At 71.6% G+C, this 350,679-nt stretch carries 342 protein-coding genes, 4 tRNA genes and 2 pseudogenes; 220 read left to right on the forward strand and 128 right to left on the reverse strand.

Annotation, left to right across the window (positions count from 1 at the left end):
• On the forward strand, positions 1–3,285 hold the full coding sequence (locus ACIGEZ_RS13140) for a sacsin N-terminal ATP-binding-like domain-containing protein (protein WP_399829799.1): 3,285 nt from the start codon (positions 1–3) through the stop codon (positions 3,283–3,285).
• A 12-nt stretch (positions 3,286–3,297) separates the two neighbouring features.
• Here ACIGEZ_RS13140 and ACIGEZ_RS13145 read toward each other — a convergent pair whose 3' ends face one another.
• Positions 3,298–3,900 (reverse strand): hypothetical protein, encoded by a 603-nt coding sequence (locus ACIGEZ_RS13145; RefSeq protein ID WP_399829802.1) that lies wholly within the window; start codon positions 3,898–3,900, stop codon positions 3,298–3,300.
• Positions 3,901–4,232: 332 nt separating this feature from the next.
• On the opposite strand from ACIGEZ_RS13145, the gene ACIGEZ_RS13150 reads away from it, so the two are divergent.
• A complete protein-coding gene (locus tag ACIGEZ_RS13150) occupies positions 4,233–5,534 on the forward strand; it encodes a glycosyltransferase 87 family protein (protein WP_399829805.1) in 1,302 nt (433 codons plus the stop codon).
• A 1,133-nt stretch (positions 5,535–6,667) separates the two neighbouring features.
• Here the strand turns inward: ACIGEZ_RS13150 and ACIGEZ_RS13155 are convergent.
• Complete coding sequence (locus tag ACIGEZ_RS13155) at positions 6,668–7,075, reverse strand: MerR family transcriptional regulator (protein ID WP_399829808.1); 408 nt, start codon at positions 7,073–7,075, stop codon at positions 6,668–6,670.
• Positions 7,076–7,124: 49 nt separating this feature from the next.
• Between ACIGEZ_RS13155 and ACIGEZ_RS13160 the strand changes: the two genes are divergently transcribed.
• Positions 7,125–8,009 carry an NAD(P)-dependent oxidoreductase gene (locus ACIGEZ_RS13160; RefSeq protein WP_399829811.1) on the forward strand — a complete coding sequence of 295 codons (885 nt, stop codon included), beginning with the start codon at positions 7,125–7,127 and terminating at the stop codon, positions 8,007–8,009.
• Between the two features lie 44 nt (positions 8,010–8,053).
• Here ACIGEZ_RS13160 and ACIGEZ_RS13165 read toward each other — a convergent pair whose 3' ends face one another.
• A complete protein-coding gene (locus ACIGEZ_RS13165; RefSeq protein WP_399829813.1) occupies positions 8,054–10,498 on the reverse strand; it encodes an HAD-IC family P-type ATPase in 2,445 nt (814 codons plus the stop codon).
• A gap of 88 nt (positions 10,499–10,586) precedes the next feature.
• Positions 10,587–10,871 carry a DUF2530 domain-containing protein gene (locus tag ACIGEZ_RS13170; RefSeq protein WP_399829816.1) on the reverse strand — a complete coding sequence of 95 codons (285 nt, stop codon included), beginning with the start codon at positions 10,869–10,871 and terminating at the stop codon, positions 10,587–10,589.
• 154 nt (positions 10,872–11,025) lie between these two features.
• On the opposite strand from ACIGEZ_RS13170, the gene ACIGEZ_RS13175 reads away from it, so the two are divergent.
• Positions 11,026–12,477 (forward strand): NCS2 family permease, encoded by a 1,452-nt coding sequence (locus tag ACIGEZ_RS13175; protein ID WP_399829818.1) that lies wholly within the window; start codon positions 11,026–11,028, stop codon positions 12,475–12,477.
• Here ACIGEZ_RS13175 and ACIGEZ_RS13180 read toward each other — a convergent pair.
• Positions 12,470–12,667 carry a ribbon-helix-helix protein, CopG family gene (locus tag ACIGEZ_RS13180; RefSeq protein WP_399829821.1) on the reverse strand — a complete coding sequence of 66 codons (198 nt, stop codon included), beginning with the start codon at positions 12,665–12,667 and terminating at the stop codon, positions 12,470–12,472. The two genes, ACIGEZ_RS13175 and ACIGEZ_RS13180, sit on opposite strands and share 8 nt — an antisense overlap.
• A 131-nt stretch (positions 12,668–12,798) precedes the next feature.
• On the opposite strand from ACIGEZ_RS13180, the gene ACIGEZ_RS13185 reads away from it, so the two are divergent.
• Together ACIGEZ_RS13185 and ACIGEZ_RS13190 are read left to right on the forward strand one after the other, a co-directional pair.
• The gene (locus ACIGEZ_RS13185; protein ID WP_399829824.1) at positions 12,799–13,242 is read left to right on the forward strand and encodes a MarR family winged helix-turn-helix transcriptional regulator; all 444 of its coding nucleotides are present in this window, start codon (positions 12,799–12,801) and stop codon (positions 13,240–13,242) included.
• 27 nt (positions 13,243–13,269) lie between these two features.
• Positions 13,270–14,619, forward strand: a complete 1,350-nt coding sequence (locus ACIGEZ_RS13190) for an MFS transporter (protein WP_399829827.1) — start codon at positions 13,270–13,272, stop codon at positions 14,617–14,619.
• 113 nt (positions 14,620–14,732) lie between these two features.
• Here ACIGEZ_RS13190 and ACIGEZ_RS13195 read toward each other — a convergent pair whose 3' ends face one another.
• Positions 14,733–15,245 carry a GNAT family N-acetyltransferase gene (locus ACIGEZ_RS13195; RefSeq protein WP_399829830.1) on the reverse strand — a complete coding sequence of 171 codons (513 nt, stop codon included), beginning with the start codon at positions 15,243–15,245 and terminating at the stop codon, positions 14,733–14,735.
• A 45-nt stretch (positions 15,246–15,290) separates the two neighbouring features.
• On the opposite strand from ACIGEZ_RS13195, the gene thpR reads away from it, so the two are divergent.
• On the forward strand, positions 15,291–15,878 hold the full coding sequence (gene thpR, locus ACIGEZ_RS13200; protein WP_399829833.1) for an RNA 2',3'-cyclic phosphodiesterase: 588 nt from the start codon (positions 15,291–15,293) through the stop codon (positions 15,876–15,878).
• 200 nt (positions 15,879–16,078) lie between these two features.
• A complete protein-coding gene (locus ACIGEZ_RS13205) occupies positions 16,079–17,068 on the forward strand; it encodes an aldo/keto reductase (RefSeq protein ID WP_399829836.1) in 990 nt (329 codons plus the stop codon).
• A gap of 27 nt (positions 17,069–17,095) precedes the next feature.
• Here the strand turns inward: ACIGEZ_RS13205 and ACIGEZ_RS13210 are convergent, their stop codons facing one another.
• A complete protein-coding gene (locus ACIGEZ_RS13210; protein WP_399829839.1) occupies positions 17,096–17,647 on the reverse strand; it encodes a Uma2 family endonuclease in 552 nt (183 codons plus the stop codon).
• A gap of 7 nt (positions 17,648–17,654) precedes the next feature.
• On the reverse strand, positions 17,655–18,212 hold the full coding sequence (locus tag ACIGEZ_RS13215) for a MarR family winged helix-turn-helix transcriptional regulator (RefSeq protein ID WP_399829842.1): 558 nt from the start codon (positions 18,210–18,212) through the stop codon (positions 17,655–17,657).
• 29 nt (positions 18,213–18,241) lie between these two features.
• On the opposite strand from ACIGEZ_RS13215, the gene ACIGEZ_RS13220 reads away from it, so the two are divergent.
• On the forward strand, positions 18,242–18,649 hold the full coding sequence (locus ACIGEZ_RS13220) for a carboxymuconolactone decarboxylase family protein (RefSeq protein WP_399829845.1): 408 nt from the start codon (positions 18,242–18,244) through the stop codon (positions 18,647–18,649).
• A 50-nt stretch (positions 18,650–18,699) separates the two neighbouring features.
• Here ACIGEZ_RS13220 and ACIGEZ_RS13225 read toward each other — a convergent pair whose 3' ends face one another.
• Entirely contained in the window at positions 18,700–19,380 is a 681-nt protein-coding gene (locus ACIGEZ_RS13225; protein WP_399829848.1) for a GDSL-type esterase/lipase family protein, read from the reverse strand.
• A gap of 135 nt (positions 19,381–19,515) precedes the next feature.
• Here ACIGEZ_RS13225 and ACIGEZ_RS13230 point away from each other — a divergent pair, with 135 nt between their 5' ends.
• Positions 19,516–20,508, forward strand: coding sequence for a WD40 repeat domain-containing protein (locus tag ACIGEZ_RS13230; RefSeq protein WP_399829851.1), 993 nt, complete (start codon positions 19,516–19,518; stop codon positions 20,506–20,508).
• Positions 20,509–20,583: 75 nt separating this feature from the next.
• Here ACIGEZ_RS13230 and serC read toward each other — a convergent pair whose 3' ends face one another.
• Positions 20,584–21,702, reverse strand: a complete 1,119-nt coding sequence (gene serC / locus ACIGEZ_RS13235) for a phosphoserine transaminase (RefSeq protein WP_399829853.1) — start codon at positions 21,700–21,702, stop codon at positions 20,584–20,586.
• A gap of 51 nt (positions 21,703–21,753) precedes the next feature.
• Between serC and ACIGEZ_RS13240 the strand changes: the two genes are divergently transcribed.
• Positions 21,754–24,669 (forward strand): FAD-binding and (Fe-S)-binding domain-containing protein, encoded by a 2,916-nt coding sequence (locus tag ACIGEZ_RS13240; protein ID WP_399829856.1) that lies wholly within the window; start codon positions 21,754–21,756, stop codon positions 24,667–24,669.
• A gap of 31 nt (positions 24,670–24,700) precedes the next feature.
• On the opposite strand, the gene ACIGEZ_RS13245 is transcribed toward ACIGEZ_RS13240, so the two are convergent.
• Together ACIGEZ_RS13245 and ACIGEZ_RS13250 are read right to left on the reverse strand one after the other, a co-directional pair.
• Positions 24,701–25,408, reverse strand: coding sequence for a DNA alkylation repair protein (locus ACIGEZ_RS13245; protein WP_399829859.1), 708 nt, complete (start codon positions 25,406–25,408; stop codon positions 24,701–24,703).
• 34 nt (positions 25,409–25,442) lie between these two features.
• Positions 25,443–26,348 carry a LysR family transcriptional regulator gene (locus ACIGEZ_RS13250; RefSeq protein ID WP_399829862.1) on the reverse strand — a complete coding sequence of 302 codons (906 nt, stop codon included), beginning with the start codon at positions 26,346–26,348 and terminating at the stop codon, positions 25,443–25,445.
• Between the two features lie 144 nt (positions 26,349–26,492).
• Here ACIGEZ_RS13250 and ACIGEZ_RS13255 point away from each other — a divergent pair, with 144 nt between their 5' ends.
• The 12 genes from ACIGEZ_RS13255 to ACIGEZ_RS13310 all read left to right on the forward strand — a co-directional run bounded on the left by ACIGEZ_RS13255 (position 26,493) and on the right by ACIGEZ_RS13310 (position 40,873).
• Positions 26,493–27,422: an EamA family transporter gene (locus ACIGEZ_RS13255; RefSeq protein WP_399829865.1), complete on the forward strand. Its 930-nt coding sequence runs from the start codon at positions 26,493–26,495 to the stop codon at positions 27,420–27,422.
• 554 nt (positions 27,423–27,976) lie between these two features.
• On the forward strand, positions 27,977–28,771 hold the full coding sequence (locus tag ACIGEZ_RS13260; protein ID WP_399829868.1) for a TIGR03084 family metal-binding protein: 795 nt from the start codon (positions 27,977–27,979) through the stop codon (positions 28,769–28,771).
• A complete protein-coding gene (locus ACIGEZ_RS13265; RefSeq protein ID WP_399829871.1) occupies positions 28,768–30,447 on the forward strand; it encodes an acyclic terpene utilization AtuA family protein in 1,680 nt (559 codons plus the stop codon). Before ACIGEZ_RS13260 ends, ACIGEZ_RS13265 begins: the two co-directional genes overlap by 4 nt.
• Positions 30,444–32,042 carry an acyl-CoA carboxylase subunit beta gene (locus ACIGEZ_RS13270; protein ID WP_399829873.1) on the forward strand — a complete coding sequence of 533 codons (1,599 nt, stop codon included), beginning with the start codon at positions 30,444–30,446 and terminating at the stop codon, positions 32,040–32,042. The genes ACIGEZ_RS13265 and ACIGEZ_RS13270 overlap by 4 nt, the downstream gene beginning before the upstream one ends.
• Positions 32,043–32,062: 20 nt before the next feature.
• Positions 32,063–33,943 carry an acetyl/propionyl/methylcrotonyl-CoA carboxylase subunit alpha gene (locus tag ACIGEZ_RS13275; protein ID WP_399830580.1) on the forward strand — a complete coding sequence of 627 codons (1,881 nt, stop codon included), beginning with the start codon at positions 32,063–32,065 and terminating at the stop codon, positions 33,941–33,943.
• Complete coding sequence (locus ACIGEZ_RS13280) at positions 33,940–35,076, forward strand: acyl-CoA dehydrogenase family protein (RefSeq protein WP_399829876.1); 1,137 nt, start codon at positions 33,940–33,942, stop codon at positions 35,074–35,076. The genes ACIGEZ_RS13275 and ACIGEZ_RS13280 overlap by 4 nt, the downstream gene beginning before the upstream one ends.
• Positions 35,077–35,193: 117 nt before the next feature.
• A complete protein-coding gene (locus tag ACIGEZ_RS13285) occupies positions 35,194–35,670 on the forward strand; it encodes a hypothetical protein (RefSeq protein WP_399829879.1) in 477 nt (158 codons plus the stop codon).
• A gap of 129 nt (positions 35,671–35,799) precedes the next feature.
• Entirely contained in the window at positions 35,800–36,513 is a 714-nt protein-coding gene (locus ACIGEZ_RS13290) for a VOC family protein (protein ID WP_399829882.1), read from the forward strand.
• 247 nt (positions 36,514–36,760) lie between these two features.
• Complete coding sequence (locus ACIGEZ_RS13295) at positions 36,761–38,338, forward strand: 4-coumarate--CoA ligase family protein (protein ID WP_399829885.1); 1,578 nt, start codon at positions 36,761–36,763, stop codon at positions 38,336–38,338.
• Positions 38,335–39,078 carry an enoyl-CoA hydratase family protein gene (locus tag ACIGEZ_RS13300; RefSeq protein ID WP_399829888.1) on the forward strand — a complete coding sequence of 248 codons (744 nt, stop codon included), beginning with the start codon at positions 38,335–38,337 and terminating at the stop codon, positions 39,076–39,078. Before ACIGEZ_RS13295 ends, ACIGEZ_RS13300 begins: the two co-directional genes overlap by 4 nt.
• On the forward strand, positions 39,066–39,644 hold the full coding sequence (locus tag ACIGEZ_RS13305; protein ID WP_399829891.1) for a TetR/AcrR family transcriptional regulator: 579 nt from the start codon (positions 39,066–39,068) through the stop codon (positions 39,642–39,644). The genes ACIGEZ_RS13300 and ACIGEZ_RS13305 overlap by 13 nt, the downstream gene beginning before the upstream one ends.
• 197 nt (positions 39,645–39,841) lie before the next feature.
• Positions 39,842–40,873 carry an isopenicillin N synthase family dioxygenase gene (locus tag ACIGEZ_RS13310; protein ID WP_399829894.1) on the forward strand — a complete coding sequence of 344 codons (1,032 nt, stop codon included), beginning with the start codon at positions 39,842–39,844 and terminating at the stop codon, positions 40,871–40,873.
• Here ACIGEZ_RS13310 and ACIGEZ_RS13315 read toward each other — a convergent pair.
• Positions 40,852–41,952 carry a citrate synthase 2 gene (locus tag ACIGEZ_RS13315; RefSeq protein WP_399829897.1) on the reverse strand — a complete coding sequence of 367 codons (1,101 nt, stop codon included), beginning with the start codon at positions 41,950–41,952 and terminating at the stop codon, positions 40,852–40,854. The two genes, ACIGEZ_RS13310 and ACIGEZ_RS13315, sit on opposite strands and share 22 nt — an antisense overlap.
• Positions 41,953–42,219: 267 nt before the next feature.
• Here ACIGEZ_RS13315 and pdxH point away from each other — a divergent pair, with 267 nt between their 5' ends.
• Positions 42,220–42,852 (forward strand): pyridoxamine 5'-phosphate oxidase, encoded by a 633-nt coding sequence (pdxH, locus tag ACIGEZ_RS13320; RefSeq protein ID WP_399830583.1) that lies wholly within the window; start codon positions 42,220–42,222, stop codon positions 42,850–42,852.
• Between the two features lie 431 nt (positions 42,853–43,283).
• Entirely contained in the window at positions 43,284–44,612 is a 1,329-nt protein-coding gene (locus ACIGEZ_RS13325; protein ID WP_399829900.1) for a PAS domain-containing protein, read from the forward strand.
• A 214-nt stretch (positions 44,613–44,826) separates the two neighbouring features.
• Here ACIGEZ_RS13325 and ACIGEZ_RS13330 read toward each other — a convergent pair whose 3' ends face one another.
• Positions 44,827–45,594, reverse strand: a complete 768-nt coding sequence (locus ACIGEZ_RS13330; protein WP_399829903.1) for an SIS domain-containing protein — start codon at positions 45,592–45,594, stop codon at positions 44,827–44,829.
• A 149-nt stretch (positions 45,595–45,743) separates the two neighbouring features.
• Between ACIGEZ_RS13330 and ACIGEZ_RS13335 the strand changes: the two genes are divergently transcribed.
• A complete protein-coding gene (locus ACIGEZ_RS13335; RefSeq protein ID WP_351657054.1) occupies positions 45,744–46,436 on the forward strand; it encodes a metal-dependent transcriptional regulator in 693 nt (230 codons plus the stop codon).
• Positions 46,437–46,838: 402 nt separating this feature from the next.
• The gene (locus ACIGEZ_RS13340) at positions 46,839–47,690 is read left to right on the forward strand and encodes an alpha/beta fold hydrolase (RefSeq protein ID WP_399829905.1); all 852 of its coding nucleotides are present in this window, start codon (positions 46,839–46,841) and stop codon (positions 47,688–47,690) included.
• A 73-nt stretch (positions 47,691–47,763) separates the two neighbouring features.
• Here ACIGEZ_RS13340 and ACIGEZ_RS13345 read toward each other — a convergent pair whose 3' ends face one another.
• From ACIGEZ_RS13345 to ACIGEZ_RS13360, 4 genes are all read right to left on the reverse strand, one after another.
• Positions 47,764–48,924 (reverse strand): LLM class flavin-dependent oxidoreductase, encoded by a 1,161-nt coding sequence (locus tag ACIGEZ_RS13345; protein WP_399829908.1) that lies wholly within the window; start codon positions 48,922–48,924, stop codon positions 47,764–47,766.
• Between the two features lie 158 nt (positions 48,925–49,082).
• Entirely contained in the window at positions 49,083–49,688 is a 606-nt protein-coding gene (locus ACIGEZ_RS13350; RefSeq protein WP_399829911.1) for an AAA family ATPase, read from the reverse strand.
• Positions 49,689–49,729: 41 nt separating this feature from the next.
• On the reverse strand, positions 49,730–50,443 hold the full coding sequence (locus tag ACIGEZ_RS13355; RefSeq protein ID WP_399829914.1) for an AAA family ATPase: 714 nt from the start codon (positions 50,441–50,443) through the stop codon (positions 49,730–49,732).
• A gap of 338 nt (positions 50,444–50,781) precedes the next feature.
• Positions 50,782–51,807 carry a ScbA/BarX family gamma-butyrolactone biosynthesis protein gene (locus ACIGEZ_RS13360; RefSeq protein WP_399829916.1) on the reverse strand — a complete coding sequence of 342 codons (1,026 nt, stop codon included), beginning with the start codon at positions 51,805–51,807 and terminating at the stop codon, positions 50,782–50,784.
• A 129-nt stretch (positions 51,808–51,936) separates the two neighbouring features.
• Between ACIGEZ_RS13360 and ACIGEZ_RS13365 the strand changes: the two genes are divergently transcribed.
• Positions 51,937–52,581 (forward strand): ScbR family autoregulator-binding transcription factor, encoded by a 645-nt coding sequence (locus ACIGEZ_RS13365; protein WP_399829919.1) that lies wholly within the window; start codon positions 51,937–51,939, stop codon positions 52,579–52,581.
• Complete coding sequence (locus tag ACIGEZ_RS13370; RefSeq protein ID WP_399829920.1) at positions 52,578–53,492, forward strand: NAD(P)H-binding protein; 915 nt, start codon at positions 52,578–52,580, stop codon at positions 53,490–53,492. The genes ACIGEZ_RS13365 and ACIGEZ_RS13370 overlap by 4 nt, the downstream gene beginning before the upstream one ends.
• Positions 53,493–53,602: 110 nt before the next feature.
• Here ACIGEZ_RS13370 and ACIGEZ_RS13375 read toward each other — a convergent pair whose 3' ends face one another.
• Complete coding sequence (locus tag ACIGEZ_RS13375) at positions 53,603–54,223, reverse strand: TetR family transcriptional regulator (RefSeq protein ID WP_399829923.1); 621 nt, start codon at positions 54,221–54,223, stop codon at positions 53,603–53,605.
• Positions 54,224–54,451: 228 nt separating this feature from the next.
• Between ACIGEZ_RS13375 and ACIGEZ_RS13380 the strand changes: the two genes are divergently transcribed.
• The 11 genes from ACIGEZ_RS13380 to ACIGEZ_RS13430 all read left to right on the forward strand — a co-directional run bounded on the left by ACIGEZ_RS13380 (position 54,452) and on the right by ACIGEZ_RS13430 (position 64,415).
• Positions 54,452–55,384: a helix-turn-helix transcriptional regulator gene (locus ACIGEZ_RS13380; protein ID WP_399829926.1), complete on the forward strand. Its 933-nt coding sequence runs from the start codon at positions 54,452–54,454 to the stop codon at positions 55,382–55,384.
• Between the two features lie 81 nt (positions 55,385–55,465).
• Positions 55,466–56,929 carry an MFS transporter gene (locus ACIGEZ_RS13385; protein ID WP_399829928.1) on the forward strand — a complete coding sequence of 488 codons (1,464 nt, stop codon included), beginning with the start codon at positions 55,466–55,468 and terminating at the stop codon, positions 56,927–56,929.
• A gap of 200 nt (positions 56,930–57,129) precedes the next feature.
• Entirely contained in the window at positions 57,130–57,987 is an 858-nt protein-coding gene (locus ACIGEZ_RS13390) for an MBL fold metallo-hydrolase (RefSeq protein WP_399829931.1), read from the forward strand.
• A 171-nt stretch (positions 57,988–58,158) separates the two neighbouring features.
• Positions 58,159–58,983: an HAD family hydrolase gene (locus tag ACIGEZ_RS13395; RefSeq protein WP_399829933.1), complete on the forward strand. Its 825-nt coding sequence runs from the start codon at positions 58,159–58,161 to the stop codon at positions 58,981–58,983.
• Positions 58,980–60,329, forward strand: a complete 1,350-nt coding sequence (locus tag ACIGEZ_RS13400) for a class I adenylate-forming enzyme family protein (protein WP_399829935.1) — start codon at positions 58,980–58,982, stop codon at positions 60,327–60,329. The genes ACIGEZ_RS13395 and ACIGEZ_RS13400 overlap by 4 nt, the downstream gene beginning before the upstream one ends.
• Positions 60,326–61,081 carry an SDR family NAD(P)-dependent oxidoreductase gene (locus ACIGEZ_RS13405; RefSeq protein WP_399829937.1) on the forward strand — a complete coding sequence of 252 codons (756 nt, stop codon included), beginning with the start codon at positions 60,326–60,328 and terminating at the stop codon, positions 61,079–61,081. Before ACIGEZ_RS13400 ends, ACIGEZ_RS13405 begins: the two co-directional genes overlap by 4 nt.
• A complete protein-coding gene (locus ACIGEZ_RS13410) occupies positions 61,075–61,371 on the forward strand; it encodes a phosphopantetheine-binding protein (protein WP_399829940.1) in 297 nt (98 codons plus the stop codon). The genes ACIGEZ_RS13405 and ACIGEZ_RS13410 overlap by 7 nt, the downstream gene beginning before the upstream one ends.
• Positions 61,368–62,408, forward strand: coding sequence for an AvrD family protein (locus ACIGEZ_RS13415; RefSeq protein WP_399829942.1), 1,041 nt, complete (start codon positions 61,368–61,370; stop codon positions 62,406–62,408). Before ACIGEZ_RS13410 ends, ACIGEZ_RS13415 begins: the two co-directional genes overlap by 4 nt.
• A 96-nt stretch (positions 62,409–62,504) precedes the next feature.
• Entirely contained in the window at positions 62,505–62,906 is a 402-nt protein-coding gene (locus tag ACIGEZ_RS13420; RefSeq protein ID WP_399829944.1) for an acyl carrier protein, read from the forward strand.
• Positions 62,903–63,670: a 4'-phosphopantetheinyl transferase family protein gene (locus ACIGEZ_RS13425; protein WP_399829947.1), complete on the forward strand. Its 768-nt coding sequence runs from the start codon at positions 62,903–62,905 to the stop codon at positions 63,668–63,670. The genes ACIGEZ_RS13420 and ACIGEZ_RS13425 overlap by 4 nt, the downstream gene beginning before the upstream one ends.
• 1 nt (position 63,671) lies before the next feature.
• A complete protein-coding gene (locus ACIGEZ_RS13430; protein WP_399829950.1) occupies positions 63,672–64,415 on the forward strand; it encodes a thioesterase II family protein in 744 nt (247 codons plus the stop codon).
• Between the two features lie 47 nt (positions 64,416–64,462).
• On the opposite strand, the gene ACIGEZ_RS13435 is transcribed toward ACIGEZ_RS13430, so the two are convergent.
• The 3 genes from ACIGEZ_RS13435 to ACIGEZ_RS13445 form a co-directional block, all read right to left on the reverse strand.
• Entirely contained in the window at positions 64,463–65,569 is a 1,107-nt protein-coding gene (locus tag ACIGEZ_RS13435) for a Gfo/Idh/MocA family oxidoreductase (protein WP_399829953.1), read from the reverse strand.
• Positions 65,570–65,610: 41 nt separating this feature from the next.
• Positions 65,611–66,123 carry a flavin reductase family protein gene (locus tag ACIGEZ_RS13440; protein ID WP_399829955.1) on the reverse strand — a complete coding sequence of 171 codons (513 nt, stop codon included), beginning with the start codon at positions 66,121–66,123 and terminating at the stop codon, positions 65,611–65,613.
• Between the two features lie 87 nt (positions 66,124–66,210).
• Complete coding sequence (locus ACIGEZ_RS13445; protein WP_399829957.1) at positions 66,211–66,984, reverse strand: SDR family NAD(P)-dependent oxidoreductase; 774 nt, start codon at positions 66,982–66,984, stop codon at positions 66,211–66,213.
• A gap of 153 nt (positions 66,985–67,137) precedes the next feature.
• On the opposite strand from ACIGEZ_RS13445, the gene ACIGEZ_RS13450 reads away from it, so the two are divergent.
• Positions 67,138–67,950 carry a N,N-dimethylformamidase beta subunit family domain-containing protein gene (locus ACIGEZ_RS13450; RefSeq protein WP_399829960.1) on the forward strand — a complete coding sequence of 271 codons (813 nt, stop codon included), beginning with the start codon at positions 67,138–67,140 and terminating at the stop codon, positions 67,948–67,950.
• A gap of 30 nt (positions 67,951–67,980) precedes the next feature.
• Here the strand turns inward: ACIGEZ_RS13450 and ACIGEZ_RS13455 are convergent, their stop codons facing one another.
• The 3 genes from ACIGEZ_RS13455 to ACIGEZ_RS13465 form a co-directional block, all read right to left on the reverse strand.
• Positions 67,981–69,144 carry a hypothetical protein gene (locus ACIGEZ_RS13455; RefSeq protein ID WP_399829962.1) on the reverse strand — a complete coding sequence of 388 codons (1,164 nt, stop codon included), beginning with the start codon at positions 69,142–69,144 and terminating at the stop codon, positions 67,981–67,983.
• 70 nt (positions 69,145–69,214) lie between these two features.
• Positions 69,215–69,451 carry a DUF397 domain-containing protein gene (locus ACIGEZ_RS13460; protein ID WP_399829965.1) on the reverse strand — a complete coding sequence of 79 codons (237 nt, stop codon included), beginning with the start codon at positions 69,449–69,451 and terminating at the stop codon, positions 69,215–69,217.
• Positions 69,448–70,266 carry a helix-turn-helix domain-containing protein gene (locus ACIGEZ_RS13465; RefSeq protein WP_399829967.1) on the reverse strand — a complete coding sequence of 273 codons (819 nt, stop codon included), beginning with the start codon at positions 70,264–70,266 and terminating at the stop codon, positions 69,448–69,450. The genes ACIGEZ_RS13460 and ACIGEZ_RS13465 overlap by 4 nt, the downstream gene beginning before the upstream one ends.
• Positions 70,267–70,348: 82 nt before the next feature.
• Here ACIGEZ_RS13465 and ACIGEZ_RS13470 point away from each other — a divergent pair, with 82 nt between their 5' ends.
• The 3 genes from ACIGEZ_RS13470 to ACIGEZ_RS13480 all read left to right on the forward strand — a co-directional run bounded on the left by ACIGEZ_RS13470 (position 70,349) and on the right by ACIGEZ_RS13480 (position 72,530).
• Complete coding sequence (locus ACIGEZ_RS13470) at positions 70,349–70,774, forward strand: hypothetical protein (RefSeq protein WP_399829970.1); 426 nt, start codon at positions 70,349–70,351, stop codon at positions 70,772–70,774.
• Between the two features lie 75 nt (positions 70,775–70,849).
• Positions 70,850–71,539 carry a HEAT repeat domain-containing protein gene (locus ACIGEZ_RS13475; RefSeq protein ID WP_399829972.1) on the forward strand — a complete coding sequence of 230 codons (690 nt, stop codon included), beginning with the start codon at positions 70,850–70,852 and terminating at the stop codon, positions 71,537–71,539.
• Complete coding sequence (locus ACIGEZ_RS13480) at positions 71,526–72,530, forward strand: MerR family transcriptional regulator (protein ID WP_399829975.1); 1,005 nt, start codon at positions 71,526–71,528, stop codon at positions 72,528–72,530. The genes ACIGEZ_RS13475 and ACIGEZ_RS13480 overlap by 14 nt, the downstream gene beginning before the upstream one ends.
• Positions 72,531–72,635: 105 nt before the next feature.
• On the opposite strand, the gene ACIGEZ_RS13485 is transcribed toward ACIGEZ_RS13480, so the two are convergent.
• Positions 72,636–73,052: a hypothetical protein gene (locus tag ACIGEZ_RS13485; RefSeq protein ID WP_399829978.1), complete on the reverse strand. Its 417-nt coding sequence runs from the start codon at positions 73,050–73,052 to the stop codon at positions 72,636–72,638.
• 200 nt (positions 73,053–73,252) lie between these two features.
• Positions 73,253–73,690, reverse strand: coding sequence for a subtilase-type protease inhibitor (locus tag ACIGEZ_RS13490; RefSeq protein ID WP_399829981.1), 438 nt, complete (start codon positions 73,688–73,690; stop codon positions 73,253–73,255).
• A gap of 393 nt (positions 73,691–74,083) precedes the next feature.
• On the opposite strand from ACIGEZ_RS13490, the pseudogene ACIGEZ_RS13495 reads away from it, so the two are divergent.
• A pseudogene (locus tag ACIGEZ_RS13495) lies at positions 74,084–75,034 on the forward strand (FAD-dependent oxidoreductase); the annotation flags it as partial.
• Positions 75,035–75,179: 145 nt separating this feature from the next.
• Here ACIGEZ_RS13495 and ACIGEZ_RS13500 read toward each other — a convergent pair.
• Positions 75,180–75,578: an ArsI/CadI family heavy metal resistance metalloenzyme gene (locus tag ACIGEZ_RS13500; protein WP_399829984.1), complete on the reverse strand. Its 399-nt coding sequence runs from the start codon at positions 75,576–75,578 to the stop codon at positions 75,180–75,182.
• 158 nt (positions 75,579–75,736) lie between these two features.
• Between ACIGEZ_RS13500 and ACIGEZ_RS13505 the strand changes: the two genes are divergently transcribed.
• The 3 genes from ACIGEZ_RS13505 to ACIGEZ_RS13515 are packed head-to-tail and all read left to right on the forward strand — an operon-like array spanning position 75,737 to position 77,210.
• Positions 75,737–76,036, forward strand: coding sequence for an ArsR/SmtB family transcription factor (locus tag ACIGEZ_RS13505; protein WP_399830586.1), 300 nt, complete (start codon positions 75,737–75,739; stop codon positions 76,034–76,036).
• Positions 76,033–76,767: an aquaporin gene (locus ACIGEZ_RS13510; RefSeq protein ID WP_399829986.1), complete on the forward strand. Its 735-nt coding sequence runs from the start codon at positions 76,033–76,035 to the stop codon at positions 76,765–76,767. The genes ACIGEZ_RS13505 and ACIGEZ_RS13510 overlap by 4 nt, the downstream gene beginning before the upstream one ends.
• Positions 76,764–77,210, forward strand: coding sequence for an arsenate reductase ArsC (locus ACIGEZ_RS13515; protein ID WP_399829989.1), 447 nt, complete (start codon positions 76,764–76,766; stop codon positions 77,208–77,210). The genes ACIGEZ_RS13510 and ACIGEZ_RS13515 overlap by 4 nt, the downstream gene beginning before the upstream one ends.
• Positions 77,211–77,294: 84 nt before the next feature.
• Here ACIGEZ_RS13515 and ACIGEZ_RS13520 read toward each other — a convergent pair whose 3' ends face one another.
• The 3 genes from ACIGEZ_RS13520 to ACIGEZ_RS13530 all read right to left on the reverse strand — a co-directional run bounded on the left by ACIGEZ_RS13520 (position 77,295) and on the right by ACIGEZ_RS13530 (position 80,542).
• A complete protein-coding gene (locus ACIGEZ_RS13520; protein WP_399829992.1) occupies positions 77,295–78,935 on the reverse strand; it encodes a transporter in 1,641 nt (546 codons plus the stop codon).
• The gene (locus ACIGEZ_RS13525) at positions 78,932–79,774 is read right to left on the reverse strand and encodes an ABC transporter ATP-binding protein (RefSeq protein ID WP_399829995.1); all 843 of its coding nucleotides are present in this window, start codon (positions 79,772–79,774) and stop codon (positions 78,932–78,934) included. The genes ACIGEZ_RS13520 and ACIGEZ_RS13525 overlap by 4 nt, the downstream gene beginning before the upstream one ends.
• Positions 79,775–79,864: 90 nt before the next feature.
• Positions 79,865–80,542, reverse strand: coding sequence for a bifunctional DNA primase/polymerase (locus tag ACIGEZ_RS13530; RefSeq protein ID WP_399829998.1), 678 nt, complete (start codon positions 80,540–80,542; stop codon positions 79,865–79,867).
• Positions 80,543–80,853: 311 nt separating this feature from the next.
• On the opposite strand from ACIGEZ_RS13530, the gene ACIGEZ_RS13535 reads away from it, so the two are divergent.
• Entirely contained in the window at positions 80,854–82,236 is a 1,383-nt protein-coding gene (locus ACIGEZ_RS13535; protein ID WP_399830000.1) for a transcriptional regulator, read from the forward strand.
• Between the two features lie 148 nt (positions 82,237–82,384).
• A complete protein-coding gene (locus ACIGEZ_RS13540) occupies positions 82,385–83,869 on the forward strand; it encodes a hypothetical protein (protein WP_399830003.1) in 1,485 nt (494 codons plus the stop codon).
• A gap of 55 nt (positions 83,870–83,924) precedes the next feature.
• Here ACIGEZ_RS13540 and ACIGEZ_RS13545 read toward each other — a convergent pair whose 3' ends face one another.
• Entirely contained in the window at positions 83,925–85,190 is a 1,266-nt protein-coding gene (locus ACIGEZ_RS13545; RefSeq protein ID WP_399830006.1) for an ABC transporter substrate-binding protein, read from the reverse strand.
• 230 nt (positions 85,191–85,420) lie between these two features.
• Here ACIGEZ_RS13545 and ACIGEZ_RS13550 point away from each other — a divergent pair, with 230 nt between their 5' ends.
• Positions 85,421–85,867: a hypothetical protein gene (locus ACIGEZ_RS13550; protein ID WP_399830589.1), complete on the forward strand. Its 447-nt coding sequence runs from the start codon at positions 85,421–85,423 to the stop codon at positions 85,865–85,867.
• Between the two features lie 46 nt (positions 85,868–85,913).
• Positions 85,914–86,765: a formyltetrahydrofolate deformylase gene (gene purU / locus ACIGEZ_RS13555; RefSeq protein ID WP_399830009.1), complete on the forward strand. Its 852-nt coding sequence runs from the start codon at positions 85,914–85,916 to the stop codon at positions 86,763–86,765.
• Between the two features lie 28 nt (positions 86,766–86,793).
• Here the strand turns inward: purU and ACIGEZ_RS13560 are convergent, their stop codons facing one another.
• Together ACIGEZ_RS13560 and ACIGEZ_RS13565 are read right to left on the reverse strand one after the other, a co-directional pair.
• Positions 86,794–88,185 carry a zf-HC2 domain-containing protein gene (locus ACIGEZ_RS13560; RefSeq protein ID WP_399830012.1) on the reverse strand — a complete coding sequence of 464 codons (1,392 nt, stop codon included), beginning with the start codon at positions 88,183–88,185 and terminating at the stop codon, positions 86,794–86,796.
• Positions 88,182–88,766, reverse strand: coding sequence for a sigma-70 family RNA polymerase sigma factor (locus ACIGEZ_RS13565; RefSeq protein ID WP_399830015.1), 585 nt, complete (start codon positions 88,764–88,766; stop codon positions 88,182–88,184). Before ACIGEZ_RS13565 ends, ACIGEZ_RS13560 begins: the two co-directional genes overlap by 4 nt.
• A 211-nt stretch (positions 88,767–88,977) precedes the next feature.
• On the opposite strand from ACIGEZ_RS13565, the gene ACIGEZ_RS13570 reads away from it, so the two are divergent.
• Positions 88,978–89,394, forward strand: coding sequence for an STAS domain-containing protein (locus ACIGEZ_RS13570; RefSeq protein WP_399830017.1), 417 nt, complete (start codon positions 88,978–88,980; stop codon positions 89,392–89,394).
• Here ACIGEZ_RS13570 and ACIGEZ_RS13575 read toward each other — a convergent pair.
• On the reverse strand, positions 89,391–90,896 hold the full coding sequence (locus ACIGEZ_RS13575) for a class I adenylate-forming enzyme family protein (protein ID WP_399830592.1): 1,506 nt from the start codon (positions 90,894–90,896) through the stop codon (positions 89,391–89,393). The genes ACIGEZ_RS13570 and ACIGEZ_RS13575 overlap by 4 nt on opposite strands.
• Positions 90,897–91,040: 144 nt before the next feature.
• Here ACIGEZ_RS13575 and ACIGEZ_RS13580 point away from each other — a divergent pair, with 144 nt between their 5' ends.
• The 4 genes from ACIGEZ_RS13580 to ACIGEZ_RS13595 all read left to right on the forward strand — a co-directional run bounded on the left by ACIGEZ_RS13580 (position 91,041) and on the right by ACIGEZ_RS13595 (position 95,200).
• Positions 91,041–92,231 (forward strand): amidohydrolase family protein, encoded by a 1,191-nt coding sequence (locus ACIGEZ_RS13580; RefSeq protein ID WP_399830019.1) that lies wholly within the window; start codon positions 91,041–91,043, stop codon positions 92,229–92,231.
• Entirely contained in the window at positions 92,231–93,364 is a 1,134-nt protein-coding gene (locus tag ACIGEZ_RS13585; RefSeq protein ID WP_399830021.1) for an acyl-CoA dehydrogenase family protein, read from the forward strand. Before ACIGEZ_RS13580 ends, ACIGEZ_RS13585 begins: the two co-directional genes overlap by 1 nt.
• An 8-nt stretch (positions 93,365–93,372) precedes the next feature.
• Complete coding sequence (locus ACIGEZ_RS13590) at positions 93,373–94,266, forward strand: acyl-CoA dehydrogenase family protein (RefSeq protein WP_399830023.1); 894 nt, start codon at positions 93,373–93,375, stop codon at positions 94,264–94,266.
• Positions 94,267–94,690: 424 nt separating this feature from the next.
• On the forward strand, positions 94,691–95,200 hold the full coding sequence (locus tag ACIGEZ_RS13595) for an ATP-binding protein (protein WP_399830025.1): 510 nt from the start codon (positions 94,691–94,693) through the stop codon (positions 95,198–95,200).
• 157 nt (positions 95,201–95,357) lie between these two features.
• Here ACIGEZ_RS13595 and ACIGEZ_RS13600 read toward each other — a convergent pair whose 3' ends face one another.
• Positions 95,358–96,296, reverse strand: coding sequence for a cyclase family protein (locus ACIGEZ_RS13600; protein WP_399830027.1), 939 nt, complete (start codon positions 96,294–96,296; stop codon positions 95,358–95,360).
• A gap of 101 nt (positions 96,297–96,397) precedes the next feature.
• Here ACIGEZ_RS13600 and ACIGEZ_RS13605 point away from each other — a divergent pair, with 101 nt between their 5' ends.
• The 3 genes from ACIGEZ_RS13605 to ACIGEZ_RS13615 are packed head-to-tail and all read left to right on the forward strand — an operon-like array spanning position 96,398 to position 99,656.
• Positions 96,398–97,330, forward strand: a complete 933-nt coding sequence (locus ACIGEZ_RS13605; RefSeq protein ID WP_399830029.1) for an SDR family oxidoreductase — start codon at positions 96,398–96,400, stop codon at positions 97,328–97,330.
• An 8-nt stretch (positions 97,331–97,338) separates the two neighbouring features.
• The gene (locus tag ACIGEZ_RS13610; RefSeq protein WP_399830595.1) at positions 97,339–98,388 is read left to right on the forward strand and encodes a Zn-dependent alcohol dehydrogenase; all 1,050 of its coding nucleotides are present in this window, start codon (positions 97,339–97,341) and stop codon (positions 98,386–98,388) included.
• Positions 98,389–98,441: 53 nt separating this feature from the next.
• Entirely contained in the window at positions 98,442–99,656 is a 1,215-nt protein-coding gene (locus ACIGEZ_RS13615; RefSeq protein ID WP_399830031.1) for an MFS transporter, read from the forward strand.
• Here ACIGEZ_RS13615 and ACIGEZ_RS13620 read toward each other — a convergent pair.
• Complete coding sequence (locus ACIGEZ_RS13620) at positions 99,617–100,594, reverse strand: GlxA family transcriptional regulator (protein ID WP_399830034.1); 978 nt, start codon at positions 100,592–100,594, stop codon at positions 99,617–99,619. The two genes, ACIGEZ_RS13615 and ACIGEZ_RS13620, sit on opposite strands and share 40 nt — an antisense overlap.
• 55 nt (positions 100,595–100,649) lie before the next feature.
• Here ACIGEZ_RS13620 and ACIGEZ_RS13625 point away from each other — a divergent pair, with 55 nt between their 5' ends.
• Positions 100,650–101,933: an MFS transporter gene (locus ACIGEZ_RS13625; RefSeq protein ID WP_399830037.1), complete on the forward strand. Its 1,284-nt coding sequence runs from the start codon at positions 100,650–100,652 to the stop codon at positions 101,931–101,933.
• A gap of 145 nt (positions 101,934–102,078) precedes the next feature.
• On the forward strand, positions 102,079–103,398 hold the full coding sequence (locus ACIGEZ_RS13630; protein WP_399830040.1) for an MFS transporter: 1,320 nt from the start codon (positions 102,079–102,081) through the stop codon (positions 103,396–103,398).
• 62 nt (positions 103,399–103,460) lie between these two features.
• Here the strand turns inward: ACIGEZ_RS13630 and ACIGEZ_RS13635 are convergent, their stop codons facing one another.
• The 4 genes from ACIGEZ_RS13635 to ACIGEZ_RS13650 form a co-directional block, all read right to left on the reverse strand.
• Complete coding sequence (locus tag ACIGEZ_RS13635) at positions 103,461–104,063, reverse strand: flavin reductase family protein (protein WP_399830043.1); 603 nt, start codon at positions 104,061–104,063, stop codon at positions 103,461–103,463.
• A gap of 78 nt (positions 104,064–104,141) precedes the next feature.
• On the reverse strand, positions 104,142–105,386 hold the full coding sequence (locus ACIGEZ_RS13640; RefSeq protein WP_399830045.1) for an acyltransferase: 1,245 nt from the start codon (positions 105,384–105,386) through the stop codon (positions 104,142–104,144).
• Positions 105,383–107,473, reverse strand: coding sequence for a bifunctional polysaccharide deacetylase/glycosyltransferase family 2 protein (locus ACIGEZ_RS13645; protein ID WP_399830598.1), 2,091 nt, complete (start codon positions 107,471–107,473; stop codon positions 105,383–105,385). Before ACIGEZ_RS13645 ends, ACIGEZ_RS13640 begins: the two co-directional genes overlap by 4 nt.
• A 116-nt stretch (positions 107,474–107,589) precedes the next feature.
• On the reverse strand, positions 107,590–108,324 hold the full coding sequence (locus tag ACIGEZ_RS13650) for a hypothetical protein (protein WP_399830048.1): 735 nt from the start codon (positions 108,322–108,324) through the stop codon (positions 107,590–107,592).
• A 381-nt stretch (positions 108,325–108,705) separates the two neighbouring features.
• Here ACIGEZ_RS13650 and ACIGEZ_RS13655 point away from each other — a divergent pair, with 381 nt between their 5' ends.
• Positions 108,706–109,602, forward strand: a complete 897-nt coding sequence (locus ACIGEZ_RS13655) for a chitosanase (RefSeq protein WP_399830050.1) — start codon at positions 108,706–108,708, stop codon at positions 109,600–109,602.
• A 20-nt stretch (positions 109,603–109,622) separates the two neighbouring features.
• Here the strand turns inward: ACIGEZ_RS13655 and ACIGEZ_RS13660 are convergent, their stop codons facing one another.
• The 4 genes from ACIGEZ_RS13660 to ACIGEZ_RS13675 form a co-directional block, all read right to left on the reverse strand.
• Positions 109,623–110,411, reverse strand: coding sequence for an enoyl-CoA hydratase/isomerase family protein (locus tag ACIGEZ_RS13660; RefSeq protein ID WP_399830052.1), 789 nt, complete (start codon positions 110,409–110,411; stop codon positions 109,623–109,625).
• Positions 110,412–110,425: 14 nt separating this feature from the next.
• Positions 110,426–112,651, reverse strand: a complete 2,226-nt coding sequence (locus ACIGEZ_RS13665) for an acetate--CoA ligase family protein (protein WP_399830054.1) — start codon at positions 112,649–112,651, stop codon at positions 110,426–110,428.
• A 177-nt stretch (positions 112,652–112,828) separates the two neighbouring features.
• Positions 112,829–113,713 carry a class A beta-lactamase gene (gene bla / locus ACIGEZ_RS13670; RefSeq protein ID WP_399830056.1) on the reverse strand — a complete coding sequence of 295 codons (885 nt, stop codon included), beginning with the start codon at positions 113,711–113,713 and terminating at the stop codon, positions 112,829–112,831.
• Between the two features lie 73 nt (positions 113,714–113,786).
• On the reverse strand, positions 113,787–114,947 hold the full coding sequence (locus ACIGEZ_RS13675; RefSeq protein WP_399830059.1) for a flavin-containing monooxygenase: 1,161 nt from the start codon (positions 114,945–114,947) through the stop codon (positions 113,787–113,789).
• 168 nt (positions 114,948–115,115) lie between these two features.
• Between ACIGEZ_RS13675 and ACIGEZ_RS13680 the strand changes: the two genes are divergently transcribed.
• Together ACIGEZ_RS13680 and ACIGEZ_RS13685 are read left to right on the forward strand one after the other, a co-directional pair.
• Positions 115,116–115,565 carry a DoxX family membrane protein gene (locus ACIGEZ_RS13680; RefSeq protein WP_399830061.1) on the forward strand — a complete coding sequence of 150 codons (450 nt, stop codon included), beginning with the start codon at positions 115,116–115,118 and terminating at the stop codon, positions 115,563–115,565.
• Positions 115,565–115,963 (forward strand): Zn-ribbon domain-containing OB-fold protein, encoded by a 399-nt coding sequence (locus tag ACIGEZ_RS13685; protein WP_399830064.1) that lies wholly within the window; start codon positions 115,565–115,567, stop codon positions 115,961–115,963. The genes ACIGEZ_RS13680 and ACIGEZ_RS13685 overlap by 1 nt, the downstream gene beginning before the upstream one ends.
• Here ACIGEZ_RS13685 and ACIGEZ_RS13690 read toward each other — a convergent pair.
• A complete protein-coding gene (locus ACIGEZ_RS13690; RefSeq protein WP_399830067.1) occupies positions 115,944–116,822 on the reverse strand; it encodes a GyrI-like domain-containing protein in 879 nt (292 codons plus the stop codon). The genes ACIGEZ_RS13685 and ACIGEZ_RS13690 overlap by 20 nt on opposite strands.
• Before the next feature lie 218 nt (positions 116,823–117,040).
• Between ACIGEZ_RS13690 and ACIGEZ_RS13695 the strand changes: the two genes are divergently transcribed.
• Positions 117,041–117,811, forward strand: a complete 771-nt coding sequence (locus ACIGEZ_RS13695) for a MerR family transcriptional regulator (RefSeq protein ID WP_399830600.1) — start codon at positions 117,041–117,043, stop codon at positions 117,809–117,811.
• On the opposite strand, the gene ACIGEZ_RS13700 is transcribed toward ACIGEZ_RS13695, so the two are convergent.
• Positions 117,787–118,935, reverse strand: a complete 1,149-nt coding sequence (locus ACIGEZ_RS13700) for an alkene reductase (protein ID WP_399830069.1) — start codon at positions 118,933–118,935, stop codon at positions 117,787–117,789. The two genes, ACIGEZ_RS13695 and ACIGEZ_RS13700, sit on opposite strands and share 25 nt — an antisense overlap.
• An 81-nt stretch (positions 118,936–119,016) precedes the next feature.
• Here ACIGEZ_RS13700 and ACIGEZ_RS13705 point away from each other — a divergent pair, with 81 nt between their 5' ends.
• Positions 119,017–119,379, forward strand: coding sequence for a MerR family transcriptional regulator (locus ACIGEZ_RS13705; protein WP_399830072.1), 363 nt, complete (start codon positions 119,017–119,019; stop codon positions 119,377–119,379).
• Positions 119,380–119,545: 166 nt separating this feature from the next.
• On the opposite strand, the gene ACIGEZ_RS13710 is transcribed toward ACIGEZ_RS13705, so the two are convergent.
• Genes ACIGEZ_RS13710 through ACIGEZ_RS13720 form a run of 3 tightly spaced genes read right to left on the reverse strand, consistent with a single transcriptional unit; the run spans position 119,546 to position 121,283 of the window.
• Positions 119,546–120,181: an HAD family hydrolase gene (locus tag ACIGEZ_RS13710; RefSeq protein WP_399830075.1), complete on the reverse strand. Its 636-nt coding sequence runs from the start codon at positions 120,179–120,181 to the stop codon at positions 119,546–119,548.
• On the reverse strand, positions 120,178–120,423 hold the full coding sequence (locus ACIGEZ_RS13715) for a DUF397 domain-containing protein (RefSeq protein WP_399830078.1): 246 nt from the start codon (positions 120,421–120,423) through the stop codon (positions 120,178–120,180). Before ACIGEZ_RS13715 ends, ACIGEZ_RS13710 begins: the two co-directional genes overlap by 4 nt.
• A complete protein-coding gene (locus ACIGEZ_RS13720; RefSeq protein WP_399830081.1) occupies positions 120,420–121,283 on the reverse strand; it encodes a helix-turn-helix domain-containing protein in 864 nt (287 codons plus the stop codon). The genes ACIGEZ_RS13715 and ACIGEZ_RS13720 overlap by 4 nt, the downstream gene beginning before the upstream one ends.
• Before the next feature lie 91 nt (positions 121,284–121,374).
• Here ACIGEZ_RS13720 and ACIGEZ_RS13725 point away from each other — a divergent pair, with 91 nt between their 5' ends.
• The 3 genes from ACIGEZ_RS13725 to ACIGEZ_RS13735 all read left to right on the forward strand — a co-directional run bounded on the left by ACIGEZ_RS13725 (position 121,375) and on the right by ACIGEZ_RS13735 (position 123,066).
• Entirely contained in the window at positions 121,375–121,773 is a 399-nt protein-coding gene (locus tag ACIGEZ_RS13725; RefSeq protein ID WP_399830084.1) for an ATP-binding protein, read from the forward strand.
• Between the two features lie 169 nt (positions 121,774–121,942).
• Entirely contained in the window at positions 121,943–122,806 is an 864-nt protein-coding gene (locus ACIGEZ_RS13730) for an oxaloacetate decarboxylase (RefSeq protein WP_399830086.1), read from the forward strand.
• Positions 122,803–123,066, forward strand: coding sequence for a hypothetical protein (locus ACIGEZ_RS13735; RefSeq protein ID WP_399830089.1), 264 nt, complete (start codon positions 122,803–122,805; stop codon positions 123,064–123,066). The genes ACIGEZ_RS13730 and ACIGEZ_RS13735 overlap by 4 nt, the downstream gene beginning before the upstream one ends.
• 191 nt (positions 123,067–123,257) lie before the next feature.
• On the opposite strand, the gene ACIGEZ_RS13740 is transcribed toward ACIGEZ_RS13735, so the two are convergent.
• The 5 genes from ACIGEZ_RS13740 to ACIGEZ_RS13760 form a co-directional block, all read right to left on the reverse strand.
• Positions 123,258–123,446 carry a hypothetical protein gene (locus ACIGEZ_RS13740; protein WP_399830091.1) on the reverse strand — a complete coding sequence of 63 codons (189 nt, stop codon included), beginning with the start codon at positions 123,444–123,446 and terminating at the stop codon, positions 123,258–123,260.
• Between the two features lie 94 nt (positions 123,447–123,540).
• Positions 123,541–124,047, reverse strand: coding sequence for a DUF664 domain-containing protein (locus ACIGEZ_RS13745; RefSeq protein WP_399830094.1), 507 nt, complete (start codon positions 124,045–124,047; stop codon positions 123,541–123,543).
• Between the two features lie 62 nt (positions 124,048–124,109).
• Positions 124,110–126,041 (reverse strand): serine/threonine-protein kinase, encoded by a 1,932-nt coding sequence (locus ACIGEZ_RS13750; RefSeq protein ID WP_399830096.1) that lies wholly within the window; start codon positions 126,039–126,041, stop codon positions 124,110–124,112.
• A 231-nt stretch (positions 126,042–126,272) separates the two neighbouring features.
• A complete protein-coding gene (locus ACIGEZ_RS13755) occupies positions 126,273–126,677 on the reverse strand; it encodes a DUF1992 domain-containing protein (RefSeq protein ID WP_399830099.1) in 405 nt (134 codons plus the stop codon).
• 155 nt (positions 126,678–126,832) lie between these two features.
• The gene (locus tag ACIGEZ_RS13760) at positions 126,833–127,036 is read right to left on the reverse strand and encodes a cold-shock protein (protein ID WP_399830102.1); all 204 of its coding nucleotides are present in this window, start codon (positions 127,034–127,036) and stop codon (positions 126,833–126,835) included.
• A 304-nt stretch (positions 127,037–127,340) separates the two neighbouring features.
• Between ACIGEZ_RS13760 and ACIGEZ_RS13765 the strand changes: the two genes are divergently transcribed.
• Positions 127,341–128,207 carry a menaquinone biosynthetic enzyme MqnA/MqnD family protein gene (locus ACIGEZ_RS13765; protein WP_399830105.1) on the forward strand — a complete coding sequence of 289 codons (867 nt, stop codon included), beginning with the start codon at positions 127,341–127,343 and terminating at the stop codon, positions 128,205–128,207.
• A 22-nt stretch (positions 128,208–128,229) separates the two neighbouring features.
• Here ACIGEZ_RS13765 and ACIGEZ_RS13770 read toward each other — a convergent pair whose 3' ends face one another.
• On the reverse strand, positions 128,230–129,294 hold the full coding sequence (locus tag ACIGEZ_RS13770) for an alpha/beta hydrolase (RefSeq protein ID WP_399830108.1): 1,065 nt from the start codon (positions 129,292–129,294) through the stop codon (positions 128,230–128,232).
• A gap of 219 nt (positions 129,295–129,513) precedes the next feature.
• On the opposite strand from ACIGEZ_RS13770, the gene mqnC reads away from it, so the two are divergent.
• From mqnC to ACIGEZ_RS13785, 3 genes are all read left to right on the forward strand, one after another.
• Positions 129,514–130,713, forward strand: a complete 1,200-nt coding sequence (gene mqnC / locus ACIGEZ_RS13775; protein ID WP_399830110.1) for a cyclic dehypoxanthinyl futalosine synthase — start codon at positions 129,514–129,516, stop codon at positions 130,711–130,713.
• Between the two features lie 7 nt (positions 130,714–130,720).
• The gene (locus tag ACIGEZ_RS13780) at positions 130,721–131,320 is read left to right on the forward strand and encodes an imidazolonepropionase-like domain-containing protein (protein WP_399830113.1); all 600 of its coding nucleotides are present in this window, start codon (positions 130,721–130,723) and stop codon (positions 131,318–131,320) included.
• 90 nt (positions 131,321–131,410) lie between these two features.
• On the forward strand, positions 131,411–132,103 hold the full coding sequence (locus tag ACIGEZ_RS13785) for a demethylmenaquinone methyltransferase (protein WP_399830115.1): 693 nt from the start codon (positions 131,411–131,413) through the stop codon (positions 132,101–132,103).
• A 3-nt stretch (positions 132,104–132,106) separates the two neighbouring features.
• Here ACIGEZ_RS13785 and ACIGEZ_RS13790 read toward each other — a convergent pair whose 3' ends face one another.
• Both ACIGEZ_RS13790 and ACIGEZ_RS13795 read right to left on the reverse strand, forming a co-directional pair.
• Entirely contained in the window at positions 132,107–133,495 is a 1,389-nt protein-coding gene (locus ACIGEZ_RS13790) for a phosphodiester glycosidase family protein (RefSeq protein WP_399830117.1), read from the reverse strand.
• Complete coding sequence (locus tag ACIGEZ_RS13795; RefSeq protein WP_399830119.1) at positions 133,492–134,232, reverse strand: peptidase inhibitor family I36 protein; 741 nt, start codon at positions 134,230–134,232, stop codon at positions 133,492–133,494. Before ACIGEZ_RS13795 ends, ACIGEZ_RS13790 begins: the two co-directional genes overlap by 4 nt.
• Before the next feature lie 121 nt (positions 134,233–134,353).
• Between ACIGEZ_RS13795 and ACIGEZ_RS13800 the strand changes: the two genes are divergently transcribed.
• On the forward strand, positions 134,354–135,640 hold the full coding sequence (locus tag ACIGEZ_RS13800; RefSeq protein ID WP_399830121.1) for a geranylgeranyl reductase family protein: 1,287 nt from the start codon (positions 134,354–134,356) through the stop codon (positions 135,638–135,640).
• Here ACIGEZ_RS13800 and ACIGEZ_RS13805 read toward each other — a convergent pair.
• A complete protein-coding gene (locus tag ACIGEZ_RS13805) occupies positions 135,606–136,580 on the reverse strand; it encodes a GlxA family transcriptional regulator (RefSeq protein ID WP_399830123.1) in 975 nt (324 codons plus the stop codon). The genes ACIGEZ_RS13800 and ACIGEZ_RS13805 overlap by 35 nt on opposite strands.
• Positions 136,581–136,682: 102 nt before the next feature.
• On the opposite strand from ACIGEZ_RS13805, the gene ACIGEZ_RS13810 reads away from it, so the two are divergent.
• The gene (locus tag ACIGEZ_RS13810) at positions 136,683–137,552 is read left to right on the forward strand and encodes an NAD(P)-dependent oxidoreductase (protein WP_399830125.1); all 870 of its coding nucleotides are present in this window, start codon (positions 136,683–136,685) and stop codon (positions 137,550–137,552) included.
• 84 nt (positions 137,553–137,636) lie between these two features.
• Here the strand turns inward: ACIGEZ_RS13810 and ACIGEZ_RS13815 are convergent, their stop codons facing one another.
• The gene (locus ACIGEZ_RS13815) at positions 137,637–138,473 is read right to left on the reverse strand and encodes a C40 family peptidase (protein WP_399830128.1); all 837 of its coding nucleotides are present in this window, start codon (positions 138,471–138,473) and stop codon (positions 137,637–137,639) included.
• Positions 138,474–139,146: 673 nt separating this feature from the next.
• Here ACIGEZ_RS13815 and ACIGEZ_RS13820 point away from each other — a divergent pair.
• The 14 genes from ACIGEZ_RS13820 to nuoN are packed head-to-tail and all read left to right on the forward strand — an operon-like array spanning position 139,147 to position 154,929.
• The gene (locus ACIGEZ_RS13820) at positions 139,147–139,506 is read left to right on the forward strand and encodes an NADH-quinone oxidoreductase subunit A (protein WP_030494815.1); all 360 of its coding nucleotides are present in this window, start codon (positions 139,147–139,149) and stop codon (positions 139,504–139,506) included.
• A gap of 17 nt (positions 139,507–139,523) precedes the next feature.
• Positions 139,524–140,078, forward strand: a complete 555-nt coding sequence (locus ACIGEZ_RS13825) for an NADH-quinone oxidoreductase subunit B family protein (protein ID WP_318104028.1) — start codon at positions 139,524–139,526, stop codon at positions 140,076–140,078.
• Positions 140,075–140,806 carry an NADH-quinone oxidoreductase subunit C gene (locus ACIGEZ_RS13830; protein ID WP_399830131.1) on the forward strand — a complete coding sequence of 244 codons (732 nt, stop codon included), beginning with the start codon at positions 140,075–140,077 and terminating at the stop codon, positions 140,804–140,806. The genes ACIGEZ_RS13825 and ACIGEZ_RS13830 overlap by 4 nt, the downstream gene beginning before the upstream one ends.
• Positions 140,806–142,128 carry an NADH-quinone oxidoreductase subunit D gene (locus ACIGEZ_RS13835; protein WP_399830134.1) on the forward strand — a complete coding sequence of 441 codons (1,323 nt, stop codon included), beginning with the start codon at positions 140,806–140,808 and terminating at the stop codon, positions 142,126–142,128. The genes ACIGEZ_RS13830 and ACIGEZ_RS13835 overlap by 1 nt, the downstream gene beginning before the upstream one ends.
• On the forward strand, positions 142,125–142,868 hold the full coding sequence (gene nuoE / locus ACIGEZ_RS13840; protein WP_399830136.1) for an NADH-quinone oxidoreductase subunit NuoE: 744 nt from the start codon (positions 142,125–142,127) through the stop codon (positions 142,866–142,868). The genes ACIGEZ_RS13835 and nuoE overlap by 4 nt, the downstream gene beginning before the upstream one ends.
• Positions 142,868–144,217: an NADH-quinone oxidoreductase subunit NuoF gene (gene nuoF / locus ACIGEZ_RS13845; protein WP_399830139.1), complete on the forward strand. Its 1,350-nt coding sequence runs from the start codon at positions 142,868–142,870 to the stop codon at positions 144,215–144,217. Before nuoE ends, nuoF begins: the two co-directional genes overlap by 1 nt.
• Positions 144,214–146,697 (forward strand): NADH-quinone oxidoreductase subunit G, encoded by a 2,484-nt coding sequence (locus ACIGEZ_RS13850; RefSeq protein WP_399830141.1) that lies wholly within the window; start codon positions 144,214–144,216, stop codon positions 146,695–146,697. The genes nuoF and ACIGEZ_RS13850 overlap by 4 nt, the downstream gene beginning before the upstream one ends.
• Positions 146,694–148,055 (forward strand): NADH-quinone oxidoreductase subunit NuoH, encoded by a 1,362-nt coding sequence (nuoH, locus tag ACIGEZ_RS13855; protein WP_399830144.1) that lies wholly within the window; start codon positions 146,694–146,696, stop codon positions 148,053–148,055. The genes ACIGEZ_RS13850 and nuoH overlap by 4 nt, the downstream gene beginning before the upstream one ends.
• Positions 148,030–148,626: an NADH-quinone oxidoreductase subunit NuoI gene (gene nuoI / locus ACIGEZ_RS13860; RefSeq protein WP_399830147.1), complete on the forward strand. Its 597-nt coding sequence runs from the start codon at positions 148,030–148,032 to the stop codon at positions 148,624–148,626. The genes nuoH and nuoI overlap by 26 nt, the downstream gene beginning before the upstream one ends.
• On the forward strand, positions 148,623–149,492 hold the full coding sequence (locus ACIGEZ_RS13865) for an NADH-quinone oxidoreductase subunit J (protein WP_399830150.1): 870 nt from the start codon (positions 148,623–148,625) through the stop codon (positions 149,490–149,492). The genes nuoI and ACIGEZ_RS13865 overlap by 4 nt, the downstream gene beginning before the upstream one ends.
• A complete protein-coding gene (nuoK, locus tag ACIGEZ_RS13870; RefSeq protein WP_017239464.1) occupies positions 149,489–149,788 on the forward strand; it encodes an NADH-quinone oxidoreductase subunit NuoK in 300 nt (99 codons plus the stop codon). Before ACIGEZ_RS13865 ends, nuoK (ACIGEZ_RS13870) begins: the two co-directional genes overlap by 4 nt.
• A 10-nt stretch (positions 149,789–149,798) precedes the next feature.
• On the forward strand, positions 149,799–151,694 hold the full coding sequence (nuoL, locus tag ACIGEZ_RS13875; RefSeq protein ID WP_399830153.1) for an NADH-quinone oxidoreductase subunit L: 1,896 nt from the start codon (positions 149,799–149,801) through the stop codon (positions 151,692–151,694).
• Between the two features lie 5 nt (positions 151,695–151,699).
• A complete protein-coding gene (locus ACIGEZ_RS13880; RefSeq protein WP_399830156.1) occupies positions 151,700–153,271 on the forward strand; it encodes an NADH-quinone oxidoreductase subunit M in 1,572 nt (523 codons plus the stop codon).
• Positions 153,268–154,929, forward strand: coding sequence for an NADH-quinone oxidoreductase subunit NuoN (nuoN, locus tag ACIGEZ_RS13885; protein WP_399830159.1), 1,662 nt, complete (start codon positions 153,268–153,270; stop codon positions 154,927–154,929). Before ACIGEZ_RS13880 ends, nuoN begins: the two co-directional genes overlap by 4 nt.
• Before the next feature lie 74 nt (positions 154,930–155,003).
• Here nuoN and fahA read toward each other — a convergent pair whose 3' ends face one another.
• Entirely contained in the window at positions 155,004–156,233 is a 1,230-nt protein-coding gene (gene fahA / locus ACIGEZ_RS13890) for a fumarylacetoacetase (RefSeq protein ID WP_399830162.1), read from the reverse strand.
• A 291-nt stretch (positions 156,234–156,524) separates the two neighbouring features.
• Here fahA and ACIGEZ_RS13895 point away from each other — a divergent pair, with 291 nt between their 5' ends.
• Entirely contained in the window at positions 156,525–157,805 is a 1,281-nt protein-coding gene (locus tag ACIGEZ_RS13895) for an LPXTG cell wall anchor domain-containing protein (RefSeq protein ID WP_399830165.1), read from the forward strand.
• A gap of 60 nt (positions 157,806–157,865) precedes the next feature.
• Here the strand turns inward: ACIGEZ_RS13895 and ACIGEZ_RS13900 are convergent, their stop codons facing one another.
• Together ACIGEZ_RS13900 and ACIGEZ_RS13905 are read right to left on the reverse strand one after the other, a co-directional pair.
• Entirely contained in the window at positions 157,866–159,863 is a 1,998-nt protein-coding gene (locus tag ACIGEZ_RS13900) for a CocE/NonD family hydrolase (protein WP_399830168.1), read from the reverse strand.
• 93 nt (positions 159,864–159,956) lie between these two features.
• Positions 159,957–160,088, reverse strand: coding sequence for a hypothetical protein (locus tag ACIGEZ_RS13905; protein WP_399830171.1), 132 nt, complete (start codon positions 160,086–160,088; stop codon positions 159,957–159,959).
• A gap of 256 nt (positions 160,089–160,344) precedes the next feature.
• Here ACIGEZ_RS13905 and ACIGEZ_RS13910 point away from each other — a divergent pair, with 256 nt between their 5' ends.
• Positions 160,345–161,355 (forward strand): polyprenyl synthetase family protein, encoded by a 1,011-nt coding sequence (locus tag ACIGEZ_RS13910; RefSeq protein ID WP_399830174.1) that lies wholly within the window; start codon positions 160,345–160,347, stop codon positions 161,353–161,355.
• Between the two features lie 135 nt (positions 161,356–161,490).
• Complete coding sequence (locus ACIGEZ_RS13915; protein ID WP_399830177.1) at positions 161,491–162,663, forward strand: outer membrane lipoprotein carrier protein LolA; 1,173 nt, start codon at positions 161,491–161,493, stop codon at positions 162,661–162,663.
• 121 nt (positions 162,664–162,784) lie between these two features.
• Here ACIGEZ_RS13915 and ACIGEZ_RS13920 read toward each other — a convergent pair whose 3' ends face one another.
• The 3 genes from ACIGEZ_RS13920 to ACIGEZ_RS13930 form a co-directional block, all read right to left on the reverse strand.
• Entirely contained in the window at positions 162,785–164,083 is a 1,299-nt protein-coding gene (locus ACIGEZ_RS13920; RefSeq protein WP_399830180.1) for a M28 family metallopeptidase, read from the reverse strand.
• A gap of 175 nt (positions 164,084–164,258) precedes the next feature.
• On the reverse strand, positions 164,259–165,464 hold the full coding sequence (locus ACIGEZ_RS13925; protein WP_399830602.1) for a serine hydrolase domain-containing protein: 1,206 nt from the start codon (positions 165,462–165,464) through the stop codon (positions 164,259–164,261).
• A 128-nt stretch (positions 165,465–165,592) separates the two neighbouring features.
• Positions 165,593–166,489, reverse strand: a complete 897-nt coding sequence (locus ACIGEZ_RS13930; RefSeq protein ID WP_399830182.1) for an alpha/beta hydrolase — start codon at positions 166,487–166,489, stop codon at positions 165,593–165,595.
• A 118-nt stretch (positions 166,490–166,607) separates the two neighbouring features.
• On the opposite strand from ACIGEZ_RS13930, the gene ACIGEZ_RS13935 reads away from it, so the two are divergent.
• Positions 166,608–167,648, forward strand: a complete 1,041-nt coding sequence (locus tag ACIGEZ_RS13935; protein WP_399830184.1) for a helix-turn-helix domain-containing protein — start codon at positions 166,608–166,610, stop codon at positions 167,646–167,648.
• A 2-nt stretch (positions 167,649–167,650) separates the two neighbouring features.
• Here ACIGEZ_RS13935 and ACIGEZ_RS13940 read toward each other — a convergent pair whose 3' ends face one another.
• Positions 167,651–168,217 carry a Uma2 family endonuclease gene (locus tag ACIGEZ_RS13940; RefSeq protein WP_399830186.1) on the reverse strand — a complete coding sequence of 189 codons (567 nt, stop codon included), beginning with the start codon at positions 168,215–168,217 and terminating at the stop codon, positions 167,651–167,653.
• Positions 168,218–169,132: 915 nt separating this feature from the next.
• On the opposite strand from ACIGEZ_RS13940, the gene ACIGEZ_RS13945 reads away from it, so the two are divergent.
• Complete coding sequence (locus ACIGEZ_RS13945; protein ID WP_399830188.1) at positions 169,133–169,693, forward strand: DUF1203 domain-containing protein; 561 nt, start codon at positions 169,133–169,135, stop codon at positions 169,691–169,693.
• A 177-nt stretch (positions 169,694–169,870) separates the two neighbouring features.
• Positions 169,871–170,197 carry a DUF6401 family natural product biosynthesis protein gene (locus ACIGEZ_RS13950; RefSeq protein ID WP_399830191.1) on the forward strand — a complete coding sequence of 109 codons (327 nt, stop codon included), beginning with the start codon at positions 169,871–169,873 and terminating at the stop codon, positions 170,195–170,197.
• Here the strand turns inward: ACIGEZ_RS13950 and rarD are convergent.
• On the reverse strand, positions 170,194–171,183 hold the full coding sequence (rarD, locus tag ACIGEZ_RS13955; RefSeq protein WP_399830193.1) for an EamA family transporter RarD: 990 nt from the start codon (positions 171,181–171,183) through the stop codon (positions 170,194–170,196). The genes ACIGEZ_RS13950 and rarD overlap by 4 nt on opposite strands.
• Before the next feature lie 306 nt (positions 171,184–171,489).
• Here rarD and ACIGEZ_RS13960 point away from each other — a divergent pair, with 306 nt between their 5' ends.
• From ACIGEZ_RS13960 to ACIGEZ_RS13970, 3 genes are all read left to right on the forward strand, one after another.
• Positions 171,490–172,323 (forward strand): hypothetical protein, encoded by an 834-nt coding sequence (locus tag ACIGEZ_RS13960; protein ID WP_399830196.1) that lies wholly within the window; start codon positions 171,490–171,492, stop codon positions 172,321–172,323.
• 101 nt (positions 172,324–172,424) lie between these two features.
• On the forward strand, positions 172,425–174,596 hold the full coding sequence (locus tag ACIGEZ_RS13965) for a bifunctional serine/threonine-protein kinase/ABC transporter substrate-binding protein (RefSeq protein ID WP_399830604.1): 2,172 nt from the start codon (positions 172,425–172,427) through the stop codon (positions 174,594–174,596).
• 3 nt (positions 174,597–174,599) lie between these two features.
• The gene (locus tag ACIGEZ_RS13970) at positions 174,600–176,780 is read left to right on the forward strand and encodes a bifunctional serine/threonine-protein kinase/ABC transporter substrate-binding protein (protein ID WP_399830199.1); all 2,181 of its coding nucleotides are present in this window, start codon (positions 174,600–174,602) and stop codon (positions 176,778–176,780) included.
• A gap of 80 nt (positions 176,781–176,860) precedes the next feature.
• Here ACIGEZ_RS13970 and ACIGEZ_RS13975 read toward each other — a convergent pair whose 3' ends face one another.
• The 5 genes from ACIGEZ_RS13975 to ACIGEZ_RS13995 form a co-directional block, all read right to left on the reverse strand.
• Positions 176,861–177,913 (reverse strand): 2-oxoacid:ferredoxin oxidoreductase subunit beta, encoded by a 1,053-nt coding sequence (locus ACIGEZ_RS13975; protein WP_399830201.1) that lies wholly within the window; start codon positions 177,911–177,913, stop codon positions 176,861–176,863.
• Positions 177,906–179,843 carry a 2-oxoacid:acceptor oxidoreductase subunit alpha gene (locus ACIGEZ_RS13980; protein WP_399830203.1) on the reverse strand — a complete coding sequence of 646 codons (1,938 nt, stop codon included), beginning with the start codon at positions 179,841–179,843 and terminating at the stop codon, positions 177,906–177,908. Before ACIGEZ_RS13980 ends, ACIGEZ_RS13975 begins: the two co-directional genes overlap by 8 nt.
• A gap of 384 nt (positions 179,844–180,227) precedes the next feature.
• On the reverse strand, positions 180,228–180,914 hold the full coding sequence (locus ACIGEZ_RS13985) for a LuxR C-terminal-related transcriptional regulator (RefSeq protein WP_399830607.1): 687 nt from the start codon (positions 180,912–180,914) through the stop codon (positions 180,228–180,230).
• 165 nt (positions 180,915–181,079) lie between these two features.
• Entirely contained in the window at positions 181,080–182,360 is a 1,281-nt protein-coding gene (locus ACIGEZ_RS13990) for a sensor histidine kinase (RefSeq protein WP_399830205.1), read from the reverse strand.
• A 97-nt stretch (positions 182,361–182,457) separates the two neighbouring features.
• On the reverse strand, positions 182,458–183,621 hold the full coding sequence (locus tag ACIGEZ_RS13995; protein ID WP_399830208.1) for a sensor histidine kinase: 1,164 nt from the start codon (positions 183,619–183,621) through the stop codon (positions 182,458–182,460).
• A 140-nt stretch (positions 183,622–183,761) separates the two neighbouring features.
• On the opposite strand from ACIGEZ_RS13995, the gene ACIGEZ_RS14000 reads away from it, so the two are divergent.
• The 13 genes from ACIGEZ_RS14000 (at position 183,762) to ACIGEZ_RS14060 (ending at position 195,657) form a co-directional block, all read left to right on the forward strand.
• Positions 183,762–184,256: an NADH-quinone oxidoreductase subunit A gene (locus tag ACIGEZ_RS14000; RefSeq protein ID WP_399830211.1), complete on the forward strand. Its 495-nt coding sequence runs from the start codon at positions 183,762–183,764 to the stop codon at positions 184,254–184,256.
• Positions 184,247–184,816 (forward strand): NADH-quinone oxidoreductase subunit B, encoded by a 570-nt coding sequence (locus ACIGEZ_RS14005; RefSeq protein WP_399830213.1) that lies wholly within the window; start codon positions 184,247–184,249, stop codon positions 184,814–184,816. The genes ACIGEZ_RS14000 and ACIGEZ_RS14005 overlap by 10 nt, the downstream gene beginning before the upstream one ends.
• On the forward strand, positions 184,813–186,054 hold the full coding sequence (locus ACIGEZ_RS14010) for an NADH-quinone oxidoreductase subunit C (protein ID WP_399830214.1): 1,242 nt from the start codon (positions 184,813–184,815) through the stop codon (positions 186,052–186,054). Before ACIGEZ_RS14005 ends, ACIGEZ_RS14010 begins: the two co-directional genes overlap by 4 nt.
• Entirely contained in the window at positions 186,051–187,019 is a 969-nt protein-coding gene (locus ACIGEZ_RS14015; protein ID WP_399830216.1) for an NADH-quinone oxidoreductase subunit H, read from the forward strand. Before ACIGEZ_RS14010 ends, ACIGEZ_RS14015 begins: the two co-directional genes overlap by 4 nt.
• Positions 187,019–187,618 (forward strand): NuoI/complex I 23 kDa subunit family protein, encoded by a 600-nt coding sequence (locus tag ACIGEZ_RS14020; protein WP_399830218.1) that lies wholly within the window; start codon positions 187,019–187,021, stop codon positions 187,616–187,618. Before ACIGEZ_RS14015 ends, ACIGEZ_RS14020 begins: the two co-directional genes overlap by 1 nt.
• Positions 187,615–188,181 carry an NADH-quinone oxidoreductase subunit J gene (locus ACIGEZ_RS14025; RefSeq protein WP_399830220.1) on the forward strand — a complete coding sequence of 189 codons (567 nt, stop codon included), beginning with the start codon at positions 187,615–187,617 and terminating at the stop codon, positions 188,179–188,181. Before ACIGEZ_RS14020 ends, ACIGEZ_RS14025 begins: the two co-directional genes overlap by 4 nt.
• Positions 188,181–188,549: an NADH-quinone oxidoreductase subunit NuoK gene (nuoK, locus tag ACIGEZ_RS14030; RefSeq protein WP_399830223.1), complete on the forward strand. Its 369-nt coding sequence runs from the start codon at positions 188,181–188,183 to the stop codon at positions 188,547–188,549. The genes ACIGEZ_RS14025 and nuoK (ACIGEZ_RS14030) overlap by 1 nt, the downstream gene beginning before the upstream one ends.
• Positions 188,546–190,522: an NADH-quinone oxidoreductase subunit L gene (locus ACIGEZ_RS14035; protein WP_399830225.1), complete on the forward strand. Its 1,977-nt coding sequence runs from the start codon at positions 188,546–188,548 to the stop codon at positions 190,520–190,522. Before nuoK (ACIGEZ_RS14030) ends, ACIGEZ_RS14035 begins: the two co-directional genes overlap by 4 nt.
• A 27-nt stretch (positions 190,523–190,549) precedes the next feature.
• Positions 190,550–192,103, forward strand: a complete 1,554-nt coding sequence (locus tag ACIGEZ_RS14040; RefSeq protein WP_399830610.1) for a NuoM family protein — start codon at positions 190,550–190,552, stop codon at positions 192,101–192,103.
• A 5-nt stretch (positions 192,104–192,108) separates the two neighbouring features.
• A complete protein-coding gene (locus tag ACIGEZ_RS14045; RefSeq protein WP_399830612.1) occupies positions 192,109–193,644 on the forward strand; it encodes an NADH-quinone oxidoreductase subunit N in 1,536 nt (511 codons plus the stop codon).
• Between the two features lie 38 nt (positions 193,645–193,682).
• The gene (gene mscL / locus ACIGEZ_RS14050; protein ID WP_399830228.1) at positions 193,683–194,153 is read left to right on the forward strand and encodes a large conductance mechanosensitive channel protein MscL; all 471 of its coding nucleotides are present in this window, start codon (positions 193,683–193,685) and stop codon (positions 194,151–194,153) included.
• A 236-nt stretch (positions 194,154–194,389) separates the two neighbouring features.
• Positions 194,390–195,253, forward strand: a complete 864-nt coding sequence (htpX, locus tag ACIGEZ_RS14055) for a zinc metalloprotease HtpX (protein WP_399830231.1) — start codon at positions 194,390–194,392, stop codon at positions 195,251–195,253.
• The gene (locus ACIGEZ_RS14060) at positions 195,250–195,657 is read left to right on the forward strand and encodes a YccF domain-containing protein (protein WP_399830234.1); all 408 of its coding nucleotides are present in this window, start codon (positions 195,250–195,252) and stop codon (positions 195,655–195,657) included. Before htpX ends, ACIGEZ_RS14060 begins: the two co-directional genes overlap by 4 nt.
• 150 nt (positions 195,658–195,807) lie before the next feature.
• Here ACIGEZ_RS14060 and ACIGEZ_RS14065 read toward each other — a convergent pair whose 3' ends face one another.
• Positions 195,808–197,040: an APC family permease gene (locus tag ACIGEZ_RS14065; RefSeq protein ID WP_399830236.1), complete on the reverse strand. Its 1,233-nt coding sequence runs from the start codon at positions 197,038–197,040 to the stop codon at positions 195,808–195,810.
• Positions 197,041–197,124: 84 nt separating this feature from the next.
• On the opposite strand from ACIGEZ_RS14065, the gene ACIGEZ_RS14070 reads away from it, so the two are divergent.
• Entirely contained in the window at positions 197,125–197,394 is a 270-nt protein-coding gene (locus tag ACIGEZ_RS14070; protein ID WP_399830238.1) for a GlsB/YeaQ/YmgE family stress response membrane protein, read from the forward strand.
• Positions 197,395–197,449: 55 nt separating this feature from the next.
• On the opposite strand, the gene ACIGEZ_RS14075 is transcribed toward ACIGEZ_RS14070, so the two are convergent.
• From ACIGEZ_RS14075 to ACIGEZ_RS14085, 3 genes are all read right to left on the reverse strand, one after another.
• Positions 197,450–198,070 carry an alpha-ketoglutarate-dependent dioxygenase AlkB family protein gene (locus tag ACIGEZ_RS14075; protein WP_399830241.1) on the reverse strand — a complete coding sequence of 207 codons (621 nt, stop codon included), beginning with the start codon at positions 198,068–198,070 and terminating at the stop codon, positions 197,450–197,452.
• The gene (locus ACIGEZ_RS14080) at positions 198,070–198,567 is read right to left on the reverse strand and encodes a methylated-DNA--[protein]-cysteine S-methyltransferase (protein ID WP_399830243.1); all 498 of its coding nucleotides are present in this window, start codon (positions 198,565–198,567) and stop codon (positions 198,070–198,072) included. Before ACIGEZ_RS14080 ends, ACIGEZ_RS14075 begins: the two co-directional genes overlap by 1 nt.
• Positions 198,568–198,660: 93 nt before the next feature.
• The gene (locus tag ACIGEZ_RS14085; protein ID WP_399830245.1) at positions 198,661–199,152 is read right to left on the reverse strand and encodes a YajQ family cyclic di-GMP-binding protein; all 492 of its coding nucleotides are present in this window, start codon (positions 199,150–199,152) and stop codon (positions 198,661–198,663) included.
• Between the two features lie 171 nt (positions 199,153–199,323).
• Here ACIGEZ_RS14085 and ACIGEZ_RS14090 point away from each other — a divergent pair.
• Positions 199,324–199,405, forward strand: a tRNA-Tyr gene (locus ACIGEZ_RS14090).
• Positions 199,406–199,467: 62 nt separating this feature from the next.
• On the opposite strand, the gene ACIGEZ_RS14095 is transcribed toward ACIGEZ_RS14090, so the two are convergent.
• Positions 199,468–200,124, reverse strand: a complete 657-nt coding sequence (locus tag ACIGEZ_RS14095) for an NAD(P)H-binding protein (protein ID WP_399830248.1) — start codon at positions 200,122–200,124, stop codon at positions 199,468–199,470.
• A 17-nt stretch (positions 200,125–200,141) separates the two neighbouring features.
• On the reverse strand, positions 200,142–201,404 hold the full coding sequence (locus tag ACIGEZ_RS14100) for an amidohydrolase family protein (protein ID WP_399830250.1): 1,263 nt from the start codon (positions 201,402–201,404) through the stop codon (positions 200,142–200,144).
• Between the two features lie 221 nt (positions 201,405–201,625).
• Here ACIGEZ_RS14100 and ACIGEZ_RS14105 point away from each other — a divergent pair.
• From ACIGEZ_RS14105 to ACIGEZ_RS14140, 8 genes are all read left to right on the forward strand, one after another.
• Positions 201,626–201,698 (forward strand) — tRNA-Thr (locus ACIGEZ_RS14105).
• A gap of 44 nt (positions 201,699–201,742) precedes the next feature.
• A tRNA-Met gene (locus ACIGEZ_RS14110) sits at positions 201,743–201,815 on the forward strand.
• Between the two features lie 88 nt (positions 201,816–201,903).
• Positions 201,904–202,068, forward strand: coding sequence for a 50S ribosomal protein L33 (rpmG, locus tag ACIGEZ_RS14115; RefSeq protein WP_003956487.1), 165 nt, complete (start codon positions 201,904–201,906; stop codon positions 202,066–202,068).
• Positions 202,069–202,152: 84 nt separating this feature from the next.
• Entirely contained in the window at positions 202,153–202,605 is a 453-nt protein-coding gene (locus ACIGEZ_RS14120) for a MaoC family dehydratase N-terminal domain-containing protein (protein WP_399830253.1), read from the forward strand.
• A gap of 3 nt (positions 202,606–202,608) precedes the next feature.
• Positions 202,609–203,037 carry a MaoC family dehydratase gene (locus ACIGEZ_RS14125; protein WP_399830256.1) on the forward strand — a complete coding sequence of 143 codons (429 nt, stop codon included), beginning with the start codon at positions 202,609–202,611 and terminating at the stop codon, positions 203,035–203,037.
• 90 nt (positions 203,038–203,127) lie between these two features.
• Complete coding sequence (locus ACIGEZ_RS14130; RefSeq protein WP_399830259.1) at positions 203,128–203,697, forward strand: TetR/AcrR family transcriptional regulator; 570 nt, start codon at positions 203,128–203,130, stop codon at positions 203,695–203,697.
• A 109-nt stretch (positions 203,698–203,806) separates the two neighbouring features.
• Positions 203,807–205,243: an MFS transporter gene (locus ACIGEZ_RS14135; RefSeq protein ID WP_399830261.1), complete on the forward strand. Its 1,437-nt coding sequence runs from the start codon at positions 203,807–203,809 to the stop codon at positions 205,241–205,243.
• A gap of 29 nt (positions 205,244–205,272) precedes the next feature.
• Positions 205,273–206,331, forward strand: a complete 1,059-nt coding sequence (locus tag ACIGEZ_RS14140; RefSeq protein WP_399830263.1) for a UDP-N-acetylmuramate dehydrogenase — start codon at positions 205,273–205,275, stop codon at positions 206,329–206,331.
• A gap of 28 nt (positions 206,332–206,359) precedes the next feature.
• Here the strand turns inward: ACIGEZ_RS14140 and ACIGEZ_RS14145 are convergent, their stop codons facing one another.
• Positions 206,360–206,998: an NAD(P)-dependent oxidoreductase gene (locus tag ACIGEZ_RS14145; RefSeq protein WP_399830265.1), complete on the reverse strand. Its 639-nt coding sequence runs from the start codon at positions 206,996–206,998 to the stop codon at positions 206,360–206,362.
• Between the two features lie 89 nt (positions 206,999–207,087).
• Between ACIGEZ_RS14145 and ACIGEZ_RS14150 the strand changes: the two genes are divergently transcribed.
• Positions 207,088–207,693, forward strand: coding sequence for a TetR/AcrR family transcriptional regulator (locus ACIGEZ_RS14150; RefSeq protein WP_399830268.1), 606 nt, complete (start codon positions 207,088–207,090; stop codon positions 207,691–207,693).
• Positions 207,694–207,731: 38 nt separating this feature from the next.
• Positions 207,732–208,472, forward strand: coding sequence for a hypothetical protein (locus ACIGEZ_RS14155; RefSeq protein WP_399830271.1), 741 nt, complete (start codon positions 207,732–207,734; stop codon positions 208,470–208,472).
• Here the strand turns inward: ACIGEZ_RS14155 and ACIGEZ_RS14160 are convergent.
• Positions 208,417–209,448 carry an adenosine deaminase gene (locus ACIGEZ_RS14160; protein ID WP_399830274.1) on the reverse strand — a complete coding sequence of 344 codons (1,032 nt, stop codon included), beginning with the start codon at positions 209,446–209,448 and terminating at the stop codon, positions 208,417–208,419. The genes ACIGEZ_RS14155 and ACIGEZ_RS14160 overlap by 56 nt on opposite strands.
• A gap of 130 nt (positions 209,449–209,578) precedes the next feature.
• Complete coding sequence (locus ACIGEZ_RS14165) at positions 209,579–210,805, reverse strand: pyridoxal phosphate-dependent aminotransferase (protein ID WP_399830277.1); 1,227 nt, start codon at positions 210,803–210,805, stop codon at positions 209,579–209,581.
• Positions 210,806–211,021: 216 nt separating this feature from the next.
• Here ACIGEZ_RS14165 and ACIGEZ_RS14170 point away from each other — a divergent pair.
• The 9 genes from ACIGEZ_RS14170 to ACIGEZ_RS14210 all read left to right on the forward strand — a co-directional run bounded on the left by ACIGEZ_RS14170 (position 211,022) and on the right by ACIGEZ_RS14210 (position 223,305).
• Positions 211,022–211,094 (forward strand) — tRNA-Trp (locus tag ACIGEZ_RS14170).
• Positions 211,095–211,199: 105 nt separating this feature from the next.
• Positions 211,200–211,487 (forward strand): preprotein translocase subunit SecE, encoded by a 288-nt coding sequence (gene secE / locus ACIGEZ_RS14175; protein WP_399830280.1) that lies wholly within the window; start codon positions 211,200–211,202, stop codon positions 211,485–211,487.
• A gap of 44 nt (positions 211,488–211,531) precedes the next feature.
• Complete coding sequence (gene nusG, locus ACIGEZ_RS14180) at positions 211,532–212,443, forward strand: transcription termination/antitermination protein NusG (RefSeq protein ID WP_399830283.1); 912 nt, start codon at positions 211,532–211,534, stop codon at positions 212,441–212,443.
• Between the two features lie 162 nt (positions 212,444–212,605).
• Positions 212,606–213,040: a 50S ribosomal protein L11 gene (gene rplK / locus ACIGEZ_RS14185; RefSeq protein WP_030318720.1), complete on the forward strand. Its 435-nt coding sequence runs from the start codon at positions 212,606–212,608 to the stop codon at positions 213,038–213,040.
• A gap of 83 nt (positions 213,041–213,123) precedes the next feature.
• The gene (rplA, locus tag ACIGEZ_RS14190; protein ID WP_399830286.1) at positions 213,124–213,852 is read left to right on the forward strand and encodes a 50S ribosomal protein L1; all 729 of its coding nucleotides are present in this window, start codon (positions 213,124–213,126) and stop codon (positions 213,850–213,852) included.
• Between the two features lie 390 nt (positions 213,853–214,242).
• The gene (gene rplJ / locus ACIGEZ_RS14195) at positions 214,243–214,773 is read left to right on the forward strand and encodes a 50S ribosomal protein L10 (RefSeq protein WP_399830289.1); all 531 of its coding nucleotides are present in this window, start codon (positions 214,243–214,245) and stop codon (positions 214,771–214,773) included.
• A gap of 119 nt (positions 214,774–214,892) precedes the next feature.
• A complete protein-coding gene (gene rplL, locus ACIGEZ_RS14200; protein ID WP_399830292.1) occupies positions 214,893–215,276 on the forward strand; it encodes a 50S ribosomal protein L7/L12 in 384 nt (127 codons plus the stop codon).
• A gap of 546 nt (positions 215,277–215,822) precedes the next feature.
• A complete protein-coding gene (rpoB, locus tag ACIGEZ_RS14205; protein ID WP_399830294.1) occupies positions 215,823–219,305 on the forward strand; it encodes a DNA-directed RNA polymerase subunit beta in 3,483 nt (1,160 codons plus the stop codon).
• Positions 219,306–219,405: 100 nt separating this feature from the next.
• Entirely contained in the window at positions 219,406–223,305 is a 3,900-nt protein-coding gene (locus tag ACIGEZ_RS14210) for a DNA-directed RNA polymerase subunit beta' (RefSeq protein WP_399830297.1), read from the forward strand.
• A 55-nt stretch (positions 223,306–223,360) separates the two neighbouring features.
• Here the strand turns inward: ACIGEZ_RS14210 and ACIGEZ_RS14215 are convergent, their stop codons facing one another.
• The 14 genes from ACIGEZ_RS14215 to ACIGEZ_RS14280 form a co-directional block, all read right to left on the reverse strand.
• Positions 223,361–223,624: a hypothetical protein gene (locus ACIGEZ_RS14215; protein WP_399830299.1), complete on the reverse strand. Its 264-nt coding sequence runs from the start codon at positions 223,622–223,624 to the stop codon at positions 223,361–223,363.
• Positions 223,611–223,868, reverse strand: a complete 258-nt coding sequence (locus tag ACIGEZ_RS14220) for a hypothetical protein (protein ID WP_399830302.1) — start codon at positions 223,866–223,868, stop codon at positions 223,611–223,613. Before ACIGEZ_RS14220 ends, ACIGEZ_RS14215 begins: the two co-directional genes overlap by 14 nt.
• A 60-nt stretch (positions 223,869–223,928) precedes the next feature.
• A complete protein-coding gene (locus ACIGEZ_RS14225) occupies positions 223,929–224,840 on the reverse strand; it encodes a peptidoglycan-binding protein (RefSeq protein ID WP_399830305.1) in 912 nt (303 codons plus the stop codon).
• A 76-nt stretch (positions 224,841–224,916) separates the two neighbouring features.
• Positions 224,917–225,330 (reverse strand): ATP-binding protein, encoded by a 414-nt coding sequence (locus tag ACIGEZ_RS14230; RefSeq protein ID WP_399830307.1) that lies wholly within the window; start codon positions 225,328–225,330, stop codon positions 224,917–224,919.
• Positions 225,331–225,370: 40 nt separating this feature from the next.
• Positions 225,371–225,943 (reverse strand): hypothetical protein, encoded by a 573-nt coding sequence (locus tag ACIGEZ_RS14235; protein WP_399830310.1) that lies wholly within the window; start codon positions 225,941–225,943, stop codon positions 225,371–225,373.
• Positions 225,943–227,043 (reverse strand): hypothetical protein, encoded by a 1,101-nt coding sequence (locus ACIGEZ_RS14240; protein WP_399830312.1) that lies wholly within the window; start codon positions 227,041–227,043, stop codon positions 225,943–225,945. Before ACIGEZ_RS14240 ends, ACIGEZ_RS14235 begins: the two co-directional genes overlap by 1 nt.
• A gap of 11 nt (positions 227,044–227,054) precedes the next feature.
• Complete coding sequence (locus ACIGEZ_RS14245) at positions 227,055–228,194, reverse strand: hypothetical protein (protein WP_399830315.1); 1,140 nt, start codon at positions 228,192–228,194, stop codon at positions 227,055–227,057.
• 52 nt (positions 228,195–228,246) lie between these two features.
• On the reverse strand, positions 228,247–229,464 hold the full coding sequence (locus tag ACIGEZ_RS14250; protein WP_399830318.1) for a hypothetical protein: 1,218 nt from the start codon (positions 229,462–229,464) through the stop codon (positions 228,247–228,249).
• 31 nt (positions 229,465–229,495) lie between these two features.
• Positions 229,496–230,695: a hypothetical protein gene (locus ACIGEZ_RS14255; protein ID WP_399830321.1), complete on the reverse strand. Its 1,200-nt coding sequence runs from the start codon at positions 230,693–230,695 to the stop codon at positions 229,496–229,498.
• A gap of 38 nt (positions 230,696–230,733) precedes the next feature.
• Positions 230,734–231,657 carry a phage distal tail protein gene (locus ACIGEZ_RS14260; protein WP_399830324.1) on the reverse strand — a complete coding sequence of 308 codons (924 nt, stop codon included), beginning with the start codon at positions 231,655–231,657 and terminating at the stop codon, positions 230,734–230,736.
• Positions 231,658–231,703: 46 nt separating this feature from the next.
• Positions 231,704–232,951, reverse strand: a complete 1,248-nt coding sequence (locus ACIGEZ_RS14265) for a tape-measure protein (protein ID WP_399830327.1) — start codon at positions 232,949–232,951, stop codon at positions 231,704–231,706.
• On the reverse strand, positions 232,948–234,150 hold the full coding sequence (locus ACIGEZ_RS14270; RefSeq protein WP_399830330.1) for a phage tail protein: 1,203 nt from the start codon (positions 234,148–234,150) through the stop codon (positions 232,948–232,950). The genes ACIGEZ_RS14265 and ACIGEZ_RS14270 overlap by 4 nt, the downstream gene beginning before the upstream one ends.
• Positions 234,151–234,179: 29 nt before the next feature.
• Positions 234,180–235,253, reverse strand: a complete 1,074-nt coding sequence (locus tag ACIGEZ_RS14275; protein WP_399830333.1) for a hypothetical protein — start codon at positions 235,251–235,253, stop codon at positions 234,180–234,182.
• 101 nt (positions 235,254–235,354) lie between these two features.
• Entirely contained in the window at positions 235,355–235,567 is a 213-nt protein-coding gene (locus tag ACIGEZ_RS14280) for a hypothetical protein (RefSeq protein WP_399830336.1), read from the reverse strand.
• Positions 235,568–235,872: 305 nt separating this feature from the next.
• On the opposite strand from ACIGEZ_RS14280, the gene ACIGEZ_RS14285 reads away from it, so the two are divergent.
• Positions 235,873–236,676: a hypothetical protein gene (locus ACIGEZ_RS14285; RefSeq protein WP_399830338.1), complete on the forward strand. Its 804-nt coding sequence runs from the start codon at positions 235,873–235,875 to the stop codon at positions 236,674–236,676.
• Positions 236,677–236,726: 50 nt separating this feature from the next.
• Here the strand turns inward: ACIGEZ_RS14285 and ACIGEZ_RS14290 are convergent, their stop codons facing one another.
• The 4 genes from ACIGEZ_RS14290 to ACIGEZ_RS14305 all read right to left on the reverse strand — a co-directional run bounded on the left by ACIGEZ_RS14290 (position 236,727) and on the right by ACIGEZ_RS14305 (position 238,678).
• Positions 236,727–237,020 carry a hypothetical protein gene (locus ACIGEZ_RS14290; protein WP_399830341.1) on the reverse strand — a complete coding sequence of 98 codons (294 nt, stop codon included), beginning with the start codon at positions 237,018–237,020 and terminating at the stop codon, positions 236,727–236,729.
• A gap of 119 nt (positions 237,021–237,139) precedes the next feature.
• Positions 237,140–237,430: a hypothetical protein gene (locus tag ACIGEZ_RS14295; RefSeq protein WP_399830344.1), complete on the reverse strand. Its 291-nt coding sequence runs from the start codon at positions 237,428–237,430 to the stop codon at positions 237,140–237,142.
• A gap of 88 nt (positions 237,431–237,518) precedes the next feature.
• Complete coding sequence (locus ACIGEZ_RS14300; protein WP_399830347.1) at positions 237,519–238,130, reverse strand: phage tail protein; 612 nt, start codon at positions 238,128–238,130, stop codon at positions 237,519–237,521.
• A 140-nt stretch (positions 238,131–238,270) separates the two neighbouring features.
• Complete coding sequence (locus ACIGEZ_RS14305; protein ID WP_399830349.1) at positions 238,271–238,678, reverse strand: hypothetical protein; 408 nt, start codon at positions 238,676–238,678, stop codon at positions 238,271–238,273.
• A 321-nt stretch (positions 238,679–238,999) separates the two neighbouring features.
• Here ACIGEZ_RS14305 and ACIGEZ_RS14310 point away from each other — a divergent pair, with 321 nt between their 5' ends.
• Positions 239,000–239,827, forward strand: a complete 828-nt coding sequence (locus ACIGEZ_RS14310; protein ID WP_399830352.1) for a hypothetical protein — start codon at positions 239,000–239,002, stop codon at positions 239,825–239,827.
• Between the two features lie 63 nt (positions 239,828–239,890).
• On the opposite strand, the gene ACIGEZ_RS14315 is transcribed toward ACIGEZ_RS14310, so the two are convergent.
• The 3 genes from ACIGEZ_RS14315 to ACIGEZ_RS14325 are packed head-to-tail and all read right to left on the reverse strand — an operon-like array spanning position 239,891 to position 241,177.
• The gene (locus ACIGEZ_RS14315; RefSeq protein WP_399830354.1) at positions 239,891–240,100 is read right to left on the reverse strand and encodes a hypothetical protein; all 210 of its coding nucleotides are present in this window, start codon (positions 240,098–240,100) and stop codon (positions 239,891–239,893) included.
• Positions 240,094–240,840, reverse strand: coding sequence for a hypothetical protein (locus ACIGEZ_RS14320; protein WP_399830615.1), 747 nt, complete (start codon positions 240,838–240,840; stop codon positions 240,094–240,096). The genes ACIGEZ_RS14315 and ACIGEZ_RS14320 overlap by 7 nt, the downstream gene beginning before the upstream one ends.
• Positions 240,841–240,886: 46 nt before the next feature.
• Positions 240,887–241,177: a WhiB family transcriptional regulator gene (locus tag ACIGEZ_RS14325; protein WP_399830357.1), complete on the reverse strand. Its 291-nt coding sequence runs from the start codon at positions 241,175–241,177 to the stop codon at positions 240,887–240,889.
• Positions 241,178–241,420: 243 nt separating this feature from the next.
• Here ACIGEZ_RS14325 and ACIGEZ_RS14330 point away from each other — a divergent pair, with 243 nt between their 5' ends.
• The 6 genes from ACIGEZ_RS14330 (at position 241,421) to ACIGEZ_RS14355 (ending at position 249,460) form a co-directional block, all read left to right on the forward strand.
• Positions 241,421–241,876 (forward strand): helix-turn-helix domain-containing protein, encoded by a 456-nt coding sequence (locus ACIGEZ_RS14330; RefSeq protein ID WP_399830360.1) that lies wholly within the window; start codon positions 241,421–241,423, stop codon positions 241,874–241,876.
• Positions 241,877–242,207: 331 nt separating this feature from the next.
• Entirely contained in the window at positions 242,208–242,579 is a 372-nt protein-coding gene (rpsL, locus tag ACIGEZ_RS14335; protein WP_003948652.1) for a 30S ribosomal protein S12, read from the forward strand.
• A 2-nt stretch (positions 242,580–242,581) separates the two neighbouring features.
• The gene (gene rpsG, locus ACIGEZ_RS14340) at positions 242,582–243,052 is read left to right on the forward strand and encodes a 30S ribosomal protein S7 (RefSeq protein ID WP_345486254.1); all 471 of its coding nucleotides are present in this window, start codon (positions 242,582–242,584) and stop codon (positions 243,050–243,052) included.
• Between the two features lie 39 nt (positions 243,053–243,091).
• Positions 243,092–245,218, forward strand: a complete 2,127-nt coding sequence (fusA, locus tag ACIGEZ_RS14345) for an elongation factor G (protein ID WP_399830363.1) — start codon at positions 243,092–243,094, stop codon at positions 245,216–245,218.
• A gap of 150 nt (positions 245,219–245,368) precedes the next feature.
• Positions 245,369–246,562, forward strand: a complete 1,194-nt coding sequence (tuf, locus tag ACIGEZ_RS14350) for an elongation factor Tu (RefSeq protein WP_399830366.1) — start codon at positions 245,369–245,371, stop codon at positions 246,560–246,562.
• A gap of 291 nt (positions 246,563–246,853) precedes the next feature.
• Entirely contained in the window at positions 246,854–249,460 is a 2,607-nt protein-coding gene (locus tag ACIGEZ_RS14355) for an N-acetylmuramoyl-L-alanine amidase (RefSeq protein WP_399830369.1), read from the forward strand.
• Between the two features lie 59 nt (positions 249,461–249,519).
• On the opposite strand, the gene ACIGEZ_RS14360 is transcribed toward ACIGEZ_RS14355, so the two are convergent.
• Together ACIGEZ_RS14360 and ACIGEZ_RS14365 are read right to left on the reverse strand one after the other, a co-directional pair.
• A complete protein-coding gene (locus tag ACIGEZ_RS14360) occupies positions 249,520–251,538 on the reverse strand; it encodes a PIG-L family deacetylase (protein WP_399830371.1) in 2,019 nt (672 codons plus the stop codon).
• 93 nt (positions 251,539–251,631) lie between these two features.
• Complete coding sequence (locus ACIGEZ_RS14365) at positions 251,632–252,453, reverse strand: RNA repair domain-containing protein (RefSeq protein WP_399830374.1); 822 nt, start codon at positions 252,451–252,453, stop codon at positions 251,632–251,634.
• A 124-nt stretch (positions 252,454–252,577) separates the two neighbouring features.
• Between ACIGEZ_RS14365 and ACIGEZ_RS14370 the strand changes: the two genes are divergently transcribed.
• Positions 252,578–253,729 carry a hypothetical protein gene (locus ACIGEZ_RS14370; RefSeq protein WP_399830377.1) on the forward strand — a complete coding sequence of 384 codons (1,152 nt, stop codon included), beginning with the start codon at positions 252,578–252,580 and terminating at the stop codon, positions 253,727–253,729.
• 4 nt (positions 253,730–253,733) lie between these two features.
• On the opposite strand, the gene ACIGEZ_RS14375 is transcribed toward ACIGEZ_RS14370, so the two are convergent.
• Positions 253,734–254,591: a hypothetical protein gene (locus ACIGEZ_RS14375; protein ID WP_399830380.1), complete on the reverse strand. Its 858-nt coding sequence runs from the start codon at positions 254,589–254,591 to the stop codon at positions 253,734–253,736.
• Positions 254,588–254,977: a hypothetical protein gene (locus tag ACIGEZ_RS14380; RefSeq protein WP_399830382.1), complete on the reverse strand. Its 390-nt coding sequence runs from the start codon at positions 254,975–254,977 to the stop codon at positions 254,588–254,590. Before ACIGEZ_RS14380 ends, ACIGEZ_RS14375 begins: the two co-directional genes overlap by 4 nt.
• A 223-nt stretch (positions 254,978–255,200) precedes the next feature.
• On the opposite strand from ACIGEZ_RS14380, the gene ACIGEZ_RS14385 reads away from it, so the two are divergent.
• From ACIGEZ_RS14385 to truA, 32 genes are all read left to right on the forward strand, one after another.
• Positions 255,201–256,160, forward strand: coding sequence for a hypothetical protein (locus ACIGEZ_RS14385; RefSeq protein ID WP_399830385.1), 960 nt, complete (start codon positions 255,201–255,203; stop codon positions 256,158–256,160).
• Positions 256,161–256,602: 442 nt separating this feature from the next.
• Positions 256,603–256,911, forward strand: a complete 309-nt coding sequence (rpsJ, locus tag ACIGEZ_RS14390) for a 30S ribosomal protein S10 (protein ID WP_003948644.1) — start codon at positions 256,603–256,605, stop codon at positions 256,909–256,911.
• 13 nt (positions 256,912–256,924) lie between these two features.
• Positions 256,925–257,569, forward strand: a complete 645-nt coding sequence (gene rplC / locus ACIGEZ_RS14395) for a 50S ribosomal protein L3 (RefSeq protein WP_361965481.1) — start codon at positions 256,925–256,927, stop codon at positions 257,567–257,569.
• Positions 257,570–257,573: 4 nt separating this feature from the next.
• Positions 257,574–258,224: a 50S ribosomal protein L4 gene (gene rplD, locus ACIGEZ_RS14400; protein WP_399830388.1), complete on the forward strand. Its 651-nt coding sequence runs from the start codon at positions 257,574–257,576 to the stop codon at positions 258,222–258,224.
• Entirely contained in the window at positions 258,224–258,547 is a 324-nt protein-coding gene (gene rplW / locus ACIGEZ_RS14405) for a 50S ribosomal protein L23 (RefSeq protein ID WP_352188385.1), read from the forward strand. Before rplD ends, rplW begins: the two co-directional genes overlap by 1 nt.
• 48 nt (positions 258,548–258,595) lie before the next feature.
• A complete protein-coding gene (gene rplB, locus ACIGEZ_RS14410; protein ID WP_132912402.1) occupies positions 258,596–259,432 on the forward strand; it encodes a 50S ribosomal protein L2 in 837 nt (278 codons plus the stop codon).
• A 12-nt stretch (positions 259,433–259,444) separates the two neighbouring features.
• Positions 259,445–259,726 (forward strand): 30S ribosomal protein S19, encoded by a 282-nt coding sequence (gene rpsS, locus ACIGEZ_RS14415; protein WP_003948639.1) that lies wholly within the window; start codon positions 259,445–259,447, stop codon positions 259,724–259,726.
• Between the two features lie 43 nt (positions 259,727–259,769).
• Entirely contained in the window at positions 259,770–260,117 is a 348-nt protein-coding gene (gene rplV, locus ACIGEZ_RS14420) for a 50S ribosomal protein L22 (RefSeq protein WP_030359020.1), read from the forward strand.
• Positions 260,117–260,950 carry a 30S ribosomal protein S3 gene (rpsC, locus tag ACIGEZ_RS14425; RefSeq protein WP_365337568.1) on the forward strand — a complete coding sequence of 278 codons (834 nt, stop codon included), beginning with the start codon at positions 260,117–260,119 and terminating at the stop codon, positions 260,948–260,950. Before rplV ends, rpsC begins: the two co-directional genes overlap by 1 nt.
• 5 nt (positions 260,951–260,955) lie before the next feature.
• The gene (gene rplP, locus ACIGEZ_RS14430) at positions 260,956–261,375 is read left to right on the forward strand and encodes a 50S ribosomal protein L16 (RefSeq protein WP_351657484.1); all 420 of its coding nucleotides are present in this window, start codon (positions 260,956–260,958) and stop codon (positions 261,373–261,375) included.
• Positions 261,375–261,599, forward strand: a complete 225-nt coding sequence (gene rpmC, locus ACIGEZ_RS14435) for a 50S ribosomal protein L29 (protein ID WP_361445390.1) — start codon at positions 261,375–261,377, stop codon at positions 261,597–261,599. The genes rplP and rpmC overlap by 1 nt, the downstream gene beginning before the upstream one ends.
• A complete protein-coding gene (rpsQ, locus tag ACIGEZ_RS14440) occupies positions 261,599–261,880 on the forward strand; it encodes a 30S ribosomal protein S17 (protein WP_376635403.1) in 282 nt (93 codons plus the stop codon). Before rpmC ends, rpsQ begins: the two co-directional genes overlap by 1 nt.
• A 97-nt stretch (positions 261,881–261,977) precedes the next feature.
• Positions 261,978–262,346, forward strand: a complete 369-nt coding sequence (gene rplN, locus ACIGEZ_RS14445; RefSeq protein ID WP_003956455.1) for a 50S ribosomal protein L14 — start codon at positions 261,978–261,980, stop codon at positions 262,344–262,346.
• A gap of 2 nt (positions 262,347–262,348) precedes the next feature.
• Positions 262,349–262,660, forward strand: coding sequence for a 50S ribosomal protein L24 (rplX, locus tag ACIGEZ_RS14450; RefSeq protein ID WP_137993932.1), 312 nt, complete (start codon positions 262,349–262,351; stop codon positions 262,658–262,660).
• A complete protein-coding gene (gene rplE / locus ACIGEZ_RS14455; RefSeq protein WP_399830617.1) occupies positions 262,657–263,214 on the forward strand; it encodes a 50S ribosomal protein L5 in 558 nt (185 codons plus the stop codon). Before rplX ends, rplE begins: the two co-directional genes overlap by 4 nt.
• 5 nt (positions 263,215–263,219) lie before the next feature.
• The gene (locus ACIGEZ_RS14460) at positions 263,220–263,405 is read left to right on the forward strand and encodes a type Z 30S ribosomal protein S14 (protein WP_003956452.1); all 186 of its coding nucleotides are present in this window, start codon (positions 263,220–263,222) and stop codon (positions 263,403–263,405) included.
• 223 nt (positions 263,406–263,628) lie between these two features.
• The gene (gene rpsH, locus ACIGEZ_RS14465; RefSeq protein WP_132912404.1) at positions 263,629–264,027 is read left to right on the forward strand and encodes a 30S ribosomal protein S8; all 399 of its coding nucleotides are present in this window, start codon (positions 263,629–263,631) and stop codon (positions 264,025–264,027) included.
• 20 nt (positions 264,028–264,047) lie between these two features.
• Positions 264,048–264,587 carry a 50S ribosomal protein L6 gene (rplF, locus tag ACIGEZ_RS14470; protein ID WP_399830394.1) on the forward strand — a complete coding sequence of 180 codons (540 nt, stop codon included), beginning with the start codon at positions 264,048–264,050 and terminating at the stop codon, positions 264,585–264,587.
• A 3-nt stretch (positions 264,588–264,590) separates the two neighbouring features.
• Entirely contained in the window at positions 264,591–264,974 is a 384-nt protein-coding gene (rplR, locus tag ACIGEZ_RS14475; RefSeq protein WP_399830396.1) for a 50S ribosomal protein L18, read from the forward strand.
• 45 nt (positions 264,975–265,019) lie between these two features.
• Complete coding sequence (gene rpsE, locus ACIGEZ_RS14480; RefSeq protein WP_030201551.1) at positions 265,020–265,625, forward strand: 30S ribosomal protein S5; 606 nt, start codon at positions 265,020–265,022, stop codon at positions 265,623–265,625.
• Complete coding sequence (rpmD, locus tag ACIGEZ_RS14485; RefSeq protein WP_005313525.1) at positions 265,625–265,807, forward strand: 50S ribosomal protein L30; 183 nt, start codon at positions 265,625–265,627, stop codon at positions 265,805–265,807. The genes rpsE and rpmD overlap by 1 nt, the downstream gene beginning before the upstream one ends.
• Before the next feature lies 1 nt (position 265,808).
• A complete protein-coding gene (gene rplO / locus ACIGEZ_RS14490; RefSeq protein ID WP_128985125.1) occupies positions 265,809–266,264 on the forward strand; it encodes a 50S ribosomal protein L15 in 456 nt (151 codons plus the stop codon).
• Between the two features lie 213 nt (positions 266,265–266,477).
• A complete protein-coding gene (secY, locus tag ACIGEZ_RS14495; RefSeq protein WP_399830398.1) occupies positions 266,478–267,797 on the forward strand; it encodes a preprotein translocase subunit SecY in 1,320 nt (439 codons plus the stop codon).
• The gene (locus ACIGEZ_RS14500) at positions 267,797–268,444 is read left to right on the forward strand and encodes an adenylate kinase (protein ID WP_399830400.1); all 648 of its coding nucleotides are present in this window, start codon (positions 267,797–267,799) and stop codon (positions 268,442–268,444) included. Before secY ends, ACIGEZ_RS14500 begins: the two co-directional genes overlap by 1 nt.
• A 98-nt stretch (positions 268,445–268,542) precedes the next feature.
• On the forward strand, positions 268,543–269,394 hold the full coding sequence (map, locus tag ACIGEZ_RS14505; protein ID WP_399830402.1) for a type I methionyl aminopeptidase: 852 nt from the start codon (positions 268,543–268,545) through the stop codon (positions 269,392–269,394).
• Positions 269,395–269,545: 151 nt separating this feature from the next.
• The gene (gene infA / locus ACIGEZ_RS14510) at positions 269,546–269,767 is read left to right on the forward strand and encodes a translation initiation factor IF-1 (RefSeq protein WP_003956442.1); all 222 of its coding nucleotides are present in this window, start codon (positions 269,546–269,548) and stop codon (positions 269,765–269,767) included.
• A gap of 62 nt (positions 269,768–269,829) precedes the next feature.
• On the forward strand, positions 269,830–269,943 hold the full coding sequence (rpmJ, locus tag ACIGEZ_RS14515; protein WP_003956441.1) for a 50S ribosomal protein L36: 114 nt from the start codon (positions 269,830–269,832) through the stop codon (positions 269,941–269,943).
• 186 nt (positions 269,944–270,129) lie between these two features.
• Complete coding sequence (gene rpsM, locus ACIGEZ_RS14520; RefSeq protein WP_015035595.1) at positions 270,130–270,510, forward strand: 30S ribosomal protein S13; 381 nt, start codon at positions 270,130–270,132, stop codon at positions 270,508–270,510.
• Positions 270,511–270,576: 66 nt separating this feature from the next.
• Positions 270,577–270,981 carry a 30S ribosomal protein S11 gene (gene rpsK / locus ACIGEZ_RS14525; protein WP_003956432.1) on the forward strand — a complete coding sequence of 135 codons (405 nt, stop codon included), beginning with the start codon at positions 270,577–270,579 and terminating at the stop codon, positions 270,979–270,981.
• A 139-nt stretch (positions 270,982–271,120) separates the two neighbouring features.
• A complete protein-coding gene (locus ACIGEZ_RS14530) occupies positions 271,121–272,143 on the forward strand; it encodes a DNA-directed RNA polymerase subunit alpha (protein ID WP_003966937.1) in 1,023 nt (340 codons plus the stop codon).
• A gap of 80 nt (positions 272,144–272,223) precedes the next feature.
• A complete protein-coding gene (rplQ, locus tag ACIGEZ_RS14535; protein WP_399830405.1) occupies positions 272,224–272,691 on the forward strand; it encodes a 50S ribosomal protein L17 in 468 nt (155 codons plus the stop codon).
• 82 nt (positions 272,692–272,773) lie between these two features.
• Positions 272,774–273,631: a tRNA pseudouridine(38-40) synthase TruA gene (truA, locus tag ACIGEZ_RS14540; RefSeq protein WP_399830408.1), complete on the forward strand. Its 858-nt coding sequence runs from the start codon at positions 272,774–272,776 to the stop codon at positions 273,629–273,631.
• Here the strand turns inward: truA and ACIGEZ_RS14545 are convergent.
• Positions 273,602–274,537, reverse strand: coding sequence for a hypothetical protein (locus tag ACIGEZ_RS14545; protein WP_399830410.1), 936 nt, complete (start codon positions 274,535–274,537; stop codon positions 273,602–273,604). The genes truA and ACIGEZ_RS14545 overlap by 30 nt on opposite strands.
• A gap of 56 nt (positions 274,538–274,593) precedes the next feature.
• Between ACIGEZ_RS14545 and ACIGEZ_RS14550 the strand changes: the two genes are divergently transcribed.
• The 4 genes from ACIGEZ_RS14550 to glmM all read left to right on the forward strand — a co-directional run bounded on the left by ACIGEZ_RS14550 (position 274,594) and on the right by glmM (position 279,034).
• Entirely contained in the window at positions 274,594–276,216 is a 1,623-nt protein-coding gene (locus tag ACIGEZ_RS14550; RefSeq protein WP_399830413.1) for an ABC-F family ATP-binding cassette domain-containing protein, read from the forward strand.
• Between the two features lie 226 nt (positions 276,217–276,442).
• The gene (rplM, locus tag ACIGEZ_RS14555) at positions 276,443–276,886 is read left to right on the forward strand and encodes a 50S ribosomal protein L13 (protein ID WP_015035600.1); all 444 of its coding nucleotides are present in this window, start codon (positions 276,443–276,445) and stop codon (positions 276,884–276,886) included.
• A gap of 44 nt (positions 276,887–276,930) precedes the next feature.
• Positions 276,931–277,446, forward strand: a complete 516-nt coding sequence (rpsI, locus tag ACIGEZ_RS14560; RefSeq protein ID WP_399830416.1) for a 30S ribosomal protein S9 — start codon at positions 276,931–276,933, stop codon at positions 277,444–277,446.
• A 229-nt stretch (positions 277,447–277,675) separates the two neighbouring features.
• Positions 277,676–279,034: a phosphoglucosamine mutase gene (gene glmM / locus ACIGEZ_RS14565; RefSeq protein WP_399830418.1), complete on the forward strand. Its 1,359-nt coding sequence runs from the start codon at positions 277,676–277,678 to the stop codon at positions 279,032–279,034.
• Between the two features lie 87 nt (positions 279,035–279,121).
• Here glmM and ACIGEZ_RS14570 read toward each other — a convergent pair whose 3' ends face one another.
• Both ACIGEZ_RS14570 and coaA read right to left on the reverse strand, forming a co-directional pair.
• Positions 279,122–280,069, reverse strand: a complete 948-nt coding sequence (locus tag ACIGEZ_RS14570; protein WP_399830421.1) for a DUF389 domain-containing protein — start codon at positions 280,067–280,069, stop codon at positions 279,122–279,124.
• Positions 280,070–280,071: 2 nt separating this feature from the next.
• Entirely contained in the window at positions 280,072–281,088 is a 1,017-nt protein-coding gene (gene coaA / locus ACIGEZ_RS14575; RefSeq protein WP_399830423.1) for a type I pantothenate kinase, read from the reverse strand.
• 183 nt (positions 281,089–281,271) lie between these two features.
• Here coaA and ACIGEZ_RS14580 point away from each other — a divergent pair, with 183 nt between their 5' ends.
• The 9 genes from ACIGEZ_RS14580 to ACIGEZ_RS14620 all read left to right on the forward strand — a co-directional run bounded on the left by ACIGEZ_RS14580 (position 281,272) and on the right by ACIGEZ_RS14620 (position 290,070).
• Complete coding sequence (locus ACIGEZ_RS14580) at positions 281,272–282,033, forward strand: hypothetical protein (RefSeq protein WP_399830426.1); 762 nt, start codon at positions 281,272–281,274, stop codon at positions 282,031–282,033.
• Between the two features lie 39 nt (positions 282,034–282,072).
• Positions 282,073–283,920, forward strand: a complete 1,848-nt coding sequence (gene glmS, locus ACIGEZ_RS14585) for a glutamine--fructose-6-phosphate transaminase (isomerizing) (protein WP_399830428.1) — start codon at positions 282,073–282,075, stop codon at positions 283,918–283,920.
• Positions 283,921–283,936: 16 nt separating this feature from the next.
• Positions 283,937–284,305, forward strand: a complete 369-nt coding sequence (locus ACIGEZ_RS14590; protein WP_399830430.1) for a holo-ACP synthase — start codon at positions 283,937–283,939, stop codon at positions 284,303–284,305.
• Positions 284,306–284,474: 169 nt separating this feature from the next.
• A complete protein-coding gene (locus ACIGEZ_RS14595; RefSeq protein WP_399830432.1) occupies positions 284,475–285,914 on the forward strand; it encodes an NAD(P)H-hydrate dehydratase in 1,440 nt (479 codons plus the stop codon).
• 215 nt (positions 285,915–286,129) lie between these two features.
• Complete coding sequence (locus tag ACIGEZ_RS14600) at positions 286,130–286,933, forward strand: L,D-transpeptidase family protein (RefSeq protein ID WP_399830619.1); 804 nt, start codon at positions 286,130–286,132, stop codon at positions 286,931–286,933.
• A gap of 20 nt (positions 286,934–286,953) precedes the next feature.
• Complete coding sequence (alr, locus tag ACIGEZ_RS14605) at positions 286,954–288,102, forward strand: alanine racemase (RefSeq protein WP_399830434.1); 1,149 nt, start codon at positions 286,954–286,956, stop codon at positions 288,100–288,102.
• Positions 288,103–288,116: 14 nt separating this feature from the next.
• Entirely contained in the window at positions 288,117–289,277 is a 1,161-nt protein-coding gene (locus ACIGEZ_RS14610) for an alpha/beta fold hydrolase (RefSeq protein WP_399830437.1), read from the forward strand.
• A 10-nt stretch (positions 289,278–289,287) separates the two neighbouring features.
• Complete coding sequence (gene tsaE / locus ACIGEZ_RS14615; RefSeq protein WP_399830439.1) at positions 289,288–289,779, forward strand: tRNA (adenosine(37)-N6)-threonylcarbamoyltransferase complex ATPase subunit type 1 TsaE; 492 nt, start codon at positions 289,288–289,290, stop codon at positions 289,777–289,779.
• 123 nt (positions 289,780–289,902) lie between these two features.
• Positions 289,903–290,070 (forward strand): hypothetical protein, encoded by a 168-nt coding sequence (locus ACIGEZ_RS14620; protein WP_399830442.1) that lies wholly within the window; start codon positions 289,903–289,905, stop codon positions 290,068–290,070.
• Positions 290,071–290,145: 75 nt separating this feature from the next.
• On the opposite strand, the gene ACIGEZ_RS14625 is transcribed toward ACIGEZ_RS14620, so the two are convergent.
• Entirely contained in the window at positions 290,146–290,691 is a 546-nt protein-coding gene (locus ACIGEZ_RS14625; protein ID WP_399830622.1) for a hypothetical protein, read from the reverse strand.
• Positions 290,692–290,823: 132 nt separating this feature from the next.
• Between ACIGEZ_RS14625 and tsaB the strand changes: the two genes are divergently transcribed.
• The 8 genes from tsaB (at position 290,824) to ACIGEZ_RS14665 (ending at position 296,973) form a co-directional block, all read left to right on the forward strand.
• The gene (gene tsaB / locus ACIGEZ_RS14630; protein WP_399830445.1) at positions 290,824–291,480 is read left to right on the forward strand and encodes a tRNA (adenosine(37)-N6)-threonylcarbamoyltransferase complex dimerization subunit type 1 TsaB; all 657 of its coding nucleotides are present in this window, start codon (positions 290,824–290,826) and stop codon (positions 291,478–291,480) included.
• Positions 291,481–291,485: 5 nt separating this feature from the next.
• Positions 291,486–291,980, forward strand: coding sequence for a ribosomal protein S18-alanine N-acetyltransferase (gene rimI, locus ACIGEZ_RS14635; RefSeq protein WP_399830624.1), 495 nt, complete (start codon positions 291,486–291,488; stop codon positions 291,978–291,980).
• On the forward strand, positions 291,970–293,091 hold the full coding sequence (gene tsaD / locus ACIGEZ_RS14640) for a tRNA (adenosine(37)-N6)-threonylcarbamoyltransferase complex transferase subunit TsaD (RefSeq protein ID WP_399830448.1): 1,122 nt from the start codon (positions 291,970–291,972) through the stop codon (positions 293,089–293,091). The genes rimI and tsaD overlap by 11 nt, the downstream gene beginning before the upstream one ends.
• Complete coding sequence (locus ACIGEZ_RS14645) at positions 293,088–293,357, forward strand: hypothetical protein (protein WP_399830451.1); 270 nt, start codon at positions 293,088–293,090, stop codon at positions 293,355–293,357. Before tsaD ends, ACIGEZ_RS14645 begins: the two co-directional genes overlap by 4 nt.
• A gap of 156 nt (positions 293,358–293,513) precedes the next feature.
• A complete protein-coding gene (locus ACIGEZ_RS14650; protein WP_399830453.1) occupies positions 293,514–294,365 on the forward strand; it encodes a polysaccharide deacetylase family protein in 852 nt (283 codons plus the stop codon).
• Positions 294,366–294,489: 124 nt separating this feature from the next.
• Entirely contained in the window at positions 294,490–294,855 is a 366-nt protein-coding gene (locus ACIGEZ_RS14655; RefSeq protein WP_399830456.1) for a YciI family protein, read from the forward strand.
• A 147-nt stretch (positions 294,856–295,002) separates the two neighbouring features.
• Complete coding sequence (locus ACIGEZ_RS14660) at positions 295,003–296,244, forward strand: RNA polymerase sigma factor (protein WP_399830627.1); 1,242 nt, start codon at positions 295,003–295,005, stop codon at positions 296,242–296,244.
• A 66-nt stretch (positions 296,245–296,310) separates the two neighbouring features.
• Positions 296,311–296,973, forward strand: coding sequence for a hypothetical protein (locus ACIGEZ_RS14665; RefSeq protein WP_399830459.1), 663 nt, complete (start codon positions 296,311–296,313; stop codon positions 296,971–296,973).
• Here the strand turns inward: ACIGEZ_RS14665 and ACIGEZ_RS14670 are convergent.
• Positions 296,918–298,102, reverse strand: coding sequence for a methyltransferase domain-containing protein (locus tag ACIGEZ_RS14670; RefSeq protein WP_399830462.1), 1,185 nt, complete (start codon positions 298,100–298,102; stop codon positions 296,918–296,920). The two genes, ACIGEZ_RS14665 and ACIGEZ_RS14670, sit on opposite strands and share 56 nt — an antisense overlap.
• 101 nt (positions 298,103–298,203) lie before the next feature.
• Between ACIGEZ_RS14670 and ACIGEZ_RS14675 the strand changes: the two genes are divergently transcribed.
• The 4 genes from ACIGEZ_RS14675 to groL all read left to right on the forward strand — a co-directional run bounded on the left by ACIGEZ_RS14675 (position 298,204) and on the right by groL (position 301,861).
• Entirely contained in the window at positions 298,204–299,163 is a 960-nt protein-coding gene (locus ACIGEZ_RS14675; protein ID WP_399830465.1) for a polysaccharide deacetylase family protein, read from the forward strand.
• On the forward strand, positions 299,160–299,630 hold the full coding sequence (locus tag ACIGEZ_RS14680) for a hypothetical protein (protein WP_399830468.1): 471 nt from the start codon (positions 299,160–299,162) through the stop codon (positions 299,628–299,630). Before ACIGEZ_RS14675 ends, ACIGEZ_RS14680 begins: the two co-directional genes overlap by 4 nt.
• 174 nt (positions 299,631–299,804) lie before the next feature.
• Entirely contained in the window at positions 299,805–300,113 is a 309-nt protein-coding gene (gene groES, locus ACIGEZ_RS14685) for a co-chaperone GroES (RefSeq protein WP_389204759.1), read from the forward strand.
• Between the two features lie 119 nt (positions 300,114–300,232).
• Positions 300,233–301,861, forward strand: coding sequence for a chaperonin GroEL (gene groL, locus ACIGEZ_RS14690; protein WP_399830471.1), 1,629 nt, complete (start codon positions 300,233–300,235; stop codon positions 301,859–301,861).
• 98 nt (positions 301,862–301,959) lie between these two features.
• Here the strand turns inward: groL and ACIGEZ_RS14695 are convergent, their stop codons facing one another.
• Positions 301,960–302,667 (reverse strand): ester cyclase, encoded by a 708-nt coding sequence (locus ACIGEZ_RS14695; RefSeq protein ID WP_399830474.1) that lies wholly within the window; start codon positions 302,665–302,667, stop codon positions 301,960–301,962.
• A gap of 86 nt (positions 302,668–302,753) precedes the next feature.
• Here ACIGEZ_RS14695 and ACIGEZ_RS14700 point away from each other — a divergent pair, with 86 nt between their 5' ends.
• Positions 302,754–306,251: a hypothetical protein gene (locus ACIGEZ_RS14700; protein WP_399830477.1), complete on the forward strand. Its 3,498-nt coding sequence runs from the start codon at positions 302,754–302,756 to the stop codon at positions 306,249–306,251.
• On the opposite strand, the gene ACIGEZ_RS14705 is transcribed toward ACIGEZ_RS14700, so the two are convergent.
• The 7 genes from ACIGEZ_RS14705 to ACIGEZ_RS14735 all read right to left on the reverse strand — a co-directional run bounded on the left by ACIGEZ_RS14705 (position 306,228) and on the right by ACIGEZ_RS14735 (position 313,286).
• Entirely contained in the window at positions 306,228–307,259 is a 1,032-nt protein-coding gene (locus ACIGEZ_RS14705) for a hydroxyacid dehydrogenase (RefSeq protein WP_399830480.1), read from the reverse strand. The two genes, ACIGEZ_RS14700 and ACIGEZ_RS14705, sit on opposite strands and share 24 nt — an antisense overlap.
• A gap of 17 nt (positions 307,260–307,276) precedes the next feature.
• Positions 307,277–308,125, reverse strand: coding sequence for a carbohydrate ABC transporter permease (locus tag ACIGEZ_RS14710; RefSeq protein ID WP_399830482.1), 849 nt, complete (start codon positions 308,123–308,125; stop codon positions 307,277–307,279).
• Positions 308,122–309,024 carry a carbohydrate ABC transporter permease gene (locus ACIGEZ_RS14715; RefSeq protein WP_399830485.1) on the reverse strand — a complete coding sequence of 301 codons (903 nt, stop codon included), beginning with the start codon at positions 309,022–309,024 and terminating at the stop codon, positions 308,122–308,124. Before ACIGEZ_RS14715 ends, ACIGEZ_RS14710 begins: the two co-directional genes overlap by 4 nt.
• Positions 309,025–309,028: 4 nt before the next feature.
• Positions 309,029–310,357 (reverse strand): ABC transporter substrate-binding protein, encoded by a 1,329-nt coding sequence (locus ACIGEZ_RS14720; protein WP_399830488.1) that lies wholly within the window; start codon positions 310,355–310,357, stop codon positions 309,029–309,031.
• A gap of 176 nt (positions 310,358–310,533) precedes the next feature.
• Complete coding sequence (locus tag ACIGEZ_RS14725) at positions 310,534–311,625, reverse strand: substrate-binding domain-containing protein (protein ID WP_399830491.1); 1,092 nt, start codon at positions 311,623–311,625, stop codon at positions 310,534–310,536.
• Positions 311,626–311,795: 170 nt separating this feature from the next.
• Positions 311,796–312,569 (reverse strand): SDR family NAD(P)-dependent oxidoreductase, encoded by a 774-nt coding sequence (locus tag ACIGEZ_RS14730; protein ID WP_399830494.1) that lies wholly within the window; start codon positions 312,567–312,569, stop codon positions 311,796–311,798.
• A 51-nt stretch (positions 312,570–312,620) separates the two neighbouring features.
• Positions 312,621–313,286 (reverse strand): MOSC domain-containing protein, encoded by a 666-nt coding sequence (locus ACIGEZ_RS14735; RefSeq protein WP_399830497.1) that lies wholly within the window; start codon positions 313,284–313,286, stop codon positions 312,621–312,623.
• An 80-nt stretch (positions 313,287–313,366) separates the two neighbouring features.
• Here ACIGEZ_RS14735 and ACIGEZ_RS14740 point away from each other — a divergent pair, with 80 nt between their 5' ends.
• Positions 313,367–314,275, forward strand: coding sequence for a LysR family transcriptional regulator (locus ACIGEZ_RS14740; protein ID WP_399830500.1), 909 nt, complete (start codon positions 313,367–313,369; stop codon positions 314,273–314,275).
• Between the two features lie 397 nt (positions 314,276–314,672).
• Here the strand turns inward: ACIGEZ_RS14740 and ACIGEZ_RS14745 are convergent, their stop codons facing one another.
• Positions 314,673–315,020 carry a WhiB family transcriptional regulator gene (locus tag ACIGEZ_RS14745; protein WP_399830503.1) on the reverse strand — a complete coding sequence of 116 codons (348 nt, stop codon included), beginning with the start codon at positions 315,018–315,020 and terminating at the stop codon, positions 314,673–314,675.
• A 450-nt stretch (positions 315,021–315,470) separates the two neighbouring features.
• Here ACIGEZ_RS14745 and ACIGEZ_RS14750 point away from each other — a divergent pair, with 450 nt between their 5' ends.
• The 4 genes from ACIGEZ_RS14750 to ACIGEZ_RS14765 all read left to right on the forward strand — a co-directional run bounded on the left by ACIGEZ_RS14750 (position 315,471) and on the right by ACIGEZ_RS14765 (position 319,801).
• Positions 315,471–316,082, forward strand: coding sequence for a response regulator transcription factor (locus ACIGEZ_RS14750; protein WP_003948568.1), 612 nt, complete (start codon positions 315,471–315,473; stop codon positions 316,080–316,082).
• 246 nt (positions 316,083–316,328) lie between these two features.
• Entirely contained in the window at positions 316,329–316,931 is a 603-nt protein-coding gene (locus ACIGEZ_RS14755) for a sigma-70 family RNA polymerase sigma factor (RefSeq protein ID WP_399830506.1), read from the forward strand.
• Positions 316,932–317,070: 139 nt separating this feature from the next.
• Positions 317,071–318,570 carry an IMP dehydrogenase gene (gene guaB, locus ACIGEZ_RS14760; protein WP_399830509.1) on the forward strand — a complete coding sequence of 500 codons (1,500 nt, stop codon included), beginning with the start codon at positions 317,071–317,073 and terminating at the stop codon, positions 318,568–318,570.
• 106 nt (positions 318,571–318,676) lie between these two features.
• Complete coding sequence (locus tag ACIGEZ_RS14765) at positions 318,677–319,801, forward strand: GuaB3 family IMP dehydrogenase-related protein (protein WP_399830512.1); 1,125 nt, start codon at positions 318,677–318,679, stop codon at positions 319,799–319,801.
• Between the two features lie 73 nt (positions 319,802–319,874).
• On the opposite strand, the gene ACIGEZ_RS14770 is transcribed toward ACIGEZ_RS14765, so the two are convergent.
• Positions 319,875–320,360 (reverse strand): hypothetical protein, encoded by a 486-nt coding sequence (locus ACIGEZ_RS14770; RefSeq protein ID WP_399830515.1) that lies wholly within the window; start codon positions 320,358–320,360, stop codon positions 319,875–319,877.
• 129 nt (positions 320,361–320,489) lie between these two features.
• Positions 320,490–321,731: a nucleotide sugar dehydrogenase gene (locus ACIGEZ_RS14775; protein WP_399830518.1), complete on the reverse strand. Its 1,242-nt coding sequence runs from the start codon at positions 321,729–321,731 to the stop codon at positions 320,490–320,492.
• 280 nt (positions 321,732–322,011) lie between these two features.
• Here ACIGEZ_RS14775 and ACIGEZ_RS14780 point away from each other — a divergent pair, with 280 nt between their 5' ends.
• From ACIGEZ_RS14780 to ACIGEZ_RS14805, 6 genes are all read left to right on the forward strand, one after another.
• A complete protein-coding gene (locus ACIGEZ_RS14780; protein WP_399830521.1) occupies positions 322,012–323,718 on the forward strand; it encodes a glycerol-3-phosphate dehydrogenase/oxidase in 1,707 nt (568 codons plus the stop codon).
• A gap of 152 nt (positions 323,719–323,870) precedes the next feature.
• Positions 323,871–326,225, forward strand: coding sequence for a protein kinase (locus ACIGEZ_RS14785; RefSeq protein WP_399830524.1), 2,355 nt, complete (start codon positions 323,871–323,873; stop codon positions 326,223–326,225).
• A gap of 83 nt (positions 326,226–326,308) precedes the next feature.
• Entirely contained in the window at positions 326,309–329,311 is a 3,003-nt protein-coding gene (locus tag ACIGEZ_RS14790; protein ID WP_399830527.1) for a protein kinase, read from the forward strand.
• 109 nt (positions 329,312–329,420) lie between these two features.
• A complete protein-coding gene (locus tag ACIGEZ_RS14795; RefSeq protein ID WP_399830529.1) occupies positions 329,421–331,130 on the forward strand; it encodes a protein kinase in 1,710 nt (569 codons plus the stop codon).
• 144 nt (positions 331,131–331,274) lie between these two features.
• Positions 331,275–332,900: a succinic semialdehyde dehydrogenase gene (locus ACIGEZ_RS14800; protein WP_399830532.1), complete on the forward strand. Its 1,626-nt coding sequence runs from the start codon at positions 331,275–331,277 to the stop codon at positions 332,898–332,900.
• A gap of 81 nt (positions 332,901–332,981) precedes the next feature.
• On the forward strand, positions 332,982–334,811 hold the full coding sequence (locus tag ACIGEZ_RS14805) for a GMC oxidoreductase (protein WP_399830534.1): 1,830 nt from the start codon (positions 332,982–332,984) through the stop codon (positions 334,809–334,811).
• A gap of 715 nt (positions 334,812–335,526) precedes the next feature.
• Here the strand turns inward: ACIGEZ_RS14805 and ACIGEZ_RS14810 are convergent.
• Positions 335,527–335,814 carry a chorismate mutase gene (locus tag ACIGEZ_RS14810; protein ID WP_399830537.1) on the reverse strand — a complete coding sequence of 96 codons (288 nt, stop codon included), beginning with the start codon at positions 335,812–335,814 and terminating at the stop codon, positions 335,527–335,529.
• 327 nt (positions 335,815–336,141) lie between these two features.
• Here ACIGEZ_RS14810 and guaA point away from each other — a divergent pair, with 327 nt between their 5' ends.
• The 4 genes from guaA to ACIGEZ_RS14830 all read left to right on the forward strand — a co-directional run bounded on the left by guaA (position 336,142) and on the right by ACIGEZ_RS14830 (position 340,784).
• Positions 336,142–337,743: a glutamine-hydrolyzing GMP synthase gene (gene guaA / locus ACIGEZ_RS14815; RefSeq protein ID WP_399830540.1), complete on the forward strand. Its 1,602-nt coding sequence runs from the start codon at positions 336,142–336,144 to the stop codon at positions 337,741–337,743.
• 218 nt (positions 337,744–337,961) lie between these two features.
• Positions 337,962–338,750: a class II aldolase/adducin family protein gene (locus tag ACIGEZ_RS14820; protein ID WP_399830543.1), complete on the forward strand. Its 789-nt coding sequence runs from the start codon at positions 337,962–337,964 to the stop codon at positions 338,748–338,750.
• 174 nt (positions 338,751–338,924) lie between these two features.
• A complete protein-coding gene (locus tag ACIGEZ_RS14825) occupies positions 338,925–340,163 on the forward strand; it encodes a hypothetical protein (protein WP_399830546.1) in 1,239 nt (412 codons plus the stop codon).
• A gap of 90 nt (positions 340,164–340,253) precedes the next feature.
• Positions 340,254–340,784, forward strand: a complete 531-nt coding sequence (locus tag ACIGEZ_RS14830; protein ID WP_399830549.1) for a DoxX family protein — start codon at positions 340,254–340,256, stop codon at positions 340,782–340,784.
• Here the strand turns inward: ACIGEZ_RS14830 and ACIGEZ_RS14835 are convergent.
• Complete coding sequence (locus tag ACIGEZ_RS14835; RefSeq protein ID WP_399830552.1) at positions 340,694–340,954, reverse strand: hypothetical protein; 261 nt, start codon at positions 340,952–340,954, stop codon at positions 340,694–340,696. The genes ACIGEZ_RS14830 and ACIGEZ_RS14835 overlap by 91 nt on opposite strands.
• Positions 340,941–342,416 carry a PspC domain-containing protein gene (locus ACIGEZ_RS14840; RefSeq protein ID WP_399830555.1) on the reverse strand — a complete coding sequence of 492 codons (1,476 nt, stop codon included), beginning with the start codon at positions 342,414–342,416 and terminating at the stop codon, positions 340,941–340,943. Before ACIGEZ_RS14840 ends, ACIGEZ_RS14835 begins: the two co-directional genes overlap by 14 nt.
• A gap of 120 nt (positions 342,417–342,536) precedes the next feature.
• Here ACIGEZ_RS14840 and ACIGEZ_RS14845 point away from each other — a divergent pair, with 120 nt between their 5' ends.
• Positions 342,537–343,841: a PspC domain-containing protein gene (locus tag ACIGEZ_RS14845; protein ID WP_399830558.1), complete on the forward strand. Its 1,305-nt coding sequence runs from the start codon at positions 342,537–342,539 to the stop codon at positions 343,839–343,841.
• Positions 343,838–344,548 (forward strand): LuxR C-terminal-related transcriptional regulator, encoded by a 711-nt coding sequence (locus ACIGEZ_RS14850; protein WP_399830561.1) that lies wholly within the window; start codon positions 343,838–343,840, stop codon positions 344,546–344,548. Before ACIGEZ_RS14845 ends, ACIGEZ_RS14850 begins: the two co-directional genes overlap by 4 nt.
• 66 nt (positions 344,549–344,614) lie before the next feature.
• On the opposite strand, the gene ACIGEZ_RS14855 is transcribed toward ACIGEZ_RS14850, so the two are convergent.
• Entirely contained in the window at positions 344,615–345,694 is a 1,080-nt protein-coding gene (locus ACIGEZ_RS14855; RefSeq protein WP_399830564.1) for an NlpC/P60 family protein, read from the reverse strand.
• Positions 345,695–346,039: 345 nt separating this feature from the next.
• On the opposite strand from ACIGEZ_RS14855, the gene ACIGEZ_RS14860 reads away from it, so the two are divergent.
• Positions 346,040–346,393 carry a hypothetical protein gene (locus tag ACIGEZ_RS14860; RefSeq protein WP_399830566.1) on the forward strand — a complete coding sequence of 118 codons (354 nt, stop codon included), beginning with the start codon at positions 346,040–346,042 and terminating at the stop codon, positions 346,391–346,393.
• 25 nt (positions 346,394–346,418) lie between these two features.
• On the opposite strand, the gene ACIGEZ_RS14865 is transcribed toward ACIGEZ_RS14860, so the two are convergent.
• Complete coding sequence (locus ACIGEZ_RS14865; RefSeq protein ID WP_399830569.1) at positions 346,419–347,603, reverse strand: NlpC/P60 family protein; 1,185 nt, start codon at positions 347,601–347,603, stop codon at positions 346,419–346,421.
• 323 nt (positions 347,604–347,926) lie between these two features.
• Between ACIGEZ_RS14865 and pcrA the strand changes: the two genes are divergently transcribed.
• A complete protein-coding gene (gene pcrA / locus ACIGEZ_RS14870; protein ID WP_399830572.1) occupies positions 347,927–350,377 on the forward strand; it encodes a DNA helicase PcrA in 2,451 nt (816 codons plus the stop codon).
• A 78-nt stretch (positions 350,378–350,455) separates the two neighbouring features.
• A pseudogene (locus ACIGEZ_RS14875) lies at positions 350,456–350,679 on the forward strand (IS30 family transposase); the annotation flags it as partial.

Raw genomic sequence — 350,679 nt, forward strand, 5'->3', positions numbered from 1 at the left:
GTGGAGTCAGACGTGAGCGTCAGCGTCAGGACGTCGACCGACGGAACCGACCCCTTCGGTACCGCACGGCTCCGCAGAGGCGTGCTCGACGCATGGGGCGCGGGACCCGCACGCTTCCGCGAGGACGCCAACGCCGAGGAGGACCTGGTCCTCGGCGGCTACCGCGACCGGCTCGTCGTCGAACTCGCCCAGAACGCCGCCGACGCCGCCCACCGCGCCGGCGTCACGGGCAGGCTCCGCCTCACCCTGCACCCGGCCGACGCCGACGGCCCGGCCGTCCTGGCCGCCGCCAACACCGGCGCCCCCCTGGACGCGGGCGGCGTCGAGTCGCTCTCGACCCTCCGCGCCTCCGCCAAGCGCGAGCACGACACCGGCGCCGTAGGACGTTTCGGTGTCGGCTTCGCCGCCGTCATCGCCGTCTCCGACGAGCCGGCCGTCCTCGGCCGCCACGGCGGTGTCCGCTGGTCCCTGGCCGAGGCCCGCGAGCTGGCCGCCGACGCCGCCCGGCACAGCCCGGGCCTCGGCGACGAACTGCGCCGCCGCGACGGCCACGTACCCCTCCTCCGCCTCCCGCTGCCCGCCGAGGGCACGGCCCCCGACGGCTACGACACGGTCGTGGTCCTCCCCCTGCGCGACTCGGCCGCCGTCGATCTCGCCGAGCGGCTCCTGGACTCGGTGGACGACGCCCTGCTGCTCACCCTCCCCGGCCTCGCCGAGATCGTCGTGGAGACGGGGGACGGCGTCCGCACCCTGACCCGCGCCGAGCGCGACGGCTACGTCCACATCGCCGACTCGGCGACCGGCACGCACCGCTGGCGGACCGTCAGCCACAGGGGTCCCGTCGACCCCGCCCTGCTCAAGGACCGCCCCGTAGAGGAGCGCCTGCGCCCGCACTGGTCGGTCACCTGGGCCGTGCCCGTGGACTCGGAAGGGGCGCCGCAGTACCCCCGTACCGCCCCCGTCGTCCACGCCCCGACCCCCACCGACGAGCCGCTCGGCATCCCCGCCCTGCTCATCGCGTCCTTCCCGCTGGACACGGCCCGCCGCCACCCGGCGCCCGGGCCGCTCACCGACTTCATCGTCGAACGCGCGGGCGAGGCGTACGCGGAACTCCTCGCCGACTGGCGACCGGTGACCACCGGCACCCTCGACCTCGTACCGGGCCCGCTCGGCAAGGGCGTGCTCGACGGCGCCCTGCGCGCCGCGGTCCTGGAGCGGCTGCCGAGGATCGCCTTCCTGGCCCCCGCCGCCGCCTCCGAGGAGCTGCCCGCCCTGCGCCCCATCGAGGCGGAGGTCGTCGAGGGCGCGGGCGCGGAGACGGTCGCGGTCCTGGCGGAGGTGTTCCCGACGCTGCTGCCGGCGGGCCTGGAGCGCCGGGTGGAGCTGCGCGCGCTCGGGGTGGGGCGCGTGCCGCTGACCGAGGCGATCGACCGGTTGGCGGGGGTGGACAGGTCGCCGGGGTGGTGGTGGCGGCTGTACGACTCGCTGGCGGGGGTGGACCCGGACCGGCTCACGGGGCTGCCGGTGCCGCTGGCGGTGGGGGGAGGGGGCCAGGCCGCGGGCCTGGGTGCGGGTGGGGGTACCGGCGAACGTGCGGGTGGGGACGCCGACTTCGGGCCTGGCGCCGACGTCCTCGGGTCCGGTGCCGAGCTCGGCACGGGGGCCGCCGCCGATGACCGCACCCCTTCACCCACCCGGGTGCGCACCACCATCGGGCCCCGTCAGGTCCTCCTGCCGCAGGAGCACACGCCCGCCGACCTGACCCGGCTCGGCCTGAAGGTCGCGCACCCGGACGCCGCGCACCCGCTCCTGGAGAAGCTGGGCGCGCTGCCGGCGACGCCCCGGGCGGTTCTGACGACCCCGCAGGTCAGGGCGGCTGTGGCGGCTTCCCTCGACGCGGGGGAGATCTGGGACGAGGACGGCGACGCCCTGGACGCCGACGAGCTCGCGGAGACCGTCCTCGCGCTGGTGCGGGACGCGGACCTGGCCCCCGGCGACGAGCCGTGGCTCGGGGCGCTGGCCCTGCCCGACGAGGACGGCGAACTGGCGCCGGCCGGGGAACTGGTGATGCCGGGCTCGGCGTTCGCGTCCGTGATGCGCGAGGACGAACTGGCGTTCGTGGACCGGGAGACGGCCGAACGCTGGGGCGAACAGCCCCTGGCCGCCTGCGGGGTGCTCGCCGACTTCGCCCTCGTCCGGGCCGCTGACCTGGTCCTCGACCCGGACGAGCTGGAGCCGAGGGAGGGCGACTACGCGGAGCCGGACGACGCGGGCCTGCTCGACGCCGTGGACGTGTGGTGCGAGGACGTCCTGGACCGGCTGCCGGAGACCCCGGTGCCGCCGGTGGCGACGGAGATCGTCGCCGTACGGGACCTGGACCTGGTGGACGACGACGCCTGGCCGCAGGCGCTCGCGCTGCTGGCCCGGCCGCCGCTGCGGGACGCGCTCACCCAGCCGGTCCGGGTGCTGCTGCCCGACGGGACGACGGAGACCGTGCGGTCGTACACGGCGTGGTGGCTGCGGGACCACCCCGTACTGGACGGCCGCCGCCCGGCCGGCCTGCGGGCCGCGGGCACGGACCCGCTGCTGATCGGCCTGTACGACTCCGCCGACGCGACGGGCTTCGAGGACGAGCAGGTCCTGCGGGCGCTGGGGGTGCGCACCTCCGTGCCCGCTCTCCTGGACGAGCCGGGCGGCGCCGCCGAGCTGCTCGCCCGCCTCGCCGACCCGGCCCGGGAGGTCTCCGGCACCCAGCTGCACGCCCTGTACACGGCCCTGGCCGACCTGGACCCGGAGCAGGTCACCCTGCCCGACGAGCTGCGCGCGGTGGTGGACGGCGCGCTGGTGGTCGTGGACGCGGCGGAGGCGCTGGTCGCCGACGCCCCGGACCTGCTGCCGCTGGCGGCCGGCCTGCCCCTGCTCCCGGTAGCCCCGTCCCGCGCGGCCGACCTGGCCGAACTGTTCCAGGTCCGGCGCCTGAGCGAGGCGGTCGACGCCGAGGTGACGACGGTCGGCGAGGAACACGAGGTCCCGCCCGCGGTCCACGCCCTGCTCGGTCCTGCGACCCCGGCGACGTACATCGAGCACGAGGAACTCCGCGCGTCCGACACCGAACTCGACTGGCGCCGCACCCCGGACGGCGTGATCCACGCCGCCACGCTGGAAGGCGTCGCGGCCGGCCTGGCCTGGGCTGCGGGCCAATGGCCCCGCCGCTTCGAGGTCGCGGCCCTGCTGGAGGACCCGTCGAGGACGGCGGAGCTGGCGAGGGACAGGTGGTTCGACTGATCGCTGGGCGACTCAGTTGTAGTGGGCGGCGAGACTGACCTGGGTGTCGCCGCCGGCGCCTTCCAGCCGCCACTGGAGGTACTTGTGGTCGGGCTGGAGGGCCACGGAGACCCAGTGGCCCGGGACGACGAGACCCCGCCACTTCTCGACCCAGAAGCACTGGGTGCCGCCGAGGCAGAAGGGCCCGACGCAGATGCACTGCCACACGTCGAGGAAGAAGGTGGCGTTGCGCGTTCCCTCCGCGCCGACCATCGCGAACCCGGTGCCGCTGCCGACGGCCCACGCCGTGGAGCAGATCGCCCAGTCCCAGCCCTGCACGCAGACCTGGGAGCCGTTGCAGAACGTGTTCTTGAACCAGATCTGCTCGTCCGTCGTACGAACCGATGCCGACTCCTCGTAGCCGGCCTCACGCTCGCCGACGGAGTAGGTCCCGGCGTCCGGCGGTGCCTCCTCCTTGCTCGGAACGGCGGGCTGATGCTCGATCGCACGGCCACCCTCCACGACCCCGCGCTCCCCGGAGGGGAAGTCGAGGAGCTGGACGGCGTGGTCGTTCCCCAGATCCAGCGTGGTGCTCACACGCGCGGGGAGTTCCCGCTTGTTCATGGTGCTGGTCATCTCAGACGTCCTCCCTCTGGAACGCAGGAAGGCGTGACGACGCGCCCCTGCCAAGGTGAGTGTGCTGAAGAGAGATCGCGAGTCCTCGGGGCGTCCTTCCAGGGACTTCCACCCGTGCGACTCCGCTCGTTCTCAGTCTGTCACGGCCTACGGGAATGCGCCCGCTCTGGGGGACGGCTCCGGTGCGGTGGCTGCCACGCGCGGGGATGACCTGTCGTCACCTCCAGGTGGCCGAGCGGCCCGGCCCTCGGCAGAGCCGTCGGAGGGACGCGGCCGGGGACGCGCGATTCGCTGACCGGGGCGGCGGGCGTGCCGGTCTAGATTGCCGAGCCATGACGCAGCAGAAGGCGGGCCTTCTGGGCGACGCCTCCCCCGACCATGACCCGGCCCCGCCAACAGACCCCTCCCAACGTGTCGTCCCGCTCCGTGGCATGTGGGCCGGCGTCCGGTCGCCCGGGAGAGCGGCGGCGGCGCTCGCGGCCGTCTGGGTCCTGACCCGGCTCGGCATGCTCTACCTCCTGGTCCAGGACAGCATCGGCGTCAGCAACGTCGCCCAGGAGGTGGAGTTCCTCTATCCGCGCTGGTCCGCCCAGCTGGCCGAGGGCTCGTTCCCGGTCGGCGACGTCTCCTGGCAGTACCCGCCCGGCGCGGGCCTGCTGTTCCTGTTCCCCTCGGCGCTGCCCTTCCTGGACTACTTCCCGGCCTTCCTCGTCCTCACGTTCGCCGCCGACGCGGTGGTCGCGCTGGCACTGGCGCGGGCGCGGGTGGGTGAGGGCCGGCAGCCGGCCGGGGCGTGGCTGTGGACGGCGGGACTGCCGCTGCTCCTGAACGTGCCGCACGGGCGGTTCGACATCCAGGTGACGGCGTTGGCCGTGCTCGCCCTGCTGGCCTGCGGCCGCAGGCCGCGCCTCGGCGGGGCGTTCGCCGCGCTGGGCGCGCTGGTGAAGGTGTGGCCACTGCTGACCCTGGTGGGACTGGAGCGGGGCCGTACCAGCAGGGAGGCCTGGCTGTCCGCCGTCGTGGCGGCCGCGGCGCTGGTGACGGTGCTGGCCGTGGCCTTCCGGCACACCTTCGACTTCCTGGAGCAGCAGGGTGCCAGGGGCGTGCAGATCGAGTCGCTGGGCGGCACGGTACTGGCGCTGATGCGGGCGTCGGGGACGCCGATCTGGGTGGAGTCCCGTTACGGCGCGCTGGAGTTCACCGGTACGCACGTGGCGACCGTGGCGCAGCTGTCCCTGCTGCTGACGGCCGCCGCCTTCGGCTGGCTGATGCTCTGGCGGGGCAGGGCCTCGCGCTGGACCGAGGCGACACCTTTCGACGCGGCGCTGGCGGCGGTCCTGCTGTTCACCGTGACCAGCAGGGTGATCAGCCCCCAGTACATGGTCTGGCTCCTGGGCCTGGCAGCGGTCTGCCTCACCTCACGCCTGACGACCCAGCGCCCGGTGGCCTGGTTGCTGCTGGCCACGGCGGCGGTGACGGCACTGGCCTTCCCGACCCACTACCTGGAGGTCATGCAGGGCACGCCGCTCGGCAACACGCTGATGGTCGTCCGCAACGGCCTGCTGCTGACGGCGACCCTGCTGTCCTGCCGCCGACTGTGGCGGGCGACGGCGACGGCGACGCCCGGTCGGTGATCGGGTCGGTCCGACGGGGCGACTACCGGCTACGGGCCCCGCCCCGGCCCCCCGCCCGGGCACGGCACGACGGGTCCCGCCCGGGCCCCGCCCCTCATCACCTGCGACGGCTGCGACCGCGCCTTCCGCGGCCACGACCCCGACGCCACCTGCGCGGACCGCGGACGGGCCGCGTGACTCGCGCAAGGAGGCCCTGGCCGGCCGGGAGCGTTGGGCCTGTGAGGGGGCAACGGCGGGGCACGCGGCGGAGCGGCGGCCGACGGTCAGAAGTCGATCACCTCGCGGTCCAGCGGGTACTCCGACCGGTGCAATCCGTCGTACGGAGAGGATCGGTGCGAAGCCGCGCCGGTGGTGGGTGTTGCCGCAGCACGACTCGCTGGCGTACCAGGTGCCCGGGAGGACCGGCGGGTGCAGGTCGAGCGGAGATTTGCGGGCGGTCGGGGTGGACTGCACCGTCTCCTCGAACGGCGACCCGCCCGATGCGGTCAGGATGGCGCCCACCAGGTGGTGTTCGAGGACGTCGGGCACGGGCTGCCCGTGGTCGAGGGCCAGGTCGATCCAGATGATCCACTGCTGGGACCCCTGGATGACGGTCGGTGTCGGCGGTGGTGGCGGCGGCGTGTACGCGTCCGCCCCCGGCAGGGGGTCGCCTACCGGGTTTGCGGCCGCGCCCAGTGCCTGTCCGCTCAGCGAGCCGATGACCCGGTGGGTGTGCGCGTCCTGGACGTCCACCCGGTCGAGTCGCACCTGAGAACTGCTGGGCAGAGAACTGGTGGTGAGCAGCTCGTACGAGAGGTGCACCTTGCCGTCGGTGGCGTCGAACGGCGCGGGCTTGGTCAGCACCGCTGCGGTGAGCGGGGTGAACTGCGTGCCGGGCGGCAGTGCGGCTCCGTGCCCGGGCACGACCGCGGTCGCCGCCACGATCGCTCCGAGCTGGCGGACCGATCCCGACGGATGCTCCCCGGGGCCCGCGCCGAATCGCACCCGTCCGGGCTCACCGCCACCGGTCTCGCCCCCTGTCGGGCGGTCAGAGCGGGGTGGTGGGCCGGACGGGCTGCGTGAGGGCGCGGGTCCGACCCCGGAAGGCCGCCGCCGGCGGTCGGCGTCGGTACGCGTGGTGGATCCCCGGTCGGTCAGGCCGGGACCGGCTCCAAGCCCGCGCCCGCCGAAGGCGGGTAGGTCTCGGCGCCTGAGCGTTCGGCCGCGTCGATGTAGGTGGTGAGGGCTTCGCGGGACCGGGCGAGTCGGTGCATCTCGTTGTCCAGTCGCCGCAGGCGGGTCCGCATCGCGGTCAGGAGTTCGGGGCAGCCCGGGAGTTCCGGGGTCTCGCCGATGGCGCAGGGGAGGAGGTAGGCGATGTCCTCGGAGGACAGGCCGGCGGCCAGGAGGTGGCGGATCTGCTTCACGCGGAGCACGGCGCCGTCGTCGTAGTCGCGGTAGCCGTTGGCGCTGCGGTCCGCCCGCAGGAGGCCCTGGGCCTCGTAGTAGCGCAGCTGGTGGGTGTTGACGCCTGTGCGGCGACCCAGTTCCCCGATTCGCATCGAAACCTCGCTTGACCTTCACATCGGTATCAACGTTGACGATGCTGTCATGAACAAGAAGAGCGAAACATCCGTTACCGTCATCGGACTCGGGCTCATGGGGCAGGCACTCGCCGGCGCGTTCCTGACGGCCGGTCATCCCACCACCGTCTGGAACCGTACGGCTGCCAAGGCCGACCGCCTGGTGGCCCGGGGCGCGCGGCTCGCGCCGACCGTCGCCGACGCGGTCAAGGCCGGTGAGCTGACCGTCGTGTGTGTCACCGACTACGACGCCGTGCGTGAGCTGCTCGGGGCCGGCGACGTCGAGTTGGGCGGCGCGATGGTGGTCAACCTGACCTCAGGCGACTCCGCCCAGGCCCGGGAGACCGCCCGGTGGGCCGAACGGCGCGGCGCGCGTTATCTGGACGGCGCCATCATGGCCATCCCGTCGGGGATCGGGACCTCCGAGGCGGTGATCCTGCACAGCGGGCCGCAGTCCGACTTCGAGGCGTACGAGTCGACGCTCGGCGCGCTCGGCACCGTCAGCCACCTGGGTGCGGACCACGGTCTCGCGTCCCTGTACGACGTGGCCGGCCTGGCCATGATGTGGAGCGTCCTGAACGCCTGGCTCCAGGGCACCGCCATGCTCAGGACGGCCGGGGTCGACGCCGCCACGTACGCGCCGTTCGCGCGGCAGATAGCCGTCGGTGTCGCCGAATGGCTGCCCGGGTACGCCGAGCAGATCGACCGCGGCTCCTTCCCGGCCGAGGTGGCGGCCCTGGAGACCGAAGCGCGGGCCATGGACCACCTGATCGAGGAGAGCGAGGCGCTCGGGGTCAACGCCGAACTGCCGAGGTTGATCAAGGCGATGGCCGAGCGCGCGATCGCCGCCGGGCACGGTGGGGAGCAGTACCCCGTGCTGATCGAGGAGTTCGGCAGGCCGCGCGGAGCGTGACCGGAGCCGGCACGGCGGTCCGGCCCTGATGCGCCGGTCAGGGCCTACGCCGGGAATCGTCGTCCCACCCACCGCCACGCGAGCTCCAGCACCGCCGACCCCGCAGCCGCGATGGCGACCGCCGTCCAGGGCATCGTCACGCCCACCAGCTTCAGGGCGAAGAAGTCCTGGAGCCAGGGGACCACGAGGACCAGGAGGAAGGCGCCGCCCATCGTGGCGACCAGGGTGACGCGCCACCAGGTGTAGGGGCGGGCGATGATCGCGAGGACCCACATCGAGACGAGGAAGAGGGTGAGGGTCGCCGCGCTGGTCTCGGCGTCCAGGGCGCCGGGGCCCGTGTAGTGGTGGCGGGCCAGCAGGTACGTGGCGAAGGTGGCCGCCGCGGCGATGGTGCCGGCCGGGATCGCGTACCGCATCACCCGGCGTACGAAGTGGGGTTTGGCGCGCTCCTTGTTGGGGGCCAGGGCCAGGAAGAAGGCGGGGACCCCGATGGTGAGGGTGGAGAGGAGGGTGAGGTGGCGGGGGAGGAAGGGGTACTCGACCTGGGAGACGACCACCAGGATGGCCAGCAGCACCGAGTAGACGGTCTTCGTCAGGAACAGCGTCGCCACCCGCGTGATGTTGCCGATCACCCGGCGGCCCTCCGCCACCACCGACGGCAGGGTGGCGAAGGAGTTGTTCAGCAGCACGATCTGGGCCACCGCGCGCGTCGCCTCCGAGCCCGAGCCCATCGACACGCCGATGTCCGCGTCCTTCAGCGCCAGCACGTCGTTGACGCCGTCGCCCGTCATGGCGACGGTGTGGCCGTGGGACTGCAGCGCGGCGACCATGTCGCGCTTCTGCTGCGGCGTGACGCGGCCGAAGACCGCGTTCTCGTCCAGGACCTTCGCCATCGCCTCCCGCTCGGTGGGCAGCGTGCGCGCGTCGACGGTGTTCGCGGCGCCGGGCAGGCCCAGCTTGCCGGCCACGGCGCCGACGGAGACCGCGTTGTCGCCGGAGATGACCTTGGCGGCGACGTTCTGGTCGGCGAAGTAGGCGAGCGTCTCGGACGCGTCGGGGCGCAGGCGCTGTTCCAGGACCACCAGGGCCGTCGCGTCCGCCTCGCGGGTGAGGTCGGCGGAGTCGAGCTCCCGGGTCGTACGGGCCAGGAGCAGGACTCGTAGGCCCTGCTCGTTCAGCCGGTCCACCTCGGCGAGGGACGGGTCCTCCGCCGCGAGGAGCACGTCGGGTGCGCCGAGCAGCCACGTGGAGTTCTCGCCGTCGCCCTCGCTGAACGCGGCGCCGCTGTACTTGCGGGCGGACGAGAACGGCAGCGACTCCGTGCAGCGCCAGTCCTCCGCGTCGGGGTAGGCGTCGATGATGGCCTGGAGCGAGGCGTTCGGGCGGGGGTCGGATTCGCCGAGGGCGCCGAGGACCTTCCGTACGTACGTCTCGTCCGCGCCGTTCAGGAGACGGAGCGCGGTCACGTCCATGCCGCCCTCGGTGAGCGTGCCCGTCTTGTCGAGGCACACGACGTCGACGCGTGCGAGGCCCTCGATGGCCGGGAGTTCCTGCACGAGGCACTGCTTGCGGCCGAGCCGGATCACGCCGATCGCGAAGGCGACGGAAGTGAGGAGGACGAGGCCCTCGGGGATCATCGGGACGATGCCGCCGACGGTGCGGGCGATGGAGTCCTTGAAGTCGTTGTCCTTGACGACGAGCTGGCTGATGACGAGCCCGATCGCGGTCGGGATCATCATCCACGTCACGTACTTGAGGATCGTGGAGATGCCGGTGCGCAGCTCGGAGTGGACGAGCGTGAAGCGGGAGGCCTCCTCGGCGAGCTGGGCCGCGTACGCCTCGCGCCCCACCTTGGTCGCGGTGAACGCGCCGCCGCCCGCCACCACGAACGAGCCGGACATCATCAGGTCGCCCGGCTTCTTCACGACGGGGTCGGCCTCGCCGGTGAGCAGGGACTCGTCGATCTCCAGGCTGTCGGCCTCGGCGACCTCGCCGTCGACGACCACCTTGTCGCCCGGGCCGAGTTCGATGAGGTCGTCGAGGACGATCTCGGAGGTGGAGATCTCGGTGGCGACGCCGTCGCGGCGGACGGTGGGTTTGGCCTCGCCGATGACGGCGAGCCCGTCGAGGGTCTTCTTGGCGCGCAGTTCCTGGACGATGCCGATGCCGGTGTTGGCGATGATCACGAAGCCGAAGAGGCTGTCCTGGATCGGCGCGACGAAGAGCATGATCACCCACAGCACGCCGATGATCGCGTTGAAGCGGGTGAAGACGTTGCCGCGGACGATGTCGGTGGTGGAGCGGCTGGAGCGGACGGGTACGTCGTTGACCTCGCCGCGGGCGACGCGTTCGGCGACCTCGGCGGAGGTCAGGCCGGCTATGTGGTGGACGACGGGGGGTCCTGTCGCCGCGCCGGTCCCGGTCCCGGCGCCGGTCCCCGGCGGACCGGCCTCGCCGCCGTCGGTGTCGATCTTCGCCCGCTGAGTCATGTTTTCGACGTTACGACCGGAACGGGCCGCTCACCCGCCGAGCGGCCGGAAGATCAGACCGGGGTAGGAGGGGAATGGTCCCCTGGCATTACGGGGCGGGGGCGTCCTGGTCCTGCCGGCCGGCCCGCTCCGCCGCGTGCCGCTTGATCGCCGCGTCGCGCTTCCGCACGTACCAGATGCCGATGAGCCCGAGGCCCGCGCCGGCCAGGCAGGTCCACACCCACCAGGCCAGGTCCCGGTCGTCGAACCAGCCGTAGAACGGGATCTGGACGAGGAACAGGACGAACCAGAGGATCGTGCCGCCCGTGATGGTGGCGACGACGGGCCCCTCCAGGGGCTCGGGTGCCTCGTGCTTCGGTGTCCACTTCGCCATGCGCCTCAGTCTAGGCGGCCGGGTTTCGTGTCTACGCGCGGAGATGGACGCTCGCTCGTTCATGTGTTCATACTGAAACGGTTTGCCTCCGGCGGGTTCCCCTCGTATGAACCGCCAAAATGGACGTCTCCAAACCTCCGAAGAGGAACCCCCGATGAGCACCACGGCCACCGCCACGGCCACGCCCCCTGCCCCGGAGCCCTCCCAGGGTCCCGTCTCGGGCCTCGACCGCTACTTCAGGATCTCCGAGCGCGGCTCCACCGTCGCCCGTGAGGTCCGCGGCGGTTTCGCCACCTTCTTCGCGATGGCGTACATCATCGTGCTGAACCCGATCATCCTCGGCAGCGCGAAGGACATGTACGGGCACCAGCTCGACGGCGGCCAGCTGGTCACCGCGACCGTGCTCACCGCGGCCTTCTCGACGCTCCTCATGGGCGTCATCGGCAACGTGCCGATCGCGCTGGCCGCCGGCCTCGGCGTCAACACCGTCGTCGCGCTCCAGCTCGCGCCGAAGATGTCCTGGCCGGACGCGATGGGCATGGTCGTCCTCGCCGGTCTGGTCGTGATGCTGCTCGTCGCGACGGGCCTGCGCGAGCGCGTGATGAACGCCGTACCCGTCGGCCTGCGCAAGGGCATCGCGATCGGCATCGGCCTGTTCATCATGCTCATCGGCCTCGTCGACTCGGGCTTCGTCTCCCGTATCCCCGACGCCGCGCACACCACCGTCCCGCTCCAGCTGGGCGGCGACGGCCACCTCACCGGCTGGCCGGTGCTCGTCTTCATCCTGGGCACGCTGCTCACCCTCGCGCTGATCATCCGCAAGGTGCCGGGCGCGATCCTCATCTCCATCGTCGTGATGACGATCGTCGCGATGGTGATCAACGCCGTCGCCACCGTTCCCTCCTGGGGTCTGACCACGCCCGAGTGGCCCGGCAACCCGGTCGCCTCGCCCGACTTCGGCCTGGTCGGCAAGGTGAGCCTGTTCGGCGGCTTCGGCAAGGTCGGCGTCCTGACCGGCGTCCTGTTCGTCTTCACCGTGCTGCTGTCCTGCTTCTTCGACGCCATGGGCACGATCCTCGGCGTCGGCGACGAGGCCAAGCTGATCGACAAGGACGGCAACTTCCCCGGCATCAACAAGGTCCTGCTGGTGGACGGCCTCGCCGTCGCCTCCGGCGGCGGCACCTCGTCCTCCGCCACCACCTGCTTCGTGGAGTCGACGGCGGGCGTCGGCGAGGGTGCCCGTACGGGTCTGGCCTCGGTGGTGACCGGCGGCCTCTTCTCGGTCGCGCTGTTCCTCACGCCGCTCGCCACGATGGTGCCCTCGCAGGCGGCGACGCCCGCGCTCCTCGCGGTGGGCTTCCTGATCCTGGCCGGGTCGGTCAAGGAGATCGACTGGAGCGACTACACCATCGCCGTGCCGGCGTTCCTGGCGATGGTGATGATGCCGTTCACGTACTCGATCACCAACGGCATCGGCATCGGCTTCATCGCCTTCACCGTGCTGCGGCTCGCGGCCGGCCGGGGCCGTGAGGTCCCGGTGGCCATGTACGTCGTGTCGGCGGTCTTCGTCTTCTACTACGCGATGCCGGCGCTCGGCCTCACGTAGTGCGGGTGGGATCCAGCCCGTAGAACTTCTCCGTCTCCTCGACGGCGGTCTTGAACCGCTCGTCGAAGTCATCGCGAATGAGCGTCCGGACCACGTAGTCCTGGACGCTCATTCCGCGTCTGGCGGCGTGTCCGCGGAGCCGTTCCAGCAGCTCTCCGTCGATGCGCAGGCTGAGCACGGTCGATTCCATGCCCGTCAGGTTCGCGGCACCGGCGGCCCCGATGCGTCACTTTCCGGATCGCTCTCACTCATTTGGGTGACAGGTTGCGAGGGAAGGTTTTCGATTGGTCTTTAGCTAGGGTAATGAGTTACGCTAACGACATGCCTGACCTGTCCCACGGCACCGCCGACGACGCCGCGGCCGTGAACGCGCTCCGCAGCTCCGTCATGCGGCTGAGCCGACGCCTGAAGCACCAGCGCGTCGACGAATCGCTGAGCCCCACCGAGATGTCGGTGCTGGGCACCCTGTCGCTCTGCGGCTCGGCCACCCCTGGTGAGCTGGCCCGCAAGGAGCATGTCCAGCCGCCGTCGATGACCCGCATCGTCGCGCTGCTCGAGGCCAAGGGCCTGGTCCGGCTGGAGCCGCACCCCGACGACCGCCGGCAGAAGGTGGTCAGCCAGACCGAGCAGGCCGAGGCCATGCTCGACGAGTCCCGCCGCAAGCGGAACGCGTGGCTGGCCTCCCTCGCCGAGGGTCTGGACGAGGACGAATGGGCGAAGCTGCGCGCCGCCGCCCCGGTCCTGGAGAAGCTCGCCCACCTCTGACCCCAGGCGCCAAGGAGGCGACGCACTTTGAGTACGGGACCCGGAGCAGACTCCGCACCCGTCCATCAACCCGATACCTACGCGCACCCGCGCACCCGCCGGGGCAAGGGGACCTTCTCCTCGCTCTCGATCCGGAACTACCGGCTGTTCTTCACCGGAGCGATCGTCTCCAACACCGGTACGTGGATGGCCCGGATCACCCAGGACTGGCTGGTCCTCAGCCTCACCGGCTCGGCCGCCGCCGTCGGCGTCACGACGGCGCTCCAGTTCCTGCCGATGCTCGTCTTCGGCCTGTACGGCGGAGTCATCGCCGACCGCTACCCGAAGCGCCGCATCCTCCTCGTCAGCCAGGCCGCGCTCGGCCTGTGCGGCCTGAGCCTCGCCGTACTGACCCTCTCCGGCAGCATCCAGGTCTGGCACGTCTACCTGGTCGCCTTCCTGCTCGGCATGGTCACCGTCGTCGACAACCCGACCCGGCAGTCCTTCGTCTCCGAGATGGTCGGCCCCGACCAGCTGCGCAACGCGGTCTCGCTGAACTCGGCGAACTTCCAGTCCGCCCGGCTCATCGGCCCCGCCGTCGCCGGTCTGATGATCGCCTCGATCGGCAGCGGCTGGGCCTTCCTGATCAACGGACTGTCCTTCCTCGCCCCGCTCGCCGTACTGATGCTGATGCGGACGAACGAGCTCCACAAGGTGGAGCGCGCCCCGCGCGGCAAGGGCCAGCTGCGGGAGGGGCTGCGCTACGTCGCCGGGCGGCCGGACCTGATCTGGCCCATCGTGCTGGTCGGCTTCATCGGCACCTTCGGGTTCAACTTCCCGATCTGGCTGACCGCGTTCTCGGAGGAGATCTTCCAGGTCGGCGCCGGTACGTACGGCTTCCTCAACACCCTCCTGGCGGCCGGCTCCCTCGCCGGCGCGCTGCTCGCGGCGCGGCGCGGCTCCACGCGGCTGCGGATGCTGGTGGTCGCGGCGGGCGTCTTCGGCGTCCTGGAGGTCGCGGCCGCCCTGTCGCCGTCCTTCTGGCTGTTCGCGCTGCTGCTCGTACCGATCGGCACGGTCGGCCTGACGATCAACATCAGCGCGAACTCGGCGGTCCAGATGGCGACGGACCCGGTCATGCGGGGCCGCGTGATGAGCCTCTACATGATGGTCTTCGCCGGCGGCACCCCCATCGGCGCCCCGCTGCTCGGCTGGGTCACCGACACCTTCGGCCCCCGCGTCGGCTTCGCGACGGGCGGCCTGGTGTCGCTCGCGGCCGCCTCGGCCATCGGCCTGGTCCTGGCCCGCGTGGGCGGTCTGAGGATGGCCTGGGGCTGGCACCACGGGCACCCGCAGGTGCGGTTCGTGCCACGGGAGAGGCTGGCCACGGCGGCGTAGACGGGGGCGGATGGGCGCCCTGGCGGGCGCCCCCGTTCCCCGTCGGCCCACTCTCGCCGGCCCGGTGCCCGGTCGCCCGCTCTCGTAGGCCGCGCTCCCGTTCGCCCCCGCCGTCAGACCCGCCGCTCGAGTACCTGCCCCGGCCAGTCGCCCACCGTGAACGCGTCCGTGCGAGTGAAGCCCTGCCGCTCGTAGTACTCCACCAGCCGCCCCTCGCTGCCCGCGAAGCAGTCCACCCGCAGCAGCGAGACGCCCAGCCGGCGGGTCTCGTCCGCCGCGTGGGCGAGAAGGGCCGTGCCGACCCCGTGGCCGTGGAAGCGCCCGTCGGTGGCGAGGAAGCGGACGTACTGCTCCGGCTCCTCGGCGGGCGGCACGGACGAGCCCGGGTGCGGGGTGAGGGTGAGGGTGCCAGCGGGTACGCCGTCGACCTCGGCGATCCACGGGCTGCCCTCGGCCACGACCTGCTCCACCAGCTCCACCGTCTTCGGCCGCGACGTGAACGGGTCGGTGCCCCACTGCGCGGTGATGCCCTTGCCGTTGAGCCAGACGACGGCGCTGTCGAGTATCGAGAGGATCGCGGGGACGTCGTCCGCCCCACCCTGCCTGATCTTGATCTCGCTGTTCATTCCGCCGACCCTAGGCCACGGCCCGGTCCTGCCACACTCGTGCACATGAGGATTTTCGCTGCCGTCCTCCCGCCGCCCGCCCAGCTCACCGAGCTCGCGCGGGTGGTCGACCGGCTCGCGCACCTGCCCGGTGCCGACCGGCTGCGGTGGACCTCCCGGCCCGGCTGGCACTTCACGCTCGCCTTCATGGGCGAGGTCGACGAGGCCCTGCTCCCGGACCTGCACACCCGGCTCGCCCGCGCCGCCCGCCGCACGGCACCCTTCCCGCTCCGCATGCACGGCGGCGGCCACTTCGGGCGGGCGGTGCTGTGGACGGGCGCGGCCGGCGACCTGGACGAGATGCGGCTGCTCGCCGAACGCGCCGACGCCGCCGCCCGCCGCGCCGGGATCCCGATGGACGAGCACCGCCGCTACCAGGCCCATCTGACGGTCGCCCGCTCCCGTACGGACCTCGACCTGCGCCCCTTCGCGGCCGCCCTCGACCGCTTCGAGGGCACCCGCTGGGACGTCTCGGAACTCGCCCTGGTCCGCAGCAACCTGCCCGGCGGCGGCACCCCGGGGGAGCAGCCCCGGTACGAGACGGTCGCCACATGGCCCCTGGGCGGCGCGGGGACGGGGGACGGGCCGGGTTAACCTCGGGGGGTGGACCCGAAGACCCGTAACCGGATCATGGCCGGTGTGCTCGTGCTGATGTTCGCGATCATCGCGGTGGCGTCGATCGTGGGATGACCCCGCGGCCGTGGACGGCGGTCGCTTCGGCGGCCTTCGCTTCGGCGGCCCTTGCTTCGAGGGCCCTTGCTTCGAGCCCACTCGAAGGCGTTGGCTAGTGATCCATGGAGTACACGCAGCTCGGACGCACCGGACTCAAGGTCAGCCGCCTCGTGCTCGGCACGATGAACTTCGGCCCCCAGACGGACGAAGCCACCAGCCACGCGATCATGGACGCCGCGCTCGACGCCGGCCTCAACTTCTTCGACACGGCCAACGTCTACGGCTGGGGCGAGAACAAGGGCCGTACCGAGGAGATCGTCGGCTCCTGGTTCGCCAAGGACCCGGCCCACCGCGACAAGGTGGTGCTGGCCACCAAGGTGTACGGGAACATGGGCGCGGACGGCGAGGCCTGGCCGAACCACGACAAGCTCTCCGCCGTGAACATCCGGCGGGCCGTCGAGGCGAGCCTGAAGCGGCTGAACACGGACTACATCGACGTCTACCAGTTCCACCACATCGACCGCCGGACCCCCTTCGAGGAGATCTGGCAGGCCGTGGAGGTGCTGATCCAGCAGGGCAAGATCCTCTACGCCGGCTCGTCGAACTTCCCCGGCTACAAGATCGCCCAGGCCAACGAGACCGCCGCACGACGCGGGATGGTCGGCCTGGTCAGCGAGCAGTGCCTGTACAACCTCTACGAGCGGCGCGCCGAGATGGAGGTCGTTCCGGCCGCCCAGGACTACGGTCTCGGCGTCATCCCCTGGTCCCCGCTGCACGGCGGCCTGCTGGGCGGTGTGATCCGCAAGGAGACGGAGGGCGGCCGCCGCGCGACCGGGCGGGCCGCGGAGACCCTCGCCGACCCGGCGGCACGGGCCCGCCTCCAGGCGTACGAGGACCTGCTCGACAAGCACGGTGTGGACCCGGGCGAGACGGCCCTGGCCTGGCTGCTCACCCGCCCCGGCGTGACCGGCCCGATCATCGGCCCCCGCACCCCCGAGCAGCTCACCGGCGCCCTGCGCGCGCTCGAGCTCGATCTGGGCGAGGAGCTCCTCGCCTCCCTGGACGAGATCTTCCCGGGCCCTGGGCCGTCGCCGGAGGCGTTCGCCTGGTGATCCCCGCCTCCGACGGGTTGCGCCGCTTCAGTCGCGGGGGAACCCGTCGGTCGTGAGGACGAGGCCCAGAGGGTTCTTGGTCAGGTCGAGTTCCGTGCCGAAGGCGACCCGCACCTCCTCGGTGTAGTCGCCGTCCTCGGGCTTGGTGTGGGCGATGCACTTGCCCGTGTAGGGATCCACGATGAGATAGACGGGCACGCCGGCGGTGGCACAGGCGGTCTTCTTCGGGCCGTAGTCGTTCATGGCGATGCCCTTGGAGATGACCTCGGCGACGAATTCCACGTCCTCGTGGTTCCAGCCGCCCTTGCCGTTCTGCACGGTGTCGTCTCTCATCTTGGCGACGTCCGGGCAGAACGCGTTCCGGTGGCCGGGAAAGTCGATCCGTACGTCCGACGCCACCCGCACGTCCATCCCGAACCGGTCTTCCAGGGCACGGATGATCCTGCGGGTGATGTCGAAGTGCGTCTGCCTCTGCGGAACCATGAAGACGACCCCTTCGACGACTTCGCTCTTGTGTCCCTCGGGGGCGATACGCACGGCCGCGCCGACATGCGGGTGGCGACAACTCGCCACGCCCACGGGCGCGTCACGCGCTCCCGAGCCAGCTCGTCGCGTCGAGGCGGAAGGCCGTCTCCGGCGGGACGACCGTCCGCAGGGCCGACTCCACGTCCCGTACGCGCGCCGCGCCCAGCGTCCTCACCCACTCCGCGCGGAGGTCGTCGAAGATCGCGGCCGAGCGGGCGAGGGCGTCGAGGCCGTGCGGGGTGAGGCGGACGAGCTTGCGGCGGGCGTCGGCGGGGTCGTCGGCGCGTTCCGCGTAGCCGAGGGCGAGGAGTCGGTCGACGGTCTTGCCGGCGGCCTGCTTGGAGACGCCGAGGTGCCGCCCGATGTCGCTGGCGGTGGCCCCCGCGGGCCCGCCCGCGGCGACGGCCTGCATGGCGAAGCCGTGCGCGGGGCGGAGCTCGGGGTGACCCTGGGCGGCGAGCCGGGCGTGCAGCCGGTCGATGAGGGTCCGGAACCCGGCGAAGAGGAGGAGCGGCAACTCGAAGCCGGGCGGATCGACGATCGCGCCCGGAACCCCCTTGCCTCCATCGACAACCTGGTTTACGTTTTCCCCGTCAACATGGTCAACCATGTTGTCCATTCTAGACCGCTACCGGGGGAGATCCCACCTTGTCGCTCGACACCCGTACCGCCGACGCCATCAAGCTCCTCAAGGAGTCGCCGCACACCCTCGACGGCTTCCTCAAGCTCAACGAGATCTTCGAGTCCACCACCCTCGACCCGCACTCCCGCGAGACCGTCATCCTGACCGTCGCCGCCCACAACCAGTGCCACCTCTGCATCGACATGCACGAGGCGAGACTGGCCGCCCTGGGCCCGGCCCCGGCCCCCGAACGCCTCGCCGCCGTACGCCGCTTCACCCTCCAGGTCCTCGCCTCCTCGGGCGCGGTGACCGACGCCGAGCTCGACGCCTTCTACGCCCACGACTACACCCGCCAGAACGCCCTGGAGGTCGTCCTCGGCATCGGCACCTACACGGTCTCCACCTTCGCCAACCGCCTGACCCGCGCGGCCTGACGGAGCACGGCCCGACGAACCGTGAAACCGCCGGGCGGGCGGCCGTCGGGCTAGTACGCGTACGCGCCGCCCACGCCCCACGCCTGGTGCAGCGCGTTCGCGAAGGCCGCTGCCAGTTTGTGTTCGCCGGTCGGGCCGGGGTGGGTGCCGTCGTAGGTGTCGGTGGGGAGGTCGTACGACTCCGGGATCGTCGCCAGGAGCAGGGGGGAGGCGGCGGTGTCCTCGTCCGCGATCGTCTTCGCCAGCAGCTCGTTGAAGCGGATGCACTCGGCGGCGAAGGGGGCGTCGTACTCGGCCCGTACGTTCGGGATGACGGGGAGCAGGACGGCCCGGACGTGCGGGTTCGCCTCGCGGGCCGCGGTCAGGAAGGCGCGGACGTTGGCGGCCGTCTGGTCGCTGTTGGTGTAGAAGCCCAGGTCGATCAGGCCCAGCGAGATCAGCAGCACGTCCGCGCCGGTCGCCCTCACCGTCTCTCCGATCAGCGGCGCCATGTGCAGCCAGCCCTCGCCCCAGCCGGCCAGATGGCGGCGGGCGGCGGCCGGGAAGGCCGGGTCGGCGTAGGCGTGCGAGACCGCCGCGTCGGCCCCGGCCTCGTACAACTCCGTGCGGGGGCCGACGATCTCGTACCCGCCGGGCAGCACCCTCTCCAGGTGCTGCCACATGCGGTGGCGCCAGGTGAAGTCGCCGGCGCGTCCGATGGTCATGCTGTCGCCGACGAACAGAAAACGCATGACGAACATCATCTCCGACGCCGGCGCGGGGCGGCGACGTGATTCCCGACACCAGAGACCCGCGCCCACCGCGCGCCGCCCCGCCCACGCCCGGGCCCGCCGGAACGACCACAGCGCCCGTGGCAGGCTGGGGACATGCGATCTGCTGCGCTGCGCCTGTTCGGTGCCACGGTCCTCGTCCTGCTCACGGCCGCCGCGCCGGCCTGGGCCGCCGACGGGCCCGACCGTGACTTCACCATCGAGGACCCCCGGATCACCGAGTCCAGCGGCCTCGCCGCCAGCCGGGCGCACCCCGGGATCTACTGGACGCACAACGACCAGGACCAGCCGCGCGTCTTCGGCATCGACTCCCGCACCGGGAAGACCGTCGCGACCCTCACCATGAAGGGCGTCGGCACCCCACGCGACATGGAGGCCATCTCCGTAGGGCCGGACGGGAACATCTACGTCGGCGACGTCGGCGACAACCTCGACGGCTCCTGGGACCACGTCTGGATCTACCGCTTCCCCGAGCCGAAGCAGCTGAAGGACCAGACCGTCCAGGCCAGGCAGTACGACGTGAAGTACGCCGACGGGGCCCGCAACGCGGAGGCCCTGATGGTCCATCCGCGCACCGGCCGCGTCTACATCGCCAGCAAGAACGAGGACGGCGGCGGCCTGTACGAGGGCCCCGAGCGCCTGGACTCCTCCCGCACCAACGTCTTCCGGCGCGTCGGAGAGGTGCCGTGGGTGACCGACGGCGCCTTCTCCCCGGACGGCGACCGGCTCGTCCTGCGCGGCTACCTCCTGGCCAAGGAGTACGCCTGGAAGAACGGCCGCCTGGCCGACGAAGGCACCTCGGTGGGAGCGCCTTTCCAGGGCCAGGCGGAATCGGTGACGTACGCGCCGGACGGCTCGGCCCTCATGTTCGGCTCGGAGGGGCGGCAGAGCCGGGTGGTACGGGTGGAGGCGGACGGAGCGAGCAGGCCGCCGGGCCACAGCGGCGGCGGCAGTCCGGCACCGTCGAAGTCGGGGACCGGGGCCGGGACACCCGGCAGCGGCAACGGCAACTTCGGGCTCGGCATCGTCGTCCTCGCCGTCGCCACCGCAATCGTCATCGGCGGGAAGCGGCTGCTGCGGCGCGACTGACCCGCTGCGGACACGCGAGGGCCCGGCACCGGAACATGTCCGGTGCCGGGCCCCTCGTCCGCGCACGGGGCGTCGTTACAGCTTCTCGATCACGTAGTCCACGCAGGCCGTCAGGGCCCGCACGTCCGCCGGGTCGATCGCCGGGAACATCGCGATCCGCAGCTGGTTGCGGCCCAGCTTGCGGTACGGCTCCGTGTCGATGATGCCGTTGGCGCGCAGCACCTTGGCGACCGCGGCTGCGTCGATGTCGTCCGCGAAGTCGATCGTGCCGATGACCTGCGAGCGCTTCGCCGGGTCGGTGACGAAGGGGGTCGCGTACTTGGACTCCTCGGCCCAGCCGTACAGCGCCTGGGAGGACTCCTTCGTACGGGCCACGGCCCAGTCCAGGCCGCCCTGGCCGTTGAGCCACTTCAGCTGCTCGTTGAGCAGGAAGAGGGTCGCGAGCGCCGGGGTGTTGTACGTCTGGTTCTTCAGCGAGTTGTCGATCGCCGTCGGGAGGGAGAAGAACTCCGGGACGTGGCGGCCGGACGCGTGGACGCGGGCCGCGCGCTCCAGGGCGGCCGGCGAGAAGGCCGCCAGCCACAGACCGCCGTCGGCGGCGAAGGACTTCTGGGGGGCGAAGTAGTAGACGTCCGTCTCGGTGATGTCGACCGGCAGACCGCCCGCGCCCGAGGTCGCGTCGACCAGGACGAGCGCGCCCTCGTCGGCGCCCGCGACCCGCTTCAGCGGGGCGGCGACACCGGTGGAGGTCTCGTTGTGGGTGTAGGCGTAGACGTCGACGCCCGCCTCGGCCACCGGCTCCGGGTGGGTGCCCGGGTCGGAGGAGATCACGGTCGGCTCGGCCAGCCACGGGGCCAGCTTCGCGGCCTTCGCGAACTTGGAGGAGAACTCGCCGAAGGTGAGGTGCTGCGACTTGTTCTCGATCAGACCGTGGGTCGCGATGTCCCAGAAGGCGGTCGATCCGCCGTTGCCCAGGATCACCTCGTAGCCCTCGGGCAGCGAGAACAGGTCACTGATGCCGGCACGCACCTCGCCGACCAGGTTCTTGACCTTGGCCTGGCGGTGGGAGGTGCCGAGGTAGGAGGTGCCGGTGGCGGCCAGGGCGTCCAGCGCCTCCGTACGCACCTTGGAGGGGCCCGCGCCGAAACGGCCATCGGCGGGCTTGATGTCAGCGGGAATCTGGATATCGGCCACGAGGCGGAGCGTATCGGGTCGGCGAAGGCGGGGTCGGGGGATGTCCGCCGGATGAGACGAGGACTGAGACATCCTGTAGTCGTGGGATCACACGAGAACGCGGCGAGGCATCCGGGGCGTCCGGTGGGCGCCCCGGCCGGGGAGCTGGCGGGCGCCCTGCGCGCGGCGGTGGCGGGGGACGTCGACTTCTCCACCACGGCCCGCGCCCTGACCTCGATGGACGCCTCCAACTACCGGCGCGTGCCGCTCGGCGTCGTCGCCCCGAGGGACGCCGACGACGTGGCGGCCGCGCTGGACGTCTGCCGTACGTACGGGGTGCCCGTCGTCGCCCGCGGGGGTGGTACGTCCATCGCGGGACAGGCCACCGGAACGGGTGTCGTGCTCGACTTCACCCGGCACCTGCGGTCCCTCGTGTCGCTCGACCCCGAGGCGCGGACGGCCGTCGTCCAGCCGGGCCTCGTGCTCGACCGGCTGCGCGAGGCGGCCCGCCCGTACGGGCTCACCTTCGGCCCCGACCCGTCCACGCACAGCCGCTGCACCCTCGGCGGCATGATCGGCAACAACGCGTGCGGGGCCCACTCGGTGGCCTGGGGGACGACCGCCGACAACGTCCGCGGGCTGGAGGTCGTGACGTACGGGGGCGAGCGACTGCGCCTCGGGCGGGACTGGCGGGGGGCGCCGGCCGGGCTCAGGGAACTGGTCGGTGCTCACCTCGCGCTGCTGCGCACCGGCTACCCGGCCGGGCTGCCCCGCCGCATCTCCGGCTACGCCCTCGACGCACTGCTGCCCGAGCGGGGCGCGGACGTGGCCCGCTCCTTCTGCGGGAGCGAGGGGACGCTCGGGGTGCTGACGGAGGCGACCGTGCGGCTCGTGCCGTTGCCGGCGGCGCCGGTGCTGGTGGTGCTCGGGTACGCGGACGAGGGCGCCGCGGCGGACGCGGCGGCGGGGCTGCTGGGGTACGGGCCGCTGACGGTGGAGGGGATGGCGGCCGATCTGGTGCGGGGCGGGGGCGGGGGGCTTGCGCGCGGTGGGGGTGGAGGGCTTCCTCGGGGTGCGGCGTGGCTGTTCGTGGAGGTGGACGGGGAGGACGCGGCCCGGCGGCTGGTGCGGGCGGCGGACGCGCTGGATTCCGTCGTGGTGCGCGACCCGGCGGTGCGGCGCGCGCTGTGGCGGATCCGGGAGGACGCGGCCGGGACGGCGACCCGGATGCCGGACGGCGCCGAGGCGTGGCCGGGGTGGGAGGACTGCGCGGTGCCGCCGCAGCGGCTCGGCGCGTATCTGCGGGAGTTCCGGGGCCTGTTGGCGCAGTACGGGTTGCGGGGGACGCCGTACGGGCACTTCGGCGACGGCTGCATCCACGTGCGGATCGACTTCGACCTGTGGACGGGGGACGGGGTCGGCCGCTTCCGGGAGTTCTCGGAGGCGGTGGCCGATCTGGTGGTGGCGCACGGAGGTTCGCTGTCGGGCGAGCACGGGGACGGGCAGGCGCGGGCGGAGCTGCTGCCGCGGATGTACGGGGACGAGCTGGTCGGACTGTTCGGCGCGGTCAAGGACCTGTGGGACCCGGACGGCGGGCTCAACCCGGGGATGCTGGTGCGGCCGAAGCGGCTCGACGAGGGCCTGCGGTTCGCGGGGCTGCCGGTGGTGGGCCTGGGGCGGGAGGTCGCGCGGTGTGTGGGCGTGGCCAAGTGCCGGGTGGAGGGCCCGAGTTCAGGGCCGGGCGTGATGTGTCCCTCGTACCGCGCGACGGGGGAGGAGAAGCACTCCACGCGCGGGCGGGCGCGGCTGCTCCACGAGATGGCGCTCGGCGAGGTCATCACCGACGGGTGGCGCTCGGAGGAGGTGCGCGAGGCCCTGGACCTGTGCCTGTCCTGCAAGGGGTGCCGCAGCGACTGCCCGGTGGGCGTCGACATGGCCGCGTACAAGGCGGAGTTCCTGGCCGGCTACTACGCGGGGCGGCCGTGGCGGCGACCGCGCTCGCACTGGACGATGGGCGGCCTGCCGCACTGGCTCGACATGTTCGGGCGGGGGCTGAACGTGGCCATGGGGCTGCCGTTCGCGGCCCGGCTGGCGGGGGTGACGCCCGAGCGGCCGATGTCGAGGGTGGCGGAGCGGCCCTTCACGTACTGGTTCGGTGAGCGCGCGTCGGGACGGCCACCGGCGCTGACGCTCTTCCCGGACACCTTCACCGACCGCCTGGCCCCGGAGGTGGGCGCCGCGGCGGTGCGGGTCTTCGAGGCGGCGGGGCTCGGGGTGGCGTTGCCGCCGGGGCGGGTGTGCTGCGGGCTGACGTACGTGTCGACGGGGCGGCTGGGGGCGGCGCGGCGGGTGATGCGGCGGACGCTCGACGTGATGGATCAGGTGATGGGGGGCGGGGACTCCGGCGGCGGTGCGGGTGCCGGTGATGCGGGTCCCGGTGGTGGTGCGGGTCTGGGTGGCGGTGCGGGTGCGGGTGCGGGTGCGCGGCCCGTCGTCGTCCTGGAGCCCTCCTGCGCGGCGGCCCTGCGTACGGATCTGCCCGAGCTCCTGCCGGACGACCCGCGCGCGGCACGTCTCGCCGCTTCCGTGCGCACCTTCGCCGAGGTCCTGGAGGAGCTCGCCCCCGACTGGCGGCCACCCCGCCTGGACCGCCCGGTGGCCGGCCAGACCCACTGCCACCAGCACGCGGTCCTGGGTGGAGGGCCGGACCGCAGGCTGCGCGAACGGGCGGGGCTGGCAGGGGAGTTGGCGGGCGGCTGCTGTGGCCTGGCCGGCAACTTCGGCTTCGAACCGGGGCACGAGGCCGTGTCGCGGGCCTGCGCGGAGGACCAGCTCCTGCCGGCCCTCGCGGCGGCCCCGCCGGACGCGGAGGTCCTGGCCGACGGATTCTCGTGCCGTACGCAGATCGCGCACATGGCGGAGGGGCGCAGGGCACGGCACGTGGCGGAGGTGCTGGCGGAGGCGCTGGACCGAGAGGGGACGTCCTAGAGGCGTCTCGCCGATCTGGCCCAAACCCGACTCACGTGGGGCCGGGCCCCACCTGCTTGTCGTGCTGCCGGCGCACCATCTCGTCGATCCAGACGGGGGCGAACGGGGACGTGCAGCCCGGGGAGGTCGGGTAGTCCTTGAGCACCTTCAGGCGCTCGCCGATCCCGACGGCCCGGGCGCGGTGTTCGGCGTGCTCGATCCCGATCCGGGCCAGGCAGTGGTTCATCGCCCACTGCAGCCGGTCCGGGGCGTCCTTCATCTCCGCCTCGATGACGTCGAGCAGGCCGGCGAGGTCGAGGCCCTCGGGCTTCTTCGCCACGCGGTCGGTGGTCAGCGCCCAGCCGGCGCTCGCGACCACGGGATCCGGATCGGCGGACCAGGCCACGCGCAGCTCCTCGGCGTGCGGGCTCTTCTTCACCACGTAGCTCACGAGCCAGTCGTGCACCTTGGGCGTGCGCGCCTGGCGCACCATGCCGTCCAGCTCGTCGCGCTCGAACGCCTTCGGGCGGCAGATCAGCATCGCCAGCAGCTTCGCCGCCGTGTCGTCCGTCGCCCAGAGCCGGCGCGCGAGGTCCTGCTGCGTCTTCAGCCGCTTGGCGAGGGCTCGCAGCCTGCCGAGGTTCACACCGTGATCGTCCCCGTGCCTCTGGTTGACCTCGCGTGCCTTCGGGTCCTCGAGCGCGGCCAGCTCGGCCATCACCTCGGCCACCGTCGCCCCGGTCGGTGCCGTCTCGGCCACCTCGGTCTCCTGTCCCTCGCGTGCGGGCTTCAGCCTACGACGGCCGTGCGCCCGAGATGTCCCTGGCAAGCCGCAGGAGTGCCCCCACCGCCGGGTGTCTGTCCCCCTCCCGCCAGGCCAGCAGCACCGGGATGGGTGGCGCGTCCGTCAGGGGGAGGTAGGTCACGCCCGGGTGGGGGTGGAGGGCGGCCGTCGACGCGGCGGAGACGCCGATGCCCCGGGCCGCGGCGATCGCCGTGAGCCAGTCGTCCGTGTTGGCGACGGTCAGGGTGGAGCGGGGGCGGGCGTGCGGGGGCCACAGGTCGAGGGTGGTCGTGCCCGAGACCGGGTTGAGGATGGCCGTCTGGGTCGCCAGGTCCGCGAGGGTGAGGGTCTCGTGGGCGGACAGCGGGCTGTCGGAGGGGACCGCCGCCACGCGGGTCTCCGTCAGCAGCTCCTCCGTCGCCAGGCCCGGCACCTCCACCGGGCCCCGTAGCAGCGCGGCGTCGACTTCGCCGCGGAGGAGGCCGGCCGTGCGGTCGTCGATGCGGAGGAGTTCGAGCGGGGTCTCGGGGTGGGCCGCCTGCCAGCGCCGGAGCAGGGGGGTCGTGTACGGGCCGAAGGCGGACCAGGCGTGGCCCAGGCGCAGGGGGCGGTGGTGCAGGTGCTCGGGGTCGACGGCCGTGTCGAACGCGGCGACCGCCGCCGCGGCCCGGTCCTGGAAGGCGCGGCCCTCGGGGGTGAGGGCGAGGTGGTGGGTCGAGCGGTCCACCAGCCGGGCGCCCAGGTGCTTCTCCAGGGCGGCGAGGGTGCGGGAGACGGCGGGCTGGGTGAGGTGGAGGCGGGTGGCGGCGCGGGTGAGGGTGCCCTCGTCGGCGATGGCGAGGAAGCAGCGCAGGTGGCGGAGCTCGATGTTCGTGCGGCTCATGCGTGCGGAGCATAAGCAGGGGCGGATCGGCATTTCACGCGGCGCGCGGTTGCTCGTAGCGTGAGGAAAGAGAGTGTGCAGAGGGCATCTAGTTCAGTACTCTGGACTTGATGGTTCAATGGATTGAACCTACGAACCTCGCCTCACCCCTCGTCATCGTCTGCAAGGAGCGCGCCGGTGGAAAGCCCGGTCAAGGACATACCCGTGGCCACCGCCACCGCCCCCGGCGCGACCCGGGCCCCGGCTCCGGCTTCCGCCGCCAAGGGTGGGCGGTTCGGGCCCGTCGCCCTCGTCGTCGCCGGCGGGCTCTCCGTACAGTTCGGGTCCGCCGTCGCCGTTCTGCTCATGCCCCGGGCCGGCGCCCTCGGCGTCGTCACGCTGCGGCTCGTGCTCGCCGCCGCCGTGCTGCTCGTGGTCTGCCGGCCGCGCGTCCGCGGCTACGGCCGCGCCGACTGGGGGACCGTGCTCGCCTTCGGCGCCGCCATGTCCGGCATGAACATCCTCTTCTACCTCGCCGTGGACCGGATCCCGCTCGGTGCGGCCGTCACCCTCGAAGTGCTCGGCCCGCTGGCCCTCTCCGTCGTCGCCTCGCGCCGCCTGGTCAACCTGCTCTGGGCCGGGCTCGCCCTCGGCGGCGTGGTGCTGCTCAGCGGCGGCGGTTTCGACCGGCTCGACGCCGCGGGTGCCGGGTTCGCCCTGGCCGCCGGTGCGATGTGGGCGACGTACATCGTCTTCAGCGCGCGTACCGGCCGCCGATTCCCGCAGGCGGACGGGCTCGCCCTCGCGATGGCCTTCGGCGCGGTGCTCAGCCTGCCGTTCGGCATCGCGGAGGCGGGGGACCGGCTGCTCGTACCGTCGACGATCGGGCTCGGTCTCGCCGTCGCCCTGATGTCCTCGGTGCTGCCCTACACCCTCGAACTCCTCGCCCTGCGGCGCCTCCCCGCCCCCACCTTCGCCATCCTCATGAGCCTGGAACCGGCCATCGCCGCCACCGCCGGCTTCCTCGTCCTGCACCAGGCGCTCGGTGTGACGGACGCCCTCGCCATCGGGCTGGTGATCGCGGCGAGCATGGGCGCGGTACGGAGCCAGGTCGCCCGCTCCCGTTGACCTTCGACCCGCGGGAGGGCCCCCGCCGCACCACCCGAGGCCGGCGCGACCGGGCCCCGGTGTCCGCACCCGGGGCGCCGGGCGGGCGCCTGACCGGGGCCTTGGCGGGCGGCCGGCGGCGGCCCGGGTGCGGACGTGCGGCCCGCGCCGGGGCGGGTACGGGGGAAGCCCGGCCCCGGCGCGGGAGTCTGGGAATGCCGGAGGCATCCCCGGCCCGGAGAGACACGGCCTGGGCCTAGGCCCAGAACGCCCCTGCGTCGGCCGCCACGTCGCCCAGGTACGCCTCGCGGCCCGCGGTCACCCTGCCCTTGGGCCAGGTCAGGACGTGGACCGTGTCCGCGGCCAGGGTGCGCTGGGCCGCTCCTACGTCTGAGGGCCGTTCCTTTGAGGGCCGTTCCTCGGAGAGCGGTTCCTCTGGAGTCGTTCCTCCGGGAGTCGCTCCTCGGCGGTCCGGGGCCCCGGGAAAATCATGCAAGCGTGCTTGATTGTTTCCCGGGGCCCTGCCATGCTCCTCGGCACACGCCCGTGACCGCCGTCCCCGAGGGGAGCGCTCCGTGTCCGACCCCGCCGTCGTCCTCGACGATCTGCGTGCCGAGAGCGAGGAAGTCGACGCCCTCGTAGGGGAGTTGACCGAAGACCAATGGGCGACGCCGACCCCCGCGCCCGGCTGGACGGTCGCCCACCAGATCGCCCACCTCGCCTGGACCGACCGGGCCGCGCTGCTCGCCGCGACCGACCCCGAGGCCTTCGCCGCCGAGGCTGCCAAGGCCCTCGCCGCGCCGGACCGCTTCGTCGACGAGGGCGCCGAGGAGGGCGCGGCCCTGCCTCCCGCCGAGCTGCTCGCCCGGTGGCGCGAGGTCCGCGAGCGCCTCCACCAGGTGCTGCGCGAGGCCCCGCCCGGCGCCCGCTTCCCCTGGTACGGGCCCGCCATGAGCGCCCCCTCCCTCGCCACCGCCCGGCTCATGGAGACCTGGGCGCACGGCCAGGACGTGGCCGACGCCCTCGGAGCCGTACGCGAGCCCACCGCCCGGCTGCGGCACGTGGCCTGGATCGGGCTCCGGGCCCGGGACTACGCGTACCTCGTCCGCGGCCTCACCCCGCCGGCCGACCCCTTCCGCCTCGAACTGACCGCCCCCGACGGCGAGATGTGGTCGTACGGCCCCGAGGACGCGCCCCAGCGCATCGAAGGCCCCGCCCTCGACTTCTGCCTCCTCGTCACCCAGCGCGTCCACCGCGCCGACACCGCGCTCGTCGCCCGCGGCGCCGACGCCGAGCACTGGCTCACCATCGCCCAGGCCTTCGCGGGCCCGGCGGGTCCGGGCCGGGCCCCTCAGGGGGACGCGTCGTGATCCTCCGGATCGGCAACGCCTCCGGCTTCTACGGCGACCGCTTCGACGCCGTACGCGAGATGCTCACCGGCGGCGGACTCGACGTGCTCACCGGGGACTACCTCGCCGAGCTGACCATGCTCATCCTCGGCCGCGACCTCCTCAAGGACCCCACCACCGGCTACGCCAAGACCTTCCTGCGCCAGATGGAGGAGGGCCTCGGCCTCGCCCACGAGCGCGGGGTGAGGATCGTCGCCAACGCGGGCGGCCTCAACCCGGCCGGACTCGCCGACGCCCTGCGCGCCCTCGCCGAACGCCTCGGCGTCCCCGCCCGGATCGCCCACGTCGAGGGCGACCGGCTCCCCGCCGAGAAGGGCGTCCTCGCGGCCAACGCCTACCTCGGCGGCGCCGGCATCGCCGCCTGCCTCGACGCGGGCGCCGACGTCGTCGTCACCGGCCGCGTCACCGACGCCGCCCTCGTCACCGGGCCCGCGCAGTGGTTCTTCGGCTGGGGGCCCGAGGAGTACGACCGGCTCGCGGGCGCGGTCGTCGCCGGCCACGTCCTGGAGTGCGGCACCCAGGCCACCGGCGGCAACTACGCCTTCTTCACCGGCCACGACGTGCGCCGCCCCGGCTTCCCGCTCGCCGAACTCCACGAGGACGGCAGCGCGGTGATCACCAAGCACCCCGGCACCGGCGGCCTCGTCGACACCGGCACCGTCACCGCCCAGCTCCTCTACGAGACGGCGGGCGCCCGCTACGCCGGGCCGGACGTCACCGCCCGCCTCGACACCGTGCGGCTCACCCAGGACGGCCCCGACCGGGTCAGGATCGACGGCGTACGCGGCGAGGCGCCGCCCCCGACCCTCAAGGCGGGCCTCTGCCGGCTCGGCGGCTTCCGCAACGAGGTCGTCTTCGTGCTCACCGGCCTCGACATCGACGCGAAGGCGGCCCTGGTCCGCGCGCAGATCGAGGACGCGCTGGAGCGGGAGGCGAAGTCCCGTCCCGCGCAGGTGAGGTGGGAGCTCGCCCGCACCGACCACCCCGACGCCGACACCCAGGAGACCGCGAGCGCCCTGCTCCGGCTCGTCGTCCGCGACCAGGACCCCGAGGCCGTCGGCCGCGCCCTGACCGCAGCGGCGATCGAGCTCGCCCTCGCGAGCTACCCCGGCTTCCACGTCACCGCCCCGCCCGGCAAGGGCGCCCCCTACGGCGTCTTCGAGACCGCGTACGTCCCGGCCGGCGAGGTCCCGCACACGGCCGTGCTGCCCGACGGGACCCGCGCCCCCGTCCCCGTACCGCCGCGGACCCGCCCCCTCGCACCCGTACCGCGACCGCCGCTGCCCGAGCCGCTCCCCGACGGGCCGGTCCGGCGCGCTCCGCTCGGCCTCGTCGCGGGCGCCCGCAGCGGCGACAAGGGCGGCGACGCGAACGTCGGGGTGTGGGTTCGCGACGACCGGGCCTGGCGCTGGCTCGCCCACTACCTCACCACCGACCGCTTCAGGCGACTCCTGCCCGAGACCGCCGGGTCGAGCGTGGAGCGCCACCTGCTCCCCGACCTGCGGGCGGTCAACTTCACCGTGACCGGACTCCTCGGCGAGGGCGTCGCGTCCCGGTCCCGCTTCGACCCGCAGGCCAAGGGCCTCGGCGAATGGCTCCGCTCCCGGCACGTGGACCTACCGGAGGAACTCCTGTGACCGTCCTCGCCTCCGCCCTCGACACCGGCGGACCCGACTACGAGGCCCACCGCACGGCCATGCTGGAGAAGCTGGCCGCCCTCGACGCCGAGCACGCCAAGGCGCTCGCGGGCGGCGGCGAGAAGTACACCGAACGGCACCGGGGGCGCGGCAAGCTGCTCGCCCGCGAGCGGATCGAGCTGCTCGTCGACCGCGACACCCCGTTCCTCGAGCTCTCCCCGCTCGCCGCCTGGGGCAGCGACTACCCCGTCGGCGCGTCGATCGTCACCGGCATCGGGGTCGTCGAGGGCGTCGAGTGCCTGATCACCGCCAACGACCCCACCGTGCGCGGCGGCGCTTCCAACCCCTGGACGCTGAAGAAGGCGCTGCGCGCCAACGAGATCGCGTACGCCAACCGGCTCCCCGTCATCTCGCTCGTCGAGTCCGGCGGCGCGGACCTGCCCTCCCAGAAGGAGATCTTCATCCCCGGCGGGGCGCTCTTCCGCGACCTGACCAGGCTCTCCGCCGCCGGCATCCCGACGATCGCGATCGTCTTCGGCAACTCGACGGCCGGCGGGGCGTACGTCCCCGGGATGTCCGACCACACCGTGATGATCAAGGAGCGTTCGAAGGTGTTCCTCGGCGGGCCGCCGCTGGTGAGGATGGCGACCGGCGAGGAGAGCGACGACGAGTCGCTCGGCGGCGCGGAGATGCACGCCCGGGTCTCCGGCCTCGCCGACCACTACGCCGTCGACGAGCCCGACGCCCTGCGCCGGGCCCGGAGGATCGTGGCCCGTCTCAACCACCGCAAGGCCCACCCGGACCCGCTCGTGGCGCCGCCTCCCAGGTACGACGAGGAGGAGCTCCTCGGCATCGTCCCCGGCGACCTGAAGACCCCCTTCGACCCGCGCGAGGTCATCGCCCGCATCGTGGACGGCTCCGACTTCGACGAGTTCAAGCCGCTGTACGGGCCGAGCCTGGTGACCGGCTGGGCGAACCTGCACGGCTACCCGGTCGGCATCCTCGCCAACGCCCAGGGCGTGCTCTTCTCCGCCGAGTCGCAGAAGGCGGCCCAGTTCATCCAGCTAGCCAACCAGCGCGACATCCCGCTGCTGTTCCTGCACAACACCACCGGCTACATGGTCGGCAAGGAGTACGAGCAGGGCGGCATCATCAAGCACGGCGCGATGATGATCAACGCGGTCTCGAACTCGCGCGTGCCGCACCTGTCCGTCCTGATGGGCGCGTCGTACGGCGCGGGCCACTACGGCATGTGCGGCCGCGCCTACGACCCGCGCTTCCTCTTCGCCTGGCCCGGCGCCAAGTCGGCCGTCATGGGCCCGCAGCAGCTCGCCGGCGTGCTCTCCATCGTGGCCCGCGCCTCGGCGGAGGCGAAGGGGCAGCCGTACGACGAGGAGCAGGACGCGGGCATGCGGGCGTTCGTCGAGGCGCAGATCGAGTCCGAGTCGCTGCCGATGTTCCTCTCCGGCCGGCTGTACGACGACGGGGTCATCGACCCGCGCGACACGCGCACCGTCCTCGGGCTCTGCCTTTCCGCGATCCACACGGCACCGGTCGAGGGCGCGCGCGGCGGCTTCGGCGTCTTCCGAATGTGAGGCCTGTGCGCATGACCGAGATGATGTCGACCGTCCTCGTGGCGAACCGCGGCGAGATCGCCTGCCGGGTCTTCCGCACCTGCCGTGAGCTGGGCATCGCCACGGTCGCGGTGTACTCCGACGCGGACGCCGACGCCCTGCACGTACGCGAGGCCGACGCGGCGGTACGGCTGCCGGGCGCGTCGCCCGCGGAGACCTACCTGCGCGGCGACCTGGTGGTGAAGGCCGCCCTGGCGGCGGGCGCCGACGCGGTCCACCCCGGCTACGGCTTCCTCTCCGAGAACGCCGACTTCGCCCGGGAGGTGGCGGCGGCGGGTCTGGTGTGGATCGGCCCGCCGCCGGCGGCGATCGAGGCGATGGCGTCGAAGACGCGGGCCAAGGAGCTGCTCGGCGTGGCCCCCCTGGCCGACGTGACGGAGGCGGACCTGCCGGTCCTGGTGAAGGCGGCGGCGGGCGGCGGAGGCCGCGGGATGCGCGTCGTACGCGAACTGTCGCTGCTGGACGCGGAGCTGGCGGCAGCCTCGGCAGAGGCCCTGAGCGCCTTCGGGGACGGCGAGGTCTTCGTGGAGCCGTACGTGGAGAACGGCCGCCACGTCGAGGTGCAGATCCTCGCCGACGGCCACGGCACCGTGTGGACCCTCGGCACCCGTGACTGCTCCCTCCAGCGCCGCCACCAGAAGGTCGTCGAGGAGGCCCCGGCCCCCGGCCTGCCGCCCGGCCTGGCCGAGTCGCTGTACGAACGGTCGGCGGCGGCCGCGAAGGCGGTGGGCTACGTCGGCGCGGGCACGGTCGAGTTCCTGGTCGCGGACGGCCGCGCGCACTTCCTGGAGATGAACACGCGGCTGCAGGTGGAGCACCCGGTGACGGAGGAGGTGTACGGCGTCGACCTCGTCGCGCTCCAGCTCCGGGTCGCCCAGGGAGCGGAACTCCCCGCCGAGCCGCCGCCCCCGCAGGGCCACGCCATCGAGGCCCGCCTGTACGCGGAGGACCCGGCGGGCGGCTGGACCCCGCAGACCGGCGTGCTGCACGCGCTGGAGCTGGGCGGCGCCGGAGTCCGCGTCGACACCGGCTACGCCTCCGGCGACTCCGTCGGCGTCCACTACGACGCGATGCTCGCCAAGGTCGTCGTCCACGCCCCGACCCGCGCCGAGGCCACCCGCAAGCTGGCCCACGCCCTGGAACGCGCCCGCGTCCACGGCCCCGCGACCAACCGCGACCTGCTGGTCGCCTCCCTCCGGCACCCCGACTTCGCGGACCCGGCGCGCCTGGGCACCGGCTTCTACGAGCGGCACCTGGCGGAGCTGACCGCTCCCGTGCCGGGTGAGGCGGAGGCCGCGGTGGCGGCGGCGCTGGCGGAGGCGGCCGGGAACGGGACCCGGTTCGGCGGCGGTTGGCGCAACGTACGGTCCCAGGACGAGACGCGGACGTACGGGAAGCAGGAGGTCCGCTACCGCCCGGCGAGGGGCGGCGGCTACGAGGTGACGTCCCACCCGGGCATCCGCGTGGTGGCCGTGGCCCCTGACCGGGTCCGCCTGGAAGTGGCCGGAGTGGCCCGGAACTTCGAGGTGGCGAGCTACGAGGACGGATCGCTCCACGTCGGCCGCCACCGCCTCACCCCGGCCCCCCGCTTCCCGGACCCGACCACCCAGCAGCAACCGGGCTCGCTCCTGGCCCCCATGCCGGGCACGGTCGTCCGCGTGGCGGACGGCCTGGCGGTCGGCGACCGGGTCGAGGCCGGCCGGCCCCTGCTCTGGCTGGAGGCCATGAAGATGGAACACCGGGTCATCGCACCCGCCTCCGGCACGCTCACCGCGCTCCACGCCGCCCCCGGCCGCCAGGTCGAGGTAGGCGCCCTGCTAGCCGTCGTCACGACCGAAGCACAGGAGGACCGAACCCCATGAGCAGCAGCCTGATCGAGTCGCCGGAACACACCGCACTCCGAGCCGCCGTCTCCGCCCTGGGCCACCGCCACGGCCCCGGCTTCGACCGGGCGACGCTGTGGGCGGAGGCCGGAAAGCTCGGCTACCTGGGCGTGAACCTGCCCGAGGAGTACGGCGGCGGTGGCGGCGGCATGGCCGAGCTGTCCATCGTCCTGGAGGAGGCGGGCGCGGCCGGCGCGCCGCTCCTGATGATGGTGGTGTCGCCCGCGATCTGCGGCACGGTGATCTCCCGCTTCGGCACCGAGGCGCAGAAGGCCGCCTGGCTGCCCGGCCTCGCCGACGGAAGCCGCACGATGGCCTTCGGCATCACGGAGCCGGACGCGGGCTCCAACTCCCACCGCATCACGACGACGGCCACGCGCACGGAGGACGGCTGGGTCCTGAACGGCCGGAAGGTCTTCGTCTCGGGCGTGGACATCGCGGACGCCACCCTCGTCGTCGGCCGCACCTCCGACGCCCGTACGGGCAACCTGAAGGCCTGCCTGTTCATCGTCCCGCGCGAGACCCCCGGCTTCGAACGCCACCGGATCGACATGGAACTGGCAGCGGAAGAGAAGCAGTTCGAGCTGACCCTGAACGACGTCCACCTTCCCGCCGACGCCCTGGTCGGCGACGAGGACGCGGGCCTCCTCCAGCTCTTCGCGGGCCTCAACCCCGAGCGCATCATGACCGCCGCCTTCGCGATCGGCATGGGCCGCTACGCCCTCGCCCAGGCGGTGAAGTACGCCAAGGAACGCCAGGTCTGGAAGACCCCGATCGGCGCCCACCAGGCCATCGCCCACCCCCTGGCCCAGGCCCACATCGAACTGGAACTGGCCCGCCTGATGATGCAGAAGGCCGCCGCCCTCTACGACGCGGGCGACGACATGGCCGCGGGCGAGGCGGCGAACATGGCCAAGTACGCGGCTGCCGAGGCCTGCGTCCACGCCGTCGACCAGTCCGTCCACACCCTCGGCGGCAACGGCCTCACCCGCGAGTTCGGCCTGGCCCGCCTGATCACGGCGGCCCGGGTGGCCCGCATCGCCCCGGTGAGCAGGGAGATGATCCTCAACTTCGTCTCCCACCAGACCCTGGGCCTCCCCAAGTCGTACTGAGAAGGGGGTAGTACCCGGGTATGACCTCGCACCTGGCTCCCGGGTGCGACGACGGCGGCACCGTGGGGGGAGGAGAGTGCGGGGCGTCAGCCGAACACGAGCGAGGAGCCGTCACCGATGCCCCCGATCCGCCCTGCCGTCCGCAGCACCGTCCGCACCGCCGCCCGCGCCTTCCTGGCCCTCCCGGCCGGCCTCGCGGCGGTCGTGCTGACCCTGACCGGTCAGCCCGGCCGGGCCGCGCGGCTACAGGCCCGGATCACCGGCACCCACGGCTGGACCGGCGGCCGGGTGCTGGGCCGGGCCGTCCTCGGACTGCCCCTGGACGCGGCGGCGTTCGTCCTGGTCGGCTACGCGCTGTTCAACTCGGTCCGCAACTTCGGCTACCCGGTCTGGTACCTGGACACCGACTACCACCAGGCCTGGGGCGGCCCGACCATGGCCGGCGTCTGGGCGGTCCACGCGGGCGGCTGGCTGGTCTGCCTGGCCGTGCTGCTGCACTGGCCGGTGCGCTGGCTGGCACGGGGCCAGCAGGCGCTCGCCCGCCGCGTCACGGCCGACCCCGAGGCGACGGCCGGGACCCCGCTCCGGGTGTAGCTCCGGCTCCGGGGCCGCGGAATACTCGGCTGCAACTGAGGCCGGCCCGCCCATAGGATCCTCGTTCGAGGCGCTGGCATGGCGCCCTGCCGACAGTCGGCACTCAACGGACCGAGGATGCGTGGCGCAATGAGCAGCCGACTCTTCGCAATCTCCTTCGACGCGCACCAGCCCGAGCGCCTAGCGCATTTCTGGTCCGGCGTCCTGGGCTTGGAGAGAGCCGAGGATTCTTACGACGGCGTCGCCTTGCTGTCCGGGAATGACGCCGCCTACCGCCTCGGCTTCCGTCCCTCCCAGGTGCACAAGGTCGCCCAGAACCGGCTGCACTTCGACCTGACCAGCTCCTCCCTGGAGAACCAGCGGGAGACCGTGGCCAGGGCGCTCGACCTCGGCGCGCAGCACGCCGACGTCGGCCAGGGAACGGACGTGTCCCATGTGGTGCTCGCCGACCCCGAGGGCAACGAGTTCTGTGTCCTCGAGCCGGGCAACAATTTTCTCGCCGGCTGCGGCTTCATCGGAGCGCTCGCCTGCGATGGTTCGCAGGCCGTGGGCTACTTCTGGAGCGAGGCGCTGGGCTGGCCGCTGGTCTGGGACCAGGACGAGGAGACCGCCATCCAGTCACCGGACGGCGGTACGAAGATCACGTGGGGCGGTCCGCCGCTCATGCCGGACCCCGGCAAGGACCTGCACTTGGACCTCGTCCCGGAGGGCGATCGGCAAGCAGAGGTCGAGCGCCTGCTCTCCCTCGGGGCGAAGCGTCTCGACTCCGCCCACGGCGGGAACGACGCGGTGCTGCTGGCCGACCCCGACGGCAACGAGTTCCGCGTGCTCACGCGCCGGTGAAGCCGGAACCAAGGGAGCCGCGGTAGGCGTTGCTGCTGCGGGGTCGTCGATGCTGTGCGGGACGGTCGCATCTGACGTGACCTCGGCACGTCTTGCGGCCCGCTCCCCCTTCGGGAGCGGGTCGTTCCCTTCTCCAAGAATCATGCAGGCGTGCTTGATTGTTTCTCGGGGTGCTGACAAGGTCTCCCCAAGTCGTGTCGGCACAAGCGATCCTGGCGCCACCATCCACCCAGTCAGGGGGCCAAGCATGGTGTTCCACAGCGAGTACGCGGATGTTCCGGCCGTCTCCCTCCCCATTCACGACGCCGTTCTCGGGCGGGCCGCCGAGTTCGGTGACACGCCGGCCCTGATCGACGGCGCGGGGGAGCTGACGCTCACGTACGGGCAGGTCGACGCGTTTCACCGGCGGATCGCCGCCGGGCTCGCCGAGGCGGGGGTCCGCAAGGGTGACGTGCTCGCCCTGCACAGCCCCAACACCGTGTTGTTCCCGGTCGCCTTCTACGCCGCCACGCGCGCCGGGGCGTCCGTCACCACCGTTCACCCGCTGGCGACGCCGGAGGAGTTCGCCAAGCAGCTGCGGGACTCCTCCGCGCGCTGGATCGTCACCGTGTCGCCGCTGCTCGCGACGGCCCGCGCGGCGGCGGAACTCGCGGGCGGGGTCGAGGAGGTGTTCGTCTGCGACACCGCGCCCGAAGCGGACGGCTGCCGGTCGCTGCAGTCGTTCCTCGGCTCCACCGCGGCCGAGCCCGCTCTCGCCTTCGACCCCGACGAGGACGTCGCCGCGCTGCCCTACTCCTCCGGGACGACCGGAGTGCCCAAGGGCGTGATGCTCACGCACGCCTCCATCGCCACCAATCTGGCGCAGCTCGAACCGCTGATACCGATGGCGCCGGGTGAGCGGATCCTGGCCGTCCTGCCCTTCTTCCACGTGTACGGGCTCACCGCCCTGATGAACGCCCCCCTCCGCCGCGGCGCCACCGTCGTCGTGCTGCCCCGCTTCGAGCTCGACGGCTTCCTCGCCGCGATCGAGCAGCACCGCATCGAGGCCCTGTACGTGGCCCCGCCGATCGTTCTCGCGCTCGCCAAGCACCCGGCGGTCGCCGACTACGACCTGTCGTCGCTGCGGTACATCGTCTGCTCCGCCGCCCCGCTGGACGCGGCCCTCGCCGAGGCGTGCTCCGCCCGCCTGGGGCTGCCGCCGATCCGGCAGGCGTACGGCATGACGGAGCTGTCCCCGGCCACGCACGTCGTCCCGCTCTCCGTCGAGGACCCGCCGCCCGGCACGGTCGGCAAGCTGCTGCCCGCGACCCGGATGCGGCTGGTCTCGCTCGACGACCCGGCGCGGGACGCGGCGCCGGGGGAGGAGGGCGAGATCGCCTTCCGGGGGCCGCAGGTCATGAAGGGCTACCTCGGCCGGCCCGAGGCCACCGCCGCCATGGTCGACGAGGACGGGTGGCTGCACACCGGCGACGTCGGGCGGGTCGACGAGGACGGGTGGCTGTACGTCGTCGACCGGGTCAAGGAGCTCATCAAGTACAAGGGCTTCCAGGTCGCCCCGGCCGAGCTCGAGGCCCTGCTGCTCACCCACGAGGGCATCGCCGACGCGGCGGTCATCGGGGTGGGCGACGCGGACGGCGGCGAGATCCCGAAGGCGTTCGTGGTGCGCCAGCCGGCCGCGAAGGAGCTGTCGCCCGACGAGGTCATCGGCTTCGTGGCCGAGCGGGTCGCCCCGTACAAGAAGATCCGGCAGGTGGAGTTCATCGACACCGTGCCCCGAGCGGCGTCGGGCAAGATCCTGCGCCGGGAGCTGAGGGACCGCACATGAGCCAGCCCGGACCGCACACGCCCCTCGTCACCACCGCCTTCGACCGCGGCATCACCACCCTGACCCTGGACTCCCCGTCCAACCGCAACGCGCTCTCCGCCCCCTTGGTCGGCGAGCTCGCCGACGCGCTCACCGCCTGTGGCAAGGACCCCGCGGTCCGTGCCGTGCTGCTCACCCACAGCGGCGGCACGTTCAGCGCGGGCGCGGACCTGAAGGCGCCGCCGGGCCCGTACGCCTTCGTGGACCTGCTCCGGCAGATCGTCGAGCTGCCGAAGCCCGTCGTCGGCCTGGTCACCGGGCACGCGCGGGCGGGCGGCCTCGGGCTGCTCGGCGCGTGCGACGTCGTGCTGGCATCGCCGGACGCGGACTTCGCGCTGACGGAGGTACGGATCGGGGTCGCGCCCGCGGTGATCTCGCTGACGCTGCTGCCGAAACTGGAGCCGCGGGCGGCGGCCCGGTACTACCTGACGGGCGAGCGTTTCGGTGTGCCGGAGGCGCTGCGGATGGGGCTGGTCACGGCGGACGCCGCCGCCCTGGACGGCATCCTCGACGGTCTGCGCAGCGCCTCCCCGCAGGGGCTGCGCGCGTCGAAGCGGCTGGTCACGGCTAGAGTCCTGGAAACCTTCGAGCGGGACGCGGAGGAACTGGTCCAGTTGTCCGCCTCGCTGTTCGCCTCGGCCGAGGCTCGCGAAGGGATGACGGCCTTCCTCGAACGACGGGACCCAGCATGGCGGCTCTGACCGGCCCGAAGCAGGACAGGAGCCGCGCCACCCGGCAGCGGCTCCTGGAGGCCGCGGTGTCCTGCCTTGCCGAGCACGGCTGGGCCGGCTCCACGGTCGCGGTGGTCGCCGAACGGGCCGGCGTGTCGCGGGGCGCCGCGCAGCACCACTTCCCGACCCGTGAGGACCTGTTCACGGCGGCGGTCGAGTACGTCGCCGAGGAACGCTCCCAGGCCCTGCGCACCCTCCCCACCCAGGACCGCCGCGCGGTGGTGTCGGCCCTGGTCGACCTCTACACGGGCCCGCTCTTCCGTGCCGCCCTCCACCTGTGGGTCGCCGCCTCCAACGAGGACCAGCTCCGCCCCCGCGTCACCGAGCTCGAGGCCCGCGTCGGCCGAGAGTCCCACCGCATCGCCGTGGCCCTCCTGGCCGCCGACGAATCCCGGCCCGGCGTCCGCGAATCCGTCCAGGGCCTCCTGGACATGGCCCGCGGCCTGGGCCTGGCCACCCTGCTCACGGACGACCGGGCCCGGCGCGAGCGCGTGGTGAGCCAGTGGACCCGACTCCTGGACGAGGCGCTGGGGTGACCCGGGCCACATCGCCCCACCCCGGCCCGCAGTACGCTGGTCGCATGCTTTCGCTCGTACGTCGTCGCCACGTGGACCTGCTCCGCGTCGCGAGCATGGGCTGTCCGGGTCGCGTCTGACCCCCGCCCCACCCATCGCCCGGCACGGCCCGACAGGGCACGGCACCGGGCGCCGTACACCTCCCGCGGACGCACACAATGAGTTACAGCTCGCAGCTCCCCATCGTCGACCTCTCCGCGGCCGACCGAGGCCCCCAGGCCCGGCGGCTGCTGCACGCCCAGCTTCACTCCGCCGCCCATGACGTGGGCTTCTTCCAGCTCGTCGGGCACGGCGTGACCGAGGGCGAGACGCGGGCGCTGACCTCCGCCATGCGGGCCTTCTTCGCGCTCCCCGAGGCGGACCGGCTGGCCCTGGACACCACGAACTCGCCGCACTTCCGCGGCTACACCCGGATCGGCGACGAGCGCACCGGCGGCTCCCGCGACTGGCGGGACCAGCTCGACATCGGGGCCGAGCGCCCCGCGCACGTACCGGCGCCGGGGGAGCCCCCGTACTGGTGGCTGCAAGGCCCCAACCAGTGGCCCGAGGGCCTGCCCGAGCTGCGGCTCGCCGCGCTGAACTGGATCGAGCGGCTCTCCGGCGTCGCCGAGCGCCTGCTGCACGAGCTGCTCACCTCGATCGGCGCCGCGCCCGACTTCTACGACGACGCCTTCGGCCCCCGCGCCCACCCGCACCTGAAGCTGGTCCGCTACCCCGGCAGCAGCGGCGAGGGCGACGACCAGGGAGTCGGGGCCCACAAGGACTACGGGTTCCTCACCCTGCTCCTCCAGGACCACGTGGGCGGGCTCCAGGTGGAGCGGGAGGACGGGCTGTTCCACGAGGTGCCGCCGCTGCCGGGCGCGTTCGTGGTCAACCTGGGGGAGCTGTTGGAGGTGGCGACGAACGGCTATCTCGTCGCCACCAACCACCGGGTCGTCTCACCGCCCGGTGCGACGGAACGATTCTCCGTCCCGTTCTTCTACAACCCGCGGCTCGACGCCCGCATCGCCCCGCTCCAGTTCCCGTACGCCGCCGCCGCGCCCGGCATCACGGCCGACCCGGCGAACCCGCTGTTCGCCGAGTACGGCCGCAACGAGCTCAAGGGCAAGCTGCGCGCCCACCCCCTGGCCGCGGTCCGCCACCACGCGGACCTGGTCACGGGCGCGGGTCAGCCGGCGATGTCGGCGTAGCCCTCGATGTCGCCCGGGTTGCGCTGCCCCGGCCCCGTGTAGCGGGCGGACGGGCGGACCAGGCGGCCCGTGCGCTTCTGTTCCAGGATGTGCGCCGACCAGCCGGCCGTGCGGGCGCACGTGAACATCGACGTGAACATGTGCGCCGGCACCTCGGCGAAGTCGAGGACGATCGCCGCCCAGAACTCGACGTTCGTGGCGAGGACACGGTCCGGGCGCCGGTTGTGCAGCTCCTCGAGGGCCGCCTGCTCCAGCGCCTCCGCCACCTCGAAGCGCGGCGCCGCCAGCTCCTTCGCCGTGCGACGCAGGACCCGCGCGCGCGGGTCCTCGGCGCGGTAGACGCGGTGGCCGAAGCCCATCAGCCGCTCGCCCTTGTCCAGCGCCTGCCGCACGTACGCCTTCGCGTCACCCGTCCGCTCGATCTCCTCGATCATGCCGAGGACGCGCGACGGCGCGCCGCCGTGCAGCGGACCGGACATGGCGCCCACCGCGCCGCTCAGCGCGGCCGCCACGTCCGCGCCGGTCGAGGCGATGACACGCGCGGTGAAGGTGGAGGCGTTCATGCCGTGCTCGGCGGCCGAGGTCCAGTACGCGTCGACGGCCTTGACGTGCTTCGGGTCCGGCTCGCCGCGCCAGCGGATCATGAACCGCTCGACGACCGACTGAGCCTTGTCGATCTCGCTCTGCGGCACCATCGGCAGCCCCTGCCCGCGTGCCGACTGGGCGACGTAGGACAGGGCCATGACGGCGGCGCGCGCGAGGTCGTCGCGGGCCTGCTCGGCGGAGATGTCCAGGAGCGGCTTCAGACCCCAGACCGGCGCCAGCATGGCGAGCGCGGACTGGACGTCGACGCGGATGTCACCGGAGTGCACGGGGATCGGGAACGGCTCGGCCGCCGGCAGGCCGGGGTTGAACGCGCCGTCGACCAGCAGGCCCCAGACGTTGCCGAAGGAGACGTGGCCGACCAGGTCCTCGATGTCGACCCCGCGGTAGCGGAGGGCGCCGCCCTCCTTGTCGGGTTCGGCGATCTCCGTCTCGAACGCGACGACTCCCTCGAGCCCCGGTACGAAATCGGACATGAGGCGGCTCCTCTATGCGTGTGCGCCGGAACCGATCGATGGCGACCGAGGGGTGGTGATCGATGATCAATCATCCGGCGGGGGGTGGTTGGTGAGACGTAACAGCGATCCAGCCCATGAGTCTGTACGGTTCCGACGATGCGGGGAAGCGTGACATCCGGCACAGTGCGCCGATCCGGCGAGGAAGGGTTAACCACCTGCGGTGCCGGGCAGACTCGGGCGCTACGGCAGGATGGCCCCGTGACCGATGCTCTCGATCCCGCCGACATGCGCGAGCAGTACCGCACCATGGAGCTGACCGTGGCGGATCTCGCCCCCGAACCGATCGAACAGTTCGCACGCTGGTTCAAGGACACCGCCGCCAACCCGGCGATCCACGAACCGAACGCGATGGTCGTCTCCACCGCCACCCCAGACGGCCGCCCGTCCTCCCGCACCGTCCTGCTCAAGCACTACGACGACGCGGGCTTCGTCTTCTACACCAACTACGGCTCCCGCAAGGGCCACGAGCTGACGGCCAACCCGTACATCTCGCTGCTCTTCCCCTGGCACCCGCTCGCCCGCCAGGTCATCGTCACCGGCCGCGCCGCCCGCACCGGCCGCGACGAGACGGTGGCGTACTTCCGCACCCGCCCGCACGGCTCACAGCTCGGGGCCTGGGCCAGCCACCAGTCCTCGGTGATCGAGTCGCGGGCCGAACTCCTCACCCGTTACGAGGAACTGGCCGCCCGCTACCCGGAGGACGAGCAGGTGCCGGTGCCGCCGGAGTGGGGCGGCTTCCGGGTCGTACCGGAGACGGTGGAGTTCTGGCAGGGCCACGAGAACCGCCTGCACGACCGGTTGCGGTACGTGCGGGAGCCGGACGGCGAGTCGTGGCGCGTGGAGCGCCTGTCCCCGTAGACGCCGGGAACCGCGGAGGTCCGGAACCGCGGAGGTCCGGAACCGCGGAGGTCCGGAGACGCGGAGGTCCGGAGACGCGGAGGTCCGGAACCGCGGAGGTCCGGAACCGCGGAGGTCCGGAAACGCAGGCGACCCGTGGGCCTTGGTCCCGTCCACTGCAGTTGGACGGGAGCCGGCCGGACTGAACCGGCGGCCCACGGGTCGGGTGACTGCGTTGTCGTCGGCAGAAGGCCTGCCGAGGTGCACAAGAGTGCGACGGCAGGCCTTAGCCCGCAGTCACCTCACGAGTCCGAAAAGAAACCATGTTTTCGGATCACCTCCTTTCACGTGTGCTCCCACCCTAGGAAGCCCCGCCCGAGCGCTCAACCTATTTTCGGGAAGGGGCTGTGTCCTGGGTCACGTTTCCAGTTCAATGAGGCGGGGGGTGCCGCATGAGCGGAACGAGCGACACGGCCAGGGTGCCGAGGATTCCGGGGGCGGACGGGGCGGACCTGCTGGCCGCCCTGCTCGACGGGATGGACGCGGCGCTGTGCGCGCTCGACGCCCAGGGGACCGTCACGCACTGGAACCGCGAGGCCGAGCGGATCCTCGGCTGGTCCGCGGGTGAGGTGGTGGGGCGGCACGGCTTCGCCGGGTGGGCGGCGCGCAGCGCAGACGCCGAGGAGACCCTGGCCCGGCTGATGCGCGCGATGACCGCGCCCGGCCGCCAGGTGCACGAGTTCGCGCTGCTGCGCAAGGACGGCGGGCGGGTCCTGGTCCGTACGCAGACAGCGGGCGTACGGGGAGCCGACGGCGGCCCGGCCGGCATCTACTGCGCGTTCAGCGAGGTGCACGCGCAGATCGACCTGGAGCGGTCCATCGCCCTGAGCGAGGCCCTGTTCGAGGAGGCCTCCTGGGGCGTCGTCCTGGTCGACGTCGACCTGCGCCCGGCGGTCGTCAACGACTACGCGGCCCGCGCCCTGGGCACCGCGCGCACCTCGCTGCTCGGCCGCCCGCTCGGCGAACTCGTCGTCCAGGGCGTCGAGGACCTGGAGGGCGCCCTCCAGCACGTCCTGGCCGCCGGCTCGCCGCCCGAACCGGCCGACGTGTGGGTCACCCTGCGCGGCCCCCGCGGCGACCGCCGCCGCTGCTGGCGCTCCGGCTTCGTACGCCTGGCCTCCCCGCTCGCCGAGGAACCCGAACCGGTCCCGCTGGGCGTCGGCTGGCTCTTCCAGGACGTGACGGAGGCCCGGCTCGCGGAGCAGGAGGCGGACCGGCTGCGCTTCCGCTGGACCCAGCTGCACCGCGCGGGCGTGGCCGCCGCGGAGTGCGAGGACCCGGCGGAGGCGGCCGCCGTCCTGCTGGACTTCGCCCTCGCCGGCTTCGCCGACCACGTCCTGGTCGACCGGACCACCGCCGACGGCCGCCTGGTCCGCGCCCTGGCGACCCCGTCCGGCGCCCCGGGCCCGGTCACCCCGGTCCCGAACGCCGGCATCCCCCTGCGCTACCCCCCGTCGCACCCGGCCCTCCAGTCCCTCGGCCGTCCCGGCCCCACCCGCGCCAGCGCCGCCCCGGACGCCTCCCACTGGTCCACCGACCGCCTCTGGCCGCCCGCCATGTCCCACGCCCTGTGCATCCCCCTCCGCTCCCGCGCCCGCAGCCTCGGCGTCGTCACCTTCCTCCGCTCCCCGTCCCGCCCCGCCTTCGAGCGGACCGACGCGGTCTACGCGGAGACGGTCGCGGCCCGCGTGGCGGCGGCCCTGGACCTGGCCGGGGGCTGACCCGCGGCGACGGCGCCCCCGCGACCGAGCGGTGTCGGTCACGGGCCTGGGCCTGTTCCGCCCGGTGACGCCGACCCGTCTGACACCTGGGGTCCGTGGACCTGCCGGCGGATGTCGCCGGGTACTACGTCTCGTAGGACCTGACAGAAAGCGGAGGGGCCACGGCGAGAACTCGCCGTGGCCCCTCCGTCGTTTTCCGGTCGTCGTGGCGCGATCAGTGGCGGAAGAAGATGCGGTCGCCGTACTCCGTCATCACCCGGCCGTTCCACTCGTGGCCCCCGTCCACGTTCCCCGAGCGCAGCAGGGGCGGCTCGATGCCGAGGCGGACCATCTCCTCGGCCGCCGCGGCCATCGTGGCCTGCATCAGGGCGCTGGTGACGACCGTCGAGGCGGGGGCGAAGGGGGCCTCGATGGACTCGTGGGTGAGTTCGGCGTCGCCGATGGCGATCTTGGAGTCGAGGACGATGTCGCAGTGGTCCTTCAGGTACGTGCCCGAGACGTGCCGGGACCTCGTCTCCGTCGCGTACGCCAGCGAGGTCACCCCGATCACCGTGAGGCCGAGGGCGCGCGCGTTCATCGCCATCTCGACCGGCAGGGCGTTCCGGCCGGACAGGGAGATGATGATCAGGACGTCGCCGGCCCGGGCCGGGGAGGAGTCGAGGACCGCGCCGGCCAGGCCGTCGACGCGCTCGAGGGCGGAGCCGAGGGTGGCGGGCATGACGTCGACGCCCACCACGCCGGGGACGGCCAGCAGGTTCATCAGGGCGAGGCCGCCCGCCCGGTAGACGACGTCCTGGGCGGCGAGCGAGGAGTGGCCCGCGCCGAACGCGAAGAGGCGGCCGCCCGAGGCGACGGCCTCGGCGATGGCGGTGCCGGCGGCCGCGATGTCCGCCGCGTCCTCGTCCCGTACCTTCTGGAGCAGGCCGATCGCCGCGTCGAAGAACTGTCCGGCCAGCTTGCTCTCGCCCGCGCTGTCGCCCATTCCGGTGCTCCTTCTCGTCGTGGTCGCCGATCACGGTGCGGTCTGGACCATTGCTCTGTCAATACCGCCTCCTCCGCGCACGCCCCGGTTGTCGGTGCGATGCGTCAGAATTGGGGGAGGGCCAGCGCACGACTCATCGAGGGGCACGTATGTCCGGACTGATCGACACCACGGAGATGTATCTCCGCACCATCCTTGAGCTGGAAGAGGAAGGTGTGGTCCCCATGCGCGCCCGGATCGCGGAGCGGCTCGACCAGAGCGGCCCCACCGTGAGCCAGACGGTGGCGCGCATGGAGCGCGACGGCCTGGTGGCCGTCGCGAGCGACCGGCACCTGGAGCTCACGGAGGAGGGCCGCCGCCTGGCCACCCGCGTCATGCGCAAGCACCGGCTCGCCGAGTGCCTGCTCGTGGACGTGATCGGCCTGGAGTGGGAGCAGGTCCACGCGGAGGCGTGCCGCTGGGAGCACGTGATGAGCGAGGCCGTGGAGCGCCGGGTCCTCGAGCTGCTGCGTCACCCGACGGAGTCGCCGTACGGCAACCCGATCCCGGGCCTGGAGGAGCTGGGCGAGAAGGCCGAGGCGGAGTCCTTCCTGGACGACTCCATGGTCTCGCTGGCCGATCTGGAGGCCGGCGGCGAGGGCAAGACCGTGATCGTCCGGCGGATCGGCGAGCCCATCCAGACGGACGCCCAGCTGATGTACACCCTGCGCCGTGCGGGTGTGCAGCCCGGCTCCGTCGTCTCGGTGACCGAGTCCCCCGGCGGCGTCCTGGTCGGCAGCAGCGGCGAGGCCGCCGAGCTCGACGCCGAGGTCGCCGCGCACGTCTTCGTCGCCAAGCGCTGAGGCCGTTCGCCGGGGCGGGTCCTCGTGGGCCCGGTTTACGGCGGAATCGCCACGGCCGCGGCCTCTTCCGTGCCACGCTTAGGGGATGAGGGCCGTCCGTCAGGCGACAGCGCAAGCGACAGCGACTGAGACAGCGACTGAGACAGAGAGCCCCGGCGCCCTAAGGCGCCGGGGCCTGTCCTCCCCTGTGCTGACCCGGAGCCCCGAGCTCCCAGGGTCATTCCCCTCGGACCGTTTTCCCCGAGCGGTCCGCCTCCCGTTGAAGATCTCCCCTCGGCCACAGCAGTCAATCCTTGAGCGCTGTCACTCGAACGAGGGGTGTTGAGTGGCAGAAGCGCATTTTCGAATATGGGTTCGATAGTCTGGCGAAGCTCGAAGGACACAGAGGGGGTGCCAGGGATCATGGTGCGACGACTCGACGTCACCGGGGCCGACGGCGTACGCCTGGCGGCCTGGGACTTCACGGAGGAGACCGCCCCGCAGGCCGGCTCCGGCGTCTTACTCCTGCACGGGCTCATGGGGCACGCCTCCCACTGGGCACCCGCCGCCCGCTGGCTCGGCAGCCGTCACCGCACCGTCGCCCTCGACCAGCGGGGCCACGGCAGCAGCGAGAAGCCCGCCACCGGGCCCTTCACCCGCGAGGCGTACGTCGCCGATGCCGCCGCCGCCGTCGAGCGGCTCGGGCTCGGCCCCGTCACCCTCGTCGGCCACTCCATGGGCGCCCTCACCGCCTGGCAGCTCGCCGCCGAGCACCCCGACCTCGTCCGCGCCCTCGTCATCTGCGACATGCGCGCCTCCGCCCTCGGCGCCGCCTCCCAGCGCGAGTGGCAGGACTGGTTCCGCCGCTGGCCCGTCCCGTTCCCCTCCCTCGACGCCGCACGGAAGTGGTTCGGCGAGGAGGACCCCTGGGTGGAGCGGTCGAACCCCGCCCGCGGCGACTTCTTCGCCGAGGTGATGACCGAGCACCCCGACGGCTGGCGGCCCGTCTTCGACCCCGCCCAGATGCTCACCTCCCGCGAGACCTGGGTCCACGACGCCCACTGGGACTCGCTCGCCCAGGTCCGCTGCCCGACCCTCGTCGTCCGGGGCCTCGACGGCGAGCTGGGCCGCGCCGAGGCGCAGGAGATGGTCCGCGTCCTGCCCCGCGGGGCGTACGCGGAGATCCCCGACGCCGGACACCTCCTCCACTACGAACACGCCGACGCCTGGCGGGAGGTCGTCGAGCCGTTCCTCGACGGCGTCCTGACCTCCTGATCGCCGGAGCAGGAGAAGGAGGGAGTGAGCGGTACGGGTGGGGTGGGGGGTTCCCGTACCGCTCACGGCATCCTCAGCCGGCCTGCGCCGCCGCCTCCCGCGCTTCCCGGGCCCGGCGGGCCTCGGTGTGGGGGAAGACGTGCCGGTTGTCGACGCTCCACTGGATGGACTCGTCGCCGCGCGCGGTCGACCCGTTGAAGCGGGGTGCCACCAGCTCGGCGAGCAGCTCGTAGCTCCGCTTGGTCTTCTCGAAGGACGCCCAGTTCATGGCGTACACGAGGAAGGTGCCGAAGCCGCCGGTCTGCTCCTGGAGCCGCTGGATCGCGGCGACCGCGTCCTCCGGCGAGCCGACGATCGCGAGGCCCTGCTCGACACCGGCCTCCAGCTCCTGGGAGCTCTTGACCCCCTCCATGCTCGCGGCCACGTCGAAGCCGGCCGCCTTGCCCCAGTAGCCCCACAGCCACTCGGAGAAGCCCTCCCGGACGTCCGCGTAGGCCTGCTCGCGGGTCTCGGCGATGTACAGCGGGGCGACCACGCGCCAGGTACGCCGGTCCACCGTACGGCCGTGCTCCTCGGCGGCCTCCTCCGCGAACCGCCACTGCTGCGCGAGGTCCACCGCCGGCAGCCCGGGCGGCGGCGCACCCCACGACACCAGGCTGAGCCCGTACTGGCCGGCCATCTTGGGGCTGTTGGGCGAGCCGATGCTGGAGATCGCCATCTCGATGCCCGGCTTGCTGTAGCGCGGGAGCTGCATCTTGGCGTCCTGCACCACGAACCAGTCGGTCTTGGCGCTCACCCGCTCCTCGCCGTTGACCAGCTCCTGCACGACGGGGATCGCCTCGCCGGCCATGCGCTTGAGGTCGTCCTGCGCCACGCCGAACTGGTGCGAGTCGTTCGGGGTGGCACCGGGGCCGACGCCGAGGATGTAGCGGCCACGGGAGAGGTGGTCGAGCATCAGCGCCCGGGTCGCCACGTTGTACGGGTGGTGGAAGGGCAGCGGGACCACACCGTTGGCCAGCTTGATCTGCCGGGTCCGCTCGGCGGCCGCGGCGATGATCGTCTCGGGGGCGCCGATCGTCGGCCAGGACAGGGAGTGGTGCTCGCCGAACCAGACCTCGTCGTAGTTGAGTTCGTCCAGGTGCTCCACGAGCTGAAGATCGCGCCGGATGGTCAGGTGCGGGTCCTGGCCCGGGGCGTGCAGCGGGGAGAGAAAGGCTCCGATTCCGGTGTGCAACGGGGGTCTCCTTGCCGGGGTTGGTCAGCGAATGAAAGACGGGGGGGAGGGGGGCGGCCCGCCGGGAGGGCCCGCGACGCGCCCGCGGGCCCTCCCGGCAGCGGCCGGGAGCGCGCCGCGGGCCGCTCCCGGGACACGGGCCGCCGGGAATCCGGGACCTACGCGCTCCGCGGCACGCCCGGGATGCTCAGGACCTGCTCGATCCGCTCCTCCACCGTTCCCGACACGGTGTGCACCGGGATGCCGAGCGTGTGGACGATCTCCAGCATCAGCTCGTCCGACAGCACCCGGAAGTGCGCGCTGATCGGGTCGTGGCCCTCGGGCAGCGGGAACTCGTTCGGGACGAAGACGACGGCGTCGTACCCGACGCGCGCCTGCTCCCTGGCGAGGAGGCCGAGCTGGTCCACGACCTCCTCGACGACCTGGGTGCGGGGCGAACGCACGCCCGCCGCCAGGGTGTCGGTCGGCTCGGGGTACCGGCCCACGGCGAGCCGCACCTTGCTGTAGACCCACTCGTGGAGCACCGAGCCGTCGGACAGGAAGCCCTTCGGGCGGGCGGCCTCGTCGGTGGCACGCTCGGTGTAGCGGCGTACCGCGAGCTGGACCAGCTCGGTCTCGCTGGACTCCTCGAGCGACTTCGGGGTGGTGCCGGCCGGGTCGCGCATGGCGCTTCCGTGGACGCGCTCCAGGCCCGTGCGCTTGGACAGCTCGGTGGTGAGGGTGGTCTTGCCGTTTCCGTACGCGCCGACGAAAGCGATTCTCACGTCTACGTCTCCGTTTCGATCTCTCGGGTTCTGGCGGGTGATCAGGCGGCGGCGGGGGTGGCGTCGGCCAGCCGCTCCAGCTCGTTGCGGGTGTCGATCTGCGCGTACTCCTCCTCCGCCTTCGCGATGGCCTCCTCGATGGTCATCACGGTCGGGAAGTCGAAGATCTCGACGATCCGGGCCAGCCGCTCCGGGATCGTGCCGCCGACGATGTGGACGGGGATCTCCAGCTCCTCGAGGGTGTCGAGCAGCAGCTGCTCGGCGAGCTGGCGGAACTTCTCGTTGACCGGACGGTGGCCGTCCTCGACGATCGGGAACTCGATCGGCAGGTGGACGAACGCGTCGTAGTTGGCCTTGGTGTGCTGGCGGGCCGGGATGCCGATCTGCTTCATGACCTCGGCGTAGAAGCGGACCTCGTCCGTCATCGGGACGGTGTCCAGGTCGATGGAGTCGTTCGGGTTGATGCCGACCTTGACGCGGACGTTCGCGTACGACCACTCGTGCAGGGCGGAGCCGTCGGATATGTAGCCGTTCGGCAGGTGGCTCTCGGCGACCGCGCGGCCCTGGATGCGGCGCGTGATCAGCATGATGAGCTCGGCGCCGTTGCACTCCTCGAGGGTCTTCCCGGGGAGGGAGATCGGCAGCAGCTCGCGCATGGTGGGGGCGGCGGTGCGCGGGATGCCGGTGAGGTGCGCGATCGCCATGCTGGTGATCGTCTTCCCGACGGAATAGGTACCGGAGATGGACAGGTTCATTACTGCTCCTCTGAGGTGACGTGACGGGCGGGACGATCGGGAGTGCCAGGAAGGGGACCCAGGGCGGTCGGTACGCTCGACGCTCGACCCGGCGTGAACGTCCTTGTTCTTCCGGGGAGTCGTCCGGGGAGTCGCCTCTGCCGACCTGCGAAACTGGCCCGCGGAAGAATCATGGCAACGGCCGCCGGAGTTACCCAGACTCCAAACTCAACAGCGTCGCCGGACCCATCACCACGGACACGATGGGTGCCACCAACACCGTCTTCGAGCTGGGAGAACGCAAAGCGGCGGCGGGCCAGGAGAGGCCCGCCGCCGGCGGCTCACTTCATTCGGACCGGTCAGTCCCGTACGGCCACGTGCTTCCGCTGCCGTGGGATGAACACGGGGTCGGGGAAGATCCCGGTCACCCGCGTGCTGAAGACCGTCTCGCCGCACTGGACGCCGCTGACGACCTGCCGGAGCCGGCCGAGCGCGTCCACCTCGGGCTCCTCCGCGACGATCGTGCACGGCTCGTCGAACTCGACGTAGCGCGAGAAGGTCGTGTCGAGCTCGATCGGGACGACCCGCCGTGGCGCCGCCACGGCCTGGGCGGCCTGGCTCGCCGCTTCGAGCAGGACCATGCCGGGGATGTGGTCGTGGGGGTGGTCGAAGAGGACCGGGTGGGTGGTGTCGGCCCGCAGGGCCCAGCGTCGTCGGCTGTCGTTCCCCGTGTGCGTGGTGTCCTCCGCCAGCACCACGTCCTGGGGGTCCGTACGGCCGACGAGCGCCGGGTCGGTGGCCGGCCCTGGTGGCAGGGCTCTGGCGAACGCCTCCCGGGCGTCGGCGTGTTCGCCGCGCAGCCGGTCGTAGAGGGCGGGAGGGTAGGCGGTGTAGTGGATCAGGGCGGTGCCGAGGAGCCGGCCGCCGCGGGTGGCCGTGACGCGGGCGGTGAGCCGGGCGAGGCCCGATCGCCGGCGGGTGAAGGGATCGTGGGTGACGGTGAGTTCGAGGTCGGTCGGGTCGGTGTCGATGGCTAAGCAGTCCGGCGCGACCGTGCAGGACAGGAGCTCCCAGCCCATGCGGTGGCCGACGGGTATGTCGAGTCCGAGATGGCTGGTGACGGCCAGCGCCTGCCGGACGCTCTCGGTGAACAGCAGGACGGTGTAGTCGTGCGGCGTGGGAGTGTAGAAGGCGTGGTGACGGGGCCAGCGCACCGTCACGGCGTGCGTGAGGTCGTCGACGCGGCGCCAGTCGGCGACAAGGACCTCGTCGAGGTCGACCTTGCCTGCGTAGCGCCTGACGTCGTGCGTGGCGTCGTGCGTGATGTCGGGTGGGGAGGGTTGGGGGCGGGGATCGACGAGTCCGTTGGTGGTGCACCGAGCCATCCGAGCTTCCTCCGATAGGTGTCGACGCGAGGTCTGCGTTCGCTCTGGCGGCAATCAGCGCGAACGCCGGTAAGATAGAGATTATTCTTTTTTTTGTCGAGGGTTGAACCAGTGACGAAGGAGGCGTCTGTGGCTGCCGAGCTCACAGGCAAACGGGAGATCAAGCAGGAACGCGCAGCTCGGACCAGGGCCGTCATCGCGCGGGCCGCCGCCGAGGTGTTCGCCGAATGCGGATTCTCCGGAGCGAGCGTCACGAAGATCACCCGGCGGGCCGGACTGACCCTCGGCGCGATGTACTTCCACTTCGAGAGCAAGGAGGCGCTGGCCCGCGAGATCGTGCGCAGCCAGCCCGAACGCGTGACGCCGCCGTACGAGACGGAGGGGCTGCAGCACGCCGTCGACATCACCTTGACCTGGGCCCACGCGCTGCTCGATGATCCGTTCCTGCTGGCCGGGGCCCGGCTCGTGATGGAGCAGGACTCCTTCATCGGCCCCGAGGAGAACTCGCACCAGCAGTGGACCGAGGTGATCGCCCAGTCCCTCACCGTCGCCCAGCGCGACCGCGAGGTCCGGGCGAACGTCGACGTCAACACCGTGGCACGGCTGATCGTCAACGCCTGCACCGGAGCACAGATGCACGCCCATCTGGAGAGCGGCCGCCAGGACCTGCCCCAGCGGATCAGGGAGATGTGGAACGTGCTGTTGCCGACCATCGCCACCCCGAGCGCGCTCAAGCGCCTCTGCCTCGACGACTCCCGCGGGGCGGCGGCATGAGCCCGGCGGACGCCTTAGCCGGAGCCGGCCGCACCCCCGGGATCGTCGTCACCGGTGCGACCGGGGCCGTCGGCCGCCACGTGGCCCGGCTCCTCGCCACACCGGGACGGACCGCCCCCACCCTCCTCGTGCGCGACCCGGACAAGGCCGCCTCGCTCCGTCTGCCGGGCACGGTGGCCGAGGGTGACTACGCGGACGGCGACCGCCTCCGCCGCGCCCTCGACGGCGCCGGCGCCGTCTTCGTCGTGACGGCGAACCCCCTGCGTCCCGAGGACGACGAGAACCTCCTCGCCGCCGCCCGCGCCACCGGCGTACGGCATGCCGTGAAGCTCTCCTGGCTCGGTGTCGCCGACCCCGGCGCGGACGACCTCGTGGCCACCTGGAACCGGCGCGCCGAGGACCTGTGGCGCGCGAGCGGCCTGTCCTGGACCGTGCTCCGCATCCGTACGCCGATGTCGAACGCGCTCGCCTGGGCGTCGTCGATCCGCGAGCACGGGGTGGTACGCGCCCTCGGCGGCGCGGCGCGCACGGCCTGCGTGGACCCCCGGGACGTGGCCGAGGCCGCCGTACGCGCCCTGACCGAGCCCGACCGCCACGCGTCCGCCACGTACGCGCTGACCGGGCCGCAGGACCTCTCGGCGCGCGAGCAGACCGCCGTGCTGTCGGAAGTCCTGGGCAGGCGCCTGGAGTTCGAGGACCTCACGGCCGAGGAGGCGCGCGCCGGATGGGTCCGGAGGTACGGGGAGCCGATCGCCGACGCCCTGCTCGCGGGCGCGCGGCGGCGCGGCGGGGGAACGACGGGTCCGGCGGGATCGGCGGGCCGGGTCGACGACACGCTGGCGACGCTCATCGGGCGGCCGCCGACGACCTTCGCCGCCTGGGCCGCGGACCACGCCGCCCTCTTCGCCTGAGGCCCCAGGGGGCCCGGGGTCTGGAGCCCGGGGCCCGGGGTCTGGGGTCTGGGGTCCGGGGTCCGGAGCCTGGAGCCCGGGGTTCCGCCGGGCCCTCGGCGCGACACCCCTCAGCCCTGCGGCCGCCCGACTCCCGACAGCACCACGTCCCAGACCGCGCCCAGTTGGCCGAGTTGCCCGGGGGGCCCACCGCCCGGCTGGGCCGACTCCTCCAGGCCCGAGACCAGGAGGCGCGTGAGCAGCGCCACGACGTGCGGGTTCACACCGGGCCGTAACTCGCCTTCCTTGCCAGCCTGTTCGAGCAGTTCGTGGACGTGGGGCAGCCAGGCCTCGTGCCAGTGATCCCGCTCCAGGGTCCGGTCCCGGCTCAGCCGCCCGGCCGCCCGGACGGTGGCCTCCTCGTGCAGCAGCCGGGCCAGGGCGGTGGTGATGCCGATGACCCGTTGCAGGTGGGGTGCCGACCCGTCCGACCTGCCTGCCCCGTCCGCCACGGCCGTACCCGTGGCCGTATACGCCACGGCGGCCCTCGTGAGGGCGAAGCCGTGGGTGTGCACGGCGCCCGCGAGGGACATCTTGGTGGGGAAGTGGAAGGTCAGGGCTCCCATGGTGACGCCCGCGGCCCCGCTGATGCGCTGGAGTGACGTCCCGCCGTATCCGTACAGCGAGAACTCTCCGGCGGCGGCGTGGAGCAGACGCGCTCGCGTCCGTTCCGCCCGCTCCTGACTGACCATGTGGGTACCGGCCCTTCGGTAACAAAGATAGCGCTCGCTATCATTTACCGGTGCCCCACCCCCGTATGCAAGCCCGTCGGCCGAAGCCGGCCCGAACGGTTAACCTTCGGTAAAGAAAAATAACGATCGCTCTCTTCCTGTACAAAAAAAAATATCGATCTCTATGATGCTGGGGAGCCTCGCACTGGCAGGGGGTGCGGGCGTTGTCCACGGAGGAGGATGGCCACGATGACTGGTTCTGGATCTCCGGCACTTGGCGTCGCGTTATCGGCGAGGGGTCCCGCGACCGCGGTCGCCAAGCCGGCCGTTCGGACGGCTGACCTGAAGTTCGCCGAGCTGGGGGACTTCCTCGCGGCCCGCCGCGCCGAGGTCACCCCGGAGCAGGTGGGCCTGCCGGGCGGCGGTTCCCGGCGGCTGAGCGGGCTGCGCCGCGAGGAGGTGGCCATGCTCGCCGGCATCGGGGCCTCCTGGTACGCCTGGATCGAGCAGGGGAGGGCCAAGAACGTCTCCCCCGAGATCCTCGCCGCCGTCGCCCACGTCCTGAGACTCGACGAGGCGCAGTGTCTGTACGTGATGCGCCTCGCGGGTTACGCGGCGCCCAGGCGGCCCCGGGTCCCGGCGGAGGGGGACCAGCGGCTCAACGCCCAGATCGTCGACGGCTTCCTGCCGAACCCGGCGTACTTCGTCGACCGCTACGGGGACATCGTGGCGGCCAACCGCACCGCCGTACGGCTCCTCGGCATCGAGGGTCCGCACCCCAACTACCTGGAGATGCTCTTCCTCGACCCGCGCGCCAGGACCCGGTTCCCCTGCTGGGAGCGGGACGCGGCCGAGGCGGTGGCACGGTTCCGCACCCAGAGCAGCGAGTTCCTGGGCGATCCCCGGCTCGCCGCGCTGACCGGCTACCTGTGCGAGTGCAGCCCGGCCTTCGCCGGACTGTGGGCCCAGCACCAGATCAGCGACGGGTCGAGTTACGAACAGGTGCTGCGCCACCCCGAGCTGGGACAGCTCTCGCTCACCCAGGTCGGCCTCGACCTCGCCGTCCGCCCGGGCCTGCAGCTGATCCTGCTCAGCCCCCGCGCCGACGCCACGGCCGACCGCCTGGCCGTCTGGGCCCGGGAGTCCCCCCGCGCCTTCGACGTGGTGGGCGTGCCGGCCTGAGCGCCGCGCGGGGAGCAAGTCGGCCGCCGGCCGAACCACCAGTAATCCGAACGATAACCAGATAAGAGAGGTACGGAGACCATGACTTCGTCGTCGGGTTCCGCAGGCCGCAAGGGGCTCATCCTCGCGGCCCTGGCCTTAGCGCAGCTGATCATCGCGCTCGACTACAGCATCGTGTTCGTCGCGCTGCCCGACATCGGCAGCGGCGTCGGCTTCTCGGACCAGCAGCTGCAGTGGGTGATCGGCGCCTACGCCGTCGCCTTCGGCGGCTTCCTGCTCCTCGGCGGACGCATGGCCGACCTCATCGGCCGCCGCCGGATGTTCCTCACCGGCCTCGCCCTGTACGCGATCTCCTCGATCGCCGGCGGCCTCGCCGAGACACCCGCCGTCCTGGTCGCCGCCCGCGCGGTGCAGGGCATCGGCGGCGCGTTCCTCGCCCCGGCCACCCTGTCGCTGCTGACCACCAACTTCGAGGAGGGCAAGGAGCGCAACCGCGCCCTCGGCGTCTGGGGCGCGACGGGCAGCAGCGGCATGGTCGTCGGCTCGCTGCTCGGCGGCGTGCTGACCCAGGCCTTCGGCTGGTCCGCGACCTTCTTCGTCAACGTCCCGCTGGCCGTCGGCGTCGCCCTGCTCGGCCTGCGCGCCATCCCCGCCGACCCGCCCACCGAGCGCCGTCAGGGCTTCGACCTGCCGGGCGGCATCACCGTCACCGGCGGTGCGCTGCTGCTCGTCTTCGGCCTCGTCCAGGGTCCGGAGTCCGGCTGGGCCTCGCCCACCATCCTGGGCAGCTTCATCGTCGCGGTGGCGCTCATCGTCGCCTTCGTCGTCATCGAGTCCCGCACCGCCGACCCGCTGGTGCCGCTGCGGGTGTTCTCGTACAACAGCCTGCGCCTCGGCTCGATGATCACCTTCATGTTCATGGCCACCTTCGGCGCCAGCGCGTACTTCATCACGCTCGCCCTCCAGACCGTCCGCGGCTGGAACGCGCTCGCCACCGGCCTCGCCTTCATCGTGCCGTGCGCGTGCATCCTGATCGGCTCCATGATCGGCGGCAAGCTCACCACCGCCTACGGGGCCCGCGGCACCCTGGTCATCGGCCTGATCGTGGGCGCCGTCGGTACGGCCCTGTTCGCCGCGTTCCTGGGCGACGGCTCGACGTACCCGCAGATGATCCCCGGCATCGTGGTCTTCTCGCTCGCCCAGGGCGTCATCTGGACCGCCATGTTCTCCGCGGCGACCGCGGGCGTCGAGGAGAAGCTCCAGGGCCTGGCCTCCGGCCTGGCCACCAGCGGCCAGCAGGTCGGTGCCGCCGTGGGCCTCGCCGTCCTGGTCGCCGTCTCCAACGGCGTCGCGGGCCCCGACCCCGACAAGGCCCACCTCTCCGACGGCCTCCAGGCGGCCACGTACACCTCGGCCGCCCTGATCCTGCTCACCGTCCTGATCGTCCTCGGCCTGCGCAAGCAGCCCAAGGCCGTGCCGGAGTCCGCGGAGGCCGCGCAGGAGAAGGCCACCGAGGCCCCGGTCCGGGCCGGCGGAGCCGCCTGAGCCCCCGTCCGGCTCACGACCCGCACCACACCCCGGGAGGCGTGACACCGCACCGCAAGGTCGGTGTCCCGCCTCCCGGTCACTTCCGGACCGCACCCACTCGCGCGCCGGCCCCACTCGCGCGCCGGCCCCACTCGCGCGCCGGCCCCACCCGCGCACCCGCCCCACCCGCGACCCCACCCCACCCAGGGAGGACCACCATGCCGCTCATCACGGGGACCCCCACCCCGCCCCCGCCCGTGCTGCCCTCCCTGCGCCTGGGCCGGCACACCGTCACGGCCATCCCCGACGGATCCGTCCAACTGCACCCCCTGCGCTGGCTGCCCGAGTCGACCGCCGACGACTGGGCCGGTGACAACGCCTCCCTCCTCGACCCGCACGGCTTCATCGAGGCCCCCATCGGCGCCCTGCTCGTGGAGTACGAGGACAGCGCCCTGCTGATCGACACCGGCTTCGGCCCGCACGACATCCCCGCCGCCGACACGATCGACACCATCGGCGCCCTGCGCGGCGGCGCGCTGCCGCACGCCCTCCGCCGGACCGGCCGCACGCTGGAGGACATCGACACCGTCGCCTTCACCCATCTCCACGACGACCACGTCGGCTGGGCCTTCCGCTCCGGCCCCGCCGGCCGCTTCCCCTTCTCCCGGGCCACGTTCGTCGCCTCGCGCGAGGAATGGGCGGACTGGACCATGCCGCCGGAGGTCTCCGTGCCCGCGCGCACCGCCGGACACGGCGAGGAGATCTTCCCCGGCGTCACCGCCCGGCTCACCCCGGGGCACACCCGCGGCCACACCTCGTACGTGATCGACACCGGCGAGCACCGCCTGATCGCCTTCGGCGACGTCTTCCACACACCCGCGCAGTTCGCCCGCCCCGACTGGCCGGTGTCGATGGACACGCTGCCCGAACAGGCGGTGCGCACGCGGTACGAGCTGCTACCGGAGCTCACCCGCCCGGACACCCTCGCGTTCGGCATCCACTTCGGGCAGGGCCAGTTGGGCCGGGTCGTGGAGGAGGACGGCGCCCTTCGCTGGGGGCCGCATTCGGAACTCTGAATTCCGTACCAAAGGGCGGGCTCGGCACCGGAATCAGGTGTTCCGGGCCCGTTCTCATTTCGCGCCCCCGAATCTGTTGGCGACAGCAACAGCATCCCTGGTGATAGCGCCGGGGAAGCCGGTGACATTGAAGTCTGGGGCGCGGGGAAAGCCGCTGCGATGATTCTCGGTATGAGCCAGAACCCCACGCGAGCCGCCTTCTTCGACGTGGACGGCACCCTGACCACCTCGGTGGGCATGTTCCGCTTTCTCGCCTTCTATCTCGCCGCCATGGGCCGCCCACGGCGCGAATTCGACGAACGCGTACGGGAACTCAAGGCGATGGCCGCCGTCGGCTGCGCCCGCGAGACCACCAACCGCGCCTACTTCGCCCACCTCCAGGGCCTCGACGCCGGCGTCGTCGCCGACGTGGCCCGGAGCTGGTTCGCGGCCGAACTGGCCACCGGGGGCTACTACCACGCCCCCGCCGTGGCCGCGCTGCGCCGCCACCAGGAGCGCGGCGACCACGTCGTCCTCGTCTCCGGCTCGTTCCCGGCCCTCCTCGACCCGGTCGCCGCCGACCTCGGCGTCGACGACGTCCGGTGCACCCGCCCCGCGATCTCCCAGGGGCGCTACACCGGGGAGCTCGACGGCCCGCCGATGATCGGCGCCGCCAAGAGCGACGCCGTCATGCACGTCGCCATCCGCGGCGGCCTCGACCCGGAGGACTGCGCCGCCTACGGGGACCACGTCTCCGACCTGCCGATGCTGAGGGCCGTCGGGAAGGCGTACGTCGTCGGAGGCGACGCCGGTCTGCGCTCATCGGCACGCGTCCACGGCTGGCGGCTGCTGCCGGGGCCGCCGCCGGCCCCCGAACCACCGATCCCCTTTTCTCCGTCCGGATACCGCGTTCCGGCCCGACCCCGCCTTCCGTCCCACCCCCGTCCGCTTTCCACCCGCAGACCAGAGAATTCCCCCTACACCTCTGCCCGTTACGAAATTCCGGAGGGCGCATGACCGCCTGGTTCTTTGAACGGATGCACGGCTTCGGTTCCGCCGACGCGATCGTCTTCGACGGCAGGACCCACAGCTATGCGCAGCTCCTCGAGGCGACCGCACGCTGGGAGAAATTCCTCGACGAGAAGGACGTGCGCGCCGGACAGGTCGTCGCCCTGGAAGGCCCCAGCAGCGTCGAATCCTGCGCCGGTCTGCTCGCCCTCGTCGCCCGCGACGCGGTCGTCGTCCCGATGACCCCGCTGCCCGACGCCAAGCGCGCCGAGTTCCACGAGATCGCCGAGGTGGAGGTGGCGATCACGGTCGCCGGCGCCCCCGACGGCGGGCACCTGTGCCGGCGCACCGGCCGCGCCGCCGACCACGAGCTGTACGGCAGGCTGCGCGCCGCGCGGACCCCGGGCCTCGTCCTGTTCAGCTCGGGCACCACCGGCCGCAGCAAGGCCACGGTGCTCGACTTCGCCAGGATGCTCAGCAAGTACGGGGAGGCCCGCCGCCCCAAGCGGACCCTGGGCTTCCTCAACCTCGACCACATCGGCGGCATCAACACCCTGCTGCACACCCTCAGCCAGGGCGGCGCGCTCGTCACGATCGCCGACCGGACCCCCGACTCGGTCTGCGCGGCGATCGCCGAGCACCGCATCGAGGTGTTGCCCACCACGCCCACCTTCCTCAACATGCTGCTGATCTCGGGCGCCCACGCCGGCCACGACCTCAGCTCGCTGCAACTGGTCACGTACGGCACCGAGCCCATGCCCCTCGGCGTCCTCCAGCGGCTCGACGCGACGCTTCCCGGCGTCCGTCTGAAGCAGACCTACGGACTCTCCGAGCTCGGCATCCTGTCCACCAAGTCCCGCGACAACGACAGCCTCTGGGTCAAACTCGGCGGCGACGGCTTCGACCACCAGATCCGCGACGGCATCCTCTGGATCCGCTCCGACATGGCGATGCTCGGTTACCTCAACGCGCCCGCGCCCTTCGACGACGAGGGGTACTTCAACACCCAGGACGCGGTGGAGACCGACGGCGAGTACGTCCGCATCCTCGGCCGCAAGTCCGAGATCATCAACGTGGCGGGGGAGAAGGTCTACCCCAGCGAGGTCGAGAACGTCCTGCTGGAGATGGACCTCATCGCGGACGCCACCGTCTCGGGCCGCCACAGCCACATCACCGGCCAGGTCGTCCAGGCCACCGTCAAGCTGACCCGGCCGGCCGACCCCCGCGAGGTCGCCCGCACCGTCCGCAGGTACTGCAGCGAGCGCCTCCAGGCGTACAAGGTGCCGCTCCTGATCGAGGTCTCCCAGGACGACCAGCACTCCGAGCGCTTCAAGAAGATCCGGAGCGCGGCATGACCGCCACGCCCGAGCACGAGGAGAGGCCCGCACCCGTGGCCGTCGTCAGCGGCGGCAGCCGCGGCCTCGGCCGGGTCCTGGTCGAGCGGCTGCTCGCCGACGGCTGGCGGGTCGCCACCTTCAGCCGTAAGCCCAACGAGTTCACGGAGGCGACCGCCGGCAAACACCAGGACTCCTTCCACTGGGCGGCCGTCGACCTCACCGACACCACGGCCGTACGGGGCTTCGCCCGCGACGCCGGCAAGCGCTTCGGCCGGATCGACCTGCTCGTCAACAACGCGGGAGTGCTCCACCAGGAGCTGTTCCTCACCACGGCGCCCAAGCGCATGGACGACCTCGTCGGCGCCAACCTGCTCGCCCCGCTCCATCTGGCCCAGGCCTGCGCCCGGTTCATGATGCGCGACGGCGACGGCACGATCGTCAACATCTCGTCCATCAACGCCATCCGCGGCTACCGCGGCGTCGCGGTCTACGCCGCCGCCAAGGCCGGCCTCGAAGGGCTCGGTCGCGCCCTGGCCCGGGAGCTCGGCCCGCTGGGCATCCGGGTCAACACCCTCACGCCCGGCTTCTTCGACAGCGAGATGACGGCGGAGGTCACCTCGCAGAACCGGGAGAAGATCCAGCGCCGCACCCCGCTGGGCCGCCTCGGCACCGTGGACGAGATCGCCGACGCGGTCCTCTTCCTCGCCTCGCCCCGGGCGCGGTTCATCACCGGACAGACACTCGTCATCGACGGAGGCATCACATGCTGAACGGCACGCAGACGAACCAGAACCAGGACGTCGACCTCCAGGAAGTCATCCAGCGCGAGATCGACAGCGTCCTGCTCAACGACGAGGGCGGCTCCACCTACGCCCTCGACGACCCGCTGCTCACCGCGGGACTCAACTCCCTCCTCCTGGCCCAGCTGCTGCTCCAGCTGGAGACCGAGCTCGGCGTCGACCCGTTCGCCGAGGACCGGTCCATCGCCGACATCCGGACGATCCGTGATCTCATCGCCGCGTACGACGAGGCGATACGGGCCCGGACGGCGGGGGTGTGAGCGTGCGCACCGGCCAGCAGATCCTGCTCAAGTCCATCGACGACTACCTCGGTCCGAGCGAGACCCGCTTCTTCTCCCGCGGCTACCAGCGCGCCGAGTACCGGGTCCGGAACGTCATCGTCACGCCGGCCGAGGCCCCCGACGCGGGCGTGCGCGCCACCGTCGACGTCGGCTACCCCGCCGACTGGTCCCGCAAGAAGGACGGCACCGACCTCCGGCCCCACCTCAGCACCGTCGACGCCCTCGTCCTCGGCGTCCAGCTCGCCGAGCTGCACCTCGCCCACGGCTACGGCCTCGACGCCGCCGCCCGTACCCGGATGCGGCTGCACAAGGTCGTCCTGCGGGCCGGCGGCGCCCCCCAGGAGGAACTGGCGGACATCCCGCTCGCGGCCCGCCTGGTCAGGACCGAGGACCTGCCCGGGCTGCCCGCCCGCCATCTGACCGTGCACGACTGCACGGTCGGCAACCTGCGGGTCCGCACCGAGATCGAGCACGACATCGTCACCCGCGCGGTCGAGGAAGCCCGCCACGAGAGCCTCGAGCACGCGCTCGGCCCGGCCGAACGGCGTTTCTGGGGCGACGGGTTCAAGCGGCGACGGCACCTCATCGACGACGTACGCGTCGACATGGACTCCCTCTCCGCCCAGGCCGACGTGCACTTCGCACCCGAGGCCGAGCCGGCCCGCGAGGGCATCGAGGGCGCCCACCAGCCGTCGGTGTCGCTCGTCGACGCCTTCGTCGTCAACCTCCAGCTCGTCCAGGTGCTCATGTACGAGCTGGACGGCGTCAGCCGGGCCGAGAGCAACACCCTGTGGATGATGCAGACCGTGCTCGAGTCCGCGCCCGTTCCGGCCGAGCTGCCCGACCACCCGGACCGCTCGCGGCTCGCCCGCGCCACCCTCACCGGCAAGCGGCTGCTGCCGCTGCGCGGCGGGATCTGGCGCAGCGTCGAGGTCAAGGCGGAACTGGCCGGCGTGGCCCTGCGCTGCGGCTTCGCCCACGAGCTGCCCCCGGAGGCGGCGGCGTCCGCGAGCTGAGCCGGGCACAACCGGCACCCGGGGTGCGCCGCCGTGGCCTTTCGGGGCCCCGGCGGCGCACCCCTTCCACTCCACCTCAAGCAAAGGCTCATCACCGTGGATCAGGCCCTGCTCGACTGGTTCAGGACCGGCCCCGACGACACGGCGGCGAAGCAGCCCGCACCCCCCGTACGCCTCGCCCCGGCGCTCCCGGCGCTCTCTGGCCCCCCGAAGCCCCCCGACCTCACCCCCGCCGCCCTGGCCGCCGCACCCCCCGGCCGGCGCGCGCACCTGCTCGGCGACTACCTCTGCCAGGAGATCGGGCGCGTCCTGCACTGCCCGGCCGAGGCCGTCGACCGCGACCAGACGATGACCGACCTCGGTGTCGGCTCGATGACCGGCCTCGAACTGCGCAACCGCATCGTGGCGACCCTGGGCGCCGCCCCGGCACTCACCACCATCCTGCGCGCCGAGAACGTCCGCGAGCTCGCCGCCCACCTGGAGGGCGTGCTCGCGTGACCCTTTCACCCCCGCCCCCCAGGGGCGCCGAACTGTGGCTGCTCCGCCAGCCCGAGCCCGGGACCTGCACCGGAGTGCTCGACCTCGACGAGCTCGACGACACCGAACGCAGCCGGGCCGGCACCTGCCGGCGCGAGTCCGGCCGCCTCCTCTACAGCTCCGCCCACATCGCCCTGCGCCGCCTGCTCGGCGCCTACCTCGACACCGCCCCCGCCGAGCTCGTCTTCGGGCGCGCCCCCTGCCCGTGCTGCGACGAGCCGCACGGCAGACCGGTCCTCGAGACCCCCGAGTCGACCCTGCACTTCTCCCTCTCCCACGGGAACGGGATGGCCCTCATCGGGGTGTCGCCGCTGCCCATCGGCGTGGACGTCGAACGCGTCCCCACCGGCGAGACCGCCCGCGTGTGCTTCCCCGCGCTCCACCCCGACGAGCGCTCGGAGCTGGGCGGGGCGGCCGACGGCGTGGACGCCGTCTCCTTCGGCCAGCTGTGGACCCGCAAGGAGGCCTATCTGAAGGGCATCGGCACCGGCCTCGCCCGCGACCTGGCCGCCGACTACCTCGGCGCCGACACCGCCCGCCGCCCCGCCGACTGGGCCGTCCACGACGTGCCCTGCGGCCCCCGGCACATCGCCGCCGCGGCCCTGCGCGGCCCGGAGCCGGTGGAGTCCCTGCGCGTGCACTGGCTGCCCATGGACTGCCTGTACCGCGACGACCCCCGGCCGCTGGACAAGCAGCACACCTTCCTGGGAGAGCTGGTCGCCTGACATGCCGCTGTACGAGCTGACCGCGCCGGCCACCCCCCACGAGCCGGCCGTCGGCGCCGGGCCCCTCCCGTACGAGACGACCCTGGTGCTCCTGCACCACGCCGGCGGCTCCTCGCGGGGCTTCGGCCCCTTCCTGCCGCACCTGCCCCGCAGCTGGCGGGTCCTGGGCGTGGACCTGCCCGGCCGGCTGCTCGACCGGGGCGCCGCCCGGTGCCGTACCGCCGAGGAGGCCGTCGAGCTCGTCCACCGCGAAGTGTGGCCCGAACTCGACGGTCCCTGCGCCGTGTTCGGCCACAGCATGGGCGCCCTGCTCGCCTTCGAGCTCGTACGCCGCCTGGAGGCGGAGGGCCGCGCCCCCGACTGGCTGGGCGTCTCCGGCAGCCTCGCCCCCCACGCCCGGCGCGCCGCGACGGCCACGGTCCTGCGGCACGCCCTCGCCCCCACTCCAGGGCAACCCGAGGCCCTGGCCCGGCTCGTGGCCCGTACCGTACGGGACGACCTCACCCTCGTGGACGGGTACGAGTACGCCGCCGGCCCGCCCCTGCGCACGCCCCTGGCCGTCTTCGGCGGCACCGACGACCCGCTCGCCCCGGCGTCGCGCCTCGGCGCCTGGTCGGCCCACTCGCCGCACCCCGTCGCGTACCACCTGTGGCCCGGTGGTCACTTCTACCTCTTCGATCACGCCGAGGCCGTCTGCGGGGCCGTCCGCGCGCACATGGCGAAGGCCCCCGCGCCCCGGGGCTGAGGGGCGGGAGCCTTCGGTCCCATGGGGGGGCCTGGAGGCCTGGACCGCTACTGGCGGGTGCCGGTCTCGGCCGCCCGCGCGATCCGGTCCAGGAGCTGGTGGTGCTCCACCGCGTGCGCGAAGTCGGGCACGACCCTCGTCCCGTCCTCGATGTCGGTGCGCAGCTGCGCGTACGCGTGCGCGACCGCCTCGGCGGGACCGCTCACGCCCGGCAGGTTCCGGTAGCGCTCGGGCACGGGCAGCACCGAGAGAGTGGAGTCGCCGCCGCGCGCGCCCGCGATCTCGAACTGGCCGAACTGGAGGTGCCCGGAGCCGCCGGTGATCACCAGGTCGCCCTCGGTGCCGTTGATCTCCCAGAGCAGGTTGGTGCCCCGGCTGGAGCCGCCCCGGTAGTGCAGGGAGGCCACCGCGCCGTTCTCCAGCTCACCGGAGACGGCGATCTGGTCCTCGGCGGTCATCGTCAGGAACTCGCCGGTCTCCGCGACCCGCACCCGCGGCCGGCGGGTCGCCGTCGTGGCGCCGAGCGAGGCGAAGCCCGACAGGCACATGGTCAGCGCGTCGAGGGTGTGGCCGAAGGGGATCGTCATCAGGCTGGCGCCGTTGGCCCGGTCGGTGGTGTACGCGCCTCCCGCGCCCACCACCGGACCCCAGCCGCCGCCCGAGCCGACCAGGGTGGTGGACAGGACCTCGCCCACGTACCCGTCGGCGATCAGGTCGCGTACGTAGCGCACGCCCGGCGCCGAGCGGGCCTGGAGCCCCACGGCGGTCCTCGCCCCGAGCCGCGCGGCGAGGGCCGCGAGCTCCTCCGCCTCGGCGAGGTCGACGGCCAGCGGCCACTCGCTGAACACGGCCTTGCCCGCCTCCAGGGCCGGCACGATCAGCTCGCGGTGCCGGGGCACCCTGACCGCAACGACGACGAGGTCGATGTCGTCGTGGGCGGCGAGCTCGGCGGGGTCGGTGAAGGCCAGCGGCACCCCGTGCTTCTCGGCGGACCGGGCCGCCGCCTCCGGCGTGGAGGCGGTCAGACCGCGCAGCTCGAAGCCCTCGACGGCCTGGAGCGCGGGCAGGTGGCCACGGGAGCCCCAGCCGCCGTTGGCGCTGAGGCCGACGACGCCGACTCCGAGGGGCTTGAGGGAACCGGTGCTCTGTGTCATGGAAGGTGTACCCACTTAACGTCGGTCCTGCGGTGAACTGTTCAGGCGGCGGCGAGCCGCTCGTACGACCCGCGGTAGAAGACCAGCGGCGCCCCGTCCTCGCGGCTGCTCAGACGGTGCACCCGGGAGACGATCACGTCGTGGTCCCCGGCCGCGTACTCCGCCTCCACGGAGCACTCCAGCCAGCCGATGGCCCCGTCCAGCACGGGCGTCCCGTTCGGCGTGGCGGTCCAGCGCACCCCGCGGAACTTGTCGTCGCCGCTGGTGGCCAGGCGGTTGCTGAGCTCCCGCTGGTGCTCGCCGAGGATGTTCACGCAGAAGCGCTCGGCGGTGCGGACCTGCGGCCAGCTGGTGCTGTTCCGCGCGATGCAGAAGAGGACGAGGGCCGGGTCCAGGGACACCGAGGTGAAGGAGTTCACCGCGAGACCGACCGGTGAGGCGTCGCTCTCCCGCAGCGCGGTCACCGCGACGACGCCCGTCGTGAACCGGCCCAGGGTCGCGCGGAATTCCTCGTGGCTGATGTGGCTGACGTGGGTGGTGGAAGGCGAGGGCATGCCTCCATGGTTGGGGCGCCCTTCGGGACGGACAAGTGCGTGGTCGACCTATTGCCGCCGCCAACACCGAGATCCGGACGGCGGGCCTCAGACGGCGCTGCAACCCCCGTCGACCGGCACCGCGCCACCCGTCACGAACGAGGCCTGGTCGCTGAGCAGCCAAGCCGCCGCCCGCGCCACCTCCGCCGGCTCGGCGAGCCGCTGCTGCACGGCCCGCGCTACGGCGCCCTGCTCCAGCTGCGGTACGGCCTCGATGGCCTGCTCCATCAGCTCGGTGCGCGTGGCGCCCACCATCAGGGCGTTGATCCGGATGCCCTGCGTGCCGTACTCGGCGGCCGCGGCCCGGGTCAGGCCGAGGACGGCGTGCTTGGCGGCGACGTACGGCGAGACCGCCCCGGTCGCGAAGGAGCCGGCGGTGCTGGAGGTGTTGACGACCGCGCCGCCCGAGTCCTGCCCCAGCATCACGGGCAGTTGGGCCTTCAGACAGTTCCAGACACCGCGCACGTTGACGTCCATGATCCGGTCGTAGACGGCGTCGTCCGTCTCGTGCAACCGGGTGCCGATCGAGCCCCAGCCGGCGTTGTTGAAGGCCCCGTCGAGGGAGCCGAAGGCGGCGACCGCGCGCTCGACGACCCGCTCGGCGTCGGCCGGGACCGTCACGTCCCCGGTGACCGCCTCGGCCCGCCCGCCGTCGGCGCGGATCTCCGCGGCCAGCTTGTCCAGGGCGTCCGTCCGGCGGGCCATGAGCACCACCGCGGCCCCCTCGGCCGCGAACAGCCGGGCGGCCGCCGCGCCGATCCCGCTCGAAGCCCCCGTGACCATGACGGTCCGGTCGTTCAGCAGTCCCGTGCCCTGTCCCATCGCGGTGCCTCCCCGGTGACCGGAATCGATTGCGAAGAAAGGTATCTGCGGGGGCTGTGGGCCAGGAGCGGATTTCGGCCACGGTCATCGCGTGCGGGTCTATAGGATCACCGGCGGACGTCGACCAGGACGTCAGACCTGGAGGACCAGCCCATGACCCCGTCCCGCCGCACCGTCCTGCTCGCCGCGGGCGCCGGATCCGTCGCGCTCTCCGTCGCCGGCACCGGCACCGCCACGGCCGCCGAACCGCTGCCCCCGCGCGGCCCGCGCACCGGCGACAACCCGGTCGTGCGCGAGAACCTGGCGGAGGGCTCCGACGAGTGGAGCGTCGGCAGCCGCGAGACCTGCGGCGTCGACCTCCGGAACCCCCAGATCCAGGCGTACGCATCCGCCGCCTCCGTCACGCCCGGCGAGACGCTCACCCTGCGCCCCGCCTCCCGCACCGGCTCCCGCACCTGCACGGTCGAGGTCTACCGCCTCGGCCACTACGGCGGCGACCGCGCCCGCCACCTGCTCACCGCCGAGGACGTCACCGTCGGCCGGGCCTGGAAGCTGAAGGTGCCCGGCACCTGGGTGTCCGGCCTGTTCCTCGCCGTCCTCACCACGCCCGAAGGCCACCGCGCCTACACGCCCTTCGTCGTCCGCGAGCCCGCCCGCCGCTCCGACGTCCTCGCCGTCGTCCCGCTGAGCTACGCGGGCCGCCGCCCCTACCCGGGCCTCGGCATGCCCGCCGCCTTCGGCGCGGACGCGAGCGCCTCGCGCTGGCTGGAGGAGGCGGGCTACGACGTCACGTACGCGACCGAGGACGACGTCCGCGCCCGCCGGATCGACCCGCGCCGCTATCCGGCCGTCGTCCACCCGTCGGCGGTCGCCCTGCCGCGCCCGCTGGCCCTGGCCGAGCCGGGCCACACGGACGAGCGGACCCGCCGCGAGGCCGCCGAACTGGTCGACGGCCTGCTGCGGTAGCCCTCTGCGGTCAGGGCGTCAGGCGGCGGTTCAGCAGACCCAGAAGCTGAAGTCGCCGCCGACCCAGCCGACGAGCGTCCGCTCGTCCCAGATCGTCACGTAGCCGTCGGGCGCCACCTCGAAGCGCACGGTCATGGTGTCCGCGGTCACGGCGCCGCCGGTCACCACGCCGATCAGCCGCTGGGTCCGGTTCGGCCGGGCCCGCAGCGGCAGCTGGAAGAGCTTCTCGCCCTGCGTCCAGGCGGTGCCGTCCGCCTTGGACAGCGAGAAGTGCACGTGTACCTGGTCGCCGGCGGTCCGGAACTGGGGCACGTAGTTGACGCTGTTCGGCGTGTACACCGCCTCGTTGAACGGGACGGTGACCCACGGGTTCGTGCCCGGGTGCGGGAAGCGGGCCACGTTCAGCTGCCGCACGCTGTCGGGCTTGGCCGCGATCCCGAACGCCAGCGTGTCCTCGTACACGCATATGCCCTCGGGCTCACGGTTGGTGAGCCCGGGGAACGCGGTGATCTTCTGCGACTGGAGCACGGTGCCGGAGGCCCAGTCCGTGCAGGTCACGGTGAAGTTGTCGACGTTCTGGTCGCCGTACAGGTGGTAGACGTGGTCGCCGAGGCTGGTGAAGCCCTGGAGGGTCTTCCCGGAGGCGCCGAACGGCAGCGTCTGCAGCGGAGTGAACGTTCCGGCAGCGGCGGCACCCAGGTCGTAGCGGTCGATGCCGCCCTCGGCCGTCGGCGACGACACGTTGTTCGACTGCCAGCGGAAGATCAGCTGGCGGCGGGTCGGGTCGATCGAGGCCGACACCCGGTGGACGTTGGCGCGGGGCGTCTTGACGACGGCCGCGTCGGAGGCGTCGGCGGTGGCGTTCGGCACGTACGGGATACGGGCGAGCGCCGTCGCCCAGCCGCCGCTCGGCACGGCGCCGGTCCAGATGTGGGTCCCGGCGGCGCTCCGCTCGACGCACAGGCCGGTCCCGTGCCCCGATCTGCCGATGAACATCTTGTCCAGGAGCGTGCCGTCGGCGGTGAGACGCGAGACGGTCACCCGGTCCATGTCCTCCGGCGTGCCGTCGGGCTGGCACACGTACCAGAGCTGGTCGACGGACTCCCAGAAAACCGACTGCGCGACGCTGACGGGCGAGGCGAGGGTGGCGCCGGCGAGCAGCGTGGGCGTGACGGCGGAAGCGAGCGTGATCAAGTGAGGTCTCCTCAAGGACAGGCAGGAGAGGCCGAGCCTACGACCAGAGCCTCTCCCGCCTGCGGGGAGGTCACCTGGAGGCGCTGAGGAACGCCGCCCATGCGGTGGGGGAGACGGAGAAGGAGGGGCGGGTGGTGTCCTTGGAATCACGGACATGGACGGCGTGGGGGCAGGTGGCGACCTCGACGCAGTCGCCACCCTGGTCGCCGCTGTACGTGGACTTCGTCCAGGCGAACGCGACCTCGACGCATTCGCCGCCCTGGCTGCCGCTGTAGCTGCTCTTGAACCAGCTGAGGTCGGTGCTCATAGCTCTCGTGCCACCTGTTCGATGAGTCGTACGGAGTCCTCCGGGGTGAGAGCCTGTGCCCGCAGGGTGCTGTAGCGGGCGAAGACGTCTCCCACGTCCGGCTGTTCGCTGAGAAAGTACCTTCCGCCTTGCCCTTCGACATAGACGAGTTGTCTCCGACGCCCCTCGGTCTCCAGCAGGGTGAAGGGCCCGTTGAGCCCGGCGTGGGTTTTGCGGTTCTCCGGCATGATCTGGATCGTGACGTTGCGCAGGTCTGCACACTCCCGCATGTAGATCAGGTTCTTCCTGAGCACATCCTTGCCGCCGAGGGGCTTGGTGAGGGCGGCCTTCTCCAGGACGAAGGTGACGAAGGGCGCGGGTTTGCGAAAGAACACCTGCTGCCGTGCCAGCCGCGCCACGACGCTGGCCTCGATCTCGTCCTCCTCGAGGGCCGGGACGGCGCTGTCGAAGACGGCCCGCGCGTACTCCTCGGTCTGGAGGAGCCCAGGGATCACGTGGTTCTCGTACTTATGGATGCCCGCAGCCTTGGCTTCCTCCTCCAAGTAATCCTCGAACCACGCCGCCACTCCGCTCGCCGTCACCTCATCCGCGATCTCAAGAAGTGCACCTTGTGCACCCAGCAACGGGTCGACGATCTCGACGAACCGACCCCTCGGTCGCCGCTGCCCGCTCTCGATCATCGCCACCTGGGACTTGGAGTAGCCGGTCTCCTTGCCCACTAAGTCCTGCGACACCTTCGCCCGTTCCCTGTAGAAGCGCAGCAGCCTGCCGAAGGCCTTGGCGGCTCCTGGACCGCCCGTGTTCCCTTTGTTCACAGCCCACCTCCCCGAGTGCACAGTCCGCCGCAAACAACCTGTGGCGCTGGTCACAGTAGAGCGGCACCGGAAAGCTGGCGTCATGAATTCGCGCAAGTCACTTGACAGGGTGCCTGCTTGGGTACCCGCGGCCGGTCACGCCCTCCGTCACGCGGGCGTTCACTTCGACGCCGTACGGATCGGCGGGTTCCTCGGGGAGGACGTGGCGTACCGGCTCATGGAGTTCACGGACTTCCACGCCGGGCCGATCGTCCGCGAGGCGACCGGCGGGAAGAACCTCTACTTCCTCCTCCCGCCCGCCTCCGCCGCCGCGTACGCCTGGCCGGCTCCGGTCCGTGCGCTGACGCGCGACGGCCGGAGCGAGGCGTTCGTGGGCGTCCCGGCGCTGCACGGGACGACCTGGCCGCTCGACTGGCGGTCGAGGCCGACCGCCGAGGACCCGTTCGTGGAGCCGGCGCTGCTGCACGAGATGGTGAGCCGGGCGACGGTGGAGTGGGTCAGGCGATGAAGGTCTCGGGGGCGATCGCCGGTTGACCTTGACACGGTGACAAGGTCTTCACTGCTTCCCGAGGAGGTGGTCCCGATGACCATGAAGAGGCAGGAAGCGGATGTGATGCGAGTGCTCCAGGGGCTGGAGGACAGCCGTCCGTCCGTGCGGCTGCGGGCAGCCCTGGCGGTCGGTACGGCGCCTGACCCGCGCTTCGTCGACAAGCTCGTCGAGCGGTGCGCGATCGAGCCCGAGTTCTTCGTCCGCGACATGCTGACCTGGGCACTCACCCGCCACCCGGTGTCGCTGACGCTCCCCGAGCTGCTCCGCGAAGTCCGCTCGGAGCGTGCGCAGGCACGCAGCCAGGCGCTGCACACACTGTCCAAGATCGGGGACCGGCAGGCGTGGCCGGCGATCACACGGGCCCTGTTGTCCGACGCCGACGACGAGGTGGCGAGGAGCGCCTGGCGGACGGCGGTCGTGCTCGTGCCGGAGGGGGAGGAGCCGGCCTTGGCCGCGGTGCTGGCGACGCAGCTCGGGCGCGGCGAGCGGGAGACGCAGCTGAGTCTGAGCCAGGCGCTGGTCGCGCTGGGTGAGGTGATCGTGCCGGCCCTGCATGCCGCGACGACGGTCTCCGACCCGCGTGTGTCCGCGCACGCGCTCGCGACACAAAGGCTGCTGCGCGACCCCGACGCGGGATTCGGGTCGGCGATCGAGGAGGCCAAGCGCGCCGTGGCCCTCACCGGGGCCCCCACGACGGACGATGACAACCGTGCTGATCGGTGAGGTGTCGAGACGGTCCGGGGTGAGTGCCCGCATGCTCCGGCACTACGAATCCCTCGGCCTGGTGCGGCCTTCGGGCCGTACGGGGTCCGGGTATCGGGAGTACGCCGCGGAGGACATCCGGCGGATCTTCCACATCGAGAGCCTGCGGTCGCTGGGCCTGTCGCTGCGTGAGATCGGGCGGGCGCTCGACGATCCCGGCTTCGCGCCATCGGCGCTCGTCGGCGACCTCATCCGGGAGACGCGCGACCGCATCGCGGCCGAGACCGAGCTGCTCACCCAGCTCCGCCGGATCCAGGCCGCGGACCCGGTCGGCTGGGAGGAGGTGCTCCAGGTCGTCGCGCTCCTCCAGGCGCTTGGGTCGAAGAGCGCCACTGCGCGTCAGCGCGCGGTGCTGCTCGCGGGCGACGAGGTGCCGGTGCCGGTGGAGGCTCTGGTCGAGGCGGCACTGAGCGAGACGGAGCCGAACGTCGCCGGGGCCCTGCGATGGGCGCTCGCGCGATCGGACGAGGGCGCGGTGGCACTGCTGGCGGAGGGCCTCCGCTCACCCGTGGCCGCGGTGCGGGAACGTGCCGTTCAGGCCCTCGTCGAGCTGCCCGGTGACGAAGCCGCCGGGCAGCTGCGGGATGCCCTTGCGAGCCCTGATGTCGTGGTCCGCGGGCATGCGGCTCTGGCTCTCGGTGCGCGGGGTGTGGTCGATGCGGTCCCGGTGCTCGTCGACATGATCGTGGGGGGAAGGAACGACACCGATGCGGCCGATGCGCTGGGCGTGCTGGCGAGCGACTCCGCGACGGCGGACCGGATCGCGACCGCGATCGTCGACCGCCTTGCCGACGACACCGCCGGGTCAGCCGCCCGCGGGCGGCTGACCCAGGCGCTGGCGGACATCCCGGGGACGACGGCATCACGTGCCCTCGTGGAGCTGTCGCATGACGAGGACCGTGCTGTCGCGCTGACCGCCACGTACCTACTCCGGTTCCGCGAGGCGCGGTGACGGATCTGCTCCCGCTGATCCGCTCCCCCCCGGCCGGTCGGTCGACGGCCGGCCGGGCGTGGCGTTCTCCGTGCCGGTCTCGGACCGGGAGCGCCCCGGTCGGGGTCAGTAGGGCAGCTTGAAGTAGGTGGTCTTGCAGTTGAACGGGGTGCCGCCGGCCCCGTTCTGGCGGCACGTCACCATCTTCATCTGGTCGCCGGCGCGGCCGAGGTAGTCGTAGTCGAGCGGACCGGAGGACGAGTTGTCGCCGTTGGCGTCGTAGGCGAAGGCGACCTGGTCGCCGCCGAGGGTCTGGTTGTAGACCGTGGTGACGATGCGGTAGCCGTCCCCGTGGGTGTCCATGGCGTAGATGACGCCGTAGCCCTCGGTCATCACCTCGTACGCCCCGTACCCGTACGTGGAGGAGCTGGCGTACCCGATGTGGGTCTCCAGCGGGTAGGCCTGGGCGCTGGGTGCGGCGACGAGGGTGGCCAGCAGGGCGGCGCCGAGGGCGAGGCCGGCGCGGAGGGTTCGCGTGCTCATGGGGTTCCTCTCCTGGTCGGGACATGCGTCTTCCGGCCACTCTGGGGCGGGGAGGCGAGTGGCCGGAAGGAGGGCGGGGCCGTCCCGGACTGTCCCGGACAACCCCGTTGCCACGCATGGCCCCTTGGCGCGCCACGCGTGGCCGCCCCTCAGGACGCGAGGGCCGTCAGGAGGCGAGGCTCCTCAGAACGCGGGGCCCGTCAGAACGCGAAGACCGTCGCCTCCGCCGTCCGCGCCCGCATCTCGCACGTGTTGCCGTACCGGGCCGACCAGCTGACCCGCTTGCCCTGCCAGACGCCGTCGCCGGTGACCGTGACCGGGTCCCACTCGCGCGTACAGGGGCGGTCGCCGGTCGACTTGGTCACCTGCCGGAAGTCGCCCCCGGCGGCGGTCATCTCCGCGCAGGCCGACTCGGCGTCGGGGTGGGTGCCGCCGGCCGCGGGGGAACAGGTCAGGGTCACCGCCCGGACGACGGTGGCCGTCGACGCCTTCTCGCCCTTCCCGATCGTGAGCACGAGCGCCGAGGGCGGGTACAGGCTGCTGGGCGCGGCCTGGGCGCTCGTGATCGCGGTGCCGACGAGGGCGATGCCGGTCGCGGTGGCGAGAGCGGCGGCGCCGAGTGAGCGGAAGTAACGCACGGGGTGTCCCTTCGCGTGGAGAAACGGGTGGTGTGCCCGGGGGTGGGTGCGAGCCGAGTGGCTGCGGAGTGGAGTCTTGCTGACGCGGAGGGTGATCGCACATCTGTCGGAAGTTTCCGGCCGTATACAGGCAACACGGCCCGACCGACTGGTCGTTCGGGCAGGCGGGAGCGGGTGTGGGACCCTTCGGCGAGTCGCCGGTTCCGCTTCGGCCGCTCGGCCGTTCAACTGCGAACGACCCTCTGACCTGCGGACATTCGAAAGAAGTTCCGACTTGGAGTACTTGTGTGCGGTTCGGGACGACCGGAACCTCCCCCATGGGGCGGAGGTGGTCCGTACGGGCGGACGAGGCGGCCGGACCCGGGTCCGTAACGCGATGGCGACATCCGTCAAAAGGCGGGGCTGCTGGCGGAGTTCCAAGCGTTGTCCCGCCCCGAGGGGCAGGCCATGCGGATCCTGGAGACGGACGGCACCGTCCTGCGCGACTGGCGAGCCGGTCCGGATGACCGGGCCAATCCCGAGATCGACCGTGGACAGCTCCGGGACCTCCTGCTCGGCCCTCTCGACGTCCAGTGGGATCGGGGCGTGAGGCAGGTGGTGCCGGGGACTCGGGACGGCGTACTGGTCCATTTCGCGGACGGGCGACAGGAGACGTTCGACCTCCTGGTCGGCGCGGACGGCGCTTGGTCCCGAACACGGCCGGCAGTCTCCTCGGTGACGCCGCACTACGCCGGCGTCACCTACGTCGAAACCTCCCTCGACGACGTCGACACCCGCCACCCTGACCTCGCCCGGCTGATCGGCGACGGTTCCATGGCCGTGTACGGCGTGAACCGAGCACTCGTCGCCCAGCGCAACAGCGGCGGCCACGTCAAGATGTACGCCCAGTTCCGCGCGCCGCTGGACTGGCACACGAACCTGGACCTGGCCGACGTCGAGGCCGTCCGATCGAGTCTGCCGGCTCTGTTCGACGGCTGGGCCGCTCCCGTCCTCGACCTCCTCCGCCCCGGCACCGCTTTCGTCCACCGCCCCCTCTGCGTCCTGCCTGTGTCCCACACCTGGACCCACGTCCCCGGGGTGACGCTCCTGGGTGACGCCGCCCATCTGATGCCCCCGTTGGGGGCGGGCGCGAACCTGGCGATGCTGGAAGGCGCCGAACTCGCCGAGTCCATCGCCACCGCCACCGGCCCTGGAGATCTGGACGAGGCCGTCCGCGCCTTCGAGGAACGGATGTGGGCACGGGCCGGCAGGTGGGCGAAGATCACGACGGCCGGTCTGGAACGCCTCGTGAGCCCGGACCCCGCCGAAGCCCTCACCCTCTTCGGCCAAGTCCAGCCATCCTGACTTCGTCCTCGTCCTCGTCCTCGTCGGGCGCGGGCGTATCCGGGTCGCATAGCGGGCGCAGGACACCGGCGGCCGGGACGCTGGCGGTGAAGCTGTAGCGGCCGAGGAGGTTCAGGACGACGCTCCGTGCGCGGGGCGTGATGCGCTAACACGCGCAGCAACGGCTGAGGTCCTCCTCGCTGTCGGCCTTCACGACGTACACCTCCCAGCGCTCCCGGCCGGGCCCGGTCACCCAGACCTTGTCCTGAAGGGCGTAGCAGCAGGAGGTGTCGGTCTCCTCGGAGGTGGCGAGCCCGGCCCCCGTGAGCCGGCTGCCGGCGGCGGTGACCTCCTCGGTCGAGGCGACCTCGACGCCGAGGTGGTCGAGGCGGGTCTCCTCGTCGGGTGACCCCTCGATGAGGACGAGCTTGAGCGGGGGCTCGGCGATGGCGAAGTTCGCGTATCCGGGGCGGCGCTTGGCGGGCTCGGTGCCGAAGAGCCTTGCGTAGAAGGCGATCGAGCCCTCCAGGTCGGCGACGCGCAGGGCGAGCTGGACGCGGGACATGGCGGTCTCCATTCTCGGGAAAACCTGTATCGACGTTCGTCGATACAGTCGACCTTGGCACTGGCATCGATGTCTGTCAACATAGAGGAATGTCGATACAAGCTTCGCCCGCATTGCCCGTCCTGGGGCAGGACGAGACGGTGGCGTGCTGTGCGCCGATGGTCCGCGAGCCGCTGGGCGCGGAGGCCGCGGCCGGTATGGCGCGGATGTTCAAAGCGCTGTCCGACCCGGTCCGGCTGCGGCTGCTCTCGCTGATCGCCTCTTACGAGGGCGGCGAGGCGTGCGTCTGCGACCTCACCGGCCCGTTCGACGTCTCCCAGCCGACCATCTCCCACCACCTGAAGGTGCTGCGCGAGGCCGGCCTCGTCGACTCCGAGCGCCGCGGCACCTGGGTCTACTACTGGGTCCTCCCCGACGCGCTCACGCAGATGTCCGCCCTTCTCAAGGCCCCCGAATGACCGTCCCGCTCGCCCGCCGCGCCGCCGCCGAGGCGCTCGGCACGGCCGCCCTCGTCGCCGTCGTCGTCGGCTCCGGCATCCAGGCCACCGCGCTCACCCGGGACGCCGGCCTCCAGCTCCTCGCCAACTCCCTGGCCACCGTCTTCGGCCTCGGCGTCCTGATCGCCTTCCTCGGCCCGGTCTCCGGCGCCCACTTCAACCCGGCCGTCACCCTCGCCGCCTGGTTCACCGGCCGTCGCACCGGCGACGGCCCGACGGCGCGCGAGGTCGCCGCGTACGTCCCCGCCCAGCTCGCCGGGGCCGTCGGCGGCGCCGTCCTCGCCGACGCCATGTTCGGGGAGCCCCTGGTGGCCTGGTCCACCCGCGACCGGTCCGCCGGACACCTGTGGCTCGGCGAGGTGGTGGCCACCGCCGGGCTCGTCTGGCTGATCCTCGGCCTGACCCGGGCGGGCCGCGCCCCCTGGGCGCCGGTCGCCGTCGCCTCGTACATCGGCGCCGCCTACTGGTTCACGTCCTCCACCAGCTTCGCCAACCCGGCCGTCACCGTCGGCCGCACCTTCACCGACACCTTCGCGGGCATCGCCCCGGCGTCCGTCGGCCCCTTCGTGGCCGCCCAGTCGGCCGGTGCCGCCATCGGCGTGTGCCTGGCCTTCGTGACCGCCCCGGCCGGGCCGCGTACGCCGGCCACGACCCCCGCCCACCCCGTACAGGAAGGCGCCCTGACCCGATGACCGCCGCTTCCGCCGCTTCCGCCGCTCCCGCCGTGCCCTCCGTGCTCTTCGTCTGCGTGCACAACGCCGGGCGCTCCCAGATGGCCGCCGCCTTCCTCATGCGCCTCGGCGGCGACCGCGTCCAGGTCCGGTCGGCGGGCTCCGCGCCCGCCGACGCCGTGAACCCCGCCGTCGTCGCGGCCATGGCCGAGGCCGGCGTCGACATCTCCGCCGAGATCCCCAAGGTCCTCACCACCGACGCCGTCCGCGCCTCCGACGTGGTGATCACCATGGGCTGCGGCGACGCCTGCCCGGTCTTCCCGGGCAAGCGCTATCTCGACTGGAAGCTCGACGACCCCGCCGGCCAGGGCGTCGAGGCCGTACGCCCCATCCGCGACGCCATCGAGCAGCGCGTCCGCGGACTGCTCGCCGAACTCGCGGTCCCGGTCCGGGCCGCCTCGTAGACCGATTCTCCGGAGGGTGAAGAACGGGGACCGTCCGGCCGACCGGCAGGGAGCCCGCGGCGGGACCCCCTGCTGCGGCCCGGCCTACCCCTTGCTCACCGCCGCCAGGATCTCCGGCAGCCGCCCCGCCACCCGCGGGGCCGCCAGCTTCAGGCCGCCCCAGGTGAGCAGCGCGCCGTACAGCGTGCCGGCCGGGAACAGCAGCCACAGCAGCGACTCGTGGTCCGCGACGTGGAGGTAGATCGTCACGGCGATCACCGGCGCGCACATCAGCGCCGCGGCGAGCATGCCGCCGAAGATGGAGATCCAGGCGAGCCCGCCCTGCCCCGGCGCCACGTTCTTGTACGCGCTGTCCTGCGGTATCGAGTACGGGAAGTTCGCCGAGGCGACCGCACCCGTCGCCATCATCGCGCCGAGCAGCGCGAACGCCACGCCCATCGCCTCCGGCAGCTGGTCCCAGGCGCCGAGGATGCCCGCCGTCACTCCCGTCACCAGGGCCGTGTACGGCACGGTGACGGTCAGCAGGGCGAGGGCCCGGGCCCGCAGCTCGGCGTACGCGTCGGCCTTCGTCGCGATGGTCTGCGCCACCATCCAGAAGGCGGAGGTGTCCTGGCCGAACTGGTTGTACATCAGCATGCCGAGCATGCCCGAGGCGAAGCACGCGAAGTAGATCGAGCCCGTGCCCTGGAGCGCGTTGAAGAGCGGCACGATCGCGCCGATCGCGAGCGAGGTGACCCAGCCCGCCTTCGTCTTCGGGTCGCGCCAGATGTAGCGCAGGCTGCGCTCCATCACCGTGCCGGTGCGCCCGCCCGGAAGGAGCCGGCCGAGCAGCCCGGAGGAGGCCTTGTCCTTCGACGTGTCGGCGGCCGCGCCGATCGTCGAGCCGTCCGGCTCCACCATGAGGCGCACCAGGGACCGCTGCCACCAGTAAAGGAGTGCCACCACCGCGCCCGCGGTGAGCAGCAGCTTGGCCGCGGCGACGACGTAGTCGCCGTCGCCCGCCGCGTCCACCGCGGAGATCGCGGAGGCCGGCGGCAGCCAGCCGACGACCTCGGCGGCCGGCTCGACCGCCGAGAGCCCGCCGGCCTGACTGAGCCGCTGGGCGCCGAAGTTGACCACCTGCATGCCGACCGCGATCACCAGACCGGAGAGCACGGCGAGGTCGCGACCCTTGCGGGAGGTCAGCAGCCGTACGTTGGCGGCGGCCACCGACCGCGAGAGCGCCACGCAGGCCAGCAGGACCAGCGGTACGGCGAGGACGGCGACGACCGTCCCGGCGGCGCCCCGCGCGAGCGCCAGGACCGCGCCGACCGTCAGGCACAGGGTGAAGGCGGGGCCGATGCCGACCAGCGAGGCCATGAGCAGCGCCCGTACCAGCGGCCGGGGCCGCAGCGGCAGCATCACGAGCCGCGAGGGGTCGAGGGTCTCGTCCCCGCTCGGCACGAACAGGGGCATCACGGTCCAGGACAGCGCGAGGACCCCGGTGAGCAGGACCGTGACGGTCGCCGCGTCGGAGTGGCCGCGCAGCAGCACGGCGCCGAGCAGCAGGAAGCCGGCGAAGACCGCGGCGAAGACGATCGAGATGGCGTAGACGGCGGTCCTGCCGCCCGACTGCTTCAGCCCGTTGCGCAGCAGCGACAGCTTGAGCCGGACGAAGACCGAGGTCAGCGACGGGGCGGCCGCTGCGGCGGCGGCGGAGGGGGCGGGCGAGGTGGCGGTGGTCATCGGGCCGGACCGCCCAGCCAGTCCAGGGACTCCCCGGCGGCCTCGCGCCCGTTCGCGCCGACCAGCTCCAGGAACGCGGCCTGCAGCGACGGCGCCGCGCCCCGTACCTGCTCCAGCGGGCCCTGCGCGCGGATCTGGCCCGCGGCCATCACCGCGACCCAGTCGCACAGCGACTCCACCAGCTCCATGACGTGGCTGGAGAAGACGACGGTGGCGCCGGAGGCGGTGTAGCGCTCCAGGACGCCGCGGATGGTCTGTGCGGAGACGGGGTCGACGCCCTCGAACGGCTCGTCCAGGAAGAGGACTTCCGGGTTGTGCAGCAGCGCGGCGGCCAGGCCGATCTTCTTGCGCATGCCGGTCGAGTAGTCCACGACCAGCTTGTTCTGCGAACCGGCCAGGTCGAGCACGTCGAGCAGCTGCGCGGCGCGCTTGTCGACCTCGGCGCCCGGCAGCCCGCGCAGCCGGCCGCTGTACGCGAGGAGTTCCCGCCCCGAGAGGCGCTCGAAGAGCCGCAGTCCCTCGGGCAGGATGCCGATCCGGGCCTTGACCTCGGCGACGGACTCGGGGTCGGCCCACACGTCGTGGCCGGCGACCAGGATCCGCCCGTGGTCGGGGCGGAGCAGACCGGTGATCATCGAGAGGGTGGTGGTCTTGCCGGCGCCGTTGGGGCCGACGAGGCCGATGAACTTGCCGGCGGGCAGGACGAGATCGATCCCGTTCACCGCGATCTGCTGGCCGAATCGTTTCCACAGACCCTCGACGCGGACGGCGGGCACCGCACCACCGTCAGGTGCGCCGCCCGCCGATTCGACCGCTCCGTCAAATGCCTGGTCAGGCATCATGTTGCGTCAACCCCTAGGTTGTCCCCGTACTAACGAGGACACCTTACGGCCGAGGCCCTTTCGGCCACAGAGGCCGAAGGTCCCCGGTCAGCCCCGCCGGGTCCGCGCGTCCGCCGCCTCCCGCCCGCACGCGTACGCGAGCGGACTGATCAGCTCCTCGGCGTCCGGCAGCCACCGGTTCGCCGGAGTGGGCCGCCGGGCCCACTGCACCGCGCCGTGCCCGCCGACCCGGGTCGGCGGCGCCGCCACATAGTGCCCCTCGCCGCGCGTGGTGAGGTCGATCGAGGACGGCACCCAGCCCAACTTGCGTACGAGGTCGGGCACCTTGACCGAGGCGCCCGGCAGCACGAAGAAGAACATCCGGCGGTCGGGCGCGCAGGTCACCGGGCCGAGCGTCAGTTCCATGCGTTCCATGCGGGCGAGGGCGAGGAAGCCGGCCGACTCGGGAACCTCGATCGCGTCGAAGGTACGGCCGGTCGGCAGCAGGATCGACGACTTCGGCTGCTTCGACCACATCCGCCGCGCCCCGACCGCGCTGCCCGTCGCCTGGGTCGACCAGTCGGGCCGCGCTGGGTGTGCGCCGGGCGAGGGGCACGCGTCCGCGCCGCAGGAGCAGCGTTCCCTGCCCTCGACCGCCTCCAGCCAGGTCCCGGGGAACACGTCCCAGTGCCGCTCTTCCGCGTACCGCACGGCGCTGTCCAGCAGCTGCTCGCCTCGCTGCTTGGGGATCTGTGCGGCTTCCGTGACTCCGATGGTCTCTTCCACGTCGAGCTCAACTCCCGCCGTCACCTGGGGTTACGGGCGCGGCCGCGAGCGGTGTGGAGCATCGATCCTGCATGCGGGGCGCACGGTTGCACGAACGGGGGCGCGCGCGGGGCAGGGGAGCGGCGGGCGGGTATCCCCTTGCCGGGGGGCGTCGGCTGGGTGTTGCCCGGAGGGCTGCGCGGCCGACGTGTCCGGTTTCGCGTGTTCACATCGGCATTGACCGGATATCTGCCGGGCAGTGATCAGTCCTGTTGATCAACTCGATCGACGGGACCACGGCATCACCCGCACGGCCTCAGGGGGTAGTCAACATGGCAGCCAGGCCACTCGTCGCCCGTCAGCCCAACGAACGGCTGCAGGCGCTCATCCAGGAGGCCGGGTGCTCCAACGCCGGCCTCGCCCGCAGGGTCAACATGGTCGGCGCGGAGCGCGGCCTCGACCTGCGGTACGACAAGACCTCGGTGGCGCGCTGGCTGCGCGGGCAGCAGCCGCGCGGCCGGGCGCCCGGCATCATCGCCGAGGCGCTGGGCCGCAAGCTGGGCCGCACGGTCACGATCGACGAGGTCGGCATGGCCAACGGCCGCAACCTCGCCTCGGGCGTCGGGCTCCAGTTCGCGCCCACCGTGCTCGGCGCGATCGAGCAGGTCTGCGAGCTGTGGCGCAGCGACGTGGGCCGGCGGGACTTCCTGTCGGGCTCCACCGTCGCCGCCTCCGCGCTCGTCGAACCGAGCCGCGACTGGCTCATCACCGGCGCCGACGCACAGGTCGCGCGGGCCGCCGGGGCGCGCGTCGGACCCTCGGACGTCGCGGCGGTGCGGGCGATGACGCGCGCGCTGGTCGACCTGGACCGGCAGTTCGGCAGCGGGCACGTGCGCCCGGTCGTCGTCCACTACCTCAACAGCGTGGTGTCGGGCATGCTCTCCGGCTCCTACCGGGAGGCGGTGGGGCGCGAACTGTTCGCGGCCGTCGCCCGGCTGACCGAGCTCGCCGGATACATGGCCGTCGACACCGGCCAGGCCGGTCTCGCCCAGCGCTACTACATCCAGGCCCTGCGGCTCGCCCAGGCCGCGGGCGACCGCGCGTACGGCGGCTACGTCCTCGCCGCCTCCATGAGCCACCTCGCCGCCCAGCTCGGCAACCCGCGGGAGATCGCCCAGCTCGCCCGCGCCGCCCAGGAGGGCGCCCGGGGCCATGTGCCGCCGCGCGCGGAGGCGATGTTCCTGGCGGCGGAGGCACGCGGCCACGCGCTCCTCGGCGACGCGCACTCCTTCGCGCTGGTCGCGGGGCGCGCGACGCGGGCCCTGGAGCAGGCCGACCCGGAGTCGGGCGACGACCCCGACTGGATCGCCCACTTCGACGCCGCCTACCTCGCCGACGAGCTGGCCCACTGCCACCGCGACCTCGGCCAGGCCCAGGAGGCGGCCCGCGCGGCGCGCGAGTCCCTGGCCGGCCACCCGGAGAGCCGGGCCAGGCGGCGGGCGATCGGCCTCGCGCTGCTCGCCTCCGCGCAGGTACAGCAGCGCGAGGTCGAGCAGGCCTGCCAGACCGGCACCCGCGCCCTCGAACTCCTCACCACGCTCCGGTCCTCGCGCGGCACGGAGTACCTGGCGGACCTGAAGGAGCGCCTGGAGCCGTACGCGGGGGAGGCGGTGGTGCGGGAGTTCGGGGCACGGCTCGAGCTGCACGCGGCGTAGGGGTGTGCGGGGACCAGGCCGGCGGCGGGTCCGTGGGCGCACGCGCACAGCGTCGAAAGTCACACGTGGGTCAGACGTGTGTGCGGGCGCGGGGGCACACCCGGTAGCGTGAGCCGACGGTTCCGTAGGTCCATCAGTAGGAGTCCCGGTGACGCACAACGGACAGGGTCCGGAGCAGCAGCATCCGGCCGCCCAGGGCGGCCCCATGTGGTCTGCCGCCCAGCCCCTCCCTCCTGAGGCGACCCCTGGCGGCCCCTCGGACGCCCAGGCGACCCAGTACCTCCCGCCGGTGCCGGCCCAGCCGCCGGCGCCCCCGACGGCCCCGCCGGCCGGCTACGGCTATCCCCCGGCGCCGCAGCAGGGGGGCGGCTACGGCTACCCGCCCGCTCCCCAGGCACCCCAGCAGGGGTACGGCTACCCGCCGGCCCCTCAGCCGCAGCAGCCGCCGCAGCAGTCTCAGCCGCAGCAGCCGCAGGCCCAGCAGCAGCCTCAGCCCGGGTACGGCTACCCCGGCCCGGCGGCGCCCGCCTCCGACGCGCAGGCGACGCAGTACCTGCCGCCGGTCGCCCCCGTACCGCCGCCGGGCGGAGACTCGCAGGCGACGCAGATGATCCCGCCGATCGCCGGCGTCCACGGCGGCCCCGGCGCCCCCGGCGCGGGCCCCGACATGCAGGCGACCCAGTACATCGCGCCCGTACCCCCGCAGGGGCCGGCCGCCCAGGGGCCCGGGCAGGTGCCCGGGGAGCGGCCGCCGCTCGCCGACTTCGACAACCTCTTCCGCAGCGAGACGCCCCAGCAGGCGCCCGCGCCCCACCACCAGGCGCCCGCGGCCCCGTACCAGCCGCCGGTCCAGAACCACCAGCCCACCGTCGGCCTGCACCACCAGCCGCCGCAGCCGCCCCAGCAGCAGTACGGGCAGCAGCCGCCGCAGCAGTACGGCGGCTTCCAGGACGCCTATTACGACGACGGTGCCGGTGCCGAGCCCGAGCCGCCGCGCCGCAGGTCGCCGATCGCGCTGATCGCCGCCGTCGTCGCCGCCTGCGCCGTGATCGGCCTCGGCGCGGGCGCCCTGCTCAGCGGCGGCGACGAAGACGACAAGAAGGACGCGAAGGGCGGCCAGAACGTGGCCGCCAGCTCCGCCGCGCCCTCCGGCCAGGCGACCGAGAAGGCCGCCGACCCCGCGGAGGCGCAGGCCAAGGCCCTCGACAAGCTGCTCGCGGACAGCAACAACAGCCGCGACGCCGTGATCCGCTCCGTCGAGGCGATCAAGAACTGCACCAACCTCGACCAGGCCGCCACCGACCTGCGCGGCGCCGCCGAGCAGCGCCGCGGCCTCGTCACCCGGCTCCAGTCGCTCACCGTCGACCAGGTGCCGAACAACGCGGCGCTCACCGCAGCCCTCACCAAGGCCTGGCAGGCCTCGGCCTCCGCCGACGACCACTACGCGGCCTGGGCCGACCAGATGAAGGGCAAGAAGGCCTGCAAGGGCGGCAAGGCCCGGTCCACCAGCCAGACGGTCGAGGCGAACAAGAAGAGCGCCGAGGCCACGAACGCCAAGCGGCAGGCGGCCGGGCTGTGGAACCCGACCGCCGAGAAGTACGAGCTGACGAAGCGCCAGCCCACCCAGCTCTGAGGCGCACCCGGCTCTGAGGCGCACCCGGCTCTACCGGAGCCTTCGCCTCCGCTCGCTAGGGCGCGGCGAGCACGGTCTCGCCCACGTCGACGAAACCGGGCTTCTGCGCCACGAGCCGCCCCTCGCGCACCACCTGGAACGTGACGTCGTGGTTGACGATCCGGGGGAAGCCGGGGGCACCGAGCAGGTCGTCGTAACGCCAGCGCAGGGCGGGCGTGAGGCCGCCGGTGTCGACCGTGACGCCCTTGTCGAGGGCGTGGGTGATCCGCACGGCGGAGACGCCGTCGCTGTCCAGCGACTCGACGACCCGCTTGAGCACGGTGTAAGCGATCCAGGTCGTCTGCACGCCCGGGTCCGCCGGGTCGACCCGGTTGTCGACGAAGGCGTGCTCCTGGATCACCTTCCGCATCGGCGCCCAGCTCTTGTCGCCGGCCTCCGGGTACCAGCCGGTGACGTAGGCGCCCTCGAAGGGGCTGTGCGCGCCGCCCGTACGGTCGATGAGGGGTTGCCCGACGCTGCCGAGGACGGAGGAGATGCGGACGTCGTCGCCGCCCTCGCCCTCCTCGGGCTCCGGCAGCCGGCGGAAGGAGTCGAAGAACGTCTGGGTGCGCTCGCCGAGCACGGCGGTGACGCAGCCGTCCTCGTCCCCGGCCCGGCTGCGCGCGCGGCTGGCCTGCGCGGTGTACTCGGCGGCGTCCTCGACGGCCGGGATGTCGACGGCGCCGCGGTGGCTGGCCTTGCGCAGGCCGGCGTTGAGCAGGTCCGGGAGCTTGTCGCCGGCGAGGGTGTCGGGGCGGACGAGGGAGACCTTGCGGCAGCCCCCGGCGAGCTGCATGCCGTTGCCCGCGATGAGGGAGGCCTGGCCGCCGTTGACGGGATAGGAGAGGGGGCTGGTGAACTCGTCCTCGGAGATGCCGTAGCCGCCGATGTACGGGATGCCGGCGGCCTCCAGCGGGGCCATGAAGGCGCGGCCGTTCTGGCTGTACGAGCCGACGACGGCGACGGCGTTCTCGCGGACGGCCCGGCGGGCGCAGGCGGCGGCGCCGGAGGTGGTGTTCTGCTCGTTGCAGGTGAGGACGCGGAGTTCGTGGCCGTCGATGCCGCCGTTGGCGTTGACCCAACGGGCGTACGTCTGGGCCATGGCGGGCATTCCGGGCATATTGGTGGCGCGGGTACCGTCGGGGGCCCAGGTCATGACGGTGACGGGCTCCCTGGAGCCCCCCGTGGCCCCAGGGAGTACGCCGCAGCCGGTGAGCAGCGACACCCCCGTCGCCGCGGTCGTCACGTACGCGAGCAGTGAGATAAGTCGCCTACCGGTCATGACCATGCACAATTCCGCCTCGCAGGTAACGCGGGAGTGAGCAAGGTTCAACAAGGGGTGACGGCAAGGTGAATTACGGGGGTTGGATCTCGTCCGAATCACGGGGGCCGGTCAGGGCGGGCATGGGGGAAACGTACGATCGAGCGGTGCCCACCCCAGCTACCACTCCCGATCTCACTCCGACCTCCGGTTCGGTGAACCCTTCCCGTCGCGGCCGTCGCTCCTCCACCATGGGCGGCATGCCGCTCAATGACATGCCGTGGTGGCGCTGGCGCATCAACGTGCGCTCGGCGCTGCACATGCTTTCGGACCCCGGGTTCCACGAGACGACCTGGCTGGCCGGCCAGGAGGGGTACGGCGACGTCACCGACGCCGTCTACCGCCTGGTCGAGGACACCTGGCTGGACAGCTGGTCCGCCGAGAAGTACGTGGGGACGATCTTCCGCGACTCCGGCGAGGCCGCGCTCGTCGACGTGGCCGTGCTGCGGGTGCTGCGCATCATGCACCAGGTGGGCGCGGACGCGCCGGTCTCCGCGTACCTGGAGCACCACGGCTGGCCGGAGGCGGTACGGGCGGCGCGCGAGGCACACGTTCGGATGGCGACGGCGGACGGCGAGGACCCGGACATGCCCCCGCGCTCGCTGGAAGTCCTCCGCATCATCACGCGTTCCGCCTGACGGACGAGGCGCCTGCGGGGCCGGCCGGTTGTGGCAGGCTAGGCGGATGACCGACCAGTACGTCCTCACCCTCTCCTGCCCCGACAAACAGGGCATCGTGCACGCCGTGTCGAGCTACCTCTTCATCACCGGCTGCAACATCGAGGACAGCCAGCAGTTCGGAGACCGCGACACCGGTCTCTTCTTCATGCGGGTCCACTTCTCGGCCGAGGCCCCGGTGACGGTGGAGAAGCTGCGGGCGAGCTTCGCGGCGGTGGGCGACGCGTTCGAGATGGACTGGCACATCAACCGGGCCGACGAGCAGATGCGCGTCGTGCTGATGGTGTCGAAGTTCGGCCACTGCCTGAACGACCTGCTGTTCCGCTCGCGGATCGGCGCGCTGCCGGTCGAGATCGTGGCGGTCGTCTCCAACCACACGGACTTCGCCGAGCTGGTCGCCTCGTACGGCATCCCCTTCCGCCACATCCCGGTCACCAAGGACACCAAGCCCGAGGCGGAGGCGCAGCTCCTGGACCTGGTCCGCGAGCAGGACGTGGAACTGGTCGTCCTGGCCCGCTACATGCAGGTCCTCTCCGACGACCTGTGCAAGCAGCTCTCGGGCCGCATCATCAACATCCACCACTCCTTCCTCCCGAGCTTCAAGGGCGCCAAGCCCTACCACCAGGCCCACACCCGAGGCGTCAAGCTCATCGGCGCCACGGCCCACTACGTGACGGCCGACCTCGACGAGGGCCCGATCATCGAGCAGGAAGTGGAGCGCGTCGGCCACGAGGTCACCCCGGACCAGCTGGTCGCCATCGGCCGCGACGTGGAGTGCCAGGCCCTGGCGAGGGCGGTCAAGTGGCACGCGGAACGCCGCATCCTCCTGAACGGCCGCCGCACGGTCGTCTTCGCGTAGGCCGTGCCCGGGGTTCCGGGGCGGGCCCCTAGAGCCGGCTCAGCGACGCCGCCGCGAACAGCACGTCCCTGATCGCCTCGCGGTCGCCGTCCTGACCCGCTGCCGCCTCCTCCGGCGGGACGTGACCGGCGACGAGCTGGCAGAACTCGACGCCGTCCATCGCCACCTGGGCCACCGTGTGGTCGCGGGAGCCGAGGGCGGCCGGGGAGTCCAGGGCGATGTACCAGTGGCCGCCGCCCGCGCCCTCGATCTCCAGATGGAGCGAGCGGCCGGGCGAGCCCGCCGTCACCAGGTGCCGGGGCGGCGCCGCGAGGCCCGAGCGGCGGCGGCCCGCCAGCGCCGCCGGCAGGAGCCGGGCCGCCAGGTCGATCATGCCGTGCATGTGCGCACCGCTGGGCGGCTCGTACGGATACGCCACCGCCTGCGCGATGTCGTCCGCGTGCACCCAGCACTCGAAGGCCCGCTCCAGAAGCGAGTCCCGCAGTGGCAGCGCGAAGTCCCCGTACGTCACCGTCAGGTCCCCGACCCCGCGCCCCGCGAACGACACCGTACGGATCAGGGTGTGGCTCTGCTCCCGCCACGGCTCCCGTACCGTCCGGTTCGGCGGCCGGTGCGAACCGTTCCAGTACGCCTCCGTCCGCTCCGCCGGCCCGCTCTCCACCGCGCCCGGACCCAGCGGGTCGTCAAGGCCGAGCGACGCCGCCACCAGGCCGTCCACCGCGAGGAGATGGCCGATCACCCCGGCCACCGTCGTCTTCCGGTTCCTTCCCCGCTCGCCCTCGAACCACTTCAGCCGCACCGGCGCGTGCCACTCCGACTCGCCGATGTCCCGCAGCAGCGCGTCGAGCCGCGCCGTCTCCGCGTCGTACGGCGTCGCCCACGCGGGTACGGGGATACGGGCCGGGCGCCGGCCCAGGCAGTTCTCCAGGACGCGGGAGCGCAGCAGCGGATCCAGGTCCAGGTCCCGTTCGGCGTGCAGCAGTCCGACCGCGTCCCGCAGCCGCAGCGCCTCGTCCGCACACGGCGCGCACTCGGTCAGGTGCTCCTCGACGGCCTGCGTCTCCTCCGGCGAGCAGGCCGACAGCGCCCACGCGCCGAGGAGCGACTTCAGGACCCGGTGGGGGAGGGGTTCCGGGGCCACCACCGGATCCGGGGCGGGCTCCGGGGCAGGTTCCGGGGCGGGTTCGGGCTCCGGAGCCGGTTCCGGAGCCGGTTCGGGCTCCGGAGTCGGGGTCATGCTCGGGGCCGGAGGCGTTGCCTCGTCATGGAAGGCCCGGAAGCGCTGGACGTCCTGGGCATCCTCGGCGTCCTGGAACGGAGACGGGCCGGTCAGGTCCGCGTGGTCGTCCGCCGGCCGCCGCGGGCCCGGTATCCACGGGGCGCGTGCGATCTCCTCGGGATCGTCGTTCGCCCCGCTCACAGCGACCGTCCGTACGATCCGGGCGGCGAGGAGCCCTCGAGCGCCCGGGTGTTGGCCGTGGACAGCAACTGGAGCCCGAGCCGCAGCCGGCGCCGCGCCTCGTCCTCGGTCACGCCGAGGTCCGCGGCGGTCTGGCGGTAGTCCCGGCGCTGGAAGTACGCGAGTTCGAGGGCCTGCCGCAGCGGCGCCGGCATCGAGGTCACGATGTAGTCCGCGCGGGCCGCGACCGACGCCCGGCGCACCTTCTGCTCCAGCTCCTCCGCCGAGCCCTCGCCGCGCTCCGCGTACGCCACCGCCTCGGACTGGCGCAGCCGGTGCACGGCCTGTCGCTGGGTGAGCCGGGCCACCCAGGCCCGCATGTTGCCCTGCTTGGGGTCGTACGCGTCGGGGTTCTCCCAGATGTAGCCGAAGACCTCGCGCGTGATCTGGTCCGCCGCGTCGTCGTCGTCCAGCACCCGGTGCGCGAGGCTGTGCACGAGGGAGGCGAACCGGTCGTAGAGCTCGCCGAGCGCGGCCGCCTCACCGCGCGCCAGCCGCTGCTGCATCCTGCGGTCCCAGCGCGGTGGTGTGTCCTTCGCCATCCGAAGCCCTCCCGACGGCCCTCCCGGCCCGAGTTCACGTTCCAAAGTAATGCGCCCGGGCTCGAAGTACCTCTCTTTGCCGCAAGTGCGCCCTTGGCGGAAGGGGCGATGGTAAGGAAAGCGACAACGATGATTCCGGGGGTTTCAAAGGGCTTCGGCGGGGCAGCGGGAGGAGACAGGAAGCACTGCCTCCGCTTGAAAGGCGTCGCTCGTGACGATCCAGGTCGACGAGAACGAGCAGAACCCATGGACCGTGCTGCACATCAGCGGGGAGCTGGATCTGGTCACTTCACCGCTGGTCCGCAGGCGCGTGCACGCCGCCGTCGCGGGCGGCCGCCACGACGTGGTCCTCGACCTGTCCGCGGTCCGCTTCTGCGACTCCAGCGGCGTGGGCGTGCTTGTCGCCGCCCGCCGCCTGATGCGCTCCTGCGGGGGCCGGCTCCGCCTCATCCTGCCCGCCCGGGGCGCCGAGGACGGCGCCCACGTCAACCGCGTCCTCGCCGCCCTCGGCGTCCGCCGCCTCTTCGACGTGTACGAGGACGTCCCGGCCGCCGTCGACGAACGCGCCCGGCCCCTCTCCGTCCCGGCCCCCGCGGGGCCCCGGTCTCCCACGAGGGCCTCGGCCTAGGAGAACCGCTCGCGCAGTTTGTACTTGAGCACCTTCCGCAAGGTCTCGTTCCTCGGCAGGGCCTCCACCAGCTCCAGTTGTTCCGGCAGCTTGAACGTCGAGAGGCCCGACTCCCGCAGGAAGGCCGTCACCGTCTCCAGGGTCAGCGGCTCCGCGCCCTCGGGCTGTTCGACCACCGCGCAGACGCGTTCGCCGCGCTCGGCGTCCGGGAGGCCGATGACGGCCGCGTCGCCGACGCCGGGGTGTTCGTGGAGCAGGTCCTCGATCTCCTTGGCCGAGATGTTCTCGCCCTTGCGGATGATGATGTCCTTGATCCGCCCGGTCAGGACGAGATGGCCGCTCTCCGTCAGGTGCCCCACGTCCCCGGTGATCAGGAAGCCGTCCTCGTCGAAGGCGGCCGCCGTCTGTGCCGGATCCAGGTAGCCGCGGCACACCGCCTCGCCGCGCAGCCGGATCTCGCCGTCCCCCATGACGCGGATCTCCATGCCCGCCGGCGGCCGGCCCTCCGTCGTGGCGAGGTTCTCGGGGGTGTCGCCGGGGTCGCCCATCGTGATCATGGGCACCTCCGTCATGCCGTAGCCGTGGGTCAGCCCGCAGCCCATCTCCCGTACGACCGCGTGGTAGATCTCCGGCGGCTTGGGCGCGCCGCCGCCCGCCAGGAGGCGGAGGGTGGGGATGAGCGGGGTGGCCGGATCCTTGCGCTGCTCGGCGAGGAACATCGAGTAGAAGGCGGTGGACCCGCCCGCCACCGTGACGCCGTGCTTGCGGTACTCCTCCAGCGCCTCGGGCAGCGAGAAGTGTTCGAACATGACCGCCGGGAATCCGTACAGCAGCAGCATCACGGTGTAGTCGGGACCCGCTATGTGCGCGTACGGGAAGGCCATCGAGCCGACGTCCTCGGCGGTCAGGTGGAGCGCGTGGGCGAGGCAGGAGCCGCCGGCGATCAGGGAACGGTCGGTGTGCAGCACGCCCTTGGGGTCGGAGGTGGTGCCCGAGGTCCAGTAGATCCAGCGGACGTCCGTGCCCGAGGAGGGCGGGGGAGGCAGGACCGCCGGGTCGCCGTCGGGGAGGGCCTCCTGCTCGTACGCCTCGAGGACTCCTCGCGCGCCCAGGCGCCGTGCCATCTCCGCGTGGTCGAAGCCGCGCCAGACGCCGGGGACGGCGAAGAACTCGGCTCCCGACTCGCGCAGCGCGAAGCCGACCTCCTTGTCCCGGTAGAAGGGGATGACCGGCGACTGTACGGCTCCGATGCGGGCCAGGGCGAAGGAGAGCACCGCGGTCTCGATCCGGGTGGGCAGCTGCCAGGCCACGACCGTGCCGGGGCGCACGCCCCTGCCGTACAGGCCGGCGGCGCAGCGTTCGGCGCGGTCGCGGAGCTCGCCGAAGGTGAGGGTGCGGTCGCCCTGGAGGAGGACGGGCCGGTCGGGGGTGAGGGCGGCGCGGCGTTCGACGAGCTCCCAGAGCGTGCGGGCCTCGCCCAGGGCGTGTGCGGTTTCGGTCACGACTTCGGTCACGACGACTCCCCTAGCTGACTAACCGTCAGATCGTGCCGAGAGCGTAGAGGGCCGGTCCTTGTCGGTCCAGGGGTGCGGGGCTAGCCTGATGCGCAGTCCGTATCTGACGGGTCATCAGAAAATGGAGGGGTCATGACGGAACTGCCCCGCATCATCAGCGTCGACGACCATGTGATCGAGCCCGCCCACCTCTTCGAGACCTGGCTGCCGAAGCGGTACCGGGACCGGGGGCCCAAGCCCCTCACGGCGGGCATCGGCGAGCTCGCGTACGTCGGCGGCAAGTACCAGATCACGATGGACCCCGACGGCCCGCCCACCGACTGGTGGATCTACGAGGACCTCAGGTTCCCGTACAAGCGCAACATCGCCGCCGTCGGCTTCGACCGCGACGACATGACCCTGGAGGGCATCACCCGGGAGGAGATGCGCCGCGGCTGCTGGGACCCGGCCGAGCGGCTGAAGGACATGGACCTCAACCACGTCGAGGCCTCCCTCTGCTTCCCCACCTTCCCCCGCTTCTGTGGCCAGACCTTCGCCGAGGCCCACGACAAGGAGGTCGCCCTCGCCTGCGTCCGCGCCTACAACGACTGGATGGTCGAGGAGTGGTGCGGCGACAGCGGCGGCCGGCTCATCCCGCTCTGCATCATCCCGCTCTGGGACATCGACCTCGCGGTCGCGGAGATCCGGCGCAACGCGGCGCGTGGCGTCAAGGCCGTCACCTTCTCCGAGATCCCCACCCACCTCGGCCTGCCGTCGATCCACTCCGGCTACTGGGACCCGTTCTTCGCCGTCTGCCAGGAGACCGGCACCGTCGTCAACATGCACATCGGATCCAGTTCGCAGATGCCGGCCGCCTCCCCTGATGCGCCGCCTGCCGTCCAGGCATCCCTCTCCTTCAACAACGCGATGGCGTCGATGATGGACTTCCTCTTCTCCGGAGTCCTGGTGAAGTTCCCGCGCCTCAAGCTCGCCTACAGCGAGGGCCAGATGGGCTGGATCCCGTACGCCCTTGAGCGCGCCGACGACGTGTGGGAGGAGCACCGCGCCTGGGGCGGGGTCCGCGACCTGATCCCCGAGCCGCCCTCCACGTACTACTACCGGCAGATCTTCTGCTGTTTCTTCCGCGACAAGCACGGCATCGCCTCGCTGGACGTCGTCGGCCGCGACAACGCCACCTTCGAGACCGACTACCCGCACGTCGACTCCACCTTCCCGCACACCAAGGAAGTCGCCCTCGACCACGTCAAGGGCCTCGACGACGAGACGGTCTACAAGCTCATGCGCGGCAACGCCATCCGCATGCTCGACCTCGGCATCGTCTGATGGAGCTCACCTACAGCGACGAGGAGGAGGAGTTCCGGGCCGGGCTGCGCGAGTGGCTCGGCGCCGTGCTCCCGGGGCTGCCGCCGAGACCCGACCCGCTCGACTGGCCGGCCCGGCGCGCGTACGACTGCGGCTGGCAGCGGCGGCTGTACGACGCCGGGTACGGGCACGTCCACTGGGACGCCTCCCCGACCCAGCGGCTGATCTTCCTGGAGGAGACCGAACGCGCCGGCGCGCCCTACGTCGGCGCCAACTTCGTCGGCCTGCTGCACGCCGGCCCCACCATCGCCGCCGAGGGCACGGTCCGGCAACGGGAGCGGTGGCTGGAACCCGTCCTGCGCGGCGACGAGGTCTGGTGCCAGGGCTTCAGCGAGCCCGAGGCCGGCTCGGACCTGGCTTCCCTGCGGACCCGGGCGGTACGGGACGGCGACGCGTACGTCGTCACCGGACAGAAGATCTGGACCTCGCACGCCGAGGTCGCCGACTGGTGCGAACTCCTCGTACGGACCGACCCCGAGGCCCCCAAGCACCGGGGCATCACCTGGCTCGCCATGCCCATGGACGCGCCCGGGATCACCGTGCGGCCGCTGCGGACCCTGGCCGGCTCCGCCGAGTTCGCCGAGATGTTCCTCGACGAGGTGCGGATACCCGTGGCCAACCGGGTCGGCGAGGAGAACGACGGCTGGCGCGTCACCATGGTGACCCTGTCCTTCGAGCGGGGCACCGCCTTCGTCGGCGAGGTCGTCGCCTGCCGCCGCGTCCTGGGCGAACTCGCCCGTACCGCACGGAAGAACGGCAGCTGGGACGACCCCGCCCTGCGCCGCCGGCTCGGCCGCCTCGGCGCGGAGTTCCAGGCGCTGTGGCGGCTCACCCAGTGGAACGTCAGCGAGGCCCAGGCGACGGGGGGCGTGCCCGGCGTCGGCGGCTCCGTCTTCAAGCTGCGCTACTCGCACGCCCGCCAGGAGCTGTACGACGCGGCCGCCGCCGTCCTCGGACCCGACGCGCTCGACCTGGGGCGCGAATGGAACCTGGACCGGCTCTCCTCGCTCTCGTACACCATCGCCGCGGGCACCTCGCAGATCCAGCAGAACATCGTCGCCGAGCGCATCCTCGGCCTGCCGAAGGGCCGGTGAACCCGCGCATGGACTTCCGACTCACCGACGACCAGCGGGCGCTGAAGCGGGGCGTACGGGAGCTCCTGGAGCGCCGCTTCGACCGCGACGCGCTGCGGGCCGCCGTCGACTCCGGCCGGCTGGACCGCGCGTTGTGGCGCGAGCTCGGGGCGGCCGGGTTCTTCGCGCTGCGGCTTCCGGAGGAGGCGGGGGGCGTGGGGCTCGGCCTGCCCGAGGCGGTGCTGCTGTTCGAGGAGGCGGGGCGGGCGCTGTTGGCGGGGCCGCTCGTGGCCACGCACCTGGCGGCGGGCGAGGTGGCGGGGGCGGCGGAGGGCGCGACGGTCGTGACCGCGGTCGACACGAGCGGGCTCGTGGAGTGGCTGGACGAGGCGGACGTGATCATCGGACCGGTCGAGGGCGCCGTTCCCGTGCGGTCCGTCGATCCGCTCACGCCACTGCACCGGTTGCCCGGTCGGGCGGGCACGACGGTGACGGCGGCGGCGCACGCGGCGGCGGCCCCCGCCGAGGTCTCCCTCCTCACCGCCGCCGAGCAGCTCGGCAGCGCGGCCCGCACCACCGAGCTCGCCGTCGCCCACGCCCGGACCCGGGAGCAGTTCGGGCAGCCCATCGGGGGGTTCCAGGCGGTCAAGCACCTGTGTGCGCGGATGCTCGTGCGCACCGAGGTCGCACGGGCCGCGGTCTACGCGGCCGCCGTCACCGCCGACCCCGTCGAGATCGCCGGGGCCCGGCTGCTCGCCGACGAGGCCGCGACGGAGTGCGCGCGGGACTGCCTACAGGTGCACGGCGGCATGGGCTTCACGTGGGAGGCGGACGTGCACCTGCACCTGAAGAGGGCCTGGGTGCGGGCTGAGCGGGGGCTGTCGGGGGCGGCCGCGGAGGAGCTGGTGGCGGCCGGTCTGTAGGGAGCGCGAGGCGCCTATACCGTAGTCGAGGGGTCACACAGCGTCGATACCTTGTTGTGTCCTTCGGAGGGGTCGTCACGGGCCGGAGTCAGCCTCGTGCTCCGGTACGCTCCGTGGGATGCGAGTGCTTGTGAGCCCGGATCACACCGGTGCTGCCGATGCGGCGGCTCCGGGGCCGGGAATGCCCGCCGCTCGCGCCCCCTGGAGGCGCCGTGCGCGCCCCTGTTCGACTCCCCGCAGCGTGCGTCGCACAGTATGGACCATGCGTACTCCTTCGCGCTGGAATATGCCCGAAGCGCTTGTTGCGGTGACTGTACGTCAACCATGCTGTCTCACAAGGGAATCACGTTCCGTGAGGACGTCGAGGACGTTGACGGCTGTGAGGCGCGAGGCGATTCGTCCGCCGGTTCGGATGGTGTGAACGGTGCAGGTGCTTCAGGTTCAGTTGGAGGTCGGGCCGGACCCGGCCGAGGTGGGGCGGGCCCGGCGATGGGCGCGGTCGCGGCTGGCCGGGTCGGGGATAGGGGACGACGAGCCGCTGGCGGAGACGCTGGTGCTGCTCATCTCCGAGCTCGTGACCAATGCCGTGGTGCACACGGGCTGTCCGGCCGTCCTGCGGATGCTGTTCGGCTGCGGCGGGGTGCGGGTGGAGGTCGCCGACGCGAGCGACTGCCCGCCGCAGCCCCGGCACGCGGAGGGCGAGGACACCAACGGGCGCGGACTGGAGCTGGTGGACGGCCTGGCCGACCGGTGGGGCTGGCAGCGCGAGGGTGCGGGCAAGAGCATCTGGTGCGAGGTCGACCGGGCGCCGGCGATGCAGGCCGTTCCGGTCGCCAAGGCCGCGACGGCCGGGAAGGCCGCTCCGGCGGGGAAGGCCGCTCCGGCCGAGCAGGGGCGCGGGGGCCCGGTGTCCCCGTTCCGGGTGCGCTGTTGACGGTTCGTGCCGAATTGATCACTCTTGGGTGAGCGATTCGACGTGCGAGGGGAGTCGAGGGGCGTGGCCCCTCGGCGAGCGCGGGTCGTGACGGGTGGCGGCTGTCGTGCCGTGCTCGGGGCGCGCGCGAGCGTGCCGCCACCCGCGTTTCTCCCGGTCAGAGCACGGCCACCGGTGCCACCGGCGTGCCCGTCCCGCCCACGAACGGCTCCGGCATCGCCGCGAGCAGGAACGCGTACCGCCGTTCTTGTGCACAGGCTGTGGACAGCGCTTCCAGATTCCAGTTCTGTCCCTGGAGCATCCCCATCTCGACCAGGTCGAGGGCGTGCACGGGCAGCCAGAGGTTCTCGATCTCCGGCGGGAAGATCTCGAAGGTGAGCGTGTCGTTGGCGACCGCCGCCACGTCCCGCGCGTGGAACCACTCGGGCGTACGGACGGACAGGCCCGGTGACGGGAAGGCGTAGCCGTGCTTGTCACCGGCCAGATAGGCCTGGATCTGCCCGGTGCGTACGAGGACGATGTCGCCGGCGCCGACGGTGACCCCGCCGAACTCCACGGCCTCGTCGAGGTCTTCCGGCGTGACGGCGTGGTCGCCGGGCAGCCGGTCCACGCCCTTGGCGGCGGCCACGTCGAGCAGCACGCCGCGGCTCACGATGTGCCGGGCGGTGTGGATGCCGCTGAACTCGGAGCGGCCGTGCGGGGTGATGGTGCCGGCCGGGCGGCCGTTGTAGATGCGGCCCGAGTGCGAGACGTGCGTGAGGGCGTCCCAGTGGGTGCCGGCCTGGAGGCCGAAGGTCACGGCGTCGTCGCTGGTGGCGACCGTGCCGGGGCCGAAGAGCTCCTGGTTGATCTGGACCATGACGTGGAGCGGGTTGACCCGGCCGGGGATCATGCCGGTCTGCACGCCGTCCTGCTTCAGGTCGACGGCGAGCGGGACGCGCAGGCCGGTGCGGACGGTCGCGGCGGCCGCCCGTACCACCTCGTCGGTGATCAGGTTGAGCGTGCCGATCTCGTCGTCCTGGCCCCAACGCCCCCAGTTGTTGACGCGCTTGGCGAGTTCGTGGAATTCCGGCGGAAGGGCCGAGGGGAGTGACATCGGGGCCTCCAGGGTCTTGTTCTCCGCTATCTGACGGGCCGTAGAATCCTGCCGACGAACGAATCTAACGGACCGTCAGAAACCGCGGGAAGGGGCCGGGCGTGGGGAACTTCTTGGCAGGAAAGGTCGTCGCCGTGACGGGCGCGGGCCGGGGGATCGGCCGTGCGGTCGCCCTGGCCTGCGCCGCGGAGGGCGCGAAGGTCGTCGTCAACGACTACGGGGTGTCCATCGAGGGCGGCGAACCGGCCAGCGAGGTCGCCGAGGCCGTCGTCAAGGAGATCGAGGCGGCCGGCGGCGCCGCGGCCGCCGTCGCCGACGACATCTCGACGATGGCGGGCGGCCAGCGGGTCGTCGACACCGCACTCGCCCGGTTCGGGCGCATCGACGGCGTCGTGTGCGTGGCGGGCATCCTGCGCGAGCGGATGCTGTTCAACATGTCCGAGGAGGAGTGGGACCCCGTGGTCGCCACCCACCTCAAGGGCACCTTCACCGTCTTCCGCGCCGCGTCCGCGGTGATGCGCCGCCAGGGCGGCGGCACCCTCATCGGCTTCACCAGCGGCAACCACCAGGGCTCCGTCGCCCAGGCCAACTACGCGGCCGCCAAGGGCGGCATCATCTCCCTCGTGCGGAGCGCGGCCCTCGGCCTGCACAAGTACGGCGTCACCGCGAACGCGGTCGCCCCGGTCGCCCGTACCCGGATGTCGGCCAACGTACCCATGGAGCTCAAGGAGATCGGCGAGCCGGAGGACGTGGCCGCGCTCGTGGTCTACCTGCTCTCCGACCGGGCCAGGGCCGAACGGATCACCGGCCAGGTCTACACGATCGCGGGCCCCAAGATCGCCGTCTGGGCGCAGCCCCGCGAACTGCGCGCCGGATACGCGGAGGGCGGCGCCTGGACCCCGGACCGCATCGCCGACTTCCTGCCCGGCACGGTCGGCATCGACCCGATGCCGATGCTCCTGCAGCTGGAGGAGATGGCCCGGGCCGCGGCCGCCGGAGACCGCCCCAACTCCCGTAAGGAGAACGGATCATGAGTGGACCCCTGCGGGGTGTCGTCTTCGACGGCAAGCAGGTCCAGGTGGTCGACGACCTGGAGGTCCGCGACCCCGGCCCCGGCGAGGTCCTCGTCGCGATCGCCGCCGCCGGTCTCTGCCACAGCGACCTCTCGGTCGTCGACGGCACCATCCCCTTCCCGAACCCCGTCGTCCTCGGCCACGAGGGCGCCGGAGTCGTCGAAGCCGTCGGCGCCGGCGTCACCCACGTCGTCCCCGGCGACCACGTCGCCCTGTCCACCCTCGCCAACTGCGGTGCCTGCGCCGACTGCGACCGCGGCCGGCCCACCATGTGCCGCAAGGCGATCGGCATGCCCGGGCAGCCGTTCTCGCGCGGCGGCACACCGCTCTTCCAGTTCGCCTCCAACTCCTCCTTCGCCGAGCGGACCGTCGTCAAGGCCGTCCAGGCCGTGAGGATCCCCGCCGACATCCCGCTGACCTCCGCCGCCCTCATGGGCTGCGGCGTCCTCACCGGCGTGGGCGCCGTACTCAACCGGGCCAGGGTCGACCGCGGTGAGACCGTCGTCGTCATCGGCACCGGCGGCATCGGCCTCAACGTCCTCCAGGGCGCCCGGATCGCCGGCGCCACGACGATCGTCGCCGTCGACACCAACCCGGCCAAGGAGGCCACCGCCCTCCGCTTCGGCGCCACCCACTTCCTGACCTCGGCCGACGGCGTACGGGAGATCCTGCCCACCGGCGCCGACCACGTCTTCGAATGCGTGGGCCACACCGGCCTCGTCCGCACCGCGATCGACCTGCTCGACCGGCACGGGCAGGCCGTCCTGCTCGGCATGACCGCCCCGACCGCCGAGGCGAGCTTCCTGCCGGCCGCGATGTTCCTCGACAAGTCCATCCTGGGCTGCCGCTACGGCTCCTCCCGCCCCCAGAAGGACATCGCCCTCTACGCCGAGCTCTACCGCTCCGGCCGCCTCCTCCTCGACGAACTCGTCACCGCCACCTACCCGGTGGAGGACTTCGCGAAGGCGGTGCAGGACGCGGAGGAGGGAAAGGTGGCGCGGGGCGTGCTGACCTTCTGAGCCGCGGGGAAAACACCTGGGCTTCAGGGCCGTAGCCCGTTACGGTCCTGAAGGTGTCCTACCGCGAGCTCGCCACCCGTCCCGTCCTCGCCTGGTCGGCCGTCGCCGTCGCCGCCCGGCTGCCCGTCGCCATGGCCCCGCTCGCGCTGGTCTTCCTGGTGCGGGAGCAGCCCGGCGGCTACCCGCTCGGGGCGGTGCTCGCCGCCGCGTACGTGATCGGGGAGATCGTCGCCGCACCCGTGCTCGGGGTCCGGATGAACGCCGAACGGGCCCGCCCGCACATGGCCGCCGGCCTCGCGGTCGGCGCGGCCGGCTTCGCCGGGCTCGGGGCGGCCGGGGGAGACGCCCACCCCGTCCTGCTCGGGGCGTTCGCCTTCCTCGCCGGCGCGGGCCCCGCCGCCGCGCCCGGCGGTTTGCGGGCCCTGCTGACCGGCATGGTGCCGGAGCGGGCCGTCACCCAGGCGATGAGCATGGAGTCGGTGCTGACCTTCGGGATCTGGGCCGCCGCGCCCGCCCTCGCGACCGGACTCGCGCTCGGCGTCGACCCCGCCGTGCCGCTCCTGCTCCAGGCCGCGCTCATGGCCCTGTCGGTGGCCGGTCTCCGGCTCCTGCCGCGCGGCTGGGCCGCCGGGGACAAGGAGCACGGCGCGCCCATGCGGCGGGTGCTGCTGCGGGCCTGGCCGGTGTACGTCACGGGCGCGGCGGGTCTCACCCTGCTCGCCCTCGCCGAGCTGATCCTCCCGGCCCTGCTCGACCAGCGGGCCATCTCCATCGGCTGGGCCGGTCCGCTGCTCGCCGGGTTCTCCCTCGGCTCGGCCGTCGGCGCGTTCGGCTACGGCCTGCGCGGCACCTGGCCCGGCCGGCTGCCCGTCCAGTCCGCCGTCCTCATCGTGGCCGTCTCGGCGGGCGTCGCCGTCGTCGCCGTCCTGCCCTGGACCGCGGCCATCGCCGTCGCCCTGGTCGCGGCCGGCCTCCTCCAGGCCCCCGCCATGCTCACCCGCAACCTCGCCCTGCGCCAGATCCTGCCGCCCGGCGCCCTCGCCGCCGGTTACTCCGTGATGTACGCGGCCGTCGGCGCGGGTTACGCCGCCAGCGGCACCCTCGCGGGCGGGCTGCTCAAGGTCGTCGCCCCGTCGACGGCGATCCTGTGCGGGGTCGGCCTGACGCTGACGCTCACCGCGGTGGGCGTCTGGGGCGAGCGCCGGATCCCGCCGCGCGAGGGCGAGGGTCAGCCGAGCGAGGCGGCCGCGCGGAAGGTGCGGCGGTAGGCCGTCGGGGTCACCCCGATCGCGGTCTGGAGGTGGACCCGCAGCGACTGGGCGGTGCCGAAGCCGGAGTCGTGGGCGATCTGGTCGACCGGGAGGTCCGTGGACTCCAGGAGATGGCGGGCGCGCTCCACGCGCTGCCGGGTCAGCCACTGGCCGGGGCTGACGCCGACCTCCTCGCGGAAGCGGCGCGTGAAGGTCCGTACGCTCATCGACTCGCGCACCGCCAGGTCGCGCAGCTGGATCGGCTCGTGGAGATGGGCGAGCGCCCAGGCCCTGGCCGCGGTCGTGGTCGTGGCGCCGGGGTCGGGCAGCGGGCGGGCGATGTACTGGGCCTGCCCGCCGTCCCGGTGCGGGGGTACGACGGTGCGCCGGGCCACCTCGTTGGCGACGGCGGTGCCGTGGTCGCGGCGCACGATGTGCAGGCACAGGTCGATCCCGGCGGCCACCCCGGCCGAGGTCAGCACGTCCCCGTCGTCCACGAAGAGGACGTCCGCGTCGACCCGCACCTTCGGGAAGAGCCGCTGGAAGTGCTCGGCGGAGGCCCAGTGCGTGGTGGCCGGCCGCCCGTCGAGGTAGCCGGCGGCGGCGAGCACGTAACCGCCGGTGCAGATGGAGACGAGCCGGGTGCCGGGCCGGATGTGCGCGAGGGCCGCGGCCAGTTCGGCGGTGAGCCGGCCCTCCTCGTGGACCGGGCCGAGCTCGTACGAGGCGGGGACGACGACCGTGTCGGCGCTCGCCAGGATCTCCGGGCCGTGTTCGACGTGCACGGAGAAGTCGGCGTCCGTCGGGACCGGCCCGGCGGCGGTCGCGCACGTGACGATCTCGTACAGCGGCCGCCCCCCGGGGGCCTTGGCGCGGCCGAAGATCCGGTGGGGGATGCCCAGTTCGAAGGGGAGCAGGCCGGGCAGGGCGAGCACGGCGACGCGGTGGGGCCGCACGGGGTACTCCCTCCATAGAGCGGTGGTCCATCGATCGGTGGTCGATAAAGCAGTGGTGGTCCAGACCAATGCCTGGTACCTGTGTCTCTTCGTGACGGACAACACGTACAAGTCTGAGGCCGCCGAGCGGATTCCCGCACCGGTCGAGCCGCCCGCCCTGTGGAACCGTAACTTCCGGCTCTTCTTCGTCGCCCGCGCGGTCGCCGTCTTCGGCGAGGGCATGGTCCCGGTCGCCTTCGCCGCCGGACTCATCGGCGCCGGGCACTCCGGCTCCTCCGTCGGCTACGCGCTCGGCCTCTGGACGGCCGCCTTCGCGGTCTTCGTCCTCTTCGGCGGCGTCCTCGCGGACCGCTTCACCGCCCGGCGCATGATGATCCTCGCCGATCTCCTCCGGCTCCCCGGGACCGTGCTGCTCGCCGTCACCTTCGCGCTCGGCAGCCCGCCCCTGTGGGCCGTCTACGCGCTCTCCGCCGTCAGCGGCATCGGCGCCGCCCTCTTCCAGCCCGGCGTCGCCTCCACCATCCCCCGCATCGCCCCCGACGTGCAGCGCGCCAACGCCGTCCTGCGGGTGGTCGAGGCCCTGATGACCATGGCCGGCCCGGCCGCCGCGGGCCTGCTCGTCGCCCTCTGGAACGCGGGCGCCGCCTTCGCCGTCAACAGCTTGGCCTTCGCGGTCAGTGCCGTCTGCTTCACCCTGATGCGGATCGCCCCCGTCCCCTCCGACGGCATCGAGCGCGGCTCGCTCGGCACCGAACTCGCGCTCGGCTGGCGGGAGTTCCGGGCCAGGAGCTGGCTCTGGGGCGTCATCGCCATCTGGACGGTGTACGGGCTGACCGTCGCGGGACCGATGGTGCCGCTCACCGCGAGCCTGGTGACCGGGGAACACGGCTCCGCCACGTACGGCGTGCTCATGGCGGTCAACGGCGCGGGCAGCGCCGCCGGCGGCCTCATCGCCCTGCGACTGCGCCCCGTACGCCCCCTCGCGGCCGGCGCGATCGCCCTGCTGGGCCTGCCGGTGAACCTGCTCCTGCTCGGCACGGGCGCGGCGGTGCCGCTCCTGTGCGCGGGCCAGTTCGTGGGCGGCGCGTCCTTCGCCTTCTGGTTGGTGATGTGGTCCACCTCGGTGCAGACCCACGTGCCGCAGGAGGCGCTGAACCGGATGCACGCGTACGACGTGGCCGGATCCCTGCTGATGATGGGCGTCGGACGGGCCCTGTCGGGCCCGGTGGCGGGCCTGTTGGGGACGCGGGAGGTGCTGCTCGCGGGGGCGGGGATCGCCGTGTCGGTGGTGGGGGCGCTGCTGGTCGTGCGGCCGGTCAGGACGCTGTCGCGGGTGTAGGGCGGGATGCGGCCCGACGGTCGGCGCGATCTGCCGACCCGGTCCGCCGGCCGGATCCGTTGACCCGGTCCTTGGCCCGATCCGTTGGAAAGCTGTCATCCGGGCCAATGGTGGGCCGGGGGGTCGTGGCCGGATTCTGTATGACGTGACCCAGACAACCGAGGCCCCCGCAAGCCCGCCCGCCGGCTCCGCCGCCCGTCCCCCCGTCCGTACCCCGCGGATCCACCGCGCGTGGTTCGTCGCCGCCGTCACCTTCGTCACGATCATCGGAGCGGCCGCCTTCGCCTCGCTGCCCGGCCTGCTGATCGAGCCGCTGCACGCCGAGCTCCACTGGTCGCGTGGCACGATCGGCTTCGCGGTGTCGGTGAACCTCGCGCTGTACGGCCTGACGGCTCCGTTCGCCGCGGCGCTGATGGACCGCTTCGGCATCCGCCGGGTGGTGGCGGTGGCGCTGAGCGTGATCTCGCTCGGCTCCCTCCTCACCGTGTGGATGACGGCGGCCTGGCAGCTCGTCCTCTACTGGGGCGTGCTCGTCGGTCTCGGCAGCGGCTCGATGGCGCTCGCCTTCGCCGCGACGGTCACCAACCGCTGGTTCGTGGCCCGGCGCGGCCTGGTCACCGGCATCCTCACCGCGGCCGGCGCCTCCGGCCAGCTGGTCTTCCTGCCGCTGCTGTCCTGGCTGGTCGAGCACCACGGCTGGCGCCCGGCCGCCGTGACGGTCGCCCTCTCCGCGCTCGCCGTCGTGCCCTTCGTATGGCTGCTGCTGCGCGACCACCCGGCGGACGTGCGCCTCGCGCCGTACGGCGGGGCCTACGTGACGAAGCCCGCGCCGGTCGACGGCGCCGCCCGCCGCGCGGTCACGGTCCTCTTCAAGGCCGCGCGCACGGGCCCCTTCTGGCTCCTCGCGGGCACCTTCGCGATCTGCGGCGCCTCGACGAACGGTGTGGTGAGGACCCACTTCGTGCCCGCCGCCCACGACCACGGCATGCCGGTCACCGCGGCCGCCGGGCTCCTCGCCGTCATCGGCGTCTTCGACGTCGTCGGCACCATCGCCTCCGGCTGGTTCACCGACCGTTTCGAGGCCCGCCGCCTCCTCGGCGTCTACTACGCCCTGCGCGGTGTCGCGCTGCTCTTCCTGCCGATGCTGCTCGCCCCGGCCGTCCACCCGCCGATGCTCTTCTTCATCGTCTTCTACGGCCTCGACTGGGTCGCCACCGTCCCGCCCACCATCGCCCTGTGCCGCGAGCACTACGGCGAGGACAGCGCCATCGTCTTCGGCTGGGTCCTCGCCTCCCACCAGGTCGGTGCCGCCGTCGTCGCCTTCGCGGGCGGCGTGGCCCGCGACGTCTTCGGCTCGTACGACGTCGTCTGGTACGCCTCGGGGGCCCTGTGCGCGGCGGCCGCGCTGATGGCGCTCGTGATCAGGAGGCCCCAGGTGAAGGCGGGGGACCCGGCGGGAGCATGATGATCACCGGGCCTTCGTGTGCGGCATGGCCGTCGCGGGCTGAGGCACCGCCCGCCGGACCCCTAGCGCGCGAGGCGCCCGAACCGCCCCCGGTGGAAGAGCAGCGGGTCCCCGGTGCCTTCGGTGTCGGCGTCCAGGGACTCCACCCTGCCCACCACGATGAGATGGTCGCCGCCCGTGTGGACCGTGGTGATCGTGCAGTCGAGCCAGGCGGGGGCGCCCGGGAGGCGGGGGGCGCCGGTGTGCGGGGCGGGGGTCCAGTCGACGCCCGCGAACTTGTCGGCGCCGCTCACCGCGAACGCCCGGCACAGCTCGCCCTGGTCCGCGCCCAGGATGTTGACGCAGAAGGTGCCCGCGCGGGCGATCCGCGGCCAGGTCGTCGACGTACGGGCGACCATGAAGGCGACCAGGGGCGGGTCGAGCGACAGGGACGCGAACGACTGGCAGGCGAAGCCCGCCGGACCGTCCGCGTCCAGGGCCGTGACGATGGTGACCCCGCTCGCGAAGTGCCCGAGCACGCGCCGGAACTCGGCGGGGTCGACCGGCGGCCGTTCACCGTCCCTCACCGCCCGCAGGGCCGGGCGGGGCAGGGGTTCCACGGCCGTGGGCGCACCGGCCGACCTGAGGTATCGGACGGCGGTGGCCGCCATCCCAGCGTGTCCCATCACACCGTCCATTGAAGCTGACGGTTCATCAGATGAGAAGCCCCGTGCGGGAGCGGTCCGCGGCCCCCGCGACGTCGGCTACGCCCGCCGGGCCCGCCGGGCTCCCCGGGCCCCCCGGGAGGACCGCTTCGCGGGCCCGTCCGGCCACAGCCGTGGCCGCCGCCGGGCCGCGACGTCCTCGATCCAGCCGAACACGAGCACCGCCAGGGCGATCAGCGGCAAGGTCACGACGAAGCTCCACAAGAGATACGTCGCGTCGAGCGCCGCGTTCCCCCGGTCGCTGTCCATGAACGGCAGCCGGTACCCCAGCTCGACGATCAACTCCGCCACCCCGACGAGCAGGTTGTGCCACAGGTAGATCGTGACCGCACGGTTGTTGGACAGGGTGATGAACCGGTCCCACTTCCTCAGCCGGCCCGGGAGCTGCCGCCAGGTCGGGGAGTACTGGAGCAGGATCACCACGAACCCGAGCGACCACGTGGCCTGCGCCAGCGGGATCTCGTTCAGGTCCCAGCCCTCCGGACCCAGGTGACCCGACGCCCACCACAGACCGAAGGCCATCAGCAGGAAGGCCCAGGAGACGGCGGCGTACCGCGGTATCCGCTTCAGCAGTCCGTCGTGGTGCGCGAAGCCGAGCACCCAGCAGGAGCCGTAGACCGCGAAGTCGGTCACGGCCTCACCGGTCTCGCCGGGAATCGTGACCAGGCCGGTCCCGACGACCGCGGTCAGCGCCAACGGAGCCGCCAGCATCGCCCACGGGACGCGGCGGAAGGCCCACAGCAGCAGGGGCGACGCCACCACGAACCACAGATAGGAGCGCAGGTACCACAGCGGCCCCGCGACCTGCTCCGCCCAGTCGTCGCCGAACGGGTACGGGGGAGCGCCGACCGGCACCAGGTACGTGAACAGCCTGACCAGGCCCCAGGTGCCGCCGTCGTCCGGGTCCTCCACCGGATTCCAGCCCTCGACGAAGAGCAGCGCCAGCGTCAGCGCGCTGAACGCCCACAGCGGGGGGAGCAGACGACGTACCCGGCTCATGACCACCCGGCGTGCCGGGCGGTCGAGCGAGCGCGCCATCAGCATGCCCGCCAGGGCGAACATCACGCCCATGGAGGGGAAGACGACCGACAGCCAGCCCCAGCCGAGGAGGTGGTACATCACCACACGGACCAGGGCGATCGAACGCAGCATGTCCAGGTAGCGGTCACGGCCCGGCCTCGGGGCGGGCTCGGCGGTGCCGGGCCCGGCAGCAGGGCCGGCCTCCCGGACATGCGCCGGTGCGCCCTGCGCCGCCGGCGGTGTCGTCCGCTCGTGTGTCGTCATCCGACGGCCCCCCGATCGCCCGCCGTCCCCCGTGCCGCCTGCTGCACGGGCACCGCGCCCGGCGCCGCCTCCACGACCCCGGTGCGCCGCAGCTTCTGCCAGCGCAGCCGGCCGCCGGTGAGCGCGGTGATCCAGGACTGGAGCAGGACCACGTACATCAGCTGCCGGTAGAGGATCTGCTGGAGCGGCAGGGAGATGAGGTGCGTCATCCTCTCCCGGTCAAGGCGGAACGCGTAGGCGGCACACAGCGCCTGGACCGCCAGGACGCCCAGCCAGGCGCTGACCGTCTTCGCGGTGGGGCCGAAGACCAGCCCGTACACGAGGAACGCGTCGATCAACGGCGCGAGGAGCGGGGCCACCACCATGAACAGGGAGACCAGCGGCAGCCCCACGCGGCCGAAGCGACCCGAAGGCCCCCGTTCCACCAGGGCGCGGCGGTGCTTCCAGATCGCCTGCATCGTGCCGTACGACCAGCGGTAGCGCTGCGACCACAGCTGCTGGACGGTCTCCGGCGCCTCGGTCCAGGCGCGCGCGTTCTCCGCGTACACGACCCGCCAGCCGTCGCGGTGCAGAGCCATGGTGATGTCGGTGTCCTCGGCCAGCGTGTCGTCGCTCATGCCCCCGACCCGCTCGAGCGCCGAGCGCCGGAAGGCCCCGACCGCGCCCGGGATCGTCGGCATGCAGCGCAGGACGTCGTACATCCGGCGGTCCAGGTTGAAGCCCATCACGTACTCGATGTGCTGCCAGGCACCGATCATCGAGTCCTTGTTGCCGACCTTGGCGTTGCCGGCGACCGCGCCCACCCGGGGGTCCGCGAAGGGCTGCACGAGCTCGCGCACGGTGGACGGTTCGAAGACCGTGTCGCCGTCCATCATCACGATCAGGTCGTGCCGCGCGTTCACGAGGCCCCTGTTGAGCGCGGCCGGCTTGCCGGCGTTGAGCTGGCGTACCACGCGCACGTTCGGCAGCCGCATCTCCTCGACGATGCGGGCGGTTCCGTCGCTGGAGCCGTCGTCGACGACGAGCACCTCGACGGGGTGCTCGCTCGTCATGAGGGAGCGCAGGGTGTTCTCGATGCACTTGGCCTCGTTGTACGCGGGCACCAGCACCGAGACGGGTTCGGTGACCGGGGCCGGGCCCCAGCGGAAGTTCCTGCGGCGCACCCGGCGCGCGTGGGCGCCGGACAGCACGAGCATCAGGCCGAAGCGGGTGAAGACCAGCACGCCGATGAGCGCCAGCGCGACCACCAGGGCATCGGTGAGCTCGTCCGACGCCCGGACCACGGAGACCCAGGCCTTGCCCTTCCACAGTTCAAGGCCGGTGACCGGGGTGTTCGCGCTGGGTGCGTCGAGCGCCTCGGTGAGGTTCTGGAAGCGGTAGCCCTCGGCCTGCATCCGGGGCAGGAACTCGTCCAGTGCCCGGACGGTCTGGTGCCGGTCGCCACCGGAGTCGTGCATGAGGACGATCGCGCCCTTGCCGTCCTCGGGGGTGGCGTTGCGGATGATCCGGTCGACACCCGGCTTGCGCCAGTCCTCGCTGTCGGTGTCGTTGACGACGGTGAGGTAGCCGCGGCTGCCGACGTACTCGGCCACCGGCCAGGACGCGTTGTCCATGGCGTCGGCGAAGGAGGAGTACGGCGGCCGGAACAGCGAGGACCGGATCCCGGCCGCCCCGACGAGCGCCAGCTGGTTCTGGGACAGCTCCCAGTCGATGCGGCTCTCGGACTGGAAGGAGAGGTCGGGGTGGTTGAAGGTGTGCAGGCCGACCTCGTGCCCCTCGGCCACCATGCGGCGGACGAGCTCGGGGTGGCGTGACGTCATGGTGCCGGTGACGAAGAAGACCGCGTGCGCCCGGTGCTTCCTCAGCACGTCGAGCACCTTGGGGGTCCACGTGGGGTCAGGGCCGTCGTCGAAGGTGAGGACGAGGCTGTGGTCGGGCACGCCGAGGCTGGACACGCCCCCGTCGCGGGTGTCCAGGATCGGTCCGCCCTCGAGGACCTCCTGCGGCACCTGGTCGGTCGCGGCCGCACCGCGGACGCGGTGGTCGGCGAGGATCTCGCTGTGTACGTAGCCGCGCAGCATCAGCATCGTGATCACGGCGACCAGGACCAGCGAGGGGAGGACGAAGCGGAGGGGCAGCGGGCGGCGCCGGCCGCCCCGGACGCCGCGGGGAGCGGGGCGGCGTCTGTGGGAGCGGGGTGGGGTCACAGGACGTTCTCGGGGGAGGAGGGGGCGTGGCCGTACCCGGCGCTCGCCGGGTCTGCGAGGCCGAGGGTCATGGGGGCGCCGTCGGCCGGTGACGTGGTGGTCTTGGGCGTGGGGTCGTCCGTGGGGGCGGAGGACGTCGGCGGCGGGGTCCCCGGGCGCGAGGGTCCGGGGCCCGGGCCCCGGGTGGTCTTGTCCGGCTTGGGCGCCGTGGCACTCGGAGCGGGTGCGCGGGTGCCCGGACCGCGGGTGCTCGCCGAGGCACTGGGGACCTTGGTGGGCGCGGCGGAGCGCTCGCCGGTGGGGGTCGCGCTCGACGTGGGGGTGCCGCTCGCGGAGGGAGACGCCTCCGTCGGCTCGGTGGGCGACGGGGAGGCCTGGTCCTGACCGGCCGGCACGTCCTGCTCCTGCTTCGGAACCGGGACCCAGGGTGCGGTGGAGTTGCCGGACAACAGCGTGGCCACGATGACCACGGCGTAGACCGTGCAGGCGACCCCGATGAGGGTGCCGATGCGCCGGAAGCGACGGCCGCGACGGCCGGACTCGTCCACGAAGACGGGGCCGTTGGGCTCACGCTGGGGCTCGGGGGCGGCCTCGGCGGGCCGGAGCGACCACGTGTCGCCCAGGCTCCTGAGGTCCACGGCGTCGAGCTGGATCGTGACCTCGTGGGGGTCGTGTGCGTGGCCGGGCGCGTCGGCGTCCTCGAAGAGGTGTGCGGGCGGGGAGACCGTCATGCCCGTGTCACTCGGGGCGGGTGACCCGTCACCCCAGCTGCCGGCGTTCCGCCGATCGGGTTGGCCGTGATCAAGCCAGTTTTCCACTGCGACGCACTTCCCCAAAGACGCATTTCGGGCGCGCGTGCACTCCCGGGCTGACGCACCTGTTCACAGGATCGAACCCACGTTGGCCCGAACGCCCCCGCTCTCACACTGTGCCCGGGGGCCATGAGGGTAGCGCATGGATTTGGCGCAAAGATGCTCTCGCGGGCTGTGGAAATTCTGTGAAGTTTCTGATCTGGCCTAAATCCCCCCAACCCGGAATGCCCTACTCCTGCGTAACCCTGACGAGTCATCCGTCCGTACGTCCGTGCGAGGCCCCGGTCTACTCTGTGCGCCATGAAACGCGCCGGATGCCTCGCTCTCGCGGCTCTCCCCTTCGCCGTGACGGCCGTGGCCTACCTCTTCGCGCCCGGCCTTCCGGGCGGCGACGGGCCGGCCCGGCCGAGCGCGTCCGCCGCCGCCCAGGCGCGCCAGGAGGCGAAGGCGGAGGCCGAACGCCCCGAGGACGACGAGGCGATCGCCGGCCTGCCCGCCGGGCTGGCCGCCCCGGCGAAGAAGGAGCTGGCGGGGAGGATCGTGGCGAGCGCCGTGCACTCCACCCTCGACTGGCGCGGTACCTACGGGTCCATCAAGGACACCGGTGACGGACAGGGGTACACGGCGGGAATCGTCGGCTTCTGCACCGGAACCCACGACCTGCTGACCCTCGTCGAGCGCTACACCGAGGCCCGCCCCGGCAACGGCCTGGCCCGCTACCTCCCGGCGCTGCGCGCGGTGGACGGCACGGACTCGCACGAGGGCCTCGACCCCGGCTTCACCGCGGCCTGGCAGGCGGAGGCCGAGGTCGAGGCGTTCCGCGAGGCCCAGGAGGCGGAGCGCGACCGCGTCTACTTCGATCCCGCGGTCCGCCTGGCCAAGCTCGACGGCCTCGGCACGCTGGGACAGTTCGCCTACTACGACGCGATGGTCTTCCACGGTCCCGACGCGACCGCGAACGGCTTCTACGAAGTCCGCGAACGCGCCGTGGCGGAGGCCGACACCCCGTCGGAGGGCGGATCCGAGACGGCGTACCTCGACGCCTTCCTGGACGCGCACCGCAAGGCCATCGAGGCCAAGCGGCCCGGCGACACCAGCCGCGTCGACACGGTCCTGCGGCAGTTCCTCGCCGCCGGCAACCTGGACCTCGACACCCCGCTGCGGTGGCGGGTCTACGGGGAGTCGTACCGCCTCTAGGACGTGCCGGCGGAGCGTTCCTACCGCCCCTCGTACGCCGCCGTCCGCCGCTCCACGAACGCCGCCACGCCCTCCCGCGCGTCCCGCGTCGTCATGCAGACCTCCTGCGCCGCCGCCTCCGCCGCGAACGCGGTCGCCCGGTCCGTGTCCAGGGAGGCGTTGACCAGCTGCTTGGTGAGGGCGAGGGCCCGCGTGGGGCCCTGGGCCAGTCGCCCGGCCCACTCGCGGGCCGTCTTCTCCAGGTCCTCCGCCGGGACCACCCGGTTGACCAGACCCATCGCCCGCGCCTCCGCCGCCGGCAGCGCGTCGCCGAAGAACATCAGCTCCTTCGCCCGCTGCGGCCCGACGAGCCGGGGCAGCAGATAGGCACCGCCTCCGTCCGGCACGATCCCGCGCCGTACGAACACCTCCACGAACCGCGCCGACTCCGCCGCGAGCACCAGGTCGCACGCGAACGCCAGATGCGCCCCTATCCCGGCCGCCGTCCCGTTGACCGCCGCGATCACCGGCTTCTCGCAGTCCAGTACGGCCCCGATGAACCGCTGCGCACCCCTCCGGATCATCCGGGCCACGTCCCCCGGGACCCTCTCGCCGTCCGCCGACGGCCCGCCCCGCAGGTCGGCGCCCGCGCAGAAGCCGCGCCCGGTCGCGGTCACCACCACCGCCCGTACGCCCGGGTCGGCCGAGGCGTCGGCGAGCAGCGCGATGACCCGCTCCCGCTGGTCCCAGGTGACCGCGTTCATCGCCTCGGGCCGGTTGAGCGTGATCCACGAGACGCCGTTCTCGACGGCGTGCAGCACATCGGGCACAGGAACTCCCTCGATTACCGGCACACCGCGAGCGCGTCCAGGGCCACCGCACCCTGCCCCCGCGGCAGCACCATCAGCGGATTGATGTCCAACTCGGCGAGGTCGGCGTCCAGTTCGAGGGCCATGCGCTGCACCCGCAGCACCACCTCCACCAGCGCGTCCACGTCCGCCGCCGGCGCCCCCCGCACCCCGTCGAGCAGCGCGCGTCCCCGCAGCTCGCCGAGCATGTCCCGGGCCTCGCGTTCGCCGAACGGCGGTACGCGCACGGCCGCGTCGTTGAGGACCTCGACGAGGACGCCGCCGAGCCCGACCGTGACCGTGGGCCCGAAGAGGGGGTCGTGGGTCACGCCCACCACCATCTCGACCCCGCGCGGCACCATCTGGCAGACCAGGATGCCGTCCAGGTCGATGCCCTCGTAGCGGGCGATGTCGGTCAGCTCGCGGTAGGTGTCGCGGATCTGGCTCGCCGAGGTCAGCCCGACCTTCACCAGGCCGAGTTCCGTCTTGTGGGCGAGCTGCGCGCCCGAGGCCTTCATCACCACCGGATAGCCGACCTGGCCGGCGGCCCGTACGGCCGCGGCCGCGCTGGTCACCAGCTGTTCGCGGGGCACCCGTATCCCGTACGCCCGCAGCAGCTGCTTCGCCGCGTGCTCGCTCAGCCGGTGGCCGGGGCGCATGAGGGCCTGGGCCTTGCGGAAGGAGGGGGACGGGGTGCGCGGGGCCTCGTCGAAGGGGGAGCGGTAGCCGGTGCTGAAGCGGTGGTGGTCGAGGTAGGCCTTCACGGCGCCGATGCAGTTGCCGAAGGTGCGGAAGGTGGCGACGCGCGAGGAGCCGAGCAGGGTCGTGCGGTAGGCCTCCTCGGTCCCGACCGGCGAGCCCCACACCACGCAGACCAGCTTGTCCGTCTGCTCGGCGGCATCGACGAGGTCCCGGGCGAGCTTGTCGCTCATGGGCGGGAAGGGGCCGGTGATGGGGCAGATCAGCACCCCGACCGCAGGGTCGGCGAGGATCGCGTCGATGATCTTCCTGCCCCGCCAGTCGCCGACCGGGTGCCCACCGTTGTCGACGGGGTTGGCCACGCTGAGGTAGTCGGGGATCCACTGGTGCAGCTCGTCCTGCTTGGCCTGCGACAACCCCGGCAGGTGCAGCCCCGCGGCCGTCGCCAGGTCGGAGAAGTGGGCGCCGGTGCCGCCGGAGATGGAGTAGACGACGACCCCGTCGGCGACCGGCCTGCGGGCGCGGGCGAGCAGGGCGGCGGTGTCCTGGAGCTGGTCGAGCCCGTCGACCCGGATCACCCCGAACTGCCGCATGGCCGCGTCGACGACCTGGTCCGCGCCGGTCAGCTTCCCGGTGTGCGAGGCGGCCATCCGGGCTCCGGCCTCCGTCCGGCCGACCTTGACGGCGACCACGGGCACCCCGCGCCGGGCGGCCTGGTCGGCGGCGAGCAGGAAGGAGCGGCCGTCCTTGAGCCCCTCGACGTAACAGGCGATGGCCCCGACCTCGGGGCGGTGCGCGAAGTACGAGAGGAAGTCGGCGGTCTCCAGATCGGCCTCGTTGCCGGTGGGCGCCCAGTGCGAGAGCCGGACGCCCAGCTCCTGCATGGTGAAGACGGGCCGGCCCTGGTGCCCTGACTGGGTGATGAGCGCGACGGCCGGCCCGTCGAGGTCCTCGCGGAAGCGCTCGAAGGCGTTCAGGTTGGTGTTGGGTCCGAGCAGCCGCAGCCCGGAGCGCCCGACGGCGGCGGCGAGCCGCTGCTGGGCGGCGGCCCCCTCGGCCCCGGTCTCGGCGTAGCCGGAGGCGAAGGCGACCGCGAACTTCACCTTGGCCTCGGCCAGTTGCTCGATCACGGGCAGCGGATCGGCGACGAGGAGCACGGCGAGGTCGACGGAGTCGTCGAGGTCGCCCACCGACGCCACGCAGTCGATCCCGAAGACGGCCGTACGGGTCGGGTGCACGGGCACCACCCGCGCCCCCACCCGCCCGGCCCAGTCGAGCAGTTGCCGGGTGATCCCGGTGTTGGGCCGCCCCTCGGCGTCGGACGCGCCGACGACGGCGACCACCTCGGGCCGGAAGAACCGGTCGAGCTCGGGCACCGCCGCGTGCAGCGGCCGCCCGCTGACGTCCGTATCGCCCTCGACGGCGGTGACACCGTGCACGGCGACCCGGGCGGGCTGCTCGCCGCAGGCGACCACGCGGGCGCGGAGATCCGTCGTGAAGGTGCCGTGAGTCGATCCAAGCATGGTCGTCGCTCCGCCCGTCCGTCGATCGGTTCGATCCGTTCGATCGCTTCCCTTCTCTGACGCATAGTCAGATTACAGAACTGACGAGGAGTCAGGAATAGGCGGGAAGGGCTCCGATCGCGACGCCCTCGCCGGCTCGGCTCACGGCGCCCGCGACGAGCGCGGGCAGGGCGGACCTCAGCTCACGGCGCCCGCGAGGATCCTCGCCGCCTCGGCCACCAGCTCGTCGTCGGCCGCCGCGTCCTCGGCCGGCTTCGTGGTCAACACGGCCAGAACGACCGGCGGCCGCCCGGGCGGCCAGGCGATCCCGACGTCGTTGTTGCCGCCGTACCGGCCGCCGCCCGTCTTGTCGGCCAGCGTCCAGTCGGCCGGCAGCCCCTTGCGGAACCGGTTGCCGCTGGTCGTGTTGGCCAGCAGCCAGCCGGTGAGCAGCCGCCGGTCGTGGGGCGCCAGCGCGCCGCCCAGGACGAGCCGGGCGTACGAACGGCCGATCGCGCGCGGGGTCGTCGTGTCCGTCTCGCGCCACGGCTCGGCCGAGTTCAGCTCGGGCTCCCAGCGGTCGAGCCGGGTGACCCGGTCGCCGAGGGAGCGGGCGAAGCGGGTGACGGCCGTGGGGCCGCCGAGCTCACGGAGCAGCAGGTTGGCGGCGGTGTTGTCGCTGTGGGTGATCGAGTACTCGCACAGCTCGGCGACCGTCAGGCCGTCGGCGACGTGCTCACGGGTGATCGGCGAGTGGCCCGAGCGGTCGACCAGCTCCTGGGTGTAGTGGATGCGCCGGGCGAGGAACTCGCCGTCGCGGTCCAGGTCCCGCAGGACTGCCGCCGAGCCGAGCGTCTTGAACACCGAGCACATCGGGAAGAGTTCGCCGGCCCGGTACGCCACCACCCGACCGCTGCCGGTGTCGTAGGCGTACGCGCCGAGGCGGGCGCCGTGCTCCCGCTCCAGTGCGCGTAAGCGCGGTGTCGTGTCGCCGCCCGAGGCGTGGGCGGGGGTGAGGGGCAGGGCGGCGGCGAGGGTCGCCCCGGCCCCGGCGGTGAGGAGCGAACGACGGGTGGGTCGCACGTGCGGTGCCTTTCGTCGGTACGGGTGTGACGTGAGGCGTGACGTCACACGCGTACGGGCGGTTGCACCGACGCTATGGCCGGCGTGCCTTCCGGCGGGCGGTCTGCCGGGCGATCCGCCGCGCGATCCGCTCCGCGTCCAGGGCCATCTCCCGGAGCATCCCGCTGATGGGATTGGTGAACCCGGTGAAGTACAGCCCCGGCGCCTCCCGCGGACACCGAGCCCCCCGCACCACCGGCCGCCCCCGCTCGTCGAGGACCCCGAGGTGGCCGACGAGCGGCTCCAGGGCGCGGTGGTAGCCGGTGGCGGCGATCACCGTGTCGGGGGAGATGCGGGAGCCGTCCGCGAGGACGACCCCGGCGCCGTCGAAGGAGGCCACGGCGGCCACCGGTTCGACCTTCCCGGCCTTGACGGCGGCGACCAGGCCGACGTCCTGGACCGGGATCGCGCCCTGACGGACCCGTGAGTACAGGCCGCCCTCCGGCCGGGGCAGCCCGTGGGCCGACAGGTCGGCGGTGATGAACCGGCCGAGCAGGCCCGTCACCCGGTCGACCAGGCCCACCGGGAGCCGGCGCACGAGGATGCCGCTGCGCTGGGTCGGCCAGCCGAGCGTCGAGCGGCGGCAGATGTACGGGGCGGTGCGCACCGCGAGCCGGACGCGGGCGGCGCCGCCCTCGGCGAGGTCCGCGGCGATCTCGGCGCCGGTGTTGCCGACGCCGACGACGAGGACGTCGAGGCCCTTGTACGGCTCCGGGTTGCGGTACGCGCTCGCGTGGACGAGCTCGCGGTCGTACGAGTCGAGACCGGGCCGGTCGGGCAGCCGGGGGGTGTGGTTGTAGCCGGTGGCGACGACGACGGCACTGCCGACGAGACGCCGGCCGCCGGTGGCGTGCAGCACCCAGTCCGTACCGTCCCGCTCGACCCGGGCGACCTCGACGCCGGTGACGATCTCCAGGTCGTGGAAGTCGGCGTACGTCTCCAGGTACCGCACCACGTCGGCGCGGGCGACCCACCGTCCGAAGGAGCGGGGCATCTTCAGGCCGGGCAGCGCGGAGAGCCGGCGGGTGGTGTGCAGCCGCAGCCGGTCGTAGTGGCCGCGCCAGGAGGAGCCGATGCTGTCGGACTTCTCCAGGACGACGGCCCGTACGCCCTGCTCGCGCAGGGTGGCGGCGACGGCGAGTCCGCCGGGGCCGCCGCCGATGACGTAGACGGGATGGGGTGCGGGGGTGGTCATGACTGCTGAGCGTAATGACGCGTACACGCCGTGGGTCTCGGTCAAGAGGGAGTTCGGTTGCGAATCGATCACGCGTGCAGAGGTCTTGCGGAGAAGCGGGGGCATCCGTTGAACTGACGACCTGTCAGCTTTCACATCTCCAACGACCCGAAGGGATGGGCCGGCCGCATGCGGACGATCTGGCTCACCGGCGCCGAATGGCTCGCCGTCCTGCGCATAGGCCTCGGACTGTGGTGGCTGGAGAGCTGGCGCCACAAGGACCGCAAGGGCTGGTTCGAACGCGGCACCGGCATCGCCTGGGCCGCCGACGTGGCCGCCAAGCACAAGTGGGCCGCCGTGAAGAACGGCTTCGACACCGTCGTCGCCCCGCGCCCCAAGCTCATGGCGTACGTCGTCGTCTACGCCGAACTCGCCCTCGGCCTCGGCCTGATCAGCGGCCTGCTCACCCCCGTCGCCCTGATCGGCGGCCTGCTCCTCAACCTGCTCTACCTCACCCTGATGATCCACGACTGGGCCGAGCAGGGGCAGAACGCGATGATGGCCCTGATCTCTCTCGTCGCCCTCTTCACGATGTCCTGGCAGACCTGGTCCCTCGACCACGCGATCGGACTCTTCTGATGACGGCCACCCCGGAAGCAGACGCCTTCACCCGCGCGTACTGGGACGCGGCCGCCGAGGGCACCCTCCTGCTGCGCCACTGCCTCGCCTGCGACCGCGCCCACCACTACCCGCGCGAGTTCTGCCCCCACTGCTGGAGCGAGACCGTGCAATGGCGCCCGGCGAGCGGCTGCGCGACCCTCTACACCTGGTCGGTCGTCCACCGCAACGACCTGCCGCCGTTCGGCGAGCGGGTCCCGTACGTGGCGGCCGTGGTGGACCTGGCGGAGGGGCCGCGGATGATGACGGAGGTCGTGGACTGCCCCGAGGAGCGGCTCCGCGTCGGCATGGACCTGGACGTCGCCTTCCGGGCGGAAGGCGACGTCCAGGTCCCGGTGTTCAGACCGCGCCGGCCGTGACCCGCTCGACCGGGATCCACAACTGGGAATCCGTCTCCGCGCCGATCTCCACCGGCTGGGTCCGCAGCAGCTCGGGACCCGGCCGGCTCACGTACGGGTTCGAGGGGAACCACTGCGTGAACACGTCCCGCCACAGCTCCTGGAGGGCGCTCGGATAGGGCCCGTGGTTGTCGAAGACCGCCCAGGTCCCGGCCGGCACGTCGAGGCTGTCGAGCTCCTCGGCGCCCGCCCCGGGGCCGGTCACCACGCCGATCCAGTAGTCCACCTCGGCGCCCTCCTCCCGGCTGTCGGTGAGATGCTCCACCGCGGACAGGACGCCCTCCGGCTCCCCGCCGGACAGCTCCTTCATCCGTACGATCGCCTGCTCGCCCAGGCTCTCCACGTGCGCCATGGCGGCCGCGTTCACCCCCTCGTGGACGAGCGGAACCCGAGCCTTCCTCCCGACCACCCTGAACGCCTCCTTCTCGATGATCCGGTACCGCATGGTGCTGCTCCCTTCGACGACGACACGGAAGGACATCCGCGGCTGAGCGGTGAGCACGGCACCCCGATGCCTGGCCTCCCCCGGCCCCACCCCGTGCACCGCACGGAACGCCCGGGCGAACGCCTCGCCGGAGCCGTACCCGTACCGCACCGCGACGTCGAGCAGCGTCCGCTCCCCGGCCAGCACCTCGGCCCCGGCCAGCGTCATGCGCCGGCGCCGTACGTACACGGAGAGCGGCATCCCGGCGAGCGCGGAGAACAGCCGCCGGAAGTGGTACTCCGACACGGCGGCGATCCGGGCCAGCTCGGCCACGTCCACCTCCTGGTCGAGGCAGCGCTCCAACTGGTCAAGGGCCTGGTTCAACCGCTCCAGCACGCGTGTCCGTCCTTCCCTCTGTTGTCTCCACGGTAGGAAGGACCACCCTGACACCACCCGACAAGCGGTGCCCGGAACGGTCGGGTCGGACGGGCGGCGGGCCGGGCCGGGTGCCCGGCTCGGAAGACCGCGGCTTGCGGTTGCCGCAACGTCAACTCCTACGGTCTTGGTGTGGGGGCCGGACCGGCCGGCCCCGGCGATGGAAGGACGACGTCATGGTGGCTTGGCCGATCGCGGACGTGGCCCGGATGTCCGGGGTGACCTCCCGGACCCTGCGCCACTACGACGAGATCGGCCTGCTGCCGCCCGCCTGGATCGGCGGCAACGGCCACCGCTACTACGAGGAGGCGGACCTGCTGCGCCTGCAGCAGATCCTGCTGATGCGGGAGCTGGACGTGGGCCTGCGCGAGATCCAGGCCGTCCTGGACAGCCAGGCCGACCGCGTGGCGGTCCTGCGCGAGCACCACGCACGACTGCTCGCCGAGCAGAACCGGCTGGGAACCCTCGCGCGGACGGTCGCTCGCACCATCGCCGAACTGGAGGAACCGAAGGAAGGCAGAGGCATGAGCACGAACATCAACCGCCCGGAGAACCTGTTCGAGGGCTTCGGGCCGGAGGACCCCGAGACCGTGGCCGAGGTGCGGGAGCGCTGGCCGGAGGCGTGGGAGCAGTCCCGGCAGGCGCAGGAGTCGATGACCGCGGAGGATTCCGAGCGGTGGCAGCGGGAGGTGACGGCCCAGATGATCCGCTTCGCGGAGTTCATGGCCGCCGGCACCCCGCCCGACGACCCGGCCGTCCAGGCCGAGGTCGACGTCCACTACCAGGGCATCTGCCGCTTCTGGACCCCGAACGCGGAGGGGTACGAGGGCCTGGGCCGGACGTACGCCGAAGACCCGAGGTTTCGCGCGAACTTCGACCGCATCGCTACCGGCCTCGCGGAGTATCAGCGTGCTGCGATGGCTGTCTACGCGGCTGCCCGGCTGAGCTGAGGCGGGGTCCCCGAGCCGGGAGTTCCTCCCAGCCTCGGGTAGTCCGTGTAACCCGTCTCCCCGCCCGTGTACATCAGGTACTGCTCCCGCACCGCGTTGAGCGGGGCTCCCACCCGCAGGCGCTCGACCAGATCCGGGTTGGCCAGGAACGCGCGGCCGAGGGAGACCAGGTCGGCGCCGGCGGCCAGGAGGCGTTCGCCGGCCCCGCGGCCCCCGTCGGCGGGCAGCGGGCCTCCCCACCCGAGCACCGGGTTGGCGATCAGCGTGCCCGGCCAGGCCTTCCGGATGTCCTGGAACAGCGGCTGGTCCGGGTCGGCGAACACCACGTGCAGATAGGCCAGTCCCTGTTCGGCGAGGGCGGCGACCAGAGCCCCGTAGACGAGCTCGGTGTCGTCGCCCTCCTCGACGCCGTTCACCGCGACTCCGGGCGAGACCCGCACCCCCACCCGCTCCGGCCCGATCGCGTCCGCGACGGCCCGGACCACCTCGACCACGAACCGGATCCGGTTCCCGACCGGCCCGCCGTACTCGTCCTCCCGCCGGTTCGTGTTCGGCGCCAGGAACTGGTGCAGCAGATAGCCGTTGGCGGCATGCACCTCGACCCCCTCGAAGCCCGCCTCGACAGCCCGGCGCGCGGCGGCGGCGAAGTCGGCCACGGTCGCCCGTATGTCCTCGACGCTCATCTCGCGCGGGACGACGGAGGGCTTGCGCCCGTCGGCGGTGTGGATCTCCTCGGGAAGCGCGACGGGCGACGGAGCGAGCGGCGTGAGCCCGCTGTTGTCCGGATGCCCGACCCGCCCCCCGTGCTGCACCTGCAGGAACATCCGCCCGCCGGCCGCCCGTACGGCGTCGGTGACCGCGCGCCAGCCGGCCACGTGCTCCGGCGCGTGGATCGCGGGGATGTTCGGGTAGGTCCTGCCCACGGCGTTCGGCGTCGTCGCCTCCGCGATGATCAGCCCGGCGGAGGCGCGCTGCGCGTAGTACGTGGCCATGACCGGCTGCGGCACGCCGTCGGCCGCCGCACGGTTACGGGTCAGCGGCGCCATCACCAACCGGTTGGGCAGGTCCAGGCGGCCGAGGGTGGTGGGCTCGAAGAGGCGGGATCCGCCCGTGTGGTTCGTCATGCCGGTACCGTAGAAGCTGACACGGATGTCAGGTTCAAGCGGCATTCACGCGGCGGACCCCAACGGCGAGGTGGGCGGACGATGAGGATCGGCGAACTGGCCCGGCGCAGCGGCGTGAGCGAGCGTTCCCTGCGCTACTACGAACAGCAGGGCCTGCTCGCCGCCGAGCGCACCCCCGGCGGCCACCGGGACTACGGCGACTGGGCGGTCGACCGCGTCATCCGCGTCCAGGCCCTCTACGCGGCCGGTCTGAACAGCAAGAAGATCGCCCGACTGCTCCCGTGCATGCGGGACGTCGACGGCGGCCCGACCGACCTCACCACCGGCCAGCTGGTCGACGAACTCACCGTGGAACGCGACCGCCTCGACCGGATGATCCTCGACCTCCTCCGCTCCCGCGACGTCCTGAACGAGGTCATCGACGCCGCCACCGTCAGGGCCTGATCCCCACCGGGGCGAGGACCTCCGGCGCCGCCGCGATGCGGCGGCACATGCCATCCCGCCCCGGCCGATGCCCGCCTCACCACCCACCGGCCCGACGGCCGCCCACGGCGCCGGGCCACTACCCGGGCCGTTTCGCGTGGCCGCGCCAGGTGGTCGGAAGGAACGGTCAGACCGGGGAGCCGGCCACTCGGGCCAGGATCTCCGGAGCGGCCTCGGCGAGGGTGGCGAAGTGGCGGTGGGAACCCTCCGCCGGAGACGTGGTGTTGACGGTCCAGACCGTCATCCCGGCCCCGAGCCCCGACCGTACGCCCGACGGGGCGTCCTCGATCACCAGGCAGTCCGCCGGATCCGCGCCCAGGATCTCCGCCGCCCGTAGGTACGGCACCGGCGACGGCTTCCCCTCGCTCACCGACGCCGCGTCCACGATCAGCTCCGGCATCGGCAGCCCGGTCCGCTCGAACCGCCCCCGCACCCGGTGCTCGTAGTTCGATGTCACCAGCGCCCAACGGTCGCCCGGCAGCGCGTTCAGCAGTTCCGCCGCCCCGTCGAACGCCGCGTACGTCCCCGTCCGCACGTCCTCGTCCTCCAGCGCGTGCAGCAGCGCCAGGCACTCATCCGAGTCGCGTCCGGGCGCCACCGTCGCGAACGTCTCGACCGGCCGCGTCCGCAGCGCGACGGCGTACACCTCGTCCCCGTCGAGCCCGTACCGGTCCGCCCAGGCATGCCAGACGCGCCGCTGGTTCTCGACGGCGTCCATGAGGGTGCCGTCGACGTCGAAGAGAACGAAGTTCTTGCTGCTCACGCGCCAGATGCTACGGAAACGAAGGCAGCCCAGGAAGAGGGGGCAACGGCGAGCTGGGGGCCGTCGGGGTTCTTGGAGTCGCGGATGTGGACGGTGGTGGGGTGAGTGGCGACCTCGACGCACTCGCCGCCTTCACCGCCGCTGTAGCTGGACTTGCGCCAGTCGTAGGCGACTTCGACGCACTCGCCGCCTTCGCCATCGCTGTAGCCGCTCTTGAACCAGGCCAGATCCATGGTGCTCATAGCTCTCCCAGCATTTTCTCGATCCGCTCCAGGGACTCCTGTGGTGTGAGTGCCTGCGCCCGGATGATCCCATAGCGCTCGGTATACATGCGTACCTCTTCCGGGTCGGTGATCAGGCGGGCGTGGCTATAGCTCTCGATGTAGGCAACCTCCCGTCGTCCCTTGGGCGTGAGGAGCGTGAACGCACCTTCCAGGCCGGGGTGTTCCTGCCGGTCTGTGGGCATGACCTGGAGGTGTACGTTCCGTAGTCTGTCGACCTCGACGAGGCGGCGCAGCTGCTCCCGGAACGCCCCGCGGCCACAGAGTGGGCGACGCAGTACCGACTCCTCGATAACGAAGCTCATGGTCGGGGCCGGCCACTTGTCGAAGATGACCTGCCGGGCGAGACGGTCGGCCAGGCGCTTCTCGATGGTTTCCTCGTCGTACAGCGGACGGCGATAGCGGAACACGGCCTCCGCGTAGGCCGACGTCTGGAGAATGCCCGGCATGGCCTGTGGGGCGTAGTAGTGCAGCGCCACCGCCTTCGCCTCCTCGTCGGCGAAGTCCCTGAACCAGTCCGGATGCCGCGTCCGCGCCCGCGCCAACGCGTCCCGCACGTCATCCACCGCCGCGATCAGCACCCCACCGGCGCCCAGCACCGGATCCGCCCGCAGCAGAAAGTCCGGCTGCGGGGTACGGACCCCACGCTCCACCGACGAGACCAGGTCCTCGCTGCAGTGCGTGGCCTCGGCCAGGTCCGACTGGCTCAGGCCGGCGTTCCGCCGCAGCACCTTGATGATTTTCCCCAGCGCCCTGAACAAGTGCGCCGTGCCGTCGACTTCGGACGGCCGTTCCGGCCGTTCCTCCTCGTTCCCCGACATCCGTACCGCCCTCTTGGCGTGCTCGTACCGCTACTCAGCGTCGTGGTGTCGCCCCTGGTCAGGGTAGGGCCGACCGCCCAGGCTCGGCAGCATGAAGACGGAAACCACCACTCCAACCGGTGAGTTCGTGCAACGCCTGTCGTCCACGCGCCGTGGCGCCCGCCTCGCCCGGCTCCTGGCCGTCCAGCAGCTGCGCGACTGGGGTCTGGCCGACACCGACGCCGCCGAACTCGTCGTCGCCGAGCTCGCCGCCAATGCCGTCACGCACGGTCGCGTCCCCGGTCGCGACTTCGAGGTCCGCCTCGCGCTCGCCGAAGGCCACCTCCGCGTCGAGGTGTCCGACACGCGCGCCGAACGCGAACCGGAGCCGGTCCGCGTGCCCGACGGGCACGGCTACGGCCTGCTCCTCGTCTCGGCCCTGTCCACCGCCTGGGGCGTGAAGGCCCGGTGCGTCGGTAAAACGGTCTGGGCGACGGTGTTCGTGCGATGAGGTGACGTTTCTGTGGTGAAAGCGCTACGCCTGGAGGGTGAGTAAAGCGCTCGTATGCAGAGGTTCGTCCTTGTCTCCGTAAATCATCTTGCTTTGGCAAAGTCTCGTCGTGTTGCGACGTCTCCGAGCCCTATGTGTGTTTGCCCTCCAGATGACCAGGAGTCAGGCGTTGAGCTACGGAAGCAGGTTGCGTGACCAGATCGCCGCACCGGGGACCACCCCGCTGATCGGCGTGTACGACATGTACTCGGCGTCGGTCGCCGCCGAGCACTACGACGGGATGTTCGTCTCCGGCTTCGGCTTCGCGGCCTCGCACTACGGGCTGCCGGACATCGGCTTCATCGCCTGGCCGGACATGGTGGCGTTCGTCCAGCGGCTGCGCGGCGCGTTCCCCCGGCACCACCTCCTCGTGGACATCGACGACGGTTACGTCGACCCCGAGGTCGCCTGCCACGTGGTGGAGGGGCTCGAGCGGATCGGCGCCTCCGGGGTGATCCTGGAGGACCAGAAGCGGCCCCGCCGGTGCGGGCACGCCGACGGCAAGCAGGTGCTGCCGCTCGACGAGTACCTGGCCAAGCTGGACATGGTGCTGCGGACCCGGCGGGACCTGGTCGTGGTCGCCCGTACGGACGCCACGGACGAGGAGGACATCCTCCAGCGGGCCAAGTGCCTGGCGGCCACCGACGCCGACGTGGTCCTCGTGGACGGCGTACGCAGCGTGGAGTGGATCCGGCGGATCCGCGAGGTGGTGGACGGCAAGCCACTGCTCTTCAACCAGATCGCCGGCGGCAAGTCCCCGCGGCTCTCGCTCGGCGAGCTCTCCGCACTCGGCGTCGACGTGGCCATCTACAGCACCCCCTGCCTCTTCGCCGCGCACGAGGCGATGGACTCGGCGCTCTCCGAACTGAAGCGCGCCGACGGCAGGCTGCCGTCCTTCGACCCCGAAAGCGGCATCGGCGTCGCCGCCTCGACCCGGCTCCTGGAGCGGAACATCGCCCGCCACCACGAGGAGCCCGCGCGGGTGGGCGCATGAGCGCCGCCATCCCGCGGCCCCGGGCGGCGCTGCCGGTGCTCGGCGCGGTGCTGCTCGTGGCCGCGGGCGCGGCCCCCGCGGCGGCGGGCGGCAGCCTGGTCACCGTGATCGACAACTCGCACGCCGACTCCGTCGTCGAGGTCGACCGGGCGGCCAACGTCCAGTACGGCAGCAGCGGCACCGCCGGGAGCGACCACGACGGCAGCGCGGTCGACGCCTTGCAGGCGCTGTTCGGCTCCGTCCGCAAGGGCGGCGACTGAGACCGCCGCCCATGGCCAACGGCCGGACACCGCCCTCGTGGTGTCCGGCCGTTCGCGTACCCCCGTACCCCCGTACCCGCGTGCTCGCGTACCCCCGTACCCGCGTGCTGCGCGCCCCCGTGCCCACCCCCCGAGCCCCGCGTGCCCCCCGAGCCCCCGTTGCCCCCGTGCCTGCGCGTGCCCGCCCGGGGTCAGTCCTCCCCGAGGTCCGGGTGCCCGTCCTCGTTGAGCTCGACGGGCTCCTGGTCGGCCGCGTGCGCGAGGGTCGTGGCCGAGGTCTCGACCGTGGGGGCGGCCTCGGCGGCGGAGGCGAAGCCCAGGGCCGCGCCGGCCACGGCCAGGGCGGCGACGAGGGCGCGGGGGGTGGTGGTGAGGTTCATGCCCAGGTAACGATCTTGGATTCCCGCAGGTCACGCCCGTGCCACGGGAGAGGGAGAGGCGCACACGGACGGCGTGCACGCCCCTCCCGTCCCCTCAGCTCCGCTCGACGATCCCCCGTACGTACGCCGCCTGCCCCGCATGCTGGTTGTCGTCGGTGATCACGCTGACCAGCCGGACGCCCAGGGTGACCGGCGGGTCCCAGCGGGTGTCGACGACGCGGTCCAGGTCGGCGTTGGTGAGGGCGCCGAGGCGCTCGACGGTGCGGGCGTGGACGGCGTCGTAGTAGCCGAGCAGCAGCTCTGCCGGGGCGCGTACGGCGCCGACCTGCTTGCTGTTCTGCCCGAAGCCGGTGGCGTCCTTGGCGAACGGCAGGTGGAAGCGGTCCGCCCAGCCGTCCGTGTGCCACAGCTGCTCGGTGTCGAAGGCGTCCGCGACGTGGTCGTCCTGGATGCGGGTCAGGTGCCATACGAGCCAGGCGATCGAGTTGGCGTCGGGGTCGACCCGTACGGCGAGCTCGTCCTCCGAAAGGCCCTCGACGGCCTCGTGGACGGCCTCCTGGATCCGGCCGATCGCATCCAGCAGAAGCTCGGCGCTCTTCATGGCACTCCTCGTACCGTCTCGAAACGTACGGAATCGGTCGTGGTCCCGCACCACGGTACGCCTCAGCCCCGCTCGTAGTGGTAGCCCTCGCCGTGGGAGGGACCGACGTCGTGGCGCAGGCCCGTCGGTACGGCGAGGTCGAAGGCCGACGTGTCGCCGTTCGTGCAGTAGGGGTAGCCGCCGGACTTGCCCTGGTCCACGGTGGTGACGCCCAGGTTGATGCGCTTGCCGCCGTCGGTGATGGAGACGAGCTTGGCCACGTACTCGCAGTGGGCGCCGCTGTTCGTGGTGATCATCCTGGCGGCTATCTGGCCGGGCGCGACCCGGTAGATGTAGACCGTCTCCGGCTGCCCGATGTTGAACTGGCCCGTGTACTTCCACGTCCCGACGAAGGCCGAGGGGATCCGGTTGTCCGTGGTCTGGGCGGGCGGCTTGGGCGCGGTGGTGGCCGGCGGCCTGGTCGTCGTCCCGCCCGAGGAGCCGCCCGAGACCGACGACCCTCCGGAGCTCGACGACCCGCCGGAGCCGGTGGCCGAACCACCGCCCGAGGTCGCGGAACCGCCGCCCGAGGCCCCCGAGCCGCCGGCGGCCGCGCCTCCGATCGCGCCGCCCACGGATCCGCCCGCCCCTCCGGCCGCCGTGCCCCCGGGCGGCGGTGTGGCCTGCGACGGGCCCTGGCCCGCGGTGGCCGTGCCCGGCGGGGGAGCGGACGACGGGCCGTTGGTGGTGGCGGGCGGCGGGGTGGTGCCGGAGGTGCCGGGCGCGCCCTGGAGGTCACGCTGCCGGGCGTCGTCGTCGACGAAGTGGACCACCGTGCCGCTGATGCCGACCACGGCGAAGACGGCGGCGACGACCGCCCAGACCCGGGACGGACGGCGCGGCCCCCGGGCGCCGCCCTCGGCGGTGCCGGGCGTCTTCGGGCGCAGTCCGAGGGTGCCGGTACCGGAGCCGGAGGAGGCCACGGAGGCGGCCGAGGACACCGGCACCGCTTCCCCGCTCCCCGCGCCCCCGGCCCCTTCGGAGCCCTCCGCGTCCTCGGCCCCCATCGCCGGCTCCTCCGCCGGCTCCTCCGACAGCGCCTCAGCGTCGAGCAGCCGGGCCGCCTGCCGGGCGAGCCGGGCCACGAGCTCGGCGGGCAGCCAGGCGCCGCCGAGGGCGCCGCGGCCCGTCTCCTCGCCCGGCAGGGCGGGGTCGGCGAGCAGGGCCTCGATGCCCGGGCGCTGCTCGGGGTCCTTGGTGAGGCAGCGGGCGATGAAGGCGCGCAGCGGCTCGGACTCCACCCGGTCGAGCTCGGGTTCGGCCTCGACGATCTGGAACATGATCGCGTGCTGGTTGCTGGCCCCGTGTCCGAACGGCAGCCGGCCGGTCGCCGCGTACATCAGGACGCAGCCGAGCGCGAAGACGTCGGCCGCGGGCCCCAGAGACTCGCCGCGGACCTGCTCGGGGGCCATGAAGCCGGGGGAGCCGACCACCATGCCGGTGCTGGTGAGCAGCGACTCGACCGAGGGCTCCAGGGCGCGCGCGATGCCGAAGTCGATGACCCTCGGGCCCTCGACGGTGAGCATGACGTTGGACGGCTTGAGGTCACGGTGCAGGATTCCGGCGCCGTGGATGCCCTGGAGGGCCCGGAGCAGGCCGAGCGCGAGGGCCAGGATCGACTCGGCGGGCAGCGGCCCGTGATCCCGTACGACCTGTTCGAGGGAGGGCCCGGGGACGAAGCCGGTGGCCACCCAGGGGCGTTCGGCCTCGGGGTCGGCGTCCAGGACGGGCGCGGTGTAGTGCTCGCCGACCTTCCGTACGGCCTCGATCTCCCGCCGGAAGCGGGCCCGGAACTGCGGGTCCTGCGCGTGCTCCTCGTGCACGACCTTCACTGCGACGGTCCGCCCACCCTCGGACCGCGCCAGGAAGACCCGTCCCATGCCGCCGGAACCGAGCCGGCCGAGCAGCCGGTACGGGCCGATCAGGCGCGGGTCGCCGGTCGCGAGCGGCTCCATGCCGCTGCCGCCCCTGTCCTTCCCGCCGCCTATGCCTTTTCCGTCACCTTTGCCTGTTCCGCTCTCGCTGCGCATGCCGGTCTGGCTCCCCCTGGTCGTCCCTGATGCATGGTCAATTAGAACGCGCATCAGGGTAGATGAGGCTTCACGAGGAAGGGATGCCGCTTCCGGCCCGGGCCGGGCGGCCACCACCCCGGGCCGGGCCGCCGCCACCACCCCCGGCTGGGGGCGCTACCGCCCCGGGTGCGCGGCCCGCCACTCCTCCGCGGCCGCCTCCACGTCGAACAACGTCAGGTTCAGCGGCGGGCCGGCCGGCGGGCGGGCCAGGGCTTCGGCGATCCTGGTGTTGATCTCGCCGAGGACGCGGCGGAGCTGGGACTCCGAGGCGGCCGTGCGGGCGGCCTCCGCCGCGTCCTCGGCCGCCTTGCGCAAGGCGAGGGACGGCGGCAGGACCGAGGCGCCCTCGCGGTGCATCTTCTGCTTGACCCACCACAGCTCGTCGTACGGCGCGGTGTCGTCGGCCAGCGGTCTGCCGAAGCCGGGCAGCCGGGAGAACTCGCCGCGCTCGGCGGCTTCGCGGATCTGCTTGTCCACGAACGACTCGAAGCTGACTCCGGGCGGTTTCCGTTCGGTCATGCCATCAAGCGTACAAACACCTACGGAGGGTGATCGTTCGCGTACCCGCCGTGCGGAAGGGGCAACGGCAGGAGCCCCGCTCCGTGCGCATGACGCGCACGGAGCGGGGCTCCTTGGGTACTGCTCTAGAGGTCGCGATCCGTCGACCCGGGCGACTAGGCCGGGGTGACGTTCTCCGCCTGCGGGCCCTTCGGGCCCTGGGTGACGTCGAAGGTCACGGCCTGGTTCTCCTCGAGGGAGCGGAAACCAGCCGCGTTGATCGCGGAGTAGTGGACGAAGACATCCGGGCCGCCGCCTTCCTGGGCAATGAAGCCGAAGCCCTTTTCAGCGTTGAACCACTTCACGGTTCCGGTAGCCATGAGCCCTCCTATGGGCCAAAGGGTCGCCCTGCTCCAGAACCTGCAACCAAGTCTGAAAACTACAAAAGCCTGCGGGTTACATGCTCCGCAGGCTCTGTACTGCAAGGGAAACCAAACTGCAACTTGCGTTGAGCGTAGCACGCAGCGTGCGCGAAGCGGTAGAGGGAAAGATCACGTCACTCGCATGTTTGACGTGCCTCTTACGCGCTGACGTGAGAGGCGCCGGGAGAGGCCCGGCGAGCCCGGCGCGCCGCTGTACGGCCCCGGCGACGTCCACCGTACGAGACGGGTCTAGCCTCGCGATGTGGACAATGCAACCGATGACCACCAGCGCAGCCGGCCCCGCGTCGGACACATTCAGTTCCTGAACTGTCTGCCCCTCTACTGGGGCCTGGCCCGTACCGGAACGCTCCTCGATCTGGAGCTGACCAAGGACACCCCGGAGAAGCTCAGCGAGCGGCTCGTGCGCGGCGACCTCGACATCGGCCCGATCACCCTCGTCGAGTACCTCCGCAACGCGGACGACCTGGTCGCCCTGCCGGACATCGCCGTCGGCTGCGACGGCCCGGTCATGTCCTGCGTGATCGTCTCGCAGCGCCCGCTGGAGCTGCTGGACGGCGCGCGCGTGGCCCTCGGCTCCACCTCGCGCACCTCCGTACGCCTGGCGCAGCTGCTGCTCGCCGAGCGGTACGGGGTGCGGCCGGACTACTACACGTGCCCGCCGGACCTCGGCCTGATGATGCAGGAGGCGGACGCGGCGGTGCTGATCGGCGACGCGGCGCTGCGGGCCTCGCTGCACGACGCGCCGCGGCTCGGGCTCCAGGTCCACGACCTGGGGCTCATGTGGAAGGAATGGACGGGCCTGCCGTTCGTCTTCGCCGTGTGGGCGGCCCGCAAGGACTTCCTGGCCCGCGAGCCGGAGACAGTACGGGACGTGCACCGGGCCTTCCTGTCCTCGCGCGACCTGTCCCTCGAGGAGGTCGCCAAGGTCGCCGAGCAGGCGGCGCGCTGGGAGGCCTTCGACGCGGAGCTCCTCGAGCGGTACTTCCGTACGCTCGACTTCCGCTTCGGGCCGGAGCAGCTCGCCGGGGTGCGCGACTTCGCCCGCAGGACCGGCCCGACGACCGGTTTCCCCGCGGACGTACGCGTGGAGCTGCTCGCGCCCCGCTGAGGGGCGCGCTCGGCCCCGAGGCTCACACCGACGGGATCGGTCCCTGCATCTGCTCGCTGATCCAGGCGATCGACCCGTCGTCCATGCCCCGCATGTAGGAGCGGGCGTTGTGCTCGCCGTCCTGGATGACCTGGAGGCGGGTCTTCACCGGGCCCTTCGTGTACTTCCGCATGAAGGCCCTCAGGTTGGCCATGCCCGACTCCTTGGTGCCGATCTGGAAGGCCACGTAGATCTCGTTCGCCGGGGTGGCGCGCTGCCGCCCGAGCGCGGCGGCCAGCCTCTCCGGGTTGTTCGCCTGCCGCTCGGCCTCGTGGCCCTTCCACAGCGGGGAGTCCGGGACGGTGTCAGGCCCCGAGGCGATGACGGCCTTGAACTTGTCCGGCTTCTGCAGCACCGACTTCAGGCCGACGAAGCCGCCCGAGGACGAGCCCATGAAGCCCCAGCCGTCCCGGGACTTGAAGGTGCGGAAATTGGCGCGGACGAAATCCGGCACGTCCTCGGTCAGCCAGGTGCCGATTCTCGGGCGCCCCGGAATATCGCTCCCGTCGTAGTAGAACTCGGCGTCCGGGTTGAGCACGGGCATCACGACGATGAACGGCAGGCTCTTTCCCTCGTCGGCCCAACGGCTGATGTTCCCCTGGAGGTCGATGCCCTTGCCCGTCCAGTAATTCGTGGGGAAGCCCTTCCCGCCCGGCAGGGCGATCAGAACCGGGAAGCCGCTGTCCGCGTACGTCGGATCGAAATACTGTTTCGGCGCCCAGACCCACACCCGGCCCGAGAATCCCGACTTCTCGCCGTACAGCTCGGTGACACCGATCTTGGTGCCGTCGTCGAGGCTCCGCTGGACCGTGAAGGACGCCTTGGGGCCGGTCGGGAACACCGTCTCGGGCACGGCGGCGCCCGGCCTGCCGCCCGGCTTGTGGCCCGGCCCGTGCTGCTGCACGGCATGCCGCTGCGCCGGCTTGTCGCTTCTCGGCGTGTCGAACGAGACCGGGTCGCCCTCCTCCGAGCAGCCGGCGACCAGCGTGAGCGTGGTGCCGAGGGCGAGGGCGGCCGCGAGGGTCCGGGAGAGGCGGCGACGGTTCATGGCGGGCTCCGGTACTTCGGTCAGTGCCTGGATCGGAAGACGGGGCGGAGGACGGCATCGGAGGACGGGATCGGAGGATTCGGGTCATACGGCGGATTCCGGTGAAGGAGAGGGATCCGGCGGCCGATCGGTTGGCTCGGGACCGGACCGAATCTGCGCGGGGGCGCTGGCGTAGGCTGGTTCGGTACGTTCCGCACCCCTCCGAAAGGGACACACCCGGTGACCGAGAAGGCCGAACTCCAGTCCGTTCTCGACCGCGCCGCCGCGGGTGGCCGGATCACCCCCGAGGAGGCGCTCGACCTCTACCGCTCAGCGCCGCTGCACGCCCTCGGCGCCGCCGCCGACGCCGTGCGCCGCCGCCGGTACGCGGGGACCGAGCACATCGCGACGTACATCATCGAGCGCAACATCAACTACACGAACGTCTGTGTGACGGCGTGCAAGTTCTGCGCGTTCTACGCCCCGCCGAAGGACACCAAGAACGGCTGGACCCGCGACCTCGACGACATCCTGCGCCGCTGCGCGGAGACCGTGGAGCTCGGCGGCACCCAGATCATGTTCCAGGGCGGCCACCACCCCGACTTCGGCGTCGAGTACTACGAGAAGCACTTCGCCGCCATCAAGGCCGAGTTCCCGCAGCTGGTCATCCACTCCCTCGGCGCGTCCGAGGTCGAGCACATGGCCCGCATCTCCGGCGTCTCCGTCGAGGAGGCCATCACCCGCATCCACGCGGCCGGCCTCGACTCCTTCGCGGGTGCCGGCGCCGAGCTGCTGCCGGCCAGGCCGCGCAAGGCCATCGCCCCGCTGAAGGAGAGCGGCGAGCGCTGGCTGGAGATCATGGAGGTCGCCCACGGCCTCGGCGTCGAGTCCACGTCCACCATGCTCATGGGCACGGGCGAGACCAACGCCGAGCGCATCGAGCACCTGCGGATGATCCGCGACGTGCAGGACCGGACGGGCGGCTTCCGGGCCTTCATCCCCTACACGTACCAGCCCGAGAACAACCACCTGAAGGGCCGCACCCAGGCCACGATCTTCGAGTACCTGCGGATGATCGCCATCGGCCGGCTCTTCCTCGACAACGTCGCGCACATCCAGGGCTCGTGGCTCACCACGGGCAAGGAGATCGGCCAGCTGACCCTGCACTACGGCGCGGACGACCTCGGCTCGATCATGCTCGAGGAGAACGTCGTCTCCTCGGCGGGCGCCAAGCACCGCTCCAACCTGCGCGAGATGATCGACATGATCCGTACGGCGGACCGCGTCCCGGCGCAGCGCACCACGACGTACGAGCACATCGTGGTCCACGACGACCCGGCGGACGACCCGGTCGACGACCGTGTGGCCTCGCACATCTCGTCCACGGCGATCGAGGGCGGCACGGCCCACCCCGAGCTGAAGCTGCTGAACGCGAACTGACCCGCCGGTGCTGACCATCCACGTCGCCGAGGCGTCGCCCGAGACCGCCGTCCTGGTCGACGGCGCCCGCATCGCCGCCGTCGGCCCGTACGAGCAGCTGACCGCCATCAGGCCCGAGGCGCGGGTGCGGCGGTGGCCCGGCATCCTCACCCCCGGGCTGCTCAACCCGTACGCGCCCGAGCTGCTCGAGGACACCTACCACCCGGACCCCCGGGAGGCCGCGGAGTTCGGCACCGAGCCGATCACCGGCGAGCGGGCGCGGGAGATCTTCCGGGCCGACGCCTCCCGTCGGGGCGCCTCCGCGCGGCGCGGCGTGCAGCGGCTCCTCGCGCACGGGACGGTCGCCGTGGCCGGGGAACTGCGCGGCCAGGCCGCCGTGGACGCCGTACGCCGGGCCGGTCTGGCCGTCGGCCGCCGCCCCGAGGTGCTCCCCGGGCCCCCGTCCTTCTCGCCGGTGCCGTTGGTGCTGCTGCCCCGGCTCGCGCCGGGCGGGCCGGCCCGCTTCGCCGTCTTCGACGTCCCCGACCCGGCGGCACTGGTCCGCCTGGGCGCGTCGACCTGCGTGGCCACCGTCATCGACGGCCGCCTCGTCCACCGCCGCCGGTAGCGCCCCGCCGGCAGCGCCCGCCGCAGCCCCGCCGGCAGCCTGCCCGGAGCCGACGGCGGGCGGGCCCGCCGGGGCTGCCACAATGGCCGGGTGACCCGAGCTTCCCTGGACAAGCAGCCGCACGAAGTCGCCTCGATGTTCGACGACGTGGCGGCGAACTACGACCTCACCAACGACGTCCTCTCGCTCGGCCAGGACCGGCGCTGGCGCAAGGAGGTCGCCAAGGCGGTCGACGCGCGGCCCGCGCAGAAGGTCCTCGACCTGGCCGCCGGGACCGCGACCTCCTCGCAGCCCTTCGTGCGCGCCGGGGCGTACGTGGTGCCGTGCGACTTCTCGCTCGGGATGCTCCGGGTCGGCAAGAAGAACCACCCGTGGATGCCGTTCACGGCGGGCGACGGCACGAAGCTGCCGTTCCGCGACGACGCGTTCGACGCCGTCACCATCTCCTTCGGGCTGCGCAACATCCAGGACACCGACGCTGCGCTGCGCGAGCTGTACCGGGTGACGAAGCCCGGCGGCCGGGTCGTGATCTGCGAGTTCTCGCACCCCACCTGGGCGCCGTTCCGCACGGTGTACGAGGAGTACCTGATGCGCGCGCTGCCGCCGGTGGCGCGGGCCGTCTCCTCCAACCCCGACGCGTACGTGTACCTCGCCGAGTCCATCCAGTCCTGGCCCGAGCAGCCGGACCTCGCGCAGTTGATGCGGAAGGCCGGCTGGTCGAAGGTGGCCTGGCGGAACCTGACCGGCGGGATCGTGGCCCTGCACCGGGGGTTCAAGGCGTAGCCGCTACTTGGCGTACATGCCGTAGCCGCCGACGCCCGCGTACACCGCGTCGGCGACCTTCCGGTGGACCTTCACGCCGCCCACGGTGTCCGTGGGCGGGGTGAGGACCTGCGTGCCGGTCATCAGCGTGGTCGAGCCGCCGCCGTCGAGGTTGAGCGCGTCGACCAGGGCGAGCTCCTTGGAGTCGAGGAGCGCGGCGAAGGTGCGCAGGTAGTCGCCGTCCTCGCCGGTCTTGGCGGTGAGGGAGACCAGGACCGGGTTGCCCTTGATGTTGGTGGCGAGCGCGGTGCGCGAGTCGGTGCAGATCAGGATCGCGGGGTCCTTGCCCGGCTTCGTGGTGTCGGAGCACGAGTTGGGCAGTTCGGCGGGGATGTCGCCGCTCTTGAGGAGCCGGTGGAACGAGCTCACCACGTCCACGGAGGCGTCCAGCGGGATGTCCCGGCCGAGCGTCACGTCGCGGAGCTTCTGGCCGACGGTCACCCGGTCGTCGCGCACGAGATGGGTGCGCAGCCACTCGGCGCCGGTACCGATGCCCTGGAGGACCCTGCCGCCGGCCGGGACCGTGGTGCCGCCGCGGCCCGCGTGCGCGTCCGTGACGACGCCGTTCGCGTCGAGGACGACCTCGAAGCCGGCGTCGGCGGTCGCGGGGACGCTCGCGCTGATGCCCGGCTTGGGCGTGGTGACCCCGTAGTCGTCGGTGAACAGGACGATCTCGTCGGTGTCGGTGTAGACCAGCGGGCTCGTGCTGATCTTCGTGTCCTCGGCGTCGCGCGCGCAGTGCGGGACGTAGCCGGGGTTGCGGTTGACGTCGTCGACGCGGATGCTCTCGCCGGTCGGCCCGGTCAGCTTCAGCTCGGTGAGGAGCTTCGTGACGTACGGGATGCCGTACTGGATCACGGCCCCGTTGCTGCCCTGTCCGCCGGTCCAGCAACTGGAGCTGTGCAGCACGCCGTCGGTGGCCGTGGCGCTGCTGTGGACCGCGTTCCGTTCGGTCGTGCCGGCCGCCGCGGGCTCCAGCTGGAACAGGCCGCCGTTGGTGCCCGCGTACGGGTGGCGGGCGGCGACGGTGGAGACCGTGGCCAGCTGGTCCGGGAGCGTCTCGGGCGCGGCGTCGTTCCTGCCCACCAGGCTCTCCAGGGTGACCGCCGAGGCGGCGGGGTCGATCTCGACGACCTGGAGGACGCGGGCCTCGATCCGGTTGTCGAGGTTCTGCTCGGTCCACGTGGTCCGGGTGACGCCGGTGGCGACGGTGACCGTCTCGGTCTTCACCCAGTTGAGGGCGAGGAGGCTGGGCGGTTCCTCGACGGCGGGGGCGGCGGCGGCCGAGGTGGTCAGGGCGAGGGCGGCGACGGTGGCGGCGAGGGCCGCAGACGCGCGGTGGTTCCTGGTCACTGGCACTCCGAGGTTCCGTTGACGAGCTCGTGCGAGCGGATGCCGGCGTAGAGGGCGGGCACGGTGGTGCTGTCGCCGCGCAGGACGACGAAGGCGCCGTACTTCTTCTGGTCCGCCGGGTCGGTCCAGCTGCCGGTGTAGGTGGGCTCCGGGTAGAAGCAGACGTGCTTCTGGGTGCGGTTCCAGACCGACTTGGGGGCGGCCTCGGTGCCGTAGCTGTTGCCGTAGTTCTTCGTGGCGGGGTCGGTCGCGGGCAGGTGGACGGTCATCGCGCCCCGGCCGCGCTCCTGGGTGAAGGTGCAGACCCGGTTGTCCGGGCAGCGCTCGTAGCCGGTGAAGCAGTGGGCGCGGGACGGGACCAGCTTGTGGGAGCTGATGGTGCCGTTGAAGAAGGGATCGGTCGCGTACTCGTCGTCGTTGCCCGGCTTGATGGTCTGGAGCCGGCCGCCGTATCCCGCGTCCACGTAGACGCAGCTCCACAGGGCGGTGTTGTTCTTCGCGGAGAGGGTCTTGCCGTCCCAGCTCGCGTCGTAGCTCTCCAGGCTCTGCGCGTCGGTGAAGTCCCGCCGCTCGCCGGTGCCGGCGGTGCCGCTGTAGAGGCACAGCGTGTTCGCCGGGCAGTCGTCGAAGGGCAGCGGGTCGGCGTTCGCGGGCAGGACGAGGAACGCCGAGCAGAAGAGGGCGAGGAGCGCTGTGATCAGCGAGCCGCGCCGTATGTGTGTACGAGTGATGGTCACGCCCGATGATCCCCCATGGAGGGTGGCCCTCCGGACGCTCCCCGACGGGCCCCATAGACTGCCCCGGTACGTCCGTACTTCCGTACCGCCCCCTACCGTCGAGTCTTCGGGAGAATCCGCCGTGACCGAGCAGCCCCTCTCCGAGCACAGCGCAGATGTGATCGTCGTCGGGGCGGGCCCGGCCGGCTCGACCACGGCGTACTACCTCGCCAAGGCCGGACTCGACGTCCTGCTCCTGGAGAAGACCGCCTTCCCGCGCGAGAAGGTCTGCGGCGACGGCCTCACCCCGCGCGCCACCAAGCAGCTGGTCTCGATGGGCATCGACATCTCCGAAGAGGCCGGCTGGCTGCGCAACAAGGGCCTGCGGATCATCGGCGGCGGCGTCCGGCTCCAGCTCGACTGGCCGGATCTCGCCTCGTACCCGGACTACGGACTGGTCCGCAAGCGCGACGACTTCGACGAGCAGCTCGCCCGGCAGGCGCAGAAGGCCGGCGCCCGCCTGTACGAGCGCTGCAACGTCGGCGCCCCGGTCATCGACGACCGCACCGGCCGGATCACCGGCGTCCACGCCAAGCTCGGCGAGGAGAAGCGCGAGGTCACCTTCCACGCCCCGCTGGTCGTCGCCGCCGACGGCAACTCCACCCGGCTCTCCCTCGCCATGGGCCTGCACCGGCGCGAGGACCGCCCGATGGGCGTCGCCGTCCGGACGTACTTCACCACGCCCCGGCACGACGACGACTACCTGGAGTCCTGGCTCGAGCTGTGGGACCGGCGCGGCCCGCAGGACCGTCTGCTCCCGGGCTACGGCTGGATCTTCGGCATGGGCGACGGCACCTCCAACGTCGGCCTCGGCATCCTCGACTCCTCGAAGGCCTTCCGCGAGCTGGACTGGCGCGAGGTCCTGAAGGCCTGGTGCGCCTCCATGCCGGAGGACTGGGGCTTCACTCCGGAGAACATGACCATGCCGATCCGCGGCGCCGCGCTGCCGATGGCCTTCAACCGCCAGCCGCACTACACCAAGGGCCTGCTGCTCGTCGGCGACGCGGGCGGCCTGGTCAACCCGTTCAACGGCGAGGGCATCGCGTACGCCATGGAGTCCGGCCAGATCGCCGCGGACGTCATCGTCCAGGCACACGCCCGCCGGACCCCGGCCCAGCGCGAACTGGCCCTGCACCGCTACCCGAAGGTCCTCAAGGACACCTACGGCGGCTACTACACGCTGGGCCGCGCCTTCGTGAAGCTCATCGGCAACCCGAAGGTCATGAAGATCGCGACCCAGCGCGGCCTGACCCACCCGGTCCTGATGAAGTTCACTCTCAAGATGCTGGCCAACCTCACCGACCCGACGGGCGGCGACGCGATGGACCGCATCATCAACGGCCTCTCGAAGGTCGCCCCGAAGGCGTGAACGAGCGCCGGTAGGCGGTGGGGGAGACCCCGACGGCACGGGTGAAGTGGCGACGCAGGTTCGCCGCCGAGCCCAGGCCGCTCTCCTCCCCGATCCGCTCCACCGGAAGGTCCGTCGACTCCAGGAGCGTCTGTGCCCGCGCCACCCGCTGCCGCAGCAGCCACTGCAGCGGCGTGGTGCCGTGCGCCTCGCGCACCCTGCGGTGGAAGGTGCGCGGGCTCATCCGGGCCCGCCGCGCCAGCTCGTCCACCGACAGCGGCTCGTGCAGCCGCTCCAGGGCCCAGTGGAGCACCGGCCCCAGGCTTTCCTCGTCGCTTCGGGGCACCGGTGCCTCGACGAACTGCGGCTGCCCGCCCGGGCGGTGTGCCGGGACGACCAGCCGCCGGGCCAGTTCGCCCGCCACCCCGGCGCCGAGGTCCTTGCGTACGAGATGCAGGCACAGGTCCAGGCCGGCCGCGGCGCCCGCGCTGGTGAGCACGCGCCCCTCGTCGGTGTAGAGCACCGAGGCGTCGACGGTGACCCGGGGGTGGCGGGCGGCCAGCGCGGGCGCGTAGTTCCGGTGGACGACGGCCCGGTGGCCGTCCAGCACCCCGGCCGCCGCGAGCGCGAAGGCGCCGGTGCACATCGAGACCATGCGCGCTCCCGACGCGTCCGCCTCCCGCAGCGCGGCGACCAGCTCGGCTGGCACCTCCCGGCGGCCCTCGGCGACCGCGTCCGGCACCGACGGCACGATGACCGTGTCCGCGCCCACCAGACCGCCGAAGCCGTGCGTGGCCTGCGGGACCGGGCCGCACACCCGTAGCGCGTACCAGGGGTCGGTCAGGTCGGTGTGCGGCACCCCGAACACCATGGAGACGGTGGACAGCTCGTACAGATCCCACGGCGAAAGGCCGCCCCGTTCGTCGGGGACGAGGACGACGGCCACCACTCCAGCGCTCATCCCACGACCGTACGACAACCGACTGACACCCTGGCAGGAATCGTGCGCAGCGGGTCGGTTCCGCCGCTGTCGGCGCGATCCGCGCGCTGCGAGCGTGGAGCCATGAGCACGAAGCGCACTCCCGTCACCGTCATCGGTCTCGGCCAGATGGGCGCGGCCCTCGCCGCCGCCTTCCTCGCCGCCGGCCACCCCACCACCGTCTTCAACCGCAGCCCCGAGAAGGCCGGTCCCCTCGTCGCCCGCGGCGCCCGCCTGGCCGGGACCGTCGCCGAGGCGGTCGAGGCGAGCGAGCTCGTCGTGGTCTGCGTCCTCGACTACCCGGCCGTCCGCGCCCTCCTCGACCCCGTCGCCGGCTCGCTGCGCGGCCGGGTCCTGGTCAACCTCACCTCCGGCTCGCCCGAGCAGGCCCGCGCGGAGGCCGACTGGGCCGCCGGGCACGGCGCCGGCTACCTCGACGGCGGCATCATGACCACGCCGCCCGGCGTCGGAGACAGCGCCAGCATGATCCTTTACGCGGGTGGTCCGGGGCTCCTCGCCGAGCACCGCGCGACCCTGGAGGTCCTCGGCGACCCGGTCGACCTGGGCGCGGACGCGGGCCTCGCCTCGCTCTACGACGCCGGGCTGCTCGGCCTGATGTGGTCGGTCTTCGGCGGCTGGCTGCACGCCACCGCGCTCGCGGGCGCGGACGGGGTGCCGGCCAAGGAGTTCACGGCGGTGTCCGTGCGCTGGCTGCGCACGGTGTCCTGGTTCCTCACCACGTACGCGGACCAGATCGACGCGGGGGAGTATCCGGGCGACGACGCCACCATCGACGTCCAGGTCGCGTCCATCGCGCACCTGCTGCACGCGGGGGAGGAGCGCGGGATCGACGACCGGCTGCCGCGGCTGCACCTGGAGCTGATGCGGGAGGCGGTGGCGGCGGGCCACGGCGGGGACAGTTACGCCCGGATCATCGAGGCATTCAGGAAATAACGCCCGTATGCGCCCATGAACGGACGAAGGGCCGTCGCTCCCCGAGGAGTGACGGCCCTTCACGCGTGGACGACCGCGGTCGGATCAGAGGAGCCGCACGGCGCCCGACGGCATGTCCCAGTCCAGGGAGCGCTCGACGACACCGGTCGACGTGTTCTGCGCGCCGACGTACTTGCCGCCGCCGACGTAGATGGCGACGTGGTACGAGCCGCTGCGGCTGCCCCAGTACAGGATGTCGCCCGGCTGGAGGCTGCTCAGGGAGACGGAGGTGCCCATGCTCGACTGGTCGTACGAGATGCGCGGCAGGTCGATGCCGGCCTGGCGGTAGGCGGCCTGGACGAGGCCGGAGCAGTCCCACGAGTTGGGGCCGGTGCCGCCGGAGATGTAGGCGTCCCCGATCTGGGCGCGGGCGAAGGCCACGATGGCGGCGGCGGAGCCGGTGGCGACCTGGGAGCTGCCGGTGGAGCTGTCGGCCGAGCCGGAGGAGTCGGAGGACGACGAGGACTTCGCGGAGAGCGAGGTGCGGGCCGCGGTGCGGGAAGCGCGCTCCCGGGCCTCGGCACGGGCCTTCTCGGCCTTCTCGGCCTCGGCCTTGCGGTCCGCCTCGGCCTTGGCCTTCTTGGCGTCCTTGGCGGCCTTCTGCAGGGCGGCGTCTTCCTGGGCCGCGAGGCTCTGGTCGAGGGCCTCCTGCTGGCTCGCCTCGGCGGAGGCGGAGACGGCGCTCGCGAGGTCGGCTTCGAGGGAGCCCAGGGTGGGCATCTCGAGGGTCGTCTCGGTCACCGGCTCGGCGTTCGCCGGCGCGGCGGCGCCGGCCACCGCGAGGGTGCTGAAGACGCCACCGGCAACTCCGGCCCGGAACGCGAGCTTCGAGGCGCTGCGGCGGGGCTTCCGGTGGCTGGGTATGTGAGCGGTGTGGGACATGAGTACAACCGCTATCAGGGCTTCACGGTTCCCTTCAAGAAACGTGGGTTGCGCCACAGTTACGTACGGAACCTCTGAATCCGCTTCTCTGGCGCCCTTATTGACGCCGTAACGGGCAAATCGGGCGCCGCTCATTGCGGCCTTGATCACGGGTTTTCAAGTAAACGTCCGAATTGCCCGTCGCTTACCACCTCTTCACCTCGATGGCCAAGCCCCGTTCTTCCCGGCTCCGCGTGGGTGTGGCGCAGGTCACATCCCTGCTCGTGAACGGGTGCACGCGTCCACCCACGTACGCCAGACCCCTCGACCGGGCGATGGCCGGTTCCTTTATCACTCGTACGCGTCCCGCGACCAATTTGCCTGTACGGCCCAACTCTTGATAACGCAACACCCCCTCCGACCAGCGATTTCCGGTCCGGATGTCACATCTGGTGATCACCTGGGCGCTTCGCGTCGCAAGATCACCGCTCATCCGACTTCATGATCCTTCGTCAGGTGGTGGAGATCACAAAGTCCTTGGTGTACCCCGTGTCGCAGATCACAGAGGGGCGGGCTTAAGATACGCGGCAGTCGGGCTTGTGAACTGCCTCACATGTGGGCGATCTTTCCGCGAGGCCTCAGCGAGCCGACGGTGCGGTCCAACGGTCAAGGACGACTGGAAGGAGCGAGGAGCGTGAATGCATACGCGCCCATCCTCGTGCTCGGTGCCCTGGGTGCGGGGTTTGCGATCTTCTCCGTGGTCATGGCCACGCTAATCGGGCCAAAGCGGTACAACAGGGCGAAACTCGAGGCGTACGAGTGCGGCATCGAGCCCACCCCTACGCCTGCCGGAGGCGGCCGCTTCCCGATCAAGTACTACCTGACGGCGATGCTCTTCATCGTCTTCGACATCGAGATCGTCTTCCTCTACCCCTGGGCCGTCACCTTCGACGCCCTGGGGCTTTTCGGGCTCGTGGAGATGCTGCTCTTCGTGCTCACCGTCTTCGTCGCCTACGCCTACGTGTGGCGGCGCGGCGGCCTGGAATGGGACTGAGGGGCTGAGGAGCACCCATGGGACTCGAAGAGAAGCTGCCCAGCGGATTTCTGCTGACCACCGTCGAACAGGCCGCGGGCTGGGTCAGGAAGGCGTCCGTCTTCCCGGCCACCTTCGGCCTCGCCTGCTGCGCCATCGAGATGATGACGACCGGCGCCGGCCGCTACGACCTGGCCCGGTTCGGCATGGAGGTCTTCCGGGGCTCCCCGCGCCAGGCCGATCTGATGATCGTGGCGGGCCGGGTCAGCCAGAAGATGGCGCCCGTTCTGCGGCAGGTCTACGACCAGATGCCGAACCCCAAGTGGGTCATCTCCATGGGGGTTTGCGCGTCTTCGGGCGGAATGTTCAATAACTACGCGATTGTGCAGGGCGTCGACCACATCGTGCCGGTCGACATCTATTTGCCGGGTTGCCCGCCGCGCCCGGAGATGCTGATGGACGCGATCCTCAAGCTCCACCAGAAGATCCAGACCTCCAAGCTCGGCGTGAACGCCGAGGAAGCCGCCCGCGAGGCGGAGGAGGCGGCGCTCAAGGCCCTCCCGACGATCGAGCTGAAGGGTCTGCTCCGGTGAGCGACGAGACACCCAACCCCGAGAAGGAACTGAGCGAGCAGAACCTGCCGGGCCAGCGCGGGGAGCACGGCGAGGAGGTCCGCGTCCAGCGCGGCATGTTCGGCGCCGACGACGGCGGCGACACCTCCGGGTACGGCGGCCTCGTCCGCTCCGTACGCCTCCCGGGGGAGGCCACCCGCCCCTACGGCGGCTGGTTCGACGAGGTCGCCGACGAACTCGAGGGCGCCCTGGAGGAACAGGGCCTGGTCCCCGGGAACGCGATCGCCAGGACGGTCGTCGACCGCGGCGAGCTCACCTTCCACATCGAGCGCGAACACCTCGTCCGGGTCGCCCGCACGCTGCGCGACGACCCCGCCCTGCGCTTCGAACTCTGTACGGGCGTCTCCGGCGTCCACTACCCGGGCGACAAGGGCCGCGAGCTGCACGCCGTCTACCACCTGCGCTCGCTCACCCACGGCCGGCTGCTCCGCCTGGAGGTCTCGGCGCCCGACGCCGACCCGCGCATCCCGTCGCTCGTGCCGGTCTACCCGACCAACGACTGGCACGAGCGCGAGACGTACGACTTCTTCGGCATCGTCTTCGACGGGCACCCCGCCCTCACCCGGATCATGATGCCGGACGACTGGCAGGGCCACCCGCAGCGCAAGGACTACCCCCTCGGCGGCATCGCCGTCGAGTACAAGGGCGCCCAGATCCCGGCTCCGGACCAGCGGAGGTCGTACAGCTGATGAGCACCGAACCCGCCTCCCCCCGGGAGACCACCGAAGGCACCGTCTACACGGTCACCGGCGGCGACTGGGACGAGGTCGTCCAGTCCGCCGCCAGGGCCGACGACGAGCGCATCGTCGTCAACATGGGCCCCCAGCACCCGTCCACCCACGGCGTGCTCCGCCTGATCCTGGAGATCGACGGCGAGACCGTCACCGAGGCCCGCTGCGGCATCGGCTACCTCCACACCGGCATCGAGAAGAACCTCGAGTACCGGACCTGGACGCAGGGCACCACCTTCGTCACGCGCATGGACTACCTCACCTCGTTCTACAACGAGACGGCGTACTGCCTCGGCGTGGAGAAGCTGCTCGGCATCACCGACCAGATCCCGGCGCGCGCCGACGTCATCCGGGTGCTCCTCATGGAACTCAACCGGCTCTCCTCGCACCTGGTGGCCATCGCCACCGGCGGCATGGAGCTCGGCGCCACCACGATCATGATCTACGGCTTCCGGGACCGCGAGCTGATCCTGGACCTGTACGAGCTGATCACCGGCCTGCGCATGAACCACGCGTTCATCCGCCCCGGCGGCCTCGCCCAGGACCTCCCGCCCGGCGCCGTCGACGCCGTACGCGAGTTCGTGAAGACCATGAAGAAGAACCTGCCGGAGTACGACAAGCTCGCCACCGGCAACCCCATCTTCAAGGCCCGCATGCAGGACGTCGGCTACCTCGACCTCACCGGCTGCATGGCGCTCGGCGCCACCGGACCGATCCTGCGCTCCGCGGGCCTCCCGCACGACCTGCGCAAGACCGACCCGTACTGCGGCTACGAGGACTACGAGTTCGAGGTCCCCACCGCCGACAGCTGCGACGCCTACGGCCGCTTCCTCGTCCGCCTTGAGGAGATGCGCCAGTCGCTGCGGATCGTCGAGCAGTGCCTGGACCGGCTGGAGCCGGGACCGGTCATGGTCGGCGACAAGAAGATCGCCTGGCCCGCCCAGCTCGCCCTCGGCCCCGACGGCCTCGGCAACTCCCTCGACCACATCAAGAAGATCATGGGCACCTCCATGGAGGCCCTGATCCACCACTTCAAGCTGGTCACCGAGGGCTTCCGGGTCCCCGCCGGACAGGCCTACGCGGCCGTCGAGTCCCCCAAGGGCGAACTCGGCGTGCACGTCGTCTCCGACGGCGGCACCCGCCCCTACCGGGTCCACTTCCGCGACCCGTCCTTCACCAACCTCCAGGCCATGGCCGCGATGTGCGAAGGCGGCCAGGTCGCCGACGTCATCGTCGCCGTCGCGTCCATCGACCCCGTGATGGGAGGCGTCGACCGATGACCGACGGACAGACCAGTCTCGGGATGCCCCAGCTGCCCGCCCCCGACTACCCGGCCGAGGTCCGCGCCCGGTTGGAGGAGGACGCGAAGGCGATCATCGCGCGCTACCCGGGGTCCCGCTCCGCGCTCCTGCCGATGCTGCACCTCGTGCAGTCGGAGGAGGGCCACGTCACCCGTACGGGCATGCGCTTCTGCGCCGACCTGCTCGGCCTCACCACGGCCGAGGTCACCGCCGTCGCCACCTTCTACTCCATGTACCGCCGCAGGCCGTCGGGCGACTACCAGGTCGGCGTCTGCACCAACACCCTGTGCGCGGTCATGGGCGGCGACGCCATCTTCGAGGAGCTCAAGGAGCACCTCGGCGTCGCCAACGAGGGGACCACCGAGGACGGCAAGGTCACGCTCGAACACATCGAGTGCAACGCGGCCTGCGACTTCGCGCCCGTCGTGATGGTCAACTGGGAGTTCTTCGACAACCAGACGCCCGAGTCGGCCCGCCGGCTCGTCGACGACCTGCGGGCCGGCCGCCCCGTCGCACCCACCCGCGGCGCGCCGCTGTGCACCTTCAAGGAGACCGCCCGCATCCTGGCCGGCTTCCCCGACGAGCGCGAGGGGGCCGTCGAGGCCACCGGAGGGGCCGGCCCGGCCTCGCTCGTCGGGCTGCGACTGGCCAAGGGCGAAGCCCCGCACCACAAGATCGTCCACCCGCGCGGCGAATCGGCCAGTGGGGAGGGGGAGTGATGACCTTGGCAGCCGAGATCAACAACAGCAGCCCCGAGAAGCTGCTCTCACCCGTCCTGTCGGCCTTCTGGGACCAGCCCGAATCCTGGACCCTGGAGACCTACCGGCGGCACGAGGGCTACGAGGGCCTGCGCAAGGCGCTCGCGATGAGCCCAGACGACCTCATCGCCTACGTGAAGGACTCGGGCCTCCGCGGTCGCGGCGGCGCCGGCTTCCCCACCGGAATGAAGTGGCAGTTCATCCCGCAGGGTGACGGAAAGCCGCACTACCTCGTCGTCAACGCCGACGAGTCCGAGCCCGGCACCTGCAAGGACATCCCGCTCCTCTTCGCCAACCCGCACTCGCTCATCGAAGGCATCGTGATCGCCTGCTACGCGATCCGCTCGAACCACGCCTTCATCTACCTGCGCGGCGAGGTCGTCCCGGTGCTCCGCCGGCTCCACGAGGCCGTGCGGGAGGCCTACGAGGCCGGCTACCTCGGCAAGGACGTCCTCGGCAGCGGACTCGACCTCGAACTCACCGTGCACGCCGGCGCCGGCGCGTACATCTGCGGCGAGGAGACCGCGCTGCTCGACTCGCTCGAAGGGCGCCGCGGCCAGCCCCGGCTCCGGCCGCCCTTCCCCGCGGTCGCCGGTCTGTACGCCTGCCCCACCGTCGTGAACAACGTCGAGTCCATCGCCTCGGTTCCCGCGATCCTGAACAAGGGCAAGGACTGGTTCACGTCCATGGGGACGGAGAAGTCCCCCGGCTTCACGCTCTACTCGCTGAGCGGCCACGTCGCGTCGCCCGGCCAGTACGAGGCCCCGCTCGGCATCACCCTGCGCCAGCTCCTCGACATGAGCGGCGGGATGCGGCCCGGCCACCGGCTCAAGTTCTGGACCCCGGGCGGCTCCTCCACCCCGATGTTCACCGACGAGCACCTCGACGTCCCGCTCGACTACGAAGGCGTCGGCGCCGCCGGATCCATGCTCGGCACCAAGGCGCTGCAGTGCTTCGACGAGACCACCTGTGTCGTCCGGGCCGTCACCCGCTGGACGGAGTTCTACGCCCACGAGTCCTGCGGCAAGTGCACCCCCTGCCGCGAGGGCACCTACTGGCTCGTCCAGCTGCTCCGTGACATCGAGGCCGGCAAGGGCGTCATGTCCGACCTCGACAAGCTGAACGACATCGCCGACAACATCAACGGCAAGTCCTTCTGCGCCCTCGGCGACGGCGCCGCCTCGCCGATCTTCTCCTCGCTGAAGTACTTCCGCGCGGAGTACGAGCAGCACATCACGGGCAAGGGCTGCCCCTTCGACCCCGCCAAGTCGACCGCCTGGGCGGACAAGCACCGGGAGGTGAACGCATGACAGTCACCACGTCTGCCTCCTCGGGAGGCGGGAGCGCGGCGGTTCCCCCGGAGGACCTCGTCACGCTGACCATCGACGGCGCCGAGATCTCCGTCCCCAAGGGGACCCTGGTGATCCGCGCCGCCGAACAGCTCGGCATCGAGATCCCCCGCTTCTGCGACCACCCCCTCCTCGACCCGGCCGGCGCCTGCCGCCAGTGCATCGTCGAGGTCGAGGGCCAGCGCAAGCCGATGGCGTCCTGCACCATCACCTGCACCGACGGCATGGTGGTCAGGTCCCAACTGACCTCGCCGGTCGCCGAGAAGGCCCAGCACGGCGTGATGGAGCTGCTGCTCATCAACCACCCGCTGGACTGCCCCGTCTGCGACAAGGGCGGCGAGTGCCCGCTGCAGAACCAGGCCATGTCCCACGGGCAGGCCGAGTCCCGCTTCGAGGGCAGGAAGCGCACGTACGAGAAGCCGGTCGCCATCTCCACCCAGGTGCTGCTCGACCGCGAGCGGTGCGTGCTCTGCGCGCGCTGCACCCGCTTCTCCAACCAGGTCGCCGGCGACCCGATGATCGAGCTGCTCGAGCGCGGCGCGCTGCAGCAGGTCGGCACCGGCGAGGGCGACCCCTTCGAGTCCTACTTCTCCGGCAACACCATCCAGATCTGCCCGGTCGGCGCGCTGACCTCGGCCGCCTACCGCTTCCGCTCGCGGCCCTTCGACCTCGTGTCGTCGCCGAGCGTCTGCGAGCACTGCGCCGGCGGCTGCGCGACCCGCACCGACCACCGGCGCGGCAAGGTCCTGCGGAAACTGGCCGCCGAGGACCCCGAGGTCAACGAGGAGTGGATCTGCGACAAGGGGCGGTTCGCGTTCCGGTACGCGCAGCAGCGTGACCGGCTCACCACCCCGCTCGTGCGGAACGCCGAGACCGGTTCGCTGGAGGCGGCCTCCTGGCCGGAGGCTCTGGAGGCGGCGGCCCGCGGGCTCGTGCGCGGCCGCACCGGCGTCCTGGCCGGCGGCCGGCTGACGGTCGAGGACTCCTACGCGTACGCCAAGTTCGCCCGGGTCGCCCTCGACACCAACGACGTCGACTTCCGGGCCCGCGTCCACTCCGGCGAGGAGGCCGACTTCCTGGCCTCCGTCGTCGCCGGGCGGGGCCGCGACCTGGACCGCTCGGGGGTCACGTACACCTCGCTGGAGGCGGCGCCCGCCGTGCTCCTCGTCGGTCTGGAGTCCGAGGAGGAGGCGCCCGGCGTCTTCCTGCGGCTGCGCAAGGCCTGGCGGAAGAAGGGGCAGCGGACGTTCGCGGTCGCCTCGTACGCCACCCGAGGCCTGGAGAAGGCCGGCGGCACCCTGCTCGCCGCCGCGCCCGGCACCGAGACCGAGTGGCTCGACGCGCTCACCTCCCGCACCGGGCTCTCGGCCGACGGCCTCGCCGCCGCCGAGGCACTGCGCCAGGACGGGGCCGTCATCGCCGTCGGCGAGCGGCTCGCCGGAGTGCCCGGCGCGCTGACCGCCGCCGTACGGGCCGCCACGGCCACCGGCGCGCGGCTGGTGTGGATCCCGCGCCGGGCCGGTGAGCGCGGCGCCGTCGAGGCCGGCGCCATCCCGGCGCTGCTGCCCGGCGGGCGGCCCGCGACCGACCCGCGCGCGCGGGAGGAGGTCGCCGCCGTCTGGGGCGTCCGCGAACTCCCGCACCGCTACGGCCGCGACACCGGCCAGATCGTCGAGGCCGCCGCCACCGGCGAACTCGCCGCGCTGCTCGTCGGCGGAGTGGACGTCGACGACCTGCCCGACCCGGCGCGCGCCCGCGAGGCCCTCGACGCGGCCTTCGTCGTCTCCCTGGAGCTGCGCCCCGGCGCGGTCACCCAGCGCGCCGACGTCGTCCTGCCGGTCGCCGCGGTCGCCGAGAAGGCCGGCACCTTCCTCAACTGGGAGGGCAGGGCCCGCCTCTTCGAGGCCGCGCTCAAGCCCGAGCAGATGACCAGGGCGCTGTCGCCCACGGACGCCCGCGTCCTGCACATGCTGGCCGACGCCCTCGACGCCCACCTGGGCCTGCCCGACCTGCGGTCCGTACGGCGCGAGCTGGACCGGCTCGGAGGCTGGAGCGGCGAGCGGGCCACCGAGCCGGCCGAGCCCGGCCAGGCCGCGGCCCGCCCGGGCGAGGGCGAGGCCGTACTCGCCGGACACCGGCTGCTGCTCGACCTCGGCCGACTCCAGGAGGGCGACACGGCCCTGGCCGGCACCCGGCACGCCGCCGTCGCCCGGCTGTCCGCCGCCACCGCCGCCGACACGGGCGTCAAGGACGGCGACACCCTCGAAGTCACCGGCCCCGGCGGCTCGGTCACCTTCCCGCTGGCCGTCACCGAGATGCCCGACCGGGTGGTCTGGCTCCCGCTGAACTCCACCGGCCACGGCGTCCTGTCCGACACCGGCGCCCACCCCGGCGACCTGGTCCGCATCGGCCCGGCCACCCCGACGGAGGTCACGGCATGAACACCCTGCTCGCCGCCGAGGACCTGTCCCTGTTCGGGCGCGACCCCTGGTGGCTCGTCGCGATCAAGGCGGTCTTCTGCTTCGCCTTCCTCATGGTGACGGTGCTCTTCTCCATCGTGTGGGAGCGCAAGGTCGTCGCCTGGATGCAGCTGCGCGTCGGACCCAACCGGCACGGACCCTGGGGCCTGCTCCAGTCGCTCGCCGACGGCATCAAGCTGATGCTGAAGGAGGACGTGATCGTCCGCCGGGCCGACAAGGTCGTCTACGTCCTCGCGCCGATCATCGCCGCCATCCCCGCGTTCATGGCCATCGCCGTGATCCCGTTCGGACCGGCCGGCAACGAGGTCTCGATCTTCGGCCAGCGCACCACGATGCAGCTCACCGACCTGCCGATCGCGATGCTGTACGTCCTCGCGATCGCCTCCGTCGGCATCTACGGCATCGTCCTCGCCGGCTGGTCCTCCGGTTCGACGTACCCGCTGCTCGGCGGACTGCGGTCCTGCGCGCAGATGATCTCCTACGAGATCGCCATGGGCGCCGCGTTCGCCTCCGTCTTCCTCTACTCCGGGTCGATGTCGACCTCGGCGATCGTGGAGGCGCAGGCCGACCGCTGGTACATCGTGCTGCTCCCGGTCTCCTTCATCATCTACGTCATCACGATGGTGGGCGAGACCAACCGCGCCCCCTTCGACATGCCGGAGTCCGAGGGCGACCTGGTCGGCGGCTTCAACACCGAGTACTCCTCCATCAAGTTCGCGATGTTCATGCTCGCCGAGTACGTGAACATGGTGACCGTCTCGGCCGTCTCCGCGACCCTGTTCCTCGGCGGCTGGCGCGCCCCCTGGCCGATCTCCGGCTTCTGGGAGGGCGCCAACCACGGCTGGTGGCCGATGCTGTGGTTCGTCCTCAAGGTCCAGCTGCTGCTCTTCTTCTTCATCTGGCTGCGCGGCACGCTGCCCCGCGTCCGCTACGACCAGCTGATGAAGCTCGGCTGGAAGGTGCTCATCCCGGTCTCCGTGGTCTGGCTGATGCTGGTCGCCACCGTCCGGGCCCTGCGCAACGAGAACTACGAGTTCCAGACGATCGTGCTGTACGTCGCCGGGGCCGTCCTCGCGGTGCTGCTGCTCTCCTTCGTCGCCGACCTGTTCCGCGACAGGAAGGCGAAGGGGCAGGCGCCTGGGGCCGAGGAGACCCGCGCGTTCGACCCGATGGCCGGCGGCTTCCCCGTACCGCCCAAGCCGGGACAGTCCCTGCCGCCCGTACCGCGGCGTCGGCCCCGCCACGAGCGGGAGCTGATTGTCAGTGGTGGCCCCGATACTGCTACTGAGAGTGATGGAAAGGAGACGGACGGTGTCTGATTTCCAGAATCCGGTGGCCGGCTTCGGCGTGACCTTCAAGGCCATGTTCAAGAAGCGGCTGACCGAGCAGTACCCGGAGCAGCAGAAGACGACGGCGCCGCGCTTCCACGGCCGGCACCAGCTCAACCGTCACCCCGACGGTCTGGAGAAGTGCGTCGGCTGCGAACTGTGCGCCTGGGCCTGCCCCGCCGACGCCATCTACGTGGAGGGCGCCGACAACACCGACGAGGAGCGCTACTCCCCGGGCGAGCGGTACGGCGTCGTCTACCAGATCAACTACGCCCGCTGCATCCTGTGCGGCCTGTGCATCGAGGCGTGCCCCACGCGGGCGCTGACGATGACCAACGAGTTCGAACTGGCCGACTCCTCCCGCGAGAACCTGATCTACACCAAGGAGCAGCTGCTCGCGGGCCTCGAAGAGGGCATGGTCGACTCGCCGCACGCCATCTACCCGGGCATGGACGAGCAGGACTACTACCGCGGCCTGGTCACCGAGGCCGCGCCCGGCACCGTCCAGCAGGCCGCCGTCTCCAAGGGGGAGAAGGGCGAGCCGGAAGAGGTGGACGCATGAGCGCGGACCTCGCGGCGAACACCCTTGCCGCGTACGCCACCTCGACCGGCGAGGCCTTCCAGTTCTGGGTGCTCGGCACCGTCGCCGTCATCGGCGCGCTGTGCACGATCCTCATGCGGAAGGCCGTCCACTCGGCGCTCTGCCTCGCCGGCACCATGATCGTCCTGGCGGTCTTCTACCTCGCCAACGGCGCGTACTTCCTCGGCATCGTCCAGATCGTCGTCTACACCGGCGCGATCATGATGCTGTTCCTCTTCGTCGTCATGCTCGTCGGTGTCACCGCGGCGGACTCGCTGAAGGAGACCATCAAGGGACAGCGCTGGTGGGCCGCCACCTGCGGCCTCGGCTTCGGCATCCTGCTCGTCGCCGGCCTCGGCCACGCCTCCCTGACCGAGTTCAACGGTCTCGGCACCGCCAACACGGCGTCCGGCGGGAACGTGGAGGGCCTGGCCGCCCTCCTCTTCACCAAGTACGTCTTCGCCTTCGAGCTCACCGGCGCCCTGCTCATCACCGCGGCCGTCGGCGCCATGGTGCTCACCCACCGCGAGCGCACCGAGAAGGCCCGCACCCAGCGCGAGCTCTCCGAGCAGCGCGTACGGGAAGGCAAGCACCTGCCGCCGCTGCCCGCGCCCGGCGTCTACGCCCGGCACAACGCGGTGGACATCGCCGGCCTGCTGCCCGACGGCACTCCCGCCGAGCTCACCGTGATGCAGACCCTGCGCAAGCGCGGCCAGATCCGGGACGTGTCCCACGAGGCGCTCGCCGACCTCAAGGCCCTCGAACAGCGCTCCGAGGACCGCCTCGGCCGGGACCGGGACGAGGTCCGGGACATCCGGGACCGGGACGAAGAGGAGGCCAACCGGTGAATCCCGTCAACTATCTCTATCTCGCCGCCCTGTTGTTCACCATCGGCGCGGCCGGGGTGCTCATCCGGCGCAACGCGATCGTCGTCTTCATGTGCGTCGAGCTGATGCTCAACGCCTGCAACCTCGCGTTCGTCACCTTCTCCCGCATGCACGGCAACCTCGACGGCCAGATCATCGCGTTCTTCACGATGGTCGTCGCCGCCGCGGAGGTCGTCGTCGGACTCGCGATCATCGTGTCCGTCTTCCGTGCCCGTCACTCGGCCTCGGTCGACGACGCCAGCCTGATGAAGCTGTGAGGGGCTGACCGTGGACAACCTCATCGTTCTGCTCATCGCGGCGCCCCTGCTCGGAGCGGCCGTCCTGCTCTGCGGCGGGCGGCGGCTCGACAAGACCGGGCACTGGCTCGGCACGCTGCTCGCCGGCGCCTCGTTCGTCACCGGCCTGGTCCTGTTCGCCGACATGCTCTCCCGGAGCGCCGACGACCGGACCCTGCACCAGCGGCTGTTCAGCTGGATCTCGGTCGAGGGCTTCCAGGCGGACATGGCCTTCCAGCTCGACCAGCTGTCGATGACCTTCGTGCTGCTCATCACCGGCGTCGGCACGCTCATCCACGTGTACTCGATCGGGTACATGGAGCACGACGAGCGCCGCCGCCAATTCTTCGGCTACCTCAACCTGTTCGTCGCGGCGATGCTGCTGCTCGTCCTCGCCGACAACTACCTGCTGCTCTACTTCGGCTGGGAGGGCGTCGGCCTCGCCTCGTACCTCCTGATCGGCTTCTGGCAGCACAAGCCCAGCGCGGCCACCGCCGCCAAGAAGGCCTTCCTGGTCAACCGGGTCGGCGACATGGGCCTGTCCATCGCGATCATGCTGATGTTCACCACCTTCGGGACCTTCGCCTTCGGGCCCGTCCTGGAGGCGACCGGCGAGGCGAGCGAGGGCAAGCTGACCGCGATCGGTCTGATGCTGCTCCTCGCGGCCTGCGGCAAGTCCGCCCAGGTGCCGCTGCAGTCCTGGCTCGGGGACGCGATGGAGGGCCCGACCCCGGTCTCGGCCCTCATCCACGCCGCCACCATGGTCACCGCCGGCGTCTACCTGATCGTCCGCTCCGCCGACATCTTCAACGCCGCCCCCGACGCGCAGCTCGTCGTCACCGTCGTCGGCGCCGTCACGCTCCTCTTCGGTGCGATCGTCGGTTGCGCGAAGGACGACATCAAGAAGGCGCTCGCCGGCTCGACGATGTCGCAGATCGGCTACATGATCCTGGCCGCCGGCCTCGGCCCCATCGGCTACGTCTTCGCGATCATGCACCTGGTGACCCACGGCTTCTTCAAGGCCGGGCTCTTCCTCGGCGCCGGTTCGGTCATGCACGGCATGAACGACGAGGTCGACATGCGGAAGTACGGCGGCCTGCGGAAGTACCTGCCGGTCACCTTCGTCACCTTCGGCCTCGGCTACCTCGCGATCATCGGCTTCCCCGGCCTGTCCGGCTTCTTCTCCAAGGACAGGATCATCGAGGCGGCCTTCGCCAAGGGCGGCACCGAGGGCTGGATCCTCGGCGCGGTCACCCTGCTCGGCGCGGCCATCACCGCGTACTACATGACCCGCGTGATGCTCATGACCTTCTTCGGCGAGAAGCGCTGGCAGACCGACGAGCGGGGCGAGCTTCCGCACCCGCACGAGTCGCCGAGGACCATGACGATCCCGATGGTCCTGCTCGCCTTCGGCTCGGTCTTCGCCGGCGGCCTCTTCGGCATCGGCGACCGGTTCCTGAAGTGGCTTGAGCCCGTCACCGGGTTCGAGCACGGGCACCCGCCGATCGGCGCCGGGGCGATCACCGCCGCCACCGTCGCCGTCATGCTCCTCGGTGTCGGCCTCGCCTACCTCCAGTACGGGCGCCGGCCGGTGCCGGTCACCGCCCCGCGCGGCTCGCTGCTCACCCGGGCCGCCCGCCGCGACCTGCTCCAGGACGACTTCAACCACGTCGTATTCGTCCGGGGCGGCACGCATCTGACCCGCTCCCTCGTCTACGTCGACCACAGCCTCGTCGACGGGGTGGTCAACGGCACCGCGGCCTCCGTCGGCGGGCTCTCCGGCCGGCTGCGCAAGCTCCAGAACGGCTACGCCCGGACGTACGCGGTCTCCATGTTCGGAGGTACGGCGGTGCTCATCGCCGCGACCCTGCTGATGAGGGCGGTGTAACTGTCATGTCCTTCCCGCTCCTTACGGTGACGGCAGCGGTTCCGGCGGTCGGTGCGATCCTCACCGCCGCCGTGCCCGCGGCCCGCCGGACCGCCGCCAAGTGGCTCGCGCTGCTGGTCTCGCTGGCCACCCTCGCACTCGCCGCCGTCGTCTTCGTACGGTTCGAGCCCGGCGGCCCGCGCTATCAGCTCACCGAGTCCCACTCCTGGATCAAGGACTTCGGCGTCCGCTACGAACTCGGCGTGGACGGCATCGGGGTGGCGCTCATCGCGCTCACCGCGCTGCTCATCCCCTTCATCGTCCTCGCCGGCTGGCACGACGCCGACCCTCTGGAGACCTCCTCCAAGCGCTGGCGGCCCACCCAGGGCTTCTTCGCGCTGATCCTCATGGTCGAGGCGATGGTGATCCTCTCCTTCGAGGCCACCGACGTCTTCCTCTTCTACATCCTGTTCGAAGCCATGCTCATCCCGATGTACTTCCTCATCGGCGGCTTCGGCGACCGCGCCCACACCGGCTCGGACGAGAACGCGGCCGCCCAGCGCTCGTACGCGGCGGTCAAGTTCCTGCTCTACAACCTGGTCGGCGGCCTCATCATGCTGGCCGCGGTCATCGGCCTCTACGTCGTCGCCGGCAACTTCTCGCTCACCGAGATCGCCGAGGCGCGGGCGAGCGGCCAGCTGGAGATGGCGACCAGCACCGAACGGCTGCTCTTCCTCGGCTTCTTCTTCGCCTTCGCGGTGAAGGCGCCGCTGTGGCCGCTGCACACCTGGCTGCCGAACGCGATGGGCGAGGCCACCGCCCCGGTCGCCGTCCTCATCACCGCCGTCGTCGACAAGGTCGGCACCTTCGCGATGCTCCGCTTCTGCCTCGGACTGTTCCCGGAGGCGTCGAAGTGGGCCACCCCGGTGATCGTCGCCCTCGCGCTCATCAGCATCGTCTACGGGGCGCTGCTCGCCGTCGGCCAGCGCGACATCAAGCGCCTGGTCGCCTACGCGTCGATCTCCCACTTCGGCTTCATCATCATGGGCATCTTCGCGATGACCAGCCAGGGCCAGTCCGGCGCCACGCTCTACATGGTCAACCACGGGATCTCGACGGCCGCGCTGATGCTGGTCGCCGGCTTCCTGATCTCCCGGCGCGGCTCGCGGCTCATCGCCGACTACGGCGGTGTGCAGAAGGTCGCCCCGGTGCTCGCCGGCACCTTCCTGATCGGCGGTCTCGCCACCCTGTCACTGCCCGGACTCGCCCCGTTCGTCAGCGAGTTCCTGGTCCTGGTCGGCACGTACGCCCGCTACCCGGTGGCCGGCATCATCGCCACCACGGGCATCGTCCTCGCCGCGCTCTACGTCCTGGTCCTCTACCAGCGGACGATGACGGGCCCGGTGAAGGAGGAGGTGCGCAGGCTCCCCGACCTGCGGGCGCGTGAACTCGCGGTGGTGGCCCCGCTGATCGCGGTGCTGATCTTCCTCGGAGTCTTCCCGAAGCCGCTGACGGACGTCGTCAACCCGGCGGTCCAGCACACCCTGTCCGATGTCCAGCAGAAGGACCCGAGCCCCGAAGTGGAGGCGGCCAAGTGAGCGCGTCAGCCGTCGCACCCGCTGTCCACACCCTGTGGACGACGGCCGCCGATCCGATCAACAAGATCCCGGCACCCCACATCGAGTACACCCAGCTCTCGCCCGTGCTCATCGTCGTCGGCGCGGCCGTCCTGAGCGTCCTCGTCGAGGCCTTCGTACCGCGCAGGGGACGTCACTACACCCAGGTGTTCCTCAGCGTCCTGGCCCTCGCCGCCGCCTTCGCCGCGGTCGTCGGCCTCGCCGCCGGCGGCTACGGCTCCACCAAGGCCCACATCGCGGCCATGGGCGCCATCGCCGTCGACGGGCCCGCCCTGTTCCTCCAGGGCACGATCCTGCTCGCCTCGATCGTGGCCGTCTTCACCTTCGCCGAGCGCAGGCTCGACCCGGCCGACCACGGCCACAAGGTCGACTCCTTCGCCGCCGAGGCCGCCGCCGTCCCCGGCAGCGAGCAGGAGAAGGCGGCCGTCAAGGCCGGCTTCACCACCACCGAGGTCTTCCCCCTCGCCCTGTTCGCCGTCTCCGGCATGCTGGTCTTCCCGGCCGCCAACGACCTCCTGACGCTCTTCGTCGCCCTGGAGGTCTTCTCGCTGCCGCTCTACCTGCTCTGCGCGGTCGCCCGCCGCAAGCGCCTCCTCTCACAGGAGGCCGCGGTCAAGTACTTCCTGCTCGGCGCCTTCTCCTCGGCTTTCCTGCTCTTCGGGATCGCCCTGCTCTACGGATACGCGGGCTCCGTCTCGTACGCGGCGATCGCCGACGTCGTCGACGGCGACGTCTCCCAGATCGACCCCGCGCTCGCCGACACCATGGGCAACGACGTGCTGCTGCTCATCGGCTTCGCCATGGTCCTGATGGGCCTGCTGTTCAAGGTCGGCGCCGTGCCGTTCCACATGTGGACCCCGGACGTCTACCAGGGCGCTCCGACCCCCGTCACCGGCTTCATGGCCGCAGCGACGAAGGTCGCCGCGTTCGGCGCGATGCTGCGCCTGCTGTACGTGGTGCTGCCGGGCCTCACCTGGGACTGGCGGCCGGTCATGTGGGCCGTCGCCATCGTCACCATGCTGGGCGGCGCGATCGTCGCGATCACCCAGACCGACATCAAGCGGCTGCTCGCCTACTCCTCGATCGCCCACGCCGGGTTCATCCTGGCCGGTGTCATCGCGGCCACCCCCAGCGGCGTCTCTTCCGTGCTCTTCTACCTGGGCGCCTACTCCTTCGTGACGATCGGCGCCTTCGCCGTGGTCACGCTGGTGCGGGACGCGGGCGGCGAGGCCACCCACCTGTCCAAGTGGGCCGGTCTCGGCCGCCGTTCACCCCTGGTCGCGGCCGTCTTCGCGGTGTTCCTGCTCGCCTTCGCCGGCATTCCGCTGACCTCCGGCTTCTCGGGGAAGTTCGCGGTGTTCAAGGCGGCGGCGGACGGCGGCGCCGGCGCGCTGGTCGTGGTCGGTGTGATCTCGTCGGCGATCGCCGCGTTCTTCTACATCCGGGTGATCGTGCTGATGTTCTTCAGCGAGCCGAAGGCGGACGGCCCCACGGTCGCCGTGCCCTCGGGCCTCACCTCGGTCGCGATCACGGCCGGTGTGGTGGTCACGCTGGTGCTCGGCTTCGCGCCGCAGTACTTCCTGGACCTGGCGAACCAGGCGAGCGTGTTCGTGCGCTAGCCGTCGCCGTCACGGAGGAGGGGCCCGGCACCGCCACATGGCGGGGCCGGGCCCCTTCGCCGTACGGGGACTTCTCAGCCGGCGTTCGGCGCGATCCGGCCGGTGACCTCGCCGAGGGCGACGCGGGTGCCGTCCGGACCCGGGGCCCAGGCGGTCAGGGTGACCTCGTCGCCGTCCTCCAGGAACGTCCGCTTGCCGTCGGTGAGTTCGAGGGCGTCGCGGCCGTTCCAGGTGAGTTCGAGGAGCGAGCCGCGCTGGCCGACCTCCGGGCCGGAGACCGTTCCGGAGCCGTAGAGGTCGCCCGTGCGCAGCGAGGCGCCGTTGACGGTCATGTGGGCGAGCTGCTGGGCCGCCGTCCAGTACATGGTGGCGAACGGCGGCTCGGCCACCACCTCGCCGTTGATCGTGACGGTGATCCGCAGGTCGAAGCCGCCCGGCTCGTCCTCGCCGGAGTCGTCGAGGTACGGCAAGAGCGGGAGGTCCCGGGCGGGCGGGGCGACCCGGGCCGCGTCCAGGGCCTCCAGGGGGGTCACCCAGGCCGAGACGGAGGTCTGGAAGGACTTGCCGAGGAACGGGCCGAGCGGCACGTACTCCCAGGCCTGGACGTCCCGCGCCGACCAGTCGTTGAGCAGCGTCACGCCGAAGACGTGCTCGCGGAAGTCGCCGATCCCGACCGGGCGGCCGAGCTCGGAGGGGGTGCCGACGACGAAGCCGACCTCGGCCTCGATGTCCAGCTTGACCGAGGGGCCGAAGACCGGGGCCGGGTCGGTGGGCGCCTTGCGCTGCCCCGCCGGGCGGACGACGTCCGTGCCCGAGACGACGACGGTGCCGGCGCGACCGTGGTAGCCGATCGGCAGGTGCTTCCAGTTCGGGGTGAGCGCGTCGCCGTCGGGGCGGAAGATCCGGCCGACGTTGGTGGCGTGGTGCTCGCTCGCGTAGAAGTCGACGTAGTCGGCGACCTCGTACGGCAGGTGCAGCGTGACCGCGTCCAGGGGGTGGAGCAGCGGCTCCACGACCGATCGGTGCGCCGGCACGGTCACCCAGCCGGTCAGCGCCCGCCGCACATCGCGCCAGGCGGTGCGGCCGGCCGCGAGCAGCGGGTTCAGGCTCGGCTGGGCGAGCAGCGCCGCGTACGGCGAACCGAGCGCGTGCGCCGCGGCCCCCGCGTCGAGCACATGCCCGCCGATCCGGACGCCGAGCCTGCGCCGCTCGGGCTCGTCGGCGGTGGTGAAGACGCCGTACGGAAGGTTGTGCGGGCCGAAGGGATCGCCCTCGGCCAGATCGAGCGGGCTCTGCTCGGGCATCGGTGCTTGCCTCGCTTTCCAGGTGTGTGGGGGACACGTTACGGGTCCTGCGGCGGGGCGCGGATGACATGTGTCACACAGAAAGTGCGGCCTCCGTGGGCAACTGTCCGGGTTGGTTGGCTTTGCTACTGCTGTGAAGACCCTGTGTCGACGCGGACGCGTCAATACCGCTATTCCGTGACCTTATTCAAGTCATACGATCACGAGGTCTCGGCGCCGCGTGAGGTATCCGCAGGCGCGTGACCCCAAACAACTCCTTTTCATCTTCGTCCGACCAGGAAAAGGTCCATCTTGAAGATCCGCCGCATTCTCGCGACCGCCGTGGCCGCCGCCGTGACCACCCCGGTCGTGTTCCTTTCCGCCGCGCCCGCGTTCGCCGACTCGAAGCCGGCCGGTGCCGCCGAGCAGCAGACCAAGAAGCCGACGATCGAGGAGCTCCGCCTCGCCGTCACCAAGGCGCAGGCCGCGTACGACGCCGCCGTCGTCGCCGTCGAGGACGCCAAGCGCGCCCTGACCGACCTGGACAAGGCCGACAACGCGCTGAAGGTCGCCGCCGCCAACGCGAAGAAGGCCGCCGAGACGGCCGCCACCGCGAAGACCGAGGCCGACGCGAAGCTGGCCACGGCCGAGGCCGCCCTGAAGGCCCTGCCGGACACCGCCACCGCCGAGGAGAAGGCCGCGGCCGAGACGGCCGTCGCCGACGCCAAGACGGCCGCGGCCACCGCGAAGACCGAGGCCGAGACCAAGGCCACGGCCGCCGCGCAGGCGGACAAGGCCTACGACGACGCCGCCGTCGCCGCCTCCACGAGGATCGGCGAGGCCCAGAAGGCCAAGACCGCCGCCGCCAAGGCCCTCGACGAGGCCAAGGCCGCGCTGAAGGCGGCCGAGGAGGAGCAGGGCGAGGACGAGTGCGACCTCGACCCGAGCGTCGGCACGTCCATCACCGGCCCGAAGAAGATCACCGCCGGCAGCAGCGGCGTCTTCACCCTTCGCGTCACCAACAAGGGCAAGGTCCAGATGGACGAGGTCGGCGGTGGCGCCGACGTGTTCCGCATGGACGGCACGATGGACGACAGCCTCCTCCACCTGACGTGGTCCTCGGTCAACAGCCCCAAGTGGCAGCCGATCGACCTGGAGGAGGGCTTCTCCAGCCTCGCCGCGGTGAAGCCGGGCGGCTCCTTCGACTTCAAGCTGAAGGTCACCGTCGACGCCAAGACCCCGGCCGGTGCGGCCGCGGTGGTCGGCGGCGGTGCCTACGTCAACAAGGACGGCTCCTGCGGCTGGTCCGAGGAAGGCGACTACGCGGAGTTCACCATCGCCAAGGCCGGCAAGCCCGCCCCGGGCAAGGACACCGGCTCCACCGGCGGCAACGGCGACACCACCCAGCAGGGCGGCTCGTCGAAGACCCCGGTGACGGGCGGCACCACGGGCTCCACCACCGGCGGCTCGCTCGCCAAGACCGGTTCGAGCTCGTCCAACATGCCGATCGCCCTCGCGGGCGGCGCGGCCGTCGTCCTCGGTGCCGGCGCGATGGTCGTCGCGCGTCGCCGCAAGGCCGGCGCGGACGCGTAAAGCCGTAGGAGAAGGGCCCGTTCCGGAAAAACCCGGAACGGGCCCTTTCTCTTGTCCCGGCTATCCCGCCGTCCGCGGAATGCGTTTCTCCCAGGTGCGGTGGAACACGACCTCCCCGCCTTCCTTGCAGATCACCTCGTTCGACGTCAGGAACGCGTCCGCGTCGCAGGAGATCTCCGAGCGGGTGTCGATACGGACGTCCCAGGCCATTTCCGGGCGGTGCAGGCGGATCGACCAGTCGGAGCGGGTCCGGGCGGTCAAGGGGCCGGATTCGGCGATCGTGTAGGTCTCCAGGGCGTCCTCGGTGAATTCGAGGCCGTCGGGGTAGACGCGGGTGCCGCCGTAGCGGGGGTCGACCTCCAGGCGCCACTCGCCCTTGGCCACGTCCCGGACCAGGAGTCGTTCCGGGCGGGGTTCCTCCAGGGTGCGGGGGTAGCTGACGCCCAGGGGTTCGGACTGTTCCGCCGGCTCGAACTCGACGGCGTCGTGGGTGGGCGCGCGGACCGGGAGGGTGAGGGAGGAGCCGGCCGGGTCGAGGGTGAAGCCGACGGCGTCGGGCTGGGGCCAGATCCAGGGCCAGTACGTGGAGGAGACGGCGAGCCGGACCCGGTGGCCGGGCGGGAAGGTGTGGCCGATGCCGTTCAGCTCGAACGCGTACGACTCCCACTCGCCGATCTGCGCCTCCACCGCCCGGTCGCGCCCGTAGCGCGCGGAGAAGTTGAGCGCGCCGCGCGTGACGAGGGTGGAGGAGCCGTCCGGGGCGATGTCGCACAGGCGGGCGATGACCTGTCCGGTGGGGGCGGCGGTGCGCAGGGCGAGGCGTACGGAGGGGCGGCCCAGGATCTCGATGGGTTCGGCATCCTCCGGGACCGGGCAGTCGAAGCAGGCCGAGTGGGCGTCCTCGTCGCGCTGGTCGGGCGGCAGGTCGGCGTCGTTGCCGAAGGGGAAGAAGCGGCCCGCGTCCAGGCCCGTCTGCTGGGGGGAGTCCACCGTCACCGGCTCGCCCTGGAGGGCGTAGGCCACCGGGGTGACGTTCGGGCTGGGCCAGCACGGGTCCGCCACCCAGCGGCCCGGCAGCCGCTCGTACACCGTCGCCGGCGGGTGCGACTCGCTGATCCAGGAGCGCAGCAGCGGCTCCGCCATCACGTCGTTCTCGACGCCCTTCAGGTGGTGGTCCCACCAGCGCAGGGTCTCCTGCAGGAAGCCGATCGCCGGGCCGGGCGGTAGCCCCCGGTCCGGGTACTGGTGCGACCAGGGCCCGATGATGCCCCGGACCCGGTCCTGCGGCAGGTGCTCGGCCAGCCGCAGCACCGCGTCCCGGTACGGGTCGTGCCAGCCGCCCACCGCGAGCACGGCGGCCCGGATCGCGGAGTAGTCCTCGCACACGCTGCCGTGCCGCCAGTACGCGTCGCGGGTCTGGTGGGCCAGCCACGTGTGGATGAACGGCTCCACGGCCTCCAGGCGCTCCAGCCACATCCCGCGCCACTTCTCGCCCGCGTACCGGGGGTCCGGCGGCCGGGAGACGAAGGCGAGCATGGTCGCGGCCCAGGCGTGCATGTCGACGGCGAGGACGGAGCCGCCCATGTAGTGGACGTCGTTGTCGTAGCGGTCGTCGGTCGAGCAGACGGTGACGACCGCCTTCAGCGGCTCGGGGGCGAGCGCGGCGATCTGGAGCGAGTTGAAGCCGCCCCAGGAGATGCCGAACATGCCGACCTTCCCCGAGCACCAGGGCTGCTCGGCGAGCCAGTTCACGACCGCCACCCCGTCGGCGAGCTCGGTCGCGTCGTACTCGTCGCCCGGCAGCCCCTCGCTGTTGCCGTGGCCGCGGACGTCCACCCGTACGGAGGCGTAGCCGTGGCCCGCGTACCACGGATGCCGCTGCCGGTCGCGGGGCGCGGTCCAGTCGGTCAGGCGGTACGGCAGGTACTCCAGGAGGGCCGGCACGGGTTCGTCCGTCAGCGGGCGCCACACCCGCGCGTACAGCTCCACCCCGTCCGGCATCGGGATGCGGAGGTCGTCGTGGCGGGTCTCGTACGGGAAGTCGGTGCGGATCCTCATCACGGCTCCCTAGTGGACGGGGTGCATGGTGCGGCGCAGCCACGGCGCGCCAGGGCGATCACGGCGAGGCCGACGGCGACCGCGATGCGCCGCTCACGCCGAGGTGGACGGGCTTGGAGGCGTCGTCGGGGTGAGCAGGCCCCGGGGCCTGCCCAGGAAGGCCCGGTCGTCCTCGGGCGGCGGCTGCTCGCCGTTCGTGTCGGTGTCGATCACTGTTCGGGACAAAACGCCTACTCCTGGTCGTATGAGCTGATCACGAACATACCGGGGGTGACGGGAAGGCGCCCACGGTGATCGAAACGTGACCGGATACGCTGGCTTGAGTGAATGCGGCGACACATCGACAATCCGTGTGATCAGCTGTCTGATCGGCTGTACGACAGGCAGTCCGACGGGCAGGCTGATCAGCGGCAGTGAGCAGCAGTGATCGGCAGCAGTCCAGGTGAACGCCGGCAGGCGTCAGCAGACAGGAGACCCCCTCGTGACCGTCGTCGGGCCGTTCGGTCTTAGCGTGCGGGACCAGGCTCTCGAAGCCGATGTCCAGACCGGATTGGCGGCTGTGGAGGCCGGCCTCCTCGACGCCACCAAGAGCGACGTGCCGTTCATCACGGAGGCCGCCCAGCACCTGGTGCTGGCCGGCGGCAAGCGGTTCCGGCCGCTGCTCGTGATGCTCGCGGCCCAGTTCGGCGACCCGTACGCGCCGGGCGTCGTGCCCTCGGCCGTGGTCGTCGAGCTCACCCACCTCGCCACGCTCTACCACGACGACGTCATGGACGAGGCGGACGTGCGCCGCGGGGTGGACAGCGCCAACACCCGCTGGGGCAACTCCATCGCCGTCCTCACGGGTGACTTCCTCTTCGCCCGCGCCTCGCACACGCTCGCGGACCTCGGACCCGAGGCCGTACGCATCCAGTCCGAGGCGTTCGAACGGCTCGTCACCGGCCAGATCCTGGAGACCGCGGGCCCGCAGGAGGGCCGCGACCCGGTCGACCACTACCTCGACGTGCTCGGCGGCAAGACCGGCTCCCTCGTCGCCGTCTCCTGCCGCTTCGGCTCCATGATGTCCGGCGCCGACGAGAGCGTCGTCGACATCCTCACCCAGTACGGGGAGCGGCTCGGCGTCGCCTTCCAGCTCGCCGACGACGTCCTCGACATCGCCTCCGACTCCCACGAGTCCGGCAAGACCCCCGGCACCGACCTGCGCGAGGGCATCCCCACCCTGCCCGTGCTGCACCTGCGGGCCGCCGCGGCCGCCCACGGGCGCCCGGAGGACCTGGAGCTCGTCGCCCTCGTCGACGGCGACCTCAGCGACGACGACCGGCACGCCGAGGCACTGCGCCGGCTGCGCGTCCACCCGGCCCTGGAGCAGGCCCGCCGCGACACCGTGCGGTACGCGGAGGAGGCCAGGGCGATGCTCGCGCCGCTGCCGGAGGGGTACGCCAAGTCCGCCCTCGAGGAGCTGTGCGACGCGGTCGTACACCGCGCGGGCTAGGGGCTCTCAGGGTCGGGTCATCCTGGAGGGGTAGACCGGGTTGATCCCGCGGGCTGACGATTCCGTGCCGCCGATTTGGTCAGATGGAGTCATCGACCAAAGAGGGCCCGTGAGGGCACGGAGGTAGCGCAGACCATGGAAACGAACGACGAGACCCGTCGCGAGACCCGTCGTAAGGCGAGCCGTTACGTCGTCCCGGTCGCGGTGGCGGGTGTCGCCGCGGCCACCATCGGACTCGTACCGGCGCTGGCGGCATCCGGCGACCCGGACCTGCCGGAGATCACCGCGCAGCAGCTCATCGAGAAGATCGCGGCCTCGGACACCCAGACCCTGTCCGGCACGTTCAAGATCAGCACCGACCTGGGCCTGCCGTCCTTCGCGGGCCTGCTCGACGGCGTGGCCGGCGGCGCCGGCGGTGCTTCGTCCGCCGACCCCGCGGACCGCCTGACCGAGCTGGTCTCCGGCTCGCACACGCTCCGGGTGGCGGCGGACGGCCCCGACCGGCAGAAGCTGACGCTGCTCGACGGCTCGGACGAGTACAGCCTCGTCCACAACGGCGACGACGTGTGGGGCTACGACAGCAAGTCCGGCGAGGTCTTCCACGAGAAGGCCGAGGGCGGCCCGCACGGCAAGCCCGAGAAGCCGGTCCCCAGCACCCCGAAGGAGCTCGCGGACGAGGTCCTGAAGGCGGCGGGCGGCACCACGTCGATCACCGTAGGCGACACGGCGAAGGTGGCCGGCCGGGACGCCTACCAGCTGGTGATCAAGCCCAAGCAGTCCGGCTCGACCGTCGAGTCGATCAGGATCGCGGTGGACGCGGCCAACGGCACCCCGCTGAAGTTCACCCTCGCCTCGACGAGCGGCGGCAAGCCGGTCCTCGACGCGGGCTTCACCAAGGTGGACTTCGGCAGGCCGGACGCCTCGACCTTCGACTTCAAGGCGCCGAAGGGCGCGAAGGTGACGGAGGGCGCGGCGGAGAACGAGGCCGGCAAGCCCGAGGACCTGGCCAAGGGGTTCATGGGTCCGTTCGCGGACCTGGAGAAGGGCGGCGCCCCGAACGTCATCGGCGAGGGCTGGACCACCATCGCCAAGCTGGACACCGGCGCTCCGGCGCCGAAGACCGAGGAGGCGCCCAAGGAGGCCCAGGGCTTCCTGGACGCGCTCGGCGACAAGGTCAGCGGCAAGTTCGGCTCGGGCACCGTCTTCAAGACGAAGCTGGTGAACGCGCTGATGACGGACGACGGCAAGGTCTACGTCGGTGCGGTCACGCCGGACGCGCTGGTGGACGCGGCGAACGCCGGCAAGTAGGCGCGGCAGGTGACGGGAACGATGTGACCCCGGGTGGGTCGGGGGCGATGGTCACCGACCCACCCGGGCGTTCTCGTGTGTCCGCCCCGGTGTGACGCCTCCGGGGCCGACTTCGCCGGACTTACGGGAACGTCAGCTTGAACCCGTTGATGTAGCCGGTGTCGACCGCGGCCTTGTCCTGGGCGCGCAGCTTCCAGACGCCGTTGGCGACCTCGGTCGAGGCGTTCACGGTGTAGGTCTGGACGAGGTTGTCGGCGCTGCCGCCGGACCGGTTGTGCAGGTTGTAGACCGAGCCGTCGGGGGCGATCAGGTCGACCACGAGGTCACCGCGGTAGGTGTGGACGATGTCCACGCCGACGGAGAGGTTGCTCGGGGCGTTGCCCGTGACGCCGCTGACGGTCACGGACGAGGTCACCGCGGCGCCGTTGTCCGGGATGGAGACGTCGGCGGTGTTCTCGAAGACCTTGCCGGTGGGCGGGGTCGTCGTGCCGGTCGCCAGGTTCCAGATCGCGTACGCGATGGCGTCGCTGTTGCGGTCCAGGGCGGTGTCGTTGATGTTCGCCGTGGTGTCGCACGAGGAGTGGTAGCAGCGGTCGAACGACTGGCCCGCCGTGCCGCCCCACTTCTGCGCCTGGGCGGACGTCTTGGTGTAGTCGGCGCCGGAGAACAGGCCGCCGACCGGGACGCCCGCGTTCTTGAACGGCGCGTGGTCCGAGCGGCCGTCGCCCTCGGTCTCGATCTCGGTGGGGATGCCGAGGCCCGCGTAGTAGTTCTTGAAGGTCTGCTCGATGGTCGGGTCGTCGTCGTAGACGAAGTAGCCCGGGTTGGGCGATCCGATCATGTCGAAGTTCAGGTAGCCGCTGATCTTCGCGCGCTCGGCGGACGGCAGGTTGTTCACGTAGTACTTCGAGCCGACGAGGCCGAGTTCCTCCGCGCCCCACCAGGCGAACCGTATGTGCTTGGTGGGCTGGAGCTGGGCGCGGGAGACGGCGAGCGCGGTCTCGAGGATGGCCGCGGAGCCGGACCCGTTGTCGTTGATGCCGGGACCGGAGGTGACCGAGTCGAGGTGCGAGCCGGACATGACGACCTGGTTCGGGTCGCCGCCCGGCCAGTCGGCTATCACGTTGTAGCCGGTGGCGCCGTTGTAGGTGAACTGCTGGAGCGTGGTGGTGTAACCGGCCGCGTCCAGCTTGGCCTTCACGAAGTCGACGGACGCCTTGTAGCCGGTACGGCCGTGGGCGCGGTTGCCGCCGTTGGCGGTGGCGATCGACTGGAGGTCGGTCAGGTGCTGCTTCACGTTCGCCACGGAGATGTCGGGCGGCGTGGCGGCGGCTGCGCCCGGCGCGGCGGTGGCCGGGGCGGCGCTCGCGAGAGCGCCGAGGACGAGCGCCGAGGAGGCGACTATGGCGGAGAGTCTCATGTGGGGGCTCCGGATTCCGAACTGGGGATGGTACGGAACGTACGAGCGCCTCGCGTCGTGGGTGGCGCGAGGCGTTGGAGCTGTGCGTGACGAATGTTCAGCGAGAGTTTGACTTCACGTCAAGAGCACAATCCGGTCAGGGGTGTTCGATGACCGAACACCCCTGAACCCCCGGTCAGTGGGACGGTCGGCCGTCCGGCTTCCCGTCCCCGCACAGTGCCTGCCGGTACAGCGCCTCCAGCGCGTCGTCGATGGGGTGCGGCTGCGGTGTCCCGGACGCGTCCGGCCTGTTCCACCTCATGAGATTGATCGCGACGGACATCCGGCGCCCGCCGTCCTCCCGGGTCAGGGACATCGTCCCGGCCCCCCAGACGGTGCCGTCACTGCCCCAGAAGGTGCCGCACTCCGGGATGACGACCTTGTGCAGGCCGAGGCCGTACTCGATCGTCGAACCGTCCAGGGCGCGCACCGGGACAGTGCGCTGCATCTGCGCCAGCGAGGACGCGTCGACGATCCGGCCGGCGAGCAGCCGGCCGTAGAAACGGTTGAGGTCCTCCATGGTCGAGACGAGCCCGGCCCCGGTCATCACCCACGACATGTCGTAGACGCTGTAGTCGCGCGGCGGGTCGAGGAAGCCCCACAGCCCCTCGTACATCCGCGAGTGCGGTCCCTTCACCCGCGGGCCGGTCGGGAACCCGGTGTGCCGGAGGCCGGCCCGCTCGATGACGTGCTCGGTGATGTAGTCCACCGCCGGGGTGCCGGTCACGCGCTCCAGGAGCTCGCCGAGGATCAGGTAGTTGGTGTTGGAGTAGACCCCCGTGGGGCCGCCGGGCTCACCGGTGGGCGGGGCCGCGAGCCCCAGCGCGATCAGTTCGGCCGGGCGGAAGGTCCGGTAGCGGTTGTCGTCCAGGCTCCTGGACGAGACCTCCGGGCCCTGGATGGAGGGGAACGCGTAGGGGATGTACTCGGCGATGCCGCTGGTGTGGTTGAGCAGCATCCGGACCGTGACCTTCCGGCCGCGCTCTCCCGGCACCAGATCCGGCAGGTAGTCGCCGATCGGCCCGTCGAGCCGGACCCGGCCCCGCTCGACCTGTTGCAGCACCGCGGCGGCGGTGAAGGTCTTGGTGATGCTGCCGACCCGATGCCGCATGTCGGGCGTGACGGGGCGGCCGGTCGCGACATCGGCGACCCCGGAGGCACCCCGCCAGGTCCGCCCGCCGTCCCGTACCTCGGCGAACACCCCGGGGATCCCCGCCTGGTGGACCGCGTCCAGGGCCGACTGGAGCCCGGCGCGATCGGTCTCCTGGGGAGGGGGAGCCGCCGCGACCGTGCCGGCGCACACTCCGAGCGCGGCAACGCTTCCGCACAACGCCATACGCATTCTCAAGGCATCCGTCCTTTCGGGACAGGTGGTTCGGGACAGGTGGTTCGGGACAGGTGGTTCGGGTCAGGTGGTTCGGGACAGGTCGTCCGGGTCAGGTGGTTCAGCGGTGGAGTGGAGGGCCGGGCTCAGCCGGCCAGCGCGCGCCGCAGCACCGCGCCCAGCTCGGCGTTCTGCCGCTGCGAGACGTCGGCGGAGACGATCGCCTGCGAGCCGTGGAAGGTGCCGGGCCACTGGTGCAGCTCGACCGACACGCCCGCCCGCAGCAGCCGCAGCGCGTAGTCGATGTCCTCGTCGCGGTTCGGGCAGAGCTCCGCGGTGGCGATGTACGCGGGCGGGAGGCCGGCCAGGTCGGCGGCCCGGGCGGGGGCGGCGTACGGCGTGGCGGCCCGGGACCCGAGATAGCTGCGCCAGGACGCGGCGGCCTTGGCGCGGTTGATCCAGGGCGTGTCGGTGAAGTTCCGCTGCGACCAGGTCTCCTGCCGGTCGTCGAGCTGCGGCTGGTTGAGCAGCTGGAAGCGGATGGCCGGACCTTCCTCGTCGCGGGCCCGCAGCGCCACCGCTGCCGCGAGCCCGCCGCCGGCGCTGTGGCCGCCGACCGCGATCCGCTCGGGGTCGACACCGAGGTCCGCGGCGTTCTCGACGGTCCAGTTCAGTACGGCGTAGGCGTCGTCGAAGGCGGCCGGGAACGGGTTCTCGGGGGAGAGCCGGTAGCCCACCGAGACGACCACCGCGCCGGAGCCGGCGGCGATCCGGGTCGCCCACGGGTGTTCGGTGCGCACGTCGCCCATGACGAATCCGCCGCCGTGCAGCCAGACGAGTGCGCCCCGGGCCCCGTGCGGACGGTAGACGCGCACCGGCACGTCCGGGTCACCGGGCACCGTGACGTCCTCGATCTCCAGGTCCTTGGTGTCCGGTGTCGGGATCGCGGCGGCCAGCGCGGCGAGGCCCTCGCGGGCGGCGGCCGGGTCGGTCAGTTCCGCTTTGGGGAACAGCGGTATGAACGCTTCGAGTTCGGGATCCATGACGACCATCCTCACCGCCGCCCGGCGAGCGATCATCCGCCATCCGTCGCCCGTCGGACGACGGCCGCGCGACGCCCGTCGCCCCTGCCCCCGCCACCTTCCTCCTATCCTTCGGGACATGGAGGCACTGGCTCTACGCCTGTCGGGACTCGACCCGTACGTCGACGGCGCGATCCGCATCGTCGCGTTCTACGACACGCTGATGCGCCGGCGCGTGGACCTCGCGGCGCTCGCCCGCGCCTCGGCCGGTCTGGCCGAGTGCGTCACCGGGATACGGCTCCACGGCACCGGGCGGACCATCCGCGTATCCCCGCTGGGCACGGAGGCCACGACCGCGCCGCTGCCCGCGTCGACGACGGTGCCGGTCACCCTCGACGATGAGGAGATCGGCACGGCATGGCTGGAGCGACCCGGCCCGCCGGGTTCGCTCGACGAGATCCTCCTCGACCGCCTCGCGATCGCCGTGGCGGCGGCCGTGGAGCGGTACGGCCCGGCCCGCACCACCATGGCCGACCCGGCACTCGTCGAACTGGCGGTCGGCGCCGAGCCCGACGAGGCGGCGCGGGCACGGGCGCTCAGGCTCCTCGGCTTCGCCGCCGGCCTGCCCGTCCACGTCGTCGCCGTGCGCTCGGCCCTGCCGCTCGACCGGGTCGGCGCCCGGATCTGCCCCGCAGGACTGGTGAAGGCCGCACCGATCGGCGACGTCGGCGCCATCCTCGTCGCCACGGCGGACCCGGCCCGCGTCCCGGCGGGCGTACGTGCGGGCTTCGGCGCCGCCGACGCTCCCGACCACTCCTGGCGACAGGCCCGCACGGCCCTGCGCTTCACCACCGCACGTGAACCGGTGGTCCGATACGCGGAGTTGGGTGCCCTGGCCCTCCTGGCCGAGATCCCCGCGGACACCGCCCGCGCCAACCCGGACGTGGCCGCCCTCGCCCGGATCGCCGCCACCCCGGAAGACCTGGACACCCTCGACGCCTACTGCGCCACCGCCTCCCTGCGCCGCGCCGCCGACCTCCTCCACCTCCACCACAGCAGCGTCGCCCGCCGCCTCGACCACCTCGGCAGGTCCCTGCACCTCGACCTGACGACCCCGGCCGGCCTGACCAGGGCCCGACTGGCCCTGGCCGCATGGCGGTTGCTGGACGACCCGGACTGAGCTCACGCGTAGCGGGGAAGGTCCTCGGACGGGATCGTCCAGTCGGCGATCGTGACGTCCTCGCCGTAGAAGAAGTCCTTGCGGGTGGCGTAGCGCGGACCCTCGGGGGTCGGGTGGATGTCGGAGAAGACGGCGCCCGAGCCGGTACGGGGGTCGAAGATCGCGTAGACGGGGATGCCGAGGAGCGGGTAGTCGCGGAGCTTGCCGACCCAGTCGTTGTCCGGGTTGGAGCGCGAGACGACCTCGATGGCGGCGAGGAGGGTGCGGGGATCGAAGGAGCCGTCGCCTTCCATCTCCGTCCACGGGATCACCATGACGTCGGGGTGCCGCATCACCCCTTCGGACGCGCTCTCGACGTCGGGCTCGCCGGTGTGGGCGAGGAGGTCGTCCGGCATGACGCGTTCCAACCGGCGGCTGACCTGCGCGACCGTGAACTCATGGGGGCGGCTCGGAGCCATCATGTCGTGGACGATTCCTTCGCGGGTGATCTCGAACTTGCCCGGAACGGTGTCGTCGAGGCTGTGCAGCGCGTCGCGCATGGTCCGGTAGAGGGGGGAGACGGTGGTCATCGCGCTGGCTCCTCGTCCGTGCCTTGGGGGGCCCGAGTCGTCAGCGTCATGCTAGGCGGCCTCTCTGCTGGGACGGCAACCCCGGCACCGGCCCGGCGTGGGGGAGCGGAAGGCGAGGTCGCAGGAGTCGCAGGTCTGGAAGGGGTCGGGGGAGGTGGAATGTCCGATGGCGTCTCCGGTGGCGTCTCTGGTGGAGTCTCCGGCGGGGGCTCCGGTTCAGCCCCCGGATGGTTGTACGAGATCGTGCGTGGCACGATCCGGCCGTCCGGCAGGCGGTCCCTGACGCGGGCCAGGTAGCCGTGGGTCTCCAACTCCCGCATGGCGCGGGCGATGCGCAGCTCGCTTTCGGGAACCTGGGCGGCGATTGCCTTGATGCCGACGGAGGCTCCGGCGGGCAGGGACTGGATGTAGAGGGCCAGTCCCCTCGCGAGCAGCGTGAGCTCGCGGTGCTGTGCGAGGTGGTTGCCGACGACCGTGTACCGGGTCGTGTGGCGGACGTTGCGGTGAATGAGCCCGGAGGCGGGTGCGGGGGCGCTAGGCTGCTCGTAAGCCATCAGGAAGGTGCTCTTCCTCGGTGGTCAGGCCCTCGGTCGGGATCGCTAGTCCCGTCGAGGGCCGACGCATGTCTGGTGGGTTGTGACGTGAGCATATGCCAGGCAACCCGCCCCAAAACCAGCCCAGTTGGCGCAGATCACCCGAGTGGGTGACAAGCCGGATGTGGGGAGGCTGGAGGGGTTGGGTAGGTAATTGCCCTGGTACTTAAGTCTTTTACAGCGCGGGGCACCGCGTCGCGGATGCTCGCGAGGCGGCCGCCCGCGCCCGCGGCGGCCCTCCCGGGGCCGGTAGCCCGGGGCGCGGAAAGACGGGGTCCGGATACCGCCAGCGGGGTGGACGCCCGCGCGTGACGCTGGTCCCATGACGACCACGACCACGACTACGGCGGCCGCGACGGCCGTGACATTCGCCCCGCTGCCCATCCCGCCGCCCGCCCTCGCCGAGCTGCGTCGCACCGATGACGCGGGGCGGTCCTGCCTGCCGTTCACGGTGGACGCCGAGGCCGCCGGGAACCCGCTGCGCTGCTGTCTGCGCGCCTCGCGCGAAGGCGAGCGGATCGCGCTCGTGTCGTACGCGCCGTTGCGCCGCTGGGCCGCCGAGACGGGGGCGGAGCCCGGGGCGTACGACGAACAGGGGCCCGTCTTCATCCACGCGGAGGAATGCGGCGGACCCGCCGGTGAGCCGGGCCGCTACCCCTTCGACCGGCCCGGCGCTCTGCGTACCCTGCGCCGCTACGACACCCTTGGGCGGATCGTCGGCGGGCGGCTCCTGGAGATCCCGGAGGCCGCGACCGAGGGGTTCGACCGGGCCTTCGCGGAGGCGTTCGCCGACCCTGCCGTCGCCGTCGTCCACGTCCGGGCCGTCGAGTACGGCTGCTTCCAGTTCGAGGTACGGCGGTCACCGGTCCCGGCCGAAGAGTAGGGAGCCCAACCCCCGGACCTCGGCGCGCGCGGTCCCGGGGACGATCGGCGGCGCGGTCCAGCCGGTGATTCCGGCGAAACCGACTCGGATCATGCGCCCCATCCCCGCAGCCTCGTCCGCCGGACCTGCGAGCAACGTCACGGTCTGATCCGGCCGGTACGCGCCTAATGTGGAGGGATGAACGATTCGCCCGGCTGCCCCCTGGCCGACGTCGCCGCCGTGTACATGCCCCGGCTCTCGGAGATCTCCTTCGAGCCGGGGCTCGTGGCCGCCGTCGATCAGCACGCGGCGGCCGTGTGCGACGCCCTCGTCCCCGCCCAGCGCGGCCCGCAGGGCCGGACCGTCCGCCGCGAGGAGCTCGCCGACTACGTGCTCGGCTTCACGGACCGGCTCACCGGGGCCGACTGGGCCGCGCCCATGGGCCACGACTTCGCCACCCTCCGCCTGACCGCCATCTGCTGGCTGATCCGCGAACACGACCTGCTGGGGGCGGGGGCTTCCTAGACGCGGTGCGCCGGGGTGGCGGCCGGGGCCGGGTCCGCGGTGGTCACGGCCGCCGCTTCGGCTGCGGCCGCCTCGGCCGCCGCCGTCTCCACCGCCGCCCGGCTGCGCCGTGCCGTGCGCAGGGCGTCCCAGGTCAGGATGGTCAGCGCCAGCCACACCAGCGAGAAGCCGGCCCAGCGCTCGGGTGGCATCGCCTCGTGGAAGTAGAGGACGCCGAGCAGGAACTGGAACACCGGCGCCAGGTACTGCAGCAGTCCGATGGTCGACAGCGGCACCCGGATCGCCGCCGCCCCGAAGCAGACCAGCGGCAGTGCCGTCACCGCGCCGGTCGCCATGAGCAGGGCGGTGTGGCCGCCGCCCTGCGAGGTGAAGGTGGACTGGCCCTGTGCCCCCAGCCAGAGCAGGTAGCCGAGCGCGGGCAGGAACTGGACGGCGGTCTCGGCGGCCAGCGACTCCAGGCCACCGATGTTGACCTTCTTCTTCACCAGCCCGTACGTGCCGAAGGTGCAGGCCAGGACCAGCGAGATCCACGGCAGCTGCCCGTAGCCGATCGCGAGCACGACCACGGCCGCGACCGCGATGCCGACCGCCGCCCACTGCGCGGGCCGGAGCCGCTCCTTGAGGACGAGCACGCCGAGGGCGATGCTGACGAGCGGGTTGATGAAGTAGCCGAGCGAGGCCTCCACGACGTGGCCGGCGTTCACGGCCCAGATGTAGACGCCCCAGTTGACCGTGATCAGGCCCGCCGCGAGCGCGATCAGGCCCAGCCTGCGCGGGCTGCGCAGCAGTTCGGGCAGCCAGCTCCAGCGGCGCAGCGCGAGGAGCGCGAGGCCGACCACGACGAACGACCAGGCCATCCGGTGGGCGAGGATCTCGGCCGCACCGGCGGGTTCGAGGAGCGGCCAGTAGAGGGGGAACAGGCCCCAGATGCCGTATGCGGCGATGCCGTAGATCAGTCCTGCTCGTGCCTCGGTATCCGTCTTCACCGGACCTCCCGCCCTGCCGGCCCTGCGCCGCGCGTCCTGTCGAAGGTAACGCCGGACAGGGCCGGCTGTCATGTCCGTACCGCGATACGGTCATGACCGCCCCGGTGCGGGCGTCGGCGACGGGCCGGCCGGGCCGGCCGGTGGCTCCGGGGCGGACCGCCGGGTCCCCGCGGTGCGGGAGGCCCGGGAGCGCTACGACTCTGTGCGGGCTTCGTCTCAATGAGGTTGTAGGCAGGGCCTGTTGGGGATCCTCGTCGTACGATCTCCCGCGATGTGGGGAATTCGTGACCGTACGTGGGGGGAATCGTGAGGCGAAGACTTCTGCACGCCTGCGGGGCGCTGGCAGCGGGCGGGGCACTGCTCCTGGCCGGCTGTTCCTCGGGAGCCGACGGGAAACCCGACGGCAAGGGGAGGACGAGCGCGAGCGCGACGGGCAGGCCGACGACGAGCCCGACCGCCGGCGCCACCCCCAGCACCCTCGACTTCACGCCCGACCCGAAGCGGGCGCCCAAGAACGCCGCCGAGGCCAGACGCCTCGCGCTCGCCATCGTCGCGGGCCCCGACGCCTGGGGCCCCGGCTACGTCAAACGCACCCCGTACCTGAGCCAGGAGGGCTACTGGCCCGTCCTGGGCGCCGACTGCACCTGGGACGGCGGCACGCAGCCGGGCTCCGTGCTCTCCAGCGTCACCGCCTCCATGGAGATCCCCGCGACCGGCGGCAAGGGCGCCCTGCGGGTCTCCGCCACCGTCACCGTGCACCGCACGGAGGACGACGCCGACTGGGAGATGGCCGGGACCCTGGAGGAGGCGCTGCGCTGCCCCGACCAGGAACTGCGCGAGGGCGAGCACATCACCGGCCTGATTTCGCTCGGCAACCCCTTCGGCGTCGGCGGCAACTACACCGCCAGCGACTCCCTCGGCGAGCGCGGCTTCTACGTCTCCTCAGGGGTGAAGGGGAAGCAGATCTACGGCTGGTACCAGTCCAGGATCGGCCAGGTCACCGTCGCCACCGTCGTCAAGGGCGCGCCCGGTTACGGCGAGAAGGACACCCCGACCACCAAGGGCACCATCAACGCCCAGGTCCAGGCCCTCGTCACCATGCTCGAACGCCTCAAGGCGCAATTGGCGGTGCAGTCGTGAACCAGACCCCCGAGCAGGGCCCCGGCGCCCACCAGACCCCCGAGCAGGGCCCCGGCGCCCACCAGACCCCCGACCAGGGCCCCGGCGCCCTCCAGCAGCTCCTGCCCTCCGACCCCTCCACCCTCGCCGGCTACCGCCTCCTCGGCCGGCTCGGCGCCGGCGGCATGGGCGTCGTCTACCTCGGCCGCACCGGCAACGGCGAGCTCGCCGCCGTCAAGGTCACCCACGCCGAGCAGGCCGACCAGGCCGACTTCCGGGCCCGCTTCCGCCGTGAGGTCGACGCCGCCCGCCGGGTCGTCAGCCCCTGGGCGGTGCCCGTCACCGGCGCCGACCCCGACGCCCCCGAGCCGTGGATGGCCACGGCGTTCGTGCCGGGGCCCTCCCTCGGCGAGGCCGTCCGCGCGCACGGCCCGCTGCCCGAGCGGAGCGTACGGATCCTCGGCGGCGCCGTCGCCCGCGCGCTGGCCGCCGTCCACACGGCCGGGCTCGTCCACCGCGACGTCAAGCCCGGCAACATCCTGCTCGCCGTCGACGGCCCCCGGCTCATCGACTTCGGCATCGCGCGCGTCGCCGACGAGACCGCGCTGACCTCCGTCGACATGGTCGTCGGCACCCCCGGCTTCCTCGCGCCCGAGCAGGCCGAGGCCCGCGCCGACCGGATCGGCCCGGCCTCCGACGTCTTCGCCCTCGGCTGCCTCCTCGCCTTCGCGGCCACCGGCCGCCCGCCCTTCGGCTCCGGCACCCTGGACGCCCTGCTGTACCGCACCGTCCACGACGAGCCCGACCTCGCCGGCGTACCGGAGCCGCTGCTCGACCTCGTACGGCAGTGCCTCGCCAAGGACCCGGCCGGGCGGCCCACCGCCGAGGAGATCGCCGCCCGGCTCACCGAGGACACCCCCGGCGTCGCCGCCGACTGGCTGCCCGCCCCCGTCGTCCGCACCATCGCCGAACGCTCGGCGCGCATGCTGGCGCTGCCCGACATCGACCCGACACAGCCCGGCACCGCGCCCGGGCCCCCGGCCGGTCCCGGGCGGCGGCGCATCCTGCTGCTCGGCGCCGGTGCCGCCGTCCTCGCCGCCGGCGGCGGGGCCGCCTGGGCGGGGCTGCGGGACGACGACGGCGGGGGCGACGGCAAGGGGCGGACGCCCGCGCCGACACCCCGCACCACCTGGGCCATCGGCGTCCTCGCCGACCTGTCCGGGCCCGCGGCCGAGATCGGCCGGGCGCAGGAGCGCGGGGCCCGGCTCGCCGTCGAGCAGTTCAACGCCAAGCACCGGGGCAAGCCGTTCACGCTCGAACTCAAGGTCTCGGACGACCGCGGCGACGTGAACCGGGTCGCCGAAGCGGCCCGCCGCCTCACCACCGACCCCGGCGTCGTCGCCGTCCTCGGCCCGACCTCGGACGACACCGGATACGCCGTACGCCCGGCCTTCGAGGAGGCCGGTCTGCCGCTGCTCACGGTCTCCGCCGGATACAACCTGCTCACCGCCCGCGACGAGGGCAGCTCCCCGAACAGCACCGTGCTGCGGGCCATCCCCAACCACCTGTACGCCGGCATGCACCTCGCCTACGCGCTCGGGCTCCTGGACGACGTCAAGCGCCCCGGCGTCCTCCAGGAACGCACCGACGACCCGTACAGCTGGCAGATCGTCCGCGGCGTCGGCTTCGGCCTGGGCCAGCAGGGCATCACCCCGCACTACCGGGTGGTCCCCGGCCGGGCCACCGACTACCGCAGGATCCTCGGCGAGATGATCGAGGCGGGCATGGACGCCTACGTCCACTGCGGGGTGCGCGAGACCGCCGTCCTCGCCGCCCGCGCCCTCACCCGGCTCGGCTTCACCGGGCCGCGGTTCACCGGCCAGCGCGTCTTCGGCTCGGCCTTCCTGAAGGACGCGGGCGCCGACGCGGAGGGCTGGTTCGTCTGCACGCCCGTCCTCGACCCGCTCACCCGCAAGGAGGCGGCAGCGTTCGTCGCCGCCCACCGCAAGCGGTACGGCGCTCCCCCCGCCTACTACACGGGAGAGTCGTACGACGTCACCACCATGGCCCTGGAGCAGCTCGTGAAGAACGCGGGAGCGAAGGGGGTGCCGCGCCGCGAGGGGCTCTGGGCGGCGCTGCAGAAGGGCAAGTACACCGGCGTCATGGGCGGTTACACCTTCGACGAGCACGGCGACCTCACGAACGGCGGCACCTTCGTCTACGCCGTGCAGAACGGCGCGTACAAGCTGATCGGCTCCGCGCCCGTCCTCCCGAAGAACGCGAAGAAGGCCTAGCCGATGCAGCCGCTGCACCGGAGCGACCCGTCGTCCATCGCCGGGTTCCGCCTCCTCGGGCGGCTCGGCGCCGGCGGCATGGGCGTGGTCTACCTCGCCCGTTCCGCCGGCGGGTCGCTCGCCGCCGTCAAACGCATCCGCGCCGAGCACGCCGCCGACCCCGGCTTCCGCGAGCGGTTCCGCCGCGAGGCGCGCACCGCCGAGCGGATCACCGGACGCTGGGTCGTCCGCGTCCTCGGCGCCGACCCGGAGGCCCGCGAGCCGTGGCTGGCCACCGAGTTCGTGCCCGGGCCCTCGCTCGCCGAGGCCGTCGGCCTGCACGGCGCCCTGCCCGAGGCGACCGTACGGGCACTCGGCGCCCGGCTCGCCGACGCCCTCGTGGACATGCACGCGGCCGGGCTCGTCCACCGCGACGTCAAGCCCGGCAACGTGCTCCTCGCCCTCGACGGGCCCCGGCTCATCGACTTCGGCATCGCGCGCAGCGCCGGGGCGACCGCGCTCACCGCCACCGACGCGATGATCGGCACCCCCGGCTTCCTCGCCCCCGAACAGGCCCGGGCCGCGGGCTCGGGCGAGGTCGGGCCGGCCGCCGACGTCTTCTCGCTCGGCTGCGTCCTCGCCTACGCCGTCACCGGCAGCCGCCCCTTCGGTACGGGCGGGGTGGCCGCGGTCGTCTACCGCACCGTCCACGAGGAGCCCGACCTCGACGGCGTACCGGGGCCCCTGCTCGACCTCGTACGGCGGTGTCTGGCCAAGGACGCCGCCGGCCGGCCCACCGCCGCCGAGGTGCGGGCCGCGCTCGGCGCGGCCGGGGGCCCGGCGGGCGACTGGCTGCCGCCCGGCCTGCCGTCCCTCATCGCCCAGCGCTCGGCCCGCGTCCTCGACCTGCCGGTGGCCGAGCCGACGCTGCTCGTCCCCGGGCAGAAGCCGCGCGGCACGCCACGGCGCCGGTTCCTGGTGCTCGGCTCCGCCGGGGCCGTGGCCGCGGCCGGCGGGCTGACCGCCTGGCTGCTGGGCCGCACCCCGGCGGGCACCGGGACCGGCACGGGCGCGGGTGGCCCGCTCGACACGTACACCCTCGGGCTCGTCACCGATCTGAGCGGCCCCGCCAAGGCCGACGGGCGCGCGCAGGAGCGCGGGGCGCGGCTCGCGGTCGAGCGCTTCAACGCCGACCGCGACCGCCCCTTCGACCTGGAGCTGCGGGTCGTGGACGACGGGGGCGACCCGAAGCGGGCCGGGGCGGCCGCCCGGACGATGGTCGGGACGGAGCGCCTGGTGGCCGTCCTCGGCCCCACCACGACCGATACGGCCGTCGCGGCGGGCGACCAACTCGTGGCGGGCAAGGTGCCGTTGGTGAGCGTCCAGGCCGCCGTCCCGAACGGCGTGATGAAGGGCCAGACCTTCAGCCGCACCTACTTCGAGCCGCGCCCCGTGCCCGACGTGATGGTCGTGCCCTTCGGCCGCTACCTCAGTGAGCACGGCGCCACCCGGACCGCCGTCGTCGAGGACCAGGCGGCCGGCGAGTACAGCTGGGTCGCCGTCAAGAACCTGAAGTCCGAACCCCCTTCCAAGGCGTCCGGAGGGGTGGCCACCTCGCACCCCGTCGCGGCGGACAGCGAGGACTTCGGCCCCGCCGTGCGCTCCGCCCTCGCCACCCGCCCGCACGGCGTGATGTACGTCGGGAAGTCGCCGCGCCGGGCGGCCCTGTGCGCGAAGGCCCTGCGCGAGCAGGGTTACGCCGGGCTGTGCGGCAGCGTCGAGTACGCCCTCCAGCCGGAGTTCCTGGCCGTCGCGGGACCGGCGGCCGAGGGCTGGTACTTCGGCAGCAGTTACGTCGACCCCGAGGCCCTGCCGGCCGCGAAGGCCTTCGTCGCCGCGTACCGGAAGCGCTGGGGACTGAGCGCGGCGACGCCGGTCGAGCGCTTCGCGACGGAGGCGTACGACGTCGTCGGCTGGCTGGCGGCGGGGCTGCGCACGACCCTCGGCAACAACGCCGAGTCCCTCCGCGTCGGCATCGCCCGTCACCTGGGCGGGAGCCCGTACCAGGGACTCGCCAAGCGGTACACCGCCGACGGGGCCAAGAACTCCAAAGCCGCCCTCGAAGGCCTCTTCCTCTGGCAGGTCCAGGGCGGAAGGCCGCGCTTCCTCGGCGAGTTCGACAAGGCGGCCATGAAGAAGACGTGAGGGGGCGGCCCGGTCGCTCACGAGCCGGGCCGCCCCCTCGGCGGTTCACACCGGGGCGCCGGTGGTGGGCTAACCCTGGGCTAACCCACCACCGTCCACGTGTCGTTCCCCGCCAGCAGCTGCGACAGGTCACCCTTCCCGTGCTGCTCCACGGCCGTCTCCAGCTGGTCCGCCATCAGCGTGTCGTACACCGGCCGCTCCACCGACCGGAACACCCCGATGGGCGTCTGGTGCAGCGTGTCGGGGTCGGCGAGCCGGGACAGCGCGAACGCGGTCGTGGGGGACGAGGTGTGGGCGTCGTGGACGAGGATCCGGTCCTCGTTCTCCGCCGTCACGGTGACGACCTTCAGGTCGCCGGTGGCCGGGTCGCGGACGACGCCCTTGTCGAGCTCGGCGCCGAAGCGGATCGGCTGCCCGTGCTCCAGGCGGATGACCGCCTCCTTGGCCTGGTCCTTGTCCTTGAGGACCTCGAAGGCGCCGTCGTTGAAGATGTTGCAGTTCTGGTAGATCTCCACCAGGGCGGTGCCGTTGTGGTCGGCGGCCTGGCGCAGCACCTCGGTGAGGTGCTTGCGGTCGGAGTCCACGGTCCTGGCCACGAAGGTGGCCTCCGCGCCGAGTGCCAGGGACACCGGGTTGAACGGGGCGTCCAGGGAGCCCATCGGGGTCGACTTGGTGATCTTGCCGAGCTCCGAGGTGGGGCTGTACTGGCCCTTGGTCAGGCCGTAGATCCGGTTGTTGAAGAGCAGGATCTTCAGGTTGACGTTGCGGCGCAGCGCATGGATGAGGTGGTTGCCGCCGATGGACAGCGCGTCGCCGTCACCCGTGACCACCCACACCGACAGGTCGCGGCGCGAGGTCGCGAGACCCGTGGCGATGGCCGGGGCACGGCCGTGGATGGAGTGCATCCCGTACGTGTTCATGTAGTACGGGAAGCGGGACGAGCAGCCGATGCCGGAGACGAAGACGATGTTCTCGCGCGCCAGGCCGAGCTCGGGCATGAAGCCCTGCACGGCGGCGAGGACCGCGTAGTCGCCGCAGCCGGGGCACCAGCGGACCTCCTGGTCCGACTTGAAGTCCTTCATCGACTGGGCGGCCTCGGCCTTGGGCACCAGGTGCAGGAGCGACTCACTCATCGATGGCCTCCTTCAGAGCGGCGGCGAGCTGCTCGGCCTTGAACGGCATGCCGTTGACCTGGTTGTGGCTGCGGGCGTCGACCAGGTACCTCGCCCGGATGAGGGTGGCGAGCTGGCCCAGGTTCATCTCGGGCACGACCACCTTCTCGTACCGCTTCAGGACGTCCCCGAGGTTCTTCGGGAAGGGGTTGAGGTGGCGCAGATGGGCCTGCGCGATGGGCTGCCCCGCCCCGCGCAGCCGGCGTACGGCGGCGGTGATCGGGCCGTACGTGGAGCCCCAGCCGAGGACCAGGGTCTTCGCGCCGTCCGGGTCGTCGACCTCGACGTCGGGGACCTCGATGCCGTCGATCTTGGCCTGCCGGGTGCGGACCATGAAGTCGTGGTTGGCGGGGTCGTAGCTGATGTTGCCGCTGCCGTCCTGCTTCTCGATGCCGCCGATGCGGTGCTCGAGGCCGGGGGTGCCGGGCACGGCCCAGGGGCGGGCGAGGGTGCGCGGGTCGCGCTTGTACGGCCAGAAGACCTCGGTCCCGTCGGCCTCGGTGTGGTTCGGGCCGCTCGCGAACTGCGTGCGCAGGTCGGGCAGGTCGTCGACGTCCGGGATGCGCCAGGGCTCGGAGCCGTTGGCGAGGTAGCCGTCGGAGAGCAGCAGGACCGGGGTGCGGTAGGTGAGCGCGATCCGGGCCGCCTCCAGCGCCGCGTCGAAGCAGTCGGCGGGCGTCTTCGGGGCGACGATCGGCACCGGGGCCTCGCCGTTGCGCCCGTACATGGCCTGGAGGAGGTCGGCCTGCTCGGTCTTGGTGGGCAGACCCGTGGACGGGCCGCCACGCTGGATGTCGACGATGAGCAGCGGCAGTTCGAGCGAGACGGCGAGGCCGATCGTCTCGGACTTGAGCGCCACGCCGGGGCCGGAGGTCGTGGTCACGGCCAGCGAGCCGCCGAAGGCGGCGCCGAGCGCGGCGCCGATGCCGGCGATCTCGTCCTCGGCCTGGAAGGTGCGCACGCCGAAGTTCTTGTGCCTGCTCAGCTCGTGCAGGATGTCCGAGGCCGGGGTGATCGGGTACGAGCCGAGGTAGAGCGGCAGGTCCGCCTGCCGGGAGGCGGCGACCAGGCCGTAGGAGAGGGCCAGGTTCCCGGAGATGTTGCGGTACGTGCCGGTGGGGAAGGCCTTGGTCGCGGGGGCGACCTCGTAGGAGACGGCGAAGTCCTCGGTGGTCTCGCCGAAGTTCCAGCCGGCCCGGAAGGCGGCCACGTTCGCCTCGGCGATCTGCGGCTTCTTCGCGAACTTCTGGCGCAGGAAGGTCTCGGTGCCCTCGGTGGGCCGGTGGTACATCCAGGACAGCAGCCCCAGCGCGAACATGTTCTTGGAGCGCTCGGCCTCCTTCCTGGACAGGCCGAACTCCTTCAGCGCCTCCACCGTGAGGGTGGTCAGCGGCACCGGGTGGACCCGGTAGCCGGACAGCGAGCCGTCCTCCAGGGGGGAGGTCTCGTAGCCGACCTTGGCCATGGCGCGCTTGGCGAACTCGTCGGTGTTGACGATGATCTCGCCGCCGCGCGGCACGTCCCCGATGTTGGCCTTCAGGGCGGCCGGGTTCATCGCGACGAGCACGTTCGGGGCGTCGCCCGGGGTCAGGATGTCGTGGTCGGCGAAATGCAGCTGGAACGACGAGACGCCCGGCAGCGTGCCTGCGGGGGCCCGGATCTCGGCGGGGAAGTTCGGCAGCGTGGAGAGGTCGTTCCCGAAGGACGCCGTCTCCGAGGTGAACCGGTCACCCGTGAGCTGCATGCCGTCACCGGAGTCTCCCGCGAAGCGGATGATCACCCGGTCGAGCCGGCGGACTTCCTTCGCGGAACCGTGTTCGGCCGTCGCCGGGGCGCTGCGCTGCTCCCCGACCAGGGCCTCACCGGCCTCGCTACTGACCTGGCTGGTCACTGAACTGGACCTCCCTCGCGGCAAGGGTCTCTCCGCCGAGGCGGGAGAAGGCTCGGGAGACGACCGGCTTCACCGGCCGTCCCGATGGCCACCCTACGTCCGTGAGGGAGGCCTTCCCGGGACTTCTCGCATCGTGGACCTCGTTTTGAGACGCCCATAACGCCCTTTTATTGTCAATTGTCGCTCTCTGTGAACCGTCGGGTCCACCGGAGGGTTGCGCTCCGCTCATTCTTGGTCACGAAGGGGCGTTTTCCCGCCGATCCCGCGGCCCGCGTCGTCTGACAGAGTGTCAGATTTCGGGGAATCCCTCCAGGAATCGAGACCGCAGGAATCGGGCCCTCGGGAATCGGGCCCCCAGGAAATCGGGCCCCAGGAATCGGGACTCTAGGATCGGAGATAGGTCAGCACGGCAAGCACCCGACGGTGATCCCCGTCGCTCGGCGAAAGCCCCAGCTTCAGGAAGATGTTGCTGATGTGCTTCTCCACCGCGCCGTCGCTCACCACCAGCTGCTTCGCGATGGCCGAATTCGTACGACCCTCCGCCATCAGCCCGAGCACCTCGCGCTCGCGCGGGGTCAGCGCCGCGAGCACGTCCTGCTTACGGCTCCGGCCGAGCAGCTGCGCCACCACCTCCGGGTCCAGTGCCGTACCGCCCCGCGCCACCCGGACCACCGCGTCCACGAACTCCCGGACCTCCGCGACCCGGTCCTTCAGCAGATAGCCGACACCCACGCTGGAACCGGCGAGCAGCTCGGTCGCGTACTGCTCCTCCACGTACTGCGACAGCACCAGCACCCCGATCCCCGGGTGCTCCTTGCGCAGCCGTACCGCCGCCCGCACGCCCTCGTCCGTGTGCGTCGGGGGCATCCGTACGTCCGCCACGACCACGTCCGGCAGGGCCCCCTCGCCCGCGAGGTCGGACACGGTCTTCACCAGCGCCTCGCCGTCACCCACCCCGGCCACCACCTCGTGCCCCAGATCGGTGAGGAGACGGGTCAGACCCTCACGGAGCAGCACCGAATCCTCGGCGATGACCACCCGTACCGCATCCGTGCCCTTGTCCGGCCCCATGTCCGCCACGGCCCCTGCCTTTCTGCTCACGCTGAGCGCTCCCCAGCCTCGCAAGCATCGCAGGAGAAGGGACGCGGGAGGGGGCGCGGGGGTTCAACTCGGCCAGGGGGCCAGGGAAAAGAGGTGACCGGTGACGGGGAGACCGGTGACCGGGGAAGCAGGGGACTACGCCCGCCAGGGCAGCTCCGCCGTGACCGTCGTCGGTCCGCCCGCCGGGGAGTCGACCGCGAGCACCCCGTCGACCGCGTCGAGCCGCTCCATGAGCCCCGCGAGCCCCCGGCCCGCCGCCGGCCCCGCGCCGCCCGTGCCGTCGTCGCGCACCTGGAGCATCAGCCGGTCGTCCGTGCGCCACACGTCCACCCAGGCCTGCCGTGCCTTCGCGTGCTTGGAGACGTTCTGCAGCAGCTCGGACACGGTGAAGTACGCGATGCCCTCGATCGCCGCGGCCGGGCGGGCCGACAGCTCCACCTCCACCTTCACCGGCACCGTGCAGCGGGCCGCGACCGCCGACAGGGCGGCGTCGAGGCCGCGGTCGGTGAGGACCGCCGGGTGGATGCCGCGGGCCAGGTCGCGCAGCTCCTGGAGGGCCAGCTTCACCTCGCCGTGCGCCTCGTCGACCATCGCCGCGGCCGCCAGCGGGTCGTCCAGCAGCTTCTCCTTCGCCAGGCCCAGGTCCATCGCGAGCGAGACGAGCCGGGCCTGGGCCCCGTCGTGCAGGTCGCGCTCGATGCGGCGCAGGTCGGCGGCCGCGGTGTCCACCACCACGCCCCGGTCCGACTCCAGCTCCGACACGCGGGAGGCCAGCCGGGACGGGCCGAGCAGCCCCGACACCATCACCCGGTCCACCGCGACCAGGCCCCGCAGGACCCACGGGCCGACCAGGACGAGGACCAGGCCCACCGCCGACGTGAGGGCGATCTCGAAGCCCGAGTTCAGGTAGAGGGCGTGTGTCTCGTCGCCGTACAGCTGGAGCCCCGCCTGGCCCGCGTACATCGGGAAGACCCACTGCCACAGCGGATACGTGAACAGGCTCCAGCCCCACGCCCACAGCGCCACCGACACGCTGAACGTGAAGATCGCCCACGGCATGTGCAGCAGCGCGTACAGCAGGTGCCGCCACGAGGCCCCGCTCTTCAGCATCGCCCCCATCCACGACATCGCCCCGCCCGTCCGTCCCCGCACCGGCTCCGGCGCCCGCACGTCCAGGCCGAGCAGCGTGCGCGCCCGGGCCCGCTCCACCGCGCCGAAGCCCCGGCACAGGGCGAGGGCCCCGGCGAGCAGCGGGATGCCGAGGAAGGTGATCAGCAGTCCGGCGCCGGCCGAGAAGAGCGCGATCGCGAGGCCGAAGTAGAGGACGCTCAGCGGCAGCCCGATCAGGACGTAGCCGAGCGCGCGCCAGGTGCGCCCTTCGAAGGGGGCGCGGACGGCGGCGGGGAGGGATGCCATGGGGAATCCGTTTCTCGTGGGGTCGTCCCCTTCACTCTCCCGGGAGGGAGAGGGCGGGACCATGGAGCAGGTGGCCGGGTGCGGAGGGGGGTTTTCCCTACCCGGCGCCGCCCTGCGTACGGCTCCGCCAGGGCAGCTCCGCCGTCACCACCGTCGGACCGCCCTCCGGCGAGTCCACGACGAACGCCCCGTCGACCGCCCCCAGCCGCTCCGCCAGCCCCGCCATCCCCGTACCGCGGTCCAGGCGCGCGCCGCCCGTGCCGTCGTCGCGGACCTGGAGCATCAGCCGGTCCTTCGTCCGCCACACCTCCACCGCCGCGGAACGGGCCCCGGAGTGCTTGGAGACGTTCTGCAGCAGCTCGGAGACGGTGAAGTACGCGATGCCCTCGATCGCCGCGGCCGGACGCTCGTCCAGATCGACCGAGACCTTCACCGGCACCGTGCAGCGGGCCGCGACCGCGGACAGGGCGGCGTCGAGGCCGCGGTCGGTGAGGACTGCCGGGTGGATGCCGCGGGCCAGGTCGCGCAGCTCCTGGAGGGCGAGCTTCACCTCGCCGTGCGCCTCGTCGACCATCGCCGCGGCGGCCTCCGGATCGGCGAGCAGCTTCTCCTTCGCCAGACCGAGCCCCATCGCGAGGGCGACGAGCCGGGCCTGGGCCCCGTCGTGCAGGTCGCGCTCGATGCGGCGCAGGTCGGCGGCCGCGGTGTCCACCACGACCCCGCGGTCCGACTCCAGCTCGGCGATCCGCCGCTCCAGCTCGTCGGAGGGCGAGAGCAGCCCGCGCACCATGGCCCGGTCGGCGTTGGCGAGCCCGCGCGCCACGAACGGCAGCACCGGCCACAGAACCAGCAGCGACACCAGGGTCACCGTGAACGTCACGATGCCCCAGGGCAGCCGGATGAAGCCGTACAGATGGCTGCGCCAGGCCACCGGGTCCTTCAGCTGCGCCCACAGCCACGGGAAGAAGCCGTGCCGCCGCGGCAGCGGGCTCGGCTCGTCCACGTGCACACCGAGCAGCGCCCTGGCCCGCGCCCGCTCCGCCCGCCCCATGCCCCGCGCCCCGGCGAGCCCGAGCGCGAGCAGCGGAAGCCCGATCACCGTGACCGCCAGGCCCACGCCCAGCGCGACGGTCACGACGGTGTAGACGAAACCGGCCAGTGCGCAGGGCAGATCGGCGAGGAGGTGCGCGACCTCCTTCCAGGTGTGCCGGCCGTAGGCGAAGCGTGCGGGCGGCGGCGGGGTGTCGGTGTGGTCGCTCATGGGGTCAAGGCTGCCGGTTACGGGCCGGGACACGCCATGGGGGAGGTCGGTGAAGGGGAGGGGGGATAACCCCACCGGGAACCCCACCCGCGACTGCTTACGCTCCCTTTAGCAGGGCCTAGACTCGCGTGCGTAAAGGAATGAGACACCGAGACCGAGGGGCGGACGTGCGGGAACCGACCGTTGTCGCGGCGGACCACGCGACGGACCAGGCGACGGGCTACGCCGGCCAGGCGGGCCAGGCGGGCCACGCGATGGGCCACGCCGCGGACTACTTCCAGACGTACTCCGTCGTCGGACTGCTCGCCGTCCTCGGCGTGCTCTTCGTCGCGGTCGCCTTCGGCGCGGGCCGGCTGCTGCGCCCCGTCGTGCCGACCCCCGAGAAGCTGCTCACCTACGAATGCGGCGTCGACCCGGTGGGGGAGGGCTGGGCCCACACCCAGGTCCGCTACTACGTCTACGCCTTCCTCTACGTCATCTTCGCCGTCGACTCGATCTTCCTCTTCCCCTGGGCGACGGTCTTCGCCGCGCCCGGCTACGGGGCGACGACGCTGGTCGAGATGTTCGTCTTCCTCGGCTTCCTGGCCGTGGGACTGCTCTACGCGTACAAGAAGGGCGTCCTGACATGGACGTGACCCCGCTCCCCACCCCGAAGCTGGGCCCGCTGGCCCGGCTGGCCCCCGAGCCGATGAAGGTGGTCCTGAACTGGGGCCGCCGCTACAGCCTGTGGGTCTTCAACTTCGGCCTGGCCTGCTGCGCGATCGAGTTCATCGCCGCGTCGATGGCCCGGCACGACTTCATCCGGCTCGGCGTGATCCCGTTCGCGCCGGGCCCGCGCCAGGCGGACCTGATGATCGTCTCCGGCACGGTGACGGACAAGATGGCCCCGGCCGTGAAGCGTCTGTACGAGCAGATGCCCGAGCCGAAGTACGTCATCTCCTTCGGCGCGTGCTCGAACTGCGGCGGGCCGTACTGGGACTCGTACTCGGTGACGAAGGGTGTCGACCAGATCATCCCCGTCGACGTCTACGTCCCCGGCTGCCCGCCCCGCCCGGAGGCCCTCCTCCAGGGCATCCTCAAACTCCAGGAGAAGATCGCGCGGGAGAGCCTGGGCGAGCGGTACGGCGCCGGCGCGTCGGTCGGGCAGCTCACCAGCGGTCTGGTGCAGCCCCCGAAGCCGGGAGGCACGGCATGACGGCGAACGCGTACGACACCCTGCCCGACGCCGTCCAGGACGTCTTCGGCGAGGAGGCGACGGCGGAGCGGGCGTACGACCTGCTGACCGTCGACGTCCCGACGGCCTCGTGGATCGCGGCGCTGGAGATCGCCCGGGACAAGCTGGGCTGCACGTACTTCGACTGGCTGAGCGCGGTGGACGAGCCGGGCACGGGCTTCCGGATCTGCGCGCACGTGGCGTCGCTCGGCCGGGGCCACGTGCGCCGGCTCCTCCTGCGTACGACGGTCCCGCACGCCGCCCCCTCCCTCCCGTCCGCGGTGGCGGTGTACGCGGGAGCGGCGTGGCACGAGCGCGAGACGTACGAGATGTTCGGCGTGACCTTCACGGACCACCCGCACCTGGTCCACCTCCTCCTTCCGGAGACCTTCGAGGGCCACCCCCTCCGCAAGGACTTCGTCCTGGCCGCCCGCGTGGCGAAGTCCTGGCCGGGCGCCAAGGAGCCGGGCGAGTCCCACGACCCCAACGCCCCCAAGCGCCGCCAGATGCTCCCCCCGGGCGTCCCGGACCCCAACGAATGGGGCCCCCTGAAGGGCCAGCTCCCCCCGGCCCCCGCCCGCCCCACCCGCGCGGCAGCCGGTGCCGACCGCCCGCCCCGCCGCACCCGCACGGCAGCGGAGGGCTCGGCGACCCAGCCCCCGGCGACCCAGCCCCCGGCAGCCGACGCCCCGGCGACCCGGCCTCCCACGGAGCGCCGTGCCCGCACGGCGGCCGCGGGCTCGGCGAGCCAGCGCCCTCAGGCGCCCGCGGCGCCCGGGGCCGAGCCGGGTGCGCAGGCCACCCCGGCGCCCGCCCCCGACGCGGCCGCGCCCCCCGCCGGCCCGCGCCGAAGCCGCAGCGCGAGCGCGGGCTCGGCGAGCCAGCGCGCGGAGGCGGACACCGGCACCGACGCCGTCGCCGCCCGGGAGCAGCCCGCGGCACCGCCTCGTACGCGCAGCTCGGACGCCCCGTGGCACCACGCCCGCCCGGCGTTCGACGAGCAGCAGTCGGCCGAGGCAGGGGCCGGGGCCGAGGCAGGCGACGGGGCCGATGCCGGGCCCGGGGCCGAGGACCAGGAGCCGAAGGCCCCGCCCACCGGACCCGAGCCCGCCAAGGGCGACGCCGAAGCCCCGCCCGCCAAGGGTGACGCCGACGCCGACCCCGACCCCAACTCGCCCCCCACCGACCCCACCGACCCCGCCGGAGGCGATCCCGCGTGAACGACGTACTCGACGTCGCCCTCCGGCTGATCGTCGTCTTCGCCGTGTTCCTCGTGCTGCCGCTCGTCGTCGGGCAGACCGAGCACAAGGTGATGGCCCACATGCAGGGCCGCCTGGGGCCCATGTACGCCGGTGGGTTCCACGGGTGGGCGCAGCTCGTCGCCGACGGCGTGAAGTTCGCGCAGAAGGAGGACGTCGTACCGGCCAACGCCGACCGGCGGGTCTTCCAGCTCGCGCCGGCCGTCGCCCTCCTGCCGTATCTGCTCGTGCTCGTGGCGATCCCCATCGGGCCGAGCGAGGGCGCCGTCGGGCAGATCGTCGACGCCGGCATCTTCTTCGTGCTCGCCGTGATGGGAGTCGGCGTGCTCGGCAGCCTGATGGCCGGCTGGGCGTCGGCCAACAAGTTCTCGCTGCTCGGCGGCCTCCGTACCGCCGCGCAGCTGCTCGCGTACGAGCTGCCGATGCTGCTCGCCGCCGCCTCCGTCGCGATGGCGGCCGGCACCGTCTCCCTGCCCGGCATCCTGAACGCCTTCGAGTGGTGGTGGGTGCCCTGGCAGATCACCGGCGCGCTCGTGTTCTTCACCGCCGGGCTCGCCGAGCTCCAGCGGCCCCCGTTCGACATGCCCGTCGCCGACTCGGAGATCATCTTCGGCGCGTACACCGAGTACACCGGTCTCCGTTTCGCGTTGTTCCTGCTCGCCGAGTACGCCGGCATCGTCGTCCTGTGCGGCCTCACCACCGTCCTCTTCCTCGGCGGCTGGCACGGCCCCGGCGGCGCCGACGGCCTCGGCTGGGTCTGGACCCTGCTCAAGACCGCCGTCCTGGCCTTCGTCGTGATCTGGCTGCGCGTGAGCTACCCCCGGCTCCGCGAGGACCAGCTGCAGAAGCTGGCCTGGACGGCCCTCGTCCCGCTCGCCCTCGCGCAGATCGCGCTCACCGGCATCGTGAAGGTGGCGATCAGCTGATGTCCCCGATCCCCGGCTCCGGCCTCGCCAAGGGCCTCGCCGTCACCCTGCGGACGATGACCCGCAAGTCCGTCACCGCGCAGTACCCGGACGCCCAGCCCGAACTGCCGCCCCGCACCCGCGGGGTCATCGGGCTGTTCGAGGAGAACTGCACGGTCTGCATGCTGTGCGCCCGCGAGTGCCCCGACTGGTGCATCTACATCGACTCCCACAAGGAGACGGTCCCGGCGGCCGCGCCCGGCGGCCGCGAGCGCAGCCGCAACGTCCTCGACCGCTTCGCGATCGACTTCTCCCTCTGCATGTACTGCGGTATCTGCATCGAGGTGTGCCCGTTCGACGCGCTGTTCTGGTCGCCCGAGTTCGAGTACGCGGAGACCGACATCCACGAGCTGACCCACGAGCGCGACAAGCTCCGCGAGTGGATGTGGACCGTCCCCGAGCCGCCCGCGCTCGACCCGCGCGCCGAGGAGCCGAAGGAGTACGCCGCGGCCCGCAAGGCGGCGGAAAAGGCGGCCGCCCAGGCCGCCGCGGAGCAGGCGACTGCGGAACAGGCCGCCGCCGAGCAGTCCGCCACGACCCCCGAGGAGGGCCAGCAGTGACCCTCGCCGTCCCCGCCCTCGCCGTCCCCGCGCACGGCTTCCTCTCGCCCACCGGCGTCGAGATCGCCTTCCTCCTCGTCGGCCTCGTCACCCTCGGCGCCGCCCTCGTCACCGTCACCACCCGGCAGCTCGTGCACGCCGCCCTCTGGCTGGTCGTGGCGCTCGGCGGCCTCGCCGTCGAGTACCTGCTGCTCACCGCCGAGTTCATCGCCTGGGTCCAGGTGCTGATCTACGTCGGTTCCGTCGTCGTCCTCCTCCTCTTCGGCCTCATGCTCACCAAGGCCCCCATCGGCCGCTCCCCGGACTCCGACTCCGGCAACCGCCCGGTCGCCCTCGCCGTCGCGCTCGCCGCCGCGGCCGCCCTGGTGTGGGTGGTCCTGGACGCGTTCCGTACGACGTGGATCGAGCTCGACGGGCCCGCCCAGGGCTCCACGGCGGTGTCCGGCGAGATCCTCTTCCGGCACTGGGTGCTGCCCTTCGAGGCGCTGTCCGTGCTGCTGCTCGCCGCCCTGGTCGGCGCGATCGTCCTTTCCCGCAAGAAGGCCACGGAGGACACGGACTGATGCACCTCGCGTACCCGGCCGTCCTCGCCGCCCTCCTCTTCTCCGTCGGCCTGTACGGCGTCCTCGCCCGCCGCAACGCGATCCTGGTCCTGATGTCCGTCGAGCTCATGCTCAACGCCGTCAACCTCAACCTGGTCGCCTTCGACGTCTGGCTCCGCGACACCCTGCACGCGGGTCAGGCCCTCACCCTCTTCACCATCGCCATCGCCGCCGCGGAGATCGGCATCGGTCTCGCCATCGTCCTGATGGTCTACCGCAACCGCGGCACCTCCGACGTCGACCGCCTCCGCGACACGGCGGAGGCCGCCGAAGCCCCGACGTCAGACGCCCCGACGTCCGCCGACGAGAAGGCCGAGGCCACCGCGTGACCACCACGACCCTCGCCGTCCTCGTCCCCGTCCTCCCCTTCCTCGGCTCGGTCGCCGGCCTGCTCCTCGGCCGCACCGCCCCCGGCTTCGTCCGCCCCCTCGCGGTCCTGCCGACCTTCGTCGCGGCGGTCCTCGCCGCGGTCGTGGCCGGCCGGCAGGGCGGCGGGAAGGCCATCGACGCCGCCACCGAGCTCACCCCCACCGGCTCGGTCCCGATCGACCTGGCCCTGCACATCGACGGCTTCGCCGCTCTCGTCGCCGTCCTGGTCGGCGTCGTCGCCACCTGCGTGCAGATCTACTCGACCGGCTACCTGCGCCACGACCCGCGCTACCCCTCGTACGCCGCGCTCGTCTCCCTCTTCACCGCCGCGATGCTGCTCGTCGTCTACTCCGGCGACCTGATGGTGCTCCTGGTCGGCTGGGAGATCATGGGCATCTGCTCGTACTTCCTCGTCGGGCACTACTGGGAGACCCCCGAGGCCCGCTCCGCCTCCCTCAAGGCCTTCCTCGTCACCAAGCTCGGCGACGTGCCCTTCCTGATCGGCCTGTTCGCGCTCGCCGCCGACGCCGGCACCTTCCGGATCACCGGCGTCCTCGGCGCGGTCGCGAGCGGCGGCCTCGACCACCCCACCCTGGTCGCGCTGCTGCTCCTCGCGGGCGTGGCGGGCAAGTCGGCGCAGTTCCCGCTGCACACCTGGCTGCCCGACGCGATGGCCGGCCCCACCCCCGTCTCCGCGCTCATCCACGCGGCCACGATGGTCGCCGCCGGCATCTACTTCGTCGCACGGCTGCTGCCCGTCTTCGCCTCCTCCGCCGCCGCGCTGATCGTGCTCGCCGTGATGGCCGCCCTCACGATGGTCGGCTCGGCGCTCGCCGCGCTCGCGCAGGACGACATCAAACGGGTCCTCGCCTACTCGACGATCGGCCAGCTCGGCTACATGTCGGGCGCCCTCGCCGTCGGCGACCGCGGGGCCGCCGTCTTCCACCTCCTGTCGCACGGCGCCTTCAAGGCGCTGCTGTTCCTCGCCGCCGGCGCCGTCATCCACGCCGCCGGCACCAACTCGCTCTCGGCCATGTCCCGGATGAGCGGACTGACCCAGCGCATCCCGGACGCCTACTGGACGATGACCATCGGCCTGCTCGCGCTCGCCGCGATCCCGCCGTTCGCCGGCTTCTTCTCCAAGGAGGCCGTCCTCGTCGCCGCCGAGCACACCGCCACCGGCGAGATGACCGTCGCCCCCGCCGGGGCCGGCTGGATCGTCCTGGTCGCCGGGCTGCTCACGGCGCTGCTGACCGCCGCGTACGCGATGCGGCTGTGGCTCCTCGCCTTCCGCGGCCGCGGCGAAGAGGCGCCCGATCACGGCCGCCAGCCCCTCGCCATGACCACCGTCCTGTGGGTGCTCGCCGTGCCCTCCCTCGGCTTCGGCCTCACCGCGGCGTACCTCGACGACTGGTTCGACGGCCACCCGCTGACCCCGACCGTCACCACGGCCGTCCTCGGCACCGGCCTCGCCGTCGTCGGCGCGGCCGTCACCTACGCCGTACGGCGCAGCCTCGCCGCGCGCACCGCGCCGCTGCCGGCCCCGACCGTCGCCCACCCGGACGCCGAGGCCGGCCAGGTCGAGGCGGAGGCCCTGGACCTGCCGCACCCCGCGGTGGACCCGGCCGACCCCGGCCGGGCCCTGCTCGGCCCGCTGCACCGCCCGGCGGCCGACGGCTTCCACCTGGACGCCGTCTACCGGACCGCCTTCGTCCGCCCCGTGCTCGCCGCCGCCTCCCTGGTCCGCTTCCTGGACCGCGAGGTCGTCGACACCTACGTACGCGGCGCGGGCGACAGCGCCAAGGGCCTCGGCTGGCTCGTCCGCCGCGCCCAGACCGGCAACGTGCAGACCTACCTCAGCGCCCTGCTCGCCGGCTCCGTCGTCCTGGCGATCGTCGCCGTCGTTCTCGCCAACGTCGCCGCCGGAGCGTGAGCCGTGATCGATATCAGCGAATCCGTGATGCAGTTCCTTCTCGCGTTGATCGTCGCCGGCCCGCTCGTCGGAGCCGCCGCGGCCCTCCTGCCGGCCCCGCCCGGACTCAAGGGGACCTCACCCGACCAGGCCGTGCTCCGCCACGGCGTCACCGTCACCGGTGTGATCCTGCTGGCCGCGATCGTCCTCGCGCTCGGCTTCGACCACGACCACCCCTCGACGATGCAGGCCACGACCGACATCAGCTGGATCAGGGCACTGGACGTGCGCATCCACCTCGGTGTCGACGGCATCTCCCTCCCCCTCCTGGTCCTGACCGCGCTCCTGACCTTCCTCTGCGCGTTCTACAGCTACTTCAAGATGCCGAGCGGGCCTTCCCCCAAGGCCTTCGTCGCCCTGCTCCTCGTCCTCGAGTCCGGCACCCTGGCGACCTTCGCCGTCCTCGACCTCGTCCTGTTCTTCCTGGCCTTCGAGATGGTCCTCATCCCGATGTACTTCCTCATCGCCCGCTGGGGCGGCGAGGGCAGGCAGGCCGCCGCCTGGAAGTTCATCCTCTACACGCTGCTCGGCTCCGTCGTCATGCTGCTCGGCCTGCTCCTCGTCGGAGTGAAGGCCGGCACGTTCGACATGGTGGCACTCGCCACCGACAACGGCCGGGGACTGACCACGTCCGTGCAGGTCATCGCCGTTCTCGCGATCGGGCTCGGGCTCGCCGTGAAGACCCCGATGTGGCCGCTGCACAGCTGGCTCCCGGACGCCCACACCGCCGCCCCGACCGTCGGCTCGGTCCTCCTCGCCGGCGTCCTGCTGAAGATGGGCACGTACGGGTTCGTGCGCATCGTGCTGCCGATCGCCCCTGACGGCATGCGCACGTTCGCGCCGTACCTCGCCGCCTTCGCCGTCGCCGGCATCATCTACGGATCCCTCGCCTGCCTGGCCCTGGTCAGGTCGGGCAACAAGGGCGACCTCAAGCGCCTGATCGCGTACTCCTCCGTCGGCCACATGGGCTTCGTGCTCCTCGGCATCGCCACCATGACCCCCACCGGGGTCAACGGCGCCCTCTTCGCCAACATCGCCCACGGCCTCATCACCGGCCTGCTCTTCTTCCTCGTCGGAGCCGTCAAGGACCGCTACGGCACCGCCGACCTCGACACCCTCGCCGGGGCCACCGGCGCCGCCCTCTACGGCCGCGCCCCCCGCCTCGGCGCACTGCTCGCGTTCGCCGCCGTCGCCTCGCTCGGCCTGCCGGGACTCGCCGGGTTCTGGGGCGAGATGCTCGCCCTGTTCGGCGCCTTCGACCCGGCCGCCGGACTCAGCCGCCCCGCCTTCCTCACCTTCATGGCGATCGGCGCCTTCGGCACCCTCCTGACCGCCGCCTACCTCCTGCTCGTCGTCCGCCGCGTCTGCATGGGCGGCCCCCGCCCCGCGGGCGAGGCCGCGATCGCCGACGTCCAGGGGTACGAGGTCGCCGCCTGGACCCCGCTCGTCGCCCTCACCGTCCTCGCCGGACTCTGGCCCGCGGCCCTTCTCGGGCTCACCGACCCGGCCGTCCAGCAGCTCCTCGCCGGAGGGACCCCGTGACCGCCATGGCCGCCGCCCCCACCCTCGTCCAGTCCGTCGACTGGCTCACGATCGCGCCGCCCACCCTCACCGCGGTGGTCGCCCTCGTGATCCTCGTCGCCGACCTCTTCGTCCCCCAGGAGCGAAAGCAGCTCCTCGGCTGGACCGCGATCGGCGGCCTGGTCGCCGCGCTCGTGCTGCTCGTCCCGCTGCGCGCGGGCGACCGCTCGACCTTCTGCCTCACCCCTGACACCCAGGTCCGGGCCTGCAGCTACACCGCCGACCAGTTCACCCTGGTCATCCAGTTCCTGGTGCTCGGTGGCGCGCTCCTCACCGCGCTGCTCTCGCTCGCCGACACCCGCGAGAAGCTGCCCGCGGGCGAGTACTGGTTCCTGCTGCTGTCCTCCGCCGCCGGCGCCGCCCTGCTGCCCGCCTCCCGCGACCTCGCGACCCTCGTCGTCGCCCTGGAGGTGGCCTCACTGCCCGCGTTCGCGCTCGTCGGCCTCAAGCGCGGCGACCGGATGTCCAGCGAGTCCGCGCTCAAGTTCTTCCTCTCCTCCGTCACCGCGACCGCCGTGACCCTGCTCGGCGTCAGCTTCGTCTACGCGGCGACCGGCACCCTGCACCTCACCGAGGTCGCCCAGCGGCTCGGCGACGTGCCGGGCCAGCTGCAGACCCTCGCCCAGACGGGCGTCGTGCTCACCCTCGTCGGCTTCGCCTTCAAGACGGCCGCCGTCCCCTTCCACTTCTGGGTGCCCGACACCTACGTGGGCGCCCCGGTGCCCGTCGCCGCCTACCTCTCCGTGGTCGGCAAGGCGGTCGGCTTCACCGGCCTCATCCTGGTGACCGTCGTCGCCTTCCCCACCTACGCCGACGTGTGGGGCCCGGCGCTCGCCGTGCTCGCCGCGCTCACCATGACCGTCGGCAACGTGGCGGCCCTGCGCCAGGTCGCCACCCGCCGGTGGAGCGCGGTACGGCTGCTCGCCTGGTCGTCCGTCGCCCAGGCCGGCTACCTCCTGGTGCCGATCGCCTCCGCCGCGTACTCCGGCAACGACCAGATCGGCGCGACCGTCGCGTACGCCCTGATGTACGCCGTCGTGAACCTCGGCGCCTTCGCGGTCGTCGCCCTGGTCGGCCGTTCCCACCCCGAGAACCGGATCTCCGACTACCGAGGCCTCTACGCGCAGAGCCCGGCCACCGCCCTCGTCCTGGGCTTCTTCCTGCTGAATCTGGCCGGACTGCCCCCGGGTATCATCGGCCTCTTCGCCAAGGTGACCGTCTTCTCGTCGGCCGTCGACGCGGGCCTCGGCTGGCTCGCCGTGATCATGGGCGTCAACGTCGTGATCGCCCTCTACTACTACCTGCGGTGGACGGCGCTGCTCTTCCGGGCGCCCGAGACCGCGCCGGAGACCGAGGGTGTGACCGAGGGCGAGCCGCGTCCCGTACGCGCCGGGGCCCCCACCCCGATCACCCTGGCCATCGCGCTGACCGCCGTCGCGGGCGTCGTGCTGTCGGGCTACCCGCAGTTCGCCCTCCGCTTCGCGGCGAAGGGCCTCTTCTAACCCCCCCCCACAAAAGAAACGTCAAGGAGCGGAACGCCGTGCTGAACGGTTTCAAGGACTTCATACTTCGCGGGAACGTCGTCTCCATGGCCATCGGCCTGGCCGTCGGCTCGGCGTTCACGGCCGTCGTGACCGGCTTCAGCAAGGCCTTCATCACCCCGCTCATCGGTCTCGCCACCGGCTCGGTGGGCGACTTCAGCGAGGCGCAGTTCACCGTGGGCAAGACCGTCTTCCCCTACGGTCTGGCGATCGCCGCCGCCATAGCGTTCGTCATCACGGCCGCCGTCCTCTACTTCATGATCGTCGTCCCCATGACGAAGATCCAGGAGAAGTTCGCCCGGGAGGAGGCGGCCGACCCGAAGTCCGAGAAGCGTGACTGCCCCCGCTGCTTCACCGAGATCCCGGCCATCGCCACCCGTTGCGGACACTGCACCAGCGAGGTCGAGCCCGTTCCCGACGCCCTGGCGAAGGCCGGCCTGGACAAGCTCGCCGTCCCGACGCCCCGCTAGGGCCGCTCGCCCCGCTAGGGCCGCTCGCCCCGCTGGGCCTGTCGCCCTCGCCGGGGCCCGTCCGCCCTCGCCGGGGCCCGTCCGGCCCCGGTCACCCGTACGGCCCACACGGCACCCCTCGTGAGCCGGGGAACCCGAGCTTCCCGCCTGGCGTTGACCAGGAGGGGAGGGTCCACTGGACGGTGGACCCCCACAGAGCAAAGGGTTCCCCTGCCGCACCACTTGGAGGGCGTACCGTGCACCGCCGGCACAACGGGCTGAGGACCGCCGTACTCCTCGGAGGGCTCTCCGCCCTCATCATCGTCATCGGCAGTTTCTTCGGACGTACGGGTCTGATCGTCGCGCTCGTCGTGGCGCTCGGCACCAACGCGTACGCCTACTGGAACAGCGACAAGCTGGCGCTCCGCGCCATGCGCGCCCGCCCGGTGAGCGAGTTCGAGGCCCCCGCCCTGTACCGGATGGTCCGCGAGCTCTCCACCCAGGCCCGCCAGCCCATGCCGCGGCTCTACATCTCACCCACCCAGGCGCCCAACGCCTTCGCCACCGGCCGCAACCCGCGCAACGCCGCCGTCTGCTGCACCGAGGGCATCCTGCAGATCCTCGACGAGCGCGAGCTGCGCGGCGTCATCGGCCACGAGCTGAGCCACGTCTACAACCGGGACATCCTCATCTCCTCGGTCGCCGGAGCCCTTGCCTCCGTGATCCTCTTCCTGGTGAACTTCGCCTGGCTGATCCCGATCGGCCGCTCCGACGACGACGACGGCCCCGGCCTGCTCGGCATGCTGCTGATCATGATTCTGGGCCCCATCGCCGCCTCGGTCATCCAGCTCGCCATCTCCCGCTCCCGCGAGTACGAGGCGGACGCCTCGGGCGCCCAGCTCACCGGCGACCCGCTCGCCCTCGCCGGCGCCCTGCGCAAGCTGGAGGCGGGCACCAAGCAACTGCCCCTGCCCCCCGAGCCGAGGATCGAGACCGCGAGCCACATGATGATCGCGAACCCGTTCCGCCCGGGACAGGGCCTCTCGAAGATGTTCTCCACCCACCCGCCAATGGCCGAGCGCATCGCCCGGCTCGAACAGATGGCAGGTCACCGCCCGTGAAGACAATCCTCAACGTCATCTGGCTGGTCCTGTGCGGATTCTGGATGTTCCTCGGCTACATCGCCGCCGGCGTCCTGCTCTGCATCACGATCATCGGCATCCCCTTCGGACTGGCCGCCTTCCGTATCGGCCTCTACGCCCTGTGGCCCTTCGGCCACACGGTCGTCGACCGCCCCGACGCCGGTGCCCCCTCCTGCATCGGCAACGTGCTGTGGCTGATCCTCGCCGGCTGGTGGCTGGCGCTCGGCCACATCACCACCGGCATCGTGCTCTGCATCACGATCATCGGCATCCCCCTCGGCCTCGCGAACTTCAAGATGATCCCGATCTCGCTGCTGCCCCTGGGCAAGGAGATCGTCCGCACGGACGAGGCGTACGGCGGGTACGGCTACCAGCCCCGCTAGGGGGTGTGGCGCCAATGCGGGACCCGAGGTACGCGCCGCTCCCCGGCAGCCACGCCGTCGCTCAGGCGGTCGTCGAGGGTAGCGCCCCCTTGCGCACGCGCCCGCCCGGCACCCTCCACGTCCGGACCCCCGGCGCCCTCACCTGGTTTTTCACCGCCGGGGGCGTGCGGGTCGTCCTCGACTGACCGCGTAGGCGACCAGGCCGACGGCCAGCACCCCCACCCCCGCGAGGACCGACGCCGGCGGCAGCGCGAACGCCAGCGCCCCGCAGCCGACGAGCCCGAGCACGGCCAGTGGCCGCTCCCGGCTGCCCAGCGTCCACGCGGAGGCGTTGGCGATGGCGTAGTAGACCAGCACCCCGAACGACGAGAAGCCGATCGCGCCCCGCACATCGGCCGTCGCCGCCACCAGGGCCACCACCGCGCCCACCGCGAGCTCCGCGTGGTGCGGCACCCGGGAGCGCGGGTGCACGGCCGCCAGCAGGGCCGGCAGATACCCGTCCCTGGCCATGGCGAGGGCCGTACGGGACACGCCGAGGATCAGCGACAGCAGCGAGCCGAGCGCCGCGACCGCCGCGCCCACGGTGACGACCGGCACCAGCCACCCGGCGTCCGCGGCCCGCGCCGCGTCCGCGAGCGGGGCGCCGGAGGCGGCGAGCGCGCCCGGCCCCAGGACGGCGAGCACGCACACGGCGACGGCCGCGTACACGGCGAGCGCGACGCCGAGGGCGATCGGCACCGCCCGTGGAATGGTGCGCGCCGGGTCGCGGACCTCCTCGCCGAGCGTCGCGATCCGCGCGTACCCCGCGAAGGCGAAGAAGAGCAGCCCCGCCGCCTGCAGCACCCCACCCGCCGTCGCGTCCCCGCCCAGCGCGAGCCGGGACGCCTCGCCGGCTCCGGCGGAGGCCGCGACGACGGCCGCGAGCACGGCCAGGACGACGGCCACGATCACCCGCGTCAGCAGGGCCGACTTCTCGATGCCCGCGTAGTTCACCAGGGTCAGTGCGACCACCGCGCCGACGGCCACCGCATGGGCGTGTTCCGGCCATGCGTACGCGCCGACCGTCAGCGCCATCGCCGCGCATGATGCCGTCTTGCCGACGACGAAGGCCCAGCCCGCCAGATACCCCCAGAACGAGCCGAGCCGCTCACGCCCGTACACATAGGTGCCGCCCGAGGCGGGATAGCGGGCCGCCAGACGGGCCGACGCCATGGCGTTGCAGTACGCGACCACGGCGGCCACGCCGAGCGCGGGAAGCAGCCCCGAGCCGGCCGCGCCGGCCGCCGGGCCGAGGGCGGCGAAGATCCCCGCACCGACCATCGAGCCGAGCCCGATGACGACGGCGTCGAACACCCCGAGCGAGCGGCGCAGTTCCTGTGTCATGCGCCGCACCCTAGGGGGTCGCGGGGGATCGGCAACCGTGGGGGGACCGGCAACCGCGGGGGAGCGGCGGGCGTCCTTCAGGGCATGAGCATCATCAGCTGGATAGTTCTCGGACTGCTTGCCGGCGTCATCGCCAAGATCCTGCTGCCCGGCCGTGATCCGGGCGGCCTGATCGGCACGACGGTCATCGGCGTCGTCGGCGCGTTCCTCGGTGGCTGGCTCTCCGCCCGCTTCCTGGACCGCCCCGTCACCACCGGCTTCTACGACGGGGCGACCTGGCTGTCGGCGATCGGCGGCTCTCTGGTGCTGTTGATCGTCTACCGCATCTTTTTCGGCCACTCGCGCGAACGCTGAGCCGACCGCCGAGCCGACCGCCGAGCGGCCCGCCGATCGGCCCGCCCAGCCGCCGTCAGAGACCGGTCTCCCGCAGGGTGATGTTCAGCCGTCCGCTGAGCCCGAGGGCGGGATCGGCGGTCCCGGGGTAGACCTTCGGCACCCCGTGGTGGACGAAGCGGGACGGCCCGCCGAAGACGAAGAGGTCCCCCGAGGCCAACTCCACATCGGTGTATGGCCGTCCACGCGTCTCGGCGTTCCCGAGCCGGAACACGCACGTGTCGCCGAGGCTCAGCGACACCACGGGAGCGCGGGACAGCTCCTCCTTGTCCTGGTGCATGCCCATCCGGGCGCCGTCCGCGTAGAAGTTGACGAGCGCGGTGTCGGGCGCGAAGCCGCCGTGCGACCCGTACGCCTCCACCAGCGCCTCGCGCCCCAACTCGGCGAGCCAGCCCGGCAGTTCCACGGCGATCTCGTCGACGTAGCGGTAGGGCTCCCAGCGCCGCCCGAGACAGAGCGAGCGCACCGACATCACCCCGCCGCCGGGCAGCACGGTCTGCCGGTACGACACCGGCCCGCGCCCGAAGTCACGGCAGGCGGCCACCAGTTCCCGCTGCCGCCCGAACGGCAGCCACCCGGGCACGTGCACCGCCCCGGGTGCCGGTGTGGCCCGCTCGCGCGGAAACAGCCCGTCCATCAGCCGGCGAGCGCCCCTTCGAGCCCGAGCAGCCGCTCCTTGCGCTCCAGGCCGGCCGCGTACCCGCGCAGACTCCCGTCCGCCCCGATCACCCGGTGGCAGGGCCGCACCACGAGCAGCGGATTGCGTCCGATCGCGGTGCCCACGGCCCGTACCCCGGCACCGGAGGAGCCGACCTTCCGGGCGAGCTCCCCGTACGAGACGGTCGTCCCGTACGGGATCTCCTCCAGCGCCCGCCACACGCGCCGCTGGAACTCCGTCCCGCCCTGCGCGTACGGGATGTCGAAGCGGTCCCGGCGCCCGGCGAAGTACTCGCCGAGCTGCGCCGCGACCTCCTCGAACGCCCGGGGGTCGTGCATCCAGCCGTCCTGGACCTCGACGGCGCCCTTCTGCCCGGGCAGCGACAGCGAGGCCAGCACCGCCCGGCCCCCCTCGGCGACCTGCCCGACAAGGAGCATCTCGCCCAGGGGGCCGTCGACGTACGCGTACACGTTCATGGCTGGTTCCTTTCCCCGCACCACTCGTTCACGTTCCAGTGTGCGAGGCCGCCGACCCCGGGGCTGGCGGTTTTCGGACGCCGAATCGAGGACTCAGCGGTAGTTCACGAACTGCAGCGCGAAGTCGAAGTCCTTGCCCTTGAGCAGCGCGATGATGGCCTGCAGGTCGTCACGGCTCTTCGAGCTGACCCGCAGCTCGTCGCCCTGCACCTGCGCCTTGACGCCCTTGGGGCCCTCGTCGCGGATGACCTTGGAGACCTTCTTCGCGTTCTCCTGGGAGATGCCTTCGACGATCGAGGCGAAGAGCTTGTACTCCTTGCCCGACAGCTGCGGCTCTCCGGCGACGTCCAGCGACTTCAGCGAGATGCCCCGCTTGATCAGCTTGGTCTGGAAGATGTCGAGGATCGCCTTGACCCGCTCCTCGCCACTCGCCTGCATCAGGATCTTCTCGCCCGACCACTCGATCGAGGCGTTGGTGCCCTTGAAGTCGTAGCGCTGCGAGATCTCCTTCGCGGCCTGGTTGAGGGCGTTGTCGACCTCCTGCCGCTCGACCTTGGAGACGATGTCGAAACTGGAGTCGGCCATGAGGTGAGGCTCCTTGCTCGGATACGTTCGGGTACAGCACAAAGCGTAGCCACCCGCACCGCCGCCGACCCGTGATCAAACCGGTGGCGGAGCACCCCCGGGGATCAGGTATTGTTTACGTCGTTGCCAGGGAGCACCGCCGAAAAGCGGCTCCAAGAGCAACGATCCCATGGCGGTGTGCCCGAGTGGCCAATGGGAGCGGACTGTAAATCCGTCGGCTTAGCCTACCCAGGTTCGAATCCTGGCGCCGCCACGCGATGCAGAAGGTCCCCGGTGTTCGCACCGGGGACCTTCTCGCATGTCCGGCCGGGGCGGTCAGTTGCCCGCGACGTCCTTCACCGCCACCGCGACCGGGATCTTGCCCGAGATCAGTTCGAGCGTCAGGCCCGCGGTCGCCGGGGTCTCCAGGAGTTCGGCCAGCACCGCCGCCACGTCGTCGCGGGGGACCGGGCCGCGGCCCGTGCGGGCCTCCAGGCGGACCTGGCCCGTGCCCGCGTCGTCGGTGAGCATGCCGGGGCGCAGGATCGTCCAGTCCAGGGCCTCACGGGCGCGTACCGCGTCGTCCGCGGCGCCCTTGGCGCGGAGGTACGCGTCGAAGACCGCGTCGCCCTGGTGCGCGGCGTCGGCGCCCATCGACGAGACCACGATGTAGCGGCGTACGCCCGCCCGTTCGGCCGCGTCGGCGAACAGGACCGCCGCCGCACGGTCCACCGTGTCCTTGCGGGCCGCGCCGCTGTTGGCGCCCGCGCCGGCCGCGAAGACCGCCGCGTCCGCGCCCTGGAGGATCGCCGCGACCTCCTCCACCGACGCCGACTCCAGGTCGAGCAGGGCCGGTTCGGCGCCCGCCGCCCTCAGGGCGTCCGACTGTTCGTGCCGGCGGATGATCCCCACCGGTTCGTGTCCGCCCGCGGCGAGCAGCCGCTCAAGACGCAGGGCGATCTGTCCGTGTCCACCAGCGATGACTACGCGCATACCCACGACCGTACGACTCAACGGGCCTCCTGGCCTCCCGGGTCGGGCCGCTCGGGGCGCGCCTGCCGCGGCAGGTCGAGCGCCGCCGCCGAGTCGCAGTACTCCCGCACCGCGCTCGTCCGGGCCACCACCCTGCCCCGGTGCACCACGATCCGGCTGTACGCCAGGGAGAGCACGCCCGCGAGCCGCTCGCCCCGCACGGCGAGCAGCTCCGCAGGGAAGCCCGCCTCCACCCGTACCTCCGCGAGGCCCATCGTCGCCCGCGCGTCCCCGCTCACCGCCCCGTACGCCTCCTGCGCCGGCAGAGCGCACTGCGAGGCCAGCAGGTAGGCGGCCTCCAGCGGGTCGCCGCGGCCCACCGGGTTGGACACGTCCCGCAGCGCCCCGCTGCCCGCCGCGACCCGCACCCCCGCCGCCCGCAGCAGCCGCACCGGGGCCGGGCCGCGCCGCTCGGTCGCCCCGCAGCCGCCCTGCGGCAGGCAGGTCACCGTCACGCCCGCCGCCGCCAGCTGGTCCGCCACCCGCCGCGCCACGTCCGCGGGCAGCCGGCCGAGCCCCCCGCAGGGCCCGATCGTCACCCCGGGCCGCAGGCCCCCGGCCATCGCCGCGAGCCGGGCGAGCCGGGCCGGGTCGTCACCGTCCGTGTGCAGGTCCACGGGGCAGCCGTGCTCGGCCGCGGCCTCCAGGACCGCCTCCACGTAGCCGGTCGGATCCGGGTCGAGGTCCGGGCAGCCGCCGACCACTCCGGCGCCCATCTTCACCGCGTCCCGCAGCATCGCGAGCCCGTCGGCGCCGGCCGCCCCGGTGAGCAGCCGCGGCACCGCCACGGCCGTCAGGTCGACCAGGCCGCGCAGCGAACGCCGGGCCTGGAGCACCGCCTCCAGCGGGCCGAGACCGTGCACGTCGCCGATCCGCACATGGGCGCGCTGCGCGGTCGCGCCGTGCCCGACCTGGAAGAGGGCGGCCTCGGTGGCCCGTCGCTGGACCTCCTCGGCCGCGTACGAGACGGGGCCCGGGGAGTCTGCGGTGAGCGCGGTGTCCGCGTGTGCGTGAGGCTCGGCGGGCGCCGGCAGCAGCAGGTAGCCGGCCAGGTCCACGCGCGCGCCCAGGGCCGTCAGGCTGCCTGCCGTGCCGACCGCCTCGATCCGGCCGCCGCAGAGCCGCACGTCGACGGTGCGGCCGTCGGTGAGCCGCGCGTTCGAGAGCAGCAGCGAGGTGGCTTCGGCGGTGGCGGCGGCCCGGTCCTCGGGCGGCTGGGGCTGCTTGCTGTCGGCTGACAATCGGGCTCCTCAGGGCTCCAGGCTCATGGCTCACCAAGATCAAGATCACGCAGCGTGGGCCCGAGCCTAGGGGCGGCCACAGCCGCCTTCGAGGAGGAGCGCAATAGTCGTACTGATGAGTGCACGAGTGGCCTAGGAGGCGACGGGGAAGTCGCTGCCCAGAGGGCCCGGGAAACGGATTTGGGTGATGGGCGGAGGACCGTGTAATGTCTTCCTCGCTCGCCCCAATAGCTCAGTCGGTAGAGCGTCTCCATGGTAAGGAGAAGGTCTACGGTTCGATTCCGTATTGGGGCTCTGGTGAGAAGGGTCCCGCCCTCGGGCGGGAACCGGATCATCAAAGCGGTGTAGCTCAGTCGGTAGAGCAAGCGGCTCATAATCGCTGTGTCACCGGTTCAAGTCCGGTCACCGCTACTCACAGTAGCCGATTGTGGGGTCGGTCCTGCGATCGGCTACTCTTTTTTGCGTTCATCCGTCAATCCGTCCGTCAAGGAGCACTCACGTGGCTGCCACCGACGTCCGCCCGAAGATCACGCTGGCCTGCGTGGAGTGCAAGGAGCGGAACTACATCACCAAGAAGAACCGGCGTAACAACCCGGACCGTCTTGAGATGAAGAAGCACTGCCCTCGCTGCAACTCGCACACTGCGCACCGCGAGACGCGCTAAACAGGCTCGTACACGAGGCCGTCCCCAGCCGGGGGCGGCCTCGCGTCGTTTTCCGCACCACATCCAGCAGGAGGTATCGAGTCCATGGCGCTCGACCAGTCCTTCGTGGGCCGGACCTATCCGCCCACCGCGCCGTACGAGGTCGGCCGCGAGAAGCTCCGCGAGTTCGCCGAGGCGATCGGGGACGCCAATCCCGCGTACACCGACGCGGAGGCGGCCAAGGCGCTCGGCCACCCCGACGTGATCGCCCCGCCCACCTTCGTCTTCGCCATCACCTTCAAGGCCGCGGGCCAGGTCGTCGAGGACCCGCAGCTGGGCCTGGACTACAGCCGGGTGGTGCACGGCGACCAGAAGTTCGTCTACACCCGCCCGGTGCGCGCCGGGGACCGGCTCTCGGTCACCACCACCATCGAGGCCATCAAGTCCCTCGCCGGCAACGACATCCTGGACATCCGCGGCGAGGTCCACGACGCCACCGGCGAGCACGTCGTGACCGCCTGGACCAAGCTCGTCTCCCGCGCCCCCGAGGAGGCCTGAGTCATGGCTGCGAAGATCGCTTACGACGAGGTCGAGGCCGGCACCGAGCTGCCCGCGCAGACCTTCCCGGTGACCCGCGCCACGCTCGTGCGGTACGCCGGTGCCTCCGGGGACTTCAACCCCATCCACTGGAACGAGAAGTTCGCCCGCGAGGTCGGTCTGCCCGACGTCATCGCCCACGGCATGTTCACCATGGCCGAGGCGATCCGGGTCGTGACCGACTGGGCCGGCGACCCGGCCGCCGTCGTCGAGTACGGCGTCCGCTTCACCAAGCCGGTCGTCGTCCCCAACGACGACGAGGGCGCGGTGATCGAGGTCTCCGCCAAGGTCGCGGCCAAGCTGGAGGACGGCCTGGTCCGGGTGGACCTGACCGCGACGGCGGCGGGCCAGAAGGTCCTCGGCATGTCGCGCGCCGTGGTCAGGCTCGCGTAGCGGGGTGGGATTCGAGAGGGGCGGCCGCGGGAAAGCGGCCGCCCCGTCTCCGCGCTTGCCAAGTTAGTGATTGAGTACTAACTTAATCTCATGGCCAGGATGAGTGCGGAGGAACGACGCGAGAGCGTGATCCGGGCCGCGATGACCGAGTTCAGTCGCGGCGGGTACTACGGCACGTCCACCGAGGCGATCGCCAAGCGCGTCGGCGTCTCGCAGCCGTACCTCTTCCGGCTCTTCCCCGGCAAGAAGGCGATCTTCCTCGCCGCCTCCGAGCGCTGCATCGACGACACCGTCCGTGTCTTCGAGGAGGCCGCGAAGGGCCTGTCGGGCGAGGAGGCGCTGCACGCCATGGCCAACGCGTACACCAGGATCATCGCCGAGGAGCCGGACCGCCTCCTGATGCAGATGCAGGTGTACGTGACGGTCGCGGCCGCGGAGGTGGCCGGCGACCACGAGTTCGGTGAGATCGTGCGGGCCGGCTGGATGAGGCTCTGGGAGACCGTCCACCTGGCGCTGGGCGCGGACGCCGACGAGACCACGACCTTCCTGGCGTACGGGATGCTCATCAACACCCTCGTCGCCATGGGCTTCCCGCCCGAGCACCGGGTCTGGGAGGGGTTCTACCCCTCGGCCCGCCGCCTCGGGCGACTGGAGAAGTAGCGCCACCCCGGAGTGTCACATCTCGCGATCCCTGCCCCGGCCTTTTCACGCCCGTGAAAGTTAGTCAGCAATAACTAATTAAGTCGTTTCGCCTGAAGGGTACGCAGCAATGACCAAGCCAGCCGCCCGCCGCGGTTCCGCCGCCTGGGCCCTCGTCATCACCAGCGTCGCCGGGTTCATGGCGGCCCTCGACAACCTCGTCGTCACCACCGCCCTCCCCTCCATCCGCGAGGACCTCGGGGGAGCGCTCGACGACCTCGAATGGACCGTGAGCGCCTACACGCTCACCTTCGCGGTCCTGCTGATGTTCGGCGCCGCCCTCGGCGACCGCTTCGGCCGCCGCCGGCTCTTCGGGATCGGACTCGCCGTCTTCACCGGCGCCTCCGCCGCGGCCGCCCTCGCCCCCGGCATCGACGCCCTGATCGCCGCCCGCGCCGTCCAGGGCGTCGGCGCCGCGATCATGATGCCGCTCACCCTCACCCTGCTCACCGCGGCCGTCCCGGCCGCCAGGCGCGGGATGGCGTTCGGCATCTGGGGCGCCGTCAACGGCCTCGCCGTCGCCTCGGGACCGCTCATCGGCGGCAGTCTCACCGAACACATCTCCTGGCAGTGGATCTTCTGGCTGAACGTCCCGCTCGGCCTCGTCCTCCTGCCGCTCGCCCGGCTGCGCCTCTCCGAGTCGTACGGCACCGGGGCCCGCCTCGACGCCGCCGGCACGCTGCTGGCAAGCGGCGGCCTCTTCGGCATCGTGTACGGGCTGATCCGCGGCCCCATCGACGGCTGGACCTCGGCCACCGTGCTCACCGGACTGATCGCCGGCGCCGCGCTCATCGGCGGCTTCGTCCACCACGGCATCAACGCCAAGGCCCCGATGCTGCCGATGCGGCTCTTCCGCGACCGCGCGTTCTCCGGGATCAACGCGGCAAGCCTGCTGATGTTCCTCGGCATGTTCGGCTCGATCTTCCTGCTCAGCCAGTACATGCAGGGCGTCCTCGGCTACTCGCCGACCGAGGCGGGCCTGCGGATGCTCCCCTGGACCGGTATGCCCATGCTCGTGGCACCGCTCGCGGGTGCGCTCTCCGACCGGATCGGCGGCCGCCCGGTCGTCGCCGCCGGCCTCGCCCTCCAGGCGATCGGCCTCGCCTGGTTCGCGGTCGTCGTCACCGCCGACACCTCGTACGCCGTCCAGCTCCCCGCCCTGGTCATCAGCGGCATCGGCATGGCGCTGTACTTCGCACCGGCCGCCAACATCGTGATGTCCAGCGTCCGGCCCTCCGAGCAGGGCGTCGCCTCCGGTGCCAACAACGCCCTGCGCGAGGTCGGCGGCGCGCTCGGCGTCGCCGTGATGGCCTCGATCTTCGCCGCGCAGGGCGGGTACGGGTCGGCGCAGCAGTTCGTCGACGGCCTGCAGCCCGCACTGTGGGTGGGCTCCGGGATGGTGGCGCTTGGGGCGCTGGCCTCGCTCCTCATCCCGACGCGCCGGGCGGCGGCCAAGGCGGCCGAGGCCCCGGAGCGGTCCGAGGACCGGCCCCTCGCGACCGTGTGACCGGCGCGCGGCACCGTACCCTTGTGCCCGTGCAGGAACTCCACGACGCCCCCCTCGCCCCCCTGACCACCTTCCGGCTCGGCGGGCCCGCCACCCGGCTCGTCACCGCCACCACGGACGACGAGGTGATCGCCGCGGTCCGCGAGGCCGACACCACCGGGACCCCGCTGCTCGTCATCGGCGGCGGGTCCAACCTGGTCATCGGCGACAAGGGCTTCGACGGCACCGCCCTGCACATCGCCACCCGCGGCTGCACCCTTGACGGCACCCGCCTCGAGCTCGCCGCGGGTGAGGTCTGGACGGACGCCGTCGCGCGGACCGTCGAGGCCGGTCTCGCCGGTATCGAGTGCCTGGCCGGCATCCCCGGCTCCGCCGGTGCCACCCCCATCCAGAACGTCGGCGCCTACGGGCAGGACGTCTCCGCCACCATCACCGAGGTCGTCGCGTACGACCGGCGGGCCGAGGAGACGGTCACCCTCACCAACGCCGAGTGCGCCTTCTCGTACCGGCACAGCCGCTTCAAGCAGGACCCCGAGCGCTATGTCGTGCTGCGGGTCCGCTTCGGGCTCGAGGACGCCCAGGGGCTGTCCGCGCCCATCCGGTACGCCGAGACGGCCCGCGCCCTCGGTGTCGAGGCCGGCGACCGGGTGCCGCTGGCGCGGGCCCGGGAGACCGTCCTGAAGCTGCGGGCCGGCAAGGGCATGGTCCTGGACCCGGAGGACCACGACACGTGGTCGGCGGGGTCCTTCTTCACCAACCCGATCCTGACGGCGGGGGAGTACGCGAGCTTCCTCGGGCGCGTCGCCGACCGCCTCGGACCCGACGTCGACCCGCCCGCCTACCCGGCGGGCGAGGACGGCGCGGTGAAGACCTCGGCGGCCTGGCTGATCGACAAGGCCGGCTTCGTGAAGGGGTACGGCTCCGGTCCCGCCCGGATCTCCACCAAGCACACCCTCGCCCTCACCAACCGCGGCGAGGCGACCACCGAGGACCTGCTCGCGCTCGCGCGTGAGGTCGTCGCCGGGGTGCGGGACGCCTTCGGGATCACCCTCGTCAACGAGCCGGTGACCGTCGGCGTCGAGATCTGATCAGTAGGCCCGATCCGACCAGATCCGATCAGTAGGCCACCCCGACGCCCTGCTTGAGCGTCGCCGGGTCGTCGATCATCGCCAGCATCGCGTGCGCCACGTCCGCGCGCGCGAGGGTGCGGCCGCGCGACGGGTTGCCGCCGACCACCGAGCGGTAGCGGCCGGTGACCGGCTTGTCCGTCAGCTTGGGCGGGCGCACGGAGGTCCAGTCGGTCGCGCTCGCGGCCAGCTCCGCCTCCATGACGCGCAGGTCGGCGTAGACGTCCTTGAGCACCGAGTTGATGATCGTGAGCATCGCCTTGTCCACGAGGGCCTGACCGTCCGGGACCGGGCCCACGGGGGCCGCGCTGACCACCACGAGGCGGCGTACGGACTCGGCGTCCATGGCGGTGAGCACCGACCGCGTCAGCCGGGCGGCCACGCCCGTGGCCGCGTCCGCGCGGTTGCGGGCGCCCAGGCCCGACAGGACCGCGTGCCGGCCCGCCACGGCCCCGCGCAGGGCCTCGGGGTCGGACAGGTCCGCGCGGAAGACGTCGAGGCGCCGCCCGGTCACCGTGAACCGGGCCGGATCACGGACCACGGCCGTCACCTCGTGGCCCGCGTCCAGGGCCTGGCGGACGATCTCCCGGCCGATGCCGCCGGTCGCGCCGAAGACAGTGAGCTTCATGTCGCACCCTCCCTGGGTGGGTAAGTATTCACTCACCCCTAGAGTGGGTGGGTACTCACTCACTCGTCAAGCCGTCATCGGGAGTCCCCGTGGACCAGAAGCCGACCCGGACCCGGATCATCGACGCCGCCCGCGACCTCATGCGCACCGCCGGCCTGGCCCGCACCACCACCAAGGAGATCGCCAAGGCCGCCGGCTGCTCGGAAGCCGCCCTGTACAAGTACTTCACGAGCAAGGAAGAGCTGTTCGTGACCGTGCTCAACGAACGCCTGCCCCGGCTCGGCACCCTCCTCGACACCCTCGCCGTCGACCCCCAGGGCCGCGGCGTCGAGGAGAACCTCGCCGAGATCGCCCGCCAGGCCGCGCTCTTCTACGAGCAGACCTTCCCCATGGCCGCCTCCCTGTACGCCGAGCCCCAGCTCAAGCGCCGCCACGAAGAGGTCATGCGCGAACTCGGCACCGGCCCCCACAAGCCCCTCGAAGGCCTCGCCGGCTACCTCCGCGCCGAACAGCAGCACGGCAGGATCAGTCCCGAAGCCGACCCCGACGCCGCCGCAGCCCTGCTCCTCGGCGCCTGCGTCCAGCGCTCCTTCGCCTGGGAGATGGCCCCGGACCGCAAGCCCCCGCAGTCCCTCGACGACTTCGCCCGCTCGATCGCCCGCACCCTCATGGCCGGGATCGCCGTACGGAAATGAGTTGCCCGGGCTCCCGGGGCGCGGCCACCCTGGCGGCCATGCGACTGAAGGCCCGTGAGTTCCGGCCCCGGACGGGGCCCCACACCCACCGGATCGTCCAGCCCCGGCACCCCCTGCGGCACACCACCGTCAACTCCCCGTTCCACGACCGCTGGGGCTACCTCGTCGGCGACCACGACGGCCTGTCCCGGCTCGCCGCCCTGTTCTCCTTCGCCGCCTTCTCCCGGCACACGCTCGTGCACGTCCCGCTCCGCACGAGCCTCCCGCGCGCGTTCGCCCCCGGCACACCCGTCGACCTCGTCCTCGCCCACCGGGCGACCGGCGGCCTGCGCCCCTCCGCCTGGCCCGCCCTGCGCGCCCGGCTCCAGGGCGGCCGGCCGCTGACCCTCCGTACGGACGAGCAGCGCACCGCCGACCGCGCCGCCGTCTGGAACGCGGCCTGGGAACGGAGGGACTGGGAGCGCAGGGACTGGTGGGAGGCCGGACGGATCCGCCCCACCGTCCACGCCCGCACCCTCTTCCTCTTCGGCGACCGCGACAGCTTCTGCGCCGCCGCCGGCGAGTTCGCGGCCGCGGCCGGCTACGGCCCGCTGGAGAAGCGCGCCCGCACGGGCGACGACGTCCTGGCCGCCTCCCTCACCCCGTACCTGGAACCCAGCACCTGGGGCGTCGACCGGACCGAGCTCGACATCGGCTTCCGGGCCCGCCCGCCCCTGCACCGCTTCACCCCACCGGGGCGGCCAGCCAGTCGTCGATCCCGGACAGCAGCTTCCGCCTGACGTCCTCCGGAGCCGCCGAGCCCCGAACCGACTGCCGGGCCAGCTCCGCCAGCTCCGCGTCCGTGAAGCCGTGGTGGGCGCGGGCGAGTTCGTACTGCGCCGCCAGCCGGGAGCCGAACAGCAGCGGGTCGTCCGCGCCGAGCGCCATCGGCACGCCCGCGTCGAAGAGGGTGCGCAGCGGCACGTCCTCCGGCTTCTCGTACACCCCGAGCGCCACATTGGACGACGGGCACACCTCGCAGGTCACCCCGCGCTCCGCGAGCTTGCGCAGCAGCCGCGGGTCCTCCGCCGCCCGCACGCCGTGCCCGACCCGCGCCGCCCGCAGGTCGTCCAGGCAGTCCCGTACGGACGCGGGGCCGGTCAGCTCACCGCCGTGCGGGGCGGCGAGCAGTCCGCCCTCACGGGCGATGGCGAAGGCCCGGTCGAAGTCGCGGGCCATACCGCGCCGCTCGTCGTTGGAGAGCCCGAAGCCCACCACGCCCCGGTCCGCGTACCGCACCGCGAGCCGGGCCAGTGTGCGGGCCTCCAGCGGGTGCTTCATCCGGTTCGCCGCGACCAGCACCCGCATCCCGAGCCCGGTCTCCCGCGCGGCCGCCTCCACCGCGTCCAGGATGATCTCCATGGCGGGGATCAGACCGCCGAGCAGCGGCGCGTACGAGGTGGGGTCGACCTGGATCTCCAGCCACCCGGAGCCGTCCCTGACGTCCTCCTGGGCCGCCTCGCGCACCAGACGCCGGATGTCCTCGGGCTCGCGCAGGCAGGAGCGGGCGATGTCGTAGAGCCGCTGGAAGCGGAACCAGCCGCGTTCGTCCGTGGCCCGCAGCTTCGGCGGCGTACCGCTCTTGAGCGCCTCGGGGAGGTGCACCCCGTACTTGTCGGCCAGTTCGAGCAGGGTCGAGGGCCGCATCGAGCCGGTGAAGTGCAGGTGCAGATGGGCCTTGGGCAGGGTGGCGAGGTCGCGGTAAACGTGCTCCATTGGCTGATCCTGCCGCACCCGAATGGACGAAGACAGTCCCTTTCCCCGATCGGGACCTTGCTAGAACGCAAAAACGGGCCCCTGGTTCCGGAGAACCAGGGGCCCGTCACCCCTCGACGTCAAGGGGAGCTCAGTCGCGGGCCTCGGCCAGCAGCTTCTGGATCCGGGACACGCCCTCCACCAGGTCCTCGTCGCCGAGCGCGTACGACAGGCGCAGGTAGCCCGGGGTGCCGAAGGCCTCGCCCGGGACGACCGCGACCTCGGCCTCGTCCAGGATCAGCGCGGCCAGCTCGACCGAGTTCTGCGGGCGCTTGCCGCGGATCTCCTTACCCAGCAGCGCCTTCACCGACGGGTACACGTAGAACGCGCCCTCCGGGGTCGGGCAGAGCACGCCCTCGATCTCGTTGAGCATCCGCACGATCGTCTGGCGGCGCCGGTCGAAGGCGCGCCCCATCTCCGCGACCGCGTCCAGGTTGCCCGACACGGCGGCGAGCGCGGCCACCTGCGCCACGTTGCTCACGTTGGAGGTGGCGTGCGACTGCAGGTTGGTCGCGGCCTTGACGACGTCCTTCGGGCCGATGATCCAGCCCACGCGCCAGCCGGTCATCGCGTACGTCTTGGCGACGCCGTTGACGACGATGCACTTGTCGCGCAGCTCCGGCATGACCGCCGGCAGGGAGGCCGCGGTGGCCGTCCCGTAGACCAGGTGCTCGTAGATCTCGTCCGTCAGCACCCACAGGCCGTGCTCGACGGCCCAGCGGCCGATCGCCTCGGTCTCGGCCTCGCTGTAGACCGCGCCGGTCGGGTTGGACGGCGAGACGAAGAGGACGACCTTGGTCCTCTCCGTGCGCGCCGCCTCCAGCTGCTCCACGGACACCCGGTAGCCGGTCGTCTCGTCGGCCACGACCTCCACCGGGACACCGCCCGCGAGGCGGATCGACTCGGGGTAGGTGGTCCAGTACGGCGCCGGGACGATGACCTCGTCGCCCGGGTCGAGGATCGCGGCGAACGCCTCGTAGATGGCCTGCTTGCCGCCGTTGGTCACCAGGACCTGGGAGGCGTCGACCTCGTAGCCGGAGTCACGCAGCGTCTTCGCGGCGATGGCGGCCTTGAGCTCGGGCAGGCCGCCGGCCGGCGTGTAGCGGTGGTACTTCGGGTTCCTGCAGGCCTCGACGGCCGCATCGACGATGTAGTCCGGGGTCGGGAAGTCGGGCTCACCCGCGCCGAAACCGATCACCGGGCGCCCGGCGGCCTTGAGGGCCTTGGCCTTGGCGTCGACGGCGAGGGTCGCGGACTCGGAGATCGCACCGATCCGGGCGGAGACCCGGCGCTCGGTGGGAGGGGTAGCAGCGCTCATGCGGCCCATGCTCCCAGACCCCGTCCTGGCCGGGCACACAGGTTTCACGGAGCGGACAGGAACGGTCATTCCCGGTCGTACGCACGGTCCGGCGGGGGGCCCGGGCAGGTCGGGGCGGTTTCTGTTCGACGTGAGGGCCCATCACCACGTACACTCACTGCTCGTTGGCCCGCACCGACCACATCTCACGATGCGGTAGGTTGGGGGACACCGCAAAGGGTCGTAGCTCAATTGGTAGAGCACCGGTCTCCAAAACCGGCGGTTGGGGGTTCAAGTCCCTCCGGCCCTGCTACACACACCGCCAGGTTGTGTGCGCATGTACGTACTTCATTGCACCGCCGTGCGGCTCCACCCGGGCGCGGCACGGCCACGACCCGGAATCAGGTGAGACATCGTGACGGACGCCGTAGGCTCCATCGACACGCCTGATGCCGAAGACACCGCCCAGGACGCGAAGAAGAAGTCCCGGAAGGGCGGTAAGCGCGGAAAGAAGGGCCCTCTGGGCCGTCTCGCGCTGTTCTACCGCCAGGTCATCGCGGAGCTCCGTAAGGTCGTCTGGCCCACGCGAAGCCAGCTCACGACGTACACCACTGTGGTGATTGTCTTCGTTGTCATCATGATCGGCCTTGTGACCGTGATTGACTATGGCTTCCAGGAAGCAGTCAAGTACGTCTTCGGCTGACTTTTTGTTCCACCCCATCTGTATCGCAGGAAGAAGCAGCCACCGTGTCTGACGCGAACCTGAACGACGCCTTCGAGTCCGAGTCCGTCGAGGACGAGCTCGACATCGTCGAGGCGGCCGACGAGGACCAGGCGGACGCTGCTGACGAGGCCGGCGAGCTCGACGAGACCGACGCCGGGCCCGAGCTCGTGGAGGACTCCGAGGAGTCTGACGAGTCCGAGGAGACCGACGCGTCCGTCGAGGCCGACGAGTCCGAGGACGAGGGCACCGAGGTCGCCGACGTCGAGGCCGCCGAGGAAGAGGCCGAGGAGGCCGCCGAGGCCGAGCCCGCCGCTCCGGTCGACCCCGTCGCCGCCCTCCGTGACGAGCTGCGCGGTCTGCCCGGCGAGTGGTACGTGATCCACACCTACGCGGGCTACGAGAAGCGCGTGAAGGCCAACCTGGAGCAGCGCGCCGTCTCGCTGAACGTCGAGGACTTCATCTACCAGGCCGAGGTCCCCGAGGAAGAGATCGTCCAGATCAAGAACGGCGAGCGCAAGAACGTCCGGCAGAACAAGCTGCCCGGTTACGTGCTCGTCCGCATGGACCTGACGAACGAGTCCTGGGGTGTCGTCCGCAACACGCCCGGCGTCACCGGCTTCGTGGGCAACGCCTACGACCCGTACCCGCTGACCCTGGACGAGATCGTCAAGATGCTCGCCCCGGAGGCCGAGGAGAAGGCCGCCCGCGAGGCCGCCGAGGCCGAGGGCAAGCCGGCTCCGGCCCGCAAGGTCGAGGTCCAGGTCCTGGACTTCGAGGTCGGCGACTCGGTCACCGTCACCGACGGCCCCTTCGCCACCCTCCAGGCCACGATCAACGAGATCAACCCCGACTCGAAGAAGGTCAAGGGCCTCGTCGAGATCTTCGGTCGCGAGACCCCGGTCGAGCTGAGCTTCGACCAGATCCAGAAGAACTGATCGTTCACAGGTTTCCGAACAGGTCAGAGTGGCTGCTGAAGCCGCTCTGACCTGCTCGGTTTTTGGTCGCACAGCTATACCCGTTATCGTTGTGCGGTATGCCTCCGTCCGGACGACCGGACGGATCGGCTGGAAAACTCTCACTAGGACCCGGAGAGAGCAATGCCTCCCAAGAAGAAGAAGGTCACGGGGCTTATCAAGCTCCAGATCAACGCCGGTGCGGCCAACCCGGCCCCGCCGGTCGGCCCCGCGCTCGGTCAGCACGGCGTCAACATCATGGAGTTCTGCAAGGCCTACAACGCCGCGACCGAGTCGCAGCGTGGCATGGTCGTGCCGGTGGAGATCACGGTCTACGAGGACCGCTCCTTCACCTTCATCACCAAGACTCCGCCGGCCGCCAAGCTGATCCTCAAGGCCGCGGGTGTGGACAAGGGCTCCGGCGAGCCGCACAAGACCAAGGTCGCGAAGCTCACGGCCGCTCAGGTCCGCGAGATCGCCACGGTCAAGCTGCCCGACCTGAACGCCAACGACCTGGACGCCGCGTCGAAGATCATCGCCGGCACCGCCCGTTCCATGGGCATCACCGTCGAGGGCTGATCAGCTCCCCGTAAGACCTCAGTGGTAGGGCCTGCGCCGGCCCGCACCACGACTCCATACCTGAACCAAACACAGGAGCAGAAGTGAAGCGCAGCAAGTCTCTCCGCGCTGCGGACGCGAAGATCGACCGGGAGAAGCTCTACGCCCCGCTCGAGGCCGTCCGTCTGGCCAAGGAGACCTCCACCAGCAAGTTCGACGGCACCGTCGAGGTCGCCTTCCGCCTGGGTGTCGACCCGCGCAAGGCCGACCAGATGGTCCGTGGCACCGTGAACCTTCCGCACGGCACCGGTAAGACCGCCCGGGTCCTGGTCTTCGCGACCGGTGACCGTGCCGAGGCCGCGATCGCCGCGGGCGCCGACATCGTCGGCTCCGACGAGCTCATCGACGAGATCTCCAAGGGCAACCGCCTGAACGAGTTCGACGCCGTGGTGGCCACCCCGGACCTCATGGGCAAGGTCGGCCGCCTCGGCCGCGTCCTCGGCCCGCGTGGTCTCATGCCCAACCCGAAGACCGGCACCGTGACGCCCGACGTCGCCAAGGCGGTCAACGAGATCAAGGGCGGCAAGATCGAGTTCCGCGTCGACAAGCACTCGAACCTGCACTTCATCATCGGCAAGGTGTCCTTCGACGACACCAAGCTGGTGGAGAACTACGGCGCGGCCCTGGAGGAGATCCTCCGTCTGAAGCCGTCCGCCGCCAAGGGCCGCTACATCAAGAAGGCCGCCATCACCACCACGATGGGCCCGAGCATCCCGCTCGACTCCAACCGCACCCGCAACCTCCTCGTCGAGGAGGACCCGGCCGCGGTCTGAGTCTTCTGACTCACGTGTCCTGAAAGCCGCCCCCGCAGCTCGCAAGAGCCGCGTGGGGCGGTTTTTCGTTGCGGGGCCGTCATCGCGGGGGCGGCCGGGGTCGCGGCGGTGCACAAGCAGCTCGCGGGCGTACGGGCGGATTTGCTCCGCGCCCGGTGCGTCACGTACTCTTCCACAGAAGCCAAAGACCGCTGGTCGTCGCTGCGCCCGTAAGGGTTCGGTGGCCGAAGGATTCGCTGAGATGGCGAACGACCCGCGTAGGTGACCGTGGATGAGTTCCCGGATCTTCCCGATTCGGTCGAGCTGAGCCCCGTGCGCCTGCGCCCGGGGCGTTTTGTTTGTTCAGCGCCTTCCGCGCGGTCCCATCACCCGGAAGGAGGCCGACGCTCTATGGCAAGGCCCGACAAGGCTGCCGACGTAGCCGAGCTCAAGGACAAGTTCCAGAGCTCCGCTGCGGCCGTGCTGACCGAGTACCGGGGTCTCACCGTGGCGCAGCTCAAGACGCTGCGTCGTTCGCTCGGTGAGAACGCCCAGTACGCCGTGGTGAAGAACACGCTGACCAAGATTGCGGCCAACCAGGCCGGGATCACCGCGCTGGACGACCAGTTCTCTGGTCCGACCGCGGTCGCCTTCGTCACCGGTGACCCGGTGGAGTCGGCGAAGGCGCTGCGTGACTTCGCCAAGGACAACCCGAACCTGATCATCAAGGGCGGTGTCCTTGAGGGTAAGGCGCTGTCCGCCGATGAGATCAAGAAGCTTGCGGACCTCGAGTCCCGCGAGGTTCTGCTCAGCAAGCTGGCCGGCGCGTTCAAGGGCAAGCAGTCTCAGGCTGCCTCGCTCTTCCAGGCGCTGCCGTCGAAGCTCGTCCGCACCGTGGACGCGCTCCGTGCCAAGCAGGCCGAGCAGGGCGGTGCCGAGTAATTCGGCTCGCGTAATGATCCGTACCGCCGCCAGGGCGGAGCGGGTCGCAGCGGGCCGAATGTACGCCCGCCTCACATGTAACTCCGGCACCAGCCGAATTAGTGGAAGGATCGCCCATCATGGCGAAGCTCTCTCAGGATGACCTGCTCGCGCAGTTCGAGGAGATGACCCTCATCGAGCTCTCCGAGTTCGTGAAGGCGTTCGAGGAGAAGTTCGACGTCACCGCCGCCGCGGCCACCGTCGCCGTTGCCGCCGGTGTCCCGGGTGCCCCGGCCGAGGCCGCTGAGGAGAAGGACGAGTTCGACGTCATCCTCACCGGCGCCGGCGAGAAGAAGATCCAGGTCATCAAGGTCGTGCGTGAGCTGACCTCCCTGGGTCTGAAGGAGGCCAAGGACCTCGTCGACGGCACCCCGAAGCCGGTCCTCGAGAAGGTCGCCAAGGACGCCGCTGAGAAGGCCGCCGAGGCCCTCAAGGGCGCCGGCGCCTCCGTCGAGGTCAAGTAACACCTCGTCGCGCGTAGCGACTCTTTGCTGAGCGTGTAACGCTCGAAGCCCGAAGGGCGATCATCCATCTGGGTGGTCGCCCTTCGGCGTTCCCCGGGACCGGCGTGGCGGGGGTCGTGGGGGCCTCCGGATGCGGAGTATGGTGATCTTCGCCGTGCGCCGCCCACAGGCGGGGGCCTTGACGAACCGCACGCAGCGCGCAATTCTCAGGACGCGTCGTCACAACGATCCGTTTCCGAGGCATGGATCGACGACCGAACGGGCAGTATCGAGGTGCGCCGCACGGCGCGAGGTACCGCGGAGTTGAGAACAACGAGGGTCGCGAAGAACTCGCCCTGGACATCAGTGGGCCAAGTGGCTACACTGACCCTTTGCGCTGCCTGTTAGCTGCCCCCTGCCCGTCACCTGGGGCATCCCCTCGCATCCGCTTCGCTGGTCGACCCACTCTGACCTGGCCTTTCGGCCAATTCGGGAAATGTCTTCCACGGGGCTCCGCTAGGGACCGGTACGCGCGTAGTGAGTCCGAGCCCTCGGAAGGACCCCCTCTTGGCCGCCTCGCGCAACGCCTCGACCAATACGAACAACGGCGCCAGCACCGCCCCGCTGCGCATCTCCTTTGCAAAGATCAAGGAGCCCCTCGAGGTTCCGAACCTCCTCGCGCTCCAGACCGAGAGCTTCGACTGGCTGCTCGGCAACGCGGCGTGGAAGGCTCGCGTCGAGGCCGCCCTTGAGTCGGGACAGGACGTCCCCACGAAGTCCGGTCTGGAGGAGATCTTCGAGGAGATCTCCCCGATCGAGGACTTCTCCGGGTCGATGTCGCTGACCTTCCGCGACCACCGCTTCGAGCCGCCGAAGAACTCGATCGACGAGTGCAAGGACCGTGACTTCACCTACGGTGCCCCGCTCTTCGTCACGGCTGAGTTCACCAACAACGAGACCGGCGAGATCAAGTCGCAGACGGTCTTCATGGGCGACTTCCCGCTCATGACCAACAAGGGCACCTTCGTCATCAACGGCACCGAGCGTGTCGTGGTGTCGCAGCTCGTGCGTTCGCCCGGTGTCTACTTCGACTCCTCCATCGACAAGACGTCCGACAAGGACATCTTCTCCGCCAAGATCATCCCGTCCCGGGGTGCCTGGCTGGAGATGGAGATCGACAAGCGCGACATGGTCGGCGTACGCATCGACCGCAAGCGCAAGCAGTCCGTCACCGTTCTGCTGAAGGCGCTCGGCTGGACCACCGAGCAGATCCTGCAGGAGTTCGGCGAGTACGAGTCCATGCGCGCCACCCTGGAGAAGGACCACACCCAGGGCCAGGACGACGCGCTGCTCGACATCTACCGCAAGCTCCGTCCGGGCGAGCCGCCGACGCGCGAGGCCGCCCAGACGCTGCTCGAGAACCTGTACTTCAACCCGAAGCGCTACGACCTGGCCAAGGTCGGCCGCTACAAGGTCAACAAGAAGCTCGGCGCCGACGAGCCGCTGGACGCGGGTGTCCTCACCACGGACGACGTCATCGCGACCATCAAGTACCTGGTCAAGCTGCACGCGGGCGAGACCGAGACGGTCGGCGAGAACGGCAACCAGATCGTCGTCGAGACCGACGACATCGACCACTTCGGCAACCGTCGTCTGCGCAACGTCGGCGAGCTCATCCAGAACCAGGTCCGCACGGGTCTGGCTCGTATGGAGCGCGTCGTCCGCGAGCGGATGACCACCCAGGACGTCGAGGCGATCACGCCGCAGACCCTGATCAACATCCGGCCGGTCGTCGCCTCCATCAAGGAGTTCTTCGGCACCAGCCAGCTGTCGCAGTTCATGGACCAGAACAACCCGCTGTCGGGTCTGACGCACAAGCGTCGTCTCTCGGCGCTGGGTCCCGGTGGTCTGTCCCGTGAGCGGGCCGGCTTCGAGGTCCGAGACGTGCACCCGTCCCACTACGGACGCATGTGCCCGATCGAGACCCCCGAAGGCCCGAACATCGGTCTGATCGGTTCGCTCGCCTCGTACGGCCGCGTCAACGCGTTCGGCTTCATCGAGACGCCGTACCGCAAGGTCGTCGACGGCCAGGTCACCGACGAGGTCGACTACCTGACCGCCGACGAGGAGGACCGCTTCGTCATCGCGCAGGCCAACGCCGCGCTCAACGACGAGCTGCAGTTCACCGAGGCCCGCGTGCTGGTCCGCCGTCGTGGCGGCGAGGTCGACTACGTCCCGCCGGCCGACGTGGACTACATGGACGTCTCGCCGCGCCAGATGGTGTCGGTCGCGACCGCCATGATCCCGTTCCTCGAGCACGACGACGCCAACCGTGCCCTCATGGGCGCGAACATGATGCGTCAGGCGGTGCCGCTGATTAAGTCGGAGGCCCCGCTCGTCGGCACCGGCATGGAGTACCGCTGCGCCACCGACGCCGGCGACGTGCTCAAGGCCGACAAGGCCGGTGTGGTCCAGGAGCTGTCCGCCGACTACATCACGGTCGCCAACGACGACGGCACGTACAACACGTACCGCCTGCACAAGTTCTCCCGCTCCAACCAGGGCACCTCGGTCAACCAGAAGGTCGTCGTCGACGAGGGCGACCGGGTGATCGAGGGCCAGGTCCTCGCCGACGGTCCCGCGACCGAAGACGGCGAGATGGCGCTCGGCAAGAACCTGCTGGTCGCGTTCATGCCGTGGGAGGGTCACAACTACGAGGACGCGATCATCCTGTCGCAGCGCCTCGTGCAGGACGACGTCCTCTCCTCGATCCACATCGAGGAGCACGAGGTCGACGCCCGTGACACCAAGCTCGGCCCCGAGGAGATCACCCGGGACATCCCGAACGTCTCCGAGGAGGTCCTCGCCGACCTCGACGAGCGCGGCATCATCCGCATCGGTGCCGAGGTCGTCGCCGGCGACATCCTGGTCGGCAAGGTCACCCCGAAGGGTGAGACCGAGCTGACCCCGGAGGAGCGCCTGCTCCGCGCGATCTTCGGTGAGAAGGCCCGTGAGGTCCGTGACACCTCGCTGAAGGTCCCGCACGGCGAGACCGGCAAGGTCATCGGCGTCCGCGTCTTCGACCGCGAGGAGGGCGACGAGCTTCCCCCGGGCGTGAACCAGCTGGTCCGCGTCTACGTCGCCCAGAAGCGCAAGATCACCGACGGTGACAAGCTCGCCGGCCGTCACGGCAACAAGGGTGTCATCTCCAAGATCCTGCCCATCGAGGACATGCCGTTCCTCGAGGACGGGACCCCGGTCGACATCATCCTCAACCCGCTCGGTGTCCCGTCCCGAATGAACCCGGGACAGGTCCTGGAGATCCACCTCGGCTGGCTCGCCAGCCGCGGCTGGGACGTCTCCGGCCTCGCCGACGAGTGGGCGCAGCGCCTGCAGGCCATCGGTGCCGACCAGGTCGCCCCCGGCACCAACGTCGCCACCCCGGTCTTCGACGGTGCGCGTGAGGACGAGCTCGCGGGTCTGCTGCAGCACACGATCCCGAACCGCGACGGCGAGCGCATGGTGCTCCCGACCGGCAAGGCGCGTCTGTTCGACGGCCGCTCCGGCGAGCCGTTCCCGGACCCGATCTCGGTCGGGTACATGTACATCCTCAAGCTCCACCACCTGGTCGACGACAAGCTGCACGCCCGGTCGACCGGTCCGTACTCGATGATCACCCAGCAGCCGCTGGGTGGTAAGGCCCAGTTCGGTGGCCAGCGCTTCGGTGAGATGGAGGTGTGGGCGCTGGAGGCTTACGGCGCCGCGTACGCCCTCCAGGAGCTGCTGACGATCAAGTCCGACGACGTGACCGGCCGCGTGAAGGTCTACGAGGCCATCGTCAAGGGCGAGAACATCCCTGAGCCCGGCATCCCCGAGTCCTTCAAGGTGCTCATCAAGGAGATGCAGTCCCTGTGCCTCAACGTGGAGGTGCTCTCCTCGGACGGCATGTCCATCGAGATGCGCGACACCGACGAGGACGTCTTCCGCGCTGCGGAGGAGCTCGGCATCGACCTGTCCCGGCGCGAGCCGAGCAGCGTCGAAGAGGTCTGACGGGAGTCCGGTACGGGGGCTCAGCGATGAGCCCCCGGCCGGCCCCAGGACCCCCGTATCAGACCCCAAGACTTACAACCCTGAGAGGGATTGACGCATAGTGCTCGACGTCAACTTCTTCGACGAGCTCCGGATCGGTCTGGCCACCGCTGATGACATCCGTCAGTGGAGCCACGGCGAGGTCAAGAAGCCGGAGACCATCAACTACCGCACGCTCAAGCCCGAGAAGGACGGACTCTTCTGCGAGAAGATCTTCGGTCCGACCCGGGACTGGGAGTGCTACTGCGGCAAGTACAAGCGCGTCCGCTTCAAGGGCATCATCTGTGAGCGGTGTGGCGTCGAGGTCACCCGCGCCAAGGTGCGTCGTGAGCGGATGGGCCACATCGAGCTCGCCGCTCCCGTGACCCACATCTGGTACTTCAAGGGCGTTCCGTCGCGTCTGGGCTACCTGCTCGACCTCGCCCCGAAGGACCTGGAGAAGGTCATCTACTTCGCGGCGTACATGATCACGTACGTCGACGACGAGCGTCGTACCCGCGACCTGCCGTCGCTGGAGGCCCACGTCTCCGTCGAGCGTCAGCAGATCGAGAACCGCCGCGACTCCGACCTGGAGGCCCGCGCCAAGAAGCTCGAGACCGACCTGGCCGAGCTCGAGGCCGAGGGTGCCAAGGCCGACGTGCGCCGCAAGGTGCGCGAGGGTGCCGAGCGTGAGATGAAGCAGCTGCGCGACCGTGCGCAGCGCGAGATCGACCGTCTCGACGAGGTGTGGAACCGCTTCAAGAACCTCAAGGTCCAGGACCTGGAGGGCGACGAGCTCCTCTACCGCGAGCTGCGTGACCGCTTCGGCACGTACTTCGACGGCTCGATGGGTGCCGCGGCGCTGCAGAAGCGCCTCGAGTCCTTCGACCTGGACGAGGAGGCGGAGAAGCTCCGCGAGATCATCCGCACCGGCAAGGGCCAGAAGAAGACCCGTGCGCTCAAGCGCCTCAAGGTCGTCTCCGCGTTCCTGCAGACCGCGAACAGCCCCAAGGGCATGGTTCTCGACTGCGTGCCGGTCATCCCGCCGGACCTGCGTCCGATGGTGCAGCTGGACGGTGGCCGCTTCGCGACCTCCGACCTGAACGACCTGTACCGCCGCGTGATCAACCGCAACAACCGTCTGAAGCGTCTCCTCGACCTCGGTGCCCCCGAGATCATCGTGAACAACGAGAAGCGCATGCTTCAGGAGGCCGTGGACGCCCTCTTCGACAACGGTCGTCGTGGCCGTCCGGTGACCGGTCCCGGTAACCGTCCGCTGAAGTCCCTGAGCGACATGCTCAAGGGCAAGCAGGGTCGATTCCGTCAGAACCTTCTCGGCAAGCGTGTGGACTACTCCGCGCGTTCCGTGATCGTCGTCGGTCCGCAGCTGAAGCTGCACCAGTGTGGTCTGCCCAAGGCCATGGCGCTGGAGCTCTTCAAGCCGTTCGTGATGAAGCGCCTGGTCGACCTGAACCACGCGCAGAACATCAAGTCGGCGAAGCGGATGGTCGAGCGCGGCCGCACGGTCGTGTACGACGTCCTCGAAGAGGTCATCGCCGAGCACCCGGTTCTGCTGAACCGTGCGCCCACGCTGCACCGCCTCGGCATCCAGGCCTTCGAGCCGCAGCTGGTCGAGGGCAAGGCCATCCAGATCCACCCGCTCGTCTGCACCGCGTTCAACGCGGACTTCGACGGTGACCAGATGGCCGTCCACCTGCCGCTCTCCGCGGAGGCGCAGGCCGAGGCCCGCATCCTGATGCTGTCCTCGAACAACATCCTCAAGCCCGCCGACGGCCGTCCGGTGACGATGCCGACCCAGGACATGGTCCTCGGTCTGTTCTTCCTCACCACCGACGGCGAGCTGCGTGACGTCAAGGGCGAGGGCCGCGCGTTCGGCTCCACGGCCGAGGCGATCATGGCGTTCGACGCCGGCGAGCTGTCGCTGCAGTCGCAGGTCGACATCCGCTTCCCGATCGGCACCGTTCCGCCGCGCGGCTGGGTTCCCCCGGTCGCCGAGGAGGGCGAGCCGGAGTGGCAGCAGGGTGACAGCTTCCGTCTGAACACCACGCTGGGCCGTGCGCTCTTCAACGAGCTGCTGCCCGAGGACTACCCGTTCGTCGACTACTCCGTCGGCAAGAAGCAGCTCTCCGAGATCGTCAACGACCTCGCCGAGCGCTACCCCAAGGTCATCGTGGCGGCGACGCTCGACAACCTGAAGGCGGCGGGCTTCTTCTGGGCGACCCGTTCCGGTGTCACCGTGGCCATCTCCGACGTCGTCGTGCCCGAGGCCAAGAAGGCCATCGTCAAGGGTTACGAGGAGCAGGACGAGAAGGTCCAGAAGCAGTACGAGCGCGGTCTGATCACCAAGGAAGAGCGCACTCAGGAGCTCATCGCGATCTGGACCAAGGCGACCAACGAGGTCGCCGAGGCGATGAACGCGAACTTCCCCAAGACGAACCCCATCTTCATGATGGTTGACTCGGGTGCCCGAGGAAACATGATGCAGATGCGTCAGATCGCCGGTATGCGTGGTCTGGTGTCGAACGCCAAGAACGAGACGATCCCGCGTCCCATCAAGGCGTCCTTCCGCGAGGGTCTGTCCGTGCTCGAGTACTTCATCTCGACCCACGGTGCCCGTAAGGGTCTCGCCGACACCGCCCTGCGTACCGCCGACTCGGGTTACCTGACCCGTCGTCTGGTGGACGTCTCGCAGGACGTGATCATCCGCGAGGAGGACTGTGGCACCGAGCGCGGTCTGAAGCTGCGGATCGCCGAGAAGGACGCCGCCGGCGTCCTGCGCAAGGCGGACGACGTCGAGACCTCCGTGTACGCGCGGATGCTCGCCGAGGACGTCGTCGTGGACGGCAAGGTCATCGCGCCGGCCAACGTCGACCTGGGTGACGTGCTCATCGACGCCCTCGTGGGCGCCGGCGTGGAGGAGGTCAAGACCCGCTCGGTCCTGACCTGTGAGTCCGCGGTCGGCACCTGTGCCTTCTGCTACGGCCGCTCGCTGGCCACCGGCAAGCTGGTCGACATCGGTGAGGCGGTCGGCATCATCGCCGCCCAGTCCATCGGTGAGCCCGGTACCCAGCTGACGATGCGTACCTTCCACACCGGTGGTGTGGCCGGTGACGACATCACCCAGGGTCTGCCCCGTGTCGTCGAGCTCTTCGAGGCGCGGCAGCCCAAGGGTGTCGCCCCGATCTCCGAGGCGGCCGGTCGCGTCCGTATCGAGGAGACCGAGAAGACCAAGAAGATCGTCGTCACCCCGGACGACGGCACCGACGAGACGGCGTTCCCGATCTCGAAGCGTGCCCGTCTGCTCGTGGGCGAGGGCGACCACGTCGAGGTGGGCCAGAAGCTCACCGTGGGTGCCACCAACCCGCACGACGTGCTGCGCATCCTCGGCCAGCGTGCGGTCCAGGTCCACCTGGTCGGCGAGGTCCAGAAGGTCTACAACTCGCAGGGCGTGTCGATCCACGACAAGCACATCGAGATCATCATCCGGCAGATGCTGCGCCGTGTGACGATCATCGAGTCCGGCGACGCGGAGCTGCTGCCGGGCGAGCTCGTCGAGCGCTCGAAGTTCGAGACCGAGAACCGTCGTGTGGTGCAGGAAGGCGGCCACCCGGCCTCCGGCCGTCCGCAGCTGATGGGTATCACCAAGGCCTCGCTGGCGACGGAGTCCTGGCTGTCGGCCGCCTCCTTCCAGGAGACGACCCGAGTCCTGACGGATGCGGCGATCAACGCCAAGTCCGACAGCCTCATCGGCCTCAAGGAGAACGTCATCATCGGTAAGCTCATCCCGGCCGGTACGGGTCTGTCCCGCTACCGCAACATCCGGGTGGAGCCGACCGAGGAGGCCAAGGCCGCGATGTACTCGGCCGTCGGCTACGACGACATCGACTACTCGCCGTTCGGCACCGGCTCCGGCCAGGCCGTTCCGCTGGAGGACTACGACTACGGTCCGTACAACCAGTAAGCGCTAGTACGCGAAGAAGGGCGGCACCCCGCACGGGGTGCCGCCCTTCGGCGTGTCAGCGGTTCGCGAGCTCCCAGACCGCGAGGAGCAGCCCGGCGCTCGCGGTGAGCGCGGCCACCGAGGCCAGCGGCCAGCGGGCGCGCTCCAGGGCGTCGAGACGGGCCTCGTGGTCGGCGAGCTGCTTGTCGGTCTGGTCGCTGCGCTGGACGAGCAGCGCGAGCGAGCCGTCGACCCGGGCGAAGCCGGCCTCCAGCGTGCCGCGCAGCCGTTCCAGTTCGAGGGCGACGGCGACCGGGTCGTTCGGGTCAGGCTCGGTCATCGGCCGCCTCCGTGAGGACCTCCGGGGTGCCGGCGGGGGTCGTGCGGAGCCAGGACGGCAGCAGGTCCTGGACGGCGGGGACGGCCATCACCCGGGTGAGGGCGCCGGCGACGGCGAGCGCCCCGGCGACCCAGGGCAGGGTGGCGGGGAGCCCGGAGGCGTCGACGATCGCCGGCAGCACGACGGCGATGCCGACGGCGGTCTGCAGCACGGTGCGGGCCGTGCGCTTGGCGGCTTCGGACATGGGTGGTTCTCCTTGCGTGGGGCGTGGGGCGTGGGGCGTGGGGGTTTCCGCGGGGTGGGCCTACTTCGTGTACGGGACCTTCAGCGCGTTCCAGGAGGCGCGGCCCGGCCAGCCGTCGGCGTCGGAGCCGGAGAAGCCGAGCTTGCGCTGCCAGGCGGCGTACGACTGGCGGTCGGCCTCGGACCAGCGCGGGCCGGGGCCGACCTTGTAGCGGCCGCAGCCCTCGGCGACCAGCCGTCGGCCCATCGCGGTGACGACGGCGGAGCTGGGGGTGGTCTTGAAGAACGCGGTCCCGGGGAACGGCTGGTAGCGCGGGTTCGCCGGCTGGGCGGGGGCGGTGGGCTTGGCGGCCGGGGCGGCGCCGAGCCGCTTCTGGACGCGCTCGCGCATGCCCGGCATGCCGAAGCCGCGCGGGTCGTTCTTCCAGTCGGACCACTCGGCGTGGCCGATCACGGACCGGGCGCCCCAGCCGTGGGCCCGGCACAGGGCCGCGGACACCCGCTCGATGGCGTCGAGCTGGGCGGGCGGCCAGGGGTCGGAGCCGTTGCCGAGGTTGATGCACTCGAAGCCGTAGAAGCGGGAGTTGCCGTCGACGGCGCCCGCGCTGCCCTGGTGTTCGCGGGTGGCCGGCGGCCGGTCCCCGTACGTCTCGCTGATCACGGCCTGGAGGACGGACGGGTCGCCGCCGCCGGCGTGGTTGGCGCGGCCGCTGGAGACCAGGTGGACCGAGCCGTCCTTGGCGATGACGCCGTGGCACAGCGGGCCCGGCAGGCCCTCGTAGCCGTTGTAGCAGAGCTCGACGGTGTTGTCGGTGCCCGCGGAGACAGTGTGGTGGATCATGACGCCGACCACGGGGCCCCAGGTGCCGACGTGGTTGCGGTTGTGGTTGCGCCAGCCGTCGTGCTCGACGACGGTGACGCCTTCGGCGCGGAGCGCGGCGACGATCCGGTCCGCGGAGAGGGGTGTGGCCATCAGTGTCCTCCGGGCATGAGAAAACCCCGGCCGGATCGGCACGGGGCGGGCGTACGGGGGTGGGGCGCGGTGCTTCTTACGGAGCGGGCTCGACGGCCGGCGGCTGCGGCGTCTCGGGCGCCGGCGGGGCCGGGGCCCAGGTGGCGCACAGGGCGGCGTAGGCGGCCCGGCGGTTGTCGAAGTCCGCGAGCGCGGCCGTCACGGCCCGCTCGGCGGCGGTCGGGTCGGGGACGGCGGGAACGCCGTCCTGGGCGTTGACGGTGATGACGCCGGAGCCGCGCAGGACGGCGTCGCCCTCGGCGTCCTTCTCGGTGATCTCGGCGGTGATGTACACGGAGGGGTACTGCCCGGTGACCGGGTCGCGCTCCAGGACGTAGCCGAGACTGTTGTCGTGGACGCGGATGTTGACGGTGTGGCCGTCCTGGGTGACGGTGGCGCGGCCCGCGTAGTCGATGGCCACGCCCCACGGCTGGGTGGGGTCGATGTTCATGGGGTGCTCCTCGTGCTCGTCGTGCCCGTAGGGGGGCGGATCAGGTCTGGGCGCCGTGGATGAGGACGGCCTGGGCGTAGACCGTGCCGCCGCTGGCCAGGGCCTGGATCTCGATGTTCATCGTCTGGCCGAACCGCGTCTTCATGTCGCCGGGCAGCAGGCCGAGGTAGTCGTAGGTGGTGCCCGCGGTGACCGTGGGGCCGAACTGGACGTTGTCGACGAGGACCCGCACCTGGCCGGTCGCGCCGGCCGACGCCGCCGTGTTGACGGCGAGCCGCATCTTCGGCTGCCAGACGGGGTTGGAGCTGCGGGCGATGGTGGTGAAGGCGGGACTGGTGGTGGAGGGCCACTTGGTCGTGTCGGTGGGCAGCGGCGGCATCAGCTGGAGCCAGGGCCGGGCGAGACCGCCGGTCATGATGTCGTCGGCGAAGATCTCGTGGTTGTAGCCGTCGAAGATCCGGAACAGCGGCCGGTTGACGGTGACGCTGCCGGTCTGCGTGGCCGGCCGGAACTCGTTGACGGCGGGACGGGTGTTGACCGCGGTGGACAGGGCCTTGATCCGGCGTTCCATCTGGTTGAGCCGGTCGATGATGTCCTCGGGCAGCTGGGGCATCAGGCCTCCTCAAGGTAGAGCTCGGCGGTGTCGGGGCGGCCGCGCTCCGGCGGGGTGATCTTGATGCCGATGATGCGGTAGCGGGCGTCGAGGCCCTGGGAGTACCACTCGTCGGTGATCCGGATGCGGGCCACCCGGCCGAGCAGCGCCGGCGGGACGATCCCGCCGAGGTGGATGCTGATCTCCGGGATGACGACCGCGCCGCGGGCCTGGTCGAGCTCGGCCTTGGCCAGCGAGTCGAGGGTGAGCTGGTCGCTGATCTCGTTGTGGTCCGAGGACAGGTCGATGAGCGGCCAGCCCTCGGTGAGCAGGTCGGTGGCGATCTGCTCGGTGGAGACGATCGGCCGGGACTCGGCGGCGGCGTTGTTGTTGACGGACGCGCCGCGGGCCACGGAGGTCGTGCCGCCGCGGGTCGCGTCGTACGGGAACGAGTACGACAGGATCACGCCGGGCCGGTCGAAGACGAGGTCGGTGGCGCCGGTACGGATCTTGGGCGAGCCGAGCCGCAGCTGCCGGATCCGCTCGCCGCTGACCGGGTCGCGGTAGACCATGATCTGGTGCTCGAAGCCGTCCTGCAGGGCGGCGAGCTGGTCCAGGGCCTCCAGATAGACCGTCTCGTCGCCGTTGCGCCAGCTCGCGGTGCGCAGGACGTCGGACTTCTCCTGGCCGAGGGCGACCTTGAAGCAGCCCGGCCCCTTGGTGAGCTCGGTCCACAGCTTGCGGGCGATGTCGAGCTGCTCGGTCGGCTGGTCGTACTTGATCTCGGTACGGATGCGGCGGCGGGCCGCGTACGAGTCGAAGGTGGCGGCCTGGATGCCGAGGGTCAGCACCCCGCGGCCGCTGGACTGCAGCGTGGTGGTCCAGATGATGCCGCCCCACCACAGGTCGCCGCCGCGCTCCAGGTAGATCGCGGTGCGGCCCTCGCGGACCTTCTTGACCCGCTCGGCGATGGCCTTGTCGGGGATGGGGATGGTGCCGGACAGGGAGCCGGCCTTGCCGATGAAGTCGTCGAACGAGACGTCCCGCAGCGGCAGGATGTCGATGGTCTGATCGGTGATCAGGTCGCAGAAGATCGCCCGGTAGGGCGTGTCGAGTGCCATCTCGGGCCTCCTTACTGGACGTAGGTGGCGGACACGCGGATGTTCCGCCCGGCGGCGAGGGCGCCGTTGGAGGACCAGGTCCGCAGGTTGACCTGGCCGTTGGTGTAGATGTTGGCGCCGCCCGAACCGAAGCCGTCGCTGGCCACCGCCTCGAAGTCGATGCCGGGGCGCCAGCCGGAGGGGATGGTGCACAGCGGCTCGTCGCCGATGTTGCCGGCGCTGTTGGCGTCGACCTGGGCGCCGGTGCGGGTGACCGTGACGGTGATGGTGCACAGGCCGCCCTTGGTCTTGCGGCCGGAGAACGACACGATCGACCAGTTGGGGAGCGCGACCGCACCGGAGTTGGTGGTCTCCACCTCCACCGGCGGCTGGTAGTTCACCCAGACCGAGCCGTTCCAGCGCTGGAGGGCGCCGTAGTTGTCGCGGAACTGGCCGGCGTAACTGCCCGCCGACACCGTGCCGCTGGGGGCGACACCGCCGACCTCCTTGGGGTAGGCGACCCAGGCGGTGCCGTCCCAGCGCTGCAGGAAGTGGGCGTTGTCGTTGTCCTGGTACTGGCCCGGGTAGGCGCCCGGCACGCCCGCGTTGTTGTAGACGGGCAGGATGCCGCCGGCCGAGACCAGCGTGGTGCGCAGGTCGGTGGCCGCGCCGCCGACCCAGTCGATGCCGCCGGTGCCGGCGGAGGCGCCCTTCTTGACCAGGACCGTGAACAGCGTCAGCGAGCGGGCCGGGGCGGCCGGGGCCACCGGGTTGGCGGCCGGCGTGCCCTTGACGATCTCGACGACGGCCTCGTACTTGCCGAGGGCGTCGACGTCGTTGTCGTACACGCGCACCACGACCAGGTCGAGGCGCGGGTTGAGCGGGTCGCCGTCGGCGAAGGTGATGGTGATGTCCTCGTCGAGCGCGACGGGGTAGGCGCCGTCCGTGGTGCCGCCCTGGATGACGGCCTTGCCGTGGTAGACGGTGGCCGTCATCGGGCCGGTGCCGGCCATCCACAGGCCGCCGACGCGGTACTTGCCGTCGTACGTGCCCGGCAGGATGCCGGACCGGGACGCGAGCGGATTGACGGGCGTCGTGGCGCCGATGTCGGTGATACGGGTGTTCTGACGGGTCTGCCCGGTGGGCATCAACCAGCCGGAGCGTACGGGCATGGAGATCTCCTGTGGAAGGGGGCGGTCGGGCGGCTGCGGGACGGCGCGCGGCTCAGTACTGCGGCGTGACCTGGATGAAGCTGTTGTCGAACCAGGCCCGCACGTTGGCGTTGGAGCTCCGGTAGTACGCGGTCACCGTGTAGGTCGCGCCCGGCGTCAGGCTGTGGATGCGCTGGGTGGTCGAGGCCGAGACGGCGTCCGTGGGGTCGGCGGACTTGGAGGCGCACGCGGCCAGCTCGTCGTCCAGCTCGCGGTGGACGGCGGTGCCCTGGGTGATGCGCACGCACATGTAGGCCGTGCTGGCGATGCCCGTGGTGCCGCTGTTGAGGGCCAGCTCGATCTTCGAACCGAAGGTGAGGATCGCCTGCCGGCTCTCCGGGGCGACGAAGGTCACCGACAGCGGGTTCTCGGCCCGGTCGACCAGCGTGTTCACGTAGGTCGTCGAGATGGTGTAGCCGCCGTCGAGGGAGTCGTTGAAGTACGGCCCGGGGTAGGCCGGCGCCCACGCCGAACCGTTCCAGCGCTGCAGCGGACCGGACGCGGTGGCCCGGTACTGGCCCGTGTAGCTGGCCGGGAGGGTGGAGGCCGAGGCCGGGATGATGCCGCCGACGGCCGCCGGGTACGACACCCACTTGCCGCCGTCCCAGCGCTGGATCTGGCCGTCCGCGGTGTCCTGGTACTGGCCCGGGTAGGCGCCGCGCAGCACCGGGCCCTCGACCGGCAGGATGCCGCCGACCGAGACGACCGCGGTGCGCAGGTCCTTCAGGGCGGTGTTCCACGGGATGCCGCCGTTGCCCGCGCTGGCGCCGGCCGGGACCGTCACCTCGTACAGCGGGAGGCTGCGCGGCGGGGTGGCCGGGGCCACCGGGGTCGGGCCCGCGACGCCCTGGATGATCTCGACCTTGGCCTCGTTGCGGTTCGAGGAGTCGTAGAGGTTGTCGTAGATCTTCAGGACGATCAGGTCGATCCGGCCGTACTGGGCGTCGCCCGGGGCGAAGGTGACCTGGACGGAGGCCGGCAGGGACACCGGGTAGACGCCCTGCGAGATGTCGCCCTGGATGACGGCCCGGCCCTCGGAGACGGTCGCCGCCATGGCGGTGGCGCCGGTCGTCCAGAAGCCGGCAAGACGGTACATGCCGTCGTACGAGCCGGGCAGGATGCCGGAGCGTACCTGCACCGGGTTGATCATGGTGGTCGCGCCGACCTGGTTGAGACGGGTGTCCTCGCGGGTCTGGCCGGTCTCGGCGACCCAGCTGCTGCGCAGGTTCATGGGGTTCTCCAATCGGGGGAGGGGAGGGGCGTCAGGACTTGAGCCACTCGGCGGTGAGGGTGCACGCGTAGCCGGAGCCGCCGAGCGTCTTGATCGCCCCGGCGGCGTTGTGGAATCCGGCGAGCTGGAGCCGGTCGCCCGCGGTGAGCCGGACCAGGCCCTCGCCGCCCACCGACACGGCGCCGTTGCCGGCGGGGGTCAGCCAGGTCATCCGGGACTGGCCGGTGCCGTTGATCAGGACGCGGGAGCCGCGCATGCCGGTCTGCGAGTCGCCCGCCCAGACGGCCTGGGCGTAGACCCGCCAGTAGCCGGTGCGCGGCACGACGTAGGTGTTGCTCCCGTTCCAGCCGGTGGTGTCGTCGACCTCGACGGTCGGCAGGTTGAGCACGGTCCACTCGTTGGGGCTGACGCTCTGCTGCTGGCCGGACAGCCACTGGGTGGCGCCGAACAGGATCTTCGCCGTGCCCTCGGCGTACTGCCAGGCCGAGCCGTCCCAGCGCTGCAGGATCCCGGCGTTGTCCCGGTACTGGCCGGCGTAGCTGCCGGTGGACACCGCGGTGCCGGGGGCGATGCCGCCGAGCGCCTTGGCGTACGGGATCCAGGCCGCACCGTCCCAGCGCTGCAGGGCGCCGCCCGCGTCGCGGTACTGACCGACGTACGCGCCCTTGAAGCCGCTGGTGGGCAGGATGCCGCCGAGCGCCACCACCGGCCAGTGCTGGGTGGTGACCCCGCCGGCCGTCCAGGCGATGCCGCCGTTGCCGGCGGAGATGCCCTTGGGGACGCGGACGGTGTAGAGCGGCATGGTGCTGCCCGTCCCGCTCGCCGGGGCGACCGGGACGGCCGCCGGCACGCCCTTGACCAGGCGGATGACGGCGTCGGTGGTGCCCGTCTTGTCGTAGTCGTCGTCGATGACGGCCAGTTCGATCAGGTCGATGCGGTCGTTCTGCGGATCGCCGTCGGCGATGGTGATCGTCTCCGGTGCCACCGCGCTGACCAGGTAGGCGCCCTGGCGGGTGTCCTTGCCCTGGAGGACCGCCCGGCCGGTGCCGATCGTGCACTGCATGGGCGCGGTCCCGGTCAGGACGAAGCCGCCCGGCACGATGCCCGGGCGGGAGCGCAGCGGGGTCTCCTCGGGGCTCTGGCCGCTCGGGGTGAGCAGGGCGGCCAGGGTGAGACGGGTGTCCTCGCGGGTCTGGCCCGTGGGCTGGAGCCAGGCGGCTCGTACAGTCATGGTTCACCTCTTTGGGGGGAGTGGAACGGGGCCTTCGGTCACCACTCGGCGCTGCGCCAGCGGACCGTCAACAGGGCGTCCGGGGTGGACGCGTCGGGGCGGAAGGACAGCTCGGTGCGGCCCGGTTCGAGGAGGAACAGCTCCTCGGGGCTGGAGTCGGCCATCGCGGTGTGCCGGCGGGAGGCGGTGTTGTTGAGCGTCACCGTGCCGTTGGCGGTGTCGACGACGAGCTCGTCACCGGCGGCCAGGTCGATCGCGTACCGCAGCCGGCGCTTGCTGACCCGCTCGGTGACGGTCGGCATGGAGCACGGACCGCGGAAGACGATCACCGGATGGGTGGGCGCGGAGCCGGTGTTCTCGGCGACGGCGTCGCCGGTGGACTTGGCCTGGCCCCAGTTGAGCGGCCAGGTCAGCGGCCAGGTGAGACCGCTCTCGGGCTGCGGCGGGGTGGTGGTGGCGGTCTGCTCGTTGACGGCGTAGCGGCGCGGGTCCGAGGCCAGCCACTGGATGGACATCTTCGAGCTGCCCTGGGTGGCGAAGCCCTGGTCCGCGGGGACCACGCGCTGGGCGATCCGGGCGCGTACGGCGAGCAGTTCACCGTGCAGCCGGACGGTGAGCCAGCGCTCCTCGTCGAGCAGGGCGAGCGACTGGCGCAGGGCGCGGATGGCCTCGCCGGCGCCGTTGTACTCGGGCACCAGCACGACGGTGCCGCTGATCTTGCGCGGCTTGGCGTACCGGGAGCCGGGCCAGGCGCCGTGCGAGGTGGGCCGGTCGGCGTCGGAGGAGTCGTACTCGGGCAGGTCCTCCCAGCCCTGGAGCCCGGTCCGGTCCACGGCGAACGGCGTACCGGGCCCGATGAGAAGCCCGGCCCACTGGATCTGCCCGTCCTGGGTGATCAGCGAGCCGGGCGCGAGGTCGGCGGTGAAGTTGCTTCCGGCGTATGTGGTTGTGGTCTCGGCCATGGGGCCGTCACCTCACTTCTGAGGGGGTGTCGGGTGAGCAGGGTCTTCAGCAGTGGGCGCCGGCGAGAAAGAGCAGGTCCTCGGCGGTGGACCGGGGGCCGGCGCCGGGGTCCTCGTGGAAGTCCCGGATGCGGTGGGGCTGCCTGGGGGGCTCGGTGAGGGCCGGGACGCGGCGGTTCTCCAGCACGGTGAGCGAGTCGATGCGCGGCGCGTCGGCGGCGCCGGGGAAGACGACACCGCCCTCGGCGAGCATCGGGATCTTGTCGAGGTCGACGCCGAACTTCTTGCCGAGGAGGTTGAAGCTCAGCTTGTTGAGGCCGTCGATGATCCAGTTGGCGAAGGCGATGAGGCCGTTGATCGGGCCCTTGACGACGCCGAGGACGGCGCTCAGGGCACCCTTGATCAGTTCACCCATCCCGTGCAGCGCCCTGCCCACCGCATCCTTGGCGGTGCGGAAGAACCCCGGGACCTTGTCGGTGAAGAAGGACAGGAGCGGCTGGACGGCGCCGCGGATCCCTCCGAAGGCTCCGGAGGCGATGCCGCGGAGCGCGTTGGACGCGGAGGTGACGGCGGTGCGGACCCGCGAGATGCCGTCGATTCCGGACCCGATGATCTTCAGTGCGCTGGTGAACAGGGTCAGGTACGCCTTGAAGTAGGTCCCGACGGCCTGGCCGAGGGCCTTCATGACCGGCTGGAGGAACTTCCAGGCGGCCTGGAAGCCCTTCAGGGCCTGCTGCATGACCTGCTTGATGATCCGCTGACCGGCCTCCGTGTTGACCGCGTACTCGATGAGCCACGCGGCGACGGGGACGAGGATGCCGACGAGGAAGCCGATCGGGTTGGCCCGCATGGCGACGTTGACGGCCGTCATGGCGACGGAGGCGACGGTCATGACGGTGCCGTAGGTGTCCATCAGCCGGGTGATGGTGTCGGTGATGGGCAGCATGGGCGCGAGGATCGACAGCAGCCCGCCGATGCCGGGGCCGAGCCTGCCGGCGACCGTCCTCGCCTTGCCCGCCGCGGTGCCGATCCGCCGTACGCCGTTGCCCGCCTTCGACCGGCCCATCCGGCGGACGGAGGTCGCCGCGCCGGCCGCGCCGGTCCCGAAGGACCGTACGGAGGTGCCGGCGCTCCGCAGACCGGCGGCGAACCTGTCCACCCCGCCGGCCGCGCGCTTCACGTCCTGCGTGAGGCGCTTCATCGAGTCGCCCGCCTGACCGACGCTCCGGCGCAGGGAGCTCATCACGGGAGCGGCACCCTGGAACGGGTTCGGGAAGGCTGCGACGGCGCTCATCCGCGTGCCTTCGCCAGGTACATCAGTGCGTCGGCCGTGGACTGCGGGTCACTGTTGCGGGCCGCGTGGTAGTGCTCGATGTGCAGCCCGCCGCCCGCGCCGCCGCCCGCCTGCATCTGCGCCGACATGCGGGCGCGGCGGGCGGTGAGGGCGAGCAGCCGGTCCAGCTTGGACAGGGGGAGGACGGCCTCGGCCTCGCCGGCCTCCGCGATGATCGCCGGGACACCGCCGGCGCGGGGCATGACGACACCACCGGTGGCGAGCATCGGGATGGTCGGGATGTTGACGCCGAAGGTCTTGCCGCCGACGACCGGCACCCAGCCGGGCACGCTGACCTTGACCCGGTTGACGGCGCTGATCATCCGGTTGATCAGGCCGATCACGGCGTTGATCGGGCCCGACACGCCGCTCTTGATGCCGTTGAACGCCCGGGACGCGATGTCCTTGAGGCCGTTCCAGATGGACGACATCTTGTCCTTGACCGCCTGGAAGGCGTTCGGGATCGCGCTCTTGATCCAGTTGACCACCGGGGTGATCACGGACTTGATGCCGTTCCAGACGGTGCCGATCACCGTCTTGATCGCCTTCATCACCGTGGTGATGACCGTCTTCCAGATGTTGACGTAGGTCCTGATGACCGTGGCGACGGCCTTGACGACGACGGAGATGGCCGTCCTGATGCCGTTCCACACCGTCTTGATCAGGTCGCCGGCCTTCTTCATGATCGGGCCGATGGCCTTCATGACCGCGCTGATCACGACCTTGATGGCGTCGAAGGCCTTCTTGATGACCTTCTGCATCGTCTTCGACTGCATCGCCATGTCGACGATCTTCTGGATGAGCGGCATGAACAGCTCGATCAGGCGGGCGAGGAAGTTGCCCTTCATGGACTTGTTGAGCTTGTCCTGGCCCTTGGCGGCCTTGCCGGCGCCGGACTCGTACTTGCCGAGCTTGGTGCCGGCGGTCTCGGCGGTCCTGCCCGCCTTCGTCATGGACTTCTCGGCGTTGTCCGAGGCGGTCTTGAGGTTCTTGAGCTGGGTGCCGGAGCCTTGGGCGTTGGTCTTGAGGTTCTTGAGCTGCCCGTTGGCCGAGTTGCCGGCGTCGCCCACCTTCTTGACCGAGGTCGCGGCGCCGGCGGCCTGCGTCTTCATGTTGCGCAGGGCGTCGGACGCTTTCTTCATGGAGCTGGTCAGAGACATGGGTTACCTCCTTTCGGGGTGGGTGGGGATCAGATCTCGGCGGCGGTGCGCTGGGCCGCGAGCCTGAGGTTGTTGAACGCCTGGGCCACGTCCCTGCCCGCGTCGGCGAGCCGCTCGGCGGCCCGGGCAGCCGACGACAGGCTGCCGGCCTTGGGGAGCTTCTTCGGGTCGAAGTGCCGCTGGGCGCTGGCGAGTTTGCCGGTCGCCGTGGCCATTTCCTTGATCGCGGCGGGGTTGGCGGCCGCCATGGCGGTGTTGAGCCGCTCGATCTTGCCGGGGTCCGGCACCTTCTTGGGGTCGTGGTGCTTCACGGCGCCGGTGAGCTTGCCGAGTGCCTTGGCGAGCGCGGTGATCTTGTCGGTGTCGAGGCCGGTCAGGGCGTTCTTGATCTTCTCGACGGCATCCGCCGTCTTGGTGATCGCGTTCGCCTTCGGCAGCTTGCCGAACTCCCTGGTGAACTTGGGCGCCTGGTCGTTGAACTTCTCCAGGTGCGGGTTCAGCGTCTGGAGCTGGTTGCGCAGGGCGTCGAAGTTCGTGCCCGGCGGGATGTCGGCGAGGCTGGTGCCGCCGTTGAAGACGCGGTTCTCGCGCTGCTCGACGGCCGTACGGTTCTGGAGACTCCACCCGCCGTTCGCGTTGCCGGCGAGGATCCGGCCGGTGATCTTCTCCGTGACGTTCCGGACGATGTTGATCGACATCGCCGCCAGCAGGAGACCGATCGCGGGGATGGCCAGGCCCATGAAGGCCGAGGCGAAGTACGGCCAGATGGTCCCGAAGTTCTTCCCCTCCTTGATCTTCTCGACGCCGGCGGCGACTCCGTCGAGACCGGCGGCTTCGAGCCACTCCGTCAGGGGGGCCTTCGTGGCCTCCTCGTGGATGTCCCCGATCTGCTTGACCCACGGCTGCGTGGCCTCCTCCGTCAGGATCTTGGGGGCGTCGCCGATGAGGGAGTGCTTGAGCTGGGAGACAAGAGCCGTCTTGTCGTCCTGCTTCTTGTCGTCCTTCGCGTTGGGGACCTTATAGGTGAAGTTCTCGGTGCCCTTGGTGAGGGCGTCCCTGAGCTGGGCGACCTCATTGGAGAGGTCGTCGATCGTTTTTGCCATGGTTGCTCCGCTTCCGGCCGGTGACGGCCAAGCGCCGAAAAGCCCCTGCCGGTAGGGAACTTCGGCAGGGGCTCGTGCGTGGGGGCGGGCGGTCGGGGCGGCTAGGCGTCGCCGTCCTGGCGGGAGCCGCGCCGCACCGTCGCGAGGGCGTCGTTCCAGCCCGCCACGTAGGCGACGGCCTCGCGGCGGTTGACCTCGGCGTACAGCGTGCCGAGCAACGCTCTCTTGTCGAGGGCGGCGGGTCCGTCGAGCAGCTGGCGGAGGCGGTCCTGGAGCGGGATGTGCGGTCGCGATGCCTCGGCCTGCTGAGTCATGGACGCCTGCCTTCCGGTTGCTTGCCCGTGCGTGCGTGGCGGCGCCGCGGAGTGAGGAGCGGGGGCACCACATTTTCGAACTGCTGTGCGAACAGAGTGTGGAACATCTGTTCGGTGTTTGTCGAGCGCGAAACGCCTGACGGTGTGTCTTCCTGGGGGTTTCCTGTGGGGGTTGGTCCTTGATCGGAGCTTGTGTTCGACCGGGGTACTCTGGAAGGCGCGTTCCCCGGGCCTGACACAGTCGGGGGGCGGGGGACGCGAGGGGCGCGTGGGGACCCTAGGGGGCTGGAAGGCAGTGCAGACGCATGGACACGGAGCCGGGCACTAACCGGCGGGAGCGGGCCGTCGACTGGCTCGAATCCCATCCGGACCTGCCCCATCTCTTCGCACGACTCGCCGAACTGGTCCACGTCGCCGGGTACGCCCCGGAGGACCTCGTCGTACTGCCCCGGGCCGAGGTGGACCGCCGCGAGACCGCCGCGTTCACCGCCGGCTGGGCCGAGGCCGTCTCGGACGAACTGCCGCGCATCCGCCGTGAGTACGAGAAGCGCGTCGCCGACGCCTACGCACAGGGGCAGGGTGACGCGCGTGGAATCCGGCGCCCCCAGCGGCGTACGGACACCAACCAGGACGGGGCCCGGGTCATCGCGCTGCCCTTCGCCCGGCTCCTGGAGCCGCCGGCCGTCGTGGTGCAGGCCGAGGAGCGCGTCCGCAGGGAGCGCGAGCTGTTCGAACAGCGACCCGAGCACGAGTACGTATCCGAGCCCGAGCCGCAACCCGATCGCACGCCGGAATCCGCACTGGAGCCCGAACCCGTCTCGGAGCCCGAGGCGGACGTCCTGCTGACCGCCCAGGAGAGCCGCGCCCGCAGGAACGCCCAGCCGGTGCGGAAGGTCGTCCGCGGCAAGGGCGGCCGCCCGATAGTGCCGCCGCTCAACGGCGTACCCGTCCAGGCCGCGGCCACGTCCGACCGGCGCGGCGGCGAGTCCGGCGCAGCGGACGCGCGCGCGAGCCGCCGGGGACGCCGCCTCTCCGATCGGGCCAGGGCCCTGGAGGAGGACATGGCCGCCGAGCGAGCACAGGAAGCGCCCCCGGAGCCCGCTCCCTGACGGGAACGGGCTCCGGGGGCCGCGGGGGTGTGGCATCGGCCTCCGTGGCGTCAGCCGAAGAAGCGGGCGAGCGCGGCGGGGGAGACCGCCTCGTCGGCGCTCCCGTCGGTGGGGTGCTCGTCCTGCTCCTTCCCGTCGTCCTCCGTGACACCGGGTCGCGGGACGGGCTTCGGGAACTCGGGTGGATCGTCGTCCTCGCCGATGTTGACGCACGAGAACATCCAGTTGGCGACGGCCAGATGGTCCACCGCCGCCGCGATGAGATGGTCGGAGACCGACCACTCCGCGGCCTCCCCATGGATCTCGCGCTGAACGGCACTGTCCTGAGGGAGGTGCTTGACCATGACCATCAGGCGCCGGCTCGAGAGTTCACCCCGGTACCAGTCGAGGAGATCGGTGCCGTAATAGCGGAGGAGATCCGCCTCAAGGGCCTCGGCGTGTTCTTCGGCGAACTCGACGAGGCTCAGCCTTCCCCCAGGCCGAGCCCGGTCTCCTTGCCGTAGGCCTCCAGAATGGCGGCGACGTCCTGCATCGTGATGTCGTGCTGCTCGAAGCGAGCGAACTGCTCCTCACCCATCAGGAGCGCGAGCAGCCCGTCCACGTCGTTGTCGTCGAGCTTGCGCAGAGCCTTGGCGGTCGCGCGGGAGAGCTCGGTCGGAAGGGTGTAGGACTCGCCGTCCAGCTCGAAGGACCAGCTGCGGCCGGTGGCCTCCAGGCGCTGGGCGCGTGCGGCGTTGACGTCGAAACGGGCCATGGTGATGCGTACTCCTTGTTCGAGTGAGTGAAGAGGAGAGGGGTGGGGCGGGACGGCCGAGCGCCGTCCCGCCCCGGGTGGAGAAGGATCAGACGGTCGCGGAGTACTGGCTGTCCTTCATGAGGAAGGTCGCCAGCGGCTTGCCGTCGCCCTTCGACATGGCGGTGAAGGTGACGCCCAGCTGGGACGCGGCCTTGCGGGCCAGCTTGATGTCGTCCGTGGCGGTGACCTGGCCGCGCGGGATGATGAAGCGGTACTTCACCGCGGTCGTGCCACCGGCCTTGACGTCGGTGAACTCCAGGCCGAGGGCGCGCACGTCCGCGAACGGACGCTCGGCGATCTCGTAGCGGTACGTGTCGACCGCCGGGGTCGGCTCGGCCTTGACCGCGTCGCCGCCCATGAAGAACGGGAGGGTGTCCTCGTTGAACTGGAGCAGCGAGAACTTCAGCGAGAGGTCACGGGCCGAGTAGATGTAGTGGATCGGGGAGACCGACTGCCACGAGTCGATGGCCTCCAGCTTGTCCTTCTTCGAGAAGGTGACGCCGTCGCCGGTGGTGAAGCCCAGGTCCTTCCAGCCCGCGCCGGACCAGTCGGCGGCGGAGTCCGTGCCGAAGGTGGCCGGGAGGGAGGTGCCGGCGTCGGCCACGTAGAGCTTGCCGGTGCCTGCGACGCGGATCTCGGCGGAGTTGTTTCCTGCCATGGTGGGTTGCTCCTTGTTGAGAGGGTGTGAGAGAGCGCCGCCCCGCGGTTCCGGAGTTCCGGACCCGGGTACGGCAAAGGCCCCGCCGGTCGGCGAGGCCTGGTCTGTGGGGTGAGCGGCCGGGAGGCGCTCGTGAGCGTCTAGAAGACGTTCAGGGAGAGGCGGATCACGCAGAGGTAGCGGTTCGCGCCCCGGTAGAGGTAGTCGGGCATCCAGCGCGGCCCGTCCTGCTCCTCGACGTCGCTGACGACGTTGGCGCCGAGCTGCTTGCCGATGGTGGCGAGCAGGGCGCGCCGGGCGGCGTTGGCGAGGACGTGGGCCGCGGTCTTGGTCGGCCCGTACACCTCGAACTCGATCAGCGGCATGTCGACGTGCAGGTCGCCGAGCCAGGCGCCGCCGCGGCGGTTCACCAGGACGGCGTTCTGCGTGCCGTCGAAGCCGGCCGGCGCCTGGGCGGCGACCGTGACGCCGGCCAGGGCCGGGTCTGCCTTGAGGACGTCGACGACCAGCTTCTCGACGTCCGGGAACGCACTCGGGGGAGTGGTCATGACGGTTCTCCTCGGTGGAAGGGGAGGGCGGGACGGAAGTGGTGCGGGGGGCCGCCCGGGGCGCTCGACGCGGGGAAGGGGGCGGGGGCGCGGAGCGCTCCCGGACGGCGGACGGCGGAGGCCGCGTCCCGTCCTGCGGGCGCAGCTCCGCCGCTGCACCAACTGTGACAGAGAGCGTGCGCGCACGCAACTAATTCGGTGGCCGACTTCGGGATTCCGCGCCAGAAAGGCCGTTCCATGGCCCTGACCTGGGGTGATGCCTGGAGATGAAGGGACGGGGCCGATAGGTTGGGCCTCCCCGAACCCCCGAGGAGCCGCCCCGTGCCCGCCGTCCGCCCCCGTCTCCTCTACGTCACCGACCTCGCCTACCCCGCCCGCGGGCGCCGCTACTGCGACGAGGACATCGAGCTCACCGCCCGGCTGCGCGAGGAGTTCGACCTCGCGCTGTGCCACCCGCGCGACGCCGCTGCCCTCATGGACGGCTTCGACGCCGTCGTCGTACGCAACAGCGGGCCCGTCCTGCACTACCAGGAGGCCTACGACGCCTTCCGCGAGCGCGCCACCGCGCTCAGAACCCGCGTCTACAACCCCCTGCACGGCCGCGGCGACATGGCCGGCAAGCAGTACCTGCTCGACCTCACCACCGCCGGGCTCCCCGTCATCCCCACCGTCGACCGCGCCGCCGACCTCGACCGGCTGCCCGCCGCCGACACCTACGCGGTCAAGCCCAAGGCCGGCGCCGACTCCATAGGGCTGTCCTTCCTGCCCCGCGAGGAGCTGGCCGGCCTCGACTACGGCGGGATCCTCGTCCAGCCGCGCATCGACTTCCGTTACGAGGTGTCCTTCTACTTCGTCGACGACCGCTTCCAGTACGCCCTGAACGCCCCCGACCCCGGGCGGCGCTGGGCCCTCGAGCCGTACGAGGCCACCGAGGCCGACATCGGCTTCGCCCGCCGCTTCGTCGACTGGAACACCCTCGACCACGGCATCCAGCGCATCGACGCCTGCCGCACCCCCGAGGGCGAGCTGCTCCTGGTCGAGCTGGAGGACCTCAACCCGTACCTCTCCCTCGACCGCGTACCGGAGCCGGTCCGGGACCGCTTCGTGGCCGCGATGGCCGAGTCCCTGCACCGCTTCCTGGAGGACTGAACGACGAAGCGCCCCGTGTCTCTCGTGAGAGACACGGGGCGCTTGCGCAGGTGCGGACGGCCTTCAGGCGGTACGAACGCGGCGGCGGGCCGCCCGCTCCGCCGCGAACACGTCCTCCAGGCGGAACAACTGCGCCCGGCCCGCCTTCCCCGCCGCGCGCAGGTGGCCCAGCTGGACCCACTTGCGGATCGTCGCCGGGGCGACCCCCGCCTCCTCGGCGGCGAGCGGGCCCGGGATCAGAGCCGGCAGGGAAAGCGCGGTCGAGCTCAGCATGAGGTCTCCTTCGTGTCGTCCATCGCCGCTTCGATCTCGTCCGTGCGCGCTCCCGACGCGCCCGCGAGCTCCGCCCACTCCGCCTCCGGCCACAGGTGCCGGTAGGCCGCGTCGTCCTGGCAGCCGCACGCCTCGTCCGTGCACACGCACGCCGGGTTCACGCACAGCACCGCGCGCCGGTCGGGGAACGCCCGCAGTGACACCGAGTCGCACCAGGGGCAGCGGCCCGACACCCGTACGACCGTCTCGGAGTCGCCGAGCGTCCGGGCGCAGCGGCGGGCCATCCGGCGGATCTCGTCCCGCACGTGCCGGGCCAGCACGGGGTGGCCGGCGATCGCGTCGAGCAGCAGGGCGACCCGCCGCAGCCGCTCGACGACCCCGGCCCGGCGCGGCCGCGGCAGCCCGAGGCGGGCGCAGACCGCCTCCTCCAGCTCCACCACGCCGTCGGTGATGTCGCGTATGGCGTCGGAGATGTGCAGCCGGATCGGGGCGGCGCCGTGACCGGGTACGGAGAGGCCGTGCCGCTGTTCGAGCAGCAGCGCCTCGCGCCGCTCCTCGCGGATCAGCTCGTCGCGCCCCGGGTGCGGGGCGGTGGGCGCGGTGCCGGCGGGGGAGCTGCGGCCGGGCGCCAGCTCCTCGGCGAGCTCGGGGAACTGTCGTACGAGGGAGGCGGTCCAGAGCGTGATGTCCCGCACGACCCGCTCGTCGGCGACGACGCCGAGCGTGTCGGGTGTGTCCACGGGCGCCTTCAAGGGCGTGTCGGCCGCGGTGTCGGTGGCAGTGCGCTCAGTCACGGTCGCCGCCCCCGACCAGCATGTCGTCGGCGTTCACGGCGGCGCCCTTGCGCCGGCGTGGCTTCACCGGGCGGCCGTTGCGCCACAGCCGGCCGGCGCAGACGCCGTCGAACCAGCTCTCGGCGGGGGCGACGGCCGCCTCGCACTCGCGGCGGACGGGGCAGACGGTGCAGGCGCGGAGCGCCGGGGCCGCCTCCTTGCCCCGTCGCGAGAACACGACGGACGGGGAGAGGCCGGCGCACGCTGCGGCGGCCTGCCAGGGGGAGGTGTCGGGCAGGTGCAAGGAAGTTCTCCACGGTCCGGGGCCCCTTGCCCCTGAGGCCAGTGGGGCCCTTGGGACTCAGGAGGCCGACGAGTGCGGCGGCGAGAACACTGACATGTTGCGTGCGAGCTCGCAACTACCTTTGTGGTGACCCCTTCACCGATTCGACACGATTGCGTGCCCGAAAGCACGTAATTCCGTGCGCGCAAGCACGCTAAAGTAAGGGGCTCGAAGGGTGGGGGAGTTAGAGGGAGCGGTACACACATGAGCACTCAAGGGCTCGACGAGTTCGCAGGATGGGTCGAGGGCCTGATGCGAGCGCGCGGCTACGACATCGACAGCCCCCGCGGAGGCGGAAAGTCCAGGATCGCGGACGAGGCAGGAGTGCATCGCGCCGCCGTGACCCGGCTGCTGCAGCGCCAGAGCATGCCCGACCTGGAGACCATGCGCAGGATCGCCCCGCTCCTCGGGGTGTCCGTCCGCGACATGCTGATCAGGTCCGGGCGCGTGACCCCGGAGGAGCTGCCGCTCGCGGCGGATCTCCTGCCGCCGGGGGACTGGCAGCCGACCATGGAGGACTTCGCACGCTGGCTCGGCGTCCCGGACGAGCGGATGGACGTCTTCGTCAAGGTCGTCACCCAGTTCCTGGAGCCGGAGCCGGAGGCGGAGGGTGGCGCGATCCCGACCGTCGCCGAGGCGCGCCGCGCAGCCCAGGACTGACCTGCGGCGAACGCCGCGTACCTCCGCACACCCACCGCCAACCCGTGCCGCAGCCGTCCGGGCGTCGTTCACCCACGTCGCCCGGGCAGGCTGCGCGTGGGCATTTGTTTTGACCGGAGTCCATGCGATAGGTACGCTCAAGCCTTGTGCCTGGGGTGTGCCCGGAGCCGCGTGCGTGTCCTCAACCGCACGCAGCGTCCGAGACCGGCCGCCGCAATCCGCGCCCAATTCCGCCTCTGGCGGAGGTCCGCGGGATTCGACACACCCGACCGCGTGGGTCGGCGACGTTCCAGGTTAGTTTTACCGACGGCACACAGAAACCGGAGAAGTAGTGCCTACGATCCAGCAGCTGGTCCGTAAGGGCCGGCAGGACAAGGTCGAGAAGAACAAGACGCCCGCACTCGAGGGTTCCCCTCAGCGCCGCGGCGTCTGCACGCGTGTGTTCACGACCACCCCGAAGAAGCCGAACTCGGCCCTCCGTAAGGTCGCGCGTGTGCGTCTGACCTCGGGCATCGAGGTCACGGCCTACATTCCGGGTGAGGGTCACAACCTGCAGGAGCACTCCATCGTGCTCGTGCGTGGTGGCCGTGTGAAGGACCTGCCGGGTGTTCGTTACAAGATCATCCGCGGTTCCCTCGACACGCAGGGCGTCAAGAACCGTAAGCAGGCTCGCAGCCGCTACGGCGCCAAGAAGGAGAAGTAAGAATGCCTCGTAAGGGCCCCGCCCCGAAGCGCCCGGTCATCATCGACCCGGTCTACAGCTCTCCTCTTGTCACCTCGCTGATCAACAAGATCCTGCTGGACGGCAAGCGTTCCACCGCCGAGCGCATCGTGTACGGCGCCATGGAGGGTCTTCGTGAGAAGACCGGCCAGGACCCGGTCATCACGCTGAAGCGCGCTCTCGAGAACGTCAAGCCGTCCCTCGAGGTCAAGTCCCGCCGTGTCGGTGGCGCCACCTACCAGGTGCCGATCGAGGTCAAGCCCGGTCGCGCCTCCACCCTCGCGCTGCGTTGGCTGGTCGGCTACTCCCGCGCCCGTCGCGAGAAGACCATGACCGAGCGCCTCATGAACGAGCTCCTGGACGCCTCGAACGGCCTGGGTGCTTCGGTCAAGAAGCGCGAGGACACGCACAAGATGGCCGAGTCCAACAAGGCCTTCGCGCACTACCGCTGGTAGTCGCAACCCACATCGAGACCGAGAGAAGACTGAGCCGATATGGCTACCACTTCGCTTGACCTTGCCAAGGTGCGCAACATCGGCATCATGGCTCACATCGACGCGGGCAAGACGACCACCACCGAGCGGATCCTGTTCTACACCGGCGTCTCGTACAAGATCGGTGAAGTCCACGACGGCGCTGCCACGATGGACTGGATGGAGCAGGAGCAGGAGCGCGGCATCACCATCACGTCCGCCGCGACGACCTGCCACTGGCCGCTCGAGGACGTCGACCACACCATCAACATCATCGACACCCCGGGCCACGTCGACTTCACCGTCGAGGTGGAGCGTTCGCTCCGCGTGCTCGACGGTGCCGTGACGGTGTTCGACGGCGTCGCCGGTGTCGAGCCCCAGTCCGAGACTGTCTGGCGTCAGGCGGACCGCTACGGCGTGCCGCGTATCTGCTTCGTCAACAAGCTCGACCGCACCGGTGCCGAGTTCTTCCGCTGCGTCGACATGATCGTGGACCGCCTCGGCGCGACCCCGATCGTCATGCAGCTCCCGATCGGTGCCGAGGCCGACTTCCAGGGCGTCGTCGACCTCGTCCGCATGAAGGCCCTTGTCTGGTCCGCCGAGGCCACCAAGGGTGAGATGTACGACGTCGTCGACATCCCGGCCACGCACACCGAGCTCGCCGAGGAGTGGCGCGGCAAGCTCGTCGAGGCCGTCGCCGAGAACGACGAAGAGATCATGGAGCTCTTCCTCGAGGGCCAGGAGCCCACCGAGGAGCAGCTGTACGCCGCGATCCGTCGCATCACCATCGCCTCCGGCAAGGGCGGCGACACCACGGTCACCCCGGTGTTCTGTGGCACCGCGTTCAAGAACAAGGGTGTTCAGCCCCTGCTCGACGCGGTCGTGCGCTACCTGCCGTCGCCCCTGGACGTCGAGGCCATCGAGGGCCACGACGTCAAGGACGCCGAGCTGGTCGTGAAGCGCAAGCCGTCCGAGGACGAGCCGCTGGCCGCCCTCGCGTTCAAGATCGCGAGCGACCCGCACCTCGGCAAGCTCACCTTCATCCGGGTCTACTCGGGTCGCCTGGAGGCCGGCACCTCGGTGCTGAACTCCGTCAAGGGCAAGAAGGAGCGCATCGGCAAGATCTACCGCATGCACGCGAACAAGCGTGAGGAGATCGACTCGGTGGGCGCCGGCGACATCGTCGCCGTCATGGGCCTGAAGCAGACCACCACCGGTGAGACGCTGTGCGACGAGAAGAACCAGGTGATCCTGGAGTCCATGGACTTCCCGGCGCCGGTCATCCAGGTCGCGATCGAGCCCAAGTCCAAGGGTGACCAGGAGAAGCTGGGTGTCGCCATCCAGCGTCTCGCGGAGGAGGACCCCTCCTTCCAGGTTCACTCGGACGAGGAGACCGGCCAGACCATCATCGGTGGTATGGGCGAGCTTCACCTCGATGTCCTCGTCGACCGTATGCGTCGCGAGTTCAAGGTCGAGGCCAACGTCGGTAAGCCGCAGGTCGCGTACCGTGAGACGATCCGCAAGGCCGTCGAGCGCGTGGACTACACCCACAAGAAGCAGACCGGTGGTACCGGTCAGTTCGCCAAGGTGCAGATCGCGATCGAGCCCATCGAGGGCGGCGACGCCTCGTACGAGTTCGTGAACAAGGTCACCGGTGGCCGCATCCCGAAGGAGTACATCCCTTCGGTCGACGCCGGTGCGCAGGAGGCCATGCAGTTCGGCATCCTGGCCGGCTACGAGATGACTGGCGTCCGCGTCATCCTTCTCGACGGTGCCTACCACGAGGTCGACTCCTCCGAGCTCGCCTTCAAGATCGCCGGCTCGCAGGCCTTCAAGGAGGCCGCGCGCAAGGCTTCTCCCGTCATCCTTGAGCCGATGATGGCCGTCGAGGTCGTCACGCCCGAGGACTACATGGGCGAGGTCATCGGTGACATCAACTCCCGCCGTGGCCAGATTCAGGCCATGGAGGAGCGCAGCGGCGCTCGCGTCGTGAAGGGCCTCGTGCCCCTCTCGGAGATGTTCGGCTACGTCGGAGACCTCCGCAGCAAGACCTCGGGTCGCGCAAGCTACTCGATGCAGTTCGACTCCTACGCCGAGGTTCCGCGGAACGTCGCCGAGGAGATCATCGCGAAGGCCAAGGGCGAGTAACTCTCCCGAGTTCACGCTTTAGGCTTGACACCAGTCGCCGGGGCTCAGCCCCCGAAACCCGAGGGATCGGGCCCCGGCGCCTGGCATCCCAGCAAAGATCACCTGGCGCCGATGAAGCAAGGCGTTCAGAACCACTCCAGGAGGACCCCAGTGGCGAAGGCGAAGTTCGAGCGGACTAAGCCGCACGTCAACATCGGCACCATCGGTCACATTGACCACGGTAAGACGACCCTCACGGCCGCCATTACCAAGGTGCTGCACGACGCGTACCCGGACCTGAACGAGGCCTCGGCCTTCGACCAGATCGACAAGGCTCCCGAGGAGCGCCAGCGCGGTATCACGATCTCGATCGCGCACGTCGAGTACCAGACCGAGTCGCGTCACTACGCCCACGTCGACTGCCCCGGTCACGCGGACTACATCAAGAACATGATCACGGGTGCGGCGCAGATGGACGGCGCCATCCTCGTGGTCGCCGCCACCGACGGCCCGATGCCGCAGACCAAGGAGCACGTGCTCCTGGCCCGCCAGGTCGGCGTTCCGTACATCGTCGTCGCCCTGAACAAGGCCGACATGGTGGACGACGAGGAGATCCTGGAGCTCGTCGAGCTCGAGGTCCGTGAGCTCCTCACCGAGTACGAGTTCCCGGGCGACGACCTGCCGGTCGTCCGCGTCTCGGCGCTCAAGGCGCTCGAGGGCGACAAGGAGTGGGGCGGCAAGCTCCTCGACCTCATGAAGGCCGTGGACGAGTCCATCCCGCAGCCCGAGCGTGACGTCGACAAGCCGTTCCTGATGCCGATCGAGGACGTCTTCACGATCACCGGTCGTGGCACCGTCGTCACCGGTCGTATCGAGCGTGGTGTCCTCAAGGTCAACGAGACCGTCGACATCATCGGCATCAAGACCGAGAAGACCACCACCACGGTCACCGGCATCGAGATGTTCCGCAAGCTGCTCGACGAGGGCCAGGCCGGTGAGAACGTCGGTCTGCTCCTCCGTGGCATCAAGCGCGAGGACGTCGAGCGCGGCCAGGTCATCATCAAGCCCGGTTCGGTCACGCCGCACACCGAGTTCGAGGCCCAGGCCTACATCCTGTCGAAGGACGAGGGTGGCCGTCACACCCCGTTCTTCAACAACTACCGCCCGCAGTTCTACTTCCGTACCACGGACGTGACCGGCGTCGTGACCCTCCCCGAGGGCACCGAGATGGTCATGCCGGGCGACAACACCTCCATGACCGTCGCGCTGATCCAGCCCGTCGCCATGGAGGAGGGCCTCAAGTTCGCCATCCGTGAGGGTGGCCGGACCGTCGGCGCCGGCCAGGTCGTCAAGATCACCAAGTAAGTTCTCACGAACTCGGTGGTTTGACCTGGTAGCTCGACAGAGCTCCTGAGAGGACCCCGCACCGCTTCGGCGGTGCGGGGTCCTCCGCTTTTCCCCCGTGTGGGGGGTGAGTGGGCGACACGTGTACCCCCCGGTGGCAGATGTAAACCCGACGTCCCGTAGCATGCGCCGGTCAGTTGTGTCATGACCATTAGGGGTGGAGACAACTTGAGATCGGGACGTCGAGCACGTCGTACGACCGGGAAGCGCGTCCGCCGCACAGCGATCGGTGCAGCGCTCGCAGCCGCAACGGTGCTGGGATTCCAGGCCGCCGCGAACGGGGCGGTCTTCGGGACCGAGGACGACAAGGGGGCGGTGAACCCGCCCAGCCTGTACAGCACGGCGGCAGGCAAGAGCGACTCGGGTCCGAGCGAGCTGCACAAGCTCGCGCTGACCGACAAGGGCAAGGGTGAGGCCGTACTCTCCCAGCGGTCGACGGAGCCGTTCGGTCTGCTCGGTGTGACCTGGACGGACCCGGACGAGAAGATCAAGGGCACCATCCAGGCGCGCACCCGCAGCATCGAGACCGGTGAGTGGTCCGACTGGCTGGAACTGGAGCCGCACCCGGCCGGCATGGACGGCAGGCGCTCGGGCGCCCCCGGCTCCACCGAGCCGCTCTGGGTCGGCCCCTCCGACGGCGCCGAGGTCCGGATCAGCGACGGCGCGGCCGTCGGCACCCTTCCGGCGGGCCTCAAGCTCAACATGGTCGACCCGGGCAGCGCGGGCGCCGAGGCGAAGGAGAGCGGCGATCTGAACGCCGCCCCGGCCGCCTTCGCGGTCGCCGACCCGCCGACCACGCCGCCGAGCGTCCCCGGGCCGGTCTCGACCGCCCCGCAGCCGAAGATCGTCACCCGTGCCGTGTGGGGCGGACAGGCGATCGAGGACAAGACGCCCGAGTCCGCCCAGTACCTGATCGGCGGCAAGATCAAGGCCGCCTTCGTGCACCACACGACGAGCGCGGACTACCAGTGCGCGCAGTCGGCCAGCGTGGTCCGAAGCATCCTCGACTACCACGTGGACGTCGAGAAGTGGCGCGACATCGGCTACAACTTCCTCGTCGACAAGTGCGGCACCATCTTCGAGGGGCGCAAGGGCGGCATCGACCAGCCGGTCCTGGGTGCGCACACCTACGGCTGGAACGCCGAGTCGACCAGCGTGGCGATCATCGGTGACTTCACCAACCAGGCGGCGCCGGAAGCCGCGCTCGCCTCGGCCTCCAAGGTCGTCGCGTACAAGCTCGGCCAGTACGGTGTGGACCCGAACGGCACGGCGCAGCTGACCGCCGGTGTCACGCAGAAGAACTTCTTCGGCGACTCCTTCGAGGTCAACAAGGTGTACTCCTTCGCCGCGACCTCCGGTCACCGCAACGGCTTCAACACCCAGTGCCCCGGCAACATGCTCTACCCGCAGATGCCGAAGATCCGCGCCTACGCCACCGGCACCGTGGCCGGCCTCGGCGTCACGCTGAGCGGCGGCGCCACGAAGTCCGGCAGCGGCTACGAGACGGCCGGCCCGATCACCGCGAACTGGTCCACCACCACCTCGAACACCTTCCTCCACAAGTTCGAGCTGCTGGTCGACGGCCAGGTCGTCGCCTCCACCGGCGGCACCGCCCGTAGCGTCTCCACGACGGTCACCGGCTACGGCGCCCACACCGTCGCCGTCCGCGGCACGCACACCTCCGGCAAGGTGACCACCTCGCCGTCGGTCACCGTGACCGTCCCGGGGCCGAAGACCTTCAAGCCGGTCGCCCCGACCCGTCTGATGAACACCATCGCCGGCGTCGGCGTGCCGAAGGGCAAGCTCGGTCCGGCCCGTGAGGTCGCGCTGCAGGTGACCGGCGTTCAGGGCATCCCCGCCACCGGCGTCGGTGCGGTCGTGCTCAACGTGACCGCGACCAACACGACCGCGTCCAGCTTCGTGTCCGTGTACCCGAGCGGGACCGCCCGCCCGAGCACGTCGAACCTGAACTTCACGGCCGGGAAGTCCATACCGAACCTGGTGGTCGTCCCCGTCGGTGCCGACGGCAAGGTGCGGTTCTACAACCACGCCGGCTACGCCGACCTGCTCGCCGACATCACCGGCTACTACGTACAGGACAACAGCGGCTCCACGTTCGCCAGCGTGCCGCCCACCCGGCTGATGAACACGATCGCCGGCGTCGGCGTGCCGAAGGGCAAGCTCGGTCCGGGCGCCACCACCTCTCTGCAGATCACGGGGCAGCCGGGCATCCCGGCCACCGGCGTCACCGCCGTCGTGATCAACGTGACGGCGACCAACCCCACCGCGACCAGCTTCGTGTCCGTGTACCCGAGCGGGACCGCCCGCCCGAGCACCTCGAACCTGAACTTCACCGCGGGGCAGTCGATCCCGAACCTGGTGATCGTCCCGGTCGGCGCCGACGGCAAGATCAGCCTCTACAACCGCGCCGGTTCCGTCGACCTGCTCGGCGACGTCACCGGCTACTTCACCACCGACACCACCCAGGCCAAGCACATCAACATCGGCCCGAAGCGGCTGATGAACACGATCGCGGGCCAGGGCGTGCCGAAGGCGAAGGTGGGCGCAGGGAAGACCGTGGCGCTCCAGGTGACCGGGGCCAACGGCATTCCGGCCTCCGGCGTCACCGCGGTCGTCCTCAACGTGACGGCGACCAACCCGACCGCGTCCAGCTTCGTCTCGGTCTACCCGAGCGATCTGGCCACCCGACCGTCGGCGTCGAGTCTGAACTTCACCGCCGGCCTTTCGATCGCCAACCTGGTGGTCGTCCCGGTCAGCCCGGACGGCAAGGTCAGCTTCTACAACCACGCCGGCACGGTCGACCTGCTCGCCGACGTCACCGGTTACTTCATCAAGTGAACTGAGGTCAGAGCGAGTTCGGGCCCGTCTCCCTTCCCGGGAGGCGGGCCCTTCCGCTTCTAGGCCGATCGCTCGGGCCGCCACGCCCACGGTCGTGCGTCCGCGCCCAGTCCGACCGCCGTCGTCGCCCCGTGCAGGACGGGGTCGCCGACCGGCGTCGTCCCCTGCGTACGGGTGAACAGGCGGCCGCCACTGTGCAGCTGGACCTGGTGGCGCGGGTCGCGGCCGAGGAGGACCGGGCCGCGGGGGCCGGGGGCGGCGGACAGGAGGCCGTAGCCGTCGAAGGAGGGGGCCTCGCCGGGGGTGGCGCGCAGCCGGGCCTCGGCCGGGTGGCGGTAGAAGATCTGGACGCCGCCCGGGGCCGGGATCGCGGCGACCGGGTCGCCGGCGAGGGGGAGGGGGGCGGCGGGGGAGCCGTCGACCCAGTGGCGTACGGCGTCGCGGCCGGCCGCCAGGAGGTGCACCCGGCCCGCGGTGTCGACCAGCGCCGTCAGTCCGTCCTGGACCTCGCCGCCCGAGCCGCCCGAGCCGTCGCCGCCGAGGCGCCGCCAGGGGCCCCAGCCGCCGTCGGCGGCCCGTACCCGCGTCGCGACGCCCTTGTCCGCGTCGCGTACGAAGAGGTGGACCCGCCCGTCGGGCGCGGCGACGGCGACCGGCGCGCCGATCCGCCGGCCACGGTCGTCGCCCCGCTCCGGGTTGCCGAGGCCCCGCCAGGCGAGGAAGGGGCCGCCGGGGGAACGCTGTTCCAGCAGGACGAGCTCGCGCCGGTTGGTGCCGCCGCGGCCGGCCAGCGAGGCGATGCGCACCCCGAAGAGCAGCACCCGGCCGTCGCCGAGCACCGCCGAGCCGAGCGCGGGCACCAGTGGCCCGCCGCCCAGGTCCTCGGGCTCGCCGAACAGGCCCGTACCGCGTTCCCGCTCGCGCCAGCGGACCGCGCGAAGACCGAGCACGCCGTAGGCGTCGATCCGTCCGCCGGGCCCACCGGCGACGGCCGGCCCGCGGGTGGGCCAGCGGTAGTGGGTGGAGCGCACCCAGCCCTTCCGGTTGGTGAGCGGCCGGTCACCGCCGACGCCGTAGTCGCCGCAGCCGGACGGGTTGCCGCAGTTCCAGGACGGGTCGCCGCCGTACGGGACGAGGTGGGCGGCCTTCTCGGCGAGGACCCCCGGCGGGAGGTTCTTGGGCCAGTGGCGGTTGTAGTAGCCGCGGAAGGCGGTCGTGGTGAACGCGGGTATCGCCCCGCCGTCCGCGCCGGCGTCGGCGACCCAGCGCAGCAGCGCGGCCCAGGTGAAGCAGGCGACGGCGGTGTGGTCGCCGTGGTCGGAGTAGCCGGGCTGCTCGCTGTCCCGGCCGCGGGTGGCCTCGTCGCTGATCTGGATGTCCGGGTCGGGGTCGAGGGTGTGCACGACCGTCGGCCGGTACTGCGCGAGCAGCCCGGCGAGGACCTCGATCAGCTGCCCGTGGTCGTAGGTGTCCGCACGGGTCACGGGGGAGTCGGCGGACAGATGGGTGCGCAGTTCGAGGGCGCGGTCCTCCCACAGGGCCGGCAGGGCCATGTAGCGGCGGGGGGTGTGCATCGGCAGGTTGAGGAAGACCAGCTCGACCCGGCGCCCCTCGTGGACGAGCGTGTCGACCTCGGCGTGCCGGCCGCCGGCGAGCGCGGCGACGCCCTTCTGCCAGGGGGCGAACCGGTCCGCGCCGAGTGCGTCCGCGTACGCCTGGCGCAGGCCCTGGTGGCGCGCGGAGGAGTAGGCGGCGCGGTCGGGTGCCGTCTTCGGCATGCCCTTGATCCAGTTCCGGCCGGTGTGCTCGCCGGCGGTGACGTACACGGAGACGACCGGGACGCCCGCGTCGAGCAGGCGCTGGGTGTCCGGGTTCATGAAGTACAGGTCGTCGTCCGGGTGGGCGGCGAACTGCATGAGCAGCGCCCGGCTGCTGTGCGAGATCGGCCGGCCGGGCGCGGGGTCCGCGGTCGCGGCGATGCCCGGCGGCGCCGGTACGGAACATCCTGCGGCGGTCGCCGCGGCGACCGCGACCGCTCCTGCGAGCACGCTGCGCCGCGCCACTCTTCTGCTGTCCACCGGTCCTGTGTCCCCCGTGCGATGTGTAACCGGACCTCCGTACGCCTGGCTAGACGGATTTTCGATTCCCGGGGTTCAACGGTAAGCGGCGCTTCATGCGCGGGATTCACCCGGGTGGTCACCGCCGAGCGGCACTCTGGCCCTGACCTGCATCGGGCCGTCGGCCCTGCGGGAGAGCAGCACCAGCTCGGTCACGCGTACGGACAGGGTCCCGAGCTGCTCCTCGAACGCCGCGGCGAGGGTCTGGGGGTCGCGGGTGCGGCCGAGGGACAGGTGCGGGGTGAACCCCCGGGACTCGTCCCCGCACAGCGGGAACCGCTCCTCCAGCGCCTGCCGCAGCCGCGCCCACGGCTCCCCGCCTGCCGCCGCGGGGTCGAGCCATACGGTGGCGTCCGCGCGGTGCCCGAACCAGTGCACCCCGTGCAGCCGGGCCCGGAACGGCGGGACCTCGCGCAGCGCGGCGGCGACGAGCCCGCGGGCCCGCGGGAAGTCGGACTCGGGCACGAACCCGTACACGACGTTCACGTGCGGCGGCCAGCGGTGGATCTGCCGGTCGTGGACGCGCCGGATGCGCTGGACGGGCTCCCAGAGCGCTTCGGGCGGCAGCCAGGCGAGGGCGGTCCGGTACGTGGGCGCGACGGCGAGCACCCCGCTTTCGTGCTCGTCCCGGTGGGGCACCCGCCCGGCCAGACTCTCGTCCAGCCGGTCCACGCCGGAGGCCCGGTCCCAGACGAGCTCCCCGTCCGCCTCGAAGAACACCACCCGGTGCCAGGGGATCTCCCCGCCGACGACGAAGTCCACCAGGTCGACGCGTTTCGGCCCGGCGCCGCGCTCGGCGATCCCCATCACGAACCGCTCCGGGTCGAGGCTGGGGTCCCAGATCACCCGGTGGTAGATCTCGTCGCTGGTGCGCATGCTCCGCGTCTGCCCCGATCCGGCCGGTCACGAACTGATCAAGAGGCCCTGACCAGGCTTTTCCGCCCGTCCGGCGGCGTGAGAACGTCCGGATCGCAACAGGTAGCACAGGGGTGGGAAGAACATGAGCGAGAAGCCGTCGGTCTCCGACGAGGAATGGGCCGAGTTCGTCGAGGCCGCGCAGGAACAAGGCCTGGGCACCAAGGCGCAGGACCGAGCCCTGCGCAAGGCGCGTCCGAAGAGGCAGCCGAAGCCGCCGAGGTCACCGAAGCGCCAGGAGCCGGCGGGCTGGCGCACGGGCCCCGCCTGGCAGGAGATGAACGGCCGCGCCCACCGCAGGCGCCGTGCCAAGGGCATCGTCGGCATCACCCTGGCAGCAACCCTCGCCGTGATCGCCCTGCGCCCCCAGCTGCTGACCGACCACCTCCCGGAAGGCGTGACCTCCGCCCTGCCCTCGAGCTGGACGGACCACCCGCAGGACACGACTCCGCTCGCCGCGGAGACGGCCCGGCCGACCGAGGCCCCGGAGTACGTGGACCCGGACCGCCCCACCCTGAAGGAGCCCTTCAACGGCTCACCGGCCGTGCGCTGGGCCGACGGGGCGGCGGGGATCGAGCTGCCGGAGGCGAAGGCGACGGGCTGGATGTCGAAGGCCGAGGTGGCCGCCGCGCTGAAGCGGTCAAGGGAGTTCCTCGTCGCCGCCAACCTCGACCCCGCCGTCCTCAGGGGCGCCCGGCCCACTGCCGCCCTGAAGATGATCGACCCGAAGCAGCCGGGCCTCGAGGGCGTGGAACGGTCCCTGGCGAAGCCCTCGGAGAAGGACGACCCCAAGCAGCTCTTCAGCCGGTTCGACCCGGCCGAGGTGCGGCAGGTGGGCACGGCGGTCAAGACCAGGGGCCGGATGACCGTCGAGAAGGGCGAGAAGGCGGGGGAGGTCCTGATCCGCACCGACTACACCTTCGTCTACCCGGTCGTGAAGTCCCGCCCCGGCTCCACCGAGGTGGCCCGGACGATCGTCCGCCGAGAGGTCGACTTCCTCCTGCTCGACCCCGACCGGTACCGGATGACGCGGGGCAAGCTGTGGCTGTTCCACTGGAACTACAGCGCGGGCAACACCCCCTGCGAGGGACCCGAGGACGGCTTCTACCACCCCGAGTTCCAGGAGGACCTGGTCCGCGACCCCGGCAGCGACACCGGTCCCGCCGTCGACCCGTACGACCGGAGCAAGCCCCTCGACGACCTGCCGCAGGAATGCGGGACGGTCAGCCGGAGCTGAGCGGTCAGGGCTTCAGCGGGTAGGCGTACGAGTCGCAGGCGGTCCACTTGCCGTTGATCAGGCACGTCAGCCCGCCGCCCGTCTTCGACAAGGCGGGGTGGATCGAGTGCACGACCGTGGCGTTCTGGATGTCGACGTTGCCCTCGGGGTCCTCGATGGCGGAACCGACCGTCTGGAAGTGCTTGCCGTTCAGCCCGCCCACACCGCACTTCCCCAGGTCGCTGAACCACGTGCCCCCGGGGTTGATCACGAGGCCCGTCGTCTCGTATCGCCCGAGGGGGCACTCCGGAGCACCCAGGCCCGCGATCTGCACGAGCGCGCGGGCCACGACCTGGGTCGTACCGACGTTCCTGACCATGATCCCGAAGGTTGCGCTGGAGGCTGCCGTGTCGACCCGCACGCACGAAGCGACCCTGAGGTTCTTCCAGGAGGTGCGCCAGTCTCCGCAGTAGAGGTCCCCTGCCTCGAAGGCACGACTGTCCGTCGCCGCCTTCACCTTGGGCGTCGCCTTCGCGCGCGGGCCCGGCTGAGCCGGTGCCGCCGGCGGGGGCGCGCTGGAAGGCGTCGTCGAGGCCGTGGGGGTGGGGTTCGGGCTGGGCGAGCCCGACGACGCGGTCGCGGTCACGCTCGGAGTCTGCGTCTTCGCGACCGGCTGACCCGGCCCCTCTCCGTCCCTGGTGAGCGCGACGACGCCGGTCAGCGCGGCCACCAGCGCGAGGGCCACGACGGTGAGCCCGATCGAGCGGCCCCCGAAGTGGATGTTCCTGGCCTGGTAGGCGTTGCCTCCGACCTGGGAACCGCCGGAGATCTCGTTGTCCGTCCGTTCGGACGCGGGCCGTGCACCCGCCGGTCTGTCGGTCACTTGTCGCCGCGCAGCCCGCGGAAGCTGAAGCGTCCCCGGATGTTCTGGCCCTGGATGACGTTTCCGTGCACGGTGCCGGAGATCTGGTTGCTGTGCCGGAGCTGGTTGGTCGGGGTGCTGCCGGTGCCCGGACCGTTCCCGTACTCCTTGAGCCAGTCGCGCAGGTCCTCGGCGAAGGCCGGGTCGCTCTCGATGTAGCGGGACAGGGCCTCGACCAGCGGTCCGGGCTCCGACTCCGCCGCGTCGAGCGCGGTCATCGCCTGGTCGTCGCGGCGGAAGCGGTGCCGGATCATGCCCAGCAGGCCGTCCAGAGCTCCGGCCCCTGCCGCTCCCAGCGCGCCCTGGGCGACAGCGGTGGTCACTAACTGTGCAAGCGATGCGTCCATTGATCTCTCCGAGGCTGACCCGCCGACGTTGGGCCAGATGATGGCAGAGAGCATGCTTGTTCCACCAACCAGACATGGGCGTCGGTCAGTTGGGCCGTGACGCCGGTTGCGGGGTGCGCCCCCCCGTCACGGAATGGTGAAGCCCTCTGACCTGCGTGTCGAGGCATGCCGGGCACCGTGAAAACCTCCCCTCGCACACAGCGTGGAGACAGGGGTGGGACACATGGGGTGGGACTACGACGGCTATGGCCGTGACGGTCAGAGCGCCGGGGCACGGATGGCGTCAGGAGCGGTGGGGATCGTGGTGGCCGTGGGGCTGGCCGTGCTGGTGGTTCGGCCGGATCTGATGCCGTGGCGGGATGCCGGGGACACGACGCCGCTGGGTGCCGAGAGCGAGCGGCCGTCCGCGGCGCCGTCCGATGAGGCCTTTCCGGACCGGGCGACTTTGCGGGAGCCGTTCAAGGGGTCGCCGGCGCTGCGCTGGGCCGACGGGGCGGCGGGGATCGAGCTGCCGGCGGCGAAGGCCACGGGCTGGATGTCCGAGGAGCAGGTCGCGGCGGCGCTCGGGACGACCAGGGACTTCCTGGTGGCGGCCAATCTGGACCCGGCCGTGATCAGGGGCGGGAAGCCGGTCGCCGCGCTGAAGCTGCTCGACCCGGAGCAGCCGGACGTCAAGGCGGGCATGGAGAAGGCGCTGGCCAGGCCGTCGGAGCAGGATGATCCGACGCTGCTGTTCAGCCGGTTCTCCCCGGCCGAGGTGCGTCCTGCCGGCAGCGTCGTCAAGACGCGTGGCCGGATGACCGTCGAGAACGGGAAGGGCGAGACGGACGGCATGGTGTTGATCCGGACCGACTACACCTTCGTGTACCCGGTCGTGAAGGTGCGGCCCGGCTCCACCGAGGTGGCCCGGACGATCGTGCGGCGGCAGATCACGTTCTCGATGCCCGACCCGGAGAAGTTCGAGGTCACCAAGGGCAAGCTCTCGGTGAGCGAGTGGAGCTCGAACGTCGGGAACGACGACTGCGGCCGGCCGGAGGACGGGTTCTTCCATCCGACCTTCGACGAGGACTGGACCGGCGATCCCGCCGCGCCCGAGGCGTCCGGGCCCGCCGTCGACCCGTACGACCGCAGCAAGGACCTCGACGAGCTGCCGCAGGAGTGCGGTAGGTCCTCCCGGACGTGACGGTCGTCTCACGCAGGGGCGCATTCGGCCCCGATCGCGCCCCTGCGTGTACCCGTACGTGACGTGGGGTACAGTCTTCGCTCCCGATTGGCGGCCGGATGGTCCCGTATGGCAGACTGTCGGGGTTGCTCGGTTGAGTGCCGATGCTGCGCGCCTCCCGCCGGGAGGACCGGAAGCGAGTCCCACAGTACTCGTCGCCCCTGCTCAGGGGCGGACGTACGGGAATCTTCCGGGAAGTGTCAGCGGGGTGCCGACCAGGCACCCGGTGGGTGTTCCGCCCCCGGCTTCGCGGGTTTTTGGGCCCGTACCCCCTTGGTTGGGAAATCCCTAGGGATTTCTTCGTAGAGGGAGTGCGACACGCCCGACCGCGTGGGTCGGAGGGGGAGTCGGTAGAACCCCCGGGTTCCAGAGCGTTTCGAATAGACAGGACTACTGAGTAGCCATGGCGGGACAGAAGATCCGCATCCGGCTCAAGGCCTACGACCACGAGGTCATCGACTCCTCGGCGAAGAAGATCGTCGAGACGGTGACCCGCACTGGTGCGTCGGTCGCGGGCCCGGTGCCGCTGCCCACTGAGAAGAACGTGTACTGCGTCATCAAGTCGCCGCACAAGTACAAGGACTCGCGCGAGCACTTCGAGATGCGCACGCACAAGCGCCTCATCGACATCCTCGACCCCACGCCGAAGACGGTTGACTCGCTCATGCGTCTCGACCTGCCGGCTGGCGTCGACATCGAGATCAAGCTCTGAGGTGACGCGCGAGATGGCTAAGAACATCAAGGGCATCCTGGGCGAGAAGCTCGGCATGACGCAGGTCTGGGACGAGAACAACCGGGTCGTCCCGGTGACCGTCGTCAAGGCCGGCCCCAATGTCGTGACCCAGGTGCGTACGAACGACATCGACGGCTACGAGTCGGTCCAGATCGCCTTCGGCGAGATCGACCCGCGCAAGGTGAACAAGCCCCTCAAGGGTCACTTCGCCAAGGCCGACGTCACCCCGCGCCGCCACCTGGTGGAGCTCCGCACCGCTGACGCCTCCGAGTACACGCTCGGCCAGGAGATCACCGCCGAGGTCTTCGAGGCCGGCGTGAAGGTCGACGTCACCGGTAAGAGCAAGGGCAAGGGCTTTGCCGGTGTCATGAAGCGCCACAACTTCCGTGGTGGCAAGGCCTCCCACGGTGCCCACCGCGTGCACCGCAAGCCCGGTTCGATCGGTGGCTGCGCCACCCCGGGCCGAGTCTTCAAGGGCATGCGCATGGCCGGCCGCATGGGCAACGAGCGCGTGACCACCCAGAACCTGACCGTTCACGCCGTTGACGCGGAGAAGGGCCTGCTCCTGATCAAGGGCGCGGTTCCTGGTCCGAACGGCGGCCTCGTCCTGGTCCGCACCGCGGCCAAGGGGGCCTGAGGATATGAGCACCATTGACATTCTGTCGCCCTCCGGCGACAAGACCGGGACCGTCGAGCTCCCGGCCGAGATCTTCGAGGCCAAGGTCAGCATCCCGCTGATCCACCAGGTCGTCGTCGCGCAGCTGGCCGCCGCCCGTCAGGGCACGCACAAGGTCAAGACGCGTGGCGAGGTCCGCGGTGGTGGCAAGAAGCCGTACCGCCAGAAGGGCACCGGCCGCGCCCGTCAGGGTTCGACCCGCGCCCCGCAGTTCGCCGGTGGTGGCGTCGTGCACGGTCCCGTGCCGCGTGACTACTCGCAGCGGACCCCGAAGAAGATGAAGGCCGCCGCCCTCCGCGGTGCCCTCTCCGACCGGGCGACCCACTCCCGCATCCACGTCGTCACCGGCGTGGTCGAGGGTGGCATCTCCACCAAGGCCGCCAAGAGCCTGTTCGGCAAGATCTCGGAGCGCAAGAACCTGCTCCTGGTCGTCGAGCGCTCCGACGAGGCCGCGTGGCTGTCCGCCCGCAACCTGCCCCAGGTGCACATCCTGGAGCCGGGCCAGCTGAACACGTACGACGTGATGCGATCCGACGACGTGGTCTTCACCCAGGCCGCCCTCGAGTCCTTCGTGTCTGGCCCCAAGGCCGCTGAGACCGAAGGGAGCGAGGCCTGATGTCCGAGGCCACGATCACCAGCAAGACCTTCACGGACCCGCGCGACATCCTCGTGAAGCCGGTTGTCTCCGAGAAGAGCTACGCGCTGCTCGACGAGAACAAGTACACGTTCATCGTTGCGCCCGGCGCCAACAAGACCCAGATCAAGCAGGCCGTCGAGGCGGTCTTCTCGGTCAAGGTCACCGGGGTCAACACGATCAACCGCCAGGGCAAGCGCAAGCGCACCCGCACCGGTTTCGGCAAGCGCGCCAACACCAAGCGCGCCATCGTGACCCTTGCCGAGGGCAACCGTATCGACATCTTCGGCGGCCCGACCGCCTGACGGCGGTCGGAGACGTCCAGAAGTCGGATATCTTCCGAGGACTGAGAAATGGGAATCCGCAAGTACAAGCCGACTACGCCGGGCCGTCGTGGCTCCTCCGTAGCCGACTTCGTCGAGATCACGCGGTCCACGCCGGAGAAGTCGCTGGTCCGCCCGCTGCACAGCAAGGGTGGCCGTAACAACACCGGTCGTGTGACCGTCCGCCACCAGGGCGGTGGCCACAAGCGCGCCTACCGAGTGATCGACTTCCGTCGTCACGACAAGGACGGCGTGCCGGCGAAGGTCGCTCACATCGAGTACGACCCGAACCGCACCGCTCGCATCGCGCTGCTCCACTACGCGGACGGCGAGAAGCGCTACATCATCGCCCCGCGTGGCCTCGCGCAGGGTGACCGGGTGGAGAACGGCCCCACGGCCGACATCAAGCCCGGCAACAACCTGGCCCTCCGCAACATCCCGGTCGGTACCACGATCCACGCGATCGAGCTCCGTCCCGGCGGTGGCGCGAAGTTCGCCCGTTCCGCGGGTGCCTCCGTGCAGCTGCTGGCGAAGGAGGGCACGATGGCCCACCTTCGTATGCCGTCCGGTGAGATCCGCCTGGTCGACGCCCGCTGCCGCGCCACGATCGGCGAGGTCGGCAACGCCGAGCAGTCGAACATCAACTGGGGTAAGGCCGGCCGTAAGCGCTGGCTGGGCGTTCGCCCGACCGTTCGCGGTGTGGCGATGAACCCGGTTGACCACCCGCACGGTGGTGGTGAGGGCAAGACCTCCGGTGGTCGCCACCCGGTCTCGCCGTGGGGTCAGAAGGAGGGTCGTACTCGTTCGCCGAAGAAGGCTTCGAACAAGTACATCGTCCGCCGCCGCAAGACGAACAAGAAGCGCTAGGAGCGGGTTTAGATGCCGCGCAGTCTCAAGAAGGGGCCCTTCGTCGACGACCACCTCATCAAGAAGGTGGATGTCCAGAACGAAGCCGGCACCAAGAACGTCATCAAGACCTGGTCCCGTCGCTCGATGATCGTCCCGGCCATGCTGGGCCACACGATCGCCGTGCACAATGGCAAGACCCACATCCCGGTGTTCGTCACCGAGTCGATGGTCGGTCACAAGCTCGGCGAGTTCTCGCCGACGCGTACCTTCCGGGGTCACGTCAAGGACGACCGGAAGTCGAAGCGCCGCTAGTAGCGGATCGCATTCAGACACGTAAGAAACTGAAGGGACAACCATGGAAGCCAGGGCCCAGGCGCGGTACATCCGCGTCACGCCCATGAAGGCCCGCCGCGTGGTGGACCTCATCCGTGGCATGGATGCCACGGAGGCCCAGGCGGTCCTGCGATTCGCTCCGCAGGCCGCCTCCGTGCCCGTCGGCAAGGTGCTCGACAGCGCCATCGCCAACGCCGCGCACAACTACGACCACACGGACGCCTCTTCGCTGTTCATCAGCGAGGCGTTCGTCGACGAGGGTCCGACCCTGAAGCGGTTCCGTCCGCGTGCTCAGGGCCGTGCCTACCGGATCCGCAAGCGGACCAGCCACATCACCGTGGTCGTCAGCAGCAAGGAAGGAACCCGGTAATGGGCCAGAAGGTAAACCCGCACGGGTTCCGGCTCGGCATCACCACCGACTTCAAGTCGCGCTGGTACGCCGACAAGCTGTACAAGGACTACGTCAAGGAAGACGTCGCCATCCGGCGGATGCTGACGTCCGGCATGGAGCGCGCCGGCATCTCGAAGGTTGAGATCGAGCGCACCCGTGACCGTGTCCGCGTGGACATCCACACCGCTCGCCCGGGCATTGTCATCGGTCGCCGTGGCGCCGAGGCCGACAAGATCCGTGGCCAGCTCGAGAAGCTGACCGGCAAGCAGGTCCAGCTGAACATCCTCGAGGTCAAGAACCCCGAGGTCGACGCTCAGCTGGTGGCCCAGGCCGTCGCCGAGCAGCTGTCCTCCCGCGTCTCCTTCCGTCGGGCCATGCGTAAGAGCATGCAGTCCGCCATGAAGGCCGGCGCCAAGGGCATCAAGATCCAGTGTGGTGGCCGTCTCGGCGGCGCCGAGATGTCCCGCTCGGAGTTCTACCGCGAGGGTCGTGTGCCGCTGCACACGCTCCGTGCGAACGTCGAGTACGGCTTCTTCGAGGCCAAGACCACCTTCGGCCGCATCGGCGTGAAGGTCTGGATCTACAAGGGCGACGTCAAGAACATCGCCGAGGTCCGCGCCGAGAACGCTGCTGCCCGTGCGGGCAACCGCCCGGCCCGTGGCGGCGCTGACCGTCCGGCCGGCCGCGGTGGCCGTGGTGGCGAGCGTGGCGGTCGCGGTCGCAAGCCGCAGCAGGCTCAGGCTGCCGAGGCCCCCAAGGCCGACGCTCCCGCCGCCGCTCCGGCTGCTGAGAGCACCGGAACGGAGGCCTGACCGAAATGCTGATCCCCCGTAGGGTCAAGCACCGCAAGCAGCACCACCCGAAGCGCAGCGGTATGTCCAAGGGTGGTACGCAGGTTGCGTTCGGCGAGTACGGCATCCAGGCCATGACTCCGGCGTACGTGACCAACCGCCAGATCGAGGCGGCCCGTATCGCGATGACCCGCCACATCAAGCGTGGCGGCAAGGTCTGGATCAACATCTACCCGGACCGTCCGCTCACGAAGAAGCCTGCCGAGACCCGCATGGGTTCCGGTAAGGGTTCGCCGGAGTGGTGGATCGCGAACGTCAAGCCCGGTCGGGTGATGTTCGAGCTGTCCTACCCGAACGAGAAGATCGCGCGCGAGGCCCTGACCCGTGCGGCTCACAAGCTGCCGATGAAGTGCAAGATCGTTAAGCGCGAGGCAGGTGAGCTGTGATGACCGCCGGTACCAAGGCGTCCGAGCTGCGCGAGCTGGGCAACGAGGAGCTTGTCGCCAAGCTCCGCGAGGCCAAGGAAGAGCTGTTCAACCTCCGCTTCCAGGCGGCGACGGGCCAGCTCGAGAACCACGGTCGGCTCAAGTCCGTCCGTAAGGACATCGCCCGGATCTACACCCTGATGCGCGAGCGTGAGCTGGGCATCGAGACGGTGGAGAACGCCTGATGAGCGAGAACAACGTGACTGAGAAGACCGAGCGCAACGCCCGCAAGGTCCGTGAGGGCCTCGTCGTCAGCGACAAGATGGACAAGACCGTCGTCGTCGCTGTCGAGGACCGCGTCAAGCACGCGCTGTACGGCAAGGTCATCCGCCGTACCAACAAGCTCAAGGCTCACGACGAGCAGAACGCTGCCGGCGTCGGCGACCGTGTCCTCCTGATGGAGACCCGGAAGCTGTCGTCGACGAAGCACTGGCGCGTCATCGAGATCCTCGAGAAGGCCAAGTAATTATCCGAGGGGTTTCCCTCGGGTTCGTTCCGCCAGGCTCGGCAGGGGTTGAGCGATCAACCCCTGCCGGGAACCGGCAGACAATCAGGAGATAGACGTGATCCAGCAGGAGTCGCGACTGCGTGTCGCCGACAACACTGGTGCCAAGGAGATCCTTTGCATCCGTGTTCTCGGTGGTTCCGGTCGCCGCTACGCGGGCATCGGTGACGTCATCGTCGCCACCGTCAAGGACGCGATCCCCGGTGGCAACGTGAAGAAGGGTGACGTCGTCAAGGCGGTCATCGTTCGCACCGTCAAGGAGCGCCGCCGCCAGGACGGCTCGTACATCCGCTTCGACGAGAACGCCGCCGTCATTCTGAAGAACGACGGCGACCCTCGCGGCACCCGTATCTTCGGCCCGGTGGGCCGTGAGCTGCGCGAGAAGAAGTTCATGAAGATCATCTCGCTCGCGCCGGAGGTGCTGTAAGCATGAAGATCAAGAAGGGCGACCTGGTTCAGGTCATCACCGGCAAGGACAAGGGCAAGCAGGGCAAGGTCATCGCGGCCTTCCCCCGCGAGGACCGCGTCCTGGTCGAGGGTGTCAACCGGGTCAAGAAGCACACCAAGGCCGGCCCCTCGCAGGCCGGCGGCATCGTGACGACCGAGGCTCCGGTCCACGTCTCCAACGTCCAGCTGGTCGTGGAGAAGGACGGCAAGAAGGTCGTCACGCGTGTCGGTTACCGCTTCGACGACGAGGGCAACAAGATCCGCGTTGCCAAGCGGACGGGTGAGGACATCTGATGGCTACCACCACTCCGCGTCTCAAGACGAAGTACCGCGAGGAGATCGCGGGCAAGCTGCGTGACGAGTTCAAGTACGAGAACGTCATGCAGATCCCCGGCCTCGTGAAGATCGTGGTCAACATGGGTGTCGGCGACGCCGCCCGTGACTCGAAGCTGATCGATGGCGCGATCCGCGACCTCACCACGATCACCGGTCAGAAGCCGGCCGTCACCAAGGCCCGCAAGTCCATCGCGCAGTTCAAGCTGCGTGAGGGCCAGCCGATCGGTGCCCACGTCACGCTCCGTGGCGACCGCATGTGGGAGTTCCTGGACCGCACCCTGTCGCTGGCGCTGCCGCGCATCCGCGACTTCCGTGGTCTGTCCCCCAAGCAGTTCGACGGCCGTGGCAACTACACCTTCGGTCTCACCGAGCAGGTCATGTTCCACGAGATCGACCAGGACAAGATCGACCGCACCCGGGGTATGGACATCACCGTGGTGACCACGGCGACCAACGACGCTGAGGGCCGTGCCCTTCTCCGTCACCTCGGCTTCCCCTTCAAGGAGGCGTAAGCGAGATGGCGAAGAAGGCTCTGATTGCCAAGGCTGCTCGTAAGCCCAAGTTCGGTGTGCGTGCGTACACCCGCTGCCAGCGCTGCGGTCGTCCGCACTCCGTGTACCGCAAGTTCGGCCTGTGCCGCGTCTGCCTTCGTGAGATGGCTCACCGTGGCGAGCTGCCGGGCGTGACCAAGAGCTCCTGGTAATTCCCCCTCGCCCGTAGGGCGTCAGGGAACCACAGGAGTCTCTCGGTAAGCATTGGGTTGGCGGAGGCCCATCCCCGCATGGCTTAGGCTAGTGGGGTTGGGCGTCCGTCGCCCGTACGACTTACTACGCCGTAGGTCCACCGCACCGCACCCGCCCCGTCTCGGATCAGGGAGAGGGATGGTGCACCAGGAAACCCCGGCGAGAGAGGCCGAAGGCCAATTCATGACCATGACTGATCCCATCGCAGACATGCTCACGCGTCTGCGTAACGCGAACTCGGCGTACCACGACACCGTGACGATGCCGCACAGCAAGATCAAGTCTCACATCGCGGAAATCCTCCAGCAGGAGGGCTTCATCACGGGCTGGAAGGTCGAGGACGCCGAGGTCGGCAAGAACCTCGTGCTCGACCTCAAGTTCGGTCCGAACCGTGAGCGCTCCATCGCGGGCATCAAGCGGATCTCGAAGCCGGGCCTCCGGGTTTACGCGAAGTCCACCAACCTGCCGAAGGTTCTCGGCGGCCTGGGCGTGGCGATCATCTCCACGTCCCACGGTCTCCTGACCGGCCAGCAGGCTCAGAAGAAGGGCGTGGGTGGGGAAGTCCTCGCCTACGTCTGGTAGTCGGGAACGGAGGAAAAGCTATGTCTCGCATTGGCAAGCTCCCCATCCCGGTTCCCGCCGGCGTGGACGTCACCATCGAGGGCCGCACGGTCACCGTCAAGGGCTCCAAGGGCTCGCTGACGCACACCGTCGCCGCTCCGATCGAGATCGTTAAGGGCGAGGACGGCGTTCTGAACGTCACCCGTCCGAACGACGAGCGTCAGAACAAGGCCCTCCACGGCCTGTCCCGCACGCTGGTGGCCAACATGATCACCGGTGTGACCACGGGATACACCAAGGCGCTCGAGATCAGCGGTGTCGGTTACCGCGTTGCCGCGAAGGGCTCCAACCTGGAGTTCCAGCTCGGCTACAGCCACCCGATCGTGGTGGAGGCGCCCGAGGGCATCTCCTTCAAGGTCGAGTCGCCGACCAAGTTCTCGGTCGAGGGCATCGACAAGCAGAAGGTCGGCGAGGTCGCCGCCAACATCCGCAAGCTTCGCAAGCCCGACCCCTACAAGGCCAAGGGCGTGAAGTACGCGGGTGAGGTCATCCGCCGCAAGGTCGGAAAGGCTGGTAAGTAAGCCATGGCATACGGTGTGAAGATCGCCAAGGGCGACGCTTACAAGCGCGCTGCCAAGGCGCGCCGTCACCTGCGCATTCGCAAGCACGTGTCGGGTACGGCGGAGCGTCCGCGCCTCGTCGTGACGCGTTCCAACCGCGGTATCACCGCTCAGGTCATCGACGACCTCAAGGGTCACACCCTGGCGTCGGCGTCGCACCTGGACGCGTCGGTCCGTGGTGGCGAGGGTGACAAGTCCGCGCAGGCCAAGCAGGTCGGTGCCCTGGTCGCTGAGCGCGCCAAGGCCGCCGGTGTCGAGGCCGTCGTGTTCGACCGTGGTGGCAACAGGTACGCCGGGCGCATTGCCGCTCTGGCTGACGCCGCCCGCGAAGCCGGGCTGAAGTTCTAAGCCCCGGTTCCGGGACTAACGGACGTAACAGAGAGAGGTAATCCAATGGCTGGACCCCAGCGCCGCGGCAGCGGTGCCGGTGGCGGCGAGCGGCGGGACCGGAAGGGTCGCGACGGTGGCGCCGCTGCCGCCGAGAAGACCGCGTACGTTGAGCGCGTTGTCGCGATCAACCGCGTCGCCAAGGTTGTCAAGGGTGGTCGTCGTTTCTCCTTCACCGCGCTGGTCGTGGTGGGTGACGGTGACGGCACCGTAGGTGTCGGTTACGGCAAGGCCAAGGAGGTGCCGGCCGCCATCGCCAAGGGTGTTGAGGAGGCCAAGAAGCACTTCTTCAAGGTCCCCCGTATCCAGGGCACCATCCCGCACCCCATCCAGGGTGAGAAGGCTGCGGGCGTCGTCCTGCTGAAGCCTGCTTCCCCCGGTACCGGTGTTATCGCCGGTGGCCCGGTGCGCGCCGTTCTGGAGTGCGCCGGCGTTCACGACATCCTGTCGAAGTCGCTCGGCTCCGACAACGCGATCAACATCGTGCACGCGACCGTGGAGGCCCTGAAGGGCCTGCAGCGTCCCGAGGAGATCGCGGCTCGCCGTGGTCTGCCCCTCGAGGACGTCGCTCCCGCGGCTCTGCTCCGTGCGCGTGCCGGGGCGGGTGCGTAATGGCTCGCCTCAAGATCACGCAGACGAAGTCGTACATCGGTAGCAAGCAGAACCACCGCGACACCCTGCGTTCGCTCGGGCTCAAGCGCCTGAACGACGTGGTCGTCAAGGAGGACCGCCCCGAGTTCCGCGGAATGGTGCACACCGTCCGCCACCTCGTGACGGTCGAGGAGGTCGACTGACATGGCGGAGAACAACCCGCTGAAGGTCCACAACCTCCGTCCCGCCCCGGGCGCCAAGACCGCCAAGACCCGTGTGGGTCGTGGTGAGGCGTCGAAGGGTAAGACGGCCGGTCGTGGTACGAAGGGCACGAAGGCCCGTTACCAGGTTCCGGAGCGCTTCGAGGGTGGCCAGATGCCCCTCCACATGCGTCTCCCGAAGCTGAAGGGCTTCAAGAACCCGTTCCGCACCGAGTACCAGGTCGTGAACCTGGACAAGCTGGCCGCGCTCTACCCGCAGGGTGGCGAGGTCACGGTGGCCGATCTGGTCGCCAAGGGTGCGGTTCGTAAGAACCAGCTCGTCAAGGTCCTGGGCCAGGGCGAGGTCTCCGTGGCGCTGCAGGTGACGGTCGACGCCGTCTCCGGCTCCGCCAAGGAGAAGATCGCCGCCGCCGGCGGCACCGTCACCGAGCTCGTCTGAGACGACTCGATGGCCTGAACATCCGACCGGGGATGCCTCCCAAAAGGGGCATCCCCGGTTGGTCGTTCCTAGGGGGCCATGTCCGCCGGTAAGGTGGCGTCCAATGTCTAGACTCCGCGCGGTGTGTCCGCACGGTCTCCATGACTCTTACCTATTCGTCGAACCTCAAGACCGTCACCTCTGACGCATAGCGCGGGGGTCGCAGGAGGCACCGTGCTCACCGCGTTCGCCCGGGCGTTCAAGACGCCCGACCTGCGCAAGAAGCTGCTCTTCACGCTGGGCATCATCGTGCTGTACCGCCTCGGGGCACACATCCCCGTACCCGGTGTCAGCTACAAGGCCGTGCAGCAGTGTGTGGACCAGGCGAGCCAGGGCAACAACAGCCTGTTCGGCCTCGTCAACATGTTCAGTGGCGGGGCGCTGCTGCAGATCACCATCTTCGCGCTCGGCATCATGCCGTACATCACGGCGAGCATCATCCTGCAGCTGCTGACCGTCGTGATCCCTCGTCTGGAAGCCCTCAAGAAGGAGGGGCAGTCGGGCACGACCAAGATCACGCAGTACACGCGTTATCTGACGATCGCCCTCGCCATCCTCCAGGGCACCGGCCTGGTGGCCACCGCCCGCACCGGTGCGCTGTTCAGCGGCTGCACGGTCGCGAACCAGGTCGTCCCGGACCAGTCGATCTTCACCACCGCCACCATGGTCATCACCATGACCGCGGGCACCGCCGTCGTCATGTGGCTCGGTGAGCTCATCACCGACCGCGGCATCGGCAACGGCATGTCCATCCTCATGTTCATCTCGATCGCCGCCGGCTTCCCGGGCGCCCTGTGGGCCATCAAGGAGAGCGGCAAGCTCGCCAAGGGCTGGATCGAGTTCGGCACCGTCATCCTGATCGGTTTCGTGATGGTGGCCCTCGTCGTCTTCGTCGAGCAGGCCCAGCGCCGCATCCCGGTGCAGTACGCGAAGCGGATGATCGGCCGCAGGTCGTACGGCGGTACGTCCACTTACATCCCGTTGAAGGTGAACCAGGCAGGTGTGATTCCTGTCATCTTCGCGTCGTCGCTGCTCTACATCCCGGCCCTGGTCGCGCAGTTCTCGAACTCCACCGCGGGGTGGAAGACCTGGATCGAAGCCCACTTCGTCAAGGGTGACCACCCCTACTACATCGCCGCGTACTTCCTTCTGATCGTGTTCTTCGCCTTCTTCTACGTGGCGATCTCGTTCAACCCCGAGGAAGTCGCGGACAACATGAAGAAGTATGGTGGCTTCATCCCGGGTATCCGGGCTGGTCGACCTACTGCCGAGTATCTGAGCTACGTGCTCAACCGGATCACTTGGCCGGGCTCGCTGTATCTGGGTCTGATCGCTCTTGTGCCGACGATGGCGTTGGCAGGCTTCGGTGGCGCCAATGCCAACTTCCCGTTCGGCGGGACGAGCATCCTCATCATCGTGGGTGTGGGTCTTGAGACCGTGAAGCAGATCGAGAGCCAGCTCCAGCAGCGCAATTACGAAGGGTTCCTCCGCTGATGCGAATCGTCCTCGTCGGACCGCCCGGGGCCGGCAAGGGAACGCAGGCCGCGTTCCTTGCCAAGAACCTGGACATCCCGCACATCTCCACGGGCGACCTGTTCCGTGCCAACATCTCGCAGGGCACGGAGCTCGGGCTCAAGGCGAAGGCGTACATGGACGCCGGTGACCTCGTACCGGACGAGGTGACCATCGGGATGGCCAAGGACCGCATGGAGCAGGACGACGCCGTGAACGGCTTCCTGCTCGACGGGTTCCCGCGCAACGTGGCCCAGGCCGAGGCTCTGGATGTGGTCCTCAAGGCAGAGGACATGCAGCTGGACGCGGTCCTGGACCTGGAGGTCCCCGAGGACGAGGTCGTGAAGCGGATCGCGGGTCGCCGCATCTGCCGCAACGACTCCTCGCACGTGTTCCACCTGACGTACAACGCTCCGAAGACCGAGGGCGTCTGCGACGTCTGCGGCGGCGAGCTCTTCCAGCGCGACGACGACTCCGAGGAGACCGTCCGCCGGCGCCTGGAGGTCTACCACACGCAGACCGAGCCGATCATCGACTACTACCGGGCGCAGAACCTGGTCGTGACGATCTCGGCGCTCGGCAAGGTGGACGAGGTCACGGCGCGCGCGATGGCGGCGCTGAAGAAGTAACCCCACGGTTCGTGCGATACGGCCGCGGTGCCCGGGAGGGCGCCGCGGCCGTATCGTTGTTCTGTCCCGTGTACCCGCAAGGAAAGGCTCCGACCACGATGGTGCAGATCAAGACCCCCGAGCAGATCGCGAAGATGCGCGAGGCGGGGCTGGTCGTCGCGGCCATCCACGCGGCCACCCGCGAGGCGGCGGTGCCGGGCGCCACCACCCGTGATCTGGACGAGGTCGCGCGCAAGGTGATCGCCGACCACGGGGCGAAGTCGAACTTCCTCGGGTACGGGGGCTTCCCCGCGACCATCTGCACGTCGGCGAACGAGGTCGTCGTCCACGGCATCCCGGACGAGAAGACCGTCCTGAAGGACGGCGACATCATCTCCATCGACGCCGGCGCGATCGTCGACGGCTGGCACGGCGACGCGGCGTACACGGCCTTCGTGGGCACCGGTCACGCACCGGAGCTGGTCGAGCTCTCCCGGGTGACGGAGGAGTCGATGTGGGCCGGCATCGCGGCGATGCGGCTCGGTGCCCGTCTCGTCGACATCTCGAAGGCGATCGAGACGTACATCAAGCGCCAGCCGCGCCCGGCGGTCGGTGACCACAGCCTGGGCCGTTACGGGATCATCGAGGACTACGGCGGCCACGGCATCGGCACCGAGATGCACATGGACCCGCACCTTCTGAACTACGTCTCCCGCAAGCGCGGCAAGGGCCCGAAGCTGGTCCCCGGCTTCTGCCTGGCCATCGAGCCGATGGTCTCCCTCGGCACCGCGCAGACCGAGGTCCTCGCCGACGACTGGACGGTCATCACGACCGACGGCACCTGGTCCTCCCACTGGGAGCACTCGGTCGCCCTGACGGAGGAGGGCCCGCTGGTCCTCACCGCCGTCGACGGAGGCAAGGCGAAGCTCGCGGAGCTGGGCGTCACGGCGGCGCCGGACCCGCTTGCCTGAGCCGTTGCGTAACGATCTTCTGCGGTGGGCATTCTTCCCGGATTCGTCTTTTCCAGGGGCCTGACGTAGACTGATGCGTCGGCTCTCGTGTACCCGTGTGTCCGCACACGGATCGAGAGTCGATCAAGGTAGCCGATTCGAAAGGCGAAGCGTGGCCAAGAAGCAAGGTGCCATCGAGATCGAGGGCACCGTGATCGAGTCCCTCCCGAACGCTATGTTCAAGGTGGAGCTCCAGAACGGTCACAAGGTCCTCGCGCACATCTCCGGCAAGATGCGGATGCACTACATCCGAATCCTCCCGGACGACCGGGTCGTCGTGGAGCTGTCTCCGTACGACCTGACGCGTGGCCGGATCGTCTACCGGTACAAGTAGATCTTGCCTGTACCCGCGTTTCCCCGCGGGTGGTGGCACTGACCCGGAGAACCTCACATCCCATGAAGGTCAAGCCGAGCGTCAAGAAGATCTGCGACAAGTGCAAGGTGATCCGCCGCCACGGTCGGGTCATGGTCATCTGCGACAACCTGCGCCACAAGCAGCGCCAGGGCTGACGCACGCCGACCGACCTGCATCTCGCAGTTCTTCGCGCGACGCAAGCAGTACGTACATACGCAGAGCCCGCCCAGCCCGCAAGGGTCGGCGGCACCTCCGGCGGGGGCCGGGGACCTGATTCGTACCTCATACGGCGAATGAGGAGCGGCTTTGCGGAAGACCCCCGAACACACAGGAGCCATTGAATGGCACGCGTTTCCGGTGTTGACATCCCGCGCGAAAAGCGTGTGGTGGTCGCACTCACCTACGTCTTCGGTATCGGGCGTACCCGGTCCGAGGAGATTCTCGCCGCGACCGGCGTGAACCCGTCCACCCGTGTCCGCGACCTTGCCGAGGAAGACCTCGTCAAGATCCGCGAGTACGTGGACGCCAACCTCCAGACCGAGGGTGACCTCCGCCGCGAGATCGCCGCCGACATCCGCCGCAAGGTCGAGATCGGCTGCTACCAGGGTCTGCGCCACCGTCGTGGCCTGCCCGTCCGCGGCCAGCGCACCAGCACGAACGCTCGTACCCGCAAGGGCCCGCGTCGCGCCATCGCCGGCAAGAAGAAGCCGGGCAAGAAGTAGTCCTCAGCGGACGCTTGACCAAGCGGTCTTCGCTGTAGGACCGACCACCTCCCGTAGGAGTTATAGATGCCCCCCAAGGGTCGTCAGGGCGCTGCCAAGAAGGTGCGCCGCAAGGAAAAGAAGAACGTCGCTCACGGGCACGCCCACATCAAGAGCACGTTCAACAACACGATCGTCTCGATCACGGACCCCTCGGGCAACGTGATCTCCTGGGCCTCCGCCGGCCACGTCGGCTTCAAGGGCTCGCGCAAGTCCACCCCCTTCGCCGCGCAGATGGCCGCCGAGTCGGCCGCCCGCCGCGCGCAGGAGCACGGCATGCGCAAGGTCGACGTCTTCGTCAAGGGTCCCGGCTCCGGCCGTGAGACCGCGATCCGCTCCCTCCAGGCCACCGGCCTCGAGGTCGGCTCGATCCAGGACGTCACCCCCACCCCGCACAACGGCTGCCGCCCGCCGAAGCGCCGCCGCGTCTGACGCAGCGACGCCTGTGCGTCTTTGAGTGTCCGGGCGGTACGACCCTGTGAAGGGACGTGCCGCCCGTACCCTTGGCAGTACCCCGCAGTACCTGTCGGGCGTCAAATAGTGGGCGCCCACAACCGAAGGAAACGAAGACATGCTTATCGCTCAGCGTCCGTCGCTGACCGAAGAGGTCGTCGACGAGTTCCGCTCCCGGTTCGTCATCGAGCCGCTGGAGCCGGGCTTCGGCTACACCCTCGGCAACTCGCTCCGCCGCACCCTCCTGTCGTCGATCCCCGGCGCTGCTGTCACCAGCATCCGCATCGACGGCGTCCTGCACGAGTTCACCACCGTGCCGGGCGTCAAGGAGGACGTCACCGACCTCATCCTGAACATCAAGCAGCTGGTCGTCTCCTCGGAGCACGACGAGCCGGTCGTGATGTACCTGCGCAAGCAGGGCCCGGGTCTGGTCACCGCCGCCGACATCGCGCCGCCGGCCGGTGTCGAGGTGCACAACCCGGACCTCGTCCTCGCCACGCTCAACGGCAAGGGCAAGCTGGAGATGGAGCTGACCGTCGAGCGCGGTCGCGGTTACGTCTCCGCCGTCCAGAACAAGCAGGTGGGCCAGGAGATCGGCCGTATCCCGGTCGACTCCATCTACAGCCCCGTGCTCAAGGTCACCTACAAGGTCGAGGCGACCCGAGTCGAGCAGCGCACCGACTTCGACAAGCTGATCGTCGACGTCGAGACCAAGCAGGCCATGCGTCCGCGTGACGCCATGGCGTCGGCCGGCAAGACCCTGGTCGAGCTGTTCGGTCTGGCGCGCGAGCTCAACATCGACGCCGAGGGCATCGACATGGGCCCGTCCCCGACGGACGCCGCCCTGGCCGCCGACCTGGCGCTGCCGATCGAGGAGCTCGAGCTCACCGTTCGGTCGTACAACTGCCTCAAGCGCGAGGGCATCCACTCCGTGGGTGAGCTCGTCGCCCGCTCCGAGGCCGACCTGCTCGACATCCGCAACTTCGGTGCGAAGTCGATCGACGAGGTCAAGGCGAAGCTGGCCGGCATGGGCCTGGCCCTGAAGGACAGCCCGCCCGGATTCGACCCGACCGCTGCCGCCGACGCCTTCGGCGCGGACGACGACGCCGACGCCGGCTTCGTCGAGACCGAGCAGTACTGATAGCTGCCCGCGGGCGTCCGCCCGCGGGGCCCTGACCCCGGTACCTGACACGGCCGGGGCAGACATCAAGGAGAAACACCATGCCGCGTCCCGCGAAGGGCGCCCGCCTCGGCGGCTCCGCCGCGCACGAGAAGCTGCTGCTCGCCAACCTGGCGAAGTCGCTGTTCGAGCACGGCCGCATCACCACGACCGAGGCCAAGGCCCGTCGCCTGCGTCCGGTCGCCGAGCGCCTGATCACCAAGGCGAAGAAGGGCGACATCCACAACCGTCGCCTGGTGCTGCAGACGATCACCGACAAGGGCATCGTCCACACCCTCTTCACCGAGATCGCGCCGCGCTACTCCGAGCGCCCGGGTGGCTACACCCGCATCACCAAGATCGGCAACCGTCGTGGCGACAACGCCCCGATGGCCGTGATCGAGCTGGTCGAGGGCGAGATCGCCAAGAAGGCGACCGTCGCCGAGGCCGAGGCCGCCGCCAAGCGCGCCGTCAAGGAGGCCGACGAGGCCGCCGCCGAGGCTCCGGCCGAGGAGTCGAAGGACGCGTAAGCGTTCCGGCCGACTGTCTCGTGTGCGGGCCCGTACCCCTTGGGGTGCGGGCCCGTTCCCGTGTGTTTGAGAGGATTTCCGCGTGAGCGATGACGTGCAGGACGGGTTCGTACGGGTTCGCCTCGACCTGTCGTACGACGGCAAGGACTTCTCCGGCTGGGCCAAGCAGGCCCAGGGCCAGCGGACCGTGCAGGGGGACATCGAGGACGCCCTGCGGACCGTGACCCGGTCCAAGGAGACGTACGAGCTGACCGTGGCCGGCCGGACCGACTCCGGGGTGCACGCCCGCGGCCAGGTCGCCCACGTCGACCTGCCCGTCGAGCTGTGGGCCGAGCACCGCGACAAGCTGCTCAGGCGGCTCGCGGGGCGCCTCTCGCACGACGTGAGGGTCTGGTCCCTGACCGAGGCCCCCAGCGGCTTCAACGCCCGTTTCTCGGCGATCTGGCGCCGTTACGCCTACCGCGTCACGGACAACCCCGGCGGGGTCGACCCGCTGCTGCGCGGCCACGTCCTGTGGCACGACTGGACCCTCGACATGGACGCCATGAACGAGGCCGCCGCCGCGCTCGTCGGCGAGCACGACTTCGCCGCGTACTGCAAGCGGCGCGAGGGTGCCACCACGATCCGCACCCTCCAGGAGCTGCGCTGGGAGCGGCGCCCCGACGGGGTGATGGAGGCCACCGTGAAGGCGGACGCCTTCTGCCACAACATGGTCCGCTCGCTGGTCGGCGCGCTGCTCTTCGTCGGCGACGGGCACCGGCCGGTGGACTGGCCGGGCAAGGTGCTGGCCGCGGGCGTGCGGGACTCGGCCGTGCACGTCGTACGGCCGCACGGCCTCACCCTCGAAGAGGTCGGCTACCCCGCCGACGAGCTCCTGGCAGCCCGCAACCTGGAGGCCAGGAACAGGCGGTCACTCCCCGGGAGCGCCGGCTGCTGCTGAGGCCTGGGCGCGGCCGCGGGCGTAGATCTGGTTGAAGGCGAAGGTGCCCAGGTCGTCACTGGCCTGGAAGACGGCCTTGTCGCCGGGCGTGACCTTCTTGCCGTTGGCGAAGCCGGCCTGGGTGAGGTACACGTACCGGCCGATCGAGTTGGTGCGCCGCAGGCAGACCGTGGCGCGGCAGAAGTCCGGGACGCCCCCGCCGGCGAGCGGGGCGATGCCGCCGCTCGCCTGCTTCTTCGCCTTGAGCGCCCGGTCGTCGGTGGGGAAGACGGCCACGCCGACGGTGACGGCGACGCCGTCCTTGACGTAGGTGGCGCGGATCACACGCAGGCAGCCGTTGCTCTTCAGGACCGAGCCGAGGCCGCCCTGGGTGACCGAGGCGCAGTCGGTCGTGGAGGAGGTCGCGCCCTTCTGGTACGGGCGCTTGCTCATGGTCAGCTTCTTGCCCGGGAAGAGGCCCTCGGGGCTCAGCGGCGCCTTGTCCTTCCCGGCGTCGGAGATGTAGTCCATGGGGTTCGGCGGGGGCAGCGGGGCGACCGAGGAGAAGGTCGGCGCGGGGCTGGGGGAGTCCGTGGGGGCCGCCGAGCCGGTGGGCGTGGGGCCGCCGTTCTTGGCCTCGTCGTTGCTCTTGTTCGTGGCCACGATCGCGGTGGCCACCAGCGCGCCCACGGCGACGACGGCGAGGACGCCGCCGCCGATGAACAGCCCGCGCTTGCGCTTGCTACGGGCGGCGGAGGCTTCGGCGAGCGCGCTCCAGTCGGGGGTTCCGGTGGCCTGCGCCCCGGCGAAGGGGTCGGGCCGCGGTGCCTGCTGTGGTGTCCCTTGCCACGCCTGCGGCGGCGGCTGCTGTCCGTACGGCTGCTGTCCCGGGCCCTGCTGCGGCCACTGCGGTCCCCCAAAGCTCATGCGCGGCATCCTAAACCGGTTGGGAAGCGGTGGTCGCGGCGGCGACAATGCCTTGCATGGGACATGTCGAGGCCGCGCATCTGGAGTACTACCTTCCGGACGGGAGGGTGCTCCTCGCGGACGCCTCCTTCCGGGTCGGGGAGGGCGCCGTCGTCGCCCTGGTCGGGGCGAACGGCGCCGGTAAGACGACCCTGCTCCGGATGATCTCCGGTGAACTCCAGCCGCACGCCGGCACCGTCACCGTCAGCGGCGGGCTCGGCGTGATGCCGCAGTTCGTGGGCTCGGTGCGGGACGAGTCGACCGTCCGTGACCTGCTCGTCTCGGTCGCGCCCGCGCGCATCCGCGAGGCCGCGCGGGCCGTCGACGCCGCCGAGCACCGGATCATGACCGTCGACGACGAGGCCGCGCAGATGGCGTACGCGCAGGCGCTCAGCGACTGGGCCGAGGTGCAGGGGTACGAGTTCGAGACCCTGTGGGACATGTGCACGACGGCCGCGATGGGCGTCCCGTACGACAAGGCGCAGTTCCGCGAGGTGCGCACGCTCAGCGGCGGCGAGCAGAAGCGGCTCGTCCTGGAGTACCTGCTGCGCGGCAACGACGAGGTGCTGCTGCTCGACGAGCCGGACAACTACCTGGACGTCCCCGGCAAGCGGTGGCTGGAGGAGCGGCTGCGGGAGACCCGTAAGACCGTGTTGTTCATCTCCCACGACCGGGAGCTGCTCGCCAGGGCCGCGCAGAAGATCGTGGCCGTGGAGCCGGGGCCGGCCGGGTCCGACGTGTGGGTGCACGGTGGCGGTTTCGGCACCTTCCACGAGGCGCGGCGGGAGCGGTTCGCGCGCTTCGAGGAGCTGAAGCGGCGCTGGGAGGAGAAGCACGCCCAGCTGAAGAAGCTGGTGGTCAACCTGCGGCAGGCGGCCGCGGTCAGCCACGAGATGGCCTCGCGCTACGCGGCGGCGCAGACCCGCCTGAGGAAGTTCGAGGAGGCGGGCCCGCCGCCGGAGCCGCCGCGCGAGCAGGACATCCGGATGCGGCTGCGCGGCGGACGGACCGGGGTGCGGGCCTTCACCGCGGAGAACCTGGAGCTCACCGGCCTGATGAAGCCGTTCTCGCTGGAGATCTTCTACGGGGAGCGGGTCGCCGTCCTCGGCTCCAACGGCTCGGGCAAGTCCCACTTCCTGCGGCTCCTGGCCGGCGACGGGTCGGTGGCCCACACGGGTACGTGGAGGCTGGGCGCCCGGGTCGTGCCGGGTCACTTCGCGCAGACCCACGCCCACCCGGAGCTCTTCGCCCGGACCCTGGTCGACATCCTGTGGACGGAGCACGCCAAGGACCGCGGCGGCGCGATGTCGGTGCTGCGCCGCTACGAGCTGGAGGGCCAGGGCGACCAGCCCTTCGAGAAGCTCTCCGGCGGTCAGCAGGCGCGCTTCCAGATCCTCCTCCTGGAGCTGGCCGGCACCACGGCGCTGCTCCTGGACGAGCCGACGGACAACCTGGACCTGGAGTCGGCGGAGGCCTTGCAGGACGGGCTCGAGTCGTATGACGGGACGGTGCTGGCCGTGACCCACGACCGGTGGTTCGCGAAGTCCTTCGACCGGTTCCTGGTCTTCGGGTCGGACGGGGTCGTACGGGAGACGTCCGAGCCGGTGTGGGACGAGCGACGGGTCGAGCGGGTGCGCTGACCTGGGTCTCGCGGCGTTTTGACCCGTCGGGGGTGGCGCGGGTACTGTTGCGGTTTGTTATGCGTATTGGCTTCGTCGTTCTCACGCGAAGGGCCCTTACGCAGGTTCCCTGGAGCAGTTACCAGTGGCTCGCATACGGGCGGTGTTCCCGGCAGTGCAGGCCCCAGCTGCATGATCGCTTCAGGTGTGTCTGGATTCCATCCACTGAAGAAGCGAAGGCTACGAAGTGCGTACGTACAGCCCCAAGCCCGGCGATGTCACTCGCCAGTGGCACATCATCGACGCGCAGGACGTTGTCCTGGGCCGTCTGGCGACCACGGCTGCGAACCTCCTCCGAGGCAAGCACAAGCCCGTCTACGCCCCGCACATGGACATGGGCGACTTCGTCATCATCATCAACGCTGACAAGGTCCACCTGTCCGGCAACAAGAAGACCCAGAAGCTGGCGTACCGCCACTCCGGCTTCCCGGGTGGTCTGCGCTCCGTCCGTTACGACGAGCTGCTGGACAAGAACCCCGAGAAGGCCGTCGAGAAGGCCATCAAGGGCATGATCCCCAAGAACACCCTGGGCCGTCAGATGCTCTCGAAGCTGAAGGTCTACGCGGGCGAGAACCACCCGCACGCTGCTCAGCAGCCGGTCCCGTTCGAGATCACCCAGGTCGCGCAGTAGTTCCGGCCACACCCCCTAAGAACGAAAGAAATCTGAGGAGCATCGTGGCCGAGACCACCCCCGAGACCCCCGTCGACGAGTTCGAGGGCGTCGAGGAGTACACCACCGAGACCGAGACCGAGATCGAGGGCGACTACACCTCCGAGTCGCTCGCGTCCCGCTTCGGCGACCCGCAGCCGGCTGCCGGCCTGGGCCGTCGCAAGAACGCCATCGCCCGCGTCCGGATCGTTCCGGGCACCGGCAAGTGGAAGATCAACGGTCGCACCCTTGAGGACTACTTCCCCAACAAGGTGCACCAGCAGGAAGTCAACGAGCCCTTCAAGGTGCTCGAGCTCGACGGCCGCTACGACGTCATCGCCCGCATCGCGGGTGGCGGCGTCTCCGGCCAGGCCGGCGCCCTGCGCCTCGGCGTGGCCCGTGCGCTGAACGAGGCGGACGTGGAGAACAACCGCGGCGCCCTGAAGAAGGCTGGCTTCCTCTCCCGCGACGACCGTGCGGTCGAGCGCAAGAAGGCCGGTCTCAAGAAGGCCCGTAAGGCCCCGCAGTACAGCAAGCGTTAATCGCCTGCTCGGCCTGCTTTGTACGTACGCCCCGGCGGCACTGCCCGTGCTGCCGGGGCGTACGTCTTTTTCGCATGGTGGTTTCATAATCGTGGGCACAACCTCGGGCGCAAGCGCGGGTCCGACAGTCTTGGGCACAACCTTGGGCACCTTCCGGGCGGCTTGGACGTAAAAACGGGCATCGGCCGCTCGGGGGATCGCATTTTCGGAGCACTTTCGGAGGACAGCTGTGGGACGACTCTTCGGCACGGACGGGGTCCGCGGCGTGGCCAATGCCGACCTGACGGCGGAGCTGGCGCTCGGCCTGTCGGTCGCGGCCGCGCACGTGCTCGCCGAGGCGGGCACCTTTGAGGGCCATCGGCCGACCGCCGTGGTCGGGCGCGACCCGCGTGCCTCGGGGGAGTTCCTTGAGGCCGCCGTCGTGGCGGGCCTCGCCAGCGCGGGCGTCGACGTGCTGCGCGTCGGCGTGCTGCCCACGCCCGCCGTGGCGTACCTCACCGGCGCGCTCGGCGCCGACCTCGGCGTGATGCTCTCGGCCTCGCACAACGCGATGCCCGACAACGGCATCAAGTTCTTCGCACGCGGCGGCCACAAGCTCGCCGACGAGCTGGAGGACCGGATCGAGTCCGTCTACGAGGAGCACCGCACCGGCGCCCCCTGGGACCGTCCGACCGGCTCGGGCGTCGGCCGGGTCCGCGACTACGACGAGGGCTTCGACCGCTACGTCGCCCACCTCATCGCCGTACTCCCCAACCGGCTCGACGGACTGAAGATCGTCCTCGACGAGGCGCACGGCGCCGCCGCCCGCGTCTCGCCTGAGGCCTTCTCCCGGGCCGGCGCGACCGTCGTCACCATCGGCGCCGAGCCGGACGGCCTCAACATCAACGACGGCTGCGGCTCCACCCACCTGGGCCTGCTGAAGGCCGCCGTCGTCGAGCACGGCGCGGACTTCGGCATCGCGCACGACGGCGACGCCGACCGCTGCCTCGCCGTGGACCACCGGGGCGAGGAGATCGACGGCGACCAGATCCTGGCCGTGCTCGCCCTCGCCATGCGCGAGGCCGGGACGCTGCGCGGCGACACCGTCGTCGCCACCGTCATGTCCAACCTGGGCTTCAAGCTCGCCATGGAGCGCGAGGGCCTGCAGCTGGTCCAGACGGCGGTCGGCGACCGCTACGTCCTGGAGTCCATGAAGGAGCACGGCTACGCGCTCGGCGGCGAGCAGTCGGGCCACGTCATCGTGCTCGACCACGCGACCACCGGCGACGGCACGCTGACCGGCCTGATGCTGGCCGCCCGGGTCGCGGCCACCGGCCGGTCCCTGGCCGATCTCGCCGGCGTGATGGAGCGGCTGCCGCAGGTCCTGGTCAACGTCCCCGACGTGGACAAGAGCCGGGTGAAGACCTCCGGCGAACTGGCCAGCGCGGTCACCGAGGCCGAGCGCGAGCTGGGCTCCACCGGCCGGGTGCTGCTGCGCCCCTCGGGCACCGAGCCGCTGGTACGGGTCATGGTCGAGGCGGCCGACATCGAGCAGGCCCGTTCGGTGGCCGGGCGACTCGCGGACGTCGTGAAGTCGGCGCTCGGTTAGGCCGTGTGATGTTCCGTCGGCCCCCGCTGCACGGCGGGGGCCGAGCTGTATCCGGGCCCTGCCCTGACTCGGGTCCTGCCCTTTCGCTCAGGCCTTGCCCTTACGGGTCCAGTGGCCGCGCTGGGTGCGCCACAGCAGCACCTGCCCGTACAGGGTGACCGTGCCGGCCAGGATGATGCCGAAGAGGTTGAGCAGCAGCTGCTCGACCGAGCCCCACATCTGGCCGAACTGGCCGTAGCTGAGCGCCACGGCGGCGTTCGCGGCCGCCGGGACGGTGGTGACCGAGATCGCGACGCCGATCAGTGCCCCGGACTTCGTCGACGTGAGCGAGAGCGTGCCGGCCGCGCCCGCGAGCAGGGCGACGACGAAGGAGAGCGGGTCCGGCTTCCAGATGAAACCGGTGTTGACACGCTCCGCGTCGAGTTTCTCCACGCTGAACAGGCCCAGCGCGTCCATCCCCAGGCTGAAGACCGTGGTGGCGACGATCGCCGCGGCGAAGCCGACGAGCAGCGCGGACAGCGAGCGGAGCACCAGCCTCGGGGCCCGCTGCACCACCCCCGTACAGATGCCGGCGAGCGGGCCGAACTCCGGGCCGACCGCCATCGCGCCCACGATGAGGATGGAGTTGTCGAGGACCACGCCGCAGGCCGCGATCATCGTCGCGATGATCATGAAGGCGCTGTAGGTGATGGTGAGGGTCGACTCCTCGTGCGTGGCGTCGGTCAACTGCTCCCAGATCACCGCGTCCGCGGCCTCGCCGGGGGCCTCCTCCTCGGCCTGGGCGGCCCGCTTGGACAGCGAGAGGTAGATGTTCTCGACGGCGATCGACCCGTCCTGGTCGATCCTCAGCTCCCTTAGGCCGGCGAGGAGTTCGTGGCCGGCCTCGCGCGCCACGTCGCACAGCACCAGATCCCCGGCCGGGTCGCGGGCGGCGCCCGGCAGCACCACCAGGTGGGTGGTGCCGACCGTCCGCTCGATGAGGTCGACGGCGGCCTGCGTACGGTCGGGCGGAACGATCAGCCTCAGGTGCAGCATGCTCAGAGCTTACGGAGGCTCAGCTTCTGCACCTTGTGATCAGGGCCCTTGCGCACGACGAGCGTCGCACGGCCGCGGGTCGGGGCGACGTTCTCCAGCAGGTTCACCTTGTTGACGGTCCGCCACATGGTGCGGGCGTAGTCCAGGGCCTCCTCCTCGGAGACCTGGGTGTAGCGCTGGAAGTACGAGTCGGGGTTCTGGAAGGCGGTCTCGCGCAGCCTGCGGAACCGGTTGAGGTACCAGCCCTCGATGTCCTCGGCCCGGGCGTCCACGTACACGGAGAAGTCGAAGTAGTCCGCCAGGCCGACCCGGGTGCGGCCGTCCTTGCCGGGCAGTGCGGGCTGGAGGACGTTGAGCCCCTCGACGATGAGGATGTCCGGGCGGCGCACGACGAGCCGCTCGTCGGGCACGATGTCGTAGATCAGGTGCGAGTAGACGGGCGCGCTGACCTCCTCCTTGCCCGCCTTGACGTCGGCGACGAACCGGGTCAGCGCCCGCCGGTCGTACGACTCGGGGAAGCCCTTGCGGGACATCAGCCCGCGCGCCTTCAGCTCCTCCATCGGGTACAGGAACCCGTCCGTGGTCACCCGCTCCACCCGCGGGTGCTCGGGCCAGCGGGCGAGCAGCGCCTCGAGCAGTCGGGCGACGGTCGACTTGCCGACCGCGACCGAGCCGGCCACCCCTATGACGAACGGCGTGCCGCGCTGCTCGGCCTTCTCCCCGAGGAAGGTGTTGAGCGCGCCGCGCAGGCCGCTGGTGGCCTGCACGTACAGGTTGAGCAGCCGGGAGAGCGGCAGATAGATGTCCCGCACCTCGTCGAGGTCGATGACGTCGCCGAGGCCGCGCAGCCGCTCGACCTCGTCGGCGGTCAGCGGCAGCGGCGTCTTGTCCCGCAGCGCGCTCCACTCGCCCCGGGTGAGCTCGACATACGGCGTCGACTCGGCGGCCCGTCGAGGGCCGCCTCCGTTCCCGGGGCCGTTTCCGTTTCCGCTGGAGCTTCGTGGCGGCGAAGTGATCACCCCGCCATTGTCAGGGGTGCGGGGCGGCTGTGGGGGACCGGGGCTCGTGGGGTGGGTCACGCCGGGTGCGGATGGGCACGGGGGAGTGTTGCGATCGGATACCGACTTGGCGGTATGTGATCACGGGGTGGGGCCTGCGCATAGGGTTCGCACAGATTCACGAACCAAGTCGAGAGTTGAGAGATGCGCGTCTCCCTGTTCCGTCGTACCGCCGTCGCCGCCAGCGCCGCCGCCTCCCTGGCCCTGCTCCTCACCGCCTGTGGCGGGGAGGAGAAGAAGAATGAGGACACCGGGAAGGCCGACGCGGCCGCCTCCGCCTCCGCCGCGGCCAAGCCGGACGCGAAGGCGCTGACCGCGCCCGAGCTGGAGAAGCTGATCGTCGCCCAGGCGGACCTCAAGGGCTACCAGGTGCAGAAGGCCAAGGCCGCCGACGTCGTCAACGTCGGCGACGTCGGCGCGGACAAGGCCGCCTGCGAGCCGCTCGCCGAGGCCATGTCCGCGGTCTCGACCGGCACCCCGGGCGCCAGCGCGCAGCGCAAGGCCGTCGAGGTGAAGAAGGAGGGCTCGGCCTCCCCGGACGACATCCTGGGCGCGCTCGGCGCGCCGGTGACCTCCGTCACCCTCGGCTCGTACGCCGGCGAGGGCGCCCAGCAGGCCTTCGCCTCACTCAAGACCGCGGGCACCGAGTGCGCCCACGGCTTCACCATCAGCGTCAGCGGCGAGAAGACCAAGGTCGTCAACGTGGCCCCGGAGCCGATGACCGCGGGCGACGAGGCGCTGGGCTTCACCGTCATCAGCCAGATGGAGGGCAAGCCCTTCATGACCACGCTGGTCGTCTTCCGCAAGGACAACAACCTCGCCACCTTCGGCACCATGAGCCTCACCGGCAAGGTCAAGCAGCTGCCGAAGGCCGTCATCGACGCGCAGGCCGCCAAGCTGCGCTGAGTCCGGCCGCTCGGGACGGTTCCGCCGTAGGCTGCCGCCATGTGCGGAATCGTTGGCTACGTCGGCGGACAGTCGGCGCTGGAAGTCGTGATCACGGGCCTCAAGCGGCTCGAATACCGGGGCTACGACTCGGCCGGGGTCGCGGTGCTCTCCGACGGAGGGCTCGCCGCGGCCAAGAAGGCGGGCAAGCTCGTCAACCTGGAGAAGGAGCTGGTGGACCGCCCGCTGTCGAGCGGATCCACCGGCATCGGGCACACCCGCTGGGCCACCCACGGCGGGCCCACCGACACCAACGCGCACCCGCATCTCGACAACGCGGGGCGCGTCGCCGTCGTCCACAACGGCATCATCGAGAACTTCGCCGCGCTCAGGGCCGAGCTGGCGGACCGGGGCCACGACCTGCTGTCCGAGACGGACACCGAGGTCGTGGCCCATCTGCTCGCCGAGGAGTTCTCCTCCGTCGGCGACCTCGCCGAGGCGATGCGCCTCGTCTGCAAGCGGCTCGACGGGGCGTTCACCCTCGTCGCCGTACACGCCGACCAGCCCGACGTCGTCGTCGGCGCCCGCCGCAACTCCCCGCTCGTCGTCGGCGTCGGCGAGGGCGAGAACTTCCTCGCCTCCGACGTCTCCGCGTTCATCGCCCACACCCGCTCGGCCATCGAACTCGGCCAGGACCAGGTCGTCGAGCTCACCCGCGAGGGCGTCACCGTCACCGACTTCGACGGCGCGCCCGCCGAGGTCCGGGCCTACCACGTGGACTGGGACGCCTCCGCCGCCGAGAAGGGCGGCTACGACTACTTCATGCTCAAGGAGATCGCGGAGCAGCCCAAGGCCGTCGCCGACACCCTCCTCGGCCGCATCGACGCCGGGGGCCACCTCCGCCTCGACGAGGTCCGCATCCCCGACGCCGTGCTCCGCGAGGCCGACAAGATCGTCATCATCGCCTGCGGCACCGCCTTCCACGCCGGGCTCATCGCCAAGTACGCGATCGAGCACTGGACCCGGATCCCCTGCGAGGTGGAGCTGGCGAGCGAGTTCCGCTACCGGGACCCGATCCTCGGCCAGCGGACCCTGGTCATCGCCATCTCCCAGTCCGGCGAGACGATGGACACGCTGATGGCGCTGCGGCACGCGCGCGAGCAGGGGGCCAAGGTGCTCGCCGTGTGCAACACGAACGGCTCGACGATTCCGCGCGAGTCCGACGCCGTGCTGTACACGCATGCCGGGCCCGAGGTCGCCGTCGCCTCGACGAAGGCGTTCCTGACGCAGCTCGTCGCCTGCTACCTGCTCGCGCTGTACCTCGGGCAGGTGCGCGGCACCAAGTGGGGCGACGAGATCCACGCCGTCGTCCGCGAGCTCGCCCGGATCGCCGACGAGGTCGAGCGGGTCCTGGAGACCATGGAGCCGGTACGCGCCCTCGCCCGCTCCCTCGCCGACAAGAACACCGTCCTGTTCCTCGGGCGGCACGTCGGCTACCCGGTGGCCCTGGAGGGTGCGCTGAAGCTGAAGGAGCTCGCGTACATGCATGCCGAGGGCTTCGCCGCCGGCGAGCTCAAGCACGGGCCGATCGCCCTCATCGAGGAGGACCTGCCGGTCGTCGTGGTCGTCCCCTCGCCCCGCGGGCGGTCCGTCCTCCACGACAAGATCGTCTCCAACATCCAGGAGATCCGGGCACGGGGGGCGCGCACCATCGTGATCGCGGAGGAGGGCGACGAGGCCGTCGTCCCGTACGCCGACCACCTCATCCGCATCCCCGCGACGCCCACCCTGCTCCAGCCGCTGGTCTCCACCGTGCCCCTCCAGGTCTTCGCCTGCGAACTGGCGACGGCCCGGGGCAACGAGGTCGACCAGCCGCGCAACCTGGCCAAATCCGTGACGGTGGAGTGAGTGAGGCAGTGAAACGATGATCATCGGGGTGGGGATCGACGTGGCGGAGATCGACCGCTTCGCCGCGTCGCTGGAACGGACGCCGGGGCTGCTCCAGCGGCTCTTCGTGGAGCGCGAGCTGCTGCTGCCGAGCGGCGAACGGCGCGGGCCGGCCTCCCTGGCGGTGCGGTTCGCCGCGAAGGAGGCCCTGGCCAAGGCCCTGGGCGCGCCGGGTGACCTGCACTGGACGGACGCCGAGGTGTACGTCGAGTCCACCGGGCAGCCGCGGCTGCGGGTACGGGGGACGGTGGCCGCGCGGGCCGCCCAGCTCGGGGTGCGGCATTGGCACGTGTCGCTCAGCCACGACGCCGGCGTCGCGTCGGCCGTGGTGATCGCCGAGGGGTGACCGCCGAAGGGTGATCGCCGAGGGGTGACCGCCGAAGGGTGGTCACCGAGGGGTGACCGCCGATCGGTGAACGCCGATGGTTGATCACCGCGGGGTGATCGCCGGGCGGTGATCGCCGCGGATTGGTCGCCGGGCGGTGAGGCTCGGCGTTGGCTGAGAGGGTGCAGGTATGCGTACCGCCTATCGCGTGGAGACCGTACGGGCCGCCGAGGCCGAGCTGATGGCGCGGCTGCCCGAAGGAACGTTGATGCAGAGGGCCGCCGCCGGACTCGCCGCCGCGTGCTCCGCCCTGCTGCCGCGGGTGTACGGGGCGCGGGTCGTGCTCCTCGTCGGCAGCGGCGACAACGGCGGCGACGCCCTGTACGCCGGCGCCCGGCTCGCCCGCCGCGGGGCCGGTGTGACGGCCGTGCTCCTCGGGGCCCGGGCCCACGGCGGCGGGCTCGCGGCGCTGCGCGCGGCCGGCGGGCGGGTCGTCGGCCCGCACGACGACCCGTACGACGCACTGGCCGTCGCCGACCTCGTCATCGACGGGATCACCGGCATCGGCGGGCGGGGCGGACTGCGGCCCGACGCCGTACCCGTCGCCCGGGCCGCGCGCGGTTCCGACGCCGTCGTCGTCGCCGTCGACCTGCCCAGCGGCGTCGACGCCGACACCGGCGAGGTCGTGGGCGAGGCGCTGCGGGCCGACGCGACCGTCACCTTCGGCACGTACAAGCCGGGGCTCCTCGTCGACCCCGCGCGTGAGTACGCCGGCGCGCTGCGGCTCGTCGACATCGGGCTCGGCGCCACGCTGCCCTCGGTGCCGGACCTGGAGGCGCTCCAGCACGAGGACGTGGCCCGGCTGCTGCCGGTGCCGGGCGCCGGGAGCGACAAGTACCGGCGCGGGGTCGTCGGGCTCGTCGCCGGGTCCGCGCGCTATCCGGGGGCCGCCGTGCTCGCGGTCGAGGGGGCGCTGCGGGGTGGCGGTGGGGCGGTGCGGTACGTGGGGCCGGCGGGTGACGCGGTGATCGCCGCGCATCCCGAGACGCTGGTCCACGCGGGGCCTCCTTCGAAGGCCGGGCGGGTGCAGGCCTGGGTGGTCGGGCCGGGGCTCGGGGACGGGCCCGGTGTGGGGGAGGTGCTGGCCTCGGACGTACCGGTGCTCGTCGACGCGGACGGCTTGCGGGAGCTGTCCCCGGAGGCGGTCAAGGCCCGCAGCGCCCCTACGCTGCTCACCCCGCACGCGGGCGAGGCCGCGGCACTGCTCGGCGCGTCGCGGGAGGAGGTCGAGGCGGGACGACTGGCGGCGGTGCGGGAGCTGGCGGGGCGGTTCGGGGCGACGGTGCTCCTGAAGGGGTCCACGACGCTGGTGTGCGGGCCGGGGGGTGCGGGGCCGGTGCGGGTGAACCCGACGGGGACGTCGTGGCTGGCCACGGCGGGGAGCGGGGACGTGTTGTCGGGGGTCGCGGGTTCGCTGCTCGCGGCGGGGCTCTCGGGGGTGGATGCGGGGTCGGTGGCCGCGTATCTGCACGGGCTTGCGGCCCGTCGTGCTTCCCAGGGCGCCGGGCCGATCACCGCGACGGACGTGGCCCGGGCTCTGCCGGAGGCGTGGCGGAGCGTCGTCGGTTGAGCGCGGCTCGGTCGGGTGCAGTTCGGTCGAGTGCGGTTCGGCCGAGTGCGGTTCGGTCGGGTGCGGTTCCGGCGCCGGCTCCTTCCGCCGGTGGGCCGCCAGTCGGGCCAAGCCGTTGACCCGCAGGTGGGGCAGAGCGCGCGCCGTTCGCCCGCTCGGCGTTGGCTGGGTGGGTGATCGACTTGAGAGTGCGGCCTCGCGCCGTCGTATCGCTGATGGTGCTGGCCGTCATGCTGCCTCTGTCCTCGGCCCGTGCCGATGCCCCCGAGCCCCTCGTGCCCGGGGGTGTCGGTGCGGTGCGGGGCGAGTTTCCGATGGACACGCCCGACCAGGTGTTGCCGCCGCTGCCGGAGGCGGAGGGCGGTGTGCCCGTACCCGAGCCGGAGGCGGTCGACGAGCTGGTCGAGTTCCTGCCGCGCAGTGCTGCCGGGGCCTCCTGCACCGCCAAGGCCGGGCCCCATCAGCGGCGGGTGGAGCGGCTGCTGAAGCTCAAGGTGGACGGCAAGCAGTCGGTCGCCGACTGCACGGCCATCCGGGCCTTCCAGAAGAAGGAGGGCATCAAGCCGGCGATCGGCTACGCCGGACCCGTCACCTGGGCACGTGCCGAGTTGCTGGCCGCTCGCAAGAACCCCAACGCCGGGGGTAAATGTCCCGTTCGTACGCATGTCGTCGCCTGTGTCGATCTCGACCGGGAGCTGATGTGGGTGCAGAAGGGGAAGCGGGTGATCTACGGGGTCGTGAACGTGCGCAGCGGGCGGCCGGGTTACCGGACGCGCACGGGGTGGCACACCGTCTACTGGCGCCACAAGGACCACTGGTCGTCCATCTACAACACGCCCATGCCCTACTCCCAGTTCTTCAGCGGCGGCCAGGCCTTCCACGCCGTGTACGGCCAGATCGCCACGCCCGGCGGCAGCCGCGGCTGCGTCAATCTCAGCCACGCGAACGCGCGGAAACTCTGGGACGTCCTCCGCAAGGGTGATCGGGTCTACATCTGGGGGAAGCGGCCCGGCGGCTGACACCTGAGAGACTGGGCGCGATGACTCAGACACCGTTGCCCCTCCGTGCCCGCGCCGAGATCGACCTCGGTGCGCTGCGTGCGAACGTTCGCGCGCTGCGCGCCCGTGTCGCGCCCCACGTCCAGGTGATGGCCGTGGTCAAAGCCGACGCGTACGGGCACGGGGCCGTCCGGTGTGCTCGTGCCGCGCTCGACGCGGGGGCGAGTTGGCTGGGGACGGCGACTCCGCATGAGGCGCTCGCGCTGCGGGCGGCCGGGTTGGACGACGTACGGATCCTGTGCTGGCTGTGGACGCCCGGCGACCCGTGGGGTGCCGGGATCGAGGCCGGTCTCGACATGGCCGTCAGCGGGATGTGGGCGCTCGAGGAGGTCGTGCGGGCTGCCCGCGAGGCGGGGCGGCCGGCTCGGATCCAGCTCAAGGGCGATACCGGGCTCGGGCGCAACGGGTGCCAGCCGGCCGACTGGCCCGAGCTCGTCGGCGAGGCGCTGAAGGCCGAGGCGCAGGGGCTGGTCAAGGTCACCGGGCTCTGGTCGCACTTCGCGTGCGCCGACGAGCCGGGGCATCCGTCCATCGCCGCGCAGCTCGAGGTCTTCCGGTCGATGCTCGACTACGCCGAGAAGGCCGGGGTCGAGCCCGAGGTGCGGCACATCGCGAATTCGCCGGCCACCCTGACCGTTCCCGGGAGTCATTTCGACCTCGTGCGGCCCGGCATCGCCATGTACGGCGTCTCGCCCGCTCCCGAGATCGGCACCTCCGCCGAGCTCGGGCTGCGGCCGGTGATGTCGCTCAAGGCGAGCGTCGCCCTGGTGAAGGAGGTGCCGGGCGGGCACGGGGTCAGTTACGGGCACCACTATGTGACACCCGGTGAGACCACGCTCGGGCTCGTGCCGCTGGGCTACGCCGACGGCATCCCCCGGCACGCCTCCGGGCGCGGTCCGGTTCTCGTCGACGGCACCGTGCGGACGGTGGCCGGGCGGGTCGCCATGGACCAGTTCGTCGTGGACCTGGGCGGCGACCGGCCCGCGGCCGGCACCGAGGCGGTGCTGTTCGGGCCGGGCGACCGGGGCGAGCCGACCGCGCAGGACTGGGCCGAGGCCGCCGACACCATCGCGTACGAGATCGTCACCCGGATCGGTGCGCGCGTGCCGCGCGTCTACCTGGGCGAGTAGGGGGAGGACGGGGCGTGGGCGACGAGACCTGGCGGCGGGCCGGATGGGCCGGTGCCGCGATAGGTGTGCTGGCCGCCGGTGCGGCGGCGGGGGTCGCCCTGGAGCGGCTCACCGTCGGGCGTTCCGTACGTCAGAAGGCCCTGCTCGCGCTGGACACGGAGGGTCCCTACGGGGCCCTGCGGGGTACGTCCGGGCGGGCGGTCGCCGATGACTCCACCGAGCTCTACTACGAGGTCGACGAGGTCGAGGCGGAGGCCCCCGCCCCGCGGCGGCGCAGGCTCTTCGGGCGCAAGGCGCCCGCGCCCCTCACCGTGGTCTTCAGCCACGGCTACTGCCTCAACCAGGACTCCTGGCACTTCCAGCGCGCCGCCCTGCGCGGGCTCGTCCGTACCGTCCACTGGGACCAGCGCAGTCACGGCCGTTCGGCCCGGGGCGCCGCCCAGTCGGGTCCGGACGGGGTGCCCGTCTCGATCGATCAGCTGGGGCGCGATCTCAGGGCCGTCATCGACGCCGCCGCCCCGGAGGGCCCGCTGGTGCTCGTCGGGCACTCGATGGGCGGCATGACGATCATGGCGCTCGCCGAGCAGTACCCCGAGCTCGTACGGGACCGGGTCGTCGCCGTCGCCCTCGTCGGCACCTCGGCCGGCCGGCTCGACGAGGTCAGCTACGGGCTGCCGATCGCCGGCGTCAACGCCGTCCGGCGCGTGCTGCCCGGTGTGCTGCGGGCGCTCGGCTCGCAGGCGGAGCTGGTGGAGCGGGGGCGGCGGGCCACCGCGGACCTGTTCGCCGGGCTGATCAAGAAGTACTCGTTCTCGTCGAGGGACGTCGACCCGGCCGTCGTACGCTTCGCTGAGCGGATGATCGAGTCGACCCCGATCGACGTGGTCGCCGAGTTCTACCCGGCGTTCGTCGAGCATGACAAGGACGGCTCGCTGGCCGCGTTCCGCGACCTGCCGGTGCTCGCACTGGCAGGCGACCACGACCTGGTCACGCCCAGTTCGCACACCGAGGCCATCGCCGACCTGCTGCCGGACGCGGAGCTGGTCATCGTGCCCGACGGGGGGCATCTGGTGATGCTGGAGCACCCGGAGGCGGTCACCGACCGGATCGCCGACCTCCTCGTACGGGCGGGCGCCGTGCCGCGGCCGGAGAAGGCCGGTTCCGGCAACGGATAGGTTGGCGGGCATGGACACACCGCACAACCAGGTCACCCTCGCCGTCGACTCGCCCGAGCGCATGCAGGAGCTCGGCCGCCGCCTCTCGAAGCTGCTGCGGCCCGGCGACCTCGTGATGCTCACCGGCGAGCTGGGCGCCGGGAAGACCACGCTCACCCGCGGGCTCGGTGAGGGCCTGGGCGTCCGCGGAGCCGTCACCTCGCCGACCTTCGTCATCGCCCGCGTCCACCCTTCGCTGGTGGGCGGCCCAGCCCTGGTCCACGTCGACGCTTACCGGCTGGGCGGCGGCCTGGACGAGATGGAGGACCTGGACCTCGACGTCTCGCTGCCCGACTCGGTGGTGGTGGTCGAGTGGGGCGACGGCAAGGTGGAGGAGCTGACGGACGACCGGCTGCACGTGCTCATCCACCGGGTCGTGGGGGACACCGACGACGACCGGCGGACGGTCGTTCTGAACGGGATCGGCGCCCGGTGGGCGGAGGAGGACCTCCAGCTGGGTTGAACCGTACGCCTGAACGTACGTAGGTTCCGACAACCTGTCGGGAAAATGTTGCGCCGGAACTCCAAGCCGTGGTCACATGGAAGCACGAGCTGGTTAGGTGTACCTAACCTACGGGAGGCATTCATGGCGACGCCGGAGCACGCCGTTCAGGCGGACCGCACGGACAGGCGCGTCTCGATGAGCGACCTGCTGGCTTCCTGCGCCGCTGCCACAGCGGTGTCCACCCCGCCCCGCGAGCCCGAGCAGCCCGCGCGGGAAGAGCCCGTCGCCGGACGCGACGAGGCCGCGTAGCTCGTACGCGACGCGGTCCCCTGGCTCGTACGCGACGAGGCCGCCTGGCTCGTACGCGACGAGGCCGCCTGGCCCCTACGCGACGACGACGACCTTCGCGCCGATCACCGCGAACGTCCACAGCGCGTCGCCGTCCGCCCGCTTCATGCGCACGCCGCCGGTCTTCTTCGACGGGTCCGGCGTCGGGGTCGAGCCGTCCACCGCCGCGCTGAAGCCGATCGAGACGTCCTGGACGGTCGCGAAGCGCACCACGTGCTCGATCTGGACGCCGTCCGAACCGCGCACCGCGCCCGAGCGGGACGTCACTGCGTACACGCCCGGCGGCGGGGAGACCGTGCTCGGCATCACCGAGAAGGAGTGCGTGACCTGGCCCTTCTCGTCCACCAGCCAGACCCTGCGGTCCTCCAGGGCGTACACCACGCGCTCGCCCCTGCCGGAGCCCGCGGGCACCGTGAGCGGGTCGCGGGGCGGCTTGGCCGGCTTGCCGCTCGCCGTGGGCGAGGGGACCGCGGCCGGCGTCTTCGGCTTGGCCGCGAGGTCGGCGGCCGACGGCGCGCTGGCCGAGGCCTGATAGGCGAGGAAGGCGACCGCGGCGATCGCCGCCGCGGTGAGCCCGGCCACGAATCCCGAGCTGCTCCTTGCCACCGTCGCCCACCTTCTGTCGTACGTACGTATCGGTGCCTGACCGTAGCAGCAGCCGCCCCTTGCACAGGGGGCACCATGCGTGGCGCCGCGGCGCCGTAGGCTGTTTGCGTGCTCTTGCTCGCCATGGATACCGCCACCCCCGCCGTCACCGTCGCCCTGCACGACGGCGACTCCGTCGTCGCCCGGTCGAGTCAGGTCGACGCCCGCCGGCACGGGGAGCTGCTGCTGCCCGCCGTCGACCGGGTCCTGAAGGAGGCCGGGCTGAAGCTGGACGCGGTGACCGGCCTCGTGGTCGGGGTCGGGCCCGGCCCGTACACCGGGTTGCGCGTCGGCCTGGTCACCGCCGCCACGTTCGCCTCCGCGCTCGGGGTGCCGGTGCACGGCCTGTGCACGCTCGACGGCCTCGCGTACGCCTCCGGGATCGAGGAGCCGTTCGCCGTCGCGACGGACGCGCGCCGCAAGGAGGTGTACTGGGCGCGGTACGACGACGCCCGCACCCGGGTCACCGACGCGGCCGTCGACCGGCCCGCCGACATCGCCGAGCGGCTCGCCGGCCTGCCCGTCGTGGGCGCCGGCGCCCGGCTCTACCCCGAGGCGTTCCCGGACGCCCGCGACCCCGAGCACCAGTCGGCCGAGGCGCTCGCCGCCCTCGCGGCCCGGAAGCTGGCCGAGGGCGACGACGGCTTCCTCGACCCGCTGCCGATGTACCTGCGCCGCCCCGACGCGCAGGTGCCCAGGAACTACAAGGTGGTCACCCCCAAGTGACCGCCGTGACCGAGGCCGTGCTGCGCGAGATGCGCTGGTGGGACATCGCGCCGGTACTCGCGCTCGAGGCCGAGCTGTTCCCCGAGGACGCCTGGTCCGAGGGCATGTTCTGGTCCGAGCTCGCCCACGCCCGCGGCCCGCGGGCCACCCGCCACTACGTGGTCGCCGAGGACGCCGCCGGCCGGCTCGTCGGGTACGCCGGGCTCGCCGCGGCCGGCGGGCTCGGCGACGTCCAGACCATCGCCGTCGCCCGCGACCAGTGGGGCACCGGCCTCGGCGCCCGGCTCCTCACCGACCTGCTCCAGCACGCCACCGCCTTCGAGTGCGACGAGGTCCTGCTCGAAGTGCGCGTGGACAACACCCGGGCCCAGAAGCTCTACGAGCGCTTCGGCTTCGAGCCCATCGGTTTCCGGCGCGGCTACTACCAGCCCGGAAACGTGGACGCGCTCGTGATGCGACTGACCGTTCAAGGAACTGAGACTGATTCTGATGGCTGCTGACGAACCGCTCGTACTCGGCATCGAGACCTCCTGCGACGAGACCGGCGTCGGCATCGTCCACGGGACCACCCTCCTCGCGGACGCCGTCGCCTCCAGCGTCGACACCCACGCACGCTTCGGCGGCGTGGTGCCCGAGATCGCCTCCCGGGCCCACCTGGAGGCCATGGTCCCGACGATCGAGCGCGCCCTGAAGACGGCCGGCGTCTCGGCGAAGGACCTCGACGGCATCGCCGTCACCGCGGGCCCCGGCCTCGCGGGCGCGCTGCTCGTCGGCGTCTCGGCGGCCAAGGCGTACGCGTACGCGCTGGGCAAGCCGCTCTACGGCGTGAACCACCTCGCCTCGCACATCTGCGTCGACCAGCTGGAGCACGGCAGGCTGCCCGAGCCGACGATGGCGCTGCTGGTCTCCGGCGGGCACTCCTCCCTGCTGCTGTCCTCCGACATCACCTCCGACGTCCGCCCCATGGGCGCGACCATCGACGACGCGGCGGGCGAGGCCTTCGACAAGATCGCCCGCGTGCTGGACCTGGGCTTTCCGGGCGGACCGGTCATCGACCGGCTCGCCAAGGAGGGCGACCCCGGGGCCATCGCGTTCCCGCGCGGCCTGAGCGGCGCCAAGGACCCCGCGTACGACTTCTCCTTCTCCGGTCTGAAGACGGCCGTGGCCCGCTGGATCGAGGCCAAGCGGAACGCGGGCGAGGACGTGCCCGTACGGGATGTCGCCGCGTCCTTCCAGGAGGCGGTCGTGGACGTGCTCACCCGCAAGGCCGTGCGGGCCTGCAAGGACGAGGGCGTCGACCACCTGATGATCGGCGGCGGCGTGGCCGCCAACTCGCGGCTGCGGGCGCTGGCCCAGGAGCGCTGCGAGCGGGCCGGAATCCGGCTGCGGGTGCCGCGGCCCGGCCTGTGCACCGACAACGGCGCGATGGTCGCCGCGCTCGGCGCCGAGATGGTCGCCCGTAACCGGCGCCCCTCCGACCTGGAGCTGTCGGCGGACTCCTCGCTGCCGGTGACCGAGTCGCACGTGCCGGCGGCGCACGACCACGGGCACGACCACACGCACGACCACGACCACGTGCACGAGGTCAGCAAGGAGAACCTGTACCCGTGACCACGGTGACCCTGATGTGGGAGGCGCGCGCCGCCGAGGGCCGCGGGGCCGAACTGCTCGCGTGGGCGCGCGCCCAGGAGCTCGCGGGCGCGCCGCTGCGCCGCGAGACCTTCCGCGCGCCGCAGGACCGGGTCCTGGTGCTCACCTGGTGGGAGACGGCGGACGGGCTCGCCGCGGAGCTGCCCGAACTGCCGGAGCCCGAGGCGGGTCTGGTCACCCGCCCGGTGCACCGCTGGCGCTTCGAATCCGTCGGTCAGTCCGTCTGATGGATCCGTCGGACTGGATCCGTCGAACTGGATCCGTCGGACTGGATCCGTCGGACTGGATCCGGCGGATCCATCCGGCTGACGTATCCGCCGGATAGTTCGTCGGATTGTCGTACCGCAGGCAACCTTTCCGGCCGGTAAGGCATCCCACAGCGCGTGAAGAAGACCCTCGCGCTGTGGGCGGCGCTGACCGCCGTGGCCCTGTTCGCGACCGGCTGCACGGCGGCCGACGCCGACACCCCCGACCGCACGGCCACACCCAGGGAAGCGCCCACGAGCGGGGGCCCCGCGGCCGGCCACAAGACGCCGGACGCCCCCGACGCCCGCGCCGCCGCCTACCGCAAGTGGGGCCTCAAGCCCTTCGCGCCCGCGCCCGCCCCGCCCGCGAAGAAGCCGGTGGTGCGCGCGCCCGGCGGCCCCGTCCCGGTGGTCAGCGACATCCCGACCAAGGACAAGGTCGTCTTCCTCACCTTCGACGACGGCGCCGAGAAGGACCCCGGGTTCGTCGCGATGATGCGCGATCTCGATGTCCCGATGACGATGTTCCTCACCGACGCCGCGATCCGCGCCGACTACGACTACTTCGCCCCGCTCGTCGCCCAGGGACACGGCGTCGCCAACCACACCCTCACCCACCCGAACCTGCGCACCCTGTCCCAGGAGGCCCAGCGCAAGGAGATCTGCGGTCAGCAGTCGAAGCTGGCCAAGGAGTACGGCAAGCGGCCGCGGCTCTTCCGCCCGCCGTACGGCAACTGGAACGAGTCCACCCGGGCCGCGGCCGGCTCGTGCGGGGTGGACGCGATCGTGCTGTGGCGCGAGTCCATGCAGATCAAGAACATGCAGTACCAGCGCGGCGATAAGAAGCTGCACCCCGGCGACATCATCCTGGCCCACTTCCGCGGCCCGTCCGAGCTCAAGGGGACGACGATGACCGAGATGACGGCCAACCTGCTGCGGCACATCCAGGAGCAGGGCTTCACTGTGGCCCGCCTGGAGGACTACCTCTAGGCGCGGAGCAGGCGCGGAGCAGGCACGGAAGAAAACTCCGGCGCGGTGTCGATGCGGGCGATTCCCGTTCGACGTATGAGTGGAAGGCGGGGAACGGCCCCGCCACCGCACCCGAGGAGCCACCATGCCCCGCTACCTGTCCCTCGTCCGCATCGAGGAGAACACGATCGACATGGAGTCCGCCGACCCCGGCTTCGAGCAGCGCATGGGCGCGCTCTTCGAGGAGATCACCAAGGCGGGCGTCATGCTGGACACGGCCGGTCTCAAGCCGACCGCCGAGGCCACCCGGGTCACCTGGAAGGACGGGAAGCTCTCGTACACCGACGGCCCGTTCACCGAGACCAAGGAGGTCGTCGGCGGCTACGCGATGATGCAGTGCAAGGACCGGGCCGAGGCGCTGGAGTGGGGCAAGCGCTTCCTGGAGGTCCACCCGCCGCACTGGACCGTGGGCCTGGAGATCCGCGAGGTCGAGGAGATGCCGGGCGCCTGAGCCCGGAGCCGGGGCGCGGACCCCGTGCGCCGGAGCCGGGGCGCGGACCCTGTGCGCCGGAGCCCCAGCGGCGGACGTGTCGCCTGTGCTGTCATGTGAGACGTGACGGCACAGACGGTCGAGGAGACCCTGGACACGGTCTTCCGGATGGAGTCCGCCCGGATCATCGCCACCGTGGCGCGCATCGTCCGGGACGTCGGCATCGCCGAGGAGATCGCCCAGGACGCGCTCGTCGCCGCGCTCGAACAGTGGCCGGAGTCGGGCGTCCCGGACCGCCCGGGCGCCTGGCTGACGGCCACCGCCAAGCATCGCGCCGTCGACCTCGTACGGCGGCGCGAGACGTACGCCCGCAAGCTCGCGGAGGCCGGCCGCGAGCTGACGGAGGAGTCGTACGACCCCGAGCCCCCGGGTCCCGGTGACATCGACGACGACGTCCTGCGGCTGATCTTCACCGCCTGCCACCCGGTGCTGTCCGCCGAGGCCCGTACGGCGCTGACGCTGCGGCTCGTCGGCGGTCTGCGCACCGACGAGATCGCCCGCGCCTTCCTCGTGCCTGAGGCGACCGTCGCGCAGCGGATCGTGCGGGCGAAGCGGTCGCTGGCCAGGGCGGGCGTGCGGTTCGAGGTGCCGTACGGGGCGGACCGGGCGGCCCGGCTCGACTCCGTCCTCGAGGTCATCTACCTCGTCTTCAACGAGGGGTACGCGGCGACCGCGGGCGACGACCTGCTGCGCCCCGGCCTCTGCGAGGACGCGCTGCGCCTGGCGCGGGTGCTGTCCGCGCTGATGCCGCAGGAGAGCGAGGTCCACGGCCTGACGGCCCTGCTGGAGATCCAGGCCTCCCGCACCGCGGCCCGGACGACCCCGGACGGGGAGCCGGTCCTGCTCGCCGACCAGAACAGGCGCCGCTGGAACCGGCTGCTCATCCGGCGCGGCTTCGCGGCCCTGGAGCGGGCGGGTGACGGCCGCTCGTACGGTCCGTACGCCCTCCAGGCGGCGATCGCCGCGTGCCACGCGCGGGCGACGACGTACGAGGACACGGACTGGCACACGATCGCCGCCCTCTACGCCCGCCTCGCCGCCGTCACGCCCTCCCCGGTGGTCGAGCTGAACCGCGCGGTGGCCGTCTCGATGGCCGAGGGGCCGGCGGCGGCCCTGTCCCTGGTCGACGCCCTGGCCGCCGAACCGGCCCTGGCCGGCTACCACCTCCTGCCGAGCGTGCGCGGCGACCTGCTGGCCCGTCTCGGCAGGAACGCCGAGGCGCGCGCGGAGTTCGAGCGGGCGGCGCGACTCACCCGCAACGAGAGCGAGCGGGCCCTGCTGAGGACGCGGGCCCGGGACACCGGCGCGCGGGACGGGAGGCAGGGCATGCCCGGCGGATCACGTTCATGATCGGCGAGACCCCCCTGGGCCCCGCGCGGATCACGGCCGGGGCGGACAGGCCCTAGGCTTCTTGGCATGTCCCCGCGCAGCCCGCTTCCTCCGCCGCCCCCGCCCACCGAGCTCCGGAGCTGGCCCGACCGGGAGGCGCTGCTCGCCGACCGGGCGCTGGCGCTGGACGCGTTGGGGCGCCGGCTGCTCGGCGTCGGGCGGCTCGCGCTCTTCCTGGCCACGTTCCTGCTGCTCCAGCTCGGCTGGGGGCTGGTCGGCGTGGCGCTCACGTCGATCGGCGGGCCCCTGCTGGATCCGCTCACGCTGCTCGTGGACCTCGTCGCCGCCGTCCTCGGCGTCGGGGTCCTCGTCCCGGCGGTGTGGCTGACCGTGCGCGGGGTGCGCCGGGACCGGACCGTGCGCGAGCGGCTCGCCGGATGGGCCGCGCTCGACCGCCACGCCCCGACCGACAGCCGCCTGCGCGCTCCCGTTCTGAGTGCCTGCTGGCTGCTGCTCTCGTTCGCGATGTGCGCGGTCGGGCTGTGGATCGGCTTCGCGGCCCCGGTCAACGCCACCCGCGACAACGGCGGTTACGGCTTCGTCGCGTACGGCATGGGAGTGGCCCTCATCCTCTGGGTGACGGGCCTGACCGGCCTGGCCAAGGCCGCCGGCCACTACCGGATGGCGCTCAGGCTCACCGCCCGGCCGGGTGGCCGATCAGCATCGTCGGGGCTCCCGCGACCCGAGTGAGCAGCACCGTCGCGGAGTTGGGGCCCTTGAGCCGCACCTTGCGGCGGATCTCCTCGGGTTCGACGGCCGAGCCGCGCTTCTTCACGGTGAGGACGCCGACCTCGCGCTCGCGCAGCAGGGCCTTCAACTTCTTGAGATTGAAGGGGAGTTCGTCGGTGATCTCGTAGGCGGCGGCGTACGGGGTCGGGGTGAGGGCGTCGGCGGTGACGTACGCGATGGTCGGGTCGATCAGTCCGCCGCCGAGCCGCTCGGCCACCTCGGCGACGAGGTGGGCGCGGATGACGGCGCCGTCCGGCTCGTAGAGGTAGCGCCCGACGGGCCGTACCGCGGGGTCGGGCAGGGTGCCTCCGGTGAGGCTCGCGCCGCCGGGCAGGAGGGTGGCGCGGCGGGCACCGGGCTCGGTGCCGAACCAGAGCACGGCCTCCTTCACGTCCCCGCCGTCCGAGATCCACTCCGCCTCGGCCTCCTCGGGCACCGCCTCGTGCGGAATGCCGGGGGCGATCTTCAGGGCCGCGTGCGGGGCCTTGCGGGCGGCCTCGACGGCCCAGGACAGCGGCGGCGAATAGGCCTCGGGGTCGAAGATCCGGCCGCGGCCGCCGCGGCGCGCCGGGTCGACGAAGACCGCGTCGTACGGGGAGGTGTCGATCTCGGTGACGTCCGCGCAGCGCACCTCGATGAGGCCGTCGAGGCCGAGCGCCGTGGCGTTGGCGCGGGCGGCCTCGGCGGTGAGCGGGTCGTGGTCGACGGCGAGCACGGAGATCCCGGCGCGGGCGAGTGCGATCGCGTCGCCGCCGATGCCGCTGCACAGGTCGGCGACGCCGCGCACGCCGAGCTCCTTCAGGCGGGCGGCGCGGTACGCCCCGACCGTGGCCCGGGTGGACTGCTCCACGCCGTTGGGCGTGAAGTACATCCGGTAGGCGTCCTCGGCGCCGAACTTCGCCACCGCCCGCTGCCGCAGCCGGGCCTGCCCGAGGGCCGCCGAGACGAGTGCGGCGGGGTGGTCGCGGCGCAGCCGGGAGGCGACCGCCAGCTCCTGGGCGGGGTCGTAGTCGCGCAGGGCGGCGAGGAGCGTCTGCCCCTCGGGGGCGAGCAGGGCGGTGAAGGCGGCGAGGTCGGTCACCCGTCCCATTGTGGCGGCCCGGGGAGCTGTGGGCCGCCCGGGGGATGGTGCGGGCGGTGCCGGTGGTGTCGGAGCCCGGGAGCGGCGTGGCGCTGACAGGATGCGGCGCCATGCAGCTAGTACGACAAAAGAGACAAAAACAAGAAAAGGGGCAGGACTGCCCGCGTCGGCCGGGCCGCTCCCCGCGCGTGGTCGGCGCCGCCCTGCTCGTCGCCGCGCTCGGCTCCGCCTGCGCGGGCCCCGGCGCCGACGAAGCGCCCGCACCGGCGAAACCGGCCGCAGGGGCCGGGCGGCAGCCGCGCGTCGAGGGTGCGGCCGGCGCGCTCGACGCGTACGTGGAACGGGTCCGCAAGGCCCGCGCCGCCCGGGTGGCCGCGGCCAGGAAGTGGGGTCTGGCCAAGCCGCCGCTGGAGGCGCCGGAGCCGCCCGCGGTGAAGCCGAGGATCACCACCCGCAAGGGGTTCGAGACCGACGGGGAGGACATGCCGCCGGTCTTCACCACCGTGCCGACCAAGGAGAAGGTCGTCTTCCTGACGATCGACGACGGTGCGGAGAAGGACCCCGAGCTGCTGCGGATGATGACCGACCTGAAGATCCCGTACAGCGCGTTCCTCAGCGACTACCTCGTCAAGGAGGACTACGGCTACTTCAGGAAGATGCAGGCCTCCGGGGTCGCCCTGCACAACCACACGCTCCGCCACCGCTATCTGCCCGGCCTCGACTACGCGGACCAGAAGCGCGAGATCTGCGGGATGCAGGACGTCATCCAGAAGCAGTACGGCAAGCGGCCCCCGCTCTTCCGGCCGCCCTACGGCAACTACAACGAGGACACGCTGCGCGCGGCGAAGTCGTGCGGGGTCAAGGCGGTCCCGCTGTGGGCGTCCGAGGCCTTCCCCGACCACATGGAGTGGCGCGAGTGGGATCGGGACCTGCACCCCGGCGACATCATCCTCACGCACTTCCGGGGCAAGGAGGACTGGAAGGGCACCATGCCGGACATGATCAGGAACGTGATGAAGACGATCACGGCCAAGGGGTACGCGGTGGCGAAGCTCGAGGACTACGTATGAGCCGGGCGCGCCGGCTGACCGCCGCCCTGGCCCTGACCGGCGCGCTGCTCGCCCTCACGGCCTGCGCGTCCTCGGTCGACCCGATCGAGCGGCTCGGCCGCAAGGCGGCGGAGAAGGTCACCCCGCGCCCGCACCGGGCGGTGCCCCAGCCGTCCGGGCGCACGGGGTCCCCGCCGCCGCGGCCCACCGCACCGGCCGGGCAGGCGGACAGGGCCGACCGGACCGACGAGGCCGACCGGAGAGACGAGGCCGACCGGACCGACGAGGCCGACCGGAGAGACGAGGCCGACCGGACCGGCGGGACCGACCGGACCGACGAGGCCGACCGGACCGACCGGGTCGGACCTGCCACCCCGGGTGCCCCCGCCGTCCCCCTCGTACGGAACCACGAGCTCCGTCCAGGCGTTCCTCCCACGCGGAGGGAATCGCCGCTCGGGTCGCCGCCGGTTCGCGCCACGGGGTCGTGAATTGGCACTCCGCTTGACCGAGTGCTAATCGCGGTCATAGTCTCAGGCTTGGCACTCCCCACCGGAGAGTGCCAACACAGCGACAGGCAGGTCCGGCACCCGCGACGACGGATCCACCTGGTCGCCACCTCAGACAGTTAACCCCGTGAGATCTCCGAAGGGGGAGGTCGGATCGTGACGACCGCCAGCTCCAAGGTTGCCATCAAGCCGCTCGAGGACCGCATCGTGGTCCAGCCGCTCGACGCCGAGCAGACCACGGCCTCTGGCCTGGTCATCCCGGACACCGCGAAGGAGAAGCCCCAGGAGGGCGCCGTCCTCGCCGTGGGCCCGGGTCGCTTCGAGAACGGCGAGCGTCTGCCGCTCGACGTTCAGGTCGGCGATGTCGTGCTGTACAGCAAGTACGGCGGCACCGAGGTGAAGTACAACGGCGAGGAGTTCCTCGTCCTCTCGGCTCGCGACGTGCTCGCGATCATCGAGAAGTAATTCACCGAAGTACCTGAAGCAGATGCTTTGAGCTGCGCCCCTGACCCCGCACCGGGCGTCCGGGGCGCAGTTCGTTTCACCAGTTTCACCACGAAATCCGAGAGGGCTGAACCGCTCCCATGGCGAAGATCCTGAAGTTCGACGAGGACGCCCGTCGCGCCCTTGAGCGCGGCGTCAACAAGCTGGCCGACACGGTGAAGGTGACGATCGGCCCCAAGGGTCGCAACGTCGTCATCGACAAGAAGTTCGGCGCCCCCACCATCACCAACGACGGTGTCACGATCGCCCGCGAGGTCGAGATCGAGGACCCGTACGAGAACCTCGGCGCCCAGCTGGTGAAGGAGGTGGCGACCAAGACCAACGACATCGCGGGTGACGGCACCACCACCGCCACCGTGCTCGCCCAGGCCCTGGTCCGCGAGGGTCTGCGCAACGTCGCCGCCGGCGCCTCCCCGGCCGCCCTGAAGAAGGGCATCGACGCCGCGGTCAAGGCCGTCTCCGAGGAGCTCCTCGCGACCGCCCGCCCGATCGAGGACAAGTCCGACATCGCCGCCGTCGCCGCGCTCTCCGCGCAGGACCAGCAGGTCGGCGAGCTCATCGCCGAGGCGATGGACAAGGTCGGCAAGGACGGTGTCATCACCGTCGAGGAGTCCAACACCTTCGGCCTGGAGCTGGAGTTCACCGAGGGCATGGCCTTCGACAAGGGCTACCTCTCCCCGTACATGGTGAGCGACCAGGAGCGTATGGAGGCCGTCCTCGACGACCCGTACATCCTGATCAACCAGGGCAAGATCTCGTCCATCCAGGACCTGCTCCCGCTGCTCGAGAAGGTCATCCAGGCCGGCGCCTCGAAGCCGCTGCTGATCATCGCCGAGGACGTCGAGGGCGAGGCGCTCTCCACCCTCGTCGTCAACAAGATCCGTGGCACCTTCAACGCCGTCGCCGTCAAGGCGCCCGGCTTCGGTGACCGTCGCAAGGCGATGCTCCAGGACATGGCCACCCTCACCGGTGCCACCGTCATCTCCGAGGAGGTCGGCCTCAAGCTCGACCAGGCCGGTCTGGACGTGCTGGGCTCCGCCCGCCGCGTGACCGTCACCAAGGACGACACCACGATCGTGGACGGCGCCGGCGCCTCCGAGGACGTCCTCGGCCGCGTCAACCAGATCAAGGCCGAGATCGAGTCCACGGACTCCGACTGGGACCGCGAGAAGCTCCAGGAGCGCCTCGCGAAGCTGGCCGGCGGCGTGTGCGTGATCAAGGTCGGCGCCGCCACCGAGGTGGAGCTGAAGGAGAAGAAGCACCGTCTGGAGGACGCCATCTCCGCGACCCGCGCCGCGGTCGAGGAGGGCATCGTCTCCGGTGGTGGCTCCGCTCTGGTCCACGCCGTCAAGGTCCTCGAGGGCAACCTCGACAAGACCGGCGACGAGGCCACCGGTGTCGCCGTGGTCCGCCGCGCCGCCGTCGAGCCGCTGCGCTGGATCGCCGAGAACGCCGGCCTCGAGGGCTACGTCATCACCGCGAAGGTGGCGGAGCTCGAGAAGGGCAACGGCTTCAACGCCGCGACCGGCGAGTACGGCGACCTGGTCAAGGCCGGCGTCATCGACCCGGTGAAGGTGACGCGCTCCGCCCTGGAGAACGCCGCCTCGATCGCCTCCCTGCTGCTCACCACCGAGACCCTCGTGGTGGAGAAGAAGGAAGAGGAGCCGGCGGACGCGGGCCACGGCCACGGCCACGGTCACTCCCACTGAGCCCGGTAGCGGCTAGCCGCTAGCCGCTCTGTCGAGGCCCGGTGCCCCCGTCGCGGGGGCACCGGGCCTCGCCGTCTCCTCGGGCTCGGCGTGTTCTCTCAGCCCTCGTACGCCTCCACGGCCCCGAGCTGCTCCATCAGCCCGAGCAGGTCGTACTGCCACCACCCTTCCGCGATCTTCCCGTCCTCCCGGAAGCGGTGGATGACGGTCCCGGTCATCGTCACCTCCATGCCGGTGGGCTGGAGTCCCATGAAGTCACCGTTGTGGGTCCCCTTCCAGGTCCAGCGGGTGCAGACCCGGTCGCCTTCGGCGATCTGGTCGTCGGCGGTGAACGTGAAGTCGAAGCCGCCCCGCCACATCTCCACCTCGCGCCGGACCGCGTCCATGCCGATGACGTCCTGCTCGTTGGTCGGATCGTGGTCGTGGTACCCCTCGGCGATCACCTCGTCGAGCAGCGCGAGCTCCGGCTCGCGGGCGAGCATCTCCAGGAGGCGACGGGCGTTGCCCTTGTTCAACTGCTCGTCGCGGACCACGTCCAGATCGGTGAAGGTCGGCATCTCGTCGCAGAGCGCGACCATCTCCCGGAAGATCCGGTCGGTCTCGGGAAGCTGCGAGTTGCGCATGGCCACGTCGTACGAGGGGAACTCGACGATCTCCACCACATGCGAGGCGTCGGTGCGGTCCTTGCCGACGATGTTGTGGGTGGCGGTGCGCCTGCCCTTGGTCTGTTCGACCCATTGGTCCATGAGCCGGTTCAGGTCGTCGACCCGGCTGGTCCTGCAGTCAATTATCTGTACAAAACTCATGACGCCTCCCGGAGACGTCTCCCGGACCCGGTAGGACCCTTCCAGTTTAGGGCCGGGGGGCCGTGGTGCCCTGGCAGCATGGGGCCATGGAGCGGGCCTGGGGGAAGCGGTCGGTCGCCGTCGGGGGCGACGCGCACATCGTGGTGACCGGCGACCACAACCGGATCGAGCTTCCGGCGCCGGACGTCCGCTCCGCCTACCGGGAGCAGGTCCGCCGGCTCGCCCCCGCCGAACTCGTGGACCGCGACACGGAGTTGGCCGAGCTGGCCGCCTTCTGCCAGGGGGAGGCGGGATACCGCTGGTGGCGGGCCGAGGCCTGGGCCGGCAAGACGGCGCTGATGGCGACGTTCGCCCTCACCCCGCCGCCGGGAGTCAGGGTCGTGCCCTTCTTCGTCACCGCCCGCTGGGCCGCCCAGAACGACGCCGTCGCGTTCGTCGACGTCGTCGTGGAACAGCTCGCCGAGCTGGCCGGCGAGCCGCTGCCCGCCCTCCTCACCGCCGCGACCCGCGAGGCCCACCTGCTCCGGCTCTACGGGGCCGCCGGCCGGGCCTGCGCCGAGCGCGGCGAACGACTCGTCCTGCTCGTCGACGGCCTCGACGAGGACCGGGGCGTCACCACGGGCCCGGACGCCCACTCGATCGCGAGCCTGCTCCCGCCGGACGCGACGGCGATCGTCTCCGGCCGCCTGCACCCGCCGCTCCCGCCCGACGTCCCCGACGGCCACCCGCTGCGCGACCCCGCGACCGTACGGATCCTCGCCCCGTCCCCGGCGGCCGGCGCGATCCGGCTGGAGGCCGAGCGCGAGCTGAAGCACCTGCTGGAGGCCGGCGGACCGCCGTACGAGCTCCTCGCGCTGCTCTCGGCCGCCGGCGGCGGCCTGACCGCGGACGACCTCGCGGAGCTGACCGGCGAAGTCCCGTACCGCGTACGGGACATCCTGCGCACCAGCACCGGCCGTACCTTCGCCCGCGGCGGCGACGCCTACCTCCTCGCCCACGAGGAACTCGCCGCCCAGGCCCGGGAGATGCTGGGCGCACGCGCAACGGCCCGCTTCCGCGACCGGCTGCACGGCTGGGCCGGGGAGTGGCGCGAGCGCGGCTGGCCGGAGGGGACGCCGGAGTACCTGCTGCGGGGGTACGGGGCGATGCTGCGGGCCGCCGGCGACGTGGACCGGCTGGTGGGGTGCGCGCTGGATCCCGTACGGCACGACCGGCTGCTGGCGGCGACGGGCGGGGACGCCTTCGCGCTCGGCGAGGTCACGGCCGCGGAGACGGCGGTCCAGGCCCGGGGCGACCGGGCCGACCTGGTGCCGACGATGCTGCGGCTCGGAATCCGGCGGGACGGCCTCGAACTGAGCGGCCGACTCGTCCCGCCGGCGGTGGCGGCGGGCTGGGCCGCCGTCGGGGAGGTGGACCGGGCGCTGGCCCTCGCCCGCGGCGCCGGGGGCGAGCGGGCGGTCGTCGCGCTGTGCGCGGTGGCGGGCAGGCTCCTTGAGCGGGGCGAGCGGGCGACGGCGGAGGAGGTCGCCGCAGAGGCGGAGGCCCGGTCGTCGCAGGAGCGGAACGGCCTCGCGCGGGACACGACGGCGGAGGAGACCGCCCGGCTGCTGATCGCGCTCGGCGCGTACGACAGGGCGGAGCGCCAGATCCGGCGGATCGCCGGGGACCGGGGCCGCGACCGGCCGTTGTACGCCCTGATACGCGCGCACGGCGCGGCGGGCCGGTTCGGATCCGCCCTGGCCCTCGCGAGCGGGGAGTCGAACGTCCGCGTGCGGGCGAACGCGCGGTCCGAGACGGTCCGGGCCCTGGTCCGGGCGGGCCGGATCGAGGAGGCCGAGCGGGCGGCCAGGGAACCGGATTCCCACCACGCGGTCCGCGCGGTCGTCCTGCTCAGGGCCGCGCCCGAGCTGCGCGCGGCCGGCCACGAGGGGCCGGGTGCGGCCGCGCTTGCGGAAGGTCTCGAGGAATTGCGGCTGACGCGCCCGGGCGAGGCCGCGATGGGCCTGCGGCGCAAACTGATCCAGGCGCTGGTGGCGGCGGGCGAGTTCGCGCGTGCGCAGGGTCTGAGCCACGACCGGTTCGGCGCCGGCGACCAGGTCGTCTACGCGGCCGCGCTGGCCCGCGCGGGGGAGTGGGACCTGGCTTGGTCCGTGGTCGACGGCCTGGACGACGACGATGCCGACGAGGCGATGGAGGCCTTCGCCCAGGGCATGGCCGACGCCGGGGACCTCGACGCGGCCGAGGAGCTGGGCCGGGAGCTCTCCGGGTATCTCCACTACTTCTGGGAGGGGGTGGCGGAGGCACGCCTCGAGCGGGACGAGCCGGACGCCGTCGAGTCCCTGCTCGACCGGCTGACCCACAGTGGCCGCGGCTTCGGAGTGATCGGTGAGCTCGTCCGGCGGAGGGTCGCGGCGGGCCGGATCGAGCAGGCCCGTGCCGTGCTGGCGCGCATGAGCGGCCCCGAGCACGAGCTGCGGCTCTCCGCCTTCATGATCGGCCCGGCGGCCGGGGCCCTGCACGACGCGGGGCACACCGCCGAGGCCCGGGAGCTGCTGGTCTCCGCGGAGGAGCGCAGCCGCAGGCCGCCCCGGCACGAGACGCTCCGGCGGCTCACGCGGATCGCACCGGCGCTGGCCTCGGCGGGGCGGCGGCCGCAGGCGCTGGCCCTGCTCGACGCCGTCGACCCGCACGAGGACCGCTTCGAGCCGGACGCGGTGCCCGCGCTGATCGCGGTCGGACAGCTGGAGCTCGCGGAGGAGCAGGCACGGCAGGCGGAGGAGTTCGCCCGGCTGTCCCTGTTCGCGGACGTCATCGCCGCGCTGGTCGCCGAGGGCTCGTACGAGCACGCGGAGGACCTGGTCCAGGAGCGCGGCGACTACCGGGAGGACGTCGCGGCGGCGGCGCGGGCGTACCTCGACGCGGGTGCGACCGACCGGGCCGCCGGGTACGCGGAGCGGCTGTCCTCGGACTTCGACATCGCCGAGGTGTACGCGGAGGTGGCCCTCGCCGTGGAGGGGGAGGGCCGTCGCGGGCAGGCGGACGAGTGGCTGGACACGGCCGTGGACGCGGCCTGGCCCAGGGTCGCGACCAGCGCGGTCATGCTGCCGAGCGGGGTCCGTGCCCAGCTCGCTCTCGGGCGGCGGGACGAGGCGGCGGCGCTGTTGCGGAAGGCCACCCGGGCCTGGTCGGGCAGGTACGGGCACCTCCAGCCGGAGCATCTGCTGCGGTCCTGGGTCCTGTTCGGTGCGTACGACCACGCGGTGGACCTCCTGCGGTCGCTCCCGCCCGACGCCGTCGGCAAGGGCCTGCCGCTGCTCGCCGCCGACCTCGCCCGCGCCGGGCAGTACGCGCGGGCCGAGGCCCTGCTGGCCGAGGCGCACCACCTGGGCCCGAAGTGCGCCGCGGCGTACACGGTCCTCGCCACCGAGCACCCGGATCCCGCCGAGGCCCGGCGCTTCACCGCGCTCGCCCTGCACCTCGGGCCCTGGTACGACGCCCTGCCGGCGGTGTCGGCCATGGCGCCGGAGACGGTGGACCTGGTCGCCGCGGAGGGGGCGCGGCTACGCCGAGCGCTGGAGGTCTGAGGCGCTGACCTCCTCCGCGAACGGCTCCCCCCGCCCGTACCGCGCCACTTCCTCGAGTGCCTGGTCCGCCATCCGGTGCAGCTCGTTGCCGAGGGAGCCGGCCACGTGCGGGGTGAGGAGGACGTTGGGGAGGGTCCACAGCGGGGAGTCGGGGGCGGGGAGTTCGGGGTCCGTGACGTCGAGGATCGCGTGGAGGCGGCCCGAGCGGAGGTGCGGGAGGAGGGCGGTCTCGTCGACGAGGGAGCCGCGCGCGGTGTTGATCAGGGTTGTGCCGTCGGGCATCGCGGCGAGCTGGGCGGGGCCGAGCATGTGGTGGGTGGCGGGGAGTTGGGGGGCGTGGACGGAGACGACGGTGCTGCGCGCGCAGAGTTCGTCCAGGGCGACGAGCCGCACACCGGGCGGCGGAGTGGTCGCGTACGGGTCGTACAGCAGGATCTCGAAGTCGAAGGGGCGCAGCAGGTCGATGACCCGGCGGCCGATGCGGGAGGCGCCGATGATGCCGACGGTGCGGCGGTAGTTGCCCCAGGTGGTGGACTCGTCGAGCCAGGCCTGGTCGGTGCGCAGGTCCGCGTACTGCTGGGCGGAGCGCAGGACCCGCTTCCCGGCGAAGAGGATCGCGGCGAGCGTGTACTCGGCGACGGGCAGCGCGTTGGCGGCGGCCGCCGAGGTGACGGCGAGGCCACGCTCCCAGCATGCGTCGGTGATGTGGTGCTTGACCGAGCCGGCCGCGTGGACGACGGCCCGCAGGCGCGGGGCGCGGTCGAGGACCTCGGTCGTGAGCGGGGTGGCGCCCCAGCAGGTGAGCAGGAGTTGGGCCTCGGCGAGGGCGGCGGCGACCTCGGGGGTGGGCGCGGTGAGGTCGTGGGCGACGAGGTGCGGGTCGGTGCGGGCGAGCGCGCCGAGGCGGGCCCGGTGGGCGTCGGTGAACAGCCGTTCGGCGATGCCGGGGCCCATGGCGAGCAGGAGCCGGGGGCGGTGCGGGGGCTGGTTGTCAGTGGCGGGGTGCATCGTGGGACCTGTGCTCCTCACTTGACGCTGCCGGCGGTCAGGCCCGCCTTCCAGTGGCGCTGGAGGGCGACGAAGGCGACGACGAGGGGGACGACGGCGAGCAGGGATCCGGTGACGACGAGGGGATAGAAGTCGGGTTCGGCGTGGGCGTTGCTGTTCCACGCGTACAGGCCGAGGCTCAAGGGGTAGAGCTTCTGGTCCGACAGCATGACCAGGGGGAGGAAGAAGTTGTTCCAGATCGCGGTGAACTGGAAGAGGAAGACGGTCACGAAGCCGGGCATGACCATGCGCAGTCCGATGGACCAGAAGGTGCGCAGCTCGCCGGCTCCGTCGATACGGGCGGCCTCCAGGGCCTCGTCGGGGATGTAGCCGGCGCTGAAGACGCGGGCGAGGTAGACACCGAAGGGGTTGACGAGGACGGGGACGAACACGGCCCAGTAGGTGTTGACGATGCCCACCTCGCTGGCGAGCAGGTACATGGGCAGGGCGAGCGCGGTGGTGGGGACGAGCACGCCGAGCAGCACGACGCCGAACAGCTGCTCCTTGCCCCGGAAGTCGTACTTGTCGAAGGCGTAGCCCGCGGCGACGCTGATCAGCGAGCAGGCGGCGGCGCCGAGGCCCGCGTAGAGGAGGCTGTTGAGGTACCAGCGGAAGTAGATGCCGTCGTTGTGGTCGGCGAGTCGGCGCAGGTTGCCGCCGAGGTCGAAGCCCTCGAAGGAGAAGGCGTCTCCGGCGAGGAGTCCGCCGGCGTCCTTGGTGGCGGCGGTGAGCAGCCAGACGAGCGGGAAGAGCATGTAGACGGTGGCGAGGACGAGGGCGCCGTTGACGGCGGTCCTGGACAACCAGGGCGTACGGGGGGTGCTCATGCTGCCTTCCCCTTCCGGCGGCCGGCGCGGCGGCCGGTCAGACGTGTGACGGCGAAGGACAGCAGCGCCGCCGTCAGGGCGAGCAGGACGGACGCCGCCGCTGCCAGTCCGTAGTCGTTGCGGTCGAAGGCCGCCGTGTACGCGTACATGTTGGGCGTCCAGGTCGAGGTGACGGCTGAGCCGGTGCCCTTGTTGAGGATCAGCGGCTCGGTGAAGAGCTGGAGCGAGCCGATGACGGTGAACAGGGCGACCATCGCGAGGGAGGCCCTGATCAGCGGGAGTTTGATGGAGAAGGCGACCCGCCAGGAGCCGGCGCCGTCGACGGTGGCGGCCTCCAGGACGGAGCGGTCGATGGCCTGGAGAGCGGCGTAGAAGATCACCAGGTTGTAGCCGAGCCATTCCCACAGCGCGATGTTGACGATGGAGGGGAGGGCGCCTTCGGGCGAGAAGAAGTCGAAGCCGACGCCGCCGGCCTCCATGGCGTGGACGACCGGGCTGAGCTGCGGGGTGTAGAGGTAGACCCAGATCAGCGCCGCGATGATGCCGGGGACGGCGTGCGGCAGGAAGAGCGCGAGCTGGAAGAAGCGGCGTGCGCGGGCGAGCGCCGAGTCGAGCAGCAGGGCGAGGCCGAGGGCCCCGGCGAGCAGCAGCGGGATGTAGAGCAGGCAGTATCCGAGCAGCACGCCGAAGCCTTCGAGGAAGGCCCGGTCACCCAGCGCCGCGGTGTAGTTGTCGAGTCCGCTGAAGACGGTCTCGGTGCCGCCGAAGCCGAGTCCGGACTGTTTCTCGGTGAAGAGGCTGAGCCGGACCGCGTAGCCGATCGGCACCACCATCACCGCGGTGAACAGCAGGAAGAACGGCGTCAGCAGGGTCGCCGCGGCGCGGGTGCGGGCCTTCACGGGGTCAGCCCTCGACCTTCAGACCGCGCTTGGTGAGTTCGGCGACGGTGGCGTCGTGGCCGGCCTTGACGGCGTCGGTGATGGTCGGCCCGCCCTTGGAGAGCCTGCCGAACCGGTCCTTGATGGTGGTGTTGGTGGTGCCGGTGGCCGGCCCCCAGGCCCAGTTGTCGTCGATGGAGGCGCCGGCCTCCTCGAAGAGGGCGTAGATGTCCTGGCCGCCGTAGTAGCTCGCGTCGAAGACCTGCTTGGCGACCGGGCGCAGCGCGGTGGCGGCGGGGAAGGCGCTGGAGGTTCCGGAGGCGATGCGGGCCTTGATCCCGGCCTCGGTGGTGGCCATCCATTCGGCGAACTCGACCGCGGCGGCCTTCTTCCCGCTGTCCTTGGTGACGGCGAAGGAGGTGCCGCCGAGCATGCCGCTGGCGGGGGTGCCGTTCCAGTTCGGCATGGGGGCGACGGCCCACTTGCCGCTCTGCTCGGGCAGGGTGCCCTTGAGGACGCCCGCGCCCCAGGAGGCGCCGAGGTAGCCGATGGTGGTGCCGTTCTTGAGGGAGCCGGTCCACTCGGGGCTGAACGAGGCGTTCTTGTGGACGAGGTCCGCATCGAGGAGGCCCTGCCAGTAGGCGGCGACCTTGCCGGTGGCCGGGTCGGTGGTGTCGATCTTCCAGGTGTCGTTCTCGGCCTTGAACCACTGGGCGCCGGCCTGCCAGGCCATGGCCTCGAAGGTGGTCGGGTCGTCGGGGAAGAAGGTGGCGATCCGGGCCTTGGCGTCGGCCTTCTTCACCTTCTCTGCGGCCGACTTGAACTCGTCCCAGGTCTTGGGGACGGCGACCTGGTACGTGGCGAAGAGGTCCTTGCGGTAGAAGAAGGCCTGCGGGGCGGCGTCGAAGGGCACCGCCCAGCTCTTGCCGCCGAGGGTGGTCAGCTCCACGGCCTGCGGCAGCAGCTTGGCGCGGTCCTGCTCGGTGAACTCGCCGCCGATGTCCTGCAGGGCGCCGGTGGAGACGAACTCGGGGAGCGAGGCGTACTCGATGGACACCAGGTCGGGGGCGTTGCCCGCCTTCACGGCGTTGGAGATCTTGGCGTAGCCGCCGGCGTTTCCGGAGGGGATCTCCTCGAACGTCACCTTGATGTCGTCGTGGGAGGCGTTGAAGGCGTCCACCACGTCCTTGGAGCCCTTGGCCCAGCCCCAGAAGGTGATGGTGACCGGCTCGTTCGCGGTCCCCCTGGCGGTGTCGTCACCGCTGCCGCCGCAGGCCGTGAGTACGGCCAGGGCGGTGGCGGTGCCGGCTATGACGCGGGTGGTTCTGCTCCGACTGCTCCAACTACGGCTCACGGCACGGCTCCTGACACGGCGGCGTGGACGGGGTTGGCCGTGATCCTGGGACGGTTCCTGAGCGAAGTCAAGAGCGAAAGATTGATTGATCGAAAATTGATCAGACGGTGTGCGCTCCGGACGTCCCGCCGAGGGGGTGGCGGACCCCCCGCCTCAAGGGGTGGCGGGCGCCCGCCTCAGGGTGTGGCGGGCGCCCCGCAGGACGACCGCACCCGCAACCGCGGGAGCAGGCTCAGATGCCGCCGCGCCGACTCCTCGCCGGAGGCCTCGGTCAGCCGCTCCACCAGGAGTTCCGTGGCGTGCCTGCCCACCTGGCGCTTGGGCGGGGCGACCGCCGTGAGCGGGGTGTCGGCGAGGGCGGCGACCTCGTCGTCGTACGCGATCAGGGCCAGGTCGTGCGGCACCCGCACGCCGAGCTCGGCCAGGCGCTGCACGATCTGGATCGCGTCCACGTCGTTGTGCACCAGGGCCGCGCTCGCCAGGCCCGACCGCACCGCCTCGTGCAGGGCCCGCACCGCCCGCTCGAAGCCCTCCGGATCGGTCTCCGCCGGTACGGAGTCGATGACCGCCCGCGGCGGCCGAAGGCCCAGCGTGCCGAGCGCCTCGGCGTACCCCGCGCGCACCGCGAGGGCCGTCGGGCTGTCCCCGCGCGCCACGAGCAGCGGGGTCGCGTGGCCGAGGCCGAGCAGGTGGCGCAGGGCGAGCAGTACCCCGTGCGCATGGTCGGACGACACCCGGTCCAGGCCGTCGAGCGGGGTGCCGGGATCGGCCCGGCGCTCCAGGAGCACGGCCGGCACCGGCAGTTCGGCCAGCCAGTCCCCGTAGGCGAGCCGGTCGCCGGGCCCCCGCCAGCCGGGCGCGACCAGCACGCCCTCGGCGCCCGCCGAGAGCAGGCCCTCGGTGCGGGCCCGGTCCTCCTCGGGCCGGTAGTCCGAGATCCGCAGGATGAGCCGGGCCCCCGCGCGGGCCGCCGCCTCGTGCGCACCCCGGATGACCTCGGCGAAGTAGTACGTGGCGGAGGGCGCGAGCAGCCCGAGCACCAGACCGCCCGCGGCGCCCTGGGGACCGGCCGCGCCCTGCCCGCGCGGCCAGGAGACCTGGCCGTGCACCCGGTCGAGCAGGCCCTTGGCGGCCAGCGCCTCGACGTCCCGGCGGGCGGTGACGGGGGAGACCCCGAGCAGTCCGGCCAGGTCGGCGACGCGGGCCGTGCCGCGCTCGCGCACCAGGGCCAGCAGTCGGTCGTGTCGTTCGGCAGCACTCTCGCGCACGGCGCGGTTCCCCCTAGCGGTGGTGGTGGTCTCCCGACCTTAGAACAAGACCCCGGCCTGAATGATCGAACGGCAGAAGTTTCGATCATTCGCTCTGGCTTCGCTCTGATTCTCGTGATGTCCGATCGAAGCGGGTCCAGGATTCCCGCTCGGCGCGTACGGCCCCTCGGCTACTTCGGCCCGTACTTGCGCCCCGCCCGGGAGGACACGCCGCCGAGCAGGCCGCGCGGAGCCAGCTTCACCACGCCCATCAGGGCCTTGTAGCGCGGATCGGGGATGGACAGCGTCCGGCCCCGGGCGAGATCGGCGAGGGCCGCCGACACCAGCCTGTCCGCGTCGAGCCACATCCAGCCCGGGATGTTGTCCGTCCCCATCCCCGCCCGCTCGTGGAACTCCGTCCGCACGAACCCCGGGCACAGCGCCATCAGCCGCACCCCGCTCCCGGCCACGTCCCGCGCGGCGCCCTGCGTGAACTGCACCACCCACGCCTTCGACGCGCCGTACGTGCCGCGCGGAACGAACGCGGCCACCGAGGCGACGTTCACCACCCCGCCCCGGCCCCGTGACCGCATCGACTCCGAGGCCGCCGAGGTCAGCCGCAGCACCGCCTCGCAGTGCACCTTCAGCATCTTCAGCTCGTCGGCCATGGAGACCTCGAGGAAGCGGCCCTTGTTGCCGAACCCCGCGTTGTTCACCAGGAGATCGACCGGCTTCCTGGCGTCGGACAGGCGCGCCACGACGGCCTCGATCCCCTCCTCCTCGGCGAGGTCGGCGACGAGCACCTCCGCCTCGATGCCGTGCCGGTCGTGCAGCTCGGTGGCCTGTTCCCGGAGTCGCTTCACATCGCGGGCCACGAGCACCACATCCTGCCCGTCCGCGGCCAGCCGCCGTGCGAAGGCGGCGCCGATGCCGGCGGTCGCGCCCGTAATCAGTGCAGTCGTCATACGCGGCACGGTAACCCGCGCTCTGTGAACGCCGTGTGGGGGATTCCCGCGCTACGCGCCGTGCTTCTCCGCGTACGTCCGCGCGAGCGCGAGCAGCCCCGACTCCATCCACTCCGCCGCGACCAGCGTGCCGGGCAGCAGCGCGCGTTCGGCCGTCGCGGCCCGGTGCAGGTGGGCGACGGTGATGTCGTGGTCCGGGCGGTGCACGATCTCCAGCCGGTCGCCGGCCCGGATCTCGCCCGGCTCGATCACGCGCAGCAGCGCGCCGGGGCCGGCCGTCGACTGGTTGAAGCGGCGCACCCAGCCCTGCTCCTCCAGGAAGCCGGCGAAGGTACGGCACGGGATGCGACCGCCGGTCACCTCGAGGACCAGGTCCTCGCCGATCCGCCAGCGCTCCCCGATCAGCGCGTTGTTCACGTCGAGGCCGCGGGTGGTGAGGTTCTCGCCGAAGCAGCCGGCGTCGAGGGTGCGGCCGAGCTCCCGCTCCCACCGGTCCAGGTCCTCGCGGGCGAAGGCGTACACGGCCCGGTCGGCGCCGCCGTGGAAGCGCAGGTCGCAGACCGCGTCCCCGGCCACCCCACTGGCCCCCGCGGGCCCCGGCGCCTCGACCCGTACGGGGCCGGCCACGGGTCGCTTGTCGATCCCCGTCATCCCCGACGGGGCGTTGGTGTAGTCGACCGTCCTGGCCCGTCCCGCGTTCACACTCAGCAGCTCCATGGCGGCAAGCCTAACCAGGGCATCTCAAAGCCGACCAGCGACATTGGCCGCGGAATCCAAGATTCGCTTATGCTCGATGCATGATCGAGGCCCGCCACCTGCGCGTCCTGCGCGCCGTCGCCGCCACCGGCTCCTTCTCCGCCGCCGCGCGCGAACTCGGCTGTACCCAGCCCGCGGTGAGCCAGCAGATGAAGGCGCTGGAGACCTCCGCCGGCACCCCGCTGCTCATCCGCACCGGCCGCGAGATGCGCCTCACCCAGGCGGGCGAGGCCCTGGTCCGGCACGCCTCCGGGATCCTCGCCGGGCTCACCGCCGCCGAGGAGGAGGTCGCCGCCATCGCGGGCCTGCGCGCCGGCCGGGTCCGCCTGGTCTCCTTCCCCAGCGGCAGCTCCACCCTGGTCCCCACCGCCCTCGCCGCCCTGCGCGCGGCCCACCCCGGCACCCGGGTCTCCCTGGTGGAGGCCGAGCCGCCGCGCTCGGTGGAGATGCTGCGCGAGGGCGACTGCGACGTGGCCCTCGCCTTCCGCTACGGCGCCGGCCCGGACACCTGGGACGACCTCGTGGTCCGGCCGCTGCTCGCCGACCGGCTGATCGGCCTGGTGCCCGAGGGGCACCGGCTGGCCGGCGCCGGATCGGTCACCATCGGCGAGCTCGCCGAGGACCCCTGGATCGCGGGCTGCCCGCGCTGCCGCCGCCAGCTGGTCGACGTCTGCGAGCGGGCCGGCTTCACCCCGCGGATCGACTTCGCCACCGACGACTACCCGGCCGTCGTGGGCCTGGTGGGCGCCGGCCTGGGCGTGGCCGTGCTGCCGCAGCTCGCCATCGAGTCCGTACGGCCCAAGGGCGCCGTCACCGTCACGGTGGAACCGGCCGTGGAGCGCGAGATCGTGGCGCTCACCCTTCCGGACCTGGCCCAGGTCCCGGCCGTCGCGGCCACCCTCGGGGAACTCACCCGCGCCGCGGGCCTCGCCGCCGCGACCCGCGGGTAGCGCGTACGGCGTCACGCACGGCGACCCGCGCGCAGCGCCGTACGGGTGAGGCGCGCCCCCCGCCGTACGGGTGGTCCGCGGGCCGCCGTACGGGGGACGCGGGCAGCTCCGTCCGGGGGACGTGACCACGCCCGTAGGGGTGACGGTGACGGGGCCGTCGGGGTGGGCGGGTCCGGCCCTCCGGGTGAGGGCGGGGCGGCCGTACGAGCGAGCGCACCCGGCCCGGCCGGGCGAGCGCGTTCCCGCTCGCCCGTTCGCGCGCCCGCCGTCCGGGCGACCGGGAGTCGCGCGCGCCGCACGCCCCCGGGCCGCGTGCGGTGCGGCCACCCGGACCGGGTGGGTGACGGCCCGGCTCACGTCGTTCGGTTGTGTCGAGCCGTGACGCAGAAACGTTCCTTCAGGCGTGACTCACGCCTGCCGAACTCGTATGGGACGCCCGCGCCGGAGCGGACGTCGTGACCAGGCGATTGCGGGCTCGACCCATGAGCTCCTCGCGTTCGTCCTCGGTGAGGCCGCCCCAGACGCCGTAGGGCTCCCGTACGGCGAGCGCGTGTGCCGCGCACTCCGCGCGTACCGGGCACCGCATGCAGACCTCTTTCGCCGAGTTCTCGCGCGCACTCCGTGCCGCGCCGCGCTCTCCCTCGGGGTGGAAGAACAGGGAACTGTCGACTCCGCGGCAGGCCGCGAGGAGCTGCCAGTCCCACAGGTCGGCGTTGGGTCCGGGAAGGCGGGAGAAATCTGCCATTGCGCTAGTCCCCTTGAAACCGTGTCGAACGGATTGGTGGGCGGGTTGATGGCTGATCGACGGGGCCCTTGGTCCCCTGTGGGTGTCGGGTACCCGCTCTCGCGGGTTCGATCCGACCGTACAACTACTGTCTAAGTAGATGTAAATATGACTCATTGCGAATCTAGCCATAGACACCGCAAAAAGGGAAGAAAACCCGCTAAATGGGGCATAGCTTCGGGCGAAGGACGGATGACCTGCGACGCTCTCCTCCGCGTACGGGCCCTTACGTAGAGTGCCGAAGGCGGCCGTCCGACCCGTAACTCTTTCGAGTGACCATCGTTGAGAGTGCGGAGGCGGTTGAAGGAAGAAGCGATCGGGCAGGTGTCCGAGAGCGTCAACCGCACAGGTGACGATACGTACCAGCCCCTGGAGGCTTAAGGTGACGCGCATCAGCTGCGGAGGGCGGCCATGACATCCGTCCTCGTCTGCGACGACTCCCCGCTTGCCCGAGAGGCGCTCCGCCGCGCGGTCGCGACCGTGCCCGGCGTCGAGCGCGTGACCACCGCGGCCAACGGCGAGGAAGTCCTCCGCCGCTGGGGCGCGGACCGCTCGGACCTGATTCTGATGGACGTACGCATGCCCGGTCTGGGCGGCGTGGAGACCGTCCGCCGGCTGCTCTCCGCGGACCCCGGCGCCCGCATCATCATGCTCACCGTCGCCGAGGACCTGGACGGTGTCGCCCTCGCGGTCGCCGCCGGTGCCCGTGGCTATCTGCACAAGGACGCCTCGCGCGCCGAGCTGCGGGCCACCGTCACCCAGGCCCTCGCCGACCCGACCTGGCGGCTCGCCCCGCGCCGGCTTCGCTCGGCCGAGATGGGCGCCGCCCCCACCCTCACCGCCCGCGAGATCCAGGTGCTCGAGGGCATGAGTCACGGCCGGTCCAACGCGGAGATCGGGCGCGAGCTCTTCCTCTCCGAGGACACGGTCAAGACGCACGCCAGGCGCCTCTTCAAGAAGCTCGGCGCCTCCGACCGGGCGCACGCCGTCGCGCTCGGATTCCGCTGGGGGCTGGTCCGCTGACCTGCGGCCGCCGGCCGCATCCCCGTCCGCCATGGGGCGGACGGGGTGGGCTTGTGTCACTTCCCCGCGGAATGCCGCATCCTTGAAGGCGTGGAGTTCCTCGGGGACGAGACGAACGAGCGAGCGGAAGACCAGCGGAAGGGGAGGGCGCAGGAGATGAGTCCCGTCGCACCTGCTCATAACGCTTCGGTGCACAACTACGGACGCGGTGCCGCGAACGAGCAGCCGTCAAGGCACCATGGAGCGATGCGCGACGACGAGACCAAGGGGTCGCCCGTGCCCGCAGGGCCGGGGGAGATCGGTGCACTCGTTCACCGTGCCGTCGAGGGGGACGAGCAGGCCACGCACGACCTCCTCGCGCGCGTGCATCCGCTCGCCCTGCGCTATTGCCGAACGCGGCTGAGCCGGCTGCCCGGTGACGCCCGCCACTTCGTGGAGGACCTCGCCCAGGAGGTCTGCGTCGCCGTCCTCATGGCGCTGCCGCGCTACAAGGACACCGGCCGGCCCTTCGAGGCCTTCGTCTTCGCCATCGCGGGCCACAAGGTCGCCGACCTCCAGCGGGCCGCCATGCGGCACCCGGGATCGACGGCCGTGCCCTCCGACGAGATGCCCGAGCGGCCCGACGACTCCCTCGGTCCCGAGGAGCGCGCGCTGCTCAGCGACGACGCCGAATGGGCCAAGAAGCTGCTCGCCAACCTCCCGGAGAACCAGCGGGAGCTCCTCGTCCTGCGGGTGGCCGTCGGGCTGACCGCCGAGGAGACCGGACAGATGCTCGGCATGTCGCCGGGCGCGGTCCGGGTGGCCCAGCACCGTGCGCTGAGCCGGCTGCGGGCACTCGCCGAGCAGTAAGGGTTGTGAGGGGCCGGTGTCCCTCACGTACACGTACGAACGTCCAAAGCTTCCCGGTGATCTTGATCGTGGAATGAGACACGGTCGCGGGCCGTTAGCATGGACATCCGCACCGATCAAGGCCATTGGGGAAGGTGTCATGACCAACATCGACGGAGTGCCCGAGAAATTCGCGACACTCGGGTTGACCTACGACGATGTGCTGTTGCTGCCGGGCGCGTCCGAGGTGCTCCCCAACGCGGTCGACACCTCGTCCCGTATCTCTCGCAACGTACGGGTCAACATCCCGCTGCTCTCGGCGGCGATGGACAAGGTGACCGAGTCCCGCATGGCGATCGCGATGGCCCGGCTGGGCGGCGTCGGCGTGCTGCACCGCAACCTCTCCGTCGAGGACCAGGTCAACCAGGTCGACCTCGTCAAGCGCTCCGAGTCCGGCATGGTCACCGACCCGATCACCGTGCACCCGGAGGCGACGCTCGCCGAGGCGGACGCCCTGTGCGCCAAGTTCCGCATCAGCGGCGTCCCCGTCACGAACCCGGACGGCAAGCTGCTCGGCATCGTGACCAACCGCGACATGGCCTTCGAGAGCGACCGCAGCCGTCAGGTCCGCGAGGTCATGACGCCGATGCCGCTGGTCACCGGCAAGGTCGGCATCTCCGGCGTCGACGCCATGGAGCTGCTGCGCCGCCACAAGATCGAGAAGCTGCCGCTGGTCGACGACGAGGGCGTGCTCAAGGGCCTCATCACCGTCAAGGACTTCGTCAAGGCGGAGAAGTACCCCAACGCCGCCAAGGACGCCGAGGGCCGTCTGCTCGTCGGCGCCGCCGTCGGCGCGAGCCCCGAGGCGCTGGAGCGTGCCCAGGCGCTCGCCGGCGCCGGGGTGGACTTCCTGGTCGTCGACACCTCGCACGGCCACAACAGCAACGCCCTGAGCTGGATGGCGAAGATCAAGGCCAGCGTGGACGTCGACGTGATCGGCGGCAACGTCGCCACCCGCGACGGCGCCCAGGCGCTGATCGACGCCGGTGTCGACGGCATCAAGGTCGGCGTGGGCCCCGGCTCGATCTGCACCACCCGCGTGGTCGCCGGCATCGGCGTCCCGCAGGTCACCGCCATCTACGAGGCCTCCCTGGCGGCCCGTGCCGCCGGCGTCCCGCTGATCGGCGACGGCGGCCTGCAGTACTCCGGCGACATCGGCAAGGCGCTGGCCGCCGGCGCCGACACCGTGATGCTCGGCAGCCTCCTCGCGGGCTGCGAGGAGTCGCCCGGCGAGCTCCTCTTCATCAACGGCAAGCAGTTCAAGTCGTACCGCGGCATGGGCTCGCTGGGCGCCATGCAGTCCCGTGGCCAGGGCCGGTCGTACTCGAAGGACCGCTACTTCCAGGCCGAGGTCGCCTCCGACGACAAGCTCGTGCCCGAGGGCGTCGAGGGCCAGGTGCCCTACCGCGGCCCGCTGTCGAACGTGCTGCACCAGCTCGTCGGCGGCCTGCGCCAGACCATGGGCTACGTGGGTGCCGCCACCGTCGCGGAGATGGAGTCGAAGGGCCGCTTCGTGCGGATCACCTCGGCGGGCCTCAAGGAGAGCCACCCGCACGACATCCAGATGACGGTCGAGGCGCCGAACTACAGCAGGAAGTAACGCAGCGCGATCCGCGGGGGCGGTTCCGGCATGTGGCCGGAGCCGCCCCTTCGGCGTGTGTCGGGGATACTGGTAGGCGCAGACCAAGAGGGAAAGGCCACACAACGTGACTGAGATCGAGATCGGGCGCGGCAAGCGCGGCCGCAGGGCGTACGCCTTCGACGACATCGCCGTCGTACCGAGCCGGCGCACCCGGGACCCGAAGGAGGTCTCGATCGCCTGGCAGATCGACGCCTACCGCTTCGAGCTGCCCTTCCTGGCCGCCCCCATGGACTCGGTCGTCTCACCGCAGACCGCCATCCGCATCGGCGAGCTCGGCGGCCTCGGCGTGCTGAACCTCGAGGGCCTGTGGACCCGCTACGAGGACCCGCAGCCGCTGCTCGACGAGATCGCGGAGATGGACGAGGCCACCGCGACCCGCCGTCTGCAGGAGATCTACGCCGCCCCGATCAAGGAAGAGCTGATCGGGCAGCGCATCAAGGAGGTGCGCGACTCGGGTGTGGTCACCGCCGCCGCGCTCTCCCCGCAGCGCACCGCGCAGTTCTCCAAGGCCGTGGTCGACGCCGGCGTGGACATCTTCGTCATCCGCGGCACGACCGTCTCCGCCGAGCACGTCTCCGGCGCGGCCGAGCCGCTCAACCTCAAGCAGTTCATCTACGAGCTCGACGTCCCGGTCATCGTCGGCGGCTGCGCCACGTACACCGCGGCCCTGCACCTGATGCGCACCGGCGCGGCGGGCGTCCTGGTCGGCTTCGGTGGCGGCGCCGCGCACACCACGCGCAACGTGCTGGGCATCCAGGTCCCGATGGCCACCGCCGTCGCGGACGTGGCCGCGGCCCGCCGTGACTACATGGACGAGTCCGGCGGCCGCTACGTGCACGTCATCGCCGACGGCGGCGTGGGCTGGTCCGGCGACCTGCCGAAGGCCGTCGCCTGCGGCGCCGACGCGGTCATGATGGGCTCCCCGCTGGCCCGCGCCACGGACGCCCCCGGCAAGGGCCACCACTGGGGCATGGAGGCCGTCCACGAGGACGTGCCGCGCGGCAAGCTGGTCGACCTCGGCATCGTCGGCACGACCGAGGAGATCCTGACCGGCCCGTCGCACATCCCGGACGGCTCGATGAACTTCTTCGGCGCCCTGCGCCGCGCGATGGCCACCACGGGCTACAGCGAGCTCAAGGAGTTCCAGCGCGTCGAGGTCACGGTGGCGGACGCGCAGCACAAGCGCTGATCCCCTGCTCGGCACGTACGAAGGGCCCCGCACCGGTTGGTGTGGGGCCCTTCGTCGGCATGTGGTGCCGGACTCAGCCCGCGGCCTTCTTCGCGCCGGTGAAGGCGGCGAAGGCGGCGAGGGCGAAGAACAGGAACGTGAGGGGATCCAGTTCCTCCTTCCACGCCTGCGTCAGGACGTCGAAGTGGTCGAAGAGGATCTCGGTGGCCGAGACGTCCAGCGCCTTGCCGCCGATGATCGCGAGGGCGAACAGCTGGCCGAAGTAGACGGCGCCGAGCGACAGCACCGCGCTGACCACCGGCAGGGCAGGGTTGCTGCCGCCGGCCTTGCCGGCCGCGAAGCCGACGAGGAAGCCGACGCCGACGGCCGCCCAGCCGATCTCGCGCTCGATGCCGCCGGCGATGCCGCCGTAGACGCCGCCCGCGACGAGCGCGGCGATCAGGGCGGCCACCAGGCCGAGCCCCACCTTGGAGCGGGCCGGCGGGGCGGGCGGGGCCGACGGGTAGGGCTCGGCGCCCTGGGCGAACGGGTTGCCGGGCGGCGGAACGGGCTGGCTCACGAAGAAATCCCCCTGGGAAGCTGACACGCGGGTGCGCACTGGCGCACGGGTGCGCGACGAAAGCCCGGAGACTAGCAGCCGGTGGCGACGGCCGCCCCACGGATTTCGCCACCGCGTGAGCGGCCCAGGTCAGAGCCGGTGCGCCGCGCCCGCCGGAGTGGCCCCGCGGGTGTCGAGGAGCAACTGGGCCTTCACGGCGAGACCTTGGAGGTCGTACGTGCGGTGGTGCTGGAGCAGGATCGTCAGGTCGGCGTGGGCGGCGGCCTCGTAGAGGGAGTCGGCGCGGGGGACGGGCAGGTCGCGGACGCGCCAGTCGAGGATCAGCGGGTCGTGGTAGCTGACCGTCGCGCCCAGGTCGATCAGGCGGCGGGCGATCTCGTCGGCGGGGGAGCCCTGCCGGTCGGCGAGATCGGGTTTGTAGGTGATCCCGAGCAGAAGGACCCGGGCGCCGCGGGCGGACTTGCCGTGCTCGTTGAGGAGCGTGGTGCAGCGCTGGACGACGTACTGCGGCATGCGTTCGTTGACCTGGCCGGCGAGTTCGACCAGGCGCAGCGGGCGGTGGCCGCCGATGGTGTCCACGGGCGCGCCGTGGCCGCCGACGCCGGGTCCGGGACGGAAGGCCTGGAAGCCGAACGGCTTGGTCTCCGCGCAGCGGATGACGTCCCACAGGTCGACGCCGAGTTCGTGGCAGAGCACGGCCATCTCGTTGACGAGGGCGATGTTGACGTGCCGGAAGTTGGTCTCCAGGAGCTTGACGGTCTCGGCCTCGCGCGGTCCGCGCGCGCGGACCACCTTGTCGGTGAGGCGGCCGTAGAAGGCGGCGGCGGACTCGGTGCAGGCGGGGGTCAGTCCGCCGATCACCTTGGGCGTGCCGGCGAAGCCGTGGGTGCGGCTGCCGGGGTCGAGGCGGCCGGGGGAGTACGCGAGGTGGAAGTCGCGTCCGGCGCGCAGTCCCGAGCCGGTTTCGAGGAGCTCGCGCAGCGGCCCCTCGGTGGTGCCGGGGGGTACCGGGGACTCGAGGAGGACGGTGGTGTGGGGGCGCAGCCGGGCGGCGAGGGCGCGGGCGGCGTCGGTGACGGCGGTCAGGTCGAGGGAGCCGTCGGGTCCCGGCGGGGTGGGGGCGCAGATGACGGCGGTGCGGACGCGGCCGAGTTCGGCGGGGCTGGTGGCGGGCCGGAAGCCCGCGGAGAGCATCCGGCGGATCTCGGCGGCGGTGAGGGAGCCGTCGACGGGGGGCCGTCCGGCGGCGAGTTCGGCGACGGGGCGGGGGTCGGTGTCGTAGCCGATGGTGTCGATGCCGGCGGCGGTGGCTGCCTGGGCGAGGGGGAGTCCGTGGTGGCCGAGGCCGATGACGGCGAGGTCAGCGGGCATGGGGTGGGCCGTCCTTCCCAGTAGCCGGCCGGGGCGATAGCCGGAGGGGGCGCGATGTGCAAGCCCTGTGGACCGAAGGGGGCGAATGCAATGTCAGACTAGGCGTAAATATGACCGATATGCGGCATTGCGGGGTCGAAGGTCATCGAGTGTTATCCACAGGCGGTGGCTGAAGTCGGAGGGCCGGGACAGAATCGAGACTGTGAGCCGGGCCACACGGACGCAGCGACTTCGCGGACCGGCTCTGCCGACAGACGGGGGACGACGGGAGGCAGCAACCGTGAGGACAGCGACACTGGGACCCGCCGAGCGCACCGAGGCGCTCGCGGCGATGGCCGAGCGAGAACTGGACGTACTGGTCGTGGGCGCCGGAGTGGTCGGCGCGGGCACCGCGCTCGACGCGGCCACCCGAGGGCTCTCCACCGGGCTCGTCGAGGCCCGCGACTGGGCGTCCGGCACCTCGAGCCGGTCGAGCAAGCTGATCCACGGCGGCCTGCGCTATCTGGAGATGCTGGACTTCGCGCTCGTCCGCGAGGCCCTGAAGGAGCGCGGCCTGCTCCTCGAACGGCTCGCCCCCCACCTGGTGAAACCCGTCCCGTTCCTCTACCCGCTGCAGCACAAGGGCTGGGAGCGGATGTACGCGGGATCCGGCGTCGCCCTGTACGACGCGATGTCCGTCTCCTCCGGCCACGGCCGCGGCCTCCCGGTCCACCGCCACCTCAGCCGCCAGGGCGCCCTGCGCGTGGCCCCCTGCCTCAGGAAGGACGCCCTGGTCGGCGCCCTGCAGTACTACGACGCCCAGATGGACGACGCCCGCTTCGTCACCACCCTCGTACGCACCGCCGCGAGCTACGGGGCGAAGGTCGCCAGCAGGGCCAGAGTCGTCGGCTTCCTCCGCGAGGGCGAACGGGTGGTCGGCGCGAGGGTCCAGGACGTCGAGTCCGGCGGCGAGTACGAGATCAGGGCCCACCAGATCGTGAACGCCACCGGGGTGTGGACCGACGACACCCAGGCACTCATCGGGGAGCGCGGCCAGTTCCACGTCCGCGCCTCCAAGGGCATCCACCTCGTCGTGCCCAAGGACCGGATCCACTCCACCACCGGACTCATCCTCCGCACCGAGAAGTCCGTGCTGTTCGTGATCCCCTGGGGCCGCCACTGGATCATCGGCACCACCGACACCGACTGGGACCTGGACAAGGCCCACCCCGCCGCCTCCAGCGCCGACATCGACTACCTCCTGGAGCACGTGAACAGCGTGCTCGCGACCCCGCTCACCCGAGACGACGTCGAAGGCGTCTACGCGGGCCTGCGGCCCCTGCTCGCTGGCGAGTCGGACGCCACCAGCAAGCTCTCGCGCGAGCACATCGTCGCCCACCCGGTGCCCGGCCTCGTCGTCGTCGCCGGCGGCAAGTACACGACCTACCGCGTCATGGCCCAGGACGCCGTCGACGCGGCCGTCCACGGCCTCGACAAGCGGGTCGCCGCCTGCGTCACCGAGGACACCCCGCTGCTCGGCGCCGAAGGCTACAAGGCGCTGTGGAACGCCCGCGCCCGCATCGCCGCGCGCACGGGGCTCCACGTGGCCCGCGTCGAGCATCTGCTCAACCGCTACGGCTCCCTGACGGAGGAGATCCTCGACCTCGTCGTCGCCGACCCCGCACTCGGCGCGCCCCTGCCCGCCGCCGAGGACTACCTGAAGGCCGAGATCGTCTACGCCGCCTCGCACGAGGGCGCGCGCCACTTGGACGACGTCCTGACCCGGCGCACCAGGATCTCCATCGAGACCTTCGACCGGGGCACCCTCAGCGCCCGCGAGTGCGCCGAACTCATGGCGCCGGTCCTGGGATGGGACGCGCACCAGATCGACAAGGAGGTCGAGCACTACGACAAGCGGGTGGAAGCGGAACGCGAATCGCAGCGCCAGCCCGACGACCTGACGGCGGACGCGGCACGGCTGGGGGCGCCCGACATCGTGCCGATCTGACCCGTTGAGGTGAGGTAAACCTTCTCGGAGTGCGGACCCGGGGGGAGCAGTGGTCCCGGAGTGAGGGACAATGAGCTCTCTTCCAGGGCGGGTTGCCGCAGCACGCGGGAGTGGCGGACGCGGGCGCAGATCAGGGAACGACGAGGGGACGCATGTCGGAGGCGGAGCAGTCGCGGGACACGGGGCAGGACCCCCGGCGGGACGCCGCCGCGGGCGCCGCCACCGACGGCGACCGGGGTGTGGTGCCGGCCGCCCGCAAGGCGGATCGGGACACGGCCGCGGCGGAGCCGAAGGACGCGAAGACGGCCGATGGGCCGGGCTCGCAGGCGTCCGGGGCCGAACCGGCGGACGGTGCGGGCCAGGCGGCAGCGGCCGCGGCCGAAGCGCCGTCGGACGCGGTCGCGGACAAGCCCACGAACACGGCTACGGGCAAGCCCACGGACAAGCCCACGGACACGGCCACGGGCAAGCCCACGGCCAAGGGCGATCCGGCGACGGTGGGGCTGAAGAAGCCCGTGGCCGCGAGCGGGTCGACCGACGGGGCCGCGCCCGCCACCGGGTTCGGGGCGGACGTCACGGACGTCGACCCGAAGGCCACCGCCCGAACCGGCGGGCGGGCCGGGCGCACTGACGCCAAGTCCGCCGAGGGCCGCCTGCTCGCCGGACGCTACCGGCTCGGCGTCATGCTGGGCCGCGGCGGCATGGGCACGGTGTGGCGCGCCGTCGACGAGACGCTCGGGCGGACCGTCGCCGTCAAGGAACTGCGCTTCCCCACCAGCATCGACGACGACGAGAAGCGCCGCCTCATCACCCGGACCCTGCGCGAGGCCAAGGCCATCGCCAGGATCCGCAACAACGGCGCCGTGACCGTCTACGACGTGGTCGACGAGGACGACCGCCCGTGGATCGTCATGGAGCTCATCGAGGGCAAGTCCCTCGCCGACGCCGTGCGCGAGGACGGCACGCTCACCCCGCGCCGCGCCGCCGAGGTCGGCCTCGCCATCCTCGACGTGCTGCGCTCCGCGCACCGCGAGGGCATCCTGCACCGCGACGTGAAGCCGTCCAACGTGCTGATCGCCGAGGACGGCCGGGTCGTCCTCACCGACTTCGGCATCGCCCAGGTCGAGGGCGACCCGTCGATCACCTCCACCGGCATGCTCGTCGGCGCCCCCTCGTACATCTCGCCCGAGCGGGCCCGCGGCCACAAGCCAGGACCGGCCGCCGACCTCTGGTCGCTCGGCGGACTCCTCTACGCGGCCGTCGAGGGCAGCCCGCCCTACGACAAGGGCTCCGCCATCGCCACGCTCACCGCGGTGATGACCGAGCCGGTCGACCCGCCGAAGAACGCGGGCCCCGAGCTCGAGCAGGTCATCTACGGCCTGCTCGCCAAGGACCCCGCGCAGCGGCTCGACGACGCCGGTGCGCGCCTGCTGCTGCGGGCCGTGCTCGACGCACCCGAGGCGCCGCCGCAGCCCTCTCCCGAGGCCACCCGGGTCGTCCCGCTGCCGCCGCTCCCCGAGGGCCCGCCGGTGGCGCCGGCCGCGGCCACGCGACAGAAGCCGGCCCGGGAGAACACGGCCGAGGCGGCCGCCGACCGGATGCGCGGTGCGCTGAAGTCCGTGCGGAACGCGGCGGCGGCCAAGGCGGAGTCCGAGCGGAAGCCGGGCGCGGGCGCGCCGGGCCGGCCGCCGCAGGCCAGGGCCTCGCTCACCGACGTCGTGCCGCGCCGCACCCTGGTGATCATCGCCGCGGTCGTGCTCGTCGCCCTGCTCGGCACGATCCTGTACGTCGCCCTGGGCGGCGGCCAGGACGGCGCCGACAAGAGCAAGGGCGCGAACTCCGGCGGCACCACGGCCTCGGCCGGCGCGTCGTCCGGTGGCACCGACGGCCAGGGCACCGACAAGTCGCCCAGCAACCCCGGCCAGCAGGGCAGCGAGAAGCCCGCCGCCAACAGCGGCGGGCAGAGCGGCGCGACGCCCTCGGGGACGTCGGGCGGAAACCAGACCGGCGGCGGCAGCGGCGGTGGCAACGGCAGCGGCGCCAAGCTGCCCGATGGCTACGTGCTGGTGACCAACGGCCGCTTCCACTTCCAGATGGCGATGCCCGCCACCTTCCGGCTCGCCGACATCGCGGGCGAGAACTCCGGCGGCATCTTCCACGCCGGCGGCAGCGGATTCCCGCGGGTCCAGGTCGACTTCAACGACAGCCCCAAGGACGACGCGGCCAGCGCGTGGGCGGCCGCCGTCGCCGCGGTCTCCGCCAGCAGCAACGGCTACCAGCACATCGGCATCCGCCCGGTCGAGTACAAGGGCTACCCGACCGTCGCGGACTGGGAGTTCGAGCGCAACCAGAAGGGCATGCGCATCCGGATACTCAACCGGGGCTTCAAGGTCGACGCCGGCCACGGCTACTCGATCATGATCAGCTGCCGGGCCGACGCGTGGGACGCGGCGGAGTGCAAGACGCTGAGGGAGACCGCGTTCGCCACGTTCAGCCCCAAGGGCTGACCGGCGCACGTATCGTGAGAGACCCCCGCCCGCAAGGCCGCAGGGGCGGGGCACGGGGGATGGCAGGCGCGTGGGGAGGCGTCGTGGACGACTACGCGGGAAGGGTGCTCGCGGACCGCTACCGCCTGCCCGTGCCCCCGGCCGACGCGTACGACGTCGTCGAGACGCGCGCCTTCGACACGTACAGCGGGCAGGAAGTGCGGATCCGTCAGGTCCCGCTGCCCGAGGTCGTCGACGCCGAGCTCGTCGGCGACGAGCCGTACAGGGCACCGGGCGGCGCCACCCGCCGGCCCGCCGACCCCGGAGTGCGCCGCGCCCTCGAGGCGGCCCAGGCCGCCGCCCAGATCCCCGACCACCCGCGTCTCGACCAGGTCTTCGACGTGTTCGCGGAGGCGGGCTCGCTGTGGATAGTGAGCGAGTTCGTGGCGGCCACGCCACTCTCCGAGCTCCTCGCCGAGGCCCCGCTGAGCCCGTACCGGGCGGCAGAGATCGGCAACGACCTCCTCACCGCCCTGCGCGCCCTGCACGCCCACGGCTGGACCCACCGCAACCTCACCCCTCGCACGGTCCTCGTCTGCGACGACGGCCGCGTGGTCCTGACCGGCCTCGCGGCAGGCGCCGCGGAGGAAGCCCTCTGCGGCTACGCCCCCGTCCCCCTCCCGGACGACGAAGCCCCCCTGTACGGGTCACACTCCCAGGAGCCCGACCCTTACGAGGCCGACCCTTACGAGGCCGACGCCTACGAGGCCGACGCCTACGAGGCCGACGCCTACGAGGCCGACAGCTACGAGTCCGCCGAGCACGACCCCGAGCTCTACGAGCCGGGCGCCTACGAGCCCGAGCCCGGGGACCCCGGCGAGGACGGGGCCGAGCTCTACGAGCCGGAGGCATACGAGCCCGGCGAGGACGGGGCCGAGGTCTACCCGGCCGGCGCCGACGTGCTCGGCGGGCGTGCGCCCGCGCTCCCTGTGACCGACGCCGACGAGGCGGGCGACGGTTCGGCGTCCCACGACACCGACACCGCCGTTGAGGACGAGCCCGACGGCTTCTACGGGCCCGACGCCGATACCCCGTACGGCTCCGGCCGAACGGGTGGTGGCGCCGGGCTGCCCGAGCTGCCCGGTGGGTCCGGTGCTCCCGCCACCCCGCCCGCCGCGGACGTGCGGGCGGCGCGGGCCGGGGCCATCGCCGCCTACCGGGCGGGTGCCCGGGCGGCGGCGCGGCTCGGGGAGACGGGGGCGCTTCCCGTGCAGCGCCCGGCCCCGCCCACCCCGCCGCCACCGCCCGCGCACCCCGAGCCGCAGTGGTGGTCCCAGGCGGAGGACGACGAGGACGACGTCGACGACGAGGACGAGACCGGCGGCACGTACGGGACGCCGCCCCCGCGCGCGTACCTCGCCGGGACCTGGAGCGACGGCCCCCACGCCGCACGCGACGGCTCGCGGTCCGTCCCGGCGGGCGGCGGGGGCCAGGGCCCCGTGCTGCCCGTGCCCGCGCTCCCCGCCGGGTACACGCCGGCGACCCCCGCACCGCTTCCCGTACCGGCCGGGGCAGCCGCTCCGCCGGACGCCGGCGACGTCTACCGCGGCCCCGCCACCCGCCTCGCCGCCGAGCGGGCCCGGCAGGCCAGGATCGCCGTCGTCGGTGCCGTCACCGAACGCTGGGCGCCCGAGCAGGCGGGCCCGGTCCACGAGCACTGGCGCCTGGCACCGCCCATCGGCCCCGCAACCGACCTGTGGGCACTCGGTGCGCTGCTCTACCGGGCCGTTCAGGGCCACGCCCCGTACCCCGAGGACAACGCCGCCGAACTCGTCCAGCTGGTCTGCGCCGAGCCGCCCGCCTTCGCGGAGGAGTGCGGCCCGCTGCGCCCGGTCGTGGAGTCCCTGCTGCGGCAGGACCCCACCGAGCGCCCCGACGTCGAGGAGCTGAGCGGCTGGCTGCGCTCGCTGGTCCGTTCGGCGCCCGAACCGGAGGCCGGGATCGGCGTCGTACCGCTGCCGTCCCCCGACGCCACCCGGCTGCCCGTCGTACGGCGGCGCGGCGAGCTCGTGCGCCGCTGGCGCGGGGGAGCGGCCGGCGGCCGGCACCGGCACGCGAAGGGTGGCCGCGTCCCGCGCCAGGCCCGCCGCCAGGACCCGCCCGAGTACCGGCCCGAGGCCCAGGCCGAGTTCACCACCGATCCACGGACCGGCCACCAGTCCGGCCACCAGGCCGACTACCAGGCCGGCGGCCGAGCCGACTACAGGGCCGACTACCAGGCCGGCCGCCGAGCCGGCCACCAGGACGACCGCCGGGCCGGCCACCGAGCCGACTACCAGGCCGAGTTCCGCGAGGAGATCCCCCAGCGCGCCTCGCGCGCGCCCGCCGCCAGGCGTACCCCCGGCTCGCCGCGCTCCCTCGGCCGCATGCTGCTGATCCTGACCCTCCTGCTGCTCGCCGGGGCCGTCGCGTACGCCCTGCTGTTCATGCCCGAGCAGGGCGGGGCCGACGGCCCGTCCGCGAACCCGACCCCGACGCAGGCCCAGCCCCCGGCGAAAACCACCGCCCCCTCCGTCCAGCCGCCGCCGACGAAGTCCTCGCGCCCGCCCACCACCGGGCAGCCGCCCGCCACCACCCCCTCGACCCCCGCGCTCGCCGCCGGCTACGAGCTGCGCAAGGACCCCGAGGGCTTCCAGGTCGGCGTGCCGCGCGGCTGGCGGCGCAGCCCGATCAACGACGCCGGGCAAGTGCGCTTCACGAGCGGAGACTTCACCCTGGTCGTGGTCCCCGGCCGGGACACCGTGCAGGCGAACGGCGCCGACCCCATGGCCTACCAGCGCACCAAGGAGCGCGAGCTCCAGCCCTGGCGGGACTCCTCCTGGTCCAGCGCCTCCGGCCTGCGCCGGATCGACGTCGGCCGACAGGCCATGGCGGTCGGGCAGTTCACCTGGCAGGACAGCACCGGCCGCGAGGTGTTCGTGCGCAATCTGGCGCTGATCGAGGGCGGTCACTACCACGTCGTCCAGGTCATCGGCCCGGAGAACGAAAGGGACAAGGTCTCCGAGATCTACGACCAGGCGGTGAAGGTCTACCGGTCCACCCGCTGAGACGGCCCACCGGCCGCCGGTCACAGTGTTGTTCCCAAAGCCGCCCCGAGGTTCCACGGGGCGCACCCACCTCCGTAACCTTGCCTCCGAAGCAAACAGGCGGGGGCAAGTGGAACATTCTGAGAGCACCGGCACCGGGCTGCTGCTCGCCGGACGGTACCGGTTGGGCGAGTCCATCGGACGCGGCGGCATGGGCAAGGTCTGGCGCGCACACGATGAGGTGCTGCACCGGGTGGTGGCCGTCAAGGAGTTGACGGCGGGCCGGTTCGTGGCTGAGGCCGACCGGCTGGTCCTGCACGCCCGGACGCAGAAGGAGGCCCGCGCGGCCGCCCGGATCACGCACCCTGGCGTGGTCACCGTGCACGACGTGCTCGAGCACGACGACCGGCCGTGGATCGTCATGCAGTACGTCGACGGGCCCTCGCTCGCCGACGCGGCCAAGGAGGCCGGCACGATCGAGCCCCGCGAGGCGGCCCGGATCGGCCTGCACGTCCTCGGCGCCCTGCGCGCCGCGCACGCGGCCGGCGTGCTGCACCGCGACGTCAAGCCGGGCAACGTGCTGCTCGCGCGCGACGGCCGGGTACTGATCACCGACTTCGGGATCGCCGCGATCGAGGGCGACTCCTCGATCACGCGGACCGGCGAACTCGTCGGATCCATCGACTACCTGGCACCCGAGCGGGTGCAGGGCGGTGACCCCGGCCCCGCCTCCGACCTGTGGTCCCTGGGCGCCACGCTGTACGCGGCGGTGCAGGGCGGCTCGCCGTTCCGCCGCAGCTCGCCGATCAGCACCATGCAGGCCGTGGTGACGGAGGAGCCGCCCTACCCGGAGAAGGCCGGCGCGCTTGCCCCCGTCATCGTGGCGCTGCTGCGCAAGGACCCGGCCCAGCGCCCGCGGGCCGACGAGGCCGAGCGGATGCTGCTGGACGCGATGGAGGGCCGCTCGCCGCAGGCGGCGCAGGCGTACGTGCCGACGCAGCGCGTGGCGGCGGAGGACCTGATCGCCGCCGACTCCGTTCCCTCCTCCACCGTGCCGCTGCCTCGTGACGAGTACGCCGACTCCGCGTCGCCCGCCGCCCAAGCGGCCGGGTCCCGGCCCGGGTCCCGGCCCGGGTCCCGGCCCGGGTCCCGTCCCGGCACCGGCTCCGCGTCCGGCGGCCCGACCCTGGCGTCCGGAGTCCCGGCACAGGGCGGCCGCGGCCGGTGGCGTGCGGCGGTACTCGCCGCCGTGGCCGCCGGGGTGATCGCGGGCGGGGCGGTCTTCGCCGCCATGACCCACATGGGCGACGGCAAGGGCGAGAAGGGCAGTGGCACGCCCAGCGTCACCCAGGGCGCGGCGAAGGACCCGGCCACGGGCATCCCGGCCGGCTGGCACCGCGTCGAGGACCCGGACGGCTTCAGCCTCGTCGTACCCGACGGCTGGAAGCGGCAGACGGACGGCGACAACATCGACTACACGCCGGACAACGGACGCCACCGCATCCGGATCAGCGTCGACTCCGCGCCCGACTTCGAGAACCCCTACGTGCACGTGCTGGACCTGGAGAAGACGCTCAAGAAGCGGATGGACTACCAGCGGATCCTGCTGAACCAGAACACCTACCGCGACCAGGTCCGTTCCGCGCGGTGGGAGTTCACCTGGACCGAGAAGCAGGAGTTCCCGGGCCCCAGGCACGCGATCGACCAGGTCTACTACGCGGACGACGGCACCGAGTACGCCCTGTACATGTCCTCGCCGGAGTCGAGCTGGGAGACCACCCGGGAGCAGTTCGACATCGTTCTGCGGCACTGGCGGGCCCCGGGCGAGCAGTCGGGCTGAGCGGACGGAAAACGCCCACTCGACCGGGCGTAAGCCCCTGATCAGGGCTTATGTGCCAGCGATCGCTGGCGTGATGTGCGCACCCGGTGAAAACGCGTTACCCACGGGTACCCAAAGCGCGGAATGCGCCCTACGCTCGCCCTCATGACGGACTTGCAGGCTCTCGCCCCGACAGCGGCCCCCCTCGGCACCAACCCCGTCGCACCCGCGCCTGCCGGGGCGCGGACGGCCGGCGACGTGGTCACCCCCGACCTGGTCGCCCGGCTCACCCGCGGGGTCGCCGGCTCCGGCCGTACCGCCAACCACACGCCCTTCACCGGGGCCAAGCTGGCGGAGCTGCCCGAGTCCACCCCCGAGGACGTCGCCGAGGCCTTCGCCCGCGCCCGCGCCGCCCAGGGCGCCTGGGCCGCGACGCCCGCCAAGGCCCGCGCCGCCGTGCTGCTGCGCTTCCACGACCTGGTCCTCCAGCGCCAGGGCGAGGTCCTCGACCTCATCCAGCTGGAGACCGGCAAGGCCCGCCTGCACGCCCACGAAGAGGTCCAGTCGGTCGCCGTCGCCGCCCGCCACTACGGCCGCAAGGCCCCCTCGTACCTGCGCCCCAAGCACCACACCGGCGTCGTGCCCACCCTCACCAAGGTGACCGAGCTGCGCCAGCCGCGCGGGGTCGTCGGCCAGATCGCGCCCTGGAACTACCCCCTGGAGCTGTCGGTCGGCGACGCCCTGCCCGCCTTCGTCGCCGGCAACGCCGTCGTGATGAAGCCGGACACCGAGACGGCCCTGACCGCCCTGTGGGCCCGTGACCTGCTCATCGAGGCAGGGCTTCCCGCCGAGGTCTTCCAGGTCGTCATCGGCGAGGGCCCCGTCGTCGGCCCCGAGGTCGTCCGCCACGCCGACTACGTGTCCTTCACCGGCTCCACCCGGACCGGCCGCGAGGTCGCCCAGGGCGCCGCGGCCCGGCTCGTCGGCGTCACCCTCGAACTCGGCGGCAAGAACGCCATGCTCGTCCTCAAGGACGCCGACATAGAGAAGGCCGCCGCCGGAGCCGTCCGCGCCTGCTTCTCCTCCGCCGGCCAGCTCTGCATCTCCATCGAGCGGCTGTACGTCCACGAGTCGGTCGCCGACGACTTCGTCGCCCGCTTCGCCGCCCGCACGAAGGCCATGCGCCTCGGCAACTCCCTCGCGTACGGCGCCGACATGGGCTCCCTCGTCGGCGAGCGGCAGCTGGAGACCGTCACCCGGCACGTCGACGAGGCCGTCGCCAAGGGCGCCAAGCTCGTCGCCGGCGGCGTCGCCCGCCCCGACATCGGCCCCCTCTTCTACGAGCCGACCATCCTCGACGGCGTCGAAGCCCCGATGGCCGTCTGCACCGAGGAGACCTTCGGCCCGGTCGTCTCCATCTACCGCTTCAAGGACGAGGACGAGGTCGTCGAGCGGGCCAACGGCACCCCGTACGGCCTGAACTCCTCCGTCTGGACCACCGACTCCCGCCGCGGCCACGCCGTCGCCGCCCGGCTGCGCACCGGCACCGTCAACATCAACGAGGGCTACGCCCCCGCGTACGGCAGCGTGCGCGCCCCCATGGGCGGCATGAAGGACTCCGGCCTCGGCCGGCGCCACGGCTCCGAGGGCATCCTCAAGTTCACCGAGGCCCAGACCGTCGCCCAGCAGCGGCTGATCCCGCTGGCCCCGTCCCTGGGGATGGACGACGAGAAGTACGCCGCCTTCATGAGCACGTCCCTGAAGGTGATGAAGGCCCTGCGCCTGCGCTGACCGCCCCGCACCCCGTTTCCCGTCCCTTTCGTCGTCCCCTTCGTCGTCCTTTTCGTCGTCCCACTCCGCACGAGGAGAGCCATGACCGCGGTACCCCCTGCCCAGAATCAGGACGAGCAGGCCGGGGCCCGCTCGTACGACTACGACGTCATCGTCGTCGGCTCCGGCTTCGGCGGCTCGGTCACGGCCCTGCGCCTGACCGAGAAGGGCTACCGGGTCGGCGTCCTCGAGGCCGGCCGCCGCTACACCCGCGAGACCCTGCCGAAGAACTCCTGGGACCTGAAGAACTTCCTGTGGGCCCCCGCCCTCGGCCTCTACGGGATCCAGCGCATCCACCTGCTCGGCAACGTCATGGTGCTCGCGGGCGCGGGGGTGGGCGGCGGCTCCCTCAACTACGCCAACACCCTCTACGAGCCACTGGCGCCGTTCTTCGACGACCCGCAGTGGAAGGACATCACCGACTGGCGCGCCGAGCTCACGCCGTACTACGACCAGGCCAAGCGGATGCTGGGCGTCCGGCTCAACCCGACGATGACGCCCTCCGACGTGCACCTGAAGGCCACCGCCCAGGCGATGGGGATCGGCGACACCTTCCACATGGCGCCGGTCGGCGTGTTCTTCGGTGACGGCCGCGATGCCGGCGGCGAGGGTGGGGACGGTACGGCGAAGGCGAAGCCGGGCGGCGAGGTCGCCGACCCGTACTTCGGCGGCGCGGGACCGTCCCGCAAGGCGTGCACCGAGTGCGGCGAGTGCATGACCGGCTGCCGCCACGGCGCCAAGAACACTCTCAACGAGAACTACCTCTACCTCGCCGAGAAGGCCGGCGCGGTCGTCCACCCCATGACCTCGGTCGTCGCCCTCACCGAGGACTCGCGGGGCGGCTACGCCGTCAGGACGCTGCCGACCGACAACAGGAAGAAGGGCGCGGGCCGCACCTTCACCGCCCGCAGGGTGGTCGTCGCGGCCGGCACGTACGGTACGCAGTCGCTGCTGCACCGGATGAAGGACACCGGCCTGCTGCCCGGGATCTCCGCCCGGCTCGGCGAGCTGACCCGTACCAACTCGGAGGCGCTGGTCGGCTCGCAGACCACCGACCGCCGCTACCGCAAGCGGCACGGAAAGGACCGGGTCGACTTCACCAAGGGCGTCGCGATCACCTCGTCCATCCATCCGGACGACAACACCCACATCGAGCCGGTCCGCTACGGAAAGGGCTCGAACTCCATGGGCGGCCTGACCGTCCTCCAGGTGCCGTACGGCGCGCACCGGGTCCGCAACTGGCTCCTGGAGCTGGTCAAGCACCCCACGCTCGCCGTGCGCGCGCTGTCCAACCGCCGCTGGTCGGAGCGGACCATCATCGGCCTGGTCATGCAGTCCCTGGACAACTCCCTGACGACCTTCCGCAAGCCCGGCGGCCTCGGCAAGGGCCTGCTCACCGCACGCCAGGGCCACGGCGCCCCCAACCCGACCCAGATCGAGGCGGCGACCCGGGCCGCCTCCCTGATGGCCGAGGAGATCAACGGCTTCGCCGGATCCAACATCGGCGAACTGATGGGCACGCCGCTCACCGCCCACTTCCTGGGCGGCTGCCCGATCGGCGCGGACGCGGACACGGGCGTCATCGACCCGTACCACCGTCTCTACGGCCACCCGGGCATCTCCGTCGTCGACGGCGCGGCGGTCTCCGCCAACCTGGGCGTCAACCCGTCGCTGACCATCACGGCGCAGGCGGAGCGGGCGATGTCGTTCTGGCCGAACAAGGGCGACGACGACCCCCGACCGCGTCAGGGCGAGGCGTACGTCCGCCTTTCCCCGGTCGAGCCCAAGTCCCCCGCGGTCCCTGCCGAGGCCTTCGGCGCCCTGCGGCTGCCTTTCCTGGGGATGCCCGCGGTCCCGCCGAAGAAGGGCTGAATCCATTCCGGACCGACTCCGGAAAGCCGAAAGGGCGCTGCACCCCCCTCCGAGTGCAGCGCCCCTCCAGCTTTTGGGTGGTGCTGCATAGATGACCGGTGACCTGGGGCATTGGTTGTAGCGCACTCACGAGATCTTTATGTGACGCGCGTCACGTGCCGTGCGGGCGGGTCGCGCAGAGGCCCCGCGCCGCGATTCCGGTCGCGGGCGCGGGGCCTCTGGAGGCGGCACCGGCGTCAGGGCTGCGCGGCGGTGCCGGGGTGGGCGGCGCCGGGGGGAGAGGTGCGCCGCGCGGATGGGGATGGTGGGAGGGGGACGGTGTGGGGTCTCGGGTCGTTCGGCCGGTTGCGGCCGGTCCCGGGCGTCCCCGGGACCGACCGCCCTTTCTGGGTGACCGGGCTGCTGTCCCCTGCCGTCCGGTCACGCGCGCTGAAGCGAGGTCCCACGACGTACCAGAGGTACGTCACACGCCCCAGCGAAGCCACGCGTGGTCTTTTTCGGGCCCGCCCCTGGCTGGCACGGACAACACGACCAACGAAGCCGCGCCGGGCCCGGTCACGCGCCGTACGGGTGAGAGCGGGCCCGAACTCAGATGCGGGGCGCACCCCCGGCGTGTTCCGGCGCCTCGTCGGGCGCGGTGGTCGGGCGCGGTGGTCGGGCGGGTGGTCGGGCGGGTGGTCGGGCGCGGCGGTCGATGCGGCCCGTGCCGTGGCCGTCAGACGCGGCCGCGGCACAGCTCCAGCACCGTCATCGCGAGCGCCGTACCCGGCTTGCCCAGCGCGTCGCGGTAGTGGCCGAGCACCTCCATCTCGCGGGCCAGGTTCACCCGGCGGCCGCCGGAGGAGATGCGGGCCTCCTGGATGACGGCCGAGACGGCCATCCGTTCCTGGATCAGGCCGATGATCCGGTCGTCGAGCGCGTCGATGCGCTCGCGGGCGTCGCCGATCAGCTCCGCGGCCTCGTCGGTGCGGGCGCCGGTCTTCTCGGTGGAGGCGGTGGTCACAGGGGGCTCCTCGGGTGTCGGGTCCGGGAGCCCCGGGCCGGCGTCGCCCGGGACAAGCAGAACGCCCCGGGCCTTGTCGGCCCGGGGCGCCTGGGAAGTCGCTTGTCAGTTGCTCAAGCAGCACGACCATGGCAGCCGGTGGGCCGGTTGCCATAGGTAAAGACGAAGGTCGTGAGCTTGCGCATGGGCACAGTATGGACCCCGCCCGGCGCCCGCGGCCAAACCGGGTTCGGATGGTGAGACGAAAAGCGACACCCGCGCGCCGGTAGAATCGACAAATAGCCCCCCTCTCGGGGGAACCTCTCCTACCGCCGGAAGGCCGCCGTAGTGTCATCAGCGACTCCCGCTGCCGCGCCCGACGTCTCCAACCCGGACGTAGTCCTCGTTGTCGACTTCGGCGCCCAGTACGCCCAGCTCATCGCCCGCCGTGTCCGTGAGGCCCGGGTCTACAGCGAGATCGTCCCGTCCACCATGCCGGTGGCCGAGATGCTGGCCAAGGACCCGAAGGCGATCATCCTCTCCGGCGGCCCGTCCTCCGTGTACGCCGACGGCGCCCCGCGCCTGGACCGCGCCCTCTTCGAGGCCGGGGTCCCCGTCTTCGGCATGTGCTACGGCTTCCAGCTGATGGCCCAGACCCTGGGCGGCACGGTCGACGACAACGGCGCCCGTGAGTACGGCCGCACGCCGCTGCACGTCTCCAAGGCCGGCTCGACCCTGTTCGAGGGCACCCCGGTCGAGCAGTCCGTGTGGATGTCGCACGGCGACGCCTGCTCCGCCGCCCCCGAGGGCTTCACCGTCACCGCGTCCACGGACGTCGTGCCGGTCGCCGCCTTCGAGAACGACGAGAAGAAGCTGTACGGCGTCCAGTACCACCCCGAGGTGCTGCACTCCACGCACGGCCAGCAGATCCTGGAGCACTTCCTCTACCGCGGCGCCGGCATCGAGCCCAGCTGGACCACCGGCAACGTGATCGAGGAGCAGGTCGCGGCCATCCGCGCCCAGGTCGGCTCCAAGCGTGCCATCTGCGGTCTGTCCGGCGGCGTCGACTCCGCCGTGGCCGCCGCGCTCGTGCAGAAGGCCATCGGCTCGCAGCTCACCTGCGTCTACGTCGACCACGGTCTGATGCGCAAGGGCGAGACCGAGCAGGTCGAGAAGGACTTCGTCGCCTCCACCGGCGTCAACCTGAAGGTCGTCGACGCGCAGGAGCGTTTCCTCACCGCGCTCGCCGGGGTCTCCGACCCGGAGACCAAGCGCAAGATCATCGGCCGCGAGTTCATCCGCGTCTTCGAGCAGGCGCAGGCCGAGATCGTGGCCGAGGGCGCCGCCGACGGCGAAGAGGTCGCCTTCCTCGTCCAGGGCACGCTCTACCCGGACATCGTCGAGTCCGGCGGCGGCACCGGCACCGCCAACATCAAGTCCCACCACAACGTGGGCGGCCTCCCCGAGGACCTGGAGTTCGCGCTCGTCGAGCCGCTGCGCCAGCTCTTCAAGGACGAGGTCCGCATGGTCGGCCAGGAGCTCGGCCTGCCCGAGGAGATCGTCCAGCGCCAGCCGTTCCCCGGCCCCGGCCTCGGCATCCGCATCGTCGGCGAGGTCACCAAGGAGCGCCTGGACCTGCTGCGCGAGGCCGACGCCATCGCCCGCGAGGAGCTCACGGCCGCCGGTCTCGACCGCGAGATCTGGCAGTGCCCGGTCGTGCTGCTCGCCGACGTCCGCTCCGTCGGCGTCCAGGGCGACGGCCGCACGTACGGTCACCCGATCGTGCTGCGCCCCGTCTCCTCCGAGGACGCCATGACCGCGGACTGGTCGCGCCTGCCGTACGAGGTGCTCGCCCGCATCTCGACCCGGATCACCAACGAGGTCGCCGACGTCAACCGTGTCGTCCTCGACGTCACGAGCAAGCCGCCGGGCACCATTGAGTGGGAGTGACCCCTCCCGTATCCGAGTGAAGCCGCCGCCCCTGTTCCGGGGGCGGCGGTTTCGCCGTTTCCAGGACGGCGTGGATATTGGATCCCCAAGCCGGCGCCGACCTGGATATTGGATCCAATATCCAGAGGGCGCAGTCTGGATCCCCCATGCAACGCCCGCCGGGCCTTTGTCCGTACGGGCTCTGGTGACTTGCCGGGCCGGGCGTTACCTTCCGGCGCATGACCGAGATACCGGCGCCCGTCCCCGTCGAGCAGCTCCACTTCGCCATGCCGCCCGTCCACGCGACGGCCGCCGAAGAGCGCACCCACCGCAAGCAGCGACTCGCGGCCGCGCTACGGGTCTTCGGGCGGCTCGGGTACGAGGAGGGCGTCTCCGGCCACATCACCGCGCGCGACCCGGAGCACCCCGACTGCTTCTGGGTGAACCCCTTCGGCGCCCCCTTCGCCGAGCTCACCGCGAGCGACCTGATCCTGGTCAACGGTGACGGACAGGTCGTCTACGGTGCCCACCACGTCAACCAGGCCGCGTTCACCGTGCACGCCGAGGTCCACCGGGCACGGCCCGACGTCGTCGCCGTCGCCCACACCCACTCCACCCACGGGCGGGCGCTCGCCGCACTCGGCGAACTGATCGACCCGATCACCCAGGAGGCCTGCGCCTTCTACCAGGACCACGCCCTCTACGACGCCTACACCGGCGTCACCGTCGATCCCGAGGCAGGCCGCCGGGTCGCCGTCGCCCTCGGCCCCTTCAAGGGGATCGTGCTGCGCAACCACGGGCTGCTCACGGTCGGTTCCTCGGTGGACGCCGCGGCCTGGTGGTTCATCGCGATGGAGCGCTGCGCCCAGGTGCAGCTGGCCGCACGGGCGGCCGGCAAACCCGTGCTCATCGACCACCGCGACGCCGTCGCCACCCGCGAACAGCTCGGCAGCGACCTGGTCGCCTGGATCAACTACCAGCCCCTGTGGCGGCGGATCAGCCGTACGCAGCCCGAACTCCTGACGTAGAACACCTGTCGCAGAACATGGGCTTGGCTGTCCTTACGTCAATGTGATGACGGTTCAATCACCCCCGTGTGAGCTGTGTGAAGCCCCGTACAGGAGGTGCGGGTGCGGCACAATTCCCAGGAATCAACAGCCAGTTGACGAGGTCGGTCGACCGAACGGGAAGTGGGCGGCGCCGTGGCGGTGCAAGAGGCGAGACAGTGCGGGGCGAGCCCGGACGGCGGCGGCTGCCCGCACTGCGAAGGCTCCGGCCACCGGCGCGCCGTCGCCGCCTTCCTCGCCCGGCGCGAGGAGCTCGCCACGGGCCACGGCGTGCCCGCCGCCCTCGCCCACTCGCCGATCGCCTCCCGCCAGTGGGTCTCCGACGAACTCGCCCAGTCCGCGCGCACCGTCACCGCCCGCGGCCGTGAGGCGGGCGCGGCCCGGCTCGGGCGGGTACGCCGCGGCACCCTCGCCGTCGTGTGGGGCGCCGTGCTCGCGCTGCTCCTCGGGCAGGCCCTCACGGGGCTCGGCACCGGCTGGACCGGCACCCGCACCGCCGCGCTGGCCACCGCCACGCTGCTCGCCGCGGTCCTGACCGCCGTCGCCCGGCTGCACTCCGCGCGCGGCGGCGTCCTCGCCCCGCTCGTCGGCGAGGACCAGCGGTTCTCCACCTCCCGCACCGTCGCCGCCGCCTGGCTCCTCCTCTGCGTCTTCGCCGTGCTCCTGCTCTCCCTGCGCCTGGCGGGCGGCGCACCCGCCGTGGACCTCGCCCTCGGGCGAGGCGCGGGGCTGCTCGCCGTCTTCGCCCTGGTCTCGGTCGTCACCGTCGTCTCCCGGCTGATCGTGTCGCTCCGGGTCGCGGCCCGACGCCTGCAGAAGGTCCGCGGCGACCGCCCCCGACCCGCCGATCTGCTCTGCGACGACGACGGCCGGGCAAGCCTCACCGACGTCCAGTACGTCCTGGTCTCCGGCGCCGTGCTCGTCCTCGCCGCCGTCCGGCTCGGCCGGACACCGGACCGGCTGCCCGAACTGCCCTGGGCCCTGGTGGTGCTGGTCGCCGTCTCCGCCGCCGGCTATCTCGCCGGCAAGTGCGTCGAGGGCGGCCGCCCGAAGGTCTTCTCCGTGGTGCGCGCCCGCGAGGCGGGCGACCTGGACGCCCCGATCCGGATCGGCGACGACATCGAGATCCGCGGCACCGGCTTCGTCCCGGCCGGGGCGGCCGCCCCCGACCCGCTGACCCGGCTCGTCGTCAGGTTCGGCCCGGTCCACGCGCATGCCCCGCTCATCCCGGTCCCCGGCGGCTTCGCCAACCCGACCGACACCGCACTGACCGTCCCCGTGCCCGCCGACGTGGAACCGGGCCGGACGGAGGTGTGGGTCGTGACGGCCGCCGGAGTCGAGACCAACCGGGTCACGATCGACGTCGTCGACTGACTTCCCCGCACGCGCCCCTCTCCTGTCACAGGAATTCCGAGCAGAATCGTCTTCGAGACAGTGGCGCGTGGCGTGGAGAGGCGGCCGGAGATGACGGGACGGACGGGAATCAGTGGCTTCGGGGGCGCCCGCGGCAGCGGCGGCTCCGGCCGCCTCGACGCGTGGAAGGCTCTCGCCTCCCGCTACGCGCTCGTTCCGCTGCGGATCTTCCTCGGCGTCACCTTCATCTACGCCGGGCTCGACAAGCTGACCGATCCCGCCTTCTTCTCCGACACCGGCACCGAGTCGATCGGCGAGGTCATGCGCGGCGTCCGCGACACCTCGGCCATCCCGGCTCTCGTGGACCTGGCCCTGAAGAGCCCCGTCGGCTTCGGCTACGCCATCGCGATCGGCGAGCTGGCCGTCGGGCTCGGCACCCTGTTCGGCCTGTTCGCCCGGGTCGCCGCGCTCGGCGGGGCGCTGATCTCGCTGAGCCTCTGGCTGACCGTGAGCTGGCAGGTCAACCCGTACTACCTCGGCAACGACCTCGCCTATCTGATGGCCTGGCTCCCGCTGCTGCTCGCCGGGGCCCCGGTGCTCTCGCTCGACCGGCTCCTCGCCGAGCGCCGCCGTACGAGGTAGGCGACCCAGGTCGCCAGCGCGGCGAGGCCGAGCGCGCCGCACAGCACCGGGATCACCATGTACCAGGCGACGGACAGGGCGCCGGCCGCGTCGGCCGCGAAGAGACCCGCGAGGGCGAGGGCGGCCAGGCCCAGGATCAGCCGGCCGGGGCGGAACTCATGGACCAGCACGGGTGACCTCCACCTGTCCGAGGCCGACCTCGAGCGCGAGGTCGACGGTGCCGCCCGGGGTGACGCCCGGCGGCGGAGCGAACGTCCGCGTCTCGTCGACGTCCGGCCTGATGTCGATGTCGTCGGGTGCCCGCGGGGGTTGTACGGGCTGCCGCGGGGTCGGCGGCGATACGGGCCGGAGCGAGGCCGGCGGCGGTACGGGCTGCGCGGAGGCCGTCGGCGCCGGTGGTGCCGTGGGCAGGGTCGCGCCCTGTGCCGGCAGACGGAGGTCGCCGAGGCCCAGCTGGACCCGCAGCTTCACCGTCACGTTCTTCGGGACGATCACCTCCAGCTTCCCCGCCCCGACCTCCGCCCTCGTCGCCAGCGTCGTGCCGGCCGGGACGGCCAGTGCCGACAGGTCGAGGGTGCCGATGCCCGTGCCGAGCACGTACCGCGTCTGGACGGCCGCCACGCTCGCCGGCCGCCAGGTCTCGCGCACCCACTCCGTCGAGATCTCCTTCGGCAGCGCCGACGCCAAGGCCAGCAGGCCCGCCGTGACGACCGTGAGGAAGACCGTGCCGAAGCCGGTCCTTCCCACCAGGCTGCTGACGACCAGGCCCACGCCGAACACCGCGAGCGCGGCGGCCAGACCGATCTGCAGGCTCGTGCCCAGCGGGTGGTCCTGCCACGAAAGCCCGGTGCCGAGACCGCCCGCCACCAGGGCGAGCAGGAAGACCAGACCGCCGATGGACGGCGGCCCCGTCCGCACCCGCTTCGACGGGGTGGGGCGGCCCGGCCCGGCGGGCCCCGGCCCCCACTGGCTGCCGGGGGTCGGCACCACGCCGTCGATCTTGCCGTCCTCGTCGAGGATGCCGTGCGGGCCCCACAGATAGCCGACGGCCACCTTGCCCGTCGAGCCGTCCTTGACGATCGGGTCCCGCCACCAGGACGGGAACTCCACCAGCGGCGGGGCCTTCGTCTCCGGCGGGGCCTCGGCGACCGCGAGCGCGGCCGCCGCGTCCAACCGGCTGCCCTCCTCGGCGGCCGCCGCGACCCTGGGCCGCCGCTGCGACCAGACCGCCGCCCCGCCCACCGCGACCGACAGGACCAGCGCGAAGCCCAGCGTCCCGCCGTTGTGCAGCATCGACAGGAAGATCCCGCAGCCCACGAGGGCCGTCAGCACCGCGGTCAGCGACGAGCCGGACACCCGGCCGGTCAGCAGCCTGCGCCCCTCGTTCTCCTCCTCGCCCGCGAGCGGTACCAGCAGCCACGCGAAGCCGTAGAAGATCAGCCCGACACCGCCGGTGACCGCCAGCACGCCCAGCGCGATCCGGAAGATCACCGGGTCGAGGTCGAAGTGCCGGCCGAGACCGCCGCACACGCCGGCCACGACCTTGTGCCCGCGCGTCCGCCGCAGCGGCGGAGCGGGCGCGGCGTCGGCCGGCGGCGGGGCCTCGTGGGGCGAAGGCGTCGAACTCGTCATGGCTCCATGGTGACCGCCCGTGACGCCCCGCGGCACCGGGACCGACCCTGCCTTGACCCTGATCTTCCGCGGGCCGCGCACCCCGAGACGGTTCCGGGGCCGATATCCGGGCCGACCCTGATGCCCGGGGCGGGCCGAACGTGTGACGATCAATCCATGTCCGCAGCCGCCCGTGTCACCGACACCGACGAACCGCCCGTCCGCAGGCTCTACCGCAGCGTCGACGGCCGGTGGCTCGGCGGTGTCGCGCGCGGCCTCGCCGGACACCTCGGACTGCCCGTGATCTGGGTCCGCGCGTTCTTCGTGGCCCTGATGCTCACCGACGGCCTCGGCGCGCTGCTGTACGCGGTGTTCTGGATCGTCGTCCCGCTCGGCGTCGGCGGCCGCTCCACCCCCCGGCCCTTGTTCGAGACCACCCCGGACGGCCGCCGGCGCCTCCGCAAGCCCGACCGGGGGCAGGTCTTCGCGCTGATAGCCCTCGCGCTCAGCGTCTCCGTCTTCGTCGGCAACCTCAACGTCGACAGGCAGGCCGGGCGGTACATCTGGCCTTCGCTGCTGATAGGCGTCGGCGTCGTCCTGGTCTGGCGGCAGGCGGACAACGCCCGCCGCGCGAGCTGGACCGACACCGACCGCCGGCGGCGGGTCCTCCAACTCGTCCGCGGGCTGGTCGGCGTCGCCCTGGTCGGCACGGGGCTCGCCGTCTTCCTGGTGGTCCGCGGCTCGGTCGCCCAGCTCGGCACGGCGCTCACCGCCGCGGTCGCGGTCCTCACCGGGATAGCGCTGCTCGCCGGACCCTGGCTGGTGCGGATGTCGCAGGACCTCACCGAGGAGCGCACCCTGCGCATCCGCGCCCAGGAGCGCGCCGAGGTCGCGGCCCACGTCCACGACTCCGTGCTGCACACCCTCACCCTGATCCAGCGCAACGCCGACGACGCCGGAGAGGTACGCCGGCTCGCCCGCGCCCAGGAGCGGGAGCTGCGGAACTGGCTGTACAAGCCGGAGGGCACCGGCAAGGACGAGGACGAGGAGCCTGCGACGCTCGCCGAGGCGGTCAAGCGGGCCGCGGCCGAGGTCGAGGACAAGCACGGCGTCCCGCTGGAGGTCGTGGTCGTCGGCGACTGCCCGCTCGACGACCGGCTCGGCGCACAGATGCAGGCCGCGCGCGAGGCGATGGTCAACGCCGCCAAGTACGGTGGCGAGGGCGGGCCGGTGCAGGTCTACGCGGAGGTGGAGGGCCGGACGGTCTTCGTCTCCGTGCGGGACCGCGGGCCGGGCTTCGACCCGGACGCGGTGCCGGACGACCGTATGGGCGTACGAGAATCGATCATCGGCCGGATGCAGCGCAACGGCGGATCGGCGCGGCTGAAGTCCGCGCCGGGCGGGGGGACCGAAGTGGAGCTCGAGATGGAGAGGGCGGACGGATGAGCGACGAGACCGTGACCGGGAGCGGGGATGCGGCGCAGGGCACGGAGCGCCGGGTGCGGGTCGTGCTCGTCGACGACCACCGGATGTTCCGTACCGGGGTGCAGGCCGAGATCGGCCGGACCGATGTGACGGGCGTCGAGGTGGTCGGCGAGGCGGCCGACGTCGACCAGGCGGTCACGGTGATCACCGCGACCCGCCCGGAGGTCGTCCTGCTCGATGTGCACCTGCCGGGTGGCGGCGGGGTCGAGGTGCTGCGCCGCTGCGCGAGCCTGATGGCGGCGGCCGAGGACCCGGTGCGCTTCCTGGCCCTGTCGGTGTCCGACGCCGCCGAGGACGTCATCGGGGTGATCCGGGGCGGTGCCCGCGGCTATGTCACCAAGACGATCACCGGCACCGACCTGGTGGACTCGATCTTCCGGGTCCAGGAGGGCGACGCGGTGTTCTCGCCGCGTCTCGCGGGCTTCGTGCTCGACGCGTTCGCCTCGACGGACGCGCCGCCCGTGGACGAGGACCTGGACCGGCTGACCCAGCGGGAGCGGGAGGTGCTGCGGCTGATCGCCCGCGGATACGCGTACAAGGAGATCGCCAAGCAGCTCTTCATCTCGGTGAAGACGGTCGAGTCCCATGTCTCGGCGGTGCTGCGCAAGCTCCAGCTCTCCAACCGGCACGAGCTGACCCGCTGGGCGACCGCCCGCCGCCTCGTCTAGGCCGTTCGTCCGGGGCCCGTCCCGGGCACCCACCCGCGTCACCCCGCCCGCGCCACCCCACCCGCGTCACCCCACACGGGTGGCGCCCGCGAACGGCATCTCGTCGATCGGGGCGACCCGGACCGGGGCGCCAGGCCGGGGGGCGTGGATCATCTGGCCGCCGCCGATGTAGAGGCCGACGTGACTGATCCCGGAGTAGAAGAAGATCAGGTCGCCCGGGGCCAGCTCGGAGCGGGAGACCCGGCGGCCGGCGTTGATCTGGGAGTACGTGGTGCGCGGCAGCGAGACGCCCGCCGCGCGCCAGGCCGCCTGGGTCAGGCCCGAGCAGTCGTAGGCGGAGGGACCGGTCGCCCCCCAGACGTACGGCTTGCCGAGCTGGGCCTGGGCGAAGGCGATGGCCTCGGCGGCGCGGGTGTTCGGCGCGGTGACCGGCCCGCGGATCGCGGAGGCCCGGTCGGCCCGGTCGGTGGTCGCCGCGGACGAGTGGCCGGTTGCGCCGTCGCGGCCGGCCACGGCGGCCTCGTACCGGGCCCGCTCCTCGGCGGTGAGCCGGGCGAGCAGCGCCCGCGCCGCGTCCAGCTTCCCCTGCACGGTCGCCTTCTGACGGCGCAGCTCCGCCTCGTGCGCCTTCAGCTCCCGCAGCCGGCCCTCGGACTCGCCGTGCAGCTGGCGTACGGCCACGAGCTCGCGCCGTACGGCGGAGACGACGGCGGCCTGCCGGTCGCCGGCCTTCTCGGCGAGCGCGGCCCGCTCCAGGTACTGGTCGGGGTCGGAGGTGAGCGCGAGCTGGATCGCGGGGTCGAGGCCGCCGGAGCGGTACTGCGCGGCGGCGACCGTACCCAGTGCCTCGCGGGAGCGGTTGAGCCGCTCGGTCCTGCGGGCGGCCTCGTCGCGCAGCCGGTCGAAGGCGGCCCGGGCCCGGTCCGCCTTCTCCTTCGCGCCGTTGTACTTCTCGGTCGCCACCTCGGCCTGCTCGTACAGCCGGTCGACCTCCGCTTTGACCTGAGCGGGGGTCGACCGGGGCGCGGCCTGCCCCGACCCCTCGAAGACGGTCGCGGTCGCCGCGGAGGCGAGGGCCAGCGTGGCGGCGGTCCGGGCCGCCTGGCCACCGAGGGGGGACTGCTTGGGCTTGCGGTGCGCTGCCACGAGGGCGGGTCACATCCTCTCCCTGTGGGGGACGCTGCCCGCCGGGACCGGCGACGGCCCGCACAGGGGAGACGGGCCGCCGCCGGCTTTTCTCGGCGGGGGCGACCGGCAGCCGCCGGAGTCCGGCGGTGGTGGGGAGCCGGCCACCTGGGGGAGGACGCTAAACCTGGCTGCCGCGGCCCTGCGGGGAGTTGACCGCTATTGGCTTCAGTTGTCGCTCCCGGACCGTTCTCGTTCGCCCCGGTCCACGGTCGGACGGCGCTTCCGGCAGCCGCCTGACCGAAGCACCGGACGGGGTGGACCCGCCCGAACGCCGGTGCTACGGCCCCCGTTAGGCTCCGCCCCATGGACGTACTCATCAATGTCTTCGTCGCCCTGCACATCATCGGAATCGCCGCCCTGCTCGGCGGATTCCTCACCCAGATGAAGGCGATGGGCGCCGGTACGGCCCGCTTCACCCCGGCCATGCTGCACGGCGCCCTGACCATGCTGGTCACCGGCGTCGCCCTGGTCGGCCTCAACCAGGCCGACGACCAGACCGTCAACAACCTCAAGGTCGGCATCAAGCTGGCCGTCCTGGTCGTGATCCTGGGTCTCGTCTACGTCAAGCGCGACGAGGAGCGGGTCGACAAGGGCCTCTTCGGCGCCGTCGGCGGCCTGACCATGGCGAACATCTTCATCGCCACCCTCTGGGTCTGACCGCCGCTCCCGCCCCGGACACGCCTCAGACCGGACGCACGCTGCCGTAGATCGGCATGTAGTAGATCGACTCCTCGCGCACATAGGCGCCCGGCTTCGGCGCGTGGATCATCTTTCCGCCGCCGATGTAGATGCCGACGTGGCTGACGTCGTCGTAGAAGAAGACGAGATCGCCCGGCAGCAGGTCCGCGGTGGCGACGCGCGTGCCGACCTTCACCTGGTCCCAGGTGGTGCGGGGCAGGTCCACACCCGCCGCGCGCCACGCTCCCTGGGTGAGGCCGGAGCAGTCGTACGAGCTGGGGCCCGTCGCGCCCCACACGTACGGCTTGCCGATCTGCGCCCGGGCGAAGGCGAGCGCCTCGGCGGCCTTGGCCGCGTACGAGGAGCCGCCGGTGCCGCCCGACGGGGGCTTCGCCGGCGTCGGGTCCGGTGTCGGCGTGGGCTTGGTCTGCTCCCGGCGCTTCCGCTCGGCCTCGGCGGCCGCCTTGGCCCTGGCCTCCTCCTTCGCGCGCTCCTCCGCCTTGCGGCGGGCCTCCGTCTGCCGCTTGCGCTCCAGCTCCGCGAGGCGCGCCTTCTCCTGCGCGGTCAGTCGCGCCAGGAGCGTGCGCGCCTCGGCCAGCTTCCGCTGCACGGTCTGCTTGCTGTCCCGCAGCGCGGTCTGCGAGGCGGTCAGCTCCGCCAGGCTCCGCGTCGCCTCGGCCCGCTGCTTGGCCGCCGCGGCGCGCTGGGACTCGTACGCGGCGACGGCCGTGTGCTGCCGGTCGGACAGCCGGTCCATCAGGTGGGTCTGGTCGAAGTAGTCCTGCGGGCTGTCCGCGAAGATCAGGGTGGCGGTCGGGCCGACGGCGCCGGTGCGGTACTGCGCCGCCGCGTACGAGCCGAGGGCGCGCCGCGAGTCGTTGATCGCCGCCGTGCGGCGGGCCACGTCGTCGAGGATCCGGTCGACCTTGCGCCGCTGCCGGTCGGCGGCCTCCTTGGCGCGGTCGTACTCCTGCGTCGCCGTGCCGGCCTGCCGGTACAGCTCGTCGACCTTCTTCTGGATCTCCTCGACCGTCGGCTTGGGCTTCGGCGCGGCCGGCGCGCCGGGCGCGGCCAGCGCGCTCTGCCCGGAGAGCAGCGTGACGGAGGCGAGGGCGGCCGTCGTGACGCCGACGGCGGTGGAGTGGGGACGGGTGGTGCGCGGCTTGCGGTGGGACGCCAAGGCCGGCATCTCCTTCCTGGACGCCGTGGAGCACCCGACGGCCGTGGGGGACGGCCGGGTCCGGCGTGGGCCGCCCGTTCGACGCGGTTCGCCGACGGTGGAGAGGAGGTAGGGGACGGGCCGCTTGGGCGAGCACGCTAGCGAGCCGTGGGGGCGGCTGGGAAGGCCGGTGTTCGATATGCCCGATACATTTTCGTGACCTTGCGCACGCAGGCGTGGGGACGTCGTCCGTGTGTCACGCGGGCGTACCGGGTGCTCACCCTCAGCGCTCTGCCGCTCACTTCCGGAGGCGGCAGCGGAGTGTCAGTGCGGCGCCCTAGACTCGTTAGGCGATGAGCAGCCTCTTTGACGACAGCTTCCTGGCGAGCCTCCAGAACCACTCCTCGGAGGAGCCCCCGCCCCCGCCCGAGGACCACCACCACGGCGCCCCGGCCGCGGAGGAGGTCCCGCACGACCTCTTCGGGGAGCACTTCGAGGCGCCCCCGGCCGGCCGGGAGGCGTACTACCGCGACGGCGCCCACCGCCCCGCCGTGGACCCCGCCGCGCTCCTGGAGGGGCTGAACGAGCAGCAGCGCGCCGCCGTCGTGCACACCGGCTCCCCGCTGCTCATCGTCGCGGGTGCCGGCTCCGGCAAGACCCGGGTGCTCACCCACCGGATCGCCCACCTCCTGGGCACCCGGCACGTGCACCCCGGGCAGATACTGGCGATCACCTTCACCAACAAGGCCGCCGGCGAGATGAAGGAGCGCGTCGAGCAGCTCGTCGGCCCGCGCGCCAACGCCATGTGGGTGATGACCTTCCACAGCGCGTGCGTCCGCATCCTGCGCCGGGAGAGCAAGAGGCTCGGCTTCACGTCCTCCTTCTCGATCTACGACGCCGCCGACTCCAAGCGCCTGATGGCCCTGGTCTGCCGCGACCTGGACCTCGATCCGAAGAAGTTCCCGCCGAAGTCGTTCAGCGCCAAGATCTCCAACCTGAAGAACGAGCTGATCGACGAGGAGAGCTTCGCCGACCAGGCCGTCGACGGCTTCGAGAAGACGCTCGCCGAGGCGTACCGGATGTACCAGGCGCGGCTGCGCGAGGCCAACGCCCTGGACTTCGACGACATCATCATGACGACGGTCCACCTGCTCCAGGCCTTCCCGGACGTCGCCGAGCACTACCGCCGCCGCTTCCGCCACGTCCTCGTCGACGAGTACCAGGACACCAACCACGCCCAGTACACCCTCGTCCGCGAGCTCGTCGGCACCGGCTACGAGGACCTCGGCCCGGCCGAGCTGTGCGTCGTGGGTGACGCCGACCAGTCGATCTACGCCTTCCGCGGCGCGACCATCCGCAACATCCTCCAGTTCGAGGAGGACTACCCGGACGCGACCACGATCCTCCTGGAGCAGAACTACCGCTCCACCCAGACGATCCTGTCCGCCGCCAACGCCGTCATCGAGCGCAACGAGTCCCGCCGCCCCAAGAACCTGTGGACCAACGCGGGCGCCGGCGCGCAGATCACCGGCTACGTCGCCGACACCGAGCACGACGAGGCCCAGTTCGTCGCCGACGAGATCGACCGGCTCACCGACACGGGCGACGCCAAGGCCGGCGACGTCGCCGTCTTCTACCGCACCAACGCCCAGTCCCGCGTCTTCGAAGAGATCTTCATCCGGGTCGGGCTGCCCTACAAGGTCGTCGGCGGCGTGCGCTTCTACGAGCGCAAGGAGGTCCGCGACGTCCTCGCCTACCTGCGCGTCCTCGCCAACCCCGAGGACAACGTGCCGCTGCGCCGCATCCTCAACGTCCCCAAGCGGGGCATCGGCGAGCGCGCCGAGGCGATGATCGACGCCCTCTCCCTGCGGGAGAAGATCACCTTCCCGCAGGCGCTCAAGCGCGTCGACGAGGCCTACGGCATGGCGGCCCGCTCGGCCAACGCCGTCAAGCGGTTCAACACGCTCATGGAGGAGCTGCGCACCGTCGTCGACTCGGGCGCGGGACCCGCCGTGGTCCTGGAGGCCGTGCTCGAACGGACCGGATACCTGGCCGAGCTGCAGGCCTCCACCGACCCCCAGGACGAGACCCGCATCGAGAACCTCCAGGAACTCGCCGCGGTGGCCCTGGAGTTCGAGCAGGAGCGCGGGGACGAGCCCGCCACCCTCGCCGAGTTCCTGGAGCAGGTCGCCCTCGTCGCCGACTCCGACCAGATCCCCGACGAGGACGAGGAGGGCTCCGGCGTCATCACCCTGATGACCCTCCACACCGCCAAGGGCCTGGAGTTCCCGGTGGTCTTCCTCACCGGCATGGAGGACGGCGTCTTCCCGCACATGCGGGCGCTCGGCCAGACCAAGGAGCTGGAGGAGGAGCGCCGCCTGGCGTACGTGGGCATCACCCGCGCCCGCGAGCGGCTCTACCTGACCCGCTCCTCGATGCGCAGCGCCTGGGGCCAGCCCTCGTACAACCCGGCCTCGCGCTTCCTGGAGGAGATCCCCGCCGCGTATCTGGAGTGGAAGCGGACCGGCCCGATGGTCAAGCCCGCCGGGCCGACCTCGGGCATCACGTCCTCGCTCTCCTCCTCGCGCGCCCGCTCCGGCCCCTCGGGCTTCGCCACGCGCCGCACGAGCGACAAGCCGGTGATCTCGCTCCAGGTCGGCGACCGGGTCACCCACGACCAGTTCGGCCTCGGCACGGTCATGGCGGTGACGGGTATGGGCGCGGACGCCCAGGCGACGGTCGACTTCGGCGACGAGAAGCCGAAGCGGCTGCTGCTGCGGTACGCGCCGGTCGAGAAGCTGTAGGAGCACGTACGAGGAAGGGGCCCCGGCCGGACGCTTGGGTTCTAGTGGTTGTCGCAACACCCCAGTTCAGGGGTGGCGATGGACTTCGAGATCCGGCGGGACCGGACCCCTCAAGGGCCCAGGAAGCTGAGCCGGGAGCGGGAGGCATACTCCCGGCTCATGCAGCAGGGCTACAGCAACCGGGAAGCATGCCGGATCGTCGGCATAGACACCCGCACGGGCAGGAAGTGGCTTTACGGGCGTAAGCCCACGGGCACACAGAGGAAGGCGCTGGCACCGCTTGGCGCGGTGGCGGCGCCTTC

This window comes from Streptomyces sp. NPDC085481 (assembly GCF_044541845.1).
Lineage (GTDB): Bacteria > Actinomycetota > Actinomycetes > Streptomycetales > Streptomycetaceae > Streptomyces.

Bases quoted from the DNA above. Each gene is read 5' to 3' on its own strand.
- ACIGEZ_RS13145 (WP_399829802.1), bottom strand. From the start codon at position 3,900: ATGACCAGCACCATGAACAAGCGGGAACTCCCCGCGCGTGTGAGCACC.
- ACIGEZ_RS13150 (WP_399829805.1), top strand. From the start codon at position 4,233: ATGACGCAGCAGAAGGCGGGCCTTCTGGGCGACGCCTCCCCCGACCAT.
- ACIGEZ_RS13155 (WP_399829808.1), bottom strand. From the start codon at position 7,075: ATGCGAATCGGGGAACTGGGTCGCCGCACAGGCGTCAACACCCACCAG.
- ACIGEZ_RS13160 (WP_399829811.1), top strand. From the start codon at position 7,125: ATGAACAAGAAGAGCGAAACATCCGTTACCGTCATCGGACTCGGGCTC.
- ACIGEZ_RS13165 (WP_399829813.1), bottom strand. From the start codon at position 10,498: ATGACTCAGCGGGCGAAGATCGACACCGACGGCGGCGAGGCCGGTCCG.
- ACIGEZ_RS13170 (WP_399829816.1), bottom strand. From the start codon at position 10,871: ATGGCGAAGTGGACACCGAAGCACGAGGCACCCGAGCCCCTGGAGGGG.
- ACIGEZ_RS13175 (WP_399829818.1), top strand. From the start codon at position 11,026: ATGAGCACCACGGCCACCGCCACGGCCACGCCCCCTGCCCCGGAGCCC.
- ACIGEZ_RS13180 (WP_399829821.1), bottom strand. From the start codon at position 12,667: ATGGAATCGACCGTGCTCAGCCTGCGCATCGACGGAGAGCTGCTGGAA.
- ACIGEZ_RS13185 (WP_399829824.1), top strand. From the start codon at position 12,799: ATGCCTGACCTGTCCCACGGCACCGCCGACGACGCCGCGGCCGTGAAC.
- ACIGEZ_RS13195 (WP_399829830.1), bottom strand. From the start codon at position 15,245: ATGAACAGCGAGATCAAGATCAGGCAGGGTGGGGCGGACGACGTCCCC.
- thpR (WP_399829833.1), top strand. From the start codon at position 15,291: ATGAGGATTTTCGCTGCCGTCCTCCCGCCGCCCGCCCAGCTCACCGAG.
- ACIGEZ_RS13205 (WP_399829836.1), top strand. From the start codon at position 16,079: ATGGAGTACACGCAGCTCGGACGCACCGGACTCAAGGTCAGCCGCCTC.
- ACIGEZ_RS13215 (WP_399829842.1), bottom strand. From the start codon at position 18,212: ATGGACAACATGGTTGACCATGTTGACGGGGAAAACGTAAACCAGGTT.
- ACIGEZ_RS13225 (WP_399829848.1), bottom strand. From the start codon at position 19,380: ATGCGTTTTCTGTTCGTCGGCGACAGCATGACCATCGGACGCGCCGGC.
- ACIGEZ_RS13230 (WP_399829851.1), top strand. From the start codon at position 19,516: ATGCGATCTGCTGCGCTGCGCCTGTTCGGTGCCACGGTCCTCGTCCTG.
- ACIGEZ_RS13240 (WP_399829856.1), top strand. From the start codon at position 21,754: ATGAGACGAGGACTGAGACATCCTGTAGTCGTGGGATCACACGAGAAC.
- ACIGEZ_RS13250 (WP_399829862.1), bottom strand. From the start codon at position 26,348: ATGCCGATCCGCCCCTGCTTATGCTCCGCACGCATGAGCCGCACGAAC.
- ACIGEZ_RS13275 (WP_399830580.1), top strand. From the start codon at position 32,063: ATGATGTCGACCGTCCTCGTGGCGAACCGCGGCGAGATCGCCTGCCGG.
- ACIGEZ_RS13280 (WP_399829876.1), top strand. From the start codon at position 33,940: ATGAGCAGCAGCCTGATCGAGTCGCCGGAACACACCGCACTCCGAGCC.
- ACIGEZ_RS13285 (WP_399829879.1), top strand. From the start codon at position 35,194: ATGCCCCCGATCCGCCCTGCCGTCCGCAGCACCGTCCGCACCGCCGCC.
- ACIGEZ_RS13290 (WP_399829882.1), top strand. From the start codon at position 35,800: ATGAGCAGCCGACTCTTCGCAATCTCCTTCGACGCGCACCAGCCCGAG.
- ACIGEZ_RS13295 (WP_399829885.1), top strand. From the start codon at position 36,761: ATGGTGTTCCACAGCGAGTACGCGGATGTTCCGGCCGTCTCCCTCCCC.
- ACIGEZ_RS13300 (WP_399829888.1), top strand. From the start codon at position 38,335: ATGAGCCAGCCCGGACCGCACACGCCCCTCGTCACCACCGCCTTCGAC.
- ACIGEZ_RS13305 (WP_399829891.1), top strand. From the start codon at position 39,066: ATGGCGGCTCTGACCGGCCCGAAGCAGGACAGGAGCCGCGCCACCCGG.
- ACIGEZ_RS13310 (WP_399829894.1), top strand. From the start codon at position 39,842: ATGAGTTACAGCTCGCAGCTCCCCATCGTCGACCTCTCCGCGGCCGAC.
- ACIGEZ_RS13315 (WP_399829897.1), bottom strand. From the start codon at position 41,952: ATGTCCGATTTCGTACCGGGGCTCGAGGGAGTCGTCGCGTTCGAGACG.
- pdxH (WP_399830583.1), top strand. From the start codon at position 42,220: ATGCGCGAGCAGTACCGCACCATGGAGCTGACCGTGGCGGATCTCGCC.
- ACIGEZ_RS13325 (WP_399829900.1), top strand. From the start codon at position 43,284: ATGAGCGGAACGAGCGACACGGCCAGGGTGCCGAGGATTCCGGGGGCG.
- ACIGEZ_RS13330 (WP_399829903.1), bottom strand. From the start codon at position 45,594: ATGGGCGACAGCGCGGGCGAGAGCAAGCTGGCCGGACAGTTCTTCGAC.
- ACIGEZ_RS13335 (WP_351657054.1), top strand. From the start codon at position 45,744: ATGTCCGGACTGATCGACACCACGGAGATGTATCTCCGCACCATCCTT.
- ACIGEZ_RS13340 (WP_399829905.1), top strand. From the start codon at position 46,839: ATGGTGCGACGACTCGACGTCACCGGGGCCGACGGCGTACGCCTGGCG.
- ACIGEZ_RS13355 (WP_399829914.1), bottom strand. From the start codon at position 50,443: ATGAACCTGTCCATCTCCGGTACCTATTCCGTCGGGAAGACGATCACC.
- ACIGEZ_RS13360 (WP_399829916.1), bottom strand. From the start codon at position 51,807: ATGGCTCGGTGCACCACCAACGGACTCGTCGATCCCCGCCCCCAACCC.
- ACIGEZ_RS13370 (WP_399829920.1), top strand. From the start codon at position 52,578: ATGAGCCCGGCGGACGCCTTAGCCGGAGCCGGCCGCACCCCCGGGATC.
- ACIGEZ_RS13375 (WP_399829923.1), bottom strand. From the start codon at position 54,223: ATGGTCAGTCAGGAGCGGGCGGAACGGACGCGAGCGCGTCTGCTCCAC.
- ACIGEZ_RS13380 (WP_399829926.1), top strand. From the start codon at position 54,452: ATGACTGGTTCTGGATCTCCGGCACTTGGCGTCGCGTTATCGGCGAGG.
- ACIGEZ_RS13385 (WP_399829928.1), top strand. From the start codon at position 55,466: ATGACTTCGTCGTCGGGTTCCGCAGGCCGCAAGGGGCTCATCCTCGCG.
- ACIGEZ_RS13390 (WP_399829931.1), top strand. From the start codon at position 57,130: ATGCCGCTCATCACGGGGACCCCCACCCCGCCCCCGCCCGTGCTGCCC.
- ACIGEZ_RS13395 (WP_399829933.1), top strand. From the start codon at position 58,159: ATGAGCCAGAACCCCACGCGAGCCGCCTTCTTCGACGTGGACGGCACC.
- ACIGEZ_RS13400 (WP_399829935.1), top strand. From the start codon at position 58,980: ATGACCGCCTGGTTCTTTGAACGGATGCACGGCTTCGGTTCCGCCGAC.
- ACIGEZ_RS13405 (WP_399829937.1), top strand. From the start codon at position 60,326: ATGACCGCCACGCCCGAGCACGAGGAGAGGCCCGCACCCGTGGCCGTC.
- ACIGEZ_RS13410 (WP_399829940.1), top strand. From the start codon at position 61,075: ATGCTGAACGGCACGCAGACGAACCAGAACCAGGACGTCGACCTCCAG.
- ACIGEZ_RS13430 (WP_399829950.1), top strand. From the start codon at position 63,672: ATGCCGCTGTACGAGCTGACCGCGCCGGCCACCCCCCACGAGCCGGCC.
- ACIGEZ_RS13435 (WP_399829953.1), bottom strand. From the start codon at position 65,569: ATGACACAGAGCACCGGTTCCCTCAAGCCCCTCGGAGTCGGCGTCGTC.
- ACIGEZ_RS13440 (WP_399829955.1), bottom strand. From the start codon at position 66,123: ATGCCCTCGCCTTCCACCACCCACGTCAGCCACATCAGCCACGAGGAA.
- ACIGEZ_RS13445 (WP_399829957.1), bottom strand. From the start codon at position 66,984: ATGGGACAGGGCACGGGACTGCTGAACGACCGGACCGTCATGGTCACG.
- ACIGEZ_RS13450 (WP_399829960.1), top strand. From the start codon at position 67,138: ATGACCCCGTCCCGCCGCACCGTCCTGCTCGCCGCGGGCGCCGGATCC.
- ACIGEZ_RS13460 (WP_399829965.1), bottom strand. From the start codon at position 69,451: ATGAGCACCGACCTCAGCTGGTTCAAGAGCAGCTACAGCGGCAGCCAG.
- ACIGEZ_RS13470 (WP_399829970.1), top strand. From the start codon at position 70,349: ATGAATTCGCGCAAGTCACTTGACAGGGTGCCTGCTTGGGTACCCGCG.
- ACIGEZ_RS13475 (WP_399829972.1), top strand. From the start codon at position 70,850: ATGACCATGAAGAGGCAGGAAGCGGATGTGATGCGAGTGCTCCAGGGG.
- ACIGEZ_RS13485 (WP_399829978.1), bottom strand. From the start codon at position 73,052: ATGAGCACGCGAACCCTCCGCGCCGGCCTCGCCCTCGGCGCCGCCCTG.
- ACIGEZ_RS13500 (WP_399829984.1), bottom strand. From the start codon at position 75,578: ATGTCCCGCGTCCAGCTCGCCCTGCGCGTCGCCGACCTGGAGGGCTCG.
- ACIGEZ_RS13505 (WP_399830586.1), top strand. From the start codon at position 75,737: ATGGTCCGCGAGCCGCTGGGCGCGGAGGCCGCGGCCGGTATGGCGCGG.
- ACIGEZ_RS13510 (WP_399829986.1), top strand. From the start codon at position 76,033: ATGACCGTCCCGCTCGCCCGCCGCGCCGCCGCCGAGGCGCTCGGCACG.
- ACIGEZ_RS13515 (WP_399829989.1), top strand. From the start codon at position 76,764: ATGACCGCCGCTTCCGCCGCTTCCGCCGCTCCCGCCGTGCCCTCCGTG.
- ACIGEZ_RS13520 (WP_399829992.1), bottom strand. From the start codon at position 78,935: ATGACCACCGCCACCTCGCCCGCCCCCTCCGCCGCCGCCGCAGCGGCC.
- ACIGEZ_RS13525 (WP_399829995.1), bottom strand. From the start codon at position 79,774: ATGCCTGACCAGGCATTTGACGGAGCGGTCGAATCGGCGGGCGGCGCA.
- ACIGEZ_RS13535 (WP_399830000.1), top strand. From the start codon at position 80,854: ATGGCAGCCAGGCCACTCGTCGCCCGTCAGCCCAACGAACGGCTGCAG.
- ACIGEZ_RS13545 (WP_399830006.1), bottom strand. From the start codon at position 85,190: ATGACCGGTAGGCGACTTATCTCACTGCTCGCGTACGTGACGACCGCG.
- ACIGEZ_RS13550 (WP_399830589.1), top strand. From the start codon at position 85,421: ATGGGCGGCATGCCGCTCAATGACATGCCGTGGTGGCGCTGGCGCATC.
- purU (WP_399830009.1), top strand. From the start codon at position 85,914: ATGACCGACCAGTACGTCCTCACCCTCTCCTGCCCCGACAAACAGGGC.
- ACIGEZ_RS13565 (WP_399830015.1), bottom strand. From the start codon at position 88,766: ATGGCGAAGGACACACCACCGCGCTGGGACCGCAGGATGCAGCAGCGG.
- ACIGEZ_RS13580 (WP_399830019.1), top strand. From the start codon at position 91,041: ATGACGGAACTGCCCCGCATCATCAGCGTCGACGACCATGTGATCGAG.
- ACIGEZ_RS13585 (WP_399830021.1), top strand. From the start codon at position 92,231: ATGGAGCTCACCTACAGCGACGAGGAGGAGGAGTTCCGGGCCGGGCTG.
- ACIGEZ_RS13590 (WP_399830023.1), top strand. From the start codon at position 93,373: ATGGACTTCCGACTCACCGACGACCAGCGGGCGCTGAAGCGGGGCGTA.
- ACIGEZ_RS13600 (WP_399830027.1), bottom strand. From the start codon at position 96,296: ATGTCACTCCCCTCGGCCCTTCCGCCGGAATTCCACGAACTCGCCAAG.
- ACIGEZ_RS13635 (WP_399830043.1), bottom strand. From the start codon at position 104,063: ATGGGACACGCTGGGATGGCGGCCACCGCCGTCCGATACCTCAGGTCG.
- ACIGEZ_RS13640 (WP_399830045.1), bottom strand. From the start codon at position 105,386: ATGACGACACACGAGCGGACGACACCGCCGGCGGCGCAGGGCGCACCG.
- ACIGEZ_RS13645 (WP_399830598.1), bottom strand. From the start codon at position 107,473: ATGCTGATGCTGCGCGGCTACGTACACAGCGAGATCCTCGCCGACCAC.
- ACIGEZ_RS13650 (WP_399830048.1), bottom strand. From the start codon at position 108,324: ATGACGGTCTCCCCGCCCGCACACCTCTTCGAGGACGCCGACGCGCCC.
- ACIGEZ_RS13655 (WP_399830050.1), top strand. From the start codon at position 108,706: ATGAAACGCGCCGGATGCCTCGCTCTCGCGGCTCTCCCCTTCGCCGTG.
- ACIGEZ_RS13665 (WP_399830054.1), bottom strand. From the start codon at position 112,651: ATGCTTGGATCGACTCACGGCACCTTCACGACGGATCTCCGCGCCCGC.
- ACIGEZ_RS13675 (WP_399830059.1), bottom strand. From the start codon at position 114,947: ATGACCACCCCCGCACCCCATCCCGTCTACGTCATCGGCGGCGGCCCC.
- ACIGEZ_RS13680 (WP_399830061.1), top strand. From the start codon at position 115,116: ATGCGGACGATCTGGCTCACCGGCGCCGAATGGCTCGCCGTCCTGCGC.
- ACIGEZ_RS13685 (WP_399830064.1), top strand. From the start codon at position 115,565: ATGACGGCCACCCCGGAAGCAGACGCCTTCACCCGCGCGTACTGGGAC.
- ACIGEZ_RS13700 (WP_399830069.1), bottom strand. From the start codon at position 118,935: ATGACGAACCACACGGGCGGATCCCGCCTCTTCGAGCCCACCACCCTC.
- ACIGEZ_RS13705 (WP_399830072.1), top strand. From the start codon at position 119,017: ATGAGGATCGGCGAACTGGCCCGGCGCAGCGGCGTGAGCGAGCGTTCC.
- ACIGEZ_RS13715 (WP_399830078.1), bottom strand. From the start codon at position 120,423: ATGAGCACCATGGATCTGGCCTGGTTCAAGAGCGGCTACAGCGATGGC.
- ACIGEZ_RS13720 (WP_399830081.1), bottom strand. From the start codon at position 121,283: ATGTCGGGGAACGAGGAGGAACGGCCGGAACGGCCGTCCGAAGTCGAC.
- ACIGEZ_RS13725 (WP_399830084.1), top strand. From the start codon at position 121,375: ATGAAGACGGAAACCACCACTCCAACCGGTGAGTTCGTGCAACGCCTG.
- ACIGEZ_RS13735 (WP_399830089.1), top strand. From the start codon at position 122,803: ATGAGCGCCGCCATCCCGCGGCCCCGGGCGGCGCTGCCGGTGCTCGGC.
- ACIGEZ_RS13740 (WP_399830091.1), bottom strand. From the start codon at position 123,446: ATGAACCTCACCACCACCCCCCGCGCCCTCGTCGCCGCCCTGGCCGTG.
- ACIGEZ_RS13745 (WP_399830094.1), bottom strand. From the start codon at position 124,047: ATGAAGAGCGCCGAGCTTCTGCTGGATGCGATCGGCCGGATCCAGGAG.
- ACIGEZ_RS13750 (WP_399830096.1), bottom strand. From the start codon at position 126,041: ATGGAGCCGCTCGCGACCGGCGACCCGCGCCTGATCGGCCCGTACCGG.
- ACIGEZ_RS13755 (WP_399830099.1), bottom strand. From the start codon at position 126,677: ATGACCGAACGGAAACCGCCCGGAGTCAGCTTCGAGTCGTTCGTGGAC.
- ACIGEZ_RS13760 (WP_399830102.1), bottom strand. From the start codon at position 127,036: ATGGCTACCGGAACCGTGAAGTGGTTCAACGCTGAAAAGGGCTTCGGC.
- ACIGEZ_RS13770 (WP_399830108.1), bottom strand. From the start codon at position 129,294: ATGAACCGTCGCCGCCTCTCCCGGACCCTCGCGGCCGCCCTCGCCCTC.
- ACIGEZ_RS13805 (WP_399830123.1), bottom strand. From the start codon at position 136,580: ATGAGCGCTGGAGTGGTGGCCGTCGTCCTCGTCCCCGACGAACGGGGC.
- ACIGEZ_RS13810 (WP_399830125.1), top strand. From the start codon at position 136,683: ATGAGCACGAAGCGCACTCCCGTCACCGTCATCGGTCTCGGCCAGATG.
- ACIGEZ_RS13815 (WP_399830128.1), bottom strand. From the start codon at position 138,473: ATGTCCCACACCGCTCACATACCCAGCCACCGGAAGCCCCGCCGCAGC.
- ACIGEZ_RS13825 (WP_318104028.1), top strand. From the start codon at position 139,524: ATGGGACTCGAAGAGAAGCTGCCCAGCGGATTTCTGCTGACCACCGTC.
- ACIGEZ_RS13835 (WP_399830134.1), top strand. From the start codon at position 140,806: ATGAGCACCGAACCCGCCTCCCCCCGGGAGACCACCGAAGGCACCGTC.
- nuoE (WP_399830136.1), top strand. From the start codon at position 142,125: ATGACCGACGGACAGACCAGTCTCGGGATGCCCCAGCTGCCCGCCCCC.
- nuoF (WP_399830139.1), top strand. From the start codon at position 142,868: ATGACCTTGGCAGCCGAGATCAACAACAGCAGCCCCGAGAAGCTGCTC.
- ACIGEZ_RS13850 (WP_399830141.1), top strand. From the start codon at position 144,214: ATGACAGTCACCACGTCTGCCTCCTCGGGAGGCGGGAGCGCGGCGGTT.
- nuoH (WP_399830144.1), top strand. From the start codon at position 146,694: ATGAACACCCTGCTCGCCGCCGAGGACCTGTCCCTGTTCGGGCGCGAC.
- nuoI (WP_399830147.1), top strand. From the start codon at position 148,030: ATGGAAAGGAGACGGACGGTGTCTGATTTCCAGAATCCGGTGGCCGGC.
- ACIGEZ_RS13865 (WP_399830150.1), top strand. From the start codon at position 148,623: ATGAGCGCGGACCTCGCGGCGAACACCCTTGCCGCGTACGCCACCTCG.
- ACIGEZ_RS13880 (WP_399830156.1), top strand. From the start codon at position 151,700: ATGTCCTTCCCGCTCCTTACGGTGACGGCAGCGGTTCCGGCGGTCGGT.
- fahA (WP_399830162.1), bottom strand. From the start codon at position 156,233: ATGCCCGAGCAGAGCCCGCTCGATCTGGCCGAGGGCGATCCCTTCGGC.
- ACIGEZ_RS13900 (WP_399830168.1), bottom strand. From the start codon at position 159,863: ATGAGGATCCGCACCGACTTCCCGTACGAGACCCGCCACGACGACCTC.
- ACIGEZ_RS13915 (WP_399830177.1), top strand. From the start codon at position 161,491: ATGGAAACGAACGACGAGACCCGTCGCGAGACCCGTCGTAAGGCGAGC.
- ACIGEZ_RS13920 (WP_399830180.1), bottom strand. From the start codon at position 164,083: ATGAGACTCTCCGCCATAGTCGCCTCCTCGGCGCTCGTCCTCGGCGCT.
- ACIGEZ_RS13925 (WP_399830602.1), bottom strand. From the start codon at position 165,464: ATGCGTATGGCGTTGTGCGGAAGCGTTGCCGCGCTCGGAGTGTGCGCC.
- ACIGEZ_RS13930 (WP_399830182.1), bottom strand. From the start codon at position 166,489: ATGGATCCCGAACTCGAAGCGTTCATACCGCTGTTCCCCAAAGCGGAA.
- ACIGEZ_RS13935 (WP_399830184.1), top strand. From the start codon at position 166,608: ATGGAGGCACTGGCTCTACGCCTGTCGGGACTCGACCCGTACGTCGAC.
- ACIGEZ_RS13940 (WP_399830186.1), bottom strand. From the start codon at position 168,217: ATGACCACCGTCTCCCCCCTCTACCGGACCATGCGCGACGCGCTGCAC.
- ACIGEZ_RS13945 (WP_399830188.1), top strand. From the start codon at position 169,133: ATGACGACCACGACCACGACTACGGCGGCCGCGACGGCCGTGACATTC.
- ACIGEZ_RS13950 (WP_399830191.1), top strand. From the start codon at position 169,871: ATGAACGATTCGCCCGGCTGCCCCCTGGCCGACGTCGCCGCCGTGTAC.
- ACIGEZ_RS13970 (WP_399830199.1), top strand. From the start codon at position 174,600: ATGCAGCCGCTGCACCGGAGCGACCCGTCGTCCATCGCCGGGTTCCGC.
- ACIGEZ_RS13975 (WP_399830201.1), bottom strand. From the start codon at position 177,913: ATGAGTGAGTCGCTCCTGCACCTGGTGCCCAAGGCCGAGGCCGCCCAG.
- ACIGEZ_RS13985 (WP_399830607.1), bottom strand. From the start codon at position 180,914: ATGGGGCCGGACAAGGGCACGGATGCGGTACGGGTGGTCATCGCCGAG.
- ACIGEZ_RS13990 (WP_399830205.1), bottom strand. From the start codon at position 182,360: ATGGCATCCCTCCCCGCCGCCGTCCGCGCCCCCTTCGAAGGGCGCACC.
- ACIGEZ_RS13995 (WP_399830208.1), bottom strand. From the start codon at position 183,621: ATGAGCGACCACACCGACACCCCGCCGCCGCCCGCACGCTTCGCCTAC.
- ACIGEZ_RS14000 (WP_399830211.1), top strand. From the start codon at position 183,762: ATGAGACACCGAGACCGAGGGGCGGACGTGCGGGAACCGACCGTTGTC.
- ACIGEZ_RS14005 (WP_399830213.1), top strand. From the start codon at position 184,247: ATGGACGTGACCCCGCTCCCCACCCCGAAGCTGGGCCCGCTGGCCCGG.
- ACIGEZ_RS14010 (WP_399830214.1), top strand. From the start codon at position 184,813: ATGACGGCGAACGCGTACGACACCCTGCCCGACGCCGTCCAGGACGTC.
- ACIGEZ_RS14020 (WP_399830218.1), top strand. From the start codon at position 187,019: ATGTCCCCGATCCCCGGCTCCGGCCTCGCCAAGGGCCTCGCCGTCACC.
- nuoK (WP_399830223.1), top strand. From the start codon at position 188,181: ATGCACCTCGCGTACCCGGCCGTCCTCGCCGCCCTCCTCTTCTCCGTC.
- ACIGEZ_RS14040 (WP_399830610.1), top strand. From the start codon at position 190,550: ATGCAGTTCCTTCTCGCGTTGATCGTCGCCGGCCCGCTCGTCGGAGCC.
- ACIGEZ_RS14045 (WP_399830612.1), top strand. From the start codon at position 192,109: ATGGCCGCCGCCCCCACCCTCGTCCAGTCCGTCGACTGGCTCACGATC.
- ACIGEZ_RS14065 (WP_399830236.1), bottom strand. From the start codon at position 197,040: ATGACACAGGAACTGCGCCGCTCGCTCGGGGTGTTCGACGCCGTCGTC.
- ACIGEZ_RS14070 (WP_399830238.1), top strand. From the start codon at position 197,125: ATGAGCATCATCAGCTGGATAGTTCTCGGACTGCTTGCCGGCGTCATC.
- ACIGEZ_RS14075 (WP_399830241.1), bottom strand. From the start codon at position 198,070: ATGGACGGGCTGTTTCCGCGCGAGCGGGCCACACCGGCACCCGGGGCG.
- ACIGEZ_RS14080 (WP_399830243.1), bottom strand. From the start codon at position 198,567: ATGAACGTGTACGCGTACGTCGACGGCCCCCTGGGCGAGATGCTCCTT.
- ACIGEZ_RS14085 (WP_399830245.1), bottom strand. From the start codon at position 199,152: ATGGCCGACTCCAGTTTCGACATCGTCTCCAAGGTCGAGCGGCAGGAG.
- ACIGEZ_RS14095 (WP_399830248.1), bottom strand. From the start codon at position 200,124: ATGCGCGTAGTCATCGCTGGTGGACACGGACAGATCGCCCTGCGTCTT.
- ACIGEZ_RS14120 (WP_399830253.1), top strand. From the start codon at position 202,153: ATGGCGCTCGACCAGTCCTTCGTGGGCCGGACCTATCCGCCCACCGCG.
- ACIGEZ_RS14125 (WP_399830256.1), top strand. From the start codon at position 202,609: ATGGCTGCGAAGATCGCTTACGACGAGGTCGAGGCCGGCACCGAGCTG.
- ACIGEZ_RS14130 (WP_399830259.1), top strand. From the start codon at position 203,128: ATGGCCAGGATGAGTGCGGAGGAACGACGCGAGAGCGTGATCCGGGCC.
- ACIGEZ_RS14135 (WP_399830261.1), top strand. From the start codon at position 203,807: ATGACCAAGCCAGCCGCCCGCCGCGGTTCCGCCGCCTGGGCCCTCGTC.
- ACIGEZ_RS14145 (WP_399830265.1), bottom strand. From the start codon at position 206,998: ATGAAGCTCACTGTCTTCGGCGCGACCGGCGGCATCGGCCGGGAGATC.
- ACIGEZ_RS14155 (WP_399830271.1), top strand. From the start codon at position 207,732: ATGCGACTGAAGGCCCGTGAGTTCCGGCCCCGGACGGGGCCCCACACC.
- ACIGEZ_RS14160 (WP_399830274.1), bottom strand. From the start codon at position 209,448: ATGGAGCACGTTTACCGCGACCTCGCCACCCTGCCCAAGGCCCATCTG.
- ACIGEZ_RS14165 (WP_399830277.1), bottom strand. From the start codon at position 210,805: ATGAGCGCTGCTACCCCTCCCACCGAGCGCCGGGTCTCCGCCCGGATC.
- rplK (WP_030318720.1), top strand. From the start codon at position 212,606: ATGCCTCCCAAGAAGAAGAAGGTCACGGGGCTTATCAAGCTCCAGATC.
- rplJ (WP_399830289.1), top strand. From the start codon at position 214,243: ATGGCAAGGCCCGACAAGGCTGCCGACGTAGCCGAGCTCAAGGACAAG.
- rplL (WP_399830292.1), top strand. From the start codon at position 214,893: ATGGCGAAGCTCTCTCAGGATGACCTGCTCGCGCAGTTCGAGGAGATG.
- ACIGEZ_RS14215 (WP_399830299.1), bottom strand. From the start codon at position 223,624: ATGACCGAGCCTGACCCGAACGACCCGGTCGCCGTCGCCCTCGAACTG.
- ACIGEZ_RS14220 (WP_399830302.1), bottom strand. From the start codon at position 223,868: ATGTCCGAAGCCGCCAAGCGCACGGCCCGCACCGTGCTGCAGACCGCC.
- ACIGEZ_RS14225 (WP_399830305.1), bottom strand. From the start codon at position 224,840: ATGGCCACACCCCTCTCCGCGGACCGGATCGTCGCCGCGCTCCGCGCC.
- ACIGEZ_RS14230 (WP_399830307.1), bottom strand. From the start codon at position 225,330: ATGAACATCGACCCCACCCAGCCGTGGGGCGTGGCCATCGACTACGCG.
- ACIGEZ_RS14235 (WP_399830310.1), bottom strand. From the start codon at position 225,943: ATGCCCCAGCTGCCCGAGGACATCATCGACCGGCTCAACCAGATGGAA.
- ACIGEZ_RS14240 (WP_399830312.1), bottom strand. From the start codon at position 227,043: ATGGCACTCGACACGCCCTACCGGGCGATCTTCTGCGACCTGATCACC.
- ACIGEZ_RS14245 (WP_399830315.1), bottom strand. From the start codon at position 228,194: ATGCCCGTACGCTCCGGCTGGTTGATGCCCACCGGGCAGACCCGTCAG.
- ACIGEZ_RS14250 (WP_399830318.1), bottom strand. From the start codon at position 229,464: ATGAACCTGCGCAGCAGCTGGGTCGCCGAGACCGGCCAGACCCGCGAG.
- ACIGEZ_RS14255 (WP_399830321.1), bottom strand. From the start codon at position 230,695: ATGACTGTACGAGCCGCCTGGCTCCAGCCCACGGGCCAGACCCGCGAG.
- ACIGEZ_RS14260 (WP_399830324.1), bottom strand. From the start codon at position 231,657: ATGGCCGAGACCACAACCACATACGCCGGAAGCAACTTCACCGCCGAC.
- ACIGEZ_RS14265 (WP_399830327.1), bottom strand. From the start codon at position 232,951: ATGAGCGCCGTCGCAGCCTTCCCGAACCCGTTCCAGGGTGCCGCTCCC.
- ACIGEZ_RS14270 (WP_399830330.1), bottom strand. From the start codon at position 234,150: ATGTCTCTGACCAGCTCCATGAAGAAAGCGTCCGACGCCCTGCGCAAC.
- ACIGEZ_RS14275 (WP_399830333.1), bottom strand. From the start codon at position 235,253: ATGGCAAAAACGATCGACGACCTCTCCAATGAGGTCGCCCAGCTCAGG.
- ACIGEZ_RS14280 (WP_399830336.1), bottom strand. From the start codon at position 235,567: ATGACTCAGCAGGCCGAGGCATCGCGACCGCACATCCCGCTCCAGGAC.
- ACIGEZ_RS14285 (WP_399830338.1), top strand. From the start codon at position 235,873: ATGGACACGGAGCCGGGCACTAACCGGCGGGAGCGGGCCGTCGACTGG.
- ACIGEZ_RS14290 (WP_399830341.1), bottom strand. From the start codon at position 237,020: ATGGTCAAGCACCTCCCTCAGGACAGTGCCGTTCAGCGCGAGATCCAT.
- ACIGEZ_RS14295 (WP_399830344.1), bottom strand. From the start codon at position 237,430: ATGGCCCGTTTCGACGTCAACGCCGCACGCGCCCAGCGCCTGGAGGCC.
- ACIGEZ_RS14300 (WP_399830347.1), bottom strand. From the start codon at position 238,130: ATGGCAGGAAACAACTCCGCCGAGATCCGCGTCGCAGGCACCGGCAAG.
- ACIGEZ_RS14305 (WP_399830349.1), bottom strand. From the start codon at position 238,678: ATGACCACTCCCCCGAGTGCGTTCCCGGACGTCGAGAAGCTGGTCGTC.
- ACIGEZ_RS14315 (WP_399830354.1), bottom strand. From the start codon at position 240,100: ATGCTGAGCTCGACCGCGCTTTCCCTGCCGGCTCTGATCCCGGGCCCG.
- ACIGEZ_RS14330 (WP_399830360.1), top strand. From the start codon at position 241,421: ATGAGCACTCAAGGGCTCGACGAGTTCGCAGGATGGGTCGAGGGCCTG.
- rpsG (WP_345486254.1), top strand. From the start codon at position 242,582: ATGCCTCGTAAGGGCCCCGCCCCGAAGCGCCCGGTCATCATCGACCCG.
- fusA (WP_399830363.1), top strand. From the start codon at position 243,092: ATGGCTACCACTTCGCTTGACCTTGCCAAGGTGCGCAACATCGGCATC.
- ACIGEZ_RS14365 (WP_399830374.1), bottom strand. From the start codon at position 252,453: ATGCGCACCAGCGACGAGATCTACCACCGGGTGATCTGGGACCCCAGC.
- ACIGEZ_RS14370 (WP_399830377.1), top strand. From the start codon at position 252,578: ATGAGCGAGAAGCCGTCGGTCTCCGACGAGGAATGGGCCGAGTTCGTC.
- ACIGEZ_RS14380 (WP_399830382.1), bottom strand. From the start codon at position 254,977: ATGGACGCATCGCTTGCACAGTTAGTGACCACCGCTGTCGCCCAGGGC.
- ACIGEZ_RS14385 (WP_399830385.1), top strand. From the start codon at position 255,201: ATGGGGTGGGACTACGACGGCTATGGCCGTGACGGTCAGAGCGCCGGG.
- rpsJ (WP_003948644.1), top strand. From the start codon at position 256,603: ATGGCGGGACAGAAGATCCGCATCCGGCTCAAGGCCTACGACCACGAG.
- rplC (WP_361965481.1), top strand. From the start codon at position 256,925: ATGGCTAAGAACATCAAGGGCATCCTGGGCGAGAAGCTCGGCATGACG.
- rplD (WP_399830388.1), top strand. From the start codon at position 257,574: ATGAGCACCATTGACATTCTGTCGCCCTCCGGCGACAAGACCGGGACC.
- rplW (WP_352188385.1), top strand. From the start codon at position 258,224: ATGTCCGAGGCCACGATCACCAGCAAGACCTTCACGGACCCGCGCGAC.
- rplB (WP_132912402.1), top strand. From the start codon at position 258,596: ATGGGAATCCGCAAGTACAAGCCGACTACGCCGGGCCGTCGTGGCTCC.
- rpsS (WP_003948639.1), top strand. From the start codon at position 259,445: ATGCCGCGCAGTCTCAAGAAGGGGCCCTTCGTCGACGACCACCTCATC.
- rplV (WP_030359020.1), top strand. From the start codon at position 259,770: ATGGAAGCCAGGGCCCAGGCGCGGTACATCCGCGTCACGCCCATGAAG.
- rpsC (WP_365337568.1), top strand. From the start codon at position 260,117: ATGGGCCAGAAGGTAAACCCGCACGGGTTCCGGCTCGGCATCACCACC.
- rplP (WP_351657484.1), top strand. From the start codon at position 260,956: ATGCTGATCCCCCGTAGGGTCAAGCACCGCAAGCAGCACCACCCGAAG.
- rpmC (WP_361445390.1), top strand. From the start codon at position 261,375: ATGACCGCCGGTACCAAGGCGTCCGAGCTGCGCGAGCTGGGCAACGAG.
- rpsQ (WP_376635403.1), top strand. From the start codon at position 261,599: ATGAGCGAGAACAACGTGACTGAGAAGACCGAGCGCAACGCCCGCAAG.
- rplX (WP_137993932.1), top strand. From the start codon at position 262,349: ATGAAGATCAAGAAGGGCGACCTGGTTCAGGTCATCACCGGCAAGGAC.
- ACIGEZ_RS14460 (WP_003956452.1), top strand. From the start codon at position 263,220: ATGGCGAAGAAGGCTCTGATTGCCAAGGCTGCTCGTAAGCCCAAGTTC.
- rpsH (WP_132912404.1), top strand. From the start codon at position 263,629: ATGACCATGACTGATCCCATCGCAGACATGCTCACGCGTCTGCGTAAC.
- rplF (WP_399830394.1), top strand. From the start codon at position 264,048: ATGTCTCGCATTGGCAAGCTCCCCATCCCGGTTCCCGCCGGCGTGGAC.
- rplR (WP_399830396.1), top strand. From the start codon at position 264,591: ATGGCATACGGTGTGAAGATCGCCAAGGGCGACGCTTACAAGCGCGCT.
- rpsE (WP_030201551.1), top strand. From the start codon at position 265,020: ATGGCTGGACCCCAGCGCCGCGGCAGCGGTGCCGGTGGCGGCGAGCGG.
- rpmD (WP_005313525.1), top strand. From the start codon at position 265,625: ATGGCTCGCCTCAAGATCACGCAGACGAAGTCGTACATCGGTAGCAAG.
- rplO (WP_128985125.1), top strand. From the start codon at position 265,809: ATGGCGGAGAACAACCCGCTGAAGGTCCACAACCTCCGTCCCGCCCCG.
- ACIGEZ_RS14500 (WP_399830400.1), top strand. From the start codon at position 267,797: ATGCGAATCGTCCTCGTCGGACCGCCCGGGGCCGGCAAGGGAACGCAG.
- map (WP_399830402.1), top strand. From the start codon at position 268,543: ATGGTGCAGATCAAGACCCCCGAGCAGATCGCGAAGATGCGCGAGGCG.
- rpmJ (WP_003956441.1), top strand. From the start codon at position 269,830: ATGAAGGTCAAGCCGAGCGTCAAGAAGATCTGCGACAAGTGCAAGGTG.
- rpsM (WP_015035595.1), top strand. From the start codon at position 270,130: ATGGCACGCGTTTCCGGTGTTGACATCCCGCGCGAAAAGCGTGTGGTG.
- rpsK (WP_003956432.1), top strand. From the start codon at position 270,577: ATGCCCCCCAAGGGTCGTCAGGGCGCTGCCAAGAAGGTGCGCCGCAAG.
- ACIGEZ_RS14530 (WP_003966937.1), top strand. From the start codon at position 271,121: ATGCTTATCGCTCAGCGTCCGTCGCTGACCGAAGAGGTCGTCGACGAG.
- rplQ (WP_399830405.1), top strand. From the start codon at position 272,224: ATGCCGCGTCCCGCGAAGGGCGCCCGCCTCGGCGGCTCCGCCGCGCAC.
- ACIGEZ_RS14545 (WP_399830410.1), bottom strand. From the start codon at position 274,537: ATGAGCTTTGGGGGACCGCAGTGGCCGCAGCAGGGCCCGGGACAGCAG.
- ACIGEZ_RS14550 (WP_399830413.1), top strand. From the start codon at position 274,594: ATGGGACATGTCGAGGCCGCGCATCTGGAGTACTACCTTCCGGACGGG.
- ACIGEZ_RS14570 (WP_399830421.1), bottom strand. From the start codon at position 280,069: ATGCTGCACCTGAGGCTGATCGTTCCGCCCGACCGTACGCAGGCCGCC.
- ACIGEZ_RS14580 (WP_399830426.1), top strand. From the start codon at position 281,272: ATGCGCGTCTCCCTGTTCCGTCGTACCGCCGTCGCCGCCAGCGCCGCC.
- glmS (WP_399830428.1), top strand. From the start codon at position 282,073: ATGTGCGGAATCGTTGGCTACGTCGGCGGACAGTCGGCGCTGGAAGTC.
- ACIGEZ_RS14590 (WP_399830430.1), top strand. From the start codon at position 283,937: ATGATCATCGGGGTGGGGATCGACGTGGCGGAGATCGACCGCTTCGCC.
- ACIGEZ_RS14595 (WP_399830432.1), top strand. From the start codon at position 284,475: ATGCGTACCGCCTATCGCGTGGAGACCGTACGGGCCGCCGAGGCCGAG.
- ACIGEZ_RS14600 (WP_399830619.1), top strand. From the start codon at position 286,130: ATGGTGCTGGCCGTCATGCTGCCTCTGTCCTCGGCCCGTGCCGATGCC.
- alr (WP_399830434.1), top strand. From the start codon at position 286,954: ATGACTCAGACACCGTTGCCCCTCCGTGCCCGCGCCGAGATCGACCTC.
- tsaE (WP_399830439.1), top strand. From the start codon at position 289,288: ATGGACACACCGCACAACCAGGTCACCCTCGCCGTCGACTCGCCCGAG.
- ACIGEZ_RS14620 (WP_399830442.1), top strand. From the start codon at position 289,903: ATGGCGACGCCGGAGCACGCCGTTCAGGCGGACCGCACGGACAGGCGC.
- tsaD (WP_399830448.1), top strand. From the start codon at position 291,970: ATGGCTGCTGACGAACCGCTCGTACTCGGCATCGAGACCTCCTGCGAC.
- ACIGEZ_RS14655 (WP_399830456.1), top strand. From the start codon at position 294,490: ATGCCCCGCTACCTGTCCCTCGTCCGCATCGAGGAGAACACGATCGAC.
- ACIGEZ_RS14660 (WP_399830627.1), top strand. From the start codon at position 295,003: ATGGAGTCCGCCCGGATCATCGCCACCGTGGCGCGCATCGTCCGGGAC.
- ACIGEZ_RS14665 (WP_399830459.1), top strand. From the start codon at position 296,311: ATGTCCCCGCGCAGCCCGCTTCCTCCGCCGCCCCCGCCCACCGAGCTC.
- ACIGEZ_RS14670 (WP_399830462.1), bottom strand. From the start codon at position 298,102: ATGGGACGGGTGACCGACCTCGCCGCCTTCACCGCCCTGCTCGCCCCC.
- ACIGEZ_RS14675 (WP_399830465.1), top strand. From the start codon at position 298,204: ATGCAGCTAGTACGACAAAAGAGACAAAAACAAGAAAAGGGGCAGGAC.
- ACIGEZ_RS14680 (WP_399830468.1), top strand. From the start codon at position 299,160: ATGAGCCGGGCGCGCCGGCTGACCGCCGCCCTGGCCCTGACCGGCGCG.
- groL (WP_399830471.1), top strand. From the start codon at position 300,233: ATGGCGAAGATCCTGAAGTTCGACGAGGACGCCCGTCGCGCCCTTGAG.
- ACIGEZ_RS14695 (WP_399830474.1), bottom strand. From the start codon at position 302,667: ATGAGTTTTGTACAGATAATTGACTGCAGGACCAGCCGGGTCGACGAC.
- ACIGEZ_RS14700 (WP_399830477.1), top strand. From the start codon at position 302,754: ATGGAGCGGGCCTGGGGGAAGCGGTCGGTCGCCGTCGGGGGCGACGCG.
- ACIGEZ_RS14705 (WP_399830480.1), bottom strand. From the start codon at position 307,259: ATGCACCCCGCCACTGACAACCAGCCCCCGCACCGCCCCCGGCTCCTG.
- ACIGEZ_RS14710 (WP_399830482.1), bottom strand. From the start codon at position 308,125: ATGAGCACCCCCCGTACGCCCTGGTTGTCCAGGACCGCCGTCAACGGC.
- ACIGEZ_RS14730 (WP_399830494.1), bottom strand. From the start codon at position 312,569: ATGACGACTGCACTGATTACGGGCGCGACCGCCGGCATCGGCGCCGCC.
- ACIGEZ_RS14735 (WP_399830497.1), bottom strand. From the start codon at position 313,286: ATGGAGCTGCTGAGTGTGAACGCGGGACGGGCCAGGACGGTCGACTAC.
- ACIGEZ_RS14740 (WP_399830500.1), top strand. From the start codon at position 313,367: ATGATCGAGGCCCGCCACCTGCGCGTCCTGCGCGCCGTCGCCGCCACC.
- ACIGEZ_RS14745 (WP_399830503.1), bottom strand. From the start codon at position 315,020: ATGGCAGATTTCTCCCGCCTTCCCGGACCCAACGCCGACCTGTGGGAC.
- ACIGEZ_RS14750 (WP_003948568.1), top strand. From the start codon at position 315,471: ATGACATCCGTCCTCGTCTGCGACGACTCCCCGCTTGCCCGAGAGGCG.
- ACIGEZ_RS14755 (WP_399830506.1), top strand. From the start codon at position 316,329: ATGCGCGACGACGAGACCAAGGGGTCGCCCGTGCCCGCAGGGCCGGGG.
- guaB (WP_399830509.1), top strand. From the start codon at position 317,071: ATGACCAACATCGACGGAGTGCCCGAGAAATTCGCGACACTCGGGTTG.
- ACIGEZ_RS14775 (WP_399830518.1), bottom strand. From the start codon at position 321,731: ATGCCCGCTGACCTCGCCGTCATCGGCCTCGGCCACCACGGACTCCCC.
- ACIGEZ_RS14785 (WP_399830524.1), top strand. From the start codon at position 323,871: ATGTCGGAGGCGGAGCAGTCGCGGGACACGGGGCAGGACCCCCGGCGG.
- ACIGEZ_RS14800 (WP_399830532.1), top strand. From the start codon at position 331,275: ATGACGGACTTGCAGGCTCTCGCCCCGACAGCGGCCCCCCTCGGCACC.
- ACIGEZ_RS14805 (WP_399830534.1), top strand. From the start codon at position 332,982: ATGACCGCGGTACCCCCTGCCCAGAATCAGGACGAGCAGGCCGGGGCC.
- ACIGEZ_RS14820 (WP_399830543.1), top strand. From the start codon at position 337,962: ATGACCGAGATACCGGCGCCCGTCCCCGTCGAGCAGCTCCACTTCGCC.
- ACIGEZ_RS14830 (WP_399830549.1), top strand. From the start codon at position 340,254: ATGACGGGACGGACGGGAATCAGTGGCTTCGGGGGCGCCCGCGGCAGC.
- ACIGEZ_RS14840 (WP_399830555.1), bottom strand. From the start codon at position 342,416: ATGACGAGTTCGACGCCTTCGCCCCACGAGGCCCCGCCGCCGGCCGAC.
- ACIGEZ_RS14845 (WP_399830558.1), top strand. From the start codon at position 342,537: ATGCCCGGGGCGGGCCGAACGTGTGACGATCAATCCATGTCCGCAGCC.
- ACIGEZ_RS14850 (WP_399830561.1), top strand. From the start codon at position 343,838: ATGAGCGACGAGACCGTGACCGGGAGCGGGGATGCGGCGCAGGGCACG.
- ACIGEZ_RS14860 (WP_399830566.1), top strand. From the start codon at position 346,040: ATGGACGTACTCATCAATGTCTTCGTCGCCCTGCACATCATCGGAATC.
- ACIGEZ_RS14865 (WP_399830569.1), bottom strand. From the start codon at position 347,603: ATGCCGGCCTTGGCGTCCCACCGCAAGCCGCGCACCACCCGTCCCCAC.
- pcrA (WP_399830572.1), top strand. From the start codon at position 347,927: ATGAGCAGCCTCTTTGACGACAGCTTCCTGGCGAGCCTCCAGAACCAC.